Below are 365,321 nucleotides of genomic sequence, written 5' to 3'. Positions count from 1 at the left end.
GCGCGCGTAATAGTTGAGCAGATCGTGCGGGCCCTGGCTCATCGCATCGCCTCTTCATACGTGGTGCCTGGATACTCGGCGAACGCGCGCGGCAGATCGATAATCAGGTCCAGAGTGGCGAGAAGGGCAATAGAGCGAGGGATGGCGATCATGTCTGACTCCTGATTCGGCAATGGTTGCCCGGGAGACAGAAGAAACCCGCCTCCAGGGCGGGTTTTTTGCAAACGTCGGCTAACCCGCCATGACTGGAATGACGGTAATAATAATCTGGCCGAGGTTGTGCTTGATGAGGTTCATGAGCAGGAGGTTAGGTCGACACTGGCATGCAAGTCAATAGCGCCCGTCCGCTAGAGAGTTGAGGGGAGTGCTGAATCGGCCGCGGTCTTTTTCGTCTGTTTGACAGGAATCAACATTTTTATTTCACATTGGCACTTTAATGTTGATCTTGCGGTCAGTTATTTCAGCTTTGATTATCACCCCCACTCACTCAGCCAAGAGGGCGAAGAAATGGACGAATACCAGGAAGAACTACTTGAATACCGTGCATCGGAACTGGACCCGGTAGAGCCTGCCGACGACGCTACCGAACTGTGAACGGCTTCATGCGCTTTGACGCTGGCTGCGGCGGAACTCTCCCGGAGTCTGCCCGTTCCAGCGTTTGAAGGCGCGTTGAAAGGCTTCGGCAGAAGCGAATCCCAGCAGGTAGGCGATCTCCCCGAACGCCAGTTCAGTGTCGCGAATATAAGTCATCGCCAGATCGCGCCGCGTGTCATTGAGCACTGCGCGAAAGCATGTACCTTCCTCGGTCAGCTTGCGGCGCAGCGTCCAGGTGGGCAGTTTGAGTCTTGCCGCCACTTCCTCCAGATCCGGTTCACTTCCGCCGTTCAATAGCGGCCCCAGCAATTGAATGATGCGTTCACGCAGGCTGCGGGTGCGGGTCTGTTGTTCCAGTTCGCTTTCGCACAGCTGCAACAGGTGCCGCCAGGTACTTGGGCAATGGTCCGGGTTGCGTAATGCCAGGCTGGTCTGATCCAGACGCAGTTGATTGGTCGCCGCGCCAAACACCATCGGGTTATCACTCAAAGCGGCGTACTGCGCGGCATAGTCAGGCGCTTCGAATTCGATCTCGATGCGTTGTGCGCGCAGTTCTGTACCTGCCAGCGTCGAAAGCTGAGCCAGCCAGCCACCTAGAATCGAGTCCACCACAAACCTGTTGTAAGCGTTATAGGGGCTGATCGAATAGAAGCGCATCCAGGCGCCGCCGGCATCCTCGTGGAAACTCGACTGGCCGCGATAATTGGAACCGTACAAGGGCTCAAAGCGAATCAGCGTGCGCGCCGCCTCGCGCACGTTGGGTGCCTGGGCCGCAGTGATACCGGCCAGACCTGCCTGTGCAAAACGACTGAGCTGGCCCATGCGCAACCCCAGCCCGGGCTGGCCGGTCAGTTGGATGGCGGCATGCCCCAGGCGCATGTAGCGCGGGATCGATAGCCGCGCTCGCGCCTGGCTCAGGCGAATCGGGTCAAGACCGTACTGCTCCAGCAGCGCGTCAGGGTTCCTGTCGAAACTGTTGACCGCATCAGTCAGGCTCTGGATGAAACCCACCGACAGATCACCGAGGCGCAGCGTCAGGGTCGGCATCGTCAAAGCCAGAGGTTGATCAGGCGCGCGCCGCCAGTGGCAGCATTTTCCTGCTGCGGCTCGGCGATCGTTTGCCCTGCGTGGCTGGCAAAACTTTGCCCGGCCACGCCCTGATTCCAGAACTGTCCGCGCATGAATACACTGATTCCGGCCTGCGCAGTGCTTTGCGGAGCACGGCCGGTCAATGTCAGGTGATGCCAGGCTTCGCCCTCACTAGGCGTTTCGTTCGGCACGTCGATGTCTGAGTGCCGAGGCTTGCGCCACGGTTGGGACCAGGCGGCCTTGCCGATCACAAAGGCCGGCACCGCAATCAGTTGTGCACCGCTCTGGTTCAGGCGCGCGTAATTCTCCGGGTACCAGCTGTCGCTACCGATCAGCACCCCCAGACGCCCGGCCGGGGTGTCGACCACATACAACGGTGCGTCGCTTGCCGTGTGCACATAACGCCTCTGATAGCGCTCGGCGTACAACTGACGCTGCGGCTGACCGAGCGGCAGGCCATCGCTGCCAAATGTCAGGCTGCTGTTATACAGGGCGCCGCTGCCGACTTTCAGCTGACCGCCTTCGACACTGGGATCGGGCAGCACAATTGAACCGGCTACCAGTGTGACGCCGAACTCTCTGGCCAGCCCGCCAAACAGTGTCTGATAGTCCCGCGCCATCGATCGGGCCTTGATCCGCAGGTGGGCGTCATCCAGACGGTCCCGGCCTTCGGCCCGCAGCACCGCTTTGATGAATTGCAGCGGGTTGCTCCACGACAGCCAGTCCATGGCCTCATCCAGCGTGGCAGCTTGATAGAGCTGATCCTTCTCGCCACTGGCGAACAGCCAGGTGCCGATATGTTCCGGCAGTACCACCACCGTTCGTGGGTTGATCAGGCCATTTTCACGGGCCTGTTGCAGATAAGCGGCGAGCTTGCGGTGCAGTCGCTCAATGTTCTGGTAATCAGTCGGAAACAGCTCGGGCTCGATCCCCAGCAGATTGCCGCGTTCTCCGGGCTGGCCTTCATTGATGGCCAGACGAATGCGCAGATCGGACAGGTAGTGACCCGCCGGGCGTTGTCCGGTCCAGATTGCGTAGCTGACAAGGCTGGCAATACTCAGCAGGACCAGGCAGATGGCGAAGAATTTGCGCATAAAAAGATCGAATGACGGCCATCGGGAAATTGTCGACTAGGGTAGGGCGGCGTCGGGCGCTTGCCAAGTGCCACTGCGCGTTTGGATCAATAACTTGTCACTTTCGGTCATTGAGTGTGTGGCGGGATGCGTCTTTACTGTTGCCCATGAACCAGAGGACCCGCAGAGGTCCTTGCTATTCCGTGATTGACTCGATGGAGCTTCGCCATGACTGCTGCTCATTATCCGCACCTGCTGGCCCCCCTGGACCTGGGCTTCACGACCTTGCGCAACCGCACCCTGATGGGCTCGATGCACACCGGTCTTGAAGAGCGGCCGGGCGGCTTCGAGCGCATGGCGACCTACTTTGCCGAGCGTGCCCGCGGCGGGGTCGGGCTGATGGTCACCGGTGGCATCGCGCCCAATGAAGAGGGTGGTGTCTATGACGGCGCGGCGAAGCTAACCAACGCTGAAGAAGCGGAGCACCATCGCATCGTGACGCGTGCGGTGCACGAGGCTGGCGGCAAGATCTGCCTGCAGATTCTCCATGCCGGTCGTTACGCCTACAGCCGCAAGCAGGTCGCGCCGAGCGCCATTCAGGCGCCGATCAACCCGTTCACGCCGCGAGAGCTGGACGAAGAGGGCATCGAAAAGCAGATCGCCGATTTCGTGACCTGTTCGACGCTGGCGCGCAGTGCCGGTTATGACGGTGTCGAAATCATGGGTTCGGAAGGCTACTTCATCAATCAGTTCCTGGCCGCGCATACCAATCACCGCACCGACCGTTGGGGCGGCAGTTATGAAAACCGTATGCGTCTGGCGGTCGAGATTGTCAGGCGCGTACGTGAGGCGGTCGGGGCACACTTCATCATAATCTTTCGCCTGTCGATGCTCGATCTTGTGGAAGGCGGCAGCAGCTGGAAAGAAATCGTCGAGCTGGCCAAGGCGGTCGAGCAGGCCGGAGCGACCCTGATCAACACCGGTATCGGCTGGCATGAAGCGCGCATTCCGACCATCGCCACCAAGGTGCCGCGCGCCGCGTTCAGCAAGGTCACTGCCAAGCTGCGAGGCTCGGTGAACATCCCGCTGATTACCACCAACCGGATCAATACCCCGGAAGTTGCCGAGCGCATTCTCAGCGAAGGTGATGCGGACATGGTCTCAATGGCTCGTCCGTTTCTGGCCGATCCCGAGTTCGTCAACAAGGCCGCTGCGGGCCATGCCGAACGCATCAACACCTGCATCGGCTGCAATCAGGCGTGCCTCGACCACACCTTCGGCGGCAAGCTGACCAGCTGTCTGGTCAATCCGCGTGCCTGCCACGAGACCGAGCTCAATTACCTGCCCACCCTGCAGGTCAGGAAAATTGCCGTAGTGGGCGCCGGGCCTGCCGGTCTGGCCGCCGCAACGGTTGCCGCACAGCGCGGGCATGAGGTGACGCTGTTCGATTCGGCCAGCGAAATCGGCGGCCAGTTCAATATCGCCAAGCGCGTGCCAGGCAAGGAGGAATTCGCCGAAACCCTGCGTTACTTCCGCAACAAAGTGCAGGAGACGGGTGTTCAGTTGCGCCTCGGCAATCGGGTAAAGGCCGCAGACTTGCTGGGCGCAGGTTTTGACGAGGTGATTCTGGCGACCGGCATCGCGCCGCGCACACCGGCCATCCCCGGTATCGATAACCCCATGGTGTTGAGCTATCTGGACGTCATATTGCAGCGCAAGCCGGTCGGGCGCCGCGTGGCAGTGATAGGTGCGGGTGGCATCGGTTTCGATGTGTCGGAATTTCTCGTGCATCAAGGCGTGGCCACCAGTCTGGATCGCGAGGCTTTCTGGAAAGAGTGGGGCATCGACACGACCTTGCAGGCCCGCGGCGGTGTCGCCGGAGTCAAGCCCGAAGTCCACGCGCCGGCACGTCAGGTGTTTCTCTTGCAGCGCAAGAGTTCCAAGGTCGGCGACGGCCTGGGCAAGACCACCGGCTGGATTCACCGCACGGGGCTCAAGAACAAACAGGTGCAGATGCTCAATGCCGTGCAGTACCTGAAAATCGACGATGCAGGGCTGCATATTCGCATTGGCGAAGACGGCGAGGAAAAGCTGCTGGCGGTGGATAACGTGGTGATCTGTGCCGGGCAGGACCCGTTGCGTGAACTGTATGACGAACTGCTCAACGGCGGGCAAAGCGTGCACCTGATTGGCGGCGCGGACGTTGCCGCAGAGCTGGACGCCAAACGGGCCATCGACCAGGGCTCACGTCTGGCCGCCACCCTGTGACAGACAATGCCTGATTCAGGGCCTCGCGCCGCAGCCTGCTGATCGACGAAGACCCTGAAACGGCTTGTCTGTAGACTACGGCGCATGATGCTTGACGCCCTCGGCTGGCAACCCACTGCGCCCTTGGAACGCTTGAACCTGCCCTGGCTGCAAGACGCCGGGGTCGAGGTTGCGATTCTGCGTCTGGACCTTATCGATGCGCTGATCAGCGGCAACAAGTGGTTCAAGCTCAGCGAGCACCTGAGCCTGGCTGTGGACTCGGGTGCCGAGGGACTGATCAGCCTCGGCGGAGCGCACTCCAATCATTTGCATGCCCTGGCCGCTGCAGGCAAGCGCTTCGGTTTCCCGACGGTCGGCCTGCTACGTGGTCATGCCCAGCAGACGCCGACGGTGCTCGATCTGCAGGCTTTCGGTATGCAACTGCACTGGCTGGGTTACGCCGGCTATCGTGAGCGGCATGCTGCTGGCTTCTGGTCGACCTGGCAGTCCCGCCATCCCGGTCTTTATCCGATTGCAGAAGGCGGTGGCGGGCTTGCTGGTGCTCTGGGTTGCGGTCGATTGCGGGCAATGGTCGAAGAGCAACTCGGGCATCTGGGTTGGGGCGATTACCACGGATGGTGGCTGGCGGCAGGCACCGGTACCACGCTGGCCGGCTTGCTGTTGGCAGAGGCGGGCGTTCGTCCGGTGTATGGGGCGATGGCTGTGCCCGAGGATCACGGGGTCGCGCAAAACATTATCGCGGTGCTGAGTGAGGCGGCTGGTGCGCAGGCCGACGCCAGTACGTGCCTGCCTCCCAACTGTGTTCTGCTTGATGCCAGCCGCGGCGGTTTTGCCAGAACCGACGCGGCGCTGCTCGATTTCATTGCCGCCTGCGAGGCTCAGAGCGGCATACCCCTGGAACCACTGTACACCGGCAAGGCGTTGCTGGCCCTGCATGATGAGGTGCTGGCCGGTCGTTTCGCGCCCGGCACCCGCCTGGTCTTCGTCCACACCGGCGGCCTTCAGGGGCGGCGCGCGATGGGCCTGTAAACCACGTGGCAGAGCCTTTGGCACGAATTCTGCGCAGTTCGATGGCGAGACGTCGGCCCTGACTACGTGGATGACACTTCTGGAGAGGGGCATCCGGGTCGCTGTCTCGATAATCGATCCATTCCAGATCAAGACGTCGAGGCCAGTCATGACAACTCCTACCGTAGAGCAAGTCGATCCTGCCACGCTGAAAAAAGTCATCGTCGCTGCGGCCATCGGCAACTTTGTCGAGTGGTTCGATTTTGCTGTGTATGGCTTTCTGGCAACGACGATCGCGCTGCAGTTCTTCCCCAGCGGCGACAGCAGTGCGGCGTTGCTGAAAACCTTTGCCGTGTTCGCCGTGGCCTTCGCCTTCCGACCGCTGGGCGGGATTTTCTTCGGCATGCTGGGTGACCGGATCGGGCGCAAGAAAACCCTGGCGATGACCATCCTGCTGATGGCCGGTGCCACCACACTGATCGGCCTGTTACCGACCTATGCTGCGATCGGTGTGATGGCGCCGGTGCTGCTGACCATCATTCGCTGCGCGCAGGGTTTTTCGGCCGGCGGGGAGTATGCCGGCGCCTGTGCTTACCTCATGGAGCACGCCCCCCGCACGCAACGTGCCTGGTACGGCAGTTTCGTTCCGGTCTCGACGTTCTCCGCATTCGCTGCTGCGGCAGTGGTGGCTTACGCGCTGGAGTCATTTCTGTCGACCGAGACGATGGGTAACTGGGGCTGGCGTCTGCCGTTTCTGATTGCTGCACCGCTGGGGCTGGTCGGGCTGTACCTGCGCTGGAAGCTCGATGAAACCCCGGCGTTTCAGGCGGTCGCTCAAGAACACGCCGTTGCCCATTCGCCACTCAAGGACACCTTGCGCCATCACGCGGCGGCGATGTGCTGCCTGGGCGCATTCGTGTCGTTGACGGCGTTGTCGTTCTACATGTTCACCACCTATTTCGCGACCTACCTGCAAGTGGCCGGTGGGTTGAGCAGGGCAACGGCGCTGCTGGTCTCGTTGATCGCTCTGGCCTTCGCCGCCGCCCTCTGCCCACTGGCCGGTGCCTATTCGGATCGGGTAGGGCGCCGGGTCACGATGGCAACGGCCTGCATTCTGTTGATGATCGTGGTGTTTCCATCATTCCTGATGGCCAGCTCCGGCTCGTTCATCGCCTCGATCATCGGCGTCATGCTGCTCGCCGTGGGCGCAGTGCTGTGCGGCGTGGTAACGGCCGCACTGCTGTCGGAAACCTTTCCCACCCGTACCCGCTACACCGCCTCGGCGATCACCTACAACATGGCCTACACCCTGTTCGGCGGCACCGCGCCGCTGATGGCCACCTGGCTGATCAGCATGACCGGCAGCAACCTGTCGCCCGCGTTCTACCTCATCGTAGTTGCAGCGCTGGCAATGGCCGGCGGCATGGCCCTGCCGGAAACCTCGAAAATCTCGTTGCATGATGTGCCTGTTGCAGGTGAGGAGCCGGTGGTGGGGTCAATTGCCTGAGTGCGGGAGTGGTGCGTTAAAACCCGCAGCCTCTGCTGCAAGCGCTTTTCAACAGCGAAGGAACCCGACGAAGTCGGGCCGGAAACGGAGCTGGGACTTTGCTTGCTTTGGTCCCTCAAAGTAAGGCGCCGTAAGGGCGCAAAGGTGACCTGAGCCAAACACCAATACTCCTGACATCACAGAACCGCCGTGTGACGCAGAGCGTCACGAACTGCATTACCACGCGGAGCGTGGGAACGAGAATCCGAGTCGAACTTCAATCCGCCTGATGTCACAGAGCCGCTGTGTGACGCGGAGCGTCACGAACTGCATTACCACGCGGCGCGTGGGAACGAGAATCCGAGTCGAACTTCAATCCGTCTGATGTCACAGAGCCGCTGTGTGACGCAGAGCGTCACGAAAGGTATTTCCGTCAGCAAAAACGCAACAAAACGTGGCACAGTCGCCCCGAAAAATGGCACATTGGCGCGCCCCGATACGCGTGACACATCTTGTAATCATCCGTACCGGGCGACCCGCGAACCCTTTTACGGATAAATACCATGGCGACCAGTGCTCCGCCCGCGACGGCGAAGGCCTCGACCACCTCCCAAGCCAGCCCGCTGGTGATGCGCATCATCGGTGCCGTCGCCCTCGCGCACCTGGTCAATGACCTGATTCAAGCCATCCTTCCGTCAATCTACCCCATGCTCAAGGCCAGCTACGACCTGAGCTTCACCCAGATCGGCCTGATTACCCTGACATTTCAGATCACCGCCTCGCTGCTGCAGCCCTGGGTCGGTTATTACACTGACCGCCATCCCAACCCGCTGGTACTGCCCGTCGGATCGATCTGCACGCTGATCGGCATCGTGATGATGTCGGTGGTCGGCAGCTTCCCCTTGATCCTGCTGGCCGCTGCATTGATCGGCATCGGCTCTTCGACGTTCCATCCGGAAGCCTCGCGTATCGCGCGACTGGCCTCCGGTGGTCGCTACGGGCTTGCGCAATCGACCTTTCAGGTCGGTGGCAACACGGGCACGGCGTTCGGACCATTGTTGGCAGCGGCGATCATCATCCCGTTCGGCCAGGGCAATGTCGCCTGGATCGGGCTGTTTGCGTTGTTCTCGCTGGGGCTGCTGTACGCAATCAGCCGCTGGTATCGCGCGCACCTCAATCTGTTCAAGCTCAAGGCCGGTCAGGCCGCGACTCATGGTCTGTCCAGAAAGCGTGTGATTGCCTCCTTGGCAGTGCTGGCGTTTCTGGTGTTTTCCAAGTTCTTCTACATGACCAGCCTGACCAGCTATTTCACCTTCTACCTGATCGAGAAATTTGACCTGTCGGTCGCCAGCTCGCAGTTGCACCTGTTCCTGTTTCTGGGCGCCGTGGCGGCAGGGACCTTTTTCGGTGGGCCGATCGGTGACCGCATTGGCCGCAAGGCGGTGATCTGGTTCTCGATTCTTGGCGCTGCGCCGTTCACCCTGGCGCTGCCCTACGCCGATCTGTTCTGGACCAGCGTACTCAGTGTGATCATTGGCTTTGTACTGGCCTCGGCGTTTTCCGCCATCGTGGTCTACGCCCAGGAGCTGGTGCCTGGCAACGTGGGCATGATTGCCGGGCTGTTCTTCGGCCTGATGTTCGGCTTCGGCGGCATCGGTGCTGCCTTGCTTGGCTATCTGGCCGACAGCCACGGCATCCTGTTCGTCTACACGCTGTGCTCCTACCTGCCGCTGCTCGGCATCCTCGCGATTCTTCTGCCTCGGACCAAATAATGCTGATAGCAACGCTGATTTTCCTGTTCACCATCACGCTGGTCATCTGGCAACCCAAGGGCCTGGGCGTAGGCTGGAGTGCCGTACTGGGGGCAATCCTGGCGTTGCTGACAGGCGTCGTGCATTTCAGTGACATCGCTGTGGTGTGGGGCATCATCTGGAATGCCACGGCGACCTTCATTTCGCTGATCATCATCACGCTGCTGCTCGATGAAGCCGGTTTCTTTGCCTGGGCAGCGCTGCATGTGGCGCGCTGGGGCAAGGGTAACGGACGCCGTCTGTTTGCCTTGTTCGTGCTGTTCGGCGCGCTGGTGTCGGCCTTGTTCGCCAACGATGGTGCCGTGCTGATCCTCACCCCGATCGTCATTGCCATGATGCTGGCGTTGCGCTTTTCGCCTGCCTCGACGCTGGCGTTCGTCATGGCGGCCGGTTTCATCGCCGATACGGCCAGCCTGCCGCTGGTGGTCTCGAACCTGGTGAACATTGTGTCGGCGGATTACTTCAAGATCGGTTTCAACCGTTACGCAGCGGTCATGGTGCCGGTGAATCTGGCCAGTGTCGCCGCCACCCTGGCCGTGCTGATGTGGTACTTCCGTCGGGACATTCCCGCCGAGTTCGAGCCCGAGCATCTGGACAAGCCGGAAACGGCTATCCACGACCGCGCCACGTTTCTGGCCGGTTGGGCGGTGTTGCTGATTCTGCTGGTGGGCTGTTTCGCCCTTGAGCCGCTGGGCATCCCGATCAGTGCGATCTCGTCAGTGTGCGCAGTGTTGCTGCTGGGCATCGCCGCCAAAGGGCATACGATCAAGACGCGCAAGGTGATGAAAGAAGCACCGTGGCACATCGTGGTCTTTTCGCTGGGTATGTACCTGGTGGTCTATGGCCTGCGTAACGCCGGGCTGACCGATTACCTGGCCAATCTGCTGGACTGGTTCGCGGGCTATGGTATCTGGGGCGCGGCGATGGGCACCGGTGTGATGACCGCGTTCCTGTCTTCGATCATGAACAACATGCCCACGGTACTCATCGGGCTGCTGTCCATCGACGCAAGTCATGCCAGCGGCGCCATCCAGGAAGCGATGATCTACGCCAACGTGATCGGCAGCGACCTCGGCCCGAAAATCACCCCTATCGGCAGCCTGGCCACGCTGCTCTGGCTGCATGTCCTGGAGCGCAAGGACATCACTATCAGCTGGGGCTATTACTTCAAGGTCGGCATCGTCCTGACCGTGCCTGTGCTGCTGGTCACACTGGCTGCGCTGGCATTGCGGTTGAGTTGAGCGGATGACGGGTGTCGGCCCAAGCTGTGTAAAAACTACTGCGCTCGGCAATACTGCTTTAAAAACAGGCGAAAAATGCTCATTTGGAACACCTAGAGTCGGTCGCGACCCCGGCCGTTTTCGCCTGTTTTCGCCTGTTTTTGCCTTGTCTTGCCTTCGCTCGTGACGTTTTTACACAACCTGGGCCAGATTCGGCCACAGGTCCGACACCAGAAACAGCCGCTCGGCTTCCTCCCAATTGCCCTCTGCATTTTCCCTGAGGCGCACCAATAGCTGCGCCGGGGCCAGCGGGTCGAGCTCACTCAGCCAGTCGTGCAACTGCTGATCGCTCCACGCCTGGTTGTAGAGTGCCGGCGCCAGCCAGGCATGGCGCGGCAAGGGCTGCCAGCGTCCCGGCTGGCTTTGCGCAAGGAACGACTGCCAGTCACGCTGGTGCAGCCAGCGACCCTTGAGGTGCTGCGGATGAATGCCGGCAGGGGATTGGCATGAGCCTGGCCACGGGTACAACAGATAGCCGCCCAGCCACAACCGTGCATTGAACGCCTCGACCCCCAGCGCTGCCAGCGTCGCCCGGCTTTCCGGACGTGCGGACATTGGCAACTGATGCTGGCTCAGATGGGTCAGCTTGCGGTCCAGCCGGTCCTGACAGCCAGGCCCCAGCCAGTGCGCCGGATCGCGGCCATCGCCGTCCTGCGGCCCGAGGTAGAGCTTGATCGCCAGTTCGACGTGGTGCACGCCTTCACCATCCCGCAACAGCATGTCCAACTCGCCCAGCGTCTGATTGCCAAGCCTGATGGGCAGGTTGGCGGCGATTATTTCCACCCCCGGTGCATGCTGCACGGCGAATTGCCAGAGCCGTTCGTAATAGCGGCCCAGTCTTCGTGTGCTGGCTTGCGCCAGCCAGTCTTCCAGCGGACGGCTGTCGTGGTCCAGTTGCCAGAGAAAATCCGCCAGCTGCTGTGGGGCTTTCACCCAGTCGCTGCCCGCCAGTGGATGGCGTTGCGGCCAGGGTGCGGTTTCAAGCATGGGCGGGGCGAGGATCACCCAGGCAAGGTCGCGCACTTCGGAATGCCGCAATCGGCGGGGGAGATCGATCAGGCCGGGGAATAGAGTCATGCGCCGAGAATAGCGTGAGTCGCCACCGACAGACAGCGTGTTCGGCAAGCGGCCGGTGCGCACGGGTATTTTTTGCTTCGCAGACAACACATGACGTACGACGTGCGACGGGATGATCATCGAATAAAGAAAGGTTATCGAAAACTATCAGTGGCCTTCTCTTTGTGCAAACTGTCATTCATATCCAGTATATTGTTTGCGTCAAACAATTCAGGCACTGCTCAATGATGTTCATTGGCCGGTCTGTCTCAATTGTGGTCACCTGGTGGTGAACGTCATTCAATCAGTCGGTCGACTCGTGGGCTGCCTAATATAGGCAGTCTTCATGCGGCGGATATTCGACTCGGCAAATCGGATGCCTGGAGTTTTCTATGAACGGTGATATGCAGGCCCGGATAAAACAACTGCTCTCACCCGCCATTGCCCGTGTGCAATGTATTGCCATCGTTTGTTGGCTGGTTGTTCTGTCGGTCACGCCGTATCTGCAATTCGGTCTGCCGGAAATGCTGCTGACCCTTGGCCTGCTGGGGGCGTGCGCCTGGCAATACCGCGCGGTCGACTTCAGAGTCTGGCGATGTATGAGCATGACATTCGTGATCATTGTGGCACTGTGCTTTTCAAGGGCGGGCCATTTGCGCACCGGGATGGACATCAACTGGTCACTCTCGGTCGCCGTGATGATTATCCTGTGTTCGACATTGTTAGTGGTGTATACACGGGATTATCTTCTGGTCGCGGTACTCGCCTGGTGTATTCTCTCTCCCGCTCAAGGATTGGACACGGACAGTGTCGCGACTCTGTTCATGACACTGTTCTTTATCACGTCGGTCAGTCTGGGCAGTGTGATGAATCACACTTACACGCGCACACTTCGTACGGTATTGAGTCTGGAACATCAGTTTCGCGAACTGTCGCTGACCGATGACCTGACCGCCATATTGAATCGTCGGGCACTGATGCAGGCACTGGATAAACATGTGCTGAATAACTCCGCGGGTTATTTTCTGATGCTCGATATTGATGACTTCAAAACCATCAATGATCAATTTGGCCACGACGCCGGTGATCAGGCACTTCGCGTGATGGCTGGCTGCCTGCAAAAGACTGTGGGCAGTCTCGCCTTCGGACGCATGGGCGGAGAGGAGTTCGGCGTGATCCTGCCAATGTGCAGTGAAGATGAAGCTCGGGAATATGTGCTGAACCTGCTGGACTGCATCAGAAAATCACTCGCTGTCAGCCCGCTGACCTGCAGTGCCGGGCTGGCCGACATCCCAGCGGCAGTGGACAGCTCGGAAGTGCTCAAGACGGCCGACATCAATTTGTATCAGGCCAAGCGGGGCGGCAAGGACCGGGCATTCTGGCGAGGTGCGCAGATAGGCGGCCATCGAGCGGGCGGCGTCAGTGTGGAATGCGATAAAACCCGCGCTCTGACACGGTAGGCAGGCATCGGACTTTAGCGTGCTGCCCATACCCTGTTGCAAGGTCCGCGAAACCCTTTTTAAACCCCGGTTTGCTGCTGTCAGGCCCTTTCGCCCATAATCACGTTTTTAAAGTCGTATCGAACCCGCAGCAGGAGCCTCATGGAGCAATTTCGCAATATCGGCATCATCGGTCGCCTGGGCAGTGTTCAGGTGCTCGAGACCGTTCGCCGACTCAAGAGATTCCTGCTGGACCGCCACCTGCACGTCATTCTCGAAGAGACAATCGCCGAGGTCCTGCCCGGTCATGGCCTGCAGACCTCATCGCGCAAGATGCTCGGCGAGGTCTGCGACATGGTCATTGTGGTCGGCGGCGACGGCAGCCTGCTGGGCGCAGCGCGGGCGCTGGCCCGGCATAACGTTCCGGTGCTGGGCATCAACCGTGGCAGCCTGGGCTTTCTGACCGACATCCGTCCCGACGAGCTGGAGGTCAAATGTGCCGAAGTGCTCGACGGGCATTACCTGGTTGAAAACCGCTTTCTGCTCCAGGCCGAAGTGCGTCGCCACGGCGAGGCCATCGGTCAGGGCGATGCGCTCAACGACGTGGTGCTGCACCCCGGCAAGTCCACGCGCATGATCGAATTCGAGATCTACATCGACGGTCAGTTCGTGTGCAGTCAGAAGGCCGACGGCCTGATCGTCGCCACGCCGACCGGATCGACGGCCTACGCGCTGTCTGCGGGCGGGCCGATCATGCACCCCAAGCTCGACGCCATCGTCATCGTGCCGATGTACCCGCATACCCTGTCCGGGCGGCCCATCGTGGTCGACGGCAACAGCGAGCTGAAAATCGTGGTGTCCAAGGACATGACCATTTACCCACAAGTGTCGTGCGACGGTCAGAATCACTTCACCTGTGCACCGGGTGACACCATTACGGTCAGCAAGAAACCGCAGAAACTGCGTCTGATCCATCCGTTGGATCACAATTATTACGAGGTCTGCCGCACCAAGCTCGGCTGGGGCAGCAAGCTCGGCGGCGGGGGCGATTAATGCTCGATCCGGCGCGTGGCTATGATCTGATCGGTGACGTGCACGGGTGTGCCCATACCCTCGAGCACTTGCTGGAGCTTCTCGGTTACCGTCTGCAGGCTGGCGTTTGGCGCCATCCCGAGCGCATCGTCATCTTCCTCGGCGACATCATCGACCGCGGCCCGCGCATTCGCGAATCGCTGCACATTGTTCGCGACATGGTTCAGGCCGGTCAGGCGTTGTGCATCATGGGCAACCACGAGTTCAACGCGCTGGGCTGGGTGACGCCGGCCCTGTCCGAAAGCGGTCACCAGTTCGTGCGCGAGCACACCCCGCGTCATGCGCGGCTGATCGGCGAGACCCTGGCGCAGTTCGAGCAGTATCCGGATGAGTGGAGCGAGTTCGTCAATTGGTTCTACGAGTTACCGCTGTACCTCGATGCCGGTCGCTTCAGGGTCGTGCATGCCTGCTGGGATGCGACCCTGATCGATCCGCTGCGTGGCCTGCATGGTACGGGGTGTATCGACAAGCATTTCGTCCAGGCATCGGCAGTACCCGGCAGCTTCGCCAGTAATGTCTTCAATCGTCTGCTGCGTGGCACCGACATGCGTCTGCCGCACGGCCTGACCCTGACTGGCGGTGATGGACTGACCCGCGAATTCTTCCGCACCAAATTCTGGGAGGATGATCCGCAAACCTATGGCGACGTGGTCTTTCAGCCGGACGCCTTGCCCGAAGGGGTTGCCAAGACGCCGCTGTCCACATCGGAAAAAAACGCGTTGCTGCGGTATGGCATCAATGAGCCGCTGCTGTTTGTCGGTCATTACTGGCGCAGCGGCATCCCTGCGCCCATCCGGCCTAACCTGGCCTGTCTGGATTACAGCGCCGTGCTCTACGGCAAACTGGTCGCCTATCGGCTGGACCAGGAAACACAAATCGATCCGGACAAATTCGTCTGGGTAGATGTGCAGCGTCCCGAGGTTTGAGAATGAGTCCTGTAGCTGTCCTGCGCTTGCCGCTGAGCACCGACCTGAGCGGTTTTATCAGGTTGTTGCTGCGCTTGCAGATTCCTCACCGAGTCAGTGAAGAGGCTGGCGAGCAAGTCCTGTGGGTGCCGGACGCGCCGCGACTGGTCGAAGAAGTGCGCGAGTTGTACACGCGCTTCCCCGAAGGCGACGAGCACGTTCAACTGGCGCAAGACACCGTGAACTCCACCTACAAGCCGCCCGGCCTGATCGAGCAGTTACGCAGCAGTCCGGTGACGGCCCTGGTGTTGCTGGTCACCTTGCTGGTGGCCGGCTTGACGCTGCTGGGCGATAACCTTGAGGCCGTCCGCTGGCTGACCTTTCAGGATTTCCGCATCAATGGCGAGTACGCAACGTTTCTGCCATTGTCCGAAAGCCTCGCGTCCGGGCAGTGGTGGCGCATCATCTCGCCCATGCTGATCCACTTCGGCATCCTGCACCTGGCCATGAACGGCATGTGGTTCTGGGAGCTGGGGCGGCGGATTGAAATTCGTCAGGGCAGCCTGTCGTTGCTGTTGCTGACCTTGCTGTTCTCGTCGGTCTCAAATTACGTGCAGTACCTGTTCAGCGGCCCAAGCCTGTTTGGCGGATTGTCCGGCGTGCTGTATGGCCTGCTCGGGCATTGCTGGATTTTCCAGATGCTGGCGCCCAACCCGGTCTATCGCCTGCCACGCGGGGTGTTGATCATGATGCTGGTCTGGCTGGCGCTGTGCCTGTCCGGGCTGGTGAGCATGCTCGGCTTCGGCGAGATCGCCAACGGTGCGCATGTCGGCGGGCTGATCATCGGTTGTGTCACCGGGCTGCTGGGTGGTGCGATTGCACGCCGCAAGGCCTAGAATTACCCGCTATTTTCTGGAGTGCGCCATGTCGTCTTTTATAGAAATGATCGAAAACATCACCCCGGATATCTACGAGAGCCTGAAACTGGCTGTGGAAATCGGCAAATGGTCCGACGGTCGCAGGCTCACTCAAGAGCAGCGTGAACTGTCCCTGCAGGCGCTGATCGCCTGGGAAGCGCAGAACCTGCCGGAAGACCAGCGTACGGGCTACATGGGGCCGCAGGAATGCGCCTCGAAATCGGCCTCGGTGCCCAATATCCTGTTCAAATCGGATGCTATTCATTGATCGAAATTGGTCGCGGAGCAGTCAACAAAATGTCGGCGCGTCAGGATGACACGTCGTGTGTGCAATACGCTTTTCGCCTGGGCGACACCGAGATAGCAGTCAACCCGCTGATCGGCAAGACGCTGCGTCTGGAGTTTCTCGGCGCCATTCATTGCAGTCATTGCGGGCGCAAGACCAAGTCCAGCTACAGCCAGGGTTACTGCTACCCGTGCATGCTCAAGCTGGCGCAGTGCGACCTGTGCATCATGAGCCCGGAAAAATGCCATCACGACCAGGGCACCTGCCGTGATCCGGCGTGGGGCGAGCAGTTCTGCATGACCGATCACATCGTTTACCTGGCCAATTCGTCAGGCGTGAAGGTCGGTATTACCCGCTCAACGCAGTTGCCGACCCGCTGGCTGGACCAGGGTGCAAGCCAGGCTCTGCCGATCCTGCGCGTAGCAACCCGCCAACAGTCCGGCTTCGTCGAAGACCTGCTGCGCAGCCAGGTGGCCGATCGTACCAACTGGCGTGCCTTGCTCAAGGGTGACGCTCAACCCGTCGACCTCAAGGCCATTCGCCAGGAGCTGTTCGACAGTTGCGGCGCAGGGCTGCTGGGATTGCAAGAACGATTCGGGCTGCAGGCCATCCAATTGTTACATGACGCCGAGCCTGTCGAGTTTCGTTACCCGGTCGAGGCGTATCCGACCAAGATTGTCAGCTTCAATCTGGACAAGAACCCGATTGCCGAAGGCACGCTGCTGGGGATCAAGGGCCAATACCTGATTTTCGACACCGGCGTGATCAATATTCGCAAGTACACGGCCTATCAGCTGGCCGTGCATCAGTAGAAGGATTCCAGCATGCGCACCGAACAACCGAAAATGATCTACCTGAAGGATTACCAGGCTCCCGAGTACCTCATCGATGAGACGAACCTGACCTTCGAACTGTTCGACGACCACTCGCTGGTTCACGCGCAACTGGTTATGCGCCGCAACCCCGAGCGTGGCGCAGGCCTGCCGCCGCTGGTGCTGGATGGTCAGCATCTGGAACTGGTCTCGGTCAAACTGAGCGATGTCGAGCTGAGCGCTGCGGATTATCAGTTGACCGACGATCACCTGACCCTGCACCCACAGGCTGAAAGCTTTACGGTCGACAGCACCGTGCGCATCCATCCGGAATCCAACACCGCGCTGGAAGGGCTGTACAAGTCCAGCGGCATGTTCTGCACCCAGTGCGAGGCCGAAGGCTTCCGCAAGATCACCTATTACCTCGACCGTCCTGACGTGATGAGCAAGTTCACCACCACCGTCAGCGCCGACAAGCAGGGCTTCCCGATCCTGCTGTCCAACGGTAACCCGGTGGCCAGCGGCGAAGAAGAGGGTGGTCGGCACTGGGCGACCTGGGAAGACCCGTTCATGAAACCGGCCTACCTGTTCGCGCTGGTGGCCGGTGATCTGTGGTGTATCGAAGACACGTTCACCACCATGAATGAGCGGAATGTGACCCTGCGTATCTACGTCGAGCCGGAAAACATCGACAAGTGCCAGCACGCCATGACCAGCCTGAAGAAGTCCATGCGTTGGGACGAAGAGACCTACGGTCGCGAGTACGACCTGGACATCTTCATGATTGTCGCGGTCAACGACTTCAACATGGGCGCGATGGAGAACAAGGGCCTCAACATCTTCAACTCCAGTGCCGTGCTGGCGCGTGCCGAGACGGCGACCGATGCCGCACACCAGCGTGTCGAAGCGATTGTCGCCCACGAATACTTCCACAACTGGTCGGGCAATCGCGTGACCTGCCGTGACTGGTTCCAGCTGTCGCTCAAGGAAGGCTTCACGGTGTACCGCGACGCCGGTTTCTCGGCCGACATGAACTCGGCCACGGTCAAGCGTATCCAGGACGTTGCCTACCTGCGTACCCACCAGTTCGCCGAGGACGCAGGCCCGATGGCGCACGCCGTGCGTCCGGACAGCTTCATCGAAATCTCCAACTTCTACACCCTGACCGTGTACGAGAAGGGTTCGGAAGTGGTCGGCATGCTTCACACCCTGCTGGGTGCTGAAGGCTTCCGCAAGGGCAGCGATCTGTATTTCGAACGCCACGATGGCCAGGCCGTGACCTGCGACGACTTCATCAAGGCCATGGAAGACGCCAATGGCGTCGACCTGACCCAGTTCAAGCGCTGGTACAGCCAGGCGGGCACGCCGCGTCTGGCGGTCAGCGAGTCGTACGATGCTGCGGCCAAAACCTACAGCCTGACCTTCCGCCAGAGCTGCCCGACCACACCAGGCCAGCCTGGCGATCAGAAGCAACCTTTCGTGATCCCGGTTGAACTGGGGCTGCTGGACAGCAAGGGTGGCGAAATTGCCCTGCGTCTGGCGAACGAAACGGCGGCGACCGGCACCTCACGAGTGTTGTCGGTTACTGAAGCCGAGCAGACCTTCACCTTCGTCGATGTCGCGGAAAAGCCGCTGCCTTCGCTGCTGCGTGGCTTCTCTGCACCGGTCAAGCTGAGCTTTCCGTATGGCCGCGACCAACTGATGTTCCTGATGCAGCACGACAGCGATGGTTTCAATCGCTGGGATGCCGGTCAGCAGTTGTCGGTTCAGGTATTGCAGGAGCTGATCGGCCAGCATCAGCAAGGCCAAAAACTGGTCATGGATCAGCGTCTGATCACTGCACTGGGTACCGTGCTGGCGGATGATGACCTGGATCAGGCGATGGTCGCGGAAATGCTCTCGTTGCCGGGCGAAGCTTATCTGACCGAAATCAGTGAAGTGGCCGACGTTGATGCCATTCACGCTGCTCGCGAGTTTGCCCGTCAGCAACTGGCAGAGGGGCTGTTCGACGGGCTGCTGGCGCGCTATCAGGCCAACCGTGAAGTGTCGAAGGTCACGCCTTATGTGGCCGAAGCCGCGCACTTTGCCCGTCGTGCCCTGCAGAATATCGCGCTGTCGTACCTGATGCTCAGCGGCAAGCCGGAGGTGCTGGCAGCCACCATTGATCAGTTCGATACCAGCGACAACATGACCGAGCGCCTGACTGCGCTGGCCGTGCTGGTCAATTCACCGTTCACTGCCGAGCGCGACAAGGCGCTCGCGGTGTTTGCCGAGAACTTCAAGAGCAATGCTCTGGTCATGGATCAGTGGTTCAGCGTCCAGGCGGCGAGCACGCTGCCAGGCGGCCTGCAGCGTGTGCAGGAATTGATGAAACACCCGGCCTTCAGCATCAAGAACCCGAACAAGGTGCGCGCCCTGATCGGTGCCTTCGCCGGGCAGAACCTGGTCAACTTCCACGCGGCTGATGGCTCCGGCTACCGCTTCCTGGCGGACCTGGTGATCGAGCTGAACGCGCTGAACCCGCAGATCGCTTCTCGTCAATTGGCACCACTGACCCGCTGGCGCAAATACGACAGCGCCCGTCAGGCGCTGATGAAGGCCGAGCTGGAGCGCATCCTCGCCTCCGGCAAACTGTCGGCGGACGTGTATGAAGTGGTGAGCAAAAGCCTGGCTGAATAAGGGTTTGTGCTGTGCCTATTGCCTGAACTGCGTGGGTGATAAAGGCGCTGTCCGCTGCTGCGGACAGCGCCTTTTTTGATTTGTGTGCCAATGCTCAAAGCGCTCATCGCAATGCGCTCATCTCGTGGGAGCGAGCTTGCTCGCGAAGGCGATGGTTGCAACGCCTCTGTCCGTGGATTGTACCGGCACCTTCGCGAGCAAGCCCGCTCCTGCAGAGACTGGCGTTTATCCAGTTACCAGGGTTTCAGCCATCCGGTTTTCAGAATTCATCTCGTGTTGTGTAACGACGATAAGAATTCACTCCTGAAAATCTCACATGTGATGCGTATCTATCTTCAGAAACATCTGATACGTTGCTTACCTGATTCACGGCCAGCAGCAAGGGGGAAGCGCCAATGCCTCGTAAAACCCAGGGCGATAACGCAACGGTCCCGGCCAAGGTGTCCAAGAGCTCCACCGATTACATGCGTGAAATGCGCCTGCGGCTCAAGGAGGCGGGGCTGGTGAAGCGCGAATTCTGGATCCGGCCGGAAAATGTCGATGCCTTGCGGGGGATCGAAAAAGCTTTAAGACAGCCCTTTCTGGGCGACAGAATAAAACTGGAGGACTTCATGACCGAGAATACCCACTGGACCATCAGCTCTCTGCAGAAGGCACTCAGCGAACTGGAACTGGTGACGAACGGCAAGATCGAGCTCGATGTGACCGAGGGCGATGCCTCGGGAATCAGGCTGACCATGGCCGACTACGGCGACCTGCCGATCTACATCGCCGTGGAAGGCGAGCAGATTCTCGCCGACGCGACCTTGATCGAAGTGAACAAGATCAAGAACGTGCAAGCGTTCAACGACGTTGTCCTGCGCAGCCGCGACCTGTTTCCGCTGTCGTCGGTCGGCATCGAAAAGCTGGGCGGCGGTCAGGAAGTCTACTGCCTGTTCGGCGCACTGAGCGCGGCCTCTTCGCTCACTGTAATCGTGCAGGAAATCCTCACACTCGCGGACAACGTGATCCGTGCGGCCGATGCTTTTGAAGATCATTTCATCTACTGAACAGCGCTGTCAGGCGGAGAACATTCATGACTACAAGTATCTGGAAAAAACTGGTGACCGCTGTTCGTGGCGGCGCTTCCGAAGTGGGCGAGTCGATTGCCGACGCCAATGCCATCCGCATTCTGGACCAGGAAATCCGTGACGCCGAGAACGCGCTGGTCAAGGCCCGCGACGGGCTGATCACCATCAAGGCCAAGCACAAACTCTCGGCGCAGCGTCTTGAAGAACACGCCACCAGCATCGCCAACTGGGAAGGTCGCGCCCTGCAGGCCCTCGATAAGGGTGAAGAAGCGCTGGCTGTCGAATGTGCAAACAAGATTGCCGAAATCGAAGCCCTGCGTGATCAGGAGCAGGCGCTGGCCGATCAGTTCAGCAAGCAGGTCAACCTGCTGCAGGATCAGGTGATCAAGGCCGAGTCGCGAATCAAGAGCCTCAAGCAGCAGGTCGAGATGGCCAAGGCCCGTGAAACCGTGCAAAAGGCTCGCGTTGCAACGGCCACCGCAACCGGCGGTGCCAGCGGCGCCGTGGAAACCGCAGTGGGTTCGCTGGCACGCCTCAAGCAGCGTCAGGACGAACAGGATGCCAAGCTCGAAGCGGCTGAAGAACTGGCCAGCCAGTCCAGCGGCAGCGATCTGGAACGTCGTCTGCAGGATGCCGGGATCGGTGCCAAAAGCGGCGGTGCGCAGGATGTACTGGCGCGCCTGAAAGCCAAAAGTCAGACGCCGGCTCAGTAAGCGCTGCAACAAGGTGGACGAGGGTGGTGCATGGCGTTTTCCCGACGACTCAAGGTCATCCTCGTCCTCTCGGCCGTGTTGATTGCGGTACAGGCAATCAACTCGGTCACCGACAACAGTCTGGTCCATTTCGGTATCATGCCGCGCAGCCTCATCGGGTTGCGCGGCATTGTGTTTGCGCCCTTTCTGCACGGGTCGATTCAGCACTTGCTCAGCAATCTGTTGCCGTTCATTGTGCTGAGCTGGCTGGTGGCGACCGAGGGTGTCAGGCGTTATGCATGGGTCGCCGGGCTGATCTGCCTGCTGGGCGGGCTGCTGGTCTGGAGCTTCGGTCGCAGCAATATCCATGTCGGCGCAAGCGGTCTGATTTTTGGTTTGTGGGCTTATCTGCTGGCGCGTGCGTGGTATCAGCGCAGTATCGCCAGCGTGCTGATCGCGCTGCTGGTGCTGGCCGCTTACAGCGGGTTGGTATTCGGCTTCGTTCCGGTGTCCGGCGTGTCGTTCGAATCACATATCGCCGGTGCAGTTGCGGGCGTTTGTGTGGCCTGGCTGATGCATTCCAGGGCATTGCTGGCGCAGAAGTGAGCCAGTCTAATGCGCGGCGGCAGTGCGCCTGTTGCGCTTGAAGAGCGTTATATATCGTCACCCGTCACTGCAAGGAAATGGATTATGAGTTGGTTCAAACGGGCCATGGGCCTGGAAGCCCCCAAGGCATCAGGCCGGGACGGCGTACAACCGGTCAGCACGGTCAGTCCGCTGGGGCTGGCGTCCGGACGCATGCTGTGCCTGGACAGTTCACTGAAGCTGTTGCTCGACGGTCACTCGGAAGTGGTCGTCCCGGGCGATGAAAAGGTCTGGTCCGTAGGGCATATCGATCTTGGCCAGTCCATGGCACTGCATCGTTTTTACCTCGATAACGAGGACTATTTTCTGCAAGTGGTCAGCGACGGCCCCAATCCGGAGGACGTGCAGGACATCATCCTGTTCGGCTACTACAGCGCCGAGCCGATCACCAGCAAGGATGAACTGCTGCGCCTGACCGGGCCATCATCGAAGATCGGCCTGCCGACCTACGAGCACGATGGCGAGGTCTTCGAGCGGCAATGGGGGACTTCCCCTGGCCAGACCGAGCTGACGCCGCTCGATGAAGACATTGTCAGTCCCGACGCAACTTATCGTGTCAAGCACCTGAGCATGCTGTACGCCCGCGAAACGGGACTGATCAACCGCCGTGAATTTCTGCTGTTTTCCGTAGAGGAAGACGAGGAGGGCAGCATCACGCTCACCACGGCGGTCGGCATAACGCTGCAATCCACTGATATCAACGTTCTTTGACAAGGAAATCCTCATGATCGACGCGCTGCGTATGTCGCTCAATGCCACGGCCGTGTTTGGCTTCGTCCTGTACATTCTGGTGGCGGTCATCCTGTTCGCGCTGTTCCAGTTCATCTACAGCCGGATCACCCCACACAAGGAGTTTGCGCTGATTCGCGAGAACAACAGTGCCGCCGCGCTGGCGTTGGGTGGTTCGCTGATCGGTTTCGCGCTGCCGGCCAGTAACATCATCAGCTACAGCATCAGCATTCTGGACGTGATCGTCTGGGTGGTGATTGCCGCCATTGTGCAACTGCTGGCGTTCGGCGTTACCAGCCTGGTGCTCAAGGGCCTGTCGACACGCATCGCCAAGGGCGAAATGGCAGCAGCCATCTATTCGGCCAGCGTCGCGATCAGCGTCGGTCTTCTCAATGCCGCCTGCATGACCCCGTCGGTCTGACGGCAGCCTTGAACAAGGAGACTCACGATGAGACGTAGTTCAGTAAAACTGGTACTCGCCGGTGCACTGCCGCTGGCCCTTGCCGGGTGTGGCCCGTCCGAGAAAAAGGACACCGTCAACGCCAAGGCCAACTTCAGTTCGGTGCAGGAATGCGTCGATGCCAAGGTGCCGGTGAATATCTGTTCGGATGCCTACATGCAGGCGCTGTCCGATCATCGCCGCATTGCGCCGACCTATGATGACAAGGCGTCCTGCGACGCGGACTTCGTACCGGATTATTGCCAGGTCACCTCTGACGGCAAGTACATGCCCAAGCTCGGCGGCTTCGAACTGGGCTTTTCCGGGCAAGTGCCGAAAGAGGCACTCGACCGTGCCAATCAGGAAGTCAACCAGTCTGCTCCGGCAGGCATGAGTGGCACCACCGGGCTGATGGCCGGGCTGCTGATCGGCAATCTGCTCAGCAACGGCTTCGGCAATAACCGCTATTACTCGCAGCCCATCTACCAGACGCGCGATGATCGAGGCGGTTATTACAGCTCGTCGCTGCCCAGTCAGATCGATCGCGGCAAGACCTTCGGCCGTTCCACCCAGGCGCAATCCAGCCCGGATCGCAGCTACGGCAGGAGCACCCTGGGGCGCAATCTGGGCAGCTCTGGGTCCGGTTCGGTGTCATCGACCATCTCGCGCGGCGGCTTCGGCAGCCAGGCTTCGGCACGCAGTGGCTGGGGCGGCAAGAGCAGCAGTGGCAGCAGCAGTTTCGGAGGCTGACGGTTCGCGGCATGAAAAAGATCAGCATCGAGGAACGTCCGGACTGGCGCACGACCGCCGAACGTGAAGGCTTCAACTTTCACACTATCGACGGCGAGCGTTACTGGGACGAGCGCGGGTATTACCTGTTCAGCGAACAGCAGATTACCCGCGATCTTGAAGCGCCCACCCAGGAACTTCACCAGCTGTGCATGGACGCCGTGGCGCGCGTGGTGGACAGCGAAGCGCTGCTCCATCAACTGGCGATTCCGGAAGCGTTCTTCGACCTGATCCAGACCTCGTGGAAGGAGGGACACCCGCATCTGTACGGGCGCTTCGATTTTGCCTACGACGGTACAGGCCCGGCAAAGATGTACGAAATCAATGCCGATACGCCGACCAGTCTGATGGAAGCCGGGGCGGTGCAACTGCTCTGGCTGGAAGAGCAGATGGCGCGCGGCGTGTTGCCTGCGCATGCCACCCAGTTCAACTCGATTGCTGAGGATCTGGTTCGGGCCTTTGCCGAGTTTTCCGGCACGAGTCCGTTCTACTTTTCGGCGATGTCCGGTTCCATCGAAGACCGGGGCACTACCGATTTCCTGCGGCGTATGGCAGCACACGTCGGCATCGATGCGAGGCATATCGATATCGAAGACATCGGCCTCGGCGCTGATGGGCGTTTTGTCGATCTGGACGGGCGCTGGATCGAGCGCTTGTTCAAACTGCACGCGTGGGAGCATATCTTTCACGAGGAATTCGGCCAGCACGTGTCAGCCAGCGGCACTCAGTTTGTCGAACCCGCGTGGAAGGCGATTCTCAGCAACAAGGGGATTTTGCCGTTGTTGTGGCAGTTCAACGAAGGTCATCCGAACCTGCTGCCTGCGCATGTCGACCACGAGCCGAGCAAAGCGGTCCCCAAAGGCTGGGTGCGCAAACCCTACTTTTCCCGTGAGGGTGCCAATATTGAAATGCGTACGCCCGGCGATCAGGTCATCTCGGTCGATGGGCCTTATACCGATGCGCCCTACATTCTGCAGGCGTACTCGCCGCTTCCGCGATTTGGCGACAGCTACACGCTGATCGGCTCCTGGATCATCGGCGATCTTGCGTCAGGGATCGGTATTCGTGAAGACGACAGCCTGATCACCAAGGACACCAGCCGCTTCCTGCCACACGTGGTTATCGACTGAGCGCTGCCTGTCGTCACCCGGTGTTACTGGCTTGAAGCACGTAACACTCTTTTTTGTTACCACACGTTCATATACCCGCCAATAAGCCGCCATAACGAGCGGCCTTGTTAGTATGCTGTCTGACAATCAAACAGGCGGTGTCGTTGTTTTTAATTCTGGTCATAACGCGGGAGCACGTCGTTTCAGATCTGTACCTTATATAAGTTGTGATCTGTTCTTTATTGCCTGTTGGCATTCACGTTGCATTACTGTGGGCCATTCCGGGTGCCTGCTTCATGAATGTTTAACAGCGTGTTGTTCATTCTTTTTTATTTTGTGAAGTTTCCTACGGACGTATATCCGATAGACAAACTGTTCGCGGGAAGAATACGTGGGTCACTCGGTCTGCCTGTCAAACAACTGTTTATTGGCCGCGCGTCAATAACCGGTGTCGCCCCGACAAAACGCTGTTTATAGCAGAACTATTACAGGCCAGGACGCCATACATGCGTCCCGACGTGGCCATGCAAGGAGAGCCCACATGCTCATGAAACAACTGCTGGGCGGCGCGCTGACGCTGCTGTTCGCGATCAACACCTGCCAGGCAGTCGATACCACGTTGCTCGGGAGTCGTTTGACCCCGCTGGGAGGCGAGATGGCAGGTAATGCCACGGGGACCATTCCGCCCTGGACGGGCGGAATCACCCGGCCCCCGCCCGGATACAAGGGCTCGGGCACTCGGCATGTCGACCCGTATACCGCTGACAAGCCCCTGTTCACCATCACTCACGCCAATATGCAGCACTATCGCACGCGCCTGACGTCTGGGCAGGTGGCGATGTTCGAAACCTACCCCGACAGCTACCGGATGCCGGTATACCCCACGCGACGTTCCGGATCGGCGCCGCAATGGGTGTACGACAACACCCGCCGCAATGCGCAGAAAGCCCGATTGATCGGCGGTGGCAATGGTTTTGTCGATGCCTACGGAGGCATTCCATTTCCGCTTCCGGAAAAGGGCATTCAGGCCGTGTGGAACCACATTGCCCGGTATCGCGGCCATTATGCGGTGCGACGTACTTCGGACGTTGCGATACAGCGCGACGGCAGTTTCAAGCTGAACACGTCGCGTCAGGAAGTGCTGTTTCGCTTCTATGATCCTGCGGGCAGCTTTGCCAGTCTGGATAACGTGCTGTTCTATTACCTGTCGTTTACCCAGTGTCCCACGCGTATGGCCGGTTCTGCCGTGTTGGTCCATGAAACACTGGACCAGATACAGGAGCCGCGGCAGGCGTGGACCTACAGTGCGCGGCAACGTCGGGTACGCCGCGCGCCGAGTCTGGCTTACGACATGCCGATCCCGGCCTCTGAAGGCTTGCGTACGGCTGACGACACCGACATGTTCAATGGCTCGCCGGATCGTTACGACTGGAGGTTACTGGGCAAACGCGAGATTTATATTCCCTACAACAACTACCGCATTTCCAGCCCCGACATTACCTATCGGCAATTATTGCAGGTGGGTCATCTCAACCCGGCCTATACGCGCCATGAACTACATCGTGTATGGGTGGTGGAGGGCACGCTCAAACCGACCGCGCGTCATGTCTACTCAAGACGCACGCTGTACCTGGACGAGGACAGTTGGCAGGCCGCAGTCGTCGATCAGTACGATGCCCGGGGGCAGTTGTGGCGCGTCTCCATGGCGTACCTGAAAAACTATTACGAACTGCCGACGACCTGGTCTGCTCTGGACGTCTTCCATGACCTGCAGGCCCGGCGTTATCACGTACAGAACCTCGACAATCAAGAGCCTGGCACCAGTGACTTCTCTCAGCCGGTACCCAGCGTGAACGCCTTCAAACCAGCGGCCTTGCGGCGCAGAAGCATTCGCTGACCGGCGTCTGGGCAGTCTGCGCGATCAACCGTCGTGATGATCCATCAATCACATTCAGCGCGCTTAACAAAAGATAACGACATGTCGATTGTCAGGCATTTGCAAAGCTGCCTAGGATGGCTGAGCTTCCAGACAGGTAACGCCATAGCGCTGCGGGCGTCGACATCGATACGAGTTGTCCGGCACCCACACCCGATAACAGCCACCTGATAATAATAAGAGCGGAAAAGTCCATGCGTGAGTCTTTCCATCGTCGCACCCGGTTATGCGCGGGCATGTCCCTGGCTGTCGTTGCGTCATCCCTGTTTGCGCTGCCAGCCATGGCCGGTTCCGAGGCGCTAGCCACTGCCGTTGCTGCAGACGCTCCTGTTTATGCCATCGAGTCGACCAAAGCCTCTCGCACGTTGTTGCTGGACGTCGCCCATGCGGGTGCGCGGCTGGTCGCGGTGGGTGACCATGGGCATATTCTGCTTTCCGATGATCAGGGCAAGACCTGGAGTCAGGCTCGTGTGCCTACCCGGCAGTTGTTGACGGCCGTGTTTTTTGTGGATGAACAGCACGGTTGGGCGGTCGGTCACGACGCGCAGGTACTGGCCAGCAGCGATGGCGGCAAGAGCTGGAGCAAGCAGTTCGAGGACTTGAAGCGCGAGGCTCCGCTGCTGGATGTCTGGTTCAAGGATCTCGACAACGGTTTGGCCATCGGTGCCTACGGCCTGCTGCTGAGCACGGCCGATGGCGGGCAGCACTGGGAAGATGTCAGCGACCGGCTGGACAACGAAGACCAGTACCACTTGAACGGCATCACTCAGGTCAAGGACGCCGGCCTGTTCATCGTCGGCGAAGCGGGCAGCATGTTTCGCTCCCGCGACGAGGGGCAGACCTGGGAGAAAATCGACGGCCCGTATCAAGGCTCGTTATTCGGTGTGATCGGCACGGCACAGCCGTCCACGCTGCTGGCCTATGGTCTGCGCGGCAATCTGTTTCGCTCCAGCGATTTTGGTGACAGCTGGCAGCCCGTCGAACTGAAGGGTGCGCGCGGGCCGATCGAGTTCGGGCTGGCAAGTGCCACGCTGCTGGCCGATGGCTCGCTGGTGCTGGTCGGCAATGGCGGCAGTGTCATGCGCAGCACCGACGACGGTGAAACATTCGCGGTCTTCAATCGACCTGATCGCATCTCGCTGGCCGGGGTCACTGGCAATTCTCAAGGCAATCTGATTCTGGTCGGGCAGGGCGGCGTTCGCCTCACCTCGCCGACGGGCGCCGATACCACCCAACAATAAGACCTTTCAGGGCGGGGATATTCAGGCATGAACACGCACCAGCACGCGCAAGATCCGGATGACAAGGCAACCTTCCTCGAACGCCTGATTTTCAACCATCGCCCGGCAGTCATCATCCTCTGCCTGCTGGCCAGCCTCTTTCTGTTCTGGCAGGCCACGCAGGTGCGGCCTTCCACCAGTTTCGAGAAGATGATTCCGCTGTCCCATCCGTTCATCCAGAACATGATGGAACACCGCAACGATCTGGCGAATCTGGGTAACACCGTTCGTATCTCGGTAGAGGCCAAGGAGGGTGACATCTTTTCCAAACCTTACATGGAGACGCTGCGTCAGATCAGCGACGAGGTGTTCTACATTCCTGGCGTTGACCGTTCTGGCCTGAAATCGCTGTGGAGCCCGAGCGTACGCTGGACCGAAGTGACGGAGGAGGGCTTTGCCGGAGGCGAAGTGATTCCGCAGAGTTACAACGGTTCGGATGAGAGTCTGGATCTGTTGCGCAACAACATACTCAAGTCCGGACAGGTCGGGCGGTTGGTGGCCAACGATTTCAAATCCAGCATCATTGATGTGCCGTTGCAGGAGTCCTACCCGGATCCGGCAGACCAGGGCAAGTTGCTGGCGCTGGACTATCAGCAGTTCTCGCACCAGCTTGAAGAGAAGATCCGCGACAAGTATCAGGCGCAAAACCCGAACATCAGGATTCACATCGTCGGCTTCGCCAAGAAAGTCGGCGACCTCATTGACGGCCTGTTCATGGTGGTAATGTTCTTTGGCATCGCCTTTCTGATCACGCTGGTGCTGTTGATCTGGTTCACCCGCTGTCTTCGCAGCACCATCGCCGTGCTGATCACCACCTTGATTGCGGTGATCTGGCAACTTGGGCTGATGCACGTCGTGGGGTTCGGTATTGACCCGTACTCGATGCTGGTGCCGTTCCTGATCTTTGCCATCGGCATTTCCCATGGTGTGCAGAAAATCAACGGTATCGCCTTGCAATCCAGCGAGGCCGACAACGCCCTGACCGCTGCAAGGCGGACGTTTCGTCAGCTGTTTCTGCCGGGCATGATCGCGATTCTGGCCGATGCGGTCGGCTTTATCACGCTGCTGATTATCGACATCGGGGTGATTCGCGAGCTGGCCATCGGCGCTTCCATTGGTGTGGCAGTGATCGTGTTCACCAACCTGATCCTGCTGCCGGTGGCGATTTCCTACGTGGGCATCAGCAAGCGGGCGATCAATCGCAGCAAGCAGGATGCGGTGTCCGAGCATCCGTTCTGGCGCTTGCTGTCCAACTTTGCCAGCTCAAAGGTTGCGCCGGTCTCCATTGTGCTGGCGCTGCTGGCCTTCGGTGGCGGGCTCTGGTACAGCCAGAACCTGAAGATCGGCGACCTGGACCAGGGCGCGCCGGAGCTGCGTCCCGATTCACGTTACAACAAGGACAACGCGTTCATTATCAGTCATTACTCCACCAGTTCGGACGTGCTGGTGGTGATGGTCAAGACGCCACCAGAAGGTTGCTCGGCCTATCCGACAATGTCAGCGATCAACGAGCTGGCCTGGAAGATGGAAAACACCCAGGGCGTGCAGTCGGCCATTTCGCTGGTGACGGTGTCGAGACAGATGATCAAGGGCATGAACGAGGGCAACCTGAAATGGGAGAGCCTGTCGCGTAACAAGGATGTGCTGAACAACTCCATTGCCCGCGCCGACGGTCTGTACAACAACACCTGTTCGCTGGCGCCCCTGCTGGTATTCCTCAACGACCATAAAGCCGAAACCCTGGACCGTGCCGTACATGCCGTGCAGGATTTCGCCAAGGAGAACGACACGCCGGACCTGCAGTTCCTGCTGGCCGCCGGCAATGCCGGGATCGAGGCCGCGACCAACGAGGTCATCAAGCAGTCCGAGCTGGTCATTCTGGTGCTGGTCTACCTCTGCGTGGCAGCCATGTGCATGATCACCTTCCGCTCATGGGCCGCCACGCTGTGCATCGTCCTGCCACTGGTGCTGACCTCAGTGCTGGGCAACGCCCTGATGGCGTTCATGGGCATCGGCGTCAAGGTCGCGACTCTGCCGGTTGTGGCGCTGGGAGTGGGCATCGGCGTCGATTACGGCATCTACATCTACAGCCGTCTGGAAAGCTTCCTGCGCGCCGGCCTGCCGTTGCAGGAGGCCTACTATGAAACCCTTAAGTCCACCGGCAAGGCCGTGCTGTTTACTGGTCTGTGCCTGGCCATTGGCGTGTGCACCTGGATCTTCTCGGCAATCAAGTTTCAGGCTGACATGGGCCTGATGCTGACCTTCATGCTGCTGTGGAACATGTTCGGCGCACTGTGGCTGCTGCCCGCGCTGGCGCGGTTTTTGATCAAGCCGGAGAAGATGGCGGGGAAGGTGGGCAATTCGCTATTTTCACATTAAGACACACATGAGGTTATCCAGCCTCTTCTTGGTGAAGTGTCTTCGCTCTGTGCCGAACGTTTCGCAACGCGCGGCTGCTTTTATTGATCGGCTTGTGTCAGGTCAAGGTTGCCTTGCCCTGTAAAAGGGGGACAGCGGGATGAGAGAAGGGGCGAAGAATAGAGTTTTTAGGGTGTTAGAGTTAAAGTTTTTATGAGACGCCTATCAGAACTATCAAGGTATTGTTCTGTGGGGTGGAGCTGTTAGTGTGCGGCTTAATAAGATGTCGTAAGAAATACTATAATCGCGCACAGTGAGTATCAGTGTGCAGGCAAAGTGCCGGTATTCAAAGTCTGAGAGTTACTTAAGTTGCGTGAAGGGTGGGGCGTAGTTATCATGAATTGCATGGGCTTCTCACTTGAGAAGTAGCCATTTCAAATGGTTCATGGAGTAGGATGATGGCACTTTCATTGCGCAGCGATATGTTTGGCCATGAAAAAAGCACCGGCAGACAAAAGCTGGAATGGGAGTTCGAACAGAGTGCAAGTGAGCGGGGTGTTCATCACTATGCCTATTTTTTTTATCATCACACGCCAGCCTTACAGCAACATGGCTTTGTTCTGGTCAGCGGTCCGGAGGCAGGGGAAAAGAACAGTCATTGTGCGGAGCGGCAGGACGTAGCGGATACGGTTCGGGGCGTTGCTTGCTCTCAGCCACTATTTACCGGGTTACTGAACAGGCCTATATCATCAAATGACCGTGGCGAAATGATCGACGCCGGTACCACCTCTGACGGGATGACGGCGTTCTACCTCGGCGAAGAGAAGGCATTCAGTTTACTTCGGTTTGCAAATAAAGAAGCCGGAACAGGGAATGCGCAAGGCGAGTACAGTCTTGCGACGGAGGTGAAGTCGCTGGTTCGTGAGTTTCATCATAAGTTGACGGGCCTGGTCATGGGCTTGAATGAATCGGACGAAAACTTCACTATCACGGACCGTGAAAAGGAAGTGTACATCTGGACGGCAATAGGCAAGACCTGTAATGAAATTGCCGTCATTCTAAATATATCCAAAAGAACCGTGGATTTTCACATTTCCAATGTGATCTCGAAGTTGGGTGTCCGAACCAAACTTCAGGCTTGCATACAACTGACCAAGATGGGCATTTTGTAAGGGACGGTGCTAGCCTTGACGACCGCCCTGAGTGGCAGGTCGCAAAGGCCATTAAAGCGTTGAGTGAGCCTCGGCTCTTTGTGCGCGATTCCGATACAGCGCGGGTTCGATCGGAATACTTATGGACAACCTGCAGTGGAACGCGACGGCTACCGGTTATCGCCTGTTGTTGCCTGCGTACCTTCGCGCGTCGACTGCTCGTACCGCGCCTGATGCGCAGTGTTGTGCTGAGAATGACGTTTGTTTTGCAGGCGATAAATGTTCAGTATCTGGCGTATGACCGATTGCCTGTCGCGACGACCCGAGATGATGCCACCCTTGACCTGATTGACTGCAGCATAGCTCGGGTCCTGCAGAAGAATGCAGTGCGCCTTGTACAGATTCCAGTAGGGGATGCCTGCAAACAAGTGATGAGTGAGATGCAGGTTGTCTCCATGCATGCCGATAAACAGCCTCTCCCACCAGGAGGGGAAACGGTTGCGGGTGATACGCAAGGCCTCCCGTTCCTTGCCGAACAATCCAAAATGTTCAGAAACCTCTGACAGCCAACCGATGACCTGAAAAGCCGTGAGGTAAGGAACGAGCCAGAACATCAGGTAACCGTACAGGCCTGTGGTGGCGTAGAACAACGAGAATAAAACAGCGTGTACTGCGATGAGGGTCAGCGCTTTGCGAGGGGACTTGAACAGTGCGCCCAACCGATGAATGACAAGGTAACGCAGGTAGCTGAATATATTCAGGAGCAGCACGGTTTTAAGCAGATGGTTAAACATGAAGTCAAACCGATCTACGGTCGCCTGCAGTCCAGAATCGATATAGTAACGGTAGTCCGGGTCTTTGTCGGCGTCACCGAGATGATGGTGATGCAGGTGCACGTGCGAATGTCGATAAGCTTCGTAATCCTGAAAGATGGGTAAGCCGGTTAGATAGTGGCCAATGGCATAACTTAGGGAACGGCTTTGAGTCAGGGTTAAATGGGCTGCCTCATGAACAAGGGAGGCGAGTGCGCGTTGCCTTGAACCGATAATTAGCACGCTGAGGGGATAAGCATACAACGACCATTGGGTGAGTGCGACAGCGGAAGCAATGACAATAATATCCCCCGACCAACCCAGTAGCCATCGCCAGTTATTCTTTTTGTAAAGACGCATGAGTTCAAATTTGAGTGCATCGTTACAGTGAAATCTTTGGACGGTTTGCATCGTTTACCTCGACAGGTTGTGCTCTGCAATGCGTTGTTATTAGGGCGTTATATAGACTAGGAAGGTTGGGGGGGCTGCGTAAGCTGTTATTTTTCACAGGTAGACGGTTACAGGGTGTATGTGGTTTTTTTGAAAGAAGTCAATCGTCGTTAACAAAATCTCTTGCATCGGTTTTTTTACGAGGTTGATGTCACCTGATTAATATGTTACCTGAGGCCGTCATGAACAGTTTTGAGAAAAATAATACCGCACCGTCACGCTCTCAAGATCTCGCTAAGCGGGCCGGCGTACAGCATATAACCGGTACGGAAGGGCCACTCTCCATGTCTCAGGAACAGGCCTGGTTTCTTGAGACGTTAGTACCAGAAAGTATCGCTTATAATTTTCAGGCCATGCTGAATATTCGCGGCGACCTTGATATCAACGCGCTTGAACTGGCGCTGAGTATGGTGGTGGAGCGTCATCAGTCACTCTCCACTGTTTTCGATGAGGTTGACGGGGAGCCACGGCAAACTATTCAGGACGCCTGGCCCGTGAACATCCCGATCGTTGACCTGTCTGCCAGCAGTGAAGCGGTACGGCAGACCTACATGAATTCTATTATAAAAGCTGAAATAGCCCAGAAAATCCAAGTGGCGAAACTTCCGCTGATTCGATGGGTGCTGTTCAAATTCAGTGACCAATTCCACTCATTGCTGCACATCGAACACCACCTCATTCATGACGGCTGGTCATTTCGGCTGTTTCTCAAAGAGCTCAATCATTTTTACAACGAACAAAAGGGCCGTGTTAATCAAGAGCCCCTTGAGCCGGTGATCCAGTTTATCGATTACTGCCAATGGGAGCGCGACTGGCTGGATTCGGCTCAAGGTCGTCAAGGCCGAGACTTCTGGTACGGTCGTCTTGAAACCTGGCCTGCCTACACGCATTCGCCGTTTCCTGCACCGAAGGGTGGGCAAGCGGCGTTGGATTTTGTCGGCAGTTCCGTGTCGGTACCGTTGCCCGGTGGGTTGATCAGCGCACTTCAGGCGTATGGCTCGAAGAATAAATCCACCCTGTTCGAGACTATGTTTTCACTGTTTGCCTGTGTAGTAGCGGCGCGTTCGGGTCAGACGCAACAACTGATCGGTACCGCCGTCGCCAACCGCGACCTGCCGGGTATCGAAAACACCATCGGTATGCTGGTCAACATGTTGCCGCTGCGCATCGACATTGACGCGAACACGCCCTGGGCACCTCTACTGGCCGCCGTGAAAGAAGAAATCCGCACGGCCTGTTTGCAGTCGCATGTGCCGTTTTCCACCATGGTTGCCGATCTGAGCCCGGAGCGTTTAACTCAGCAGTTACCTTACATTCAGGTTGCTTTCAGTTTTCATAACTCCATGTCCCGCACCCTGGACTTTGCGGACATTGATGTCGAGGTGGTGGAGGGCTTGGCAAACGGTTCTGCGAAATTCGACCTCAATGTCATTTGCGTTTTCGATGACGAGGTTAACCCGGCCGCTGGCGGTCGTTTCATGCTTGAGTACTCCACCGCTGTCGCCAAAGAGGCAGATGTCGTAGCGCTTATGGATGATTTCCTCCACCTGGCAAGCGCCTGGCTCGAGCAACCGGCAGAAAGCCTCGCCAATGTACGCAAGTCTGCTGTCCTTGCCGCAGGCGGTACTTCTGTCAGTCCTGGCGTAGAGTTCTGGAAACAATCTCTCGACCTCGAAGCCTCGGGTCTTCTGGCTGACCATGCGCTTAATCGCGTTGTCAGCGGGCCACTTGTGCGTCATGAAATCCCATTGTCGGATGAAAGCCTTGCACGCCTGTTTCAAGCGTGTGAACAGCGCCGCATTGAACCTGAAGTAGCGCTTTTTTCTATCTATGCCATTGTCATGGCACGTTATGGCGGGCATCAAACCGTCGTGGCTGGTCTGGGTACCGCTGCCGATGGACAGCGTCTTGCCACACCGTTGCCACTCAAGCTGACGCTCACTGCGCACGATACATTTGCCGATGTCTTCCTGCGCACACAACAGCACTGCGAGCAGGCTCGTCAGTGGCACGCATCTTCCGCACAGAGCCTGGAAAAAGCGCTCGATGACAGTGTTGCGGCATCGGGAAGAGCGCCACAGTCATTAATACAGTCGGTATTCTGCAACGGCCTGTCCGCGCGTGCAGAGCAGGGAAGTGCTTCGGGCAGTCTGCATCCGCCCATCGAATTCGTCCTGGACCGTTCCGGCACAAAGGCTTCGTTGTCACTCGGCTATGCCGCTGACCTGTTCACTCAGGAAACAGCGACATCAATGGCCGGGCATTATGTCCAGCTGCTGGAAAAGGCCGGTGAGTCACTTGACGAGACGTTGGCACAAAGCCTGTCGGCCCAGCACCAGGCTGCCATTCAGGCACAGTGTGAGGGGCTTGCTTCGACCTACCCTGAAACGTCCCTGCACGCCATCGTCGAGGCATTTGCGGCTACACAGCCCGAAGCCATCGCTGTGCGGTGCGGGGAGGCAGTGCTGACGTACGCTCAGCTCAATGAGTCCGCCGACAAAATTGCCGACATATTGCTTCGCAAGGATGTGCAGCCCGGTGATGTCGTCGGTATCTGCATGATGCGCTCCGAGTGGCAGGTTGCAGCGCTCTTGGGCGTACTCAAAGCCGGTGCGTGCTACCTCTCGATCGACTGTGCGTCGCCTGCCGAGCGTCGTGACTGGCTGCTGGAAGAGGCGGACGTCAAGTGGGCACTGATCGATGAGAGTGCTCCGCCTCTACGTGATGCAACCTCAACGCTGTTGATCGGGCAATTGTTGACTGAGCAGGATGACCTGCGCGTGTCGCCACTGGTCAAGCCTGTCGTCAGCGCCGATGCTCACTGCTATTACATGTTCACATCGGGTTCCACAGGCACTCCGAAAGCCACTGCCAGTACCCACCGCGCGGTCGTGAGTCTGGTCAAGGGGACGGACTATATCGATATCAATGGTGACGACCGCTTCCTGTTTTTCGCGCCCCTCGCCTTCGATGCATCGACCTTTGAAATTTGGGGTGCCTTGCTGAACGGCGCGCAGTTGGTGGTTCAGCCTGGAGAAGCCGGCGGGCTGGATGACCTGGCACACACACTGGAAAGCCAGCAGGTCAGCGTACTCTGGCTGACGTCCGCATTGTTCCAGGAAATGGTCGATCAGTATCCTCATGCGATGGCTGGCGTCAGACATGTAGTGACCGGCGGTGACGTTGTTTCACCGCAAAGCATGCGCAGTTTTCTGGCACAGTCCACCGGGACGCTCACCATCGGGTACGGCCCTACTGAAGGTACGGTGTTTACCACTGCCTACAGCATGGACAAAGTCGAACAAGTGACTGACAAGCCTCTGATCGGATGGCCAATTGCACAGGCCGATGCCTACATCGTGGATGTTTTCGGGCAGCTTGCCGAGCCAGGTGTTCCAGGAGAGTTATTTATCGGCGGCACAGGTATCACCGGCGCCTACCTCAAGCGTCCGGAACTGAGCCAGGAGCGTTTTGTGACACTGAAGAGGTTCCCCGGCAAAACTCTCTTCCGCACCGGTGACCTGGCGCGCTGGACCCAGAGCCGCGGTATCGAGTTTCTGGGGCGCAGTGACAGCCAGATCAAGATCCGTGGCTTGCGCATAGAGCCTGGTGAGGTTGAGCAGGCGATACGTCAATTGCCTGGTGTCACGGCGTGCTCGCTGATTCTGCGCACACTGAATCTTGATAAGCAACTCGTTGCCTTTGTCAGTCTGGACGGGACCATTGCACTGGATGAACAACAGATTCGTGTAGCGCTAAGGGATCGCCTCCCCGACTACATGGTGCCTGCCGAAGTGCATGTGATCGAGCAACTGCCGGTCAATGCGAGCGGCAAAGTCGACAAGCGTGCATTGCTTGAACTGGCGACTCAAAACGGCCGTGCAAGAGTCACCAGCGAGCGACCGTCGACGGCTCTGGAAAAATCCATTGCCGAGGTCTGGGCGCAAATCCTCAATGTGCCGGAAGTGGGTAGAAACGAAGACTTCTTCTCCATCGGCGGGCATTCGCTGGCCGGCATGCGGATCATGTCGCGGCTGAGCAAGCAATTCGGCAGTCGTCTGTCGCTGAATCTGCTCTTTGAGTATCCCAGCGTCGAGACGCTTGCAGGTGCTATCGAGCGCTCGACCGAGCCGTTGACCGCCTGACCGCTTACCGGCGCGTGGTGGGTAGTAAAAATACCCCCGCGCGCTTTCTCGCCTCTCAGCCCCCCAATTTAACCCGTCCTCGCAGCGACATCGTTCGCTGTCGAGGTGGAGATGGTCATGTCCCAAAAAAAAACGGTCACTTCAACCACCGGATCCGCTGTCAGGAGTCCGACCCCGGCAGCCCGGGGGTTTCTGAATTTATCGCCTGCGCAAAAAAGCCTCTGGTTCATGCACCAGATGGAAGATGCGAGCGCCACATACAATGTGCCTTTCGCGCTGCGCATTGACGGGGCGCTGGATTGCGCAGCCCTTGAGCGGGCGGTGGACAGTGTCTATCAGCGCCAGACTGCACTGCGCTATCGTTTTCCCTGTATCGATGGGCAACCGGTCATTCGCCTTGTCAACGAGCAACTGTTGACTCGCAAAGTTGACCTGCGAGCCGAGCCGGACAGCGAAGCTGCGCTGAAAGCGTTCGAGCAAAGCGAAGCCCGTTATGTTTTCGATCTTGAGCATGAAGCGCTTCTGCGCGCGACGTTGCTGCACTGTGCGACCGACGAGCATGTTCTGTTGATCAATGTTCATCACATCATTTTCGACGGTTGGTCGATGCAGATCTTCCTCTCTGAAGTGGCCTCAGCCTATTCGGCGCTGGTGCAGGGCAGCGAGGTGAACGTCGAGTCGTTGAACTTCGACTTTGGCGACTATTTAAGTCTGAGCCCATCGAGCGCTGAGCGAGATCCCGATATTGCTCACTGGAAGCAGCGATTGGCCGGTGCGCCTCCGGTATTGCCACTACCGCTGGATGACAAGCGTCCTGCCGTTCAGCGTTACGCGGGGCAGCGTTGTCATTTTCAAGTGCCTGCAGCCGTCTCGGACTCGCTGAAAAAACTGGCCAAGGACTGTCGCGTCACGCCCTATATGGTAGGGCTTGCGGCTTTTTCCGTGCTGCTGTATCGCTATACGCAAGAGGCGGATCTGGTCATCGGATCGCCGATGTCGAATCGGCAATCCGCTGATCTGGAAGGCGTGATCGGTTTCTTCGTCAATACGCTGCCAAACCGGATCGATGCATCGGGTTCTCCTTCTTTCGTCGAGTTGCTCAAAAGAGTTCGCGCCTCGGTGCTCGATACATTCGAGCATGCCCATGTGCCTTTCGATCAGATTGTCGAGGCCATTCAGCCCCCGCGCTCTTTGAGCCATGCGCCGGTGTTTCAGGTGCTGTTCGATATGGCCAACGAGGATTTTTCGGTCGAGCTGGAAAACCTGCGTACTCGCGTTTATACGCTCGACTCCTGCACCGCCAAATATGACCTGAGTCTGACCCTGGCACTGACTGCGCGCGGCATGAGCGGCGCGGTCGAGTATGACACCGCATTGCTGGATGAGACCGCAGTGCAGGGGATGATCGATAGCCTGCTGATCATTATGGAGCAGGTGTCGCGCAACCCGGACGGGGCTATTGACGATTTTTCGCTGTTGTCTGACGAAGCCGTGGAGCAGGCGCTGCGCTTGGCTAATCATCAGCCGGCAGCGCCGCAAGCGCCTTTTGCACCTTTCCATCAGTGGTTCAAATGCAGTGCCGCGCAGTGGGGCGAGATGGATGCGCTGATTTATGCGGACCGTCGATACAGCTATGCGCAACTGGATGCAGAGGCCCGGGTACTGGCGGGTCATCTGCATGCTGCCGGTGTTCGTCATGGTGACCGGATCGCGGTAGTGCAACGCTATGGCCCAGAGGTCATCGTCGCGTTACTGGCGGTGCATCAGGTGGGCGGTATTTATGTGCCGCTCGCAATCGACGATGCGCGTCATGCGGATCTGCTCAAGGACATCGAGCCCAGACTGGTCCTGACGCTGCGCGCCTTTCAGAAGCAACTGCAGGACTATCCGTGCCTGCTGCAGGATGATTTGCCGCAGACCACCGGCACGCTGCTCGAGAGCGAATTCGAGGGGCGCAACACGCAACCGGAAGACATCGCCTACATCATTTTTACCTCCGGCTCTACCGGTCGTCCCAAGGGCGTCAGTGTCTCTCACGGCAGTTGGGTAAGCCTGCTCCAGGCCTTGGAGCAGACTTACGGTCAGACCGAGCCGGGTGTTACTGGCATTTTGCAAATGGCCAATTTCACGTTTGACGTATTCATGAGCGATGTCGTCCGCGCGCTGGCGGTTGGCGCGCGGTTAATCATGTGTCCTCGGCAGAGTCTGGCTGACCCTGAACGACTCTATGAGCTGATCACAGCTGAACGGGTGACGTTGCTCGAGTTCGTGCCTGCGGTCCTGCGGCAGATGATTCGTTACCTGGAAGAGACCGCACGGCGTCTGGATACCCTGCATACACTCACCTGCGGTGCGGACGTGTGGTTTGTCCACGAGTATCGGAAAATGCAGACGCTGTGTGGACCGCATACCAGGGTTGTCAGTGTTTACGGAGTCACCGAGGCAACCTGCGAAAGCGCCACGTTCGAGCCCGATGCAGGGTGGTATGACTCTGAGCGCAGCTTGCCTATCGGCGGTCCCTTGCCTAACACCTCCCTGTACCTGGTCGACGCAACGCTGAATCTGGTACCGCGTACTGTCCCCGGCGAATTGTTGATTGGCGGCGGCGCGGTGGCGTCCGGTTACATGAATCGCCCTGAATTGAACGAGAAGAGCTTCCTGACCGGTTCGTTCTCGGCCAGCGGACGGTTTTTACCTGGCATCGGCAAACAGCGGTTCTATCGCACCGGTGATTTGTGTCGGCACATGCGCGACGGCACCATCGAGTTTTTGGGCCGCAGTGACAACCAGGTCAAAATTCGTGGCTTCCGCATCGAGCTGGGTGAAGTCGAGAGCGTACTCGCCGACCATCCTGATGTGAGTGAATGCGCGGTGGTCACCCGTCAGTCACCAGGTGCCGAGGCCGAACTGATCGGTTATGTGCAAACCCGCGCTACAGCGCAGCAACTCAATGCCTACCTTGGCGAGCGTCTGCCAGGCCATATGGTGCCGCGCCTGTTGGTAGTCTTGCCAGCACTGCCTTTGACCGCAAATGGCAAGATCGATCGCAAGAGCCTGCCTGAGCCCGATTGGGCGCAGGACTCACGCGCTTATGCCGCACCGCGCAACAGTCTGGAAGAACAGCTTGTCGAAGACTGGCAGCAACTGCTCAATGTGCCGCGTATCGGCATTGACGACAATTTTTTCGAGAGTGGCGGGCATTCTCTGCTGGTCACTCAAGTCATTGCGCACATCAAAAAGCGCTTTGGTGTGGCCCTAAGTATTGCAAACCTGTTCGAAGGGCCCACCGTCGCTCAGGTCGCCGAAAAGATCATGCTGAATATGATCCAGATCGCCCAAGGTGCCAGTGTCGCTTCCAGGCCTGCCGCGATCGGACGCAGTAGCGGTATCGAGCGCCAACGTCTCTCGTTTGCGCAACGCCGTCTGTGGTTGACCCAGCACAGTGAGCCGGGCACCGCTTACAACATGCCGGAAATATGCCGTCTGACCGGGCAACTGGATATTCCTGCGCTGGAAGGTGCATTGAATCTGTTACTTGAGCGTCATGAAGTCTTGCGCACGCATTTCACCTGCGAGCTTGAAACGTTTGTGGACGCTCAGGGCCTTACGCAGAAAGAGCCGCTGGTTGTGACAAGTCACGCTGACAGCGCGCGCGTACCGTTCAGGCAGCAAAAAATCGCTCGCGAAGCGCTCTCGGTCACACTGGAGCGGGAGGTGCACACGCCGTTCTTGCTGGACAAGGAACTGCCGATACGCGCGGTGCTTCTGCAGACCGCTTCGGATGAATATGTGCTGTGCCTGACCTTGCATCACATTGCCTACGATGGTTGGTCGAGTGCCTTGCTGCGTCAGGAACTGGCAGCATTTTATCGGCATTTGACGCAAGGTGAGTGCCTCAGGCTTAGCGCACTGGAGGCTCAGTATCAGGACTATGCTGCCTGGCAACGAAATCAACTCGAAAGCGGGGCGTTCGAGGCTCAGCTAGACGCCTGGAAGGCTTCGCTTAAGGACTTGCCGCCGCCTCTGGTACTGCCTGTGCGTTCCAGCCCGCGAGCAGGAAATCCGCTGGCCGGCGACTACGTTGCGCTGACTCTTCCTGGCGATTGCTCGGCAAGGCTCGATCAGCTTTGCCTGCGTCTTCAATGCACGCCGGCCATGGTCATGCACGCCGCGTTCGCGCTGCTATTGCATCGCTACACCGGGCAGGACGACATTTTGATCGGCATGCCATTCTCGGGAAGGGACCATGATGAAAGTGCGAACCTGATCGGGTTCTTCGTTAACCTGCTTCCGTTACGGCTGCGTTTGCGAGGCCCTCTGCGTGTGGCGCAGGTTATCGAGCAGAGTCGCCAGGCCCTGCTTGCCGCCGAGGCAAATCATTCGGTGCCGATCGATTACCTGGCGCAAGTGCTCAACCCGCAGCGGCTGCCCGGCAAGCATCCTTTTTTCCAAGTGGGTCTTGTGGTGCAGAGCACGACGGCCGTACCGCTTACCTTGCCGTATGTGCAATCGGAAGAAATTTCTCTTGCCTCCACTGAGGTGAAGCTGGACCTGATGCTGGAGTTGCGTGCTGTTAAAGGCGAAGGGGTGAGTGGGGTATTCAAATATCGGACGTCACTGTTCGAGCGCTCCGTCATTTCGGGCATGGCAGAGCACTTCCAGTGCCTGCTGGAAAATATGCTGGCCAATGCCGAGCAGACCGTTGCTCAGGTGAAGATGCTTCCTGCAACCGAACATCAGAGGCTGATCAGCCAGTTCAACGACACGTCACGCGACTTCGGCGACGGCGATATCGTCAGCCGTTTTGAACAGCGTGTACGTCAGACTCCGCAGGCTATGGCCCTTCAGTTGCAACAACGCTGCTGGACATACGCGGAACTGGACCGGTTAGCCAACGGCATCGCGCACGCGCTGATAAAGAAGGGTGTGCAAGCGGGTGAGCACATCGGCCTGTTCACTGGACGGCATCCCTATCTGGTGGCAGGCATGCTTGGCATCCTGAAGGCGCGCTGTGCCTTTGTCCCCTTGAATCCGCAGGATTCGATGGAAGGTGCGCTGGGCTACATGATCAAAGACGCAGCATTGCGCCGCGTGGTGGGTCATCAAGGCTTGGCACACGAGCTTGCGGCTTTGGGGCTGGAGACGTTGCTGGTCGACGACTTCGAAGGTGCCGAGGGCGAATGGTCTGCTCCGGCCTGCCAGCGTGAGCCTCAGGATCTGGCCTATATTCTTTACACCTCTGGCTCGACCGGGCAGCCCAAGGGGGTGATGGTTTCGCAGCGCAATATCGATAACACCGCGAATGCATTTGCGCGAGCGCTGGAACTGAATGCTCAGTCGCGACAACTGCAGTATTTTTCGCCTGTCTTCGACGGGGTCTGTGGCGAGGTGTTTCCGGTACTGATCAGCGGCGCTACGCTGGTATTTGCCGCCTCTGAACAGCTGCTTCCGGGGCCGGATCTGGTGACGCTTCTGCGCGAGCAACGTATTACTCATCTGCAGATCACGCCGACGGCCCTGCGCTTGCTCCCCCATGCCGAGCTTGCCGAGCTGAAAGTCATTATCAGCGCCGGTGAGGCCTGTCCGGCGAACGTCGCCCAGACCTGGGCAACCGGCAGACGTTTCCTCAATGGTTACGGTCCGACCGAAACGACGGTGTATGCATCTGCCCAGGATTACTGGGATGAACGAGGCGCCTTGGTATTGCGGCCTCTGGACAACGTCAGAATGTATGTTCTGGACCCGTACCTGAACCCTCTGCCCTGCGGTGTACCCGGCGAGCTTTACATTGGCGGGAACGGGGTGGCACAGGGTTATCTGAATCTGGATGAGCGCACTGCGCAAGCGTTTCTTCCAGACCCATATGGTGTTTCACCCGAGGCGCGGCTGTACCGCACTGGCGACTTTGTGGTTCGTCAATTCGATGGAAGCCTGAGCTATGTCGGGCGTATCGATAATCAGGTGAAGGTTCGCGGTTTCCGCATTGAACTGGGCGACGTCGAAGCGCGCTTGAACGCGATAGTCGGGCTTGAGCAGGCGGTCGTGGTCGTTAAACAGGATGACCACGAGCACAAGATCCTGGTGGGGTATTACGTCGGCAAGCCGAGCATTGCACAGGTGCGTGCAGAGCTGGCGAAAGTGCTGCCGACACATATGGTGCCGGAGCGTCTGATCTGCTTGCCCGAACTACCGCTTAGCCGTACTGGCAAGGTCGATCGCAAGGCACTCGAAAACCTCGTTGATCAGCGCGCGCAGGAAGGCACTGCGGTCGGTAAGATGCCGACCTCTCCTGCGGTCGTCAGGCCCGCTGGAAAACGCCTGCACAACAAGGTCAGAAAGATCTGGCAGGAAGTACTCGATTGTCAGGAAATCGATTCGGACGACAATTTTTTCGATCTCGGTGGCCACTCGTTACGCATTGTCGAGACGCAAAAACGTTTGAGCGAGCTTTTGCAGGCGCCCGTGGCCATGACAGACCTTTTCGAATACCCGACGCTGCGTGGTCTGGTCGCTCACCTGGAACGCTTGCATGGGCCGCTGCCGGAGGTTCGCCAAGCCAGCGAGGCATCACCTGCCATTGATCCCGGAAATCGTACGCTGGCGGTCGTCGGCATGGCCGGGCGCTTTCCGGGCGCCGCTGACCTGAGCGAGTTCTGGCAGAACCTCACCGAGGGGGTGGAGTCGACCCTTTATTTCAGTGACGAGGTCATGCTCGCGCATGGCGTAAGCCCTGATCTGCTGGAGCGTGCCGATTTCGTCAAGTGTGGCAATCGTCTCGAGGATGTCGACAAGTTCGATGCCGAGTTCTTCGGCTTCTCACCTCGTGAAGCCCAGTTGATGGATCCTCAGCAGCGCATCTTTCTTCAATGCGCATGGACCGCTATGGAAGCCGCCGGTTATGGCGGTTCTCTGAACGATTTGCGCGTAGGCGTATTTGCAAGCGCGAGCACCAGCCATTACTTGCTTGATCACGTTTACCCGAGGCGCCAGGAGCTGCAACTGGAGAACATCCAGTGGCTATTGGGTAACGGCCGCGATTTCATGGCGTCGCGTGTGGCTTACAAACTCAATCTCGCCGGACCTGCGATTACCGTCGAGACGGCTTGCTCCTCCTCACTGGTAGCGGTCCAGATGGCTTGCGAAAGCTTGCTGCGGGGCGAGTCGGATATGGTGATCGTCGGCGGTGCTTCCGTCGAAGCTCAATACTACGGTTACCAGGCGGCACCGGGCAGCATCATTTCCGCCGATGGCCATTGCAGGCCTTTCGATGCGCAGGCCAGCGGCACCACAGGTGGCAGTGGTTGTGCAGTGCTGGTCCTCAAACTGGCTGACAGGGCAATCGAAGATCGCGACCATATTCATGCCTTGATCAAGGGCGGGGCGGTCAATAACGATGGCTCCAGCAAAGTCAGTTATACCGCGCCCAGTGTTCACGGGCAGGCCCAGGTGGTGAGCGCCGCGCTCGATGCAGCGAATATCAGTGCAGACTCCATTGGTTATATCGAGGCGCATGGCACCGGCACTCGCCTGGGTGACCCGGTAGAAGTCCGTGCGTTGACGCAGGCCTATACCAGCGCTTTGCCAAATTTCACGCCGGGCTTTTGTGCCCTCGGTTCGTTGAAGAGCAACATCGGTCATCTTGACGCGGCTTCAGGTGTCGCCGGGCTGGTCAAGGCCATACTTGCCGTGCAGCACGACGTCCTGCCTGCAAGCCTTAACTTCACGCGAGCCAATCCCGAAATTGATTTCAACGACAGCCCTTTTTATGTCAACACGACGTCCCGACCCTGGCCGGCTACGGCCTCGCCACGTCGGGCAGGCGTCAGCTCCTTCGGCATCGGCGGGACCAATGCTCATGTCATTGTCGAGGAGCCTCCGCAGCCGTCAGTGCGCCCGCATGACGATAGCGATTGCTGGTACATACTGCCGTTCTCCGCACGTACCGCTACAGCGCTGGACCATCAGCGTCGGCAACTGATCACCTGTCTGCAGAACCCGGTGGCCGATATACGCGATATCGCCTTCACGCTGGGAGAGGGCCGCACACGATTTGCCTTCAGGGACAGCGTTGTCAGCCAGAGCATTGCCGGAGCCTTGCACGCGCTGCAGACACCTTCGTCCACAGCGCTCATGGAGCGCAGACAGGACCGTCCGATCGTGTTCATGTTCTCCGGGCAGGGTAGCCAGTATGAGGGAATGTTCAAGGGCCTCTACGGCAGTGAGGCGGTATTTCGACAGACAGTTGACCGCTGCACGGTCATATTGAAGCGTTATGGCGTCGACATTCTGGCCAGTCTATACCCGCCAGCGGGTGGCGATACAGCCAACAGTCTGAGCCGTACGGAAATCGCGCAACCGGCACTTTTTGTGGTCGAGTACGCGTGCGCCCTGTTGTTGCAAAGCCGGGGTATCCACCCGCAGGCGCTGATAGGCCATAGCCTTGGTGAACTGGTGGCAGCCTGTTTTGCGGGTGTCTACAGTCTGGAAGACAGCTTGAAGCTGGTTGTCGAGCGGGGCCGCCTGATGCAACGTCAAGCTCCGGGTGCGATGCTTGCCGTTGGCCTCTCTGAAGCAGATTGCGCGCGCTTTCTGGGGCACGGCGTGGAGCTGGCGGCCGTCAATGGGCCGCTGCAATGTGTTCTTGCCGGTGATTTTGAGGCCATTGCGCGGGTCGAGCGACAACTGGCCGAGGAAGGGCTCGTGGGGCGTGTACTGGATACCTCGCACGCTTTTCATTCCCGCATGATGGCTCCTGCTGCGCACGCGTTGAAGGCAGTTGTCAGCGGGTTCTCTGTTCAGTCTCCGACTATCGCGCTCGTGTCCAACCACAACGGTGGCTGGTTCTCGATCGATTCGAGCAGCCAAAGTGATTATTGGGCGTCTCATCTGCTCGATACCGTGCGCTTTTCTGACGGTATCGCGCTGCTTGCCGACGAACTGGAAGACCCGATTTTTCTCGAAATCGGCCCGGGCCGTGCTCTTCAGAGTGCACTGAAATCCTATGCTGAGCCCTTGTGCGTGCTTGGTTGCACTCGGCATGCACGGGACAGCCGGTCGGACGAGGCGGCGTTGGCGGAAGGCATCGCGTCATTGTGGAGGCAGGGAGCAAGTTTCGGTTGGGCGCAGGCCGCAGGGTGTACAGACGGCGCACGCGTGCCGCTGCCGACTTATCCGTTTGCGCGGGACAGCCACTGGATCGAGGCTGCCGGGACGGTTTCTTCAGCGCAGCACAAGCAACCGTTGTTCCTGCATTGGCAGCGCGTGCAGGGTAACCGTCGGCAGTTCCGATTGAGCCTGTCGCCACAACTCTGGCTGGTGGACGAACATCGCGTTTTCGAAGGAAAGCCAGTGCTTTCCGGCACCGGATGTGTCGAGCTGGTACGCAATGCCTACGCGCGTATGGAAGGCATCGAGTTGATCGAACTGAGTGACGTTTACTTCCCGACCCCTCTGGTTCTGGAAGATGAGCAGGCCTCGCAAAGCGTGCTGATTACATTCAAGGATCACACCGAGAGCACTGAGTTTTTCCTCGAGTCGGTATCGGACGATGGTAACGCTCCGCAGCAGCACAGAATGCTGCACGCGCTAGGTTTCATAAAACGCCACAACCGGGAGCGCCTCGTACTAAAAGGGCTGATGCAGCTTCAGTCCGACCATACTGACTGTCTTGCCGATGAAGTCGAACATGCGGCATTGAACACGCGTCTCGGCTTGTTCGGGCCTCGCTGGAAGTGCTTTCGTTCGATCTGGCTCGGCCAGGATGAGGGGCTGGCGCTTCTGGAACTGGATCAGGTGTTTGCCGCTGACCTTGAGCGCTTTGCGCTGCATCCGGCGTTGCTCGACATGGCGACTGGTTTTCTCTCGATCATGGAAAACAGCACCCGCAGATTACCGTTCCATTACCAGCGCCTGACTATTCATGCACCACTGCGCTCCCGGCTTTACAGCCATGCACGGCGAGTTCGCAGCAATGTCTATGATGTGCAACTGTTCGAAGTCGATAACGACGGCGGAATCGGTGCTCTGCTGGCCGAGGTGATCGGCTTTACTTTGCGCGATGAGCGAGTGGCACCGGACGCGCAGCGCACCGAGCCCTTGGACTGGTGTCAGGTACCAGCATGGCGGCCGGCATTGCCTCCCAGGGGCGACTCGCCGTTACAAGGGCCCTGGCTGGTTGTCACGCGTGGCGTTGCAGCCGATAACAGCATTCTCGCTGCGCTACCGCCGGACAGTATCTGCATAGGCGATGCAGGTGATTCTGGCGCTACGATCGCGACAATTGCTCGCGGCGACGCACAGGCATATGGACAGCTGTTTAATACACTGGCGACGCAAGATGCCTTGCCGAGCCAGATCATTTACATGGCCGGTAAGACGCAGCTTGCGGAAGGCGAGCACGCCGCCATTACGCTGTTTTCCGATCTTATGGTGTTGGTACAGGCATACATTCCTCATGCGATAAACACCACTGTTCTGTCAGTGGTGACCGAAGGTGCCTGCCAGGTGGATGACGATGAGCCGGTCAACAGCTGTGTAGCAACCTTGTCTGGTGTGGTTCGTACACTTACCTGGGAGCTGCCGCAGATACGCTGCCGTCATTTTGATCTGCCGCTGGCCAACGCGGCCGAGAATGAGATGCTACTGCTTCAGGTACTCCAGCACATCGATCCCGATCAGGCTTCTCCGCTTGCGCCGACTCTGGCCTTGCGCAAACAGACGTTGCATGAACCTTGCCTGCGAGCGCTGCAAGTCTCGCAACCTTCACTGCACTTCAAGGAGGGCGGGACCTACGTGGTTACCGGTGGTCTGGGCGGCATGGGGCTGGCGCTGGCCAGTCATCTGGCTGCGAAGGTAAAAGCTGTCACCTTAGTCCTGATGTCCCGTTCGGCGACGGTCAAGGATGAGGTCGGACAAGCGCTGCAGGCGATGGAACAGCAAGGCGCGCGGATTCAACACGTGGCGGTCGATTGTGCTGATCGTGAGGCTTTCACTGCTGCGCTTCAGCAGGTCAGGCTTCAGCATGGGTGTATCAGTGGGGCGATACATGCCGCAGGTGTGCAAGCCAGCGGTCTCATCCAACTGAGCCAGGCAAATGCATGGGCACAGGTGATGGGCAGCAAGGTGGTTGGCACCGATGTGCTGATAGAGGCTTTGCGCCAGGAGCCTGTCGATTTCATATTTCTGTGTTCGTCGCTGGCGTCGGTGCTCGGGGGGCTTGGTCAGGCGGATTACGCCGCTGCCAACGCCTATCTGGACGCTAGGGCGCAGGCCTGTCGTCAGGAGGGCATGCCTGTGGTTTCGCTCAACTGGGATGCATGGGCGCAGGCAGGTATGCGTGTTGCCTATGACAGTGCGCATCCCGAGCAGGCGCCGATTGACGATGTGCGGGGGCTGACCAACGCAGAAGGTTGCCAGTTATTCGAGCTGGCTCTGGCGCAAAACACTGCTCAGATCATCGTGCACAAGGCGCAGGATCTGCAGCAACTGATCGATCAACTGCAGCGCGGCGGTGCGACGTCGGCGGGCCGGGCAACACCGCTGTTCGACTCCGGTGCCGAGCGTGTTGCGCCACGCAATGCTGTGGAGCAGGAAGTCGCGCAGTTGTGGCAAGAGCTGCTGGGCGGTGATATGCCGGGTGTGCTGGATAACTTCTTCGATCTGGGCGGGCACTCACTGTTGGGGTCCCAGCTGATTTCGCGGATTCGTTCGCGCTTTCAGCAGTGCCTGACGTTGGCCGAGTTCCTTGATGAACCGACCATCGAGCGAATCGCCCGTTCATTGGACAGTGTCGCCGAAGATACGCCAATCGACGCCGATGAAGCCGCCGTACGTTACTGTCTGGTGCCGGTGCAGCGAAACGGCGAGGGGAGACCATTCTTTTGTCTGCCGGGCATGGGCGGCAACGTCAATCAGGTGCTTGGGTTGGCCAAGGCCATGGGCGCGCAACGGCCTTTCTACGGTCTGCAATGCCTGGGGCTCGATGGCAAGGCTGAGCCTCACCTCAGCGTCGAGGAGATGGCCGAACACTATATTCGCTGCATGAAGTCGGTTCAGGCGCATGGGCCTTATCTGCTGGGCGGCCATTCACTTGGCGGAAAAGTGGCGTACGAAATCGCCAGACTGCTTGAAGCACGTGGCGACCAGGTGGGTTTGCTGGCGCTGTTCGACTCGGCAGCCCCTCCGTATACGCAAATGCAGGTGCCTACCGATGCTCAGGTGTTGGGTTCGCTGCTGAGTATCTTCGGGCATTACTTCGACAAGCCAATCAAGCTCAGCCGCGAGGAGTTGCAGGCGCTCGAGCACCTGGGTGACGAGGAAAAGATCCGCTATCTGAAGGACACGCTGGAAAGTCACGGGTTGCTGGATGCGCGTGGCGATGAGGGAAGCATTCGGGGGCTGTTCAACGTGTACAAGGCTGCTGCCGCCTTCGGCATGCGCTATGACCCGCCCAAGGTTGCGCTTGATGCCTCACTGGTACTGTTCAGGGCGGTCGACTCGATGCCCTCCGGTATCAACCTGCCCGAGATCCGTGACACGGATGCCTGGGGCTGGGAGTTGTTCAGTGCGGCAAAGGTAAGAACGGTCGATGTCTCAGGGGATCACTTTACTTGCCTGTCCGTCCACGCCCAGCAAATTGCCGATGTGTTGATCGGGCAACTTGCCGAGTGTGATCGATAACCCGTCGTTGCGGAACATGGCGAGCAGGCTCAACGCCTGCTCGCCTGCATTAATCAGTCTGAGGTCTACATATGTCTGGAGGTTACTCAAAAGGTGAAACTCGCCCACCCATGCGCTTCATTCTTCTGATATTGGGGCTCGATGTGCTTGGTATCGGTCTGGCGATTCCTGTCATGCCGACGCTGATCGCGACTATCTGGCCATCGTCTACCGAGCATGTCTCGTTGGCGCTGGGCGTGGCGCTGACACTTTATTCGGCGATGCAGTTTCTGTGCGCGCCGCTGCTGGGGGCGCTGAGCGACTGTCATGGGCGCCGGCCGGTATTGCTTCTGGCGCTGGCCGGCATGTGCCTGGGCAATCTGATGGCTGGCTTCGCCGGCAGCCTGACGGTCTTGCTGATAGGCCGTGCCATCGCAGGAATCACTGCCGCCAATATCGCCACTGCGATGGCCTATATTGCGGACATCAGTGAGGGTGAGCAGCGCACGCATTTCTACGGTGCAGCGGGCAGTGTCATCGCCATAGCGCTTGTTTTCGGCCCGGTCATAGGCGGGGGGCTTGCGTCTTACGGGCCGCACTTGCCCTTTCTGGTCGCTGGCGGCCTGGCGGCAATCAACCTGCTGTATGGCTACATGAGGTTGCCGGAAAGCCTTGCGGCCGAGCATCGGCGAGCCTTCGAATGGCGGCGAACCAACCCGTTTGGCAGCCTGCGAGGACTATGGAGTACGCAAGGCCTGCGCCCGTATCTGCTGGCTGCGACGTGCTCCTGGTTCGCCTACGGGATATTTCAAAGCTGCTTTGTGCTGGCCAATCAGATGCGTTATGGCTGGAGCATGCTTGAAGTGTCGTACGCATTGGCGGCGCTCGCCCTGGGCATGGCGTTCGCGCAGCGCGTACTGGTACGCAAGCTGACGCCAATCATGTCCAACCAGCGGATAATCGTTACCGGTTATGCCTGTTGCTTACTGGGTTATGCTTTCTATACGGCCGCTGCAAGCGTTTGGCTGACGTTGGTGGGAATGTGTTTCCATGCTGTCGGGCTGATTGCCGAGCCGGCGTTGCGTGGTGAGCTGTCGCGTCATGCCAAGGCAGGGCATCAGGGCGAGCTGCAGGGGGGGCTGACATCCCTGCTGAGTCTGGTGGGCGGTGTAGCGCCAGTGATTGGCGCTCTGATATTTTCGGGTAACGTCGGCTCGGGCGAGCATTTTCTGTGGCTGGGCGCCCCGTTTTTGGTCAGCCTGTTGATGTACGTGCTGGCGATAGGATGCATCCAGAGGGGGAGAACATCAGCCGCCTGAAACGGTTGACCCTCAAGCTGGAAACCCGTCAACCGCCGCCCAGGACTACACTCAGCGCATTGCGCGCATCGTCCAGTTGCACCAGCGAAGCGTGGCGTGCGCCCAGCGCGTCGCGGTTCTGGATGGCGGTGAGAATGGCCTTGTGACGAGGCATGGCCAGTTCGTGCAGGTTGGGACGCTTGTTGGAGTATTTGAGCGCCTCGCGTAACGCCAGTGACAGCATGTTGCACAGGTGTGCCAGCAGGTCGTTGTGGGTGGCGTCGGCGATGCGGCTGTGGAAGTCGAGATCGGGTTGCAGCAGGTCTTCCGGCGTCGGTGCGGCTTCCATGCGCAGATAGGCTTCGTGGATCGACTCGATCTCTGCGTCGGTGGCATGCTGCGCGGCCAGTGCGGCAACCGCTGGTTCGATGACCGCGCGTACGCTGGTCAGCAGGTTGAAGAAATCATTCTGCGGCGAGCTTTGCATGACCCAGTGCAACACGTCCGGGTCCAGCAGATGCCATTCGCGGCGCGCCTTGACCACTGTGCCGACACGCGGACGCGAATAAACCAGACCCTTGGCCACCAGAACCCGTGTCGCTTCGCGCAGGACCGGGCGGCTGACGGCGTACTCTTCGCAGAGCAGCGCTTCGGCAGGCAGCTTTTCGTCAGGCTTGAAACGGCCGGACACGATTTGCATGCCCAGTTCCTGGACGATGCGCGCGTGCATGCTTTTTCGGTCGGAAGGCTTTCGATAATCCATGGGAACGCAGTGGGGTCCTGGCGGTGATTGCTGGGCATCATACCATCGCGCAACGATTACGGCGGCCATCTGCGTCAGGCGGCCGCCGTTTCGTTCAGTGCGAGTGACGAGGAACTTCGGCGCCCCTGCAACCGACCAGGAAGTCGAAATCACAGCCCTGGTCTGCCTGCATCACCCGGTCTACGTACAGTTGACGATAGCCACCGAGCAACAGCTGCTGCGGTGCCTGCCAATCGGCGAGGCGCGCCGCCAGTTCGGCTTCCGGGATGTCCAGATGCAGACGTCCGCCAGCGCAGTCCAGCTCGATCCAGTCGCCTTCCTTGACCACCGCCAGCGGACCGCCGGCTGCGGCTTCCGGCGCCACATGCAGAACCACTGTGCCGTAAGCCGTGCCGCTCATGCGCGCATCGGAAATACGCACCATATCAGTCACGCCCTGTGCCAGCAGCTTGGCTGGCAAGCCCATGTTGCCGACCTCGGCCATGCCCGGATAACCTTTGGGGCCGCAGTTCTTGAGCACCATGACCGAGTTGGCATCGATGTCCAGATCCGGATCGTTGATCCGTGACTTGTACATCTCGAAATTCTCGAACACTACTGCGCGGCCACGGTGCTGCATCAGTGCCGGTGTCGCGGCCGAGGGCTTGAGCACCGCACCCAGCGGCGCGAGGTTGCCGCGCAGCACGCAAATCCCGCCGTCGGCGCGGATCGGGTTATCCAGCGCGCGGATCACCTGATCTTCACCATAGATCGGTGAGTTGCAGGTGTTTTCGCCGATGCTCTTGCCATTGACGGTCAGGGCATCCGGGTTGGGCAGCAGCTTGGCCTCGTTCATGCGGCGCAACACGGCGGGCAGGCCGCCAGCGTAATAGAATTCTTCCATCAGGAAACGCCCCGACGGTTGCAGGTCGACGATGGTCGGCATGCCACGGCCCATGCGCGACCAGTCATCCAGGTCCAGATCGACGCCGATGCGTCCGGCGATGGCTTTCAAGTGGATGACGGCGTTGGTCGAGCCACCGATGGCCGCGTTGACCCGGATGGCGTTTTCGAACGCAGCCTTGGTGAGAATCTTCGACAGGCGCAGGTCTTCGCGGACCATGTCGACGGCACGCATGCCGGACATGTGCGCCAGCACGTAACGCCGCGAATCCACCGCCGGAATGGCCGCGTTGTGCGGCAGCGAAGTGCCTAGCGCTTCGGCCATGCAGGCCATGGTCGACGCCGTGCCCATGGTGTTGCAGGTGCCAGCCGAACGCGACATGCCGGCTTCGGCGGAGAGGAATTCATCAAGGCTGATGGTCCCGGCCTTGTAGGACTCGTGCATCTGCCAGACGATGGTTCCGGCGCCGATGTCCTTGCCTTCATGCTTGCCGTTGAGCATCGGTCCGCCGGTCACGACGATGGCGGGGATGTCACAACTGGCAGCACCCATCAACAGGGCAGGGGTGGTCTTGTCACAACCGGTCAACAGCACGACCCCGTCGATGGGGTTGCCGCGAATCGCTTCCTCAACGTCCATGCTCGCCAGGTTGCGGGTGAACATTGCGGTAGGGCGCAGGTTGGATTCGCCGTTGGAAAACACCGGAAACTCCACCGGCCAGCCGCCTGCTTCGATCACGCCACGTTTGACATGCTCGGCGATCTGCCGGAAATGCGCGTTGCAGGGGGTCAACTCCGACCAGGTATTGCAGATGCCGATGATCGGCTTGCCCTGAAACTGGTGGTCGGCAATGCCCTGATTCTTCATCCAGCTGCGGTACATGAAGCCATTCTTGTCGGCGGTGCCAAACCACTGGGCAGAACGGAGGGTCGGTTTTTTATCGGAGTCAGACATGATCGGCTCTCTTATTGTAAGACTTAATGGCGATACTGCTGGCTAAGGTAAGCCTAAAAAACGCGTATTGGAAGAGTTGTCAGTTTAAATAGTATTACTATATAGTCGGTCGTAGACGAGGGATCATCCTGGCGCATGTGCTGCGTTATTCAGCCCCCAGGCACAGAGGCGATCCCCGCAGGTTCCATAACAAAAACAATGGGAGACCGCCTACATGAGCCAGGAACTGCGGCTTATACGCCGCATTACGTTCAAACTGATTCCTTTCCTTATCCTGCTGTACCTGATCGCTTATGTAGACCGCTCTGCCGTGGGCTTTGCCAAGCTGCACATGGGCGCGGACATCGGTATCGGCGACGCCGCCTACGGGCTGGGTGCCGGACTGTTCTTCATCGGTTACTTCCTGCTGGAGATCCCCAGCAACCTGATGCTTGAGCGCTTCGGCGCACGCCGCTGGTTCGCGCGGATCATGATCACCTGGGGCGCGATCACCATCGGCATGGCCTTCGTCCAGGGGCCGCACAGCTTCTACGTGATGCGGTTTCTGCTGGGCGCTGCCGAGGCGGGCTTCTTTCCCGGTGTGCTGTACTACATCACCCAGTGGTTTCCGGTGCGCCATCGCGGCAAGATCCTTGGCCTTTTCATCCTCTCGCAACCCATCGCCATGATGATCACCGGGCCCGTTTCCGGCGGTTTGCTGGGCATGGACGGCATACTCGGTCTGCATGGCTGGCAATGGCTGTTCATCGTCATCGGCACGCCAGCGATTCTGCTGACCTGGCCGGTGCTGCGCTGGTTGCCGGATGGTCCGCAGCAGGTCAAATGGATGGACCAGGCCGAGAAGGACTGGCTGACCGGTGAGCTGAAAAAGGACTTGGAAGAATACGGCCAGACCCGCCACGGCAATCCGTTGCACGCCTTGAAAGACAAGCGTGTGTTGCTTCTCGCGCTGTTCTATCTGCCAGTGACCTTGAGCATCTACGGTCTGGGCCTGTGGCTGCCGACGCTGATCAAACAGTTCGGTGGCAGTGACCTGACCACCGGCTTCGTGTCATCGGTGCCTTACATTTTCGGCATCATTGGCCTGCTGATCGTGCCGCGCAGTTCCGACCGCCTCAATGACCGTTACGGGCATCTGGCCGTGCTCTATGTGCTGGGTGCCATCGGCCTGTTCTGCAGCGCCTGGCTGACCATGCCGGTGGCGCAGCTGGCTGCATTGTGCGTCGTGGCGTTCGCGCTGTTTTCCTGCACTGCGGTGTTCTGGACCTTGCCGGGGCGGTTCTTCGCGGGTGCCAGTGCCGCAGCCGGTATCGCGCTGATCAATTCGGTCGGCAACCTGGGCGGTTACATCGGGCCGTTCGTGATCGGTGCGTTGAAGGAAATCACCGGCAGCCTGGCATCGGGCCTCTATTTTCTGTCGGGTGTCATGGTCTTCGGGCTGCTGCTGACCGGCATCGTCTATCACGTGCTGGAGCGCAAGCATGTGCTGCCAGTGTCCGACTTCGCGGCGAGTGCCAAGGCGAGATAGGTTTTCAGCGGCCCATTATCTGGAAGGAGAATTTCATGCGGTTAGTACAGTTTGAATTGAGCGACGGTCAGCGCCGGGTCGGTCTGGTCGACGGTGATCAGGTACGTGAGGTCCAGGGTGTCGAAAGTGTTCGCGAGCTGGCGCTGGCGGCAATCGAGGCGGGTTCGGCTCTGGCGCACCAGGTCGAGCAGCGTGGCGTTGGCGAGACGCACGACTATTCGCAGTTGCTTGAGGAGTTGCGGATCCTGCCGCCGCTCGACCATCCTGATCCGGCGCACCTGCTGGTCAGCGGCACCGGGCTGACCCATCTGGGCAGTGCGTCGGCACGCGACAAGATGCACCAGCAGTCCGGCGACGAAGCCTCGATGACCGACACCATGCGTATCTTCAAATGGGGCGTCGAAGGCGGCAAGCCGGCAGCGGGGCAGGCCGGTGTTCAGCCAGAGTGGTTCTACAAGGGGGATGGCAGCATTGTCGTGCGCCCCGGACATTCGTTTTCGCTGCCGCCCTTTGCCGAAGATGGCGGGGAAGAGCCCGAGCTGAGCGGCCTGTATGTGATCGGTCATGACCGCAAGCCTTATCGCCTGGGCTTCGCCATCGGTAACGAATACTCCGATCACGTCATGGAGCGTCGCAACTACCTGTATCTGGCGCATTCGAAACTGCGCGCCTGTTCGTTCGGTCCGGAGTTGCGCGTGGGCGACTTGCCGCAAAGCTTGTCGGGCACCAGCCGGGTCTGGCGCGACGGCAAGGTGCTGTGGGAAAAAGAGTTCCTCAGTGGCGAAGCGAACATGTGCCACAGCCTGGAAAACCTTGAATACCATCACTTCAAGTACGCACAGTTCCTCAGGCCCGGTGACGTGCATGTGCATTTCTTCGGCACCGCGACCCTGTCGTTTGCCGATGGCGTGCGCACCCAGCCGGGCGATCGTTTCGAGATCAGTCAGGCCGAGTTCGGCAAGCCGCTGGTCAACGGTTTGGCACCGAGCGAGTCGGTGTTTCAGCCGGGCGGCATCGGCAAGCTGTAAGCGCAGTCCCTGTTTGATTGCTCACCGTGCCAGCGCTCGGCGCTGGTACGGCTCTACTTGCGCTCCGACTGTATCTACGCCTGCCTTTTGCCCTATCATTCGCGCTTTTGCTGGCCGGATGAATTTCATGACTACCACACCCACCACACTGCTCGCCGCACTCGAAGCCACCACCATGCTGGAAATCGACGGTCTGCACGCCTGGGACTTCTCTCTGGGCGAGGAACTGAACGTCGAATGCATGGACGGCCGCGAGCGCAAGGTATGGCGCTTCACCAAGGCGCAAGTCGATGCTGCGACCTTCGATGAATCCCTGCAAAGCTGGGTGATCAACGACGGCAACGCCGATCACCGGATCATCTGCCTGGATGCCTTCACCCCTTCCGATGAAGATGATTCTGCGCAGGATTGAGTAAATGCGGGCTGGCGCTGTCATAGACCCCGACAGTGCCGTAACAGGCATCAATAACTTCGATAACAAGGGATGCCCCCATGCCCCATAAACTTCTGCCGTGGCTGGCGATTGCCAGTGCCATGAGCGCATTTACCCTGCAGGCCCAAGCCATGCCCGATACTGAATTGCTGATAGGTTCCTACACGCAAGGCAAGAGTGAAGGGATCTATCGTTTTGCCTTCGACAGCAAAACCGGGATGATCGGCGCCAAGCCGCTGCAAGTGGTCAAAGCCGAAAACCCGTCGTGGTTGACCGTCTCCAGAGACCAGCGCTACCTGTTCGCGGTCAATGAAAATGGCCCCGGACAAAAAGACGTGGTCGGTAAGGTCAGCAGCTTTGCGATCGACCCGAAAACCCGTCAGATCACGCCGATCAATCAGGTTCAAAGCCGTGGTGAAGAACCGACGCACTCCAGCCTGAGCTACGATGGCCGTTACCTGTTCGTGGCCAACTACGCCGTAAACCCCGACCCGGGCGGTGCGCTGACCGTGGTACCGGTGGGCAAGGACGGTAAGTTGAGCGAAGCCGTTCAGGTGCTGCCGCTGGGTCCTGGAAGCAAGGTCAACAGTGAGCGGCAGATGTCGTCGCATGTGCACCTGGCCGTGCCGACCCCGGATGACAAGTACGTGGTGACCGCCGACCTGGGCGCTGACAAGCTGTTTGTCTATCAGTACGACGCCAGCCAGGCCAAGCCATTGCAGCCAGCCAAGGTGCCGTTCGTGCAGTTGCCGGGCGGCTCCGGACCCCGGCATACCCTTTTCAGTGGGGATGGCAAGCATGCCTGGCTGGTGCTGGAAATGACCGCCCAGGTCGCAGTGTTCGACTACCATGACGGCGGCTTCAAGCAGACCCAACTGGTCGACATGAAGAACAAGGGCGTGGAAGAGAAAAACGGTGGTGGCGCCTTGCACACTTCACCGGATGGCAAGTTTCTGTACGTGACCAATCGGGGTGACGCGAATCAGGTCGTGGTGTTCCGCATCGATCAGGCCAGCGGCAAGCTTGAAGAAATTCAGCGTCGCTCCCTGGAAGGCAAGGAGCCACGTGAGTTCGCTTTCGATCCGACCGGCACGTTCATGCTGTTCGCCAATCAGAAAAGCAACCAGATCGTGACCGTACGCCGTGATCCGCAGAGCGGGAAGATCGGTGAAACGGTGCAGAAATTCGATGCCGATGCACCTTCGTACCTGCGTTTTCTGAACGACAAGTAAGCTGCCCCCGGCTCCAGCCCCCAAGATACAAGGGCTGGAGCCGTTATCATTCTTGATGATATGGGTTAGTGCTACAAAAGATTTCTGCTGAACCACCCTCGGGCGTAAGTTTGAGTCACGGCCATAACGGTCAGGACTTCAAACCAGCGTACAGACAGACAAGAGGGGTGACCGACATGAATTTCAATCTTTTCTCCATCATCGCTGCATCTGCTATCTCGGCAAGCGTCGCTCTTCCGGCCAGCGCCAGTGTCGAAGTGAACGACAAGAAAGCCCATGCGACTCAGACGTACACAACCAAATACCTGCAGCAGAGCGCTAATTTCTACGCAGCGCTGGACCACAAATCTGCCCAGTGATTGATCAGCCGTCACGCTTTCGCGAGCATGTTCGCCCACACAGGTCCCTGCGACTTACTGCCCAATGCGTGGCAGACCATGCACGGAATGTCAGGCGAGCCTGTTCGCGAAAGCGCTGGTGGCACAACATTCAGGAGGCGGACGCAGAGCGTCCAGAACGGCATTCCCACGCGCAGCGTGAGGAACGATAGTCAACTGCCGTGCCTCACGTTCCGCGTCGCAGGTCCCTCAGTTGCCCACCTCGATTGTGCTCAATCCATTGCCCTGACGACGTACCTTGATCTGCACCGGGATTCGTTCGTGCATTTCCTGGACGTGGGAAATCACGCCGACCTTGCGGCCCTGCGCCTGCAAGCCGTCGAGGGCGTCCATCGCCAGTTGCAGCGATTCCGGATCGAGGCTGCCGAAACCTTCATCGATGAACAGTGACTCGATGCGCAAGGTGCTGGATGCCATCGAGGCGAGGCCCAGCGCCAGTGCCAGCGAGACGAGGAAGGTTTCCCCGCCGGACAGCGAATGAACCGAGCGTAGTTCGTCGCCCATTTCCGTGTCCATGACCAGCAGACCGAGCATGCTGCCGCCGCGTTTCAGGCGGTAACGGCGCACCAGTTGCCTGAGCTGCGCATTGGCATGGTGGACCAGCAGGTCAAGGTTGTAGGCCTGGGCGATTTTGCGAAACCTGTCGCCTTCTGCCGAGCCGATCAACGAAGCCAGACGTGCCCAGCGCAGGTATTCGCTGTTGGCGTCGGCGATGCGCGTCTGCAGTTCGCTGCTGGCGTTGCGGCGGCGCTGATCTTCACTGAGCTCGGCACGCAGGTCGGCGCAGTGCTGCTCACTGAGCGCCGACTGTTCATGGGCCTGTTGCAGCGATGCTTCCAGTTGCGCACTGTCGGTCAGATCACTGTGTTGCGCCTGATGCTGTTGCAGGCGCTGATCGCGTTCCTGCAGCAATACTTTTGCCTGCTCCAGCGCCTTGTCGGTGCTACTCAATTGCACACGCAGTTGCTCGATATGTGCGTCGTCGTAGGTCAGCAGGGTGTCCAGCGCGCTATCGTCCAGTTGCGGATGCTGAGCGCGCCATTCGCTGATCTGCACATCAAGTTCAGCCAGTTCCTGTTGCAGGGCCTGCTGCTGTTGCTGTTCGGACTTTAGCTCGGCAGCCAGTTGAATCAGTTGATTGTGGATATCCTGCAGCGCCTGCGCCGCCAGACTTTCTGCCTGTCTGGCCTGTTCGATAGTCTGCTCCAGCGCCTGTTGCCATTGCTCTGCGCTGGCGTGGTCGCCCAGCAGACCGGCAAGTGTCTGCTGACTGTTATGCCGTTGCTCGCCGAGCCGGGTGACTTCCTGCGCCAGTTCGGTCTGGCGGTGCACGCGAGTCTGCTGCTCGACCTGCTGCTTCTCGATCTTCTGCTGACGCTCGGTTTGCTCCTGCTGCTCTTCGTGTTGCTGCTCCAGCTGATCGAGACGCTGTGTCACCTGCTGTTCTAGCTGCAGCACGGTCGCCGATGCATCGCTGCGCAGACCTTCAAGCACCTGGGGCGATACCAGCGGCGTGAATGCCGTCAGTTCTTCTTCCAGCCGCTGCCCGTCGACCTCCAGTTGCTTGAGCTGCTCGGCAACATGGCCCGCAGCGCTCTGGCTGGCTTCGCTCGCCGCCTGCAGCTGCTGCTGCAGGCGTGCAGCGTCTTTTTGCAGGGTCAGCAAGGCTTGCTGACGTTGCTCGTCACGGCTGATGACTTCGCTCAGTTGACTCAATTGCTGGCTCAACCAGCTGTCGCGCTTCTCGGCGTCGCGGTCGAGTAACTGGGCGGCGAGGGGATGTGACTCCAGGTCCGGTGCCAGGGCCTGATGGCGCGCGTTGAGCTGTTCGTGCTGACGCAGCAGCTCTTTCTGCCGGGCGATCACGCCACCGACCTGCTCACGCAATTGATTGCGTTGCTCGGTCAGCAGGTCCACGGCTTTCTGCGCGCTGGCCTGCTCGTTGTCGTCGTGTTGCGTGAGGCTTTCGAGCAGCGCCTCCGGCTGATGCCAAGGGTGTTCGATGCTGCCGCAGACCGGGCAGGGCTGGTCGTCCTGCAACTGCACGCGCAACTCCTCGACACTGGCGCTGCGGGCGAGGCGCTGGCGCTCCAGCAGTTGCCGGGTAACGGTCAGGGTCTGCTCGGCGACGGTCAGTTCATCACGAACGCGAAGGCCTTCGCTGTTGAGCTGTTCGCGTTGCTGCTGGGCGCTCTGCTGTTGCTGGGTCAGCTCGGCAAGTTGCCGGTCGACGTCCTGCTGACTGGCCCACAGACGGGCCAGCTCCTCGAAGGCACGCTGCTGTTTGCGGTTGTCCTGCAACAGGCTGCCGAGGATCTGCACCTGTTCGGTCACTGCCTCCACTTCGCAATCGGCTTCGCGGTACAGCAACTCCAGCGCGCTGCGTTGCTCGGTCAGCTGCTGATCGGCAGTGTTGGCACGTTGCTGCAGGGCAGGCAGCTCGCTGTGCCCGTGCTTGAGGCGATTGGCGATCAGCGTGAGGGATTTCAGGCGGTCACGCCACGCGTTCCAGGCCTGAGCCAGTGGCGCCAGTTCGCTGCTGTGCTGCAGTTGCCCGGCAATGCGCTCCAGACGTTGAGCCACCTGCTGTTGCTGATCGAGCAGGGTTTGCAGGCTGGTCTGGCCCTGGATGCAGAGCTGCTCGCTCTGCTGGTGCAGGTCGGACGCCTTGGCCATTTCCTGGGCCAGGTGATTCAGGGTGTTCTGGGCTTCGAAAGCCTGCAGCAACAGCGGTTTGGCGCTGCTGTGGGCTCGCTGGGCTTCCAGCAAACTGGCCTGCGCCTGAGTACGGTGGCTTTCCAGCTGTTGCTGCTGGTCGTGCAGCGAGGTCTGCTGTTGCTGATGCTGGCGAATCTGTTCAGCCAGCGGATCAAGCTGAGCATTCAGCGTGATCCGACGCGCGAAGCGATGACGCTGCGGGCCCAGGCGTTCCAGCTGGCCGAGGGTCTTGCGTGCTCCGCTGTGGTCGTCCCAGGCCTGTTGCGCACTGTGCAGGGCTTCCTGGGCAGCGAGCTGTTCATCACGCAGACGGTGCAGTTCGGTGAGCCACTGCTGTTTGATTTCCAGTTGCCGTTGCTGTGTCTGATGGGCCTTGAGCTGCTGCTGCGCGTCGCTCAGGCGTTGTTCCAGTTCAGCCAGCAGTTCCGGGGCCAGCGGGATGATGTTGCTGGCCTGCGCAGTCAGGGTTTTCAGGGCGTCTTCGGCTTCCTTGCTTTTGCTGTACGCGCGCCGACCTAGCTGGCTGTAGATCGCAGTGTTGGTGAGCTTTTCCAGCAGCTCGCTGCGTTCCTTGTCATCCGCCTTGAGGAACGCGCTGAACTCGCTCTGGGCAAGCATCACGGCGCGGGTGAACTGCTCGAAGTTCAGGCCCAGGCGATTTTCGATCAATTGCTCGAATTCGCGTTTGCTCTGGTTGCTGAGGATTTGCTCGCTGTCCAGATCGGTGAGGGTCTGGCGGCTGGCCTGCAGTTTTTTGGTCGCATTGTCGCGCGCGCGATTGGTTTCCCAGCGCGCGCGATAACGCCGCTGATCGATGCCGATGAAGTCCACCTCGGCGTAACCGCTGCCCGTGCCGCGGCGCAGCAGGGTACGTGGGTCGCTGGTGGTGATGTCGCCGTCGATGTCCGGGACCTTGGACTGGCCGATATTGCTCAGCCGCGGAATCGCCCCGAACAGTGCCAAACACAAGGCATCGAGCAGGGTGCTTTTGCCCGCGCCGGTAGGACCGGTGATGGCAAACAGTCCGGCGCTGGCCAGCGGCTCGGCAGTGAAATCGATTTCAAAGGGGCCGGCCAGCGAGGCCAGGTTTTTCAGGCGAATGGCGAGGATTTTCATGGCAGCTCGCTCTCCTGCTGGACTTCGCGCAGCAGCGTGGCGAAATCGGTCAGCGTCTGTTCGTCGACCTCGCTGCCGAAGTTGTCCTGCCAGGCACGGCTGAACAGTTCCTGAGGCGTGAGCTGGTCCAGTTCGATCAGCGTGGCGTCACCCTCGCTGCCGTCCGCGCTGCCTTTGCCGGCATATTCGGCACCGATGCGTACCAGCCGCACGGCCTTGCCCTGTAGGGCGTTTTCGATCTGGTTGCGCAGGTCCGGCTGGGGTTCATCCAGGCGCACGCGTACTTCCAGCCACGGCTGGCGGTCCGGATCGGCGAGCAGGTCGATGTCCGGCAGCGCCTTGAGCTGTACCAGCAGGTCGGCCAGTGGCGCAGACCCGAGGCGTTGCAGGTTGACGGCGCGAGGGATGAACAGCGGCTCGACACTGGTCAACGTCTCGCCGTCGCAATTGATCTCCAGAATCTGGTGCTGATAGCTGATTTCCGAAAAGGACAGCGGGATCGGCGAGCCGCTGTAGCGAATGCGCTCTTCGCCGTTGACCCGCTGCGGTTTGTGCAGATGGCCCAACGCAACATAGGTGATGCTCGGCCCGAACAGGCTGGCCGGCAGGGCTTCGGCGTTGCCGATGATCAGGCTGCGTTCGGAGTCTTCCGAGACCGAGCCGCCTGCCATGTGGGCGTGGCTGATGGCGATCAATGCCTGACCGGGCTGGCGCTTGAGGTCAGCCGCCGCGATCAGCAGCTCATGCACCCGGCCGATGCCACGCAGGTAGTCATCGCCCAGGGTCGGACCGGTGACTTCGGCGGGACGCAGGAACGGCAGCGCCAGGCACCAGGCCTTGATGTCGCCATTGGCGTCCGGCAACGGCAACAGCAGGCGTTCGGCATCCAGCACGCCATCGTCCAGCCACATTACCCTGCCCAGCGCGTGGGTACGCAAGCGGCGCATCAGCGGGGCGGGAAGTTCGATACGCGAGCCGGAGTCGTGGTTACCGGCGATCATCACGATGGTCAGCAGCGGCTGCTGCTCGTGGGCGTTGACGATGAAGTCGTACAGGCGTTCCTGCGCTTTGACCGGCGGGTTGACGGTGTCGAAGATGTCGCCCGCGATCAACAGTACATCCGGTTTACGGTCGGCCAGACGGGCCAGTAGCCAGTTCAGGAAGCAGGCGTGTTCGAAATCCCGCTCCTGGCCGTGCAGGTTCTGACCCAAGTGCCAGTCAGAGGTGTGAAACAGACGCATTGGTTTACCTTGTCGTATAGGGGTGTTGCCTGAGCTGCATCCTTATTTGGGATACAGCGGCGGCAACCCGGCATCACCTGCCGGGTCCTGAATATGTTCGGCGGCGGGCAGCTTGCGCACCGCGCGCCAGAGGTCGCCGCCCAGCCACAATTTGCCGGTTTCGCTGTACAGCGCACCGTTGAGACCGTCCAGGGCATCGGACAGCGGCACGAAACGCGCGGCCATTTCGGCCAGGGTTTCCGGTTGCTGGCGTGCCCAGGCGTCGAGCGCCTGACGGGTGCCCTGCGGGTCATTGGCCAGGCAGGCGCGTTTGAGGTCATCGAGTACGGTACGCGGGCTGGGCCCGGTCTGCACGGCCCGGGCGATTGCCGGCTGTCCACGGGCGCGCCACCACAGGCCGAAACCGAGCAGTGTGGTGCAAAGCAGCAGCAATGTGCTCATCTGCCACGGCCAGACTGGCGGACCGATCACGGTCACGCCGCTCATGTCGTTGTTCACCGGGGTGTCCACCGCCAGACCGGGGTTGCTGCTGATCTGCAGGGTGCGCGCGGGCAGGCTGGTGTGCTCCAGATGATCTTCGCGGGTATTCCACCAGGTCACTTCAACCGCAGGCAGGTCGATTGCCCCGGCGCGGGCTGGCACCAGGGCCTCGCGTTCTTCGCGCGTGCCGATCAGGCCGCGTTCGCTGGGCAGGTTGCGCAGTTGTGGCTGATCCGGGTAACGCCGCAGGCCAGGTACTTCTGTGGGCGGCAGAGGTGGCAGCTGCGCGCCGGCCAGCCCTTCGGCCTTGAGCGTCAGGGTGCGGGTCAGCGAATCGCCGACCTGCGTAGTGCCGGGCTCCGGGCTCCAGCTTTCTTCCAGGTTGATACTGCGTGCCGGCAACCAGGCGACATCGGCCGGGTAGTCGGCAGGCTTGGGCTTGACGGTCAACGGCACTTCGGCGGACTTGACCCGCACCGATCGGCCCGGCTGCGGACCGAACGGATTGCTGTCCTGGGCTTGCGAACCCTCGGCAGGCGTCTGCACCAGCGTGGCGCTGAACACTTGCGCCGGTATCTTCAGCACGCCGCTCTGCTGCGGGTAGATCGCGTAGCGTGTCTCGATGACCCCGTGGCGCACACCGTTGATCAGCTTTTCGTAAGTGCGCGAGTCACCGAGTTTTTCGACCCGTGCGTCCGGCACTTGCAAGGGGCTCAGGCTGCTGTCGTCGAACAGCGAAACCGAGTGGTAGACGCGCAGGGTCAGCACGGCCTGGGCCTGAACATACACGCTGTCCTGATCCAGGCTCGCTTCAATAAAGATCGATGCCAGATGGTTGCCTTGCTCCTGGGGCTCGCTCTGCAGGACCTGCAAGGTCAGCGGCTGGCTTTTCAGCTCGCCCAGTTGCAGCGACGGAATCAACACGCTTCCTGTCTCGCGAGGCAGCAGGGTGACGATCCAGCGCGTCGTTGCCTGGCTGCTGCCATCCAGGGTTTTCAGGCTGTTGAGCTGGCGCGTGTCGCGCACCTCGAAACTGCTTTCCAAGGCGCTCATGTCCGGCTTGCCGAACTGCGTCACATCGTCGGTTTCCAGCGTCAACTCGACGGTTTCCCCGGCGTTGAGGCGCGTGCGGTCAACGCTGGCGGTCAGTTGCGCAGCCTGCAGCGACAAGGTGATCAGGCTCAGCAGCAGGCCGATCAATAAGGTGTAAACACGACTCATCGGGTCTTTTCCTGATGTTGCTGTTCGTAGCGAAATTTGCGCCGCAACAGTTCGCCCGGATCATCCGGAATCTGCCTCAGCCACTGCTCCAGTTCCTGACGCCGCTCGCCGGTCATGGTGCTGTCGGCGGACTGAAGCGGCGGGCGGGTGGTCTGTTCGTCGTCTGCCGACTCGCCCGAGGTGGCCTGGGCGCTGCTGTCCGGCGGCAGGCTTTCGCTGGTGCCGGGTTGATCCGATCGGGACGGGTTCTGCTCGGCGGGTGAAGCGCTGCTATTGGGATCTTGCGACGCCTGCTGACCTTCTTCGCCCTGATCGGCCTTGTTCTGTTCGTCCTGGGCAGGCTTTTGCTCTTCGGTCTGATCCAGCAGACTTTGCACCAGTGCCCGATTGGTTTGTGCCGCAGGGAAGTCGGGCTGCCGGTCCAGGGCCTGCTCGTAGGCATCCAGTGCCGCTGCCAGCTCGCCGTTACGGGCCAGCGCATTGCCACGATTGTAGTGGTCGGCGGCGCTGTTGCCTTCGGCAAACTGCCGGGCGGCGCTGGCGTAGTCTTGCGCCTGGTACAACGCCACGCCTTTCCAGCGCGAGTCTTCGAAGCGTTGCGCAGCTTCGGCTGGCCGGTGCTGTTCCAGCAACCGCTGGCCCTGTTGATCGGGACGCAGCCACAGGTCCTGAAACTCGAACGCCTGGCTGTTCTGCGGAAACATGAATATCAGCGGCAGGCAGAACAGCCAGCCGCGCCGACCGGCCAGTGCCGCGATGAACAGCAGGGGCAGCAGCAACCAGTGGCCCTGGTCAGCCCAGGTGTCGAGTTGCACGACCTGGCCGTCGCGGCTCATGTGTCGAGGGCTGGCCAACAGACCAAGGCTGCGCAAGTCCTCTTCATCGCCGCGTGCCTGGCGATAGCTGCCACCGACCTGATCGGCGAATTCGTTGAGGCTGGTGCTGTCCAGGCGCGGGACCAGAATCGCACCCTGATCGTCCTTGAGCAGGCTGCCGTTTTCCTGTGTGACCGGCGCGCCTTCGGGCGTGCCGACCCCGAGGATGAGCAGTGGCGGCGATTGCCCGCGCAACGCGGCACGGATGCCCTGACGTTCCTGTTCGCTCAGCGACGAGGTGATCAACAGAATCCGCCCCTGACCCAATGCGCCCTGTTTGAGCAGGTGCAGCGCTTTCTGCACGGCCAGATCGGCGCGCTGGCCGGTCACCGGCATGATCGACGGTCTGATGGCTTCCAGCAGGTTGTGGCTGGTGACCAGGTCATCGGACAGCGGCACCAGAGTATGTGCGCTGCCTGAGTAGACAACGACGGCGGTCTGCGCATCGCTGCGCTTTTGCAACAGGTCCAGCAGCTTGCGTCTTGCCTGTTCCAGACGGGTAGGGGGCGTGTCGGTGGCGAGCATCTGTGGGGTGAGTTCGAGAATCACCACCAATGGATCGACCGGTTTCTGGCTGATCTGTTCGACGCGCTGCCAACTGGGGCCCAGCAAGGCGAAAAGGGCCAGCAACCAGGCGAGCCCCAGCGCGACCCATGGCAGTTTGCTGTTGCTGCCGCGCCCACCGTTGAGCAACACCTCGTGAAAGTGAGTGGGCAGCAGCATTTGCCAGCGTCCGGCGCGTTTCTGCCGGTGCCAGAGTCGCCAGATCAGCAGCGCCAGCAGTGGCGTGATCAGCAGCCATTCCGGGCGAAACCAGTGCGGCCAGAGCCCGCTGATCATCGCGACCTCCACAGGCTTTTGCAGCGCTCACGCCAGTTGATGGAACGCACCGCCGTCAGCAGGCGTTGCAGGGCGTTGTTCGGCCACAACTCACGCAGCACCAGCAGCACACTCAGCAGCAGGGCTGTCGCCAGTGGCCATTGATAAAGCGCTTGCGCCGGACGCGCCTGGGTGGGCTGCTGTGCCACCGGCTCCAGGGCATCGAGGGTGGCGCGGATTTTTTCCAGTTGGTCGCCATCGCGCGCGCGGAAATACTGGCCACCGCTTAGGCTGGCGATTTCCTTGAGTGTCGGTTCGTCCAGATCAAGACTGGGGTTGAGGCCAAGTACGCTCTGCAGCGCGTCCTTGTCAGGGTCCGAGCCGATGCCGATCGGGTAGATTTTCACCCCTTCTTCGGCAGCCAGGCGTGCGGCGGTGATCGGATCGATCTGACCGGCGTTGTTGGCGCCGTCGGTGACCAGCACCAGCGCACGACTGGTGGCCGGACGCATACGCAGACGTTTCAGGGCCAGCCCGATGGCATCGCCCAGTGCGGTGTTCTTGCCTGCAATGCCTATCCTCGCCTCGTCGAGCCAGACCCGCACAGTGCGGCGGTCATAGGTCAGTGGCGCCTGAACAAACGCCTGGGTGCCGAACAGGATCAGGCCGACCCTGTCGCCCTTGCGGCCTTCGAGAAAGTCACCGAGCAGTTGTTGCACCAGCACCAGCCGGCTGACTTCATCGCTTTTCCATTGCATGTCCGGGTAGTCCATCGAGCCAGACACGTCGACCGCCACCAGCAGATCGCGGCCGCTGGCAGCCACCGGCAGCGGCTCGCCCAGCCACTGCGGTCGCGCCGTGGCGATCAGCAGCAACAGCCAGATCAGCAAGAACGGCGCACGCTGTCTCCACACCGGCAGATTGGCTTTGGCGCGGCGACCGCTCAGGCCTTCGAGTTCACTGAGAAAGCTGACCTTGAGCGCGGGCTCGCCGCTGTCGGCCATGGGCAGCAGGGCGCGCATCAGCCACGGCAATGGCAGCAGGGCGAAGACCCACGGCCAGGCGAACTCAAACATGTTTGCGGATCCAGGTATCGACTGCCTGAGTCAGGCCGGTGATGGCCTTGTCGTCCAGTTTGCACTCGGGCTTGTAAGCGCCTTCAACCAGAATCATCCAGCGCGTCAGGCCGGCCGCCGGGCAGCGATTGTCGAGGAACGCCAGCCATTTGCGGCCGTTAAGGGTATGGCTCTGGCTGTGTGGGTAGTGGTTACGGCACAGGCGCTTGAGCAGGCCGTTGATCTGCTGCAGCCAGGCACCGGCCGGCGCGCCGTCGTAGGGTTTCGGCAGGCTGGCCAGTTCCGCCAGCGCGGCGAGGCGAACCGGGTCCAGCGGCTGTTCGCTGCGCACGTTGCGGGCCTTGGCCGGCAGCAGTTTGCGCAAGCGCCACAGACCCCAGCCCGCCACGGGGATCAGCAACAGCAGCAGCCACCAGCCCGGCGCAAGCGGCCAGAAGCCGACGGCTTCGGGCGCAATCAGCGGCTCCAGCTGATCGAGGGGATTCATTTGCGCTTCACCGGACGTCGCGCGTTGAGGTATTCGCGCAGTTGTTCGACGAGCTCCGCCTGGGTACTCAATGGCATGAGCAATACCCGCAGCTTCTGCGCCAGCAACTCCCAGCGCGCCGTGCGCTCCTCGCCCTGTTGTCGGTAGGCGCGGCGCAGTTCGGGGTTGAGGGTGTCGATTTCGAGTTGCGCGCCGCGTTCGGCAAAGCGCAGCAAACCGGCAGCGGGCAGGGCGCGGTCCAGTGGGTCGGAAAGCGGCAGCAACAGCAGGTCGCTGTGCCGTGACAGCAGGCTCAGTTGTTGTTCGGCGGCATCGGACAGGGCGCGCTCGTCGCAGAGGACGATGACCAGACTGCCGGGGCGCAGCACTTCCCGTGCGCGACGCAGCGCAGTGCCGAACGCATCGCGGTCTGGCGGAATCTCGGTATGCAGCGACTGATTGACCCGCACCAGCCGGTTGAGCAACTGCAGCAGGCTTTGTTTGCTGCGTCGCGGCTTGATCTCGTAGTGTTCGTTATCGCCGAACACCAACCCGCCGACTCGGTCGTTGTGTTCCAGCGCCGCCCAGCCGATCAGCGCGGCCGCCTGAGCCGCGAGTACCGACTTGAACATCAGGCCGGAGCCGAAGAACAGCCGTCGGCTCTGTTCCACCAGAATGAAAATGGGCCGCTCGCGTTCCTCATGGAACAGCTTGGTGTGCGGCTCCTGCGTGCGTGCCGTGACGCGCCAGTCGATGCTGCGCACATCGTCACCGGCCTGATAGACCCGCACCTGATCGAAATCCACACCACGCCCGCGCAACTTGGAATGGTGCAGGCCGATCAGCGGGCTGCGTTGGCTCGGGGTGGAAAACAGCTGCACTTCCCGCACCCGATGACGCATCTCGATCAGCTCGCTGAGGCTGACGCGGATGCCCGGCTGGGGGATCAGGTAGGGTTGCATGGGGTCAGGCGACGGCCACGACGTCGAGGATGCGCTGAATCACGCGATCCTGATCGATACCGGCCGCTTCGGCCTCGAACGACAGGATGACCCGGTGGCGCAAGACATCGAACAGCACCGCCTGAATGTCTTCGGGGCTGACGAAGTCGCGTCCGGCCAGCCAGGCATGTGCACGGGCACAGCGGTCCAGCGAGATGGAACCCCGCGGGCTGGCACCGTAGGCAATCCATTCGGCCAGTTCAGGGTCGAACTTGGCCGGGGTACGGGTGGCCATGACCAGTTGCACCAGGTATTCCTCGACCGCATCGGCCATGTACAGGCCAAGGATTTCCTTGCGTGCGGCAAAGATCGCCTGCTGGCTGACGCGACGCTCCGGCTTGGTTTCGCCGTTCAGGGCTTCGCCACGCGCCTGTTGAAGGATCTTGCGTTCGACGGCGGCATCCGGGAAGCCGATCTTGACGTGCATCAGAAAACGGTCGAGCTGGGCTTCGGGCAGCGGGTAGGTGCCTTCCTGCTCGATGGGGTTCTGGGTCGCCATGACCAGAAACAGCGGCGACAGGTCGTAGGTGCTGCGCCCGACACTGACCTGCCGTTCGGCCATGGCTTCGAGCAACGCCGACTGGACCTTGGCCGGCGCACGGTTGATTTCGTCGGCCAGCACCAGGTTGTGGAAGATCGGCCCTTGCTGGAACACGAAGCTGCCGGTTTCCGGGCGATAGATCTCCGTACCGGTGATGTCGGCAGGCAGCAGGTCGGGGGTGAATTGAATGCGGTGAAACTGGGCTTCGATGCCTTCTGCCAGCTCCTTGATGGCCTTGGTCTTGGCCAGGCCGGGAGCGCCTTCGACCAGCATGTGGCCGTCGGCAAGCAGAGCTATGAGCAGGCGTTCGATCAGCTTTTCCTGGCCAAGGATCTGCGTTGAAAGAAAAGTTCGCAGCGCAATCAGCGCTTCACGATGTTCCATCGGTGACGGTTCCTGGCAGGGCGAACAGCGGTGTCTGGTGACTGCTGAGCTGGGGGCGATACTTTAATCCATCCAGGCAGGTATCGACTAACGACTACCGCGTTTTTTATTGCATTTAGAGAAGTGCCTGTCATTTATGCAGGTATTGTCCTACATGATACATAGGTATCCATGTAGGAAGGCTGGCTATGGCTCTCGGAACCACGGCGTCAGAGTCGATAGAAGTCCGCCGCGTTTTCCCACAGCGCCTGACGGGCGCCGCTTTCGCCCAGTGCGTCGATCAACAGTTCAATATCGTCAGGTCTGAAGGGGCGGGGTGCGCGGGTCGACGGCAGGTCGGTGCCGAACATCAGGGCATTCGGGTTGGCGGCGTGGATATCCCTGAGCGCCTCGCGCACCGGAAAGTCAACACGGCCGAAACCACAGGCCTTGACCCGAACACCGTGCTCGGCAAGGCGCAGGAGCACGGGCAGCCCTTCGGCACTCAACCCCAGGTGATCGATGCTGATGGCAGGTAGTTTGCGCAGGCGTGTTTCGATGGGCGCCAGTTCTCGCGAGTCGATGTACAGCTCGGAGTGCCAGCCTGCGTGTTCATGGACACGCAAGGCCAGTGCCTCCAGCTGGTCGAGCTGCTCCGAGCCGCCGCGCTTGAGGTTGAAGCGCAAGGCGCGCACGCCTGCCGCGTTCAGGTTGTCCAGCTCTGCATCGGTGACGCTGGCGGGCAATTGCGTGACACCGACGAAACCCGGTCCCAGCAGGCGCAGGGCCTGAAGAAGATATCCCTGATCAAAGCCCTGAAAGGAACCGGACACCACCGCGCCGCCCTGAACGCCCAGCGGCTGGACCGTCGCAAGGTAGTCAGCGACACCGAACGGCTCCGGTAGATAGCCGTTATTGGCGATCAGCGGGAAATGCGGGTCGATGATGTGGCAGTGGGCGTCGAAAATGCGGTTCATGACACACTCCTGTTCGGCGAAGTACTCACTCTAGCGCTTTTTTGATCATCAGCTGATTGTGCTGGTGTACTCACCGACGTTTTCGAGAATGACCTGTAACGTTTGGTGAACGTCCTGCAACTCGCCTGCATCGGTGGCGTGAAGAATTTCGTACTGATGGTGGCCATCGAGCTGCTTGGCGTCCTGCGTGTCGATTTCCACCAGCAGGCGCTCGGCACTGAAGGTTACTTTCAGGCTGGACACACTCAGTGACTTGTCGTCGCTGACGGTGATTTCCACTTCGTTCTCGTCCGGGAAGCGGGTCAGGGAAAACAGCATGCCGTTTTCTGCGTGGCAGCAGAGCAGCGCCATATCGTCATATTCGTCGTCGCACGGGTTGGCGATGAGGCTGGCAGTCTTGATTTGCATGGGTGGCTCCGGGTCTGTCCAGGTAAGGCGTGAGTGAATTTTGCCAGTCCCGGGCAAATAATGTCGGGCGATATTGGCACCATCGTGCGCAGTGTATCGCGACCTGATGACCGAATATGTCGCAGCCTCGTAAGCAGTGTGCGCTCAGCTCTCGTTAAGCTGCGTGACGGACAAGTGGTGTACGGTGTCGGGTGCGCGTAGCGTTTTTTCACTCCAATGTACAAATGTGACTACCCTGACACGGCGCGCGTTACTACTTTAGCTTTACACTCGATCAGGTGATGCCCACGCGATTGGATGCAAGGGCACCCCGGTTTCAACACCTTCTTCAAGCCTCCCCAATAAAAGCCAAAGCGGAGTACCACAGATGGCGTTCTTCACCGCAGCCAGCAAGGCCGACTTCCAGCATCAACTGCAAGCGGCACTGGCTCAGCACATCAGCGAACAGGCACTGCCACAAGTGGCGCTGTTCGCCGAGCAATTCTTCGGCATTATTTCCCTCGACGAACTCACCCAGCGGCGGCTTTCCGACCTGGCAGGCTGCACCTTGTCCGCATGGCGCCTGCTGGAGCGTTTCGAACATGCTCACCCGCAGGTCCGGGTCTACAACCCCGATTACGAGCGCCACGGCTGGCAATCGACTCACACTGCCGTTGAAGTGCTGCATCATGACCTGCCGTTTCTGGTCGACTCCGTCCGCACCGAGCTGAACCGCCGCGGCTACAGCATCCACACCCTGCAGACCACCGTGCTGAGCGTGCGTCGCGGCGCTGCTGGCGAATTGCTCGAGCTGCTGCCCAAAGGCACCGCCGGCGACGACGTGCTGCAGGAATCGCTGATGTACCTGGAGATCGACCGCTGCGCCAACGTCAGCGAGTTGAACGTGCTGGCGCGCGAGCTGGAGCAGGTGCTGGGCGAAGTACGCGCTGCCGTCGAAGATTTCGGGCCGATGAAAGCGCGTCTGCACGAGCTGCTGGCCAGTATCGATGCCAACGAGTCCAACACCGACGTCGAGGAAAAAGCCGAGATCAAGGTCTTCCTGCAATGGCTGGTGGACAACCACTTCACCTTCCTGGGCTACGAAGAGTTCGAAGTGCGTAACGACGCCGAAGGCGGCCAGTTGGTCTACGACGAGTCGTCCTTCCTGGGGCTGACCCGACTGCTGCGCCCTGGTCTGACCCGCGAAGAGCTGCACATCGAAGACTACGCGGTGAAATACCTGCAGGAACCGGTGCTGCTGTCGTTTGCCAAGGCGGCGCATCCAAGCCGCGTGCACCGTCCGGCGTACCCGGATTACGTTTCGATCCGGCAGATCGACGCGTCGGGCAAGGTCATCAAGGAATGTCGTTTCATGGGCCTGTACACCTCGTCGGTGTATGGCGAGAGCGTGCGACAGATTCCGTACATCCGTCGCAAGGTCGCCGAGGTCGAGCGTCGCTCCGGTTTCGACGCCAAGGCGCACCTGGGCAAGGAACTGGCGCAGGTGGTCGAAGTGCTGCCACGTGACGACCTGTTCCAGACGCCGGTGGACGAATTGTTCACCACGGTCATGTCCATCGTGCAGATTCAGGAGCGCAACAAGATTCGCGTGTTCCTGCGCAAGGATCCGTACGGGCGTTTCTGCTACTGCCTGGCCTATGTGCCACGCGACGTTTACTCCACCGAAGTGCGCCAGAAGATCCAGCAGGTCTTGATGGATCGCCTCAAGGCCAGCGATTGCGAGTTCTGGACGTTCTTCTCTGAATCGGTGCTGGCGCGGGTGCAGTTGATTCTGCGCGTAGACCCGAAGATCAATCTGGAGATCGACGTCGCCCAGCTGGAAAACGAAGTCATTCAGGCGTGCCGTTCGTGGAAGGACGACTACGCCAGTCTGGTGGTTGAAAGCTTCGGTGAAGCGCACGGCACCAATGTGCTGGCCGACTTCCCGAAAGGCTTCCCGGCTGGCTACCGCGAGCGTTTTGCGGCGCATTCGGCAGTCGTCGACATGCAGCACGTACTGAGCCTCAGCGAAGCCAATCCGCTGGTGATGAGCTTCTACCAGCCATTGGCCGGTGGCCGCCAGCAATTGCATTGCAAGCTGTATCACGCCGATACACCGCTGGCCCTGTCCGACGTGTTGCCGATTCTGGAAAACCTCGGCCTGCGGGTGCTGGGCGAGTTCCCGTACCGCCTGCATCATGCCAACGGTCGCGAGTTCTGGATTCATGATTTCGCCTTTACTTACGGCGAAGGTCTGAACCTCGATATCCAGCAGCTCAACGACACTCTGCAGGATGCGTTCGTGCACATCGTGCGCGGCGATGCCGAAAACGATGCGTTCAACCGTCTGGTACTCACCGCCGGCCTGCCGTGGCGCGACGTGGCACTGCTGCGTGCCTATGCGCGCTATCTGAAGCAGATTCGTCTGGGCTTTGACCTGGGTTACATCGCCACCACGCTGAACAACCACACCGACATCGCCCGCGAGCTGACGCGTCTGTTCAAGACCCGGTTCTATCTGGCGCGCAAGCTGGGTTCCGACGATCTTGACGACAAGCAGCTGCGTCTCGAACAGGCGATTCTGACTGCGCTGGACGACGTGCAGGTGCTCAACGAAGACCGCATCCTGCGTCGTTATCTGGACCTGATCAAGGCAACCCTGCGGACCAACTTCTATCAGGCCGATGCCAACGGGCAGAGCAAGGGCTACTTCAGCTTCAAGTTCAACCCGCGCCTGATTCCCGAGTTGCCCAAGCCGGTGCCCAAGTTTGAAATCTTCGTTTATTCGCCGCGTGTCGAAGGCGTGCATCTGCGCTTCGGCAACGTGGCGCGTGGCGGCCTGCGCTGGTCGGACCGCGAGGAAGACTTCCGTACGGAAGTGCTGGGCCTGGTAAAAGCCCAGCAGGTGAAGAACTCGGTCATTGTGCCGGTAGGTGCCAAGGGCGGCTTCGTGCCGCGTCGCCTGCCGACCACCGGCAACCGCGACGAAGTGCAGGCCGAGGCAATCGCCTGCTACCGCATTTTCATCTCCGGGCTGCTGGACATTACCGACAACCTCAAGGAAGGCACGCTGGTGCCGCCGGTCAACGTCGTGCGTCATGACGACGATGACCCGTATCTGGTGGTGGCCGCCGACAAGGGCACGGCGACGTTCTCCGACATCGCCAACGGCATTGCCATCGATTACGGCTTCTGGCTGGGTGACGCCTTTGCTTCCGGTGGTTCTGCCGGTTACGACCACAAGAAGATGGGCATCACCGCCAAGGGCGCCTGGGTGGGCGTGCAGCGTCACTTCCGTGAACGCGACATCAATGTGCAGCAGGACAGCATCAGCGTGATCGGTATCGGCGACATGGCCGGTGACGTGTTCGGCAACGGCCTGCTGATGTCTGACAAGCTGCAACTGGTCGCAGCGTTCAACCACCTGCACATCTTCATCGATCCGAATCCGGACCCGGCCAGCAGCTTTGCAGAGCGTCAGCGCCTGTTCAATCTACCGCGCTCGTCCTGGACCGACTACGACACCAGCATCATGTCCGCTGGCGGCGGGATCTTCCCGCGCAGCCTGAAGAGTATCGCCATCACCGAACAGATGAAGGCGCGCTTCGATATCAAGGCCGACAAGCTGACCCCGACCGAACTGCTGCATGCGCTGCTCAAGGCGCCGGTCGATCTGTTGTGGAACGGCGGTATCGGCACGTACGTGAAGTCCAGCGAAGAATCGCATGCCGATGTGGGCGACAAGGCCAACGATGCGCTGCGCGTCGACGGCAACGAGCTGCGCTGCAAGGTGGTGGGCGAGGGCGGCAACCTGGGCATGACCCAGCTGGGCCGTGTCGAGTTCGGCCTCAATGGCGGCGCGACCAACACCGACTTCATCGACAACGCGGGCGGTGTGGACTGCTCCGACCACGAAGTGAACATCAAGATCCTGCTCAACGAAGTGGTGCAGGCCGGTGACATGACCGAGAAGCAACGCAATCAGTTGCTCGAAAGCATGACCGATGAAGTAGGCCACCTGGTGCTGGGCAACAACTACAAGCAGACCCAGGCGTTGTCGCTGGCAGCCCGTCGCGCTTACGAGCGGATTGCCGAATACAAGCGTCTGATGAGTGACCTGGAGGCGCGTGGCAAGCTTGATCGTGCCATCGAATTCCTGCCTGCCGAAGAGCAGATTGCCGAGCGGATTGCAGCCAAGCAGGGCTTGAGTCGTGCCGAGCTGTCGGTGTTGATCTCGTACAGCAAGATCGACCTCAAGGAAGCGTTGCTGGAATCCCGTGTGCCGGATGACGACTATCTGGCGCGTGATATGGAAACCGCGTTCCCGCCTTCGCTGGGCGCCAGGTTTTCCACAGCCATGCGCGGCCATCGTCTGAAGCGCGAGATCGTCAGCACGCAGATCGCCAACGATCTGGTCAACCACATGGGCATCACCTTCGTGCAGCGGCTCAAAGAGTCGACCGGCATGAGCGCGGCTGCGGTGGCCGGTGCCTACGTGATCGTGCGTGACATCTTCCACCTGCCGCACTGGTTCCGTCAGATCGAGGCGCTGGACTACAAGGTTTCGGCGGAAATCCAGCTGGCGCTGATGGATGAGCTGATGCGTCTGGGGCGTCGTGCCACGCGCTGGTTCCTGCGCAGTCGTCGCAATGAACTGGACGCTGGCCGTGACGTGGCGCACTTCGGTCCGCACCTTGCTGCACTGGGCCTCAAGCTTGACGAGCTGCTGGAAGGGCCTACCCGCGAGATGTGGCAGACCCGTTATCAGGCGTATGTCGAAGCCGGTGTGCCGGAACTGCTGGCGCGCATGGTCGCCGGTACGACACATCTGTACACGCTGTTGCCGATCATCGAAGCCTCCGATGTGACCGGGCAGAACGCTGCCGATGTCGCCAAGGCGTACTTTGCCGTTGGCAGCGCGCTGGACATAACCTGGTACTTGCAACAGATCAGCAGCCTGCCGGTGGAAAACAACTGGCAGGCGCTGGCGCGTGAAGCGTTCCGTGACGATGTCGACTGGCAACAGCGGGCAATCACCGTGTCTGTTCTGCAGATGGCCGACGGTCCTTCGGAAATCGACGCGCGTCTGGCCCTGTGGCTGGAACAGCATGCTCTGATGGTCGAGCGCTGGCGTGCCATGCTGGTCGAACTCCGTGCGGCAAGCGGTACGGATTACGCGATGTACGCGGTTGCCAACCGCGAGCTGCTGGACCTGGCCATGAGCGGGCAGGGCATCACCGTGTAATCGGGCTGTAAAAGTTGTACCCATAAAAAACCCGCATCGAAAGATGCGGGTTTTTTTGTCTGCTCGACGCGTTCTGTAAGTCGATTACAGCGCCGACAGATGCTCGTAAAGAATCGTTGCACCGACCACGATCAGTACGATACCGCCAACGATTTCAGCGCGTTTGCCGACCATGGTGCCCAGTACCCGGCCCAGCATCACGCCGATGGTGACCATGACGGTAGTCGCCAGGCCGATGGCCAGGGCGGCAACCACGATATTGACGTCGACAAATGCCAGGCCTACGCCGACCGCCAGTGCATCGATACTGGTGGCGAATGCGGTGACGGCAAGAATCCAGAAAGAATGCTGCCCCGGCTTTTCCTGCTCTTCGTCATCGTCTTGCTTGATGCCGTTGTAGATCATGTGCAGGCCGAGCACCAGCAGCAGAGTGAAAGCGATCCAATGGTCCCAGCTCTCGGCGAAGCGCGCAGCCACCTGGCCGATACCCCAGCCTATGACTGGCGTGATGGTTTCGATGGCGCCGAATATGAGGCCCGTGCGCAATGCTTCGAGAAAGCGCGGTTTATGCAGGCTTGCTCCTTTACCAAGGGCCGCAGCAAAGGCGTCCGTGGACATGGCGAGCGCGAGAAAGAGGAGGGAAATCGGATTCACGGTTATATCCAGTCGGGCTATGAGTCAACGACGCAACCACACGCCCGACTTTAGGCATGGATGCATCGTTGGTCTCGCCAACCAGAAGGTGTTCGCACCACGGCATGCTGCCGAGAATGTTGATGCGAACGCTCTGTGACCGGAGTCAAGAGCAGGCTACTCCCCAACAAGGGCCGCCACTATAGCCATGTGAATGTGAAAAATATATGTACGTGTTCGATTGAGGGCAAAAAAAACCCCATCGCGAGGATGGGGTTCTTATGGTGCCTGCTTTCGTGCTTACACTTGAACGGCCGGGATGTTGGCGTTCGCAGCGGCTTCACGGAACTCGGCGATCTGATCGAAGCTCAGGTAGCGGTACACGTCCGCTGCCATGGTATCGATCTGGTTGGCGTAGCTCATGTACTCTTCGACCGTCGGCAGACGACCCAGAATAGACGCAACGGACGCCAGCTCGGCCGAGGCCAGATAGACGTTCGCGCCGTCACCCAGACGGTTCGGGAAGTTACGGGTCGACGTCGACACTACGGTCGAGTTCGGTTCCACGCGCGCCTGGTTACCCATGCACAGCGAGCAGCCCGGCATTTCCATGCGCGCGCCAGCCTTGCCGTAGATGCCGTAGTAGCCTTCTTCGGTCAGTTGGTGAGCATCCATCTTGGTCGGCGGCGACAGCCACAGACGCGTCGGCAGCTGGCCCTTGACCTGATCCAGCAACTTGCCCGCAGCGCGGAAGTGGCCGATGTTGGTCATGCAGGAGCCGATGAACACTTCGTCGATCTTCTCGCCCTGTACCGAAGACAGCAGGCGGGCATCGTCCGGGTCGTTCGGCGCGCAGAGCACAGGCTCCTTGACGTCGGCCAGATCGATTTCGATGATTTCGGCGTACTCGGCGTCCTTGTCGGCTTCCAGCAGCTCCGGGTTGGCAACCCAGGCTTCCATCGCCTGAGCACGACGCTCCAGAGTGCGCGGATCACCGTAACCCTGTTCGATCATCCAGCGCAGCAGGGTGATGTTCGAATTCAGGTATTCGATGATCGGCTCTTTGGCCAGCTTGATGGTGCAACCGGCAGCCGAACGCTCGGCAGAGGCGTCGGACAGCTCGAAAGCCTGTTCGATGCTCAGGTTGTCGAGGCCTTCGATCTCCAGGATGCGACCGGAGAATGCGTTCTTCTTGCCTTTCTTCTCTACGGTCAGCAGGCCAGCCTGAATCGCGTAGTAAGGAATGGCGTGAACCAGGTCGCGCAGGGTGATGCCAGGTTGCATCTTGCCCTTGAAGCGAACCAGGATCGATTCAGGCATGTCCAGCGGCATGACGCCCGTTGCAGCGGCGAACGCCACCAGGCCGGAACCGGCCGGGAAGGAGATACCGATCGGGAAGCGGGTGTGCGAGTCGCCACCGGTACCGACGGTGTCCGGCAGCAGCATGCGGTTCAGCCAGCTGTGGATGATGCCGTCGCCCGGACGCAGGGAAACGCCGCCGCGGGTCATGATGAAGTCAGGCAGCGTGTGGTGCGTCTTGACGTCGATAGGCTTCGGATAGGCTGCGGTGTGGCAGAACGACTGCATGACCAGGTCGGTCGAGAAGCCCAGGCACGCCAGGTCTTTCAGTTCGTCGCGGGTCATCGGGCCAGTGGTGTCCTGGGAGCCGACGGTGGTCATCTTCGGTTCGCAGTAGGTGCCCGGACGAACGCCCGCTACGCCGCATGCCTTGCCGACCATCTTCTGCGCCAGGGTGTAACCCTTGGTGCTTTCAGCTGGCTGGTCAGGGGTCTTGAACAGGTCGAACTCCGGCAGGCCCAGTTCGGCGCGCGCCTTGCTGGTCAGGCCGCGGCCGATGATCAGCGGAATACGGCCGCCAGCGCGGACTTCGTCGAGCAGCACCGGGGTCTTCATTTCGAAGGTGGTGATGACTTCGTCGCTGTCGTGCTTGCAGACCTTGCCAGCGTAGGGGTAGACGTCGATCACGTCACCCATGTTGATGTTCGAGACATCGAATTCGATTGGCAAAGCGCCAGCATCTTCCATGGTGTTGTAGAAGATCGGAGCAATTTTGCTGCCGAAGCAGAAACCGCCGGCACGCTTGTTCGGGACGTAAGGGACGTCGTCGCCGAAGAACCAGAGTACCGAGTTGGTTGCCGATTTACGCGAGGAACCGGTACCGACCACGTCACCGACGTAGGCAATCGGGAAGCCCTGACCGCGCATTTCTTCGATCTGCTTCATCGGGCCGATAGAGCCCTGGACGTCAGGGACGATCCCGTCACGGGCCATTTTCAGCATGGCCAGTGCGTGCAGCGGGATGTCTGGACGCGACCAGGCATCAGGGGCAGGGGACAGGTCGTCGGTGTTGGTTTCGCCGGTGACCTTGAAGACGCGCAGGCTGATCTTGTCGGCCAGCGTCGGACGCTTCTTGAACCACTCGCCGTCGGCCCAGGACTGCAGGACAGCCTTGGCGTGGGCATTGCCGTTCTTGGCTTTTTCGGCCACGTCGTGGAAGGCGTCGAACATCAGCAGGGTGTGTTTGAGTTGTTCGGCAGCGACTGGCGCGAGGGTGGCGTCGTCGAGCAGTTCAACCAGGGTGACGATGTTGTAGCCACCTTGCATGGTGCCGAGCAGTTCGGTAGCGCGTTTTTTGTCGATCAGGGGAGAAGTGGCTTCGCCCTTGGCCAGGGCAGACAGGAAACCGGCCTTGACGTAGGCAGCTTCGTCAACGCCTGGCGGAACGCGATTGGTGATCAGGTCGACAAGGAAAGCTTCTTCGCCAGCCGGGGGATTCTTCAGCAGCTCGACCAGGCCTGCAGTTTGTTCGGCGTTAAGCGGCTGGGGCACGATGCCCTGGGCGGCACGCTCTTCGATATGTTTACGGTAGGCTTCAAGCACAGTATTAACCCTCATCAGTGGTCCCAAATGGGTGTCCGGGACGCTCATCCAGAAACCGCCCGTACCCACGCAAGGCTTATTGAGCCTTGTTGGCAGGGTAGCGGTGATTCCTAACAGAAGCTGTTTTCAAAGTTTTACGCCTGCAGGGCGGGGGGAGTGGCGGTCGACACGGCCATTCGTGATGAGGGAATGGCCTGTCGACGCCGCACTGCGGGATTAACTTGACTGTGCTCGTGACGCTTTGAAAACAGCTTCCAACGGACATTGGCGCCTTAAAAGGCTCGCTGATTCTACGCCAAAACTTTGCCGAAGGTAAGTTAGCCCCTACATCTTCGGGGGTGAACTTGCTTAGACAAAGGGCTAACATGAGCCCCTGTTTCGCCTTCCCCAGTCCTGCCTGACATGCCCGATTACATTATCAAAACCCCCTGCGTCGGCCTTTGCTCCACTGTTTACGGGGATCTGGTGTGCCGTGGCTGCAAGCGCTTCCACCACGAGGTCATCCACTGGAACGGCTATAACGAGGATGAAAAAAGAGCGGTCTGGCTGCGTCTGGAGCAACTGCTGGTCCAGGTGATGACTGCCAAGCTCGAAGTCTTCGATGCCGACAAGCTGCGTGCGCAGCTGACCCAGCGCAAGATCCGCTTTGTGCCACACCAGTCCGAATACTGCTGGGCTTACCAGTTGATCGCCCGTGGCGCACGGGTCATCAGCCAGGTCGAGGCCTACGGTTTCGTGTTGTTGCCGGAGTTTCGCGACTGGACGCTGCCGGAACTGCGCGATGCCATCGACCGCGAGTTTTTCCTGCTCTCCGAGGCGCACTATCAGCGCTATATCGCGCCGGGCTTTCTGCGCGACGCATTCGGCGCCTGACAAAACCGGCATGCTTTTGTGTCGCGAGGTACCGTGGCTCCTCGTATAATGCGCGGCCGTGCCTCTCCGTCATTCTGTGAGCCTATGTACCCGATCCCTGAAATCGAAGCCTTTCTGCTTTGCCGCACCCCCGACAGCTGGGTCCAGGCCGCGCTGCGCAATCTGGACATCCTGCTGATCGACCATGCGAACAACGAGAAGAAGGCCGCCGGGGCTGCGTTCCAGTTCATGTTTCAGTACAACGACAAGTTCGACCTGTTGAGCAAGATGTCGCGTCTGGCCCGGGAAGAGCTGCGCCACTTCGAGCAAGTCATCAGCATTATCAGAAAGCGCCAGATCCCCATGGCCAACATCAGCTCGGCCCGTTATGCCGGAGCGCTGCGCAAGCTGGTGCGTAATCACAACCCCTACCGGCTGACCGATGCGCTGATCGTCGGTGCCATCGTCGAGGCTCGTTCCTGTGAGCGATTCGCCGCGCTGGTGCCGCATCTTGACGAAGAGCTGGCCAAATTCTATGGCGGTCTGCTGAAGTCCGAAGCGCGGCACTTTCAGGACTACCTCAAGCTGGCTTACAGCTATGGCGACAAGGCTGATGTCGATGCCAAGATCGAGGAGATCCGTCTGGCCGAGCGTGAGCTGATCGAAAGTCCTGACGAAGAGTTCCGCTTTCACAGTGGCGTCCCTGTCGCCGCCTGATTCCTCTCGCACGTCCGCCCCCCAAAACGACCGCCTTGCCAGCGGTCGTTTTTTTATGGGGATTTAGTAAGCACGCTAATAAATGCTTTGACAACGGCTGCCTAGGCAGTAATATTTTGCAATCACTGCCTAGGCAGCTATCTGGGTCAATCCGTGAAACATTTCAGCCCCGACAATTTCGAATCCAGCCTCATCGGGCTGCTGGTCGGTCGTACCAATGCGCTCAAAGACCGCATGCTCGACAAGTACCTGCTGCCCTATGACGTGACGTTCGCGCAGTTCAAGGTGCTGATCATCATTGCCCAGTTTTCTACCGATACCCCCGTGGAATTGTGTCGGCACCTGTCACTGGACAGCGGTTCGATGACCCGCATGCTCGATCGTCTGGAACAGAAAGGGCTGGTGGTGCGCAAGCGCTCCGCGACCGATCGTCGTCAGGTGCGTCTGGCGCTGACCGAGCAGGGACAGGCGCTTTCCGATCTGTTGCCGCAGATTGGCGCCGACGCGATGAATGACACGTTCGCCGCGCTCGACAGTGAAGAGGTCGAGAGCCTGAAAAGAATTCTCACCAAGGTGCTGGTGGCTGCCGATGACCACATCACCCTGACTCGTTTGAGCTTCAACCCCAAAGCTAAAAGCTGAGCAGCCGACGTGTTGGCAGGCGTGAGCCTGATCGCCGTCGTTCCGTCGCTTCGCTGATTAAAGGTAACTGCCATGGCCACTGCTGCCGCTGAAAACACATCTGCCCAGGCTCCTCAACAGGAGCCGAAGTCTGGCAAGCGCAAGTTCCTGCTGATCGGGCTTGCCATTGTCGTGGTGATCCTCGCACTGGGCATCTGGGCCTGGTACGAGATCTACGGCCAATGGAGCGAAGAGACCGACGACGCCTATGTCAATGGCAACGTGGTCGAAATCACCCCGCTGGTCACCGGAACCGTCATCAGTATTGGTGCCGACGATGGTGATCTGGTGCACGAAGGGCAGGTCCTGCTCAAGTTTGACCCGAGCGATGCCGAAGTCTCGCTGCAGAGCGCCGAGGCCAATCTGGGCAAGGTTGTGCGCCAGGTGCGCGGCCTTTACAGCAACGTCGATGGCATGAAAGCGCAACTGGCCGCGCAGCGTGCTGCGGTGCAGACCGCTCAGGACAACTATAACCGTCGTCGCAGCCTCGCAGCCGGCGGGGCGATTTCCCAGGAAGAGCTGTCGCACGCAAGAGACAGCCTGACCAGCGCGCAGAGCGCCCTGAACAATATTCAGCAGCAACTCAGCACCAGCGTGGCGTTGGTCGATGACACCGTGGTGTCCTCGCACCCGGACGTCAAGGCTGCGGCCGCACAGTTGCGTCAGGCCTACCTGGCCAATGCACGTTCGACGCTGGTGGCACCGGTCACCGGCTACGTCGCCAAGCGCACCGTGCAACTGGGGCAACGCATTCAGCCGGGCACTGCAACCATGGCGGTCATTCCGCTGGATCAGTTGTGGATCGATGCCAACTTCAAGGAAACCCAACTGGGCAAGATGCGCATCGGTCAGCCAGTGGAGATCAGCTCCGACCTGTATGGCAGCGATGTGAAGTACAGCGGCACCATCGACAGCCTGGGGGCCGGTACCGGCAGTGCCTTTGCGTTGTTGCCTGCGCAGAATGCCACTGGCAACTGGATCAAGATTGTCCAGCGTGTGCCGGTGCGGGTGCACATCAACCCTGAAGAACTGGCGAAGTCCCCGTTGCGTATCGGCCTGTCGACCACGGTTGAAGTCAATCTGCATGACCAGAGCGGTCCGGTCCTGGCGCAACAGCCGCGCAAACAGGCGGCCTTCAGCACTCAGGTGTACACCGAGCAACTGGCTGACGCCGACGCGCTGATCGCCCGCCTGATTCACGAGAACAGTGCGCCCGGTGGCAAGACTGCCGTTCAGCGCTGAACCGCCAATCCGTGAGCCCCGGCCTGCTGGCCGGGGTGTCGCATTCGTCTTCAGGGATTCGCGATGAGCAACAACGCCCCCGCTTCTTTTACCCCGCCAAGCCTGTTGCTGTGCACCATCGGTCTGTCGCTGGCGACCTTCATGCAGGTGCTCGATACCACGATTGCCAACGTGGCGCTGCCGACCATCGCCGGCAATCTGGGTGTCAGCTCGGAGCAGAGCACCTGGGTGATCACCTCGTTTGCGGTCAGCAACGCGATTGCCTTGCCGCTGACCGGCTGGCTCAGTCGCCGCTTCGGTGAGGTCAAGCTGTTCCTGTGGGCCACCATTCTGTTCGTGATGGCTTCGTTTCTGTGCGGTATTTCCCAGTCCATGCCGGAACTGGTGGGCTTTCGCGCGCTGCAGGGCATGGTCGCCGGTCCGCTGTATCCGATGAGTCAGACCCTGCTGATTGCGGTGTACCCACCCGCCAAAAGAGGCATGGCCCTGGCATTGCTGGCGATGGTGACGGTGGTGGCGCCCATTGCCGGTCCGATCCTCGGTGGCTGGATCACCGACAGCTATAGCTGGCCCTGGATCTTCTTCATCAACATTCCCATCGGCTTGTTCGCCGTGCTGGTGGTGCGTACCCAGATGGCCAAAAGGCCGGTCACGACTGCTCGTCAGCCGTTGGACTATATTGGCCTGATAGCGCTGATCGTCGGTGTGGGCGCGCTGCAGATAGTGCTCGACAAGGGTAATGATCTGGATTGGTTCGAGTCGAACTTCATCATCTTTGGCTCGCTGATTTCGCTGGTCGCGTTGACCTTCTTCGTGATCTGGGAAATGACCGACAAGCATCCGATCGTCAACCTGCGCCTGTTTGCCTACCGCAATTTCCGCATCGGCACACTGGTCATGATCGGCGGCTATTCCGGCTTCTTCGGCATCAACCTGATATTGCCGCAGTGGTTGCAGACCCAGATGGGCTACACCGCCACCTGGGCTGGGCTGGCCGTCGCGCCGATTGGCATCCTGCCGGTACTGATGTCGCCCTTTGTCGGCAAGTACGCGCACAAATTCGATCTGCGTCTATTGGCCGGGCTGGCATTCCTGGCGATGGGGTTGAGTTGCTTCATGCGTGCAGGCTTCAACACCGACGTGGATTTCGAGCATGTGGCGATGGTGCAGTTGTTCATGGGCATTGGCGTGGCACTGTTCTTCATGCCGACTCTGAGTATTCTGCTGTCTGACCTGCCGCCCAATCAGATCGCCGATGGTTCAGGGCTGGCAACCTTTCTGCGCACCCTGGGCGGCAGCTTCGCAGCCTCGCTCACCACTTGGATCTGGATTCGCCGCGCCAACCAGCATCATGCCTACCTGAGTGAAAACATCAGCACCTTCGACCCAGCCACCCGCCACGCCCTGGACAGCCTGGGCGGCGCCAGCCCGCAGGCCTACGCGCAACTGGAGCAGACCCTCAACGCCCAGGCCTACATGATGTCCACCGTGGATTACTTCTACCTGCTGGGCTGGATATTCGCAGGACTGATCCTGCTCGTCTGGCTGGCCAAACCTCCATTCGCCGCCAAGGCCGGGCCTGCGGCAGGGGGCGGGCACTAGTTTCTTATGCGCCTATCTGAACCGTGCCTTTGGCCAAACTGCTCTAAAGTGCTTTTTCAATCGCGATGGCACAGACGACGCAGAGTGCGACGTTAGTGACAGTGCAAAGGAACCCGACGAAGTCGGGCCGGAAACAGGAGCGGGGACTTTGCTCACTTTGGTCCCTCAAATTGAGTCGCCGAAGGGCTAAAAGGTGACCTGAGCCGAACGGCAATCCGCCTGAAGGCGCAGAGCCGCTGTGCTCTCAGCCGTTACCGCGCAATCAATTCAACAGCGCAGTCGTTTCAGGCACAAAGTCGAACGGGTTCAGGCTGAAACCCTGATCATCCACCTGCAACACCCAGCCCTGACGATCCCAGTCACCCAGCACAATGCGCCTGGCCGCCTGATCGCCAATCTGCAACTTATGAATCGCCGGACGATGAGTGTGACCGTGGACCAACGTACGCACGCCGAACTGCTGCATGATCCGCGGCACCTCGTCCGGCGTCACATCGACAATATCGTTGGCCTTCATACGGGTTTGCGCACGGCTCTCATTACGCAACTTGCGCGCCAGCTTATGGCGGGTGCCCAGCGGCAAATGGCGCAGAATGAAAAGCGTCAGCGGATGGCGCAGATAGCGACGCATCCGGATATAACCTTCATCGCGGGTGCACAGACTGTCGCCGTGCATCAGCAGCACCGGCTCACCGTTCAACTGCACGACGCTCGGGTCACTCAGCAGTGTGCAGCCTGCTGCCTTGCAGAAACCCTTGCCGAGCATGAAATCACGGTTGCCGTGCATCAGAAAAATTCGTGTGCCGCTGTCGCTCAACTCGCGCAGGGCCTTGCAGATCGAAAGCTGGAACGGCGACATCGCGTCGTCACCGATCCAGACTTCAAAAAAATCCCCGAGGATATACAGCGACTCGGCGTCGCGAGCGCGTCCTGCGAGCAGATCCAGAAACGCCCGGGTAATGTCCGGGCGCTCCTGTTCAAGGTGCAGATCGGAGATCAGCAGTATCACTCAACGATCTCGGCTTTCTCGATGATCACGTCTTCTACCGGGACGTCCTGATGGCCGGCCTTGCTGGAAGTTGCCACGCCTTTGATCTTGTCGACGACATCAGTGCCTTCGATCACTTCACCGAATACAGCGTAACCCCAGCCTTGAACGGTCTTGGCGCTGTGGTTCAGGAAGGCGTTGTCAGCGACGTTGATGAAGAACTGCGCAGAGGCCGAATGCGGCTCCATGGTGCGGGCCATGGCGACGCTGTACTTCTTGTTCGGCAGACCGTTGTCGGCTTCGTTCTGGATGCTCGGGCGCTTGTCTTTCTTTTCTTTCATGCCAGGCTCGAAACCGCCGCCCTGAACCATGAAGTTGCCGATCACACGGTGGAAAACCGTGTTTTCGTAATGACCGGCTTTAACGTATTCGATGAAGTTGGCAACGGTCAGCGGCGCCTTTTCTTCGTTCAGTTGCAGCACGATGTCGCCGTGGTTGGTAGTCAGCTTTACATTAGGCATTTGGGAAGTCGCTCTCTAGTCATGCATGAATGGGCAGATTATGACCCTGACGCGCAGTTTACAGACGAGGTTACATTTTTCAGCGCTTTTGCAGCTTTTATGCCTTCAAATACGCAGTCTGTTGTCAGGGACTTGACAGCTTCGGCTATGATAAGCGCTTTGATTTAGTCGGCCTACCCTGGCCGCGCACGTATGTCCAAGGATCCTATGAGCAAGCCCACTCCAGAACCCGCTGCCCATTCAAAGGCAGGTCCAGCCGTACCGACCAATTTCCTGCGTCCTATCGTGCAGGCAGACCTGGACTCGGGCAAGCACAGCAAAATCGTGACCCGCTTTCCGCCGGAGCCCAACGGCTACCTGCACATCGGTCACGCCAAGTCGATCTGCGTGAACTTCGGTCTGGCCAAGGAGTTCGGTGGCGATACGCACCTGCGTTTCGATGACACCAACCCGGCCAAGGAAGACCAGGAATACATCGACGCCATCATGAGTGACGTCAAGTGGCTGGGCTTCGAATGGGCGGGCGAAGTGCGCTACGCCTCGCAGTATTTCGACCAGTTGCACGACTGGGCGGTCGAGCTGATCAAGGCGGGCAAGGCTTACGTTGACGATCTGACCCCCGAACAGGCGCGCGAATATCGCGGCACCCTGACCGAGCCGGGCAAGAACAGTCCGTTCCGCGAGCGCGGCGTCGAGGAAAACCTCGACCTGTTCGCGCGCATGAAAGCCGGCGAGTTCGAGGATGGCGCTCGTGTACTGCGCGCCAAAATCGACATGGCCTCGCCGAACATGAACCTGCGTGACCCGATCATCTACCGCATTCGTCATGCGCATCACCATCAGACCGGCGACAAGTGGTGCATCTACCCGATCTATGACTTCACCCACGGTCAGTCGGATGCCCTCGAAGGCATCACCCACTCGATCTGCACCCTGGAGTTCGAAAGCCATCGTCCGCTGTACGACTGGTTCCTCGACAACCTGCCGGTGCCGTGCAAGCCGCGCCAGTATGAGTTCTCGCGCCTGAACCTGAACTACACCATCACCAGCAAGCGCAAGCTCAAGCAACTGGTTGACGAGAAACACGTCAGTGGCTGGGATGACCCGCGTATGTCGACGCTGTCGGGCTTCCGTCGTCGTGGCTACACGCCGAAATCGATTCGCAATTTCTGCGAAATGATCGGCACCAACCGCTCTGACGGCGTGGTCGATTTCGGCATGCTCGAATTCAGCATCCGCGACGACCTGGACCACAGCGCGCCGCGCGCCATGTGCGTGCTGCGCCCGCTGAAAGTGGTTATCACCAACTACCCGGAAGGTCAGGTCGAGAAGCTGGAACTGCCGCGCCACCCGAAAGAGGACCTGGGCATGCGCGAGCTGCCGTTCTCGCGGGAGCTGTACATCGACCGCGACGATTACATGGAAGAGCCGCCGAAGGGCTACAAGCGTCTTGAGCCCAATGGCGAAGTGCGTTTGCGTGGCAGCTATGTGATCCGCGCCGATGAAGCGATCAAGGATGCCGACGGCAACATCGTCGAGCTGCGTTGCTCCTACGATCCGGACACTCTGGGCAAGAACCCTGAGGGCCGCAAGGTCAAGGGCGTCGTGCACTGGGTGCCGGCAGCCGAGAGCGTAGAGTGCGAAGTGCGTCTGTACGATCGTCTGTTCCGTTCGCCAAACCCTGAAAAAGCCGAAGAGGGCGCAAGCTTTCTGGACAATATCAACCCGGACTCCCTGCAAGTACTGACCGGTTGTCGCGCCGAGCCCTCGTTGGGCCAAGCGCAACCGGAAGACCGTTTCCAGTTCGAACGCGAAGGTTATTTCTGCGCGGACATCAAGGACTCCAAACCTGGTCGACCTGTCTTCAACCGCACCGTGACATTGCGGGATTCCTGGACCTGATGCTGTACGTTTGAGGGGGAGCACGTGCTTTCTATCTACAACACGCTCACCAAGAGCAAAGAAGTTTTCAAGCCGCTGGATGGCAACAAGGTGCGCATGTACGTCTGCGGGATGACCGTGTACGACTACTGCCACCTGGGCCATGGCCGCAGCATGGTTGCGTTCGATCTGGTGACGCGCTGGTTGCGCTTCAGCGGTTATGAACTGACCTATGTGCGCAACATCACCGATATCGACGACAAGATCATCAACCGGGCGCGGGAAAACGGTGAGTCGTTCGACGCACTGACCGCGCGCATGATCGGTGCCATGCACGAGGACGAGGCGCGCCTCAACATCCTCAAGCCAGACATGGAACCGCGTGCCACCGATCATATCCCCGGCATGCACGCCATGATCCAGACCCTGATCGACAAGGGCTATGCCTACGCGCCGGGTAACGGCGATGTGTATTACCGGGTCGGCAAGTTTCAGGGTTACGGCAAGCTGTCACGCAAGAAGATCGAAGACTTGCGCATCGGCGCGCGCATCGAAGTGGACGAGTCCAAGGAGGATCCGCTGGACTTCGTGCTCTGGAAAGGTGTCAAGCCGGGCGAGCCGAGCTGGGAATCGCCCTGGGGTGCAGGACGTCCCGGCTGGCATATCGAGTGCTCGGTGATGTCGACCTGCTGCCTGGGCGAGACCTTCGATATTCATGGCGGCGGCAGCGACCTCGAGTTTCCGCACCATGAAAACGAAATCGCCCAGAGCGAAGCGGCCACCGGCAAGACCTACGCCAATGCCTGGTTACACTGCGGCATGATTCGCATCAATGGCGAGAAGATGTCCAAGTCCTTGAACAACTTCTTCACCATCCGAGACGTGCTGGAGAAATACCACCCGGAAGTGGTGCGTTACCTGCTGGTGTCGAGCCACTACCGCAGCGCGATCAACTATTCCGAAGACAGCCTGCGTGAGTCGAAGGCGGCACTTGAACGTTTCTATCACGCGCTCAAGGGCCTGCCGCTCGCCGAGCCTGCGGGTGGCGAGGCGTTCGTCGAGCGTTTCAGCGCGGCGATGAACGATGACTTCGGTACGCCTGAAGCGTGCGCGGTGCTGTTCGAGATGGTTCGCGAGATCAATCGTCTGCGTGAGTCCGATGTCGCAGCGGCGGCGGGTCTGGCGGCGCGCTTGAAGCAACTGGCCAGCGTGCTGGGTGTCCTGCAACTCGAAGCCGACGACTTTTTGCGCGCTGGCGCGGAAGGGCGGGTTAATGCGGCTGAAGTGGAGGCGCTGATTCAGGCGCGTCTGGCTGCGCGTGCCGCGAAAGACTGGGCCGAGTCCGACCGTATCCGCGACCAGATCACCGCCATGGGTGTGCTTCTGGAAGACGGCAAGGGCGGCACCACCTGGCGTCTGGCGGACTGATCAAGTAAGGCGGCTGGGTGACGCGAAGCGTCATGAAGTGCATTCCCACGCGGAGCATGGGAACGATAATGACCCGGAAGACTATCGTGCCCATGCTCCGCGTGGGCATGCTGTTCTGGACGCTCCGCGTCCTGTCCTCGATGCGCGGCCTGCCGAGCGTCGAACACTAAACGATCCGCTGTTCCCGCAACCGCTTGTACAGTGTGTTGCGGCTGACGCCCAGGCGTTTGGCCAGCTGTGAAATATTCCCGCCTGCCGCTTGAAACAATTGGCCGAGGTCTTCGGTCGCGTGAAGGCGCGTGGCCGATTCCTGAGTTCTGACCGGGATAGGGCATTCCTCATTTACCTGTGCATCGAGCAGAAAGTCCTCGGGCAAATGGTCAGTGCCGATCGGCTGTTCGTCGGCCAGTGCCAGCGCCACCTGGATCACACTGTTGAGCTGGCGCAGATTACCCGGCCAAGGGTGATGCTCGAATAACTCAAGTACCTCTCTGGAGAAGCCTGCACGCTGATGGGCATCACGGTGCCGCTCCCAGATTCGCTGGATAAGCGCATGCTTGTCAGTCCGCTCGCGCAGGGGAGGAAGTTCGATGCTCAGGCCGCTGATCCGGTAATAAAGATCCTGGCGGAAAAGCCCCGTCTGGACCTGATCGCGCAGGCTTCGGTTGGTGGCTGAAATCAGGCGTATGTCGACCGGATACAACTCGCTGCTGCCCAGTGGCTGAACGCAGCGCTCTTGAAGCACGCGCAGCAGCCGCGCCTGTACCGGCATCGGCATGTCGCCCACTTCGTCGAGAAACAGCGTGCCTTTGTCGGCCTTGCGGATCAGGCCGATGCTGCCCTTCTGATTGGCCCCGGTGAAGGCGCCTCTTTCATAGCCAAACAGCTCGGCCTCGACCAGTTCGGCCGGGATCGCTGCGCAGTTGACGGCGATCAGAGGCTGGCCGGCGCGCGCACTGGCCTGATGCAGGGCTTTGACAAACACTTCCTTGCCGACCCCGGTTTCCCCGTGGATCAGCAGCGGAATGTCTTTTTCCAGCAACCGCTGCGCCTGACGCACGGCTTTTTCGATTTTTGCATCACCCAGGCTGATCGCCTCCAGGTCAAGACTCTGCGGCGCCACGGGTGCCTGAACTAGCTGTACGCTGTGCAGCTTGAGCGGCTTGCGGGTCGGCCGCTTGAGCAGGCACTGAAAGCGATTGTTGCCAAATGCATGCAATGCAAACGGACGCGCTTCGGTCTCGCTGAGCAATTGCAAGATCGGACATTTGAACAGCGTCTCGATGCTGGCGCCGGCCGGAGTCTTCCCCAGCAGGGCGTCGGCACGCCGATTGGCGCACAGGATCTGGCCGCTTTCGTCAAAAATCAGCAGGCCAGCCCATTGGCTGTCGAGGTTGTTCAGACCGGTATTGAAGATCAGCTGGAAGTGGGAATCGCGGAACTGGTCGAGGATCAGGCGGTTTTCCACCGACTGGCTCATCATTTTGACCATGCCCAGCGTGTGCGAGGGTGGCAGGAAGCTGTCACTGGACACATCCAGCACGGCAATGATGCGCCTGTCGGCGTCGAAGATCGGTGAGGCCGAACCGGTCATGAAGCGATTGGCCTTGAGGAAATGCTCGTCCGGTTCGATATGGATGGCCTGTTCGCAGGCCAGCGCCGTGCCGATGGCGTTGGTGCCCGTGCCGCGTTCGCTCCAGCTGGCACCGGGCATGAAGCCCTGAGCCTGGGACGATTCGACGAAGCGTTGCGCACCCCAGGACTTGAGCAACTGACCTTGAGGGTCGGCCAGAAGAATCAGGCAGCTGGAGTTGCTGAGAATGTTTTCGTAGACCGGCAGGACCTCCTGATGGGTGGTCTGTACCAGTCCGCGATGGCGCTCCAGCAGCCTGGAAACCTCCGCCCCCGGCAGTTGGCCGAATGAGGGGCGCGTCTGATGACTGAGGCCGAAGTCCCGGCAGCGGGTCCATGAATCCTGAATGATGATGTCGTGAGCAAGCGAAGCGCTGGTTTGAGACATGAGGATGCCTGCGAATATGACGTATTGTTTTTGTTTTTAGGTCCCGTCGGCGTGACCATCCTTGCCCGCAACGTCCGTCCAGTGTCGTTCAGTTTTGTTCAAAGTCAATGTTCATTTTGTTCAAGTGTTCAGTATTTTCTGTTCATTATTGTTCAGCTGTGAAAGGCGTTTCGTCCCCTGAATACGGGCGAACGCTCTGTTTCGGGCTTCACCGGCGATCCGCCTGAGCTGGCACGAATGTCGCTATCTGCAAACAGTCACGCATTCACCCTTAAGAAAAAAACAACAAAGGGCACGCCATGTCACTCACGCTGGAGCATGTCAGTCGCGCCGTCGATGGCCAGGTCTGGATCGACGACGCCTCCCTGAGCTTTGAGCCGGGATCATTCAACGTTCTGCTGGGGCGCACTCTGTCCGGCAAAACCAGCCTGATGCGCTTGATGGCCGGGCTGGACAAGCCGGACAGCGGGCGAGTGCTGATGAACGGGGTCGATGTCACCCATCGTCCGGTTCGTCTGCGCAACGTCTCGATGGTTTATCAGCAGTTCATCAATTACCCGAGCATGACGGTGTTCGAAAACATCGCCTCGCCGCTGCGTCAGGCCGGTCTGTCCAAAGATGTGATCCACAGCCGGGTGCAGGAAACCGCGAAGATGTTGCGCATCGAAAAATTCCTGCAACGCCATCCCCTCGAACTGTCCGGTGGGCAGCAGCAGCGCACCGCGATGGCCAGAGCGCTGGTCAAGGACGCCGAGCTGATCCTCTTCGATGAACCGCTGGTCAACCTCGATTACAAGCTGCGCGAAGAGCTGCGCCAGGAAATGCGTGAGCTGTTCGCCGCTCGCCATACCATCGCCATCTACGCCACTACCGAGCCCAATGAAGCGCTGGCGCTGGGCGGCACCACCACCATCCTGCATGAAGGGCGGGTGGTGCAGAGCGGCAAGACCCCTGAGGTCTATCATCGACCCGCGACTGTGCTGGCCGCCGAGCTGTTCTCCGAACCGCCGATCAACCTCATGCCGGGCCGTATAGACGGCAATGAAGTCAGCTTCGCCAACTTCGTGCATTTCCCGCTCAACGTCGACCTGCGGGCTGTCGGCGACGGCGAATATCGTTTCGGCGTGCGCCCCAGCCATTTGAGCCTGGTGCCGTCCAACGATGACGATCTGGAACTGGCGGTCACCGTCGAGCTGGCGGAAATCAGTGGTTCGGAAACCTTCCTGCATGTGCGCAACGAGCTGTTCTCGCTGGTCCTGCATCTGCCAGGCGTGCATGCCTACGACGTCGATGCGGCGATTCGGGTGTACATCCCGACCCACAAACTGTTTGTATTCGATCAGCAGGGCGGCCTGATTCAGGCGCCGGGCCTGCGTATGGCGAGGGTTGCCTGATGGCCGAGATCCGCTTGCAGAACCTTGCGCACAGCTACAGTGCCAAGCCCGGTCCTGACGACTATGCAATTCGCGAGATGAGCCACGTCTGGGAGCAGGGTGGTGCTTACGCGCTGCTCGGGCCTTCCGGGTGTGGCAAGTCAACCCTGCTCAACATCATTTCCGGTCTGCTCAGTCCGTCGCAGGGCCAGGTGCTGTTCGACTCGAAAGTAGTCAATGAGCTGCCCCCGGAGCGTCGCAACATCGCTCAGGTTTTCCAGTTTCCAGTGATCTACGACACCATGACGGTGTTCGATAATCTGGCCTTTCCGTTGCGCAATCAGGGCCTGGACGAGGCGCGGATTCTCATCAAGGTCAACGAAATTGCCGATGTCCTGGACCTGCAGCCGCTGCTGAAAAAGAAAGCGCGCAACCTCAGCGCGGACGAAAAGCAGAAAGTCTCCATGGGTCGCGGGCTGGTGCGCGATGACGTGTCGGCGATCCTCTTCGACGAACCGTTGACTGTGATCGACCCACACCTGAAGTGGAAGCTGCGGCGCAAGCTCAAGCAGATCCACGAGCAGTTCAATATCACCATGGTCTACGTCACTCACGATCAACTGGAGGCGTCGACTTTCGCCGACAAGATCGCCGTGATGTATGGCGGTCAGATCGTCCAGTTCGGCACGCCGCGGGAGCTGTTCGAGAAGCCGTCGCACACCTTTGTCGGCTATTTCATCGGCAGCCCGGGGATGAATCTGATTGACGTTACGCCGCAGCCGGGCGGCGTCGGTTTTGCGGATATTCACCTGCCGCTGCCTGAGTCGTTGCAGCAACGGCTCGCCAATACACCGTGGAAAAGTCTGAAAGCAGGCATTCGTCCCGAGTTCGTTCATGTCTGGGACGGACCTTACGACGATGCGATGTGTGCCGACGTGACCTATGTGGAAGACCTCGGCACCTACAAGATCATCACCCTGAAACTGGGTGGGCAACTGCTGAAGGTGCGGCTGCAGGAAGACAAACCGGTGCCGCAAGGCCAGGCCTGGATCAGCTTTCCGGGGCAATGGCTGATGCTCTATGCAGATGATTACCTGATCGAAGCCGGCCCTGCCAGTGAGGTGTCCCATGCGTAAGGTTCAGAACAACAAGGCCTGGTGGCTGGTGATGCCGGTGTTTCTGCTGGTGGCATTCAGCGCGATTATCCCGATGATGACTGTGGTCAACTATTCAGTGCAGGACATCTTCGACCAGTCCAGCCGCTATTTCGTAGGCACTGACTGGTTCCGGCAGGTCCTGCAGGACCCGCGTCTGCATGACTCGCTGCTGCGTCAGTTCATTTATTCGGGCTGTGTACTGCTGATCGAGATCCCGCTGGGTATCGCGATTGCCCTGACCATGCCGACCAAAGGGCGCTGGTCGTCGTTGTGCCTGATCGTGATGACCATTCCACTGCTGATCCCGTGGAACGTGGTCGGCACGATCTGGCAGATCTTCGGCCGTGGTGATATCGGTTTGCTGGGGTACACGCTGAACAACGTGCTGGGCATCAACTACAACTACGCCGCCAATGCCTCGGATGCCTGGGTGACGGTGCTGGTCATCGATGTCTGGCACTGGACCTCGCTGGTGGCCTTGCTTTGCTATTCAGGGTTGCGGGCAATTCCGGATGTGTATTACCAGGCGGCACGCATCGATCGTGCGTCCGGTTGGGCGATCTTCCGGCACATCCAGTTGCCGAAGATGAAAAGCGTGCTGCTGATCGCGGTGATGTTGCGCTTCATGGACAGCTTCATGATCTACACCGAGCCGTTCGTGCTGACCGGTGGCGGGCCGGGCAACTCCACTACTTTCCTCAGTCAGACCCTGACCACCATGGCGCTCGGGCAGTTCGACCTGGGGCCTGCGGCCGCGTTCTCGCTGGTGTATTTCCTGATCATTCTGTTGGTGTCATGGGTGTTCTACACCGCCATGACTCACAGCGAAAAGAATTGAGGGGCTGGTCATGAGTCTGCGCAAAACCATACCGCTGTGGATTTACCTGTTGTTTCTGCTGGTGCCGATCTACTGGCTGATCAACATGTCGTTCAAGACCAATACCGAGATCCTGGGTGGCCTGACCCTGTGGCCGCAGGATTTCACCCTGGCCAACTACAAGGTGATCTTCACTGACGAGAGCTGGTACAGCGGCTACCTCAACTCGCTGTACTACGTGTGCCTCAATACCGTGATATCGCTGAGCGTCGCACTGCCGGCAGCCTATGCGTTTTCACGCTATCGTTTTCTCGGCGACAAGCACCTGTTCTTCTGGCTGCTGACCAACCGCATGGCACCACCGGCAGTCTTCCTGCTGCCATTTTTCCAACTGTATTCGTCCATCGGCCTGTTTGACACGCACATCGCCGTTGCACTGGCGCACTGTCTGTTCAACGTTCCGCTGGCCGTATGGATTCTGGAGGGTTTCATGTCAGGTGTTCCCAAGGAAATCGATGAAACGGCCTACATAGACGGTTACAGCTTTCCCAAGTTTTTCGTGAAGATTTTCATTCCACTGATTGGCTCGGGTATCGGGGTCACCGCGTTTTTCTGCTTCATGTTCTCCTGGGTCGAGCTGTTGCTGGCGCGCACCCTGACATCGGTGAACGCCAAGCCGATCGCTGCGGTGATGACCCGCACCGTCTCGGCATCGGGTATCGATTGGGGGGTGCTGGCGGCGGCAGGGGTGTTGACCATTCTGCCGGGCATGCTGGTGATCTGGTTCGTTCGCAACCATGTGGTCAAGGGCTTTGCTCTTGGTCGTGTCTGAGGAGTCGAAAAAATGGAGTGGATGTCCTGGACACTGCCCACTGCGGCCTTCTTTATCAGTATTGCGCTTCTGCTGGCAGGAATGACCGTATGGGAATTGCGCTCGGCAAGTATCGAGCGCCGCGGTTTTCTGCCGATTGCCACCACGCGTGGCGACCGTCTTTTCATTGGGCTTTTAGGTAGCGCTTATCTGCATTTGCTGGTGATCGGCGCGACGGACTGGAGCATCTGGATCGCTTCTGGGGCTTCCCTGGTGTGGCTGTTGGTGGTGATGCGTTGGGGTTAGAGGGCGGCCGGGCGTGGTTGCCGGGGTGATCCGGTCGGCAGTATTGAAAAAAGCGGGACTACATGAAAGCAACCTGGAGATGACTATGTTCAATAAGAAAAACAAGCTGCAACATAGCGTGACGCTGGCAACCATGATCATGCTCAGTGGGTTGAGCGTGTCGGCGTGGGCGGATCAGTACGAAGATGCGGCGAAGAAGTGGGCGGCGAGCGAGTTCAAGCCGAGCACGCTTTCCGATGCCGAGCAGTTGAAAGAGCTGGAGTGGTTCATCGAAGCTGCCAAGCCGTTTCGTGGCATGGACATCAAGGTGGTGTCGGAAACCCTGACCACCCATGAATACGAGTCCAAGACCCTGGCCAAGGCGTTCACCGAAATCACCGGTATCAAAGTCACCCATGACTTGCTGCAGGAAGGTGATGTCATCGAAAAGCTGCAGACCGCCATGCAGTCGGACAAGAGTATCTACGACGGCTGGGTCAACGACTCGGACCTGATCGGTACGCACTTTCGCTACGGCAAGGCCCTGTCTCTGACGGATCTGATGGCCAGTCCGGAAGGCAGCAAAGTCACGTCGCCGACGCTGGACCTGAAAGACTTCATCGGCACCTCGTTTACCACTGCTCCGGATGGCAAGCTTTATCAACTGCCTGACCAGCAGTTCGCCAACCTGTACTGGTTCCGTGCCGACTGGTTCGAACGTCCCGACCTGAAAAAGAAATTCAAGGACAAGTACGGCTATGAGTTGGGCGTTCCGGTCAACTGGTCGGCTTACGAGGACATCGCCAAATTCTTCAGCGAAGACGTCAAGGAGATCGACGGCAAGAAAGTCTTCGGGCACATGGACTATGGCAAGAAAGACCCGTCACTGGGCTGGCGTTTCACCGATGCCTGGTTCTCCATGGCCGGCAGCGGCGACAAGGGTTTGCCTAACGGTCTGCCGGTGGATGAGTGGGGTATTCGCGTCGAAGACTGCCATCCGGTCGGCTCCAGCATTACCCGCGGTGGCGACACCAACGGCCCGGCGGCAGTGTTCGCTACGCAGAAATACATCGACTGGCTGAAAGCCTATGCGCCGCCGGAAGCGGCGGGCATGACCTTCTCCGAATCCGGGCCGGTGCCGTCGCAGGGTAACGTCGCGCAACAGATTTTCTGGTACACCGCCTTTACCGCCGACATGACCAAGCCGGGCCTGCCGGTAATGAATGCTGACGGCACGCCGAAGTGGCGCATGGCGCCTTCGCCGAAAGGCCCTTACTGGAAGGAAGGCATGAAGCTTGGCTACCAGGATGTGGGTTCATGGACGTTCCTGAAGTCGTCCGACGAGAAAAAGCGTCTGGCCGCCTGGCTGTATGCGCAATTCGTGACCTCGAAAAGCGTTTCGCTGAAGAAAACCATCGTCGGCCTGACGCCGATTCGCGAGTCGGACATCAACTCCAAGGAGATGACCGCGCTGGCGCCCAAGCTGGGAGGTCTGGTGGAGTTCTATCGCAGCCCGGCCCGCGTTCAATGGTCGCCTACCGGCACCAACGTGCCTGACTATCCGAAGCTGGCACAGCTGTGGTGGAGCCATGTGGCCGAGGCGGTCACTGGCGAGAAGACTGCGCAGGAGGCCCTCGACGGTCTGGCCAAGGACCAGGATGCAATCATGACGCGCATTGAGCGCTCCAAGGTTCAGGAAGCCAGCAAGTGTGCGCCGAAGATGAATCCGGAAACCACTGCGGAAGCCTGGTACAAGAAGGCCGAAGAGAGCAACGGCAAGTTCCTCGCGCCACAGCGCAAACTGGCCAACGAGAAACCCAAGGGTGAAACCATCGCCTACGCTGACCTGCTGAAAAGCTGGGAGGCTGGCAAGAAGTAAGGTTTTGTCGAGGTAAAAAAACGGCACCTTGAAGGTGCCGTTTTTTATTGCTGCAGGCTGATCAGTCGTGAAGGGTTTCTGCGGCGTACAGCGTGTTTTCCAGCAGGCAAGCGCGGGTCATGGGGCCAACGCCGCCCGGAACCGGAGTGATCCAGCCGGCGCGGGGCAGGGCGGTCTCGTAAACCACGTCGCCTACCAGCTTGCCGTCTTCCTGGCGATTGATGCCGACATCGATGACGATGGCACCTGGCTTGATCCATTCGCCTTTGACAAGGCCCGGCTTGCCGGCGGCAACCACCACCAGATCGGCACGACCTACATGGCCTGCCAGATCCTTGGTGAAACGGTGGGTCACCGTGACGGTGCAGCCCGCCAGCAGCAGTTCCATTGCCATTGGGCGACCGACGATGTTGGACGCACCGACGACGACGGCATCCAGCCCGTACAGGTCGACACCGGTGCTTTCCAGCAGGGTGATGATGCCTTTTGGGGTGCACGGGCGCAGCAGCGGGATGCGCTGGGCGAGACGGCCCACGTTATAAGGATGGAAACCGTCCACGTCCTTGTCCGGGCGAATGCGCTCCAGCAGCAGCGAAGCATCGAGGTGCGCAGGCAAGGGCAGTTGCAGCAGGATGCCGTCGACAGCGGCATCCTCGTTGAGGCGGTCGATCAGATCGGTCAGTGCGGTCTGAGTGGTCTCAGCGGGCAAGTCGTAGGCCTGGGAGATAAAGCCTACTTCCTCGCAGTCCTTGCGCTTGTGAGAGACATAGACCTGGGACGCGGGGTCGCTGCCGACCAGAATCACCGCGAGGCCCGGCGTACGCAGACCTTGCTGGCTACGTTCGGCGACACGTTTGGCGATCTGCTGGCGCAGGCTGGCGGCGATCGCCTTGCCGTCGATTAGTTTTGCAGTCATGACGCGTGATTAACCATCGAGAGGAAATAAAATGAGCGCGCATTCTCGCATGACATGGCGCGAGGGCAAAGGCGATTGCTTTGTATATTCAGCTAACTCCTTTATCTAGCTGAATTTTTTTCAAAAAAAGGTTGACGACCCCAGGGGCCGTCTATAAGATTCGTCGCACTTGCCGGGCAGAGCCCAGCACTGGTTAAGCTAGCACTGGTTGATTCGGTCAGGCAGAGTTGCAAATCAGCTCGGTGTGATTGAAAGCCTTTTAGTTTGTTATCGCAAGAATACAAATTATATAAGTGCCCGTAGCTCAGCTGGATAGAGCATCCGCCTTCTAAGCGGATGGTCGCAGGTTCGAGTCCTGCCGGGTGCGCCATTTAAGGCAGCTTTGGCACAGCAAGTAAGTTTTATCGTCACGCGCAATATGGTGGGCGTAGCTCAGTTGGTAGAGCACAGGATTGTGACTCCTGCGGTCGTGGGTTCGAACCCCATCGTCCACCCCATATTAAGAAGGGCGCCAGATTCATAGTCTGGCGCCTTTGCTTTAAAAGTCTGAAATGCGGATGTGGTGGAATTGGTAGACACACTGGATTTAGGTTCCAGCGCCGCAAGGTGTGAGAGTTCGAGTCTCTCCGTCCGCACCAGGATAAATGTAGCCGACTATCAGTGTTTCGGTTGCAAAAAGGTACAAAAAGAAAGCCGCCTAGTGCGGCTTTTTTTGTTTTGGCGTATTCGTTCCATCGCCTCGCTGGTCCGTCGGCCCTGTCGCCGTCGGTCGATCGAGGTGTGCTATGCAGATGGATTCGGTCATCGTCCGGTGCAGATGCTTCCTTATATAGGGGCCGTGCCAGACACGTCGCGAGTGATGCGAGGTGTTTTCCTTTCTCCTCCGGCTGCAGGCCGATTCCTTCTTGTTAACCCGCCCTTTTTCAGTAGGGTGACTTCTTGAGTTTGACCCACTAGAATGCATGCCCTTGATTCTGGGGTCGGAAACGGCCGGCTAACGTCTGTGCAACGAGGAATATCCATGCAAGTTTCTGTTGAAAATACTTCCGCTCTTGAGCGCCGCATGACCATTGGCGTGCCTGCCGAGCGCATCGAGACCGAAGTCAACAAGCGTCTGCAACAGACCGCGCGCAAAGCCAAGATCCCGGGCTTCCGCCCTGGCAAGGTGCCTATGAGCGTGATTCGTCAGCGTTACGAGGACGGCGCACGTCAGGAAGCACTGGGCGATCTGATTCAGGCTACTTTTTATGAAGCTGTGGTTGAGCAGAAGCTGAACCCGGCTGGTGCTCCTGCTGTAGAGCCCAAGTCGTTCGAAAAAGGCAAAGATCTGGAATACGTGGCTACTTTCGAAGTATTCCCGGAATTCACCGTTGCCGGCTTCGATAGCATCTCCGTAGAGCGCCTGTCTGCCGACGTGGCCGACAGCGATCTGGACAACATGCTTGAAGTGCTGCGCAAGCAGAACGTTCGTTTCGAAGTGGCTGATCGTGCTGCCCAGAACGAAGACCAGTTGAACATCGATTTCGTCGGCAAGGTCGACGGCGAAGTGTTCGCTGGCGGTTCCGCTACCGGTACCCAGCTGGTGCTGGGTTCGGGCCGCATGATCCCTGGTTTCGAAGACGGTCTGGTTGGCGCCAAGGCCGGTGAAGAGCGCGTTCTGAACGTGACCTTCCCAGAGGACTATCAGAACCTCGAGCTGGCCGGCAAGGCTGCCGAGTTCACCGTGACCGTCAACACCGTTTCCGAGCCAAAGCTGCCTGAGCTGAACGAAGAGTTCTTCAAGCAGTTCGGTATCAAGGAAACCGGTATCGAAGGCTTCCGCACCGAAGTTCGCAAGAACATGGAGCGCGAGCTGCGTCAGGCGATCAAGTCCAAGGTCAAGAATCAGGTCATGGACGGTCTGCTGGCCGCCAACCCGATCGAAGTGCCCAAGGCGCTGCTGGAAAACGAAGTCAACCGTCTGCGTGTGCAGGCCGTTCAGCAGTTCGGTGGCAACATCAAGCCTGACCAGCTGCCGGCAGAGCTGTTCGAAGAGCAGGCCAAGCGCCGCGTCGAGCTGGGTCTGATCGTTGCCGAGGTCGTCAAGCAGTTCGACCTCAAGCCTGATGATGCTCGCGTTCGCGAAATGATTCAGGAAATGGCCTCTGCCTATCAGGAGCCTGAGCAGGTCGTTGCCTGGTACTACAAGAACGAGCAGCAAATGAACGAGGTACGTTCTGTTGTGCTTGAAGAGCAAGTTGTAGATACTGTTTTGCAGAAAGCTAGCGTGACCGACAAATCGGTCTCCTACGAAGAAGCTGTCAAGCCGGTGGAAGCTCCAAAAGCCGACTGATTTCTCTTTTCGTGCGAAAACACCCACAAGCCAGCCTTCGCGCTGGCTTGTGCGTATTCAAGACTCGACTATTTGGGAGTGAATGCAGGACATGTCCCGCAATTCTTATATTCAGCAGAACTCTGACATCCAGGCCGCTGGCGGCCTGGTCCCGATGGTTATCGAGCAGTCCGCCCGTGGCGAACGCGCCTATGACATCTATTCGCGCCTTCTCAAGGAGCGAGTCATCTTTATGGTGGGTCCGGTAGAGGACTACATGGCCAACCTTATCGCGGCGCAACTGCTTTTCCTTGAAGCGGAAAACCCGGACAAGGATATCCATCTCTACATCAACTCGCCGGGCGGTTCGGTGACGGCAGGCATGTCGATCTACGACACCATGCAGTTCATCAAGCCGGACGTTTCGACCATCTGTATCGGTCAGGCTTGCAGCATGGGTGCATTCCTGCTGGCCGGCGGTGCAGAAGGCAAGCGTCACTGCCTGCCCAACTCGCGAATGATGATTCACCAGCCGCTGGGCGGTTTCCAGGGTCAGGCGTCGGACATCGACATCCATGCCAAGGAAATCCTGCACATTCGTCATCGTCTCAACTCGCTGCTGGCTCATCACACCGGCCAGAGCCTCGAAACCATCGAGCGCGATACCGAGCGTGACAACTTCATGAGCGCAGAGCGTGCAGCCGAATACGGCCTGATCGACTCGGTGATCAACAAGCGTCAAATGCCTGCCTAAGCGGCTCAAAATGTGGGGGGTCGGGACAACCGACCGCCTGCGGACTTGAAAAAGCCCGCAATAGCCTTCATCTTGTGTTGCAAGCCTACCGGATTGGATCGATCGAATGACTGACACCCGCAACGGCGAGGACAACGGCAAATTGCTCTATTGCTCCTTCTGTGGCAAAAGCCAGCATGAAGTGCGCAAATTGATTGCCGGCCCCTCGGTCTTTATCTGCGACGAGTGCGTCGACCTGTGCAACGACATCATCCGTGAGGAGGTGCAGGAAGCCCAGGCCGAAAGCAGCGCGCATAAATTGCCTTCGCCAAAAGAAATCAGCGGCATCCTTGACCAGTATGTAATCGGTCAGGAACGTGCCAAAAAGGTTCTCGCAGTAGCGGTGTACAACCACTACAAGCGTCTGAATCAGCGTGACAAGAAGAACGACGACGTCGAACTGGGCAAGAGTAACATCCTGCTGATCGGACCTACCGGTTCCGGCAAGACGTTGCTGGCCGAAACTCTGGCTCGCCTGCTCAACGTACCGTTCACCATCGCTGACGCCACCACCCTGACCGAAGCCGGTTATGTGGGTGAGGACGTCGAAAACATTATCCAGAAGCTGTTGCAGAAATGTGATTACGATGTCGAGAAGGCCCAGATGGGCATTGTCTACATCGACGAAATCGACAAGATTTCGCGCAAATCCGACAACCCTTCGATCACTCGTGACGTGTCCGGTGAAGGCGTGCAGCAAGCCTTGCTGAAACTGATCGAGGGCACCGTGGCTTCCGTTCCGCCTCAAGGTGGTCGCAAGCACCCGCAGCAGGAATTCCTGCAGGTGGACACGCGTAATATTCTCTTTATCTGCGGTGGCGCCTTCTCGGGCCTGGAAAAGGTCATTCAGAACCGTTCCACCCGTGGCGGCATCGGCTTCAACGCCGAGGTTCGCAGCAAGGAGGAGGGCAAGAAGGTCGGCGAGTCGCTGCGTGAAGTCGAACCTGACGATCTGGTCAAGTTCGGTCTGATCCCCGAGTTCGTGGGCCGTCTGCCGGTGCTTGCAACGCTGGACGAGCTGGATGAGGCTGCTTTGATACAGATCCTCACCGAGCCGAAGAACGCACTGACCAAGCAGTATGCCAAGCTGTTCGAGATGGAAGGTGTGGACCTCGAGTTCCGTACCGATGCGCTGAAATCGGTTGCCCGTCGCGCGCTGGAGCGCAAGACCGGTGCCCGTGGCCTGCGTTCGATTCTCGAGGGCGTGCTGCTCGACACCATGTACGAAATCCCGTCGCAAAGCGATGTGAGCAAGGTGGTGATCGACGAAAGCGTTATCGATGGCACGTCCAAGCCGTTGTTGATCTACGAAAACAACGAGCCGCCTGCCAAGGTTGCTCCCGACGCATAAACGCATGTTCATATGCGTGTGAAGTAATACTGAAGGGGGCCTTTTTGGTCCCCTTTTGCATTTTTAGGCTGTTCATTCGTTTTGTATGAAGAAACTGATCTTGGCGGGTCGCGCCTCTAGAGCTTGTTTTTTTCTGACGCTACCCCCATCTTGGCTTCAAGCTAATTCCATCTGTCCCGGCCAATTGGCCGCCGTAGAGGCGAAATCATGAAGACCACTATTGAATTGCCTCTCTTGCCATTGCGTGATGTCGTGGTTTATCCGCACATGGTTATCCCGCTGTTCGTGGGGCGCGAGAAGTCTATCGAAGCCCTTGAAGCGGCAATGACAGGCGACAAGCAGATCCTGCTGCTCGCGCAAAGAAACCCGGCTGACGACGATCCTGATGAAAAGGCTCTGTACAGCGTCGGCACCATTGCCACCGTATTGCAATTGCTCAAGCTGCCCGATGGCACCGTCAAGGTGCTGGTCGAAGGTGAGCAGCGTGGTTCGGTAGAGCGTTTTATCGAAGTCGATGGCCACTACCGCGCAGACGTCTCGCTGATCGACGAAGTCGATGCACCGGACCGTGAATCCGAAGTGTTCGTGCGCAGCCTGCTGGCTCAATTCGAGCAGTATGTGCAACTGGGCAAGAAGGTCCCCGCAGAGGTCCTGTCGTCGCTTAACAGCATCGATGAGCCTGGTCGCCTGGTTGACACCATGGCCGCGCACATGGCGCTCAAAATCGAGCAGAAGCAGGAAATACTCGAGATTATCGACCTGTCAGCCCGTGTCGAGCATGTGCTGGCCTTGCTGGATGCCGAAATCGACCTGCTGCAGGTCGAAAAGCGCATTCGCGGTCGCGTTAAGAAGCAAATGGAGCGCAGCCAGCGCGAGTACTACCTGAATGAGCAGATGAAGGCCATTCAGAAGGAACTGGGCGATGGCGACGAAGGCCACAACGAAATCGAAGAGCTGAAAAAGCGCATCGATGCCGCAGGTTTGCCCAAGGACGCTCTGACCAAGGCGAATGCCGAGCTGAACAAGCTCAAGCAGATGTCGCCGATGTCCGCCGAAGCGACCGTGGTGCGTTCCTACATCGACTGGCTGGTTCAGGTGCCGTGGAAGGCGCAGAGCAAGGTACGTCTGGACCTTGCGCGTGCCGAAGCGATTCTCGATGCCGACCATTACGGTCTGGACGAGGTCAAGGAGCGCATCCTCGAATACCTCGCCGTGCAAAAGCGCGTGAAGAAGATTCGTGGCCCTGTGCTGTGTCTGGTAGGTCCACCGGGTGTGGGTAAAACCTCCCTGGCCGAGTCCATCGCCAACGCAACCAACCGTAAATTCGTGCGGATGGCACTCGGCGGCGTGCGTGACGAGGCTGAAATTCGTGGTCATCGCCGGACTTACATCGGTTCGATGCCAGGAAGATTGATACAAAAGATGACAAAGGTGGGCGTTCGCAACCCGCTGTTCCTGCTTGACGAAATCGACAAGATGGGCAGCGACATGCGTGGCGATCCGGCGTCGGCATTGCTCGAGGTGCTTGATCCCGAGCAGAACCACAATTTCAACGATCACTACCTTGAGGTCGACTACGATCTTTCGGACGTGATGTTCCTTTGCACGTCGAACTCGATGAACATTCCGCCAGCCTTGCTGGACCGGATGGAAGTCATTCGCCTGCCGGGCTACACCGAAGACGAAAAGATCAACATCGCCGTCAAGTACCTCTCGCCCAAGCAGATTCAGGCCAACGGCTTGAAGAAAGGTGAGATCAGTTTTGATGAGGATGCGATCCGCGACATCATCCGTTACTACACCCGTGAAGCGGGCGTGCGCGGGCTTGAGCGTCAGATTGCCAAGGTCTGCCGCAAGGCGGTCAAAGAGCACGCGATGGAAAAACGTTTCGCGGTTCAGGTCACAGCCGACATGCTCGAGCACTTCCTGGGCGTGCGCAAGTTCCGCTACGGGCTGGCAGAGCAGCAGGATCAGATCGGTCAGGTCACCGGCCTGGCGTGGACGCAGGTGGGTGGTGAATTGCTGACCATCGAGGCTGCCGTGGTATCGGGCAAGGGCCAGTTGATCAAGACCGGTTCGCTCGGGGATGTGATGGTCGAATCCATTACCGCAGCCCAGACCGTGGTTCGCAGCCGGGCTCGTAGCCTGGGCATTCCAGCTGATTTCCACGAGAAACACGACACGCATATCCACATGCCGGAAGGCGCCACGCCGAAGGATGGACCGAGCGCTGGTGTGGGCATGTGCACCGCCCTTGTTTCGGCGCTTACGCAGATCCCTGTGCGTGCGGATGTGGCAATGACGGGCGAAATTACTTTGCGTGGTCAAGTGCTGGCGATTGGTGGTTTGAAGGAAAAACTGCTGGCTGCACACCGTGGCGGAATCAAGACGGTGATCATTCCAGAAGAAAACGTGCGTGATTTGAAGGAGATTCCTGACAATATCAAGCAGGATCTGCAGATCAAGCCCGTTAAATGGATTGACGAAGTCCTGCAAATTGCGCTGCAATACGCGCCGGAGCCTTTGCCGGACGTGGCTACAGATCTGGTCGCCAAGGAAGAGAAGCGCGAGTCTGACTCTAAGGACAGAATTAGCACGCATTAAGTCTGGGCAGGCTTCCTTGACAGCTTTTTAGAGCCCTTGTTATAAAGCGGCTCTTTAAAGCAATCACTGGCAAGCCTTCCAGCGCTCGTTTTGCTTAACACCTAAAACTTAGAAACATACTCAATATAGAGATAAGGGGACTTAGAGTGAACAAGTCGGAACTGATTGATGCTATCGCTGCATCTGCTGATATCCCGAAAGCTGCTGCTGGCCGCGCGCTGGACGCAGTGATCGAATCCGTCACTGGCGCTCTGAAGGCTGGCGACTCGGTTGTTTTGGTTGGCTTTGGTACGTTCTCCGTGACTGATCGTCCTGCTCGCATCGGTCGCAACCCTCAGACTGGCAAGACGCTGGAAATCGCTGCTGCCAAGAAACCAGGTTTCAAAGCCGGTAAAGCTCTTAAAGAAGCTGTCAACTAAGCCTCTCTATGCCTTTGCCCGCTGGATCGGGCCTGTCCTGATCCAGTAGCGGAGCGGTGGTGCACTCGGTTGCGACACCGAGGGGTTCGAGCCCTACCGCTTCGTCAGTTACGAGAAGGCGCATCCTCGGATGCGCCTTTCTTCTATCCGCTTTCTACCCACGCTCCGCGGTTGGTTAGTCAGTACAACCGTTTTGGGGGACGCAATGCTGCAGAACATCAGGGACAATTCACAAGGCTGGATTGCCAAGACAATTATCGGACTCATCATCGCCTTGATGGCCTTCACCGGCATCGAAGCGATGTTTACCGCTACCAGCAACAAGCAGAACGCGGCTGAAGTCAACGGCGAGGACATCTCTCAGAATGAGTTGAGCCAGGCTGTCGACATGCAGCGCCGCCAGTTGGCTCAGCAGCTTTCGCAACAGCTGGGCAAGGATTTCGATCCTGCCATGCTGGATGAAAAGCTGCTGCGCGAATCAGCGCTCAAGGGCCTGATCGACCGCAAGCTGCTGCTGCAAGGCGCGGCGGATGCCAAGTTCTCGTTTTCCGACGCGGCACTGGATCAGCAGCTTTTGCAGACGCCTGAATTTCAGGTAGACGGCAAATTCAGCGCTGACCGTTTCGATCAGGTGATTCGCCAGTTGGGTTACAGCCGTCTGCAGTTCCGCCAGATGCTGGGTCAGGAAATGCTCATCGGTCAGGTGCGTGCAGGTGTTGCCGGCAGTGCCTTTGTAACCGACGCACAGGTTGAAGCCTTCGCACGCCTCGAAAAGCAGACCCGTGATTTCGCGTCGCTGACCCTGCCTGCCGATACCTCGGCGGTCAAGGTGACCGATGACGAAGTCAAGGCGCATTACGACGAGCATGCCAAGGAGTTCATGAGCCCTGAGCAGGTCGTACTCGACTACATCGAATTGAAGAAGTCGTCCTTCTTCGACAAGGTGCAGGTCAAGGACGAGGACCTGCAGGCGGCTTATCAGAAGGAAATCGCCAATCTGTCCGAACAGCGTCGTGCGGCACACATCCTGATCGAAGTGAACGACAAGCTGAATGACGAGCAGGCCAAGGCGAAGATTGAAGAAATTCAGCAGCGTCTGGCCAAGGGTGAGGATTTCGCGGCATTGGCCAAGGAATACTCGCAGGACCCTGGTTCGTCCAACAAGGGCGGTGATCTGGGCTACGCAGGCAAGGGTGTCTATGACCCGGCTTTCGAAGAGGCACTGTATGCCTTGAACAAGGATCAGGTTTCGCAGCCGGTGCGTACCGATTTCGGCTGGCACCTGATCAAGCTGCTGGGCGTTGAAGCACCTTCGGTGCCGACCTTTGCCAGTCTGAAAGGCAAGCTGACCAACGATTTGAAATCGCAGCTGGTCGAGCAGAAGTTTGTCGAAGTGACCAAGCAACTGGAAGACTCGGCGTTCGAATCGTCCGACCTGTCCCAGCCGGCACAGGACCTGGGCCTGAAGGTTCAGACCACTGCACCGTTCGGTCGTGAGGGCGGCGAAGGCCTGACGGCCAACCGTGCGGTCATCCAGGCGGCATTCAGCCCTGAAGTGCTGGAAGAAGGCGCCAACAGCAACACGCTGGAGCTGGATCCGGAAACCGTTGTGGTGGTGCGCTCCAAAGAGCACCTGCAACCGCAGCAGTTGCCACTTGAGAGCGTTGCCAGCTCGATTCGCGCTCAACTGGTCAAGGAGCATGCTTCGGCAGCTGCCAAGGCCAAGGGCGAGGCGCTGCTGGCCGGTCTGCGTGAGGGCAAGATTCCTTTGGCTGCCAAGCAGGACGGTCGTGACTGGAAGATGATGGAAGCGGTCACTCGCAGTCAGGAAGGGGTTGACCCTCAAGTGCTGCAGACGCTGTTCCGCATGCCCAAGCCGGCAGGCAAGGACAAGCCGGAATTCGCCAGCATCACTGCTTCGGACGGCAGCTTCGTGATCGTCCGTCTCAATGGCGTCAACCAGGCGGCTGCGCCGACTGACGCCGAGAAGGCACAATACCGTCGCTTCCTCGCCTCCCGCGAGGGGCAGCAGGATTTCGCGGCGTACCGTGCACAGCTGGAAAGCAAGGCGAAGATCGAGAAGTTCTAGGCTCGAAACGCGTAAACAAAGAAGGCCGCTCATTGAGCGGCCTTCTTTTTGAGTCCGGAAAAGTGCCGCTCGCAAGGAGCGGCGTTTACCGTATCACTCGTCCATGCTGCCCATCGCGGTGGTGTTGAAGCCGCCGTCGACGTACATGATTTCACCGCTGATGCCCGACGCCAGGTCGGAGCACAGGAACGCGCCGGCGTTGCCGACTTCGTCGATGGTGACGTTACGGCGCAGAGGGGTCTGCGCTTCGTTGGCCGCCAGCATCTTGCGGAAGTTCTTGATGCCTGACGCGGCCAGGGTGCGGATCGGGCCGGCCGATACAGCATTGACGCGAGTACCTTCCGGGCCGAGGCTGCCGGCCAGGTAACGAACGCCAGCTTCCAGGCTGGCCTTGGCCATGCCCATGACGTTGTAGTTGGGCATGGTGCGCTCTGCGCCCAGGTAGGACAGGGTCAGCAGGCTGCCGTTGCGGCCCTTCATCATTTCGCGACCGGCCTTGGCCAGGGCCACGAAGCTGTAGGCGCTGATGTCATGAGCGATGCGGAAACCTTCGCGCGTGGTGGCTTCGGTGAAGTCGCCATCGAGCTGGTCGCCAGGCGCGAAGCCGACCGAGTGAACGATCACGTCCAGGCCGTCCCACTTCTTGCTCAGCTCTTCGAAGACCTTGTTGATCTCTTCGTCGCTGGCCACATCGCAAGGGAAGCACAGCTCAGGGCCCGAACCCCAGCCTGCGGCGAACTCTTCGACACGACCCTTGAGTTTGTCGTTCTGGTAGGTGAAGGCAAGCTCTGCGCCTTCACGATGCATGGCGGCGGCAATACCGGATGCGATGGACAGTTTACTGGCGACACCGACGATCAGGACGCGCTTACCGGCGAGAAAACCCATGTGTTGTTCCTCTTCAGGTTAAGGTTAATCGACAGCTACCGGCGCCAGGAAGGCGGCCTCCAGCAGCTGCTGTGTATAAGGATGTTGCGGTGCGGCGAAGATATCCTGCGCTGCACCCTGTTCGACCACTTGGCCTTGCTTGACCACCATCAACTGGTGGCTCAGCGCTTTGACGACAGCCAGGTCATGGCTGATGAACAAATACGTCAGGTTGTACTTGGTTTGCAGCGAGCGAAGCAGCTCGACGACCTGACGCTGTACGGTCCGGTCGAGGGCCGAGGTCGGCTCGTCCAGCAAAATCAGCGCCGGCTTCAAGACCAGCGCACGTGCAATGGCGATCCGCTGGCGTTGGCCACCGGAGAACTCGTGAGGGTAGCGGTGCCGGGTATCCGGGTCCAGACCAACCTCCCTGAGCGCTTCGATAATCGCCGTCTGCTGTTCGGCCGCCGTACCCATGCCGTGGATTCGCAAGCCTTCGCCAACGATTTCAGCCACCGACATGCGCGGGCTCAAACTGCCAAACGGGTCCTGGAAAACCACTTGCATCTGCCTGCGCAGCGGACGGATTTGCTGTTGCGACAGGGATTCTAGCGCGTTGCCCTTGAACCGTATGGTGCCCTGACTGCCGATCAGTCGAAGAATCGCCAGGCCCAGCGTCGATTTGCCCGACCCGCTTTCACCCACAATACCCAGTGTTTGCCCTTGCGGCAGGCTGAAACGTATGCCGTCCACCGCCTTGACGTGGTCGACCGTACGCTTGAGCAGGCCTTTTTTGATCGGGAACCAGACTTTCAGGTCCTCGACTTCAAGCAGCGGGGCGCCGGCGGTGTTGGTCGATGGACCGCCGCTGGGCTCCGCGCTGAGCAACACTTGAGTGTAAGGATGTTGCGGCGAACGGAACAATTCTTCGCACGATGCCTGTTCGACGATGCAACCGCGCTGCATGACACATACTCGGTTGGCTATTTGCCTTACCACGTTCAAATCGTGGCTGATCAGCAGCAGTGCCATGCCCAGGCGAGCCTGCAACTGCTTGAGCAGTTCGAGGATTTTCAGCTGTACCGTCACATCCAGCGCAGTGGTCGGTTCGTCGGCAATCAGCAGCTCGGGTTCATTGGCCAGGGCCATGGCGATCATCACACGCTGACGCTGGCCACCTGAAAGCTCGTGTGGCAGCGCTTTGAGGCGTTTGTGTGGCTCAGGTATGCCGACCAGATCGAGCAGCTCCAGTGTGCGCTCGGTGGCGGCCTTGCCAGTCAGGCCCTTGTGCAGGCCCAGCACCTCGTTGATCTGTTTTTCCACCGAATGCAGCGGATTGAGCGAGGTCATTGGTTCCTGGAAGATCATGGCGATGCGGTTGCCACGGATCGAACGCAGTTTTTTCTCTTCGACCTTCAGCAGGTCTTCACCCGCGTAGCGGATCGTGCCGCTCGGGTGGCTGGCGATGGGGTAGGGCAGCAGGCGCAGGATTGAGTGCGCGGTGACTGACTTGCCCGAACCGCTTTCGCCGACCAGCGCCAGCGTTTCACCACGACGAATATCGAAGCTGATGTTCTCGACCACGCGTTGCCGCGAGTCGCCCGTCACGAACTCGACCGCCAGATCGCGGATTTCGATCAGATTGTCATTGTTCATCTTATTTCCTTGGGTCGAAAGCATCGCGGGCGGATTCGCCGATGAACACCAGCAGACTCAGCATGATGGCCAGCACAGCGAAGGCGCTGATGCCCAGCCAGGGCGCCTGCAGGTTGGATTTGCCCTGCGCTACCAGCTCGCCCAGTGACGGCGAGCCGGCGGGCAGGCCGAAGCCCAGAAAGTCCAGCGCCGTCAGGGTGCCGATGGCCCCGGTGAGAATGAACGGCAGAAAGGTCATGGTCGATACCATGGCGTTGGGCAGGATATGGCGGAACATGATTGCGCCGTTCTCCATGCCCAGCGCCCGCGCGGCCCTTACGTATTCCAGATTGCGGCCACGCAGGAACTCGGCGCGCACCACGTCCACCAGGCTCATCCAGGAAAACAACAGCATGATGCCCAACAACCACCAGAAGTTGGGTTGTACGAAGCTGGCAAGGATGATCAGCAGATACAGTACCGGCAGGCCCGACCAGACCTCGAGGAAGCGCTGGCCCAGCAGGTCGACCCAGCCGCCATAGAAACCCTGCAAGGCGCCGGCAATGACGCCGATGATCGAGCTGAGGATGGTCAGGGTCAGGGCGAACAGTACCGAAATCCTGAAACCGTAGATCACCCGCGCCAGGACGTCACGGCCCTGATCATCGGTGCCCAGCAGGTTCTCCCGCGAAGGCGGCGCCGGAGCAGGGACTTTCAGGTCGTAGTTGATGCTCTGATAGCTGAACGGGATGGGCGCCCACAGGGTCCAGCCATCCTTCGCGGCGAGCAGTTCCTTGATGTATGGGCTCTTGTAGTTGGCTTCCAGCGGGAATTCGCCACCGAAGGTGGTTTCCGGGTAACGCTCGAATACCGGGAAATACCAGTGGCCGTCGTAGCGCACAGCCAGCGGTTTATCGTTGGCGATCAGTTCGGCGCCCAGGCTCAGGCCGAACAGAATCAGGAACAGCCACAATGACCACCAGCCACGCCTGTTGGCCTTGAAGCGTTCGAAGCGACGGCGATTGAGAGGAGACAGCTTCATATCAATGCTTCCTGCTTTCGAAGTCGATGCGCGGGTCTACGAGGGTGTAGGTGATATCGCCGATCAGCTTCACCACCAGCCCCAGCAGGGTGAAGATGAACAGCGTGCCGAACACCACCGGATAGTCGCGGTTGATCGCGGCTTCAAAACTCATCAGGCCCAGGCCGTCCAGCGAAAAGATCACTTCCACCAGCAGCGAGCCGGTGAAGAAGATACCGATGAACGCCGACGGGAAGCCTGCGATCACCAGCAGCATCGCGTTGCGAAACACATGGCCGTAGAGCACCTTGTGGTTGCTCAGGCCCTTGGCTTTGGCCGTGGTCACGTATTGCTTGCTGATTTCGTCGAGAAAGCTGTTTTTGGTCAGCAGCGTCATGGTGGCAAAGTTGCCGATCACCAGTGCGGTGACTGGCAAAACCAGATGCCAGAAGTAATCGAATAGCTTGCCCAGCGTGCTCAGTTCGTCGTAGTTGTTGGAGGTCAGCCCGCGCAGTGGAAACCAGTTGAAGTAGCTGCCCCCGGCAAACACCACGATCAGCAGAATCGCGAACAGGAACGCCGGAATGGCATAGCCGACAATGATTGCCGAACTGGTCCATACGTCGAACTGGCTGCCGTGGCGCGTGGCCTTGGCAATCCCCAGCGGGATCGACACCAGGTACATGATCAGGGTGCTCCATAACCCGAGGGAAATGGACACCGGCATTTTCTCGACAATCAGGTCGATGACCTTGGCATCACGAAAGAAGCTGTCGCCGAAATCCAGCGTGGCGTAGTTCTTGATCATGATCCACAGGCGTTCCGGCGCCGACTTGTCGAAACCGTACATGCGTTCGATTTCCTTGATCAATGCCGGGTCCAGGCCTTGCGCGCCGCGGTAGTTGGAGCCGGCCACCGATACTTCGGCGCCGCCCCCGGCTATCCGGCTGGTGGCGCCATCGAAGCCTTCGATCTTGGCGATCATCTGTTCGACCGGGCCACCGGGGGCGGCCTGAATGATGACGAAGTTGATGATCAGGATGCCGAGCAGGGTAGGGATGATCAGCAGCAGCCGTCGCAGAATATAAGCCAGCATGTTATTGCTCCGCGTTCGCAGGCTTGGCCTGATCAGGGGCTGACGGGGTCGCGGCCACCGGTTTGACATCCGGCCTGGCCCACCAGGTCATCAGGCCGATATCGGAAAGTGCTTCGGCCTTGGGATGGTCGAGGTGATTCCAGTAAGCCACCCGCCAGGTCTTGATGTGCCAGTTCGGAACGACGTAAAAGCCCCACAGCAGCACACGGTCCAGTGCCTTGGTATGGGTGATCAGGCTTTGCCGTGAGTCGGCGTTGATCAGGCCGTTGACCAGCTCATCCACCGCAGGGTCCTTGAGGCCCATGAAGTTGCGGCTGCCCGGGTTGTCGGCGCTGGATGAGTCGAAGTACACGCGCTGCTCGTTACCTGGCGAGCTGGACTGCGGATAGCCAGTGACAATCATGTCGTAGTCCCGCGAGCGCAGGCGGTTGATGTATTGCGACACGTCGGCCCGACGAATCACCAGCTCGATACCCAAGTCGCTCAGGTTGCGCTTGTAAGGCAGCAGAATGCGCTCGAACTCGGTCTGGGCCATCAGAAACTCGATTTTTACCGGGTTGCCCTGCGCGTCGACCATCTTGTCGTCGACGATCTTCCAGCCCGCCTCCTGCAACAGCTGGAAGGCCCGGCGCTGCTGCGGACGGATCATACCGCTGCCATCGGTGACCGGCAGGGTGAAGGGTTCGCTGAACACGCGATCCGGAATCTTGCCGCGCAACGGTTCCAGAAGCTTGAGTTCTTCGGCAGACGGCAGGCCGCTGGCGGCCATTTCCGAGTTGTCGAAATAACTTTTGGTGCGGCTGTACGAGCCGTTGAACAGCTGTTTGTTGGTCCACTCGAAGTCCAGCAGCAGAGTCAGCGCCTCACGGACCCTGACGTCCTGAAACACGGGCTTGCGCAGGTTGAAGACAAAGCCCTGCATGCCCGTCGGGTTGCCATTGGGAAGCTCTTCCTTGATCAGCCTGCCGTCGCGCACTGCGGGCGTGTCGTAAGCGGTTGCCCAGTTCTTGGCACTGGTTTCCAGCCAATAGTCGAATTGCCCGGCCTTGCCGGCCTCCAGCGCTACCGTATTGTCGCGGTAGTAGTCGGTGGTCAGCACGTCAAAGTTGTAGAAACCCTTGTTGATTGGCAGGTCCTTTGCCCAGTAATCCTTGACCCGCTCATAACTCACCGAACGACCGGCCTTCACGTCGGCGACCTTGTAGGGGCCGCTGCCCAGCGGGAAGTCCAGGTTGCCCTTACTGAAATCGCGATCGGCCCAGAAATGCTTGGGCAGCACCGGCAACTGGCCAAGGATCAGCGGCAACTCGCGGCTGCCCTTGTGCTTGAACTTGAACAGCACGCGCAGCGGATCTTCGACGATGACCTGATCGACGTCGGCGTAGTAGCCCTTGTACATGGGCGAACCGTGCTCCATCAGGGTCTTGAAGCTGAATTCGACGTCGTCGGCGCGGATCGGGTGGCCGTCATGAAAGCGCGCCTCGGGGCGCAGATAGAAACGCACCCAGCTGTTGTCCGGGGACTTCTCGATCTTGCCCGCGATCAGTCCGTATTCAGTGAATGGCTCATCCAGGCTCGAGCGGGCAAGGGTGTCGTAGATCAGACCGATATCGTCTGCCGGTACGCCTTTGTTGATGAACGGGTTGAAGCTGTCAAAGCCGCCGAAGCCTGCCTGACGCAGCGTGCCGCCCTTGGGGGCATCCGGGTTCACGTAGTCGAAGTGCTTGAAATCAGCCGGGTACTTCGGCGCTTCGTCATACAGCGTCACGCCATGCTGAGGCGCAGCCTGTACTGTGCAGGCGAGGCTGGCCAGCAGCAGGCCTGCTGCCTGCGAGCGCAGGGAGTGCAGAGGGTTCATCGGGGCTTCTCCAGAGTCTTGAGCCACCACGCACGCAGCCCCAGAGTGTAGGGCGGTGTAGTGACCATGGCGAATCGGTTGCGATAGGCAAGCCGATGATTATTCAGATACCAGTTGGGGATGCTGTAGTGCTGAGACAGCAATACGCGGTCCAGCGCCCGCGCCGCGGCGACCTGTTCGTCCCGGGTTTGCGCGGCCAGCAGTTTGTTCAGCAGGGCATCGACCACGGGGTTGGCGATACCCGCGTAGTTCTTGCTGCCGTTGATCGCAGCCTGACTGGAATGGAAATACTGCCACTGCTCCAGACCGGGGCTCAGAGTCTGTTGCAGGGTCATCAGAATCATGTCGAAATCGAAACGGTCCAGACGTTGCTTGTACTGGGCGCGGTCGACGGTGCGCAGCCCTGCATTGATCCCCAGGCGGCGCAGGTCTTCGATGTAGGGTTGCAGAATGCGTTCGAGGTTGGGGTTGACCAGCAGGATCTCGAAGCGCAACGGTTGCTTGTCGGCATTGAGCAAACCCTTGTCCGACAGCGTCCAGCCAGCCTCGGCAAGCAGCTTCAGGGCCTTGCGCAAGGTCTCGCGCGGGATTGCGCCACCATCGGTTTTCGACGGGGCGAACGGCTGGGTGAACAGGCTGGCGGGCAACTGATCGCGGTAGGGCGCCAGGAGCAGCCATTCGGCCCCGGTCGGCAGGCCCGTCGCGGAAAACTCGCTGTTGGGGTAGTAGCTGATCGAGCGGTCATAGGCGTCGCTGAACAGCGTGCGGTTGGTCCATTCGAAATTGAACAGCAGACCCAGGGCTTCGCGCACGCGGATGTCGGTGAAGGCGGCGCGCCGGGTGTTCATGAACAGTCCCTGGGTCTGTGTCGGTATGCGGTGGGGGATCTGCGCCTTGATCACCTGACCATTGGCCACCGCGGGGAAGTCGTAGCCACTGGCCCAGTTCTTGGCCTGATGCTCGATGTAGATGTCGAATTCACCCGCCTTGAACGCTTCGAACGCCACGTCGCTGTCGCGGTAGAACTCGACCTCGACCCGGTCGAAATTGTATTTGCCGCGGTTGACCGGCAAGTCCTTGCCCCAGTAATCCTTGACCCGCTCGAACACCAGTTGCCGACCCGGCTGCACGCGAGTGATGCGGTAAGGGCCACTGCCCAGCGGCGGCTCGAAGGTAGTCGCCTTGAAATCCCTGTCCTTCCAGTAATGTTGCGGCAACACCGGCAGTTCGCCCAGGCGCAGGATCAGCAGCGGGTTGCCCGAGCGCTTGAAGACAAACCGGATGCGATGACGGTTGAGAATGTCCACGCGCTGCACTTCCTGCAAGGCGGTGCGGTATTGGGGGTGACCGTCCTTGAGCAGTGTCCGGTAGGAAAACGCCACGTCGTAGGCGGTGATGGGCTTTCCGTCATGGAAGCGCGCCTGCGGGCGCAGGTTGAACACCACCCAGCTGCGGTCCTCGCTGTATTCCACCGACTGGGCGATCAGCCCGTAACTGGAGGTCGGTTCATCGCCGGATGGGTCGTATTGGCCTGTGCCGACCATCAGCGGTTCATTCAGCTCGTTGACACCATACTGCAGGAAGTTGCCAGTCGAGACCGGGCTGCTGCCCTTGAATGTGTAGGGGTTTAACGTGTCGAACGTGCCGAAGGCCATCATTCTCAGGGTGCCACCTTTCGGCGCCTCGGGATTGACCCAGTCGAAATGAGTGAAGCTGGCCGGGTACTTGAGAACACCAAACTGCGCGTAACCATGACTTTCGGTGATGGCTGCGTTGGCGCAGAAGCTCAAGGCCAGGCTGAGGGTCAGCAGGAAGGGACGTATCACGATCCAGACGGCCTGGGCTTTCGGGTCGCTAACAGTAACAGCTTGTTCCAGCTGGAAAAAGACTGCAGGTGATGGCGCTGCCGGGCTGCATCGGACACCCGCCCCAAGGTTATCGAAGGGCAAGTGGCCGTGCGCATCAGTGTGGCAGGTAAACGGTCAGGGTCTGGCCGGGTTTGAGAGCCTGCCCGCTACGTGGATTCCAGCGCTTGAGATGTTGCATCTCGACGTTGAAGCGCTTGGCGACCAGGTACATCGAGTCGCCTTTCTGGATCTTGTACTGCATGGATTTCTTTTCGCTGTCCTTGCCACCGGTGCTGGCGACCGACTTGCTGGCGGCTTTGCCGGCAGGTTTGCTGGTGTCCTGCATGACCAGCGTCTGGCCGACCTTGAGCTTCTTGCCGGTCAGCTTGTTCCAGCGTTGCAGGTCTTCGACATCCACCTTGTTGGCTTGCGCGATGGTGGTCAGGTTGTCACCGCTGCGCACCTTGTAGCTTCGGGTACGTGACGGCTTGTCGTTGCTGGCCAGCGCTTCGAACACGGGTTGTGAATTCTGCATGCCCGGCTTGACCGGTATGCTCAGTGATTGACCGACCTTCAGGCGGTTGCCGGACAGCTTGTTATTGCCCTTGAGCGAGCTGACCGTGACCTGATAACGACTGGCCAGGCTTTCCAGGGTATCGCCCTTGCGCACCCGATAAGGCTGCCAGGCGACCAGTTCTTCCTGTTTCATGGTCAGCAGGCTGGCCGTCAGCAGTTGCGCCTTGGAAGTGGGCACCAGCAGGTGCTGGGGGCCATCGACGGTCAGGCGCTTCTTGTAGGCGGGGTTGAGCTGGATAAGCTCGTCTTCGTCGATATCGGCGGCGCTGGCCACTTTGGACAGGTCGACACGCTTGTTGAGCTCGACGACTTCGAAGTAGGGCTGGTTGGCGATCGGGTTCAGATTGACGCCGTAAGCTTCCGGCGACAACACCACCTGGGACAGGGCCAGCAGCTTGGGCACGTAATCGCGGGTTTCCTGCGGCAGCGGCAGGTTCCAGTAATCGGTCGGCAGGTTGAGTTTGTCATTGCGCTCGATGGCGCGGCTCACCGTGCCTTCGCCGGCGTTGTAGGCTGCCAGGGCCAGCAGCCAGTCGCCGTTGAACATGTCATGCAGGCGGGTCAGGTAATCCAGTGCCGCAACGGTCGAGGCCTGGATGTCGCGACGTCCGTCATAAAAGCTGGTCTGGCGCAGGTTGAAGTAACGCCCGGTCGACGGGATGAACTGCCAGAGGCCGACCGCCTGGCTGCGCGAAACGGCCATCGGGTTGTAGGCGCTTTCGATGACCGGAAGCAGCGCCAGTTCCAGCGGCATGTTGCGTTCTTCAAGGCGCTCGACGATGTAGTGCATGTACAGGCTGCCGCGCTCGCCAGCGTTTTCCAGAAAGGAAGGGTTGTTGGCGAACCACAGGCGCTGTTGATCGATGCGGGGGTTCTGATCATTGCCTTGTTGCAGCTGAAAGCCCTGACGCATGCGCTCCCAGACATCCTGTGGAGGTGCGAGAGGGGTGGCAGGCTTGTGCGACAGGAAAATCGGTTTTTGCTTGATGCCGGCGGCCAGGTTAGGCGCGCGATGGCTATTGACCGGGTCGACGCTGGCGGTGCTCTGGCAACCGGCCAGAAGGGCACTCGCGGTGACGGCCATGGCCTGAGCCAACCGAGTCAATGCGTCCGAATGTGAAGGCTTGCTGGTAGATGACGACATTGTTCGGGGGGTACATCCAGACGAAAATGTCGGGCGATTCTAGGAAGCAGCCTGCCGTCGGTCAACCTTTCAGAATTTTATTGCGGTTTTAAGGTCGGGTCAGAACTTATCTTTCCAGGCCCTCAAGCTGGCAAAGACCGCACTCTGCGAGGTGTTTTGCCCGCCGTTCCGTTCGTCCGCTTTTTCTTTAACGGATGTTTCCCCGGTACGCAGGAACGGATTGGTACGTTTTTCCAGGGCCAGATTCGACGGAAGACTGATGCGATTTTCGCTGCGCCAGCGCGTCACTTCGGCCAGGCGTTCGGCGATATCGACATTGTCGGGCTCGACGGCCTGCGCAAAGCGCAGATTGCTCAGCGTGTATTCGTGAGCGCAGTAGATCAGTGTGCTGTCCGGCAGATCGGCCAGGCGGCTGAGAGAATCGTGCATCTGTTGCGGCGTACCCTCGAACAACCGTCCGCAGCCAGCAGCAAACAGCGTGTCGCCGCTGAACAGCAGGGGGGTCGTGGCGTCCTCGTGATAGAACGCGATATGCCCCAGCGTATGACCAGGGACCGCATGCACTACAAATTCAAGGCCCAGCACGGTCAGTCGGTCATTGTCGACCAGCGCGACATCGCGTGCCGGTATGGTTTCGGCTGCAGGGCCCAGCACGCGCGCCGCGGTCGACTGCTTGAGTTCCGCAACGCCGCCCACATGATCATTGTGATGGTGGGTGATCAGGATATCGGTCAGCCGGTAGTCGGGATTCTGCGCCAGCCAGCCCAGCACCGGCTTCGCGTCGCCCGGATCGACGACAGCGCACTGCTGGCTCGAAAGGTCTTGTAACAACCATATGTAGTTGTCATTGAAAGCAGGAAGGGCGTGGATCTGTATCATGGCGCAGTTCGCATAGCGGCAGACAATGGTGCATCTTAGAGTCTGTTGCCGCTGTATGCGAGCACCTCTGGAGGAGAACTCATGACCGATGAAGCGTTCGCTCAGGCTGATCCTGAGTGGCTTGCATTGATCCGCGCTGCCCGTGAATGGCTTTCCGGGCCGCTCGGGCAGCTTCTGCTCGAAGAGGAACGGCGCATTCTCGACGAAGAGCTGGGGCGGTACTTCGGCGGCTATCTGGTGCATTACGGCCCGTCGGCGGAAAGCCCGCCAGTGGCTCCCCAGGTGCAGCGCAATGTACGCCTTGGTGCGCCGTTGCCGGGTGTCGAGATCGTCTGTGAGGAACAGGCGTGGCCATTGAGTGAGCACGCGGCCGATGTCGTGGTGTTGCAGCACGGCCTGGATTTCTGCCTGTCGCCCCACGGCCTGCTGCGCGAAGCGGCCAGCAGCGTGCGGCCGGGCGGGCACTTGCTGATTATCGGCATCAACCCCTGGAGCACCTGGGGCATACGTCACGTATTCGCGCGGGATGCGTTGCGCAAGGCGCGCTGCATTTCATCCTCGCGGGTCGCTGACTGGCTGAATCTGCTGGGCTTCGCGCTGGAGAAACGGCGCTTCGGATGCTATCGTCCGCCTCTTGCTTCAGCAGCATGGCAGTCGCGTCTTGCAGGGCTCGAACGCCTTGGCGAGGGGCGTCAGAGCCCCGGTGGCGGCTTCTATGTACTGGTGGCGCGCAAACTGGTGGTCGGCCTCAGGCCCTTGCGTCAGGTGCGCCGCGACCCCATCGGCAAGCTGATCCCCATGCCGATGGCCAAGGTCAGCCGCAACACTCAGGACCAGGCTTGAATAACGCCTTGCTGCACATGAAGCCCATCATTCTGGAAAGGTCGTAATGAGCGATAGCGTTGAACTCTTCACCGACGGTGCCTGCAAGGGTAATCCTGGCCCGGGCGGTTGGGGGGCCCTGCTGGTGTGCAAGGGCGTCGAAAAAGAGTTGTGGGGTGGCGAAGCCAATACCACCAACAACCGGATGGAATTGACCGGTGCGATTCGCGGGCTTGAAGAACTCAAGCGCCCTTGCGAAGTGACGCTGGTGACCGACTCTCAGTACGTGATGAAAGGCATTACCGAGTGGATGGTCAACTGGAAGAAGCGCGGCTGGAAAACCGCTGCCAAGGAGCCGGTCAAAAACGCCGATCTGTGGCAGCTTCTGGATGAACAGGTCAGTCGCCACACGGTGAAATGGCAGTGGGTGCGCGGGCACATCGGCCACCCTGGCAACGAGCGTGCCGACCAGCTCGCCAACCGTGGCGTCGACGAAGTGCGCGGCATCCGGCACGGCTAGACGCGCACGGGCTTGCAACGGCCGCTGCGTGCTAGAATCGCGGCCTGTACATGAGGCAACAGTCAATGGCATTGCAAAACCTGGATAACAGATCCATCGTCCTCGATACCGAAACCACCGGTATGCCGGTGACGGATGGTCACCGCATCATCGAGATCGGTTGTGTCGAGTTGATCGGTCGCCGCCTGACCGGTCGGCATTTTCACGTTTACCTGCAGCCTGATCGCGAAAGTGACGAAGGCGCGATCGGTGTTCACGGTATCACCAATGAATTTCTGGTCGGCAAGCCGCGGTTTGCCGAAGTCGCCGATGAATTCTTCGAGTTCATCAAAGGCGCGCAGCTGATCATTCACAACGCAGCGTTCGACGTTGGCTTCATCAACAACGAATTTGCCTTGATGGGTTCGCAGGACAGGGCTGATATCACCCAGCACTGTTCGATTCTCGACACCCTGATGATGGCGCGAGAGCGTCACCCGGGTCAGCGCAACAGTCTGGATGCACTCTGCAAGCGCTACGGCGTCGATAACTCGGGCCGTGAGCTGCACGGCGCATTGCTCGACTCCGAGATTCTGGCCGACGTCTATCTGGCGATGACCGGCGGCCAGACCAGCCTGTCGCTGGCCGGCAATGCTTCCGATGGCAACGGTTCGGGCGAAGGCTCTGGCAATCGTGGCAGCGAAATTCGCCGCCTGCCTGCCGATCGCAAGCCATGCCGCATCATTCGCGCCTCTGAAAGTGAGCTGGCCGAGCACGAAGTGCGTATGAGCACCATCGCCAAGGCTTGCGGTGCTCCTCCGCTCTGGGTACAGATGCTGGAAGCCGGAGCGCAGGCATCTTCCTGACAGCAAGCGGCAAAGGTGAAATGAGCGTGGCACATCCTGCTTTGAGCATTCGGGTTGCAGACGAATGCTTCGAGGACTACATCCTCAACAGCGAATTCACGTTTACAGTGCTTGGCTATGCGCAGCCGCGTATCGGCGAGCCCGTGGATTCATGGCCGGTCGAACTGGTCGAGCCGTACAGCAAGAATTATGGCATCGACTCTCAGGAATTTGCCGATCATCGTGAAGCCGCCACCAGTTCGGTGATGGTTGCCTGGCTGGATGACCACGCCGTCGGCCATATCGTGATGAGCACTCACTGGAGTGGATTCGCGTATATCGATGAGCTGGCAGTGGACGAGTCGGCGCGCCGTCATGGCGTCGCACGCTCGTTGCTCGACGCGGCGCAATTCTGGACTCGTAAGCGCAATCTGCCTGGCATCGTTCTGGAAACGCAGAACAATAACCTGGGGGCCTGCAGGCTGTACGAGAGTTGCGGGTACGTGGTAGGCGGGGTGGATCACATGCGCTATCGGGGCATCGATCCGAACACTCGTGAAACGGCGATTTTCTGGTATCTGATCTTTTCGGATTAACAGCTTCCCGCTGGCCATGCAGCCAAGGCGGGAATGCTGTCGTTATTACGTGGGTGTACGGGTAATTTTTATGCCCGATTGCACCAGCTCAAAGTCCTCACCACCCAAATGCTTGACCCGGTCGCCGATTGCCAGCCTGTAGGTGATCACCGGCTGACCGCCCTGCGCCTCATCCGGCTGCGATTCCTGGAACTCATGAACCGGATAAACGCGACCTTCGGCGTCCCTGGCATGAAATTGTCCGACGAGAACTGAAGCCATTTGCTCTGTAACCTCTGAAACTGAATATAACTGCTGGTTTACGAATCCATCGAGGCTAGTAGACCACTGATCTATAGGTGAGTTTGCCTTTGAGGGAAAAAATAATCCCTGCCGTTCAAGCGCGCAGGGAATTGACTGGCGCAAAGGTCGTCTAAACCCGGCTTCTGTTCTATACCTAACCTTCCCTTGAATCAGATGACGGATATTTTCATGAGCCAGGTTCATACCATTGCCGTATTGGTCGGCAGTCTGCGAAAAGAGTCCATCAACCGCAAGATCGCTCTTGCTCTGGCAGAACTGGCACCTGCCAGCCTGAAACTGAATATTGTCGAGATCGGTGATCTGCCGTTGTACAACGAAGACATCGATGGCGACTCACCGCCGCCTGCATACACCACCTTTCGCGAGCAACTGGGCGCTGCCGACGGCGTGCTGTTTGTTACCCCGGAATACAACCGCTCGGTGCCCGGTGCCCTGAAAAACGCCATCGACGTGGGCTCGCGTCCTTACGGCAAAAGTGCCTTCAGCGGCAAGCCGGGCGCCGTGATCAGTGCCTCGCCGGGTGCTGTCGGTGGCTTTGGTGCCAACCATCACCTGCGTCAGTCGCTGGTGTTTCTGGACGTGCTGTGCCTTCAGCAGCCCGAAGCCTACCTGGGCGGCGCCGGGAGCTTTTTCGACGAGTCCGGCGCGTTGTCCGATAAAACCAGGCCCTTCCTGCAGAAGTTCATCGATGCCTTCGCCGCCTGGGTCGAGAAGAACGGCAGGGCTGCTGCCCACTGATTTTTTGACGAAGCGCGTCTGCCGATCGATTGCTTTATGTAACGCAGGCGCGTCGGTCCATCCCCATAAGCTGTTTCCTTTTTCTCTGCCACGCGCCTGGGCGCTGTGCGCAGAGGCGCCCTCCAAAGGAAACAGTACATGTCAGCAGCTCCCTATTTTTTCAGCGACTCTCTGCGCGCGCGCTTCACACAAGACATTCAGGACGCTATCGAACAGTCTCGAATCAGCCGTGGCGACGGCGCGTGGTTGCAGCTATTGGCTGCCGAAAGTAACGAGCCCACCAGCGATGCGGCTCCCCGAGTCGACCGGCTGCTGATAAGCGACGCGCAGCCCGTTAATGCGGAATTGGCCGCAGCCCTGTTCATCAGTGATGCCGCCAATCCCTCGGCGCGGGTCTTTCTCAGTACCCTGGCCTTCGGCATCGAGCAATTCGAGAGTCGCAGCGCGCTGTTCAACGCCTTGCAGCAGCGATTCGACGATATCACTGCCTTGTCGATCGTCGAGCGCGAACGCATCGAAGGCTCGCTGTTTGACGCCCGCACGCAGGCCGTGCTGCGCCAGCAGGCCGGGCATCTGCAGCGCCTGGCGGCCAGGTTGGAGGCGCTGCCTGATTTTCGACAGGCGACAGGCAAGGCCTTTCAGGATGTGCTGGTAGAAAGGGGCATCGACGTCGTTGCCCAGACCGTCCAGCTTGTGCACACGGCGCCCGGTGCTGCTCCGGCAGCGTCAGCAGTCGTCGGAACTCAATACCTTGCCGATGCCGCTATGCAGGCGTTTTCCTACGAATCCCTGCCGCAAGGCCAGACACGTCGCTATCTGGATACCAAGGGGGCGGCGTTGCCCGAGGCACAGGCGATCGTTTTCGATCAGGCGCTGGCAGACTCGGCTGCTTCAGTCGGCACCGCGTATGAGCAGTTGCTGTCTGACTACTGGACGTCTCAGGGGCAGGATGGGCGCACGCGTCGCGACCTCACCGCTGATGCGCTTGCAGAGTGTTTTCGCCAGCATCTGTTATCGGGCCGGGCGCACCGCAACATGACGGAGGCTGAATATCGATGGCTGCTGACCCTGCTGCCTTCGCAGCCTGGCGGGCCCGCTGCGCCGGTGCCAAGGGTACGCAGGTTATCAGTTGTCGTGGCCGGCCAGGACCCCGTCAAGCTGGTCGGCGTATTCCTCATCGATTTCCCCGGAGAGGCGTCACCGGCGGTATTTCTCTATTCGTCATTGCCGGGCTTCCTGCGCTTCGGCGATCAGGCTCAGGCCACCGAGCATGTGCTGAGGGGGCCTTCACGCGCCGGATTGTTGTTTTACTCATCGTTGAATGATTATTCCGTCATTAGCCTGAAAGGTCAGCTTGAGCTGCGTCACGACACGCTCACCGAGGACTTTTTCAGCGAATTCATTGACGCCCTGATCGCCTTGCAAGAGCGCGACCTGCGCTACGTACTTGACCTGCCGGCCCTTCATTCCGAAAAAAATCCGGCTCGGATTGACGATGCACTGGACATCCGCAAGCTGCTCGATGGTCGGCTCTTGAATACGCACGACGCAGGGCGCTGGCGTCAGGACCGGCTGAGCTTTGACAGCGTCTGGGGGGCAGCTGCCCAGAGCAGTGTCAGTGAGCGGCCGAACTTGATTTCAGACCCGTCCTACAACTGGATGGGCAAGTTGAAAAAGCTCGACGCCTTGCTCGGCAGCGTCGATGCCATGCATCCCGGTGCAGATGGCTGCATGCATCGCGCGCTCAACCTCTATCTGGCTTTGATCGGCGGTCCGCCCCTTGATGCCCGCAAGCTTTGGGTGCAGGCGGATGTCGCTGAGGCGACGCCGATGCCAGTGTTGACGCTGGCGCTTGAACGGGTGTGCGGTTACGCAAGCATCCCCCTGGCTGACAGCATCGTTCTCGCCGGGCAGATCACTCCGGTGGCGGATCAACCGGTGCAGCGTCTGTCGCTGGCATTGCTTGAGCAGATATTGATCTGCGTGCAGGCAGATTTTGCCCATCGCTTCGAGGGTCAGATCAGCGAGTTCTACTCACGTACGATTCGCCAACGCGATACCAGCATGCATCCCGACGTGATATCCGCCCTGGTCCGGGAGTACTCGCTGCGTCTTGAGTTGCTGGTCGAACGGCGCACGGCCACGCTGCCTGTCGCTTTCCTCGACAACGTACAGCAGGTCCTCGACAGGCCGTTGCCGGCACTTCGGGAGACGTTGGGCGAGGCGCGCGTCGATGTTTTTAGGGTGACGGTTCAGTACGACCCGCAGGTGCCCGTGGTCAAGGTAACCAATGCGTTTGTGGTCACTGGCAGGCTTCCCGACAGTAAGCCCGTCCTGTGGATCCTGGATCAGGGACTCGTCGGTTTTGAAACCCAGCAGGCGCTGGAAGAGTATGTCGCCGGGCGACTGACAAGCATGGAGCTGAGCTCGCAGGTGTCAGGCGTTATCGCTGAACCTGACCGACGCATGTTACTCGGCCAGCGTGCCCGTCGAGGGACGCTTGAACTCAAGGTCGTCCTGCAACCCATTGAAGGGCATTTCATCGAGGCATTGCAGCGCGACGAGGTCGAGCGCCAGCAGCGTACGGTGGCCGATCTTTATCGGCAGTCCATAGCCTGGCAGGTGCCGTCGGAACTGTTCGCCAACCTGCTGAGTGCCGCAGAGCGGGATGACCGAAATCGTCAGGCCCTCAATTCTCTGGGGGTTGCCATTCAGCTCATCATTTACAAAGCGCTCGTACCTTCATGGGTCAGCGAGGCGTCGAAGCGTGATCAGGTCATTCTGGTCGAGACCCTGCGACGGTTTTATGTGACCTGTGTCGGCGAGAAGGACTTTCTGTTCGATATTCCAAGCCTCTACGATTACTCCCTCAAGCAACTCAAGCGCAGGTTCGACAAGGACTTCGCGAAGCCTCGGCCTGATCCTGAAAACGTGCGTGTTTCGCTGACGCACTACGTCCCCGCCCCGGTGGCGCCGGGCGAGTTGCCCCAGTCGATACCTGCGGCTACCCAGGTCGTCAGCGAAAACCTGGTGGAGTTTGCAATCAACCGCTTTCTGTCCAGGCAGGACGGGGTCATTCTGCTCTCCTCAAAGGATGGCACGCCGCTGGACGTGGCCCTGACACCTGTGTATCTGCGTGAGCTGGTGAGGTCGCTGGACATCGCCTCGGGCTACCGCACGATGCTGAACTCAGTGCTGGCCGAGACGAGGCCGGATTATCTCGAGCGCCGCAAACTGTTCGTCGAGCAGGTTCCTTCGCTGGATATTTTGCGAGCCTTTGCTTCCAAGCTGAAAAACGAGCTGTCCGAGCAGGCGTATCGGATTATCGAAAACGTACTGAGCATGCCTGATGCGGTCGCACGCCTGCCGGTCAACGGCTGCCAGATGATCCTCAGCCCCTTGAAACTGCTGCCGGCCAAGGAGGGCTGGGAGCCGACCGTCGTGCTCAATACGTACCTGATGGGGCCAAAGGAAAATCAGCCGGGACCGTGGGTGCTTTACGCGCCCCTGCACGACGAGTTCGTATTCAAGGAGTATCCCGACCAGGCTGCGCTGGTGCTTGATATTCACACTTCCGCCTATTTCCAAGCGTACATTCTGGACCGGATCGACCCCGATTTGCGCAAGATTTACGACAAGGGTGGCTTTGTGGAGCCGCACCTGCCTTTCAGCACCGAGTCCTCTTTCGATCTGCCGTTCGAGCGTGCTGCCCCTGTCACCGTGCAAATCGATCCCTATGAGGGCAATTGCCTGTTGCTGATGTTCAAGGGCGCTGTGGATATTCTGAAGTTGCAGGTCAAGCAGTACAGCGTCACCAATGCCGAACACCGCCGCGCGGCGACGCAGTATCTGTTCACGCTGGGCGCAGAGCAATTCATGGCGCTCATGCCCGGACGCCTGGGGGCACTGATCGGCATCATTCAGGGGGAGACATTGTTGAACCTGTCGCTCATCTCGGCAACGGATCAGCAATGGGGCCAGGCGATCTCGGAGTTCATGACGGCTCTGAGCGTGATGATTTCTTCCGGGCAGAACCCTGCGGAAGCCGCATCACTGACGTCTCATGAGACCAGCGCCTTGCTGGATGACTCAACGTCGCCCGACCCGCTTGTGCAATTGATCGATGCCGCTGATACGTTCGAGTTCTCTTGGGGCAACAGCTCTCTGACGCAACAGATACGGGAGCGTTTGCGCGAGTTCGAAGCTCACGACATAGCCTTGTACACGCTGCAACGCGATGAACTGTTAAGCGTCTACCGCGATCCTGTTACCGGCAGAGCGTATGCAGCCATAGGTGGGAAAACCTATGAGGTGCAGTCAGATGAGGATGGTTGGTTCATTGTGTCGGGCGACAGGATCGGTCCCTCGGTGAGTCTGGATGCGGATCAGCAATGGAAGCTGGACATCCAGGGCGGACTGCGCGGTGGAGGAGGGGCGCTTACCCGTATGGAGGGCAGTCTTGTCGACGATCTGGTTGATGAAATCATGGTTGTCAGCGCTCGAGGCATGCCCGAAATTCGTCATCGCCACCGGGATATGGCTTTGACCATCGAAGATGCCTGCCTGCAGGCGCAGCGCTATCTGGAAAACGCTCTGGACAACCTGACCAGACGCCTGCCGGACAACAAGCTGGATCCGCGTGCGGCGAAAATACTGAGCGATTTTTTTGCGCAGAAAGTGCCTGACGATCGACTCTACGAAGTGACTAAAAAAGCTGTCACCGGTCTGTATCAGGAGTTGATAGACCCTTCGCTGTCGCCCATCGACTCGCCGCGTTATGTGGTCGGAGTCAATCGAATGGGCAACGAATCGGCCAGCGCGTTCATCTTCGAAGCAGACCCGGCGCGGAGGATTTTTCTGACGGAGCAGTTTTTTCGACTGCCGACCTATCGATTGAAGCTCAGCGCGCAACGTGCCGGGGAGTTCAAGTTTCCTCAGCATTACCGGGCCGCGATCCTGATTCATGAGTTATCACATATGGTGCTGAAAGCGGATGACATTGCTTACGTGGACTCACAGGCCCCATTCATCGATTTGCTTGAAGATGCACCGACCTATCGACTGCGGATCAGAAACGAACTGATTTATCAGCAGCAAAAGACGCTGTCCTTTCATACAGACCGCGACAAGTTGTTCAAGCAGCTGGACGAAGATTCGTGGCGCGACCTGAGGCGAATGGATGGTAATGGAAAACAGACGATTCTGCGCATCGCTGGCAAGAGCACGCTCGAAGAGGCGCGTGATGTGTTTTATGAAGACGTCCACAAGCGGGTCGACATCATGCTCAAAAATGCCGACTCGGTAGCCTTGCTGGTGACGTTGCTGGGGCGAGAGCGATTTGTGAAGCCCTGATGCTCTGCCCCGGCGTACCGTATTGAGCGGCCACTGCGCCTGAATCAGACCAGATAATGACGCAGTTCCCGGGCGATCAGCAGGCGCTGGATCTCACTGGAGCCTTCGTAAATCTGGGTGATGCGCGCGTCCCGGTAGAAACGCTCGACAGGGTAGTCCTCCAGGTAGCCATAGCCGCCATGAATCTGGATTGCCTTGGAGCACACCCATTCGGCCATTTCAGAAGCGAACAGCTTGGCCTGAGAGGCTTCCGACAGACACGCTTGCCCGGCGCTGCGCAGCCGCGCAGCGTGCAGGGTCAGCAGGCGGGCGGCGTTGATCCGGGTGTGCATATCGGCCAGCAGATTGGCAATACTTTGATGTTCGATGATCGGTTTGTCGAACTGCACCCGTTCCCGCGCATACGCCAGCGCTGCTTCGAAGGCGGCGCGGGCGATTCCCAGTGCCTGCGCGGCGATGCCGATGCGGCCGCCTTCCAGGTTGGAGAGGGCGATAGACAGCCCCTTGCCACGCTCACCCAGCAGGTTGGCGGACGGGATTCGGCAGTTGTTCAAGGTGACCGCGCAGGTGTCCGATGCCCGGATGCCCATCTTGTGCTCGCTGCGATCCACCACGAAACCAGGGTTCTCGGTCGGCACCAGAAAGGCTGACAGGCCCTTTTTGCCGAGCGCCGGGTCGGTCACTGCAAACACGATAGCCAGTTGTGCCCGTTTGCCATTGCTGACGAACTGCTTGGCGCCGTTGATCACCCACTGATCACCCTGCAACTCGGCACGAGTGCGCAGGTTGTGGGCTTCAGAGCCTGCATGCGGTTCGGTAAGGCAGAAGCAGCCGATGGCCCGGCCTGTGGCCAGTTTTTCCAGCCAGGCATGTTTCTGCTCATCGGTCCCGTAGTTGAGGACCGGCCCGCAGCCCACGGAACTGTGAACACTCATCAGCGTGCCGGTGGCGGCGTCGGCGGCGGAAATTTCCTCAACTGCCAGTGCATAGGCAACGTAGTCGATGTAAGTGCCACCCCATTGCTCTGGCACCACCATGCCCAGCAGGCCCAGCTCACCGAGCTTGGCAACCAGCGCGTTATCGATCCAGCCGGCCTTTTCCCAGGCTTGGGCATGTGGGGCAATTTCGTTGCGGGCAAAGTCGCGCGCCATGTCGCGAATCATTACCTGTTCTTCGGTCAATTCAAGATCGTGCACGGCTCAATTCTCCAGACCGCTGAAGAAACTCTGCACCTGCGCGTTACTGACGTCCTGCGCGCTGGCGTGTTTCCATTGCGGCTTCTTGTCTTTATCGATGATCAGCGCGCGTATGCCTTCAATCAGGTCACCGCGTTCGAACCATTGGCGGTCCAGATGCAACTCCATGGCGAAGCAGGCCTGCAGCGGCAGATGACGACCACGGCGCAGCATTTCCAGAGTCACGGCCATGCCCAGCGGCGAATGAGCGTTCATTCGGCTGACGGTATCCAGCGCCCACTCCCTGGTATCGCCGATGACCACTTGCTGAAGCTGTTCGAGCATGCTGGGGACATCCGGCAATCCGAAAAAGTGGTCGATGGCGTGGCGCAGGGCTTCCAGCGGCGGAGAGGGCAGGCGCTGGGTGGCCAGCTTGGCCAGCGCACCCTGCAGGTCCTTGAGTGGGGTCGACTTCCATTTCAGATGGTCGAGCATATGGTCGAGGCGCGGCAGGAGTTCGCTGTTCATGGACCAGTTGGCAAGGCCGCAGTACAGCGCATCGGCGGCACCGATCTGCGACCCGGTCACGCCCAGCCAGGTCCCCACTTCGCCGGGCAGCCGCGACAGAAAATAACTGCCGCCGACGTCAGGGAAATAACCAATGGCGACTTCGGGCATGCCGAGGCGGCTGCGTTCGGTGACCACGCGCAGGTCGGCTCCCTGAACCAGGCCCATGCCGCCGCCCAGCACCAGACCGTCCATCAGGGCCAGTACCGGCTTGCGGTAACGGTGAATGGCCAGGTCCAGCTCGTACTCTTCGGCAAAAAATGTGTGATGCAGATCCTGGCCGTTCTGGTGGCTCTCATACAGTGAACGGATGTCGCCACCGGCGCAGAATGCCTTGCCGCCCGCACCACGCAGGACCACGGCATGAACCGAGGGGTCGTCGGCCCAGCGGTCAAGTTGCTGGCGAAGTGTGCGGACCATGTCCAGATCGATTGCGTTCAGGCCTTCCGGGCGATTGAGGGTCAAGTGACCAATGTGGTTACGCACGTCGACAACGATCGAATCCCGGCTGGCGGATGGTCGAACCGAGCGGGCCGATGAAACCTGTGAACTCATTCTGAACTCCTTGTTCGGTTGCGCTTTTTTCTTATTCGAGCGTTCGAGCGTCGCAGAAGATCCTAGCAGCGCAAATGTGCAAAGCAAAACTGCGTTTAAGCATAGTCTGAAGTTTCAGATATCCACTGTCTGGCGCATTCGCAACTGCCGGAGCGACGCTGTATTGCACTGACCAACGCGAATCATTGCCTGGCGGATGAGTATTATGACTGTCATTAATGTCACAAAAGGGAATTCCTCAGGTGTACCCCATGAAAGCCCCCGTTTCTGTCGTTTATGAGCGATAAGTATGCCCCACGCGAGTGGGCCGCCCACGAGCGTCCGACCATGCCTGGCTCGCCGTCGACGCCGCTGCATTCGACTGCGCGGCGTTGGGCGTTTGCTGTCGTGGGGGTGATCGTCGCGCTGACCGGTGGGCTCGGCAACGCACTGGTGGTCGCCAACCTGCCGTATCTGCAGGGCGCGCTGGGGGCGACGTCGCAGGACATCGCCTGGCTGCCGGCGGCCTACATCATGACGAACGTATCGATGAATCTGCTGCTGGTGAAGTTTCGTCAGCAATTCGGTCTGCGCGCGTTCACCGAGCTGTTTCTGGTGCTGTACGCGCTGGTGACGCTGGCGCATCTGTTCGTCAACGACATCGATTCGGCCATCGCTGTACGTGCGGCACACGGCATGGTTGGCGCTGCACTCAGCACCCTGGGGCTGTATTACATGATCCAGGCTTTCCCGCAGAAGTGGCGGCTCAAGGCGCTGGTACTCGGGCTTGGCACCGCCCAGCTGGCAACGCCGCTGGCGCGGCTGGTGTCGGAAGACTTGCTGCAAATTGCCCAGTGGCGTGGCCTTTATCTGTTCGAGCTGGGCATGGCGCTGCTCTCGCTGGGCTGCGTGCTGATGCTCAAACTGCCGCCTGGCGATCGCTTCAAGGCGTTCGAGAAGCTCGATTTCCTCACCTTCGGCCTGCTGGCCACCGGTTTTGCGCTGCTCTGTGCGGTGCTGTCGCTGGGGCGTATCGAATGGTGGCTGGAAGCGCAGTGGATTGGTATCGCCTCAGCGGCATCGATTGCGCTGATTTGCGCCGGACTGGCCATCGAGCATAACCGCAGCAATCCGTTGCTGATCACTCGCTGGCTGGGCAGTGGAGCGATCCTGCGCCTGGGCTTGGCCGTCATCCTGTTTCGCGTGGTGCTGTCCGAACAGTCGGTCGGCGCTGTCGGGTTTCTTCAGGCGCTGAACATGGGCAGTCAGCAGTTGCACACGCTGTACCTGGTGATGCTGCTCGGCAGCGTTTCGGGGCTGGCGGTCAGTGCGCTGACCATCAATCCGGCACATCTGATCAAACCCTTGCTGATCTCCCTGGCGATGATGGCAATCGGTGCCTGGATGGACAGTCACTCCACCAACCTGACCCGCCAATCGAACATGTACCTCAGCCAGTTTCTGCTGGCCTTTGGCGGCACGTTTTTTCTTGGGCCTACCCTGGTGCTGGGGATCAGCGGCGTGTTGGCGAACCCGCGTAACATGGTCAGTTTTTCGGTGTTGTTCGGGATTACTCAGAACATCGGCGGGCTGATCGGGTCTGCTGCATTGGGCACCTTTCAAGTGGTGCGCGAGAAGTTTCATTCCAGCCACATCGTTGAACACCTGACCCTCATCGATCCGCTGGTACAGGCGCGACTGCAGAGTTACAGCGCCAGCTACAGCTCGGTGATCGCCGACCCGTCGTTGCGCAACAGTCAGGGCATCCGCACGATGGCCACGGCAGCGACCCGGGAAGCCAATGTGCTGGCTTACAATGATGTGTTCATGCTGATCGCGCTGATTGCCGTGCTGACCATGATCTGGATTTCAGCCCGGGTCCTGTGGCTGAAAATGACCACTCAACCTCTGCCGCTGGCACCCATTGCACCTGCTGCTCCGCCCACCGTATCCAATTCCGGCGTTAAATCTTCATGACCGAATCCAAAACCCCAGATACCGAAGCCCCGCGCAACTCGCCGCCACCGGCTCCGTTGACGTCCCCGGTGACCAGCAAGCCGCGCTCGACCCGCAAGCGTGTCGTGTCTTCGGTGATTTTCGGCGCCGTTGCCCTGGCCGGGGTGCTGGTGGTGCTGTACGCCTGGCAACTTCCGCCGTTTGCCAGCCCGATCGAGAGCACCGAGAATGCGCAGGTCAAGGGCCAGACCACGCTGATCGGGCCGCAGCTGAGCGGGTATGTCTACGAAGTACCGGTGCAGGACTTCCAGTTCGTCAAGGCCGGTGATCTGTTGGTGCGTCTGGATGACCGTATCTATCGTCAGCGCCTGGATCAGGCCATTGCACAACTGGCTGTGCAGAAGGCCTCGCTGGCCAACAATCTGCAACAGCGGCGTAGTGCCGAAGCCACCATCGGCCAGCGCCAGGCCGAACTGCAGAACAGCATCGCCCAGAGCCGCAAGAGCGCTGCCGATCTGCGGCGCAATCAGGCGCTGGTGACCGACGGTTCGGTTTCGAAAAGCGAGCTGGATGTCACGCGTGCTGCCGACGCGCAGGCGAACGCCGCCGTTGCCGAAGCCAAGGCAGTCTTGCAGATCGCCCGTGAGGACCTGCAAACAGTCATCGTCAACCGTGGCTCACTGGAAGCCTCGGTCGCCAATGCGCAAGCGGCTATCGAGCTGGCGCGCATCGACCTGGACAACACGCGTATCGTTGCCCCGCGTGACGGGCAGTTGGGGCAGATCGGCGTGCGTCTTGGTGCCTATGTCAATTCGGGTGCGCAGTTGATGGCACTGGTGCCCGAGCAGCGTTGGATCGTGGCGAACATGAAAGAAACCCAAATGGCCAATGTGCGCCTGGGGCAGCCGGTGAGCTTTACCGTCGATGCGCTCGACGGCCACCAGATGCACGGCCACGTACAACGAATTTCGCCCGCTGCGGGTTCGGAATTCAGCCTGCTGCCTGCCGACAACGCCACCGGCAACTTCGTGAAGATTTCCCAGCGTATCCCGGTACGCATCGTGGTCGATGCCGATCAGCCCATGCTTGAGCACCTGCGGCCTGGGATGTCGGTGGTCGTGAGCATCGACACCAGCGCGGACGGCGATGTGCCGCCTGATCCGGCGGTGCGCTGAACCTTTGGATGATCGCTGATGCTGGACGCGGGCAGGATTCGATCCGATGCAAGTTGACTATCGTGCCGACGCTCCGCGTCGGCACGATAGTCAAAGGGGAGGGGCAAACGCGACAGGCATCAGAACAGCTTGCTGAACACCCAATACAAAGAACCTGACAAGAGGATTGCCGCCGGCAGGGTCAGAACCCAGGCCGTGGCCAGATTGCGCAGGGTACGCATTTGCAGCCCCGAGCCATTGGCGACCATCGAACCGGCCACGCCGGACGACAGCACATGGGTCGTCGACACCGGCAGCCCGTACATGTCCGCCGCCCCGATCGTGAACATCGCCACAACCTCTGCCGACGCGCCCTGAGCGTAAGTCATATGCGTCTTGCCGATGCGCTCGCCCACAGTCACCACAATACGCTTCCAGCCAACCATCGTGCCCAGCCCCAGGGCGATGGCCACGACAATCTTGACCCAGGTCGGAATGAACCGCGTGGCACTGTCGATCTGACCCTTGAACGCTTCAAGCTTGGTCCTGGTATCCGCGTCGAAATCGCCGACCTTGTTTTTCTCCATCAGGCGGATGGTTTCCGAGGTCAGGTACATGTCGTTACGCACGTTGGTCACCGCTTCGGCAGGCACCTTCGAGAGCGAGCCGTAGCTGGCGACCTGATTGCCGATCTTGCCGGTCATGACCGCCAGCGCAGGGATCAGGTCGGGGCCGGCCTGTTTGCTGACCAGATAATCGGACAGGGTCTTGCGCGAATCGGTCGGGGCGGGCAGGGGAACGCTGCGCATCAATGCCTGCTGGGTGACCTCTGCAATCGCACCGAACTGAGTGGCCTGATCGGCGGGCATGGTGCGGTTCAGCGCATAAGCCATCGGCAGGGTACCGACCAGAATCAACATGATCAGGCCCATGCCTTTCTGCCCGTCGTTGGAGCCATGCGCGAACGAAACGCCCGTGCAGGTCACAATCAGCATGGCGCGAATCCACAACGGTGGCGGCGCATTGCCTTCCGGAGCCTTGTACAGCGCGCGGTTCTTGATGAACATGCGCATGGCCAGTAACAGCAACGCGGCACAGCCGAAACCCACCAGTGGCGAGAGCAGCAGTGAGTAACCGATCTTGGTGGCCTGCGACCAGTCCACACCGCTGGTGCCGTCGCGGCCGTGCATCAGGGCGTTGGCGATACCGACCCCGATGATCGAGCCGATCAGCGTGTGTGACGAGGACGCCGGCAGACCCAGCCACCAGGTGCCGAGGTTCCAGATGATCGCCGCGATCAACAGCGCGAAGATCATCGCGAAGCCTGCCGATGAGCCGGTCTGCAGAATCAGTTCCACCGGCAGCAGGGCAATGATGCCGAATGCCACCGCGCCGCTGGAAAGCATCACGCCGAGAAAATTGAAAAAGCCCGACCAGACCACGGCAAAGCCCGGCGGGAGGGAGTGGGTGTAGATCACGGTGGCGACGGCGTTGGCCGTGTCATGAAAGCCGTTGACGAATTCGAATCCCAGCGCGATCAACAACGCTACACCCAACAGCACGAACGGGGTCCAGGTGGTGACCACCGTGCCCATGTCGTCAACGTCCTGTTTGAGGCTGTAGCCGGTGAACATCAAGCCTGCGATAAGTATCGTGAAGAAAAGTATCATGGTCATTCGGCTGGGCTTGCGACCGAATTGACTCGCTGACAGGCTCGCCTTGCCGAGAGCGTCTGGAGACAGTGCGTTTGTAGCCATGTTCGCAATCCTGGATTGAAAGAATATTGACATGGTCATTGCAAAATGTGACAGAGATGCGACATGCCACCAATCAGTGCGCTTTTGCGCCAGATTTCTGACAACCGGCAGGCCGGTCAGTAGTCTCCGCGTTTGCGGAACGCCCAGCGCCCGGCAACCAGGGTGAAGGTCGCCACCAGCGCCACCAGAATCCAGAATCCCTCAGGGTCGGACGCCAGCGGTACGCCCCCCACGTTCATGCCGAAAAAGCCGGCGACAATGTTGATCGGCAAGGCCAGAACAGTCACCACGGTCAGGGTAAACAGGGTTCTGCTGCTTTGCTCGTTGAGGTTGGCGGCAATTTCTTCCTGCAACAGTTTGATGCGCTCGCCCAGCGCCGTGAGGTCGTTGATCACCAGCGAGGACTCTTCGATGGACTGACGCAATGCCTGGACATCCTGTTCGCGCAACCATTGCGGAGGTTTGTGCAACAGGCGCATCAACGAACCGGGCTCCAGCGCCAGCAGGCGTTGCAGACGTACCAGCACCCGGCGCATGGCGCCGAGTTCGGAGCGATTGTTGCTCAGTCGCTGCGAAAGCAACTGGTCTTCGATGCGGTCGACGTTGACGCTGGTCTTGCGCAGAAACTGCGTCAGCACTTCGCCCTGATCGCTCAGCAAATGGGCGAGGAGTTCCAGCGGTGAGTCGAATTGCTCGCCGCGTTTGACTGCCGAGCGCAGCTTGTCCACCGAACGCAGCGGCTGCAGCCGGGCGGTGATCAGCAGACGCTGGCGGGCACAGACCCACAAGGTGGAAATATCCGTCGAGAGCCTGTTGAAGTCGAACACCACGTCGTTGACGACCGCCAGCAGCGTGGTATCCACGTGCTCGATCCGGGTCGAGCGCGAGCCCTCGTGCAATGCCTCGAAAAACTCTTCCGGAAGATCCAGCTGGGTTTTCATCCAGCGCTCGCAGGCCGCATGCGAGAGGTTCAGGTGCAGCCAGATGAAGTCGTTCTCTTCGGGAGGGTTTTGCAGGTAATCCAGCGCGGCAGCCGAACCGATTTCCTGGCCACTTTCACCGTGGCGAAACCGGAAGCCGTAGAGCAGACCGAAAAGGTCGGAGTCCTGATGATGGTGCGCGATACTGTGGTTCATGGCTGTCCACGTGCGGCCTGGCCCGGGCAGGGAGGCGAAGGCCGCATGATGACAAGGCGTTATTTCATATTTGTGACAGCTTGTTGCGGGGTGTGTCATCTGTCATACCGGCAAGCGGCTGGGTGGGCAGCCGTTCAGTCAATCGACAGCTCGCTGTCGCATTGACAGCGGTCAGACCATCGCCAGCGGCATCTTGCGAGTGGGCGCAGGCCATGCCAGATCGATATCGGCCAGATCACGCTCGGTCAGACGAATCTGCTCGGCCGCGATGTTCAGACGAATGTGTTCCGGGTTGGTCGCCTTGGGAATGGCGATCATGTTGTCCTGACGCAGCACCCAGGCCAAGGAAATCTGTGCCGGTGTTGCATCGTGGCGTTTGGCGATTTCGTGCAGGGCAGGGTGGTAGAGCAGATCGCCAGCCTGACCGATCGGGCAGTACGCCATCAACGGCAGATGACGGTCCGCGCTCCACAGCATCAGGTCGAACTCGATGCCGCGTTGCTCCGGGTTGTAGAGCACCTGATTGGTGGCACAACGCGGGTTGTTGAGCTCGATCATGTCCGGCACATCAAAGTTGGAAACACCCCAGGCACCGATTTTGCCCGCTTCACGCAGACGCTCGAATGCCTCGACCGTCTCGGTCAGCGGGTACTGGCCAGGCCAGTGCAGCAAGTACAGGTCGATGTAGTCGGTGTTCATTCGTCGCAGGCTGGCCTCGCACGCGGTCGGGATACCGGCGCGGCTGGCGTTGTGCGGGTAGACCTTGCTGACCACGAATACCTTGTCCCGCTGTCCGGCAATGGCTTGACCGACGATTTCCTCGGCTGCGCCATCGGCGTACATCTCGGCGGTGTCGATCAGGGTCAGGCCCTGTTCGATACCGAGGCACAGGCCCGCGATCTCTGCCGAGCGCTGATGCCCTTTTTCACCCATGTGCCAGGTGCCCTGACCCAGCACTGGTACGGTTCTGCCTGCCAGCTCCAGTGTGCGCATGTGACCCCCTGCAATTAAATAAGCAGCTAATGAGCGGTTGAATAAGCAGGTCTCAGGCAACAAGAGGCGCACGAGGTTCCGTACGCCCGCCAATCGCCATGCAGATTTAAACCCGGAACTGCTTCAGCAAGGTGTTCAATTCTTCGCTCAACCCGCGCAGGTGCAGACTGGCCGAAGTCGACTGTTCGGCGGCCAGTGCCGTGCTCTGGGACAATTGTGCGGCCTGGGTAACGTTCTGGTTGATGTCATCCACCACGTGCGTCTGCTGCAGGGTGGCACTGGCGATGGAGGCGTTCAGGCTGTTGAGGTTGCGCAGCGCCTGACTGATTGAGGTCAGGCTCTGACCGGCCTGATTGGCCTGCTCGATGGTCAATTGCGAGGAACGGCTGCTGTCGCCGATCACCTTGACCGCTGCATCGGAATGCTTTTGCAGGCGTTCGATCATTGACTGGATTTCTGCGGTCGACTTCTGCGTGCGCTGGGCCAGCAGGCGCACTTCATCGGCCACCACGGCAAAGCCGCGGCCCTGCTCGCCGGCGCGCGCCGCTTCGATGGCTGCGTTCAGCGCCAGCAGGTTGGTCTGCTCGGCAATCGAACTGATCACTTCCAGCACGCTGCCGATCTGTGTGCTCTCGCTGGCCAGACTCTGCATCACTTGCACGGCCTGACCAATGGTGCTGGAGAGGTGTTCGATCTGGCGCAGGCTGTTATCGATATTGATTTGGCCCTGCTGTGCCTGCGACTCGGCATCGCGCATTTCGCTGGCGGCATGTTCAGCGTTCTTGGCCACGTCCTGCACGCCGTAGGTCACCTCGTTGACCGCCGTGGCAACCAGATCCATTTGCTGCGATTGTTTTTCGCTGCGGCCTTGCGCCTGTTCGGCGTCGCTGCCCAGATCGGTCGAGGCCTTGCCCAGCGCCACGGCAGAGTGCTGCAACTGACCGACGACATTGCGCAGCTTGGCGACAAAGGCATTGAAGTGCGTACCCAGTTCAGTGATTTCATCCTTGCCGTGGGTTTCCAGCGTGCGGGTCAGATCGCTTTCGCCACTGGCAATATCGGCCATCGCATCAACCGCCGCTCTGAGAGGGCGCACGATGCTGCGTACGATCATCACCAGCAGCAAGACCATGATCAGCACGATGCCGGCGATGAACATCCCGGCGTTCCACAGCTGTGTCTTGAACTCTGCCGCCACGTCGTCGACGTACACGCCGGAACCCAGAATCCAGCCCCATGGCTGAAACAGCTGCACGTAGGAGGTCTTTTTCACCGGCTCGCTGGCGCCGGGCTTGGGCCAACGGTAATTCACCATCCCGGCACCCTGGGCTTTGACCAGCGTGACCATTTCGTTGAACACCGCAAAGCCGTCCGGGTCCTTGATGGTCGACAGATCCTGGCCTTCAAGTTTGGGGTTGGTGGGGTGCATGATCATCACCGGGCGCAGGTCGTTGATCCAGAAGTAGTCGCTCTGGCTGTAACGCAGGCTCTTTATCTCTTTCAAGGCCTGCTGTTGCGCAGCCTCGCGTGTCATGCCGCCTGCAGCTTCAAGCCCCTGATAAAACGAGAGGATGCCGCTGGCAGTCTGCACCACATGCATGGTTTTCTCGGCCTTGGCCTGATACAGGTCGTTATGCAGCTGCCTGAGCAGCGTCGCCGACAGGACGAAGAGCATCAGCACTGAAACGACAAGAATCAGCCACAGACGGCGACTGATGGACAAACTGCGCATACTCATGATTGGCATCCCATGCATTATTTTTTTTCTTCTGATGACTCCGATCCGCGCAACGCGCGATTCAGAGCCTTTCAAGCATCTCGGCGCATCCTGACCAAACATGAGCGGCCGGTCACACTTTTTAACGGCGTACACCGCTATGGCGAAAGGCTTACAGCAACAGACGCGATTGGCTCTATCGACGGACCCTCAGTGAATGTAGGATCCAATTCAACAGCTGCAGCGAAGGAACGCCGCAGTGATCAGGGAGGATCGACCATTGCCAGGAGGCTACTGACAGGATGTCGGAATGGTCATGTTGCAAAACCACCCGCTTCGGCGGGTTTTTTGCGTCTGCAGGAAAGCAGGGCGGGTTCAGCGGTCCGGCTCGCAGCCCTTGAGCACCAGCCTGAGGATGGTCCGGGTTGCCGCCTCGTAATCGGCGTCCTGCAGTTTTGCCTTGCCGGTGACCGTTGCGATCTGCCAGTCGAAATCGGCATAGGTCTGGGTCGCGGCCCAGATGGTGAACATCAGGTGATGAGGATCGAGCGGGGCGATCTGTCCGCTGTCGATCCAGGCCTGGATGCATTCGATGTTGTGCCGTGCCTGGCCATTGAGCTGTTCAATCTGCTGCGCTGTCAGGTGCGGGGCGCCATGCATGATCTCGCTGGCGAACACTTTCGAGGCGAAGGGCAGGTCGCGGGAAATCTGGATTTTCGAACGGATATAGCGGCTGAGGACTTCGGCAGGTATGCCTTCGGGATTGAAGGGTGTCGAGGCACGCAGAATGGGCTCGATGATGCTTTCCAGCACCTCGCGATAGAGGTTTTCCTTGGATTTGAAGTAGTAGTAGACGTTGGGCTTGGGGACACCGGCCTTGGCTGCGATGTCGCTGGTCTTGCTGGCGGCGAAGCCCTTGTCGGCAAACTCCTCGCTGGCAGCGCGCAGGATGAGTTCTTTGTTGCGCTCGCGGATACTGCTCATGACCCGGTTATTCCCTTGCCTGCATGGCGGTCGCGCATGTTAGCACCGGGTTTGCGCAGCGCTCAATGTTGACGGCCCGGGGCAGGGTTGCACCGGGCCGTCTACTCAGGCGCTCATCAGTTCCTGAACTCTGGCGGCCAACGCGTCAATCGCAAATGGCTTGGTCAGTACGCGCATTCCTGGCCCGAGCTGTTCGTCACCGATGGCGGCGTTTTCCGCGTAGCCGGTGATGAACAGTGTCTTCAGATGCGGGCGGACCTCGCGTCCGGCATCGGCCATTTGTCGTCCGTTCATGCCGCCCGGCAAGCCCACGTCAGTGATAAGCAGGTCGATATGCACATCCGAGCGCAGCAGCTTGAGGCCGGCCAGGCTGTCGGCGGCTTCGATCAGCGTATAGCCCAGGTCACCGAGGGCATCGGTGAGCAGCATGCGCACCGTGGGTTCGTCGTCCACGATCAGGATGGTTTCCCCGGACTGGGTAAACTCGAATGGCGCCTTGTGCACATCGCCTTCGTCCCTGGCCGCAGTACCTTCGTAGCGGGGCAGGTACAGGGATATCGCGGTTCCCTTGCCAACCTCAGACTGAATGCGCACGCGTCCGCCGGACTGATTGGCAAACCCGTAAATCATCGACAGGCCCAGCCCGGTGCCCTGACCAATGGGCTTGGTGGTGAAGAAGGGGTCGAATGCCTTGGCGATGACATCAGGCGTCATGCCGGTGCCGGTATCGGTCACGCACAGCGAAAGATAGTGGCCCTCAGGCATATCGTGTGCGCGTGCCACATCGCCGTCTATCCAGCGGTTGCTCGCCTCAATGGAGATGCGTCCGCCGTCCGGCATCGCATCGCGGGCGTTGATGCACAGATTCAACAGCGCGTTTTCCAGCTGGCTGGCATCGACCAGTGTCGGCCATAAACCCATGGCACCTATGGTCTCGACCACGATGCTGGGGCCGACCGTGCGCTGGATCAGGTCGGTCATGCCTTTCATCAGCCTGTTCACGTCGGTCGGCTGCGGGTCCAGGGTCTGGCGTCGAGAGAAGGCCAGCAGCCGGTGCGTCAGGGCCGCTGCACGTTTGGCCGCGCCCTGGGCCGTCACGATGTACTTGTCAACCTCGCCCCAGCGGCCTTGCTCGATCCGCGAGCCCATCAGTTCCAGGGCGCCGGAAATGCCTGCCAGCAGGTTGTTGAAGTCGTGGGCGAGGCCACCGGTCAGTTGCCCGACCGCTTCCATTTTCTGTGACTGGCGCAGCTTCTCTTCGGCCTGCATGAGCTCGGTGGTGCGCGCTGCCACGCGTTGCTCAAGCGTGTCGTTGAGTGCCCGCAGCGCGGCAGTGGCACGGTCGCGTTCGGCTGCCACGGCGCGTCGTTCGTCAACGTTGATGAGCACACCGGGGAAGCTCAGTGGCGTGCCATCCTCCGCTCGGTCGACCCGGCCGTTGGCTTCGATCCAGTAGTAGACCCCGTCAGTACGACGAACGCGGTACTGGTGGGCGTAAACACGTCCGTTGGTGATGACCGCATTGATCGCATGGATCAGGCATTGCTTGTCTTCCGGGTGAACAGTGGCAATGACTTGCTCCAGACTCAGGCCTTCACGGCCCAGCCCGGGGTCCAGACCGAAGGCCTTGGCGAAGGCTTCGTCGACGGTAAAGCGATCGGTCGGCAAGTCCCAGTGCCAGGTGCCGATGATTGCACCGGCGGCCAGGGCGAGCTGAACACGGTCGATGTTTTCGCGTGCGACGGCCTCACTGGTGCGCAAGCGCTCCTCGGCATCGCGTCGCGCCGTCACATCGCTGAAGATCACCGCAATCTGCCGGTCAGCCGGCTCACCGACACGCACCGCCTTGACTTCGAACCAGCGCTCGAAAGCCTTGGCATAGTTCTCGAAACTGGCAGGCTCGCCGGTTTTTGCGACGTGCCCATAGGCTTCGAACCAGAACCGCTCCAGGTCCGGCGCGAACTCGGTCACCCACTTGCCGCGCAGATCGACGCCGGCCTGACGTTCAAAAGCGGGGTTGGCTTCGATGAAGCGGTAGTCCACGGGGCTGTCATCGGCATCGAACTTGACCTGAATGATGGCGAATGCAGCTTCGATGGTCTCCAGCATGGCCCTGGAGCGCTCTTCGCTCTGGCGCAGCGCCGTCTCGGCCTTGCGCATCTGTGACATGTCGAGCATTGCACCGATCATGCGCACCGCCTGGCCGTCGGTATTGCGTATTACATGGCCGCGGTCCAGTACGTCGGCATAGGACCCGTCCAGCCGACGAAAGCGGTATTCATCCGTCCAGGCAGTGCCATTGCCGTCGATCACGGCGTGAATGGAGTTGTACACGCGGCTACGGTCGTCGGGATGGATCTGGCTGATCCACCAGTCACCAGAGTTGTCCAGGGTTGCCAGCGGGTGGCCGTAAGCCTCCTCAAGCGCGTCGTTCCAGAGCACCAGATTGGCTGCAAAGTCCCAGTCCCAGATCGCGTCGTTGGTCGCCTTGGCGGCCAGCCGATAACGTTCCTGAGCTTCCTCGGTCGCGCGGCGCGCCAAGTGCTCGCGGGTGCGATCGCGCAGGATCTTCACGAAACCGAGGTGCGTATTCCTTTCGTCGTAGAGCGGCATCATCTCGCCCGATGCCCAGAACAGCTCACCGTCCTTGCGCAGGTGCCAGCGCTCGTCCGACGCCCGGCCTACGCTCAGCGCCAGCTGCATTTCATGCTCTATCCGGTCGTTGGCCAGGTCTTCGGGCGTAAAGAAACGCTCGGCGCTCTGACCGACCATCTCATCCTGGGTCCAGCCCAGAACCTGTTCTGCGCCCGGGTTCCAGTCGGTAATGATGCCGTTGCCATCGGTCAGGATCATGGCGAAATCCATCGCGCTTTCAAAGACTGCGCGCTGGCGTGCCTCCTGGCCAACGGCTACGTGTCGAGGGGTATTCGTTGCGGCGTCGACGCCGGCTTCTTCAAGCATTCTGCGCAGGTCCACGATCTGCGCTTCAAGCTCTTCTCTTGTCAGGTCTTTCAGAGCGCCTCCCGCTCACACGTTATGTTCGGCATGGGCGGGCACTTGCCGGTGGCCTGCTTTGCACGTTGAATCCGGTCGTTATTGATATCTGCATTTGCCTGTGTGCGTCCCGGGCGCGAGTGTCAGCGAATAGACCACTTTCTCTCGGCAGGCTGCACCTGATGTGCCTCTTTCTATGGCGACCACCATACAGTCATTGTCGCGCTTGAATTCACGTCCTGTCGTGACCGCAGCGCAGTGGCCGTGTCAGTGGACATCTGCCGACGAATCGGGTTTCGACGGATCAGGAATTTAAAGCAGCCATCGTGTCCTGAGCCGATTCAGGCGAGATGGTCAAGGCGCGGCGATTTGTCCGGGTATTCATCGGCCTGTGGAGGGCTTTCTTTATAGGGCGTCAGGTCAGGGGAACAACTTTGTTTGCAGGCTGCGCACATTGCTCATGACCTGATGCGAATTGTGCTTGCGGGTCAGCCTTTTTTCAGGGGTTCTGCGGAGCGCATGCTAGGATTTACCCTTTCGTTATGCGAAACGTGCCCTTCGTATGTCCATCGATGCAAACAGTTCCGGTACACCCGCTGCAGCCAAGCAGCCCGCAGCCAAGCGTCGCCTGCCCAAGGGCGAGGTACGCAAGGCCGAAATCATCAAGGCGGCCATGACCCTCTTCGCTCGGGATGGGTATGCCGGCGCCTCGCTGACCAACATTGCCAAGGTGGCAGGTCTCTCCCAGGTCGGCCTGCTGCACCACTTCCCGACCAAACTGGTGCTGCTGCAAGCCGTTCTCGAACATCGCGACCAGTACATTGCCGCCAGGCTGCAGGATGCCGATCAGGTCGCTTCTCTGGATGGGTTCCTGTCGTTTCTGAAGCAGGTCCTGAGTTTCAGTATCGAAGACGCCGCGGTCAGCCAGGCGCTGATGATCATCAACACTGAAAGTCTCTCGGTGACGCATCCTGCACACCGCTGGTTCAGCGAGCGTTTCGCGATCGTGCACGGCCATCTTCAGGCGCACCTGAAGTTGCTGGTCGAGGCAGGCGAAATTCGAGCGGATGTTGACGCAAGGCAGATCAGCCTGGAGATAGCCGCCATGATGGATGGCATGCAGATTCAATGGCTTCGATCGCCAGGGGATGTGCAGATAGAGGCGGGGTTTGCCAGGTTTCTCGAACGACTGGCGCGGGATCTGGCTGCACGCTGAGTTGCGGGCATTTGCCAGGCAGGCATCGGTGGTCCTGTCGACCACCGATGCCTTTGGCATGTGAATGTTGCCTGGGATGAATGTGGCTTAGTAAGCCTGTTCTGCCTTGACCTGTACGGCCTTGCGCAGGGGGATCGGCAGCGGGTTGGAGTCGCGAGTGGTCAATTGCTCCGGGTACAGCGCTACAACCGTGCGGTCGAGCGTCAGGTTTTCCGAGTCCTTGCCCACCAGCACCTTGAACTTGCCAGGGTCAACGTTCCAGCTCACCGAGTTGGCTGAGTAGTAAGCGAACGAGCGCGAGTCCAGGGCAATGGTCACGGTCTTGCTTTCGCCAGGCTTCAGGTAAACCTTGGAAAAGCCCTTCAGCTCTTTTTCTGGACGATCAACCAGCGGCTTGGAAGGCTGCACGTACAACTGAGCCACTTCAAAACCGGCCTTGTCACCCGTGTTGGTAACCTTGAACGACGCTTGAATGGTCGCACCCGGTGCCAGCACGTTGCTCGACAGCTTCAGATCGCTGTACGCGTAAGTGGTATACGAAAGCCCGAAGCCGAATGGGTAGAGCGGTTTGGTGTGCTTCTTGTCGTAACCGCGATAGCCCAGGTACAGGCCTTCGCTATAGCTCATCTCGACAGGCGGGTTAGGGCTGCTGAAATAGTACGGCACCGGGTTCGAGTACGACGCATAGCTCGGATTGTCCTGCGCCTTCTTGTCCAGCGTGATCGGCAGCTTGCCCGATGGATTGACCTTGCCGAACAGGATTTCAGCCAGTGCCTGGCCGCCCTGTTGCCCTGGATACCAGGCATGCAGAGACGCCGCTACCTTGTCAGCCCACGGTTGCATGTCCATGCCACCGCCACCGTGCAGCACCACGATGGTTTTCGGGTTGGCTTTCTGAATGAAACCGATCAGCTCGGACTGAAATTGCGGCAGTTCGAACGGACGATCAAGCGACTCACCCTCGTATTCGAAGTTATTGCCGGCGGCTACCACGACAGCGTCGTAATCCCCCAGGTTCTTCGGTGGACGCAACGCTGCCCAGCTCATCTGCACGCCGTTCATGCCGCCCAGTACCGGGGTGAAGTTGCCCTTGAGCCGGCGGTATTCGAGGCGCACGTTGTATTCGCTGCCAGCCTTGAGGTTCACGGTTTTAACCGTCCGCGGAACCACTGGAATCAGGTCGAACGAGACTTGCGAGCCCTCGTCCTCGAGCACCAGTTCATCATTGATCCAGAGTTTACAGGCACCGTCCGCGCGGACCTTGAACACCTGGGGACCGGTGATCGTCGGTTTGATCTTGCCAGTGAAACGGGCCGAGAACGAGCCGGCTGAAGGGCTGTAGCCATTGACCGCGCTGCTGCCGTAATCAGTGACGTTGGTATTGGTAATCCAGTCCAGGTTGACGCCCGGTTCGATGCGGGTTGCCACCGGGTCGCCGGACAGCGAGGTGTTGGCGTAATACTCGGCTTTTACGCCGGTATTGCTGATCGCCTGTTGGTCACTGCCTGGCTGATACCAGACCGACGATTTGGGGTTGAGGCTCATCTGTGGCAGGTAGTCCACATTGGACGGGTCAGACGCCAGTTGCTTGAGTCCGCTCACTTCGGTGACATAGCTGGCCGGTGCCGAATAGGCAGTACCGAACGGCGCGGTCGGCGGCTGCATGGCCATGTCGCCAATCACGGCAATCCTTGCGTTTCTCGGCAATGGCAGGAGAGGTTTCTGACCGTCCACGGGCTCGTTGCGCAGCAGGACGATCGATTCGCGGGCCACGTTCAAGGCCGCCAATTGCCCGTATTCACGATGCTCCAGTGGCTGCGCCTTGTTGATCCCCTTGTCAAAGCCGTAGCTGACCAGCGCTCTCAGGTTCCTGCGCACCTTGTCGTCGATCACGCTCTGGTGCAACTGACCATTCCAGACATAAGGCAGCAGTTTGGCTTCAGTAAACTGAAGGCCGCTGGGCATGTCGATATCGGTGCCTGCCCAGGCACCCTTGAAGGCGTCCTGAACCGAGTTGAAATCGCTCATGACGTTACCTTGAAAGCCCCACTGGCCTTTCAGGATATCGGTGATGAGGTGATGATTTTCACACGCGTACTCGCCGTTGATCTTGTTGTAGCCACACATGACCGAGGCAATATTGGCGTTCTTGACCAGCGACTCGAAGCCCGGCAGGTACAGCTCCTGCATCGCTCGTTCGTCGATCTTCACATCCAGATAATGACGGTTCGCTTCCTGCTCGTTCATCAGGTAATGCTTGGCGGCCGCCTGGATGCCTTGAACCTGGATACCGTTGGTGACTGCCGGTGCCAGTACTGCGCCGAGAAACGGATCTTCCCCGCTCATGTACTCAGCCGCCCGGCCGTTGAACGGCGTGCGGTACAGATTGATGGCTGGTGACAGCATCTGCTGCCCACCCGCGATGCGGGTTTCGTAGCCGATGGCCAGACCGAATTCCTTGGCGCGATTGATGCTCCAGGTGGCCGCAAGTGCTGACGGGGAAGGGTACTGCGCGCCGAACGTCTTGCCGCCGACCAGCACGCCCATCGCCGAATCATAGGCGACCGTGCCCTGCAGGTTGAACTTGTCCAGCTTCGGAATCATGCGGCCGTCGTCAACGCGCGAAAAATTGATTTTTTCCGATTGCGTCATGTTGTCCAGCATCGCGCCTACGCGCGCTTCCACTTCATTGCCGGTCATCGGCGTGACAGCGAATACGCTGCCTGCCTGGGCGATACCGAGCGCCAACAGGCTCAGGCCCAGGCCTTGTTTGATCATGGACACGGAGTTATTCCTTACGTCATTCATAGGTTGATCGGTTGCAGTCAGTGGGTCACTCAGTGGTCTTCATTGCCGGCAGGGGCGTCAGCAGTGTCGATCGGCGCATCCACCACCGTTTGCGCGCCATTGGGCGTTTTCTGTACGGCAGCGTCGGCACCGGTGATCTGCTCACGCTGAGCATCGACTTCTGCGCGGCGCTCGCTCGACGTGGATGGCAGCGGGTTCTGCCTGTCAGCGGCAGACACCGGCAGGGCGGCAAGGGACATCAGTAAAGTGGCAACAACAGGCAGCAGGGGGCTGGCCATCGGGAGAATCTCCAAACAGAAATATGAAACAGGCAGACAGGCAAGTCGGCAGCTCAGGGCCGCTGACAGTTCATTCAAGGCGTGCGTGACAAACAGAAAATTGCTGAAAGGTAAAATACACGAATTAAATTTTATATAGTCGAGAAGTGTTAAATTCTAGTATCGTATATTTGGTATTTACGTTGTTTTAATTCCAAATTAATAAATTTTACGACAATATAATTGGGTATTTTTTGATTTTTTAGGGATTAATCATCTTTTTAAAAAGCAGAGTGGACGCTCTGTTTTTTGGTTTTCTCTGGCTTTTCATGCGGTGGCGTGCTGATAAGCGCAAGTAGTGCTGACGCCTGAATACTGGCAGTGAGTGCCAGTATCATCACGTCGCTGTCAGGCCCGTTGAATAAAGTCCGGACGCTGTCGAAGAGCGTCTATATCTGCCTGGACTGGAGTGAACGCACCCTGCACATTAGTGGCGCTCTGGGGGCGGCGCTGCTGGAACTGATGCTCAAGCGTGGCTGGGTAAGCCGCCATCTGGATTCCAGAGCGTTGAAGCTGACGCCCAAAGGGGCGGGCGGGATGGCGAAGGCGTTTGGGGTGTAAGGCGTAACCACGCCGCTACCGAGCATGCCCGGTAGCAGCGTGGCTCAGGTTCAGAAGCTGTACTTGGCCGTCAACGCATAGCTGCGCGGGTTGCCGTACACGTCGGTGGAGCCCCATACCGAGCTTGCGCCAATTGCCGTGTAGTAGGTGCGGTCGAAGATGTTGTTGGCGTTCAGTTGCAGGTCGAGGTTCTTGCTCACCTGATACCCCGCCATCAGGTCGGCGACGGCATAGCTGCCCTGTTCCAGGCGATAGCTGCCATCGGTGAGTGCGATGTCGTTATACATGCGGCTCTGCCAGTAGACGTTGCCGCCAACACGCATTTTCTCCAGTGCGCCCTGCAGGCGATAGACCGTCGACACCTTGAACAGATGCTCGGGCGTATCGGTGTCGAAACGCTGGTTCTTTTTCGTCGGATCGGCGTCCTTGAGGTAGTGGGTGCGGGCGTAGGTGTAGCCTGCGCCGACTTGCCAGTTCTCGGTCAGCGCGCCTTGCACTTCCATCTCGACGCCCTGACTGCGTACCAGACCGGCAGCGTCGTAACAGGTCAGGACCGCGCAGCCCGCCTGGGTCGGTGACTGGGTCTTGAGGTTTTTCTGGTCGATCTGGAACACCGCCAGGGAGGTATTGAGGGCGCCGTTGAAGTATTCACCCTTGATACCGACTTCATAGTTTTCGCCGACCACCGGCTTGAGCACCTTGCCGGACAGGTCCTGTGCGCTCTGCGGCTGAAAGACATCGGTGTAGCTGGTGTACAGCGAGTGGTGTTCATCCAGCTTATAGATCAGCCCTGCGTAGCGCGTCAGATTACGGGTGACTTTGTAGTCTTCATCGCCGGCGCGGTCATCGTAGTCGTACCAGTCCAGACGGCCGCCGAGGATCAGGGTCAGCGGATCGGCCAGGCTCAGGCGTGTGGTGAGATAGACTGCGTCCTGAGTGGCGATGCTGTGCGTCTTGCCATCGCGGACGAAGTCCGGCTTTGGCGCGCCGATGGGCAGACCAGTGTCGTAAGGGCTGTACTCCTTGCTGGTCTGGTCGTATACGCGCCGGCTGGTGCCGACCACCACTTCATGAGTGCGGCCGAAGGCTTCGACCGGTCCACTGGCGTAGACATCGAAGGCGGTCTGCTTCTCTTCCGGCCTCGACTGGTAGGCCGTGGTTTCCAGCGGGCCGTTGTAGCGAGACAGATAGGTGCCCGAAAACAGGCCCTCCAGCGACGAGCTCGAGCCTGCTACGCGCAGTTTCCAGTCATTGTCGAAACGGTGCTCCAGCTCACCGAACACGGTGTCTATCTGGATTTTCTTGTTTTCCCAATCCGAGCCGGAATAGGTGGAGCGCGGCAGGTTCAGGTGGTGACCATCGACGCCGAGGGGCAGGCCGCCCCAGAAGTAGTTGGTCTGATCTTCCTGACGAGACAGGCCCAGGGTGGCGGTCGTCGCGTCGCTCAGATCGGCTTCGACCACCCCGTAGAACACGCCGTGATCGCTCTTTTCCTTGTCGCGGAAGCTATTGGCATCCTGGTAGGAACCGACTATCCGGCCGCGAACCGTGCGGCTGTCGTTCAGTGGGCCGGACGCGTCAAACACGCCACGGTAATCGTCCCAGCTCCCGACCGTGCCGGTGAGGGTGACCTGTGGCACGGCGGTAGGGCGCTTGCGCACCATATTGATCGCTGCCGAAGGATTGCCAGACCCTGTCGCCAGGCCAGTCGCACCCCTGATCACCTCGACATGATCGAACATGGCCAGATTGGGTTGAACGCCTGCCGTGTAGCCCGAGTACGAGGCGGGCAGGCCGTCGTACATGATGTTGTCGATGTCGAAACCGCGCGACGTGTAGGTTTGCCGACCGGGGCCGCTGGACTGATCAAGGAACAGACCGGGCGTGTACCTGACCACATCATTGATGCTGGTCATGGCCTGATCGTCCATGCGCTGACGGGTGACGACCGTCACGGCCTGCGGCGTTTCACGAATGGTCAGCGGCAACTTGGTCGCGGTCTGCATCGGGCCGGTGGTGTAGGACTGACTGCCTTCGGTGGTGGAGCCAAGTTGATCACTGCTGATCTGCGTGGCGCCCAGTTCCATAGTCGTGGCGGGCTGTTCCTCAGCGGCAAAGGCTGCCTGCGTGGTGGCAGCCCAGATGCCCATGGCCAGCAGACCCGGTGTGAAACGATTACTGCGTTGTGATTGTTGCCCCGACATGGACCCGACACTCCCTCGATGCCCTCCATGGCAGGATGATAATAGTGTTGATAATGGTTCGCATTAGTGTGACAGGTTGTTTCCCACAGAAAAAGACACTGCGAACAAATAGTTAACAAAATTTTCACATTCCACATTGAGGTCGGGCGTGTGTCGTCTTAAGGGGCTGATGGGTATTCCATCGAGAAGCGCTATGAAAATCTTGTACATGAAATTACATTGGTACAAGTTTTTATGACTGCGGAGCCTCTTCCATTGACCCAAGCCCCTCGTCTCCACCTGATCCTCGGCGATCAGCTTTCCTTCGATCTCGCATCCTTGGCGGGGCTGATCCCCGAGCGCGACACGGTCCTGATGGTCGAGGTCATGGAAGAGGCGAGTCATGTGCCGCATCATCCGCAGAAGATTGTGCTGATCTTCAGCGCCATGCGTCATTTTGCCGAGGCGCTGCGTGAGCGTGGTGTTCGGGTGCAGTACGTCATGCTCGATGATCCGCAGAACACAGGCTCGGTGCCGGGGGAGTTACAGCGCTGGCAGGCCCTGTTGCGAGCAGAAGAGCTGCACATCACCGAGTGCGGCGACTGGCGTCTGGAGCAGTCGATCAAGGACTGCGGGTTGCCCATCCAGTGGCACGCCGATACGCGCTTTCTCTGTTCCCGTGACGAGTTCTCGTCGTGGGCGCACGGCAAGAAGCAGTTGCGCATGGAGTTCTTCTATAGGGAGATGCGCCGCAAAAGCAGGCTGCTGTTGAACGGCGACGGTACGCCGGTCGGTGGTGCCTGGAACTTTGATGCCGAGAACCGCAAGGCGCTGCCCAAGGGCGTGGCAGCGCCATATCCGCTGCGCTTTTCCGCCGACACCATCACCTGCCAGGTACTGGAGCTGGTAGGTGAGCGCTTTGCCAGCCATTATGGCTCGCTGGATGATTTCGACTATCCGGTTACGCACGTCGATGCTCAAGCGCTATGGGAATACTTTCTTGATTACGGCCTGGCCGGTTTCGGCGATTATCAGGACGCCATGGCCACTGGTGAGCCTTTTCTGTTTCATGCCCGGATCAGCGCGGCGCTGAACATCGGGCTGCTGGATTTACGCCAGGTGTGCAGTGACGTTGAATCCGCGTACTGGTCGGGCAGGGTGGGGCTGAATGCCGCCGAAGGTTTCATTCGCCAACTGATCGGCTGGCGTGAGTATGTGCGTGGCGTCTATTGGTTGAAAATGCCCGATTACGCGGGCGGTAATCTGTTCGGTAACAGCCGGCCGCTGCCCGAGTTTTACTGGACCGGCGAAACGAAGATGAATTGCATGAGTCAGGCCATTGGCCAGAGCCTGAAGCATGCCTACGCCCACCATATTCAGCGTCTGATGGTGACCGGCAACTTTGCCTTGCTTGCCGGCATCGTGCCGGAGCAGATCTGCGAGTGGTACCTGGCGATCTACATGGACGCCTTCGACTGGGTCGAGCTGCCCAATACGCTGGGCATGGTCATGCATGCGGATGGCGGCTATCTGGGCTCCAAACCTTATTGCGCCAGCGGTCAGTACATAAAACGCATGTCTGACTATTGCCGCGGCTGTGCGTACAAGGTCACTGAAAGCACCACTGAGGATGCCTGCCCGTTCAATGCGCTCTACTGGCATTTCCTGATGCGTCATGGCGACCTGTTACGTCGCAATCAGCGCATGGCGATTATCTATAAAAACCTTGATCGCATGGCTGAGCCCAAGCAAAAGGCGCTCTGGGAGCGCGGCGAGCACTTGCTGGCCAGACTGGATGCCGGAGAGGCGCTTTGAAAAAGAGTGAGTTGCCGGTCAAAACCTGTGCGGTCTGCGGGCTGCCGTTTACCTGGCGCAAGAAGTGGGCGCGTTGCTGGGATGAGGTGCTTTATTGCTCTGAGCGTTGCCGGCGAAACAAGCGCACTGCAAGCCAATAGCGTTTTCAAAATATTTCGAAATGAAAAGCGCTGAACTATCGCTTGGTCAGCACGATCATTCCTTATGCGCATTCAGCGCGACCCCGACCTGCCAGCGCATCCGCGCTGAGTTTTGATCCTGGGTCGCCGAACGAAAAGGAGCCGTCATGACCGTAACCACCCATCCCGTCTACCGCTACACGCCAGGCCCGCTACATGCGACCTTGCTTGCCGGAACCGTGCCTTTGTTTCTCGGCGGCTTGCTGAGTGATATTGCCTATTACCAGACCTTTCAGGTTCAGTGGAGCAACTTTGCCGCCTGGCTGATCGCCGGAGGCCTGTTGTTCTGCGGGCTGGCGTTGCTGTTTGCGCTGGTTAATCTGGTTCGCGCCGATCACAAGGCCGGTCGTCCCGTGGTGTACTTCCTGTTGTTGCTGGTTACCTGGGTGCTGGGTCTGGTCAATGCCTTCGAGCACGCGAAAGACGCCTGGGCGGTTATGCCGTCTGGCTTGATCCTGTCGGTCATTGTTACTGTTCTGGCCTGCGTTGCGACGTGGACCGGGCTCACCAGCCTGCGTTCCGGAGGTGCAGAATGAGAAATATCCACGCATTGACTGCATTGAGCATGGCGCTGCTGCTGAGCGCCTGCGGTGGTGAAGCCGACAGCACTCAGGCGCGCGGACCGGACCCGAAGTTGCCGGACCCGCAACGTGGCCTGTTGCCGAGCATGAAGATTGCCGAACCGACGGCTTGGGGCGATCAGAAGCCTGCCGTGCCTGAGGGTTTCAGTATCACGGCGATTGCCAGTGATCTGAATATTCCACGTCAGTCCATCGTTTTGCCCAATGGCGACATTATCGTTGCCGAAGGGCGCGGCGGCAGCGCCGCCAAGCTCAAACCCAAAGACGTGATTGCCAGCGTCATCAAGGCCCAGGGCAACACCAAGGTCAAGAGCGGTAATCGTCTGACACTGTTGCGGGACGCGGACGGCGACGGCAAGTATGAGCTGAAAACGGTCTTTGCCGAGAACCTGAATGCGCCCTATGGCCTGGCCTTCGCGAACGGCAAGCTGTACGTGGCCAACCAGGATGCGCTGGTCAGCTTCGATTATCAGGAAGGTCAGACCAAGGCCAGCGGTGAGCCGACCAAGGTCACCGATTTGCCTGCGGCGATCAACCACCACTGGACCAAGTCGCTGACGGCAAGCCCTGATGGCCGCTACCTGTATGTCGGCATCGGCTCGAACAGCAACGTGACCGAGCGCGGCATGGAGGTCGAGATCGATCGGGCGATGGTCTGGCAGATCGATGCCGCCACTGGTGCGCACAAGCCTTATGCGACCGGTCTGCGCAACCCGACGGCACTGGCGATTCAACCGGGCACCGGGCAGTTGTGGACGGTGGTCAACGAGCGTGACGAGCTGGGGCCTGATCTGGTTCCGGATTACCTGACCTCGGTGAAGGAGGGCGCGTTCTACGGCTGGCCTTACAGCTATTGGGGCCAGAATGTCGACACGCGTGCCCAGCCACAGAACCCGGCCAAAGTCGCTGCGGCGATCAAGCCTGATTACAGCCTTGGTTCGCACGTCGCCGCACTGGGCGTGTCGTTCTCGATCCCGGCCATGGGCGACAAGTTTGCCGACGGCGTGTTCGTTGGCGAGCACGGCAGCTGGAACCGTGATAACCCGGTGGGTTACAAGGTGATCTTTGTGCCGTTCAGCAATGGACGTCCTGCCGGCGAGCCTGTGGATTTCGCAACCGGTTTCCGCGGAGCTGACGGCAAGACTCGTGGCCGTCCAGTGGGCGTGACAGTTGATCCGAAAGGCGCACTCATCATCGCCGACGACCTGGCAAACACCGTCTGGAGAGTGACCCGCAACAAGTAGGTCACATGGCCTGGGGTCGTTGTTGAGTGATCGTTCCCAAGCTCTGCTTGGGAACGCCGTTCGTGAAGCTCTGCGTCAACCATGCAACCTCGACGCAGAGCATCGGCCTGATGGCCAGTCCTGGCTGGGCTTACCTCGCGTCATCCACACAAAATTCTTTCGCAAGGTGGCTTCGATACGGGCTTACACGTTAGGGTTGGCCGCATCCACGCGCTGGCCTGAGTGGCTGGTCGCTGACATTCCCGAATTCTGGAACCGCTGTGAGTCGCTTTGAAACCGCTGGAAACGTAGAAACAAAACCCGCTTCATGGTGGGCCGTTGGTAGCGTATCGCTTGGGTCGTTCGCCACCGTCACCACTGAATTTCTGCCGGTCGGGCTGCTGCCCGATATCGCTCACGACCTGGGAACCAGCATCAGCCAGACAGGCTTGATGATGGCCGTCCCCGGCGTCCTCGCGGCCATTTCGGCACCGTCCTGTATTGCCCTGTTCAGTCATGTCGACCGCAAGCGCCTGTTGCTCGGGCTGTTGTCGATATTGCTGGCATCCAACCTGATCGTCGCGCTGTCCACGCACTTCTTGCTGACCCTTGCGGGCAGGGTCCTGCTCGGCTTCGCGCTGGGCGGATTCTGGACGATTGCCGGTTCGCTCGGGCCTCGTTTGAGGCCCGGCAAGGAGGGCGTCAAGGCTACCGCCTATGTGCTGGCCGGCGTCTCGATCGGCACCGTCGCCGGGATTCCGGCCGGTACGTTGATCGGTGAAGCCTTCGGCTGGCGGGCGGCATTTGAAGCAGCGGCAGTGGTCACGGTGGCAGTGGGGTTGTTGATCGCATTCTTCCTGCCTGCGTTGCCGGGCGAGCGTTCTGCCGGCATCAGCCAGATGCTGTCATTGGCTGGCGAGCAGCGCATTCGTCGAATGTTCGCTGCCGCACTGTTGATCTATGTGGGGCACTTCGCGGCGTACACTTACCTCGCGCCCTTCGTGCAGGAATTCGCGCATATTCAGGGCCAGGCCCTGGGGGCATTGCTTTTCGCGTTCGGCCTGGCGGCGGTTGCAGGCAATCTGGCCGGTGGAGCCCTGGCGGCCAGAAGTGCGCCGTCCTCGGTGCTGATCATGACTCTGCTGATGCTGGGTTCGCTGACTGCGCTGCTGATGTTCGTCGGCAACCCGTGGCTGCTCTGGCCGGTGATTCTGGTCTGGGGGTTCGCTTTCGGGATGATCCCCATCACCACGCAGATCTGGTGTTTCGAAGCCTCCAATGATCGCGTGGAAGGTGTTCAGGCGCTGCTGGTCTGTGTGGTGAATCTGTCGATTGGCGGCGGGGCGTTCATTGGCGGCGTGGCGTCCGGTCGGGCCGGCTTCACCGCTGCCATCGTGATCGGCGCGGTGTGTGCCGCGCTGTCCATGCTCACCGTGATGCTGGCGATGCGCAGCTCAAGACCGGTCAGTTGCACAGACTGATCTGCCGATAGCGGAATACCGCGGCGATGCCGAATGCATCGTCGCGATACCTCATTGCACCCTCAGCCTGCCTTGAAAAACGCGACCTTGCGGGTCAGGCGATCCGCAAGCTGTGCCAGCTCCTCGCTGGCGGTAGCCACCTGCTGCGATCCATTGGCGGATTTGAGTGTCGAGTCGTGGATGCTGGTGATGTTCATCGCAACGTCTTCTGCCACTGAGCTCTGTTGAACCGAAGCGCTGGCGATCTGCGCGTTCATGTGATTGATCGCACTCACTTCCTGATTGATTCTCGACAGGGCGCTTTGGGCATTGCGTGTCTGCTCCACGGCGCGATTGACCAGTTCACAGCTGTCGCGCATGTTTTGTGCCGCGGTTTCAGTACCACCCTGCAGCGTGCTGATCATGTTTTGAATCTCCTGGGTCGACAGCTGGGTGCGATTGGCCAGCGAACGAACCTCATCGGCCACGACTGCAAAACCTCTGCCATGCTCGCCCGCGCGGGCGGCCTCAATGGCTGCGTTGAGCGCCAGCAGGTTGGTTTGCGAGGCAATCGAGTTGATCACCTCGATCACCGTTTCGATCTGCTCGCCGTGCCGTGACACCTGCTCCACGGTGCTGGTGGTTTCAGTCAGCGTGGCCGCCAGTTGTTCGATGGCGGTGGTCGTACCTTCGACGAGGCTGTTGCCGTTCGCCACCTCACTGTCAGCCAAGCGCGCAGCATCTGCGGCCTGTGCTGCGTAGCCCGAGACTTCACTGACCGTCGCGGCCATTTCACTGATCGCAGTGGCCACCTGTTCGGCTTCACGGGTCTGCACCATGATCTGGATGTTGTTGGCGGAGGAGGCTGCCGACAGCACGGTAGAGGACTGGCTGACCTCCTGAGCGGCCATTCGCACTTCGGTAATGGTTTCCGAAAGACGGCTCAGCGCCGTTTTCAGCACACCCATGACGCTGTCGGGATACGCTGTGGTGATGGTTTGCTGCAGATCGCCCGCAGCCAGTCGGCGAATGGCCTCGGCAACGTCGACAGGCTCCGCGCCCAGCGTCTTTTTCACGAAGCGAATGATGAACGCCGACAGCGCAATGCTCAGCAGTACAGCGAACGCAGTGGCCAGCAGCATCAGGCCACGGAACTGGCTGGCGGTCGCCTGCACATTATCCAGCTGAACCCTGATCGAGGCTTCCTCATGGTCGATGAGCGCGTTGATACGCTTCAGCCATTCGCTGTAGTCGCCGGAGGTCTGGCTCAGCAAAAGGGCCTGGGCACCGGCGATGTCTCCGGCACGGCGCAAGGCAATCACGCTCTTGGTAGAGCCGAGCGTTTGCTGTTCGATTTCCTTGATGCCACGCAGCAATTGGCGCTCCTCGGCACTTATATTCTGCTTGGCGAACAACTGCTCCATCGGTACAGCCGAGTCGACATAGTCCTTTTCAAGACGGGTCATCTCTGCCAGATGCAGCGCCAGGTCCTGATCGTTGTTGACCAGCACGGCATCGCGCAAAGCGATTGCACGATTGTGCACGCTTCCCCGGAAGTTGATCGCATAGCGCTGTACCTTGGCGGCATTTTCGCCTACGTCTTCCAGGGTGCTGTCGATGAACCCGACCCGCTGAATGCCAACGGCTGTGATCAAGATGAGCAGCGAGACGACAGCGGCAAATCCCAAGCCGATGCGCGTAGCCAGAGAAACCTGATTTTTCATGAAATGAACCCGAAAGAGGCAAGAGAAAAAGTCGAATTAAATAATGGCAAAGAGCCTTTATTCAGAATGGCCTGACGATACCGCCCAGTCGACTGACTGACTAATAGATATTTGCGTACAGTGACATAGACAGGTGTTATTTCAGAACGGTGTGACAGTTACGAAAGCTGCGGTGCGTTCTTTACGGGTATTCGTGGTCGCAGTCTCCAACAGGTAACCGGCGAGGCTCACGCCATTCGCCGGTCCCGGGGTTCTGCAGCGCCGGTCAGACGAAACCGGTCACTGCATGGGGCACGTACGGTGCCTCGAGGCGTTTGATGTCCTCATCACTGAGCACCAGTTGGAGTGCTGCGATGGCATCGTCCAGCTGCGTCGCCTTGGAAGCACCGACGATGGGCGCTGATACACCGCGTTTGGCCAACACCCAAGCCAGTGCGATTTGCGCCATCGGTACCCCGCGCTCTGCGGCAAGCTGTTCCACGGCATCGATCACTCGACCGTCTTCCTTTTCCGTCGCCTCGTAAAACGACTGGCCGGAAACGTCGGTTCTGGTCCGCTCGGTCTGCTGACCATGGGGCCTGGTCAGCCTGCCGCGTGCCATCGGGCTCCACGGCATCAGGCCGACACCCTGATCGATACACAGCGGGATCATCTCGCGCTCTTCTTCGCGATACACCAGGTTCAGGTAGTTCTGCATCGAGACGAACCTGCTCCAGCCATGCGCGGTTGCGACCTGCTGGGCTTTGGCGAACTGCCATGCGTACATGGAGGACGCGCCGATGTACCTGGCCTTGCCGGCCTTGACCACATCGTGCAGGGCTTCCATGGTTTCTTCGATGGGCGTGTCATAGTCCCAGCGATGGATCTGGTACAGGTCAACGTAGTCGGTGCCGAGTCGCGTCAGGCTCGCGTCTATACTGGACATGATGGCCTTGCGCGAGAGGCCCTTTTCGTTAGGGCGGGTCGAGCCTTCCCACATGTTCGCCGGAAAGAACACCTTCGTTGCGATCACGGTCTCGTCGCGACGCGTGAACTCTTTGAGCAATTTACCAACGATGGTTTCCGAGGTGCCTGCCGAGTAGCTGTTGGCCGTGTCAAAAAAATTGATGCCTTGCTCGACGGCGTGTTTGATGATCGGCTTGCTTGCTTCTTCGCCCAGTGTCCAAGGGTGCGTTCCGGCATCGGGCTCGCCGAATGTCATGCATCCAAGGCACAGTCTGGAAATATCCAGTCCTGTGTTGCCAAGCTTTACGTAGTCCATGAATCCTCCATCTACCGTTGATTGATCAGTCGCCGAGCAGTTTTGCGTTTACAGATGGGGCAATGCCTGCCCGAAACAACGCTCTTTGGCGCGATTGGTTCTATAGTTCTAATTCTGTAGAACTATAAGCGACTGTGCACGATTCGGGAGAGCAATATGGCCAGGCTGGAACAGATAGGGTTTCTCGGTTTCGATGTATTCGGCACCGTTGTCGACTGGCGAAACGGCGTGGCGCGGGCCGCGGCGCCCTTTCTGCAGCGGCATGGCGTGGACATCGATCCCCTTGATTTTGCCGATCAGTGGCGGAGCCTGTATCAACCTTCCATGCAGCGCGTGCGTGCGGGTGAGCGCCCCTACGTGACACTCGATGTGCTCAACCGTGAGAGTCTCGAAACCGTGCTGGCGCGCCACGAGGTGGATTTCGGCAGCATCCCCGGGGCCGAGCTCGCCGAGCTGAACAAGGCCTGGGAGCGGCTCGATCCATGGCCTGACTCGGTCGCAGGCCTGACCCGATTAAAGCGCAGATTCTCGATCGGTACGCTATCGAACGGACACATCGCCGGAATGCTCAACCTGGCTAAATTCGGCGGACTGCCCTGGGACGTCATCGTCGGCGCGGAGATCGCCGGCACCTACAAACCGATGCCCCAGACCTACCTGAAGTCTGCAAAAGCAGTGGGCCTGGCGCCGCATTGCGTCGCCATGGTGGCTGCGCATAACGCCGACCTGACTGCCGCACGTGCGAATGGCTTCAAGACCGTTTTCGTCCGACGCCCCGCCGAGCACGGGCCAGGCCAGACATCTGACCTGACCGCCGAACAGGACTGGGACGTGATCGTCGATTCCCTGACCGAAGCGGCTGACGCGCTCGATTGCTGAAGCGCCTGTTAGTGGGTTGCGCCAGTGCATTGCGCGCCGGGAAAAGTCGCCGCCGGACGCTGAAATTTCAAACCGCTCTCCCGCCTGGACAGCAGTGCCGTTTGACGGACACTTTCGCGGTTTGTAACTTTTTGTTTGCCTCATCGCCGAAAATCGTGGTTATTATCCCCGGCGCCCAGGGCCAAAAACCCAGCGCCAATGACTGTCACGGGTTCACAGACTCCGCAGTCACAGCCGATCGGGTCCACCCTGGCGCTGACACCCCGGCGCAGGCCGTTCCCCGTCGTTGACCCTCAAACGGAAGATGAGGTTTCAATTGGTCACGCGGTATGCAAACGTCAGTTCCAAGGGCAGAGCGATCAGTCTCGTCAACGAGCCAGCCACCCCCCTTTCTGTAGGCGAGTCGCGCCGTGCCGCGTTCGTCTGTCATCCCTCTGCGATCCCCCCGAGCGCTTGCATGTCAGGTCATGACATGAGCCCGAGAGCCCGCGCCGCACCTTCTCCCTGAGTCTCGATGTTCATCCGGCATTTCTCATGCCGTGCCTGACGGGCTTGCTGCTCTGCGCTCCCGTCTGCTCATAAAAAAATAATCTGCTCACGGACGGTGATTTCTGATGGTCGACCAATCTTCCTCGCGCGGGACGGGCTTCGCTCATCCTGATACAGAGCAACCATTTGACCAAAACCAGTGTGTGCACGGCCTTTTCGAGGCACAGGTGCAACGCAATCCTGACGCCATCGCGGCACGCTTCGAGCTGGACACGCTTGACTATGCGACGCTCAATACCCGTGCCAACCGTTTGGCCCACTACCTGCGCAGCCTCGGTGTCGGGCCGGATGTGCGTGTCGGGATTTGCCTGGAGCGCTCGCTGGACATGCTGGTCGGCGTGCTCGCGGTACTCAAGGCGGGCGGTGCCTACGTGCCGCTGGACCCCGCGTACCCGAAAGCCCGTCTGGCACACATGCTGGCAGACAGCGCGCCACGCGTACTGCTGAGCCATGCTCCGGCGCGCGCGGCGTTGTTGGCGGCGCTGGAGAAGGTTGGAGTCGCAACGCAGGTGCTCGATCTGGCCGATAGCCGGCTGTGGGCAGCGCAGCCGACGCACAACCCTGACCCACACGCGGTTGGTCTGACGTCCCGCCATCTGGCGTACGTGATCTACACCTCGGGCTCCACCGGGACGCCCAAGGGGGTCATGGTCGAGCACCGTGGGCTGATCGCGGTCAGCGCCGCCTGGGAGCCGTTGTACGCGCTGCACAAGCCCCTCAATCACCTGCAAATGGCCGGGTTTTCCTTCGATGTGTTCAGCGCCGACCTGATCCGCGCACTGGGTTTTGGCGGCACGCTCGTGCTCTGTCCGCGAGACACGTTGATGGACCCACCTGCGCTGTATCGCCTGTTGAGCGAGGCGCGCATCGATTTCGCGGACTTCGTGCCTGCGGTGCTCAACCTGTTGCTGACCTGGACGCAGGAGGCAGGGCGCGACCTGTCGTTCATGAACACGGTGGTTTGCGGCTCGGACATCTGGACAGCGCACAGCGCGCGCCAACTGCGTAGGTTGTGTGGCGAGCATGTACAAATCGTCCAGGCCTACGGTGTTACCGAAGCGAGCATCGACAGCACCTGTTTCGAGTTCGAGCCCGACAGCCACGTCGATGCGGTGCTGCCCATCGGACGGGCGTTGGCCAACACGCGGATTTACCTGCTCGATACCGCTGGCGAGCGTGTTCCCCAGGGCGTGACCGGCGAACTGTACATCGGCGGCGCGGGGGTAGCGCGCGGCTACCTGAATTTGCCGGAACTGACCCGCGAGCGCTTCATCGACAGCCCGTTCGTGGCCGGTGAGCGGTTGTATCGTACTGGCGACCTGGCCCGCTATCGGGCTGACGGCCATCTGGAGTTTCTCGGGCGCAACGACTCGCAGGCCAAGCTGCGCGGCCTGCGCCTGGAACTGGGTGAAATCGAGGCGCGTCTGGCCGAGGTTGCCGGTGTGCGTGACAACGTGGTTGTGCTGCGCGAGGACAACGCGGGCGTGCCCAGGCTGATTGCCTACTTTCGCGAACAGACCGGCGCAGCGCTGACGCCCAAAAGCCTCCGCCAGCATCTGCAGCTCAGCCTGCCGGACTACATGATTCCTGCCGCGTTCGTGCGTATGGACGCGCTACCGCTGACCGCCAATGGCAAGCTGGACCGCATCGCACTGCCCGAGCCGGGGGATGACGCGTTCGATCGGCATGTTTTCGAAGCCGCGCAAGGCGCGCTGGAAATGGATATTGCGGCCATCTGGGCCGAGGTGCTGGGCGTCGAGCGAGTCGGTCGCCAGGATCACTTTTTTGCACTCGGCGGCCACTCGCTGCTGGTGATGCGCGTATTGGCCAAGGTTCGGCAGACGCTGCATCTTGAGGTGTCACCCTCAGCCCTGTTTACCGCCCCCGTGCTGCAGCAGTTCGCCGAACGACTGAGCACCGCTCAGCAGGGCGACGCTCGTCCACCGATCATGGCTGTAGAACGTAGCGGGGCACACATGTTGTCGTCTGCTCAGCAGCGTCTGTGGTTTCTGGCGCAGATGGAAGGCGGCAACGCGGCCTACCACATGCCCTTGAACCTGCGCCTGCGCGGGCCGTTGCAAGTGGCCGCGCTGGAGCGCAGTTTCAATCATCTGGTGGCCCGCCACGAGGCGCTACGCACCACGTTTTTCGCGGTCGAGGGCGAGGGGCGGCAGCGCGTTGCGGCGGCGGGAGCGATCATTCCGTTGCCAGTCATCGATCTGCGCGGCGAGCACGATGCCCAGGCGCGTCTGCTGGCGTTGATCGACGCAGAGGGCAGCAAGCCGTTCGACCTGGCGGTGGGGCCGTTGATGCGCGTCCGCCTGGTCAAACTGGCCGATGATGATCACGTGTTGTTGCTGACCCAGCACCACATTGTTTCGGATGGCTGGTCGATGGGCGTGCTGACCCGCGAGTTGGGGCTGCTCTACGCAGCGGCTATTCAGCAATCGGCCGCGCTCGGGCAGTCCCTGGCACTGCCGCCGTTGCCTGTCCAGTATGTGGATTACGCGGCCTGGCAACGCCAGTGGCTGTCCGGTGAGGTGCTGGACGCGCAGCGGTGCTACTGGCGTGAAACCCTGAGCGGTGCGCCGCTACTGCTGGAGTTGCCCACCGATCATAAACGTCCGGCGGCCCAGGATTACCGCGGCGGCTTCGTGCCGCTGGTCTTTGACCGCACGCTGACAGCACGGCTGCGAGTGTTGGCTACGCAGCAGGGCACCACGTTGTTCATGAACCTGCTGGCGGCCTGGTCGCTGCTGCTGATGCGCCTGTCGGGGCAGGATGACGTGGTCATTGGTGTGCCCTCGGCGAACCGCAGCCAGCATGAGCTGGAAGGGTTGATCGGGTTCTTCGTCAATACCCTGGCCCTGCGCATGACCCGCTCCGGCAGCCCGACGGTGGCCAACTGGCTGCAACAGGCGCGCAACGTAGCGCTTGCCGCTCAGGAACATCAGGACTTGCCGTTCGATCAAGTGGTGGAGTTGCTCAACCCGCCGCGCAGTCTGGCTTACAGCCCGGTGTTCCAGGTGCTGTTCGCCTGGGAGCAGCATCAGGATTCGGATCTGGAGTTGTCCGGGCTCGACGTCAGCGTGCTGCAAAGCGTCCAGCCAGTGGCCAAATTCGACCTGCAACTGGCACTCAGCGAACGTGACGGACAAATCGTCGGTGGCCTGGAATACGCGTCGGGGCTGTTCGAGCCGGAGACCGTGGTGCAGATGGGCGACTACCTGCGCCGCCTCCTCATGCAGATGGTCGAGGACAGCGAACAGCCGCTGGCGACGCTCGACCTGCTCAACGCCGAGCAGCACCGACGGATCGTCCACGACTGGAACCGCACCGAGCGCGATACCTCGGCACAGCCCGATTGCGTCAAGCGCTTCGAAGCCGTTGCGCAGCACACACCCGACGCCGTGGCGTTGCTGGCCGATGAGCGAGCGCTGACTTACGCTGCGCTCAATCTGTCTGCCAACCGCCTGGCGAATTACCTGATCGAGCAGGGCGTGGGTCCCGAGCAGCGCGTGGGGCTGTGTCTGGAGCGCTCGCCGCAGATGATCATCGGCCTGCTGGCCATTCTCAAGACCGGCGCCGCTTACGTGCCGTTCGATCCGGCATATCCGGCCGAGCGGCTGGCGTTCATGTTCGCGGATGCCGCTCCAAGCCTGCTGCTGACCCAGACTGCACTGCGTGCCGGTCTGCCGCCATTGCCCGACACGCTGCCGATCTGCTGTCTCGACGTGGAGGCGCAGCGCTGGTCTGGGTATTCCGAGGCCAACCCGCAAGTCCCCGTCAGCCCCGGCAACCTGGCTTACGTGCTCTACACTTCCGGCTCGACCGGGCGGCCCAAGGGCGTGGCGCACAGTCGTGCCGCCCTGGATAACCTGATCGCCTGGCAACTGGAACAGACGCCTGTTTCACAACGCGTGCTGCAATTCGCATCGTTGAATTTCGACGTGTCGTTTCAGGAAATCTGCAGCACGTTGTGCCAGGGTGGCAGCCTGGTGCTGATGAGCGAAGCCGGCCGCAAGGACCTCGCTGCGCTGCGTCCGACGCTGGTGGCCGAGGGCGTACAACGGGCGTTTCTGCCGTTCGCCGTGCTTCAGCAACTGGCCAGCTTCACTGAAACCGGCGCGTCGGTGCCGATGCCCTTGCCAAAGGGCGGCTGCGAAATCATCACCGCTGGCGAGGCGTTGCTCGTCAACGACGAACTGCGTGCCTTTGTCTGCGGCCTTGGCGGTGCACAACTGCACAACCAGTACGGCCCGACCGAAACCCACGTGGTCAGCCAGTTCAGCCTGAACTGTGACGACGCCACGCAGTGGCCGGACGCACCGCCGATTGGCCGGCCCATCGCCAATGCGCGTTTGTATGTGCTGGACGGCGACCTGAACCCGGTGCCGGTCGGCGTGGCAGGCGAGCTGTATATCGCCGGTGCGTGCCTGGCCCGGGGTTATCTGAATCGTCCGGACCTGAGCGCTGAACGCTTCCTGCCTGACCCGTTCAACCCACTGCCTGGTGCGCGCATGTACCGAAGCGGGGATCTGGCGCGGTTCCAGGCCGACGGCAATGTGCAGTACCTGGGGCGCATCGACCAGCAGGTCAAGTTGCGCGGTTTTCGCGTCGAGCTGGGCGAGATCGACAGCCTTCTGCACCAGCAACCCGGTGTTCAGGAAGCGGTGGTGCTGCTGCGCGAAGACGTGCCGGGCGACAAGCGTCTGGTGGCCTACGTGGTGGGGCCTGCAACCGCCGAAACGCTGCGTGCCGAGCTGCACCGCCACCTGCCGGAACACATGGTGCCGACGGCCTGGGTGGCGCTGGCGCAATTGCCGCTGACCCGCAACGGCAAGCTCGACCGTCAGGCGCTGCCGGTGCCAGAGCGGCAGGCCGCCAGTGCCTATGTGGCACCGCGCGACGAGACCGAGCGGCAGATGGTGTGCATCTGGGCCGAGGTGCTCAAGTGCCAGCAGGTTGGTATTCACGACAACTTTTTCGAGCTGGGCGGGCATTCGCTGCTGGCCACACGGATGATCTACATGATCAACCAGCGCATGGGCGCGCAACTGTCCCTGAGCAGCCTGTTCAAGACGCCGGTGCTGATGGACCTGGCCGAGCAGGTGCGGCTCGGGCGGGGTGACGGGCCTTCGCTCGACACACCCTTTGCCCCGATTGAAGCTGATCGCAGCGCACGTTTCGCGCCGTTTCCGTTGACCGACATCCAGCAGGCGTACTGGTTTGGCCGCGAAGCGTCGGTCAGCCTCGGCGGGGTCAGTGCCCACGGTTATGAAGAGCTGCGCATCCCCGGCCTCGACGTGCCACGTTTCGAGCAGGCGCTGAACCGCATGATCCAGCGGCATGACATGCTGCGCGTGGTGTTCCTCGGCGACGGCACGCAGCAGGTTCTCGACAGCGTGCCGACCTACCACATGCCACGCAACGATCTGCGCGGCCTGTCCGCCGACGCCGCGCAGCAGGCCCTGCAAGACACCCGCGAACGTCAGTCCCATCAGGTCCTGGACGCCGGTCGCTGGCCGTTGTTCGAGTTCAGTCTGTCGTTGCTCGATGAGGGCATCAGCCATCTGCACATCAGCCTTGATGCCCTGATCGTCGACGCCGCGAGTACGCAGATTCTGGCGCGCGAACTGATGGCATTTTATGCCGACCCGCAGTTGCAATTGCCCGAACCGGGTCTGACCTTTCGCGATTACGTGCTGGCCGAGCAGCGCTTGCGCAATGACAGCCGCTACGCACAGGCGCTGGACTACTGGCGCGAGAAGGTTGCCACGCTGGCTCCTGCGCCGGACCTGCCGCTGGTGTGCCAGCCGGAAAGTATCAGCCAGCCGCACTTTACCCGCCGCGACCGCGAGCTTTCAGCGCTGCAGTGGTCACGGCTCAAGGAACTCGCCAGGCAATTTGCCGTGACGCCGTCGGTGATGCTGCTGACCGCGTTCAGCGAAGTGCTGGCGCTGTGGAGTCGGCAGCCGCGCTTCACGTTGAGCCTGCCGCTGTTCAACCGCATGCCGCTGCACCCGGATGTTGATGAAATCATCGGTGACTTCACCTCGCTGGTCTTGCTTGAGGTCAATCTCGACGGGGCCGCGAGCTTCATCGACAAGGCGCGTGCCGTGCAGGCACGGCTGTGGCAAGACATCGACCATTCGGTGGTCAGCGGGGTGCGCGTGCTGCGTGAATTGTCCCAGGCCCGTGGCGTGCAGCAGACCGCCATGCCGATCGTGTTCAACAGCACCCTGTCGGAAGCCGCGCCGGAGCTGGCCGAATTCAATCTTGCCGACGCCCTGAATGCCGAGCACATACACAGCATCACCCAGACCCCGCAGGTCTGGCTTGACCACACGTTGCTAGAGCTGGAAGGGCGCCTGCTGTTCAACTGGGACAGCATCGACGAGTTGTTTCCGCAAGGCCTGATCGAACAGATGTTTGTCGCCTACAACGCGCTGCTGGATCGCCTGCTGCAGGCCGATGCCTGGAGCGCCGGTACGGTGGACCTGATACCGCTGGCACGCTTGCCGGTGCCCGAGGCCGGGCCCGTTGACTCGGCGCTGATGCACGAACTGTTCGATCGCCAGGCACTCGTTGCGCCGGATGCGCTGGCGGTCATCGGCACCCAGCGGCAGTTGAGTTATCGCCAGCTGCGAGCCGAAGCGCGGCAACTGGCGGCGCTGCTTCAGCGTCGCGGCGTGGTGCCCAATCAACTGGTCGCGGTGATCATGGAACGTGGCTGGGAACAGGTCGTCGCGACGCTGGCGATCCAGTACGCTGGCGGGGCCTACCTGCCGCTCGACCCGGCACTGCCGACCGAGCGTCTGGAGCACATCCTGCAACGCGCCGAAGCCAGCCTGGCGCTGACTCAGCCGGCACTGCTGCAACGTGTCGAGTGGCCGGCGCAGGTCCAGGTGATCAGCGTGAGCGACCCGATCATTGCCGACGCTGGCCTTTGCGATCAGTCCGAATTACACGCCGTGCGTCTCACCCCGGACGATCTGGCCTATGTGATCTACACCTCGGGTTCGACCGGCCTGCCCAAGGGCGTGGTCATCGATCATCGCGGTGCGGTGAATACGCTGCTCGACATCAACCGGCGCTTTGCCGTCGGCGCTGCGGACCGGGTGCTGGCGGTTTCGTCGCTGAGTTTCGACCTGTCGGTCTATGACTTCTTCGGCACGCTGGCCGCTGGCGCGGCGGTGGTGCTGCTCGAACCGCAGCAGGCCCTCGACCCGGCGCACTGGCTGAAGCTGATCGAGCGGCATCAGGTCAGCCTGTGGAATTCGGTGCCAGCCTTGTTCGGCATGTTGCTGGAGTATGTGCAAGGCGAGCGCAGCGCGTTGCCGTCGTGCCTGCGCGTGGCGATGCTGTCAGGCGACTGGATTCCTCTGACGCTGCCCGAGCGTGCCTGGGCGCTGCAGCCGGCGTTGCAACTGATCAGCCTTGGCGGGGCGACCGAAGCGTCCATCTGGTCGATCCAGTATCCGCTGCAGCAGGTCGACCCCGCGTGGCGCAGTATTCCCTATGGCAAGGCGCTGGATCACCAGCGCTTCTATGTGCTGGATGACGCCTTGCAGGTTCGCCCCACCTGGGTGGCGGGGCAGTTGTATATCGGCGGTATTGGTCTGGCCAAGGGCTATTGGCGTGATGAAGCCCTGAGCGCCGGCAGTTTCTTCGCCCACCCGCTGACCGGCGAACGTCTATATCGGACCGGCGATCTGGGGCGCTGGCTGCCCGACGGCAATATCGAGTTTCTCGGGCGGGAAGACACCCAGGTCAAGGTCCAGGGGCACCGCATCGAGCTGGGCGAGATCGAAGCGGCGCTCAATCGCCATCCCGGCGTGCAGAGCGCCGTGGTGCGGGTGCTCGGCGAAGCGCTGGGCGAGAAGCGGCTTGCGGGTTATGTACTCAAGGCCGATCCCTCGTTGCAGGCCAGTGATTTTGCCCAGTACCTGGCAGACAAACTGCCGGCCTACATGGTGCCGACTTCGTTTACCTTCGTGCAGGAGTGGCCGCTGTCGGCCAATGGCAAGGTCGACAAGAAGCGCCTGCCGCAGCCAGCACAGATTCAGGATGCCGGCCCCGCGCTGGAAGTGGAGGGGCCACAGGAGCAACAACTGGTGATGATCGTGCAGGGCGTGCTCAAGCGTGCTTCGATCGCTGCCGACGCCAATTTGCTCAACCTGGGCGCCACCTCGATCGACATTGTCAGGATCAGCAATGCGCTGTCCGGCGAACTGCAGTTCCGTCCCAACGTTGCGCAATTGCTGGCACAGCCGACCTTGCTCAACCTGCTCGGCATGTATCGCCGGAATCTGGCCAACGGCAGTGTGGTCGACAGCGTTCGGCAGCGCGCGGGTTCGTCCGAGCAGGTGATCGAGGATCCGCAGCAGCGGGCGCGCTTCAAGGCCGACCAGCGCGGTCGGCGGACGTTCACCCCAGAGGTTGCGGCGCTGAATCTTGCGCGTCCGGATGATCCGGCGTTCGCGCGGCGCTTCAGCGATTACCGCTCGGTACGCCAATTCGCTGACCGATCCATTCCGACCGAGGCGTTTGCTGGGTTACTGGCCAGCCTGGCGCAGGGGCAATTGCACGGCGAGGTCAAATACCAGTTCCCGTCCGCAGGCGGCCTGTACCCGATCCAGTGCTACCTGTATGTCAAACCGCAGCGGGTCACCGGCGTTGCTGCCGGCGCCTATTACTACGACCCGGTTCAACACCGCCTGCTGATGCTCGACAGCGAGCCGCTCGACCCTGACACCTACGATTATTTCGTCAACCGCCCGGTGTATGAAAACGCCGCGTTCTCGCTGTTCTTCATCGCCGACATGGCCGCGATCCGGCCGCTGTATGGCGAGCGCAGTCGCGACTTCTGTCATATCGAAGCCGGGGGCATGGCGCAATTGTTGACCATGACGGCGGTGGAGCAGGGCCTTGGCCTGTGTGGCATGGGCTCGCTCGAAGAGCAGCAATTGTCGGCCCTGTTCGACCTGGGACCGAATCATCAGTTGATCTACTCGATGGTGGGCGGCCTGCGCACTGCCGACGAACAACGCCGCGCACAGGTCGAGGCGTTCGCCTCTTCCGCGGATCAAACGGACGACGCCAGCGACATGGAGGAGATAGAGATATGAATGCCTATCAATTGCTGGAGTTGTTCGGTCGCCACGCCGTGGTGCTTGAAGTGGACGGCGAGAAACTGCGTTGCAAGGCGCCGCGCGGCTTTCTGAATGACGAGATGTTGCAGGCGCTCAAGCAGCACAAGGCAGAGCTGATTGCCTTGCTGAGCGGCACCGACCCGGCCGCGATTCCTCGGCGTGCCGCCGGGCAAACGGCTGTTCCGCTGTCGTTTTCACAACGCCAGCTGTGGTTTCTCGATCAGATGGAACCGGGCAATGCGTTCTATAACGTGCCCACTGCGGTGCGGCTGAAAGGCGTGCTGGATGTATCGGCGCTGGAGCGGGCGCTGAACGAATTGATCACGCGCCATGAAATATTGCGCACCACGTTTGCCAGCGTGGACGGCGAGCCACGGCAGATCGTGCACCCGGCGATGCCGCTGGTGATGCCACGTGTCGACCTGCGTAACCTGTCGCCGACGGCGCGCCAAGCGCAGGTCAGCATGGCGGTGGAGCAGGAGGCCAAAGCGCCGTTTGACCTGGCCAGCGGCCCGTTGCTGCGGGCCTCGCTGCTGCGCCTGGCCGATGAGGAATATCTCTGGTTGTACAGCGTGCACCACATCATTGCCGATGGCTGGTCGATGGGCGTGATCCTTCAGGAAGTGACTACCGTGTATGGCGATTTTCTGCGCGGTCAGGCGTCCAGTCTGGCGCCGCTGGCGGTGCAGTACGCTGATTACGCCTGCTGGCAGCAACAGCGTCTGGGCGACGAGGCGCTGGCCGGGCAGCTGGAGTTTTGGCAGCGCACGCTGGCCGATGCGCCGCCGCTGCTCGACATGCCTGCCGACCGGCCGCGTCCGACCGTGCAGCGCTACGTCGGGGCGACCTTCAGCTCGACGGTCGACGGCACCACCTTGCGTGCGCTCAATGCGCTGGCCAGACAGACCCAAGGCACGCTGTTCAACGTGCTGATCGGCGCGCTGTCGGTCCTGCTCTGGCGCCACAGCGGTCAGCGGGACCTGTGCATCGGTACGCCATTCGCCAACCGCAGCCGTCCCGAAATCGAGCCGCTGATCGGCCATTTCGTCAACACTCAGGTGATTCGCCAGCGTCTCGATCCGCAGCAGACCTTTGCCGAACTGTTGCGCGAAGTACGCGCCACGCTGCTGGATATCCATGCGCATCAGGATGTGCCTTTCGACCGCGTGGTGGAAGCCGTCAACCCGCAACGCGATACCGCGTATTCGCCTCTGTTTCAGGTCATGATGGTGTTGCAGAACACCCCGGGCAACGCCGCACAGATGCCGGGCTTGAGCATGACGCCATACGGCACCGGGAGCGCCACGGCCAAGTTCGACCTGGCGTTCGAATGGGTCGAGCGCGACGGTGTGCTGAGCCTGCTGGTGGAATACAACACCGACCTGTTCGACCAGACCAGCATTGAGCGCCTGAGCGGGCATTATCGTCAGCTGCTGGAACAGGTGGCGCTGAACCCCAAGCAGCCTGTCGGCGCACTGACGCTGGTCAGCGCTGCCGAACGCGAACAGATTCTGAATGAGTGGAACAGCCCGGCACCGCTGGCCCAGCCCGTCGACTGCGTGCATCGCCTGATCGAGGCTCAGGTCACGCGTCGGCAGGCCGAGTGTGCGGTCATCTTCGAAGGTCGATCGCTGAGCTACAGCCAGCTCAACAGTCAGGCCAACCGCCTGGCGCATCACTTGCTCACCCTCGGCGTCGGCCCGGACGTGCGCGTGGCGGTCTGTATCGAACGTTCGCTGGAACTGCCGGTGGCCTTGCTGGCGGTGCTCAAGGCCGGGGGCGCCTATGTGCCGCTGGACCCGGATTATCCGTCAGGGCGCCTGCGGCATATTCTCGATGACACGTCCCCGGTAGTACTGCTTGCCCAAGGGCCGACGCGCAAGATCCTGCGCGAGGCCCTGCAAGGTGCGGATTTCGAGGTGCCGATCCTCGACGTGCAGGCCGATGCCGTGCTCTGGGCCGAGTGCCCGTCGGACAATCCGCAGCCGCAGCGTGTTGCGGTGAACGCCGACCATCTGGCGTATGTGCTGTACACCTCCGGCACCACGGGGCTGCCCAAGGGGGCGATGGTCACGCATCGCGGGCTGAGCAACCTGCTGCTCTGGTGTCAGCGGTTCTGCGGCGAACGCGGGAGCATGCTGCACAAGATTCCATTCGGTTTCGACGCTTCGGCCTGGGAGATCTTCTGGCCGTTGCTCACCGGGGGCAGGCTGGTCATCGCCCGTCCCGGCGGGCATTTCGAGCCCGGTTACCTGGCGCAGGTGGTACGCGAACAAAGCGTCACCGCGATGGTGTTCGTGCCGGCCATGTTGCAACTGTTTCTGGAGGTCGAAGAGGTCAGCGCCTGTCACACCCTGAAGGATGTGTTCAGTGGCGGCGGGGAGCTGTCACCCGCAGTGGCCAGGCTGTTTCAGGCGCGTCTGCCACATGCCCGCCTGCATAACGTCTATGGTCCGACCGAAACCACAGTGATCAGCAGTGTCTGGACGCTGGAGCCCGGTGCCGACGTTCCGCCGCGCCAATTGCCCATTGGCCGGCCCATCGCCAACACCCGTTTTTACGTGCTCGACGAGCGTGATGCGCCGGTGCCGGCCGGGGTCACCGGTCAGTTGCACATTGGTGGTGTCGGCGTTGCACGGGGTTATCTGGGGCTGGACGAGCTGACTGCCGAACGGTTTATCGATAACCCGTTCGTTGCCGGTGACCGGTTGTACCGCAGCGGCGATCTGGCGCGTTATCGTCCGGACGGTCAGTTGGAGTTTATCGGTCGCAACGACTTTCAGGTCAAGTTGCGCGGCATTCGCCTGGAACTGAGTGAAATCGAAGCGCGGCTCGACCTGTTCCCCGGTATTCGCACCAGTGTGGCGTTGATCGTCGGTGACAGCGCGCAGAACCAGCGCCTGGTGGCGTGCTGCGTCACCGACAGCGCAGTGGACAAATCCGCACTGCGTGCGCACCTGGCAACGACTCTGTCCAGCGCCGTCATGCCCAGCGCTTATCTGTGGCTGGACGCCTTGCCGCTGACGGTCAACGGCAAGATCGACCGTGCCGCACTGGCGGCACTGGCCGATCAGGATCTGGCCGACCGGCAGGTCAACCTCGGCAGCCCCAGAGACCATATCGAGCTGACCCTGTATCAGATCTGGAAAGACCTGCTGCTGGTGCCGCAGATCGGCATTCGCGACAACTTCTTCAACGTCGGCGGGACATCGATTGCGGCGATCAAGATGGCCTACGAAATTGGCCGGGCGTTCAGCGTCGAGGTGCCTGTGCGTGTGATCCTCGGCCACCCGACCATCGAGGCACTGGGCGGCTGGCTGCGTACCGGCGCCAGCCTGGCCGCGGCGCAGGACAACCTGATCGAATTCCGGCGCGGTGCCGGGCAACGCAACGTGGTGTGCATTCACCCGGCGGGCGGCACGGCGTTCTGCTACCTGTCGCTGGCCAAGGAGCTGCCGGAAAGCATCGGTGTTTACGGTGTGCAATCGCCGGGGTTGAACCCTGGAGAAAGCACCGAGCCGAGCGTTGAAGCGATGGCCGACGCCTATCTGCGGCGGATCGCGGCGTTGACCTCACAACCGCTGGTGCTCACCGGGCTGTCGTTCGGTGGTCTGGTGGCGTACGAAATGGCCCGGCGTCTGACGGCTGCCGGCCATCGTCAGGTGACGGTGGTGCTGCTTGATACCCAGGGCTCGGATGACCCGGGGTTCCGGCAACAGATCGGGACTGTGGACATGGCTGAGTTCCGCGACAAGCTGGTGCGCTTCAACGGCATGTACCCCGGCATCGAAGACGCGCAGGTCGAGCGGTATTTCCATCTTTACAACCACAACCGTCTGGCTATGGCCGCTTACGAGTGTGCGCCACACGCCGGACGCATCGTGTTGATTCAGGCCCGTGAAGGCTTCAGCCGCACGCAGTTGCATGAGCTGCGCAGCTTCTGGCGTCGTCGCGCGGGCAACGGTTACAGAGCCCGGCTGGTGCACGGCGGGCACTGGGACATGCTGGAAAGTGCCGAGGTGCATCGGGTCTCGCAGACGCTCAGGCAAGAGCTGCAACGTTTCGACACGCAGGAGGCACAATGATGAGTCGGCACGAGGAGAATATCGCCCGCAACTCCATGACCCTGCTGTCGCGTTTTGCCGAGCAGGTACGCCGTGATCCTCAGGCGCTCGCCGTGATCGACCGGCAGGTACGGCTGACCTACGTGCAACTGGCCAGCGCCAGCGAACGCATCGCCAAAGGGCTGCTGGCACAAGGCGCAGGCCCTGCGGAGCCGATTGCCCTGTGCATGCCGCGCGGCTGGCAATGGGTCGCCACGATAATCGCCGTGCTGAAAGTAGGGGCTGTGGTGGTGCCACTGGATCGGGCCAGCCCGGCCCGGCGTCGACAGCTGATGCTCGACGACGGGGGTTGCGTCGGGCTGGTGACCCTCGGCGAAGACGCTGACACCCTGGCAGCACCACAACGTGGCTGGTACGTCAGCGTCGAAACCCTGCTGGAACTCCCCGATCAACCGGCACTGCCGCTGCCCGAGGATTTCGCTGCGTCGAGTTTCCTGTTCTACACCTCAGGCACCACCGGCACCCCGAAGGCTGTGGAGGTGGGCGAGCGCGGCCTGTTGCGTCTGGCCCGGACCGACGGCTGCCTCGACATTCGCGCAGGCGAGCGCGTGGCCTGCCTGTCCAACCCGGCGTTCGATGCCTGTAATTTCGAACTGTGGGCACCGCTGCTCAACGGCGGTTGCTGCGTCATCATTGCCGACGCAGACCTGCAGGACGCGCAACAGCTGGCCAGCGTGCTGGAAACGCAGCAGGTCGACAGCCTGTTCATGACCGTTTCGCTGTTCAACACCTTGAGCGCAGATAACCCCACCTGTTTCGCCAGCCTGCGCCAGGTGCTGATCGGCGGTGAGCAGGTCAGCGCCGGGGCGGTGCGTGCCTGGTATCAGGCCAATCCCGACAGCCGCTGCCGGATTTTCAACGCCTACGGACCCACTGAATGCACCACCTTCGCCGTGTGCTATCCGATCCCCCGCGACTTTTCCGGTGATGCGGTGCCGATCGGTCGGCCATTGCCCGACACCAGCGTGCAAGTGCTCGACCCGCAACAGCGCCCGGTTGCTCAAGGCGAGGCGGGCGAGCTTTACCTGAGCGGCAGCGGGGTCGCACGCGGTTACCGCAACCGTCCCGCAGAGACCGCGCAGCATTTCCTGCGCCTGCCGACAATCGAGGCCGGGGACGTGCTGCATTACCGAACCGGCGATCAGGTGCGGGTCAATGCCGATGGGCTGATCGAGTACCTGGGGCGGATTGACCGTCAGGTGAAGGTCCGCGGTTTTCGCATCGAGCCGGGCGAGGTCGAGCAGCGTATTCTGGAGCACCCGAAGGTGGCGCAGGTGCATGTCTGTACGCGCAGGCAGGCAGCTGAAGACCACCAGTTGCTGGCCTTCATCGTGCCGCGCGAAGCGCTGGACTATCGCGATTTCGATCAGCACCTGCGCGAAAACCTGGCGGTATGGATGCGCCCGCATCAACTGTTTGTGCTGCAGCGCCTGCCGTTGACCCGCAATGGCAAGATCGATCAGCGTGCGCTGCTGGAGCAGCCCTTGAAGCCGTGGCGACCACAGGCCGGTTCACGTCCTGACGAGCAACACTCGCCCACGCTGGACTGGCTGCTGACCCGGGCCCGCAGGTTGCTGGCGCAACCTGAGCTGAACGGCGAGGATGACTGGCTGGGCAGCGGCGGCGACTCGCTCAAGGCCATGCGTTTGCGCTCTGCAATCCGCACACACTGGCGCCGGGAAATCACCCTGGGTGCGCTGCTGAGCGAATCGTTTTCGGCACTGGCCGAGCGCCTTGGCGATGATCAGGGTGCGGAATCTGCCTATCCGCCCGCGCCGCCCGTCAACCGTTCAGGGCGTGCGCCGGCCACTGCCGAGCAAAGTCGCCTGTGGTTGATGCAGCAGCGCGCGCCGCAGGCGACGGCCTACAACGTGCCAATCATCCTGCACCTGGCGGCAGGCGTGGAGCTGAACGCATTGGCCGACGCCGTGCAGCGCCTGCTGACCCGGCACAGCGGGCTGCGCACGGCGTTCGTGTCCGCTGCTGAAGGGCTGCATCAGCAGGTTCACCAACGGGACGCGGTGTGCCAGAGCTTTGCCACAGGAGCGTTCAGTGAACAGACCTGGCGCAGCTTTGCAGCCCTGGTGTTCGGTACACCTTTCGATCTGGCAACATCGGCGCTGTGTAAGGCCTGGCTGCTGCCGTTTGCCGATGGCAGCTGTCGCTTGCTGCTGAACCTGCACCACGTGGCCATCGACGGCTGGTCGATGAACCTGTTGTTCGATGATCTGGTGCAACTGTACGACGATGCGCTGCAGGGGCGGCCGAGTGCCGAAACCTCGCCCGGTCTGGGCACGCTGGAGTTCGCACTCTGGCAACGGCAATGGCGTGTCGACCCGCGTTACCGCGATCAGCGCCGCGCCCTGGCCGGGTTGCACCGTCAGCACCCGGCGCCTTCGCCCGCGCTGCTGCCGGTTCGTGGTCCAGACCCGCAGGCACGGCTCTATCGTCAGCCGCTGGGAGCCACGCGCAGTGCTGCACTGGATCGGTTTTGCAGCCGCCAGCGTGTCACTCGTTATGAGGTGCTGTTCAGCGTTTATGCCTGGAGCATTTACGCCCTGACCGGTTGTGAACGGCCACGCATCGCCAGCCCGGTATCCAACCGTCCTCTGAGCGAATTCGAAGACGCAATCGGGATGTTCGCCAACACCGTGCTGATCCCCACGGCGTTCGACGGCGACAAGCCGCTCGACCAGCAGCTGCATCAGCAGACCGCCACAGTGCGTGAGGTGCTGGCCTTGCAGGACGTCGCTCTGGCGGACCTGGTGGAAGACCTGCGGCTGTCGTCGAGCAGTGCGCTGTTCGATTTCATGTTCGTACTGGAAAACACCGACTACGCCAGGCTGGCCCATACCGGCCTGCGGGCCACGCTGGAATTCAACGAGACGGTGCAGGCCAAGTGCCCGCTGACCTTGCTGGTGGTCGATGCCGGGTCACAATTGGAATGCTGGTGGGAGTACCAGTGCAGTTATTTCGATGCGGCACAAATGGTCGCCGTCAATCGGCTGTTGCAACAGGGGCTTGATCTGCTACTGGAGAAGCCGTTGGCCACCCTCGATGCGCTGCTCACGCCTTACCGCTTCAGCCTGCCGCCCGCCAGTCAGGGCGACAGCGCTGAGCCGCCGTTCAACACCGTGGCCGACTGGTTCGCCTATCAGGTCAGTTGCACGCCGGATGCTCCGGCACTGGTCGTCGATCAGCAGTGCATCAGCTACGCCGAACTGGATGCACTGGCCGATACGCTGGCGGCCACCCTGATCGAGCAGTGTCCGTTGCCGGAGGAAAATGGTGCGCCGCTGCAAGTGGTCCTGTACCTCGAGGCGTCGGTCGAGCACATCGTGGCCTTGCTGGCGCTGGCCAGGCTCAACCTGACGGCTGTGCCCCTCGATCCTGGCTATCCGCTGGCGGTGCAGCGTCAGGTCATGCAGCAGGCACAGCCCGGCTGTGTGCTGTACAGCGCGGCCACCGAGGCGGCACTGGAGCAATTGAACGCAGACCGGCAGATCTGTCATCAGGTCGACCTGAGCGCTGCGGCGCGACCGTTCGAGCGTCGCCGTCACGCGGGGCAACGACCGTTGTACACGCTGTTCACGTCCGGTTCGACGGGGACCCCGAAAGGGGTTCAGGTGCCGGACCGGACCCTTTGCAATCTGTTGCACTGGCAGCGCAATGAGGGGCAGTTGCCAGCGAAGTCCGTGACCCTGCAATTCTCCATGCTGTCGTTCGATGTGTCGTTTCAGGAGATTTTCAGCACCCTCTGCGGCGGAGGCTGTTACCACCTGATCAACCCGCGCTGGCGGCAGGATGCCCAGGCATTGCTGAGCTATCTGGTGCAGACGCGCATCGAGCGGTTGTTCCTGCCATGCGTGGCCTTGCAGCATCTGGCGCAGACCGCTGTCAGCCAGGGCGTGTATCCGCAGGCGTTGCGCGAAGTGATCACGGCGGGCGAGCAACTGCTGTGCACCGAGGCATTGCGCAACTGGTTCGGCGGCATACCCCAGGCACGGCTGTTCAATCATTACGGCCCGACCGAAACCCACGTGGTCAGCGCCTGGCGCTTGCCTGCGGCGGTTCAGGACTGGCCGCTGCGCGCGCCGATCGGGCGTGCAGTGAGCAATGCACGTCTGCTGCTGGTGGATGAACACGACCGGCCGGTGCCGCGTGGCAGTCAGGGCTATCTGCTGGTGGCAGGGCCGATGATTTCGCGCTGCTACCTCGCTGACCCGGTGCTGAATGCCGCGCGCTTTGTCGAGTTGCCGCAAGCTGAGGGCATGACCCTGTTCTATCGCACCGGGGATCTTGCGCGGGCTGATGAAAACGCCTGCCTGCACTACCTGGGTCGGGACGATCAGCAGATCAAGATCAGTGGCCAGCGTCTTGAACTGGGGCAGATCGAGGCCGCGCTGATGCAGGTCGCTCAGGTGAGCAACGCGGTGGTGGCCACGCAGGGTGAGCCGCCCCGGCTGGTGGCCTGGTTGCACAGCGAGGGTACGCTGCCCGATGCACAGCAGTTTGACCGACAGATCAGCCTGCACCTGCCAGCGCATGTGCGTATTGACGAGTACCGGCGGGTTGTCACCTGGCCGCGCACGCCGAGCGGCAAGGTTGATCGCAGGGCGCTGGGAGATCTGGGCGAGGTGTTGCAACGGCAGCGCACCGGGCTGCCTGCGGCGCCGTTGAGCGCACTTGAACAGCAATTGAGCGAGTTGTTCGTGGCGGTCATCGGTCGCGACATCGAGCCTGATCAGACCTTCTTCGAAGCCGGCGCCACCAGCCTTGGCCTGATGCGCCTGCACGCCCGTTACAACGAAGCACTGCCGCAGCCGGTGGCAATGGCAGCGTTGTTCGAGCATGTCAGCGTGCGTCGCCTGGCGCAGCATTTGTCCTTACCAGCAGGGCAAATGCCCGCGGCTGCTGAGGGCAATGAGCGAGGTGCCAAGGCTGGCGAACAACCCATGGCGATCATCGGCATGTCGGTGAATGTGGCCGGGGCGAGCAACCTCGCCGAGTTCTGGGCGATGGTCCAAGGAAACCGGTTGGGCATCGAGCAGTTCGACGCCGCCGAAGGGCTGGTCGGAGCGCGCAGTCAACTGACCGGCCTGCTGGATTTCGATCCCGAGTATTTCGGCATCAGCCTGCAGGAAGCACGGTTGATGGACCCGCAACAGCGGCACCTGCTGATGGGCTGTGTGCAGGCACTGCAACATGCCGGGCTCACGCCCAAAGCCGACGGTCCGCGCATCGGCCTGATCGCCAGTTGCGGCGAAACCACGTATTTCCAGCAAATGCTGCGCGAAACCGCCGAGGGTGATCTGCCGGACGGCTTTCAGATGGCGCTGCACCACGACAAGGACTTTCTGGCTACCAAGGCGGCTTACCACCTCGACCTCGGCGGCCCGGCACTCAGCGTCCAGGCGGCATGCGGCAGCTCACTGATTGCCGTGCACCTGGCGGCGGCGATGCTGCGTCAGGGCGACAGTGACGTGATGCTGGCCGCCGGGGTGTTGATCGACCCGACTCTGACCGATGGCTACCGCTATCGTCCACAGCACATTTTTTCCCGCGACGGGCTGTGTCGCCCGTTCAGTGACGACGCCAGCGGCACCATTGGTGCCAGCGGTTATGGTGTGGTAGTACTCAAACCGCTGGACCGTGCCCAGGCCGACGGCGACCGGATCTACGCACTGGTCGAAGCCTCTGCGCTGAACAACGATGGTCGCGCCAAGATGAGTTACACCGCGCCGTCGGTGGCGGGGCAGAGTGCTGTGATCAGCGAGGCGTTGCGCAAGGCCGGGGTCAGTGGCGCCGACATGGGCTACATCGAGGCCCACGGTACCGGCACACTGTTGGGCGACCCGATTGAAGTGGCTGCCTTGACCAAGGCGTTCGGCGCGGCGCCGCCCGCCAGTTGCGCACTGGCTTCAGTGAAAAGCCAGGTGGGTCATCTGGGCGCGGCTGCCGGCGTGGTCGGGTTGATTCGCGCGACGCTTGCCGTGTTCCACGGAGTGATCCCGCCCAACCTCGGCTTTGCCCGGATCAATCCGCAAATCGATCTGCAGCGCTCGCCGTTCTACATACCCAGCACCTCACGGCCCTGGCCCGAGGGGCGTCGGCGTCTGGCCGGGGTCAGCAGTTTCGGCATCGGTGGCACCAACGCGCATGTGATTGTCGGCGCCGCGCCGCAGCAGACAGACCGCGTCGAGGATTGCCCGGCGTGCCTGCTGCTGTCAGCGCACAGCCGTACTGCTCTGGAGCGGGACATGCTGGCGATTGAAGCCTGGCTCAACGCCTTTCCCGAGCAGCAGGCCGCGTTGCTGCGTTACCTGCAAAACGGTCGACGCGCGTTGCCCTGGCGCTTCGCGATGATCTGCCCGCCCGGTCAGACGCCGCGCCTGCAAGCCTCGTCGATCCAGGAGGTGAAGCTTTCTGACGTGCGAGTAAACGCCAGCGAGCATTCGCCGCAGGCCCTGCTGGACGCCTGGTATGCGGGGGCCAGTATCGAAGGGTCGACCGGTTCGGCGCCGCCACCCTGGGACTTGCCACCGTCGGCATTCGATCTGCAGACCTTTCGCTTCAAAGCGGCCGCTCGCACCGAACTGCAGAAATCGTCAGTCGTCGAGCGCCAGCCGCTGGCGGACTGGTTTTATCAGCGTCAGTGGCAGCGGGTAAACCGTCTGCGTATAAACCCGACTGGCGAGGGTCGTGAAGTGCTGGTGGTGTGCAGCCATGAGCGTCTGGATGCCACCACGCTTGGCAGCCTGCAGAGCGTCTATCGGCACGTCATTGAGGTGCAGGCCGGCAATGGCTACCAGCAGCTTGGCCTGAATCGTTATGAGCTCGACCCGCTGGACCCTGTGGCGTTGGGTCGATTGATCAGTGCGCTCGATCAGAGTGGGCAGACGGCGAGCGAACTGGACTGGCTGCATGCCTTGCCGCTGTCGGTGGGCGGGGCGGTTGACGAGCAAAGCCTGGCGGCCGCGCAATGGGCCTGTCTGGATACGCTCAGCGCGTTATTGCAGGCGTGGGGGCAGAACGCACAGAAGACCGCCCTGCGGCTCTGGCTGCTGTCCTGGCGAGCGTGCCCGGTGAACGGCCAGGTCATGCGCCCGGAACTGGCGGCGCTGGCCGGTATCACCGAAGTGGCGCCGCAGGAGTACCCAATACGCTGTCACTGGCTGGACCTGCCCACGGCGCAGTTGAGCACCCAAGCTCCGCACCTCGCAGCGCTGCTTGCCGAACCGGCGTCGCTGCCGCGACGCATGGCCATTCGTGATGGTTATCTGTGGCAGCCACAGCTGCTGGCCAGTCCGCTGGCGGCTCCGACGGCGGCTTCGAATCTGCTGCCGGCGAACGGCACGTTCCTGGTGCTGGGCGGCACAGGCGGCATCGGTCGTACCTTGTGTGAACACCTGCTGCGATCCAGCCAGCGCCGGGTAGTGCTGCTGTCGCGAGGTGGCGGGTGCCCGAAAGAACTGCACGCCTATGCTTCGCGCATCGACAGCATCGCTGCGGATATTGCCGACCTGGCGCGCTGGCCCACGGTGCTGGAACACTTGCGTGAGCGTTATGGTCACTTTGACGGCGTGATTCACGCGGCTGGCACCGGAGCAGGCAGTCTGATCCGTCAGCGCGATGCTCAGGTGCTGTCTGAGGCGATGGCCAGCAAGACCCGCGGCATGCTGGCGGTCGAAGCGTTGATCGAGCAGATGACGCCGGGGTTCGTGCTGTACAGCTCTTCGATGTCGGCACTGTTCGGCGGCGCCGGGCACCTGGACTATGCCGCCGCGAGTGCCGTGCTTGACGGTTTTACCCACTACCGTGCGCATGCCGAAAATGGCTGTGTGCGTCTGGGCATCAACTGGGACATCTGGCGCGATGTCGGCATGGCCGCTGCCAGTGGTGTCGGGGATGACGCGCATCAGCGACACCTGGCGGTCGGCATGTCGGCACAGGAGGGTTGCTGGGTATTCGATGCAGCCATGACGGCTCAACTGCCGCAACTGCTGATCTCGACCACCGATCCGGACACGGCGCGACAGTTTTACCCGGTTCGCCACAGCGCAGGTTCGACGCTGGCCGACACTGCGCCAGTGCTGGCGGCAGACACTGCAGCGCCGGACCGTCTGCCCGAGCATCTGCATGACTGCCTGTGCAAATGGCTCGGCGTGAGTGCGCTGCAGCCGGATGCCTCGCTCTATGAGCTGGGCGCCGATTCTCTGACCCTGCTGGACCTGATCGACGAACTGCAGGCCGCGACTGGCGTGGTCTTCCAGTTGTCGCAGTTCAGCCACAAGGTCAGCCTGGCCGAGGTGCTGGCGCTGGTGCGGACGTCAGTGCCCGAACCGGCTGCGGACGAAAACCAGTGGGCTGATGCAGTGAGGATCGATCAGTGGCATGCGGGCGCGGGCCGCGAGCGCCTGTATCTGATTCACCCGGTGGGTGGCGACGTGCAGGCGTATCGCGAGCTGGCCTCGGCGCTGCACCCTGATCTGGGCGTGTGGGTGATCGCCGATCCGGCCTTGCGCCTGCCCGAACTGCCGAACATCAGCGTGGATGAGCGCGCGCAGCTGTATCTCAAGGCGTTGCAGGCCCATCACCCCGACGGCACGGCATGGCGTCTGGCTGGCTGGTCGTTCGGCGCATGGGTGACGCAGGCGATGTGCAGCCTGCTGACGGAGGATTGCGAGCAGCCGTTGTTGTACCTGATCGATCCCCCCGCGCCGGATGCGGGTAACGAGCTGGCGCAGATCGGTGAAGCGCAGATTCAGCAGGTCTTCCAGCGCGAGTTTTCTGCACGGCGCGGCCTCAACACAGCCACCGGCACGACCAGCGAAGACACATCGCGTTACCTGCAAAGCCTGATTGTCTGCTGCCAGAACAACATGGCGAGCATGGCGGGCCACCGGCCCGTGGCGTTGTCGCGCACTCCCGTGCGGCTATTCATTGCCACGCAGCCCAATCCTTATGGCATGGGCAGCGCCTGGCGGATGGCCGATCTGCAGCGGGCCTGGCAAGGGCTGTTGCCGCACCTGCTGAGCTGGCAAGCACTGGACACCGATCACTACGGCATTGTCGCAGCGCCCTGGGCGCAGGTGATGGCCGAGATGATCAATGCCGATCTGTCGGCGGAGCAGGGCTGAACGTCAGCGGCAGGCTTTTCAGGCGGGGCTTATGTCCCCGCAAACGAACCACGGGCATGGTGATCGGCCATGCCAACAACCTGAAGGTGAGGGATCATGGATCAAATGGCACTCAAGGCCATAGAAGGCATCGCAGGCGCCGTGCGTGCGCCGTATCAGAGCATCACGGTCGACCGCCTGACACCGATCATCGGTGCCGAGGTCAGCGGTGTCGATCTGTCGCAGCCACCCAGTGCGGAGCAGTTGACAGAAATTCGCCGGGCCTTTCTGGAAAATCATGTGCTGGTGTTTCGCGATCAGCACCTGACGGTCGAACAGCACAAGGCGTTCGGTCGACTGTTTGGTCCGTTGCGCGCCTTGCCGGTGGACAGCATCGATGGCGATGACCCGGAACTGGTCGTGGTGCGCGCCAATGCGCAATCGCGTTTCGCTGCGGGCGAGCTATGGCACACCGACGGCACCGCTGATCTAGAGCCTTCAATGGGCTCGATGCTGTACGTCAAGGAAACCCCCGCCATCGGCACCGGCGGCGACACACTGTTTGCCAATATGCACCTGGCCATTGAAATGCTCTCGCCGGCGATGCAGCAGTTTCTCGGCGGGCTGACAGCCATTCACGATGGCGAGATTCCGTGGAAAGGCTATCAGCCGCCCGCCAACCTTCCGAAAAGCGAACACCCGGTGGTGGTTCGCCACCCTGAAACTGGGCGCCGCAGCCTATTCGTGAATTCCGGGTTCACCTCGCATATCGTGCAACTCTCGCCCGGCGAGAGCCGCACCGTACTGAATATGCTGTTCGATCTGATCGCCCGCGAACCCTGCCTCAGTTGCCGCGTGCGCTGGGAACCGAACACGCTGGTGTTCTGGGATAACCGCTGCACCCAGCATCACGCGGTGTGGGATTACTTCCCGCACTCGCGCTATGGCGAGCGAGTGACGATTCTCGGAGGGCGGCCCCAAGCCTGAAGGTGTTTGCGACTGACCGGCGAACGCCGGTCAGTTGCTTCATCAGCGCAGTGGCAGGTGGTATATCAGGTCGTCGAACCACTGATCGCCGATTTGATAGGCCTGCGGGACACGGCGCTCGAAGGTAAAGCCGCATTTCTCCAGAACCTTGCAGGAAGCGATGTTGCCGTCGGTCACGGTCGATTCCAGTGAATCCAGGCCGATGGCTGTTGCGTAGTCGATGATTGCGCGGCGTGACTCGGTGCCGAAGCCCTTGCCTTGATGTTCCGGCAGTAACAGACAGCCCACTTCGGCATGACCCGGCGACAGGATGCGAAAGCCGCTGACCCCCAGCTCTGCATCGTTTTGTGTGTCGGTGACCACCAGGCACAGCCAGTGATCGGACTCCGGCGTCCATTCGGGGAGGCGATGATCGAAGCCTTTGCGGATCTGCGCTTCTTCGATTTCTCCGAATACGTAGCGCATGGTCTCGGGCTCGGAGTGCAGCCTGAAAAACAGCGGCCAGTCGCTGGCGAGCAGGGTCCGCAGATAAAGTCGTTCGGTGTGTAGTTCCAGCATCCGTTGCTCCCGGGACAATCAAAAAAGGCACAGGGTTTTGTACCCGGCCTGCGGCCAATGATCAATAATGCACGCGCATTTCATTGCCATTGCTCACGGCAATCGTGGCGCAACGAGGCAGGGTCACATCCTTCTGCAGGTCAGGGACGAGTCAATGGCATTTCGCGTATTGGTCATCGGCGGCTACGGCAACTTCGGCAGCCTTATCTGCAATCATCTGGCGATGATGCCGGACATCGAACTGGTCATTTCCGGTCGCGACCCGCGCAAGCTGGCGGAAAAGGTTGCCGCACTGCAAACGCTGGCTGGCAGATTCTGCGAGAGCTGGTGCGTGGACATCATGCAGGACGGCGCGGGCAGTGAGCTGGGTGAATTGGGCATTGATCTGCTTATCCACACGGCGGGGCCTTTTCAGGGGCAGTCGTATGCCGTGGCCCGGCATTGCATCGAGGCGGGTGTGAATTATTGCGACCTGGCGGATTGCCGGGCATTTGTCGCCGGTATCGCCAGCCTCGATGCCCAGGCGCGTGAGGCAGGTGTCAGCGTGCTGAGCGGTTGCAGCTCGGTGCCGACGCTTTCGGCGGCCATCATCGATCAGCATCGCCAGCGTTTTCTGCGCATCGATTCGATAGAGCATGGCATCTCCTCGGCAGCGAAAATGCCCGGTCTGTCGACCGTGCGTGGCGTACTGGCCAATGCCGGGCGGCCGATCAGGCAACTGCGCAACGGCAAGGTTCACGAAGTCCATGGCTGGATGGACCTGACCCTGCGCCGGATGCCCGGCATGGGCACACGGCTGGTGGCCAATGTCGACGTCCCGGACCTGGATGTATTCGCGACACGCTATGCCGCGCAGCATCTGAGCTTCAAGGCCGGCTCCGCGCTCAAGGCCGGCGGCATCGCGACCTGGCTGCTGGCGCTGGCGATTCGCTGTGGGCTGCTGCGCGATCCTGCGTCATGGGCCGAGCGCCTGTACCGTTGGGGCGCGCGCTTTGAACAGTGGGGTGATCGAAAGAGCGCGATGTACATCGATGTCGATGGCGTCGACCTCGCCGGCCAGCCGTTGTACATGCGTGCGCAATTGACTGCACTGAACGACAAGGGCCCGGAGATCCCCGGCAGTGCTGCCGTCGCGCTGAGCAGCAAAATGGCCGGTGGCTATCGCCCACAACCGGGCGCACGGGCCTGCGTCGGAGAAATCACCGTAGACGAGTACCTGGCAGCGATCAACGAGCCGGAAAACATCCGGCTGGATGTTCATTTCACCGACCGCAACGTCTGACGCTGTTGCCAATCTCCGATGGCTCCGTACAGGCGAAGATCAAGGCAGTTTCATTGCGTGATCTTCCGGTTTCGCGCGGTGCCAATCATCGGAAAAATTCTGCTCAGGCGATTTAAATAAATATTCATCATCGCGCGCCGGCCCCGTAATTCATGGGCTTCAGGGTGCCTTCGATTGGCGCGTGCGTGATTCCGATAACGTTAACTATCAAGTTAAATCTTTCAGCGCCGACTCACGGGTATTCCGAAAAATCAAAGGCACACATGCAATGAGCGCAAAATGGTTGGACAATCTGAAAGTCAGCAAGAAGCTCGGGCTGGGCTTTGCCGCTATTTTGCTCGGAGTACTGACCGTCACCGTCATCGGCTACTCCAGCACCAACCTGCTGATCGAGCGCATGGGCAAAAGCAGCAAGGTCGCCGAGATCAAGGCTGACGTCCTGAATGCCCGGATTGCTGCGCAAGCCTATGCGACCGGCCCTACCGCCGCAGGTGTGCAGAATTACGCCAGCGCGCTGGATACCTTGAGCCGCAGTGTCGATCAGGGCCTGCAGGTGTTCGTGATCTCGAGCAACCTCGCCAAGCTGCGCGAGATCAAGGAGCAGGTGGGCGGTCTGAAGCAGACGTTCGACCAATTGGTCGGCATCAATCAGAAAGTCGACGAGGCGTTGAAACCGATCATCAAGGTGTCCGATGACGTCAGCGCGACCTTCGAGAATCTGCTGAACAAGACCATTGACGACACCTTGCGCTCGCCAAATGAAACCGGCATCAGGCAGGTCAAGATCGCTGGCGACCTGCGTAACGGCATGACCAATTTCCGTCTGGTGTTTCGCCGCTACCTGAGCGTTCCGAATGCCGACAACCGTCAGGCCACCTATAAGGCCGCCGACGCCCTGATCGCACAAGTGGACGCCGCTCGCAGCCAATTGCCTGTCGAGGCAAATGCTGCAGTGGATGCCGCGCTGGTGGCGTTGAAACAATACAAGGTCCTGATGTCGTCGATTTCGGACATGCTTCAGCAGACCGAGCAGATCCGCAACGATCTGCAACAGCAATCCGTAGCGACCGCAGCCCGTGCCGATGATCTGGCAGCGCTGCAGGTCATCAGTGCCAAGAAGGAACAACAAACCGCTGTGGTGCAATTGCTCAGCGTAGCGCTGGTCGTGCTGCTGGTCGGCATCTTTGCTGCGTTCCTGATCACGCGTCAGATTACCGTGCCTTTGAACAGCACCGTGATTGCGGCGCGCCGGATTGCCGACGGTGATCTGACCCATGACAGCAGCACCACCCGCCAGGACGAACTGGGCCTGCTGCAGAACACCATGCAGCACATGACTGTTTCGCTGCGCGGCCTGATCGGTGGCATCGGCAACGGTGTTACGCAGATCGCCACGGCGGCCGAACAATTGTCTGCGGTCAGCGAGCAGACCAGCGCGGGTGTCACCCTGCAGAAAAACGAAGTCGATCAGGTCGCCACTGCCATGAACGAAATGGCCTCTACCGTACAGGAAGTGGCGCGCAACACCGAAGACGCTTCGCAAGCCGCCAAACAGGCCAGCGAGCGCGCTGCTCACGGTAGCAGTGTGGTGCAGCATGCTACGCGCGAAATCGGGCAATTGGCCGGTGAAGTGCAGCAATTGGGTGAAGCCATGCAGCGTCTGACCGAAGACAGCGGCAAGATCGGCAGCGTGATTGACGTGATCAAAGCGGTCGCCGAGCAAACCAACCTGCTGGCGCTCAACGCAGCCATCGAGGCCGCAAGGGCAGGCGAGCAGGGTCGCGGTTTTGCCGTGGTGGCTGACGAAGTCCGCTCGCTGGCTCAACGTACGCAGAACTCCACAACTGAAATCGAAGCGCTGATCCAGGCGTTGCAAAAAGGTACAGGCGCCGCCTCGGGCCTGATGGACGCCAGCCTGCAGCGCACTGAAGGCACCGTGGTGCTGGCTCGTCAGGCCGAACAGGCGCTGGTGGAAATCAACCAGTCCATCGGCACCATCGAACAGATGAGTCAGCAGATTTCCGCCGCGGCCGAGCAACAGAGCGCCGTGACCGAAGAAATCAACCGCAGCGTACTCAGCGTTCGCGACATTGCCGATCAGTCCGCTTCTGCCACTGAGCAAAGCGCTGCGTCGACCGTCGAGCTGGCCCGTCTGGGCAGCGATTTGCAGAGCATGGTCGCGCGTTTCAAGATTTAACCTGCGCCAGGCTCTGTACGAAAAGTCGGCGAGCGAAGGTCAGGCGAGGCAAAAACAGGCGAGGAACGGCCGGGGTCGCGTTCGACTCTACGTGTTGTAAATGAGCATTCCGATTGGACTCGCCCCCGAGCCTGTTTTTAACGAAGCATCACCGAGCGCAGCCACTTTTCTTACAGAGCCTAAGCAAAGTCGGCCTCCTGACCCCATCAGGAGGCCGACTGCCGTTGTTCCGCCCGCACCACCATCCACACGCCGATACCTGACACCGCCATGCCTGACGCCATCTGCCAGGACAGCGGTTCGTCGAACATCGCCCAGGCCCAGAGCATCGTCACCGGTGGGCTGAGGTACAGCACGCTGGCGACGCGGGTCGCCGTCGCGCGGCGCAGACACACCCAATACAGTCCGTACCCTCCCAGGGTTGCCAGCCCCACCGTCCATAGCACGCTCAGCGCAAAGCCGGTACTGGCTACAGGCGCCAGGCTGCCCTGTGTGCCCTGAATAATCGCGAAGGCCATGCTGGAAACAGCGCATTGCAGCCACAGGTTGGGCAGCAGTGCCATAGGCTGTGCGGTGCTGGACTGTTTCTGCCACAGCGTCGCGATGGCCAGTGACAACATGCCCAGCAGCGGCAGGCCGTAGGCCCACAACGGTGCGTCACCTACCGCCAGCGCGCTGTAGGTCACCAGCACTACACCGATCAGCCCGACCAACAGTCCCGCCCAGATTTGCCAGGCCAGCCGTTGTCCGAGCACCACTGCCGCCAGGAGCGCCATGCCCATGGGCAACAAATCGGCAAACAGTGCGGCGAGTCCGGCGGGCACGCCCAGCGCAATGCCCTGCGTGACACCGGCGACGTAGCCGGCCATGGCCAGCAGGCCGATACCTGCGTTTTTCAGCAGCGTGGCCGGCGCGATCGATCTAAGTTGCCTGGCGACAAAAGGCAGCAGGATCAGGGTGACCACCACACAGCGCCAGAACACCACCAGCAGCGGCGGCGCATGTTCCAGCGAAAAGCGTGCGCCGACGAAGCCCGAACTCCAGGTCAGAACCAGCGCAGCTTCAAGCAGGGGCAAGGGAATGGCCTGGTGCCAGGCAGGCCGCGAGACGCTCGGAGCAATCGACAGGTATGGGTTCATGGACGCAGGTTACGAAAACGGCGTAGTCTAATAAATCAAAATTAAATGCATGACTTATTCAGGAAATCTGAATCATGACGGCCATTCTCGACATCGAACTGGTGCGCACCTTCCATGCGGTGGCGCGGATAGGAAAGTTTTCGGCGGCTGCCGAACAACTTCATAAAAGCCCGGCAGCAGTAAGTGTGCATATCCAGCGCCTCGAGGCCGTAGCGGGCGGGCGCTTGCTCAACCGTGACAACCAGGCGGTGTCGCTGACGCCACTGGGCAAGCGCCTGCTGTTGTCGACGACAGAGTTGCTGTCCACGCATGACCGGGTGCTGGCGGATCTGCAAGGTACTCATCTGGCCGGACGCATCACGCTGGGGGTTCCGGATGAGTACGCCGTGCATGTCATTCGCGACATCCTGCCAGTGTTCGCGGCCGCGTGGCCCAATGTCGTGCTGGAGTTGAAATCCGCACCCAGCTACGCCCTGCGCGAGCAGGTTGCGCGCGGCAAGTTGCAGACAGCAGTGATCGCGCAACCCAAAGGGCAGCTGAGTGCTGATACGCAGTTTCTGGTATCGACCAAGCCGGTCTGGGTCGGGCCGGCCAGTGCCGCACTGGGATCTGCGGACCCGTTGCCGCTGGCGATTCACGCAGCGCAATGTCCTTATCGTGGAGCCATGCTGGCGTCACTCAAAGACAACGGCCGCAAAACCCGTGTGGTTCTCGAAAGCCCGTCCAACCAGGCGATCAAAGCCTGTGTGGAAGCGGGTCTGGCGATCAGCCTCATCGATCGGAGCGGGGTCACGGAAGCCATGCAGATTCTCGATGACCTGCCTGAAATACCCGAGCACGAAATCGTCTTCCTGCGCTCGCTGTCGTCGCAGAACGACGAGGCGGTGAGCCTGCTGGCGCAGGCGCTGCAGAAGTATTTTCGGGTTTAGCCGGGAACACTGCAGCCGAAGTGTGTTATCGACTGCAGGAACGCTTTCGGCTCAACCGTCCTTGAACAGGAAGCTGTAGGCATTCAACGCCGGCACGCCGCCCAGGTGGGCGTAGAGCACTTTCGAGCCTTCGGGGAATTCGCCGTTGCGCACCATGTCGATCATGCCGTGCATGGATTTGCCTTCGTAGACCGGGTCGGTCAACACGCCCTCCAGGCGGGCGCAGAGGCGGATGGCTTCGAGGGTGCCATCGTTCGGCAGGCCGTATTCCGGGTAGGCATAGCGGGTGTCGAGCACCACGTCTTCGGCGGTGATTTCGCGGCCCAGCTCCACCAGTTTTGCGGTGTTCTGAGCGATACGCAGAACCTGCGCGCGGGTCTTTTCCGGTTTGGCTGACGCGTCGATACCGATCACACGCTGTGCCCGGCCATCGGCAGCGAATCCCACCAGCATGCCTGCGTGAGTACTGCCGGTTACCGAGCAGACCACGATGTAGTCGAACTTGAAGCCCAGTTCTTCTTCCTGCTGGCGCACTTCATCGGCAAAACGCACGAACCCCAGGCCGCCATAAGGGTGCTCCGAGCAGCCCGCTGGAATCGGAAACGGTTTGCCGCCGCTTTCCTCGACGTCGGCCATGGCCTTTTCCCAACTCGGGCGAATGCCGATATCGAAGCCTGCCGAATCCAGGCGCACATCGGCGCCCATGATGCGCGACATCTCGATATTGCCGACCCGGTCGTACAACGCGTCGGAATAGTTGACCCAATTCTCCTGAACCAGCACGCACTTCATGCCCAGATGCGCCGCGACGGCTGCCACCTGACGGGTCTGGTTGGACTGGATGCCACCGATCGACACCAATGTGTCGTAGCCGCCGTCGATGGCTTCCGGCACCAGGTATTCCAGTTTGCGGGTCTTGTTGCCGCCGAAGGCCAGACCGCTGTTGCAATCCTCGCGCTTGGCGTACAGCTCGACCTTGCCGCCCAGATGCTCACTCAAGCGTTTCAGTGGGGTAATGGGCGAGGGGCCGAAGGTCAGAGGGTAGCGCTTGAACTTGCTCAGGTTCATATCGGGTCTCCGTTGATAAGTTGATCCGGGCATTGAAGGTGGAACTCGATGTGTTTATCGAGCGGCCCGGCATGGCTCCCATCATAGGAAAACTGCGAATAATCGTGGTTGCAAAGAATTGTCTATCTACAAAATAAGCGTTAGCCTGAACACAGCTAAACAGACTTTTATTCTGTGAATTTCATTATGAAAGCAATAAATGAACGCACTAAAAAGTCCGGTGCTGACATGACGCCGCTGCTGGACAGGATTGACCGCGCCATCCTCAAGACCCTGCAACGTGACGCGTCCATTTCCAATGTGGCACTTGCCGAGAAGGTCAAACTGAGTCCGCCTGCGTGCCTGCGGCGCGTCGAGCGGCTGAAAGAGGCGGGCGTGATCAAGGGCGTGGTGGCGTTGCTCAATGGCGATGTTCTGGACGCAGGCATGGTGGTGCTGATCGGTGTCGTACTGGACCGCTCGACACCGGATTCATTTGCTCAATTCGAAGCCGCCGCGCAGAAGGTTTCCGGCTGTATGGAGTTTCATGTCGTCACCGGCGAGTTCGACTACTTCATGTTGCTGCGCACCAAGGACAGTCAGAGCTTCAACCGCCTGCACGCCGAACAGTTACTGTACTTGCCCGGTGTCAGACAGATCCGTTCGTTCATGGGGCTGCGTCAGGTCGTTTCCACGACACAGTTGCCCATTTGACGGGTTTCGGCGTGGCCTGTTTGCTGCATGCAGCGTCAAACGTTCACGTCTGACCAAGGTCAGAGTTGCTGACTGCCACACGATTGACTCTGGCGCATGATTCAATCAGCGCCGTTTCCTTTTTTTACTTGCTCAAGGATTTTCATTTTGGCTGCTGGAAGCTTGCTTACCCTGCTCGACGATATTGCGACGTTGCTCGATGATGTGGCGCTGGCCACGAAGAAGACGGCGGGTGTGCTGGGTGATGATCTGGCGCTCAATGCCCAGCAGGTCACCGGTGTTTCAGCGGATCGCGAATTGCCGGTTGTCTGGGCCGTGGCCAAGGGGTCGCTGCTCAACAAGGCCATTCTGGTTCCGGCAGCGCTGTTGATCAGCGCCTTCGCACCCTGGGCGATTCTGCCGTTGCTGATGATCGGCGGTGCGTTTCTGTGCTTCGAGGGCTTCGAGAAAATCGCCCATAAATGGCTGCATCCCGAAACCGGTGAAGAGCATGAGCAGCGCAAGCAGGCGTCGACGGATGCGTCCGTGGACATGGTGGCGTTCGAAAAGGAGCGCGTAAAAGGCGCGATTCGCACGGACTTCATTCTTTCCGCGGAAATCATCGTGCTCGCGCTGGGCGTGGTCTCGGCCAGACCCTTCATGGATCAGGTCGGTGTGCTGGTCATCGTCGCAGTGCTGATTACCGTGGGGGTCTACGGGCTGGTGGCCGGTATCGTCAAACTCGATGACCTGGGCCTGTACCTGAAGAAAAGTGCAGCTTCGGTGTCACAAAAGATCGGTGCTGGCCTGCTGTGGCTGGCACCGGTATTGATGAAAGTGCTGTCGATCGTCGGTACTGCCGCCATGTTCATGGTCGGCGGCGGGATCCTGGTCCACGGCCTGCCGTTCGCTCATCATTGGGTCGAAGGCGTGACTGAAGCGGCAGCCGGTGCGGTTGGCGGTCTGTCGATGATCGTTCCGACGCTGATCGATGCTGTTGCCGGGATCATTGCCGGTGCCGTGCTGGTGCTGGTCGTGACGCTGGTTGGCAAGGTCTGGAAAGCTGCGAAGGAGTGAGTGGAGGCGGTCATCCACACTTCTGATCCAGGGCCGTGGGCGCGAGCCGGGCGACGCTTAGCTTGCTCGCGAAGGGGCTGGTACAGCCAACCGAAGGGTGTCTGAAACACCGCCTTCGCGAGCAAGCTCGCTCCCCAGAGACCTATGTAACGTAGAGCTTGGGAGTGAGCGTCATCACCGTCAAACAACGTGCTTAGAAGAACACCTTCACCAGCAAACTCGCGGTGTTCTGATCGGTGTCGAAGGAGCTGGTGTCCTTGATACCGTATTTGTTGGTCCAGTAGTCGTACTCAATACCCACGTAGAGCTGCCGCTCCGGGTAATTCAGTGCCTTGCCCAGGTCATACTTGATCTGCGGGTTGAAGTGCAGGTTGGAGTGGTAAGTGCCACGCGAGGTTTTGTCGTTGTCGACCACCCAGTCCATGAAGCCGTCGATCAGCACATCCGATTTGCCCACCGGGATGGTGTAGGACCACACCGGAGTGATCTGCCACACGCCGTCGCCCGGGCGATTGCCTTCGGTCTGGCGCTGGTAGAAGTTAAGCTGGAAGTAGTCGAAACCCGGTATCTTCAGGTCGAACGCCGGACCGATCAGGTACGACTCGTTATCGCCTTCACCGAACTCGTAAGTTGCGGCAATCAGCACATCGCTGATCGGCCCGAACTCGAACTTCTGGCCGAAGATCTTGCCCAGCGACAGGCGTGGCGAGAACTCGCCGTAATAGGTGTTATCGCCAGCGGTTGCGTCTTTCTTGCCGTTGTAGAAGATCTTGTCGACGAAGAAGAAGTTGTCGCCGTACTTCCAGCTGTCCGCGTGCTCAAAGGTAAAGGTCTGCTGATTTTCCGGGTTGACAGCAAAGTCTCGTCCATTGAGATAGGTCAGGCTATTACTCTGCCACTGGAAGATATCCCCTGCCATGGCGGGTGCGGCAGCCAGCAGACTGCTGGCCAGTAATGCACTGGAAATCGTACGGTTCATGCGGTGAGCCCCTTGATGTAGATCGTGATTTTTTCGGACTGGCGCTCTATGCGTGACGCCTTGTCGGTGGTTGCAATAATTTGTCTGTCTGGTCAGCTTTGTGTTGTTAGCAAGAGCTGCGCCAATCAGTGAAAAAAAGTTTAAGTAACCCTTCAAACCGATATCGAAGTGTCGATTTCAGGTCTTTTTTTCCAATGCACAGCGTTCTGCGTGCCGTTCAGCCAGTGGGCCGCCCGGTCGGGTTCAGTTAGCGGGAAAGTGGTGGGCGGGTTGGCAGCGGCGGCGGAGGATACTGACTCGCGTCGCCGTGCTCAAGTGCTCCAGAGCAGGGCGTCTGGAGCGAAAACAGGGCAATGCCCGTTGCTTCAGTTGATGTGCGCGCCCTGATCGATCCAGGCGCCTACCAGATCACGTTCCTGCTGGGTCATCTGGGTAATATTGCCCAGCGGCATGATCGGCGCGGTGATCGCCTGCGCCTTGATACGCGGTGCCTGTTGCTGAATCTGCTCAGGCGTATCGAACATCACGCCGGCCGGAGCGACGCTGAACAACTGACTGGTAGGCGTGGCCGAGTGACAGACCGAGCAACGTTGCCGAATGACGTCGTGCACCGTGTTGAAGTCTGCACCTGCCACCTTGGCAGGTTCGGGCTGGGCAGACGCTGCCTGGGCAGGCGCAGCGGCGGGTTGCGCAGGTTGCTCATCAGCCCGATGACCGCCGACCGCTGTACCGGGCAGTGGCTGATAGACGATCCTGGCCGGTGGTTGCGCAGGGCCGGTGACATACGCCAGGCACAGCATGCCCAGCGCCGCGACCGGCAGGGTCCAGGCGAAGCGGTGGCTGTTGTGCCGCGTATTGAAGTAATGGCGGACCAGCACGGCCAGCAGCGCGATGCCTGCGAGAATCAGCCAGTTGTACTCACTGCCGTAAGTGCTTGGAAAGTGATTGCTGATCATGATGAACAGCACAGGCAGAGTGAAGTAGTTGTTGTGCCGTGAACGTAACAGGCCCTTTGCCGGCAGGCTTGGGTCCGGCGTACGGTTCTCGGCAATGGCGGCTACCAGCGCGCGCTGGGCCGGCATGATGATGCGGAACACGTTGCCGACCATGATGGTGCCCATGATCGCGCCCACATGCAGATAGGCACCGCGACCGCTGAACACTTTGCTGAACCCGTATGCCGCCGCGACCAGCAGCACGAACAGGACCACGCCCAGCAGGGCAGGGCGCTTGCCCAGTGGCGAGTCACACAGAAAGCTGTAGATGAACCAGCCGACGAACAACGAACCCAGGCCGATGTGCACGCCCTCGGCACCACTCAGGCTGCTGCCCGGTGCCAGCAGGTACAGCGTCGGGTTGGCGTAGAACACCACGCACAACAGCGCGACCCCTGACAGCCAGGTCGAATAGGCTTCCCATTTGAACCAGTGCAGATTCTCCGGCATGGTCGGCGGTGCGAGCTTGTACTTCTCCAGGTGGTAGATGCCGCCGCCGTGGATCGCCCACAGATCACCCGACAGGCCTTCACGCGGGTTACTGCGGTTGAGGTTGTTCTCCAGCCAGACGAAGTAGAACGATGCGCCGATCCAGGCGACGCCGACAATCATGTGAATCCAGCGCACGCCCAGATTCAGCCATTCCATCATATGTGCCAGCACGGTGTTTACCCTTCCAGTGGGTGGGGATCGAGAACCAGCAACTGGCTCTCGGCAAAGTAATGCTCGTCGCAGTTGTTGCCTTCGCCACTGCGATCAACCACCAGGAAGTCATCCCGCTTTTCGATCGTCAGCACCGGATGGTGCCAGACGCCGCGATGGTAATTGACACCCTGCCTGCCGTTCGACACGAAGGCGCGGGTCAGCTCTGATTCAGGCACATCGCCAACTGGCGCGACCACGATCAGAAAGGGGTTGCCGAGCAACGGCACGAACGCCTGACTGCCCAGCGGATGACGCTCCAGCATGCCGATGGTCAACGGCATCGGCAGCGCTTCGGCGCGGAAGATGCTGATGATCGCCTTGTCTTCCGGCTGCGCGGTCTGCACATCAGCCAGACGATGAAAGCGCATGGTCGAGCCGTTATTGATCATGAAGTGATCGCTGCCGTCGGTTTCGATCACATCACCGAATGGCGCAAAGGCTTCCTTGGTCAGTGGCTCGATTATCAGTTTGCGCATGCGGGTTCTTCTTCAATGGTTTTGAGGGTGGGTCGTTTGCACATTCGTATTGATGACTATCGTGCCAATGCTCTGCGCTGGCATGCATTTCGTGACGCTCTGCGTCACAACTCTACGCCGCGCCACACAGACTCAAGACTGGACGCAGAGCGTCCGGAACTGCATTCCCACGCAGAGCGTGGGAACGATAGCCTGTTGCCTTCTGCTGACTTCCGACGCGTTGTTACCTGGCCACCTTGCCCAGTACTCGCAGGCGGCTCACGCCCCCGTCCGGGAATACGTTCAGGCGGATGTGGGTGATCGGGCCGATCGCCTTGATCTGCTCGGCGAACTCGTGTTCTGCGTGCATGGTCAGCTTCTGGCTGGGCAGCAACTCGCGCCAGAACAGGCTCTGGGTTTCGATCTGGCTGTCGGTGCCACCCTTGACCAGAGCGCCCTGAATCGAGCAGCTGTCCGGGTAGTTACCTTTGAAGTGCAGGGTATCGACGATGACTTTCTCGACTTCGCCCTTATGCCCGAGTGCCACAATCACCCAATCGTTGCCGGGTGTGCGGCGGCGCGCGGTTTCCCAGCCGTCGCCCATGTTCACACCGCGCCCAGGGTTGAGGATATTGCTCATGCTGCCGTAATGTTCATCGGAGCAGGCAATCGATCGGCCGCCATTGAGCGCTGCAACCAGATCGATCTGCTCGTCCTCGCTGACTTTCGACCAGTCGCGATGCGGCACACCGTACACGCGCAGACGCGCGACGCCGCCATCCGGGTAGATGTTGAAGCGCAGGTGGCTGAACGCCTGATCGTTGCTGATCTCGTGGTAATGATGGCTGTTGCCTTGCAGCTCCACAGACGGCAGCACTTCGGTCCAGGCAGTGTTTTCATCGGGCTCGCCCGACGCCAGGAAGCACGCCTCCAGCGACGCGGAAGGCGGGAAGTTGCCGGTAAAAAACGAGGTGTCGATGTCCACACCCTTGATGGTTCCTGCCACACCGAGGCGAATCACTGCGCTGTCGTACCCTTCGAAACGCTTGCGGCGCGACTCCCAGCCGTCCATCCACTTGCCGTTGTCGTCGAACACGCCTTCTTTCCAGACGGCCGGGGTCGGCTGGAACAGCCGGTTGGCGTCGGCGAACCAGTCATCGGTGACCGAAAGGATTTTGGTGCCCAGACGTGCGTCGGCCAGGTTCACGAACTTCTCGAACGGTGCGGCGTAAACTTTCATGCTCTTTGTCTGCCTTCTGAATACGGTTATGACTGCGACGCTCAAAGCGCCTGTAGACGAAACAGTGCGATCTTGTTGATCTCGGCCAGGGCGCAAGCAAACTCGGCCTCGGGCGAGTGGTGGATGCGTTGTTCGAACGCTGCCAGAATTTTGTGCCTGTCGCTGCCCTTGACCGCCATGATGAACGGAAAGCCGAAGCGGGCCTTGTAAGCCTCGTTCAGCTCGGTAAAGCGCTGGAACTCCTCAGGCGTGCAGTGGTGGATACCGGCGCCGGCCTGTTCATCGGTACTGGCCTGAGTCAGCTCGCCCTGGACGGCAGCCTTGCCTGCCAGGTCCGGGTGGGCATTGATCAGTGCCAGTTGTTGCTCGTGTGTGGCACCCAGCAGGATCTCGCTCATGCGTGCGTGAAGGGTCTCGACCTGATCGAGATGCGCGCCTGTGCTTTGGTCGAACGCTTGCTGCGCGACCCACGTTGAGTGTTCGTAGATATCGGCAAAGGCCGCGATGAACGCCTCCCGGCCCAGGCTTGAAGGTGTCAGTGTCTTGAACGTGCTCATTGCTCGGCCTTGCCGCTAAACGGATGTTCAGTGTGCCAGTGCCGGGCGATATCGACACGACGAGTGAACCACACCTGCTCATGGCCTTTGGCGTACTCGATGAAACGCTTGAGTGCGGCGAGGCGGGCGGGGCGGCCGATCAGGCGGCAATGCAGGCCGATGGAAAGCATCTTCGGTGCGTCTTCGCCTTCGGCATACAGCACGTCGAACGCATCCTTGAGGTACTGAAAGAACTGCTCGCCATTGTTGAAGCCCTGCACCTGGGTGAAACGCATGTCGTTGGTGTCCAGGGTGTACGGAATCACCAGATGAGGCTTACCGGTCGGGTTGTTCGGCTCCCAGTACGGCAGGTCGTCGTCGTAGGTGTCGCAATCATAGAGAAACCCGCCTTCCTCCATGACCAGGCGCCGGGTGTTGGGGCCGGTGCGCCCGGTGTACCAGCCCAACGGCCGCTCGCCGCTGATGTCGGTGAGGATCTGGATCGCCTGGCGCATGTGCTCACGCTCCTGGGCTTCGTCCATGTTCTGGTAGTCGATCCAGCGATAGCCGTGGCTGCAGATCTCATGACCTTCGGCGACCATGGCACGGATCACCTCCGGATGACGTTGCGCAGCCATGGCCACGGCAAAAATGGTCAGGGGGATATCGAACTGCCTGAACAGCTTGAGAATGCGCCACACACCGGCGCGGCTGCCGTACTCGTACAGCGACTCCATGCTCATGTTGCGCTGGCCCTGGAGTGGCTGCGCGGCAACCATCTCGGACAGAAAGGCTTCTGATTCCTTGTCGCCATGCAGAATATTGCGCTCGCCACCTTCCTCGTAATTCAGCACGAAAGACAAGGCAATGCGCGCATTACCCGGCCAGCGTGGGTGAGGCGGGTTGTTGCCGTAACCGATCAGGTCGCGTGGGTAGTCAGCGCTCACTGCAAGCTTCCTTTTTCTACATGGGGTGCGTTGGATGCGTTAAGTCAGGTGCAATGCCAAGAGCGGTCAAGGCACTGTTGGGTCAAGATTGTATACAATTTTGTTTTCAGCTTGTAACCCTGTACGTTTCTGCACCGAAGCGTCTCGATAAGCGTAAAACAAGCAAGAAACCTGCCTGGCTGGTCAGCTAATCGTAAAAAACCTGATATTTTTCCTCTGCTTCCTATATCTCTGGCCAATCCTGCGCCCAGCCGGCGTCCTGGTCACGGGCTGTTGAACGATCAGGAATTTATTGTGTACAGCTTTTCCCGAAAGTGTCTTAATCGGTCGCAATCGCACGATGTAGAGCACTTCATTGGTGCACTGTTTGACCATGGCCGGATGTGAGGAGTGAAGTTTTGGGAAAATTGACCACACATGTACTGGATGCCGCCCACGGCTGCCCAGGCAGCGCCATCCACATCGAGCTGTACCGGGTCGAAGGCCAGCAACTGCTGCACGTTGTCAGTGCGCTCACCAATAGCGACGGGCGTTGCGATGCGCCGCTGCTGCAGGGCGAGGCCTATCAATCCGGCGTCTATCAGTTGCACTTCAAGGCTGGCGATTATTACCGCGCGCGGGGCGTGGCCCTGAATGAGCCTGCCTTTCTCGATGAGGTGGTGCTGCGCTTCGGCATTGATGCAGGTCAGGAACACTTTCATGTGCCGCTGTTAATCTCGCCATACAGCTACTCGACGTACAGGGGCAGCTGAATACCTCTTGCCCGCCCACACTGCGGGCTTTTTTTGCGCGTGTCTGCGCTTTTGCCCTGTGTACAATGCGCCAGTCCCGATGCCGTCATCCACCTGCGCACGAGTGCCCATGAACGACCAGTCCCTGCCCCTCAAGAAACAGCCGCGCAGCCTTGGCTCAAGCCGTAACGTCACGCAGGACGATGTCGTTTACGAACATGTCTTCGATGCCATTCTGGAACAGCGGCTGGCGCCGGGTACCAAATTGAGTGAAGAGGCGCTGGGCGAGATTTTCGGTGTGAGCCGTACCATCATTCGTCGCGCCCTGTCGCGGTTGGGCCATGAGGGCGTCGTGCTGCTGCGCCCCAACCGTGGCGCGGTGGTCTCCAGCCCCAGCGTTGAAGAGGCGCGGCAGGTGTTTTTCGCCCGGCGTATGGTCGAGAAGGCAATCACTGAACTGGCGGTCGAGCACGCCACTGCCGAGCAACTGGCCGAGCTGCGCCAGATGGTCAGCGACGAGCGCGACAGCTTCGCCCGCGGTGATCGGGGTGCCGGTATTCGTTTGTCCGGCGAATTCCATCTTCAGTTGGCCGTGGCCGCTAGAAACGCGCCGCTGATCAGCTTCCAGCGCAGCCTGGTGTCGCAGACCTCGCTGATCATTGCCCAGTACGAAACCGGCAATCGCACGCACTGTTCCTACGATGAGCACAACCAGTTGATCGACGCCATCGAAGCCCGCAATGCGGCACTGGCCGTCGAATTGATGATGCATCACATGGACCACATCGACAGCAAACTCAACCTTGACGAAGACAGCGCCACGGATGATTTGCATGCGGTGTTCTCGCACGTCATGGGCCGGAAAAAACCGGGCCGTTGAGGCTGTGTGGATGAACAATTATCGTGCGACGCAGAGCGTCGCGACCTGCATTCCCACGCGGAGCGTGAGGAACGATCATCTCAACTATCGTGCTGATGTCCTGCGTCGGTCTGAACAGACAATCCGATTATCGTGCGACGCTCCGCGTCGTCATGCCGTTCCGGACGCTCTGCGTCCTCTTGGCGACGCAGAGCGTCGAGACCTGCATTCCCACGCGGAGCGTGAGGAACGATCGTCTCAACTATCGTGCTGATGTTCTGCGTCGGTCTGAACAGACAATCCGATTATCGTGCGACGCTCAGCGTCGTCATGCCGTTCCGGACGCTCTGCGTCCTCTTGGCGACGCAGAGCGTCGAGACCTGCATTCCCACGCTGGAGCGTGAGGAACGATCATCTTAACTATCGTGCTGATGTTCTGCGTCGGTCTGAACAGACAATCCGATTATCGTGCGACGCTCAGCGTCGTCATGCCGTTCCGGACGCTCTGCGTCCTCTTGGCGACTCAGAGCGTCGAGACCTGCATCCCCACGCTGGAGCGTGAGTGGCGAGAGTTGTCCGGAGAGCAGGTTCAACTCCGCTCATACACCAATCGCCCACCTGACCAGGTCTGCTTCACAGTCCGGTCATCACCAATCGTCATCAGCACGAACAGAATCTCTTCGATGCCTTTGGCTTGCTTCAAACGATACGACAGCAGCGGGGTGGCGTTGTAGTCGAGCACCAGGAAGTCAGCCTCGTTGCCTGGCTTCAGGCTGCCGACCTTGTCTTCCAGGCGCAGTGCCCGCGCGCCGCTCAGCGTCGCCAGGTACAGCGACTTGAATGGATTGAGCCGCGCGCCCTGCATCTGCATGACCTTGTAGGCCTCGTTGAGGGTCTGCAGAATCGAAAAACTGGTGCCGCCGCCCACGTCGGTGCCCAGACCGACATTCACCTTGTGCTTCTCGGCCATCGGCAAGTTGAACAGGCCGCTGCCCAGAAACAGGTTGGAGGTCGGGCAGAAAGCAATCGCCGAACCGGTCTGCGCCAGTCGGGCGCATTGTTCGTCGCACAGGTGCACGCCATGGGCGAACACCGAGCGCTCGCCGAGCAGGTTGAAGTGATCGTAGACGTCCAGGTAATGCTTGCGCTCCGGGAACAGCGCCTTGACCCACTCGATCTCCTGAAGGTTCTCGCTGATGTGGGTCTGCAGGTACAGGCCGGGGTATTCGGTCAGCAACTGGCCGGCCAGACTCAACTGCTCCGGGCTACTGGTTGGCGCGAATCGTGGGGTCACTGCGTAGCTCAAACGCCCTTTGCCATGCCAGCGCTCGATCAAAGCCTTGCTGTCGGCATACCCGGATTCTGGCGTATCGACCAGGTAGTCCGGCGCATTGCGGTCCATCATCACCTTGCCGGCGATCATGCGCAGATCAAGTGCCTGCGCCGCGCTGAAAAACGCCTCGACCGATTCCTTGTGCACGCTGCCGAACACCAGTGCCGTGGTTGTACCGTTGCGCAGCAGTTCCTTGATGAAGATGTCGGCCACCTGTGCTGAATGCGCGGGGTCGGCGAACTGGCTTTCGCAGGGGAAGGTGTAGGTGTTGAGCCAGTCCAGCAACTGCTCGCCGTAGGAGCCGATCATGCCGGTTTGCGGCAAGTGAATATGGGTGTCGATGAACCCCGGTGTGATCAGTGCGTCCGGGTACTCGATCAGCTCGACATCGTCGTCGAGGCGCTCCAGCAGATCGGCAGCGTGACCCACCGAAACGATCTTGCCGTCCTCGACCAGCAGCAAGCCGTCGGCAAAGTATTCACAGGATGCCTCCAGCGCCACTTCGGCCGGGTCGGCGAGGCTGTGAACGATGGCGGCGCGGTAGGCTTTACGGCGGGAAACTGAACTCATGGCACTCTCGTTGTGACTCATTGCGACTGACTGCGGCGCGATGCAGGCAGCAGTCTGGCGATAGGTTCGGCGTTGGCGGTGTGTTGGCCAAAGCTGACATTGTAAGTGGCGATTATTTCCGCGGCGATCGACACCGCGATCTCGATGGGCAGCTTGCCTTTGACCTCGGCCAGGCCCATCGGGCAACGCATGCGTTGCAGCAGACTGGCGTCGAAACCGCGTTCCCGCAAGCGATGTTCGAACTTGACCCGTTTGGTTTTCGAGCCGATCAGTCCGAAGTAACCGAAGTCACCACGCCCGAGGATGGCGGCGGTCAGTTCCAGATCCAGTTGATGGTTGTGGGTCATCACGACGCAATAGGTGCCCACAGGCAGTTGCGCGACCTCGTCGACCGGCTCGTCATTGACGATCTTCATCACGCCATCGGGCATCGACTCGGGGAATTCATGCTCGCGGCTGTCGATCCAGCGCACCCGGCAGGGCAGGCTGGCCAGCAGCGGCACCAGCGCGCGGCCGACATGACCGGCACCGAACACGGCGATCTGCGCGACGGGCTCGCCCATCGGTTCGAACAACAGCACGTTCACGCCGCCGCAGCACTGGCCCAGGCTTGCACCCAGGTTGAAACGTTCCAGGCGCGTCTGCCGTGTGCCGCTGGCAAGCATCTCGCGGGCGATCTCCATGGCCTTGTATTCCAGGTGGCCGCCACCGATGGTGTCGTGGATGCGCTCGGCGCAGACCACCATTTTCGATCCGGCATTGCGCGGCGTGGAGCCCAGCTCCTCGATGATCGTCACCAGAATGCCGGGTTCACCACGGGCCTGCAGCTCGGCCAGGGCGCTGATCCAGTTGTTCATTTCTGCTCCAGGACAGAGTGATCCAGGCCAGGCGCTTTCGCGAGCAAGCTGGCTCCCACGGGGGCATCCTGAATAGGTAAGGGCGAGCCTGGCGAAGCTTCACTTGCCCGCGAAGAGGCGGAAACAATCGGCTCGGCGCCTTCGCTGGATGCGCGACGCGCGGCGCTGTTCTGGCGCATCTGTTCACAGCCCCACAGCACTTTTTCCGGCGTCGCCGGGGCGTCGATGTTTGGTTGATGACGGTAGTCACCCAGGCTCGCCACGGCGTCCTTGATCGCGCACCAGGCGGCGATGCCGAGCATGAACGGCGGTTCGCCAACGGCCTTGGAATGAAACACCGTGTCTTCCGGGTTCTTGCGGTTCTCTACCAGCTTGATGCGCAGATCGAGCGGCATGTCCGCCACTGCCGGGATCTTGTAGGACGCCGGGCCGCTGGTCATCAGCTTGCCCTTGTCATTCCACACCAGTTCCTCGGTGGTCAGCCAGCCGGCGCCTTGAATGTAGCCGCCTTCGACCTGACCGATATCGATGGCCGGGTTCAGCGACGCGCCGACGTCGTGCAGGATGTCGGTGCGCAACATCTTGTATTCGCCGGTCAGCGTATCGACGATGACTTCCACGCAGGCTGCGCCAAAGGCGTAGTAATAGAACGGTCGGCCACGCGCCTGGCTGCGGTCGTAAAAAATCTTCGGCGTCTTGTAATAGCCGGTGCTGGACAGCGACACCTGGCCCATCCATGCCAATTGCGCCAGTTCGGCGAACGGCAGGAACAGCTCGCCGATCCGCACATGGCCATTGCGGAACTCGACGTCCGCTTCGCTCACCTGATAGTGCCTGGCGGCAAACTCCACCAGCCTTTGCTTGAGGATTTCAGCGGCATTCTGTGCCGCCTTGCCGTTCAGGTCCGTACCGCTCGAAGCGGCAGTGGGCGAGGTGTTGGGCACCTTGTCTGTGTTGGTCGCGGTGATCTGGATGCGCTCGATGTCCACCTGGAACACCTCGGCCACGACTTGCGCAACCTTGGTGTTCAAGCCCTGGCCCATTTCGGTGCCGCCATGATTCAGGTGGATGCTGCCGTCGGTGTAGATATGAATCAGCGCACCGGCCTGATTGAGAAAACTGGCGGTAAACGAGATACCGAACTTGACCGGCGTCAGCGCCAGGCCTTTTTTCAGCACCGGGCTGCCGGCGTTGAACGCACGAATCGCTTCGCGGCGCTCGGCGTACTGGCTGCTTTGCTCGAGGTCGGCGGTCATCTCTTCCAGCAGGTTGTGTTCGACCGTCTGGTAATAGTGGGTGACGTTACGCTCGGTCTTGCCGTAATAGTTGGCCTTGCGCACGTGCAGCGGGTCCTTGCCCAGGAAACGTGCAATGCAGTCCATGACCTCTTCGATGGCGACCATGCCCTGCGGGCCGCCAAAGCCCCGGTAGGCGGTGTTGGAGGCGGTGTGCGTCTTGCAGCGGTGGCCGTTGACGGTGGCTTCACCGAGGTAATAGGCGTTGTCGGCATGAAACATGGCGCGGTCGACGATGGACGCCGACAGGTCCGGCGAATAGCCGCAGTTGCCGGCCAGATCCAGTTGTATGCCCTGCAAGCGACCGTCATCATCGAAACCCACGTCGTACTCGATGTAGAACGGGTGGCGCTTGCCGGTCATCTGCATGTCTTCGAAGCGTTGCAGGCGCATCTTGGTGGGCTGGCCGGTCAAGCGGGCAATCACGGCGCACAGGCAGGCCGGGCTGGCCGCCTGGGTTTCCTTGCCGCCAAAACCACCGCCCATGCGCCGCATGTCGACCACGATGCGGTTCATCGGCACGCCCAGCACCTCGGCCACCAGCTTCTGGATTTCCGTGGGGTTCTGGGTCGAGCAATAGACGATCATGCCGCCGTCTTCGGTCGGCATCACCGAAGAGATCTGGGTTTCCAGGTAAAAATGTTCCTGGCCGCCAATGTGCAGGTTGCCCTGCAGGCGATGGGTTGCGCTCGCCAGCGCAGCGGCAGAGTCGCCACGCTTGTGCGTATGGCTGTCGAGCACGAAGTGTTTCTGGCGCAGGGCCTGGACCACATCCAGCACCGGTTCCAGGTCTTCGTATTCGATGATCGCCGCCATGGCCGCCTGGCGTGCAATGTCCAGGTCGCGAGCCGCCACGGCGAGCACCGGTTGCCCGACGAACTCCACCTTATCGATGGCCAGCAGTGGGTCGCCGGGCAGCAACGGCCCGATGTCCTTGAGCCCCGGAATATCCTGATGGGTAATCGCGATGCGTACACCTTCGAAGGCGTAGCAGGGCGAGGTATCGATGCTGACGATACGCGCATGGGCACGCTCGGAAAGACGTGCGTACACGTGCAACTGGTTGGGAAATTCCAGGCGATCGTCAATGTACACCGCTTCGCCGGACACGTGCTTGTCGGCACTGTCGTGCTTGACGCTGCGGCCGACGCCGGTGTTCAGGCCTTGTTGAAATACTGCAAGCATCTCGGCCTGGGTGAGGTGTGGGGAATGCTCAGACATAGTCAGTCACCCGCGTTGGAACGGCTGGGGTCTGTAACTCGATGAAGTACTTGCGCAGCAGGTTTTGCGCGCTCAACAGGCGGTATTCCTTGCTTGCACGGAAATCCGACAGCGGAGTGAAATCCTCGCTCAGTGCAGTGCAGGCGCGTTCGACGGTTGCATGGCTCCATGGTTGCCCGATCAGCGCCTCTTCGCAGGCCGCTGCACGTTTCGGAATCGCCGCCATGCCGCCGAACGCTACGCGAGCCTCGTGGACCACGCCATCTTCCAGGGTCAGGCGAAAAGCCGCGCAGACCGCCGAGATGTCGTCATCCAGCCGCTTGGAGACTTTATAGGCGCGGAAGATCTGCCGCGATGTGGCGGTGGGCACGATGATCTTTTCGATGAACTCGCTTTCCTGGCGGGCCGTGACCTTGTAGTCGATGAAATAGTCTTCCAGCGCCAACGTGCGCTGACTGTTGCCTTTGCGCAGCACGACCTGCGCGCCAAGGGCGATCAGCAGCGGCGGGGAATCGCCGATGGGGGAGGCGTTGCCGATGTTGCCACCCAGCGTGCCCTGATTGCGGATCTGCAACGAGGCGAAGCGCTGCAGTAACTCGCCAAAGTCCGGGTACTCGGCCTTGAGTGCGGCATAACAATCGGTCAGCGGAGTCGCTGCGCCGATCTCCAGGCGGTCGTCGAAACGCTTCACGCCCTTCATCGCGTCGATGTGTCCGACGTAAATCATCACCGGCAACTGTTTGTGAAACTGCGTGACTTCCAGAGCCAGATCGGTGCCTCCGGCCAGCAGGCGCGCCTGCGGATGGCTGTCGTAGAGGTCCGCCAGATCCGCCACGGTCAGCGGAATGAAGCAGCGTTTTTCGCCGTCATTCAGTTCATCGGTGCCGGCCGGAGCGATGGCGCGCAAGCGTTCGACGGTCTGCGCCTGGCGCTGATCGAACTGATCCGGCAGGCGCTGCGCGCAAGACTGCTCGGCGGCGGCCAGAATAGGGCGGTAGCCGGTGCAGCGACACAGGTTGCCGGCCAGGGCTTCGTGGGCCTGATGGACATCGGCTTCGCTGCTGTTCTTTTGCAGGGCAAACAGCGACATCACAAAGCCCGGGGTACAAAAGCCGCATTGCGAGCCATGACACTCGACCATCGCCTTCTGCACGCTGTGCAACTGGCCCTGATGCCTGAGCTCTTCGACGCTGATCAATTGCTTGCCGTGCAGCGACGCCATAAATGTCAGGCACGAATTGAGGCTGCGATAACGCAGCGTTTGCTCGCCGTCAGCGTCACTGTACAACTCGCCCACCACGACGGTGCAGGCACCGCAGTCACCACTGGCACAACCTTCCTTGGTACCGGGCTTGTGTGCCTGCTCACGCAGGTAGGTCAGCACGGTCATGTTCGGATTCAGGCTGCGCTCGGTTTTTAGCTCTTGGTTCAAAAGGAACTGAATCACGGCGCAAAGCCCTCACGTTTATTGTCATCAGACATGTCGATGAATCTATCAGCTCTGTTTATTGGGTCAATTTTTTTCTGACTTAGGAGTCAGGAAATTGAGTTTTTCGGCGATCTGCCGATCAAACAACCTCTGGTTCTTGAATCGCCTGCCGGGTGTATTCAAGGTTTTGCGTATTTCGTGCCAGTTTCCGTGTTTATGGCCCTGCGCCACCCGTGCCGGTTGCGATACACTCCGCGACTTGCATGCTGAACTGGTTTTTTCTGAAGGATAGTCATGACGTTCAAGGCCCCGGACAGCCTCGCTGAGCAAATTGCTCATCATCTTGCCGAGCGGATCATTCGCGGTGAGCTCAAGCCTGGAGAGCGTATTCAGGAGCAGAAAGTCACGCAGGCGTTGAACGTCAGCCGTGGCTCCGTGCGCGAAGCACTGCTGATTCTGGAGCGCCGCCACCTGGTGGTGATCCTGCCGCGTCGTGGCGCGCAGGTCACGGTGCTCAACGCCCATAACGTCACCAGCCTGTGCTGCCTGATGAGCGAGCTTTACATTCTGCTGGCCAATGCAGTGGTCGAGCGCTGGAAGACCGAGGACGATCTTGCGCCGTTTCTGCAGATACAACAGCGTCTGCAGGGCAGTTTCCAGCAGCAGGACGTCAACGCATTCGTCGAAGAGAGCTTCAATGTGATGCGCGCGGCCTATCCGTTCGCCAACAACCCGTACCTCGAGGAAACCGTCGAGAACCTGCAGCCTTCCATGAGCCGCAGCTATTTCCTCGCGCTCGAGCAACGCAAGGCTGATATGGGCGACTACCTGGCATTGTTCGACGAACTGCTTGGCGCAGTGGTGGCGCGGGACATACCGAAGATTCGTGTCGTGCTGGTCAGCTACTGTCAGCGCAGCTGCCAGCTGGTGCTGGCCGCCTTGGCAAAGGGCTGACGCCGTGCGCCTGAAGTGCATCAAGCTGGCGGGGTTCAAATCTTTCGTCGACCCCACCACGGTGAACTTCCCCAGCAACATGGCGGCTGTCGTCGGCCCCAATGGCTGTGGCAAATCCAATATCATCGACGCCGTGCGCTGGGTGATGGGCGAAAGCTCGGCCAAGAACCTGCGCGGCGAGTCGATGACCGACGTCATCTTCAACGGCTCCACCAGCCGCAAACCGGTCAGCCAGGCCAGCATCGAACTGGTCTTCGACAACTCGGACGGCACGCTGGTCGGCGAGTACGCGGCGTATGCGGAAATCTCCATTCGCCGCAAAGTGACCCGCGACAGTCAGAACAGCTACTACCTCAACGGCACCAAATGCCGCCGTCGCGACATCACCGACATCTTCCTCGGCACCGGCCTGGGGCCGCGCAGCTATTCGATCATCGAACAGGGCATGATCTCCAAGCTGATCGAAGCCAAGCCCGAAGACCTGCGCAACTTCATCGAAGAGGCCGCAGGGATTTCCAAGTACAAGGAGCGGCGCCGGGAAACCGAAAACCGCATTCGTCGCACCCACGAGAACCTGGCGCGTCTGACCGACCTGCGTGAAGAGCTCGAGCGTCAGCTGGAGCGTCTGCACCGACAGGCTCAGGCCGCCGAGAAGTATCAGGAATACAAGGCCGAAGAGCGTCAGTTGAAAGCGCAATTGTCGGCCCTGCGCTGGCAGGCGCTGAATGATCTGGTGGGGCAGCGCGAGGCGGTGATTGGCAATCAGGAGGTCGGCTTCGAGGCGCTGGTGGCCGATCAGCGCAGTGCCGATGCCAGTATCGAAAGGCTGCGCGACGGCCACCATGACCTGTCCGAGCGCTTTAACCTGGTGCAGGGCCGCTTTTATTCGGTCGGCGGCGATATTGCCCGCGTCGAGCAGAGCATTCAGCACGGTCAGCAGCGGCTGCGCCAATTGCAGGATGACCTGCGCGAAGCCGAGCGTGCCCGCCAGGAAACCGAATCGCACCTTGGGCACGACACCACCTTGCTCGCCACCCTCGGCGAAGAGCTGGAGATGCTCGAGCCCGAGCAGGAAATGACCAGCGCCGCCGCCGAGGAGTCGGCCATCGCTCTGGAAGACGCCGAAGCGGCCATGCAGGGCTGGCAGGAGAAGTGGGACGTCTTCAATCAGCAATCCGCCGAGCCGCAGCGTCAGGCACAGGTCCAGCAGTCACGCATTCAACAGCTGGAACAGAGCATCGAACGCCTTGCAGAGCGCCAGCGGCGGCTGGCCGAAGAGCGTCAACTGCTGGCCGCTGACCCGGAAGATGCGGCCATTCTGGAATTGAGCGAAGACCTCGCCACCCGTGATATGACCCTTGAAGAGCTGCACATGGGCGAGGAGCAGGCGGTCGAGCGTCTTGAACAATTGCGCGAGGCGTTGCAGCACGCCAGCCAGGCGCAACAGCAGGCGCAGGGCGAGCTGCAACGGCTCAACGGCCGGTTAGCGTCCCTGGAAGCGTTGCAGCAGGCGGCACTTGACCCGGACACCGGCACTGCCGAGTGGCTGCGGGATCAGCAACTGGCCGAACGGCCGCGTCTGGCCGAGGGGCTGAGCGTCGAAGCCGGCTGGGAACTGGCCGTGGAAACCGTGCTTGGCGCGGATTTGCAGGCCGTGCTGGTGGATGACTTCGACGGGCTCGATATGGCCGGTTTTCAGCAGGGCGATCTGCGCTTGATCGGCGCGGGTGCCGACACGGTTCGCGCGCCCGGTAGCTTGCTGGAAAAGGTCGACAGCACGGTTGATCTGTCCGCCTGGCTGGGCCAGGTGATACCGGTGGAGAACCTGGACCAGGCGCTGGCGCGGCGTGCACAACTCAGCGCCGGGCAAAGCCTGATCAGCCGTGACGGCTACTGGGTGGGGCGGCACTTTTTGCGTGTACGCCGCGCCAGCGAAGCGCAGAGCGGGGTGCTGGCGCGCGGTCAGGAATTGCAGCAGCTGGGTCTGGAGCGCGACGAGCGCGAAGCGACTCTGGCCACCCTGGAAGAGCAGTTGCTGGTCTTGCGCGAGCAGCAGTCGCAGCAGGAAGACGCTCGTGAGCAGTTGCGCCGTCGCGTGCAGGACGAAACCCGTCAGCAAAGTGAACTGAAAGCGCAGTTGTCGGCGGTCCGGGTAAAAGTCGAGCAGTTGACCCTGCGGCGCACTCGTCTTGATGAAGAATTGGCCGAGTTGGGTGAGCAACGCGCTGTCGAGCACGAGCACCTCGGCGAATCGCGCCTGCAATTGCAGGATGCACTGGACAGCATGGCGCAGGATACCGAGCAGCGCGAGGTGCTGCAGGCCCAGCGTGATGCGCTGCGTGAGCGTCTGGACCGGATACGTCAGGATGCGCGGCAGCACAAGGATCACAGTCATCAGCTGGCGGTGCGTCTCGGCTCGATCAAGGCGCAATACGATTCGACCCGTCAGGCGCTGGAGCGCCTGCGCATGCAGTCCGAAAGGCTGACCGAGAAGCGCGAGCAACTGAGCCTGAATCTGGAGGAGGGCGAGGCACCGCTCGAAGAACTGCGCCTCAAGCTTGAAGAACTGCTGGAGCGGCGCATGGTGGTCGATGACGAAATGCGCATCGCCAAGAACGCACTCGAAGACGCTGACCGCGAATTGCGCGAGGCAGAAAAGCGCCGCACTCAGGCCGAGCAGCAATCGCAGCTGCTGCGTGGCCAGCTGGAACAACAGCGTCTGGAGTGGCAGGCGCTGACGGTGCGTCGCAAAGCCTTGCAGGACCAGTTGCATGAAGACGGCTATGACCTGCATGGCGTGCTTGCGACACTGACGCCGGAAGCCAGCGAACAGGCTGCCGAGCAGCAACTGGAAAGCATCGCCGGGCGTATTCAGCGCCTGGGCGCGATCAACCTCGCGGCCATCGACGAGTATCAGCAGCAGTCCGAGCGCAAGCGCTATCTGGATGCGCAGGATGCCGATCTGGTCGAAGCGCTGGACACTCTGGAAAACGTCATTCGCAAGATCGACAAGGAGACCCGAAACCGCTTCAAGGATACCTTCGATCAGATAAACAGCGGAATTCAGGCACTTTTCCCAAAAGTTTTCGGTGGCGGCTCCGCTTATTTGGAACTGACGGGCGAAGATTTACTCGATACTGGGGTGACAATCATGGCGCGTCCCCCCGGCAAGAAGAACAGCACCATTCATTTGCTGTCGGGTGGTGAAAAAGCCCTGACGGCGCTGGCGCTGGTTTTTGCCATTTTCAAACTCAATCCTGCGCCGTTTTGCATGCTTGACGAGGTGGATGCGCCGCTGGATGACGCCAACGTGGGTCGCTATGCACGTTTGGTGAAAGAAATGTCACAAACGGTGCAGTTCATCTATATCACCCACAACAAGATCGCCATGGAAATGGCTGATCAGCTGATGGGGGTAACGATGCACGAGCCCGGCTGTTCGCGGCTGGTGGCGGTGGATGTGGAGCAGGCGATGGCGCTGGTGGATGCCTGATTCGACGCCTCGTTTTGCGGGCAAGTGGCTGTCCAGAGGCCTGAAAACGAGACGCTGGTACATGAGATGGCAACTTGGGCGGCGAAGAGACGTAACAGACGGTGTAAAGTTACCTTTGGTCGTGCTAGTTTAGTGACCACTTTTTATTTTCGCGTGGGCGAATTGCCAGTCAGAACATAGACTTGGCACCACGTATTAAAGGGGTTTAGGCCCTTATTTTCAGATTTCTTCATTAGAGGCACTGGATTACATGGAAATCGGTCTGCGCGAGTGGCTGATCGTCATCGGCATAATAGTCATCGCCGGTATTCTCTTTGATGGCTGGCGCCGTATGCGCGGCAGCAAGGGTAAATTGAAATTCAGACTGGATCGGAGCTTCTCCAACCTTCCGGATGAAGAAGAGACCACGTCTGCCGAACTGCTCGGGCCGCCTCGTGTGCTGGATACCCACAAGGAGCCGCAGCTCGACGAGCACGATCTGCCGTCCATGAGCGCCAGCCCGCGTGAAGGCAAGCGTGGCAACAGCGAGAAGCGCAGTGACAAGAAGCGCAAGGATGAGCCACAGCAGGGCGACCTGAACCTGGATCTCGACGGCCCGAGCCTGTTTACCGCACGCGACGACGATTTCCCGGACGACAAGCCGGCCCAGCGCATCACCGAAGACAAGGACCTGCCTCCGGTAGAGGAAGTGCTGGTCATCAGCGTGATCTCGCGCAGCGAAGGCGGTTTCAAGGGCCCGGCGCTGTTGCAGAACATTCTGGAAAGCGGCCTGCGTTTCGGTGAGATGGATATTTTCCACCGTCACGAGAGCATGGCTGGCAACGGCGAAGTGCTGTTCTCGATGGCCAATGCGGTCAAGCCCGGCGTGTTCGACCTGGACGATATCGACCATTTCAGCACCCGTGCAGTGAGCTTCTTCCTCGGCTTGCCAGGCCCTCGTCATCCCAAGCAGGCATTCGACGTGATGGTTGCCGCCGCTCGCAAGCTGGCTCACGAGCTGGATGGCGAACTGAAGGATGATCAGCGCAGCGTCATGACCGCCCAGACCATCGAGCATTATCGCCAGCGCATCGTCGAGTTCGAGCGTCGGGCGTTGACCCAGCGTCGCGGTTGAGCGAACCCTTGGGCAGGTCTCCGATCATGAGCGTGCTGCGGCCCGCTCTGGCGGGGCCTGACCTGAACAGAACAGAGCCAACAGATTAAGCAGCCTCGGCTGCTTTTTTGCTTTTTGAGAGAACACCGTATGAAGGCCGTCGAAACCCGAATCCTCGAACTGCGTGCACAGCTGGATGAGCACAACTACCGCTACCACGTTCTGGATGAGCCGAGCATTCCGGATGTCGAGTACGATCGCCTGTTTCACGAGCTCAAGGCTTTGGAGGCGGAAAACCCTCATCTGGTCACTCCCGATTCGCCGACGCAGCGGGTCGGAAGCGCGGCCTTGTCGGCGTTTACCCAGGTGCGCCACGAAATGCCGATGCTCAGCCTGGGCAACGCGTTCGAAGAAAACGACATGCTCGAATTCGATCGCCGGGTCACCGAGGGGCTGGATCTGCCAGCCGGCGACCTGTTTGGCGAAGGCAGCAAGGTGCAGTACAGCTGCGAGCCCAAGCTGGACGGTCTGGCAGTCAGCCTGCTGTATCGCGACGGCGCGCTGGTACGGGGGGCGACGCGCGGCGACGGCACCACCGGCGAAGACATCAGCGTCAATGTGCGCACAGTGCGCAACATCCCGCTCAAGCTGCAGGGCAAAGGCTGGCCGGATGTGCTGGAAGTGCGCGGTGAAGTGTTCATGTCCAAGGCCGGTTTCGAGCGCCTCAACGCCAGTCAGCTGGAAATCGGCGGCAAGACCTTCGCCAACCCGCGCAACGCAGCGGCAGGCAGCCTGCGTCAGCTGGATTCGAAGATCACGGCCAACCGGCCGCTGGAGTTTTGCTGCTATGGCCTGGGCCAGACGTCGGCGGAAATCGCCGACACTCATATTGGCGTGCTTGAAACGTTGAAAAAATGGGGCATGCCGGTCAGCCGCGAGCTGAAACTGGCGAATGGCGTCGAGGAGTGTCTGGCCTATTACCGCGATATCGGTGAGCGACGCCTGGCGCTGACTTACGAGATCGACGGCGTGGTGTTCAAGGTCAATAACCTGGCAGCGCAGCGCGAACTGGGCTTTCGCGCCCGTGAGCCGCGCTGGGCGATTGCCCACAAATTCCCCGCCATGGAAGAACTGACCGAACTGCTGGATGTCGAGTTCCAGGTAGGCCGCACGGGCGCAGTAACGCCGGTCGCGCGGCTCAAGCCGGTCAAGGTGGCAGGCGTCATGGTCGCCAACGCCACGCTGCATAACATGGACGAAGTGGCGCGGCTCGGCCTGATGATTGGCGACACGGTAATCATCCGGCGTGCCGGTGACGTGATTCCGCAGGTAGTGCAAGTGGTTGCCGAGCGCCGCCCCGAGGATGCCAGGGCGGTGCAGGTTCCACAGACCTGCCCGGTGTGCGGCTCGCATGTCGAGCGCACGCAGCTGATCAAGCGCAGCAAAGGCAAGGAAACCGTCACCGAGGGCGCGGTGTATCGCTGTGTCGGGCGTCTGGCCTGCGGTGCGCAACTCAAGCAGGCGATCATTCATTACGTATCGCGTCGCGCCATGGACATCGAAGGGCTGGGTGACAAGACCATCGAGCAACTGGTCGATGAGAAACTCATCGGCTCGCCTGCCGATCTGTACAAACTGAAATACGAACAGATCATTGACCTGGAAGGTTTCGCGGAAATCTCCAGCAATAAATTGCTCAAGGCCATCGCCGACAGCCGACAGCCGACCCTGGCGCGTTTCATCTATGCCTTGGGCATTCCCGATGTGGGTGAGGAGACGGCCAAGGTCCTGGCGCGTTCGCTGGCGTCGCTGGAGCGTGTCCAACAGGCCTTGCCGGAAGTGCTGACCTACCTGCCGGATGTCGGCCTGGAAGTCGCATACGAGATTCACAGCTTCTTCGAGGACGAGCACAACCGTAGCGTCATCGATGCGCTGCTCGGTGAATGCGGTTTGCAATTGCAGGACCAGGGCGAGCTGGGCGCCGAGTTCGCGGCCAGCACCACGCTGGAAGGGATGATCGACAAACTGCACATTCCGTCGGTAGGGCCGGGTGCTGCGCAGAAACTGGCGGACCGGTTCGGTACGCTGGAAGCCATCATCAGTGCCGACTGGCTGGACATGCGTCAGGCACTGCCGGAGAAACAGGCCAAGTCGGTTCGCGATTTCTTCGACGACAGCGCAAACGCCGAGCGCGCCCGCGCCATCGAAGCCCAGCTCAAGGACTTCGGCATGCACTGGCGCAGCGAGAAAAAAACCGTCGAAGGTTTGCCGCTGGCTGGCCAGACCTGGGTACTGACCGGCTCGCTGGAACGCATGAGCCGCGATGTCGCCAAGGAAAAGCTCGAAAGCCTCGGTGCCAAGGTGTCCGGCTCGGTCTCGGCCAAGACCCACACCGTGGTTGCCGGGCCGGGTGCTGGCTCGAAACTGACCAAGGCCAACGAACTCGGCCTTACCGTGCTGGACGAAGATGCACTGCTCAAACGCTTGACCGAGCTGGGTGTGGCGGTTGATTGAGGAAGACCGACGCTCCGTATGCCCTGATTATCGTGCGACGCTCCGCGTCGTATGCAGTTCTGGACGCTCTGCGTCCGGTCTTGAGTGTGATAGTGCGGCGTAGATCTGTGACGCGGAGCGTCACGCACGGCATTCCCACGCTGGAGCGTGCGGAACGATAATCCCAACTACCGTGCGATGCTCTGCTTAGGCATGTCTTGATTATCGTGCGACGCTCCGCGTCGCATGCAGTTCTGGACGCTCTGCGTCCGATCTTGAGTGTGATGGTGCGGCGTAGATCTTTTGCGCGCAGCGTCACGCACTGCATTCCCACGCTGGAGCGTGAGGAACGATAATCCCGACTACCGTGCGACGCACCGTTTTGGCCCATGAACACGCCGTAAGCCTCATCATCCATGCCGCTCGATAATATTTTGAACCCCTGAAGCGTCGGTATGATCTAGTCCATGCAAGGTCAACGGGAGATCGCCATGTATCGCTTTTTCGAGCAACTGAGTTCACGCATCACCGCCCCATTTGTCGGCGAATCCAAACGTAACAGCAAGGTCTGGCAGTGCACCTGTGGCCAGTCGGTGTTTTTCCCCAATACCCAATGCCTGGCCTGTTCTGCAGCGCTGGGCTACCTGCCTGAGCAGGGGCGTGTCGCTACGCTCGAAGCGGGGCCTGAGCCTACTACCTGGCGCCTGAGCGATGAGCCGGGTGCCGGGTTGTATCGGCGTTGCGCCAACCTCGGCACCCCGGCAGCCTGTAACTGGCTTTTTCCAGAGCATAATTCCGGCGAATTCTGTGTTGCGTGCAGCCTCAATCACACCATTCCCGACCTGTCGGTGGTTGAAAACGGCGAGCGCTGGCGCAAGGTCGAGACCGCCAAACGGCGTCTGGTCGCGCAGCTGATTTCCCTGGGCCTGCAGGTCATTCCCAAGACTGTCGACGAAGAGACCGGCCTGGCCTTCGACTTCGTCGGTGTCGATCTGGAGGGCAACCTGCCAACCACAGGCCATGCCAACGGCCTGATCACCCTGAACATCGAAGAAGCCGACGACGCACACCGTGAAGCGATGCGCGTGCAGCTGCACGAACCCTATCGCACCTTGCTTGGCCATTTCCGTCATGAAGTCGGCCATTACTACTGGGATCGGCTCATCGCCAATACCCACTGGCAGGACAGTTATCGCAACCTGTTCGGCGACGAGCGCGCCAGCTACGCCGACGCGCTCGATCATCACTACCAGAACGGTGCGCCGGACAACTGGCAGGAAAGCTTCGTCAGTGCCTACGCGACCATGCATCCGTGGGAAGACTGGGCCGAAACCTGGGCGCATTACCTGCACATGATGGATGCGGTCGACACCGCGCTGGGGTTTGGCATGAGCGCTCGCGACATGGAGCTCGATTACCAGCCGTTTCCGCTGGAAGTACTTTACGACCCTCAGCATCCGGGCGGCCCGGCGTTCCTGTCGTTCGTCAATGCCTGGATTGAGCTGGCGAGCATGCTCAACGAGTTGTCACGCAGCATGGGGCAGCCGGATTTCTATCCGTTCGTGCTGCCTCAAGCGGTCATCGCCAAGCTGCACTTCATCCACTTGGTGATTCAGGATGCCGGTGGCAAGGCCGATGAGGTTTTGCAGGCCCAGTAACGCGGGCCGTGCCTGACACGCTTCGGCGGCGTGTCAGGCCTTTGTGCCAAAGCGGCTCAAAGCGTCAGGGTCAGCCTGCGCTCGAAACCGATCCGCCCGCGATACGCCTCACCGGTATCGATCCAGCCCTGGCCGGTATAAAGCCCGATGGCGGCCGAGTTGTCCGCATCCACCGACAGCATCAATTGAGTGATGTCCGGCCATTTCAGGCGCAACGCCGCAGGCAACGCTTGCAGGCACGCCTTGCCCAGTCCCTTGCCCTGTTCACGGTGATCGACCTGCAACGCATGCAGTGTCGCCGTCAGAGCCTCCTGAGCCCAGTGCGGCAGACAATCATCGCGCTTGAGCAGGAAGAACCCGACCGGCTTCTCGTCACTGAGCAGCGCGAAGCCGCAAATATTCGGGCTGGGTCTGACCAGAAGCGTATTGAGCGCGGTATAGATGTCGCCGGAGAACTGTATCTGTTCCTGCGTAACCTCAAGGTATCCGAGCTGTTGGCGTTGAGAGGCGCTGAGGTCGTGGTAGTCGACCAATCGAGTCTGCATGAGCAACCTGCTGGCTGATTATGGTTGAGGCGGGCAGGGTACAGGATCGAACGGGGCCGTTTCGAGGATTTGTAACGCTGATGACCGGCACGCATTTGCCTTTCAGCCCCGGCACACAAGTGCTTGAGCCCCCTCGAAATTTTTATCCGCAGCAACGGTTGTAAACTCGCGCAAGACCGGTACAATGGCGCGGCTCGCCAACTGGTGAGTGTCGTTATGGTGACCCCATCGGTCCCCCCGCAACGATTACCCGTGAACCTGGTCAGATCCGGAAGGAAGCAGCCACAGCGGGAACATTGTGTGCCGGGGTGTGGCTGGTGGGGGCACCACCTATCTCAAGGTCCTTTTCTGAAAGTGGCCTGCTCGTAAAAATGAAAGCCTATTCCTGTTTCGACGGTGCCCTGCGCTGGCGAGAACTTCGTGCGTCTGTAAAAACAGTCTGCCCGGCACGGAGATAACCGCCGGATGTCTCCAGGCCGGCGGTTAATCCTGCATGGCCTGCCTTACTGCCATCGTGCCAGGAAGATGGAGCGACCACTCTGATGGGGCGAGCGGTGTACCAGTTTGGGAATGCTGTCTTCGCAAATACCTTTGCCCGCAAAGAAATAGAAGCGGTCTTGCTTGGCTTCTCTGGTTCTCTGCTCGACCGCCCTGGCATCCAGAGGCGTCATTTTCCCAAAATGCCCCGCTTCAAATATTCCTTCTGATTCTGCGCGCTTCACGTATTCGGTGCCGCGCCCCTCGATGGTGGCGATGCAGATGACCTTTTTCGGCCCCTTATCCTGATGCCATTGGTCTGCGCCCTGATTTTTGGCCCTTCGCAGTTGGAACTCATGAGGCCTCAATTGTTGTTGCTTCCCGGTAAGAGTGGTTGCAATGTCCTACGCTACGGCTGTTGTTGATCGTTCGTAGTCGGTTGCTTTCAAATCAATAACCTTTCCAACGGTCTCCTGTCTCCAGGCGGGGTTACTGAGACTGCTTTGCTCATGCAAAAAACGTCTTGTAGGTTCTGCTATGGGAACGGTGAAATACCCTTTCTCCATAAGTTTTGCCGTCTTTTCCTGAATCTGTTCCGGCTTCAGCTTCAACTCATCAAAAGGCTGGGGCTGGGTGTAGTAAGCCGATGTGCCAACTCCGCCGCGAATGCCGTAGGTCACGGATATTTTCCTCTGCTTGAATGTGGTGTTAACCACGAATTGGCCTTTTGGGCCGCTTGAACGCATGGGGCTTGGTAGCCCGTCGCTCGGGGCCGTGAGTGGCAACTCATTGAGGAGAGGTTCCATGCTGTCCGATCAGTTTCGACGAACAGTGAAAACTCGGTGTGCGTTCAGGTGATCGATCAATAGCCAATTCAACTGAACCCTCACTTCCACACACCCCCTAACTCCTTACGCGTCGCTTGAAACCGTTTTACGGCAAGGGGCAATTCAAGTCGCTGCGGGTGTCACGGGCTTTTCGGTCAGGCGTCTCGCAGCAGTGGAGCCGGGGGCCGGATGGAACAGGACATCATCAGATTTTTTACAGACTCGCAATTTCTGGGCATATCGCTCGCCAACTGGATACTGGCTATTTTCGCCTCGACCCTGAGTTTTATTCTGGTCAGGGGCGTGATCGGTTTTGTGCTCAGAAAGATGCGCTCGCGTGCGGATGCGCCCAGCACGCATATGCGCTACATCGTGGTGCAGGTGCTGTCGGGCACCAGTAATACGTTATTGCTGCTGGCTTCCATTCTGATCGGCATCGGCATGCTCGATCTGCCGGAGCGCTGGCTCGGGCGGGTCAGCAGTCTGTGGTTCGTGGTCGCCGCATTACAGGTCGGGCTGTGGGCGAACCGGGCAATCGCGCTCGCCTTGCAGCGCTACTTCGTGCGTCACAACGCTGGTGGCACCTTTCAGGGCAGCGCGCTGGCTACGTTGAGTCTGTGGGGGGCGAAGGTGCTGCTGTGGGCCACGGTGGTCATGGCGATGCTGTCGAACGTCGGGGTCAATATCACCGCGTTCGTCGCCAGCCTCGGGGTCGGCGGCATTGCGGTCGCACTCGCGGTGCAGAACATTCTGGGCGACGTGTTTGCTTCGCTATCCATCGCCGTGGACAAGCCTTTCGAGGTTGGCGACTTCATCGTCGTCGGTGCGTTGTCCGGCACGGTCGAGCACGTGGGCCTGAAGACCACGCGGATCCGCAGCCTGGGTGGCGAGCAGATCGTGATGGCCAACGCCGACATGATCAACAACACCATCCAGAACTACAAACGCTTGCAGGAGCGACGCATTGTCTTCGAATTCAGGCTGACCTATGACTGCTCGGTCGATCAGATAAGGGAAGTGCCGAAGAAAGTCGAAGCGATCATCAACGCGCAGAAGCTGGCGCGTTTCGACCGTTCGCATTTTCGGGGGTTTGGCGAGACATCGCTGGAGTTCGAGACCGTTTTTATCGTGCTCGACCCCAGCTACAACGTCTATATGGATGTGCAGCAGGCGATCAATCTGGACATCATGGAAGCCTTTGCCGAACTGGACGTGCGTTTCGCGTTCCCGTCCCGCACGGTGTACGTGGCGTCCCTGCCACCGGTGAAAACCGCTCGTCCGACTGCGCTGGAGGCTGCCGACGCGACCACCTGACGGGATCAGGCCGGAAACTGCAGCGCGTTGGTCAGGTCGCCCATCGGCGCCTGGCCACGCGCGATCATGGCCTCGTCACGGCGTTTCAGGCCGTCGAGTTTTTCCAGGCCATGCACGCGGGTGATCAGGCGCAGGATCGAGGCGGTGTCGTAAACCGTGTGGTCGACCTTGCCCTTGCGGGCGAAAGGGGAGATGACCAGAGCGGGAATGCGCGTGCCGGGCCCGAAGCGGTCGCCTTTTGGCGGCGCGACATGGTCCCACCAGCCGCCGTTCTCGTCGAAGGTGAGGACGATCACCATGTTGTCCCACTGCGGGCTCTTGCGCAGCACCTTGATCACCCGGTCGATGTGCCGGTCACCCGAAGCAACGTCGGCGTAACCGGCGTGCATGTTCAGGTTGCCCTGGGGCTTGTAGAAGGTTACCGCAGGCAACTTGCCCGCTTCGGCATCGGCGAGAAAGCGATTGGTGCTCGACTCGTCACCCAGCCCGCCGTCACGCAGGCGCTTCTTGCGCTCTTCAGGGTGCTGCGGCCCCTGCTGCTTGAAGTAGTTGAACGGCTGGTGATGGTATTGAAAGTTGGGGATTTTCGGGATCCCGGTGGAGTCCTTGAATTCATCCAGCGTCACTTGCCAGGCACCGGCGTACCAGGCCCAGTCAACATTCCTTTTCGACAGCTTGTCACCGATGTGCTCGTGGCTTTGCGGAACCAGCACGTTGGGCAGATCCGGTTTCGAGTAATCAGGGTTTTGCGGGTCGCGCAGCCAGGTTGGCCAGTAGGGCGGGGCCATGGTGTTGACGGCGTAGTTGTCCGGCGTGATGGCGCTGGGGCCAAATTGTGGCGGTCCGTCCATGGCGCTGGCCGGCGACTTGTCGAGCGGTTTGAGGCGCGGATCCTGCGGGTTGAAACTCTGCAAGGTAGCGATTTGCGACTTGGCCGGAGATTCGGCGGCGTTCGGGTAAATAGGCGCGGTGGCTGAAATCAGGTACTGGTGATTGAGGAACGAGCCGCCGAAAGCACCCTGAAAGAAGTTGTCACACAGCACGAACTCCTCGGCCACGTCCCACAGGCGCAGCGAATACTGAGTCTGTGCATAGTTGCCCATGGTCAGGCCGCCCGCATCCGCCCAGGCCACGAAGCGATCGTTCTTGCCGTCGTTGATCTGCATCTGGTTCTGGTAAAACACGTGCCACAGATCGCGGGTCACCAGGCTCAGCGGCAGGTCTTCACCGTTCGGTCCCTTGAGCGGGAACGGCGCGTTGGGCAGGTCTTGCTGAAACTGCTCGCCTACCGGATAAGTCACGCCATCGACGGTTTGCGGTCCTACCTGCAGCACGCCTCCCCAGGCAGGTGGCAGTTTGGACAATCGCGTGCCGTCGCGGTCGCGCTGCTCGTAATCGGAAGGCCTGAGCGAGGAGAGCGGCTTTTCGACACCGGGGAAATCGCCGAACAGGTTATTGAAGCTGCGGTTCTCGGCGTAGATCACCACAATGGTTTTCACATTTTCGCGCAAGGCGCGATCCAGCGCGGGTCCGGCAAGGTGATGATGCCGTTCGTTGTCGCCGGGCGGCTTCTCGTGGGCGGAAACGTAGCTGCTAAGGGTGACACCTGCACCCAAGGCAGCCATCCCGCCCAGAAAACGACGGCGGCTGGGGTTTTCGTTGGTATCTTCGTCGTCTGGTCTGTCGCTCATCGCCAAATACTCGCGCTGGTTAATGTGTTACCAAAGATTTCACGCGAGCGTAACCATGGAATATGACGCTATTGCGACAGCGCAGATGAAGGATCAGGGGGCCGTGGCCGTTGTGTAGTGATCGATGATCTTCTGGATCTCGCCCGACAGACGCATCTGCACCAGCGTGCGCAAAATTCTGCCCACTGGCAGGTCGGGGTTATTGCGGATCAGGCAGGCGGCTGGTTGTTCGGCGACCAGTGATATCGGCTTGAGCCTCTTGCCGACAGGCAGGTTCCGGTTGGTCCATTCGAGGATCAACTGATTGGTCACCGCGTAGTTGTAGCGCCCGGCCATCAGCTTGCCGAGCGTCTGATTCTGCGTGCGCGCGTCTTCACGGACCAGTTTGTGATTCTCGAAAAGGTGCTCCAGGGCCGGGTAGTTGTAGCCCAGCACGGTGCCGACGGTTTCGTTGTCGAACTGCTCGGGGTAGGGGCCTGCAGCCGTCGCCGCCGAAGCGACCAGCCAGTCGCGCTGATAGAGAATCGGCAGGCTCCAGAGATAATCCCCGGACAAGTCCGGGTACCACGCCTGGGCGCTGTAGCAGTGCATGTCGACTTCGCCGCGCTCCAGCGCCGACTGGATGCGCAGGCGCGGCATTACGTGGTAACTGGCCTCGAGGCCCACGTGGTGCGCAAGGCTTTGCATGATGTCGAACAGAATGCCGGATTCGGGACGAAAGTCGGTGATGTGCATCATCGGCATGGTCCAGCCTTCATTGACCGCAAAGCTCAAGGTCCTCTGCGCCGCGCTGCCGTTTTGCGGCATCAGCAATAGCAGGCAGGCCGCCGCTGCACGAGGCAGCCGCGGCGTGGTGAAGGCCCGAATAAAGCGCGTCAATAGAGTCATTTGCACAGCTTAGCCACAATAGAGACGGACACCAGATGCAATTTTGCCCCTGCTCGGCTAGCATTGGCGGTCTTCCGCTTACCAGTTGCGACGGTTTTAAATGAGTTATCAGGTTCTTGCACGTAAATGGCGTCCGCGCTCGTTCCGCGAAATGGTCGGCCAGGCTCATGTGTTGAAGGCCCTGATCAACGCGTTGGACAGCCAGCGCCTGCACCATGCCTATCTGTTTACCGGCACACGGGGCGTCGGCAAGACGACTATCGCGCGGATCATCGCCAAGTGCCTGAACTGTGAAACCGGCATCACCTCGACGCCCTGCGGCACCTGCTCGGTGTGCAAGGAGATCGACGAGGGCCGTTTCGTCGATCTGATCGAAATCGACGCCGCCAGCCGTACCAAGGTCGAAGATACGCGTGAGCTGCTGGATAACGTGCAGTACGCGCCGAGTCGCGGTCGCTTCAAGGTTTACCTAATCGACGAAGTGCACATGCTGTCCAGCCACTCGTTCAACGCCTTGCTCAAGACGCTTGAAGAGCCGCCGCCCTACGTCAAGTTCATCCTTGCCACCACCGATCCGCAAAAGCTGCCGGCGACCATTCTTTCGCGTTGCCTGCAGTTCTCGCTGAAAAACATGACGCCTGAACGCGTGGTCGAGCATCTGACCCATGTGCTGGGCGTCGAGAACGTACCGTTCGAAGACGACGCGCTGTGGTTGCTCGGGCGCGCCGCCGACGGTTCGATGCGTGATGCAATGAGCCTCACCGATCAGGCCATTGCCTTCGGTGAAGGCAAGGTCATGGCTGCCGATGTACGTGCCATGCTTGGCACGCTGGACCACGGCCAGGTCTTCGATGTACTGACCGCATTGCTGGAAGGCGATGCGCGTGGCGTGCTGGAGGCGGTACGCCACTTGGCCGAGCAGGGCCCTGACTGGAACGGCGTGCTCTCGGAAATTCTCAACGTGCTGCACCGTGTGGCGATTGCCCAGGCGTTGCCGGAAGGCGTCGACAACGGTCATGGCGATCGTGACCGGGTGCTGGCCCTGGCGCAGGCCCTGCCTGCCGAAGACGTACAGTTTTACTACCAGATGGGCTTGATTGGTCGTCGTGACCTGCCGCTGGCCCCTGATCCGCGTGGTGGCTTCGAGATGGTCCTGCTGCGCATGCTGGCGTTTCGTCCTGCCGACAGCGAGGACGCGCCGAGGCAGCCGCTAAAGCCAGTGGGGATCAGCCAGGCCACGGTTGATTCCCGAAAAGCAGTGGCTGATGCGACACCTGTTGCATCGGCAACTCCCGCAGTGTCGACCGCCCCGGTGATGGCTGCGCCTGATCCGGCCTTCGAAGCGCTGCCGCCTGCAGCGGCTCCGATGCCGGCTGCCGTCCGGCCAGCGCCCGCGGTACAACCGGAATCGAAGCCAGAGCCACAAGCCGCGCCGGTTGAAGACCTCGACCTGCCGTGGAACGAGCCGAAATCCCCGGCTGCCGAACCCGCCGCCGAAACTGCGCCTGATACCGAAGCCGCTGCCGAGCCAGTAGCCGAGCCGGTTCTGGAGACCGTTTCCGAGCAGCCCGACCTGACGCCCATGCCGACGCCTGCGCCCGCCAGCCCGGTGCCGGCCGCACCTGAAGCCGAGCCGGCGCAGCCGGTTGCCGAGCAACAGGACACGCCGGCAATGCTCGAAGCCATCCCGGACTCTGCGTATCTGTCCATGCACACCGATTCGATGTCTTCCGACTCCGGGCCGATGGGCCGTGATGACGAACCGCCAGCGGACGACGATTACGTCGAGCCGGACATCGATATAGATCCGGCGTCCTACAGCTATCTGGATGAGCTGGCCCACGAAAGTGTCGTCGAACTTGAAGCCGTCGAGCCGGAGCCCGCTCCTGCCGCCAAACCGGCCACCGGTCTTGCGGCCGAATGGCTGGACGTGTTTCCCAAGCTGCCGATCTCCGGGATGACCGGCAGCATCGCGGCCAACTGCACATTGATTTCAGTCGATGGCGACCACTGGCTGCTGCACCTGGACCCTGCGCACAGCGCGTTGTTCAACTCGACCCAGCAGCGGCGCCTGAACGATGCGTTGAACCAGTATCATGGGCGCACGATCAATCTGAGTATCGAGCTGATCAAGCCCGAGCAGGAAACCCCTGCGCAGGCTGCCTCACGGCTGCGGGCCGAGCGCCAGCGCCAGGCCGAAGCCTCGATTCAGGCCGACCCGTACATCCAGCAGATGCTGCAACAGTTTGGCGCTGTGATCCGGGAAGACACGATCAAGCCCGTTGACACACCTGCGGCGCAGGCTCAATAACTGAACACAGGGCGCCGCTGGCGCCACGCAAACGAACCATCCATTTTCGAGGAGATATTCCATGATGAAAGGTGGCATGGCTGGCCTGATGAAGCAGGCGCAGCAAATGCAGGAAAAAATGGCCAAGATGCAGGAAGAGCTGGCCAACGCGGAAGTCACCGGTCAATCGGGCGCAGGCCTGGTGAGCGTGGTGATGACCGGTCGTCATGACGTCAAGCGCATCAATCTGGATGACAGCCTGATGCAGGAAGACAAGGAAGTGCTGGAAGACCTGATCGCCGCCGCCGTCAACGACGCCGTGCGCAAGATCGAGCAGGCCAGCCAGGACAAGACGGCTTCCATGACGGCTGGCATGCAGCTGCCGCCCGGTATGAAGCTGCCGTTCTGACGCTCGCCCGGGTCATGATCAGTGCCAGGCCCTGTGCCTGGCATTTTTCTGTCTGCTGTCTGGCCGCGCGCCGCCATTCGGCGCCGGTATAACCATCAGCATTTGGCCTGACCGACCGAATTGAGCGACAATCGTCCCCCGTCTCTGGAGTGCCCCATGTCTGAGCCCATTGAAAACCTCACTGTCGACGCCGAGCTGGACGCCGTCGGGCTATTTTGTCCGGAGCCGGTGATGATGTTGCACCAGAAGGTGCGTGACCTGCCCGCGGGCGGTCTACTCAAGGTCATTGCAACCGATCCGTCCACGCGTCGCGATATCCCGAAATTCTGTGTATTTCTCGGTCATGAACTGGTTGCGGAGCAAGCCGAAGAGGGTACGTTCCTGTACTGGATCCGCAAGAAGTCCGACTGATCACCACATCGCTGCAACCCGCGCCTGTTCACGACGCACCTGTTCCCGATTCGAGCAGGTCCCTGTTCGCCAGACCCAGAGAGTCTTCCATGCGCATTGTTGCTGACGAAAATATTCCCCTGCTCGACGCTTTTTTTGCTCATTTCGGTGAGATTCATCGCTTGCCGGGCCGCGCCATGGACCGAGCCGCTGTGGCGGATGCCGACATCCTGCTGGTTCGCTCGGTCACCGCCGTGACCCGCGAACTGCTTGAGGGCAGCCCGGTGCGTTTTGTCGGGACCTGCACCATCGGCACCGATCACCTGGATCTGGACTGGTTTCAGCAAGCCGGTATCCAGTGGGCCAGCGCTCCGGGCTGCAATGCGCGCGGCGTGGTGGACTATGTCCTAGGCAGCCTGCTGACCCTGGCTGAAATCGAAGGGGTCGATCTTGCGCAGCGCACCTACGGTGTGGTCGGTGCAGGGCAGGTGGGTGGTCGGCTGATCAGCGTATTGAAGGCATTGGGCTGGAACGTGCTGGTCTGCGATCCGCCACGCCAGGCTGCCGAAGGCGGCGACTTCGTCAGCCTTGACGAGATCCTGCAGCGCTGTGACGTGATCAGCCTGCACACGCCTCTGAACAAAACCGGGGCGTCACCGACCTGGCACTTGCTCGACGACGCGCGTTTGCGTCAGCTCGGCCAGGGTGCCTGGCTGATCAATGCCAGCCGTGGCGCCGTAGTGGATAACGCGGCGTTGCACGACGTGCTGCTTGAGCGGGAAGACCTGCAGGCCGTACTGGATGTGTGGGAGGGCGAGCCGCAGGTCAACGTCGCGCTGGCTGACTTGTGCGTTCTGGGTACACCGCATATCGCCGGTTACAGCCTGGATGGCAGGCAGCGCGGTACTGCACAGATCTATCAGGCGTTGTGTGGCTTTCTTGATCAGCCTGCGACGATCGAGCTGGACGATCTGCTGCCAAAACCCTGGCTGGCGCAGGTCAGTCTCGACGCGGCCTGCGACCCGGTCTGGGCGCTTAACATGTTGTGCCGCGGCGTGTATGACCCGCGACGTGACGATGCGGATTTCCGCCGCAGCCTGACCGGTGACACCGCCAGCCAGCGTCTGGCCTTCGATGCATTGCGCAAGCAGTACCCGCCACGCCGGGAAATCGAAGGGCTGAAGGTTCATCTGGAGGGAGAATCCGAGGCATTGGCACAACTGGTGCGGGCGCTGGGTGCAGTGCTGGTCTGATCGCCAGCCGGGTCATCAGGCAATAAAAAACCCGACCAAGTGGTCGGGTTTCAAATATCTGGTACGGCTTGGTTTTATTTTTCCGGGGTTACCCAGTGCTTGTCGCATTCCTGGCAGGCAGCCTGAACCATTTCTTCGGTGATCAGGACTTCTTGTCCGTGCTGGTCAAGAATGGCACCGCCAACCGGCAGATTAGGCGTGGCTCGAACAACCTGAACTTCATTGCTGCGCTCTTGCGGGTTCATGGTGTTTCTCCTTTCATCAGGTAACGGCGTTAAGTTAACCGCGCTTGATGACCGGTCCGTGACAGGTACTGTCAGCCGCTCAAACGCGCTGCAAGTGCAACAGATATGATGCAAATCTGCCAGCAGGCGCTTAGATCGATGTCTTATAGCGGCCTCTGTAAAGCAGTCATAACCTGACTCTGCAAGCCAGCCGCAAGTTCATTCGAAATGATGTTCGGCGCCCCGGCCACACAGGTGTAGGCTTTGCAACTCAGACAGATCGGGCACACAGGCAGGTTCATCGTTCATGATTTCACGGATTACCCGACGTCATCGCCAGGCCTTGCGTCTGGCTGCGAGCTTCATCGCGCCGTATCGCTGGCAGGCGCTCGGCGCGTTGTTGGCATTGGTCATCACCGCAGGTATCACCCTGTCGATCGGGCAGGGCATCAAACTGATGGTCGATCAGGGTTTCATGACCCGCTCACCGCAACTGCTCGAGCGCTCGATCGGGTTTTTCATGCTGCTGACGGTCGGCCTCGCCGTCGGAACCTTCGCCCGCTTCTATCTGGTGTCGTGGATCGGCGAGCGTGTGGTTGCCGACTTGCGCAAGAAAGTATTCGATCACCTGATCGAACTGCATCCGGGCTTCTACGAGAACAATCGCAGTTCGGAAATCCAGTCGCGACTGACCGCCGACACCACGCTGTTGCAGTCGGTCATCGGCTCGTCACTGTCGATGTTCCTGCGCAACGCGCTGATGGTCATTGGCGGCATCGTGTTGTTGTTCATCACCAACCCCAAACTCACCAGTATCGTAGTGGTGGCGTTGCCGCTGATCATCGCACCCATTCTCATGTTCGGGCGGCGGGTACGAAACCTGTCGCGCGAAAGTCAGGACCGGGTCGCCAATGTCGGCAGTTACGTGGCCGAAGCCCTGGGGCAGATCAAGACAGTGCAGGCGTACAACCATCAGCAGCAGGACAAGCAGCGTTTTTCGCATACGGTGGAGCAGGCGTTCGAGACCGCTCGGAAACGTATCCTGCAGCGCTCATGGCTGATCACGCTGGTGATCGTTCTGGTGCTGGGTGCCGTGGCGGTGATGTTGTGGGTCGGCGGTATGGACGTGATCAGCGGCCGCATCTCAAGCGGTGAGCTGGCAGCGTTCGTGTTCTACGCGCTGATGGTCGGTATGGCGTTCGGTACGTTGAGCGAGGTGATTGGCGATCTGCAGCGCGCCGCCGGTGCCGCAGAGAGGATCGGCGAGCTGCTTCAGGCACGCAGCGAGATCAGTGTGCCGACCACGGATCTGCAGAGCCTGCCGCAGCGCATCAGTGGGCGTCTGGCGCTGGAGAATGTCACCTTCGCCTACCCATCGCGTCCTGAGCGCAATGCGCTGGATAACCTGACCCTGAGCATCGAGCCCGGTGAAACCCTGGCGCTGGTCGGGCCCTCCGGCGCGGGCAAGTCGACCATTCTGGATCTGCTGTTGCGTTTTTACGACCCGATTCAAGGGCGCATTCTGATCGAGGGCGTGCCGATCGCGCAGCTCGATCCCCATGATCTGCGCCGCTGTTTCGCGCTGGTTTCACAATCGCCCGCCCTGTTTTTCGGCAGTGTCGAGGACAATATTCGTTACGGTAACGCCACTGCGAGCCTTGAGCAGGTACAGGCGGCGGCGCGCATTGCCCATGCGCACGAGTTCATTCTCGACATGGCCAACGGCTACGGTACGCATCTGGGTGAGGGCGGGGTGGGATTGTCCGGCGGACAGCGTCAGCGTCTGGCGATTGCCCGTGCCTTGCTGGTCGATGCGCCGATTCTGCTGCTGGACGAGGCGACCAGTGCGCTGGACGCGCAGAGTGAGCACTTGATTCAACAGGCCCTGCCGAGCCTGATGCAGGGGCGTACGACGCTGGTCATCGCCCACCGGCTGGCCACGGTGCAGAATGCCGACCGGATTGCCGTCATGGATCAGGGGCGGTTGGTGGCCGTGGGCACCCATCAGCAGTTGATCGCCAGCAACCCGCTTTATGCGCGACTGGCGGCGTTGCAGTTCAATGCCGGGGTTGAGTAGGAGAGGGTGAGGAGGGCCTGTGGGCAACGTGGGAGGTCAAGCCTCCCACTCGCTGAGTCTCAGCGATATTCGCACAGGTAGGCGGTATCGACTTTGACCTTGAGCTGGAACTTGCTGTTAGCCGGTACGTTGAACTGGTTGCCGGTGGCAAAGGTTTCCCAGTCAGTGCTGTCCGGAAGCTTCACGCTCAATTCGCCGGAGATCACATGCATGATTTCCCGTTGCGCCGTACCGAACTCATATTCGCCCGCTGCCATGACACCGATGGTTGCCTCACCATCGGCCTGGGTGAAGGCGATGGATTTGACGGTGCCGTCGAAGTACTCGTTGACCTTGAACATGGGCGATTCCTTTTGAAAGGGCTGAAAATGGCTCGCCAGTATGCCCAACACGTTAAAACTCGTCACGCCCCTTGCACATCGACGCTGACGAAACGTCGACCTGCAGCGGCATTCAGTTGGGCAGAATCAACGGCAGCAGCCTGGCAGTATTGCGCGCATCGACCAAGGCGCGGTGCTGTTGCCCGCTGAACTGCATGCCTGCCAGTTGCAAGGCACTGTTCAGCCCCATCGGTTTCTGCAAATGGCGAGCCTGGGCGAAACGCTGTTTGAGATTGACGTGCGGCATGCTGGACAGTGCACTGTCGAGGTGATGCTGACGCCATTCCTCTTCCAGTTGCTGACGATCGTAATCCCCCCAACTGGCCCAGCCCACGATACGTGCACGGTGATGGCTCAACCAGCGCTCGAACTGCGGCCACACCGTCGTCAGCGGTGCAGCGCTGTCGATGCTGCTCTGGTTGATATGGGTCAGCTCGCGGCAGAAATGGGTCAGCAGCGGCCTGCGCGCCGGGCGCACGAAGCGTTCGAAATGGTCCAGCTCGCGTCCGTCCTGATTGACCAGTGTCGCGCCTATCTCGATGACTTCCATTTCTGCGACCGGCCACCCACCTTCTTCGGTCGTAGCCTCAAGATCAATCACCAGCCAGTGCGGCATCATCAAGCTTCCTTACGATAGTCAATGGCTTGAGCGTAGCCAGATTAACCCGTTGCGCACACCCTGAGCCTTGCATCGGCACCCTTGTTGTAACAACTGCCCCTACAGTGACCACGGGTGATTGCATTGGTGCCTCGCAGGCGGCTGTCACTTGCCTGGGCGAATACCGCAAGGATGCCGCAGAGCGCTGACGCCGTCGATTTGACAGTTGTTTAAATCATGGAAACCGCATAGTTTGAACGGCTTTGATTGATGTCGTGTTTTATGAAAAGACTTGCAGTGTTAATTGACGGTGTGGCGCGCAAGATCGTTACCGGCGTCATGCTCTTCATTCCGTTGATGGCAACGCCGCAGGTCTTCGCCGCGCAGATCGTGCGCGTGGCCGCAGTGCACTTCCCCCCTTATATGGTGCGCCCTGAAAAAGGTGAAGACGCCGGTCTTTTACCCAGGTTGATCGACGCCCTGAATGGCGAGCAGGACGACTACGAATTCGTCATGATCCCGACCTCGGTGCCCCGGCGTTTTCGTGATTTCACGGAAGGGCGTTTCGATGTTGCAGTCTTCGAAAACCCTGACTGGGGCTGGAAGGACATTCCACATGAACAGCTCGATATGGGGCTCGAGGATGCCGAGGTCTATGTGGCGCGCCGGGAAGAAGGGCGGGGGCAGGATTACTTCGACACCCTGGCTGACAAACGTCTGGCATTGTTCAGTGGCTATCATTATGGATTTGCCAACTTCAATACCAATCAGAAGTACCTGAGCGAGCACTTCACCATTACCTCCACGTACTCCCACGACAGCAACTTGCTGATGGTGGTGCGCGGCCGCGCCGATATTGCACCCGTTACCCGTTCGTACCTGATTGATTTCATGGCGCATAACAAGGATGAAGCGGCGCAGTTGATGGTGTCCGACCGTGTCGATCAGATCTACCGTCAATATGCGTTGTTGCGCCCGAACGGCAACATTGATGTTTCGCACTTCAGGCAATTACTGGAGAGGTTGCGTGCAGATGGGCAGTTGGCGAAGATTTTCGAGCCGCTAAATATCAAGGTGCTTCCGATAAACGCCGAGATGCCTGACAAGTAGAGGGTGGCAGGTGTCCGCCTGCCACCCGGAGGCACTTAGCGGTCCTTGGCGTCCTTGGCATCCATTTCTGCGTTGCGCTCGTGGACGCGCTTGAGCTGTTCTTCAGTGAGGGGCAGTTTCTTGGCTGTGTCGCGCAGCATCATCAGACCGCCGACGACCGAGCCAATGGCTACGAGCAGAATTAACCAGGCATACCAGGGCATAGCGCTCTCCTTGTTGTGATACCGGTTTGAGCAGCACGGCTACCCAATGGTTCAAGTGTATGCGCCTTGAAGGGGTTGCGTGCGAAAGCATTCGCCCGCAACCCGAAGAACTCCGGTGATCAATCCCCGGTCAGCATCGCGTCGGTCGGCGCGTCGGCGCGGGATTTGGCGGTCAGACTGAAGTAGATAAAGCCGATGGCCATCAGGCCCAGGAAAATCAGGCCGATCAGTGCGTTGAACCAGGCCATTGCCACCAGGCACACGACGGCCAGCGCCAGAGCGATGCCGGGCACCACTGGATAACCGGGTGCGCGGAACGTGCGCTCCAGGCCAGGCTCGGTCTTGCGCAGTTTGAACAGGCTGAGCATGCTCATGATGTACATGACGATGGCGCCGAACACGGCCATGGTGATCATCGCAGCGGTCAGCGTCATGCCGCTCAGGTTGATCAGGCCGTCGCTGTAGATCGCGGCGATGCCGATCAGGCCGCCGGCGATGATTGCCCGGTGCGGTGTCTGGAAGCGCGAGAGTCTGGCCAGCGAGGCGGGCAGGTAGCCTGCGCGGGCAAGGGCGAAGAACTGGCGCGAGTAACCCATGATGATCCCATGGAAGCTGGCGACCAGGCCGAACAGGCCGATCCACACCAGCATGTGCAGCCAGCCGGAGCTGTCACCGACCACAGCTTTCATGGCTTGCGGCAGGGGATCGTTGATGTTGGCCAGGGTGCGCCAGTCACCCACGCCACCGGCAAACAGCATGACGCCGATCGCCAGTATCACCAAGGTCAGAATGCCGCTGATATAGGCCTTCGGGATGGTACGTTTCGGGTCCTTGGCTTCTTCGGCGGCCATCGCAGCGCCTTCGATGGCCAGAAAGAACCAGATAGCGAAGGGAATGGCAGCGAACATGCCGGCAATGGCTTCGGGTCCGAAAGTCTGCGAACCGGCCCAGCCGTTCAGGGCGAAGTTGCTGAAGCTGAACGCAGGTGCAACCACGCCCATGAACACCAGCAACTCGGCCACAGCCAGAATGCACACCACCAGCTCGAAGGTTGCCGCGAGCTTCACGCCCACGATGTTGAGCGCCATGAACACGATGTAGGCGCCGACTGCCGCATGCTTGGGGTCAAGACCCGGGTATTGCACGTTGAGGTACGCACCGATGGCCATGGCAATCGCCGGTGGCGCAAAGACGAATTCGATCAGCGTGGCCATGCCGGCGATCAGTCCGCCTTTTTCGCCAAAGGCGCGACGGCTGTAGGCGAACGGACCGCCCGCGTGGGGGATGGCAGTGGTGAGCTCGGTAAAACTGAAGATGAAACAGGTGTACATGGTTGCAACCATCAGGGCTGTTACCAAAAAGCCCAACGTACCCGCGACGCCCCAGCCGTAGCTCCAGCCAAAGTATTCGCCGGAAATCACCAGCCCTACCGCGATCCCCCATAAATGAATCGTGCCGAGCGTCGGCTTGAGTTGTGTGCTCATTGTTCTCTCCCTGGGATTCGATAAACGTTGAAACATCCTGTTGCAGAGGCCGTGCCAGTGCACGCATCGGTGTCGTGATGCTTCAAAACGGGTCGTTTACAGAACGTCAGGGTGAATCGATTCAACTCGTTGCAAAGCTTTGGTCCGGATTGGTGCGGCGATGACCGCCAGGGGTGCATGGAATTCAGAGGTGTCAGGACGCTGTTCGGGCAAATGCCGATCTACGGGTCCCGCCAGTGCGCCGGTTCAGCTACAATGCGCGCCGATTTCGACTTACCTGAGACCACGCTCATGTCCGCCTGCCAGACTCCTGTCATCGTCGCCCTGGATTTTCCGACCCGCGAAGCCGCCTTGCGCCTGGCTGATCAGCTCGATCCCAAACTGTGCAGGGTCAAAGTTGGCAAGGAACTGTTCACCAGTTGCGCGGCCGACATCGTCGAGACCCTGCGCCACAGGGGCTTCGAAGTGTTTCTGGATCTGAAATTCCACGACATCCCCAACACCACGGCGATGGCGGTCAAGGCGGCGGCCGAGATGGGCGTGTGGATGGTCAACGTGCACTGCTCGGGTGGCTTGCGCATGATGGCGGCCTGTCGGGAAGTGCTTGAGCAGCGCACTGGCCCACAGCCGCTGCTGATCGGTGTGACCGTTCTGACCAGCATGGAACGTGAGGACCTGGCCGGTATCGGCCTGGACATCGACCCGCAGGTGCAGGTGCTGCGCCTCGCTGCTCTGGCCGAGAAAGCCGGGATGGATGGTCTGGTCTGCTCGGCGCTGGAAGCGCAGGCTCTGAAAGCCGCTCACCCGTCATTGCAACTGGTGACACCCGGCATTCGTCCGGCGGGCAGTGCGCACGACGACCAGCGTCGTATCCTGACCCCTCGTCAGGCACTGGATGCAGGCTCTGACTACCTTGTCATCGGCCGCCCGATCAGCCAGGCGGCTGACCCGGCGAAGGCCCTGGCGGCGGTGGTTGCCGAGCTGGCTTGAGTGGATGGGTTCGTAGCGTCACGGCTCTTTACCTGCATCGTGGGGAAGGGCTGTGACGCTGCGAAAACCCTGCGGGTTTATTCCACTTTCAGGATCAGCTTGCCCTGATTCTCACCGCTGAACAGCATCTGGAAGGTTTCCGGGAACGTCTCGAGGCCTTCCACGATGTGCTCCTTGCTCTTGAGCTTGCCTTCCTTGATCCAGCCGGCCATGACCTGGCCCGCTTCTGCAAAGCGCTCTGGGTGGTCCAGTACGATGAAGCCTTCCATACGTGCACGGTTGACCAGCAGCGACATGTAGTTGGCCGGGCCTTTGATCGCCTTGGTGCTGTTGTACTGGCTGATGGCGCCACAGATCACCACACGCGCGCCGACCGCCAGTTGGCTGAGTGCCGCATCGAGGATGTCGCCACCGACGTTGTCGAAGTACACATTTACGCCATCCGGGCAGTGACGTTTCAGACCATCCATGACGTCTTCGGATTTGTAGTCGATGGCGGCGTCAAAGCCCAGCTCCTCGGTCAGCAGACGGCATTTTTCCGTGCCTCCCGCAATGCCGACGACCCGGCATCCCTTGAGCTTGGCGATCTGCCCGGCCACGCTGCCGACGGCGCCTGCCGCACCGGAAATCACCACGGTGTCACCGCTTTTCGGTTGGCCGACATCCAGCAGCGCCAGGTAGGCGGTCATGCCGGTCATGCCCAGTGCTGACAGATAAAGGGGCAGTGGCGCAAGGTTCGTGTCCACCGTGTAGAAACCCTTCGGTTCACCAGCAAAGTAGTCCTGCACGCCCAGGGCGCCCTGAACATGGTCACCTACGGCGAACTTGGGGTTTTTCGATTCAATTACTTCACCCACGCCGAGGGCACGCATTACTTCGCCCAGCTTTACGGCTGGAATGTAGGATTTGCCGTCATTCATCCAGCCACGCATTGCCGGGTCCAGTGACAGGTATTTGCTCCTGACCAGAATCTGCCCGTCGGCAAGTGCGCTGACCGGGACTTCCTGATAGGTGAAGTCTTCACGGCGCGCATCGCCCGAAGGGCGCTTGGCGAGCAGGAACTGGCGGTTGGAAAGATCGGTCATGGCAGGGTCTCCTGAAAAGGGTTCAAGAATGGATTCAAACGCTCATCGCGCCATTCGGACAAGAAGCGATCACCCAGCGAATGCCGTTTGATCCATGTGATTGATAGGAGTCCGTTGCGCCGCTGGCGTTCAGACGGATCTGCGGATGAGCCATGCTGATGACGGATATGGCTTGAGTCGCGCCCCCTCAGTGCTCTAGGCTCTGTACGAAAAGTGGCTGCGCTCGGTGATGCTGCGTTAAACACAGGCTCGGAATGTTCATTTACAACACGTACACTCCGCTTCCTCGCCTGTTTTTGCCTTGCCTGACCTTCGCTCGCCGACTTTTCGTACAGAACCTAGATTCCTAGTTCGATCAACGCTTGGACGACCGTGATGCCTGCCACCTCTTCAAACACTCTTCACCCCCGGGCTCTGCGAGCTGGCGACGCCGTGGCACTGGTCTCTCCGGCAAGCCCTGTGGACCCCGGCAAGATCCAGGCGGCGGTGGCGGTACTTGAGGGGTGGGGGCTGCGCCCGCGGGTCTATCCGCATGCGCTGGGCAACTACTCGTTCTATTCGGGGACCGATGAAGAGCGGCTCGCCGACCTCAACGCCGCGCTGGCCGACCCGGAAATCCGCGCGGTCATCTGCACTCGCGGTGGCTATGGCGTGCAAAGGATTGTCCAGCAGGTGGATATGGACGCGGTGCGTCGTGATCCCAAGCTGGTGACTGGCTTTTCTGACATCACCGCGTTGCACTGTGCGCTGTGGAACCATGCGCGCCTGGCGACCATTCATGGACCGGTCGCTTCGCAGCTGGAACGTGGCGGTCTGTTCGTCAGCGGTATGCGCCATGTGTTGATGAGCACCGAGCCGGTCCTGCTCAAGGCTGATCCGGCCTCGCCAACGGCCAGGGTCAGAACCGCTGGCAGCGCACAGGGCCTGCTGTTGGGCGGTAACCTGTGCATCCTCGATACCTCTGTGGGTACGCCGTTCATGCCTGACCTGAGCGGCGCCATCCTGCTCATCGAAGAGGTCAACGAACCCGCCTACCGGGTCGACCGCATGCTCACCCACCTGGGCAACTGCGGGACTCTTGCGTCTCTGGCCGGCATTGCCGTCGGCGAATTTACCCCTGCTCCAAACACTGGCCGCACCATCAGCCCCGCGGATGTGCTGCTGGAGCGGCTGGGCAGTCTCGGCATCCCGGTGCTCGGCGGTCTGCCGGTAGGGCATGGAGATCCCAATCAGGCAGTGCCCCTGGGCACCCAGGCGATACTCGATGCCGACGCCGGAACCCTGCTGGTAGCGGCTGCCGCGCGTAGTTGATCTCTGCCGCGCTGCCAGCGGTTGGCCTAATCGGCCTTGCGTGTGTTCAGGATCAGCAAGGTCAGCAAACCCGCGACGATGCCCCAGAATGCCGAGCCTATGGAAAACAGCGTGAGTCCCGAGGCGGTTACCATGAAGGTGATCAAGGCGGGTTCGCGTTCCCTTGGTTCGGCCATCGCAACGGTCAGGCCATTGGTGATCGACCCGAGCAGCGCCAGCGCGGCAATCGAGAGCATCAGTTCCTTGGGGAACGCACTGAACAGACCCGCCAGGGTGGCACCGAAAATGCCGGCTATCGCATAGAAAATCCCGCACCAGATCGCCGCTGTATAGCGTTTGGACTTGTCCTCGTGCGCATGAGGGCTGGTACAGATGGCGGCACTGATCGCGGCCAGATTGATCCCGTGGCAGCCAAACGGTGCCGTGAGCAATGAGGCAAAGCCTGTCACCGATATCAGCGGCGAAACAGGCGGGAAGTAGCCGTCGGCTCGCAACACGGCCACACCCGGCATGTTCTGCGAGGTCATGGCCACCACGAACAGCGGGATGCCAATGCTCACTGTCGCTGCCCATGAAAACGCCGGGGTGGTCCAGACCGGTATGGCGACTTCCAGCGCCAGGCCGTCAAAGTTCAGCAAACCCAGCATGCCAGAGATGCCGATACCGACCAGCAGCGCGAGCAGCACCGAGTAGCGCGGCGACAGGCGCTTGACCAGCAGGTAAGTGAAAAACATGCCCATTACCAGGCTGGTGTGGTGCTGTGCGGCAATAAAGATCTCACTGCCGATCCGGAACAGAATCCCTGCTAGCAAGGCCGCAGCCAGCGACGCTGGCAGACGCCGCACGATGCGCTCGAAACTGCCGGTCACCCCGCACAGAATCACCAGCAGCGCGCTGGTGATGAACGCGCCAATGGCCTGCGGGTAGCTGACGCCGCCCAGGCTGGTGATCAGCAGTGCGGCGCCGGGTGTCGACCACGCCACGGTAATTGGCATGCGGTAGCGCAGCGAGAGGCCGATGCTGCACACCGCCATGCCCATGAACAGCGCCCACAGCCACGATGAAATCTGCACGCTGCTCAGCCCTGCCGCCTGGCCCGCCTGGAAAATCAACACCAGCGAACTGGTGCAGCCGGTCATCATGGCGATGAAACCGGCAACCACCGCCGACGGCGATGAGTCTGTCAGCGGGCGCAATGGCACCTTCAGGGATTGGTTCATGCTGGGCGTTCCTTGAAACGGGCAGGTAGCAAAGGGCGCCAAGCCTAAACGCCTGGCCGCTCGGCCTTGCAATACAGCGACACGAGTAAACGCCAGCACAGTTACGGCCGTGGCGTTTACTCGGTGTCAGCCTCGGTCGGGCAGGCGCCCGACTGCAGGGTCTGCCCCAGGGCCCGATTGACCGTCAGCCAGCCATCCACGGCATCCTGACCTGCTTCGGCGAACACCCGCTGCAGCAGTTTGACCTGTTCGCGGCGCAAGCCCTGTTCAAAGAGGGCGCCTTCATCGGTGAGGCCCAGCAGTCGTTTGCGCTTGTCATTTTCGGGGGCCGCGCTGTGCACCAGATTCATGGCGATCAGCTGACGTAGCGGGGCATTGAGGGCCTGTTTGCTGACGCCCAATACGGTGAGCAGCTCCTTGACGCTCAGGCCGGGGTAACGGGCGATGAAAAATACGATGCGCTGGTGCACGCGACTGAAGCCGCGTCTGGCCAGCATTTCATCAGCCTTGGCAGTGAATGCCTGATAGCCGAAGAAGAACGCTTCCATGGCCATTTGTTGATTGGCAGGTTTTTTAAGGTCAAGCATGTTGACGTATCCGGGTTGATCGTCGTAATTTGAGTCAACCAGTTTGACGTATTTCCAATTGTCTCGGCTACAGGTAACTGCCATGGCTTTCTCCGAACGCGTTTCCCGTCTGAAAAGTTCTCTGATTCGCGAGATCCTCGCCGCCGCTCAGCGCCCGGAAGTGATGTCGTTCGCCGGTGGTCTGCCCGCCGAGTCAATGCTGCCCAAAGTGGAGTGGGCCGACATGCCCGTTGCGCTGGGTCAGTACGGCATGAGCGAGGGCGAACCTGCACTGCGTGAAGCGCTGGCCGCCGATGCCCGCGCTCTGGGTATCGACTGCGACGCCCGTCAGGTAATGGTGGTCAGTGGTTCTCAGCAGACACTGGACCTGGCCGCCAAGCTGTATATCGACAAAGGCACCGAAATTCTCCTCGAGGCGCCCACCTATCTGGCGGCGTTGCAGATATTCCAGCTGTTCGGCGCCGACTGCATCACCGTGCCCTTGCAGGCCGAAGGCCCGGACCTGCTTGCGATGCGTCAGCGTCTGGAACAGCACAAACCAGCCTTCGCCTACCTCATCCCGACGTTCCAGAACCCCTCGGCGGTGCGCTACAGCCAGGCCAGTCGCGATGCCGTTGCGGCCTTGCTCGATGAGTTCGGTGTCACGTTGATCGAGGACGAACCGTACCGTGAACTGAGTTTTGACGGCGGCAGTGCCAGGCCGATTGTCAGCAGTCTGAAAACGGCCAGCTGGATTTATACCGGCACGGTTTCCAAGACACTGCTGCCAGGCCTGCGGGTGGGTTATCTGATCGCCAGCCCCGATCTGTTTCCGCACTTGCTGCGTCTGAAGCAGTCGGCCGATCTGCATACCAATCGCCTCGGCCAGTGGCAGGCCTTGCAGTGGATTGGTACTGAGCACTATCGTGAGCATCTGGTGACGCTGTGCGAGTTTTACCGGGGCCGTCGTGATGCGTTCGAGAGTGCCTTGCAAACGCATTTTTCAGACCTGGCCACCTGGAACAGCCCGCAAGGCGGACTGTTCTTCTGGTTGACGCTGAAGCAGCCGCTGGATACGCGCACCTTGCTGGATGCAGCGCTGGCGCACGATGTGGCGTTCATGCCGGGCGAACCTTTTTTCGCCGATCCGGACGCCAATCACGGTCACTTGCGGCTCAATTTCAGCCATATCGACCCTGCACGGCTCGATGAGGGTATAAAACGTCTGGCGTCGGTGGTCCGCGCAGCACACCTTCTGCAAGCCGCCTGATTCAAGACGTCAACATAGACGCAGCAAGGGAGCAGTCTGATGTACAAGGTTTATGGCGATTACAACTCGGGCAACTGCTACAAGGTCAAGCTGATGCTTAATCTGCTGGGCAGCGAGTACGAGTGGGTGCCGGTCGATATTCTCAACGGCGAAACACAGACCCCGGCGTTTCTGGAAAAGAATCCCAACGGCAAGATTCCGGTGCTGGAGCTGGAGGATGGCACTTGCCTGTGGGAGTCCAACGCGATTCTCAACTTTCTGGCTGACGGTTCTTCGTACCTGCCAAGCGAACCGAGGTTGCGCACCCAGGTGCTGCAATGGCAGTTCTTCGAACAGTACAGCCATGAGCCGTCGGTCGCAGTGGCCCGTTTCATCCAGTTCTACCTGGGCTTGCCGGCTGAACGCATGACCGAGTATCGCGCCATGCAGAAAGCCGGCTATCGCGCACTGGCGGTCATGGAGCAGCAGCTCGACCGTACGCCGTTTCTGGTCGGCGAGAATTTCTCCATCGCCGACATTGCCTTGTATGCCTACACCCACGTCGCGCATCAGGGCGGTTTCGATCTGGCACCCTATACCGGGATCCGCCGTTGGCTGGATCGGGTCAAGGCACAGCCGGGTTATATCGGTATGCTGGACTGACACGTCCGTCATTTGAACAAAGGGAAATGTATGCGCGTTTCAATCGTACTTCTGGGTGCTTTCATTGCGCTGGGTATCGGCTGCTCGGCCCAGGCCGAGGACTGCGACGCCAATCAGGCCAGCATGAACCGCTGCGCTGCCAATCAGCAGGCAGCGCTCGATGCCGAGCTCAACAAGCAGTACAACGCGCAAATGGCGTGGTTGAAGACCCCGGCGAAAAAGCAGGCACTCAAGGATGCACAACGAAAGTGGATAGCCCTGCGTGATGCCGATTGCCTGTATCAGGCGGGCAAGCCCGAGGACTCAGGCTCTATCTGGCCATTGCTGCAATCGCAATGCCTGGCCGAGCAGACCCGTGTGCGTCTCAAGCAACTGCAAGCCTATGTGGCTTGCCGCGAGGAAGGTTGCCCGCGCTGAGAGGCGCCGGCCAAACAGCGGTCAGATCGCTCCGAAGCGCTGGTTCAGATAGTCGATGATCACCTTGGATTCATACATCCATACGGTTTTGTCACCTTCCTCGATGCGCAGGCAAGGCACCTTGATCCTGCCGCCCTCGTTGAGCAGTGTCTGGCGATCAAGCTCATTGTTTTTCGCATCGCGCAACGCGACCGGAACATTCAGGCGGCGCAGGGCGCGACGTGTCTTCACGCAGAACGGGCAGGCATGGAACTGATACAGCGTCAGGTCCTGAGCCGCTTCAGCGACAGCCGCCTGGGCCTGCGGGTCACGTTTTTTCCTGCTCGGGCGAGTCAGGAAATCAATGCCGATGACGAGTTGGCCGAGGCCGACTCTTAACGCTTTCATGAACAAGGTCATACCTCTTGCGGGCGGTGGCGTGGCCAGCCGTGCATTCAGCGTGCCTCACGGCAGGTGAACGCAGGCTGAACGGTCACTTGATCAGGCTGAGAAACTCGCTGCGGGTGGCCGCGTTTTCACGGAACTCGCCCAGCATCACCGAGGTGATCATGGCCGAGTTCTGCTTCTCGACGCCACGCATCATCATGCACATGTGCTTGGCTTCGATCACCACCGCAACGCCCAGCGCGCCGGTGACCTGCTGAATGGCCTCGGCGATCTGGCGGCTCAGGTTTTCCTGGATCTGCAGACGGCGGGCATACATGTCGACGATCCGCGCTACTTTCGACAAACCAAGCACCTTGCCCTGCGGGATGTAGGCCACGTGTACCTTGCCAATGAACGGCAGCAGATGGTGCTCGCACAGTGAGTACAGCTCGATGTCCTTGACCATCACCATTTCACTGGCATCGGAGCTGAACAGCGCGCCGTTGGTCACTTCTTCCAGGGTCTGCGCGTAGCCGCGACACAGATACTGCATGGCCTTGGCGGCGCGCTTGGGGGTGTCCAGCAGACCTTCGCGCGAGACGTCCTCGCCCAATTGCCCGAGGATGGCGGTGTAATTCTGTTCCAGTGTCACAGAGGGTGATTCCGTATAGGTTTCAGAGCGGTACGTTTGGGCCTGTACCGATTTTTTACCAATCGAGCTGGTGTCCCGTTTGCCGATCCCGCTCCAGTGGAATTGGGCGATTTCGCATACGTGACCTGCGGATCTCGTTGATTGGCGATGAATGCGGGGTTTATCCCGGCGATTTGGCACATGGTAGCGTAGGTGTGCTCGCAGTTGTACTGCCGTGGCCTCGTAATGCTTTCGCAATCAGCTCCGGTTTTTAGACTTTGCCCGGCATTGCGCTATAGCCAGGTGCTTTCCAGAGTCGCAGAAAAGCGAATGCAGAGAGCATGTGTTTTGGCTTGGGCTCTCCGACATGCGTTTCTGTTGCCTTGATTGGAGCGCTGGAATGACATATGCCTTAGCTTTTTCAAGCATCTGCAAAGCAGATGTGAAGCGTATCCTTGGTTCATGAAAGCGGCTTGCGAGATGCAATCCAAAGTCTGACAGGAGGTTGGATGGCGAATCAAAGGGACGAGCTTGAGCTTGAGAAACTCCAGGCTGAGGTTCACAAGTTTGTGGCTGAGGCGCGAAAAATGATTGCGGAGACCGATAAGCTCAAGCGCGAAACAAGCTTTTATCCATTTGTGGCGGCTGGTGGGTTGATCACCGTAATCGTTACGGCTGCCGCTTTCATCCACAAGCTTCAGGCAGCCAGTATTCAGTAGCGGACATGACCTGCAGCGCTTGAGATTCAGGCTGGACCAAGCGAAGGTGTGCACATAACGCACGAATCGGCATTTCGAGAGAAGATGAGTATGAGTCACGATCAAGTCATAAAGCGGATGCGCGAAGACCTTGAGCAGTTGGGCAACGAGGTCCGCAATATGTCTGCCCATGAACCACGAAACGTCCTGGTGTCTGCTGCATCCGGTGCAGTATTTGCTCTGGTTTTTTCATGGCTTGCATTCAAGGTCTGGTTCTGAACGCCTGCGAGAGCTAGGCCACGGCAGTTAATCGCCTGAGTCAGGCCAAGGCCATATGGCTTTTTTGTGTCTGACGGCCCGTGTCTTGTTTGCCCTTGGAAATCCGCTTTTACAGCTTTTGTATCCTCTCGCTTACACGTTGGCGACCAGATCGCTACCCACTTCTGACGTCCATCACGGTCTGAGTAGGCAGGTCATCAATCCATTGCCTGTCTAGAGAGTAAACCCGGATGTTGAGTCGAGTAGCAAAAATAGCGTTGTTCGCGATTGTACTGTCGTCCGTTTCCGGCTGCTGGCCGTTCTGGCCTGGCCCGGGCGGACATGGCGGCGGCGGTGGCGGTGGCGGTCACCATGAAGGCGGTGGCCCTGGTCCTGGCGGCCCTGGCCCGGGTCGCTGATTCACCAGCAGGGCCGGCGTACAGGGTCTGACTGACTGGAAGGGCGCGGCGGGTTCTACTCGTCGCGCCCTTCCATCATGGTGCGCCTGAGGATCACGTACACTGCGCCTGCACCACCGTGTTTGGCCAGGCAGGAGCAAAAGCCCAGTACCTGCGGATGCTGACGCAGCCAGGTGTTGACGTGGCTTTTGATCATCGGTCGCTTGCCGTCCAGGCGTACCGCCTTGCCATGGGTGACACGTACGCAGCGTATTTCCAGACGCGTCGCTTCAGCCAGAAATTCCCACAGCGTCTCTCGCGCCACTTCCACGCTCATGCCATGCAGGTCAAGGCTGCCCTCGAAGCTGATCTGACCGAGTTTGAGCTTGCGCATCTGGCCTTCCTGCACGCCGTCACGCGACCAGCTCAGGACATCCTCAGGACCGACGTCGATCACGAATTGATCCGACAAGCCGTCGACGGTCACCGAGTCGGTACGCACGGTTGCCGACTGGCGCAGACGGGCCAGCATTTTTCGATCGGTCTTGGGTTTGCCGACATCGGCGTGTTCATGCTTGAGCGGCTTGACGCCGCGTGTCTCGCTTCTGAACAGGGAAAAATCGTCGTCTTGCATGGGGCCTCCGCGAAGGAGGCCATTCTAACCGCTCAGGCGAGAGGGTCAGTTGTGTTTTTTCATCAGATGCGAAGAGATACTCAAGCCGCCGCCACTGCGCTGACGACGGCAGCGGCGCCATAGCCAGACGCCCATGTACAGCACCAGCAATCCGCCGATGGCGACAAACGCCGCGCCGCCCGGGCTGGCATTCAGTTCGCCCAGCATCTGCGGGTGAACCGTGAGGCTGGATGCACCGGCAACTGCCAGCAACAGGCCTGCGACCACAAGGAGCAGTGCGATCAGCGTGCCGATGCGTTTGCCCCAGTTGCCCTGACCCCTGGGGCGCAGGCGACGTGCATCGAAACCATCTGACGTTTTCATGCCTTTTCCTCAACAGGTATCAGCTCAATGGAGTATCGGCGCTCTGACCCGGGGAAGGAGGGGTGGTTCCCGCCTCCGGGACGATCCATGACGGCAAAGGATGGGCGGTTATGTGAACGCTGTCACACGCTCCTTCGCCTGTGTAGCGTCAGACAAGGTCTTTGGTCAGTGCCAGGGTGGCGAAGTTGTCGGCCATGATTGCCATCTCGGTTCTGTGCACGACCTCAGCGCTGACCACGCCGTGCGGGCTCGGCAGGTCACGGGTTGCGCAGGCATCGTCGACCAGGGTGCAGCGATAGCCGTAGTCCTTGGTGGCGCGAACCGTGGTGCTGATACTCGAATGGCTCATGAAGCCGCAGACGATCAGGTCCAGGTGCCCCAGGCTCTGCAGCAGTTCATGCAGTCCGGTGCCATTGAAGGCATTGGGCAGGCGTTTTTCGACCAGATGTTCATCACCCTGCGGCAACAGCTCCGGCACCAGTTCGCCGCGCTCGCCATGTGGATCGAACGGGCCGCCCACAGTGCCCAGATGGCGGATGTGAACAATCGGGCACTTGACCGCCCGTGCTTTTTCGACCAGTCGGCCGATGTTGGCCATCGCTTCCCTGACGCCGGTCAGGGCCAGCGGGCCGCGAAGGTATTCTTTTTGCGCGTCGATGATGATCAGCGTCGCGTTACTCAGATGGGCAGGCGCATGCACCCGGCCACTGAGTTGAAACATGGTCTTTAAATCGGACATTCACGGGCTCCTTGGTGTGGGGCTTTTGCGACATTGTCCTCTGGCTGAAGCGTTCTGGGAATGGCAACCATCGCAAGCCACGGTTTTTATGGCCTGCAGGGCAGTTGGAGGAGGGGATGGATGGCGGTTTGCCTTGATGGCGGTACGCGAATCATGGAAACTTCCCCGCCTATCGGGTACGAAGAATGCACGTTGTTCGTAACCAGACTGTTCACCGAGGCTCGTCTTACAACAGTTCGTGCCTTTCAAGGAGTTTGTCCATGATCACTTCCCGTCTGCGTACCGTGCGCGACCATATACGCTGGGCCGTCAGCCGCTTTCACGAGGAAGACGTATTTTTCGGTCATGGCACCGACAATGCCTGGGATGAAGCGCGGCAACTGGTACTGGGCGCACTGCACCTGCCTTGGGAAATTGCCGACAGCTACCTGGATTGCCGCCTGGAAATCGACGAAATATCCGAACTGCAACGCTTGATCAAGCGGCGCATCGATGACCGTGTGCCGACCCCGTACCTGCTGGGCGAGGCCTGGTTCTGTGGCATGTCGTTCATTGTCGATGACCGCGTCCTGATCCCGCGCTCACCTATTGCCGAGCTGATCGAAGAGCGTTTCGCCCCTTGGCTGGCCGACGAGCCGGCGCGGATTCTCGACCTGTGCACTGGCTCCGGTTGCATCGGTATCGCCTGTGCCGATGTGTTCCCGGAAGCCGAGGTGGCCCTGGCCGACCTGTCCTACGACGCGCTGGAAGTGGCCAACCAGAACATCGAACGTCACGGCATGGAGGACCGGGTCTACACCGTTCAGGGCGACGGATTCGACGGCCTGCCGGGTCAGCGCTTTGACCTGATCGTTTCCAACCCGCCCTATGTGGACGCCGAAGACTTTGCCGATATGCCTGACGAGTATCAGCATGAGCCGGAGCTGGCGCTGGCCTGTGGCAGCGATGGCCTGAACCTGGTCCGCCGCATGCTCGCCCAGGCCGCCGATCATCTCAACGAGAAGGGCCTGTTGATTGTCGAGGTCGGCAATAGCCAGGTGCACGTGCAGGCGCTGTATCCGGAGGTCGATTTCGCCTGGCTGGACTTCCAGCGGGGCGGGCATGGTGTGTTCATGCTCACGGCAGAACAGTGCCGCGACCATCAGGCATTGTTCCAGTCGAAGGTTTGAGCTCAACAACTGCGATAAGCGGCTGAGACCAAAGGGAGGCTGATATCAGCCTCCCTTTTTATCGGCGTGTCTTTTATCGGTGCGTCGCGATCCAGATCAGCAGTCCGGCCTGAAAGACCGCGAAGGTCACCAGGCAGGCAATCGTGAAGCGCAGGCCGCTGTCCTCACGCTTGTATTTGCTCACCCGGTCTTCATGCTGACGGATCGTCACCTCCTGTTCGATCAGGTTTTTCTCGGCCTTTTCCAGCATTTGCGAGGCTTCGAGAATCTCGATGATCTGCACCTTGTCGTTGTTCCAGGTGCTGTGCAGGTTGCCGACGTGTACATCCTTGATCTCGCCTTTCATGTGCTGGGCATCGGCATACGTCACTTCAAAGCCCAGAGTGCGCAGAAAGTGATCGCGACGCAGACGTGTGTCTTCGTTCAGACCGTCCTTGCTGGCCAGCGCCACGCCTTCAATCTTGTAGGAAGACCATCTTTTCTGCGCCCAATGCACCGCATGCGCAATCATGAAGCGCCCGATGCCGCGGTTCCATGGCTCGATCTGCAAGCCTGACTCGGGACCGAAGCGCACCATGCGCTTTTCGTGGTCGGCCCAGATATCCAGATGGTTCTGTTCCTTGCGGACCCGCTGACCTGGCAATTGCACCGTGATCCGCAGCAGGCTCAAGGCCTTGCTGTGCCGCTCGGCACGCCCGAACTGTACGAAGCGCAGAGGGCGGCCGCCGGTAGCACGGTCGGTAGGCAGTGGCGACAGACGCAGCATCTGAAAGCTTTCGGGCAGAACGTCTTCCCACGGCTGCGGGGGTACTGGCACTGCGACTTCTGCGCTGGCCGGTTCTGCGAGGGTTTCAGTCATGGTAGTTGCGTCTGTCATAAGGGTGTCCTTTCCTGGGCCTTGCCCCGGAGCATGTTTGCCGGGGCATAAAGGTGCCGAAACACTAAGGTGCCGGAACACAGGGCCAGCACATTGCTATCGGCCAGATTTGCCAGGACTGAAGGGCTATTGACTCGTGCGCGTCAGATCTTTTTTCCGTGTGGGGCGTCCGGGGCAGGGAGTGCCTTGATGAAGCTCAGGATCCGCTCGGTCACTTCACTGGCCAGCGGCTGGGTCGGATTGCGGTAGGAGAGCAGTTGCTGCTGCAAATCGTCCGGGACGATGCGCAGCACATGATTCATGCCGTCGATCAGGGCCAGTTGGGCGTCCGGTTTGGCTTTCTGCAGCAGCAGCGCGTCGCCCACACCGACCTGAATATCGTTGCGACCCTGAACGATCAGCGCCGGAATGTGCAAGGCACCGAAAGCCGCCGCCGGATCCTGGCGGAACAGCGAGATCAGGTACGGCTGGACACTGGGGCGGAACACCACTTCCAGCTCGGCGGGCACGTTGTCATCGGTCTTGCCAGCCTTGAGTTCGTCGAGCAACTGATCGCTGCGCTGCAGCAGGTCCGGTGGCAGGCGCTCCTGAAACTGTTCACGCAGCACCTGATCCACCGGGCGTCCGGTGCCGGCCACGGAAATCAGCGCTGCTGCACCTACCTTCTCAGCCGCCAGCGTCGCCACCAGCGCACCTTCGCTGTGGCCCAACAGAATCAACTGGCCCAGGCGCGGGTTGGCTTTCAGTGCTCTGGCCCAGAGCTGGACATCGGCCACGTAGCGCTCGACGCTCAGGTTGCGTTCATCCGGTGTGACCGCCTTGCTGGCCGCGACGCCACGTTTGTCGTAGCGCACGCTGGCGATATTGTTGCTGGCCAGGATCACTGCCAGGCGTTTCATGCTGTCGTTGCGTCCACCTTCCGGGTTGTTGCCGTCGCGGTCGGTGGGGCCGGAACCGGCGACGATCAGCACCACCGGCACCGGTTTGTCGGAACGCGGCATCAGCAGCGTGCCGTACAGCTTGCCGTTTTCGGTGTCCACGCTTATCGGCCGCTGCACCGTGCCGGGGGCCGCAGCGCTGGCGGTTGCGGCGGCCAGGCTCAGGATCAGGGTTATCGGCAGGGCCAGCAGACGCAGCGCGTTGGGAACTCGAAGCAGGGAAATACCGGATAACATCGCAAGGCCATCATTGGGGGAGTCACGCTTGGACGCACGCCGTGACAGAAGGTTCGAGGATGAACTGAACCGCGAGCCTGCGTATACTGGCGCGCTTGGTTTAACGATCTGGTTTTTTGGCTGATTTTTCGGAGCGCCCGCATGTCCGGCAACACTTTCGGCAAGCTGTTCACTGTCACCACCGCCGGCGAAAGCCACGGCCCGGCGCTGGTCGCTATCGTCGACGGCTGCCCGCCGGGGCTGGAGCTGGACCTGCAAGACCTGCAGCGCGACCTGGATCGGCGCAAGCCGGGCACCAGCCGCCATACCACGCAGCGTCAGGAGGCCGATGAGGTCGAGATTCTCTCGGGTGTCTTCGAGGGCAAGACCACCGGTGCGTCCATCGGCCTGCTGATCCGCAACACCGATCAGAAGTCCAAGGACTATTCGGCGATCAAGGACCTGTTCCGCCCGGCCCACGCCGATTACACCTATCACCACAAGTACGGCATCCGCGATTACCGTGGTGGTGGCCGCAGTTCGGCAAGGGAAACCGCCATGCGTGTGGCCGCAGGGGCCATTGCCAAGAAGTATCTGGCAAGCCAGGGCATCGTCATTCGCGGCTACATGAGCCAGCTTGGCCCGATCCAGATCCCGTTCAAGACCTGGGATTCGGTCGAAGACAACGCGTTTTTCTGCCCCGACCCTGACAAGGTGCCGGAACTGGAAGCCTACATGGACCAGCTGCGACGTGATCAGGACTCGGTCGGTGCGAAAATCACCGTGGTCGCAGAAGGCGTGATGCCGGGGCTCGGCGAGCCGATCTTCGATCGTCTGGACGCTGAGCTCGCCCACGCGCTGATGAGCATCAACGCGGTCAAGGGTGTGGAGATCGGTGCCGGTTTCGACTGTGTTGCCCAGCGCGGCACCGAGCACCGCGACGAGATGACGCCCCAGGGTTTCCTGTCCAATCACGCGGGCGGCATTCTCGGCGGCATTTCCTCCGGCCAGCCGATCATCGCGCATCTGGCGCTCAAGCCGACCTCCAGCATCACCACGCCAGGGCGTTCGATCGATGTCGATGGCAACGCCGCCGACGTGATCACCAAAGGTCGGCATGACCCGTGTGTCGGCATCCGTGCCACACCGATTGCCGAGGCAATGATGGCCATCGTTCTGCTGGATCATCTGCTGCGTCATCGCGGTCAGAACGCGGACGTCAGCGTCAACACGCCTGTGCTGGGGCAGGTGTAATGCACGCTGTTACGGTTGCGGACTGCTAGCGTGGCGCAACCTGCCGGCGGACAGCTGCCTTACTGGCGGCTGTCCGGGTTCTACGTATGCTATTTCGCCTTGCTGGGCCTGTCGGCGCCTTTCATGGCCCTTTACCTGCATCATCTGGGTTTTTCCAGCGCACGGATCGGCGAACTGGTCGCCATCCCCATGCTGATGCGCTGCGTTGCGCCCAATCTCTGGGGGTGGCTGGGTGATCACACCGGTTGGCGTCTGACCATTGTGCGGTCTGGCGCCATCTGCACATTACTGGCGTTTTCGCTGATCCTGGTCGAAAAAAGCTATGCCTGGCTGGCGATGGTCATGGCGCTCTACGCGTTCTTCTGGCACGCCGTGCTGCCGCAGTTCGAAGTCATCACCCTGGCACACCTGCAAGGCCAGACCTCGCGTTACAGCCAGATCCGCCTGTGGGGCTCGATCGGTTTCATTCTGGCGGTCGTGGTGCTGGGGCGGGTGTTCGAATGGTTCAGCCTGGACCTGTTCCCCTACATCGCACTGGCGATCATGTCCGGTATCGTTGTCAGCAGCTGGTGGGTGCCGAATGCGCATCCAGCACCGTCGAGCCTTGAAACCGGGCCGGGCGGCTTTCTCAGGCAACTGACGCGCCCCGATGTATTGGCGTTCTACCTCAGTGTCGCGCTGATGGTGCTCAGCCATGGCCCGTATTACACCTTTTTGACCCTGCACCTCGAAGCGCTTGGTTACAGCCGGGGCCTGATCGGCCTGCTGTGGGCCGTCGGCGTGGTGGCCGAAGTGCTGATGTTCACGGTCATGAGTCGGATTCTGCAGCGCTTCACCGTGCGCCAGGTACTCTTCGCCAGCTTTCTGCTGGCCGCATTGCGCTGGCTGCTGCTGGGGCTGTTTGCCGATCACCTCACCGCGCTGCTGATCGCGCAGGTGATGCACGCCGCGACATTCGGCAGCTTTCACGCCGCTGCCATTCACTTCGTGCAAAGTAGCTTCGGTCCGCGTCAGCAAGGTCAGGGGCAGGCGCTTTATGCCGCCTTGTCCGGCGTCGGCGGGGCGTTGGGTGCTCTGTATTCCGGTTACAGCTGGAACGCACTGGGCCCGGTCTGGACCTTTGCCATCGCCAGCCTTGCAGCCTTGGCCGCTGCCGTCATGATTGTCACACCCAAGAAAGAGGAAGGTGTATGAGCCGCGAACAATTGAGCCTGGAAATCATCGAGGCCGGGCGTTTTCTGTACGGCCGTGGCTGGTCGCCTGCCACCAGCAGCAATTACTCTGCGCGTCTTTCTGCCAGCGAGGCGCTGTTGACCGTGTCCGGCAAGCACAAGGGCCAGTTGGGCCCTGACGATGTGTTGGCCACCGATCTGGCTGGCAACAGCCTGGAACCCGGTAAAAAACCGTCTGCCGAGACCTTGCTGCATACCCAGCTGTACAGCTGCAGGCCGCAGGTCGGCGCCGTGCTGCACACCCACTCGGTCAACGCGACCGTGTTGTCGAGGCTGACCACGGCCGATCATCTGGTGTTCGAGGATTACGAACTGCAAAAGGCCTTTAGCGGCGTGGTGACTCATGAGTCGCAGGTCGTGGTGCCGATTTTCGACAACGATCAGGATATTGCCCGCCTCGCGGCAAAGGTGCAGCCTTGGCTGGACGCCCATCCCGAGTGCGCCGGCTACCTGATCCGCGGTCATGGCCTCTACACCTGGGGCGCTAAAATGAGCGACGCCTTGCGCCAGATCGAAGCGTTCGAGTTCCTGTTCGAGTGCGAACTGAAAATGCGCGCGGTATTGAACCGCTGATCGTATCCCGCCCAAACCAGCCTGTAAGCCTGACCGGCCTGTAAAAGCCGGAAGGCGTTGCACCAAACCGAGGATTTCACGCATGAGCAGCCTGTCCGTTTATCACGTTTCAAGCCCTGATATGCCCAACAAGGTGCTGACCCATCTGGAAGACATCGCGTCGACGCTGGCCGAGCAAGGGGTTGCGTTCGACCGCTGGGAGGCCGCGACGCCGATCACCCCCGGTGCCAGTCAGGAAGAGGTGATCAGCGCCTATCGCACCCAGATCGACAAGCTGATGACCGAGCGCGGTTATGTCACCGTGGACGTCATCAGTCTCAACAGCGATCATCCGCAAAAAGCCGAATTGCGCGCCAAATTTCTTGAAGAGCACCGCCACGGTGAAGACGAAGTACGCTTTTTTGTCGCCGGGCGCGGCTTGTTCACCCTGCACATCGACGACTACGTGTACGCCGTGTTGTGTGAAAAGAACGACTTGATTTCCGTACCGGCCGGCACGCGGCACTGGTTCGATATGGGCGAAGACCCGCACTTCGTTGCCATCCGCCTGTTCAACAACCCTGAAGGCTGGGTGGCCAATTTTACCGGTGAAGACATTGCCGGCCGTTTTCCACGGCTGGAAGACTGAGAGGAGCCCGATTCTGATGCCCATCAAAGCTATCCTCACGGATATCGAAGGCACCACCAGTGCAGTGAGTTTCGTGTTCGACGTGTTGTTTCCGTTCGCCAGAAAGCACTTGCCCGCATTCGTTCGCGAAAATGCCGAGCAACCGGCCGTGGCGCAGCAGCTGCAGGCGGTACGCGAGCAGACCGCTGAACCGGACGCTGATGTCGAGCGCGTTATTGCACTTCTGCTGGAGTGGATCGCCGAGGACCGCAAGGCCACACCGCTCAAGGCCCTGCAGGGCATGGTCTGGGAGCAGGGCTACAGCGCCGGACAGCTCAAGGGCCATGTTTATCCGGATGCTGTCGAGGCCCTGAAACACTGGCATCAACAGGGTTACCGGCTTTACGTTTATTCCTCGGGCTCGATTCAGGCTCAACAATTGATTTTCGGCTGCTCCGAGGCGGGCGACCTGTCCGGCCTGTTCAGCGGTTACTTCGATACGACGTCCGGCCCCAAACGCGAAGCGCAGTCCTACCGGACGATAGCGCAGGCAATGGACTGTCCTGCCGGGGAGATTCTGTTCCTGTCGGATATCGTCGAAGAACTCGATGCCGCACAGGCCGCCGGCATGGCCACCTGTGGTCTTGCGCGTGATGGCGGGGCACTTGCCGGGCACCGACATGTGGCCAGTTTTGCGCTTATCGATCCAGCGTCCTTCTAGAAAACTCCCGCCTGCTGTGCGCGGCATCGCCCTGATGCCGCTGCATTGAAATATGCCTGCCACAAGGCTCACACATTACTTTTGTAGGGCTTTTCCTGTTCTCGAGTGAGCTGTTGCCTGGTCGAAAGTACGTTGAATCTGTTTGTTTTGTTCGCGGTTTTTCAACGTGATTATTCGTGTAAGTTCTGCGCCATCGTCACCGGGGTCACGGACAACACCTGTACCGACTGCCGGGCGAAGAAGGAGCGGCAGCGATGGGCAGTGCCATGACAGAAAGCGCAACCAGGGACTTATTGATACAGCAGATGGTGAGCACGATTACCGAGCTCGATGGGCAGACTGCCATCGAAAACGCACTCGAGTGGTTACGGCGCGAATGCAGCAGCGAGCGCGCGATGTTCTTTCAGTTCAAGGGCCCGGTATTGCTGACATTCATCACGTCCAGCGTCGACGATGCCTGGGGCGAGGCCTACCGCCAGCACGATTTGATCACGCAGGACCCGGTGATCCGTTGTTATCGCAATCAACTGGGCTTCCTGAACTGGCAGGATGCTTTCAGGCAATACCCGGTCTCCGCCTTTTATGACGAGCTCGTCGATGCCTGCGAACTGCTTCCGGCCATCTCCTACGGCTACACCAATCATTGCCGTGGTGCCGACAGCGTGACATCGGTCTGTACCCTGGGCGAAGTTGAGCGGCCCATCAGTGCTGAACAAAAGTACCTCATGAGCAGTCTCATGCCAGTGCTGCACAGTGTCGCGCGTGGTCTGAAGTTCTGTTCACGCGGTCTGACCCATCGCGAGCTGGAAGTGTTGCAGTGGGCCAGAGACGGGAAAACGGCCTGGGAGATCTCGATGATCCGCGACGTATCGGAATCGACGGTGAAGTATCACCTCAAGACCATCTACTCCAAGCTGGGCGTTGCCAACAGGGCACAGGCGGTGGGCGAAGCACTTTGTCGTGGTCTGATCAGATAGTCGGCCGACAAAACGCAGGCAAAAAAAAGCCGCGAGAACAAAGTGTAATCGCGGCAAACAAGGGATGAGAGAGCGTAAAGCGGGTGCCACCCAAGAGGGTGGCGGGCAAAATCAACGTGTGTGGTACGTCGGCAGATCAAAACGGTGCTGGCTTTGCAGCATCGAGATAGCTGGCAGCTCGCTGGCTTGTGCAGCCAGGTCGCGGCGGATGGCGCTGATTACCCATTCCAGTTGAACCGGTGTGTGCAACTGAGCATAAGAGACTGAGCGACGGATCTGCTTACCATCCTGGGTACGCAGTGACAACAGAACACCACCATCTGGGCGCGGCTGGGTAGTAACGGTGTAGTCGGAGAATACGGAAGCGAATTTTTCTTGAATAAAAGTCATGTGAGGCGGCTCCATTGCTCATGGGATAACAAGCTTGAAAGTACTATTGCAGTGTCTGTGCCAGTCTTTCCCTTAAAATAAATCCTTTAAAATCAATGACTTGTAATATCCTCTAATTTCAGTCTTCGTGCATTTTGCATGAACACCCGTCGTGCGCCCTGCATTTTGCCGTTTCCTGCACGATGGGGATCGGGCAGAAGGGGGATTGCATGGATAGCGGCGATCAGGAGCAGGCATTGCGCATCCGCGTCGATGCTGATCGAACAGCTGGCGAGACTTGAGGTCAGTGTGTGTATCGACGCCGGGTCAACGCATGCCCGGAGTACCGTGCGCCAAGGAGTAGTTAATGACCGATACAGATATCAGCGCTTCGAAAACCATGACTGAAGACGAAGCCGCCGAGTTCGCCGAGCAGGTATTCGATGTGGCTCGCCAGGGAAATGCAGTCATGCTGGAGCGCCTGCTTGAAAAGGGCCTGCCTGCAGATCTGCGCAACCACAAAGGCGATACGCTGCTGATGCTGGCCAGCTATCACTGCCACGCGGATGCGGTCCGTGTGCTGCTGAACCACAAGGCTGATCCTGAAATCCGCAACGATAACGGCCAAAGCCCCATCGCCGGTGCAGCGTTCAAGGGCGATCTGGCGGTGGTCAGGTTGCTGGTCGAGGCGGGTGCCGACATAGACGGTGCCTCTGCTGATGGCCGTACCGCATTGATGATGGCGGCGATGTTCAATCGCAACGAAATAGTCGATTACCTGATCAGTCAGGGCGCGGACCCGCATGCCACTGACGCCAAGGGCATCACTGCACTGGGCGCCGCTCAGGCAATGGGCGCGACCGTCACCATTGAGCAGTTGACCAAAATGGGCGTGCAGCCAGCCCGGTCCTGACAGCGAGTGCAGTGACAGCAAGGCATGAACACATAGAGGCGCGATGGATTTACCGTTATCCTTCGCGCCTCTTTTTTTGCCCGCTATCAGGATCGCCCCCCATGAAAGACTCACTGGTCGAATTAATCAGCAAAGTCAGCTCCGGCTGCATGGGCGACGATGAAATCGTGCATATCGCCGATGAAGCCGCGCAGGCGTATGCCGATCCGCAGGCATTTCTGGCCGCCAACCCTGATATCAACTACGACGATACATTCCCGATCCCGCTGGGCGAGTGGGTCGTGGTGGGCAGCCTGCCGGAAACCGTTCTGTTCCAGGCCGACAGCTACATGGACCTGTTCGAGCAGATCGTTCAGTCGTTTGGCAAGGACGTGACCTTCAACATCAAGCCCAGGCAGCTGGCCAAGGTAGAGCCGCTGGTCGCGCTCAATCGCATTCAGATTCAGTTGAGCAGCATGAACAAGGAGATGGGCGGCTATGTGCTGATGAACTTCAGCCAGCCACTGGATGACGAGTTGCAAGCGGTGCTGGTGTACGGCCGTGACGAAGCGCGCGTAGTCGAGCTGGCAGCATCGGCGGGCATCCATGCCGCACCTGCACTGCAGGCATTGCGCGGTTAACCCAGCGCCGTATCGAGAAACATCATCACCGCAAAACCGCCCATAAGGCCCAGGGTTGCCGAGGTCTGATGGCCATTGCGGTGGGTTTCCGGGATGACTTCATGGGACACCACGAAGATCATCGCGCCTGCTGCCAGCCCCATGCTCAGCGGATAGGCGATGGCAAAGCCGCTGGAGATACCCAGGCCCACCAGTGAGCCCAGTGGCTCCATGAGGCCGGAACCGATGGCCACCAGCATCGCCTTGAAGGCTGACAGGCCGGTGGCGCGCAGGGCCAGCGCAATGGCCAGACCTTCGGGAATGTCCTGAATGGCGATGGCGGTGGTCAATGGCAGGCCGACATTCATGTCGCCGCTGGCGAAACTGACGCCAATCGCCATGCCCTCAGGGAGGTTATGCAGGGTGATCGCCAGCACGAACAGCCAGACCCGACTGATTCGCTCCGAATGAGGTCCCTGGCGGCCTACGCTTTCATGCTCGTGCGGGGTGAATTTGTCCAGTCCCAGCATCAGCAGCACACCCAGTCCCAGACCGGCAACAACCGTCGCAGCTGCCCATGGGCCGCTGTCGGTAATGTCCCGGGCGGCTTCCAGGCCTGGAAGAATCAGCGAGAACGAACTGGCCGCCAGCATCATTCCGGCGGCAAAGCCGAGCATGATGTCCTGAGCGCGTTGCGAAACATTGCGCAGGGCAACCGCCATCACGGCGCCTAGCGCCGTGGCCAGAAAACCCGCGATGCCGCCCAGCAGGGCGTGATTGAAGTTGACCTCACTGGTGCCATGGAAAGCGTTATAAAGACTGATGCCAACGAGGCCGACGACGATCAGCAGGGCGAGGGCAAAGCCCAGGCTCACCAGTGGGCTGCCCTGGAACTGGTTTAACCAGGCCGCCCAGGGCGTTCGGGGTTGTGCGGGCGTAGGCATTGACAGGCTACCTTTGATAAAGGGGGAGCGATGGTGACTGAAATACAAAGTCGACCCCGTCTGGGAGCCCGAGAATATAAGGTTGGTTCAACGGAACCCCCGAACGGCGCTACTATCCTAGGAGGGTAAGCATTCAATTTAGGGGCAACACCATGGGTTCTAGCTTCAACGGCCTGGTCGGCTTGATCATTCTGGCGCTCGATATCTGGGCCATCATCAACGTCTTGAAAAGCGGTGCCGAGACCGGCAAGAAAATCCTCTGGGTATTGCTGATCGTACTGCTTCCTGTGGTAGGCCTGATCATCTGGGCAATCCTCGGACCGCGTGGCAACGTACGCATGTGATACGTCCACACGCTGGGCAAAACAACGCTTGATTACCTTGGGTAATCAGGCGTTTTTCGTTTCATGCGCCGGGCATTCGCAGCGGCAATGGCACGCCAGGCTGCATAGAGGTTCGACCTGTCATGTTCCTCGACGTAGAATGCGCGCCTTTGTTGTGGGCGGTCGGCCGTCCTGTCATCAGTACCCAGCGGGAGCTTACCCATGAGCGATTATCAGGAAACGTTATACGAAGGCTACGGCCAGCGCTTTCGTATGGAAAAAATGCTTCACGAAGTACGTACCGATCACCAGCACCTGGTGATCTTCCAGAACCCGCGCATGGGCCGTGTCATGGCGCTGGACGGCGTGATTCAGACCACCGAAGCTGACGAGTTCATCTACCACGAAATGCTCACCCATGTGCCGATTCTGGCGCACGGTGCAGCCAAGCGTGTGCTGATCATCGGCGGCGGCGACGGCGGTATGCTGCGTGAAGTCGCCAAGCACATGAGCGTCGAACACATCACCATGGTCGAGATCGATGCGACCGTGGTCGAGATGTGCAAGGAATATCTGCCCAATCATTCCAGCGGCGCCTTTGACGATTCGCGTCTGAACCTGGTCATCGACGACGGCATGCGCTTTGTCGCGACCACCGAAGAAAAGTTCGACGTGATCATCTCCGACTCCACCGATCCGATCGGCCCGGGTGAAGTCCTGTTCTCGGAAAACTTTTATCAGGCCTGCCATCGCTGCCTCAACGAAGGCGGCATTCTGGTCACCCAGAACGGCACGCCCTTCATGCAGTTGAGCGGTGTGCAGACCACAGCCGGGCGTATGAACGGTCTGTTTGCCGACTGGCATTTCTATCACGCTGCCATCCCGACCTACATCGGCGGAGCGATGACCTTCGCCTGGGGCTCGACCGACAAGAGCTATCGCAAATTGCCGCTGGAAACCCTGCGTCAGCGTTTCTCGGGCAGCGGTATTGTTACGCGTTATTACAATCCGGAAGTCCACATCGGTGCGTTCGCCTTGCCGCAGTACGTTCTGCAGGCCGTGGGCAAGGCCAGCAACGACTGATGAGTCGGTCCGGCTTCTCGAGCCGGATTCTCTCGAGCGTCGCCTGCAAGGCTTTATAAGCGCTTAATTCGCGACAGAAATTTCACACGTTCTGTCACAGAATTGCGCGCGAAGCTGAACAGGCACGCGTCTTCATGGGCTGACCTGGCCCCTGGCGACCCGCAATCAAGTAATATCTGCGCCCTGTCGCGCGCCGTCTGCCTCAAGAGCAAGGCGGCGCTGCACCCTGAACCTACCCCTGAATCCACCGGATCCTGACAACCATGGCCAAAACGGACGCCCAGATTCATCGGCAAGCCCGCCTGCAAAATCCCACTGTCAAATCGCATCTGGCTTACATCCTGCTCAGTGGCTTCGCCCTGATGGTGATGTATACGCTGTTGCGTATCGGTCTGCTGGTCTACAACCGCGAGATGATTGGCGACACGCCTGCCTCGACGTTCCTTGAAGCACTGTTCAACGGCACGCGCTTCGACCTGCGCCTGACCATGTACCTGTTGATTCCGCTGGTGCTGTCGCTGTTCAGCGCACGCGCCATGGCGGCACGCGGGTTCTTCCGTTTCTGGCTGACCCTGGTCGGCAGCATCACGCTGTTCTTCGGCTTGATGGAAATGGACTTCTACCGTGAGTTTCACCAGCGCCTGAACGGCCTGGTGTTTCAGTACGTCAAGGAAGACCCGAAGACTGTCCTGAGCATGCTCTGGTACGGTTTCCCGGTGGTCCGTTACCTGCTGGCATGGGCCGTGGTGACCTGGCTGCTGAGTCTGGTGTTCAAGGGTATTGACCGTGCAACCCGTCCACGTGTTGCTGCAAAAACCAGTCCGGAGGCCACTCGTTCCATTGCGCCTTGGTATGTGCGCGCCGGTGTGTTCGTGCTGGTGTTGCTGGTCATGGTGGTCTGCATCCGTGGCACCTTGCGCCAGGGCCCGCCTTTGCGCTGGGGCGACGCCTACACCACCGAGTCCAATTTCGCCAACCAGTTGGGCCTCAATGGCACTCTGACGCTGATCACGGCGGCCAAGAGCCGTATGTCCGAAGATCGCGACAACATCTGGAAAGCCACGCTGCCACAGAACGAGGCCCAGCAGACCGTGCGCGACATGCTGCTGACCCCGAATGACAAGCTGGTCGAGCCGGATATTGCCGCTGTGCGTCGCGACTTCACGCCACCGGCAGAGAACACCTTGCCGATCCGCAACGTGGTGGTGATCCTGATGGAAAGCTTCGCCGGTCACTCGGTAGGCGCCCTGGGCAACGATGCCAACATCACGCCGTACTTCGACAAGTTGTCCAAGGAAGGCCTGTTGTTCGATCACTTCTTCTCCAACGGTACCCACACCCACCAGGGCATGTTCGCCACCATGGCGTGCTTCCCGAACCTGCCGGGCTTCGAGTACCTGATGCAAACGCCGGAAGGCAGCCACAAGCTGTCGGGTCTTCCGCAATTGCTGAGTACGGGCCGCAACTACGACGACGTCTACGTCTATAACGGCAACTTTGCCTGGGACAACCAGTCGGGTTTCTTCAGCAACCAGGGCATGACCAACTTCGTCGGCCGCGAGGACTTCGTCAATCCGGTGTTCTCCGATCCGACCTGGGGTGTTTCCGACCAGGACATGTTCGACCGTGGTGCGCAGGAGCTCAAGGCCCGTCAGGACGGCAAGCCGTTCTATGCCTTGTTGCAGACCCTGTCCAACCACACGCCGTATGCGCTGCCGGATCCTCTGCCGGTCGAGCGCGTCACCGGGCATGGCTCGCTGGACGAGCATTTGACCGCCATGCGTTATGCCGACTGGGCGCTCGGCCAGTTCTTCGAGAAGGCCAAAAAAGAGCCTTACTACAAGAACACGTTGTTCGTGGTGCTGGGCGACCATGGTTTTGGTAACGATAAGCAACTGACTGAAATGGACCTGGGCCGTTTCAACGTGCCTCTGCTGCTGATCGGCCCTGGTGTGCAGGAGAAGTTCGGCCAGCGCAGCAGCATTGTGGGTACGCAGGTCGACGTAGTACCGACCATCATGGGGCGTCTGGGTGGCCTGAACCGCAACCAGTGCTGGGGCCGCGATCTGCTGAACCTGCCTGAGGGTGACAAGGGCTTCGGTGTGATCAAGCCGTCGGGCAGTGAGCAGGTGGTCGCTATCATCAGCGGCAATCGCATCCTGATCGAACCGACCGAGATGCCTGCCAAGCTGTTGACCTACACGCTCGGTGCCAAGCCGCATGCCGAAGAAGTGCCTGATGCGCCGGACACGCAGGAGCTCAAGCGCAAGCTGGAAAGCTTCCTGCAGACGGCCACCAAGAGCCTGCTGGACAACACGGCCGGTGTAGAAGCCAGCAAAAACCGCAACTGATGACAACCGACTCGTCCGGCTGACCGGCGAGTCGAATCAGTCTGGCGACAAGGGCCCTCGGCATTGACTGCGAGGGTCTTTTTTTTACCCGTCATGGGTGGCCCTGCGGCGTAATCGGTTGAACGAATGCGCGGGCCAAAAGGTCCAGATCACATAAGCCAGAGTGCCTGGCTTCGTATGGGAGGCATTGATGAAACAGTGGGCCATTTTGTATCTGGACAAGGATGGTGTGCAGCAGCGCCGCGAGGCTGGTTTTGATGAGCGTCCCAGTGAGGAAGAGGCTGCGCGTTTCCTGCGCAAGGACCTTTACCCAATGACCGACGAGCTGGATCTCAATGATCTTGACGGGCGTACTGAGGAGCCTACCGTGAAGACGCTCAAGGACCATAACAGTGTGCAGATTATTTCCATTACAGAAGTTGCCTGATCTGCGCTGATTCAAAAACCTTTTCGTGGCAACCACTTGGCATCCGGCCCACGATGGGGCTACTCTGCAGATGAGGCTGTTCAGACGGCCTCTGACATCTCGATACCCGACCGGCGCCAAGCCTGGTCCGGTCAGCTACATGCTTGATTCCCCACGCCGGATTATCTGTCGTGAGGCGGCCCCCGAGGACTCGGCGGTCGCTCTGGAAGAGTTGAAACTCTATCTATCGTTGCATAGGAGGACGTTTCATGAGCACAGCCTATCAAGAGGACATCAGCAGTAACGTACTGCGCCGCATGAAAGAAGGCGGTTTTGACTTCGCGCGAATCTATCCCATCGAGTTCTACGCCATCTTCCCGGATGAGGAACGGGCACGGCAGGCCGCAGAGCAATTTCGCGGCGAATCCCTCAACACCCAGGTAAACGTACGTGATGACGGCCATTGGCACCTGCAATTGAGCAAAGTCATGTACGCGACTTATCACGGCATTGGTGACTTCGAGCAGGACTTCCAGACGGTCATTTCACCTATGGACGGCGAAGTCGAGGGATGGGGCGTTACTCAGGAGATCAGAAGACTGCACGCTTGATGGCTGCGGATTGTCAGGCATACACCACCGGCTGATTCGGGACACGTTCCGGATCGGCCGGTTCTGTTTTCGGCCCGCGTTCATAAACAGTGGTCAAAAAAAAGCCACTCAAACGAGTGGCGCAAAGGGAAGTCTGTTTAAAATCCGCAGGCGTTCTTCATCTGCTGGACAAAATATCGGTTGCGGCAAAAAACGGCGTTTGGTGCCCTGTTTGCTCGGTTGCTGTGGAGTGTGGCGAACTAATGCTGTTGGCGGAAATCAACTCTGACTATGCTGATCATAGATTTCACGGTTGAATGACGCTTCCGAATGAGGCGCAAAAGAATTGGCTTGGGCGTTTAGTGCACAGGAATGGTGCGTAGAACGTCGAGTGTTTACCTAACCTTTTGAAATTAAAGCGTTTATGCCGGTGGCACGGGCTTTGCGATGGTCTTGGTGTCCATGGTGACAAGGAGTACGGCATGATCCGCACCTTTTATGACGAGATGTACGATGCGGGCGGCGTAGTCCGTCCGCACTATCGGGAGTTCGCCCGCTGGCTGGGTGATACGCCTCCCGAGCTTTTGGCTCAACGCAGGCGCGAAGCCGATCTGCTGTTTCACCGTGCCGGGATCACGTTCACACTCTATGGTGATGAGCAGGGCACCGAGCGGCTTATCCCTTTCGATACCATCCCGCGCAGCATCCCGGCCAGCGAATGGCGGGTTGTCGAGCGTGGCTGCATTCAGCGCGTCAAGGCGCTGAACATGTTTCTCGCGGATCTGTATCACGACCAGCGGATTATCAAGGCCGGGATCATTCCCGCCGAACAGGTGCTGGCCAACGAGCAGTACCAGTTGGCAATGCAGGGCCTGAATCTGCACCGCGATCTGTACTCGCATATTTCCGGCGTCGATCTAGTGCGCGACGGTGATGGCACGTATTACGTGCTGGAAGACAACCTGCGCACTCCGAGCGGCGTGAGCTACATGCTCGAAGACCGCAAGATGATGATGCGCCTGTTTCCGGAGCTGTTTTCCGCACAGCGCATTGCGCCGATCGATCATTACCCGAACCTGTTGCTCGACACGCTCAAGAGTTCCAGCCATCTGGACAACCCGAGTGTCGTGGTGCTGACGCCTGGCCGCTTCAACAGCGCCTTTTTCGAGCATGCGTTTCTGGCTCGCGAGATGGGCGTCGAACTGGTGGAAGGTGCCGACCTGTTTGTCCGTGATGACCGCGTGTTCATGCGCACCACCGACGGCCCGAAAGCTGTTGACGTGATCTATCGTCGCCTCGATGACGCATTCCTAGATCCGTTGGCCTTCAACCCTGATTCGATGCTGGGCGTCCCGGGGCTGCTGTCGGCCTATCGATCCGGCAACGTGGTGCTGGCCAATGCCATCGGTACCGGCGTCGCGGATGACAAGTCGGTTTACCCCTACGTCACCGACATGATTCGCTTCTATCTGGACGAAGAGCCGATTCTCAAAAACGTGCCGACCTGGCAGTGCCGCAAGCCGGAAGAGCTGTCACATGTGTTGGCCAACCTCGGCGATCTGGTCGTCAAGGAAACCCAGGGCTCCGGTGGCTACGGCATGCTGGTCGGCCCCGCAGCGACCGCCGCCGAGATCGAAGCCTTCCGGGCGCGCCTCAAGGCCAAGCCGCATGCGTACATCGCCCAACCCACCTTGTGCCTGTCGACCTGTCCGACCTTTGTCGAGAACGGCATAGCCCCGCGACATATCGATTTGCGCCCGTTTGTTCTGTCCGGTCGTGAAACCCGCGTTGTGCCTGGCGGGCTTACCCGAGTGGCCTTGCGTGAAGGCTCACTGGTGGTCAATTCGTCACAGGGTGGCGGAACCAAAGACACCTGGGTGGTCGAGGATTAAGGATGCCTGCCAATGTTAAGTAGAACTGCCTCTGATCTTTTCTGGATGTCGCGTTACCTGGAGCGAGCGGAGAACCTCGCCCGCATGCTGGACGTGAGCTATTCGCTGTCGCTGATGCCGCAGGACGGGCGGGGCGACGGGCTGGATGAAATAGCCATGCCGTTGCTGATCACCGGAACGCTGGAAACCTATATCGAGCGTCATGGCGAGCTGCATGCCGAGCGCATGCTGCATTTCTTTGCCCTGGACGCCACCAACCCCGCCAGCATCTACAGCTGCCTGGGCGCAGCGAGGGCCAGTGCGCACGCTGTGCGCGGGCGCATCACCGCAGACATGTGGGAGAACATCAACTCCACCTGGCTGGAGATTCGCGGCATCGCCCAGCAGGGCCTGACCCGCTACGGCATGAGCCGTTTCTGTGAATGGGTCAAGGAGCGTTCGCACCTGTTCCGTGGCGCGACCTACGGCACCATCATGCGTAACGATGCGTTCCGTTTCATCCGTCTGGGCACGTTCATCGAGCGCGCCGACAACACCATGCGCATGCTCGATGCCCGCTATGAAATGCTTGAATTGCGTGGGCCACAGGCCAATGCTGCGGCAGACAACTCGGCGGCCGGTTATTACCAGTGGAGCGCCTTGCTGCGCGCACTGTCCTCGTTCGAGGCTTACACTGAAGTCTATCGGGATGCGCCAGGCGCGCGTCAGGTTGCTGAACTGTTGTTGCTGCGTGCTGACATTCCACGCTCGCTACGCGCGTGCCTGGAAGAGATGGACGTCATTCTGGCCAGCCTGCCGGGCGTCAACGGGCGTCCCGCACAGCGCATGGCGGCCGAGATGGATGCCAGATTGCGCTACACCAGCATCGACGAGATCCTGGCTGAAGGCCTGCACGAGTGGTTGAACGAATTCATTCCGCTGCTGGCCCAACTGGGTGATGCCATTCACACTTCGTACCTGGAGGCTGCATGAGACTTTCGATAAGCCATGAGACCACCTATCACTACGATGACCAGGTGCGCTCGAGTATCCAGTATCTGCGCCTGACGCCTCACGACAGTGAGCGCCAGCAAGTGCTCAGCTGGCAGCTGACGTTGCCACGTCCGGTGCGTGCGCAGATCGATCCCTTTGGCAATATCCTGCACGTCCTGAGCCTGGAAGAGCCGCACGAAGCGATCATCATCGGCGCGCGCGGGCAGGTGGAAATCGACGAAACCCGCGAGGCCGAGCACGAAAGCCAGTCGGCATTACCGTTTTTGCGCGTGACGCGACTGACCGAGCCTGACGAAGCGATTCGCAGTTTTGCGGCGATGGAGTGTCGCAAGCGGGCTGACCGCACAGGGTTGATCGACCTGATGCAGGCGCTCAACCAGCACATGACCTACACCCAGGGCGCGACCGAAGTGGACACCAGTGCCGCGCAGGCCTTCGCCGGACGCTCTGGCGTCTGTCAGGACCATACTCATGCGTTTCTGGCCTGTGCCCGCAGCCTTGGGGTGCCGGCCCGTTATGTTTCCGGTTATCTGTGCAGCGAAGACAGCGAGCATCTGTCCAGCCACGCCTGGGCCGAGGCCTGGATAGACGACGCCTGGTACAGTTTCGATGTCACCAATCAGTTGGCGATCCCCGAGCGCCATTTGAAACTGGCGGTCGGGCTGGACTATCTGGACGCCTGTCCGGTGCGCGGCATGCGGCGCGGCGGCGGATCCGAGCAGATGCACGCCAAGGTCGTGGTGTCGCCCATGACCGGCACGCCGAAAGTGAAAACCCGCGTGCAAGTCCAGACGCAGCATCAGTAACCCGCAGCGGGTCTGCGCATCATGAAATGGCCGGGCTCAACTACCCGGCCATTGTTCATTCGGCAGGGTCGTCGGTGATGTCGTAGAGCGCGTTATGCAGCTCTTCATAGTTGCCGCCATTGATGACGCTGAAGTAGCCCGCAGCCCTGAGCTGTTCCTGAGCCTTGTCGGCCTTGCTGTCCGTGCTGCTGAAAATGACGAACACGGCATTGCGGTCGTTGAGCACCTGTTTCATCTGATTGACCAACCGTCGGTCATCGACGCGTACGGCGTTCAGTACCGTGCCTGCGTCATAGTCGGTCTGGCTACGTACATCCATTGCCAGTTTGCCTTCCTTCAACGCTGCCACGGCCGCAGCCTGATCGACCATCCCCGCGTGTGCTGCGAAGCTGCTGACAAGTGCCCAAACAGCAATCCATTGGCGCATAAACCCACCTCCCTCAGTGCGAATGGAAAGAGTGGCACAGTTGAACATAGTTCGAAAGCGCGTGGATCAGCCAAACAATCGATTCAGGTTAGGCACGATCAATAACAGCGCAGTGGTAAAGAGGATCAATCCCGCCTGACGTACTTTGGAGTGCTTGAACTTGAACATGGCTGACCGCCTTTTGTTGTTATTCCTGAGCGACAGAAGCAGGCCGATCCGCAAAACGGATCATCGACTGCTGGCAAGGTTGCGCATTGAACAGGTGGGTCCGGTCATTCGACCGCTGGCCCGAGCGCTGAAAGGATTTTGCGCGCTTCCTGTTACAGATCTAACCATAGAGCCGAGGTGCCCTGGAGTTTAGAACTGTTGGGAATCTAAAATTGCTTATCTAGAAGCGAAAGCTATTATCGGAAGGGGCGCTGAATCAACAGGCCTTTTCTAGACGCTTCGTCTTTGCCCGTCAGCTTTGCACCGTTCGTCCGGGACAGATTTTTCCTACATGGAATAAACGTCTGAAGCGGGACGGGGCACTGCTTGATTTGCCGAGGCCTTCAAGGCAGGCTCTGCCGGTGCGCTACTGCCTCATTACTGCTTCAGGATCCCTTTTATGTCTTTACGCATCTGTATTCTGGAAACCGACAATCTGCGACCTGAACTGGTCGAGCAATATCATGGGTATGGGCGGATGTTCGAATTACTCTTCGCTCGCCAGCCCATCGCCGCAGAGCTGACGGTTTACAACGTGGTGCAGGGCGACTATCCACCTGCAGACGAGCAGTTCGATGCTTACCTGGTGACCGGCAGCAAGGCCGACTCATTTGGCACCGACCCCTGGATTCAGACCTTGAAGGTCTATCTGCTGGAACTGTATCAGCGCGGCGAAAAACTGCTGGGCATCTGCTTCGGTCACCAGTTGCTGGCCTTGCTGCTGGGCGGCAGGACCGAGCGTGCCGTGCAGGGGTGGGGCGTCGGGATTCACCATTATCAACTGGCCCCCGCCAGGCCGTGGATGACACCGGCGATGGACACGCTCACGCTGCTGATCAGTCATCAGGATCAGGTCACCGCGCTGCCCGAGAACGCCAAGGTCATTGCGTCCAGCGAGTTCTGCCCGTTTGCGGCTTACCATATCAATGATCAGGTGCTGTGTTTCCAGGGGCATCCCGAGTTCATCCATGATTTTTCACGCACCTTGCTTGACCTTCGTCAGGAAGCGCTGGGCGAGCAGATTTACAAGCAGGGTGTGGCCAGCCTTGACCACGACCATCATGGCGCGACAGTGGCGGAATGGATGATGCGCTTTGTGGCGCACAAACCGGAAAAACAGTCAGTCTGACCCGGCGCATGGCCCATCGTCATGCGTTCGCCGGACTGTTTGAATGAGGTTGCAGTGGCGGGTTTATAGCCAGCCGGAGCGCTTGAAGCTGGCGAACAGTGCCGTACACCCGCCCAGAATGACGCCCAGCACGATGAAGTAGCCGTATTCCCACTTGAGTTCAGGCATGTTCTCGAAATTCATGCCGTAGATACCGGCAATCGCTGTCGGGAACGCCAGAATCGCTGCCCAACCGGCGAACTTGCGTTGCACGATGCTCTGCCGCGAAGACTCCAGCAGCAGGCCGATTTCGATCGTCTGGCTGGCGATATCACACAGGTTGCCCAGGTCTTCCATCTGGCGCTTGACGTGAATTTCGACATCGCGAAAGTAGGGGCGCATGTTCTTGTCGATGAACGGAAAACTCAGTCTCTGCAATTCTTCGCCCACTTCCACCATGGGTGCCACGTAGCGACGCATGCGTAACAGGTCGCGGCGCAGGGCATGAATGTGCTGGATGTCGGACTCGCGCAACGAGCCACCGATGACGCTCTGCTCCAGTTGCTCGAGCTCGGCGTGAATGGCTTCGGTCACCGGCTGATAGTTCTCGGTCACGAAGTCCAGAAGCGCGTAGAGCACGAAGTCTTCGCCGTGCTCCAGCAGCAGTGGTCTGGCCTCGCAACGCTGACGCACCAGTCCGTAGGACTTGGAGTGGCCGTTGCGCGAGGTGATGACGTAGCCCTTGCCGGCGAAGATATGGGTTTCGATGAACAGCAGCTTGCCGTTGTCGCGTACGGGGGCGTAAGTCACGATGAACAGTGCATCGCCAAAGGTTTCCAGCTTCGGACGGCTATGCACCTCCAGCGCGTCTTCAAGGGCCAGCTCATGCAGATTGAACTGCTCCTTGAGGCTGGTCAGCTCCGCGTTGGTGGGCTGCTCCAGTCCTATCCAGACGAAGTGATCGGGCTTGGCTGCCCAGGCGGCGCCCTCATCGAGGGTGATATCACGGACTTTTTTACCCTTGCTGTACACCGCTGCTGCAACAACTCGACCCATGGTGCTATCGCTTCTTCAATTTGTCAGTGGCGCAAAAAACATGCGCGGTCGCTGATGAGATTGATCAAATGCGTATGAGTTCGCCGATAAACGAAAGCCCGTTGGCGCGGGCTTCGGTCGAGCATCAGAGCATGTGCTGCCGATCCTGTTCGATCGCTGCCTCCAGCGTGTCGAGCAAGGCCTTTCTGACCTTGAGTTTGGTCTTCCTGTGCGCGCTCATGTTGATCTTCTTCAATTGCCCGGCGACGGCCAGCGCGGTGCTCTGCAGCTCCTCGACGCTGACCACGCGGTCGAGGAAGCCGGCGGCCATCGCTGCTTCAGGGTCGAACATCTCGGCGTTGATCACTGAGCGATTGAACGCCGATTTGCGCAGGCGATCGCGCGCCAGCTCTATACCGGCATGGTGCATGGTCATGCCGATCTGCACTTCGTTCAGACCGATACTGAATGGCCCGGCGACGCCGATTCGATAATCGGCGGACAGCAGCAGAAAGGCGCCCTTGGCAACCGCGTGGCCGGGGCAGGCGACGATGATCGGGAAGGGGTGCGACAGCATGCGCCGCGCCAGCGTCGAGCCCTGTGCGACCAGCTCGATCGCGGCCTCGGGGCTGGAGGTCATGACCTTGAGGTCGTAACCGCCCGACAGAATGCCCGGCTGGCCGGTGAGAATAACAATGGCCCGATCCTTTTCGGCCTGGTCCAGCGCGGCGTTGAACGCAACGATCACGTCCGGGGAAATGGCATTGACCTTGCCGTTGTTCAGGGTCAGCGTGGCGACACCGTCGTCCAGATGGTATGAGACCAGATCACTCATGACGTGATTCCTTTATTGAAGTGAGCAGACGTTACTCATCCATAGGGAGCAGGTAAAGCGCTGACTGCCGGGTCACTGAATGGCGTGCCGATCAATGGCGGATTCAGCGTCGACTGCGCTCTGCGTCATGGCTGGATATCGTTGAATCCGCAATATTCTTCCCAGTCCATCCCCAGCGCTTCGGCGACCTGGCGGTGTGCTTCCAGACGCATGCTCTGCAACTGTTCGGGCGACTCGGCAATCAGTTCCAGTGCCAGCTCCCAGGTTTCGAGACCCTGGCTCTCGGCCTCGTCTTCGAACGCCCACTGCACTTGCTGCTTTTGCTCCTTGGGGCTCAACGCGCTGATCTCATCCTTCAGGGTCGGATGGGTCGCGAGGTATTTCGCCAGCGCGGCCTCGTTCCACTCAAGCGTATTCATGTGGTTTTTCCTCAAACGTTTCGGTAGCCAGGCTGTCTCTTGGAATAGCCCGGCAAGACGGCGTGATTGTGAGGGAGCTGGCCTTTGGTGTCAGCACTTGCAAGCGGCTGTCCGCACGAATTTATCGACCACTTGAAGAGGAGCCTGTCGTTATGATCAAAGTCAGCGTGCTGTATGCGTATGAAGAGGGTGCCCGTTTCGACCACGATTACTATCGTGACAAACACATGCCGCTGGTGCAGGAGCTGATGGGCAAGTACTGCAAGGGTTACAGCGTGGACCGAGGCATAGGCGGGGCAACGCCAGGGTCGGACCCCGTGTATATCGGCATGTGCCACATTTATTGTGATTCCATTGAAGACTTTGAAGCCGGCATGGGGCCGCATTCAAAGCAGATCAATGCCGATATCATCAACTACACCGACCTGATCCCTGAAATTCAGATCAGCGAAGTGCGCGCCGATGTGAAAAACGCTCTGTAAGTTATCGAGCGCTGTCCTGGAGGGCCGGCCGTTTTTTCGAGGACATTCCACCCGACGGATCGAAACACTGACTGTCGTAATGCGGGCTTTGGCACTGCGAGGGGACGTTCGGGGGAGGCGGGCGGTTTCGCTGGAAAGCCTTGTAGCGCTCGGTCTCGATCACCTGCACCCGAGTGCGACCGCCGACCTTCAGGTATTCGGTCGCCTTGAGGTTGGTCTTGTGAACATAGTCCAGCGGCTCGTCGTCCCATCGCATGTATGGCGGCCCCTGGCGTTGCAATGCGCTTTGCGCGCTTTCATCGCAGGGGATGGATGCATAACTCACCTTGCCCTGAGGTGATGTGCATTTGAAGATCTCGCCGTATGCTGCGCCACTGCCCAGCAAAGCGAACATCGACAGCGTTATTGAAAGCCTTTTCATGATGTACTCCCGGCAGACGCAAGCATGGCGCAAGGCTACCATTTGCTCTTTGCCGCTGCCATGTCCCTCTGCCAGGCCCGTTCGTCAGACACATCGCACGGCTGTGGTCACAGGCTCTCTGACTATCAGGTCCTGAATTTAACAAACGGAGGCGCACATGACCGGCACCCAGCCAGGCAGCAGCAACGGAAACAACAACGATCAGGGTTTCGACGAGAAGTCGCCGGACGCCAAAGACCCGCAGATCGACCCTACCGAGCCTGCGAAGACTCCTGCGACCGAAAAAGGCAGCAAGGATGATTACCCGCCTTACACACCGGACAAGTAACTGACAGATTGCCCTCGGTGAGTACCGGGGGCGATTTATAGCTGAACCTCGCTTTACCCCTCGTACTACTTGTTGGCATCCAGGTATTCCAGCAGATCTTCCATTCGCTCATCGTTACCCATCCACCACAGTTTCATGCGAGTGCCGGGGACAACTTCGCTCGGGTCCTTGATGTAAGTGCGCAACTCTTCGCGCGTCCAGACCAGCCCCGAGTTCTTCATCGCGTCGGTGTAAACGTAGCCTTCCTGTTGCCCCGCCTGACGACCAATGATGCCGTTGAGGGGCGGGCCAAATGCGCTGCGTGCAGAAGGGCCGATCTTGTGACAGCCCGAGCAGAGGCGGGTGAAGACTGCTTTCCCGGCCTCTGCATCGCCCGCGCCTTGAGCAAGCGCAGGCAGGGCCAGTGCCAACAGGAGTAATGCGGTTTTTTTCATCGGTCATCCACAGCGCGTTCGGCTTTTTGCTCAAAAGTGGCAAATGTTAGCGCAATTATCGCGGGATCACTTGCTGGCCGGTATCTGGCTCGACAGTTCGTCGAAGTCACGCTTGTAACTCGCCATCTCGGCTGCGCTGACAAAGCTCTGCTCAAGAACCAGTTTCTTCGCTCCGGCTTCGATGGTCTCCAGCTGGTGAAGAAAGCGCTTTTTCTTTCTGGCTTCCATTCGCGTGCCTGCCTCATCGATAGCTGTGCGTAGCTCTGTTGCCCGCTGGTTTACAAAATCCTGGCCTCGACGGTCGACCGTGAGCCCGTCATTTTCGACATAACCTTCCAGCCCGGTTTTCTTCAACACCAGCCAAAGCGCCTGATCCGGCGTGAACGTGCCCTTGAATTTCTTGACCTTTCTGCTGCTGTCCGCGCCCAGATCGACCTTCACCGGGCAGCCGGATCGGTGCGCCAGTTGCTGCAAGGCCTCGTCCAGACGTTGCGAGGGCATGTCATACGCCACCGGCGTCATCTGACACGCAGCGAACGCGGGAGCAGCCGCCAGACACGCAACGGCGAGGAGCAGTTTTTTCAGGGTGTTTTTCATGATTGCAGGGTTTCATCCGGGAGGTAGGGCTTGGAAATCGTTTTCTGCATGATGTTCCCTGTCTGCCCGACGCTTGCTTGAGCAGTCGTGTCCCTGATGTCTCTTGACCCATGCCAGACGCTGCATGCTCAAATCGCAGACAAAGAAAAGCCCGCGATGGGGGGTAGCGGGCTTAAGGTCTTGCTGGGAATTGAGTTAACAATAAACCCGCGAACGTGAAAAAAGCGTGAACTGCCAGATACAATTTACAAACAATTCAAATCACGGCTCGCCGTCCCAGTAATCGAGGTTTTCCGTGGTCCGCTGGTTGGCGGTGAACACCCGGGTTCCCTGCACTGAAACCATCGCCTGATACTTCCCCGAGTCCGGGTATTCACAAACCTCCGGCGTTTCCCGAGTGCTGATCGACAGGTATTTCAGCGGCTCCTGCGAGGTGTTGATTATCTGATGAGGATATTCGGAGCCAGCCGGGATAAACACGATGTCACCCGTTCTGATCGGCAGCATCTCGCCCGCAACACGCAAACTGCCTTCACCCTCGACGATCACGAACATCTCTTCCTGCACATGATGAAAATGATAAGGGCACGAGCGCTTGCCCGGCGCGACGACATCAATAGAGGCCCCGAGCTTTTGCGCTGCCGTGCCTGTGCCCAGGCGGGCTGCCGAGCTTTCATAGAGCGGTTCACGAACTTCATGTTCGAGGTGAGCCTCATTGAAATTGCGAATCAGACGAGACGCCAGTTCACGTGCGCGTTCATTCATGTCGGTCGAGGCTCGATGAGTTCAGAAGAGGGTACTTTAGACCAGAGCGCGTGAGGTGTTGCAGGCAGTTACCTCGATCAGGAAAAAACAGCCCCAGGCAGCCGCCACAAAAAGCCCGCCGCGCCGCATGCATCCGTTGCGCAACTCGGAAACCTATTCACCTGAAACTCGTCTACACTTCAAATCACGATTTGGCCCTTACCAGAGGACGCACCATGTTTTCAAAACCCGACATTCAGCGCGTTCTTGAGACAGCTTTTCTGCCTTCTAGGTGCGAGTGCGTTGTAGCGCCGAATGAAACCTTCTCGGTGAAGCTTCTCCACCCCGAGTCAGGTGATATCCAGCTCTACGTAACGGGCTTGTCCTTGTCCGAGGTAGAGAGCAGCCGATCCATCGCGCGGCTGGTGCTTTCGCTGAGAGAACAGAGAGATCTGATGGGGTTGATGGATTTGTCCATGAGGAGGATGGCGTAGGGGCTGGAGTCGTATTTTGATTGTGGTTGTTGGTCGCATTCAGAAAGCCCCTGAATTCCTTTCAGAATTCAGGGGCTTTGCGTTTTATCGATATGGCAGTGAAGGAGGGGGCTCAAGTAATCGTCAATGGCGTGGTGCGATCCAGGAGCGTCTACCCTTGCTAGTTCATCTGTGTTGTCGCTTGGCGGGAAAACAGGCTGATATCGAATCTCATAGCCTATGATGGAAGGCAGGACACGATAAGCGTCCGCCGAAGTCACCTTCCCAGAGGCAAAGGCTATCAGCCACACGATAGCCTACAATCGATCAGGAAGGCGTTTAAGCTTTATGCGACGTGTAGGCCCTACTGGAAGACGATAATTCGTCCATGCGAGGACTATCCAGTGAATGCTGACTATAGAAATGGCCCAAACCCCGCCAACCCAGGGTTTGAGGGCTACTGGTAAGGCGAGCCCTTGCGCCCAGAGCGTTTCGTAAACAATTTTTAGAAAAATTACCATGCCTACTGTGGCCAATAGTTTTTCTGATGTCTCGCCTCGAAATAGCCGAATGAAGTTAATGACACAAAGTGCCCACACTCCCATGGGCAGCAAAACAATCAGGTTAAGCCATGCACCGATCACCAGGCAGAAGAAGCCAAGAAATCCGAAGGCAATTCCTACTGGGATGCAGATAGCCCGATACTCAATACGAACGATCAGAGCATGAAGCCGAGCCAGCCAGCTAGTTTTGGGCATGTGCATGATCCTTTTTTCGGATGATAAACCAGGACAAGCGCAGGAGTGCATAGACATTTTTGCTCGAAAGCGTAACGGCAGATATGACGGCAATTGAAATGCTATGCAAAGGCACCCATGGAATTTTAGAGAAGGCCTGTGTGGCGTTCTTCGCTGGAGACTGGCGGTTCTACATCGTCTTGCAATTTCAAGTGGATAACGCCGGTTTGCAGGCGCCTCTGATTGGGTTTAGATCTGCTGGTTGCGACCGATTGCTATCGGCCAAAACCCGCCACTCGTAGCGGGCAGTTTTCAATCAGCGCCACCAGTTTGGAGAGCAGCCGGTTGACCCCGCGAAGCAAGCCACTCAATATGCTGTGAATCAATCAGCAGGGATGATCACCGACATGGCCTTTGACGCGTATTTGAAAATTGACGGAATTCCAGGTGAAGCTCTTGACGCTCAATTCTAGGACTGGATCGAAATGGAAAATTTCGACCTAGGAGCAAGCCAGTCCGCCTCGGTCACGGCGACCAGTGCAGGCGGAGCAACGAGTGGTCGTGCTCGTATGAGTGACCTCTTCTTCCGCAAAACTGTGGACAAAGCCACCCCAAAGCTGCACGAAGCCTGCTGCAGTGGAAAGCACTTCAAAGAGGTCACACTCGCGGTCAACCGTGCAGGAACAGACAAGTTAAAATATTTGGAAATAGTACTTGAAGAGGTCATTATTTCCTCCGTTTCACTTAACGGTAACGGAGGTGTAGAGGGCGGCTTTCCTACAGAAACGGTACGTCTGAATTATGGCCGTATCAAAATGACCTATACACAACAAAAACGCTCAGATGGGCAAGGGGGCGGCCAGGTGGTGGGTGGTTGGGATGCAATTTCCAACAAGGTATACGCCTGATATCACACAAGGAGATGTATGCCCATGGACACCCAATCAATAGATACCAACAAAGTAGCGTACTGCACTTTTGAATTGACAGGCCAGCCGATGAGCCAGCTGAAGTGCAGTAATAATGAAAGCTATGAGGCTTTTTCAGGATTAACTGGCTTCGCCAACGATCCTGCTGCGGTGGGTGATCTAAAACAGGGGCCACTGCCACCTGGCCGATATTATATTCTTGATCGGGAAAGCGGCGGAAGAATGGGCTGGCTCCGAGAACCGATCTCAGATTTGTTTGCCCGGACTGATCGGAGTCATTGGTTTTCACTTTACCGTGACGACGGAAGTATTGATGATGAAACGATCGTCAGCAACGTGACGAGAGGTAATTTCAGACTGCACCCTATAGGTCCCCTAGGCTTAAGCGAGGGATGTGTCACCATGACATCTCAACTTAGCTTTGATCAACTAAGCATTTACTTGCGTAATATGGATGGAGACAGAATTCCCGGATCCGAAAAAAAATACTTTGGAGTTTTAGATGTCATTGACCCCAGGAACAAGAAATAATGCGCTTTATTAGACCCACCATTAAAGTCTTTGCTGTAATTATAGTGGCATCCATTATGACGCGAACCCTGATACTCAGCGGATTGGTGCGGACCGGATTAGAAACACCAGTTGGTAATGCAATTTATTTGTCCCTGCATGATGTATTCAGTGTCAACGGGATAGAGGATGCGGAAACAATGGTAATCTTTACGGTACTAATTGCCTCTTTAATCATTGTGACTTTTCTGGCCTGGGTGCTGGCCAAACTGGTGACCAAATACTCTTCATGAATGAAGAATAATATTAGATTCCGTGGCTTTTCATTAGCTACCATCTGTCGTTCGGATCTCGCTGACAATATTTGCCAAGCCTATCCGCCGAGTGACTGCTTCTGGCCGATAGCAGCCCAATCACAGCAGGCAGCCACCGACCCAAGGCGGCCATGTTTAGATCTCTAATAGCCCATCAGGCGTCGATGATGATGAACAGGGCAGGCCAAACAGCTGCCCAGCTTTTTGGCCTGATACGGTCAAGACAGAGCGCCTTTTTTCTACCTGGAATTTTGCTGTTGATCTAACGACGAGTTTGAAAAGATCGTCGAGTCCATGCCGTTGATGCCACAAATGATCAATACGAACACTATCCATCAGCTTCTGAACAGTGATGGCCTCCGGGCTGATTGCTTTCTCGGCTCACAGCTTCTCTGACGCCTTCCGGCACAAGATAAATATGCAAATACCTAGAGGAGTGTAGGGGGGGGCTGTTGCAAAGCCGAAATGACAGCTCATTCGCATCCCGTTCAAACCCGACTGAACTGTGAAGCCCTCACGGGGACTGAACTTAACACCCCTTGAAGGAGCCAGCCCCATGAACAGCGATCAACTCAATCAATACGACGCCGAGCGCCTTCACCAGCGAGTGGCGTCCGAACTGGGCATTACGGCCGAAGAGCTGACTACCTGGATGATCAACGATATCGAGCGCGTGACCGAAGGCGGCAAGGACGTCGGGCACATGGTGGTCTTTCGCGAGTCGACCCCTGCGGAGGTTCTCGACAAGGTTCAGCACAAGCAAAGCCATTTCACGGCCATGACCGGTGTGATCGATCTGAGCTAAGTGCAGCGGGCTTTGATGCTCAAAGCCCGCAGACTCAATAGCCTGCCCCGGTGCCTGCGCCTGTCACGATCGCAATCCCGGAACTGGTCCCCAAGCGTGTTGCGCCGGCTTCGATCATTGCTCTGGCCGTGGCCACGTCACGCACTCCGCCAGACGCCTTGACGCCGATTTTGGGGCCTACCACACGGCGCATCAGCGCCACATCCTCGAGCGTCGCGCCACTGCGGCTGAAGCCGGTGGAGGTCTTGACGAATGCCACGCCCAGTTCGCGGCAGATCTCGCAGGCGCGGATCTTCTGCGATTCATCGAGCAGGCAGGTTTCCATGATCACTTTGAGCGGCACCTTGCCACAGGCCTGCAACACCGCGGCGATATCGTCGCGGACCTCATCGAACAGACCGTCCTTGAGCCAGCCGATGTTCAGCACCATGTCGATTTCCTGAGCTCCGGCAGCGATCGTCAGGGCGGCTTCCGACGCCTTGCTGGCACTCAGCCCGGCGCCCAGCGGAAAGCCCACCACCGCACAGACCTTCACGGCAGAGCCGGCCAGTTGCCGAGCGGCAAAAGGCACTTGGCTGGAGTTCACGCACACCGAGTAGAAACCGTGCTCCCGGGCTTCGGCGCAAAGTGTTGCAATCTGCTCTCGGCTGGCATCCGCCGCCAACAAGGTGTGATCGATGGTCTGGGCCAGTGCAGCGGGTTCGAGTGAATTCATCAAGGGATTCCTGTCATCAGTAAAAACACTTGGGTGGATACCCATAAGTTAAAAAATTAACACTTGGTGTTACTCTAGCGACACCTCCAACGGATTGCCGGGATGCCCATGGACGTCAAGAAAAACGACCGCATCAAACAGATTCAACAGGCCCTGCAAGATCAGAAAGCCATCCATCTGCGGGAGATGGCGGCGCTGCTCGATGTGTCCGAAATGACCTTGCGCCGTGACCTCAGCCGGCACCCCGAGCAGTTACGGCTGCTGGGCGGCTACATCACCCGCGCCCATGATGATCCTGAACCGGGGGATTACCGGGTCAGCGAGCAGGACACCCGTCATGTCGAGGAGAAGCGCCGCATCGGCAAGCTGGCCGCCACCTTCATCCGGCCCGGCGACACGGTGTTTTTCGACTGTGGCACGACGATCCCCTTCGTGGTCGATTTCATCCCCGACGAGCTGGAGTTCACCGCGGTGTGCAACTCGCTCAACGTGCTGCTCAAGCTGCAACAGAAACCCAACTGCAGCATCGTCCTGTGCGGCGGCATGTTCCACCGCAAGAACCAGGTGTTCGAGAGCCACGCCGAAACCAGCATCCTCGATGGCGTGCGCCTGACCTGGGCCTTCGTCTCGGCGGCCGGGGTCAGCCTGGACTGCGGTGTCACCTGCTTCAATTTCCATGAGGTGGAGGTCAAGCAAAAGGTCATGCGCCAAGCCCGGCAAAGCCTGCTGCTGGCCGATCACTCCAAATTCGACGCCGTTCGCACTGCGCACTTCGGTGCCTTGAGCGATTTCCATTGCGTGGTCAGCGACAAGAAAATCCCGCGTAGCTACCGCGAGGCCATCGAGGCGAGCGGGGCGCAGCTTGTAATCTAGAGGCATCACGGTTGCAGCGCCCGGCGTTCGGCTGCGTTCAGGTAACCGGTGGTCAGGCTGAACTCGGCGCTGGCACCGGGCGCGAGGCTGCGCACGTTGCCTTTGGCGAGTTCGGCGCGGTAGCCCTCCGGTTCACAGGTGGCCGGCAAGATGAAGGCCGCCACCTGCTGATCGGTGTTATGCAGGATCCAGCGCGCGGCATGTTCAAATTGCCGGGGGCTGTAGCGGGTGTAGAACGCTGCGCCGTCGGGATGATCAAGGAAGAAGTGCGCCTGCCCCTGAGCGTCGCTGCGCACGTCGTCGAAGAAGCAGACGATCTCCGGGTCATACAGCGCGGGCGAGTCGAGCACCTTAAGGCGGGTCGGGTCCTCGCTCAGTTCGGCGATATAGGCGCTCCAGGTCGGCGTCGGCCGCACATGGGCCGGCACGCTGGCACGCACCCGTGTGCGCTCACAGCCCAGGGGCTGGGTGAGGCGGGCGCCGTCGACGTAGGCGTAGTTCATGTGCGCCATGTACATCAGGTCCATGGGCTTGCCGGCCAGATTGACCACCTGCATGCCGATCTCGAACAGCCCGCTGGCCGGGCGCAGGGTCACGCTCGGCCTGGCCCGGTAATGGTCGCCGAAGCCCTGCACGTATTCGCAGGTGCCGCCGAGGCGCAGATAAGCGCCATGCTCGTCTTCGCCTGCCTGCAGCCAGGCATCGTCCATCGGTGCGCAGGGCATTTCGCCGTGCAGCGCATGATCATCCTCCGGCCCCGGGCAACCGTTGCGCAGCAGGCCGCTGTGAAACATGAAACAGCCGTAGGTGCCGATCACGCTGGCACTGGGCCGCGGCTGGGTGAACATATTGAGCATGGTCAAATCAACGCCGTCGAATTCGGCCGACCAGATCATTTGCCCCTGCCAGGGCAGGATCACCAGCTTGCCGCGGCTGTTTTCCAGTGACAGCGCCTTGACCCCGCTGGGGTAGGTCCAGGCACGCACGCTGAAATTCTCGGATTCGAGCAGCAGCCGGCTGGTCTGGTCCCAGAGCTGAGGGTAGAGCGGCAGGCGCAACGCTTCGCCACTCATTGCGCCACCGCCGTGGCCGAACCACCCAGCACCGGTTGCGGCTGACGCATGCAGTACACTGCGTACATCACGATGGCCACGAAGCACAGCAGCGGCACGCTATAGGCAATCTGCATGTTGCCGCCATTGGCGTCGCTGAGCAGGCCTTGGAAAATCGGCATCACGCCACCGCCGACGATGCTCATCACCAGCAACGAGCCGCCAACACCGGTGTCCTCGCCGAGCCCGTCAATGGTCAGACCATAGATGGTCGGCCAGCAAGGCCCGAGAAACACACTGACCCCTACGGCGGCATACACCGCAGTGATATTCGGCACCAGGATGGTGTAGGCCAGCAGCGCGATGCACAGCACGCCATACACCGCGAGAACTTTGGCCGGATGCATTTTGCGCATCAGCAGGTTGGCGATCATCTTGCCGATGAAATAGGCGGCAAAGGTGGTCAGCAGGAACCACGAGGCACTGCGCTCGTTCATGCCGCCCATTTGCATGGCTAGGCGAATAGTAAAGCTCCACACCCCGACCTGCGCGCCCACGTAGAGGAACTGCGCCAGTACACCGAAGCAGAAGCGCGGATTGCGACGCAGGCGGCCAAGGCTCTGGCCGATGCTCGAACGCGATTCGCTGACGGTGCCGTTGCCCTTGCACGCGGGGAAGCGGGTGATGGCGATCAGGATGAACATCAATATGAGTACCGCGATCATCCATTTGTACGGCAGCAGGGTCGACTGGATCATTTGCAATTGCTGCGCTGCTGCCTCGCTGGTGCTCATCTGGGCCAACTGTTCGCTGGTGGCGTCGGTGTCCTTGAACATTACGAAGCTGCCGACGTACACCCCGGTCATGGCGCCGAACGGGTGGAAGGTCTGCGAGATGTTCAGGCGCCGTGTGCCGGTTTCCCGCGGCCCCATCAGTGTCGAATAGGTGTTGCACGCGGTCTCGAGAAACGACAGGCCGGCGGCGATGACGAACAGCGCCATCAGGAACATGCCGTACTTGGCGGTCGACGCTGCTGGAAAGAACAGGGCACAGCCGAACAGGTACAGCATCAGGCCGATGAGGATGGTGGTCTTGTAGCTGAAGCGGCGCACCACCAGTGCCGCCGGAATGGCGACGAAAAAGTAGCCCAGGTAGAACGCCGACTGGACGAAAGCGGTCTGGAAGTCGCTGAGCAGGAAGGCCTTCTTGAAGTGCGCGATCAGCACGTCGTTCATGCTCGCGGCCGCCGCCCACAGGGCGAAGATGCTGCAGAGCAGGATGAAGGCGAACCACGGCGTACGGTTCAGGTAGAACCCGTCCGGGGTTTGTTGCAGCGCAGGCTTATTCATTATTGTTCTCCGCGAGATGCTGGTGAGTGTCAGTTGGCCGATGCATCGAGGAAGCGCGCAAACGTCGGCGCATCGGGGTAAGAAGATTGCGTGCCGAGGCCGGTGACCGAGCAGGCCGAGTAGGCCACCGCCTGGTGCATGGCCTGGCGAATATTGCCGTCCTGACTCCAGTGCCGGGCGAAGCAGCCAATGAAGGCGTCACCTGCACCCGTGGTGTCGCGCGCCTGAACCTTGACCCCTGGTGCCTGCCATTCGCCTTCGGCGCCGACGTACAGCGCCCCTTGTTCGCCCAGGGTGACGATGACGTGGCGTACACCCAGCGTGACCAATTGCCGTGCCGCCTGAGCCGCCTCTTCGGCGCACGTCACCGGCTGGCCGCTGATCAGTGCCAGCTCGCTTTCGTTGGGGATCAGGAAGTCCAGTTGCGCCAGGTGCTCGCGGCTCAGGCCGTTCAAGGCCGGTGCCGGATTGAGCAGCACCGGGATGGCATGCCGGTGAGCGAAGGCGATGGCGTGGTAAACGGTCGCCAACTCGACTTCCAGTTGCAGCACAATCAACGCGCAATCGCGCAGCTGCGCCTCGGCGCGGTCGATATCAGTCGGGCTCAGGTGGGCATTGGCGCCTTTGACGATGAGAATGCTGTTGTGGGAGTTCTCCTGAACGAAGATCGGCGCCACGCCGCTCGACACGCCCGGCACCCGTTCAACGAAGCGCGTATCAATACCCAGTCGCTGAAAGTTGGCCAAAGTGGTATCGGCGAAAGCATCGTCGCCGACCTTGCTGAGCATCAGCACGTCTGCGCCTAGCAGCGCCGCGGCGGCGGCCTGATTGGCACCCTTGCCGCCGCAGCCCATGGCAAAACGCGGTGCTTCGAGCGTTTCGCCCTGGGCAGGCATGCGTTCGATGTAAGTAATCAGGTCGACCATGTTGCTGCCGATGACTGCAATCTTGCTCATTGTTATTTTGACCTCACCAGCGCCGATGGAAGCCTCGACGGCTTTATTTATGTTATTTAAATAACATTTTCTGTGAGGATTCAATCTTTATTTTTTGATGTGAGCGTGCGCTATCAAAACGCCTGCAGGGCGTTTGGGTGGCCGTTCCGGATCGGAGAAAGGGGGATTTGGATGTGTTGATCGAATTGCTTTGAATGGGACTGGCTAGATAAAAACTGTCTGTCGTCTACAGGGTTCAATCAGCATGACGACGTCAAACCTTGAATGCCCTCGGCGTGAGGCTCGCCCCTGGACATGGCCATTCGTCATGCAGCAACTGTGAGCGCGGAGATCAGCAAGGCTCTGAACGCTGATATAAAATTTCAATCGCGATAATCATTGCGTGCATAGGACATCCAGGTTTCTTCGTTGATGATTGAAGCCGTGATGTCGATACTTGAAGAAACCGACGACCAACCGCTTTCCCGCCTTACGGTCGAAAGAGCTTTTCAGGAGATGTTTCTTTGTGCGCTTTGAGTATCTGTTGGCGAGTCCAGCGACCTGCCATAATCTCCAGCCCTAGGTTTACGGCTCTGAAAATTCTCGCCAGACTCAAGCAATAACCACGGAGTTCGTCCAGAGGCAGAGATGCGCAAGACTTTGCCGAGCTTCTGGGTTTGATGAAGTCTGTAAGAGTCGCATCTTCCCCCTCATCCAGGCCCCATTGCCAATGAACGATTTTATGTCTGACTGGAGAAACTCTCTCAAAAGCTTCAATGCTGGTGATGAGGTCTTTAGCTGTTTCTCCATGTGGGCCGGTGACTTTTGACAGCGATAGCTTGGTGTATCTGATCATGCCAGCCATAGGCATATTGGTTTCTATGGATAACTGTTGAGCTTCTTTAATTGACTTGCCGAGAACCAAGGCAAATAGCTCAGCGAGCTTCCACTCTACTGCTGAGTAGTTTGCAATGAATTGACCCATGGCGTGTAGATGAGGATCAGATGGCCCGCTATCGTACTGTCGGACCCAGTCAATAGTGAACGCTGGTCTAGGCGTGAATATGTCTTCGCTCACATTGACCTCCAGGTCATAAATGCGCCGAAATTGGCGCTACCCCAGTCCTTGAGCTACAGGCGAAGAGCTGGGAAATTCTTCAGCATGTACCGGTTTTTTCTCAATAGCTTTATTAAGTGCCGACTCGACAAAATCGTACATTTGGCTATATGCCTTCATCCCAATCTCCCCCAGATGCTCTGCAGCATGCTAGTCGTGTCTGGTTCTATTGAGCTCGGAAGCCATGTGAGCAAGTTTGTGATCTGGGACCAAGTCAACCAGTAAGTACAGCGGCAAATGTTCTGAGAATTCCGATGATGGCGCTCGTTACGCTAGCCTGAGCGTCCTGAATCATTGCAAATTCTTCCGGATCCACGCGCATCACCTTCGGGCTAATGTGAGGCACAAAGCTACTATGCCAAGGGCGATCCGTGTTACTGGGCATTCAGCCACGCTGGATGGACGGACAGGTCGACGGGCTGCTTACAATATGCAGGAGCCGGGCAGCTGTATCTAGCACCAACTGACCGTATGAGGCTATGCTGTGGGCATGATTATTCACCACGAACGCGAAAAGCTTGTTGAATCAGTCAAGTTTTTTGCGCAAAACACTCGAAAGCTTGGGAAAGTGAAGCTGTTCAAGCTTCTCTATTTCCTTGATTTCACTCATTTCCGTGATACTGGGCGATCGGTAACTGGTCTGGATTATTTCGCTTGGAAAATGGGGCCAGTTCCTAGGACGTTGTTTGAAGAGCTAGGAGAACCCGGCGATGACTGGCGCGGCAACTGCGCCTTCAGGCTTGCGAAGACTGCCAGAGGCGACATGCTCACAGTCAATTCGCTAAGCGAATTCAGATCTGAGCACTTTTCCAAGAGGGAGTTACGATTGCTCCGTGATCTATCCGATCAATTCCGTGACTCTGACGCTGAAGAGATGGTTGAAGAAACTCATCTGGAAAATTTGCCGTGGCATCAGGTGTTCGAGGTAGAGAAGCGCAAGCAGGCCTTGATTCCATATCCCATGTCTCTGAAAAAGCAAGATAGGGAACTTATGCTCAATGCGATTGATGAGAGGGAGTCTGTGCTCTCTGTCTTAAGGGGATGATGTGACTCCAGGGACGATATTGTTTCACAAGGATTTCAAATTCTCTGATGGTGCAATCAAGGATAAATACTTGGTCGTTTTAGGGAATATCAACTCAGGTGTAGTCCTCGCTGCAAAAACCACTTCAAAAGGGCATAGGTATCGCATTGATTTCGGCTGTCAAAGCGGCAGCTACTTTCCCGCTTTTTATTTACCTCGCGGGTCTTGCTGTCTACCACTGTGTACTTGGATATGCCTTGACGAGTTCTACGAGTTAAAAGCTGACATTCTGACGCGAGATATGGTGAGTGGGCAAGTTTATAAGCACGGTGAACTGATTGCATCGTTGGCAAGGGATCTGCAATTTTGTGCAAAAGGATCAGATGATATTTCTGCCCGCCAAGAGTTTATGATTGACGGCAGTTTGGCAGCCGTATGAATGTCTTTGCGTCGAAACCCGTCTCGCCCTAATCCATCAGCGCTCGGCATGCATCAACTTCGGCGTTGGCGGAACTCGTGGCTGCAAACGGTTAGAGTGGCATCGATTAGCTCCTCAAAGGTCTTAGCCTGCGCTATATCGCCACCTCCGTGAATCCAGTCTATCAAGTATGCTCGCGCAAGATGAAATCGATTATTCAAGTCATTTTATGAATCTGCCAAGGCAATGTAGCTATGCAGCCTCATGAAAAAGTTACTTGATCGCTCTTGGTCAAGCAAGTTAGGTTCCAATGAAGCTTCGAAATGATTCATGCATATATCTTCAAAAAATGGGTGAACGGGTATGTTCACCCAGTCCTGCACAGGTAGAGCGCGGATATGAACGAATCTCTATTAGGCAGGGGACCAACTAATGCTCAAGATGCCGGTATCCTCATCAAATTCCACATCACAAGGGTTTTCGCCGTCGGTAAGATTCTCGATTATCGGGTCTGAAAACTCTACGTTAGCGCCTTTCAGCTTGTATGTAGTGCTGTATTGTCCCGCTTTGGTCTGATCGTGAATTTCGTAAAGGATCGACTCCATTACGTCGCGGAAATCACTGTTGCGCTTTCCTTCTTCAGTCTTTTTCTGGAGAAACTCTTTGTCAGTCGCCATGTATATCTCCTTGAGGTGCTGCGTGTTAACCATTTATTCGGGTAGCGGTCGCGGGCGGGTGGACTAGCTTTGACTCTGTTTTGGCCTCCTCCTAGGCAACGGACCGAGGCGGTTCGTGGGAGGCGCAACGCTACTACGTCATCTGATTATAGCGTTACTGGAAATTTGTCCACGCTGGATGGGTGGACAGGTCAACTCTTCGAGTAGCTCTCGCCAGGTTTTGGCCTGCAATTGAAGTTTGAGGTTCCGCATCTAAACTCGACCCATTTGGTACGTCAGTAGGCATGCATAATAAATAGGGACTTGTAAGCCATTGCTTTCGGTTTTGTATTATGCTCCCTTAAGCTTACAGGCCTGCATGAATTTCTCTGTTTCACGTGTAGAGCCGCTCACAGGGGCAGTGCCAGACCATTTTGCGTTGTACTCATCAGACTGGAGGCCAAGCAACACTCGCGCTTTAGCATTTCTCAGATCAGCCAAAACCTTCAGGATTTCTTCTTTGTCATTAGTGATGTATTGGACGTACTCAGTATTACGCTGGCCGCTATAAGCTGTGAATTTGTGAACCTCGCCAGCATCAACTTTAACCAGCAAATTCCAAGCGGAGCTTGACCGTCCTACTTCCCATTTCTCCTTTTGGAGAAGGGCAAGTGAAAGACCCTCTGAATTGCAATCCAATGCAACTGATTGGAATGGGCTGATATACCCGAGCAGCATGGCAGTCTTGCCGCCACTGAAAATGTCATCTTGGGTTGTCGTGATCCAATCAGCATTAGCGAACGAAGACACCACCAAACCAATTGCACCAAATGCTACCGCTATCCCTACTTTCATGGACATGACCCCTATTTGAAAATTGTTCAATCCTATCTGAGCTTTAGGCAGTTCACCACTACCCGATTGCCGCCCAATCTAGGTAATAGCAAAATGCTTCTTTTCGACAGGGAAGTGGTATGGCTCTTATCGCGTGTTACGAATGCTCCAAGGAAATCAGCGATACCGCCTAATCGTGTCCGGGTTGCGGCGCTCCTGTGAGGTCGACCATCAAAACAGTCGACCCAAGATCGTAAGAAGCGGGAAAAGAAGGTCAAAAACGACCGTCATCGAGCTGCGCGAAGTGGGCTTTCTCGACAAGTTCATCAGCAAGATGTACGGCTATCAGAAAGAGTTGTTCGCGGCCAAACAAAACCCGCTGACCGCAAGGATCCGGAACATTCTCAAAAGCCGTCAGGTGGGCCTGACCTACTAATTCGCCGGCGAAGCCTTTATAGATGCGGTGCTGACCGGTGATAACCAGATGTTCCTGTCGGCCAGCCGCGCCCAGTCCGGGATTTTCCGCAGCTACATCATCGCATTTGCCCAGGCGTGGTTTGGCTTGGAGTTGACCGGCAACCAGTCGTACCTTCGAACTGCCGATGGTGCAATTCATTATTTGGGCCGGACCGCGTGTTTACGAGACGATTGGCCTGGCTTGGGAAGGTGTGGGTCTGTAGGCGGGTACTGTGACGTTTTGTAGGTCGAAAGTGCGGGGCGACTATCGGGGTGACGAAAACTAGACGGTCAATGCGCAAGGTCCGCCTACTTGCTCCAGCACTTGATGCCCTCAGAAAATTGAAGGCTATTACCAAGGGCTCGAAGCCGCAGACTGTGGACGTTGTGCAGCGGGATAAACGCACAGTCAGGCAGCACAAGCTGCATTTTGTGTTCTTGAACACTTCCAGTGGCGAGCCGCACGTTAGCGACTTTACGATCCGTGATTGTTTTTTTAAAACTCACCTGGAGCATGCAGGTGTCCGTTATCGTGGACCTGGCCAGTGCCGACACACCTACGCTAGCCAGTTGCTCAGCAGTGGGGGGGGGGGGCGTCGCTTGACTGGATCGCTGAACAGATGGGCCACACCAGCGGCAACATGATCCGCAAGCACTACGGCACTTGGATAAATGAGGATGGCCCAGACGTTATAGCAATTCTTGAGCACGCTTTAGGAATGGGCCCTATCTGATTGCTTTCAGCCAACGACTCTCCATAGGCGCTTGTACCAAGGCGCCTCTTGCTTCCTATTCCGCAACTGGGCGAGCTCGCGTTCTAGGTCAAACGCTTGTCCTATCATCAGGTATGCAGCGGTAAATGAATCTGGGTCATCTGTGCCTTCGAATAGAACGCCCCCCTCTGAAACATCCCTTACCACGCTGTCTACATACTGATAGAAACGGACTACCAACGGCGCTTCGTCTGCATCCAAAAGCCCTAATTGCTGGATATTGCCCGCATACACCCGGCAGTAGTGTTCCGGTATAGGAACGAAGAGCTTAATAATTTTCCGCTCATCAATTGGCACCCGTTGGAGTTCAGAGGCGCACTCCATGAATCCTTCCTGATATTCACGCGCCTGCGCAATCTCAACAAGCGCCGACATCTCTGCATGAATCGCTACGCCTACAGATTTTCGCTCTTTGGAAGTTTTCAGTACCCATGCGAGCACGGCGACGACAATCGGAATTGTTACCTTAAGCCAAAGGCTATCCATGAGCATTTATCCTGATCGTGTTCCCATATCGATCCCATGGGGGCTTTTTTCAAACGCCAAAAACCACGAAGCCCCTGATATTCACTAATGAATTCAGGGGCTTCGCGTTGTTTCAGTATGGCGGTGAAGGAGGGATTCGAACCCTCGATACAATTTCTTGTATACACACTTTCCAGGCGTGCTCCTTAAGCCACTCGGACACCTCACCGTATCTCGACGACAACGTTGTGTCTGTCGAGGCGCGCTAATGTAGTCGAAACCTTTTCCTAACGCAAAACTTTTTTTCAGATTTTTCATGCGCTTAAGCAAATAAACGACGATTCGCCAGTAAAAAGCCTTTGTAGCGGATGCGGCCCTTGGGTAAAGGGCCGCATGTGGTGGAGGCTTCAGGCGCTAAAGCCGCCATCGATGGTCAGGCTGGCACCGGTGATGTAGCTCGCTTCCGGCCCAGCGAGGTAGGCAACGAAGCTGGCAATTTCTTCGCTGGTGCCGTAGCGGGGCAGGGCCATCAGTGCTTTCAGGGTTTCGGCGAATTCGCCCTGCGCCGGGTTCATGTCGGTGTCCACCGGGCCGGGCTGGACGTTGTTGACGGTGATGCCCTGCGGGCCGAGGTCGCGGGCCATGCCTTTGGTCAGGCCGATCAGCGCCGACTTGCTCATGGCGTACGTGGCACCGCCCGCAAAGGGCATGCGATCGGCGTTGGTGCTGCCGATGTTGATGATGCGGCCGCCTTCTTCCATGTGCCGAGCGGCTTCCTGGCTGGCGATGAACACGCTGCGCACGTTGATTGCCAGAGTTTTGTCGAAGTCCTGCATGCTGAATTCATTGAGCGGCGCAATGGCCAGAATGCCGGCGTTGTTGACCAGAATATCCAGCCTGCCTAGGGTCTCGGCGGTGGTCTGTACGGCCTGGCGGATGGCTTTTTCGTCGGCGCTGTCGGCGCGAATGGCCAGGGCCCGGCCGCCGTTGGCGACGATGCTGTCCTGAATCTCCAGAGCGTTGACCTCGGAGCTGACGTAGGTAAACGCCACGGCAGCGCCTTCTTTGGCCAGTCGCTGGACAATGGCCGCGCCGATACCGCGTGAGCCGCCCTGCACGAGCGCTACTTTGCCGGCGAGTTTAAGGTGTTCGATCATGATGTTCTCCTTGGGGGCAGGTCTCGGACAGGCCTGAGCCTATCGACGATTGCGACCAGAATAGACCTTGATTGCGATAGTCTTGCTGAACCAAAAGTTCGGACTGATTCATCATGGATATTCAAGGCAACAGCGCGCTGATCCTGATCGACATGCAGCAGGGCATCAATCACCCCAAACTGGGGCGGCGTAACAATCCGCAAGCCGAGGCGAATATCGGCGCGCTGCTGAGTGCCTGGCGACAATCCGGGCGTCCGGTGATCCACGTCCGGCATTTCTCGACGTCGCCGCAATCAGTGTTCTGGCCGGAGCAGTCGGGGGTCGAGTACCAGCCAGCGTTCTTGCCGCGTGCCGATGAGCGGGAGTTGAGCAAGCAGGTCCCCGACGCGTTTTGCGGATCGTTTCTGGAGATGTGGTTACGCTCGGACGGGATCGGGCAGGTGGTGATTGTCGGCGTGATCACCAACAATTCGGTCGAGTCCACCGCGCGCAGTGGCGGCAATCTGGGGTTTGATGTGCTGGTCGCGCACGATGCCTGCTTTACCTTCGATCAACAGGACTTCTTCGGCACGCCGCGCAGTGCCGAGGACGTGCATGCAATGTCCCTGGCCAATCTGCACGGCGAGTACGCTACGGTGCTGTCGACGGCGCAGATTCTCCAGCAGGTTGCTGTCGAATGAGCGCCTGACGGGCTTACTTGCGGGTTTTCTTCGGCGCGGCGGGCAATGGCGCGAACAGGGCCTGCAGGTCTTCATCGCGCAGTTTCCAGTCGCCGGTTGTACGGCCGTCGAGCACACCCGAGGCCAGCGCTGATTTTTCCCGTTGCAGGCGCTGGATTTTCTCTTCCACGGTGCCGCGCGCGATCATCTTGTAGACGAACACCGGCTTGTCCTGGCCGATACGGTACGCGCGGTCGGTCGCCTGATTTTCCGCTGCCGGGTTCCACCACGGGTCGTAGTGGATCACCGTATCGGCGGCGGTCAGGTTGAGGCCGGTGCCGCCTGCTTTGAGGCTGATCAGGAAGATCGGCAGCTTGCCACTCTGGAAATCATGGATCGGTGTGCGGCGATCGCGGGTCGACCCGGTCAGCAGGGCGTAGGCGATACCGCGTTGCTTGAGCTCTTCCTCAATCAGGCTGAGCATCGAAGTGAACTGCGAGAACAACAGAATCTTGCGACCTTCGGCCAGCAGTTCTTCGAACATCTCCATCAGGCTGTTGAGCTTGCCCGAGGTGCCCTGTTTGCTGTTGACCGGCATGTCCTGATTGACCAGGCGCAGGTCGCAGCACACCTGACGCAGCTTGAGCAGCGCTTCGAGAATGATGATCTGGCTACGTGCCACGCCTTTGCGGGTGATTTCGTCCCTGACCTTTTTATCCATCGCCAGGCGCACGGTTTCGTACACATCGCGCTGCGCGTCGTTGAGGTCTACCCAGTGGATGATCTCGGTCTTGGGTGGCAGTTCGGTCGCGACCTGTTCCTTGGTGCGACGCAGCAGGAACGGCTTGATGCGCGCATTGAGGTGATGCAAGCGGTCCTGGTTGCCGTGCTTTTCGATCGCCGTGCGGTAATTGCTGTTGAATTCCTTGCTGTTGCCCAGCCAACCGGGCATCAGGAAGTGAAACAGCGACCACAGCTCGCCCAGGTGGTTTTCCAATGGCGTACCGCTCAGGCACAGGCGCTGACGTGCGTTGAGGTTGCGTGCGGCCTGGGCGGCCTTGCTGTTGGGGTTCTTGATGTACTGCGCTTCATCGAGAATCAGCACGTGGAAGGGCTGTTTTTCGAGCAGTTCCAGGTCCCGTGGCAACAGCGCGTAGGTGGTCAGGATCAGGTCGTAATCCTGAAGATTGCCGGCGTCCTGGTGGCGATTGGCGCCGTACAGAGCCAGCACTTTCAAATCCGGGGTGAAGTGCTCGGACTCGTCCAGCCAGTTGGGTATCAGGCTGGTCGGCATGACCGCCAGCGCCGGGCGGTCGAGGCGTCCGGCCTGTTTTTCCATCAGCAGATGAGCGAGGGTCTGCAGGGTCTTGCCCAGGCCCATGTCGTCGGCCAGCACACCGCCGACTTCCAGCTCGCGCAGCGACTGCATCCAGCTCAGGCCTTCCAGCTGATACGGGCGCAGCGTGGCGTTCAGGCCATCGGGCAGGCTGACCGGCGCGTCCTTGATGTTGATCAGGCGTTCGGCAAAGTGACGCAGGCGGTCGCCGCCCTGCCAGGTCAGCGGCAGGTCTTCGAGCTGGGTAAGGCGCGCCGCATCGGCTTTACTCATGCGCAGCGCGTTGTTGCCCTCCTGACGCCAGTAGAAGTCCCCCAGCGTCGCCAGTACCGGCTTGAGTCGGCCATAGGGCAGGGCGATCTGTACCGGGCTGCCGCCGCTTTGCGTGAAGTGGTTGAGCTGCACCAGCAATTGTTCTTCGTCCCCGCGCTTGGCCACGGCCGACGGGCTCATCAGTTCGGGATGGCTGCGGATCAGGTTGATCAGAATCGGCAGCAGGCTCAGGCGCTCGCCGTTGACGATGATGCCCAGTTCCAGGTCGAACCAGTCGCGTTCGTTCTCTTCGTCGATGACCGCGTACCAGTCTTCCACCGGCGTGACGTCGAAACCGAACTCGTCCTGAATGTCGATTTCCCAGCCTTGCTCGCGCAGTCGCGGCAGGTCATCAAGGACAAAGTGCAGCCAGGCCTTGTCGTTGGGCAGTTCGTACATGTCGCCGGCGCTGTCGGGCAACGCCTTGCTTTGCCGGGTGGCGACCTTGAAGCCCAGGTCGGCCAGTTCCTGACGCAACTGCCGCTCCCGTTCGCCCTGACGACGGATGCGCAGGGTTTCGGTGTCGGTGTGTTCGATGATGTCGCTTTTCTGATTCACCAGATCGCTGCCCAGCGAACTGACCAGAATGCTGACGTTGGTGGTGCCGACCGCGTAATGCTTGCCGTAGGCAAAGGCCAGCGCGGCACGGTGCTGAATGTGCCGCTGCATGCGCCCGTTGCGCGGCTCGTAGGCACTGAACTCGATGCTGGCCAGAATCAGCCTGGGCCGTGGCTGCAGGTCATCGATCAGGCGCTCCGGCAGCCTGGGTTTTTGCTCGACGGGCTTTTCCGGCTCTTGCTGGTGCGAGGCCAGTGCGGCCTGCAGCAACGGACGGTTTTGCGGGTCCTGCAGAAACAGCAGGGCGGCCACGCAATGTTTGCAATCGTTGCGAACCGGGCAGGTGCATTTGCAGGTCAGGTAATTCTTGTAGCGATCGGGGTCCTTGAACAGCAGTGTCTGGGTATAGATTTCCAGGCCCGAGCCCCGACAGGCGGTGCGGATGATCTGCGGGCTGGAGTCTTCCAGCACGATGCGTTTTTGCCGGGCGTAGTCGCGCCCTCGCTCAAGCGTTCGCTCGTGGAATAGGTCTGTCCAGGCCGCAGCCAGGACTTTTTCGAGAATGGACGACAAGTTTTAAAAAGCCCTACGCCGCAGCGATGCTCAAAAAGAAAGGGGACGCCCGGGCGTCCCTTGCGTACGTAAAGATCAAAGAGGAGAAACCTTGATCAGCAACGCGAGGTTGCCGTTGTCCAGATAGGTCAGCTCACCGTTCTTTACCCTGGCAGTCTGCTTCAATCGTTCACTGCTGATGACCACGCCATGCGGGTCCAACTGGTTGACCCAGAATTGTGCACCAATATCGGTGAAGCGTGCCATCGCCAGACTCACTGTACCTTCGATCGGGAAATGCCCAAGCCGCTCTTCACCATTGGTGATGGCGACTTTGCCCGGTTCGCTGCCGATGCTCTGCTGCCAGGCGCGCTGCATCAGCACTTCATAGTTGCCACTGCCTTGCAGTTTGCTCGCCAGATCATTGAGGGCGGGGCTTCGTTCATCGTTCGCGTCGATCTTCTGTGCGCCCTTGTCCCAGTTTTCCGGTACAAGCTGGCGGGTCGAGGCCGGCTCGCCGTTCTGGCGAAACAGCAGAATCTCGACCTGATACAGGCCGTCGGCGAACGCGGTCGGCGCGATCAGCGTCAGCAGCAGGATCAATGAACGAAACAGACGCATGCGTGAATCCTTCAAGCAGTTTTCGGGGTCAGGCGCTCAAGCAGCGCTTCGATCGTGTTGAAGCGCTCTTCCGGGCGCTCCATGGGAACCATGAATTTGAACAGCGTGGCACCTTCGAACTTATAGCGGTTGGGCTGGCTCTGGATCAGCTTGATCAGGGTCAGTGGGTCAACCGGCGTCTCGGCCGCGAACTCGATACGGCCACCTTGCGGGCCACCGTCGATTTTCCGGATGCCCAGCTGTTCGGCGTGCAGTTTGAGCAGCGTGATACGCACCAGATTCTTGGTCGGCTCCGGAAGCAGGCCGAAGCGGTCGATCATTTCGACCTGCAGGTCCTTGAGGGCCTCTTCGTCAGCGGCGTTGGCAATGCGCTTGTAGAGAATCAGGCGCGTATGCACATCCGGCAGGTAGGCTTCGGGGATCAGTGCCGGCACGCGCAGGTTGATTTCCGGTCCGCCGCCCAGCGGCTGGTCGAGATTGGGCTGCTCGCCCTTGCGAATCGACTTCACCGCGCGCTCGAGCATTTCCATGTACAGGGTGAAGCCCACCGCCTGGATCTGGCCGCTCTGGCCGTCACCGAGCAGTTCGCCTGCGCCACGGATCTCCAGGTCGTTGGTGGCGAGCACGAAGCCCGCGCCCAGGTCCTGGGTGTTGGCAATCGCTTCCAGACGCTTTTCGGCATCCGGGGTGATCTGTTTGCGTGGCGGGGTCAGCAGGTAGGCATAGGCCTGGTGGTGACTGCGCCCGACGCGACCGCGCAACTGGTGCAACTGGGCAAGACCGAACTTGTCGGCGCGCTCGATGATGATGGTGTTGGCGCTCGGTACGTCGATGCCGGTCTCGATGATGGTCGAGGCGATCAGCACATTGAAGCGCTTGTGGTAGAAGTCGCTCATCACCTGTTCGAGTTCGCGCTCGCGCATCTGCCCGTGGCCGATGCCGATACGCGCCTCCGGCACCAGCTCGGCCAGGTCGGCGGCGCATTTCTCGATGGTCTTGACGTCGTTGTGCAGGTAATAGACCTGACCGCCGCGCAACAGCTCGCGCAGCAGGGCTTCCTTGATGGTCGGCTTGTTCTGCTCCATCACGAAAGTGCGCACCGACAGCCTGCGCGCCGGTGGCGTAGCGATGATCGACAGATCACGCATGCCCGACACGGCCATGTTCAGGGTGCGCGGGATCGGCGTTGCAGTCAGGGTCAGAATATCGACCTCGCTGCGCAGCGCCTTGAGCTGTTCTTTCTGGCGCACGCCAAACCGGTGTTCTTCGTCGATGATCACCAGACCGAGGTTCTTGATCTTGACGTCATCCTGCAACAGCTTGTGCGTCCCGATAACGATGTCGATCTTGCCCTCGGCCAGATCGGCAACCGCGGCGCTGACTTCCTTGGCCGACTTGAAGCGGCTCATCACCTCGACGGTCACCGGCCAGTCGGCGAAACGGTCGCGGAAACTGTTGTAGTGCTGCTGGGCGAGCAGGGTGGTCGGCACCAGAATGGCCACCTGACGCCCGCCATGCACGGCGATGAAGGCAGCGCGCATGGCCACCTCGGTCTTGCCGAAGCCCACGTCGCCACAGACCAGCCGATCCATCGGCTTGGGCGCCAGCATGTCGGCGCGCACGGCATCGATGGTGGTCTGCTGATCCGGTGTTTCTTCGAACGGGAAGCCTGCGCTGAAGGTCGCGTAATCGGCTTTCGGGTCGGCAAACGCATAACCTTCGCGGGCTGCGCGACGCGCGTAGATATCCAGCAGCTCGGCCGCCACGTCACGGACCTGCTCGGCAGCCTTGCGCTTGGCTTTCTGCCAGGTTTCCGAGCCCAGGCGGTGCAGTGGCGCGGTTTCGTCGTCGCTGCCGGTGTAGCGGGCAATCAGGTGCAGGTTGGCGACCGGGACGTACAGCTTGGCGTCTTCGGCGTAGGCCAGCATCAGGAATTCGGCGACCTGGTTTTCGACTTCCAGGGTCGCGAGCCCGAGATAACGACCTACACCATGATCGATGTGCACCACCGGCGCGCCTTCGCGCAGCTCGGTGAGGTTCTTGATGACTGCATCGTTATTGCCGCCGTCGGTGCGCTTTTCGCGGCGACGGCGTTGCATGACACGCTGGCCGAACAGCGGGCTCTCTGCGATCAGCGCCAGGGCTGGTTGTTCCAGCAGCAGGCCTTCGTCAAGCGGCGCGATGGTGATCGCCAGCCGGTCCTTGCCGTCGACGAAGTCCAGCCAGCTGTCGACGGTCTTGGGTCGCAGCTTGAGGCGTTCGAGCAGTTCCAGCAGCACTTCCCGGCGTCCGGCAGACTCGGCGGTGAACAGCACGCGACCGGGGAAGTCATCCAGAAAATTCGACAGGGCCGCCAGTGGTTGAGTGGCCTTGGCCTCGATGGACAGGTCCGGCAGGGACTGCGCCGGGAAACGCTCGCGTCCGGCACCGGCGTCGACATCCTGCTGGCTGGCGACCACGCGCGGCCAGTTTTTCAGGCGCGCGAAGCAGTCTTCTACCGGGAGAAACAACTCGGCTGGCGGCAGCAGCGGCCGGGCCGGGTCGACGCGGCGTTCTTCATAGCGATTGCGCACGTCGTTCCAGAAGTTCTCGGCAGCCTGTTCGATGCCCGGCAGGGAGAACACCTGAGTGTCCTGCGGCAGATAATCGAACAGCGTCGAGGTTTCCTCGAAGAACAACGGGATGTAGTACTCGATGCCGGCAGGCGTAATGCCGCTGCTCAAGTCCTGGAAAATCGGGCTGCGCCGGAAGTCCACGTCGAAGCGCTCGCGAAAGCGCGCCTTGAAGCGCGTGACTTCTTCTTTCTGCAACGGGAATTCACGGGCAGGCAACAGGCGTACCGACTCGACCTTGTCGATGGAGCGCTGGGTGTCCGGATCGAAGGTGCGCAGCGTTTCGATCTCATCGTCGAACAGGTCGATACGAAACGGCAGCTTGCTGCCCATCGGGAACAGATCGATCAGCGCCCCGCGCACGGTGAACTCGCCGTGTTCGTAGACCGTGTCCACATACCGGTAGCCGCTGGCTTCCAGACGCGTACGCATGGCTTCCACATCGAGCTTCTGGCCAACATCCAGCACCAGGCTGCTGCCGAGCAGGAATTTGGTCGGCGCCAGTCTGTGTAGGGCGGTGGTGATGGGAACTACCAAAACGCCATGCTCCAGTTCCGGCAGGCGATAGAGGCTGGCAATACGCTGGGAAATGATGTCCTGATGCGGCGAAAACAGGTCGTAGGGCAGGGTTTCCCAGTCCGGGAAGTGCAGAACCGGCAGCGTAGGCGCAAAAAACTTCAGCTCTTGCTCGAGCCGCTCGGCGCTTTGGCTGTCGGCGGTCAGGAGCAGGGTGAAGCGCTTCGCCGCGCTGGCGGCTTCGGCAATGGCCAGGCTCAGTGTGGCACCGGGAAGATTGCCCCAGTGTTGTTTGCCTGCAGCGGCAGAAAGATGCGGTAGACGCAGAACTGGCACGGGAAGGTCGGGCTCCAGGCGTTGCAACAGGGGCGGCGATTGTAACGGGGGAAGGTGGTGGCTGTCAGTTTTCCGGAGTATTACCGAGTGTTTACGGGCGAAAATTATGTAGTGCGCGTCGATATGACAGCCGTGCATTGCTCATAAACAAAGGCGCGGTCATAATGTAGCCCCTTTTTTCAGCCCCTACATGTGGAAGGTTCCCGTGACTCAGAAGCCCGACCAGTGTCTTGGTGAATGGATTGATCGTGAAGCTCTCGCCGAAGCGATGATCCCGCTCATCGGTCAGCTCTACCGCAATAATAATGTGGTGAGCTCGATCTATGGCCGTAGCCTGATCAACCGTTCAGTCATCGCGATTCTCAAAGCTCACCGCTTTGCGCGTCATCGTCAGTCCGATGCGGTTGAGTTGTCCGTACACGAGACGTTCCCGCTGATCAAGGCGATGAGCGAGCTCAAGCTGGGTGCCGCTTCGGTGGACCTGGGCAAGCTGGCGGTGAAGTTCAAGACCGAAGGCAATGGCCGCACGCCAGAGCAGTTCGTTCGCGAAGAACTGGCCAGTGTAGTGGGTCAGCAGGGCACCAGCCCACGCAAGGGCACCGATGTCGTGCTGTACGGTTTCGGTCGTATCGGCCGCCTGCTGGCGCGGATCCTGATCGAGAAGACCGGTGGTGGCGACGGCCTGCGTCTGCGCGCCATCGTGGTCCGCAAGGGCGCGGAAAACGATCTGGTCAAGCGCGCCAGCCTGCTGCGCCGTGACTCGGTTCACGGTCCGTTCGATGGCACCATCACCATCGACGAAGCCAACAGCACGCTCACCGCCAACGGCAACCTGATTCAGGTGATCTACGCCAAGAACCCGTCCGAGGTGGATTACACCCAGTACGGTATCAAGGACGCTCTGCTGGTGGACAACACCGGTGTATGGCGTGATGCCGACGGTCTGGGTCAGCATCTGGCCTGCCCGGGCATCGACCGCGTGGTCCTGACCGCGCCGGGCAAGGGCAAGCTGAAGAACATCGTGCACGGTATCAACCACGGTGAAATCACTGCGGACGACAAGATCGTCTCGGCGGCATCCTGCACCACCAACGCCATCGTGCCGGTGCTCAAGGCGGTCAACGACAAGTTCGGCATCACCAACGGTCACGTCGAAACGGTTCACTCGTACACCAACGACCAGAACCTGATCGACAACTTCCACAAGGGCGACCGTCGTGGCCGTAGCGCTGCATTGAACATGGTCATCACCGAAACCGGTGCCGCTACCGCTGCTGCCAAGGCATTGCCTGAGCTGGCCGGCAAGCTGACCGGCAACGCTATTCGCGTTCCGACGCCGAACGTGTCCATGGCCATTCTCAACCTCAACCTCGAGAAGCAGACCACTCGCGAAGAAATGAACGAGTACCTGCGCTACATGGCGCTGCACTCGGACCTGCACAAGCAGATCGACTTCGTGAACTCGCAGGAAGTGGTCTCCACTGACTTCGTCGGCTCGCGTCACGCCGGTGTGGTGGACGCCGAAGCGACCATCGTCAATGACAACCGCGTTGTGCTGTACGTCTGGTACGACAACGAATTCGGTTACAGCCATCAGGTAGTTCGCGTGATGGAAGACATGGCAGACGTCAATCCGCCAGCATTCCCGCAGTAAACGTTGAACGCTTGAGCTGCCCGGTCTGACCGGGGCAGCAGATAAACGGGCCGATCCCTGCGCAAGCAGGCTTCGGCCCGTTTTGTTTTATGGCTGACCATGAGAATCTGTCACGCGCAGATTTTCTGGACGATGGAGTATCAAGGATGAGCAGTTCGGCCTTGGACGGTTCGCAACACCCCCTCAAAAGCAGCTTCTTCCTGCTGTTTCTGACGATCTTCATCCCCTTCGGGCTGGGGCATTTCGTTTCCTACCTGTTTCGTACCGTCAATGCGGTGATCTACGTCGATCTGCAAACTGACCTGAGCTTGCCCGCCAGCAGTCTGGGTTTGCTGACCGGCGTGTACTTTCTGACCTTCGCCGCCGCGCAGATTCCGCTCGGCGTCATGCTGGACCGCTATGGGCCACGCAGCGTTCAGGCGCCCATGCTGTTGTTCGCGGTTGCCGGTTCGGTCATCTTCAGTATTTCCAGCACCGAAACGGGGTTGTTGATCGGGCGTGGTCTGATCGGCCTGGGGGTGGCGGGTTCGCTGATGAGCGCCATCAAGGCGTGTGCCATCTGGTTGCCGGTCGAGCGTTTGCCACTGAGTACCGCCTGTCTGCTGTCGATCGGCGGGCTGGGCGCGATGGCGTCGACTACGCCTTTGCATGTGCTGCTGAGCTGGTTGACCTGGCGAGAAGCATTTCTTGTTCTGGCGCTGCTGACCTTTTGTGTGGCGGTGGTCATACACCTCAGCGTCCCCAAAGCCTACGAAAGTAAAAACACGCGATACAGCGATATGTTTGCCGCGGTCGGCAAACTGTACTCGTCGTGGACGTTCTGGCGTCTGGCGCTGTACTCGGTGTTCGCGCACGCCATCTACATGTCGGTCCTGTCTCTGTGGATGGGGCCGTGGTTACGTGATATGGCGGGCTTGAGCGATTCCGGGATGGCCAATGTGCTGTTGTTCGGAGCTATCGCGATGGTGGCGGGATCTCTGACGTTCGGCGCGATCACCGATTATCTGCGCAGGTTTGGTGTGCAGCCGATCATGATCTGTGGCACCGGTATGGTGATCTTTATCGGTTTTCAGGTGCTGATGGCCAGCGGCTTGCCGGTATCGCCTTACCTGATTGCCATGGGCTTCAGCTTCTTCGGCACCTCGACGACCATGAACTACGCCATTGTGGCGCAATCGGTATCACCGGAACTGGCGGGCAGGGTGAGTTCTTCATTCAATCTGGTGGTATTCGTGCTGGCGTTTTTCCTCCAGTGGCTGATGGGCGCTGTCCTTAATCTATGGCCAGCATCTCAGGGCGCCGGTCACTCGTTCGAGGCTTACCAGTGGTCGTTGGGCCTCATGATTGCCCTGCAATTGCCTGGCGTGCTGCTCTGGCTCAGCTTCCGTCCCTGGAAACGCAGGGCCTGAAACGCAAAAACCCGGCCGAGAGTCTCTCGAGCCGGGGTTTTCTTTTGCGATGCAGCGATCAATCAGCTGGCGGAAGCCGCCACAGGCGCTTCAAGCTTTTGCCCGCCCTTGCGGAACAGCACCAGCGTGGCCACCAGGCCCAGCACTGCTGCGCCGGTCAGCCAGATGCCTGGCGCTGCCTTGTTGCCCAATTCGTGAATCAGGTAAGTACAGGCCGCCGGGGTGAAGCCGCCGAAAGTCGCGGTCGCCAAGCTGTAGGCCAGCGAGAAACCCGTGGTGCGGACTTCGACCGGCATGATCTCGGTCAGCGCCACGACCATCGCGCCGTTGTAGGAGCCGTACAGGAACGAGAACCACAACTCGACCATCAGCAGGTTGCCGAAGCTCGGGTGTGCGACCAGCCACGACAGGGCAGGGTAGGCAGTGGCGATGGCCAGCACGGTTGCGGCAATCAGCAGCGGCTTGCGGCCGATGCGATCGGAGAACGAACCCATGATCGGCAGCCAGATGAAGTTGGACACACCCACGCAGACCGTCACCAGCAGGCTTTCCAGGTCGGTCAGGTTCAGTTCGTTCTTGCCGAAGGTCGGAGTGTAGGCGGTGATCAGGTAGAACGACACGGTGGTCATCACCACCAATGCCATGCCGCCTAGCACCAGGCCAAAGTTCTGGCTGATGGAGCGCACCACTTCACGCAGCGTTGGGCGATGGGTACGGGCTTCGAACTCCGGGGACTCTTCCAGCGAGCGACGGATGATGAAGATCGCCGGCACGATCAGGCAGCCGATCAGGAACGGCACGCGCCAGCCCCATTCGCCCATCTGCTCAGGGCTCAGCCAGTGGTTCAGGCCCACGCCCAGCAAGCCGGCGAAGACCACGGCGGCCTGTTGGCTGGCGGACTGCCAGCTGACGAAGAAGCCTTTGCGGCCCGGTGTCGAGATTTCAGCCAGATACACCGAAACGCCACCCAGTTCCACACCCGCCGAGAAACCTTGCAGCAAACGACCGAGCAGCACCAGCAAAGGTGCGATGACACCCAGTGTGGCGTAGCCCGGCACGCAGGCAATCAACAGAGTGCCCATTGCCATCATCGCGAGGGTGATAATCAGCCCTTTGCGACGCCCGTGACGGTCGATGTAAGCACCGAGAAAAATCGCGCCCAGAGGTCGCATGAGGAAGCCTGCGCCGAAGGTCGCCAGCGACAGCATCAACGAAGCGAAAGCGCTGTCGGAAGGGAAGAAGGTTTTTGCGATGGCCGTGGCGTAGAAGCCATAGACCATGAAATCGAACATCTCGAGGAAGTTACCGCTGACAACGCGAAAGATCGCTTTGCCCTTACTTGTTGTGGAGGCCATTTAGTTACTCGCTCAGGCTCGTCGGCTTGGAGTCCGTTGTCGTTTTTATCCCGTTCGCATCGTCACTTCGTGTGTGCAACTGGCGATGCGCACTTGTAACAGTATGTGTAACAGGGCTCAAAGACAACCGTTTCGGCGATTTGCTATCGGTTAACTGACGCTTGACAGGTCAAGACAATTGAGATCTTGCGGCGTGTCATTTTGATGAAACCTGATGAACAGTCATGTCACGCAGGGATCATAAGTCGCCTTCGACCACTCAATATGCCGGTTGGCCTTGTATTGGGGCTGTTCACGAGGTGTCAGGGCGGGTTTATGGACGCTTTTCTGTCTTGTTCGCCGATGGCGGCAAGTCACTTTGAAGGTTTTTATAGTGCGGGGCATGGGTTTGCGTAGGTTTGGCAAGGTTGCAGGGTGCCTCGTGTTGCTGGTGTGCGGTGGTTGTGGCCAGGAACGCAAGCTGGAAAGCTTTGGCGGGCCGACCATGGGCAGCCATTATTCCGTGATGTATGCGCGCGCTTCCGGGCAGCCAGAGCCTGCGGCTGTGCGTCCCGAGGTTGAAGCGATTCTGGACGAGGTCGATCAGCAGATGTCGCTCTGGCGCACTGATTCTGATATCGAACGCTTTAATGCATTGCCTGCCAATAGCTGCCAGGCGATGCCGGAACCGGTCTTGAAGATGATCGGTGTGGGCGAACAGCTATCGCAGGAGAGCGACGGTGCCTTCGATCTGACGATCAAGCCGCTGATGGAGCTGTGGGGATTGGGGCCTCATATGCTGTTCGAGCAGATGCCGCTGGTGCGGCAACTGGCCCGGACTCAGGCGCTGGTCGGCTATCGCAACCTGCGCATCGTCGGCGACCGGTTGTGCAAGAGTGCTGCCGTGCAAGTGGACCTCAACAGCATCGCCGCCGGCTATGCGGTAGATCGCATCAGCGAGCGGATGGACGCGCTCGGCTTGCACGATTATCTGGTGCAGGCTACGGGTGAACTGAAAGTCAGCGGGCTCAAGCCTGACGGCTCGCCCTGGCGAGTGACGCTCGATGCGCCGCTCGATGATGGCAATGTCACGCAAAAGGTATTTCCGCTGAAGGGCTACGCCGTATCTACGTCGGGCGACTATCGTCGTTATATCGACCATGACGGGTGGCGCATTTCCGATACGCTCGATGCCTTGACCGGTAAGCCGACCAGCCACGGCCTGGCGTCGGTGACCGTCATTCATCCCTCGGCGCTGATGGCCGACGGTCTGTCCTCCCTGCTGTTGATTCTCGGCCCGCAACAGGGCTGGAATTATGCGCAAGAACATAAAATCCCTGCTTTTTTTGTGATTCGTGCCGATAAGCGCTTTATCATCCGCAGCAACGCGTCGTTTGATCGTCTGGTCGTGGAGCAGTCGCGCTAATTCAACATGCCGGATCAGCCGGTCACTGGCGCCTCGTGCAGACAAAAATTGGCCTTCGACGCGACCAAGGGTTAATGTTCGCCGCCTCGGTGTAGCGCTAGACTGCGCCGCGTGATTTAGCCAGAGATGCCAGAGTGGCGCCTCGGTCTGTTTAAAGGAGTACGCATGGCTGTCTACAACTACGACGTAGTGGTACTGGGTTCCGGCCCTGCCGGAGAAGGCGCGGCAATGAACGCCGCCAAGGCGGGGCGCAAGGTCGCCATGGTCGACAGCCGTCGGCAGGTGGGCGGTAACTGCACCCATTTGGGTACCATTCCGTCCAAGGCCCTGCGTCACTCGGTCAAGCAGATCATTCAGTTCAACACCAATCCCATGTTCCGTGCCATCGGCGAGCCGCGCTGGTTTTCGTTTCCGGATGTGTTGAAAAACGCCGAAATGGTCATCTCCAAGCAAGTGGCCTCGCGCACCAGTTACTACGCCCGTAACCGCGTCGACGTGTTCTTCGGCACCGGCAGTTTTGCCGACGAGACCAGCATCAACGTGGTTTGCACCAACGGTGTGGTGGAAAAGCTGGTGGCCAACCAGATCATCATCGCCACCGGTTCGCGCCCTTATCGGCCGGCCGATATCGATTTCAGTCACAAACGCATCTACGACAGCGACACCATCCTCAGCCTGGGCCATACCCCGCGCAAGCTGATCATTTATGGCGCCGGTGTGATCGGCTGTGAATACGCCTCGATCTTCAGTGGCCTTGGCGTGCTGGTCGAGCTGGTCGATAACCGTGACCAGTTGCTGAGCTTCCTGGATTCGGAAATTTCCCAGGCGCTGAGCTATCACTTCAGTAACAACAACGTGATGGTTCGCCACAACGAAGAATACGAGAAGGTCGAAGGTCTGGATAACGGCGTTATCCTGCACCTCAAGTCCGGCAAGAAGATCAAGGCCGATGCCTTGCTGTGGTGCAACGGCCGTACCGGCAACACCGACAAGCTGGGTCTTGAGAACATCGGTCTGAAGGCCAACGGCCGTGGTCAGATCGAAGTGGACGAGACCTACCGCACCAGCGTTTCCAACGTCTACGGCGCCGGCGATGTGATTGGCTGGCCAAGCCTGGCCAGTGCGGCTTACGACCAGGGTCGTTCGGCAGCGGGCAGTATGGTCGACAATGGCAGCTGGCGTTATGTCAACGATGTGCCGACCGGGATCTACACCATCCCCGAGATCAGCTCGATCGGCAAGAACGAACACGAACTGACGCAGGCCAAGGTGCCTTACGAAGTGGGCAAGGCGTTCTTCAAGGGCATGGCGCGTGCGCAGATTTCCGGGGAGCGGGTCGGGATGCTGAAGATCCTGTTCCACCGCGAGACGCTCGAAGTGCTGGGCGTGCATTGCTTCGGTGACCAGGCGTCCGAGATCGTGCACATCGGTCAGGCAATCATGAGCCAGCCGGGTGAAGCGAACACCATGAAGTACTTCGTCAACACCACCTTCAACTACCCGACCATGGCCGAAGCCTATCGGGTAGCTGCATACGACGGCCTTAACCGGCTTTTTTAAGCGACTCCGGCCGGTGGCCTGAGCCGGCCGGGGAGACCGATTTCAGCGATTCCCGAGCGTGGCAGTGGCCAAACCGGGAAAGTCTGTAATCAGGCTGTCGACGCCGAAATCAGCGAGCCTGCGCATCAAGGCAGGCTCGTTGACTGTCCATACCGACACATGCAGGCCCTGACGCTGTGCTTTCTGCAGACGCTCCGGGGTACACAGTGTCCAGTTCAATGCCAGAATTTCACAGCCGTAACTCTGGGCGACCTTCAGTGGGTCAAGCCAGGCGTACTCGGCTACCAGCCCGCGCGATATGTCCGGCGTCAGGTCCATCGCGGCGCGCAGTACTTCGCGAGAGCTGGAGGTGATCGTCACCTTGTCCAGCAAGCCATGGCGCTGAGCCATTTCACGAATCGCCAGCACGGTGTTGGCGGCGCGAGTGCGTGAAGCGCTTTTGACCTCCAGCTGCCAGTGCTCGAAATCGCATTGTTCGAAGAGTTCTTCCAGGCGTGGAATCGGGCACGGTGAGACCCAGCCAGGGCCTCCCTTGCGTGCGTCATACGTCACCAGATCGGCTGCCAGGTGTTCATTGACCTTGCCGCGCCGGTCGGTGGTGCGCTTGAGGGTAGGGTCGTGAATGACCATCAACTCCCCGTCCTTTGAAAGGTGCAGGTCCAGTTCACAGCGGCGCACGCCGTGCTTGAGGCATTCCTGAAAGCTGGTCAGGGTGTTTTCCGGTGCTTCGCCCTTGGCGCCGCGGTGGCCGTAGATAAGGGTCACGTTTACTCCTGGCTACTGCTGATAGTGAAAAAGGGGCAGGGCGTTCAATTTCCGGAGGGCTGGCCCTGTTCCAGTGCCTGACGTCGCTGCTGAGCCTGACGCTGCAACACATGGCGGGCGAGTAACTGGCGCTGGGCGTCCGGAAGATTGACAAAATCGGTGCTGACATCGAAGTTGCCGTCTGCCAGCGTGTCGCACTGCGAAACCCTCGCGCGCAGCATCAGACCCGCGGCCTGTGGCATGAGCACCATCTTGATCGACAGCTGTTCGCCGACGGCAAAAGCCTGTTGCGAATTGAACTGGATCCCGCCTTCGGACAGTTTGACCGGCTGGGGAGCGCCCAGTTTGCCCAGTGCGGTGTGGGCAACCACTTCGCCCAGCAGGTCGATGCGCTTGCTCAGCGACTTGAGAAAACTGTTCAGCACCCGGTCGCGCTCGTCGAGCTGGCGCATCAGATGCTGCGACTCGAACTCGCTGACGTGCAGCTCGCTGAGCAGGTCGAACAGCGTCGAGGTGTCCTGCATGGCATCCTGGCTTGCCTGATCGGCGGCAGACAGGGGGTTAATTTCCAGTGCGACGCTGTCGTCGATACGGTAGTATTCGCGGCGTCCTGCTTCATCTAATGTCGACATGGCGAACCCAAGCTAGCGGCGGTGGTCAGAGAGTTTCGAGTGTAAAGCTGCACGTCAAGGCCCGCCACACGGACGTCCTCATTCCTGCGAACAAATTCCTACATGTTCAGACCTCTTTTTGTATTTATCGGCACGCGCTACACCCGTGCGAAGCGACGCAATCATTTTGTTTCCTTCATCTCCCTGACATCCATGATCGGCCTCGCCCTGGGCGTTGTGGTCATGATAGTCGTGTTATCGGTGATGAATGGTTTCGATCACGAAATGCGTACACGTGTGCTCGGCATGGTGCCGCACGCGACCATCGAATCCGCTGACCCGATCACCGACTGGCGCGGTCTGGCCGCGAAGGTTCAGGAAAACCCGCAGGTGCTGGCCGTGGCGCCGTTCACCCAGATGCAGGGTTTGCTGACTCACGACGGCAAGGTCCAGAAAGTGCTGCTCAACGGTATCGACCCGCTTGAAGAGCGCAAGGTCTCGATCATTGACCACTTCATCAAGCAGGGCCAGCTCGACAGTCTTTCGCCCGGCAGCTTCGGCATCATGATCGGCGACAAGGCCGCGGCCAAGCTGGGCGTCGGCATCGGTGACAAACTGACCTTCGTTGCACCTGAGGTAACGGTGACGCCGGCCGGGATGTTCCCGCGTATGAAGCGTTTCGAGGTGACCGGCATCTTTCACGTCGGCGCTGGCGAAATCGACGGTTTCCTCGGGCTGACCAACCTCGATGACCTGGGCCGTCTGCACCGCTGGAAGCCCAATCAGGTGCAGGGCCTGCGTCTCAAGTTCGACGACCTGTTCGCCGCGCCACGTACCTCGTGGGAAATCGCGCAGAAGCTGGGCGAAAACAATTTCTACTCGCGTGACTGGACGCGCACCCACGGCAACCTGTATCAGGCCATCCGCATGGAAAAGGCCATGATCGGTCTGTTGCTGCTGCTGATCGTGGCGGTGGCGGCCTTCAATATCATTTCCACGCTGGTGATGGTGGTCAATGACAAGAAGGGCGACATCGCCATTCTGCGTACCCTGGGCGCTACGCCGCGACAGATCATGGCGATATTCATGGTCCAGGGCACGGTGATCGGCGTGGTCGGTACGCTGATCGGCGCGGCACTGGGTATTCTGGCGGCGCTCAATGTCAGCGCAGCCATTGCTGCACTCGAAGGGCTGATCGGCCACAAGTTTCTCAACGCCGACGTCTACTTCATCGATTACCTGCCTTCGCAACTGATGGCCCAGGACGTGTTCCAGGTCTGCGGTGCAGCGTTGGTCCTGAGTTTCCTCGCCACCCTGTATCCCGCCTGGCGTGCTGCGCGCACCCAGCCGGCGGAGGCGTTACGTTATGAGTGAGTCGGGCATGTCTGATAAAGCAGTATTGAGTTGCCGCAACCTGGGTAAATCCTACGAGGAAGGCCCGGAATCCGTGGTGGTGTTGTCCGGTCTGCAGCTGGAGTTGCACCCCGGCGAGCGTGTCGCGATCGTCGGCAGTTCGGGGTCGGGCAAAAGTACCTTGCTCAACCTGCTGGGTGGGCTGGATACGCCGTCCGAAGGCAGTGTGTGGCTCGCGGGCGAAGAGTTGTCGGCGCTGGGCGAAAAGGCCCGAGGCCTGCTGCGTAACCGGGCGCTGGGTTTCGTCTACCAGTTCCACCATTTGCTGCCGGAATTCACCGCGCTTGAAAACGTCTGCATGCCATTGCTGATCGGCCGTACGCCCATCCCTGAAGCCCGCAAGCGTTCCACCGCACTGTTGGAGCGTGTCGGTCTCGGGCATCGTCTGGCGCACAAGCCTTCGGAGCTGTCCGGTGGCGAGCGTCAGCGTGTGGCAATTGCCCGTGCCTTGATCAATCAGCCGGGTCTGGTGATGCTCGACGAGCCTACCGGCAACCTCGATCACCACACGGCGCAGGGCATTCAGGACCTGATGCGTGAATTGAGCACGTCGTCGCGCACGGCGTTTCTGATCGTGACCCATGACATGAACCTGGCCCGGCAAATGGACCGTGTCCTGCGTCTGGAAGACGGCCGCCTCGTCGAGGCCTGATCGACCCGGCCCGGCGCCATTCATCGCGTCGGGCTCCAGTTTTTATACGGTGTATTTTTCCACGGTGCTTCGCGAATGTTCAGACCGTTACCCATCTTCATCGGCATGCGCTATACCCGCGCCAAACGCCGCAAAAGCTTCATCTCGTTCATTTCGATGACCTCGATGATCGGTCTGGCACTCGGTGTCCTGGCGATGATCGTGGTGCTGTCGGTCATGAACGGTTTCCAGCGGGAAATGAGCTCGCGGATTCTCGGCATGGTGCCGCACGCGGTCATTGCCGGTACCACGCCGGTCGATGACTGGAAACCGCTGGCCGACGCTGCGCTGAAAAACCCTGAAGTCACTGCTGCCGTGCCGTTCACCGACATGGAAGGCATGCTGTCCTACAAGGGCTCGATGCAGCCGATCCAGATCAGCGGTGTCGACCCGGCGCTGGAACATGAAGTGTCGATCGTCACGCAGCACATCACCCGCGGAAGCCTCGAAGACCTCAAGCCGGGCGAATTCGGCGTGGTGCTCGGTGATATCACCGCACGCCGCTTTCGTTTGACCATCGGCGACAAGCTGACCCTGATCGTGCCGGAAGTGAGTAGCGCCCCTGGCGGCATCACGCCGCGCCTGCAACGCCTGACTGTTGTGGGTATCTTCAAGGTCGGTGCCGAGCTGGACGGTTCGATGGGCCTGATCAATATCGCCGATGCGGCGCAGATGCAGCGCTGGCAGCCCAATCAGGTTCAGGGTGTGCGACTGGCGCTCAAGGATCTGTACAAGGCGCCTCAGGTGTCCACCGCCATTGCTGCCAGCCTGGGTGAGGGCTATCGCGCTGATGACTGGACCCACACACAGGGCAGCCTGTTCAGCGCCATGAAGATGGAAAAGACCATGATCGGTCTGTTGCTGCTGATGATCGTCGCCGTGGCGGCGTTCAACATCATTGCCACGCTAATCATGGTGGTCAACGACAAGGGCGCAGATATCGCCATCCTGCGCACCATTGGCGCCACGCCGCGGCAGATCATGGCGATTTTCGTGGTCCAGGGCACCGTCATCGGCATTGTCGGTACATTGATCGGCGGCATCCTGGGGATTATTGCAGCGCTGAACGTCAGCAGCCTGGTGGGCTGGATCGAGCGGGTCAGCGGCCAGCACATCTTCAGTTCCGATGTGTATTTCATCAGCAACCTGCCGTCCGAACTGCAGGCCGGTGACGTGCTGCTGATCTGCAGTGCCGGGTTTATCCTGAGCTTTCTGGCGACCATCTACCCCGCATGGCGCGCCGCGCAGATCCAGCCAGCGCACGCACTGCGTTACGAGTGACAGGGCCTTAGCCACCTTCGTCGAGGCCGCATGGCGGCCTGCGCGGGTGGCGGGGCAAGGCTGATTTCGCTGAAAGCCCCGCGCAAACGCTATAAACTCGCCGCGTTAATTCATGATCCAGGTATCGCCATGCATCCCGCAGCCGAACACTCGCCGCTGGGCAAGTCCAGTGAGTACATCGCCACCTACACGCCGTCTCTGTTGTTCCCGATTCCTCGTGCCGCAAAATGGGCCGAGCTTGGGCTCACCGCGCAGACGCTGCCTTATCAGGGTGTCGATTTCTGGAACTGCTACGAGCTGTCATGGCTGCTGCCTTCCGGCAAGCCGGTGGTGGCCATTGGCGAATTCAGTATTCCGGCCGAATCGCCGAACATCATCGAATCGAAGTCGTTCAAGCTGTACCTCAATTCGCTGAATCAGACAGCTTTCGCGAGCGTCGAACAGCTGCAGACCACCCTTGAGCAGGATCTGTCGGCCGCGGCGGGCAAGCCGGTCGGGGTGCGTATTCGCAGTCTGGCGGCGATCGAAGAAGAAGGTGTCGCGGCTTTGCCGGGCGTATGTATCGACGACCTGGACATCTCGGTCAGCAGCTATGACCGGCCGCAGCCCGAGTTGCTGCATTGTGATGACTCGCGGGTGGTGGAAGAGAGCGTGCACAGTCACCTGCTCAAGTCCAACTGCCCGGTCACCAGCCAGCCTGACTGGGGCAGCGTAGTCGTCGAATATCGCGGCGCTGCGCTGGATCATGCCAGCCTGCTGGCGTATATCGTCAGCTTCCGCCAGCATTCGGACTTTCACGAGCAGTGTGTGGAAAGAATCTTCCTCGACCTGCAGCGTTTGCTCAAACCGGAAAAACTGACGGTTTACGCACGCTACGTGCGTCGCGGGGGTCTGGATATCAACCCGTATCGCAGCACAGAAACGCTGGACGTGAGCAATCGCAGGCTGGCGCGGCAGTAGTAGCGTCTGCCGCCAAGGGCGTGGACGCAGAGCGTCCGGAACGGCATTCCCACGCGGAGCGTGAGGAACGATAGGTGTGTGGGCATGCATTGGGTGACGCTCTGCGTCACAACTCTGCGTCGCACCGCGCATCAGCGGTCGGACGCAGAGCCATTAGAACGGCATCCCCCAATCAGACCCCGATATTGCCCAGCGTTTGCACGATGTTGCGCAAGGTGCCGGCGATGGTCGGATGCTCCAGCTCGAAACGCTCGACGGCCAGATTCACGCCATCAGCCAGGCTGCTGTCCTGCTCGTGGGTGGCCTGTTCCAGCTGAATTTTAGTTTCAATTTGTTGCATGAGTTCGTGCAGGTTTTCCCGCTCGGACTCTGACATCGGCGGGTTATGCTCCAGTTGCTCGCGCAGGGTATTGAGTTGTTCTTGCAGTTCGCGGGCGGGCATGACGTGCTCCTTGATTGATAAGTCTGTCTCATGGACTTCGCCGGAGCGTTAAAGGTCCATGTTCACTCAAGACTAATCCAGTCAACGCCTTGCTGCATATGTATCAGGGTTTTTCGCCCTTGCTGCGTCGCAGGGCAATGTCGGCCAGGCAGGATTCCAGTTCACCCAGGTGGTCGATCACCGAATGCACGCCCAGCGAATAGAGTTTGAGCGTGGCCTGTGCGCGTCGCTGTTCGCGTTCTGCATCGCCGAGTGCCTGCCATTGTGAAGGCGAGAGCCCGCACAGTGGTCCGCAGGATGCCAGGCCAATGGTCCACAGTCCGGCGTTCAGTCCGGACTGCAACAGGCGCGGGTCGCCGCTGATCAGGACGCAACCATCCAGGTGGCTGACTTTCAGGGCCATCAATGCCATCCAGCAGGCATCCGGGGCGGGCCAGCCTGCAGTGGGGCGGGGCGCGGGAATCATCCAGTCATTCACCGGCACAGCCAGTGCGCTGCTCACGCTTTCAGGCAGTTCCTCGAGCCAGGCGCAAGGCATGCTCTGCTCGCGCAGGGTCTGCAGAATAGCCTCTGCGCCCGGTGTGAACTGTGTGTGCTCATGGCCAGGGGCGCGCGAGTTCGCGGCCTGCGCACCGAAGTCCACCAGGCAGCCGCTCAGGCCGAACAGCAGGGCAGGGAAGGTTGGCAAAGGCGTGATGACCGGGGCGAGCATGAGGATCTCTCTGAAATATCGAGAAACGCTACCGATCTTTTGTGACACTTCGATGAATGTGCGATGACGGGGTTTATGCGGAACCCTTTGCTGACAGACCTGCCTTATTCTCGACAGAAGGCTTTATACTCCCTGTCCTAGCGTGTGGGGCGTAGCACCCGCGTCATTATTTCGATATCTCGATCAGGAGTGTCAGCTATGCCCGTGACCGGTGCAGGCTTTATCAAACGTTTGGTGCAATTGTCCCTGTGTGCAGGCATCGCGCTGGTTCCGGTAGCCGTTCAGGCCGCCGAGGACGATCCCTGGGAAGGTATCAACCGTTCCATTTTCACCTTCAACGATACCCTTGATGCCTACACGCTCAAGCCGCTGGCCAAGGGGTATCAGTACATCGCGCCGCAATTCGTCGAAGACGGTATCCATAACTTCTTCAGCAACATCGGTGATGTCGGCAACTTGGCGAACAACGTGCTGCAGGCCAAGCCTGAAGCGGCGGGCGTCGACACGGCGCGCCTGATCGTCAACACTACTTTCGGTCTGCTGGGCTTCATCGACGTGGGTACCCGCATGGGCCTGCAGCGCAACGATGAAGACTTCGGTCAGACGCTGGGCTACTGGGGCGTGCCGAGCGGCCCGTTCGTGGTCATTCCGTTTCTGGGGCCAAGCACCGTACGTGATGCGTTCGCCAAGTACCCGGACACCTACACCTCGCCTTACCGCTACATCGATCACGTCCCGACCCGTAACACGGCGCTGGGCGTCAACCTGGTCGATACGCGGGCCAGCCTGCTGTCTGCCGAGCGCATGGTCAGTGGCGATCGCTACACCTTCATTCGCAATGCCTATTTGCAGAACCGCGAGTTCAAGGTCAAGGATGGCAAGGTCGAAGACGATTTTTAATCGCTGCTTTGCCTCTGCATGAATCAATAAAGGCGACCCTGGGTCGCCTTTATTATTTTGTAAAAATGTGAACCTGTTCCGCCTGTTTTCACTTCATCGAGACGATTGAAAGCCCCAGTTTCTGTACGCCACCTTCTTCATCATTCACCCAGACCACCTCGGTTTCGGCTTCAAGCCCCTTGAGCGCAGGATGGTCAGAGTCAATGCGTACGCTGAGTTTGTCTCCGACCTGGAACAAGCGTGGCGCCTGAACCTGCATGCCGGAGCTTGAAAGATCAATGCATACGGCAGGGATGACCTGGCCGGCGTGGATCAGGTTGACGTCTGCATCGACGCGCATGCGGATGTAATCCCGCTTTTCCTCGTAGTCGCGATCATTTCGACTCATGTACAGTCCTTCGTTTTAGTTGCTGATTTGTGAGTTCTTATAACTCTGGGTGATTTGCGATGTAAAGAGCGCAAAGTGAGGGTAGGAGCATGCTTGAAACACCCGTCGGATGGGAGTACCGTCTGCGCCTTGAAGGGCACCTCTGAAACACGACAGACTTATCAAGTTACTGCGTGTTATTGCGGAGAGGCTAGAAGCGAATCCAGTAAGCGGTTTCCGGTAATCCCGGGCCGCCTACGCCAACCTGATCTGGCGCCGTTTGCCCCCATGCCAAAAACCAGTGCCAAGCTGCTGATTATCGATGACGACGACGTAGTGCGCGCAAGCCTTGCCGCCTACCTTGAAGACAGTGGCTTCAGCGTTCTGCAAGCGAGTAATGGCTTGCAGGGAATTCAGATATTCGAGCAGGAGAACCCCGATCTGGTGGTCTGCGATCTTCGCATGCCACAGATGGGCGGGCTTGAGCTGATCCGTCAGGTCACCGCCATCGCTCCGCAGACGCCTGTCATCGTCGTTTCCGGTGCGGGCGTGATGAGCGATGCAGTCGAGGCCTTGCGCCTTGGCGCTGCCGACTACCTGATCAAGCCTCTCGAAGATCTTGCTGTGCTCGAGCATTCGGTGCGCCGTGCGCTGGATCGGGCGCGCCTGCTCACTGAAAACCAGGTCTACCGCGAAAAGCTGGAAAAGGCCAATCGCGAACTCGAAGCCAGCCTGCACCTGTTGCAGGAAGACCAGGACGCGGGTCGGCAAGTGCAGATGAACATGCTGCCAATCACTCCGTGGTCGATTGACGCATTCAAGTTTGCCCACCAGATCATTCCGTCGTTGTACCTGTCCGGCGATTTTGTCGATTATTTCAGGGTCGACGAGCGGCGTGTCGCTTTTTACCTGGCCGATGTTTCAGGTCATGGGGCGTCATCGGCATTCATTACCGTACTGCTGAAGTTCATGACCACGCGGCTGCTGTTCGAGTCCAAGCGTGGCGGAACGCTTCCGGAGTTCAAGCCATCGGATGTGCTGGGGCATATCAATCGCGGCCTTATCAGTTGCAAGCTGGGCAAGCACGTTACGATGGTCGGCGGTGTCATCGATGAAGAGTCAGGTAAACTGACGTACGCAGTGGGCGGACATCTGCCACTGCCTGTGTTGTATTCCGAAGGGCAGGCGCATTATCTGGAAGGTCGTGGACTGCCGGTCGGGTTGTTCAATGAGGCCACCTATCAGGATCATGAAATCGATCTGCCCGAGTCCTTCAGTCTGACCATGTTGTCTGATGGCATACTGGACTTGTTACCCGGTGATACACTCAAAGAGAAAGAAGCCGTCCTTCCCGAATTGGTCAAGACGGCTGGCGGCAGCCTGGATGGCTTGCAGCGGGTTTTTGAATTGGCAACGCTAGGGGAGATGCCGGATGATATCGCCTTGTTAGTGTTAAGCAGGAATCTTGAATGAGTACCGGTAGAATCCAGTTCGCCGAGCAGGAAGGCACCTTCGTTCTCAAGTTCGTGGGTGAAGTACGGTTGACGCTGTGTTCGGCCCTGGATGCGACTATCGAGCGCATCTTCACTGCGCTGAATTTCTCGGCGGTGGTCATTGACCTGACTGAAACGCGCAGCATTGACAGCACCACGCTTGGCCTGCTGGCCAAACTCTCGATTCTGTCACGCCAGAAGGTGGGCCTGTTACCGACGCTCGTGACCACTCACGAGGACATCACGCGCCTGTTGCAGTCTATGGGCTTTGATCAGGTCTTCAACATCGTTGACCGGCCTCTGCCGCGGCCTGAGTGCCTGACTGATCTGCCTTCACAGGACCAGTGCGAAGAAGTGGTGAAGGCCAAGGTGCTCGAAGCGCACAAGATCCTGATGGGCCTCAACGATTCCAATCGTGAAGCGTTCCATGATCTGGTCAATGCACTGGAAGGTCAGCGCTAGGCCGCTGCGCTGAATCGCAGGCAGCAAAAAGGGCGGCATCCGCGAGGATGCCGCCCTTTTTTTCGTATCAGGCTTTCTTGGCAGGAAGCAGCGCTTCCAGTTTTTCCTGATCGCGAGCGAACTGACGAATGCCTTCAGCCAGTTTCTCGGTGGCCATGGCATCTTCGTTGGAATTCCAGCGGAACTGGCTCTCGGTCAGGCTCTGACGTGGCTCGCCTGCATTATTGCCCGGAGCAAGCTTGCGCTCCAGTGTGCCGGTGTCTTCGGCCAATTGTTTGAGCAGCTCGGTGCTGATGGTCAGACGATCACAACCGGCCAACTGTTCGATCTGATTCAAGTTGCGGAAGCTGGCACCCATCACGACAGTCTTGAAGTCGTTGGCCTTGTAATAATTGTAGATGCGCGTTACCGACTGCACGCCCGGGTCTTCTGCACCAGTGTAATCGGTGCCTGTCGACTTCTTGTACCAGTCGTAGATGCGGCCCACGAACGGCGAAATCAGGAAGACGCCAGCCTCGGCGCAAGCGACAGCCTGGGCGAAGGAAAACAGCAACGTCAGGTTGGTCTGGATACCTTTCTTCTCAAGGTATTCGGCGGCGCGGATGCCTTCCCAAGTGGAGGCAAGCTTCACCAGCACGCGATCATTTTCGACACCGGCAGCGTTATAAAGCCCGATCAGGCGTTCACTGCGTTCGATCAGGGCGTTGGTGTCAAAGGACAGTCGGGCGTCCACTTCAGTGGACACGCGGCCGGGTACGACCTTGAGAATCTCCTGACCGATGGCCACTGCGAAATGATCGCAGGCCAGGCCTATGTCGCCCTTGCCAAGGGCGAATGCCTCCTCGAGCATCGCTTTGTTGCTTTCGCTCGAAGCGGCCTTGAGCAGCAGAGAAGGGTTGGTGGTTGCATCTTGAGGCTTGAGGCTCTTGATGGCGCCGAAGTCGCCGGTATCGGCAACAACGGTGGTGAATTTCTTGAGTTGATCCAGCTTGGAAGTCATGAGCGTGCTCTGTCCTGTGCGGTTGGATGACATTACCCGAGCGCTGCCGACCACTCAAGGCCGCAGCGTTTACTGCTGCCGATGATAGGCCCTGAGGGACGGCGTTGTCGTGAATACCTTTGTCTAGAGTGTTTTTGAGCCTCGCACAGACCGCTTGTTCCCTTGATGTGAATTTAACCTCTTGAAGAGCGGCCTGCACGTTGCGCAATGGGCGCGGACATCAGCTTACCGTGCCTTTGACAGAAGGCCGCGGCGCCGGGGTGAGCCGGGTTCGCAATCAGACCGGGCTGTGGCGTCGAGCGGCGCATTGGGGTAAAGATGCTGTTCAACTCGCGATGATCTGAAGGAACCAGCATGCATTCACGACGCTTCCCCCTCACTGCCGCCATCGGACTTTCCCTGGTTTCCATGGGTCTGTTTTCCATGGCTGCCAATGCCGCCGAGCTGTCACCCGATCAGTTGCTGAAAAAAGCCCAGGCCGAACAACCGGCCTACCTCGACACTGTCCGGCAACTGGTCGATATCGACACAGGCACCGGCCAGGCCCCCGGGCTGAAGACCGTCAGCGCGATGCTGGTCGAACGTCTCAAGGCGCTGGGCGCTGAAGTCTCCACCACGCCGGCAGATCCTTCGGCGGGGGACAATATCGTCGGCACGTTCAAAGGCAACGGCACGCGTTCTTTTCTGTTGATGGTCCACTACGACACGGTGTTCGGGCCGGGCACTGCCGCCAAGCGTCCCTTCAGGCTCGACAGCGAGCGGGCCTATGGGCCAGGGGTGGCAGATGCCAAGGGCGGCGTGGCGATGATTCTGCACGCACTGCAGTTGTTGCAGAATGAGCACTTCAAGGCGTTCGGTACGCTCACTGTGCTCTTTAACCCGGACGAGGAGACCGGCTCCAGCGGTTCGAAAAAAGTCATCGCCGAACTCGCTCGCCAGCATGACTACGTGTTTTCGTACGAGCCGCCTGACAAGGATGCCGTCACCGTCGCCACCAACGGCATCAATGGCCTGCTCCTCGATGTCAAAGGCAAATCATCACATGCGGGCTCCGCTCCCGAGGCCGGGCGCAATGCCGCCATCGAGCTGGCGCATCAGTTGCTGCAGCTTAAGGACCTCGGCGACCCAGGCAAAGGCACGACCGTCAACTGGACACTGATCAAGGGCGGGGAGAAGCGCAACATCATTCCATCCAGCGCATCAGCCGAGGCGGACATGCGCTATTCCGACCTCAGCGAGAGCGATCGCGTACTGGCTGATGGCCAAAAAATCGTGAAGAAGACACTGGTCGATGGCACCGAAGTGACCTTGCGAATGGAAAAAGGCCGACCGCCGCTGGCCAGAAACCCTGGCTCCGAACAGCTGGCGAAAACCGCGCAGGCGCTTTACCAGAAAACAGGCCGCACTCTGGAGCCGATTGCCATGCGTTTCGGTACCGACGCGGGCTATGCCTACGTACCGGGGAGTGCAAAACCTGCGGTGCTCGAAACCATGGGCGTGGTCGGCGCCGGTCTGCATGCCGACGATGAATACATTGAGTTGTCGAGCATCGCGCCCAGGCTTTACCTGACCGTGGCGCTGATTACGCAGTTGTCGAAGGGTGATGCTGCGCCCTGACGACTCGTGAGGGGAGCGTTGACAGGCGTGGTCTGCGGGCCACGCCATCTGTCGATGCGTGGGGCATTGCGATTGACCTGATCACCGATAAACGATTAACTGTATATGTATACAGTTAATCAGAAAAGGCTCGCCTCATGAGTGTTACATTCCTTGGCCCGTTGTCGGCAGGTGGCATCAAGCTTCCGTTCATATCGCTGTCGTCCGTTGGCTCCAGATCGCCAGTGGTCGAGAAGCATGTTTCCATCGCCGAGCTTTGCGAGGTCCGTGAGCCGCACGCCTACCTGGCCAGGATCGAAGACCAAGGCATGCAAGGGGGCGGCATGTGCAGCGGGGACATGCTGGTGGTCGACCGCAGCCAGTACGCTGAGCACGGTGACATCGTCGTTGCCTCGCTCAATGCACGGCAGATCTGCCGGCGTCTGCACATGCGCGGCGATGTGGTGATTCTGGAATCGCAAAATCCGGATTACCCACCACTGCGTGTCACCGACAACGATGACCTGATCATTCTGGGCGTGGTCACCTACAGCCTGAAAAACCTGCTGGAGGGCCGCGCTGCATCATGAGCTCATCGATGAACAGACGCATGTCCTTGCATTGCAAGGCGCTGCGTGATTTGCTGCCCACTCTTTGGCTTTTACCGGAATACCGAGCGCATGCAAGAACGACTTGATCAGTTACGACTCCCCAAGCCTGTACAGGGAGCGATCAGTGATCTGGTAAGAGCGCTCGACGCAACCAGCACCCGCGCCGACGTGGAAGCCGAGGGGGCGTTGCAGATCGAATACATTCATGGCCTGGAGACAAGCAGAAAGCTGCGTCCAGCGGATGCCGAAGCGCTTTACATTATTTTCGACGACGCAGTTCAGGCTCGTTTACAGGCACTTTCCGATTAGATTCGGTATTCCATTAGTCCGCTGACTGTGTGAACTTCACTCCAGATTTTATCTGTCCGCAGGGTCGGGACGGGTGCCCGGCTCACTCTACGAACCTGCAATCTGCGGAGTTCATGTTCAGGTTTGAATGGCTATGCGTTTATCAGGCTTCATCCTCGAAAACATCGAACCTATCGTGCGCGAGTGGACCGATTTCGCACGCACCCTGTCTCCGGCCGGTGAGCCTCTGGATACCACAGAGCTCAGGGACCATGTCGAGCAAATGCTGCGGGCGATCGCCACTGATCTGGAAACGGATCAGTCGTTGCAACAGCAGGTCGACAAATCGCAGGGCCACGGCGTGTCACATGAACAAACCGCAGCCAAAAGCCACGCGATCACTCGACTGATGTCGGGCTTCACCATCGATCAGGTGGTTTCGGAGTTTCGGGCATTACGGGCGAGCGTGATCAAACAGTGGATGTCGCGAGAAGCGCTGGACACTCAACAGCAGATCGAAGACATGATTCGTTTCAACGAGGCGATAGATCAGGCCCTGGCCGAGTCTATTTCCAGCTATACCAGCGCGATTCAGGCATCACGCAATGTATTCCTTGGCATCCTCGGGCACGATTTGCGTACCCCGCTAAGCGCCATACTGCTGGGGGCCGACGTATTGCTGCGCACCCATGATCTGGGCGCGCGGCCAACCAAGGTTGCATCGAGGATCTACTCCAGCGTGAAGCGGGCCAACCAGATCGTCGGCGATCTGCTCGACTTCACGCGCTCACAGATCGGTCCCGGCATCCCGTTGAAAAAGACCAAAATAGACATGCAACCGATCTGCGTTCGCATCGTTGACGAATCGAGTACCGTCAACCCGGAAGCAGACATTCGCTTGACGTCGGAGGACCCGGTCATCGGCCGCTTCGATGGCGATCGACTGGAGCAGGTCTTCTCGAACCTCATCGGCAACGCCATACAGCACGGCAATAGCTGCGATCCTGTCGAAGTGACGCTGGCCGTTTCGGAGGGCGAGCTGCGCTTTATCGTCCACAACACCGGCAGCCCGATTCCCGCAGATGTGCTGCCGTTCATCTTTAACCCGATGGACCGCTACTCACCCGAAAAGATGACCGACAACGGACCTTATTCAAGCCTGGGGCTGGGTCTGTTCATCGTCGACAGGATTGTCGACGCGCACGGCGGGCGTATCGAGGTGACGTCGAAAGCGGATCATGGGACTACGTTTGCGGTGTTCATTCCGTTGAGTGCGGGGTGAGGTGGGGGCGGTTGTCAGCCAGAGGTGTATATCCGACACCGACACACATAGTGTCCCGGTCTTGCTTCTGAGGTGAGGACCTGCTTTCAAGCATCTTGCGGGCGACAGAGATGCCCGCTTGATCAATTCCGAAAGACCTCAAACTTATCCATCAAAACCTTCCCAATTTACAGCCATCCAGCGGCATCAATTGGCTAACGTGGCTGCACAACGACGCCCGATGATAGAATGCCTCCATACTTCTCTCCGAGCTACCGACGCTAATGTCATCCGCAAGCCCCGATAAAAGGCGCTCGTTCACGCGCCGCTTCTCCGTCGCTCCGATGATGGACTGGACCGACCACCACTGCCGCTACTTCATGCGCAAGCTCTCAAAGCATGCCATGCTCTACACCGAGATGGTCACCACCGGCGCCTTGCTGCATGGCGACCGTGAGCGGTTCCTGCGGCATGATGAAAGCGAGCATCCGTTGGCATTGCAGTTGGGTGGCAGTACGGCGGCGGATCTGGCTGCGTGTTCGCGTCTGGCGGAAGAGGCGGGGTATGACGAGGTCAATCTGAACGTCGGTTGCCCGAGTGACCGGGTGCAGAACAACATGATCGGTGCGTGCCTGATGGCGCATCCTGCGCTGGTGGCGGATTGCGTCAAGGCGATGCGCGATGCGGTTGGTATTCCGGTTACGGTCAAGCACCGGATCGGTATCAATGGCCGTGACAGCTACGCCGAGTTGTGTGATTTCGTCGGCAAGGTTCAGGAGGCGGGTTGCCAGAGTTTCACGGTTCACGCGCGTATCGCAATTCTCGAAGGACTGTCTCCCAAGGAAAACCGCGATATTCCGCCACTGCGTTACGACGTGGTCGCGCAGTTGAAGTCTGACTTTCCTGACCTGGAGATTGTGCTCAACGGCGGCATCAAGACGCTGGAGCAGTGCAGTGAGCATTTGCAGTCGTTCGATGGCGTCATGCTGGGGCGTGAGGCTTATCACAACCCGTATCTGTTGGCGCATGTCGATCAGCAGTTGTTCGGCAGCACGGCGCCGGTCATCAGTCGTTACGACGCGTTGGAGTCGATGCGGCCGTACATTGCGGAGCACATTGCCAGCGGCGGCAATATGCACCACGTCACCCGGCATATGCTCGGTCTGGGCCTGGGTTTCCCTGGTGCGCGACGCTTCCGGCAGTTGCTGTCGGTTGACATACACAAGGCCGAAAACCCGATGCTGTTGCTGGATCAGGCCGCGGCGTTTCTGCAGGGGCATTGATCGCATGTGCCGTGAATTGATCTGAGTTGAGCCGAATCAAGGGAAACGCTTATTCCAGTAGCGGCGTTATCGGGCTGCGGTTATGTTGAGCGCATAACTCAACAAGGAAAACGCCCATGCACAAAGTTCTGGTTCCTTTCGACGGCTCCGAGCACGCCATGCGTGCCTTGGGCTATGTCATCGAGTTGTCTGGTGAACTCACCAAGTCGCTCGAGGTACATATCCTGAATGTGCAGGCCAGCCCCATCGATTACAGCCTTTATCTGGCTCCCGACATGATTGATGGCGTCAAGGCCGGCTTGACCAATGAAGGCAAGCGGGTGCTGGCTGATGCGGTTGCATTGTTGACTGCTGCTGGTGTGCCGTTTCAGGCCCACGTCGATCTGGGCAACGTGGCAGAACAGGTCGAGGCTGAGGTTCAGCGGCTCGGCTGCGACGCCGTTGTCATGGGCACCCGCGGGCTCGGTAACTTTGGCGGCCTGCTGCTGGGCTCCGTGGCCACGCGGGTGATCCACGAAGCATCGGTGCCGGTGACGCTGATCAAATAATCACTGCTGCGCCAGCGTTCGCGGCTGGCGCAGCAGTTCGATATTTTCCGCAGGCACCAGCTCGCGCAGCGATTTATACAGTGCGCGGGTTTCCAGCAGGTTCCAGATGCGCAGCATGGTTTCCAGGGCATCCAGCGGCTTGCTGATGAAGTCCCGCGCGCCCAGCGCCAGTGCGCGCAGGCGGGTATCGCGTGTCGCGTCGGCGGTCAGCACCATGATCGGCAGGTAGTCATTGGCCGGTATGCGCCGGTTGAGCTGCTCCAGCACCGCAAAGCCATCGAATTCGGGCATGTGCAGATCGAGGACAACCAGGTCGGGCTCGAAGCTGTTGAACAGGTCCAGCGTGCGCAACGGCTCGGTGCTGCTCAGGACGTTGGTCAGCCCCTCGCGGGCAAGCAGTTGCTCCATCAGATCGAGGTTGGGCCGTTGGTCATCAATGATCAGAATGCGAAAGTCGCCGGTCATGTGGGCTCCGGTAAATACTGGTCCAGGAGGGCAAGAAACACCGGCACCTGGATGGGTTTGATCACAATGGCCGTGGCTCCGGCCTGTTTCAGTTCGCGATGGGCTTTATCACTGGTGTCGGCAGTGATCATCAGCACCGGTGTGTGAGCAGTAGCCGGCAGGCGTCGCAGACGTTGCAGCACCTCAAGCCCCTTGATGTCCGGCAGGCTGAGGTCGAGAAGAATCAGCTGTGGCGCATGCTGGCGCGCCAGATCAAGCCCCAGCTGGCCCTGCATGCTCGACAGCAACTGGATACCCGGTCTGCGTTGCAGCAGCGTTTCAATCAAGGCCATGCTCGACAGATTGTCTTCGATGCACAGCAGCTTGCCATGATAGGCCGGGCGGGCGGGCGAGCGGACATCCGGCGTTATCTCGAGAGCAGTGTCAGCTTGACGCGGCGGTTTGGCGGCGGGCGGCTGCACCCGCACAAGCGGCAGCGCGAGTATGAACCGGCAGCCCTCGTCCGGTGTGTTCTGTACGGACAGCGTGCCGTGCATCATCTCCAGCATGCTTTTGCTCAGCGCCAGTCCCAGCCCGGTGCCTTCGACGCTCGGGTTGGCGTCCAGCCGCTCGAACGGCTTGAACAACTGTCCGATACGCTCCGGCGCAATCCCGTAGCCGGTGTCCACTACGCTGACCGTCACCTGCTCGGTAGTCTGCTCGATTTCAATCCGCACCTGGCCAGCGGGCCGATTGTATTTGATCGCGTTGGACAGCAGGTTCAACAACACCTGAATCAAGCGCTGGCGATCAGCGACCACGCCGATCTCGTCAGGCAGATTCGGCAAGGGCTTCAACTCGATATTGGCGTCGGCAGCCATCGGCGAGACCAGCACCAGCGCTTCTTCAAGCACGCTCGACAGGGATACGGGCTCGAGGACCAGGGAAACATGCCCGGCTTCGATTCTGGCGATATCGAGTACTTCATTGATCAGCTTCAGCAAATGCTGGCCCGCTCGCAGAATATGACCGATTTGCGGGCGCTGGCTGGCGGGCGAGTCCATGTCCAGCAACTGGGCAAAGCCCAGAATCGAGTTCAGCGGTGTGCGCAGTTCATGACTCATGCGCGACAGGAATTCACTTTTGGCCCGGCTGGCGCGTTCGGCTTCCTCACGCGCAGTACCCAGAGCAATTTCGGCAACGCGACGATCACTGATGTCACGGGTGATCTTGGAAAAACCGCGCAGTTCGTCATTGCTGTCGTATTGCGCGGTGATCACCACGCTGGCCCAGAAACGGCTGCCGTCCTTGCGCTGGCGCCAGCCTTCCTCGGTATACCGGCCGTTGACGGTGGCCTCATGCAATGCCATGTCGGGGTGTTGCGGACATTCCTGCTGCAGATAGAACACAGAAAAGTGCTGGCCGATGATTTCTTGTTCCGTGTAGCCCTTGATACGCTCGGCTCCTGCGTTCCAGGTGGTGATGTAGCCGTTGCGGTCCAGCGCGAAGATGCCGTAGTCCTTGACACCTTCGATGATCAGCCTCAAACGCTCCTCGTTGTCGCGCAGTGCGCGTTCACGTTCGGCCAGCAGCTGGCCGGCCTCGACCAGACGAGTGCCGAGCTGGCCGATCTCGTCCTTTTCAGGCGGTTGGGGCAGCAGCGGATGCCCGAGCGCCAGACGCTGGGCGTTGCGCTGCACCTGATGCACCCTGGCGACGATGCCTTTGGACAGCATCAACACGGCAAGAATGGCACCGAAGATGCCGCAGGCTGCGGCCAGCAGAGTCGATAGCAGCAGGCGCTCGCGAGTGGCTGCCGCAGCCTCGGTACGTTCGGCGAGCAGCGCGTCTTCACGCTCGCGCATGATGCCGATGCGTTCGCGCAACTGGTCAAGCACGTACTTGTTTTCGATCAGGATGCGGGCGACGGTTTCTTGATCTTGCCTATCCATCGAGCGCAGTTTTTCCAGGCCTTCGACCTTGGTGTTGATCAGCGGCTCGATGGCTTTCAGGTGTTCGCGCATCTGCTCGTCACGCACATTGGTGTTGAGCCGGGTCAGCGCCGCCTCGATCAGCGGTTGCGCGTTGAGGTAGCCGGGCAGGAAGTCTTCCCGGTGAGTCAGCAGGTAGCCACGTACGCTGGCCGCACCTTCTGCGATCTGCGTATGAAGGGTCTGAATGTCGCCTTGCACAAGCAGCACGCGCCTTACGTCCTCCTCTGCCTGAGCGGTCTGGCGCTCGGCGATATAGATCAGCACCAGCGAGAACATGAGAATCGCCAGTGGCAGCGAAATGGCCACCAGCGCCTTGCCGCGTAGCGGAAGGTCTTCCCAGCGACTGCTGGCGTTTGCGGTCATTGCCAGTCGCTCGTTGATTGGCTCACCAGCCCCAGCGCCACACCGCGTACCGCCGCCTGAGTGCGGTCCGAGGCGCCGAGTTTGCCGATGACCTTTTCCACGTGGGCCTTGGCCGTCCCGGTGGTGATGCCAAGTTTTTCGCCGATTTCCCGATTGCTGAAGCCGCCCGCCACCAGCCCGAGCACCTGGCGTTCACGCGGGGTGAGGGTTTCCGGCAGGGCTGCGCCACTGGTATTGCGTTCGGTCATGCGCCGCAGCAGGCGCGCGCTGACGGCGCTGTTCAGTGCTTCTTCACCACGCGCCACGCGTTGCAGGCCGTCGATCACTTCGTCGCGGCTGGCATCCTTGAGCAGATAGCCCACCGCGCCCGCGCTGATGGCGGCTTCCAGATGATCGGTGCTGTCGTCCATGGTGAAAATCACCACCTTCAGATCCGGCATGCGCTGCTGGAGAATCCGCGCAGCGCCCAGCCCGTTAAGCACCGGCATACGGATGTCGAGGATGGCGATGTCCGGTTGCAGCTCCTGGCACAGATCGATGGCTTGCTGGCCGTCGGCCGCCTGACCGACCACTTCGAACTCCGGATGCCCCGCCAGCAGTGAGACGAACCCGGTACGCGTCACTTCATGATCGTCCGCCAAAACCAGTCGTACAGTGTCAGTCATGTCATTGCCTTGTCTGCGGTAAAAGGAACGATGGCGCGCAGTCGGGTGCCGTGCCCGGGCCGACTGACGCAGGTCAGACGGCCGCCGAGCAGGCTGGCGCGCTCTTGCATGGCCACCAGGCCCAATTTCTGCACGCCTTTGTCATTGAACGGTTTTTGGGTGACGAAACCACTGCCGTTGTCTTCGAGCAGCAGTGAAATGTGCTCTTCACTCAGTTCCAGAGCCAATTCTACGTTGCTCGCAGCGGCGTGTTTGAGCACATTGTTGATGCCTTCCTGGGCAATACGGAACAGGGCGATTTCCAGGTGGCTGGGCAGGCGGGTCAGGGAGCGCGACTGCCAGTGCACCGCGATTCCGGCTTCGCGCAACCGGTCAGCTTCCTTGTCGACCGCCTGCAGCAGGCCGAAATCGTCCAGCACGCTTGGCCGCAAGCCACTGATCAGTTGGCGACCTTCGCCCACGCAGTGCTGCGCCAGCTTGAGAATGGCCTGCAGATCGGCGTCCAGCGGCTCAGGCAGATCAGGACAGCGACCGGCAAAACCCTGCAGCCGCTGGTGCAGCCCGGCCAGGGTCTGGGCCAGCCCATCATGCAGGTCGTAGGCCACGCGTTTGCGTTCGTCTTCCTGAGCGGTGAACAACTGGCGGACCAGCTCGGACATGGTCTGTTCTCTGACCACCAGCGCATCAAGCAGCCGATTGTTCTCCAGGTGTGCCGCCAGCAACGTCGCCAGCAATTGCAGCGACTCGATGTCCTCATTGTCCGGCGTATTGATGCCCACGCTGTTGGCCAGCAGCAGGGTGCCAAAAGAGCCTTCGTCGGCGCCGCGCAACGGTAACAGCAGCATGCACGGCAGGTCGGCATCGGGCCGCTCCAGCCACTGCGGGCCGATGGCCAGCGGGTCGGCAGCGGTCTCAAGTGTCGCCAGGCGTTCTGCACTGCCATGACGGGCGGTGATCTGCACACCGGTGTCGGCGCTCCATTCCAGCAGCAGGCCATGGTCCATCGCCACGAATGCGCACGCGCGTTGCAGCACGCGCTGACGCATGGCCTGAGGTGGCAGATGGGTCAGCTCCTGGCCGGTATCCACCAGCAGGCGAAGCCGTGCGGCACGGCTTTGCGACTGGCGATACTGGTTACGAATGGCCAGTGCGCTTGCCGGATCATGGGGGGGACTTTGCATGCAATGCTCCAGCGAGGGTTGATGCCCGCGCGGGCATAACAGAAGTAAGGCTATTAGAACTGTATCAGGAGGTGAAGCCTATCTGCCGATCGGCATACACAGTTAACCCCGGTTGGCCGATGGCGAGCCGTGGCGGGGAGGGCAAAGTGGCACTCACTGAATCCCTGAACAGATCCCCGTAGGAGAGTAGCGATGAAAATGAAATTGACCGCCCTGGCCCTGTTGCTGGCTGTGAGTGCGCCGATGGTCCACGCCGCCGCCGAGCCTTCCGGCTACACCTACCGCATGGTGGCCGAGACCCCAAGCAACGTGAACGACAAGGAGATCGCCAGTCTGTTCGACCGCTGGAACAAGGCCCTGAAGACCGGTAGCTCGCAGACTGTAGTGTCGCTCTATGCACCGGACGCAGTTCTGCAGCCGACCGTTTCGAACAAGGTCCGGGCAACGCCTGCGGAGATCAAGGACTACTTCGATCACTTCCTGGCGCTCAAGCCGGCCGGTGAGATCAACTACCGGGAAATCCGCCGCCTGGGTCCGGATGCAGCGGTGGACAGTGGTGTCTACACGTTCACCCTGACCGCCGCTGACGGCAAGAAGAGCACAGTCCAGGCGCGCTATACCTTTCTGTACCACCGCGTCGGCAACGAGTGGAAGATTCTCAACCACCACTCCTCGGCGATGCCGGAAGTACAGCCCGAGTATCAGGTCAGCCGCTGATCTGTCATCCGCCAGGCGGAAAACAAAAAATCCGGAGCCAGTGCTCCGGATTTTTTTTGCCTGTCTGAACCGCTCGCTGTCAGGCTTCGGCCTGTGCGCCATTGACCTTGCGGCAATGAATCAGCGCATCGCGAATCATGAAGTTGACCAGCGTCGGCGACACACCCAGTTCCTTGGCAATGTCCTTTTGCGGCACGCCGTGCAGGCGGTACATCTCGAATGCATAGCGAGTGCGGGGCGGCAGCTCGGTCAGGGCATCGGCAATTTTCTCCAGGCTGGAGAAGTTGATGTGCGAGATTTCCGGCGAGGCACCTTGAATCACCACGTTCAGCCCCTCGGCCTCCGGGCCGGTGTATTTCTGTTCGAGCGCCTGTTTGCGGTAATGATCGATGGCCAGGTTGCGCACGATCTGAAACAGGTAACTGAGCTGGGCCTTGAAGGTCAGCGTGGCCTGAGGTGCCGAGCGCAGTCTGAAAAAGGCATCCTGCACGACGTCTTCGGCGCGCGAGCGGCAACCCACGATGCGGGCTGCAATCTTGACCAGCAGCAAGTAGTTATCGACGAAGGCCTGGAGTAAGGGTGAGTCGCACTTACTTGTGATTACGTGTTCCGTCATGGAATTCACCTTGCTGCTTCAACAATGGAGGGGAGGGCCGCATGGAGGGGCAGCACCGTCACATGGGGCGACAAATTAGCCTTAATGATAATTATTGTCAAATGCGAAATCCAATCAGTGCACTTTAAAAGGGCGCTTTCATCGTGCCTGTTCTCGCTGCGTGCATCCGCCTAATTATTTGCAGACGCCATCCGTTCTCATTGGTGACAGGCCCGACCACGGTTGCGGCCAGGGAATACCTCAGGAGAACCCCATGCGTTCCGATCACGCGCATCGCCGCCTTTACATCCGCGCCCACAGACAGGCGGTTTCGATATGAGCACGCCGGTGAGCCTGACGCTGTTCTGTCTGCCTTATTCCGGGGCCAGCGCGATGTTCTACAGCCCTTGGCGGCGCAAATTGCCGGAGTGGCTGAACGTGCGCCCGCTGGAGCTTCCCGGTCGTGGCATGCGCATGGACGAGCCCTTGCAGACCGACATCGTGCAACTGGCCAATCATCTGGCCGACGAAATCAGCGCCGAGCTGGACAAGCCCTATGCGTTGTTTGGCCACAGTCTGGGCGGGCTGCTGGCCTTTGAGCTGGCGCACGCCTTGCGCGAGCGCGGTCTGCCCGCACCGCTGGCGCTGTTCGCATCAGCGACTGCCGGTCCGGTGCGCCGCGATGTCAGCGAATACGTCGCCGCCAAGACCGATGCGCAACTGATCGACCGGCTACGCACGCTCAAGGGCACCAGCGAAAACGTCATCGCCAATCAGGAACTCATGCAGTTGATGCTGCCGATCCTGCGTGCCGATTTTCTGCTCTGCGGCAGCTTTGTGTACGGCAGGCGCGAGCCGCTCAGCGTGCCGATCCATGTATTTGGCGGCAAACAGGACAGCATCAGCGTCGAGGAACTGCTCGACTGGCAGGAAGAGACCCGCACCGGATTCTCTCTGGACATGTTCGAGGGCCATCACTTTTATCTGGTCGACGAGCAAACACAGCTGCTCCGTCTGCTGCGGCGCTATTGCGAACAGCACCTGGCCCGCTGGCGCAACAGCACCTCACGGCAAATGAACCGGGCCGCCGGTTGACCCTGTTTGCCTCGCGCGCGGCCTCTTTGCAGGGCGCGCGTCTTTTTTGAAATTCAGATTTTATCTGGCACGCCGAATCTAGCAGGAACCCCATCATGGATGCGTTTGAACTCCCCGACACTCTGGCTCAGGCTCTTCAGCGTCGCGCCTTGCACAGGCCGGATCGGCTGGCGCTGCGTTTTCTCACCGATGAGAAAGACCAGGGCCTGGTGTTGACCTACCGTGATCTGGACCTGCGCGCGCGGACCATCGCTGCTGCGTTGCAACGTCAGGCCGTGCCGGGGGATCGGGCGATTCTGCTGTTCCATAGCGGGCCGGACTATGTCGCGGCGTTCTTCGGCTGCCTGTATGCCGGGGTCATTGCCGTGCCGGCTTATCCGCCGGAATCCAACCGTCGCCATCACCAGGAGCGCCTGCTGTCGATCATCGCCGATGCCGAGCCGCGTCTGCTGCTGACCGGTTCCGATTTGCAGCCGGCCTTGCTGCAGATGGACGAGTTGACCGCCGCCGATGCGCCGCCACTGCTCTGTGTCGACACGTTGCCTGCTGCCCCGGCACGAGACTGGCAGGGCCCGCAGTTGCAGGCCGACGACATCGCATTCCTGCAATACACCTCGGGCTCGACTGCGCTGCCCAAGGGCGTGCAGGTCACGCATGGCAATCTGGTCGCCAACGAGTTACTGATCCGCCACGGCTTCGGCATCGACCTCAACCCGGACGACGTGATTGTCAGCTGGCTGCCGCTGTACCACGACATGGGCCTGATCGGCGGCTTGTTGCAACCGATTTTCAGCGGTGTCCCGTGCATCCTGATGGCCCCCGCGTACTTCCTTGCCCGGCCATTGCGCTGGCTGGAAGCCATCAGTGAATACGGCGGCACCATCAGCGGTGGGCCTGACTTTGCCTACCAGCTGTGCAGCGCACGGGTCAGCGAGTCAGCGCTGGAGCGTCTGGACCTGAGTCGCTGGCGCGTGGCGTATTCGGGCTCCGAGCCGATTCGCGAAGACAGCCTGAGGGCATTTGCCGAGAAATTCGCCAGTTGCGGCTTCACGCCTGACAGCTTCATGGCGTCCTACGGCCTGGCCGAAGCGACGCTGTACGTGGCCGGTGGCAAGCGCGGCAAGGGTATTCCATCGTTGCGCCTGAATGCGCAGGCGCTGGCGCGCAACGTCGTAGAACCGGGCGACGGTCAGCCGGTCATGAGCTGCGGCACAGGCCAGCCAGGGCATGGCGTACTGATTGCCGACCCGGCCAGCCTGCAGGTGCTCGACGAAAATCAGGTTGGCGAAGTCTGGGCCAGCGGGCCGAGCATCGCCCACGGCTATTGGCGCAACCCTGAGGCCACCGCCAAGGCATTCGTGCAGCATGCCGGGCAGACCTGGCTGCGCACCGGCGACCTGGGTTTTCAGCGTCACGGCGAGCTGTACATCACCGGTCGCTTGAAGGACATGCTGATTGTTCGTGGCCATAACCTGTACCCGCAGGACATCGAAAAGCTCATCGAGAGTGAGGTGGATGTCGTGCGCAAAGGCCGTGTGGCGGCGTTTGCCGTCACTCAGGACGGTAACGAAGGCATCGGCATTGCTGCTGAAATCAGTCGCAGCGTGCAGAAAAGCCTCACGCCCGAAGCGTTGATTAAAATCATCCGGCAGACCGTGGCCGAGGCGTTTCAGGAAGCGCCGAGTGTCGTGGTGCTGCTCAATCCGGGCGCGCTGCCCAAGACCTCCAGCGGCAAATTGCAACGCTCGGCCTGCCGCACGCGTCTGGCCGACGGCAGCCTGGACAGCTACGCGGTGTTCCCCGCGAGCGATACCACTCTTTCAGGCTGTGCCCCAAGCCGCGGCTCGGACCTGCAAGCGCAGATTGCCACAGTCTGGTGCGAGCAGTTGCAGTGTGAGCAGGTCAGTGCTGACGACCATTTCTTCCTGCTGGGCGGCAACTCGATTATCGCGACTCAGGTGGTGGCCCGCCTGCGCGAAGCGCTGGGGATCGACCTGAACCTGCGACTGCTCTTTGAAGCGCCGACGCTGGCGGCCTTCGCGGCGCAGGTCGAAGCGCTGCAGGTCGCCGCCTTGCAAGGCGACAGCCAGACGCAGAGCGCCATCGCCCGATTGCCCGGCAACGAGCATCTGCCACAGTCCATGGCCCAGAACCGCCTGTGGTTCCTCTGGCAGCTCGATCCGCACAGCAGCGCCTACAACATTCCCGGTGGGCTTCACTTGCGCGGTGAACTCGACAGCACTGCATTGCGCACCAGCTTCCAACGCCTGATCGAGCGTCATGAATCGCTGCGTACGCGCTTCTACGAACAGGGCGGCGTGGCCCTGCAACGTATCGACGCGCCCAGTGAATTCCACCTCGACACCCTCGATATCAGCGATCTGCCCAGCACCGAGCGTCAGGCACGGGCCGTGGCAATTCGCGAACAGCAGGCGCGTCTGCCGTTCGATCTGCAACATGGTCCATTGCTGCGCGTCACGTTGTTGCAACTGGACGAAGAAGAGCATCAATTGCTGGTCACGCTGCACCACATCATTGCCGATGGCTGGTCGCTGAATGTGCTGATCGACGAGTTCTCGCGCCTTTATGCCTCGGCCGTTCAGGGCCAGACCCTGGAGCTGACACCGTTACCGCTACGTTATGCCGATTATGGCCAATGGCAGCGCGAATGGCTGGCGAACGGCGAGGCCGAGCGCCAGTTGGCTTACTGGCAGCAGCAACTGGGTGATGAACAACCGGTCCTGACGCTGAACACCGACCATCCGCGTTCGGCCCGTCAGCAGCACAGCGCTTCGCGCTACAGCCTGCGCTTGACTGCCGAACTGAGCACCGCCGTGCGCAACACCGCGCAAGCCTGGCAGTCGACGTCGTTCATGTTCCTGCTGGCAGGGTTCCAGACCCTGTTGCATCGTTACAGCGGGCAAGCCGACATTCGTATCGGTGTGCCCGGCGCCAATCGGCCACGCCATGAAACCCAGGGCCTGATCGGCTTCTTCATCAACACCCTGGTGCTGCGCGCAGAGCTGGACCCGCGTCTGCCATTCTCGACCCTGCTGGCTCAGACCCGGCAGGCGGCGCTTGAAGCCCAGGCCCATCAGGACGTGCCGTTCGAGCAACTGGTCGAAGCGTTTCCGCAGGCGCGCGAGCACGGTCTGTTTCAAGTCATGTTCAACCATCAGCAACGCGACCTCGGCGCACTGCGTCGTTTGCCGGGGCTGCTGGCCGAAGAACTGCCGTGGCACAGCCGCGAGGCCAAGTTCGATCTGCAACTGCACAGCGAGGAGGACCGCAATGGTCGCCTGACGCTGTCTTTCGATTACGCTGACGAACTGTTCGAGCACGACACCATCGTCGCCATGGCTCGGCACTATGTACGGCTGCTGACGCAGGTCAGCCAGCAGGCACAGCTCACGCTGGGTGATGTGCAGCTGCTCAGCGCCGAGGAGCAGGAGCAACAGGCGCAATGGAGCGCCGCGCCTTGCGCAGCGGCCACGTTGTGGTTGCCTGAACTGCTGGACCGCCAGGCGCGGCAGACCCCGGAACGTATTGCGCTGGTGTGGGAGGGGGGCAGCCTCGACTTCGCCGGCCTGCACACGCAGGCCAACCGCCTGGCGCATTACCTGCGCGACAAGGGCGTTGGTCCGGACATCAAGGTGGCGATCGCCGCCGAGCGTTCGCCGCAGCTGTTGATCGGGCTGCTGGCGATCCTCAAGGCGGGCGGGGCGTACGTGCCGCTGGACCCGGACTATCCGATGGATCGACTCGCCTACATGCTCCAGGACAGCGGGGTCGAACTGCTGTTGACCCAGAGCCATCTGCTGGGCGACCTGCCGAGCGCCGAAGGCGTGTGCACGGTCGCGATGGATAGGCTGCACCTGGACAACTGGCCGGTCAGCGCGCCGCGTCTGAACCTGCACGGCGACAACCTGGCGTACGTGATTTATACCTCCGGCTCGACCGGTCAGCCCAAAGGCGTCGGCAACACCCATGCGGCACTGGCCGAACGCCTGCAATGGATGCAGGACACCTACGCGCTGGATGAAAGCGACGTGCTGATGCAGAAGGCACCGATCAGCTTCGACGTCTCGGTGTGGGAGTGCTTCTGGCCACTGATCACCGGCTGCCGTCTGCTGCTGGCAGGCCCTGGTGAACACCGCGACCCGCAGCGCATCGCGCAGCTGATCAACGCGTATTCGGTCACCACGCTGCACTTCGTCCCGCCGCTGCTGCAACTGTTCATCGATGAGCCGCTGGCGCAACAGTGCAGCAGCCTGCGTCGGCTGTTCTCTGGCGGCGAAGCATTGCCCGGCGAGCTGCGCAACCGGGTGCTGGAGCAACTGCCCGGCGTACAGCTGCACAACCGCTATGGCCCGACTGAAACCGCGATCAACGTCACCCACTGGCAGTGCCGGATCAGCGACGGCCTGCGTTCGCCGATCGGCCGTCCTCTGGGCAATGTGCTGTGCCGGGTGCTGGACAGCGAACTGAATCCGCTGCCACGCGGGGTGGCCGGTGAGTTGTGCATCGGCGGCATCGGTCTGGCGCGCGGTTATCTGAAGCGTCCCGGGCTGACCGCCGAGCGCTTTGTCGCCGATCCGCTGGGGCAAGTGGGTGAGCGCCTGTACCGCACAGGGGACCTGGTACGCTGGGGCACTGATGGCGCGCTGGAATACCTTGGCCGTCTGGATCAGCAGGTCAAACTGCGCGGTTTTCGCGTCGAACCACAAGAGATCGAAGCCCGCCTGCTGGCCCAGCCAGGCGTAGGCCAGGCAGCCGTGCTGCTACGCGAAACCGTTGCCGGGCCGCAACTGATCGGTTACTACACCGCCGAAGCAGGGCAGAGCGTCGAGGCCGAGCGGATCAAGTCGGCGCTGGCCCTGGAACTGCCGGATTACATGGTCCCGGCGCAGCTGGTGCGTCTCGACAGCATGCCCCTGAGCCCGAGCGGCAAGCTGGATCGCCGCGCCTTGCCCGAGCCGCAATGGCAGACCCGCGAGCACGTAGAGCCGCAGACCAATCTGCAAAAACAGATCGCCGCTGTCTGGCGACAGGTGCTGGGTGTGCCGCGTGTCGGCCTGCGCGATGATTTCTTCGAACTGGGCGGGCACTCGTTATTGGCCACGCAGATCATTTCCCGCGTGCGGCAGGCGTGCGACATTGACCTGCCGTTGCGGGCGCTGTTCGAAGCCAGCGAGCTGGGCGCGTTTGCCGAACAGGTTGAGTGCATTCAGCAGTCAGGCGCACGCAGCAGCCTGCAGCCGATTGCCCATGTCGACCGCAGCCAGCCGGTGCCGTTGTCCTATTCCCAGCAGCGCATGTGGTTCCTCTGGCAAATGGAGCCGGACAGCCCGGCCTACAACGTCGGCGGCATGGCGCGCCTGAAAGGCGTGCTGAACATCGAGTGTTTCGAGGCAGCGCTGCAAGCCTTGATTCTGCGCCACGAAACCCTGCGCACCACGTTCCCGAGCGTCAACGGCGTAGCGTGCCAGAAGGTCAGCGAGCAGTCCGGCCTGCGCGTGCAATGGCAGGACTACTCGGCATTGCCCGCCGAGCTTCGTCAGCAGCGCATTCAGGCGCTGGCCGACAGTGAGGCGCACCAGCCCTTCGATCTGGAAACCGGACCGTTGCTGCGCGCGTGTCTGGTCAAGTCGAGCGACCTTGAGCATTACTTCGTCCTGACCCTGCACCACATCGTCACCGAAGGCTGGGCGATGGACATTTTCGCCCGCGAACTGGGGCAGCTTTACGAGGCCTTCCTCGAAGGACGACCTTCGCCGCTGGAACCGCTGGCAGTGCACTACCTGGATTACAGCGTCTGGCAACGGCAGTGGATGGAAGCCGGTGAACGCCAGCGCCAGCTCGATTACTGGACCGCACAGCTGGGCAACGAGCACCCATTACTGGAGCTGCCTGCGGACCGGCCGCGTCCGCCGGTGCAAAGCCATCAGGGCGAACTGTATCGCTTCGACCTGAACGCCGACCTGGCCGCAAAAGTTCGTGCATTCAATGCCCGCAATGGCCTGACCCTGTTCATGACCATGACCGCCACCCTGGCGGTATTGCTCTACCGCTACAGCGGCCAGAACGACCTGCGCATCGGCGCACCGGTGGCCAACCGCATCCGTCCGGAAAGCGAAGGGCTGATCGGCGCGTTCCTCAATACCCAGGTGCTGCGCGTGCAGCTTGACGGGCAGATGAGCGTCGCCCAGTTGTTCGAACAGGTTCGCCACACGGTGATCGAAGGCCAGTCACATCAGGACCTGCCGTTCGATCATCTGGTCGAAGCCCTGCAACCGCCACGCAGCGCCGCCTACAACCCGCTGTTTCAGGTGATGTGCAACGTGCAGCGCTGGGAATTCCAGCAGAGTCGCGAACTGGCGGGCATGACCGTCGAGTACCTGGTCAACGATGCGCGGGCCACCAAGTTCGACCTCAATCTGGAAGTCACCGAGCTGGATCACCGACTGGGTTGCTGCCTGACCTACAGCACCGATCTGTTCGACGAACCGCGCATCGCGCAGATGGCCGAGCACTGGCTGAACCTGCTGCAGGCGCTGCTCGCTGATCCACAACAACGCCTGAGTGAATTGCCGCTGCTGCAGGACACAGAGCGTCAGCAACTGCTCGACAGCCTCGGCGTCGAAGCGGGTGAGCAGCGGCTCGACCAGTGCATTCACAGCCTGTTCGCCGAACAGGCACAACGGCGTGCAGACGCGCCAGCGCTGACCTTCGCCGGGCAAACCCTCAGCTACGCCGAGCTGGACGCCAAGGCCAACCAATTGGCCTGGATGCTCCGCGAGCGCGGCGTCGGCCCGCAGGTTCGCGTCGGTCTGGCGCTGCCGCGCTCGCTGGACATGGTCGTCGGCCTGCTGGCGATCCTCAAGGCTGGCGGTGCCTACGTGCCGCTCGACCCGGAATACCCGCTGGAACGCCTGCACTACATGATCGAAGACAGCGGCGTCGGGCTGCTGCTGAGCGATCGTGCCCTGTTTGCCGCATTGGGTGAGTTGCCTGAGGGTGTTGCCCGCTGGTGCCTGGAAGATGATCAGCCATTGCTGGCGTCCTGCCCAACCTGTGAGCTGCCGTTCATAAACCTGCCGCAGCACCAGGCGTACCTGATCTACACCTCCGGATCGACCGGCAAACCCAAAGGCGTGGTGGTGTCCCACGGTGAAATCGCCATGCATTGCCAGGCGGTGATCCGGCGCTTCGACATGCGCCCTGACGACTGCGAGCTGCATTTCTACTCGATTAATTTCGATGCTGCCACCGAGCGCCTGCTGGTGCCCTTGCTCAGCGGTGCACGCGTGGTGCTGCGTGCTCAGGGGCAGTGGGACGCTGAAGAAATATGCACGCTGATTCGCCAGCAGCAGGTCAATATTCTCGGCTTCACGCCCAGCTATGGCAGCCAGTTGGCGCAGTGGCTGGCAACCCAGGGCCAGACCCTGCCGGTGCGCATGTGCATTACCGGCGGCGAAGCGCTGACCGGCGAACACCTGCAACGTATCCGTGCAGTGTTCCAGCCCGAGCTGTTGTTCAATGCTTATGGCCCGACCGAAACCGTGGTCATGCCGCTGGCCAGCCTGGCCCCGCAGCAACTGGAGGAGGGCGAAGCCAGCGTGCCGATCGGTCGCGTGGTCGGCACAAGGGTGGCGTACATTCTCGACGCCGATCTGGCGCTGGTGCCCCAGGGCGCGAGCGGTGAGCTGTACATCGGCGGAGCGGGCCTGGCGCAGGGCTATCACCAGCGCCCCGGCATGACTGCCGAACGCTTCGTGGCCGATCCATTCGCCAGCAACGGCGGGCGTCTGTACCGCACCGGTGATCTGGTGCGCCAGCGCGCCGACGGTTTGGTGGAATACCTGGGGCGTATCGACCATCAGGTGAAGATTCGCGGCTTCCGCATCGAGCTGGGTGAAATCGAGACCCGTCTGCTGGAGCATGCAGCGATCCGCGAAGCCATTGTGCTGGCGCTGGACACGCCGTCGGGCAAGCAACTGGCGGGCTATCTGGTCAGCGATGTGGCCGGGCAGGGCGACGAGCAGCAGACGCAATTGCGTGAAGCGCTCAAATCGCACCTCAAGGCGCAACTGCCGGACTATATGGTGCCGACCCACCTGATCCTGCTCGACAGCATGCCGCTGACCGCCAACGGCAAACTCGACCGCCGCGCCTTGCCTGCACCAGACCCGGAACTCAATCGTCAACACTACGTAGCGCCCGCCAGTGAGCTGGAACAGCAGTTGGCGGCAATCTGGTGTGCGGTGCTGAACGTGGAAAAAGTCGGCCTCAACGACAACTTCTTTGAACTGGGCGGCGATTCGATCCTGTCGATTCAGGTGGTCAGCCGGGCGCGTCAGTCGGGCATTCATTTCAGCCCGCGTGATCTGTTCCAGCACCAGACCGTACAGACCCTGGCTGCCGTGGCGACCACCCGCGAATTGATTCAGGCCGAGCAGGGCCAGCTTGACGGTGCTTGCGGCCTGACGCCGATTCAGCACTGGTTTTTCGACACGCCTATCCCCGAGCGTCAGCACTGGAACCAGTCGCTGCTGCTGGAGCCGCTCAGCGCCCTGGACCCGAACCTGCTGGAGCAGGCGTTGCGTGCGCTACTCGAACAACACGATGCCCTGCGCCTGAGTTTCACCGAGCACGAGGGTACGTGGCAGGCAGAACACCGCGCAGTGACCGCCGACACCCTGTTGATTCGGGCGCGGGTCACCGACATGGCCGAATGCGCAGCTCTGTACGCCGACACCCAGCGCAGTCTCGATCTGCAAGACGGTCCGCTGCTGCGCGCCTTGCTGGTCGATGGGCCGCAGGGCCGGCAACGGTTGCTGATGGTGATTCATCACCTGGTGATCGATGGCGTGTCGTGGCGTGTGCTGCTCGACGATCTGCAAAACGCTTATCGTCAACTGCGCGACGCGGCGTCTGTGCGCTTTACGGCGAAGACCAGCGCCTTCCGCGACTGGGCCGCGCGTCTGCAGGCCTATGCAGGCAATGAATCGTTACGTGAAGAACTGCAGCTGTGGCAGCGCCAGCTGGGCGGTCCTGCGACGACTCTGCCGTGCCATAACCCGCAGGGCGGTCAGCAGAATCTGCATGCGCAGACGGTCAGCGTGCGACTGGATGCCGAACGTACCCGGCAATTGCTGCAACAGGCGCCGAGTGCCTACCGAACCCAGGTCAACGACCTGCTGCTGACCGCGCTGGCCCAGGTGGTCTGCCGTTGGAGCGGGCAGCCGTCGACGCTGATCCAGCTTGAGGGTCACGGCCGTGAAAACCTGTTCGATGACATCGACCTGACCCGCACGGTGGGCTGGTTCACCAGCGCCTATCCGCTGCGCCTGACGCCAGCGCCGGCTGCCGATTCGGCACCGGGCGACTCGATCAAGGCGATCAAGGAGCAACTGCGTCAGGTGCCGCACAAGGGGCTGGGCTATGGCGTGCTGCGCTACCTGGCCGACAGTGCCAGCAAGGCTGCCATGCAGGCGCTGCCGGTGGCGCCGATCACCTTCAACTACCTCGGCCAGTTCGATCAGAGCTTCGCTGACGACGCGCTGTTCCGTCCGCTGGAAGAGTCGCCAGGCGCGGCCCACGACCCGCAGGCGCCGCTGCCCAACGAACTGAGCATCGACAGTCAGGTGTATGGCGGCGAGTTGTTGCTGCGCTGGACCTTCAGTGCCGAGCGCTATGAACCGGCTGCCATCGAAGCGCTGGCACAGGATTACCTGGCCTGCCTGCAGGCGCTGATTGCCCATTGCCTGGCCGATGGCAGCGGCGGCCTGACGCCGTCGGACTTCCCGCTGGCTGCTCTGGATCAGGCGCAGCTCGACGCGCTGCCGGTTCCGCCAAGCCACATCGAAGACGTCTACCCACTGACCCCGATGCAGGAGGGCATGCTGCTGCACACGCTGCTTGAGCCGGGCACCGGGCTGTATTACATGCAGGACCGCTACCGCATCAACAGCGCGCTCGACCCAGAGCGTTTTGCCCAGGCCTGGCAGGCGGTGATCGCCCGTCATGAAGCGCTGCGCGCCTCGTTCTGCTGGGATATCGGCGAAACCATGTTGCAGGTCATTCACAAGCCGGGCAGCACGCCGATTGATTATCTGGACTGGCGTGACGTACCGGAGGACCAGCAGGAGCCGCGTCTGCAGGCCTTGCTCAAGTCCGAGCGCGAGGCCGGTTTCAATCTGCTTGATCAGCCGCCGTTCCACCTGCGCCTGATCCGCGTCGACGAGGCGCGCTACTGGTTCATGATGAGCAACCACCATATCCTGATCGATGCCTGGTGCCGCTCGCTGCTGATGAACGATTTCTTCGACATCTACACTGCGCTGGGCGAAGGCCGCGATGCGCAACTGGCCCCCGCACCGCGCTATCGCGACTACATCGGCTGGTTGCAACGCCGAGGACTGACGCAGGCGCGTGACTGGTGGCGAGATAACCTGCGCGGCTTCGAACGACCGACGCCGATCCCCAGCGACCGGCCGTTCCTGCGTGAACATGCCGGCGACAGCGGTGGCATGGTGGTGGGCGACTGCTACACCCGTCTCGATGAACACGACGGTGCACAGCTGCGCGAACTGGCGCAGCAGCATCAACTCACCGTCAACACCTTCGCCCAGGCGGCGTGGGCGCTGACCCTGCGGCGCATGAGCGGTGAGCGCGACGTGGTGTTCGGCGTTACCGTGGCCGGGCGGCCGGTGGAACTGCCGCAGATGCAGCGCACGGTCGGCTTGTTCATCAATACCATCGCCCTGCGTGTCGGCATGCCGGCTGACGACCAGCGTTGCAGCGTTCGCCAGTGGCTCGGCCAGTTGCTGGACAGCAACATGCAACTGCGCGAGTACGAATACCTGCCGTTGGTGACCATTCAGGAAAACAGCGAGCTGCCCAAGGGCCAGCCACTGTTCGACAGCCTGTTCGTGTTCGAGAACGCGCCGGTCGAGGTCTCGGTGCTGGACCGTGCGCAAAGCCTGAATGCCACCTCGGATTCCGGTCGTACCCACACCAACTACCCGCTGACCGCAGTCTGCTATCCGGGCGATGACTTGGGTCTGCACCTGTCCTACGACCAGCGCTATTTCGACGAATCCACCGTGCAGAGCATGCTCGGTGAGTTCAAGCGCCTGCTGCTGGCGCTGGTCGAAGGCTTTCATGGCGACATGGCCGAACTGGCGCTGGTCAGTGAGCAGGAACGCGCTTTCCTGATCGACGGTTGCAACCAGAGTGACCATGCTTACCCGCTGGATAAAAGCTATGTCGAGCTGTTCGAAGCGCAGGTCGCGGCGCATCCGGAGCGCATTGCGGTCAGTTGCCTGGAGCGCCAGCTCAGCTATGCCGAGCTGAATATCGCCAGCAACCGTCTGGGCCATGCCCTGATCGAGGCCGGTGTCGGGTTCGATCAGCCGGTTGCCTTACTGGCCGAGCGCGGTGTTGAATTGCTCGGCATGATCATCGGCAGCTTCAAGGCCGGTGCCGGTTACCTGCCGCTGGACCCGGCGCTGCCGAACGCCCGTCTGAGCGGCATCATCGGCCAGAGCGCCACACCGCTGCTGGTGTGCAGCGCTGAGTGCCTGGAACAGGGCAGGGCGCTGCTCGAAGCACTGCCCGAAGGGCGCCGACCGCAGTTGCGGGTCTGGGAAGACGTGCAGCAGAGCGATTCCGCGCAGCACGATCCTGGTCGCTACAGCGCGCCGGACAACCTCGCTTATGTAATCTTTACCTCAGGCTCCACCGGGCTGCCGAAGGGCGTGATGGTCGAGCAGCGCGGCATGCTCAATAACCAGTTGAGCAAGGTGCCTTACCTGAGCCTGAGCGACCGCGATGTGATCGCCCAGACCGCCTCGCAGAGTTTCGACATTTCGGTCTGGCAGTTCCTCGCCGCGCCGCTGTTCGGTGCTCGGGTGGACATCGTGCCGAACGACATCGCCCGCGATCCGCAGGCGCTGTTGGCGCATGTTCAGGCACAGCGCATCAGCGTGCTGGAAAGCGTGCCGTCGCTGATCAACGGCCTGCTCGCCGAACCGCAGGCAGCGCTCGACGGCCTGCGCTGGATGTTGCCGACCGGTGAAGCCATGCCGCCGGAACTGGCCAGCCAGTGGCTGCAATGTTACCCGCAGATCGGCCTGGTGAATGCCTATGGTCCGGCTGAATGCTCTGATGACGTGGCGTTCTTCCGGGTCGATGCGCAGTCCACTCGCAGCGCTTATCTGCCGATCGGTTCGCCGACCGACAATAATCGTCTGTACCTGCTCGATGATGCGCTGGACCTCGTGCCGCTGGGTGCGGTTGGTGAGCTGTGTGTGGCCGGGGCCGGTGTCGGTCGTGGTTATGTCGCTGATCCGCTGCGCACCGTTCCGGTGTTCGTACCGCATCCGTTCGGTGCGCCGGGCGAACGTCTGTACCGCACCGGTGACCTGGCGCGGCGCCGCAAGGACGGCGTGCTGGAGTACGTCGGCCGGGTCGATCATCAGGTGAAGATTCGTGGTTATCGCATCGAGCTGGGCGAAATCGAAACCCGTCTGCTGGAGCATCCCGCTATCCGTGAGTCAGTGGTGCTGGACGTCGACGGCCCATTGGGCAAGGTGCTGGCGGCCTATCTGGTGCCGCGCTTCGCGACGCAGGATCATGAGGCCCTGCGTGACGAGGTGAAAGGCCACCTCAAGGCCAGCCTGCCGGACTACATGGTGCCGACGCATCTGGTGCTACTGGAGGCCATGCCGCTGACCCCGAACGGCAAGCTGGACCGCAAGGCCCTGCCGGCGCCGGACGTCAGCCTGGCGCAGCAGGATTACCTGGCACCACAGACGGAAATGGAGCAGCAGCTGGCAACGATCTGGGCTGATGTGCTCAAGGTCGAGCGCGTGGGCATTACCGACAACTTCTTCGAGTTGGGCGGGCACTCGCTGCTCGCGACCCAAGTGGTGACCCGAGCGCAGAAGCGCTTGCAGCGTAACGTGCCGTTGCGGGCGATGTTCGAATTCAACACCGTTCAGGCGTTGGCGCAGCACCTGGAAAGCCTTGGAGGAGCGCAGGTCGACGAGCAGAAATTCGACCGTCTGGCGGACTTGATGGCGGAACTGGAAGGGCTCTGATCAGCCTCTCGTCGGAGCGACGGGGCTGCGGATAAAAAACTCGTTACCGGGTGTAAATCCGCAGCTCGCTGGCGCGTTTTCAAAGGACCGAACACACACCTGAGTCGGCATGCGCCGACGCCCATGCTTCAGGTTATTCAAGACTCGTATTGAGGGTTGCACAGATGTCAGTCGCTACCAGGTTTATCGATGATCAGCCGACACGGGTTGCCCCGGCTGCGGCTGAGATGCTCTACCAGTTCGACGAGTCGCCACTGCTGGCCCGGCAGAGTCGCCAGGAGTCCAACGCACGCAGCTACCCGCGGCGCATACCGCTGGCGCTCAAACGCGCCAAAGGTATTCACGTCGAGGACGTCGAAGGGCGGCGCTTCATCGATTGCCTGGCAGGCGCGGGCACCCTGGCGCTCGGGCATAACCATGCTGTGATTATCGAAGCGATCCAGCAAGTGATCACCGACGAGTTGCCGCTGCACACCCTGGACCTCACCACGCCGGTCAAGGACCAGTTCGTTCAGGACCTGTTCGGCCTGCTGCCACCAGCGCTGGCCAATGACGCGAAGATTCAGTTTTGCGGCCCGACCGGTACCGATGCGGTGGAAGCCGCGTTGAAGCTGGTGCGTACCGCTACCGGACGCAGCACGGTGTTGTCATTTCAGGGGGGTTATCACGGCATGAGCCAGGGCGCGTTGAGCCTGATGGGCAGCCTGGGGCCGAAAAAGCCGCTGGGTGCGTTGCTCGGTACAGGCGTGCAGTTTCTGCCATACCCCTATGATTACCGCTGCCCGTTCGGGCTCGGCGGCGAACAGGGCGTGCGCGCCAACCTGCATTACCTGGAAAACCTGCTCAACGACCCGGAAGCTGGCGTGCAATTGCCCGCGGCGGTCATCCTTGAAGTGGTGCAGGGCGAGGGCGGAGTGATCCCTGCTGATCTGGACTGGCTGCGCGGCGTGCGGCGTATCACCGAAAAGGCCGGCGTGGCGCTGATCGTCGATGAAATCCAGAGCGGTTTCGCGCGCACCGGCAAGATGTTTGCCTTCGAGCATGCCGGGATCATCCCGGACGTGGTGGTCATGTCCAAAGCCATCGGCGGCAGCTTGCCGTTGGCGGTTGTAGTCTATCGTTCCTGGCTGGACACCTGGCTGCCGGGCGCACACGCCGGGACGTTTCGCGGCAACCAGATGGCCATGGCTACCGGTTCTGCCGTAATGCGCTATCTTCAGGAGCACTCTATTTGCGAACACGCGACAGCCATGGGCGCGCGGCTGTCCAGGCATTTGCGTGCCTTGCAGCGTGACTTCCCGCAACTGGGCGATATTCGCGGGCGCGGGCTGATGCTTGGTGTCGAGCTGGTCGACCCGTCCGGTGCATGCGATGCACAGGGTCATCCGCCGGTATTTGCGCGTCTGGCCCCGCTGATCCAGCGTGAATGCCTCAAGCGCGGGCTGATTCTGGAGCTGGGTGGGCGACATGCCAGTGTGGTACGTTTTCTGCCACCGCTGATTATCACCGCCGAGCAGATCGACGAGGTGGCAGAGATCTTCGGTCGCGCGTTGAATGCCGCTGTCGCCCAGGTTTAATTTTTCGACGTAGTGATACGTTCAATCCCTATAGCTGCCATGAATTGGCACGGCAGCCCTGAACACACATGGAGAGCAGCAATGACTTCAGTATTCGATCGGGAAGACATCGTCTTTCAAGTTGTAGTCAACCACGAAGAACAGTATTCCATCTGGCCCGACTACAAGGCGATCCCCAACGGCTGGCGCACCGTGGGCAAAAGCGGCTTCAAGAAAGAATGCCTGGCCTACATCGAAGAAGTCTGGACCGACATGCGCCCCCTGAGCCTGCGCCAGAAAATGGAAGCGCAGACGGCTTGATTGAGCGTTATACATAAGTCCTGTGGGAGCGAGCTTGCTCGCGAAGAGGCCGGTACAGCCTTGACCACCGTGCGACGCTCCGCGTCGTCATGCCGTTCTGGACGCTCCGCGTCCTCTCGCGACCCAGAGCGTCGAGACCTGCATTCCCCACGCCGGAGCGTGCGCAACGATAACTGACTATCGTGCGACGCTCCGCGTCGTCATGCCGTTCTGGACGCTCCGCGTCCTCTTTGCGACGCAGAGCGTCGAGATCTGCCGGAGCGTGAGCAACGATAACCTCACCCCTTGCCAGCCAGCACTCCGATAACCCCCTGAATATCCCCCTGCAACTCCGTCAGCGGATCAGCGCCATCAATCCCCAATACCAGCAACTTGCTGTCTGCCGCTTCAATTGCAGCCTTTACCGGCTCTGGCGGCTGACGATGATCAAGCACCAGCGCCACGTCGTTATCCTTGAGGGTCGCGCTCAGTTTGCTCAATGCCTCGGGCGTCCACTGTTCGTCGGTCAACACCTGAGTGTCGATCAGCTCCAGATTCAGCCCGCTGATCAGGTAGCCGAAGCGGTCTGACAAACTCACCACACTCAAATTGTCTGCACCGGCCAGTGCCGCTTCGCTGCTGGCACTCAGCTTGAGCAATTGCTGCTTGAACGCCGCCAGATTGGCCTCGATCTTCGGCTTCGCACTCGGTGCCAGGCGCACCAGGTCCGCCGCCAGCACATCGGCCATGCGCCCCATATTATTGCTCGCCAGCCACGGCTGACTGTTCAGCCCGTCAGTGCCTTGGCCCGGCTGTACGGCGATGCCTGGCAAGCTGCCGTCCACCGGACGTGCGGCGTCGATCTCGACGATACGAATATTGCTGCGCCGTGCATTGGGGTAGAGCGGGTCATCGGCCCAGATTGAGCGCAAGCCGATCACCGCGTCGGCGTTGGTGGCCAGCCCGCGCAACGCATCGGCACCACGCCCGGTGAAATACGCCGTCTGACGCGAGCCCGGCAGATTGGCCGCAGCAGCGCGTTCCAGCATCACACCACTGTCCTTGAGCAGTATTTCGCCCAGGCCATAGGTGATCGGCAGGCTGGCCAGCACCCGTACCGGTTTTGCGTTGTCGGTTTTGGCGTCGGCGGCATACAGGCTGTTGCTGAACAGGCCGGTCATGGCCAGCGCCAGGGTCAAGGTACGTAATGTAAGCATTTATCCAATATTCCCTTTCAGGCTCGGCAGCGTGCCGCGCGCGATGGCGGCGAGGGCGAAAGCCATGCCCGCCACCAGAATGATTGCCGCGCCGGACGGCACGGGCAGGTCGAAGACGATGGGCAGCAGGATGCCGCACAGGGTGCTGAATGTTGCAATGGCGACCGAAATCCAGAAAAAACCCTTGAGCGACTGACTCAACAGGCGTGCCGCCGCCGCTGGAATCACCAGCAACGCACCGACCAGAATTGCACCAATGACTTTCACCGCAGCGACCGTGATCAGCGTCACCAGAATCACGAACAGGTAATCCAGCGTCTTCACCGCCACGCCGCGCACCGCAGCCAGTTGCGGGTTGAAGCTGGCCAGCATGATGCGGTTGTACAGCGGCAGGCTCAGGCCCATGACCAGCGAACCGACGATCAGCAGCACCAGCAGGTCATTGCCGTTGACGGTCAGTACCGAGCCGAACAGCACGTTTTCCAGGATGTGCACGTTGATCTTGCCAGCCAGCACCAGCAGCAGGCTCGCGCCCAGCGCCAGGGACACCGACAGGAATACGCCGATCAGCGTGTCCGGTGCCAGCCCGGTGCGGTTGCGCAGGTAGTTGAGGACGATACCGAACAGCAGGCAATAGCCGAACAGCGCGCCATAAGGCCCGGTGTACGGCTCACCGAGCAGAATGCCGATGGCCACGCCGGTCAGTGCCGCATGGCCCACCGCTTCAGAGAAGAACGCAAAGCGCTTGACCACGACCAGCGTGCCCAGACCGCCCAGCACCGGGCCGATCAACAGGCCCGCAAGCAGGGCGTTGACCACGAAGCCATAAGCCAGCGCCTCCGGCAGATACCCGGACGAGGCGAGGCCCTGAATGAACAGGCGAAAGGTTTCGTAATCCATTACGCGATCCTCCCGGCGCTGCTATCCATCGTGCGCGGGTGCGCGGAAAACAGCGTCAGCAGGCGTTCCGGGGTCAGCGCGGTGGCGGCCGGCTCGTCGAACAGGATGCGTCGGTTAAGCCCCGTGACCTGATCGGCCAGACGCCTGACGGCATCCAGGTCATGCTCGATCCACAGGACCGTGACTCCGCTTCGGCGCCAGTCGCCCAACAACCGCTCAAACACCTGAATACCCGCCTCATCCAGCGCCGACATCGGCTCATCCAGCACCAGCAATTGCGGGGCAGGAATCAGCCCCTGCGCCAGCAATACGCGCTGCCGTTCGCCACCGGAAAGCGCGCCCATGCGCCGTTTGCGCTTGTCCTGCATCCCGACCCGTTCCAGTGCCTCGCCAATCGCTGCCGCGTAGTGCTTCGACAAGCCCAAAAACGCCGGGCGTCGCTGACACATCGCAGCCATGAAATCGTCGACGGTCATCGGCAGGCCACGGTCGAACTCCAGCACCTGCGGTACATAGCCAATCAGTCCTGGAGCAGCAGGCCACAGCAGGCTTAATTGGCCCTGATGCGGTGTCTGCCCAAGCAGGGTCTTGATCAGCGAGCTTTTGCCACCGCCGTTCGGGCCGACCAGTGCGTGTACGCTGCCGGCGCGCACATTGAAGTGAACCTGATCGAGAATCGTGGTGCGCCCGAGGGTCAGGCTGACCTGATTGAATTCGATGCCCGGACCCTGGCTGGCGATGTCGAGGTGCTGTGCGGCCGTCATGCGCCCGACTCCTGAATGGCCCGTACCACCGTGTCCAGGTTGCCGGCCATCTCCTTTTCGTATTTGTCGGCGGTGTATTCGCCATAGGAAATATGCGACAGCGGGTACAGCTTGACCCCGGATTCACGCTGAATGGTCTCGACGTAGGTGGATGGGAAATCCATCTCCGAGAAGATCACCTTCACGTCCAGTTCGCGCAGTTGGTCGATGGTTTTTTTCAACTGGCTCGGGCTGGGCTCGATGCCATGCGCCGGTTCAACCACGGCGGTGACTTCCAGGCCGAATTCGCGCAGCAGGTAGTCGTAGGCGGCATGCACCGTGGCCACGCGCAGGTCGGCGTTGGGTGCCTTGGTCAGTTTGGCGAGCGCATCGGCGCGCATCTGACGCAGGCGTTTGCCGTAGGCGCGGGCGTTGGCGGTGTAGGTTTTGGCATTGTCCGGGTCCAGCTTACCCAGCTCTCGGGCGATAGTGTTGACCTGCGCAATGGATGCACTGATCGACAGGAAGGTGTGCGGGTTGACCACTTTGCCGGCACCTCGCGCCGCCACCCCGGTGGCCGCCAGCAACGGCACATCGGCATTGGCCTCGATGGTCTTGATGTTCGGCGTTTCACTGGCGGCGATCATGCGGTCGGCAAAGTCGTCGTGGCCGACACCGTTGAGCACGATCACGTCCAGTGAACCGATGCGCTTGATGTCCTCGCCGCGCGGCTCATAGGCATGCGGATTAAAGCCCGCCGGGATCAGCGGCACAACGTCGGCCTTGTCGCCGACAATATTGCTCACGTAGCTGTAGTAAGGGTGCAGGGTAATGCCGATGCGCAGGCGTTTGGCCGGTTCGGCGGCGAAGCTGGACGGCGCCAGCAGGGCGACCATCAGCCCCGTCAGCAGGACGCGCAGCAAGGGACGGCGTTTGAATGAAATAGGCATGGGCAAGCGGTCTTCTTTCAAAGGAGTGCGGAGTTTCAGTGCGGGTGCTGGCGGGTCACGCCAGCATCGAATTGCGCGACGACCTGCTTCCAGCCTGAATCGATCAAGGCCCGGTCACTGAGGTCGCTGACCGCCGCCGGCGAGGCATTGCGGTTGATCCAGATGTCCGGCTGCTCGCCGGAATCGACACGCATCAGAAAGGAACCGGCCACGCTCGGCGTCCGGCTCAGTCCCAGGTAGGACTGCTCGATCATCTGCCAGGCATGATCGCCACGGCTCACCGAACTGGCATCCGTGGCGAACGGCGCAAAGCCTTCGTCGCCGAGTTGCTGCGGGGTGATCGGTGTCTGCTGCTCGCTGGCCAGCAGGCGGATTTCGTCGAGGGTCACGCGCAGGTCGGCGTAAATGCCTTGTTCCGCAGCGCTCAGGTCGCGTCGTGCGTCCAGTTGGTAGATGGCAATGCTGTGCGTTTCCCGGGTATCACGGTGCAGGCTGATCACGCCTGCAGCGCAGCCAAGGATCAACAGGCACAGCACCAGCACATACAGGGTTTCATGCCCGGCGCCTGCCGGACGGACGATGTGTCGGGTCGGTGTGCTCATGGGGCCTGGATATCCGCCTGATCGATTTCCACCACGTGACCGGGACCGGCGTCGAACAGCACGTAGAACTCGGAGGCGGGGCGTTTGAAGGTCACCGTCGAGTCTTCGCCGAGCTTGCCGGGCACCAGAATGGTTTCGTCGTAGCCGATCACGTCCAGGGTCACACCCGGCGCACCACTGCCGTCGGAAAAACCGCCAGTGCAGCGGATCTGCTCGGTGTCGATCTGTTTGCATTCGCACATCGGGTTATGCGCCAGGGCGTTGCCGCTCAGGCCAAGCAGGCACAGGGCACTGACCGTCAGCCAGCGCAGGGAAGGGCGGGCACTCATGGTTGGGCTCCTTGTTTTTTCAGCCACGCCACGGTGCTGGGCGAAGCCTGTTGCAGGGGGATGGAAGTCTGATGCACGGCGCCGTCCCAGCCTTCCATGGTGATCCACAGCTGGGCGTCGGGATCGGTGTTTTGCGCGATCTGCATGAAGGCGCTCATGCGGTAGCCGCCACCGAAGAAAGTCACCCCGGCGGTGCGCAGGCTGCGCGGTTTGCCGATGCGCAGATAAGTGGCCTTCACCCGGTCGATGCAGGCGTTGCACAGCGCTGCGTTGAAACTTTTCATGTAGCCCGAAGGGCCGGACAGTCGCGGCGCTTCGTTGCGGTCCTCTGCCAGACGCAGGCTCCACGGGCCGACCTGAATTTCGCCGACCTCGCGCTGGCCGAGGCCCTGATCACCGCGGTCCAGCGCGTTGTCGGAGAAGTACTTGGGCATGAAACCCAGCGGGATCAGCACCAGCAGCACGTTGATGTGGAAGCGCCACTTATGCCAGAAACGGCTTAGTGACGATGCAGGTTGTGCAACAGCGGCGGCCTTGCTCACAGACTGTTCTCCGGGGTGCGGGTCGCCAGCGGCGAGGGCGTGGTGTTTCGTGGGGGTGCAGCGGCCGTTGCCGGGCGGGTTCGGGCTTCACGCTTGAGGGCGTTGAGCGTCGCCAGGGCAGTACGTTTGCTCCAGATCAACAGGCCGCTGAGCACCATCATGCTCAGCAGCAGGCCGAAGAATGCCCAGATCAGCTTGATCCAGATGCCGCCGAAATCGCCGGTGTGCAGGGGGCGCATGGACTCGGTGACGAACTCCAGCTTGTTGCGGTCCGACAGCAGGTGCGATGTGGCAATCTCGCCGCTGTACGGGTTGATTTCGGCGGTCTGGAACATCAATGGATACCAGCTGCGTCCACCCACCTGCATGTTGCTGTAGGCATTGAACGGCGGCGTGATGAAGCTGGCTTCCAGGCCCGGAATCCGCTCCTTGGCGATTTCCACGGCGCGCTCCAGGCTGATGGTTGGCGCAGGACTGCCGTCGGCAGTCAGCGGCACGGCGCTGTGCGGAATGATCGACGCGACCTGGGATTTGCTGGAAATACTGATCTGGTTGTCGCCCAGAATCGCCTGGATCAGAAACCATGTGCCGGTAATGGAAATCACCGCAATGAACCAGATCGACCAGACGCCGCTGAGGCGATGCAGGTCGCCCCAGAAAATCCGTGGACCCTGGCTGAAACGTACGGGTTTGAAAAAGCCGCGCCAGAATTTCTTGTAGACCACCAGACCGGTCACCAGCGACGCCAGCAATGGCAGGCCGAGAATCGACACCAGATACCAGCCCCACGAATAACCGTTGGTAAACGGCACCAGCCACCAGCCGTGCAGCGCGCGGGTGAAGCGGCGGAAGTCGAACGACGGGGTAATGCCCTGAATCACCCCGGTGTAAGGGTTGACGTAAGCCGGGACCGAACGCCCGTCGGGGTAGGTGATGAACACGCTCAAGGCGAAGTAGTCGCCGTCCGGCTGCATGATGGTGCCGACGATCAGGTCCGGTTCGTTGCGTTCGATGGTGGCGCGAATCTGTTCGAAGTTCAGGCGCGGGGCATCGTCGGAAGGGCGGTTGTCACGCATCTCCGGGTTGGCCAGCCACATGATTTCCTTGCTGACCACGGCCAGCGTGCCGGTTACACAGACGATCAGCACGAAGAACCAGATCGGCAGGGCCAGCCAGCTGTGGACGAGAAACCAGATTTTTGAACGGGACTTCTTCGACATGGATAAACAATCTCGATTCGCGATGTGGCGCGGACGTCAGGTGAGCGCTCTTTTTAGTACGCGCGGGCGTATAAGGCCTCGCATTCAGTTAAAGACGAATGAGGGCCAGATTCCTGTAAGAGCTTTTTGCGTTTTAAATGCAAAAAAATGTTTCAGCGCGGGCGAACGCCTTCGCATGCCCCGTGAATGGGGTGGTACGGCTAATTTTTCAGCGGCGCAGTACGTTCAATCTGGACATTGGTGTTGCGCCAGGCCACAGGGGCTCGGGCGCTTTTGCCATCAAGGGAGAGACATCATGAGTCATGCGTTGAGTTTGGATATCCGGCCGCTGCTGGCAGGGGCGGGCAGCTTGCCGATGCTGGTACAGGCACCCGAGCCCGGTCTGGACTTGATGGAAGCGCTGGGCGAACTCAAGCCTCTGGTCGCCGGGCACTTGTACAGCGCTGGCGGGATTCTGTTTCGCGGCTTCGAGGTGGGCGGCGCAGAGGCATTTCGCGAGTTCGCCGCCGGTTTCGGCGATCCGCTGCTCAATTACGAGTTCGGCTCTACGCCGCGCAGCAACGTCACCAAAGGCGTGTACACCTCGACCGAGTACCCGGCGCACCAGAGCATACCGCTGCACAACGAGCAGGCCTACACGCTGGAATGGCCGATGAAGATCTGGTTCTACAGCATGATCGCGGCGCAGACAGGTGGCGAAACACCGATCGCCGACAGCCGCGAAATCTACCGACGCATTCCGGCGCGCATTCGCGAGCGCTTTGTCGAAAAGAAACTGATGTACGTGCGTAACTACGGCAACGGGCTCGATGTGGAATGGAGTCAGGTATTCAATACCGAAGATGAGTCCGTGGTCGAAGCCTACTGCCGGGCGCACAACATCGAGTGCGAATGGAAAGACGACGGCGAACTGCGCACCCGCCAGATCTGCCAGGCAATATCGCGCCACCCGGTGACCCACGACACCGTCTGGTTCAACCAGGCGCACCTGTTCCACATCTCCAACCTGCAGCCGGAAGTGCGCGAAACCCTGCTCGACGTAGTGGACGAAGAAGACCTGCCGCGCAACGTCTACTACGGCGACGGCTCGCCCCTCGAAGAAACCCTGCTGGACGAAATTCGCGGCGTACTTGATGAATGCACCGTCAGCTTCCCATGGCTGGAAAACGACGTACTGATGCTCGACAACATGCTCACCGCCCATTCCCGCGCACCCTTCACCGGCAAACGCAAAGTGGTGGTGGCCATGGCACAGGGGCATTCGGATAAGTAAACGCCTTTGCCTGCTTTGGCCCCATCAAAGTAGGTCGCCGAGGGGCGAAAAGGTGACCTGAGTCGAACCTCAGTCTACCTGAGGTCACAGAGCCGCTGTGTGATGCAGAGCGTGGGGACGATAGTCACAGAGTGCGCAATGGCCTCTTCGCGAGCCAGCTCGCTCCCACAACATGGCATGTGGCATTACCACGCGTGAGCGTGCATAACGATGGTTGTCCGGCTTGTGATTATCATGCCTGCGCTCCGCGTAGGCATGCAGTTCTGGACGCTCTGCGTCCTCTCTTCAGTGCGCGGTGCAATGCAGAGCCTCACCCCCGAGAAACCTTTCTAAATATTTCCTCGCCAATTCGTTCTTGTTGATACGACCCCGCCCGACGGTCAGCCCCACTCAGCAAGGATCGACCCATGAACCCCGAACACGCCCAGAAACTCGCTCGCCGCTTTGTCGAGTTACCCCTTGAAAAACGCCGCCTGTTCCTCGATGGCATGCGCAAGGAGAACATGGATTTCTCGCTGTTCCCGATCCCTTCCTGTGCCGGGCTGGCCGAGCGTGACGGTCTGTCCTATGCCCAGCAACGTATGTGGTTTCTCTGGCAACTGGACCCGCACAGCGCGGCCTACAACCTGCCGATGTCGGTATGCCTGAACGGTCCTTTGGAGCTGCCTTTGCTGGAGCGGGCCTTCAGTGCGCTGGTCGAGCGACATGAAAGCCTGCGCACCACCTTCGGCCAGGAGGGCGACCGGGCGTTTCAGCGTGTCGCGCCGCCAGCGCCAGTGAGCATTCGCCTGACCGACCTGAGCGCTTTGCCGCCCGGGCAGGGCTGGGCCAGTGCGCGTCAGGCCAGCGCCGAACAGGCCGCGCAAACCTTCGATCTGCAGCGCGGGCCGCTGTTCACCGTGCAGGTGCTGCGTCTGGCCGAACAGGAGCACCTGCTGCTGCTCAACCTGCACCACATGATCACCGATGGCTGGTCGATGAACGTGCTGATCGACGAATGGCTGCGCGGCTACGACGCGCTGCTGGCCGGTAAACCGCTGCCTTTTCAGCCGCTGCTTGTGCAGTACCGCGATTACGCGGTCTGGCAACGCAGCTGGCTGGAAGCCGGTGAGCAGGAGCGTCAGCTGGACTACTGGCGCAGCCACCTGGGCGACGAGCATCCGCTGCTGGAGCTGCCCACCGACCGTCCCTATCCGGCCTTGCCCAGCCACGACGGCGCTCGCCTGGAGCTGGCACTGGAGCCCGAGCTGCTGCGCAACCTGAAAAGCCTCGCGCAACGCCAGGGCGTGACCCTGTTCGTGGTGCTGCTGGCGACCTTCAAAAGCCTGCTGCATCGCTACAGCGGGCAGACCGATATCCGTGTCGGCGGCCTGATCGCCAACCGCACCCGTAGCGAAACCGAAGGGCTGGTCGGCTGCTTCATCAATACTCAGGTACTGCGCAGTGCAGTGACGGCGCAGACCCGCTTCGTCGACCTGTTGAATATCGTCCGCGATGCCTCGACCGGTGCCCAGGCGCATCAGGAGTTGCCATTCGACGCCATCATCGACGCCCTGCAGCCGGAGCGCAGTCAGAGCCATAACCCTTTATTTCAGGTGATGTTCAATCACCAGCCGGTGGTGGCTGACCTGCTCGACAAGCAGTTGAGCGGCGGCCTGCGCGTGGCCAATCTGCCTGCCGAACAACAGGCACTGGCGCAACGCTCGCACGCCGCCGCCAGCGACCTGATGCTGGCCACCAGCGGTGAAGGCGAGCAACTGCATGCCGCCTTCACCTACGCCACCGACATTTTTGACGAGTCGACCATCGCTCGTCTGGCCGGGCACTGGCGCAACCTGTTGGCCTCGGTGTGTGCTGACCCGCTGCAGACCATCGCCGAACTGTCGATGCTCTCGGCCGACGAGTGCACGCAACTGCTGGATGTCGACAGCGCCACCAAAGCCGACACCACAACCCCCGCGCATCGCCAGTTCGAAGCGCAAGTGCAGCGCACACCGGACGCCCCGGCATTGATCCTCGCCGGTGAAGGCCAAGCGCCCAGCCTGAGTTACACCGAACTGAATGAGCGCAGCAACCGTCTGGCCTGGCAACTGCGTGAGCAAGGTGTCGGCGCAGACGTGCTGGTCGGCGTGGCGCTGGGTCGTTCGCTGGACATGCCCGTGGCGCTGCTCGCCGTGCTCAAGGCTGGCGGCGCTTATGTACCGCTGGACCTGAATGCGCCGAGCGAACGCTTGCGTCATGTGTTGGCGGACAGTGGCGTGAAACTGCTGCTGACCCACAGCGATCAGCTGACCAGGCTGCCTGAGCCGGCTGACATTCAATGCCTGTGCATCGATCGGATGAGCAGCGAAGCCGCCAGCGTGCAAAACCTCGACGGCCCGATCGATCCGGCCAGTCTGGCCTACGTGATTTACACCTCGGGGTCGACCGGGCGGCCCAAAGGCGTGGCGATCAGTCATGCGGCGCTGGCCGAGTTCGTCACCCTGGGGGCGGACTACAGTGACCTGCGCGAAAGCGACCGGGTCCTGCAATTCGCCACCCACAGCTTCGATGGCTTCGTCGAGCAGTTCTACCCACCGTTGTGTCGCGGTGCGGCCGTTGTCCTGCGTGACGAACGCCTGTGGGACAGTGCCACCTTCCATCAGACCATCGTCGAGCACGGCGTGACCCTCGCCGACTTGCCAGCGGCCTACTGGCTGACGCTGGTTCAGGACTTCGCCGCCAGCCCGCCCGCACATTACGGCGCGCTACGCCAGGTGCATGTCGGCGGCGAAGCCATGGCCGTGGAAGGTCTGCACCTGTGGCGCAAGGCAGGGCTGGGGCATGTACGCCTGCTCAATACCTACGGCCCGACCGAAGCCACCGTGGTGTCGAGCATTCATGATTGCAGCACGCTGACCCCGCCGCAGGTGTCCTGGCGCGGCGTGCCGATCGGTCAGGCGCTGGCAGGACGACGCCTGTACGTTCTCGACGATCAAATGAACCTGCTGCCGCAAGGTGCGGTGGGCGAGCTGTACATCGGCGGTCCTGGCCTGGCGCGGGGTTATCACGCCCAGCCCGGCCTGAGCGCCGAACGTTTCGTCGCCGATCCGTTTGTCAGCGGTGAGCGCCTGTACCGTACCGGCGACCGCGCCCGACTGCGCGCCGATGGCGCTGTCGAGTACATTGGCCGGGTCGATCATCAAGTGAAAGTTCGCGGTTTCCGTATCGAGCTGGGCGAGGTCGAATCGCGCCTGCAGCAATGCACGGGCGTGCGCGAGGCTGTGGTGCTGGCCGTCGAACTGGCGGGCGGCACGCAGCTGGTCGCCTACGCCGTGCCGGACGTTGCCGCCACCACAGAGGCCAAACAGTCGGCCCTGCGCCAAAGCATCCGCATCCAGCTGCAAGCCTGCCTGCCGGATTACATGGTGCCGACGCACATGCTGCTGTTGCCCGAATTGCCCCTGACGCCCAGCGGCAAGCTGGACCGCAAGGCATTGCCAGCCCCCGACGCAAGCCAGTTGCAGGCGCGTTATCGGGCGCCGCGCAGCGAGGTGGAAATCTGCCTGGCGGCCATCTGGCAGGACGTCCTGCATGCGCCTCAGGTGGGTCTGGACGATCACTTTTTCGAACTGGGCGGGCATTCGCTGCTCGCCGCGCAAGTCATCGCCCGGATCAAGACGCAGTTGGGCATCAGCCTGCCGCTGCGCACTCTGTTTGAAAAACCGCTGCTCAGTGAGCTCGCCGGCGAAGTGGCAGCGCTGACCGACAACAGCACGGACAACGACTGGAGCGACATGGACCAGTTCATGGATTCACTGGAGGAATTCGGCGCATGACCGGGACCACTGCTGCACGCATCGCGAAACGTTTTGTCGGCCTGTCGCTGGAGCAACGCCAGCAGTTCCTTGCCCGGTTGCGCCAGGAAGGCAAGGATTTCAGCCTGTTGCCGGTTCCGGTCAGTCGGCATGATGTCAGCGCCATTCCGCTGTCCTTCGCTCAGCAACGCCTGCTGTTCCTCTGGCAGCTCGATCCCTCGAGCGACGCCTACAAGATGACCACCGGCCTGCGTCTGCACGGCACGTTGAATGAGTCGGCGTTGCGTCGTGCGTTCGATCACCTGATCGAGCGCCACGAGGTGCTGCGCACGGTGTTTCACACTGATAGCGATCAGGCGCAGCAAGTACTGTTGCACGACCAGACAATCGCGTTGGAGTGTATCGATCTGGCCGGTTTGACCGATGTCGAACTGCGCGATGCCGAGCTGGCGCTGCGAGTGGCCACCGTCACGGGCCAACCGTTTGATCTGCGCACGGGGCCGCTGTTGCGCGCGCACCTGTTTCGCCTCGCGGACGATGAACATGTGCTGGTCGTGAGCATGCACCACATCGTCTCCGACGGCTGGTCGATGGACGTGATGATTCAGGAGTTCGTGCACTGCTATCAGGCGTACTGCGAAGGCCGTGAGCCCGCGCTGCCCGAACTACCGCTGCAATACGCCGATTATGCGATCTGGCAGCGCAGCTGGCTGGAGGCGGGCGAGGGTGCACGTCAGCTGGACTACTGGCGTAACCAATTGGGCGAAGAGCAACCGCTGCTGGACGCCGCACCGGATTTCCCGCGTCCGGCCACGCAGAGCTACCAGGGTGAGCACCTGCGCTTCGATTTCGGTGCTGACCTGTCGCAGCGGCTCAACGCCTTTGCGCGCACGCAGGGCATGACCCTGTTCATGCTGGTGCTGGCCGGCTTTTCGCTGTTTCTGTCGCGCAAGGCCGGGCAGCGCGATATCCGCATCGGCGTGCCGAATGCCAACCGCGGTCGCGCGGAAACCGAAGGGTTGATCGGCTTCTTCATCAATACTCAGGTTTTGCGCTGCCAAGTGGACGAACGCCTGAGCTACCTTGACCTGCTGGCGCAGATTCGCGACACCTCGTTCGGTGCGCAGGCGCATCAGGACGTGCCCTTTGAGCAACTGGTCGATCAACTGGCGCCCGAGCGCAGCCTGGGTCACAACCCGCTGTTCCAGGCCAAGTTCAACCAGAACGTGGTCCTCAAGCAGAAAACTGCGCTGAGGCTGGCCGGGCTTGAGGTCAGCGAGTATGCCTTCGACAAACAGGGCGCGCATTTCGATTTGGCGCTGGACATCACTGACGACGGCACACTGATCCACGGCGACATGGCCTACGCCAGCGACCTGTATAGAAGCTCGACCGTCGAAGGCTTTATTCCTGAACTGCTCGCGCTGTTCGAAACCCTGCTCGACGCGCCGCAGGCACCGCTGTTCAGCCTGGGAGCACTCGCGGTCGAGCCAAGGCGCGACGCTCGCGAACCCGCACCGCACATGCTGCAACTCTGGGACCGACAGGTCGAACGGCAACCTCATGCCCAGGCAGCCCGCTGCCTGGAGCGCACGCTGACCACGCTGCAACTGGAGCAGGCCGCCAATCAGCTGGCTCATCATCTGATCCGCATGGGCATCAGCGAGGGCAAGCCGGTCGCAGTATTGATGGAGCGTTCGCTGGACTGGCTGACGGCCGTGCTGGCGATTTTCAAGGCCGGCGGCGTGTACATGCCGCTGGACGTCAAAGCCCCCGATGCGCGACTGCAACAGATGCTGGTCAATGCGCAGGCCGGGGTGCTGCTGTGTGCCGAGGGTGATGTGCGGCAGACGTCGCTGGGTGTTGCCGGTTGTCAGGGCCTGACCTGGACGCCTGCGCTGTGGCAGGACCTGCCTGTCAGTCGCCCTGACACCCGGCCTTCAGCCGATTCGGCGGCCTACGTGATTCATACCTCCGGCTCGACCGGCCAGCCAAAAGGGGTGCTGGTCAGCCAGGGTGCGCTGGCCAGTTACCTGCGCGGCTTGCTGGAACAGCTGCAACTGGCACCCGAGGCAAGCATGGCGCTGGTCTCGACCATCGCCGCCGACCTCGGCCATACCGTGCTGTTCGGCGCGCTGTGTTCGGGACGCACGCTGCACGTGCTGACCGAGGCGCTGGGTTTCGATCCGGATGCCTTCGCGGCCTACATGGCCGAGCATCAGGTGGGCGTGCTGAAAATCGTCCCCGGTCATTTGGCCGCGCTGTTGCAGGCCGGCCAGCCAGCCGACGTACTGCCGCAGCATGCGCTGATTGTCGGCGGCGAAGCCTGCTCGCCCGTGCTGATCGAGCAGGTGCGTCAGCTCAAGCCGGGTTGCCGGGTGATCAACCACTACGGGCCGAGCGAAACCACCGTTGGTGTGCTGACTTATGAGGTGCTGATGTCGCTCCCACAGGATGCATGTGTATCCACTGGGGTGAACGTTGGCGACCCTCTGCGCAGCGTGCCAGTCGGCACATCGTTGCCAGGGGCCAGTGCTTATGTGCTGGACGACGTGTTGAACCCTGTGGGCACTCAGGTTGCCGGCGAGCTGTACATCGGCGGCGACAGCGTGGCGCTGGGCTATATCGGCCAGCCCGCGCTGACCGCCGAGCGCTTCGTGCCGGACCCGTTCGCGAAGGATGGCACGCGCGTCTACCGCAGCGGCGACCGCATGCGCCGCACTCATCAGGGCCTGCTGGAATTCATCGGCCGGGCTGACGATCAGGTCAAAGTGCGCGGCTATCGCGTCGAGCCGGCAGAGGTCGCGCGGGTGTTGCTGGGCCTGGCTTCGGTGGCGCAGGTCAGCGTACTGGCGTTGCCCATCGATGACGATGATACCCGGCTGCAATTGGTGGCCTACTGCGTGGCGGCAGGCGGGGCTGACCTGAGTGTCGACAGCTTGCGCGAGCAACTGGCTGCGCGCTTGCCGGACTACATGGTGCCCGCGCAGATCATGCTGCTGGACAGTCTGCCACTGACCGCCAACGGCAAGCTCGACAAGCGCGCCTTGCCCAAGCCTGGCATGGTCAAACAGCGCTACACCGCGCCAGTCGGCGAGATCGAGGAAAAGCTCGCCGCCGTGTGGGCGGATGTCCTCAAGCTGGAACAGGTCGGCAGCACCGACAACTTCTTCGAGCTGGGCGGCGATTCGATCCTCAGTCTGCAGATCATCGCCCGCGCCAAGCGTCAGGGCATCAAGCTCAGCCCCAAGCAGCTGTTCGAAAAGCAGACCATCGGCCAACTGGCTTCGGTGGCGAAACTGATTCAGAAAAACCCCGCCGCCGTGGCAGAGCAGATCAGCGGTTCGTTGCCGTTGCTGCCGATTCAGGCGCGTTTCTTCGAGCTGGACATCCCCGAGCGTCAGCACTGGAATCAGGCGCTGATGCTCAAGCCGTTGCAAACGCTGGAGGCCACTTATCTTCAGACTGCATTGACTGCGCTGGTCGAACAGCACGACGCACTGCGCTTGAGTTTCACCCAGCAGAGCGGCCAATGGCAGGCCACCTTCGGCGCGCTGAACACTCGCGAGCTGCTCTGGACCCATGAGCTGGACAGCATCGAGCGCTTGCCTGAGCTGGCTGATGAGGCGCAGCGCAGCCTGGACCTGAAAAACGGCCCGCTGCTGCGTGCCGTGCTGATCAACCTGCCACAAGGCGAACAGCGCCTGTTGCTGGTGATTCACCATCTTGTGGTGGACGGCGTGTCATGGCGGGTGCTGCTGGAGGACCTGCAACAGGCGTACCTCACCCTGGCGCAGGGCCAGCCGGTAGCACTCGCGGCAAAGACCACGTCGCTCAAGCGTTGGGCCGAGCAATTGCAACAGTATGCGACCGGCCAGAAGCTGAACACCGAGCGCGATTACTGGCTGCAGGCCTTGCAGGGCGAAGACCAGCCGCTGCCTCGCGACAAGCCCGAAGGCACGATGCGCAATCGCGACGCGGCGCATGCCTCTTCCTGGCTGAGCCGGGACCTGACCCACAAGCTGCTGAAAGTCGCGCCCGCCGCGTACCGCACGCAAGTCAACGATCTGCTGCTGACGGCGCTGGCCCAGGTCCTCTGCGAATGGAGCCAGCAGCCCTCGGTGCTGATCCAGCTGGAGGGGCATGGCCGTGAAGACCTGTTCGACGATAGCGATCTGAGCCGCACCGCAGGCTGGTTCAGCAGCCTGTTTCCGGTGCGCCTCACACCGCAGATCGCGCCGGGGGCAAGCCTGTGTGGCATCAAGGAGCAATTGCGTGCGGTGCCCGACAAGGGCATTGGTTACGGCGTGTTGCGCTATATGGGCGAGGCGTCTTTCGCGCAGCAGTTGGCTGCCTTGCCGCAGGCGCGGGTCACGTTCAATTACCTGGGCCAGTTCGACGGCAGCTTCAACGAACACCAAGGCGCGCTGTTCGTACCGAGTGCCGACAGTTCAGGCACTGCGCTGTGCGAGGACGGGCCGCTGGGCAACTGGCTGAGCCTCAACGGTCAGGTGTTCGACGGCCAGTTGCAACTGGACTGGAGCTTCAGCTGCGAGGTGTATCACGCCTCGACCATCGACACCCTGGCGCGTCGCTACGAGCAGGCGCTGACCACCCTGATCGAACATTGCACGGCCGGGCATCAAGGCGTCACGCCTTCGGACTTCCCGCTGGCGCGCCTCACCCAGACGCAGCTTGACGAGCTGCCGATTGCTGCGGGCCAGATCGAGGATATCTACCCGCTGTCGCCGATGCAGCAGGGCATGCTGTTTCATTCGCTGTTCGATGAAGGCGTGGGCAACTACATCAATCAGTTGCGGGTGGACATTCGCGGGCTGGATGTGCCGCGTTTCCGCGATGCATGGCAGGCCGCGGTGGACAAGCACGACGTGCTGCGCAGCGGTTTTGTCAGCCAGCGCGAGCAGTCGCTGCAAGTGGTGCAGCGTCAGGTCGAGGTGCCTTTTGTCGAGCTGGATGCGCGCGGTCAGCCGGAAAGCTGGCTCGACGACTGGGCGCAGGCCGACCGTCAGCAAGGCTTCGATCTGGCGCAAGGGCCATTGTTGCGCCTGGCCGTGTTGCGCACCGCCAAAGACGCGTGGCATCTGGTGTATACCAGCCACCATATCCTCATGGATGGCTGGAGCAGCTCGCGCCTGCTCGGTGAAGTGCTGCAACGCTACAGCGGGCAGATGCCAGCGAAACAGGCAGGCCGCTATCGTGATTACATTCAGTGGCTACAGCATCAGGATGCCGCCCTCAGCGAGCATTTCTGGACTGCGGAGCTGGCGGAACTGGACGAGCCGACCCGTTTGCTGCAAGCGTTCAAGTCTTCGGCCGAGGGGCAGGGCTACGGCGACTACATCCAGCTGATCGACAACGACGGCACCCGACGCCTGAACGCGTTTGCCCGCGAGCAGCGCGTCACCCTCAATACGCTGCTGCAATCGGCCTGGCTGTTGCTGCTGCAACGCTATACCGGCCAGTCCAGCGTGACCTTTGGCGCGACCGTGGCCGGGCGTCCGGCCGAGTTGCCGGGTGTCGAAGAACAGCTGGGGCTGTTCATCAACACCCTGCCGGTCATCGCCAGCCCGCGTGCCGAGCAGACGGTGGCCGACTGGGTGCAGCAGGTACAGACGAAGAACCTTGCCCTGCGCGAGCATGAGCACACGCCGCTGTATGACATCCAGCGCTGGGCGCGCAACAGTGGCGAGGCGTTGTTCGACACCATTCTGGTGTTCGAAAACTACCCGGTGTCCGAAGCCCTGCAACGTGCGCCGGACGGTCTGGCCTTCAACGACCTGCGCAATCAGGAGCAGGCGCATTACCCGCTGACCCTTGTGGTCGAGGCCAATGAGGTGCTGTCGGTGCGTTTCAGCTACGACCACCAGCACTTCAGCGCCGAAGGCATTCTGCAACTGGCGGCGCATTTCGATCACCTGCTGCAGAGTCTCTGCGCATCGGCAACCACGCGACTCGGCGAACTGGCATTGCCAACCGCCTGGACGCAAAGCGTGCAGCGCTACCAGAGCGAGCAGTGCGCCCATCAACGCATCGAAGCCCAGGCCGAGCGCACACCGTTGGCCATCGCTCTGAGCTTCGGTGACGAGCAACTGAGCTATCAACAGCTCAACTGCCGCGCCAACCAGTTGGCCCATAAACTGCGTGAGCAGGGCGTCGGTCCGGATGTGCGCGTCGGGCTGGCCGCCGAGCGCGGCCTGGAGATGATTGTCGGCCTGCTGGCCATCCTCAAGGCCGGTGGCGCTTACGTACCGCTGGACCCGGATTACCCGCAGGATCGCTTGGGCTTTCTGATGCACGACAGCGGTATCGAACTGTTACTGACCCAGGCGCCGCTGCTTGGCAAACTGCCAATCCCCGAACAGGTGCAGACGCTCGACCTGGCTGATGTGCTGAACGGTTACAGCACGGAAAACCCGCTCAACCAGACCGCGCCGGACAACCTGGCCTACGTGATCTACACCTCGGGCTCGACCGGTAAGCCAAAAGGCACCTTGCTCGCCCATCACAACCTGATGCGCCTGTTCGCCGCGACGGATGACTGGTTCACATTCAGCGAAAAGGACGTGTGGACGCTGTTCCATTCCTTTGCCTTCGACTTCTCGGTCTGGGAGATTTTCGGCGCGTTGCTGCATGGCGGCCGACTGGTCATCGTGCCGCGCGAAGTAACCCGCTCGCCGGAAAATTTCCATGCACTGCTGGTCGAACAGCAGGTCACGGTGCTCAACCAGACACCGTCGGCGTTCAAGCAGTTGATGCGTGTGGCGTGTGATTCGCCTGTACCGATGTCACTGGAAAAAGTCATCTTCGGCGGCGAAGCGCTGGACGTCGCCAGCCTGAAGCCGTGGTTCGACCGTTTTGGTGATCAGGCAGTGCAGTTGATCAACATGTACGGCATCACCGAAACCACGGTTCACGTGACCTACAGGCCAATAACCGAGGCCGACACGCAAAACCCGGCCAGCCCGATTGGCGAGGCGATCCCGGATTTGTCGTGGTATGTGCTGGACGCGGATTTCAATCCGGTCGCCCAGGGTTGCAGCGGCGAACTGCACATCGGTCATGCCGGTCTGGCGCGGGGTTATCACAACCGCGCGGCGCTGACCGCCGAACGCTTTGTGCCGGACCCGTTTTCCAACGACGGCGGCCGCCTTTACCGCACCGGCGACCTGGCGCGTTATCGGGCTGGTGGGATGATCGACTACGCCGGGCGCATCGACCATCAAGTGAAAATTCGCGGCTTCCGTATCGAGCTGGGCGAAATCGAAGCGCGGCTGCATGCGCACCCGGCCGTGCGCGAAGTGAGCGTGCTGGCGCTGGAAGGGCAATTGGCGGCGTACCTGGTGCCTACCGAGCCTGATCAGGATCAGCCAACGCTGCGTGAAACGCTGAAAAGCCAACTCAGGGCGCACTTGCCCGATTACATGGTGCCTACCCATTTCATCGTTCTCGACAGCATGCCGTTGACCGCCAACGGCAAGCTTGACCGCAAGGCGCTGCCTGCGCCGGACGCCAGTCAGTTGCAGGCCACCTACAGCGCCCCGCAAGGCGAGCTGGAGCAGCAACTGGCAGCGATCTGGGCCGATGTATTGAAGATCGAGCGGGTCGGTCGCAGTGACAACTTCTTCGAGTCGGGCGGGCATTCGCTGCTGGCGGTGCAAATGCTCGTGCGGGTGCGCGAACAGTTGCAGCACGAGGTCAGCCTCAAGGATGTCTTCGAGCAACCGGTGCTGGCGGACTTCAGCGCCACGCTGCAGGAAAAAAATGGCGAAAGTGGCCACGCGCAGGACGAATTGACTAAATCACTGGAGGCACTCAAACGTTTATCAGCGGAGGAAATTGATAATTTGATTGCTTAGCAGGAGAGACCCCAGTGCAACAGTTGCTTGACTCCGTTAAATCGCTGTCCGCCCGTGAACGCAAGGCGCTGGCGGTGCTGCTCAAGCGTCAAGGGGTGAATCTCTACGGGGTCACGCCGATCGCAGTGCGGGAGACGCAGGTGCCGTCCGCGCTCTCCTACGCGCAGCAGCGGCAATGGATCATCTGGCAACTGGAACCGCACAGCGCGGCTTATAACATTCCGCTGGCGTTGCGCCTGCACGGCGCGCTGAATGTCGAGGCATTGCGGCGCAGTGTGGAGCAACTGATCGAGCGTCACGAAACGCTGCGCACCACGTTTGAACAGCAGGGCGATGAAGCGCTGCAGGTGGTGCATCCGGTGTCGCCTTTTGCGCTCGGTGTCGAGCAACTGGCGGCTGGCGAGTCCGTTGAAGCCTGGGTGGATCGCCACGTGCAGCAGTCTTTCGATCTGCTGCAAGGGCCGCTGCTGCGGGTCAACGTGCTCAGGCTGAGCGGGCAGGAGCATGTACTGGTGTTGACCCAGCACCACATCGTCTCCGATGGCTGGTCGATGCCGATCATGGTCGAGGAGTTGATGCAGTTCTACCAGGCCGCCAGCCTCGGTCGCGAGGTCAAGCTGGCGCCTTTGCCGATCCAGTACGCCGACTACGCCCTCTGGCAGCGCAACTGGCTGGAAATGGGTGAACAGGAACGCCAGCTGGCGTACTGGAAGCAGCAACTGGGCGAGCAACAGCCGATTCTGGAATTGCCCACTGATCGGCCGCGTCCTGCGCTGCGCAGTTACCAAGGTGCGCGGCTTAACGTCGAGCTGGACGCTGCGCTGCTTGACGGCCTCAAGGTGCTGGCGCGTCAACAGGGCATCACCCTGTTCATGCTGTTGCTGGCTTCGTTGCAGACCCTGCTGCATCGCTACAGCGGTCAGGCTGATATACGCGTCGGCGTGCCGGTCGCCAACCGTACCCGCAGCGAAACCCAAGGGCTGATCGGCTTCTTCGTCAACACCCAGGTGCTCAAGGCTGAATTCACCACGCAGACATCCGTGGCCGAGCTATTGCAGCAGGTCAAACACACCGCCGTACAGGCGCAGGCGCATCAGGACCTGCCGTTCGAGCAACTGGTCGAAGCCTTGCAGCCGCAGCGCGACCTGAGCCGCAGCCCGCTGTTCCAGGTGGCCTACAACCACCAGAGCGAAGGCCACAACCAGACCCGTGAGCTGGCAGGGCTGCGTCTGGAATATCAGGTGTCCGACAAGCACACCGCGCAGTTCGACCTGACCCTCGACACTTGCGAACGCCCGGACGGCCTGACAGCCGCATTGACCTACGCCACCGACCTGTTCGACGCATCGACCATCGAGCGCATGGCCGGGCACTGGCGCAACCTGCTGAGCGGCATGTGCCGCGACGTCAACCAACGCATCGCCGACCTGCCGCTGTTGAGCGTCGATGAACGGCAAGACACCCTGCGCGACTGGAACCGCGACATTGCGGTTTACCCAAGCGATTATTGTGCCCATCAACGTATTGAAATCCAGGCCGAGCGCACGCCGCTGGCCATCGCTCTGAGCTTTGGTGCCGAGCAGATGAGCTATCAACAGCTCAACCGCCGCGCCAACCAGCTCGCCCATAAACTGCGTGAACAGGGCGTTGGCCCGGACATGCGCGTCGGGCTGGCCGCCGAGCGCAGTCTGGAGATGATTGTGGGGATGCTGGCTATCCTCAAGGCCGGTGGCGCTTACGTGCCGCTGGACCCGGATTACCCGCAGGATCGCCTGAGCTTTCTGATGCACGACAGCGGTATCGAATTGTTGCTGACTCAAGCGCATTTGCTGGGTCAGTTGCCGATTCCTGCACACGTTCAAACCCTGGATCTGGCTGATGCGCTGAACGACTACAGCACCGATAACCCGATCAGCCAGACCGCGCCGGACAACCTGGCCTACGTGATCTACACCTCGGGCTCGACCGGTAAGCCAAAAGGCACCTTGCTCGCCCATCACAACCTGATGCGCCTGTTCGCGGCGACGGATGACTGGTTCACATTCAGCGAAAAGGACGTGTGGACGCTGTTCCATTCCTTTGCCTTCGACTTCTCGGTCTGGGAGATTTTCGGCGCGCTGCTGCATGGCGGCCGACTGGTCATCGTGCCGCGCGAAGTAACCCGCTCGCCGGAAGATTTCCACGCGCTGCTGGTCGAACAGCAGGTCACGGTGCTCAACCAGACACCGTCGGCGTTCAAGCAACTGATGCGTGTGGCCTGCGATTCGTCGCTACCGCTGTCGTTGCAGAAAGTCATCTTTGGCGGCGAGGCACTGGACGTCGCCAGCCTGAAGCCGTGGTTCGAGCGCTTTGGCGATCAAGCGCCACAACTGATCAACATGTACGGCATCACTGAAACCACGGTGCACGTGAGCTATCGACCAATCACGCTGGCCGACACGCAGAACCCGGCCAGCCCGATTGGCGAGGCGATTCCCGACCTGTCGTGGTATGTGCTGGATGCTGATTTCAACCCGGTTGCCCTGGGTTGCAGCGGCGAACTGCACATCGGCCATGCCGGTCTGGCGCGGGGCTACCATCACCGCGCCGCGCTGACCGCCGAACGCTTTGTGCCGGACCCGTTCTCCAATGATGGTGGCCGCCTCTACCGCACCGGCGACCTGGCGCGTTATCGCGCTGCCGGAACCATCGAATACGCCGGGCGTATCGACCACCAGGTGAAGATTCGCGGCTTTCGTATCGAACTGGGCGAAATCGAAGCGCGGCTGCATGCGCTCCCGGCGGTGCGTGAAGTGAGCGTGCTGGCGCTGGAAGGGCAGTTGGCGGCGTACCTGGTGCCTACCGAGCCTGATCAGGATCAGCCAACCCTGCGTGAAACGCTGAAAAGCCAACTCAGGGCGCACTTGCCCGATTACATGGTGCCTACCCATTTCATCGTTCTCGACAGCATGCCGTTGACCGCCAACGGCAAGCTGGACCGCAAGGCGTTGCCTGCGCCGGACGCCAGTCAGTTGCAGGCCACCTACAGCGCCCCGCAAGGCGAGCTGGAGCAGCAACTGGCAGCGATCTGGGCCGATGTGTTGAAACTTGAGCGGGTCGGACGCAGTGACAACTTTTTCGAGCTGGGTGGGCATTCGCTGCTGGCCACTCAGGTGATTTCGCGTATTCGTCAGCAACTGGACGTCGAGTTGTCGTTACGCGACTTGTTCGAAGCGCGTGATCTGGCGGCCTTCGCGCTGGCAGCCGGCGCAGGGCAGGGCAACGACGCGCCGCGCTTCATCAAGGCCGACCGTACGCAGCCGCTGGGGCTGTCTTACGCGCAGCAGCGTCAGTGGTTCCTCTGGCAGCTTGATCCGCAGAACACCGCGTACATTATTCCCGCAGTCCTGCGCCTGCGCGGTTCGCTGGACATCGCTGCGCTGGAGCACAGTTTCAGCGCGCTGATTGCCCGTCACGAAACCCTGCGCACGACCTTCCGCCAGCAGGGCGAGCAGGCGCTGCAGATCGTTCATCCGCCACGTGCCTTGATTCTGTCTGTCGAGTCGCTGCCCAGCGGCCAGACTCTTGAAGCTTGCGTGCAGCAGGAAATGCAGCGCCCGTTCGATCTGGAGCAGGGACCGCTGTTGCGGGTCCGCTTGCTGAACCTCAACACCGATGAGCATGTGCTGATTCTGACTCAGCATCACATCGTCTCCGATGGCTGGTCGATGCCGATCATGGTCGATGAACTGGTGCGCCTTTACGAGGGCTACAGTCAGGGCCGTGAGGTGAGCCTGACCGCGCTGGACCTGCAATACGCCGACTACGCACTGTGGCAGCGGACCTGGATGGAGGCTGGCGAGCAGGCCCGGCAGCTGGATTACTGGAAGCAGCAATTGGGCGATCAGCAGCCGATTCTGGAGCTGCCCGCCGATTATCCGAGGCCAGTGGTACAAAGCCATGCCGGTGCGCGTCTGGCAGTCGAGCTTGAGCCTGCGCTGATCGATGGCTTGAAGCAGGTCGCGCGTCAACAGGGCGTGACCCTGTTTATGCTGTTGCTGGCGTCATTCCAGAGCCTGCTGCACCGTCACAGTGGCCAGTCGGATATTCGCGTCGGCGTGCCGATTGCCAACCGCAACCGCGCTGAAACCGAAGGCCTGATCGGCTTCTTCGTCAACACACAGGTGCTGCGCGCCGAGTTTGACGTGCATACGACGTTCAATGAGTTGCTGCAGCAGGTCAAACACACCGCCCTGCAAGCCCAGGCGCATCAGGAGCTGCCATTCGAGCAACTGGTCGAAGCCCTGCAGCCACAGCGCAGCCTTAGCCACAGCCCGCTGTTTCAGGTGATGTTCAATCACCAGAGCCAGGCCAGCGCCAACGTCCGCGCGCTGCCCGGTCTGCAGGTCGAAGCGCTACTGCCGGACAGTTACCCGGCGCAGTTCGACCTGACCCTCAACACTGCCGAACATGACGGTGGCCTGAGCGCTGGCCTGACCTATGCGACAGTGTTGTTCGACCCGCGCACCATCGAGCGCATGGCCGGGCACTGGCTGGCCTTGTTGCAGGCCATCTGCGCCAATGCCGCACAGCGCATTGCCGAAGTGCCGATGCTCGACATGGCTGAACGGCAGCAGATTCTTCACGACTGGAACGCTACAGCTGCAGACTTCCCCGGTGAAGCCTGCCTGCACAGCCTGATCGAAGCCCAGGTGCGCGCCACGCCGGACGCACCGGCGCTGGTTTTCGCCACTGAACAACTGAGCTACGTGCAG

The 365,321-nt window shown here is 60.0% G+C and carries 268 protein-coding genes, 4 tRNA genes, 1 other RNA gene, 5 pseudogenes and 1 riboswitch; of the genes and pseudogenes, 158 read left to right on the top strand and 120 right to left on the bottom strand.

Annotated features, from left to right (window positions below):
- Nucleotides 1–600 precede the first annotated feature (600 nt).
- Both LCH65_RS20305 and LCH65_RS20300 read right to left on the bottom strand, forming a co-directional pair.
- Entirely contained in the window at nucleotides 601–1,641 is a 1,041-nt protein-coding gene (locus LCH65_RS20305; protein WP_004414173.1) for an AraC family transcriptional regulator, read from the bottom strand.
- A 2-nt stretch (nucleotides 1,642–1,643) separates the two neighbouring features.
- Nucleotides 1,644–2,777 (bottom strand): carbon-nitrogen hydrolase family protein, encoded by a 1,134-nt coding sequence (locus LCH65_RS20300; RefSeq protein ID WP_074807877.1) that lies wholly within the window; start codon nucleotides 2,775–2,777, stop codon nucleotides 1,644–1,646.
- A 207-nt stretch (nucleotides 2,778–2,984) separates the two neighbouring features.
- On the opposite strand from LCH65_RS20300, the gene LCH65_RS20295 reads away from it, so the two are divergent.
- The 5 genes from LCH65_RS20295 (at nucleotide 2,985) to LCH65_RS20275 (ending at nucleotide 10,570) form a co-directional block, all read left to right on the top strand.
- Entirely contained in the window at nucleotides 2,985–5,024 is a 2,040-nt protein-coding gene (locus LCH65_RS20295; RefSeq protein WP_058396661.1) for an NADPH-dependent 2,4-dienoyl-CoA reductase, read from the top strand.
- Nucleotides 5,025–5,108: 84 nt separating this feature from the next.
- Nucleotides 5,109–6,053 (top strand): pyridoxal-phosphate dependent enzyme, encoded by a 945-nt coding sequence (locus tag LCH65_RS20290; protein WP_003368449.1) that lies wholly within the window; start codon nucleotides 5,109–5,111, stop codon nucleotides 6,051–6,053.
- 148 nt (nucleotides 6,054–6,201) lie between these two features.
- The gene (locus LCH65_RS20285; protein WP_003368450.1) at nucleotides 6,202–7,539 is read left to right on the top strand and encodes an MFS transporter; all 1,338 of its coding nucleotides are present in this window, start codon (nucleotides 6,202–6,204) and stop codon (nucleotides 7,537–7,539) included.
- Between the two features lie 542 nt (nucleotides 7,540–8,081).
- A complete protein-coding gene (locus tag LCH65_RS20280) occupies nucleotides 8,082–9,290 on the top strand; it encodes an MFS transporter (protein WP_054081184.1) in 1,209 nt (402 codons plus the stop codon).
- A complete protein-coding gene (locus LCH65_RS20275; protein WP_003368454.1) occupies nucleotides 9,290–10,570 on the top strand; it encodes an arsenic transporter in 1,281 nt (426 codons plus the stop codon). Before LCH65_RS20280 ends, LCH65_RS20275 begins: the two co-directional genes overlap by 1 nt.
- 171 nt (nucleotides 10,571–10,741) lie before the next feature.
- On the opposite strand, the gene LCH65_RS20270 is transcribed toward LCH65_RS20275, so the two are convergent.
- Nucleotides 10,742–11,686, bottom strand: a complete 945-nt coding sequence (locus tag LCH65_RS20270) for a DUF1853 family protein (protein WP_058415958.1) — start codon at nucleotides 11,684–11,686, stop codon at nucleotides 10,742–10,744.
- A 371-nt stretch (nucleotides 11,687–12,057) separates the two neighbouring features.
- Between LCH65_RS20270 and LCH65_RS20265 the strand changes: the two genes are divergently transcribed.
- From LCH65_RS20265 to LCH65_RS20180, 18 genes are all read left to right on the top strand, one after another.
- The gene (locus LCH65_RS20265) at nucleotides 12,058–13,125 is read left to right on the top strand and encodes a GGDEF domain-containing protein (protein ID WP_058396657.1); all 1,068 of its coding nucleotides are present in this window, start codon (nucleotides 12,058–12,060) and stop codon (nucleotides 13,123–13,125) included.
- A gap of 141 nt (nucleotides 13,126–13,266) precedes the next feature.
- Nucleotides 13,267–14,157: an NAD(+) kinase gene (locus LCH65_RS20260; protein WP_003409651.1), complete on the top strand. Its 891-nt coding sequence runs from the start codon at nucleotides 13,267–13,269 to the stop codon at nucleotides 14,155–14,157.
- On the top strand, nucleotides 14,157–15,122 hold the full coding sequence (locus tag LCH65_RS20255; protein WP_003409653.1) for a metallophosphoesterase: 966 nt from the start codon (nucleotides 14,157–14,159) through the stop codon (nucleotides 15,120–15,122). The genes LCH65_RS20260 and LCH65_RS20255 overlap by 1 nt, the downstream gene beginning before the upstream one ends.
- A gap of 2 nt (nucleotides 15,123–15,124) precedes the next feature.
- Nucleotides 15,125–15,997: a rhomboid family intramembrane serine protease gene (locus LCH65_RS20250; RefSeq protein WP_044308661.1), complete on the top strand. Its 873-nt coding sequence runs from the start codon at nucleotides 15,125–15,127 to the stop codon at nucleotides 15,995–15,997.
- A gap of 28 nt (nucleotides 15,998–16,025) precedes the next feature.
- Nucleotides 16,026–16,286 (top strand): DUF1315 family protein, encoded by a 261-nt coding sequence (locus LCH65_RS20245; RefSeq protein WP_226439747.1) that lies wholly within the window; start codon nucleotides 16,026–16,028, stop codon nucleotides 16,284–16,286.
- Nucleotides 16,283–17,116 (top strand): DUF2797 domain-containing protein, encoded by an 834-nt coding sequence (locus tag LCH65_RS20240; protein ID WP_004414155.1) that lies wholly within the window; start codon nucleotides 16,283–16,285, stop codon nucleotides 17,114–17,116. The genes LCH65_RS20245 and LCH65_RS20240 overlap by 4 nt, the downstream gene beginning before the upstream one ends.
- Nucleotides 17,117–17,128: 12 nt before the next feature.
- Nucleotides 17,129–19,795, top strand: a complete 2,667-nt coding sequence (gene pepN / locus LCH65_RS20235; RefSeq protein WP_072364390.1) for an aminopeptidase N — start codon at nucleotides 17,129–17,131, stop codon at nucleotides 19,793–19,795.
- Nucleotides 19,796–20,190: 395 nt separating this feature from the next.
- The gene (locus tag LCH65_RS20230) at nucleotides 20,191–20,844 is read left to right on the top strand and encodes a YjfI family protein (protein ID WP_003368473.1); all 654 of its coding nucleotides are present in this window, start codon (nucleotides 20,191–20,193) and stop codon (nucleotides 20,842–20,844) included.
- A gap of 26 nt (nucleotides 20,845–20,870) precedes the next feature.
- Nucleotides 20,871–21,578, top strand: coding sequence for a PspA/IM30 family protein (locus LCH65_RS20225; RefSeq protein ID WP_003368474.1), 708 nt, complete (start codon nucleotides 20,871–20,873; stop codon nucleotides 21,576–21,578).
- Nucleotides 21,579–21,608: 30 nt separating this feature from the next.
- Nucleotides 21,609–22,163, top strand: coding sequence for a rhomboid family intramembrane serine protease (locus tag LCH65_RS20220; protein ID WP_226439746.1), 555 nt, complete (start codon nucleotides 21,609–21,611; stop codon nucleotides 22,161–22,163).
- A gap of 84 nt (nucleotides 22,164–22,247) precedes the next feature.
- A complete protein-coding gene (locus LCH65_RS20215) occupies nucleotides 22,248–22,913 on the top strand; it encodes a DUF2491 family protein (RefSeq protein ID WP_003368476.1) in 666 nt (221 codons plus the stop codon).
- Nucleotides 22,914–22,926: 13 nt separating this feature from the next.
- Entirely contained in the window at nucleotides 22,927–23,352 is a 426-nt protein-coding gene (locus LCH65_RS20210) for a DUF350 domain-containing protein (protein WP_003368477.1), read from the top strand.
- A gap of 27 nt (nucleotides 23,353–23,379) precedes the next feature.
- Complete coding sequence (locus tag LCH65_RS20205) at nucleotides 23,380–24,120, top strand: DUF1190 domain-containing protein (protein WP_096136608.1); 741 nt, start codon at nucleotides 23,380–23,382, stop codon at nucleotides 24,118–24,120.
- 11 nt (nucleotides 24,121–24,131) lie between these two features.
- Nucleotides 24,132–25,289, top strand: a complete 1,158-nt coding sequence (locus tag LCH65_RS20200) for a glutathionylspermidine synthase family protein (RefSeq protein ID WP_046719739.1) — start codon at nucleotides 24,132–24,134, stop codon at nucleotides 25,287–25,289.
- A 520-nt stretch (nucleotides 25,290–25,809) separates the two neighbouring features.
- A complete protein-coding gene (locus LCH65_RS20195) occupies nucleotides 25,810–27,165 on the top strand; it encodes a DUF1329 domain-containing protein (protein ID WP_226439745.1) in 1,356 nt (451 codons plus the stop codon).
- Nucleotides 27,166–27,398: 233 nt separating this feature from the next.
- Complete coding sequence (locus tag LCH65_RS20190; protein WP_032609994.1) at nucleotides 27,399–28,445, top strand: YCF48-related protein; 1,047 nt, start codon at nucleotides 27,399–27,401, stop codon at nucleotides 28,443–28,445.
- A gap of 27 nt (nucleotides 28,446–28,472) precedes the next feature.
- Complete coding sequence (locus tag LCH65_RS20185) at nucleotides 28,473–30,863, top strand: RND family transporter (protein ID WP_004414134.1); 2,391 nt, start codon at nucleotides 28,473–28,475, stop codon at nucleotides 30,861–30,863.
- Between the two features lie 437 nt (nucleotides 30,864–31,300).
- On the top strand, nucleotides 31,301–32,014 hold the full coding sequence (locus tag LCH65_RS20180) for a LuxR C-terminal-related transcriptional regulator (RefSeq protein ID WP_058396652.1): 714 nt from the start codon (nucleotides 31,301–31,303) through the stop codon (nucleotides 32,012–32,014).
- Between the two features lie 149 nt (nucleotides 32,015–32,163).
- On the opposite strand, the gene LCH65_RS20175 is transcribed toward LCH65_RS20180, so the two are convergent.
- Nucleotides 32,164–33,216, bottom strand: coding sequence for a fatty acid desaturase family protein (locus LCH65_RS20175; RefSeq protein ID WP_054081175.1), 1,053 nt, complete (start codon nucleotides 33,214–33,216; stop codon nucleotides 32,164–32,166).
- Nucleotides 33,217–33,539: 323 nt separating this feature from the next.
- On the opposite strand from LCH65_RS20175, the gene LCH65_RS20170 reads away from it, so the two are divergent.
- The 3 genes from LCH65_RS20170 to LCH65_RS20160 all read left to right on the top strand — a co-directional run bounded on the left by LCH65_RS20170 (nucleotide 33,540) and on the right by LCH65_RS20160 (nucleotide 51,376).
- Entirely contained in the window at nucleotides 33,540–37,400 is a 3,861-nt protein-coding gene (locus LCH65_RS20170; RefSeq protein ID WP_180336129.1) for a non-ribosomal peptide synthetase, read from the top strand.
- 111 nt (nucleotides 37,401–37,511) lie between these two features.
- Nucleotides 37,512–50,078 (top strand): non-ribosomal peptide synthetase/type I polyketide synthase, encoded by a 12,567-nt coding sequence (locus tag LCH65_RS20165; RefSeq protein ID WP_226439744.1) that lies wholly within the window; start codon nucleotides 37,512–37,514, stop codon nucleotides 50,076–50,078.
- A gap of 110 nt (nucleotides 50,079–50,188) precedes the next feature.
- Complete coding sequence (locus LCH65_RS20160) at nucleotides 50,189–51,376, top strand: tetracycline resistance MFS efflux pump (RefSeq protein WP_003368498.1); 1,188 nt, start codon at nucleotides 50,189–50,191, stop codon at nucleotides 51,374–51,376.
- A 28-nt stretch (nucleotides 51,377–51,404) separates the two neighbouring features.
- Here LCH65_RS20160 and LCH65_RS20155 read toward each other — a convergent pair whose 3' ends face one another.
- Entirely contained in the window at nucleotides 51,405–52,118 is a 714-nt protein-coding gene (locus tag LCH65_RS20155) for a FadR/GntR family transcriptional regulator (RefSeq protein ID WP_003368499.1), read from the bottom strand.
- 94 nt (nucleotides 52,119–52,212) lie between these two features.
- Nucleotides 52,213–53,955, bottom strand: coding sequence for an IlvD/Edd family dehydratase (locus tag LCH65_RS20150; protein ID WP_004414119.1), 1,743 nt, complete (start codon nucleotides 53,953–53,955; stop codon nucleotides 52,213–52,215).
- A gap of 214 nt (nucleotides 53,956–54,169) precedes the next feature.
- Between LCH65_RS20150 and LCH65_RS20145 the strand changes: the two genes are divergently transcribed.
- The 5 genes from LCH65_RS20145 to LCH65_RS20125 all read left to right on the top strand — a co-directional run bounded on the left by LCH65_RS20145 (nucleotide 54,170) and on the right by LCH65_RS20125 (nucleotide 58,535).
- The gene (locus LCH65_RS20145) at nucleotides 54,170–55,483 is read left to right on the top strand and encodes an MFS transporter (protein WP_003318619.1); all 1,314 of its coding nucleotides are present in this window, start codon (nucleotides 54,170–54,172) and stop codon (nucleotides 55,481–55,483) included.
- A gap of 35 nt (nucleotides 55,484–55,518) precedes the next feature.
- Nucleotides 55,519–56,511: an AraD1 family protein gene (araD1, locus tag LCH65_RS20140; protein ID WP_099266893.1), complete on the top strand. Its 993-nt coding sequence runs from the start codon at nucleotides 55,519–55,521 to the stop codon at nucleotides 56,509–56,511.
- Between the two features lie 127 nt (nucleotides 56,512–56,638).
- The gene (locus tag LCH65_RS20135) at nucleotides 56,639–56,923 is read left to right on the top strand and encodes a DUF5629 family protein (protein ID WP_003368505.1); all 285 of its coding nucleotides are present in this window, start codon (nucleotides 56,639–56,641) and stop codon (nucleotides 56,921–56,923) included.
- Between the two features lie 80 nt (nucleotides 56,924–57,003).
- Complete coding sequence (locus LCH65_RS20130) at nucleotides 57,004–58,176, top strand: lactonase family protein (RefSeq protein ID WP_003368506.1); 1,173 nt, start codon at nucleotides 57,004–57,006, stop codon at nucleotides 58,174–58,176.
- A 176-nt stretch (nucleotides 58,177–58,352) separates the two neighbouring features.
- Nucleotides 58,353–58,535: a hypothetical protein gene (locus LCH65_RS20125; RefSeq protein WP_003305416.1), complete on the top strand. Its 183-nt coding sequence runs from the start codon at nucleotides 58,353–58,355 to the stop codon at nucleotides 58,533–58,535.
- A 228-nt stretch (nucleotides 58,536–58,763) separates the two neighbouring features.
- Here LCH65_RS20125 and LCH65_RS20120 read toward each other — a convergent pair whose 3' ends face one another.
- From LCH65_RS20120 to LCH65_RS20075, 10 genes are all read right to left on the bottom strand, one after another.
- Nucleotides 58,764–62,408, bottom strand: a complete 3,645-nt coding sequence (locus LCH65_RS20120) for an AAA family ATPase (protein WP_226439743.1) — start codon at nucleotides 62,406–62,408, stop codon at nucleotides 58,764–58,766.
- Nucleotides 62,405–63,649 carry an exonuclease SbcCD subunit D C-terminal domain-containing protein gene (locus LCH65_RS20115; RefSeq protein WP_024661610.1) on the bottom strand — a complete coding sequence of 415 codons (1,245 nt, stop codon included), beginning with the start codon at nucleotides 63,647–63,649 and terminating at the stop codon, nucleotides 62,405–62,407. The genes LCH65_RS20120 and LCH65_RS20115 overlap by 4 nt, the downstream gene beginning before the upstream one ends.
- A 42-nt stretch (nucleotides 63,650–63,691) precedes the next feature.
- Nucleotides 63,692–65,350 (bottom strand): BatD family protein, encoded by a 1,659-nt coding sequence (locus tag LCH65_RS20110; RefSeq protein ID WP_024661609.1) that lies wholly within the window; start codon nucleotides 65,348–65,350, stop codon nucleotides 63,692–63,694.
- On the bottom strand, nucleotides 65,347–67,065 hold the full coding sequence (locus LCH65_RS20105) for a VWA domain-containing protein (RefSeq protein WP_226439742.1): 1,719 nt from the start codon (nucleotides 67,063–67,065) through the stop codon (nucleotides 65,347–65,349). The genes LCH65_RS20110 and LCH65_RS20105 overlap by 4 nt, the downstream gene beginning before the upstream one ends.
- Nucleotides 67,062–68,120, bottom strand: coding sequence for a VWA domain-containing protein (locus tag LCH65_RS20100; protein ID WP_004414102.1), 1,059 nt, complete (start codon nucleotides 68,118–68,120; stop codon nucleotides 67,062–67,064). The genes LCH65_RS20105 and LCH65_RS20100 overlap by 4 nt, the downstream gene beginning before the upstream one ends.
- Nucleotides 68,113–68,607: a DUF4381 domain-containing protein gene (locus LCH65_RS20095; RefSeq protein WP_004414100.1), complete on the bottom strand. Its 495-nt coding sequence runs from the start codon at nucleotides 68,605–68,607 to the stop codon at nucleotides 68,113–68,115. Before LCH65_RS20095 ends, LCH65_RS20100 begins: the two co-directional genes overlap by 8 nt.
- Nucleotides 68,604–69,548 carry a DUF58 domain-containing protein gene (locus LCH65_RS20090; RefSeq protein ID WP_003318876.1) on the bottom strand — a complete coding sequence of 315 codons (945 nt, stop codon included), beginning with the start codon at nucleotides 69,546–69,548 and terminating at the stop codon, nucleotides 68,604–68,606. Before LCH65_RS20090 ends, LCH65_RS20095 begins: the two co-directional genes overlap by 4 nt.
- Before the next feature lie 4 nt (nucleotides 69,549–69,552).
- The gene (locus LCH65_RS20085) at nucleotides 69,553–70,512 is read right to left on the bottom strand and encodes a MoxR family ATPase (RefSeq protein ID WP_003342804.1); all 960 of its coding nucleotides are present in this window, start codon (nucleotides 70,510–70,512) and stop codon (nucleotides 69,553–69,555) included.
- A gap of 209 nt (nucleotides 70,513–70,721) precedes the next feature.
- A complete protein-coding gene (locus LCH65_RS20080; protein ID WP_122241199.1) occupies nucleotides 70,722–71,468 on the bottom strand; it encodes an amidohydrolase family protein in 747 nt (248 codons plus the stop codon).
- A gap of 48 nt (nucleotides 71,469–71,516) precedes the next feature.
- Complete coding sequence (locus LCH65_RS20075; protein ID WP_004414094.1) at nucleotides 71,517–71,876, bottom strand: hypothetical protein; 360 nt, start codon at nucleotides 71,874–71,876, stop codon at nucleotides 71,517–71,519.
- Nucleotides 71,877–72,243: 367 nt separating this feature from the next.
- Between LCH65_RS20075 and LCH65_RS20070 the strand changes: the two genes are divergently transcribed.
- Complete coding sequence (locus tag LCH65_RS20070; protein ID WP_226439741.1) at nucleotides 72,244–77,100, top strand: NAD-glutamate dehydrogenase; 4,857 nt, start codon at nucleotides 72,244–72,246, stop codon at nucleotides 77,098–77,100.
- 84 nt (nucleotides 77,101–77,184) lie between these two features.
- On the opposite strand, the gene mntP is transcribed toward LCH65_RS20070, so the two are convergent.
- Complete coding sequence (mntP, locus tag LCH65_RS20065; RefSeq protein ID WP_004414091.1) at nucleotides 77,185–77,754, bottom strand: manganese efflux pump MntP; 570 nt, start codon at nucleotides 77,752–77,754, stop codon at nucleotides 77,185–77,187.
- Between the two features lie 7 nt (nucleotides 77,755–77,761).
- Nucleotides 77,762–77,926: riboswitch (yybP-ykoY riboswitch) on the bottom strand.
- A 107-nt stretch (nucleotides 77,927–78,033) separates the two neighbouring features.
- Nucleotides 78,034–80,634 carry a bifunctional aconitate hydratase 2/2-methylisocitrate dehydratase gene (gene acnB / locus LCH65_RS20060; RefSeq protein WP_072364424.1) on the bottom strand — a complete coding sequence of 867 codons (2,601 nt, stop codon included), beginning with the start codon at nucleotides 80,632–80,634 and terminating at the stop codon, nucleotides 78,034–78,036.
- A gap of 402 nt (nucleotides 80,635–81,036) precedes the next feature.
- Here acnB and LCH65_RS20055 point away from each other — a divergent pair, with 402 nt between their 5' ends.
- The 5 genes from LCH65_RS20055 (at nucleotide 81,037) to LCH65_RS20035 (ending at nucleotide 85,728) form a co-directional block, all read left to right on the top strand.
- Complete coding sequence (locus LCH65_RS20055; RefSeq protein ID WP_002554470.1) at nucleotides 81,037–81,507, top strand: DUF1289 domain-containing protein; 471 nt, start codon at nucleotides 81,037–81,039, stop codon at nucleotides 81,505–81,507.
- A gap of 84 nt (nucleotides 81,508–81,591) precedes the next feature.
- Nucleotides 81,592–82,203 (top strand): tRNA isopentenyl-2-thiomethyl-A-37 hydroxylase MiaE, encoded by a 612-nt coding sequence (gene miaE, locus LCH65_RS20050; RefSeq protein WP_003368536.1) that lies wholly within the window; start codon nucleotides 81,592–81,594, stop codon nucleotides 82,201–82,203.
- Nucleotides 82,204–82,356: 153 nt separating this feature from the next.
- Nucleotides 82,357–82,845, top strand: coding sequence for a MarR family transcriptional regulator (locus LCH65_RS20045; protein ID WP_003368537.1), 489 nt, complete (start codon nucleotides 82,357–82,359; stop codon nucleotides 82,843–82,845).
- 72 nt (nucleotides 82,846–82,917) lie between these two features.
- Complete coding sequence (locus tag LCH65_RS20040; RefSeq protein ID WP_004414082.1) at nucleotides 82,918–84,126, top strand: HlyD family efflux transporter periplasmic adaptor subunit; 1,209 nt, start codon at nucleotides 82,918–82,920, stop codon at nucleotides 84,124–84,126.
- Nucleotides 84,127–84,168: 42 nt separating this feature from the next.
- On the top strand, nucleotides 84,169–85,728 hold the full coding sequence (locus tag LCH65_RS20035; protein WP_223272521.1) for a DHA2 family efflux MFS transporter permease subunit: 1,560 nt from the start codon (nucleotides 84,169–84,171) through the stop codon (nucleotides 85,726–85,728).
- 262 nt (nucleotides 85,729–85,990) lie between these two features.
- Here the strand turns inward: LCH65_RS20035 and lpxH are convergent, their stop codons facing one another.
- Nucleotides 85,991–86,737 (bottom strand): UDP-2,3-diacylglucosamine diphosphatase, encoded by a 747-nt coding sequence (gene lpxH, locus LCH65_RS20030; protein ID WP_058396639.1) that lies wholly within the window; start codon nucleotides 86,735–86,737, stop codon nucleotides 85,991–85,993.
- Nucleotides 86,734–87,237: a peptidylprolyl isomerase gene (locus LCH65_RS20025; RefSeq protein WP_003404493.1), complete on the bottom strand. Its 504-nt coding sequence runs from the start codon at nucleotides 87,235–87,237 to the stop codon at nucleotides 86,734–86,736. Before LCH65_RS20025 ends, lpxH begins: the two co-directional genes overlap by 4 nt.
- 207 nt (nucleotides 87,238–87,444) lie before the next feature.
- On the opposite strand from LCH65_RS20025, the gene LCH65_RS20020 reads away from it, so the two are divergent.
- The gene (locus LCH65_RS20020) at nucleotides 87,445–89,139 is read left to right on the top strand and encodes a glutamine--tRNA ligase/YqeY domain fusion protein (RefSeq protein ID WP_004414076.1); all 1,695 of its coding nucleotides are present in this window, start codon (nucleotides 87,445–87,447) and stop codon (nucleotides 89,137–89,139) included.
- 24 nt (nucleotides 89,140–89,163) lie between these two features.
- Nucleotides 89,164–90,546, top strand: a complete 1,383-nt coding sequence (gene cysS / locus LCH65_RS20015; RefSeq protein ID WP_003368543.1) for a cysteine--tRNA ligase — start codon at nucleotides 89,164–89,166, stop codon at nucleotides 90,544–90,546.
- A 166-nt stretch (nucleotides 90,547–90,712) separates the two neighbouring features.
- Here the strand turns inward: cysS and LCH65_RS20010 are convergent, their stop codons facing one another.
- Nucleotides 90,713–92,566 (bottom strand): sigma-54-dependent Fis family transcriptional regulator, encoded by a 1,854-nt coding sequence (locus LCH65_RS20010; protein ID WP_226439740.1) that lies wholly within the window; start codon nucleotides 92,564–92,566, stop codon nucleotides 90,713–90,715.
- A 299-nt stretch (nucleotides 92,567–92,865) separates the two neighbouring features.
- Between LCH65_RS20010 and LCH65_RS20005 the strand changes: the two genes are divergently transcribed.
- From LCH65_RS20005 to LCH65_RS19980, 6 genes are all read left to right on the top strand, one after another.
- A complete protein-coding gene (locus LCH65_RS20005; RefSeq protein ID WP_004414069.1) occupies nucleotides 92,866–93,960 on the top strand; it encodes an ABC transporter ATP-binding protein in 1,095 nt (364 codons plus the stop codon).
- Nucleotides 93,960–95,075: an ABC transporter ATP-binding protein gene (locus tag LCH65_RS20000; protein WP_004414067.1), complete on the top strand. Its 1,116-nt coding sequence runs from the start codon at nucleotides 93,960–93,962 to the stop codon at nucleotides 95,073–95,075. The genes LCH65_RS20005 and LCH65_RS20000 overlap by 1 nt, the downstream gene beginning before the upstream one ends.
- Nucleotides 95,068–95,934, top strand: a complete 867-nt coding sequence (locus tag LCH65_RS19995; RefSeq protein WP_002552729.1) for a sugar ABC transporter permease — start codon at nucleotides 95,068–95,070, stop codon at nucleotides 95,932–95,934. The genes LCH65_RS20000 and LCH65_RS19995 overlap by 8 nt, the downstream gene beginning before the upstream one ends.
- Nucleotides 95,935–95,944: 10 nt before the next feature.
- Complete coding sequence (locus LCH65_RS19990) at nucleotides 95,945–96,745, top strand: carbohydrate ABC transporter permease (RefSeq protein WP_004414065.1); 801 nt, start codon at nucleotides 95,945–95,947, stop codon at nucleotides 96,743–96,745.
- Between the two features lie 12 nt (nucleotides 96,746–96,757).
- Nucleotides 96,758–97,030, top strand: a complete 273-nt coding sequence (locus LCH65_RS19985; RefSeq protein ID WP_003415748.1) for a DUF2160 domain-containing protein — start codon at nucleotides 96,758–96,760, stop codon at nucleotides 97,028–97,030.
- An 85-nt stretch (nucleotides 97,031–97,115) separates the two neighbouring features.
- On the top strand, nucleotides 97,116–98,888 hold the full coding sequence (locus LCH65_RS19980; protein ID WP_004414063.1) for an ABC transporter substrate-binding protein: 1,773 nt from the start codon (nucleotides 97,116–97,118) through the stop codon (nucleotides 98,886–98,888).
- Nucleotides 98,889–98,949: 61 nt separating this feature from the next.
- Here the strand turns inward: LCH65_RS19980 and folD are convergent, their stop codons facing one another.
- Complete coding sequence (gene folD, locus LCH65_RS19975; RefSeq protein ID WP_003368557.1) at nucleotides 98,950–99,804, bottom strand: bifunctional methylenetetrahydrofolate dehydrogenase/methenyltetrahydrofolate cyclohydrolase FolD; 855 nt, start codon at nucleotides 99,802–99,804, stop codon at nucleotides 98,950–98,952.
- A gap of 293 nt (nucleotides 99,805–100,097) precedes the next feature.
- Here folD and LCH65_RS19970 point away from each other — a divergent pair.
- From LCH65_RS19970 to LCH65_RS19930, 9 genes are all read left to right on the top strand, one after another.
- Nucleotides 100,098–100,174 (top strand) — tRNA-Arg (locus LCH65_RS19970).
- Nucleotides 100,175–100,225: 51 nt separating this feature from the next.
- Nucleotides 100,226–100,301, top strand: a tRNA-His gene (locus LCH65_RS19965).
- Between the two features lie 56 nt (nucleotides 100,302–100,357).
- Nucleotides 100,358–100,442 (top strand) — tRNA-Leu (locus LCH65_RS19960).
- Nucleotides 100,443–100,825: 383 nt separating this feature from the next.
- Nucleotides 100,826–102,136, top strand: coding sequence for a trigger factor (gene tig, locus LCH65_RS19955; protein ID WP_003315274.1), 1,311 nt, complete (start codon nucleotides 100,826–100,828; stop codon nucleotides 102,134–102,136).
- 91 nt (nucleotides 102,137–102,227) lie between these two features.
- Nucleotides 102,228–102,869, top strand: coding sequence for an ATP-dependent Clp endopeptidase proteolytic subunit ClpP (gene clpP, locus LCH65_RS19950; RefSeq protein WP_002552734.1), 642 nt, complete (start codon nucleotides 102,228–102,230; stop codon nucleotides 102,867–102,869).
- A gap of 106 nt (nucleotides 102,870–102,975) precedes the next feature.
- Nucleotides 102,976–104,259 (top strand): ATP-dependent Clp protease ATP-binding subunit ClpX, encoded by a 1,284-nt coding sequence (clpX, locus tag LCH65_RS19945; RefSeq protein WP_003368559.1) that lies wholly within the window; start codon nucleotides 102,976–102,978, stop codon nucleotides 104,257–104,259.
- Between the two features lie 207 nt (nucleotides 104,260–104,466).
- Nucleotides 104,467–106,863, top strand: a complete 2,397-nt coding sequence (lon, locus tag LCH65_RS19940) for an endopeptidase La (protein ID WP_003368560.1) — start codon at nucleotides 104,467–104,469, stop codon at nucleotides 106,861–106,863.
- A gap of 146 nt (nucleotides 106,864–107,009) precedes the next feature.
- Nucleotides 107,010–107,282 carry an HU family DNA-binding protein gene (locus LCH65_RS19935; protein ID WP_002552737.1) on the top strand — a complete coding sequence of 91 codons (273 nt, stop codon included), beginning with the start codon at nucleotides 107,010–107,012 and terminating at the stop codon, nucleotides 107,280–107,282.
- 205 nt (nucleotides 107,283–107,487) lie between these two features.
- A complete protein-coding gene (locus tag LCH65_RS19930; protein WP_058415893.1) occupies nucleotides 107,488–109,371 on the top strand; it encodes a SurA N-terminal domain-containing protein in 1,884 nt (627 codons plus the stop codon).
- A 93-nt stretch (nucleotides 109,372–109,464) separates the two neighbouring features.
- Here LCH65_RS19930 and fabI read toward each other — a convergent pair whose 3' ends face one another.
- The 8 genes from fabI to gloB all read right to left on the bottom strand — a co-directional run bounded on the left by fabI (nucleotide 109,465) and on the right by gloB (nucleotide 120,294).
- The gene (fabI, locus tag LCH65_RS19925; protein WP_003368564.1) at nucleotides 109,465–110,259 is read right to left on the bottom strand and encodes an enoyl-ACP reductase FabI; all 795 of its coding nucleotides are present in this window, start codon (nucleotides 110,257–110,259) and stop codon (nucleotides 109,465–109,467) included.
- 24 nt (nucleotides 110,260–110,283) lie between these two features.
- Nucleotides 110,284–111,894: an ABC transporter ATP-binding protein gene (locus tag LCH65_RS19920; RefSeq protein ID WP_004414034.1), complete on the bottom strand. Its 1,611-nt coding sequence runs from the start codon at nucleotides 111,892–111,894 to the stop codon at nucleotides 110,284–110,286.
- Between the two features lies 1 nt (nucleotide 111,895).
- Nucleotides 111,896–112,915 (bottom strand): ABC transporter permease, encoded by a 1,020-nt coding sequence (locus LCH65_RS19915; RefSeq protein WP_003368568.1) that lies wholly within the window; start codon nucleotides 112,913–112,915, stop codon nucleotides 111,896–111,898.
- A 1-nt stretch (nucleotide 112,916) separates the two neighbouring features.
- Nucleotides 112,917–113,990, bottom strand: a complete 1,074-nt coding sequence (locus LCH65_RS19910) for a microcin C ABC transporter permease YejB (protein ID WP_004414031.1) — start codon at nucleotides 113,988–113,990, stop codon at nucleotides 112,917–112,919.
- A 1-nt stretch (nucleotide 113,991) separates the two neighbouring features.
- Entirely contained in the window at nucleotides 113,992–115,848 is a 1,857-nt protein-coding gene (locus tag LCH65_RS19905; protein WP_003368572.1) for an extracellular solute-binding protein, read from the bottom strand.
- A complete protein-coding gene (locus tag LCH65_RS19900; protein ID WP_096121033.1) occupies nucleotides 115,845–117,674 on the bottom strand; it encodes an extracellular solute-binding protein in 1,830 nt (609 codons plus the stop codon). Before LCH65_RS19900 ends, LCH65_RS19905 begins: the two co-directional genes overlap by 4 nt.
- A gap of 136 nt (nucleotides 117,675–117,810) precedes the next feature.
- Entirely contained in the window at nucleotides 117,811–119,415 is a 1,605-nt protein-coding gene (locus tag LCH65_RS19895) for a LysM peptidoglycan-binding domain-containing protein (protein WP_003368575.1), read from the bottom strand.
- Between the two features lie 99 nt (nucleotides 119,416–119,514).
- On the bottom strand, nucleotides 119,515–120,294 hold the full coding sequence (gloB, locus tag LCH65_RS19890; protein ID WP_044308627.1) for a hydroxyacylglutathione hydrolase: 780 nt from the start codon (nucleotides 120,292–120,294) through the stop codon (nucleotides 119,515–119,517).
- An 81-nt stretch (nucleotides 120,295–120,375) separates the two neighbouring features.
- Here gloB and LCH65_RS19885 point away from each other — a divergent pair, with 81 nt between their 5' ends.
- From LCH65_RS19885 to LCH65_RS19870, 4 genes are all read left to right on the top strand, one after another.
- Nucleotides 120,376–121,137 (top strand): methyltransferase domain-containing protein, encoded by a 762-nt coding sequence (locus LCH65_RS19885; RefSeq protein ID WP_004414023.1) that lies wholly within the window; start codon nucleotides 120,376–120,378, stop codon nucleotides 121,135–121,137.
- A gap of 46 nt (nucleotides 121,138–121,183) precedes the next feature.
- A complete protein-coding gene (rnhA, locus tag LCH65_RS19880; RefSeq protein WP_003368579.1) occupies nucleotides 121,184–121,636 on the top strand; it encodes a ribonuclease HI in 453 nt (150 codons plus the stop codon).
- A 65-nt stretch (nucleotides 121,637–121,701) separates the two neighbouring features.
- The gene (gene dnaQ, locus LCH65_RS19875; protein WP_003368580.1) at nucleotides 121,702–122,481 is read left to right on the top strand and encodes a DNA polymerase III subunit epsilon; all 780 of its coding nucleotides are present in this window, start codon (nucleotides 121,702–121,704) and stop codon (nucleotides 122,479–122,481) included.
- A 20-nt stretch (nucleotides 122,482–122,501) separates the two neighbouring features.
- Nucleotides 122,502–123,056, top strand: a complete 555-nt coding sequence (locus tag LCH65_RS19870) for a GNAT family N-acetyltransferase (protein WP_003368581.1) — start codon at nucleotides 122,502–122,504, stop codon at nucleotides 123,054–123,056.
- A 45-nt stretch (nucleotides 123,057–123,101) separates the two neighbouring features.
- On the opposite strand, the gene LCH65_RS19865 is transcribed toward LCH65_RS19870, so the two are convergent.
- Nucleotides 123,102–123,317: a hypothetical protein gene (locus tag LCH65_RS19865; RefSeq protein WP_004414020.1), complete on the bottom strand. Its 216-nt coding sequence runs from the start codon at nucleotides 123,315–123,317 to the stop codon at nucleotides 123,102–123,104.
- Between the two features lie 210 nt (nucleotides 123,318–123,527).
- Between LCH65_RS19865 and LCH65_RS19860 the strand changes: the two genes are divergently transcribed.
- Together LCH65_RS19860 and LCH65_RS19855 are read left to right on the top strand one after the other, a co-directional pair.
- A complete protein-coding gene (locus LCH65_RS19860; RefSeq protein ID WP_003368583.1) occupies nucleotides 123,528–124,097 on the top strand; it encodes an NADPH-dependent FMN reductase in 570 nt (189 codons plus the stop codon).
- Nucleotides 124,098–124,235: 138 nt separating this feature from the next.
- Nucleotides 124,236–129,449 carry a DUF6543 domain-containing protein gene (locus LCH65_RS19855; protein WP_226439739.1) on the top strand — a complete coding sequence of 1,738 codons (5,214 nt, stop codon included), beginning with the start codon at nucleotides 124,236–124,238 and terminating at the stop codon, nucleotides 129,447–129,449.
- Between the two features lie 44 nt (nucleotides 129,450–129,493).
- Here the strand turns inward: LCH65_RS19855 and LCH65_RS19850 are convergent, their stop codons facing one another.
- Entirely contained in the window at nucleotides 129,494–130,645 is a 1,152-nt protein-coding gene (locus tag LCH65_RS19850) for an acyl-CoA dehydrogenase family protein (protein ID WP_226439738.1), read from the bottom strand.
- Nucleotides 130,646–130,648: 3 nt separating this feature from the next.
- Nucleotides 130,649–131,746, bottom strand: a complete 1,098-nt coding sequence (locus tag LCH65_RS19845) for an enoyl-CoA hydratase/isomerase family protein (protein ID WP_226439737.1) — start codon at nucleotides 131,744–131,746, stop codon at nucleotides 130,649–130,651.
- A 276-nt stretch (nucleotides 131,747–132,022) separates the two neighbouring features.
- On the opposite strand from LCH65_RS19845, the gene LCH65_RS19840 reads away from it, so the two are divergent.
- The gene (locus LCH65_RS19840; protein WP_004414013.1) at nucleotides 132,023–133,702 is read left to right on the top strand and encodes an MFS transporter; all 1,680 of its coding nucleotides are present in this window, start codon (nucleotides 132,023–132,025) and stop codon (nucleotides 133,700–133,702) included.
- Nucleotides 133,699–134,856 (top strand): HlyD family secretion protein, encoded by a 1,158-nt coding sequence (locus LCH65_RS19835; RefSeq protein ID WP_003368589.1) that lies wholly within the window; start codon nucleotides 133,699–133,701, stop codon nucleotides 134,854–134,856. Before LCH65_RS19840 ends, LCH65_RS19835 begins: the two co-directional genes overlap by 4 nt.
- A gap of 119 nt (nucleotides 134,857–134,975) precedes the next feature.
- On the opposite strand, the gene LCH65_RS19830 is transcribed toward LCH65_RS19835, so the two are convergent.
- The 6 genes from LCH65_RS19830 to LCH65_RS19805 all read right to left on the bottom strand — a co-directional run bounded on the left by LCH65_RS19830 (nucleotide 134,976) and on the right by LCH65_RS19805 (nucleotide 144,383).
- Complete coding sequence (locus LCH65_RS19830) at nucleotides 134,976–136,592, bottom strand: inorganic phosphate transporter (protein WP_004414010.1); 1,617 nt, start codon at nucleotides 136,590–136,592, stop codon at nucleotides 134,976–134,978.
- A gap of 116 nt (nucleotides 136,593–136,708) precedes the next feature.
- A complete protein-coding gene (locus LCH65_RS19825) occupies nucleotides 136,709–137,728 on the bottom strand; it encodes a transporter (protein WP_003368594.1) in 1,020 nt (339 codons plus the stop codon).
- A 171-nt stretch (nucleotides 137,729–137,899) separates the two neighbouring features.
- Nucleotides 137,900–138,721 carry an aldo/keto reductase gene (locus tag LCH65_RS19820; RefSeq protein WP_003349733.1) on the bottom strand — a complete coding sequence of 274 codons (822 nt, stop codon included), beginning with the start codon at nucleotides 138,719–138,721 and terminating at the stop codon, nucleotides 137,900–137,902.
- Nucleotides 138,722–138,827: 106 nt separating this feature from the next.
- Nucleotides 138,828–140,459, bottom strand: coding sequence for a methyl-accepting chemotaxis protein (locus LCH65_RS19815; protein WP_044308672.1), 1,632 nt, complete (start codon nucleotides 140,457–140,459; stop codon nucleotides 138,828–138,830).
- A 354-nt stretch (nucleotides 140,460–140,813) separates the two neighbouring features.
- A complete protein-coding gene (locus LCH65_RS19810) occupies nucleotides 140,814–141,422 on the bottom strand; it encodes a TetR/AcrR family transcriptional regulator (RefSeq protein WP_003368596.1) in 609 nt (202 codons plus the stop codon).
- 105 nt (nucleotides 141,423–141,527) lie between these two features.
- Entirely contained in the window at nucleotides 141,528–144,383 is a 2,856-nt protein-coding gene (locus LCH65_RS19805) for a PAS domain-containing protein (protein ID WP_165441155.1), read from the bottom strand.
- 595 nt (nucleotides 144,384–144,978) lie between these two features.
- On the opposite strand from LCH65_RS19805, the gene LCH65_RS19800 reads away from it, so the two are divergent.
- Complete coding sequence (locus LCH65_RS19800; protein WP_003368599.1) at nucleotides 144,979–145,632, top strand: TetR/AcrR family transcriptional regulator; 654 nt, start codon at nucleotides 144,979–144,981, stop codon at nucleotides 145,630–145,632.
- Between the two features lie 87 nt (nucleotides 145,633–145,719).
- On the opposite strand, the gene LCH65_RS19795 is transcribed toward LCH65_RS19800, so the two are convergent.
- Both LCH65_RS19795 and LCH65_RS19790 read right to left on the bottom strand, forming a co-directional pair.
- The gene (locus LCH65_RS19795) at nucleotides 145,720–148,410 is read right to left on the bottom strand and encodes a glycoside hydrolase family 3 C-terminal domain-containing protein (protein ID WP_226439750.1); all 2,691 of its coding nucleotides are present in this window, start codon (nucleotides 148,408–148,410) and stop codon (nucleotides 145,720–145,722) included.
- Nucleotides 148,411–148,469: 59 nt separating this feature from the next.
- Nucleotides 148,470–148,718, bottom strand: a complete 249-nt coding sequence (locus tag LCH65_RS19790; RefSeq protein ID WP_002552767.1) for a hypothetical protein — start codon at nucleotides 148,716–148,718, stop codon at nucleotides 148,470–148,472.
- Nucleotides 148,719–149,114: 396 nt separating this feature from the next.
- Here LCH65_RS19790 and LCH65_RS19785 point away from each other — a divergent pair.
- Nucleotides 149,115–149,318, top strand: a pseudogene (locus LCH65_RS19785) (ArsR family transcriptional regulator); the annotation flags it as partial.
- Nucleotides 149,319–149,368: 50 nt separating this feature from the next.
- On the opposite strand, the gene LCH65_RS19780 reads toward LCH65_RS19785, so the two are convergent.
- Nucleotides 149,369–151,522 carry a TonB-dependent siderophore receptor gene (locus LCH65_RS19780; RefSeq protein WP_003368604.1) on the bottom strand — a complete coding sequence of 718 codons (2,154 nt, stop codon included), beginning with the start codon at nucleotides 151,520–151,522 and terminating at the stop codon, nucleotides 149,369–149,371.
- A gap of 234 nt (nucleotides 151,523–151,756) precedes the next feature.
- Between LCH65_RS19780 and LCH65_RS19775 the strand changes: the two genes are divergently transcribed.
- The 5 genes from LCH65_RS19775 (at nucleotide 151,757) to LCH65_RS19755 (ending at nucleotide 156,780) form a co-directional block, all read left to right on the top strand.
- Nucleotides 151,757–153,316, top strand: coding sequence for a cryptochrome/photolyase family protein (locus tag LCH65_RS19775; protein WP_080266360.1), 1,560 nt, complete (start codon nucleotides 151,757–151,759; stop codon nucleotides 153,314–153,316).
- Nucleotides 153,313–153,456: a DUF2256 domain-containing protein gene (locus LCH65_RS19770; RefSeq protein ID WP_003368606.1), complete on the top strand. Its 144-nt coding sequence runs from the start codon at nucleotides 153,313–153,315 to the stop codon at nucleotides 153,454–153,456. The genes LCH65_RS19775 and LCH65_RS19770 overlap by 4 nt, the downstream gene beginning before the upstream one ends.
- Before the next feature lie 146 nt (nucleotides 153,457–153,602).
- Nucleotides 153,603–154,031: a DUF2231 domain-containing protein gene (locus LCH65_RS19765; protein ID WP_003368607.1), complete on the top strand. Its 429-nt coding sequence runs from the start codon at nucleotides 153,603–153,605 to the stop codon at nucleotides 154,029–154,031.
- Nucleotides 154,028–155,320 (top strand): sorbosone dehydrogenase family protein, encoded by a 1,293-nt coding sequence (locus LCH65_RS19760; protein WP_003368608.1) that lies wholly within the window; start codon nucleotides 154,028–154,030, stop codon nucleotides 155,318–155,320. Before LCH65_RS19765 ends, LCH65_RS19760 begins: the two co-directional genes overlap by 4 nt.
- A gap of 260 nt (nucleotides 155,321–155,580) precedes the next feature.
- Nucleotides 155,581–156,780 carry an MFS transporter gene (locus LCH65_RS19755; protein WP_074807960.1) on the top strand — a complete coding sequence of 400 codons (1,200 nt, stop codon included), beginning with the start codon at nucleotides 155,581–155,583 and terminating at the stop codon, nucleotides 156,778–156,780.
- Between the two features lie 62 nt (nucleotides 156,781–156,842).
- Here the strand turns inward: LCH65_RS19755 and LCH65_RS19750 are convergent, their stop codons facing one another.
- Nucleotides 156,843–158,483 (bottom strand): methyl-accepting chemotaxis protein, encoded by a 1,641-nt coding sequence (locus LCH65_RS19750; RefSeq protein ID WP_054081153.1) that lies wholly within the window; start codon nucleotides 158,481–158,483, stop codon nucleotides 156,843–156,845.
- Between the two features lie 265 nt (nucleotides 158,484–158,748).
- A complete protein-coding gene (locus LCH65_RS19745) occupies nucleotides 158,749–159,744 on the bottom strand; it encodes an aldo/keto reductase (RefSeq protein WP_187809613.1) in 996 nt (331 codons plus the stop codon).
- A gap of 156 nt (nucleotides 159,745–159,900) precedes the next feature.
- Here LCH65_RS19745 and LCH65_RS19740 point away from each other — a divergent pair, with 156 nt between their 5' ends.
- The 5 genes from LCH65_RS19740 to LCH65_RS19720 all read left to right on the top strand — a co-directional run bounded on the left by LCH65_RS19740 (nucleotide 159,901) and on the right by LCH65_RS19720 (nucleotide 184,557).
- On the top strand, nucleotides 159,901–160,623 hold the full coding sequence (locus LCH65_RS19740) for a haloacid dehalogenase type II (protein ID WP_096106943.1): 723 nt from the start codon (nucleotides 159,901–159,903) through the stop codon (nucleotides 160,621–160,623).
- A 614-nt stretch (nucleotides 160,624–161,237) separates the two neighbouring features.
- A complete protein-coding gene (locus tag LCH65_RS19735) occupies nucleotides 161,238–170,303 on the top strand; it encodes a non-ribosomal peptide synthetase (protein ID WP_226439736.1) in 9,066 nt (3,021 codons plus the stop codon).
- A complete protein-coding gene (locus LCH65_RS19730) occupies nucleotides 170,300–174,412 on the top strand; it encodes a non-ribosomal peptide synthetase (protein WP_226439735.1) in 4,113 nt (1,370 codons plus the stop codon). The genes LCH65_RS19735 and LCH65_RS19730 overlap by 4 nt, the downstream gene beginning before the upstream one ends.
- Nucleotides 174,412–183,591 (top strand): non-ribosomal peptide synthetase, encoded by a 9,180-nt coding sequence (locus LCH65_RS19725; RefSeq protein ID WP_226439749.1) that lies wholly within the window; start codon nucleotides 174,412–174,414, stop codon nucleotides 183,589–183,591. Before LCH65_RS19730 ends, LCH65_RS19725 begins: the two co-directional genes overlap by 1 nt.
- A 96-nt stretch (nucleotides 183,592–183,687) precedes the next feature.
- Nucleotides 183,688–184,557: a TauD/TfdA family dioxygenase gene (locus LCH65_RS19720; RefSeq protein WP_003371417.1), complete on the top strand. Its 870-nt coding sequence runs from the start codon at nucleotides 183,688–183,690 to the stop codon at nucleotides 184,555–184,557.
- A gap of 42 nt (nucleotides 184,558–184,599) precedes the next feature.
- On the opposite strand, the gene LCH65_RS19715 is transcribed toward LCH65_RS19720, so the two are convergent.
- Nucleotides 184,600–185,115, bottom strand: a complete 516-nt coding sequence (locus tag LCH65_RS19715; RefSeq protein WP_004413976.1) for a GNAT family N-acetyltransferase — start codon at nucleotides 185,113–185,115, stop codon at nucleotides 184,600–184,602.
- 154 nt (nucleotides 185,116–185,269) lie between these two features.
- On the opposite strand from LCH65_RS19715, the gene LCH65_RS19710 reads away from it, so the two are divergent.
- Both LCH65_RS19710 and LCH65_RS19705 read left to right on the top strand, forming a co-directional pair.
- Entirely contained in the window at nucleotides 185,270–186,397 is a 1,128-nt protein-coding gene (locus LCH65_RS19710; RefSeq protein ID WP_058415960.1) for a saccharopine dehydrogenase NADP-binding domain-containing protein, read from the top strand.
- A 268-nt stretch (nucleotides 186,398–186,665) separates the two neighbouring features.
- Nucleotides 186,666–188,594: a methyl-accepting chemotaxis protein gene (locus LCH65_RS19705; RefSeq protein ID WP_044308611.1), complete on the top strand. Its 1,929-nt coding sequence runs from the start codon at nucleotides 186,666–186,668 to the stop codon at nucleotides 188,592–188,594.
- Between the two features lie 206 nt (nucleotides 188,595–188,800).
- On the opposite strand, the gene LCH65_RS19700 is transcribed toward LCH65_RS19705, so the two are convergent.
- Nucleotides 188,801–189,733: a DMT family transporter gene (locus tag LCH65_RS19700; RefSeq protein WP_003371426.1), complete on the bottom strand. Its 933-nt coding sequence runs from the start codon at nucleotides 189,731–189,733 to the stop codon at nucleotides 188,801–188,803.
- Between the two features lie 74 nt (nucleotides 189,734–189,807).
- On the opposite strand from LCH65_RS19700, the gene LCH65_RS19695 reads away from it, so the two are divergent.
- Nucleotides 189,808–190,662, top strand: coding sequence for a LysR family transcriptional regulator (locus LCH65_RS19695; RefSeq protein ID WP_058415911.1), 855 nt, complete (start codon nucleotides 189,808–189,810; stop codon nucleotides 190,660–190,662).
- A gap of 51 nt (nucleotides 190,663–190,713) precedes the next feature.
- Here the strand turns inward: LCH65_RS19695 and LCH65_RS19690 are convergent, their stop codons facing one another.
- Complete coding sequence (locus LCH65_RS19690; protein ID WP_002552793.1) at nucleotides 190,714–191,730, bottom strand: 1-aminocyclopropane-1-carboxylate deaminase; 1,017 nt, start codon at nucleotides 191,728–191,730, stop codon at nucleotides 190,714–190,716.
- A 186-nt stretch (nucleotides 191,731–191,916) separates the two neighbouring features.
- On the opposite strand from LCH65_RS19690, the gene LCH65_RS19685 reads away from it, so the two are divergent.
- Nucleotides 191,917–192,423 (top strand): winged helix-turn-helix transcriptional regulator, encoded by a 507-nt coding sequence (locus LCH65_RS19685; protein WP_032609981.1) that lies wholly within the window; start codon nucleotides 191,917–191,919, stop codon nucleotides 192,421–192,423.
- Between the two features lie 147 nt (nucleotides 192,424–192,570).
- Nucleotides 192,571–193,479 carry a DUF808 domain-containing protein gene (locus tag LCH65_RS19680; RefSeq protein ID WP_003371432.1) on the top strand — a complete coding sequence of 303 codons (909 nt, stop codon included), beginning with the start codon at nucleotides 192,571–192,573 and terminating at the stop codon, nucleotides 193,477–193,479.
- A 193-nt stretch (nucleotides 193,480–193,672) separates the two neighbouring features.
- Here the strand turns inward: LCH65_RS19680 and LCH65_RS19675 are convergent, their stop codons facing one another.
- The 6 genes from LCH65_RS19675 to puuE all read right to left on the bottom strand — a co-directional run bounded on the left by LCH65_RS19675 (nucleotide 193,673) and on the right by puuE (nucleotide 199,336).
- A complete protein-coding gene (locus LCH65_RS19675) occupies nucleotides 193,673–194,458 on the bottom strand; it encodes an outer membrane protein OmpK (RefSeq protein ID WP_003423373.1) in 786 nt (261 codons plus the stop codon).
- 365 nt (nucleotides 194,459–194,823) lie between these two features.
- The gene (locus LCH65_RS19670; protein WP_004413965.1) at nucleotides 194,824–196,116 is read right to left on the bottom strand and encodes a urate hydroxylase PuuD; all 1,293 of its coding nucleotides are present in this window, start codon (nucleotides 196,114–196,116) and stop codon (nucleotides 194,824–194,826) included.
- A gap of 5 nt (nucleotides 196,117–196,121) precedes the next feature.
- Nucleotides 196,122–196,634 (bottom strand): ureidoglycolate lyase, encoded by a 513-nt coding sequence (locus LCH65_RS19665; RefSeq protein ID WP_003371439.1) that lies wholly within the window; start codon nucleotides 196,632–196,634, stop codon nucleotides 196,122–196,124.
- A 223-nt stretch (nucleotides 196,635–196,857) separates the two neighbouring features.
- Nucleotides 196,858–197,853 (bottom strand): allantoicase, encoded by a 996-nt coding sequence (gene alc / locus LCH65_RS19660; RefSeq protein WP_003371441.1) that lies wholly within the window; start codon nucleotides 197,851–197,853, stop codon nucleotides 196,858–196,860.
- 41 nt (nucleotides 197,854–197,894) lie between these two features.
- Nucleotides 197,895–198,410, bottom strand: coding sequence for a 2-oxo-4-hydroxy-4-carboxy-5-ureidoimidazoline decarboxylase (gene uraD, locus LCH65_RS19655; RefSeq protein WP_003371443.1), 516 nt, complete (start codon nucleotides 198,408–198,410; stop codon nucleotides 197,895–197,897).
- Entirely contained in the window at nucleotides 198,407–199,336 is a 930-nt protein-coding gene (gene puuE, locus LCH65_RS19650; RefSeq protein WP_129485056.1) for an allantoinase PuuE, read from the bottom strand. Before puuE ends, uraD begins: the two co-directional genes overlap by 4 nt.
- A 398-nt stretch (nucleotides 199,337–199,734) precedes the next feature.
- Between puuE and uraH the strand changes: the two genes are divergently transcribed.
- Both uraH and LCH65_RS19640 read left to right on the top strand, forming a co-directional pair.
- Entirely contained in the window at nucleotides 199,735–200,088 is a 354-nt protein-coding gene (uraH, locus tag LCH65_RS19645) for a hydroxyisourate hydrolase (protein WP_004413963.1), read from the top strand.
- Nucleotides 200,089–200,197: 109 nt separating this feature from the next.
- Nucleotides 200,198–200,947, top strand: coding sequence for a GntR family transcriptional regulator (locus LCH65_RS19640; protein WP_044308605.1), 750 nt, complete (start codon nucleotides 200,198–200,200; stop codon nucleotides 200,945–200,947).
- A 568-nt stretch (nucleotides 200,948–201,515) separates the two neighbouring features.
- On the opposite strand, the gene guaD is transcribed toward LCH65_RS19640, so the two are convergent.
- Genes guaD through xdhA form a run of 4 tightly spaced genes read right to left on the bottom strand, consistent with a single transcriptional unit; the run spans nucleotide 201,516 to nucleotide 207,649 of the window.
- On the bottom strand, nucleotides 201,516–202,829 hold the full coding sequence (gene guaD, locus LCH65_RS19635) for a guanine deaminase (protein WP_180336254.1): 1,314 nt from the start codon (nucleotides 202,827–202,829) through the stop codon (nucleotides 201,516–201,518).
- Between the two features lie 17 nt (nucleotides 202,830–202,846).
- Nucleotides 202,847–203,686, bottom strand: coding sequence for a xanthine dehydrogenase accessory protein XdhC (gene xdhC, locus LCH65_RS19630; protein WP_003371452.1), 840 nt, complete (start codon nucleotides 203,684–203,686; stop codon nucleotides 202,847–202,849).
- Entirely contained in the window at nucleotides 203,683–206,202 is a 2,520-nt protein-coding gene (xdhB, locus tag LCH65_RS19625) for a xanthine dehydrogenase molybdopterin binding subunit (protein WP_226439734.1), read from the bottom strand. Before xdhB ends, xdhC begins: the two co-directional genes overlap by 4 nt.
- The gene (gene xdhA, locus LCH65_RS19620; protein ID WP_226439733.1) at nucleotides 206,195–207,649 is read right to left on the bottom strand and encodes a xanthine dehydrogenase small subunit; all 1,455 of its coding nucleotides are present in this window, start codon (nucleotides 207,647–207,649) and stop codon (nucleotides 206,195–206,197) included. Before xdhA ends, xdhB begins: the two co-directional genes overlap by 8 nt.
- 276 nt (nucleotides 207,650–207,925) lie before the next feature.
- Here xdhA and LCH65_RS19615 point away from each other — a divergent pair, with 276 nt between their 5' ends.
- The 5 genes from LCH65_RS19615 (at nucleotide 207,926) to LCH65_RS19595 (ending at nucleotide 217,322) form a co-directional block, all read left to right on the top strand.
- Nucleotides 207,926–208,585 (top strand): GntR family transcriptional regulator, encoded by a 660-nt coding sequence (locus tag LCH65_RS19615; protein WP_003371456.1) that lies wholly within the window; start codon nucleotides 207,926–207,928, stop codon nucleotides 208,583–208,585.
- A 4-nt stretch (nucleotides 208,586–208,589) separates the two neighbouring features.
- Nucleotides 208,590–212,078: a chromosome segregation protein SMC gene (gene smc / locus LCH65_RS19610; protein WP_226439732.1), complete on the top strand. Its 3,489-nt coding sequence runs from the start codon at nucleotides 208,590–208,592 to the stop codon at nucleotides 212,076–212,078.
- A gap of 250 nt (nucleotides 212,079–212,328) precedes the next feature.
- Nucleotides 212,329–213,192, top strand: coding sequence for a cell division protein ZipA (gene zipA, locus LCH65_RS19605; RefSeq protein WP_003371459.1), 864 nt, complete (start codon nucleotides 212,329–212,331; stop codon nucleotides 213,190–213,192).
- A gap of 129 nt (nucleotides 213,193–213,321) precedes the next feature.
- A complete protein-coding gene (gene ligA, locus LCH65_RS19600) occupies nucleotides 213,322–215,685 on the top strand; it encodes an NAD-dependent DNA ligase LigA (RefSeq protein WP_065350246.1) in 2,364 nt (787 codons plus the stop codon).
- A gap of 470 nt (nucleotides 215,686–216,155) precedes the next feature.
- Entirely contained in the window at nucleotides 216,156–217,322 is a 1,167-nt protein-coding gene (locus tag LCH65_RS19595) for a putative zinc-binding metallopeptidase (RefSeq protein ID WP_003371461.1), read from the top strand.
- Nucleotides 217,323–217,378: 56 nt separating this feature from the next.
- Here LCH65_RS19595 and LCH65_RS19590 read toward each other — a convergent pair whose 3' ends face one another.
- Nucleotides 217,379–217,867: a GNAT family N-acetyltransferase gene (locus LCH65_RS19590; protein WP_046719711.1), complete on the bottom strand. Its 489-nt coding sequence runs from the start codon at nucleotides 217,865–217,867 to the stop codon at nucleotides 217,379–217,381.
- Between the two features lie 226 nt (nucleotides 217,868–218,093).
- Here LCH65_RS19590 and ffs point away from each other — a divergent pair.
- Nucleotides 218,094–218,190: signal recognition particle sRNA small type (gene ffs, locus LCH65_RS19585), an RNA gene on the top strand.
- Between the two features lie 180 nt (nucleotides 218,191–218,370).
- Here ffs and LCH65_RS19580 read toward each other — a convergent pair.
- Nucleotides 218,371–219,024: pseudogene (locus LCH65_RS19580) on the bottom strand (DUF1826 domain-containing protein).
- 336 nt (nucleotides 219,025–219,360) lie between these two features.
- Between LCH65_RS19580 and LCH65_RS19575 the strand changes: the two are divergent.
- Nucleotides 219,361–220,485 carry a mechanosensitive ion channel family protein gene (locus tag LCH65_RS19575; protein ID WP_003315176.1) on the top strand — a complete coding sequence of 375 codons (1,125 nt, stop codon included), beginning with the start codon at nucleotides 219,361–219,363 and terminating at the stop codon, nucleotides 220,483–220,485.
- A 5-nt stretch (nucleotides 220,486–220,490) separates the two neighbouring features.
- On the opposite strand, the gene acpA is transcribed toward LCH65_RS19575, so the two are convergent.
- Nucleotides 220,491–222,176 carry an acid phosphatase gene (gene acpA / locus LCH65_RS19570; RefSeq protein ID WP_004413947.1) on the bottom strand — a complete coding sequence of 562 codons (1,686 nt, stop codon included), beginning with the start codon at nucleotides 222,174–222,176 and terminating at the stop codon, nucleotides 220,491–220,493.
- A 93-nt stretch (nucleotides 222,177–222,269) separates the two neighbouring features.
- Entirely contained in the window at nucleotides 222,270–223,064 is a 795-nt protein-coding gene (locus LCH65_RS19565; protein WP_226439731.1) for a transporter substrate-binding domain-containing protein, read from the bottom strand.
- Nucleotides 223,065–223,164: 100 nt separating this feature from the next.
- Here LCH65_RS19565 and dnaX point away from each other — a divergent pair, with 100 nt between their 5' ends.
- The 4 genes from dnaX to pdxB all read left to right on the top strand — a co-directional run bounded on the left by dnaX (nucleotide 223,165) and on the right by pdxB (nucleotide 227,406).
- Nucleotides 223,165–225,375, top strand: a complete 2,211-nt coding sequence (dnaX, locus tag LCH65_RS19560; RefSeq protein WP_096120875.1) for a DNA polymerase III subunit gamma/tau — start codon at nucleotides 223,165–223,167, stop codon at nucleotides 225,373–225,375.
- Nucleotides 225,376–225,436: 61 nt separating this feature from the next.
- The gene (locus tag LCH65_RS19555; protein ID WP_002552818.1) at nucleotides 225,437–225,763 is read left to right on the top strand and encodes a YbaB/EbfC family nucleoid-associated protein; all 327 of its coding nucleotides are present in this window, start codon (nucleotides 225,437–225,439) and stop codon (nucleotides 225,761–225,763) included.
- Between the two features lie 156 nt (nucleotides 225,764–225,919).
- Nucleotides 225,920–226,174: a sulfurtransferase TusA gene (gene tusA, locus LCH65_RS19550; protein ID WP_003371482.1), complete on the top strand. Its 255-nt coding sequence runs from the start codon at nucleotides 225,920–225,922 to the stop codon at nucleotides 226,172–226,174.
- An 89-nt stretch (nucleotides 226,175–226,263) separates the two neighbouring features.
- The gene (gene pdxB / locus LCH65_RS19545; protein WP_003436743.1) at nucleotides 226,264–227,406 is read left to right on the top strand and encodes a 4-phosphoerythronate dehydrogenase PdxB; all 1,143 of its coding nucleotides are present in this window, start codon (nucleotides 226,264–226,266) and stop codon (nucleotides 227,404–227,406) included.
- Between the two features lie 74 nt (nucleotides 227,407–227,480).
- On the opposite strand, the gene LCH65_RS19540 is transcribed toward pdxB, so the two are convergent.
- Nucleotides 227,481–227,651 (bottom strand): PA1571 family protein, encoded by a 171-nt coding sequence (locus LCH65_RS19540; RefSeq protein WP_003371488.1) that lies wholly within the window; start codon nucleotides 227,649–227,651, stop codon nucleotides 227,481–227,483.
- Nucleotides 227,652–227,937: 286 nt separating this feature from the next.
- On the opposite strand from LCH65_RS19540, the gene LCH65_RS19535 reads away from it, so the two are divergent.
- Nucleotides 227,938–229,707 carry an ABC transporter transmembrane domain-containing protein gene (locus tag LCH65_RS19535; protein ID WP_024663020.1) on the top strand — a complete coding sequence of 590 codons (1,770 nt, stop codon included), beginning with the start codon at nucleotides 227,938–227,940 and terminating at the stop codon, nucleotides 229,705–229,707.
- Between the two features lie 59 nt (nucleotides 229,708–229,766).
- On the opposite strand, the gene LCH65_RS19530 is transcribed toward LCH65_RS19535, so the two are convergent.
- Nucleotides 229,767–230,048: a pyrimidine/purine nucleoside phosphorylase gene (locus tag LCH65_RS19530; protein WP_003371493.1), complete on the bottom strand. Its 282-nt coding sequence runs from the start codon at nucleotides 230,046–230,048 to the stop codon at nucleotides 229,767–229,769.
- A 112-nt stretch (nucleotides 230,049–230,160) separates the two neighbouring features.
- A complete protein-coding gene (locus tag LCH65_RS19525) occupies nucleotides 230,161–230,703 on the bottom strand; it encodes an exonuclease domain-containing protein (RefSeq protein ID WP_003371494.1) in 543 nt (180 codons plus the stop codon).
- A gap of 252 nt (nucleotides 230,704–230,955) precedes the next feature.
- Here LCH65_RS19525 and LCH65_RS19520 point away from each other — a divergent pair, with 252 nt between their 5' ends.
- Nucleotides 230,956–231,795 carry an ABC transporter substrate-binding protein gene (locus LCH65_RS19520; RefSeq protein ID WP_226439730.1) on the top strand — a complete coding sequence of 280 codons (840 nt, stop codon included), beginning with the start codon at nucleotides 230,956–230,958 and terminating at the stop codon, nucleotides 231,793–231,795.
- A gap of 35 nt (nucleotides 231,796–231,830) precedes the next feature.
- Here the strand turns inward: LCH65_RS19520 and LCH65_RS19515 are convergent, their stop codons facing one another.
- Nucleotides 231,831–231,998, bottom strand: a complete 168-nt coding sequence (locus tag LCH65_RS19515) for a DUF2897 family protein (RefSeq protein WP_003371498.1) — start codon at nucleotides 231,996–231,998, stop codon at nucleotides 231,831–231,833.
- 119 nt (nucleotides 231,999–232,117) lie between these two features.
- Nucleotides 232,118–233,482, bottom strand: coding sequence for an ethanolamine permease (gene eat / locus LCH65_RS19510; RefSeq protein ID WP_054081137.1), 1,365 nt, complete (start codon nucleotides 233,480–233,482; stop codon nucleotides 232,118–232,120).
- A gap of 291 nt (nucleotides 233,483–233,773) precedes the next feature.
- Here eat and pyrF point away from each other — a divergent pair, with 291 nt between their 5' ends.
- Nucleotides 233,774–234,472 carry an orotidine-5'-phosphate decarboxylase gene (pyrF, locus tag LCH65_RS19505; RefSeq protein ID WP_003436736.1) on the top strand — a complete coding sequence of 233 codons (699 nt, stop codon included), beginning with the start codon at nucleotides 233,774–233,776 and terminating at the stop codon, nucleotides 234,470–234,472.
- Nucleotides 234,473–234,549: 77 nt separating this feature from the next.
- On the opposite strand, the gene LCH65_RS19500 is transcribed toward pyrF, so the two are convergent.
- Nucleotides 234,550–235,557, bottom strand: a complete 1,008-nt coding sequence (locus tag LCH65_RS19500; protein WP_003436735.1) for an NADP-dependent oxidoreductase — start codon at nucleotides 235,555–235,557, stop codon at nucleotides 234,550–234,552.
- A 375-nt stretch (nucleotides 235,558–235,932) separates the two neighbouring features.
- Between LCH65_RS19500 and LCH65_RS19495 the strand changes: the two genes are divergently transcribed.
- A complete protein-coding gene (locus tag LCH65_RS19495) occupies nucleotides 235,933–236,868 on the top strand; it encodes an LD-carboxypeptidase (RefSeq protein WP_226439729.1) in 936 nt (311 codons plus the stop codon).
- Nucleotides 236,869–236,894: 26 nt separating this feature from the next.
- Here LCH65_RS19495 and LCH65_RS19490 read toward each other — a convergent pair whose 3' ends face one another.
- Nucleotides 236,895–238,088 (bottom strand): benzoate/H(+) symporter BenE family transporter, encoded by a 1,194-nt coding sequence (locus tag LCH65_RS19490; RefSeq protein ID WP_024663024.1) that lies wholly within the window; start codon nucleotides 238,086–238,088, stop codon nucleotides 236,895–236,897.
- Nucleotides 238,089–238,204: 116 nt separating this feature from the next.
- A complete protein-coding gene (locus tag LCH65_RS19485) occupies nucleotides 238,205–238,675 on the bottom strand; it encodes a MarR family transcriptional regulator (protein ID WP_058415917.1) in 471 nt (156 codons plus the stop codon).
- Nucleotides 238,676–238,757: 82 nt separating this feature from the next.
- On the opposite strand from LCH65_RS19485, the gene LCH65_RS19480 reads away from it, so the two are divergent.
- Genes LCH65_RS19480 through LCH65_RS19470 form a run of 3 tightly spaced genes read left to right on the top strand, consistent with a single transcriptional unit; the run spans nucleotide 238,758 to nucleotide 240,983 of the window.
- Nucleotides 238,758–239,924, top strand: coding sequence for a PLP-dependent aminotransferase family protein (locus tag LCH65_RS19480; RefSeq protein WP_003436731.1), 1,167 nt, complete (start codon nucleotides 238,758–238,760; stop codon nucleotides 239,922–239,924).
- Between the two features lie 39 nt (nucleotides 239,925–239,963).
- A complete protein-coding gene (locus LCH65_RS19475) occupies nucleotides 239,964–240,566 on the top strand; it encodes a glutathione S-transferase family protein (protein ID WP_003343108.1) in 603 nt (200 codons plus the stop codon).
- 30 nt (nucleotides 240,567–240,596) lie between these two features.
- A complete protein-coding gene (locus LCH65_RS19470) occupies nucleotides 240,597–240,983 on the top strand; it encodes a lysozyme inhibitor LprI family protein (RefSeq protein ID WP_003436730.1) in 387 nt (128 codons plus the stop codon).
- A 21-nt stretch (nucleotides 240,984–241,004) separates the two neighbouring features.
- Here LCH65_RS19470 and LCH65_RS19465 read toward each other — a convergent pair whose 3' ends face one another.
- Both LCH65_RS19465 and folE read right to left on the bottom strand, forming a co-directional pair.
- On the bottom strand, nucleotides 241,005–241,382 hold the full coding sequence (locus LCH65_RS19465) for a glutathione S-transferase N-terminal domain-containing protein (RefSeq protein WP_003315148.1): 378 nt from the start codon (nucleotides 241,380–241,382) through the stop codon (nucleotides 241,005–241,007).
- Between the two features lie 73 nt (nucleotides 241,383–241,455).
- Nucleotides 241,456–242,001 carry a GTP cyclohydrolase I FolE gene (gene folE, locus LCH65_RS19460; RefSeq protein WP_003436728.1) on the bottom strand — a complete coding sequence of 182 codons (546 nt, stop codon included), beginning with the start codon at nucleotides 241,999–242,001 and terminating at the stop codon, nucleotides 241,456–241,458.
- 488 nt (nucleotides 242,002–242,489) lie between these two features.
- On the opposite strand from folE, the gene LCH65_RS19455 reads away from it, so the two are divergent.
- Nucleotides 242,490–242,699: a hypothetical protein gene (locus tag LCH65_RS19455; RefSeq protein ID WP_032609968.1), complete on the top strand. Its 210-nt coding sequence runs from the start codon at nucleotides 242,490–242,492 to the stop codon at nucleotides 242,697–242,699.
- A gap of 90 nt (nucleotides 242,700–242,789) precedes the next feature.
- Complete coding sequence (locus LCH65_RS19450) at nucleotides 242,790–242,957, top strand: hypothetical protein (protein ID WP_003371518.1); 168 nt, start codon at nucleotides 242,790–242,792, stop codon at nucleotides 242,955–242,957.
- 453 nt (nucleotides 242,958–243,410) lie between these two features.
- Here LCH65_RS19450 and LCH65_RS19445 read toward each other — a convergent pair whose 3' ends face one another.
- The 3 genes from LCH65_RS19445 to LCH65_RS19435 all read right to left on the bottom strand — a co-directional run bounded on the left by LCH65_RS19445 (nucleotide 243,411) and on the right by LCH65_RS19435 (nucleotide 245,070).
- A complete protein-coding gene (locus LCH65_RS19445; RefSeq protein ID WP_003371521.1) occupies nucleotides 243,411–243,968 on the bottom strand; it encodes a Smr/MutS family protein in 558 nt (185 codons plus the stop codon).
- 45 nt (nucleotides 243,969–244,013) lie between these two features.
- The gene (locus tag LCH65_RS19440) at nucleotides 244,014–244,331 is read right to left on the bottom strand and encodes a hypothetical protein (protein WP_003371523.1); all 318 of its coding nucleotides are present in this window, start codon (nucleotides 244,329–244,331) and stop codon (nucleotides 244,014–244,016) included.
- A 148-nt stretch (nucleotides 244,332–244,479) separates the two neighbouring features.
- Complete coding sequence (locus LCH65_RS19435) at nucleotides 244,480–245,070, bottom strand: cysteine hydrolase family protein (RefSeq protein ID WP_003315142.1); 591 nt, start codon at nucleotides 245,068–245,070, stop codon at nucleotides 244,480–244,482.
- Between the two features lie 260 nt (nucleotides 245,071–245,330).
- Between LCH65_RS19435 and prmB the strand changes: the two genes are divergently transcribed.
- A complete protein-coding gene (gene prmB, locus LCH65_RS19430) occupies nucleotides 245,331–246,239 on the top strand; it encodes a 50S ribosomal protein L3 N(5)-glutamine methyltransferase (protein ID WP_096106966.1) in 909 nt (302 codons plus the stop codon).
- Nucleotides 246,240–246,312: 73 nt separating this feature from the next.
- Here prmB and LCH65_RS19425 read toward each other — a convergent pair whose 3' ends face one another.
- Nucleotides 246,313–247,116, bottom strand: a complete 804-nt coding sequence (locus tag LCH65_RS19425; protein WP_226439728.1) for a hypothetical protein — start codon at nucleotides 247,114–247,116, stop codon at nucleotides 246,313–246,315.
- Nucleotides 247,117–247,259: 143 nt separating this feature from the next.
- On the bottom strand, nucleotides 247,260–248,291 hold the full coding sequence (locus tag LCH65_RS19420; protein ID WP_003436719.1) for an alpha/beta hydrolase: 1,032 nt from the start codon (nucleotides 248,289–248,291) through the stop codon (nucleotides 247,260–247,262).
- Between the two features lie 141 nt (nucleotides 248,292–248,432).
- Here LCH65_RS19420 and aroC point away from each other — a divergent pair, with 141 nt between their 5' ends.
- The 6 genes from aroC (at nucleotide 248,433) to LCH65_RS19390 (ending at nucleotide 253,634) form a co-directional block, all read left to right on the top strand.
- On the top strand, nucleotides 248,433–249,524 hold the full coding sequence (gene aroC / locus LCH65_RS19415; protein WP_003436716.1) for a chorismate synthase: 1,092 nt from the start codon (nucleotides 248,433–248,435) through the stop codon (nucleotides 249,522–249,524).
- A 30-nt stretch (nucleotides 249,525–249,554) separates the two neighbouring features.
- Complete coding sequence (locus LCH65_RS19410; protein ID WP_046719706.1) at nucleotides 249,555–250,718, top strand: MFS transporter; 1,164 nt, start codon at nucleotides 249,555–249,557, stop codon at nucleotides 250,716–250,718.
- A complete protein-coding gene (locus LCH65_RS19405; RefSeq protein ID WP_003371534.1) occupies nucleotides 250,715–251,329 on the top strand; it encodes a methylthioribulose 1-phosphate dehydratase in 615 nt (204 codons plus the stop codon). The genes LCH65_RS19410 and LCH65_RS19405 overlap by 4 nt, the downstream gene beginning before the upstream one ends.
- Nucleotides 251,330–251,411: 82 nt before the next feature.
- A complete protein-coding gene (locus tag LCH65_RS19400; protein ID WP_099266866.1) occupies nucleotides 251,412–251,957 on the top strand; it encodes an acireductone dioxygenase in 546 nt (181 codons plus the stop codon).
- Between the two features lie 16 nt (nucleotides 251,958–251,973).
- Nucleotides 251,974–252,657, top strand: coding sequence for an acireductone synthase (gene mtnC / locus LCH65_RS19395; RefSeq protein WP_129485700.1), 684 nt, complete (start codon nucleotides 251,974–251,976; stop codon nucleotides 252,655–252,657).
- Between the two features lie 254 nt (nucleotides 252,658–252,911).
- Nucleotides 252,912–253,634 carry a LuxR C-terminal-related transcriptional regulator gene (locus tag LCH65_RS19390; protein ID WP_003436709.1) on the top strand — a complete coding sequence of 241 codons (723 nt, stop codon included), beginning with the start codon at nucleotides 252,912–252,914 and terminating at the stop codon, nucleotides 253,632–253,634.
- A gap of 111 nt (nucleotides 253,635–253,745) precedes the next feature.
- Here the strand turns inward: LCH65_RS19390 and LCH65_RS19385 are convergent, their stop codons facing one another.
- Entirely contained in the window at nucleotides 253,746–254,024 is a 279-nt protein-coding gene (locus LCH65_RS19385) for a DUF3509 domain-containing protein (protein ID WP_003315128.1), read from the bottom strand.
- Between the two features lie 346 nt (nucleotides 254,025–254,370).
- On the opposite strand from LCH65_RS19385, the gene LCH65_RS19380 reads away from it, so the two are divergent.
- Both LCH65_RS19380 and LCH65_RS19375 read left to right on the top strand, forming a co-directional pair.
- On the top strand, nucleotides 254,371–254,916 hold the full coding sequence (locus tag LCH65_RS19380) for an ankyrin repeat domain-containing protein (protein WP_010427083.1): 546 nt from the start codon (nucleotides 254,371–254,373) through the stop codon (nucleotides 254,914–254,916).
- Between the two features lie 101 nt (nucleotides 254,917–255,017).
- Nucleotides 255,018–255,536 (top strand): hypothetical protein, encoded by a 519-nt coding sequence (locus LCH65_RS19375; RefSeq protein ID WP_003371543.1) that lies wholly within the window; start codon nucleotides 255,018–255,020, stop codon nucleotides 255,534–255,536.
- Here LCH65_RS19375 and LCH65_RS19370 read toward each other — a convergent pair.
- Entirely contained in the window at nucleotides 255,533–256,459 is a 927-nt protein-coding gene (locus LCH65_RS19370; protein ID WP_003436702.1) for a ZIP family metal transporter, read from the bottom strand. The two genes, LCH65_RS19375 and LCH65_RS19370, sit on opposite strands and share 4 nt — an antisense overlap.
- A gap of 152 nt (nucleotides 256,460–256,611) precedes the next feature.
- Here LCH65_RS19370 and LCH65_RS19365 point away from each other — a divergent pair, with 152 nt between their 5' ends.
- From LCH65_RS19365 to LCH65_RS19330, 8 genes are all read left to right on the top strand, one after another.
- Entirely contained in the window at nucleotides 256,612–256,803 is a 192-nt protein-coding gene (locus tag LCH65_RS19365; protein ID WP_003315122.1) for a PLDc N-terminal domain-containing protein, read from the top strand.
- Nucleotides 256,804–257,004: 201 nt separating this feature from the next.
- Nucleotides 257,005–257,865, top strand: coding sequence for a polyamine aminopropyltransferase (gene speE, locus LCH65_RS19360; RefSeq protein ID WP_003371548.1), 861 nt, complete (start codon nucleotides 257,005–257,007; stop codon nucleotides 257,863–257,865).
- 263 nt (nucleotides 257,866–258,128) lie between these two features.
- Complete coding sequence (locus tag LCH65_RS19355; RefSeq protein WP_003436699.1) at nucleotides 258,129–260,216, top strand: LTA synthase family protein; 2,088 nt, start codon at nucleotides 258,129–258,131, stop codon at nucleotides 260,214–260,216.
- 190 nt (nucleotides 260,217–260,406) lie between these two features.
- Nucleotides 260,407–260,643, top strand: coding sequence for a hypothetical protein (locus LCH65_RS19350; RefSeq protein ID WP_003436696.1), 237 nt, complete (start codon nucleotides 260,407–260,409; stop codon nucleotides 260,641–260,643).
- 248 nt (nucleotides 260,644–260,891) lie between these two features.
- A complete protein-coding gene (locus LCH65_RS19345; RefSeq protein WP_003371555.1) occupies nucleotides 260,892–261,233 on the top strand; it encodes a ribonuclease E inhibitor RraB in 342 nt (113 codons plus the stop codon).
- A 461-nt stretch (nucleotides 261,234–261,694) separates the two neighbouring features.
- Nucleotides 261,695–263,104, top strand: coding sequence for a circularly permuted type 2 ATP-grasp protein (locus LCH65_RS19340; protein WP_003371557.1), 1,410 nt, complete (start codon nucleotides 261,695–261,697; stop codon nucleotides 263,102–263,104).
- Nucleotides 263,105–263,116: 12 nt separating this feature from the next.
- Complete coding sequence (locus tag LCH65_RS19335) at nucleotides 263,117–264,076, top strand: alpha-E domain-containing protein (protein WP_003371559.1); 960 nt, start codon at nucleotides 263,117–263,119, stop codon at nucleotides 264,074–264,076.
- Entirely contained in the window at nucleotides 264,073–264,903 is an 831-nt protein-coding gene (locus LCH65_RS19330) for a transglutaminase family protein (RefSeq protein WP_003371560.1), read from the top strand. The genes LCH65_RS19335 and LCH65_RS19330 overlap by 4 nt, the downstream gene beginning before the upstream one ends.
- A gap of 55 nt (nucleotides 264,904–264,958) precedes the next feature.
- Here LCH65_RS19330 and LCH65_RS19325 read toward each other — a convergent pair whose 3' ends face one another.
- Entirely contained in the window at nucleotides 264,959–265,330 is a 372-nt protein-coding gene (locus LCH65_RS19325) for a rhodanese-like domain-containing protein (protein ID WP_005731508.1), read from the bottom strand.
- Nucleotides 265,331–265,937: 607 nt separating this feature from the next.
- Here LCH65_RS19325 and LCH65_RS19320 point away from each other — a divergent pair.
- On the top strand, nucleotides 265,938–266,666 hold the full coding sequence (locus LCH65_RS19320; RefSeq protein ID WP_226439727.1) for an amidotransferase: 729 nt from the start codon (nucleotides 265,938–265,940) through the stop codon (nucleotides 266,664–266,666).
- Nucleotides 266,667–266,729: 63 nt separating this feature from the next.
- Here LCH65_RS19320 and LCH65_RS19315 read toward each other — a convergent pair whose 3' ends face one another.
- The 3 genes from LCH65_RS19315 to LCH65_RS19305 all read right to left on the bottom strand — a co-directional run bounded on the left by LCH65_RS19315 (nucleotide 266,730) and on the right by LCH65_RS19305 (nucleotide 268,934).
- On the bottom strand, nucleotides 266,730–267,701 hold the full coding sequence (locus tag LCH65_RS19315; RefSeq protein ID WP_003371567.1) for a magnesium and cobalt transport protein CorA: 972 nt from the start codon (nucleotides 267,699–267,701) through the stop codon (nucleotides 266,730–266,732).
- Between the two features lie 124 nt (nucleotides 267,702–267,825).
- Nucleotides 267,826–268,515, bottom strand: coding sequence for a crotonase/enoyl-CoA hydratase family protein (locus LCH65_RS19310; protein WP_003371569.1), 690 nt, complete (start codon nucleotides 268,513–268,515; stop codon nucleotides 267,826–267,828).
- A gap of 125 nt (nucleotides 268,516–268,640) precedes the next feature.
- Entirely contained in the window at nucleotides 268,641–268,934 is a 294-nt protein-coding gene (locus LCH65_RS19305; protein WP_044309813.1) for a DUF6388 family protein, read from the bottom strand.
- A 152-nt stretch (nucleotides 268,935–269,086) separates the two neighbouring features.
- On the opposite strand from LCH65_RS19305, the gene LCH65_RS19300 reads away from it, so the two are divergent.
- Entirely contained in the window at nucleotides 269,087–269,416 is a 330-nt protein-coding gene (locus LCH65_RS19300; protein WP_044309814.1) for an EthD family reductase, read from the top strand.
- 1 nt (nucleotide 269,417) lies between these two features.
- Here LCH65_RS19300 and LCH65_RS19295 read toward each other — a convergent pair whose 3' ends face one another.
- Complete coding sequence (locus LCH65_RS19295; protein ID WP_226439726.1) at nucleotides 269,418–269,837, bottom strand: DUF4124 domain-containing protein; 420 nt, start codon at nucleotides 269,835–269,837, stop codon at nucleotides 269,418–269,420.
- A 157-nt stretch (nucleotides 269,838–269,994) separates the two neighbouring features.
- On the opposite strand from LCH65_RS19295, the gene LCH65_RS19290 reads away from it, so the two are divergent.
- Nucleotides 269,995–270,165: a DUF6021 family protein gene (locus LCH65_RS19290; RefSeq protein ID WP_003371575.1), complete on the top strand. Its 171-nt coding sequence runs from the start codon at nucleotides 269,995–269,997 to the stop codon at nucleotides 270,163–270,165.
- Between the two features lie 65 nt (nucleotides 270,166–270,230).
- Here LCH65_RS19290 and LCH65_RS19285 read toward each other — a convergent pair whose 3' ends face one another.
- The 3 genes from LCH65_RS19285 to LCH65_RS19275 all read right to left on the bottom strand — a co-directional run bounded on the left by LCH65_RS19285 (nucleotide 270,231) and on the right by LCH65_RS19275 (nucleotide 271,961).
- Nucleotides 270,231–270,599 carry a c-type cytochrome gene (locus LCH65_RS19285; protein WP_044309816.1) on the bottom strand — a complete coding sequence of 123 codons (369 nt, stop codon included), beginning with the start codon at nucleotides 270,597–270,599 and terminating at the stop codon, nucleotides 270,231–270,233.
- Between the two features lie 66 nt (nucleotides 270,600–270,665).
- The gene (locus LCH65_RS19280; RefSeq protein WP_003436676.1) at nucleotides 270,666–271,196 is read right to left on the bottom strand and encodes a hypothetical protein; all 531 of its coding nucleotides are present in this window, start codon (nucleotides 271,194–271,196) and stop codon (nucleotides 270,666–270,668) included.
- Between the two features lie 261 nt (nucleotides 271,197–271,457).
- The gene (locus tag LCH65_RS19275) at nucleotides 271,458–271,961 is read right to left on the bottom strand and encodes a cupin domain-containing protein (protein ID WP_003436674.1); all 504 of its coding nucleotides are present in this window, start codon (nucleotides 271,959–271,961) and stop codon (nucleotides 271,458–271,460) included.
- 215 nt (nucleotides 271,962–272,176) lie between these two features.
- On the opposite strand from LCH65_RS19275, the gene LCH65_RS19270 reads away from it, so the two are divergent.
- Nucleotides 272,177–272,434: a DUF1652 domain-containing protein gene (locus tag LCH65_RS19270; protein WP_003436671.1), complete on the top strand. Its 258-nt coding sequence runs from the start codon at nucleotides 272,177–272,179 to the stop codon at nucleotides 272,432–272,434.
- Nucleotides 272,435–272,730: 296 nt separating this feature from the next.
- On the opposite strand, the gene LCH65_RS19265 is transcribed toward LCH65_RS19270, so the two are convergent.
- Nucleotides 272,731–273,171 carry a hypothetical protein gene (locus LCH65_RS19265; RefSeq protein ID WP_003436668.1) on the bottom strand — a complete coding sequence of 147 codons (441 nt, stop codon included), beginning with the start codon at nucleotides 273,169–273,171 and terminating at the stop codon, nucleotides 272,731–272,733.
- A gap of 386 nt (nucleotides 273,172–273,557) precedes the next feature.
- Here LCH65_RS19265 and LCH65_RS19260 point away from each other — a divergent pair.
- From LCH65_RS19260 to LCH65_RS19245, 4 genes and pseudogenes are all read left to right on the top strand, one after another.
- Nucleotides 273,558–274,058, top strand: a pseudogene (locus LCH65_RS19260) (type VI secretion system tube protein Hcp).
- A 24-nt stretch (nucleotides 274,059–274,082) separates the two neighbouring features.
- A complete protein-coding gene (locus LCH65_RS19255) occupies nucleotides 274,083–274,610 on the top strand; it encodes a DUF2778 domain-containing protein (RefSeq protein ID WP_057405778.1) in 528 nt (175 codons plus the stop codon).
- Nucleotides 274,610–274,882 (top strand): hypothetical protein, encoded by a 273-nt coding sequence (locus LCH65_RS19250; RefSeq protein ID WP_003436660.1) that lies wholly within the window; start codon nucleotides 274,610–274,612, stop codon nucleotides 274,880–274,882. The genes LCH65_RS19255 and LCH65_RS19250 overlap by 1 nt, the downstream gene beginning before the upstream one ends.
- A 577-nt stretch (nucleotides 274,883–275,459) precedes the next feature.
- Entirely contained in the window at nucleotides 275,460–275,708 is a 249-nt protein-coding gene (locus LCH65_RS19245; RefSeq protein ID WP_058396587.1) for a hypothetical protein, read from the top strand.
- Between the two features lie 34 nt (nucleotides 275,709–275,742).
- Here the strand turns inward: LCH65_RS19245 and deoC are convergent, their stop codons facing one another.
- Nucleotides 275,743–276,423, bottom strand: a complete 681-nt coding sequence (gene deoC, locus LCH65_RS19240; protein ID WP_122266932.1) for a deoxyribose-phosphate aldolase — start codon at nucleotides 276,421–276,423, stop codon at nucleotides 275,743–275,745.
- Between the two features lie 108 nt (nucleotides 276,424–276,531).
- On the opposite strand from deoC, the gene deoR reads away from it, so the two are divergent.
- Complete coding sequence (gene deoR / locus LCH65_RS19235) at nucleotides 276,532–277,296, top strand: DNA-binding transcriptional repressor DeoR (protein ID WP_032609997.1); 765 nt, start codon at nucleotides 276,532–276,534, stop codon at nucleotides 277,294–277,296.
- 5 nt (nucleotides 277,297–277,301) lie between these two features.
- On the opposite strand, the gene LCH65_RS19230 is transcribed toward deoR, so the two are convergent.
- From LCH65_RS19230 to LCH65_RS19215, 4 genes are all read right to left on the bottom strand, one after another.
- A complete protein-coding gene (locus LCH65_RS19230; RefSeq protein ID WP_226439725.1) occupies nucleotides 277,302–278,369 on the bottom strand; it encodes an aldose 1-epimerase family protein in 1,068 nt (355 codons plus the stop codon).
- Entirely contained in the window at nucleotides 278,366–279,697 is a 1,332-nt protein-coding gene (gene fucP, locus LCH65_RS19225) for an L-fucose:H+ symporter permease (RefSeq protein ID WP_226439724.1), read from the bottom strand. Before fucP ends, LCH65_RS19230 begins: the two co-directional genes overlap by 4 nt.
- Before the next feature lie 29 nt (nucleotides 279,698–279,726).
- A complete protein-coding gene (gene rbsK, locus LCH65_RS19220) occupies nucleotides 279,727–280,653 on the bottom strand; it encodes a ribokinase (protein WP_122266929.1) in 927 nt (308 codons plus the stop codon).
- Between the two features lie 469 nt (nucleotides 280,654–281,122).
- Nucleotides 281,123–281,710, bottom strand: coding sequence for a hypothetical protein (locus LCH65_RS19215; RefSeq protein ID WP_144423411.1), 588 nt, complete (start codon nucleotides 281,708–281,710; stop codon nucleotides 281,123–281,125).
- Between the two features lie 529 nt (nucleotides 281,711–282,239).
- On the opposite strand from LCH65_RS19215, the gene LCH65_RS19210 reads away from it, so the two are divergent.
- Both LCH65_RS19210 and LCH65_RS19205 read left to right on the top strand, forming a co-directional pair.
- Complete coding sequence (locus tag LCH65_RS19210; protein ID WP_046270221.1) at nucleotides 282,240–282,794, top strand: Panacea domain-containing protein; 555 nt, start codon at nucleotides 282,240–282,242, stop codon at nucleotides 282,792–282,794.
- A 19-nt stretch (nucleotides 282,795–282,813) separates the two neighbouring features.
- Entirely contained in the window at nucleotides 282,814–283,212 is a 399-nt protein-coding gene (locus LCH65_RS19205; RefSeq protein ID WP_144423412.1) for a hypothetical protein, read from the top strand.
- Between the two features lie 392 nt (nucleotides 283,213–283,604).
- Here LCH65_RS19205 and LCH65_RS19200 read toward each other — a convergent pair whose 3' ends face one another.
- Nucleotides 283,605–283,868 carry a hypothetical protein gene (locus tag LCH65_RS19200; protein WP_046270220.1) on the bottom strand — a complete coding sequence of 88 codons (264 nt, stop codon included), beginning with the start codon at nucleotides 283,866–283,868 and terminating at the stop codon, nucleotides 283,605–283,607.
- Nucleotides 283,869–284,198: 330 nt separating this feature from the next.
- Nucleotides 284,199–284,708 carry a hypothetical protein gene (locus tag LCH65_RS19195; protein ID WP_226439723.1) on the bottom strand — a complete coding sequence of 170 codons (510 nt, stop codon included), beginning with the start codon at nucleotides 284,706–284,708 and terminating at the stop codon, nucleotides 284,199–284,201.
- A 219-nt stretch (nucleotides 284,709–284,927) separates the two neighbouring features.
- Here LCH65_RS19195 and LCH65_RS19190 point away from each other — a divergent pair.
- Both LCH65_RS19190 and LCH65_RS19185 read left to right on the top strand, forming a co-directional pair.
- Nucleotides 284,928–285,261 (top strand): annotated as a pseudogene (locus LCH65_RS19190) (terminase family protein); the annotation flags it as partial.
- Nucleotides 285,260–285,871, top strand: a pseudogene (locus LCH65_RS19185) (tyrosine-type recombinase/integrase); the annotation flags it as partial. The pseudogenes LCH65_RS19190 and LCH65_RS19185, both read left to right, overlap by 2 nt.
- A 6-nt stretch (nucleotides 285,872–285,877) precedes the next feature.
- On the opposite strand, the gene LCH65_RS19180 reads toward LCH65_RS19185, so the two are convergent.
- The 3 genes from LCH65_RS19180 to LCH65_RS19170 all read right to left on the bottom strand — a co-directional run bounded on the left by LCH65_RS19180 (nucleotide 285,878) and on the right by LCH65_RS19170 (nucleotide 287,532).
- Nucleotides 285,878–286,396, bottom strand: a complete 519-nt coding sequence (locus LCH65_RS19180; protein WP_052735656.1) for a hypothetical protein — start codon at nucleotides 286,394–286,396, stop codon at nucleotides 285,878–285,880.
- A 118-nt stretch (nucleotides 286,397–286,514) separates the two neighbouring features.
- Nucleotides 286,515–286,604, bottom strand: a tRNA-Ser gene (locus tag LCH65_RS19175).
- A gap of 178 nt (nucleotides 286,605–286,782) precedes the next feature.
- Nucleotides 286,783–287,532, bottom strand: a complete 750-nt coding sequence (locus LCH65_RS19170; RefSeq protein ID WP_003436634.1) for a 3-oxoacyl-ACP reductase family protein — start codon at nucleotides 287,530–287,532, stop codon at nucleotides 286,783–286,785.
- A gap of 113 nt (nucleotides 287,533–287,645) precedes the next feature.
- Here LCH65_RS19170 and LCH65_RS19165 point away from each other — a divergent pair, with 113 nt between their 5' ends.
- Entirely contained in the window at nucleotides 287,646–288,212 is a 567-nt protein-coding gene (locus LCH65_RS19165) for a cysteine hydrolase family protein (RefSeq protein ID WP_060403860.1), read from the top strand.
- Between the two features lie 13 nt (nucleotides 288,213–288,225).
- On the opposite strand, the gene LCH65_RS19160 is transcribed toward LCH65_RS19165, so the two are convergent.
- From LCH65_RS19160 to mfd, 3 genes are all read right to left on the bottom strand, one after another.
- Nucleotides 288,226–290,970: a DEAD/DEAH box helicase gene (locus LCH65_RS19160; RefSeq protein WP_074808048.1), complete on the bottom strand. Its 2,745-nt coding sequence runs from the start codon at nucleotides 290,968–290,970 to the stop codon at nucleotides 288,226–288,228.
- A gap of 75 nt (nucleotides 290,971–291,045) precedes the next feature.
- Nucleotides 291,046–291,570, bottom strand: coding sequence for a CsiV family protein (locus LCH65_RS19155; RefSeq protein WP_003436629.1), 525 nt, complete (start codon nucleotides 291,568–291,570; stop codon nucleotides 291,046–291,048).
- Between the two features lie 11 nt (nucleotides 291,571–291,581).
- The gene (gene mfd, locus LCH65_RS19150) at nucleotides 291,582–295,034 is read right to left on the bottom strand and encodes a transcription-repair coupling factor (protein ID WP_003436628.1); all 3,453 of its coding nucleotides are present in this window, start codon (nucleotides 295,032–295,034) and stop codon (nucleotides 291,582–291,584) included.
- A 190-nt stretch (nucleotides 295,035–295,224) separates the two neighbouring features.
- Here mfd and LCH65_RS19145 point away from each other — a divergent pair, with 190 nt between their 5' ends.
- Both LCH65_RS19145 and LCH65_RS19140 read left to right on the top strand, forming a co-directional pair.
- A complete protein-coding gene (locus LCH65_RS19145; protein WP_003371610.1) occupies nucleotides 295,225–296,688 on the top strand; it encodes a glyceraldehyde-3-phosphate dehydrogenase in 1,464 nt (487 codons plus the stop codon).
- Nucleotides 296,689–296,834: 146 nt separating this feature from the next.
- Complete coding sequence (locus LCH65_RS19140) at nucleotides 296,835–298,097, top strand: MFS transporter (RefSeq protein ID WP_060708887.1); 1,263 nt, start codon at nucleotides 296,835–296,837, stop codon at nucleotides 298,095–298,097.
- A gap of 62 nt (nucleotides 298,098–298,159) precedes the next feature.
- Here LCH65_RS19140 and LCH65_RS19135 read toward each other — a convergent pair whose 3' ends face one another.
- Nucleotides 298,160–299,452 (bottom strand): MFS transporter, encoded by a 1,293-nt coding sequence (locus tag LCH65_RS19135; protein ID WP_003415899.1) that lies wholly within the window; start codon nucleotides 299,450–299,452, stop codon nucleotides 298,160–298,162.
- Between the two features lie 382 nt (nucleotides 299,453–299,834).
- Between LCH65_RS19135 and LCH65_RS19130 the strand changes: the two genes are divergently transcribed.
- The gene (locus LCH65_RS19130; protein ID WP_226439722.1) at nucleotides 299,835–300,857 is read left to right on the top strand and encodes an FAD:protein FMN transferase; all 1,023 of its coding nucleotides are present in this window, start codon (nucleotides 299,835–299,837) and stop codon (nucleotides 300,855–300,857) included.
- Between the two features lie 165 nt (nucleotides 300,858–301,022).
- Entirely contained in the window at nucleotides 301,023–302,417 is a 1,395-nt protein-coding gene (sthA, locus tag LCH65_RS19125; RefSeq protein WP_003436620.1) for a Si-specific NAD(P)(+) transhydrogenase, read from the top strand.
- A gap of 42 nt (nucleotides 302,418–302,459) precedes the next feature.
- Here the strand turns inward: sthA and LCH65_RS19120 are convergent, their stop codons facing one another.
- Nucleotides 302,460–303,182 carry a glycerophosphodiester phosphodiesterase gene (locus tag LCH65_RS19120; protein WP_003371619.1) on the bottom strand — a complete coding sequence of 241 codons (723 nt, stop codon included), beginning with the start codon at nucleotides 303,180–303,182 and terminating at the stop codon, nucleotides 302,460–302,462.
- Nucleotides 303,183–303,226: 44 nt separating this feature from the next.
- The gene (locus LCH65_RS19115; protein WP_003371621.1) at nucleotides 303,227–303,814 is read right to left on the bottom strand and encodes a PilZ domain-containing protein; all 588 of its coding nucleotides are present in this window, start codon (nucleotides 303,812–303,814) and stop codon (nucleotides 303,227–303,229) included.
- Nucleotides 303,815–303,916: 102 nt separating this feature from the next.
- On the opposite strand from LCH65_RS19115, the gene LCH65_RS19110 reads away from it, so the two are divergent.
- The 4 genes from LCH65_RS19110 to queF all read left to right on the top strand — a co-directional run bounded on the left by LCH65_RS19110 (nucleotide 303,917) and on the right by queF (nucleotide 308,138).
- Nucleotides 303,917–305,167, top strand: a complete 1,251-nt coding sequence (locus LCH65_RS19110) for a lipoprotein-releasing ABC transporter permease subunit (protein WP_003315078.1) — start codon at nucleotides 303,917–303,919, stop codon at nucleotides 305,165–305,167.
- 7 nt (nucleotides 305,168–305,174) lie between these two features.
- Nucleotides 305,175–305,858 carry a lipoprotein-releasing ABC transporter ATP-binding protein LolD gene (gene lolD / locus LCH65_RS19105; RefSeq protein WP_016567727.1) on the top strand — a complete coding sequence of 228 codons (684 nt, stop codon included), beginning with the start codon at nucleotides 305,175–305,177 and terminating at the stop codon, nucleotides 305,856–305,858.
- A 75-nt stretch (nucleotides 305,859–305,933) separates the two neighbouring features.
- Entirely contained in the window at nucleotides 305,934–307,178 is a 1,245-nt protein-coding gene (locus LCH65_RS19100; RefSeq protein ID WP_096105645.1) for a lipoprotein-releasing ABC transporter permease subunit, read from the top strand.
- Between the two features lie 129 nt (nucleotides 307,179–307,307).
- The gene (gene queF, locus LCH65_RS19095) at nucleotides 307,308–308,138 is read left to right on the top strand and encodes an NADPH-dependent 7-cyano-7-deazaguanine reductase QueF (protein WP_003436606.1); all 831 of its coding nucleotides are present in this window, start codon (nucleotides 307,308–307,310) and stop codon (nucleotides 308,136–308,138) included.
- 172 nt (nucleotides 308,139–308,310) lie between these two features.
- Here the strand turns inward: queF and LCH65_RS19090 are convergent, their stop codons facing one another.
- Both LCH65_RS19090 and LCH65_RS19085 read right to left on the bottom strand, forming a co-directional pair.
- Nucleotides 308,311–308,580 carry a DUF4404 family protein gene (locus tag LCH65_RS19090; protein WP_003315072.1) on the bottom strand — a complete coding sequence of 90 codons (270 nt, stop codon included), beginning with the start codon at nucleotides 308,578–308,580 and terminating at the stop codon, nucleotides 308,311–308,313.
- 103 nt (nucleotides 308,581–308,683) lie between these two features.
- Nucleotides 308,684–309,292: a hypothetical protein gene (locus tag LCH65_RS19085; RefSeq protein ID WP_003436603.1), complete on the bottom strand. Its 609-nt coding sequence runs from the start codon at nucleotides 309,290–309,292 to the stop codon at nucleotides 308,684–308,686.
- A 198-nt stretch (nucleotides 309,293–309,490) separates the two neighbouring features.
- Here LCH65_RS19085 and LCH65_RS19080 point away from each other — a divergent pair, with 198 nt between their 5' ends.
- Nucleotides 309,491–310,192: a VacJ family lipoprotein gene (locus LCH65_RS19080; protein WP_003371636.1), complete on the top strand. Its 702-nt coding sequence runs from the start codon at nucleotides 309,491–309,493 to the stop codon at nucleotides 310,190–310,192.
- 88 nt (nucleotides 310,193–310,280) lie between these two features.
- On the opposite strand, the gene LCH65_RS19075 is transcribed toward LCH65_RS19080, so the two are convergent.
- Nucleotides 310,281–310,580: a PilZ domain-containing protein gene (locus tag LCH65_RS19075; protein WP_003371638.1), complete on the bottom strand. Its 300-nt coding sequence runs from the start codon at nucleotides 310,578–310,580 to the stop codon at nucleotides 310,281–310,283.
- 267 nt (nucleotides 310,581–310,847) lie between these two features.
- Between LCH65_RS19075 and rssB the strand changes: the two genes are divergently transcribed.
- Together rssB and rssC are read left to right on the top strand one after the other, a co-directional pair.
- Nucleotides 310,848–312,032 carry a two-component system response regulator RssB gene (gene rssB / locus LCH65_RS19070; RefSeq protein ID WP_003315068.1) on the top strand — a complete coding sequence of 395 codons (1,185 nt, stop codon included), beginning with the start codon at nucleotides 310,848–310,850 and terminating at the stop codon, nucleotides 312,030–312,032.
- Nucleotides 312,029–312,514, top strand: a complete 486-nt coding sequence (gene rssC / locus LCH65_RS19065; RefSeq protein WP_003315067.1) for an anti-sigma factor antagonist RssC — start codon at nucleotides 312,029–312,031, stop codon at nucleotides 312,512–312,514. Before rssB ends, rssC begins: the two co-directional genes overlap by 4 nt.
- Nucleotides 312,515–312,581: 67 nt before the next feature.
- Here rssC and tal read toward each other — a convergent pair whose 3' ends face one another.
- Complete coding sequence (tal, locus tag LCH65_RS19060) at nucleotides 312,582–313,514, bottom strand: transaldolase (RefSeq protein WP_003371640.1); 933 nt, start codon at nucleotides 313,512–313,514, stop codon at nucleotides 312,582–312,584.
- 354 nt (nucleotides 313,515–313,868) lie between these two features.
- On the opposite strand from tal, the gene LCH65_RS19055 reads away from it, so the two are divergent.
- From LCH65_RS19055 to LCH65_RS19030, 6 genes are all read left to right on the top strand, one after another.
- Nucleotides 313,869–315,131: a M20/M25/M40 family metallo-hydrolase gene (locus LCH65_RS19055; protein ID WP_054081123.1), complete on the top strand. Its 1,263-nt coding sequence runs from the start codon at nucleotides 313,869–313,871 to the stop codon at nucleotides 315,129–315,131.
- 137 nt (nucleotides 315,132–315,268) lie between these two features.
- Nucleotides 315,269–315,700, top strand: coding sequence for a S24 family peptidase (locus LCH65_RS19050; RefSeq protein ID WP_060708891.1), 432 nt, complete (start codon nucleotides 315,269–315,271; stop codon nucleotides 315,698–315,700).
- Between the two features lie 90 nt (nucleotides 315,701–315,790).
- Nucleotides 315,791–316,030 (top strand): hypothetical protein, encoded by a 240-nt coding sequence (locus tag LCH65_RS19045; protein ID WP_044308445.1) that lies wholly within the window; start codon nucleotides 315,791–315,793, stop codon nucleotides 316,028–316,030.
- A 133-nt stretch (nucleotides 316,031–316,163) separates the two neighbouring features.
- Nucleotides 316,164–317,291 carry a sensor histidine kinase gene (locus LCH65_RS19040; RefSeq protein WP_060708892.1) on the top strand — a complete coding sequence of 376 codons (1,128 nt, stop codon included), beginning with the start codon at nucleotides 316,164–316,166 and terminating at the stop codon, nucleotides 317,289–317,291.
- 263 nt (nucleotides 317,292–317,554) lie between these two features.
- Complete coding sequence (dusA, locus tag LCH65_RS19035) at nucleotides 317,555–318,553, top strand: tRNA dihydrouridine(20/20a) synthase DusA (protein WP_226439721.1); 999 nt, start codon at nucleotides 317,555–317,557, stop codon at nucleotides 318,551–318,553.
- Between the two features lie 116 nt (nucleotides 318,554–318,669).
- Nucleotides 318,670–319,101 (top strand): universal stress protein, encoded by a 432-nt coding sequence (locus LCH65_RS19030; protein ID WP_003371651.1) that lies wholly within the window; start codon nucleotides 318,670–318,672, stop codon nucleotides 319,099–319,101.
- Here the strand turns inward: LCH65_RS19030 and LCH65_RS19025 are convergent, their stop codons facing one another.
- From LCH65_RS19025 to LCH65_RS19010, 4 genes are read right to left on the bottom strand one after another with little or no spacing between them, the layout of a single operon-like run.
- Nucleotides 319,102–319,566, bottom strand: a complete 465-nt coding sequence (locus tag LCH65_RS19025; RefSeq protein ID WP_003406975.1) for a response regulator — start codon at nucleotides 319,564–319,566, stop codon at nucleotides 319,102–319,104. It lies immediately after the preceding gene.
- Nucleotides 319,563–321,902, bottom strand: a complete 2,340-nt coding sequence (locus LCH65_RS19020; RefSeq protein ID WP_058396577.1) for an ATP-binding protein — start codon at nucleotides 321,900–321,902, stop codon at nucleotides 319,563–319,565. The genes LCH65_RS19025 and LCH65_RS19020 overlap by 4 nt, the downstream gene beginning before the upstream one ends.
- A complete protein-coding gene (locus LCH65_RS19015; protein WP_003371654.1) occupies nucleotides 321,899–322,567 on the bottom strand; it encodes a response regulator transcription factor in 669 nt (222 codons plus the stop codon). The genes LCH65_RS19020 and LCH65_RS19015 overlap by 4 nt, the downstream gene beginning before the upstream one ends.
- Nucleotides 322,564–323,748, bottom strand: a complete 1,185-nt coding sequence (locus LCH65_RS19010) for a sensor histidine kinase (protein WP_003371656.1) — start codon at nucleotides 323,746–323,748, stop codon at nucleotides 322,564–322,566. Before LCH65_RS19010 ends, LCH65_RS19015 begins: the two co-directional genes overlap by 4 nt.
- Nucleotides 323,749–323,940: 192 nt before the next feature.
- Between LCH65_RS19010 and LCH65_RS19005 the strand changes: the two genes are divergently transcribed.
- A complete protein-coding gene (locus tag LCH65_RS19005) occupies nucleotides 323,941–324,465 on the top strand; it encodes an SgcJ/EcaC family oxidoreductase (RefSeq protein WP_003371658.1) in 525 nt (174 codons plus the stop codon).
- A 79-nt stretch (nucleotides 324,466–324,544) separates the two neighbouring features.
- On the opposite strand, the gene LCH65_RS19000 is transcribed toward LCH65_RS19005, so the two are convergent.
- Nucleotides 324,545–325,081, bottom strand: a complete 537-nt coding sequence (locus LCH65_RS19000) for an RNA polymerase factor sigma-70 (RefSeq protein WP_003319375.1) — start codon at nucleotides 325,079–325,081, stop codon at nucleotides 324,545–324,547.
- A gap of 315 nt (nucleotides 325,082–325,396) precedes the next feature.
- Between LCH65_RS19000 and LCH65_RS18995 the strand changes: the two genes are divergently transcribed.
- The 4 genes from LCH65_RS18995 (at nucleotide 325,397) to LCH65_RS18980 (ending at nucleotide 341,138) form a co-directional block, all read left to right on the top strand.
- Nucleotides 325,397–326,155 (top strand): alpha/beta fold hydrolase, encoded by a 759-nt coding sequence (locus LCH65_RS18995; RefSeq protein ID WP_065350154.1) that lies wholly within the window; start codon nucleotides 325,397–325,399, stop codon nucleotides 326,153–326,155.
- A gap of 95 nt (nucleotides 326,156–326,250) precedes the next feature.
- Nucleotides 326,251–339,261 carry a non-ribosomal peptide synthetase gene (locus LCH65_RS18990; protein ID WP_260523868.1) on the top strand — a complete coding sequence of 4,337 codons (13,011 nt, stop codon included), beginning with the start codon at nucleotides 326,251–326,253 and terminating at the stop codon, nucleotides 339,259–339,261.
- A 164-nt stretch (nucleotides 339,262–339,425) separates the two neighbouring features.
- Complete coding sequence (locus LCH65_RS18985) at nucleotides 339,426–340,838, top strand: aspartate aminotransferase family protein (protein ID WP_054081118.1); 1,413 nt, start codon at nucleotides 339,426–339,428, stop codon at nucleotides 340,836–340,838.
- Between the two features lie 81 nt (nucleotides 340,839–340,919).
- Nucleotides 340,920–341,138 carry an MbtH family protein gene (locus LCH65_RS18980; RefSeq protein WP_003304661.1) on the top strand — a complete coding sequence of 73 codons (219 nt, stop codon included), beginning with the start codon at nucleotides 340,920–340,922 and terminating at the stop codon, nucleotides 341,136–341,138.
- Nucleotides 341,139–341,416: 278 nt separating this feature from the next.
- On the opposite strand, the gene LCH65_RS18975 is transcribed toward LCH65_RS18980, so the two are convergent.
- From LCH65_RS18975 to LCH65_RS18940, 8 genes are read right to left on the bottom strand one after another with little or no spacing between them, the layout of a single operon-like run.
- Nucleotides 341,417–342,334 (bottom strand): zinc ABC transporter substrate-binding protein, encoded by a 918-nt coding sequence (locus tag LCH65_RS18975; RefSeq protein WP_074808067.1) that lies wholly within the window; start codon nucleotides 342,332–342,334, stop codon nucleotides 341,417–341,419.
- On the bottom strand, nucleotides 342,335–343,234 hold the full coding sequence (locus tag LCH65_RS18970) for a metal ABC transporter permease (RefSeq protein WP_003348835.1): 900 nt from the start codon (nucleotides 343,232–343,234) through the stop codon (nucleotides 342,335–342,337). It lies immediately after the preceding gene.
- The gene (locus tag LCH65_RS18965) at nucleotides 343,234–343,998 is read right to left on the bottom strand and encodes a metal ABC transporter ATP-binding protein (protein WP_074808070.1); all 765 of its coding nucleotides are present in this window, start codon (nucleotides 343,996–343,998) and stop codon (nucleotides 343,234–343,236) included. The genes LCH65_RS18970 and LCH65_RS18965 overlap by 1 nt, the downstream gene beginning before the upstream one ends.
- Nucleotides 343,995–344,927 (bottom strand): metal ABC transporter substrate-binding protein, encoded by a 933-nt coding sequence (locus tag LCH65_RS18960; protein WP_003371675.1) that lies wholly within the window; start codon nucleotides 344,925–344,927, stop codon nucleotides 343,995–343,997. The genes LCH65_RS18965 and LCH65_RS18960 overlap by 4 nt, the downstream gene beginning before the upstream one ends.
- Before the next feature lie 35 nt (nucleotides 344,928–344,962).
- A complete protein-coding gene (locus LCH65_RS18955; protein ID WP_003371677.1) occupies nucleotides 344,963–345,529 on the bottom strand; it encodes a DUF6162 family protein in 567 nt (188 codons plus the stop codon).
- Nucleotides 345,526–345,858 (bottom strand): hypothetical protein, encoded by a 333-nt coding sequence (locus tag LCH65_RS18950; RefSeq protein WP_003436576.1) that lies wholly within the window; start codon nucleotides 345,856–345,858, stop codon nucleotides 345,526–345,528. Before LCH65_RS18950 ends, LCH65_RS18955 begins: the two co-directional genes overlap by 4 nt.
- Nucleotides 345,855–346,400 (bottom strand): thiamine pyrophosphate-binding protein, encoded by a 546-nt coding sequence (locus tag LCH65_RS18945; RefSeq protein ID WP_226439720.1) that lies wholly within the window; start codon nucleotides 346,398–346,400, stop codon nucleotides 345,855–345,857. Before LCH65_RS18945 ends, LCH65_RS18950 begins: the two co-directional genes overlap by 4 nt.
- On the bottom strand, nucleotides 346,397–347,620 hold the full coding sequence (locus LCH65_RS18940; RefSeq protein WP_074808073.1) for a PepSY domain-containing protein: 1,224 nt from the start codon (nucleotides 347,618–347,620) through the stop codon (nucleotides 346,397–346,399). Before LCH65_RS18940 ends, LCH65_RS18945 begins: the two co-directional genes overlap by 4 nt.
- A 295-nt stretch (nucleotides 347,621–347,915) precedes the next feature.
- Between LCH65_RS18940 and LCH65_RS18935 the strand changes: the two genes are divergently transcribed.
- The 4 genes from LCH65_RS18935 to LCH65_RS18920 all read left to right on the top strand — a co-directional run.
- On the top strand, nucleotides 347,916–348,893 hold the full coding sequence (locus LCH65_RS18935) for a TauD/TfdA family dioxygenase (protein WP_003371683.1): 978 nt from the start codon (nucleotides 347,916–347,918) through the stop codon (nucleotides 348,891–348,893).
- Nucleotides 348,894–349,300: 407 nt separating this feature from the next.
- Entirely contained in the window at nucleotides 349,301–352,711 is a 3,411-nt protein-coding gene (locus LCH65_RS18930) for a non-ribosomal peptide synthetase (protein ID WP_074808076.1), read from the top strand.
- Nucleotides 352,708–360,567, top strand: a complete 7,860-nt coding sequence (locus LCH65_RS18925) for a non-ribosomal peptide synthetase (protein WP_226439719.1) — start codon at nucleotides 352,708–352,710, stop codon at nucleotides 360,565–360,567. The genes LCH65_RS18930 and LCH65_RS18925 overlap by 4 nt, the downstream gene beginning before the upstream one ends.
- 14 nt (nucleotides 360,568–360,581) lie before the next feature.
- The coding region (locus tag LCH65_RS18920; protein ID WP_226439718.1) for a non-ribosomal peptide synthetase at nucleotides 360,582–365,321 on the top strand (4,740 nt) is incomplete at its 3' end.

The sequence above is a fragment of the Pseudomonas sp. MWU16-30316 genome (genome assembly GCF_020515645.1).
Lineage (GTDB): Bacteria > Pseudomonadota > Gammaproteobacteria > Pseudomonadales > Pseudomonadaceae > Aquipseudomonas > Aquipseudomonas cerasi.
Note: the sequence above shows the minus strand (reverse complement) of the source record. Positions and strands in the feature narration are given on the sequence as shown.

Bases quoted from the DNA above. Each gene is read 5' to 3' on its own strand.
- LCH65_RS18980 (WP_003304661.1), top strand. From the start codon at position 340,920: ATGACTTCAGTATTCGATCGGGAAGACATCGTCTTTCAAGTTGTAGTC.
- LCH65_RS18965 (WP_074808070.1), bottom strand. From the start codon at position 343,998: ATGACGGCCGCACAGCACCTCGACATCGCCAGCCAGGGTCCGGGCATC.
- LCH65_RS19685 (WP_032609981.1), top strand. From the start codon at position 191,917: ATGAAAGCAATAAATGAACGCACTAAAAAGTCCGGTGCTGACATGACG.
- LCH65_RS20205 (WP_096136608.1), top strand. From the start codon at position 23,380: ATGAGACGTAGTTCAGTAAAACTGGTACTCGCCGGTGCACTGCCGCTG.
- LCH65_RS19275 (WP_003436674.1), bottom strand. From the start codon at position 271,961: ATGAATGAACGCGCACGTGAACTGGCGTCTCGTCTGATTCGCAATTTC.
- pepN (WP_072364390.1), top strand. From the start codon at position 17,129: ATGCGCACCGAACAACCGAAAATGATCTACCTGAAGGATTACCAGGCT.
- LCH65_RS20005 (WP_004414069.1), top strand. From the start codon at position 92,866: ATGTCACTCACGCTGGAGCATGTCAGTCGCGCCGTCGATGGCCAGGTC.
- LCH65_RS19980 (WP_004414063.1), top strand. From the start codon at position 97,116: ATGTTCAATAAGAAAAACAAGCTGCAACATAGCGTGACGCTGGCAACC.
- LCH65_RS19530 (WP_003371493.1), bottom strand. From the start codon at position 230,048: ATGTTCAAGGTCAACGAGTACTTCGACGGCACCGTCAAATCCATCGCC.
- LCH65_RS19285 (WP_044309816.1), bottom strand. From the start codon at position 270,599: ATGAAAAAAACCGCATTACTCCTGTTGGCACTGGCCCTGCCTGCGCTT.
- LCH65_RS19985 (WP_003415748.1), top strand. From the start codon at position 96,758: ATGGAGTGGATGTCCTGGACACTGCCCACTGCGGCCTTCTTTATCAGT.
- clpX (WP_003368559.1), top strand. From the start codon at position 102,976: ATGACTGACACCCGCAACGGCGAGGACAACGGCAAATTGCTCTATTGC.
- LCH65_RS20290 (WP_003368449.1), top strand. From the start codon at position 5,109: ATGATGCTTGACGCCCTCGGCTGGCAACCCACTGCGCCCTTGGAACGC.
- LCH65_RS20200 (WP_046719739.1), top strand. From the start codon at position 24,132: ATGAAAAAGATCAGCATCGAGGAACGTCCGGACTGGCGCACGACCGCC.
- LCH65_RS20090 (WP_003318876.1), bottom strand. From the start codon at position 69,548: ATGCAACCCTACCTGATCCCCCAGCCGGGCATCCGCGTCAGCCTCAGC.
- alc (WP_003371441.1), bottom strand. From the start codon at position 197,853: ATGAAAGTTTACGCCGCACCGTTCGAGAAGTTCGTGAACCTGGCCGAC.
- LCH65_RS19340 (WP_003371557.1), top strand. From the start codon at position 261,695: ATGATCCGCACCTTTTATGACGAGATGTACGATGCGGGCGGCGTAGTC.
- fucP (WP_226439724.1), bottom strand. From the start codon at position 279,697: ATGAATAAGCCTGCGCTGCAACAAACCCCGGACGGGTTCTACCTGAAC.
- LCH65_RS20185 (WP_004414134.1), top strand. From the start codon at position 28,473: ATGAACACGCACCAGCACGCGCAAGATCCGGATGACAAGGCAACCTTC.
- LCH65_RS18955 (WP_003371677.1), bottom strand. From the start codon at position 345,529: ATGAGCACACCGACCCGACACATCGTCCGTCCGGCAGGCGCCGGGCAT.
- mtnC (WP_129485700.1), top strand. From the start codon at position 251,974: ATGCCCATCAAAGCTATCCTCACGGATATCGAAGGCACCACCAGTGCA.
- LCH65_RS20125 (WP_003305416.1), top strand. From the start codon at position 58,353: ATGAATTTCAATCTTTTCTCCATCATCGCTGCATCTGCTATCTCGGCA.
- LCH65_RS19885 (WP_004414023.1), top strand. From the start codon at position 120,376: ATGACCGATGAAGCGTTCGCTCAGGCTGATCCTGAGTGGCTTGCATTG.
- LCH65_RS19640 (WP_044308605.1), top strand. From the start codon at position 200,198: ATGAACGACCAGTCCCTGCCCCTCAAGAAACAGCCGCGCAGCCTTGGC.
- LCH65_RS19355 (WP_003436699.1), top strand. From the start codon at position 258,129: ATGGCCAAAACGGACGCCCAGATTCATCGGCAAGCCCGCCTGCAAAAT.
- LCH65_RS19455 (WP_032609968.1), top strand. From the start codon at position 242,490: ATGGCGAATCAAAGGGACGAGCTTGAGCTTGAGAAACTCCAGGCTGAG.
- LCH65_RS19015 (WP_003371654.1), bottom strand. From the start codon at position 322,567: ATGACTGACACTGTACGACTGGTTTTGGCGGACGATCATGAAGTGACG.
- LCH65_RS19710 (WP_058415960.1), top strand. From the start codon at position 185,270: ATGGCATTTCGCGTATTGGTCATCGGCGGCTACGGCAACTTCGGCAGC.
- LCH65_RS20085 (WP_003342804.1), bottom strand. From the start codon at position 70,512: ATGGAACATCGTGAAGCGCTGATTGCGCTGCGAACTTTTCTTTCAACG.
- LCH65_RS19800 (WP_003368599.1), top strand. From the start codon at position 144,979: ATGTCCATCGATGCAAACAGTTCCGGTACACCCGCTGCAGCCAAGCAG.
- LCH65_RS19250 (WP_003436660.1), top strand. From the start codon at position 274,610: ATGCGCTTTATTAGACCCACCATTAAAGTCTTTGCTGTAATTATAGTG.
- eat (WP_054081137.1), bottom strand. From the start codon at position 233,482: ATGAGCACACAACTCAAGCCGACGCTCGGCACGATTCATTTATGGGGG.
- LCH65_RS19180 (WP_052735656.1), bottom strand. From the start codon at position 286,396: ATGGATAGCCTTTGGCTTAAGGTAACAATTCCGATTGTCGTCGCCGTG.
- LCH65_RS19155 (WP_003436629.1), bottom strand. From the start codon at position 291,570: ATGCGTCTGTTTCGTTCATTGATCCTGCTGCTGACGCTGATCGCGCCG.
- LCH65_RS20245 (WP_226439747.1), top strand. From the start codon at position 16,026: ATGTCGTCTTTTATAGAAATGATCGAAAACATCACCCCGGATATCTAC.
- LCH65_RS18970 (WP_003348835.1), bottom strand. From the start codon at position 343,234: ATGGATTACGAAACCTTTCGCCTGTTCATTCAGGGCCTCGCCTCGTCC.
- LCH65_RS19085 (WP_003436603.1), bottom strand. From the start codon at position 309,292: ATGCTCGCCCCGGTCATCACGCCTTTGCCAACCTTCCCTGCCCTGCTG.
- LCH65_RS19335 (WP_003371559.1), top strand. From the start codon at position 263,117: ATGTTAAGTAGAACTGCCTCTGATCTTTTCTGGATGTCGCGTTACCTG.
- dnaQ (WP_003368580.1), top strand. From the start codon at position 121,702: ATGGCATTGCAAAACCTGGATAACAGATCCATCGTCCTCGATACCGAA.
- LCH65_RS20025 (WP_003404493.1), bottom strand. From the start codon at position 87,237: ATGCCTAATGTAAAGCTGACTACCAACCACGGCGACATCGTGCTGCAA.
- fabI (WP_003368564.1), bottom strand. From the start codon at position 110,259: ATGGGTTTTCTCGCCGGTAAGCGCGTCCTGATCGTCGGTGTCGCCAGT.
- uraD (WP_003371443.1), bottom strand. From the start codon at position 198,410: ATGAGCACGTTCAAGACACTGACACCTTCAAGCCTGGGCCGGGAGGCG.
- LCH65_RS19110 (WP_003315078.1), top strand. From the start codon at position 303,917: ATGTTCAGACCTCTTTTTGTATTTATCGGCACGCGCTACACCCGTGCG.
- LCH65_RS18935 (WP_003371683.1), top strand. From the start codon at position 347,916: ATGAGTCATGCGTTGAGTTTGGATATCCGGCCGCTGCTGGCAGGGGCG.
- LCH65_RS19145 (WP_003371610.1), top strand. From the start codon at position 295,225: ATGTGGAAGGTTCCCGTGACTCAGAAGCCCGACCAGTGTCTTGGTGAA.
- LCH65_RS20120 (WP_226439743.1), bottom strand. From the start codon at position 62,408: ATGAAAATCCTCGCCATTCGCCTGAAAAACCTGGCCTCGCTGGCCGGC.
- LCH65_RS19795 (WP_226439750.1), bottom strand. From the start codon at position 148,410: ATGATCAAACAAGGCCTGGGCCTGAGCCTGTTGGCGCTCGGTATCGCC.
- LCH65_RS19425 (WP_226439728.1), bottom strand. From the start codon at position 247,116: ATGACAGACGCAACTACCATGACTGAAACCCTCGCAGAACCGGCCAGC.
- LCH65_RS19780 (WP_003368604.1), bottom strand. From the start codon at position 151,522: ATGTCGGGGCAACAATCACAACGCAGTAATCGTTTCACACCGGGTCTG.
- LCH65_RS19365 (WP_003315122.1), top strand. From the start codon at position 256,612: ATGGGTTCTAGCTTCAACGGCCTGGTCGGCTTGATCATTCTGGCGCTC.
- LCH65_RS19385 (WP_003315128.1), bottom strand. From the start codon at position 254,024: ATGACTTTTATTCAAGAAAAATTCGCTTCCGTATTCTCCGACTACACC.
- LCH65_RS19010 (WP_003371656.1), bottom strand. From the start codon at position 323,748: ATGCAAAGTCCCCCCCATGATCCGGCAAGCGCACTGGCCATTCGTAAC.
- LCH65_RS19775 (WP_080266360.1), top strand. From the start codon at position 151,757: ATGACTGCGGAGCCTCTTCCATTGACCCAAGCCCCTCGTCTCCACCTG.
- LCH65_RS19615 (WP_003371456.1), top strand. From the start codon at position 207,926: ATGACGTTCAAGGCCCCGGACAGCCTCGCTGAGCAAATTGCTCATCAT.
- LCH65_RS19495 (WP_226439729.1), top strand. From the start codon at position 235,933: ATGCCTGCCACCTCTTCAAACACTCTTCACCCCCGGGCTCTGCGAGCT.
- LCH65_RS18925 (WP_226439719.1), top strand. From the start codon at position 352,708: ATGACCGGGACCACTGCTGCACGCATCGCGAAACGTTTTGTCGGCCTG.
- LCH65_RS18995 (WP_065350154.1), top strand. From the start codon at position 325,397: ATGAGCACGCCGGTGAGCCTGACGCTGTTCTGTCTGCCTTATTCCGGG.
- LCH65_RS20280 (WP_054081184.1), top strand. From the start codon at position 8,082: ATGGCGACCAGTGCTCCGCCCGCGACGGCGAAGGCCTCGACCACCTCC.
- LCH65_RS19675 (WP_003423373.1), bottom strand. From the start codon at position 194,458: ATGAACCGTACGATTTCCAGTGCATTACTGGCCAGCAGTCTGCTGGCT.
- LCH65_RS20000 (WP_004414067.1), top strand. From the start codon at position 93,960: ATGGCCGAGATCCGCTTGCAGAACCTTGCGCACAGCTACAGTGCCAAG.
- LCH65_RS19750 (WP_054081153.1), bottom strand. From the start codon at position 158,483: ATGAAAAATCAGGTTTCTCTGGCTACGCGCATCGGCTTGGGATTTGCC.
- LCH65_RS20165 (WP_226439744.1), top strand. From the start codon at position 37,512: ATGGTCATGTCCCAAAAAAAAACGGTCACTTCAACCACCGGATCCGCT.
- LCH65_RS19200 (WP_046270220.1), bottom strand. From the start codon at position 283,868: ATGGCGACTGACAAAGAGTTTCTCCAGAAAAAGACTGAAGAAGGAAAG.
- LCH65_RS19805 (WP_165441155.1), bottom strand. From the start codon at position 144,383: ATGCTTGAAGAAGCCGGCGTCGACGCCGCAACGAATACCCCTCGACAC.
- LCH65_RS19990 (WP_004414065.1), top strand. From the start codon at position 95,945: ATGAGTCTGCGCAAAACCATACCGCTGTGGATTTACCTGTTGTTTCTG.
- LCH65_RS19595 (WP_003371461.1), top strand. From the start codon at position 216,156: ATGTATCGCTTTTTCGAGCAACTGAGTTCACGCATCACCGCCCCATTT.
- rnhA (WP_003368579.1), top strand. From the start codon at position 121,184: ATGAGCGATAGCGTTGAACTCTTCACCGACGGTGCCTGCAAGGGTAAT.
- LCH65_RS19555 (WP_002552818.1), top strand. From the start codon at position 225,437: ATGATGAAAGGTGGCATGGCTGGCCTGATGAAGCAGGCGCAGCAAATG.
- LCH65_RS19730 (WP_226439735.1), top strand. From the start codon at position 170,300: ATGAATGCCTATCAATTGCTGGAGTTGTTCGGTCGCCACGCCGTGGTG.
- LCH65_RS20055 (WP_002554470.1), top strand. From the start codon at position 81,037: ATGCCCGATTACATTATCAAAACCCCCTGCGTCGGCCTTTGCTCCACT.
- LCH65_RS19345 (WP_003371555.1), top strand. From the start codon at position 260,892: ATGAGCACAGCCTATCAAGAGGACATCAGCAGTAACGTACTGCGCCGC.
- LCH65_RS19025 (WP_003406975.1), bottom strand. From the start codon at position 319,566: ATGACCGGCGACTTTCGCATTCTGATCATTGATGACCAACGGCCCAAC.
- LCH65_RS19165 (WP_060403860.1), top strand. From the start codon at position 287,646: ATGGATATTCAAGGCAACAGCGCGCTGATCCTGATCGACATGCAGCAG.
- LCH65_RS19995 (WP_002552729.1), top strand. From the start codon at position 95,068: ATGCGTAAGGTTCAGAACAACAAGGCCTGGTGGCTGGTGATGCCGGTG.
- LCH65_RS19030 (WP_003371651.1), top strand. From the start codon at position 318,670: ATGCACAAAGTTCTGGTTCCTTTCGACGGCTCCGAGCACGCCATGCGT.
- LCH65_RS19475 (WP_003343108.1), top strand. From the start codon at position 239,964: ATGTACAAGGTTTATGGCGATTACAACTCGGGCAACTGCTACAAGGTC.
- LCH65_RS19090 (WP_003315072.1), bottom strand. From the start codon at position 308,580: ATGCCCGCCCGCGAACTGCAAGAACAACTCAATACCCTGCGCGAGCAA.
- LCH65_RS20270 (WP_058415958.1), bottom strand. From the start codon at position 11,686: ATGACTCTATTCCCCGGCCTGATCGATCTCCCCCGCCGATTGCGGCAT.
- LCH65_RS19380 (WP_010427083.1), top strand. From the start codon at position 254,371: ATGACCGATACAGATATCAGCGCTTCGAAAACCATGACTGAAGACGAA.
- clpP (WP_002552734.1), top strand. From the start codon at position 102,228: ATGTCCCGCAATTCTTATATTCAGCAGAACTCTGACATCCAGGCCGCT.
- rssC (WP_003315067.1), top strand. From the start codon at position 312,029: ATGAGTACCGGTAGAATCCAGTTCGCCGAGCAGGAAGGCACCTTCGTT.
- LCH65_RS20265 (WP_058396657.1), top strand. From the start codon at position 12,058: ATGAACGGTGATATGCAGGCCCGGATAAAACAACTGCTCTCACCCGCC.
- LCH65_RS20100 (WP_004414102.1), bottom strand. From the start codon at position 68,120: ATGTTTGAGTTCGCCTGGCCGTGGGTCTTCGCCCTGCTGCCATTGCCG.
- LCH65_RS19735 (WP_226439736.1), top strand. From the start codon at position 161,238: ATGGTCGACCAATCTTCCTCGCGCGGGACGGGCTTCGCTCATCCTGAT.
- LCH65_RS19440 (WP_003371523.1), bottom strand. From the start codon at position 244,331: ATGAAAACGTCAGATGGTTTCGATGCACGTCGCCTGCGCCCCAGGGGT.
- LCH65_RS19135 (WP_003415899.1), bottom strand. From the start codon at position 299,452: ATGGCCTCCACAACAAGTAAGGGCAAAGCGATCTTTCGCGTTGTCAGC.
- LCH65_RS19485 (WP_058415917.1), bottom strand. From the start codon at position 238,675: ATGCTTGACCTTAAAAAACCTGCCAATCAACAAATGGCCATGGAAGCG.
- LCH65_RS19300 (WP_044309814.1), top strand. From the start codon at position 269,087: ATGATCAAAGTCAGCGTGCTGTATGCGTATGAAGAGGGTGCCCGTTTC.
- LCH65_RS20195 (WP_226439745.1), top strand. From the start codon at position 25,810: ATGCTCATGAAACAACTGCTGGGCGGCGCGCTGACGCTGCTGTTCGCG.
- LCH65_RS19575 (WP_003315176.1), top strand. From the start codon at position 219,361: ATGGAACAGGACATCATCAGATTTTTTACAGACTCGCAATTTCTGGGC.
- LCH65_RS20145 (WP_003318619.1), top strand. From the start codon at position 54,170: ATGAGCCAGGAACTGCGGCTTATACGCCGCATTACGTTCAAACTGATT.
- LCH65_RS18985 (WP_054081118.1), top strand. From the start codon at position 339,426: ATGTCAGTCGCTACCAGGTTTATCGATGATCAGCCGACACGGGTTGCC.
- LCH65_RS19045 (WP_044308445.1), top strand. From the start codon at position 315,791: ATGCAAGAACGACTTGATCAGTTACGACTCCCCAAGCCTGTACAGGGA.
- LCH65_RS19690 (WP_002552793.1), bottom strand. From the start codon at position 191,730: ATGAACCTGAGCAAGTTCAAGCGCTACCCTCTGACCTTCGGCCCCTCG.
- LCH65_RS19320 (WP_226439727.1), top strand. From the start codon at position 265,938: ATGTCTTTACGCATCTGTATTCTGGAAACCGACAATCTGCGACCTGAA.
- LCH65_RS20170 (WP_180336129.1), top strand. From the start codon at position 33,540: ATGTCTCAGGAACAGGCCTGGTTTCTTGAGACGTTAGTACCAGAAAGT.
- LCH65_RS19465 (WP_003315148.1), bottom strand. From the start codon at position 241,382: ATGACCTTGTTCATGAAAGCGTTAAGAGTCGGCCTCGGCCAACTCGTC.
- LCH65_RS19760 (WP_003368608.1), top strand. From the start codon at position 154,028: ATGAGAAATATCCACGCATTGACTGCATTGAGCATGGCGCTGCTGCTG.
- LCH65_RS20275 (WP_003368454.1), top strand. From the start codon at position 9,290: ATGCTGATAGCAACGCTGATTTTCCTGTTCACCATCACGCTGGTCATC.
- LCH65_RS19765 (WP_003368607.1), top strand. From the start codon at position 153,603: ATGACCGTAACCACCCATCCCGTCTACCGCTACACGCCAGGCCCGCTA.
- prmB (WP_096106966.1), top strand. From the start codon at position 245,331: ATGATCACTTCCCGTCTGCGTACCGTGCGCGACCATATACGCTGGGCC.
- LCH65_RS19050 (WP_060708891.1), top strand. From the start codon at position 315,269: ATGAGTGTTACATTCCTTGGCCCGTTGTCGGCAGGTGGCATCAAGCTT.
- LCH65_RS18975 (WP_074808067.1), bottom strand. From the start codon at position 342,334: ATGCTTACATTACGTACCTTGACCCTGGCGCTGGCCATGACCGGCCTG.
- LCH65_RS20020 (WP_004414076.1), top strand. From the start codon at position 87,445: ATGAGCAAGCCCACTCCAGAACCCGCTGCCCATTCAAAGGCAGGTCCA.
- LCH65_RS19845 (WP_226439737.1), bottom strand. From the start codon at position 131,746: ATGAGTTCACAGGTTTCATCGGCCCGCTCGGTTCGACCATCCGCCAGC.
- LCH65_RS19820 (WP_003349733.1), bottom strand. From the start codon at position 138,721: ATGCGCACACTGGAGCTGGCAGGCAGAACCGTACCAGTGCTGGGTCAG.
- deoC (WP_122266932.1), bottom strand. From the start codon at position 276,423: ATGAATTCACTCGAACCCGCTGCACTGGCCCAGACCATCGATCACACC.
- LCH65_RS20150 (WP_004414119.1), bottom strand. From the start codon at position 53,955: ATGTCTGACTCCGATAAAAAACCGACCCTCCGTTCTGCCCAGTGGTTT.
- LCH65_RS20075 (WP_004414094.1), bottom strand. From the start codon at position 71,876: ATGCAAATCAAGACTGCCAGCCTCATCGCCAACCCGTGCGACGACGAA.
- LCH65_RS20305 (WP_004414173.1), bottom strand. From the start codon at position 1,641: ATGCCGACCCTGACGCTGCGCCTCGGTGATCTGTCGGTGGGTTTCATC.
- LCH65_RS19905 (WP_003368572.1), bottom strand. From the start codon at position 115,848: ATGAACCCTCTGCACTCCCTGCGCTCGCAGGCAGCAGGCCTGCTGCTG.
- LCH65_RS19810 (WP_003368596.1), bottom strand. From the start codon at position 141,422: ATGAGCAGTATCCGCGAGCGCAACAAAGAACTCATCCTGCGCGCTGCC.
- LCH65_RS20115 (WP_024661610.1), bottom strand. From the start codon at position 63,649: ATGCGTCTGTTTCACACCTCTGACTGGCACTTGGGTCAGAACCTGCAC.
- LCH65_RS19565 (WP_226439731.1), bottom strand. From the start codon at position 223,064: ATGACTCTATTGACGCGCTTTATTCGGGCCTTCACCACGCCGCGGCTG.
- LCH65_RS19535 (WP_024663020.1), top strand. From the start codon at position 227,938: ATGATTTCACGGATTACCCGACGTCATCGCCAGGCCTTGCGTCTGGCT.
- acpA (WP_004413947.1), bottom strand. From the start codon at position 222,176: ATGAGCGACAGACCAGACGACGAAGATACCAACGAAAACCCCAGCCGC.
- LCH65_RS19920 (WP_004414034.1), bottom strand. From the start codon at position 111,894: ATGAACAATGACAATCTGATCGAAATCCGCGATCTGGCGGTCGAGTTC.
- LCH65_RS19400 (WP_099266866.1), top strand. From the start codon at position 251,412: ATGAGCAGCCTGTCCGTTTATCACGTTTCAAGCCCTGATATGCCCAAC.
- xdhB (WP_226439734.1), bottom strand. From the start codon at position 206,202: ATGTCTGAGCATTCCCCACACCTCACCCAGGCCGAGATGCTTGCAGTA.
- LCH65_RS20160 (WP_003368498.1), top strand. From the start codon at position 50,189: ATGCGCTTCATTCTTCTGATATTGGGGCTCGATGTGCTTGGTATCGGT.
- tusA (WP_003371482.1), top strand. From the start codon at position 225,920: ATGTCTGAGCCCATTGAAAACCTCACTGTCGACGCCGAGCTGGACGCC.
- deoR (WP_032609997.1), top strand. From the start codon at position 276,532: ATGGACGTCAAGAAAAACGACCGCATCAAACAGATTCAACAGGCCCTG.
- LCH65_RS18950 (WP_003436576.1), bottom strand. From the start codon at position 345,858: ATGAGTGCCCGCCCTTCCCTGCGCTGGCTGACGGTCAGTGCCCTGTGC.
- LCH65_RS20255 (WP_003409653.1), top strand. From the start codon at position 14,157: ATGCTCGATCCGGCGCGTGGCTATGATCTGATCGGTGACGTGCACGGG.
- LCH65_RS20230 (WP_003368473.1), top strand. From the start codon at position 20,191: ATGCCTCGTAAAACCCAGGGCGATAACGCAACGGTCCCGGCCAAGGTG.
- LCH65_RS19830 (WP_004414010.1), bottom strand. From the start codon at position 136,592: ATGGCTACAAACGCACTGTCTCCAGACGCTCTCGGCAAGGCGAGCCTG.
- LCH65_RS19840 (WP_004414013.1), top strand. From the start codon at position 132,023: ATGAGCGATAAGTATGCCCCACGCGAGTGGGCCGCCCACGAGCGTCCG.
- LCH65_RS19230 (WP_226439725.1), bottom strand. From the start codon at position 278,369: ATGAGTGGCGAAGCGTTGCGCCTGCCGCTCTACCCTCAGCTCTGGGAC.
- LCH65_RS20110 (WP_024661609.1), bottom strand. From the start codon at position 65,350: ATGAGTCGTGTTTACACCTTATTGATCGGCCTGCTGCTGAGCCTGATC.
- tig (WP_003315274.1), top strand. From the start codon at position 100,826: ATGCAAGTTTCTGTTGAAAATACTTCCGCTCTTGAGCGCCGCATGACC.
- miaE (WP_003368536.1), top strand. From the start codon at position 81,592: ATGTACCCGATCCCTGAAATCGAAGCCTTTCTGCTTTGCCGCACCCCC.
- lolD (WP_016567727.1), top strand. From the start codon at position 305,175: ATGTCTGATAAAGCAGTATTGAGTTGCCGCAACCTGGGTAAATCCTAC.
- LCH65_RS19815 (WP_044308672.1), bottom strand. From the start codon at position 140,459: ATGAGTATGCGCAGTTTGTCCATCAGTCGCCGTCTGTGGCTGATTCTT.
- LCH65_RS19075 (WP_003371638.1), bottom strand. From the start codon at position 310,580: ATGAGTCGAAATGATCGCGACTACGAGGAAAAGCGGGATTACATCCGC.
- LCH65_RS20295 (WP_058396661.1), top strand. From the start codon at position 2,985: ATGACTGCTGCTCATTATCCGCACCTGCTGGCCCCCCTGGACCTGGGC.
- LCH65_RS19695 (WP_058415911.1), top strand. From the start codon at position 189,808: ATGACGGCCATTCTCGACATCGAACTGGTGCGCACCTTCCATGCGGTG.
- LCH65_RS18930 (WP_074808076.1), top strand. From the start codon at position 349,301: ATGAACCCCGAACACGCCCAGAAACTCGCTCGCCGCTTTGTCGAGTTA.
- LCH65_RS19420 (WP_003436719.1), bottom strand. From the start codon at position 248,291: ATGTTATCCGGTATTTCCCTGCTTCGAGTTCCCAACGCGCTGCGTCTG.
- LCH65_RS18990 (WP_260523868.1), top strand. From the start codon at position 326,251: ATGGATGCGTTTGAACTCCCCGACACTCTGGCTCAGGCTCTTCAGCGT.
- LCH65_RS19725 (WP_226439749.1), top strand. From the start codon at position 174,412: ATGAGTCGGCACGAGGAGAATATCGCCCGCAACTCCATGACCCTGCTG.
- pyrF (WP_003436736.1), top strand. From the start codon at position 233,774: ATGTCCGCCTGCCAGACTCCTGTCATCGTCGCCCTGGATTTTCCGACC.
- LCH65_RS19445 (WP_003371521.1), bottom strand. From the start codon at position 243,968: ATGCAAGACGACGATTTTTCCCTGTTCAGAAGCGAGACACGCGGCGTC.
- LCH65_RS19860 (WP_003368583.1), top strand. From the start codon at position 123,528: ATGAGCCAGGTTCATACCATTGCCGTATTGGTCGGCAGTCTGCGAAAA.
- zipA (WP_003371459.1), top strand. From the start codon at position 212,329: ATGGAAATCGGTCTGCGCGAGTGGCTGATCGTCATCGGCATAATAGTC.
- LCH65_RS19195 (WP_226439723.1), bottom strand. From the start codon at position 284,708: ATGTCCATGAAAGTAGGGATAGCGGTAGCATTTGGTGCAATTGGTTTG.
- LCH65_RS19055 (WP_054081123.1), top strand. From the start codon at position 313,869: ATGCATTCACGACGCTTCCCCCTCACTGCCGCCATCGGACTTTCCCTG.
- LCH65_RS19745 (WP_187809613.1), bottom strand. From the start codon at position 159,744: ATGGACTACGTAAAGCTTGGCAACACAGGACTGGATATTTCCAGACTG.
- LCH65_RS18960 (WP_003371675.1), bottom strand. From the start codon at position 344,927: ATGCCTATTTCATTCAAACGCCGTCCCTTGCTGCGCGTCCTGCTGACG.
- LCH65_RS19500 (WP_003436735.1), bottom strand. From the start codon at position 235,557: ATGACCGATCTTTCCAACCGCCAGTTCCTGCTCGCCAAGCGCCCTTCG.
- queF (WP_003436606.1), top strand. From the start codon at position 307,308: ATGCATCCCGCAGCCGAACACTCGCCGCTGGGCAAGTCCAGTGAGTAC.
- LCH65_RS19295 (WP_226439726.1), bottom strand. From the start codon at position 269,837: ATGAAAAGGCTTTCAATAACGCTGTCGATGTTCGCTTTGCTGGGCAGT.
- LCH65_RS19525 (WP_003371494.1), bottom strand. From the start codon at position 230,703: ATGCCGCACTGGCTGGTGATTGATCTTGAGGCTACGACCGAAGAAGGT.
- xdhC (WP_003371452.1), bottom strand. From the start codon at position 203,686: ATGAACAACTGGATCAGCGCCCTGGCCGAGCTGCAGGCCCGTGGTGAA.
- LCH65_RS19020 (WP_058396577.1), bottom strand. From the start codon at position 321,902: ATGACCGCAAACGCCAGCAGTCGCTGGGAAGACCTTCCGCTACGCGGC.
- LCH65_RS19515 (WP_003371498.1), bottom strand. From the start codon at position 231,998: ATGCCCTGGTATGCCTGGTTAATTCTGCTCGTAGCCATTGGCTCGGTC.
- LCH65_RS19825 (WP_003368594.1), bottom strand. From the start codon at position 137,728: ATGAACCACAGTATCGCGCACCATCATCAGGACTCCGACCTTTTCGGT.
- LCH65_RS19490 (WP_024663024.1), bottom strand. From the start codon at position 238,088: ATGAACCAATCCCTGAAGGTGCCATTGCGCCCGCTGACAGACTCATCG.
- LCH65_RS20080 (WP_122241199.1), bottom strand. From the start codon at position 71,468: ATGAACCGCATTTTCGACGCCCACTGCCACATCATCGACCCGCATTTC.
- LCH65_RS19375 (WP_003371543.1), top strand. From the start codon at position 255,018: ATGAAAGACTCACTGGTCGAATTAATCAGCAAAGTCAGCTCCGGCTGC.
- LCH65_RS19910 (WP_004414031.1), bottom strand. From the start codon at position 113,990: ATGCTGGCTTATATTCTGCGACGGCTGCTGCTGATCATCCCTACCCTG.
- LCH65_RS20210 (WP_003368477.1), top strand. From the start codon at position 22,927: ATGATCGACGCGCTGCGTATGTCGCTCAATGCCACGGCCGTGTTTGGC.
- LCH65_RS20155 (WP_003368499.1), bottom strand. From the start codon at position 52,118: ATGGATTATCGAAAGCCTTCCGACCGAAAAAGCATGCACGCGCGCATC.
- LCH65_RS20070 (WP_226439741.1), top strand. From the start codon at position 72,244: ATGGCGTTCTTCACCGCAGCCAGCAAGGCCGACTTCCAGCATCAACTG.
- gloB (WP_044308627.1), bottom strand. From the start codon at position 120,294: ATGATACAGATCCACGCCCTTCCTGCTTTCAATGACAACTACATATGG.
- LCH65_RS19915 (WP_003368568.1), bottom strand. From the start codon at position 112,915: ATGAAGCTGTCTCCTCTCAATCGCCGTCGCTTCGAACGCTTCAAGGCC.
- LCH65_RS19100 (WP_096105645.1), top strand. From the start codon at position 305,934: ATGTTCAGACCGTTACCCATCTTCATCGGCATGCGCTATACCCGCGCC.
- LCH65_RS19115 (WP_003371621.1), bottom strand. From the start codon at position 303,814: ATGTCGACATTAGATGAAGCAGGACGCCGCGAATACTACCGTATCGAC.
- tal (WP_003371640.1), bottom strand. From the start codon at position 313,514: ATGACTTCCAAGCTGGATCAACTCAAGAAATTCACCACCGTTGTTGCC.
- LCH65_RS19080 (WP_003371636.1), top strand. From the start codon at position 309,491: ATGCCCGTGACCGGTGCAGGCTTTATCAAACGTTTGGTGCAATTGTCC.
- LCH65_RS19210 (WP_046270221.1), top strand. From the start codon at position 282,240: ATGATTATTCACCACGAACGCGAAAAGCTTGTTGAATCAGTCAAGTTT.
- rssB (WP_003315068.1), top strand. From the start codon at position 310,848: ATGCCAAAAACCAGTGCCAAGCTGCTGATTATCGATGACGACGACGTA.
- LCH65_RS20250 (WP_044308661.1), top strand. From the start codon at position 15,125: ATGAGTCCTGTAGCTGTCCTGCGCTTGCCGCTGAGCACCGACCTGAGC.
- LCH65_RS19315 (WP_003371567.1), bottom strand. From the start codon at position 267,701: ATGGGTCGAGTTGTTGCAGCAGCGGTGTACAGCAAGGGTAAAAAAGTC.
- LCH65_RS19665 (WP_003371439.1), bottom strand. From the start codon at position 196,634: ATGCGCAAACTGATAATCGAGCCACTGACCAAGGAAGCCTTTGCGCCA.
- LCH65_RS19040 (WP_060708892.1), top strand. From the start codon at position 316,164: ATGCGTTTATCAGGCTTCATCCTCGAAAACATCGAACCTATCGTGCGC.
- LCH65_RS19290 (WP_003371575.1), top strand. From the start codon at position 269,995: ATGACCGGCACCCAGCCAGGCAGCAGCAACGGAAACAACAACGATCAG.
- LCH65_RS19370 (WP_003436702.1), bottom strand. From the start codon at position 256,459: ATGCCTACGCCCGCACAACCCCGAACGCCCTGGGCGGCCTGGTTAAAC.
- ligA (WP_065350246.1), top strand. From the start codon at position 213,322: ATGAAGGCCGTCGAAACCCGAATCCTCGAACTGCGTGCACAGCTGGAT.
- LCH65_RS19405 (WP_003371534.1), top strand. From the start codon at position 250,715: ATGAGCCGCGAACAATTGAGCCTGGAAATCATCGAGGCCGGGCGTTTT.
- LCH65_RS20010 (WP_226439740.1), bottom strand. From the start codon at position 92,566: ATGTCTCAAACCAGCGCTTCGCTTGCTCACGACATCATCATTCAGGAT.
- LCH65_RS20225 (WP_003368474.1), top strand. From the start codon at position 20,871: ATGACTACAAGTATCTGGAAAAAACTGGTGACCGCTGTTCGTGGCGGC.
- folD (WP_003368557.1), bottom strand. From the start codon at position 99,804: ATGACTGCAAAACTAATCGACGGCAAGGCGATCGCCGCCAGCCTGCGC.
- LCH65_RS19140 (WP_060708887.1), top strand. From the start codon at position 296,835: ATGAGCAGTTCGGCCTTGGACGGTTCGCAACACCCCCTCAAAAGCAGC.
- LCH65_RS19470 (WP_003436730.1), top strand. From the start codon at position 240,597: ATGCGCGTTTCAATCGTACTTCTGGGTGCTTTCATTGCGCTGGGTATC.
- LCH65_RS19720 (WP_003371417.1), top strand. From the start codon at position 183,688: ATGGATCAAATGGCACTCAAGGCCATAGAAGGCATCGCAGGCGCCGTG.
- dnaX (WP_096120875.1), top strand. From the start codon at position 223,165: ATGAGTTATCAGGTTCTTGCACGTAAATGGCGTCCGCGCTCGTTCCGC.
- sthA (WP_003436620.1), top strand. From the start codon at position 301,023: ATGGCTGTCTACAACTACGACGTAGTGGTACTGGGTTCCGGCCCTGCC.
- LCH65_RS20180 (WP_058396652.1), top strand. From the start codon at position 31,301: ATGGCACTTTCATTGCGCAGCGATATGTTTGGCCATGAAAAAAGCACC.
- araD1 (WP_099266893.1), top strand. From the start codon at position 55,519: ATGCGGTTAGTACAGTTTGAATTGAGCGACGGTCAGCGCCGGGTCGGT.
- LCH65_RS19000 (WP_003319375.1), bottom strand. From the start codon at position 325,081: ATGACGGAACACGTAATCACAAGTAAGTGCGACTCACCCTTACTCCAG.
- LCH65_RS20130 (WP_003368506.1), top strand. From the start codon at position 57,004: ATGCCCCATAAACTTCTGCCGTGGCTGGCGATTGCCAGTGCCATGAGC.
- LCH65_RS20260 (WP_003409651.1), top strand. From the start codon at position 13,267: ATGGAGCAATTTCGCAATATCGGCATCATCGGTCGCCTGGGCAGTGTT.
- LCH65_RS20220 (WP_226439746.1), top strand. From the start codon at position 21,609: ATGGCGTTTTCCCGACGACTCAAGGTCATCCTCGTCCTCTCGGCCGTG.
- dusA (WP_226439721.1), top strand. From the start codon at position 317,555: ATGTCATCCGCAAGCCCCGATAAAAGGCGCTCGTTCACGCGCCGCTTC.
- LCH65_RS19310 (WP_003371569.1), bottom strand. From the start codon at position 268,515: ATGAGTGATCTGGTCTCATACCATCTGGACGACGGTGTCGCCACGCTG.
- LCH65_RS19480 (WP_003436731.1), top strand. From the start codon at position 238,758: ATGGCTTTCTCCGAACGCGTTTCCCGTCTGAAAAGTTCTCTGATTCGC.
- LCH65_RS19520 (WP_226439730.1), top strand. From the start codon at position 230,956: ATGTCGTGTTTTATGAAAAGACTTGCAGTGTTAATTGACGGTGTGGCG.
- LCH65_RS19835 (WP_003368589.1), top strand. From the start codon at position 133,699: ATGACCGAATCCAAAACCCCAGATACCGAAGCCCCGCGCAACTCGCCG.
- LCH65_RS19865 (WP_004414020.1), bottom strand. From the start codon at position 123,317: ATGGCTTCAGTTCTCGTCGGACAATTTCATGCCAGGGACGCCGAAGGT.
- LCH65_RS19350 (WP_003436696.1), top strand. From the start codon at position 260,407: ATGAAACAGTGGGCCATTTTGTATCTGGACAAGGATGGTGTGCAGCAG.
- speE (WP_003371548.1), top strand. From the start codon at position 257,005: ATGAGCGATTATCAGGAAACGTTATACGAAGGCTACGGCCAGCGCTTT.
- LCH65_RS19005 (WP_003371658.1), top strand. From the start codon at position 323,941: ATGAAAATGAAATTGACCGCCCTGGCCCTGTTGCTGGCTGTGAGTGCG.
- guaD (WP_180336254.1), bottom strand. From the start codon at position 202,829: ATGAGTTCAGTTTCCCGCCGTAAAGCCTACCGCGCCGCCATCGTTCAC.
- lon (WP_003368560.1), top strand. From the start codon at position 104,467: ATGAAGACCACTATTGAATTGCCTCTCTTGCCATTGCGTGATGTCGTG.
- LCH65_RS19170 (WP_003436634.1), bottom strand. From the start codon at position 287,532: ATGATCGAACACCTTAAACTCGCCGGCAAAGTAGCGCTCGTGCAGGGC.
- LCH65_RS19700 (WP_003371426.1), bottom strand. From the start codon at position 189,733: ATGAACCCATACCTGTCGATTGCTCCGAGCGTCTCGCGGCCTGCCTGG.
- LCH65_RS20095 (WP_004414100.1), bottom strand. From the start codon at position 68,607: ATGAATCCCCTCGATCAGCTGGAGCCGCTGATTGCGCCCGAAGCCGTC.
- LCH65_RS19540 (WP_003371488.1), bottom strand. From the start codon at position 227,651: ATGAACCCGCAAGAGCGCAGCAATGAAGTTCAGGTTGTTCGAGCCACG.
- LCH65_RS19305 (WP_044309813.1), bottom strand. From the start codon at position 268,934: ATGAATACGCTTGAGTGGAACGAGGCCGCGCTGGCGAAATACCTCGCG.
- LCH65_RS19870 (WP_003368581.1), top strand. From the start codon at position 122,502: ATGAGCGTGGCACATCCTGCTTTGAGCATTCGGGTTGCAGACGAATGC.
- LCH65_RS20040 (WP_004414082.1), top strand. From the start codon at position 82,918: ATGGCCACTGCTGCCGCTGAAAACACATCTGCCCAGGCTCCTCAACAG.
- LCH65_RS19590 (WP_046719711.1), bottom strand. From the start codon at position 217,867: ATGCAGACTCGATTGGTCGACTACCACGACCTCAGCGCCTCTCAACGC.
- LCH65_RS19245 (WP_058396587.1), top strand. From the start codon at position 275,460: ATGAACAGCGATCAACTCAATCAATACGACGCCGAGCGCCTTCACCAG.
- LCH65_RS19895 (WP_003368575.1), bottom strand. From the start codon at position 119,415: ATGTCGTCATCTACCAGCAAGCCTTCACATTCGGACGCATTGACTCGG.
- LCH65_RS19705 (WP_044308611.1), top strand. From the start codon at position 186,666: ATGAGCGCAAAATGGTTGGACAATCTGAAAGTCAGCAAGAAGCTCGGG.
- LCH65_RS20300 (WP_074807877.1), bottom strand. From the start codon at position 2,777: ATGCGCAAATTCTTCGCCATCTGCCTGGTCCTGCTGAGTATTGCCAGC.
- LCH65_RS20190 (WP_032609994.1), top strand. From the start codon at position 27,399: ATGCGTGAGTCTTTCCATCGTCGCACCCGGTTATGCGCGGGCATGTCC.
- aroC (WP_003436716.1), top strand. From the start codon at position 248,433: ATGTCCGGCAACACTTTCGGCAAGCTGTTCACTGTCACCACCGCCGGC.
- LCH65_RS19715 (WP_004413976.1), bottom strand. From the start codon at position 185,115: ATGCTGGAACTACACACCGAACGACTTTATCTGCGGACCCTGCTCGCC.
- LCH65_RS20215 (WP_003368476.1), top strand. From the start codon at position 22,248: ATGAGTTGGTTCAAACGGGCCATGGGCCTGGAAGCCCCCAAGGCATCA.
- LCH65_RS19255 (WP_057405778.1), top strand. From the start codon at position 274,083: ATGGACACCCAATCAATAGATACCAACAAAGTAGCGTACTGCACTTTT.
- LCH65_RS19930 (WP_058415893.1), top strand. From the start codon at position 107,488: ATGCTGCAGAACATCAGGGACAATTCACAAGGCTGGATTGCCAAGACA.
- LCH65_RS20105 (WP_226439742.1), bottom strand. From the start codon at position 67,065: ATGATCAGCGGGCTCTGGCCGCACTGGTTTCGCCCGGAATGGCTGCTG.
- LCH65_RS19390 (WP_003436709.1), top strand. From the start codon at position 252,912: ATGGGCAGTGCCATGACAGAAAGCGCAACCAGGGACTTATTGATACAG.
- LCH65_RS19435 (WP_003315142.1), bottom strand. From the start codon at position 245,070: ATGTCCGATTTAAAGACCATGTTTCAACTCAGTGGCCGGGTGCATGCG.
- LCH65_RS19790 (WP_002552767.1), bottom strand. From the start codon at position 148,718: ATGGCCAGCCCCCTGCTGCCTGTTGTTGCCACTTTACTGATGTCCCTT.
- LCH65_RS19265 (WP_003436668.1), bottom strand. From the start codon at position 273,171: ATGCCCAAAACTAGCTGGCTGGCTCGGCTTCATGCTCTGATCGTTCGT.
- LCH65_RS18940 (WP_074808073.1), bottom strand. From the start codon at position 347,620: ATGTCGAAGAAGTCCCGTTCAAAAATCTGGTTTCTCGTCCACAGCTGG.
- rbsK (WP_122266929.1), bottom strand. From the start codon at position 280,653: ATGAGCAAGATTGCAGTCATCGGCAGCAACATGGTCGACCTGATTACT.
- LCH65_RS19325 (WP_005731508.1), bottom strand. From the start codon at position 265,330: ATGCGCCAATGGATTGCTGTTTGGGCACTTGTCAGCAGCTTCGCAGCA.
- LCH65_RS19280 (WP_003436676.1), bottom strand. From the start codon at position 271,196: ATGAAAAACACCCTGAAAAAACTGCTCCTCGCCGTTGCGTGTCTGGCG.
- LCH65_RS20135 (WP_003368505.1), top strand. From the start codon at position 56,639: ATGACTACCACACCCACCACACTGCTCGCCGCACTCGAAGCCACCACC.
- LCH65_RS19130 (WP_226439722.1), top strand. From the start codon at position 299,835: ATGGGTTTGCGTAGGTTTGGCAAGGTTGCAGGGTGCCTCGTGTTGCTG.
- LCH65_RS19740 (WP_096106943.1), top strand. From the start codon at position 159,901: ATGGCCAGGCTGGAACAGATAGGGTTTCTCGGTTTCGATGTATTCGGC.
- pdxB (WP_003436743.1), top strand. From the start codon at position 226,264: ATGCGCATTGTTGCTGACGAAAATATTCCCCTGCTCGACGCTTTTTTT.
- LCH65_RS19450 (WP_003371518.1), top strand. From the start codon at position 242,790: ATGAGTCACGATCAAGTCATAAAGCGGATGCGCGAAGACCTTGAGCAG.
- LCH65_RS20175 (WP_054081175.1), bottom strand. From the start codon at position 33,216: ATGCAAACCGTCCAAAGATTTCACTGTAACGATGCACTCAAATTTGAA.
- LCH65_RS19270 (WP_003436671.1), top strand. From the start codon at position 272,177: ATGTTTTCAAAACCCGACATTCAGCGCGTTCTTGAGACAGCTTTTCTG.
- LCH65_RS19330 (WP_003371560.1), top strand. From the start codon at position 264,073: ATGAGACTTTCGATAAGCCATGAGACCACCTATCACTACGATGACCAG.
- LCH65_RS19855 (WP_226439739.1), top strand. From the start codon at position 124,236: ATGTCAGCAGCTCCCTATTTTTTCAGCGACTCTCTGCGCGCGCGCTTC.
- LCH65_RS20285 (WP_003368450.1), top strand. From the start codon at position 6,202: ATGACAACTCCTACCGTAGAGCAAGTCGATCCTGCCACGCTGAAAAAA.